The 454,462-nt window shown below is 73.3% G+C and carries 406 protein-coding genes, 5 tRNA genes, 3 rRNA genes, 1 pseudogene and 1 riboswitch (2 of these 416 cut by a window edge); of the genes and pseudogenes, 253 read left to right on the top strand and 162 right to left on the bottom strand.

What is annotated here, in order from left to right; all coding sequences use genetic code 11:
- The 7 genes from gcvP to ACU4ZT_RS11595 form a co-directional block, all read left to right on the top strand.
- On the top strand, positions 1-2,479 hold the 3' portion of the coding sequence (gene gcvP, locus ACU4ZT_RS11625) for an aminomethyl-transferring glycine dehydrogenase (RefSeq protein WP_445337221.1). It extends 497 nt beyond the left edge of the window; 2,479 of the gene's 2,976 nt are visible here — the last part of the coding sequence; the start codon falls outside the window, past its left edge; it ends in the stop codon at positions 2,477-2,479.
- A 218-nt stretch (positions 2,480-2,697) separates the two neighbouring features.
- Positions 2,698-3,444 carry an HAD family hydrolase gene (locus ACU4ZT_RS11620; RefSeq protein WP_414764101.1) on the top strand — a complete coding sequence of 249 codons (747 nt, stop codon included), beginning with the start codon at positions 2,698-2,700 and terminating at the stop codon, positions 3,442-3,444.
- Entirely contained in the window at positions 3,441-4,409 is a 969-nt protein-coding gene (phnD, locus tag ACU4ZT_RS11615) for a phosphate/phosphite/phosphonate ABC transporter substrate-binding protein (RefSeq protein ID WP_445337220.1), read from the top strand. Before ACU4ZT_RS11620 ends, phnD begins: the two co-directional genes overlap by 4 nt.
- Before the next feature lie 3 nt (positions 4,410-4,412).
- Complete coding sequence (gene phnC / locus ACU4ZT_RS11610) at positions 4,413-5,234, top strand: phosphonate ABC transporter ATP-binding protein (protein WP_063072622.1); 822 nt, start codon at positions 4,413-4,415, stop codon at positions 5,232-5,234.
- Entirely contained in the window at positions 5,231-6,025 is a 795-nt protein-coding gene (gene phnE / locus ACU4ZT_RS11605) for a phosphonate ABC transporter, permease protein PhnE (RefSeq protein WP_415318172.1), read from the top strand. Before phnC ends, phnE (ACU4ZT_RS11605) begins: the two co-directional genes overlap by 4 nt.
- On the top strand, positions 6,022-6,828 hold the full coding sequence (gene phnE, locus ACU4ZT_RS11600) for a phosphonate ABC transporter, permease protein PhnE (RefSeq protein ID WP_445337219.1): 807 nt from the start codon (positions 6,022-6,024) through the stop codon (positions 6,826-6,828). The genes phnE (ACU4ZT_RS11605) and phnE (ACU4ZT_RS11600) overlap by 4 nt, the downstream gene beginning before the upstream one ends.
- On the top strand, positions 6,815-7,684 hold the full coding sequence (locus ACU4ZT_RS11595; RefSeq protein WP_063072625.1) for a MurR/RpiR family transcriptional regulator: 870 nt from the start codon (positions 6,815-6,817) through the stop codon (positions 7,682-7,684). The genes phnE (ACU4ZT_RS11600) and ACU4ZT_RS11595 overlap by 14 nt, the downstream gene beginning before the upstream one ends.
- A gap of 48 nt (positions 7,685-7,732) precedes the next feature.
- Here the strand turns inward: ACU4ZT_RS11595 and ACU4ZT_RS11590 are convergent, their stop codons facing one another.
- The 3 genes from ACU4ZT_RS11590 to ACU4ZT_RS11580 all read right to left on the bottom strand — a co-directional run bounded on the left by ACU4ZT_RS11590 (position 7,733) and on the right by ACU4ZT_RS11580 (position 10,616).
- Entirely contained in the window at positions 7,733-9,331 is a 1,599-nt protein-coding gene (locus ACU4ZT_RS11590) for a solute symporter family protein (protein WP_063072647.1), read from the bottom strand.
- A 20-nt stretch (positions 9,332-9,351) separates the two neighbouring features.
- Positions 9,352-9,759 carry a DUF485 domain-containing protein gene (locus tag ACU4ZT_RS11585; RefSeq protein ID WP_270979466.1) on the bottom strand — a complete coding sequence of 136 codons (408 nt, stop codon included), beginning with the start codon at positions 9,757-9,759 and terminating at the stop codon, positions 9,352-9,354.
- A 107-nt stretch (positions 9,760-9,866) separates the two neighbouring features.
- Complete coding sequence (locus ACU4ZT_RS11580) at positions 9,867-10,616, bottom strand: CPBP family intramembrane glutamic endopeptidase (protein WP_414749074.1); 750 nt, start codon at positions 10,614-10,616, stop codon at positions 9,867-9,869.
- A 364-nt stretch (positions 10,617-10,980) separates the two neighbouring features.
- On the opposite strand from ACU4ZT_RS11580, the gene ACU4ZT_RS11575 reads away from it, so the two are divergent.
- The 3 genes from ACU4ZT_RS11575 to ACU4ZT_RS11565 all read left to right on the top strand — a co-directional run bounded on the left by ACU4ZT_RS11575 (position 10,981) and on the right by ACU4ZT_RS11565 (position 15,712).
- Complete coding sequence (locus tag ACU4ZT_RS11575; protein ID WP_063072628.1) at positions 10,981-12,822, top strand: ABC transporter family substrate-binding protein; 1,842 nt, start codon at positions 10,981-10,983, stop codon at positions 12,820-12,822.
- Positions 12,823-13,000: 178 nt separating this feature from the next.
- On the top strand, positions 13,001-14,527 hold the full coding sequence (locus ACU4ZT_RS11570) for an ABC transporter permease (RefSeq protein ID WP_063072629.1): 1,527 nt from the start codon (positions 13,001-13,003) through the stop codon (positions 14,525-14,527).
- A 3-nt stretch (positions 14,528-14,530) separates the two neighbouring features.
- Positions 14,531-15,712 carry an ABC transporter permease gene (locus ACU4ZT_RS11565; protein ID WP_445337218.1) on the top strand — a complete coding sequence of 394 codons (1,182 nt, stop codon included), beginning with the start codon at positions 14,531-14,533 and terminating at the stop codon, positions 15,710-15,712.
- 77 nt (positions 15,713-15,789) lie between these two features.
- Here ACU4ZT_RS11565 and ACU4ZT_RS11560 read toward each other — a convergent pair whose 3' ends face one another.
- Positions 15,790-16,395: a PH domain-containing protein gene (locus ACU4ZT_RS11560; RefSeq protein ID WP_445337217.1), complete on the bottom strand. Its 606-nt coding sequence runs from the start codon at positions 16,393-16,395 to the stop codon at positions 15,790-15,792.
- 71 nt (positions 16,396-16,466) lie between these two features.
- Here ACU4ZT_RS11560 and ACU4ZT_RS11555 point away from each other — a divergent pair, with 71 nt between their 5' ends.
- The 3 genes from ACU4ZT_RS11555 (at position 16,467) to typA (ending at position 22,127) form a co-directional block, all read left to right on the top strand.
- Entirely contained in the window at positions 16,467-18,155 is a 1,689-nt protein-coding gene (locus tag ACU4ZT_RS11555; RefSeq protein WP_063072632.1) for an ABC transporter ATP-binding protein, read from the top strand.
- A 99-nt stretch (positions 18,156-18,254) separates the two neighbouring features.
- Positions 18,255-20,105: an ABC transporter substrate-binding protein gene (locus ACU4ZT_RS11550; protein WP_445337216.1), complete on the top strand. Its 1,851-nt coding sequence runs from the start codon at positions 18,255-18,257 to the stop codon at positions 20,103-20,105.
- Between the two features lie 114 nt (positions 20,106-20,219).
- Positions 20,220-22,127 carry a translational GTPase TypA gene (gene typA / locus ACU4ZT_RS11545; protein WP_063072634.1) on the top strand — a complete coding sequence of 636 codons (1,908 nt, stop codon included), beginning with the start codon at positions 20,220-20,222 and terminating at the stop codon, positions 22,125-22,127.
- 147 nt (positions 22,128-22,274) lie between these two features.
- Here typA and efeB read toward each other — a convergent pair whose 3' ends face one another.
- The 3 genes from efeB to efeU form a co-directional block, all read right to left on the bottom strand.
- The gene (gene efeB, locus ACU4ZT_RS11540; RefSeq protein WP_414749019.1) at positions 22,275-23,618 is read right to left on the bottom strand and encodes an iron uptake transporter deferrochelatase/peroxidase subunit; all 1,344 of its coding nucleotides are present in this window, start codon (positions 23,616-23,618) and stop codon (positions 22,275-22,277) included.
- Positions 23,615-24,823, bottom strand: a complete 1,209-nt coding sequence (gene efeO, locus ACU4ZT_RS11535; protein WP_063072636.1) for an iron uptake system protein EfeO — start codon at positions 24,821-24,823, stop codon at positions 23,615-23,617. The genes efeB and efeO overlap by 4 nt, the downstream gene beginning before the upstream one ends.
- Positions 24,824-24,903: 80 nt before the next feature.
- On the bottom strand, positions 24,904-25,842 hold the full coding sequence (gene efeU / locus ACU4ZT_RS11530; RefSeq protein ID WP_445337215.1) for an iron uptake transporter permease EfeU: 939 nt from the start codon (positions 25,840-25,842) through the stop codon (positions 24,904-24,906).
- Between the two features lie 205 nt (positions 25,843-26,047).
- Here efeU and ACU4ZT_RS11525 point away from each other — a divergent pair, with 205 nt between their 5' ends.
- The 10 genes from ACU4ZT_RS11525 to ACU4ZT_RS11480 all read left to right on the top strand — a co-directional run bounded on the left by ACU4ZT_RS11525 (position 26,048) and on the right by ACU4ZT_RS11480 (position 46,896).
- Complete coding sequence (locus ACU4ZT_RS11525; protein ID WP_063072638.1) at positions 26,048-27,370, top strand: PIG-L family deacetylase; 1,323 nt, start codon at positions 26,048-26,050, stop codon at positions 27,368-27,370.
- 41 nt (positions 27,371-27,411) lie between these two features.
- Positions 27,412-27,732, top strand: coding sequence for a ferredoxin (fdxA, locus tag ACU4ZT_RS11520; RefSeq protein WP_043674720.1), 321 nt, complete (start codon positions 27,412-27,414; stop codon positions 27,730-27,732).
- A gap of 5 nt (positions 27,733-27,737) precedes the next feature.
- Entirely contained in the window at positions 27,738-28,850 is a 1,113-nt protein-coding gene (gene dapC, locus ACU4ZT_RS11515; RefSeq protein WP_445337214.1) for a succinyldiaminopimelate transaminase, read from the top strand.
- Between the two features lie 161 nt (positions 28,851-29,011).
- The gene (locus ACU4ZT_RS11510) at positions 29,012-30,352 is read left to right on the top strand and encodes a citrate synthase (RefSeq protein ID WP_081235137.1); all 1,341 of its coding nucleotides are present in this window, start codon (positions 29,012-29,014) and stop codon (positions 30,350-30,352) included.
- Between the two features lie 189 nt (positions 30,353-30,541).
- Entirely contained in the window at positions 30,542-32,182 is a 1,641-nt protein-coding gene (locus tag ACU4ZT_RS11505; RefSeq protein ID WP_270979453.1) for a serine/threonine-protein kinase, read from the top strand.
- Complete coding sequence (locus tag ACU4ZT_RS11500) at positions 32,179-38,040, top strand: Ig-like domain-containing protein (RefSeq protein ID WP_445337213.1); 5,862 nt, start codon at positions 32,179-32,181, stop codon at positions 38,038-38,040. Before ACU4ZT_RS11505 ends, ACU4ZT_RS11500 begins: the two co-directional genes overlap by 4 nt.
- 191 nt (positions 38,041-38,231) lie before the next feature.
- Positions 38,232-39,278: an AAA family ATPase gene (locus ACU4ZT_RS11495; protein WP_445337212.1), complete on the top strand. Its 1,047-nt coding sequence runs from the start codon at positions 38,232-38,234 to the stop codon at positions 39,276-39,278.
- The gene (locus ACU4ZT_RS11490; RefSeq protein ID WP_445337211.1) at positions 39,275-40,858 is read left to right on the top strand and encodes a DUF58 domain-containing protein; all 1,584 of its coding nucleotides are present in this window, start codon (positions 39,275-39,277) and stop codon (positions 40,856-40,858) included. Before ACU4ZT_RS11495 ends, ACU4ZT_RS11490 begins: the two co-directional genes overlap by 4 nt.
- Entirely contained in the window at positions 40,855-43,452 is a 2,598-nt protein-coding gene (locus ACU4ZT_RS11485) for a transglutaminaseTgpA domain-containing protein (RefSeq protein WP_445337210.1), read from the top strand. The genes ACU4ZT_RS11490 and ACU4ZT_RS11485 overlap by 4 nt, the downstream gene beginning before the upstream one ends.
- Positions 43,453-43,557: 105 nt before the next feature.
- Entirely contained in the window at positions 43,558-46,896 is a 3,339-nt protein-coding gene (locus ACU4ZT_RS11480) for an FtsK/SpoIIIE domain-containing protein (RefSeq protein ID WP_445337209.1), read from the top strand.
- Here the strand turns inward: ACU4ZT_RS11480 and ACU4ZT_RS11475 are convergent.
- Both ACU4ZT_RS11475 and gabT read right to left on the bottom strand, forming a co-directional pair.
- The gene (locus ACU4ZT_RS11475) at positions 46,886-47,896 is read right to left on the bottom strand and encodes an asparaginase (protein WP_414749012.1); all 1,011 of its coding nucleotides are present in this window, start codon (positions 47,894-47,896) and stop codon (positions 46,886-46,888) included. The two genes, ACU4ZT_RS11480 and ACU4ZT_RS11475, sit on opposite strands and share 11 nt — an antisense overlap.
- Positions 47,896-49,311 (bottom strand): 4-aminobutyrate--2-oxoglutarate transaminase, encoded by a 1,416-nt coding sequence (gabT, locus tag ACU4ZT_RS11470; protein ID WP_270980986.1) that lies wholly within the window; start codon positions 49,309-49,311, stop codon positions 47,896-47,898. Before gabT ends, ACU4ZT_RS11475 begins: the two co-directional genes overlap by 1 nt.
- 71 nt (positions 49,312-49,382) lie before the next feature.
- Between gabT and ACU4ZT_RS11465 the strand changes: the two genes are divergently transcribed.
- The 3 genes from ACU4ZT_RS11465 (at position 49,383) to ACU4ZT_RS11455 (ending at position 52,094) form a co-directional block, all read left to right on the top strand.
- Entirely contained in the window at positions 49,383-49,859 is a 477-nt protein-coding gene (locus ACU4ZT_RS11465; protein ID WP_063070688.1) for an OsmC family protein, read from the top strand.
- Positions 49,860-49,989: 130 nt separating this feature from the next.
- Positions 49,990-51,000, top strand: a complete 1,011-nt coding sequence (locus ACU4ZT_RS11460) for an FKBP-type peptidyl-prolyl cis-trans isomerase (RefSeq protein ID WP_254654458.1) — start codon at positions 49,990-49,992, stop codon at positions 50,998-51,000.
- An 11-nt stretch (positions 51,001-51,011) separates the two neighbouring features.
- The gene (locus tag ACU4ZT_RS11455; RefSeq protein ID WP_445337208.1) at positions 51,012-52,094 is read left to right on the top strand and encodes a 1-deoxy-D-xylulose-5-phosphate reductoisomerase; all 1,083 of its coding nucleotides are present in this window, start codon (positions 51,012-51,014) and stop codon (positions 52,092-52,094) included.
- Positions 52,095-52,304: 210 nt separating this feature from the next.
- On the opposite strand, the gene ACU4ZT_RS11450 is transcribed toward ACU4ZT_RS11455, so the two are convergent.
- Together ACU4ZT_RS11450 and ACU4ZT_RS11445 are read right to left on the bottom strand one after the other, a co-directional pair.
- A complete protein-coding gene (locus ACU4ZT_RS11450) occupies positions 52,305-53,000 on the bottom strand; it encodes a hypothetical protein (protein ID WP_445337207.1) in 696 nt (231 codons plus the stop codon).
- Positions 52,997-54,256: a serine/threonine-protein kinase gene (locus tag ACU4ZT_RS11445; RefSeq protein WP_445337206.1), complete on the bottom strand. Its 1,260-nt coding sequence runs from the start codon at positions 54,254-54,256 to the stop codon at positions 52,997-52,999. Before ACU4ZT_RS11445 ends, ACU4ZT_RS11450 begins: the two co-directional genes overlap by 4 nt.
- A 151-nt stretch (positions 54,257-54,407) precedes the next feature.
- Here ACU4ZT_RS11445 and ACU4ZT_RS11440 point away from each other — a divergent pair, with 151 nt between their 5' ends.
- The 10 genes from ACU4ZT_RS11440 to rbfA all read left to right on the top strand — a co-directional run bounded on the left by ACU4ZT_RS11440 (position 54,408) and on the right by rbfA (position 68,825).
- Complete coding sequence (locus ACU4ZT_RS11440; RefSeq protein WP_445337205.1) at positions 54,408-55,862, top strand: M50 family metallopeptidase; 1,455 nt, start codon at positions 54,408-54,410, stop codon at positions 55,860-55,862.
- An 80-nt stretch (positions 55,863-55,942) separates the two neighbouring features.
- The gene (gene ispG, locus ACU4ZT_RS11435; RefSeq protein WP_172405931.1) at positions 55,943-57,088 is read left to right on the top strand and encodes a flavodoxin-dependent (E)-4-hydroxy-3-methylbut-2-enyl-diphosphate synthase; all 1,146 of its coding nucleotides are present in this window, start codon (positions 55,943-55,945) and stop codon (positions 57,086-57,088) included.
- A gap of 104 nt (positions 57,089-57,192) precedes the next feature.
- A complete protein-coding gene (locus tag ACU4ZT_RS11430; RefSeq protein WP_445337204.1) occupies positions 57,193-58,224 on the top strand; it encodes a 3-oxoacyl-ACP synthase III in 1,032 nt (343 codons plus the stop codon).
- 7 nt (positions 58,225-58,231) lie between these two features.
- Complete coding sequence (locus ACU4ZT_RS11425; RefSeq protein WP_445337203.1) at positions 58,232-60,904, top strand: alpha/beta fold hydrolase; 2,673 nt, start codon at positions 58,232-58,234, stop codon at positions 60,902-60,904.
- On the top strand, positions 60,901-61,914 hold the full coding sequence (locus tag ACU4ZT_RS11420) for an NAD-dependent epimerase/dehydratase family protein (protein WP_445337202.1): 1,014 nt from the start codon (positions 60,901-60,903) through the stop codon (positions 61,912-61,914). Before ACU4ZT_RS11425 ends, ACU4ZT_RS11420 begins: the two co-directional genes overlap by 4 nt.
- A 61-nt stretch (positions 61,915-61,975) precedes the next feature.
- Positions 61,976-63,748: a proline--tRNA ligase gene (locus tag ACU4ZT_RS11415; protein ID WP_445337201.1), complete on the top strand. Its 1,773-nt coding sequence runs from the start codon at positions 61,976-61,978 to the stop codon at positions 63,746-63,748.
- Between the two features lie 85 nt (positions 63,749-63,833).
- The gene (gene nusA / locus ACU4ZT_RS11410; protein WP_063070680.1) at positions 63,834-64,841 is read left to right on the top strand and encodes a transcription termination factor NusA; all 1,008 of its coding nucleotides are present in this window, start codon (positions 63,834-63,836) and stop codon (positions 64,839-64,841) included.
- 50 nt (positions 64,842-64,891) lie between these two features.
- On the top strand, positions 64,892-65,185 hold the full coding sequence (locus tag ACU4ZT_RS11405) for a YlxR family protein (RefSeq protein ID WP_081234819.1): 294 nt from the start codon (positions 64,892-64,894) through the stop codon (positions 65,183-65,185).
- Positions 65,186-65,281: 96 nt separating this feature from the next.
- Positions 65,282-68,113, top strand: coding sequence for a translation initiation factor IF-2 (gene infB / locus ACU4ZT_RS11400; RefSeq protein WP_063070679.1), 2,832 nt, complete (start codon positions 65,282-65,284; stop codon positions 68,111-68,113).
- Positions 68,114-68,288: 175 nt separating this feature from the next.
- Positions 68,289-68,825, top strand: a complete 537-nt coding sequence (gene rbfA / locus ACU4ZT_RS11395) for a 30S ribosome-binding factor RbfA (RefSeq protein WP_063070678.1) — start codon at positions 68,289-68,291, stop codon at positions 68,823-68,825.
- A 120-nt stretch (positions 68,826-68,945) separates the two neighbouring features.
- Here rbfA and ACU4ZT_RS11390 read toward each other — a convergent pair whose 3' ends face one another.
- Entirely contained in the window at positions 68,946-69,824 is an 879-nt protein-coding gene (locus ACU4ZT_RS11390; RefSeq protein WP_063070677.1) for an HhH-GPD family protein, read from the bottom strand.
- Positions 69,825-69,861: 37 nt separating this feature from the next.
- Here ACU4ZT_RS11390 and ACU4ZT_RS11385 point away from each other — a divergent pair, with 37 nt between their 5' ends.
- Complete coding sequence (locus ACU4ZT_RS11385; protein WP_063070676.1) at positions 69,862-70,416, top strand: nucleoside/nucleotide kinase family protein; 555 nt, start codon at positions 69,862-69,864, stop codon at positions 70,414-70,416.
- A 39-nt stretch (positions 70,417-70,455) separates the two neighbouring features.
- On the opposite strand, the gene ACU4ZT_RS11380 is transcribed toward ACU4ZT_RS11385, so the two are convergent.
- The gene (locus tag ACU4ZT_RS11380) at positions 70,456-71,451 is read right to left on the bottom strand and encodes a ketopantoate reductase family protein (RefSeq protein ID WP_414749006.1); all 996 of its coding nucleotides are present in this window, start codon (positions 71,449-71,451) and stop codon (positions 70,456-70,458) included.
- Positions 71,452-71,535: 84 nt separating this feature from the next.
- Between ACU4ZT_RS11380 and truB the strand changes: the two genes are divergently transcribed.
- The 4 genes from truB to ACU4ZT_RS11360 are packed head-to-tail and all read left to right on the top strand — an operon-like array spanning position 71,536 to position 74,294.
- Positions 71,536-72,495 (top strand): tRNA pseudouridine(55) synthase TruB, encoded by a 960-nt coding sequence (truB, locus tag ACU4ZT_RS11375; RefSeq protein WP_414764079.1) that lies wholly within the window; start codon positions 71,536-71,538, stop codon positions 72,493-72,495.
- On the top strand, positions 72,492-72,860 hold the full coding sequence (locus tag ACU4ZT_RS11370) for a hypothetical protein (protein WP_063070673.1): 369 nt from the start codon (positions 72,492-72,494) through the stop codon (positions 72,858-72,860). The genes truB and ACU4ZT_RS11370 overlap by 4 nt, the downstream gene beginning before the upstream one ends.
- Before the next feature lie 38 nt (positions 72,861-72,898).
- The gene (locus tag ACU4ZT_RS11365; RefSeq protein WP_063070672.1) at positions 72,899-73,360 is read left to right on the top strand and encodes a hypothetical protein; all 462 of its coding nucleotides are present in this window, start codon (positions 72,899-72,901) and stop codon (positions 73,358-73,360) included.
- Position 73,361: 1 nt separating this feature from the next.
- Entirely contained in the window at positions 73,362-74,294 is a 933-nt protein-coding gene (locus ACU4ZT_RS11360; RefSeq protein WP_063070671.1) for a bifunctional riboflavin kinase/FAD synthetase, read from the top strand.
- Here the strand turns inward: ACU4ZT_RS11360 and ACU4ZT_RS11355 are convergent.
- Positions 74,291-74,971 carry a maleylpyruvate isomerase family mycothiol-dependent enzyme gene (locus tag ACU4ZT_RS11355; RefSeq protein WP_063070670.1) on the bottom strand — a complete coding sequence of 227 codons (681 nt, stop codon included), beginning with the start codon at positions 74,969-74,971 and terminating at the stop codon, positions 74,291-74,293. The two genes, ACU4ZT_RS11360 and ACU4ZT_RS11355, sit on opposite strands and share 4 nt — an antisense overlap.
- A 37-nt stretch (positions 74,972-75,008) precedes the next feature.
- Between ACU4ZT_RS11355 and ACU4ZT_RS11350 the strand changes: the two genes are divergently transcribed.
- Complete coding sequence (locus tag ACU4ZT_RS11350; protein WP_254654455.1) at positions 75,009-76,274, top strand: MFS transporter; 1,266 nt, start codon at positions 75,009-75,011, stop codon at positions 76,272-76,274.
- A gap of 12 nt (positions 76,275-76,286) precedes the next feature.
- Here the strand turns inward: ACU4ZT_RS11350 and ACU4ZT_RS11345 are convergent, their stop codons facing one another.
- Positions 76,287-77,225, bottom strand: a complete 939-nt coding sequence (locus ACU4ZT_RS11345) for an ROK family protein (RefSeq protein ID WP_270981004.1) — start codon at positions 77,223-77,225, stop codon at positions 76,287-76,289.
- Positions 77,226-77,399: 174 nt separating this feature from the next.
- Here ACU4ZT_RS11345 and ACU4ZT_RS11340 point away from each other — a divergent pair, with 174 nt between their 5' ends.
- The 5 genes from ACU4ZT_RS11340 to ACU4ZT_RS11320 all read left to right on the top strand — a co-directional run bounded on the left by ACU4ZT_RS11340 (position 77,400) and on the right by ACU4ZT_RS11320 (position 81,423).
- The gene (locus ACU4ZT_RS11340; RefSeq protein WP_063070667.1) at positions 77,400-78,161 is read left to right on the top strand and encodes an SRPBCC domain-containing protein; all 762 of its coding nucleotides are present in this window, start codon (positions 77,400-77,402) and stop codon (positions 78,159-78,161) included.
- Positions 78,162-78,234: 73 nt separating this feature from the next.
- A complete protein-coding gene (locus ACU4ZT_RS11335; protein WP_445337200.1) occupies positions 78,235-79,761 on the top strand; it encodes an SDR family oxidoreductase in 1,527 nt (508 codons plus the stop codon).
- On the top strand, positions 79,758-80,201 hold the full coding sequence (locus ACU4ZT_RS11330) for a hypothetical protein (RefSeq protein WP_063070665.1): 444 nt from the start codon (positions 79,758-79,760) through the stop codon (positions 80,199-80,201). Before ACU4ZT_RS11335 ends, ACU4ZT_RS11330 begins: the two co-directional genes overlap by 4 nt.
- A 67-nt stretch (positions 80,202-80,268) precedes the next feature.
- A complete protein-coding gene (locus tag ACU4ZT_RS11325) occupies positions 80,269-80,859 on the top strand; it encodes a GDSL-type esterase/lipase family protein (RefSeq protein ID WP_270981008.1) in 591 nt (196 codons plus the stop codon).
- Between the two features lie 12 nt (positions 80,860-80,871).
- A complete protein-coding gene (locus ACU4ZT_RS11320) occupies positions 80,872-81,423 on the top strand; it encodes a GNAT family N-acetyltransferase (protein ID WP_445337199.1) in 552 nt (183 codons plus the stop codon).
- A 37-nt stretch (positions 81,424-81,460) separates the two neighbouring features.
- Here ACU4ZT_RS11320 and ACU4ZT_RS11315 read toward each other — a convergent pair whose 3' ends face one another.
- Complete coding sequence (locus ACU4ZT_RS11315; protein ID WP_270981011.1) at positions 81,461-82,309, bottom strand: TetR/AcrR family transcriptional regulator; 849 nt, start codon at positions 82,307-82,309, stop codon at positions 81,461-81,463.
- A 154-nt stretch (positions 82,310-82,463) separates the two neighbouring features.
- On the opposite strand from ACU4ZT_RS11315, the gene ACU4ZT_RS11310 reads away from it, so the two are divergent.
- A complete protein-coding gene (locus tag ACU4ZT_RS11310) occupies positions 82,464-84,605 on the top strand; it encodes a S9 family peptidase (RefSeq protein WP_445337198.1) in 2,142 nt (713 codons plus the stop codon).
- 92 nt (positions 84,606-84,697) lie between these two features.
- Here the strand turns inward: ACU4ZT_RS11310 and ACU4ZT_RS11305 are convergent, their stop codons facing one another.
- Positions 84,698-85,456, bottom strand: coding sequence for a DUF1684 domain-containing protein (locus ACU4ZT_RS11305; RefSeq protein WP_445337197.1), 759 nt, complete (start codon positions 85,454-85,456; stop codon positions 84,698-84,700).
- Between the two features lie 116 nt (positions 85,457-85,572).
- Between ACU4ZT_RS11305 and ACU4ZT_RS11300 the strand changes: the two genes are divergently transcribed.
- Complete coding sequence (locus ACU4ZT_RS11300) at positions 85,573-87,327, top strand: pyruvate dehydrogenase (RefSeq protein ID WP_445337196.1); 1,755 nt, start codon at positions 85,573-85,575, stop codon at positions 87,325-87,327.
- Positions 87,328-87,448: 121 nt separating this feature from the next.
- On the opposite strand, the gene ACU4ZT_RS11295 is transcribed toward ACU4ZT_RS11300, so the two are convergent.
- From ACU4ZT_RS11295 to ACU4ZT_RS11250, 10 genes are all read right to left on the bottom strand, one after another.
- A complete protein-coding gene (locus tag ACU4ZT_RS11295; RefSeq protein ID WP_445337195.1) occupies positions 87,449-87,679 on the bottom strand; it encodes a hypothetical protein in 231 nt (76 codons plus the stop codon).
- A gap of 13 nt (positions 87,680-87,692) precedes the next feature.
- On the bottom strand, positions 87,693-88,346 hold the full coding sequence (locus ACU4ZT_RS11290; RefSeq protein ID WP_445337194.1) for a hypothetical protein: 654 nt from the start codon (positions 88,344-88,346) through the stop codon (positions 87,693-87,695).
- Positions 88,347-88,651: 305 nt separating this feature from the next.
- Positions 88,652-89,560 carry an amidohydrolase family protein gene (locus tag ACU4ZT_RS11285; protein ID WP_445337193.1) on the bottom strand — a complete coding sequence of 303 codons (909 nt, stop codon included), beginning with the start codon at positions 89,558-89,560 and terminating at the stop codon, positions 88,652-88,654.
- Positions 89,553-90,119: a gluconokinase gene (locus ACU4ZT_RS11280; RefSeq protein ID WP_445337192.1), complete on the bottom strand. Its 567-nt coding sequence runs from the start codon at positions 90,117-90,119 to the stop codon at positions 89,553-89,555. Before ACU4ZT_RS11280 ends, ACU4ZT_RS11285 begins: the two co-directional genes overlap by 8 nt.
- Positions 90,116-91,069, bottom strand: coding sequence for an NAD(P)-dependent oxidoreductase (locus ACU4ZT_RS11275; protein ID WP_445337191.1), 954 nt, complete (start codon positions 91,067-91,069; stop codon positions 90,116-90,118). The genes ACU4ZT_RS11280 and ACU4ZT_RS11275 overlap by 4 nt, the downstream gene beginning before the upstream one ends.
- Positions 91,066-91,989 (bottom strand): NAD-dependent epimerase/dehydratase family protein, encoded by a 924-nt coding sequence (locus ACU4ZT_RS11270; RefSeq protein WP_063070656.1) that lies wholly within the window; start codon positions 91,987-91,989, stop codon positions 91,066-91,068. The genes ACU4ZT_RS11275 and ACU4ZT_RS11270 overlap by 4 nt, the downstream gene beginning before the upstream one ends.
- On the bottom strand, positions 91,986-93,041 hold the full coding sequence (locus tag ACU4ZT_RS11265) for an ABC transporter permease (RefSeq protein ID WP_063070655.1): 1,056 nt from the start codon (positions 93,039-93,041) through the stop codon (positions 91,986-91,988). Before ACU4ZT_RS11265 ends, ACU4ZT_RS11270 begins: the two co-directional genes overlap by 4 nt.
- Complete coding sequence (locus ACU4ZT_RS11260) at positions 93,038-94,594, bottom strand: sugar ABC transporter ATP-binding protein (RefSeq protein ID WP_063070654.1); 1,557 nt, start codon at positions 94,592-94,594, stop codon at positions 93,038-93,040. Before ACU4ZT_RS11260 ends, ACU4ZT_RS11265 begins: the two co-directional genes overlap by 4 nt.
- Positions 94,591-95,655 (bottom strand): sugar ABC transporter substrate-binding protein, encoded by a 1,065-nt coding sequence (locus ACU4ZT_RS11255; RefSeq protein WP_445337190.1) that lies wholly within the window; start codon positions 95,653-95,655, stop codon positions 94,591-94,593. The genes ACU4ZT_RS11260 and ACU4ZT_RS11255 overlap by 4 nt, the downstream gene beginning before the upstream one ends.
- 92 nt (positions 95,656-95,747) lie before the next feature.
- A complete protein-coding gene (locus tag ACU4ZT_RS11250) occupies positions 95,748-97,085 on the bottom strand; it encodes an NAD(P)H-dependent oxidoreductase (RefSeq protein ID WP_063070652.1) in 1,338 nt (445 codons plus the stop codon).
- A gap of 194 nt (positions 97,086-97,279) precedes the next feature.
- Between ACU4ZT_RS11250 and ACU4ZT_RS11245 the strand changes: the two genes are divergently transcribed.
- Together ACU4ZT_RS11245 and ACU4ZT_RS11240 are read left to right on the top strand one after the other, a co-directional pair.
- The gene (locus ACU4ZT_RS11245) at positions 97,280-98,305 is read left to right on the top strand and encodes a LacI family DNA-binding transcriptional regulator (RefSeq protein ID WP_063070651.1); all 1,026 of its coding nucleotides are present in this window, start codon (positions 97,280-97,282) and stop codon (positions 98,303-98,305) included.
- Positions 98,306-98,355: 50 nt separating this feature from the next.
- Positions 98,356-98,673 (top strand): putative quinol monooxygenase, encoded by a 318-nt coding sequence (locus ACU4ZT_RS11240; RefSeq protein ID WP_063070650.1) that lies wholly within the window; start codon positions 98,356-98,358, stop codon positions 98,671-98,673.
- Positions 98,674-98,756: 83 nt separating this feature from the next.
- Here the strand turns inward: ACU4ZT_RS11240 and ACU4ZT_RS11235 are convergent, their stop codons facing one another.
- The 3 genes from ACU4ZT_RS11235 to ACU4ZT_RS11225 all read right to left on the bottom strand — a co-directional run bounded on the left by ACU4ZT_RS11235 (position 98,757) and on the right by ACU4ZT_RS11225 (position 101,801).
- Complete coding sequence (locus ACU4ZT_RS11235; RefSeq protein WP_445337189.1) at positions 98,757-99,836, bottom strand: DUF418 domain-containing protein; 1,080 nt, start codon at positions 99,834-99,836, stop codon at positions 98,757-98,759.
- Positions 99,837-99,993: 157 nt separating this feature from the next.
- Complete coding sequence (locus ACU4ZT_RS11230) at positions 99,994-100,638, bottom strand: response regulator transcription factor (RefSeq protein ID WP_445337188.1); 645 nt, start codon at positions 100,636-100,638, stop codon at positions 99,994-99,996.
- Positions 100,635-101,801 (bottom strand): sensor histidine kinase, encoded by a 1,167-nt coding sequence (locus tag ACU4ZT_RS11225; RefSeq protein WP_445337187.1) that lies wholly within the window; start codon positions 101,799-101,801, stop codon positions 100,635-100,637. Before ACU4ZT_RS11225 ends, ACU4ZT_RS11230 begins: the two co-directional genes overlap by 4 nt.
- A 73-nt stretch (positions 101,802-101,874) precedes the next feature.
- Here ACU4ZT_RS11225 and ACU4ZT_RS11220 point away from each other — a divergent pair, with 73 nt between their 5' ends.
- Positions 101,875-102,894, top strand: a complete 1,020-nt coding sequence (locus ACU4ZT_RS11220) for a S41 family peptidase (RefSeq protein ID WP_445337186.1) — start codon at positions 101,875-101,877, stop codon at positions 102,892-102,894.
- A 27-nt stretch (positions 102,895-102,921) separates the two neighbouring features.
- On the opposite strand, the gene ACU4ZT_RS11215 is transcribed toward ACU4ZT_RS11220, so the two are convergent.
- The 5 genes from ACU4ZT_RS11215 to ACU4ZT_RS11195 form a co-directional block, all read right to left on the bottom strand.
- Positions 102,922-103,962 (bottom strand): zinc-dependent alcohol dehydrogenase family protein, encoded by a 1,041-nt coding sequence (locus ACU4ZT_RS11215; RefSeq protein WP_445337185.1) that lies wholly within the window; start codon positions 103,960-103,962, stop codon positions 102,922-102,924.
- A 127-nt stretch (positions 103,963-104,089) separates the two neighbouring features.
- The gene (locus tag ACU4ZT_RS11210) at positions 104,090-104,599 is read right to left on the bottom strand and encodes a tetratricopeptide repeat protein (protein ID WP_445337184.1); all 510 of its coding nucleotides are present in this window, start codon (positions 104,597-104,599) and stop codon (positions 104,090-104,092) included.
- 114 nt (positions 104,600-104,713) lie between these two features.
- Positions 104,714-105,652, bottom strand: coding sequence for a hypothetical protein (locus ACU4ZT_RS11205; RefSeq protein WP_063070644.1), 939 nt, complete (start codon positions 105,650-105,652; stop codon positions 104,714-104,716).
- Entirely contained in the window at positions 105,649-106,296 is a 648-nt protein-coding gene (locus tag ACU4ZT_RS11200; protein WP_270981027.1) for a response regulator, read from the bottom strand. The genes ACU4ZT_RS11205 and ACU4ZT_RS11200 overlap by 4 nt, the downstream gene beginning before the upstream one ends.
- Positions 106,289-107,539, bottom strand: a complete 1,251-nt coding sequence (locus ACU4ZT_RS11195) for a sensor histidine kinase (protein WP_063070642.1) — start codon at positions 107,537-107,539, stop codon at positions 106,289-106,291. The genes ACU4ZT_RS11200 and ACU4ZT_RS11195 overlap by 8 nt, the downstream gene beginning before the upstream one ends.
- Before the next feature lie 294 nt (positions 107,540-107,833).
- Here ACU4ZT_RS11195 and ACU4ZT_RS11190 point away from each other — a divergent pair, with 294 nt between their 5' ends.
- Positions 107,834-108,931 (top strand): phosphate ABC transporter substrate-binding protein PstS, encoded by a 1,098-nt coding sequence (locus ACU4ZT_RS11190; RefSeq protein ID WP_445337183.1) that lies wholly within the window; start codon positions 107,834-107,836, stop codon positions 108,929-108,931.
- A 138-nt stretch (positions 108,932-109,069) separates the two neighbouring features.
- The gene (locus ACU4ZT_RS11185) at positions 109,070-109,444 is read left to right on the top strand and encodes a DUF6804 family protein (protein ID WP_063070640.1); all 375 of its coding nucleotides are present in this window, start codon (positions 109,070-109,072) and stop codon (positions 109,442-109,444) included.
- Here ACU4ZT_RS11185 and ACU4ZT_RS11180 read toward each other — a convergent pair.
- Positions 109,407-110,198 (bottom strand): alpha/beta hydrolase, encoded by a 792-nt coding sequence (locus tag ACU4ZT_RS11180; protein ID WP_063070639.1) that lies wholly within the window; start codon positions 110,196-110,198, stop codon positions 109,407-109,409. The genes ACU4ZT_RS11185 and ACU4ZT_RS11180 overlap by 38 nt on opposite strands.
- Entirely contained in the window at positions 110,198-111,343 is a 1,146-nt protein-coding gene (locus tag ACU4ZT_RS11175) for a glutathione S-transferase family protein (protein ID WP_063070638.1), read from the bottom strand. Before ACU4ZT_RS11175 ends, ACU4ZT_RS11180 begins: the two co-directional genes overlap by 1 nt.
- A 334-nt stretch (positions 111,344-111,677) precedes the next feature.
- Between ACU4ZT_RS11175 and ACU4ZT_RS11170 the strand changes: the two genes are divergently transcribed.
- The gene (locus tag ACU4ZT_RS11170; RefSeq protein ID WP_445337182.1) at positions 111,678-113,813 is read left to right on the top strand and encodes a DEAD/DEAH box helicase; all 2,136 of its coding nucleotides are present in this window, start codon (positions 111,678-111,680) and stop codon (positions 113,811-113,813) included.
- A gap of 65 nt (positions 113,814-113,878) precedes the next feature.
- Here the strand turns inward: ACU4ZT_RS11170 and ACU4ZT_RS11165 are convergent, their stop codons facing one another.
- Together ACU4ZT_RS11165 and ACU4ZT_RS11160 are read right to left on the bottom strand one after the other, a co-directional pair.
- Positions 113,879-114,055, bottom strand: coding sequence for a hypothetical protein (locus tag ACU4ZT_RS11165; protein WP_270981031.1), 177 nt, complete (start codon positions 114,053-114,055; stop codon positions 113,879-113,881).
- 49 nt (positions 114,056-114,104) lie between these two features.
- Positions 114,105-115,472, bottom strand: a complete 1,368-nt coding sequence (locus tag ACU4ZT_RS11160; protein WP_063070636.1) for an MFS transporter — start codon at positions 115,470-115,472, stop codon at positions 114,105-114,107.
- Positions 115,473-115,848: 376 nt separating this feature from the next.
- Between ACU4ZT_RS11160 and ACU4ZT_RS11155 the strand changes: the two genes are divergently transcribed.
- Together ACU4ZT_RS11155 and ACU4ZT_RS11150 are read left to right on the top strand one after the other, a co-directional pair.
- Complete coding sequence (locus ACU4ZT_RS11155; RefSeq protein WP_414748991.1) at positions 115,849-116,361, top strand: hypothetical protein; 513 nt, start codon at positions 115,849-115,851, stop codon at positions 116,359-116,361.
- 101 nt (positions 116,362-116,462) lie between these two features.
- On the top strand, positions 116,463-117,500 hold the full coding sequence (locus ACU4ZT_RS11150; protein ID WP_414764070.1) for a hypothetical protein: 1,038 nt from the start codon (positions 116,463-116,465) through the stop codon (positions 117,498-117,500).
- A gap of 74 nt (positions 117,501-117,574) precedes the next feature.
- On the opposite strand, the gene ACU4ZT_RS11145 is transcribed toward ACU4ZT_RS11150, so the two are convergent.
- From ACU4ZT_RS11145 to ACU4ZT_RS11080, 14 genes and pseudogenes are all read right to left on the bottom strand, one after another.
- Positions 117,575-118,462 (bottom strand): cupin domain-containing protein, encoded by an 888-nt coding sequence (locus ACU4ZT_RS11145; RefSeq protein ID WP_414748989.1) that lies wholly within the window; start codon positions 118,460-118,462, stop codon positions 117,575-117,577.
- A gap of 152 nt (positions 118,463-118,614) precedes the next feature.
- Complete coding sequence (gene thiD / locus ACU4ZT_RS11140) at positions 118,615-120,966, bottom strand: bifunctional hydroxymethylpyrimidine kinase/phosphomethylpyrimidine kinase (RefSeq protein ID WP_445337181.1); 2,352 nt, start codon at positions 120,964-120,966, stop codon at positions 118,615-118,617.
- Complete coding sequence (gene thiM, locus ACU4ZT_RS11135; RefSeq protein WP_445337180.1) at positions 120,963-121,790, bottom strand: hydroxyethylthiazole kinase; 828 nt, start codon at positions 121,788-121,790, stop codon at positions 120,963-120,965. Before thiM ends, thiD begins: the two co-directional genes overlap by 4 nt.
- Positions 121,781-121,872, bottom strand: a riboswitch (TPP riboswitch). (Overlaps the previous gene by 10 nt.)
- 120 nt (positions 121,873-121,992) lie before the next feature.
- Positions 121,993-122,730, bottom strand: a pseudogene (locus ACU4ZT_RS11130) (Abi family protein); the annotation flags it as partial.
- A 39-nt stretch (positions 122,731-122,769) separates the two neighbouring features.
- Positions 122,770-122,895 (bottom strand): hypothetical protein, encoded by a 126-nt coding sequence (locus tag ACU4ZT_RS11125; RefSeq protein ID WP_270981037.1) that lies wholly within the window; start codon positions 122,893-122,895, stop codon positions 122,770-122,772.
- A 266-nt stretch (positions 122,896-123,161) separates the two neighbouring features.
- Positions 123,162-125,327 carry a S9 family peptidase gene (locus ACU4ZT_RS11120; protein WP_445337179.1) on the bottom strand — a complete coding sequence of 722 codons (2,166 nt, stop codon included), beginning with the start codon at positions 125,325-125,327 and terminating at the stop codon, positions 123,162-123,164.
- Between the two features lie 50 nt (positions 125,328-125,377).
- Positions 125,378-126,847, bottom strand: coding sequence for a maltokinase N-terminal cap-like domain-containing protein (locus ACU4ZT_RS11115; protein ID WP_445337178.1), 1,470 nt, complete (start codon positions 126,845-126,847; stop codon positions 125,378-125,380).
- A 1-nt stretch (position 126,848) separates the two neighbouring features.
- Entirely contained in the window at positions 126,849-127,118 is a 270-nt protein-coding gene (locus ACU4ZT_RS11110) for a mycoredoxin (RefSeq protein ID WP_063070631.1), read from the bottom strand.
- Positions 127,119-127,231: 113 nt separating this feature from the next.
- Positions 127,232-128,518 carry a D-arabinono-1,4-lactone oxidase gene (locus ACU4ZT_RS11105; protein WP_063070630.1) on the bottom strand — a complete coding sequence of 429 codons (1,287 nt, stop codon included), beginning with the start codon at positions 128,516-128,518 and terminating at the stop codon, positions 127,232-127,234.
- 111 nt (positions 128,519-128,629) lie between these two features.
- Positions 128,630-131,698: a glycoside hydrolase family 2 TIM barrel-domain containing protein gene (locus ACU4ZT_RS11100; protein WP_445337177.1), complete on the bottom strand. Its 3,069-nt coding sequence runs from the start codon at positions 131,696-131,698 to the stop codon at positions 128,630-128,632.
- Between the two features lie 134 nt (positions 131,699-131,832).
- Complete coding sequence (locus ACU4ZT_RS11095) at positions 131,833-132,801, bottom strand: carbohydrate ABC transporter permease (RefSeq protein ID WP_063070628.1); 969 nt, start codon at positions 132,799-132,801, stop codon at positions 131,833-131,835.
- Positions 132,798-133,811, bottom strand: coding sequence for a carbohydrate ABC transporter permease (locus ACU4ZT_RS11090; protein WP_063070627.1), 1,014 nt, complete (start codon positions 133,809-133,811; stop codon positions 132,798-132,800). The genes ACU4ZT_RS11095 and ACU4ZT_RS11090 overlap by 4 nt, the downstream gene beginning before the upstream one ends.
- The gene (locus tag ACU4ZT_RS11085) at positions 133,808-135,160 is read right to left on the bottom strand and encodes an ABC transporter substrate-binding protein (protein WP_445337176.1); all 1,353 of its coding nucleotides are present in this window, start codon (positions 135,158-135,160) and stop codon (positions 133,808-133,810) included. Before ACU4ZT_RS11085 ends, ACU4ZT_RS11090 begins: the two co-directional genes overlap by 4 nt.
- 207 nt (positions 135,161-135,367) lie before the next feature.
- On the bottom strand, positions 135,368-135,628 hold the full coding sequence (locus tag ACU4ZT_RS11080; RefSeq protein ID WP_445337175.1) for a zinc-ribbon domain-containing protein: 261 nt from the start codon (positions 135,626-135,628) through the stop codon (positions 135,368-135,370).
- Between the two features lie 184 nt (positions 135,629-135,812).
- Here ACU4ZT_RS11080 and ACU4ZT_RS11075 point away from each other — a divergent pair, with 184 nt between their 5' ends.
- The 5 genes from ACU4ZT_RS11075 (at position 135,813) to ACU4ZT_RS11055 (ending at position 140,920) form a co-directional block, all read left to right on the top strand.
- Positions 135,813-136,307 carry an NfeD family protein gene (locus ACU4ZT_RS11075; protein ID WP_063070624.1) on the top strand — a complete coding sequence of 165 codons (495 nt, stop codon included), beginning with the start codon at positions 135,813-135,815 and terminating at the stop codon, positions 136,305-136,307.
- Between the two features lie 31 nt (positions 136,308-136,338).
- Complete coding sequence (locus ACU4ZT_RS11070) at positions 136,339-137,790, top strand: SPFH domain-containing protein (RefSeq protein ID WP_063070623.1); 1,452 nt, start codon at positions 136,339-136,341, stop codon at positions 137,788-137,790.
- A 49-nt stretch (positions 137,791-137,839) separates the two neighbouring features.
- Positions 137,840-139,039 carry an MFS transporter gene (locus ACU4ZT_RS11065; protein WP_414764064.1) on the top strand — a complete coding sequence of 400 codons (1,200 nt, stop codon included), beginning with the start codon at positions 137,840-137,842 and terminating at the stop codon, positions 139,037-139,039.
- A 61-nt stretch (positions 139,040-139,100) separates the two neighbouring features.
- A complete protein-coding gene (locus ACU4ZT_RS11060) occupies positions 139,101-139,685 on the top strand; it encodes an ArsR/SmtB family transcription factor (RefSeq protein ID WP_063070621.1) in 585 nt (194 codons plus the stop codon).
- Complete coding sequence (locus ACU4ZT_RS11055) at positions 139,682-140,920, top strand: MFS transporter (protein ID WP_445337174.1); 1,239 nt, start codon at positions 139,682-139,684, stop codon at positions 140,918-140,920. The genes ACU4ZT_RS11060 and ACU4ZT_RS11055 overlap by 4 nt, the downstream gene beginning before the upstream one ends.
- 10 nt (positions 140,921-140,930) lie before the next feature.
- Here the strand turns inward: ACU4ZT_RS11055 and ACU4ZT_RS11050 are convergent, their stop codons facing one another.
- Positions 140,931-141,812 (bottom strand): Rieske (2Fe-2S) protein, encoded by an 882-nt coding sequence (locus ACU4ZT_RS11050; protein WP_445337173.1) that lies wholly within the window; start codon positions 141,810-141,812, stop codon positions 140,931-140,933.
- A gap of 369 nt (positions 141,813-142,181) precedes the next feature.
- Here ACU4ZT_RS11050 and ACU4ZT_RS11045 point away from each other — a divergent pair, with 369 nt between their 5' ends.
- The 4 genes from ACU4ZT_RS11045 (at position 142,182) to ACU4ZT_RS11030 (ending at position 144,719) form a co-directional block, all read left to right on the top strand.
- Positions 142,182-142,574 (top strand): hypothetical protein, encoded by a 393-nt coding sequence (locus tag ACU4ZT_RS11045; protein ID WP_136954252.1) that lies wholly within the window; start codon positions 142,182-142,184, stop codon positions 142,572-142,574.
- A 250-nt stretch (positions 142,575-142,824) separates the two neighbouring features.
- A complete protein-coding gene (locus tag ACU4ZT_RS11040) occupies positions 142,825-143,256 on the top strand; it encodes a hypothetical protein (RefSeq protein WP_063070618.1) in 432 nt (143 codons plus the stop codon).
- A gap of 300 nt (positions 143,257-143,556) precedes the next feature.
- A complete protein-coding gene (locus tag ACU4ZT_RS11035; protein WP_445337172.1) occupies positions 143,557-143,988 on the top strand; it encodes a hypothetical protein in 432 nt (143 codons plus the stop codon).
- Between the two features lie 317 nt (positions 143,989-144,305).
- On the top strand, positions 144,306-144,719 hold the full coding sequence (locus tag ACU4ZT_RS11030; protein ID WP_270981048.1) for a hypothetical protein: 414 nt from the start codon (positions 144,306-144,308) through the stop codon (positions 144,717-144,719).
- Positions 144,720-144,827: 108 nt separating this feature from the next.
- Here ACU4ZT_RS11030 and ACU4ZT_RS11025 read toward each other — a convergent pair whose 3' ends face one another.
- Both ACU4ZT_RS11025 and ACU4ZT_RS11020 read right to left on the bottom strand, forming a co-directional pair.
- Positions 144,828-145,559, bottom strand: a complete 732-nt coding sequence (locus tag ACU4ZT_RS11025; protein WP_270981049.1) for a hypothetical protein — start codon at positions 145,557-145,559, stop codon at positions 144,828-144,830.
- A 9-nt stretch (positions 145,560-145,568) separates the two neighbouring features.
- Positions 145,569-146,045: a MarR family winged helix-turn-helix transcriptional regulator gene (locus ACU4ZT_RS11020; RefSeq protein ID WP_063070614.1), complete on the bottom strand. Its 477-nt coding sequence runs from the start codon at positions 146,043-146,045 to the stop codon at positions 145,569-145,571.
- 138 nt (positions 146,046-146,183) lie between these two features.
- Between ACU4ZT_RS11020 and ACU4ZT_RS11015 the strand changes: the two genes are divergently transcribed.
- Entirely contained in the window at positions 146,184-146,756 is a 573-nt protein-coding gene (locus ACU4ZT_RS11015) for a DUF1453 domain-containing protein (RefSeq protein WP_414748976.1), read from the top strand.
- 52 nt (positions 146,757-146,808) lie between these two features.
- Here the strand turns inward: ACU4ZT_RS11015 and ACU4ZT_RS11010 are convergent, their stop codons facing one another.
- The 5 genes from ACU4ZT_RS11010 to ACU4ZT_RS10990 all read right to left on the bottom strand — a co-directional run bounded on the left by ACU4ZT_RS11010 (position 146,809) and on the right by ACU4ZT_RS10990 (position 148,905).
- Entirely contained in the window at positions 146,809-147,705 is an 897-nt protein-coding gene (locus tag ACU4ZT_RS11010) for a glucose 1-dehydrogenase (protein ID WP_445337171.1), read from the bottom strand.
- 49 nt (positions 147,706-147,754) lie between these two features.
- Positions 147,755-148,048, bottom strand: a complete 294-nt coding sequence (locus ACU4ZT_RS11005) for a hypothetical protein (protein ID WP_254654448.1) — start codon at positions 148,046-148,048, stop codon at positions 147,755-147,757.
- Between the two features lie 2 nt (positions 148,049-148,050).
- Positions 148,051-148,335 carry a hypothetical protein gene (locus ACU4ZT_RS11000; RefSeq protein WP_414748975.1) on the bottom strand — a complete coding sequence of 95 codons (285 nt, stop codon included), beginning with the start codon at positions 148,333-148,335 and terminating at the stop codon, positions 148,051-148,053.
- 101 nt (positions 148,336-148,436) lie between these two features.
- A complete protein-coding gene (locus ACU4ZT_RS10995; RefSeq protein WP_270981061.1) occupies positions 148,437-148,592 on the bottom strand; it encodes a hypothetical protein in 156 nt (51 codons plus the stop codon).
- A 1-nt stretch (position 148,593) separates the two neighbouring features.
- Positions 148,594-148,905 carry a hypothetical protein gene (locus ACU4ZT_RS10990; RefSeq protein ID WP_414764056.1) on the bottom strand — a complete coding sequence of 104 codons (312 nt, stop codon included), beginning with the start codon at positions 148,903-148,905 and terminating at the stop codon, positions 148,594-148,596.
- Between ACU4ZT_RS10990 and ACU4ZT_RS10985 the strand changes: the two genes are divergently transcribed.
- From ACU4ZT_RS10985 to ACU4ZT_RS10970, 4 genes are all read left to right on the top strand, one after another.
- A complete protein-coding gene (locus ACU4ZT_RS10985; RefSeq protein ID WP_445337170.1) occupies positions 148,874-150,232 on the top strand; it encodes a phosphoribosylaminoimidazolecarboxamide formyltransferase in 1,359 nt (452 codons plus the stop codon). The genes ACU4ZT_RS10990 and ACU4ZT_RS10985 overlap by 32 nt on opposite strands.
- Before the next feature lie 242 nt (positions 150,233-150,474).
- Positions 150,475-152,109: a pyridoxal phosphate-dependent decarboxylase family protein gene (locus ACU4ZT_RS10980; protein WP_445337169.1), complete on the top strand. Its 1,635-nt coding sequence runs from the start codon at positions 150,475-150,477 to the stop codon at positions 152,107-152,109.
- Positions 152,106-153,491, top strand: coding sequence for a lysine N(6)-hydroxylase/L-ornithine N(5)-oxygenase family protein (locus tag ACU4ZT_RS10975; RefSeq protein WP_445337168.1), 1,386 nt, complete (start codon positions 152,106-152,108; stop codon positions 153,489-153,491). The genes ACU4ZT_RS10980 and ACU4ZT_RS10975 overlap by 4 nt, the downstream gene beginning before the upstream one ends.
- Positions 153,488-156,031 (top strand): GNAT family N-acetyltransferase, encoded by a 2,544-nt coding sequence (locus ACU4ZT_RS10970; protein ID WP_445337167.1) that lies wholly within the window; start codon positions 153,488-153,490, stop codon positions 156,029-156,031. The genes ACU4ZT_RS10975 and ACU4ZT_RS10970 overlap by 4 nt, the downstream gene beginning before the upstream one ends.
- Before the next feature lie 105 nt (positions 156,032-156,136).
- On the opposite strand, the gene ACU4ZT_RS10965 is transcribed toward ACU4ZT_RS10970, so the two are convergent.
- Both ACU4ZT_RS10965 and ACU4ZT_RS10960 read right to left on the bottom strand, forming a co-directional pair.
- Positions 156,137-156,595: an Hsp20/alpha crystallin family protein gene (locus tag ACU4ZT_RS10965; RefSeq protein ID WP_012038780.1), complete on the bottom strand. Its 459-nt coding sequence runs from the start codon at positions 156,593-156,595 to the stop codon at positions 156,137-156,139.
- 135 nt (positions 156,596-156,730) lie between these two features.
- Complete coding sequence (locus tag ACU4ZT_RS10960) at positions 156,731-157,081, bottom strand: hypothetical protein (protein ID WP_063070603.1); 351 nt, start codon at positions 157,079-157,081, stop codon at positions 156,731-156,733.
- Between the two features lie 159 nt (positions 157,082-157,240).
- Here ACU4ZT_RS10960 and ACU4ZT_RS10955 point away from each other — a divergent pair, with 159 nt between their 5' ends.
- The 4 genes from ACU4ZT_RS10955 (at position 157,241) to ACU4ZT_RS10940 (ending at position 160,795) form a co-directional block, all read left to right on the top strand.
- A complete protein-coding gene (locus tag ACU4ZT_RS10955) occupies positions 157,241-157,933 on the top strand; it encodes an SDR family oxidoreductase (protein WP_063070701.1) in 693 nt (230 codons plus the stop codon).
- 86 nt (positions 157,934-158,019) lie between these two features.
- Positions 158,020-158,637 (top strand): MarR family winged helix-turn-helix transcriptional regulator, encoded by a 618-nt coding sequence (locus tag ACU4ZT_RS10950; RefSeq protein ID WP_445337166.1) that lies wholly within the window; start codon positions 158,020-158,022, stop codon positions 158,635-158,637.
- The gene (locus ACU4ZT_RS10945; RefSeq protein ID WP_445337165.1) at positions 158,634-159,578 is read left to right on the top strand and encodes an NmrA family NAD(P)-binding protein; all 945 of its coding nucleotides are present in this window, start codon (positions 158,634-158,636) and stop codon (positions 159,576-159,578) included. The genes ACU4ZT_RS10950 and ACU4ZT_RS10945 overlap by 4 nt, the downstream gene beginning before the upstream one ends.
- A 200-nt stretch (positions 159,579-159,778) precedes the next feature.
- Positions 159,779-160,795: an NADP-dependent oxidoreductase gene (locus tag ACU4ZT_RS10940; protein ID WP_445337164.1), complete on the top strand. Its 1,017-nt coding sequence runs from the start codon at positions 159,779-159,781 to the stop codon at positions 160,793-160,795.
- Here the strand turns inward: ACU4ZT_RS10940 and ACU4ZT_RS10935 are convergent.
- Positions 160,743-162,005, bottom strand: coding sequence for a YihY/virulence factor BrkB family protein (locus ACU4ZT_RS10935; protein ID WP_445337163.1), 1,263 nt, complete (start codon positions 162,003-162,005; stop codon positions 160,743-160,745). The two genes, ACU4ZT_RS10940 and ACU4ZT_RS10935, sit on opposite strands and share 53 nt — an antisense overlap.
- A gap of 90 nt (positions 162,006-162,095) precedes the next feature.
- On the opposite strand from ACU4ZT_RS10935, the gene ACU4ZT_RS10930 reads away from it, so the two are divergent.
- From ACU4ZT_RS10930 to ACU4ZT_RS10905, 6 genes are all read left to right on the top strand, one after another.
- The gene (locus tag ACU4ZT_RS10930; protein ID WP_414764048.1) at positions 162,096-163,679 is read left to right on the top strand and encodes a CYTH and CHAD domain-containing protein; all 1,584 of its coding nucleotides are present in this window, start codon (positions 162,096-162,098) and stop codon (positions 163,677-163,679) included.
- Between the two features lie 22 nt (positions 163,680-163,701).
- Entirely contained in the window at positions 163,702-165,432 is a 1,731-nt protein-coding gene (locus ACU4ZT_RS10925) for a carboxylesterase/lipase family protein (RefSeq protein WP_254654446.1), read from the top strand.
- A gap of 115 nt (positions 165,433-165,547) precedes the next feature.
- Entirely contained in the window at positions 165,548-166,729 is a 1,182-nt protein-coding gene (locus ACU4ZT_RS10920; protein WP_063070598.1) for an inorganic phosphate transporter, read from the top strand.
- Complete coding sequence (locus tag ACU4ZT_RS10915) at positions 166,726-166,977, top strand: hypothetical protein (protein ID WP_012298545.1); 252 nt, start codon at positions 166,726-166,728, stop codon at positions 166,975-166,977. Before ACU4ZT_RS10920 ends, ACU4ZT_RS10915 begins: the two co-directional genes overlap by 4 nt.
- Positions 166,978-167,100: 123 nt before the next feature.
- The gene (locus tag ACU4ZT_RS10910) at positions 167,101-168,576 is read left to right on the top strand and encodes an NCS2 family permease (protein ID WP_063070597.1); all 1,476 of its coding nucleotides are present in this window, start codon (positions 167,101-167,103) and stop codon (positions 168,574-168,576) included.
- A 96-nt stretch (positions 168,577-168,672) separates the two neighbouring features.
- A complete protein-coding gene (locus ACU4ZT_RS10905; protein WP_445337162.1) occupies positions 168,673-169,950 on the top strand; it encodes an Nramp family divalent metal transporter in 1,278 nt (425 codons plus the stop codon).
- Positions 169,951-169,962: 12 nt separating this feature from the next.
- Here ACU4ZT_RS10905 and ACU4ZT_RS10900 read toward each other — a convergent pair whose 3' ends face one another.
- The gene (locus ACU4ZT_RS10900; RefSeq protein ID WP_063070595.1) at positions 169,963-170,496 is read right to left on the bottom strand and encodes a GtrA family protein; all 534 of its coding nucleotides are present in this window, start codon (positions 170,494-170,496) and stop codon (positions 169,963-169,965) included.
- Positions 170,497-170,694: 198 nt separating this feature from the next.
- On the opposite strand from ACU4ZT_RS10900, the gene ACU4ZT_RS10895 reads away from it, so the two are divergent.
- Positions 170,695-171,441, top strand: a complete 747-nt coding sequence (locus ACU4ZT_RS10895) for a polyprenol monophosphomannose synthase (protein WP_063070594.1) — start codon at positions 170,695-170,697, stop codon at positions 171,439-171,441.
- A gap of 43 nt (positions 171,442-171,484) precedes the next feature.
- On the opposite strand, the gene ACU4ZT_RS10890 is transcribed toward ACU4ZT_RS10895, so the two are convergent.
- Complete coding sequence (locus ACU4ZT_RS10890; RefSeq protein WP_445337161.1) at positions 171,485-172,336, bottom strand: DUF429 domain-containing protein; 852 nt, start codon at positions 172,334-172,336, stop codon at positions 171,485-171,487.
- A 104-nt stretch (positions 172,337-172,440) separates the two neighbouring features.
- Between ACU4ZT_RS10890 and ACU4ZT_RS10885 the strand changes: the two genes are divergently transcribed.
- Positions 172,441-173,958: an aspartate ammonia-lyase gene (locus ACU4ZT_RS10885; protein WP_063070592.1), complete on the top strand. Its 1,518-nt coding sequence runs from the start codon at positions 172,441-172,443 to the stop codon at positions 173,956-173,958.
- Positions 173,959-174,078: 120 nt separating this feature from the next.
- Positions 174,079-174,357 (top strand): zinc-ribbon domain-containing protein, encoded by a 279-nt coding sequence (locus ACU4ZT_RS10880; RefSeq protein WP_445337160.1) that lies wholly within the window; start codon positions 174,079-174,081, stop codon positions 174,355-174,357.
- Positions 174,358-174,444: 87 nt separating this feature from the next.
- Here the strand turns inward: ACU4ZT_RS10880 and ACU4ZT_RS10875 are convergent, their stop codons facing one another.
- The 4 genes from ACU4ZT_RS10875 to ACU4ZT_RS10860 form a co-directional block, all read right to left on the bottom strand.
- Entirely contained in the window at positions 174,445-175,500 is a 1,056-nt protein-coding gene (locus ACU4ZT_RS10875; RefSeq protein ID WP_445337159.1) for a hypothetical protein, read from the bottom strand.
- 42 nt (positions 175,501-175,542) lie between these two features.
- Positions 175,543-175,680, bottom strand: coding sequence for a hypothetical protein (locus tag ACU4ZT_RS10870; RefSeq protein ID WP_165771393.1), 138 nt, complete (start codon positions 175,678-175,680; stop codon positions 175,543-175,545).
- A 43-nt stretch (positions 175,681-175,723) separates the two neighbouring features.
- Positions 175,724-176,602 (bottom strand): fumarylacetoacetate hydrolase family protein, encoded by an 879-nt coding sequence (locus ACU4ZT_RS10865; protein ID WP_063070589.1) that lies wholly within the window; start codon positions 176,600-176,602, stop codon positions 175,724-175,726.
- Positions 176,603-176,699: 97 nt separating this feature from the next.
- A complete protein-coding gene (locus tag ACU4ZT_RS10860) occupies positions 176,700-179,207 on the bottom strand; it encodes an ATP-dependent DNA ligase (protein WP_445337158.1) in 2,508 nt (835 codons plus the stop codon).
- A gap of 36 nt (positions 179,208-179,243) precedes the next feature.
- Here ACU4ZT_RS10860 and ku point away from each other — a divergent pair, with 36 nt between their 5' ends.
- Complete coding sequence (ku, locus tag ACU4ZT_RS10855) at positions 179,244-180,314, top strand: non-homologous end joining protein Ku (RefSeq protein ID WP_063070587.1); 1,071 nt, start codon at positions 179,244-179,246, stop codon at positions 180,312-180,314.
- Between the two features lie 132 nt (positions 180,315-180,446).
- Positions 180,447-180,647 (top strand): hypothetical protein, encoded by a 201-nt coding sequence (locus tag ACU4ZT_RS10850; RefSeq protein ID WP_063070586.1) that lies wholly within the window; start codon positions 180,447-180,449, stop codon positions 180,645-180,647.
- 12 nt (positions 180,648-180,659) lie between these two features.
- Here ACU4ZT_RS10850 and ACU4ZT_RS10845 read toward each other — a convergent pair whose 3' ends face one another.
- Positions 180,660-181,637, bottom strand: coding sequence for a DNA-3-methyladenine glycosylase family protein (locus ACU4ZT_RS10845; RefSeq protein ID WP_414764045.1), 978 nt, complete (start codon positions 181,635-181,637; stop codon positions 180,660-180,662).
- Positions 181,638-181,695: 58 nt separating this feature from the next.
- On the opposite strand from ACU4ZT_RS10845, the gene ACU4ZT_RS10840 reads away from it, so the two are divergent.
- From ACU4ZT_RS10840 to ACU4ZT_RS10795, 10 genes are all read left to right on the top strand, one after another.
- Positions 181,696-183,129 (top strand): FAD-binding oxidoreductase, encoded by a 1,434-nt coding sequence (locus tag ACU4ZT_RS10840; protein ID WP_445337157.1) that lies wholly within the window; start codon positions 181,696-181,698, stop codon positions 183,127-183,129.
- Positions 183,130-183,242: 113 nt separating this feature from the next.
- Positions 183,243-184,448 (top strand): PrsW family intramembrane metalloprotease, encoded by a 1,206-nt coding sequence (locus ACU4ZT_RS10835; RefSeq protein ID WP_445337156.1) that lies wholly within the window; start codon positions 183,243-183,245, stop codon positions 184,446-184,448.
- A gap of 338 nt (positions 184,449-184,786) precedes the next feature.
- Positions 184,787-185,443 (top strand): hypothetical protein, encoded by a 657-nt coding sequence (locus ACU4ZT_RS10830; RefSeq protein ID WP_445337155.1) that lies wholly within the window; start codon positions 184,787-184,789, stop codon positions 185,441-185,443.
- Positions 185,444-186,042: 599 nt separating this feature from the next.
- On the top strand, positions 186,043-186,366 hold the full coding sequence (locus ACU4ZT_RS10825) for a DUF6507 family protein (RefSeq protein ID WP_445337154.1): 324 nt from the start codon (positions 186,043-186,045) through the stop codon (positions 186,364-186,366).
- Positions 186,363-187,475, top strand: coding sequence for a hypothetical protein (locus tag ACU4ZT_RS10820; protein WP_414748960.1), 1,113 nt, complete (start codon positions 186,363-186,365; stop codon positions 187,473-187,475). The genes ACU4ZT_RS10825 and ACU4ZT_RS10820 overlap by 4 nt, the downstream gene beginning before the upstream one ends.
- Before the next feature lie 88 nt (positions 187,476-187,563).
- The gene (locus ACU4ZT_RS10815) at positions 187,564-187,971 is read left to right on the top strand and encodes a hypothetical protein (RefSeq protein ID WP_063070577.1); all 408 of its coding nucleotides are present in this window, start codon (positions 187,564-187,566) and stop codon (positions 187,969-187,971) included.
- The gene (locus ACU4ZT_RS10810) at positions 187,968-188,774 is read left to right on the top strand and encodes a hypothetical protein (protein ID WP_445337153.1); all 807 of its coding nucleotides are present in this window, start codon (positions 187,968-187,970) and stop codon (positions 188,772-188,774) included. Before ACU4ZT_RS10815 ends, ACU4ZT_RS10810 begins: the two co-directional genes overlap by 4 nt.
- 166 nt (positions 188,775-188,940) lie before the next feature.
- Complete coding sequence (locus ACU4ZT_RS10805; RefSeq protein ID WP_270981096.1) at positions 188,941-189,213, top strand: DUF3072 domain-containing protein; 273 nt, start codon at positions 188,941-188,943, stop codon at positions 189,211-189,213.
- A gap of 104 nt (positions 189,214-189,317) precedes the next feature.
- The gene (locus ACU4ZT_RS10800) at positions 189,318-189,917 is read left to right on the top strand and encodes a recombinase family protein (protein WP_445337152.1); all 600 of its coding nucleotides are present in this window, start codon (positions 189,318-189,320) and stop codon (positions 189,915-189,917) included.
- 73 nt (positions 189,918-189,990) lie between these two features.
- Positions 189,991-191,388: a D-alanyl-D-alanine carboxypeptidase/D-alanyl-D-alanine-endopeptidase gene (locus ACU4ZT_RS10795; RefSeq protein ID WP_445337151.1), complete on the top strand. Its 1,398-nt coding sequence runs from the start codon at positions 189,991-189,993 to the stop codon at positions 191,386-191,388.
- 4 nt (positions 191,389-191,392) lie between these two features.
- On the opposite strand, the gene ACU4ZT_RS10790 is transcribed toward ACU4ZT_RS10795, so the two are convergent.
- The 5 genes from ACU4ZT_RS10790 to ACU4ZT_RS10770 all read right to left on the bottom strand — a co-directional run bounded on the left by ACU4ZT_RS10790 (position 191,393) and on the right by ACU4ZT_RS10770 (position 195,056).
- Positions 191,393-192,055, bottom strand: a complete 663-nt coding sequence (locus tag ACU4ZT_RS10790; protein ID WP_445337150.1) for a response regulator — start codon at positions 192,053-192,055, stop codon at positions 191,393-191,395.
- A complete protein-coding gene (locus ACU4ZT_RS10785) occupies positions 192,052-193,296 on the bottom strand; it encodes a sensor histidine kinase (protein ID WP_445337149.1) in 1,245 nt (414 codons plus the stop codon). Before ACU4ZT_RS10785 ends, ACU4ZT_RS10790 begins: the two co-directional genes overlap by 4 nt.
- Positions 193,297-193,377: 81 nt before the next feature.
- Positions 193,378-193,587 (bottom strand): hypervirulence associated TUDOR domain-containing protein, encoded by a 210-nt coding sequence (locus tag ACU4ZT_RS10780; protein WP_063070570.1) that lies wholly within the window; start codon positions 193,585-193,587, stop codon positions 193,378-193,380.
- Positions 193,587-194,384 carry an SDR family NAD(P)-dependent oxidoreductase gene (locus ACU4ZT_RS10775; protein WP_270981101.1) on the bottom strand — a complete coding sequence of 266 codons (798 nt, stop codon included), beginning with the start codon at positions 194,382-194,384 and terminating at the stop codon, positions 193,587-193,589. Before ACU4ZT_RS10775 ends, ACU4ZT_RS10780 begins: the two co-directional genes overlap by 1 nt.
- Before the next feature lie 111 nt (positions 194,385-194,495).
- A complete protein-coding gene (locus tag ACU4ZT_RS10770; protein WP_063070568.1) occupies positions 194,496-195,056 on the bottom strand; it encodes a Dps family protein in 561 nt (186 codons plus the stop codon).
- Between the two features lie 244 nt (positions 195,057-195,300).
- Here ACU4ZT_RS10770 and ACU4ZT_RS10765 point away from each other — a divergent pair, with 244 nt between their 5' ends.
- The 5 genes from ACU4ZT_RS10765 to ACU4ZT_RS10745 are packed head-to-tail and all read left to right on the top strand — an operon-like array spanning position 195,301 to position 198,889.
- On the top strand, positions 195,301-196,203 hold the full coding sequence (locus ACU4ZT_RS10765) for an SMP-30/gluconolactonase/LRE family protein (RefSeq protein WP_445337148.1): 903 nt from the start codon (positions 195,301-195,303) through the stop codon (positions 196,201-196,203).
- 53 nt (positions 196,204-196,256) lie between these two features.
- Positions 196,257-196,823: a type 1 glutamine amidotransferase domain-containing protein gene (locus ACU4ZT_RS10760; protein WP_414748955.1), complete on the top strand. Its 567-nt coding sequence runs from the start codon at positions 196,257-196,259 to the stop codon at positions 196,821-196,823.
- A 60-nt stretch (positions 196,824-196,883) separates the two neighbouring features.
- Positions 196,884-197,408: a hypothetical protein gene (locus ACU4ZT_RS10755; protein ID WP_063070565.1), complete on the top strand. Its 525-nt coding sequence runs from the start codon at positions 196,884-196,886 to the stop codon at positions 197,406-197,408.
- Positions 197,409-197,417: 9 nt separating this feature from the next.
- Positions 197,418-198,035, top strand: coding sequence for a signal peptidase II (locus ACU4ZT_RS10750; protein WP_063070564.1), 618 nt, complete (start codon positions 197,418-197,420; stop codon positions 198,033-198,035).
- 20 nt (positions 198,036-198,055) lie between these two features.
- Positions 198,056-198,889, top strand: coding sequence for an aldo/keto reductase (locus ACU4ZT_RS10745; RefSeq protein WP_270981107.1), 834 nt, complete (start codon positions 198,056-198,058; stop codon positions 198,887-198,889).
- Between the two features lie 72 nt (positions 198,890-198,961).
- Here the strand turns inward: ACU4ZT_RS10745 and ACU4ZT_RS10740 are convergent, their stop codons facing one another.
- Entirely contained in the window at positions 198,962-199,693 is a 732-nt protein-coding gene (locus tag ACU4ZT_RS10740) for a M50 family metallopeptidase (RefSeq protein ID WP_445337147.1), read from the bottom strand.
- Between the two features lie 102 nt (positions 199,694-199,795).
- Between ACU4ZT_RS10740 and ACU4ZT_RS10735 the strand changes: the two genes are divergently transcribed.
- Complete coding sequence (locus ACU4ZT_RS10735; RefSeq protein WP_414748952.1) at positions 199,796-200,323, top strand: adenine phosphoribosyltransferase; 528 nt, start codon at positions 199,796-199,798, stop codon at positions 200,321-200,323.
- A 109-nt stretch (positions 200,324-200,432) separates the two neighbouring features.
- Here the strand turns inward: ACU4ZT_RS10735 and ACU4ZT_RS10730 are convergent, their stop codons facing one another.
- Positions 200,433-201,692: a cobalamin-independent methionine synthase II family protein gene (locus ACU4ZT_RS10730; protein ID WP_445337146.1), complete on the bottom strand. Its 1,260-nt coding sequence runs from the start codon at positions 201,690-201,692 to the stop codon at positions 200,433-200,435.
- 241 nt (positions 201,693-201,933) lie between these two features.
- Here ACU4ZT_RS10730 and ACU4ZT_RS10725 point away from each other — a divergent pair, with 241 nt between their 5' ends.
- From ACU4ZT_RS10725 to ACU4ZT_RS10715, 3 genes are all read left to right on the top strand, one after another.
- Complete coding sequence (locus tag ACU4ZT_RS10725; protein ID WP_063070560.1) at positions 201,934-202,422, top strand: VanZ family protein; 489 nt, start codon at positions 201,934-201,936, stop codon at positions 202,420-202,422.
- 107 nt (positions 202,423-202,529) lie between these two features.
- Complete coding sequence (locus tag ACU4ZT_RS10720) at positions 202,530-204,806, top strand: HelD family protein (RefSeq protein WP_445337145.1); 2,277 nt, start codon at positions 202,530-202,532, stop codon at positions 204,804-204,806.
- Between the two features lie 104 nt (positions 204,807-204,910).
- Positions 204,911-206,518, top strand: a complete 1,608-nt coding sequence (locus ACU4ZT_RS10715; protein ID WP_445337144.1) for a DASS family sodium-coupled anion symporter — start codon at positions 204,911-204,913, stop codon at positions 206,516-206,518.
- A 3-nt stretch (positions 206,519-206,521) separates the two neighbouring features.
- Here ACU4ZT_RS10715 and ACU4ZT_RS10710 read toward each other — a convergent pair whose 3' ends face one another.
- The 3 genes from ACU4ZT_RS10710 to ACU4ZT_RS10700 all read right to left on the bottom strand — a co-directional run bounded on the left by ACU4ZT_RS10710 (position 206,522) and on the right by ACU4ZT_RS10700 (position 210,326).
- Complete coding sequence (locus ACU4ZT_RS10710) at positions 206,522-207,889, bottom strand: exodeoxyribonuclease VII large subunit (RefSeq protein ID WP_270981113.1); 1,368 nt, start codon at positions 207,887-207,889, stop codon at positions 206,522-206,524.
- 296 nt (positions 207,890-208,185) lie between these two features.
- A complete protein-coding gene (locus tag ACU4ZT_RS10705) occupies positions 208,186-208,947 on the bottom strand; it encodes an HNH endonuclease family protein (protein WP_063070556.1) in 762 nt (253 codons plus the stop codon).
- A gap of 26 nt (positions 208,948-208,973) precedes the next feature.
- Positions 208,974-210,326 carry an MFS transporter gene (locus ACU4ZT_RS10700; protein ID WP_270981115.1) on the bottom strand — a complete coding sequence of 451 codons (1,353 nt, stop codon included), beginning with the start codon at positions 210,324-210,326 and terminating at the stop codon, positions 208,974-208,976.
- Between the two features lie 202 nt (positions 210,327-210,528).
- Here ACU4ZT_RS10700 and rpsO point away from each other — a divergent pair, with 202 nt between their 5' ends.
- Together rpsO and ACU4ZT_RS10690 are read left to right on the top strand one after the other, a co-directional pair.
- Positions 210,529-210,798 carry a 30S ribosomal protein S15 gene (gene rpsO / locus ACU4ZT_RS10695; RefSeq protein ID WP_012038735.1) on the top strand — a complete coding sequence of 90 codons (270 nt, stop codon included), beginning with the start codon at positions 210,529-210,531 and terminating at the stop codon, positions 210,796-210,798.
- A 475-nt stretch (positions 210,799-211,273) separates the two neighbouring features.
- Positions 211,274-213,547 carry a polyribonucleotide nucleotidyltransferase gene (locus tag ACU4ZT_RS10690; protein ID WP_270981120.1) on the top strand — a complete coding sequence of 758 codons (2,274 nt, stop codon included), beginning with the start codon at positions 211,274-211,276 and terminating at the stop codon, positions 213,545-213,547.
- Positions 213,548-213,649: 102 nt separating this feature from the next.
- Here ACU4ZT_RS10690 and ACU4ZT_RS10685 read toward each other — a convergent pair whose 3' ends face one another.
- Both ACU4ZT_RS10685 and ACU4ZT_RS10680 read right to left on the bottom strand, forming a co-directional pair.
- Positions 213,650-214,027: a hypothetical protein gene (locus ACU4ZT_RS10685; RefSeq protein WP_063070554.1), complete on the bottom strand. Its 378-nt coding sequence runs from the start codon at positions 214,025-214,027 to the stop codon at positions 213,650-213,652.
- A gap of 15 nt (positions 214,028-214,042) precedes the next feature.
- Positions 214,043-214,573 carry a YbhB/YbcL family Raf kinase inhibitor-like protein gene (locus tag ACU4ZT_RS10680; protein ID WP_063070553.1) on the bottom strand — a complete coding sequence of 177 codons (531 nt, stop codon included), beginning with the start codon at positions 214,571-214,573 and terminating at the stop codon, positions 214,043-214,045.
- 487 nt (positions 214,574-215,060) lie between these two features.
- Here ACU4ZT_RS10680 and ACU4ZT_RS10675 point away from each other — a divergent pair, with 487 nt between their 5' ends.
- From ACU4ZT_RS10675 to ACU4ZT_RS10645, 7 genes are all read left to right on the top strand, one after another.
- Complete coding sequence (locus ACU4ZT_RS10675) at positions 215,061-216,197, top strand: aldo/keto reductase (RefSeq protein ID WP_414748944.1); 1,137 nt, start codon at positions 215,061-215,063, stop codon at positions 216,195-216,197.
- A gap of 292 nt (positions 216,198-216,489) precedes the next feature.
- Positions 216,490-216,909, top strand: coding sequence for a hypothetical protein (locus ACU4ZT_RS10670; protein WP_445337141.1), 420 nt, complete (start codon positions 216,490-216,492; stop codon positions 216,907-216,909).
- 407 nt (positions 216,910-217,316) lie between these two features.
- A complete protein-coding gene (locus tag ACU4ZT_RS10665; protein WP_445337140.1) occupies positions 217,317-217,796 on the top strand; it encodes a PKD domain-containing protein in 480 nt (159 codons plus the stop codon).
- A 67-nt stretch (positions 217,797-217,863) separates the two neighbouring features.
- Positions 217,864-219,219: a M16 family metallopeptidase gene (locus ACU4ZT_RS10660; RefSeq protein ID WP_270981127.1), complete on the top strand. Its 1,356-nt coding sequence runs from the start codon at positions 217,864-217,866 to the stop codon at positions 219,217-219,219.
- Between the two features lie 8 nt (positions 219,220-219,227).
- On the top strand, positions 219,228-219,830 hold the full coding sequence (locus ACU4ZT_RS10655) for a histidine phosphatase family protein (protein ID WP_063070550.1): 603 nt from the start codon (positions 219,228-219,230) through the stop codon (positions 219,828-219,830).
- 89 nt (positions 219,831-219,919) lie between these two features.
- Positions 219,920-220,753 carry a 4-hydroxy-tetrahydrodipicolinate reductase gene (gene dapB, locus ACU4ZT_RS10650; RefSeq protein WP_063070549.1) on the top strand — a complete coding sequence of 278 codons (834 nt, stop codon included), beginning with the start codon at positions 219,920-219,922 and terminating at the stop codon, positions 220,751-220,753.
- Positions 220,753-221,205: a hypothetical protein gene (locus tag ACU4ZT_RS10645; protein ID WP_270981130.1), complete on the top strand. Its 453-nt coding sequence runs from the start codon at positions 220,753-220,755 to the stop codon at positions 221,203-221,205. Before dapB ends, ACU4ZT_RS10645 begins: the two co-directional genes overlap by 1 nt.
- A 28-nt stretch (positions 221,206-221,233) precedes the next feature.
- Here the strand turns inward: ACU4ZT_RS10645 and ACU4ZT_RS10640 are convergent, their stop codons facing one another.
- A complete protein-coding gene (locus ACU4ZT_RS10640) occupies positions 221,234-222,154 on the bottom strand; it encodes a TIGR01777 family oxidoreductase (protein WP_414748942.1) in 921 nt (306 codons plus the stop codon).
- 177 nt (positions 222,155-222,331) lie between these two features.
- Between ACU4ZT_RS10640 and thyX the strand changes: the two genes are divergently transcribed.
- From thyX to dapF, 13 genes are all read left to right on the top strand, one after another.
- Complete coding sequence (gene thyX / locus ACU4ZT_RS10635) at positions 222,332-223,081, top strand: FAD-dependent thymidylate synthase (protein ID WP_270981162.1); 750 nt, start codon at positions 222,332-222,334, stop codon at positions 223,079-223,081.
- Between the two features lie 33 nt (positions 223,082-223,114).
- Positions 223,115-224,098 (top strand): 4-hydroxy-tetrahydrodipicolinate synthase, encoded by a 984-nt coding sequence (gene dapA / locus ACU4ZT_RS10630; protein WP_063070546.1) that lies wholly within the window; start codon positions 223,115-223,117, stop codon positions 224,096-224,098.
- A 58-nt stretch (positions 224,099-224,156) separates the two neighbouring features.
- Complete coding sequence (locus ACU4ZT_RS10625) at positions 224,157-225,833, top strand: ribonuclease J (RefSeq protein WP_414748941.1); 1,677 nt, start codon at positions 224,157-224,159, stop codon at positions 225,831-225,833.
- A 231-nt stretch (positions 225,834-226,064) separates the two neighbouring features.
- A complete protein-coding gene (locus tag ACU4ZT_RS10620) occupies positions 226,065-228,911 on the top strand; it encodes an FtsK/SpoIIIE family DNA translocase (protein ID WP_063070544.1) in 2,847 nt (948 codons plus the stop codon).
- A gap of 3 nt (positions 228,912-228,914) precedes the next feature.
- Positions 228,915-229,538: a CDP-diacylglycerol--glycerol-3-phosphate 3-phosphatidyltransferase gene (pgsA, locus tag ACU4ZT_RS10615; RefSeq protein ID WP_063070543.1), complete on the top strand. Its 624-nt coding sequence runs from the start codon at positions 228,915-228,917 to the stop codon at positions 229,536-229,538.
- Positions 229,535-230,074 carry a CinA family protein gene (locus tag ACU4ZT_RS10610; RefSeq protein WP_081234803.1) on the top strand — a complete coding sequence of 180 codons (540 nt, stop codon included), beginning with the start codon at positions 229,535-229,537 and terminating at the stop codon, positions 230,072-230,074. Before pgsA ends, ACU4ZT_RS10610 begins: the two co-directional genes overlap by 4 nt.
- A 139-nt stretch (positions 230,075-230,213) precedes the next feature.
- Positions 230,214-230,522 (top strand): helix-turn-helix domain-containing protein, encoded by a 309-nt coding sequence (locus ACU4ZT_RS10605; protein ID WP_012298599.1) that lies wholly within the window; start codon positions 230,214-230,216, stop codon positions 230,520-230,522.
- Positions 230,523-230,646: 124 nt separating this feature from the next.
- Positions 230,647-230,871 carry a DUF3046 domain-containing protein gene (locus ACU4ZT_RS10600; RefSeq protein WP_063070542.1) on the top strand — a complete coding sequence of 75 codons (225 nt, stop codon included), beginning with the start codon at positions 230,647-230,649 and terminating at the stop codon, positions 230,869-230,871.
- Positions 230,872-231,138: 267 nt separating this feature from the next.
- A complete protein-coding gene (gene recA, locus ACU4ZT_RS10595) occupies positions 231,139-232,224 on the top strand; it encodes a recombinase RecA (protein WP_445337139.1) in 1,086 nt (361 codons plus the stop codon).
- Between the two features lie 121 nt (positions 232,225-232,345).
- The gene (locus ACU4ZT_RS10590) at positions 232,346-233,395 is read left to right on the top strand and encodes a regulatory protein RecX (protein ID WP_445337138.1); all 1,050 of its coding nucleotides are present in this window, start codon (positions 232,346-232,348) and stop codon (positions 233,393-233,395) included.
- A 49-nt stretch (positions 233,396-233,444) separates the two neighbouring features.
- Positions 233,445-235,025 carry a tRNA (N6-isopentenyl adenosine(37)-C2)-methylthiotransferase MiaB gene (gene miaB, locus ACU4ZT_RS10585; protein ID WP_445337137.1) on the top strand — a complete coding sequence of 527 codons (1,581 nt, stop codon included), beginning with the start codon at positions 233,445-233,447 and terminating at the stop codon, positions 235,023-235,025.
- Positions 235,022-235,945, top strand: a complete 924-nt coding sequence (gene miaA, locus ACU4ZT_RS10580; protein WP_445337136.1) for a tRNA (adenosine(37)-N6)-dimethylallyltransferase MiaA — start codon at positions 235,022-235,024, stop codon at positions 235,943-235,945. Before miaB ends, miaA begins: the two co-directional genes overlap by 4 nt.
- Before the next feature lie 9 nt (positions 235,946-235,954).
- Complete coding sequence (dapF, locus tag ACU4ZT_RS10575) at positions 235,955-236,833, top strand: diaminopimelate epimerase (protein ID WP_063070538.1); 879 nt, start codon at positions 235,955-235,957, stop codon at positions 236,831-236,833.
- A gap of 51 nt (positions 236,834-236,884) precedes the next feature.
- On the opposite strand, the gene ACU4ZT_RS10570 is transcribed toward dapF, so the two are convergent.
- Positions 236,885-237,499 carry a class I SAM-dependent methyltransferase gene (locus ACU4ZT_RS10570; RefSeq protein WP_063070537.1) on the bottom strand — a complete coding sequence of 205 codons (615 nt, stop codon included), beginning with the start codon at positions 237,497-237,499 and terminating at the stop codon, positions 236,885-236,887.
- Between the two features lie 41 nt (positions 237,500-237,540).
- On the opposite strand from ACU4ZT_RS10570, the gene hflX reads away from it, so the two are divergent.
- Positions 237,541-239,103, top strand: coding sequence for a GTPase HflX (gene hflX / locus ACU4ZT_RS10565; RefSeq protein ID WP_063070536.1), 1,563 nt, complete (start codon positions 237,541-237,543; stop codon positions 239,101-239,103).
- Between the two features lie 73 nt (positions 239,104-239,176).
- On the opposite strand, the gene lexA is transcribed toward hflX, so the two are convergent.
- Entirely contained in the window at positions 239,177-239,857 is a 681-nt protein-coding gene (lexA, locus tag ACU4ZT_RS10560; protein ID WP_012038705.1) for a transcriptional repressor LexA, read from the bottom strand.
- 361 nt (positions 239,858-240,218) lie between these two features.
- Between lexA and ACU4ZT_RS10555 the strand changes: the two genes are divergently transcribed.
- The 5 genes from ACU4ZT_RS10555 (at position 240,219) to ACU4ZT_RS10535 (ending at position 243,557) form a co-directional block, all read left to right on the top strand.
- Positions 240,219-240,623, top strand: a complete 405-nt coding sequence (locus ACU4ZT_RS10555) for a hypothetical protein (protein WP_445337135.1) — start codon at positions 240,219-240,221, stop codon at positions 240,621-240,623.
- Positions 240,624-240,732: 109 nt separating this feature from the next.
- Entirely contained in the window at positions 240,733-241,341 is a 609-nt protein-coding gene (hisB, locus tag ACU4ZT_RS10550) for an imidazoleglycerol-phosphate dehydratase HisB (RefSeq protein ID WP_063070691.1), read from the top strand.
- Positions 241,338-241,979 (top strand): imidazole glycerol phosphate synthase subunit HisH, encoded by a 642-nt coding sequence (gene hisH, locus ACU4ZT_RS10545; RefSeq protein ID WP_063070535.1) that lies wholly within the window; start codon positions 241,338-241,340, stop codon positions 241,977-241,979. Before hisB ends, hisH begins: the two co-directional genes overlap by 4 nt.
- A 64-nt stretch (positions 241,980-242,043) precedes the next feature.
- On the top strand, positions 242,044-242,790 hold the full coding sequence (gene priA / locus ACU4ZT_RS10540; RefSeq protein WP_063070534.1) for a bifunctional 1-(5-phosphoribosyl)-5-((5-phosphoribosylamino)methylideneamino)imidazole-4-carboxamide isomerase/phosphoribosylanthranilate isomerase PriA: 747 nt from the start codon (positions 242,044-242,046) through the stop codon (positions 242,788-242,790).
- Positions 242,790-243,557: an SseB family protein gene (locus tag ACU4ZT_RS10535; protein ID WP_414748936.1), complete on the top strand. Its 768-nt coding sequence runs from the start codon at positions 242,790-242,792 to the stop codon at positions 243,555-243,557. The genes priA and ACU4ZT_RS10535 overlap by 1 nt, the downstream gene beginning before the upstream one ends.
- A gap of 111 nt (positions 243,558-243,668) precedes the next feature.
- Here the strand turns inward: ACU4ZT_RS10535 and ACU4ZT_RS10530 are convergent, their stop codons facing one another.
- Complete coding sequence (locus tag ACU4ZT_RS10530) at positions 243,669-244,139, bottom strand: DUF1844 domain-containing protein (protein WP_063070532.1); 471 nt, start codon at positions 244,137-244,139, stop codon at positions 243,669-243,671.
- A gap of 395 nt (positions 244,140-244,534) precedes the next feature.
- Between ACU4ZT_RS10530 and infC the strand changes: the two genes are divergently transcribed.
- The 19 genes from infC to ACU4ZT_RS10435 all read left to right on the top strand — a co-directional run bounded on the left by infC (position 244,535) and on the right by ACU4ZT_RS10435 (position 263,018).
- Positions 244,535-245,128, top strand: coding sequence for a translation initiation factor IF-3 (infC, locus tag ACU4ZT_RS10525; RefSeq protein WP_081234801.1), 594 nt, complete (start codon positions 244,535-244,537; stop codon positions 245,126-245,128).
- Positions 245,121-245,315, top strand: coding sequence for a 50S ribosomal protein L35 (rpmI, locus tag ACU4ZT_RS10520; protein ID WP_012298616.1), 195 nt, complete (start codon positions 245,121-245,123; stop codon positions 245,313-245,315). Before infC ends, rpmI begins: the two co-directional genes overlap by 8 nt.
- Before the next feature lie 47 nt (positions 245,316-245,362).
- Positions 245,363-245,755, top strand: a complete 393-nt coding sequence (gene rplT, locus ACU4ZT_RS10515; RefSeq protein WP_063070530.1) for a 50S ribosomal protein L20 — start codon at positions 245,363-245,365, stop codon at positions 245,753-245,755.
- Between the two features lie 62 nt (positions 245,756-245,817).
- A complete protein-coding gene (locus tag ACU4ZT_RS10510; RefSeq protein WP_063070529.1) occupies positions 245,818-246,618 on the top strand; it encodes a TrmH family RNA methyltransferase in 801 nt (266 codons plus the stop codon).
- A 164-nt stretch (positions 246,619-246,782) separates the two neighbouring features.
- The gene (locus ACU4ZT_RS10505) at positions 246,783-247,571 is read left to right on the top strand and encodes an amino acid ABC transporter ATP-binding protein (RefSeq protein ID WP_063070528.1); all 789 of its coding nucleotides are present in this window, start codon (positions 246,783-246,785) and stop codon (positions 247,569-247,571) included.
- 157 nt (positions 247,572-247,728) lie between these two features.
- Positions 247,729-248,652 carry a glutamate ABC transporter substrate-binding protein gene (locus ACU4ZT_RS10500; RefSeq protein ID WP_270981150.1) on the top strand — a complete coding sequence of 308 codons (924 nt, stop codon included), beginning with the start codon at positions 247,729-247,731 and terminating at the stop codon, positions 248,650-248,652.
- Positions 248,653-248,769: 117 nt separating this feature from the next.
- Entirely contained in the window at positions 248,770-249,417 is a 648-nt protein-coding gene (locus ACU4ZT_RS10495; protein WP_270981152.1) for an amino acid ABC transporter permease, read from the top strand.
- Complete coding sequence (locus ACU4ZT_RS10490) at positions 249,414-250,238, top strand: amino acid ABC transporter permease (protein WP_063070525.1); 825 nt, start codon at positions 249,414-249,416, stop codon at positions 250,236-250,238. Before ACU4ZT_RS10495 ends, ACU4ZT_RS10490 begins: the two co-directional genes overlap by 4 nt.
- Before the next feature lie 118 nt (positions 250,239-250,356).
- Positions 250,357-251,394, top strand: coding sequence for a phenylalanine--tRNA ligase subunit alpha (gene pheS, locus ACU4ZT_RS10485; RefSeq protein ID WP_043584844.1), 1,038 nt, complete (start codon positions 250,357-250,359; stop codon positions 251,392-251,394).
- A gap of 2 nt (positions 251,395-251,396) precedes the next feature.
- Positions 251,397-253,940 carry a phenylalanine--tRNA ligase subunit beta gene (pheT, locus tag ACU4ZT_RS10480; protein ID WP_445337134.1) on the top strand — a complete coding sequence of 848 codons (2,544 nt, stop codon included), beginning with the start codon at positions 251,397-251,399 and terminating at the stop codon, positions 253,938-253,940.
- Between the two features lie 121 nt (positions 253,941-254,061).
- Positions 254,062-255,111, top strand: coding sequence for an N-acetyl-gamma-glutamyl-phosphate reductase (gene argC / locus ACU4ZT_RS10475; RefSeq protein ID WP_445337133.1), 1,050 nt, complete (start codon positions 254,062-254,064; stop codon positions 255,109-255,111).
- Entirely contained in the window at positions 255,108-256,262 is a 1,155-nt protein-coding gene (gene argJ, locus ACU4ZT_RS10470) for a bifunctional glutamate N-acetyltransferase/amino-acid acetyltransferase ArgJ (RefSeq protein WP_445337132.1), read from the top strand. Before argC ends, argJ begins: the two co-directional genes overlap by 4 nt.
- Before the next feature lie 23 nt (positions 256,263-256,285).
- Positions 256,286-257,197 (top strand): acetylglutamate kinase, encoded by a 912-nt coding sequence (gene argB, locus ACU4ZT_RS10465; RefSeq protein WP_175345450.1) that lies wholly within the window; start codon positions 256,286-256,288, stop codon positions 257,195-257,197.
- The gene (locus tag ACU4ZT_RS10460) at positions 257,194-258,411 is read left to right on the top strand and encodes an acetylornithine transaminase (protein ID WP_270981155.1); all 1,218 of its coding nucleotides are present in this window, start codon (positions 257,194-257,196) and stop codon (positions 258,409-258,411) included. The genes argB and ACU4ZT_RS10460 overlap by 4 nt, the downstream gene beginning before the upstream one ends.
- A 142-nt stretch (positions 258,412-258,553) precedes the next feature.
- Positions 258,554-259,477 carry an ornithine carbamoyltransferase gene (gene argF, locus ACU4ZT_RS10455; protein WP_063070519.1) on the top strand — a complete coding sequence of 308 codons (924 nt, stop codon included), beginning with the start codon at positions 258,554-258,556 and terminating at the stop codon, positions 259,475-259,477.
- 45 nt (positions 259,478-259,522) lie between these two features.
- Positions 259,523-260,776, top strand: coding sequence for an argininosuccinate synthase (locus tag ACU4ZT_RS10450; RefSeq protein ID WP_445337131.1), 1,254 nt, complete (start codon positions 259,523-259,525; stop codon positions 260,774-260,776).
- A gap of 4 nt (positions 260,777-260,780) precedes the next feature.
- Positions 260,781-262,262 carry an argininosuccinate lyase gene (gene argH, locus ACU4ZT_RS10445; protein WP_445337130.1) on the top strand — a complete coding sequence of 494 codons (1,482 nt, stop codon included), beginning with the start codon at positions 260,781-260,783 and terminating at the stop codon, positions 262,260-262,262.
- Positions 262,259-262,396 (top strand): hypothetical protein, encoded by a 138-nt coding sequence (locus tag ACU4ZT_RS10440; protein WP_445337129.1) that lies wholly within the window; start codon positions 262,259-262,261, stop codon positions 262,394-262,396. The genes argH and ACU4ZT_RS10440 overlap by 4 nt, the downstream gene beginning before the upstream one ends.
- A 7-nt stretch (positions 262,397-262,403) precedes the next feature.
- Entirely contained in the window at positions 262,404-263,018 is a 615-nt protein-coding gene (locus ACU4ZT_RS10435; protein WP_445337128.1) for a DNA-3-methyladenine glycosylase, read from the top strand.
- Positions 263,019-263,033: 15 nt separating this feature from the next.
- Here the strand turns inward: ACU4ZT_RS10435 and ACU4ZT_RS10430 are convergent, their stop codons facing one another.
- Positions 263,034-263,633 carry a hypothetical protein gene (locus tag ACU4ZT_RS10430; protein ID WP_445337127.1) on the bottom strand — a complete coding sequence of 200 codons (600 nt, stop codon included), beginning with the start codon at positions 263,631-263,633 and terminating at the stop codon, positions 263,034-263,036.
- A complete protein-coding gene (locus tag ACU4ZT_RS10425) occupies positions 263,630-264,340 on the bottom strand; it encodes a DNA-binding protein (protein WP_445337126.1) in 711 nt (236 codons plus the stop codon). Before ACU4ZT_RS10425 ends, ACU4ZT_RS10430 begins: the two co-directional genes overlap by 4 nt.
- Before the next feature lie 224 nt (positions 264,341-264,564).
- Between ACU4ZT_RS10425 and tyrS the strand changes: the two genes are divergently transcribed.
- The 20 genes from tyrS (at position 264,565) to der (ending at position 288,591) form a co-directional block, all read left to right on the top strand.
- The gene (gene tyrS, locus ACU4ZT_RS10420) at positions 264,565-265,869 is read left to right on the top strand and encodes a tyrosine--tRNA ligase (protein ID WP_270981160.1); all 1,305 of its coding nucleotides are present in this window, start codon (positions 264,565-264,567) and stop codon (positions 265,867-265,869) included.
- Positions 265,870-266,424: 555 nt separating this feature from the next.
- Positions 266,425-267,945, top strand: a 16S ribosomal RNA gene (locus ACU4ZT_RS10415).
- A gap of 426 nt (positions 267,946-268,371) precedes the next feature.
- Positions 268,372-271,491: ribosomal RNA gene (locus tag ACU4ZT_RS10410) — 23S ribosomal RNA — on the top strand.
- A gap of 116 nt (positions 271,492-271,607) precedes the next feature.
- Positions 271,608-271,724, top strand: a 5S ribosomal RNA gene (gene rrf, locus ACU4ZT_RS10405).
- The 16S, 23S and 5S rRNA genes sit together here, the layout of an rRNA operon.
- Before the next feature lie 958 nt (positions 271,725-272,682).
- Positions 272,683-273,642, top strand: a complete 960-nt coding sequence (locus ACU4ZT_RS10400) for a tetratricopeptide repeat protein (protein WP_445337125.1) — start codon at positions 272,683-272,685, stop codon at positions 273,640-273,642.
- Positions 273,632-274,672 (top strand): HAD-IIA family hydrolase, encoded by a 1,041-nt coding sequence (locus ACU4ZT_RS10395; RefSeq protein ID WP_445337124.1) that lies wholly within the window; start codon positions 273,632-273,634, stop codon positions 274,670-274,672. Before ACU4ZT_RS10400 ends, ACU4ZT_RS10395 begins: the two co-directional genes overlap by 11 nt.
- A 9-nt stretch (positions 274,673-274,681) precedes the next feature.
- Positions 274,682-274,936 carry a hypothetical protein gene (locus ACU4ZT_RS10390; RefSeq protein WP_445337123.1) on the top strand — a complete coding sequence of 85 codons (255 nt, stop codon included), beginning with the start codon at positions 274,682-274,684 and terminating at the stop codon, positions 274,934-274,936.
- Between the two features lie 34 nt (positions 274,937-274,970).
- Positions 274,971-275,768: a TlyA family RNA methyltransferase gene (locus tag ACU4ZT_RS10385; protein WP_063072227.1), complete on the top strand. Its 798-nt coding sequence runs from the start codon at positions 274,971-274,973 to the stop codon at positions 275,766-275,768.
- Positions 275,769-275,773: 5 nt separating this feature from the next.
- A complete protein-coding gene (locus ACU4ZT_RS10380) occupies positions 275,774-276,691 on the top strand; it encodes an NAD kinase (RefSeq protein WP_445337122.1) in 918 nt (305 codons plus the stop codon).
- A complete protein-coding gene (gene recN / locus ACU4ZT_RS10375) occupies positions 276,684-278,399 on the top strand; it encodes a DNA repair protein RecN (RefSeq protein WP_445337121.1) in 1,716 nt (571 codons plus the stop codon). The genes ACU4ZT_RS10380 and recN overlap by 8 nt, the downstream gene beginning before the upstream one ends.
- A 126-nt stretch (positions 278,400-278,525) precedes the next feature.
- Positions 278,526-280,265 carry a CTP synthase gene (locus tag ACU4ZT_RS10370; RefSeq protein WP_270981889.1) on the top strand — a complete coding sequence of 580 codons (1,740 nt, stop codon included), beginning with the start codon at positions 278,526-278,528 and terminating at the stop codon, positions 280,263-280,265.
- Positions 280,262-280,933, top strand: coding sequence for an NUDIX domain-containing protein (locus tag ACU4ZT_RS10365; protein ID WP_414747824.1), 672 nt, complete (start codon positions 280,262-280,264; stop codon positions 280,931-280,933). The genes ACU4ZT_RS10370 and ACU4ZT_RS10365 overlap by 4 nt, the downstream gene beginning before the upstream one ends.
- Positions 280,930-281,916, top strand: coding sequence for a site-specific tyrosine recombinase XerD (xerD, locus tag ACU4ZT_RS10360; protein WP_445337120.1), 987 nt, complete (start codon positions 280,930-280,932; stop codon positions 281,914-281,916). Before ACU4ZT_RS10365 ends, xerD begins: the two co-directional genes overlap by 4 nt.
- A gap of 104 nt (positions 281,917-282,020) precedes the next feature.
- Entirely contained in the window at positions 282,021-282,869 is an 849-nt protein-coding gene (locus ACU4ZT_RS10355; protein ID WP_414146357.1) for a ParA family protein, read from the top strand.
- Complete coding sequence (locus ACU4ZT_RS10350; RefSeq protein ID WP_445338656.1) at positions 282,853-283,707, top strand: segregation and condensation protein A; 855 nt, start codon at positions 282,853-282,855, stop codon at positions 283,705-283,707. Before ACU4ZT_RS10355 ends, ACU4ZT_RS10350 begins: the two co-directional genes overlap by 17 nt.
- Positions 283,697-284,326 carry an SMC-Scp complex subunit ScpB gene (scpB, locus tag ACU4ZT_RS10345; protein WP_175345517.1) on the top strand — a complete coding sequence of 210 codons (630 nt, stop codon included), beginning with the start codon at positions 283,697-283,699 and terminating at the stop codon, positions 284,324-284,326. The genes ACU4ZT_RS10350 and scpB overlap by 11 nt, the downstream gene beginning before the upstream one ends.
- Positions 284,310-285,170: a pseudouridine synthase gene (locus ACU4ZT_RS10340; RefSeq protein ID WP_063072212.1), complete on the top strand. Its 861-nt coding sequence runs from the start codon at positions 284,310-284,312 to the stop codon at positions 285,168-285,170. The genes scpB and ACU4ZT_RS10340 overlap by 17 nt, the downstream gene beginning before the upstream one ends.
- Positions 285,167-286,285: a prephenate dehydrogenase gene (locus ACU4ZT_RS10335; protein ID WP_445337119.1), complete on the top strand. Its 1,119-nt coding sequence runs from the start codon at positions 285,167-285,169 to the stop codon at positions 286,283-286,285. The genes ACU4ZT_RS10340 and ACU4ZT_RS10335 overlap by 4 nt, the downstream gene beginning before the upstream one ends.
- Positions 286,282-287,040 carry a (d)CMP kinase gene (gene cmk / locus ACU4ZT_RS10330; protein ID WP_254654552.1) on the top strand — a complete coding sequence of 253 codons (759 nt, stop codon included), beginning with the start codon at positions 286,282-286,284 and terminating at the stop codon, positions 287,038-287,040. Before ACU4ZT_RS10335 ends, cmk begins: the two co-directional genes overlap by 4 nt.
- Before the next feature lie 42 nt (positions 287,041-287,082).
- Complete coding sequence (der, locus tag ACU4ZT_RS10325) at positions 287,083-288,591, top strand: ribosome biogenesis GTPase Der (protein WP_063072210.1); 1,509 nt, start codon at positions 287,083-287,085, stop codon at positions 288,589-288,591.
- A gap of 91 nt (positions 288,592-288,682) precedes the next feature.
- Here the strand turns inward: der and ACU4ZT_RS10320 are convergent, their stop codons facing one another.
- Complete coding sequence (locus tag ACU4ZT_RS10320) at positions 288,683-290,038, bottom strand: acyl-CoA dehydrogenase family protein (RefSeq protein ID WP_445337118.1); 1,356 nt, start codon at positions 290,036-290,038, stop codon at positions 288,683-288,685.
- A 674-nt stretch (positions 290,039-290,712) separates the two neighbouring features.
- On the opposite strand from ACU4ZT_RS10320, the gene ACU4ZT_RS10315 reads away from it, so the two are divergent.
- From ACU4ZT_RS10315 to ACU4ZT_RS10305, 3 genes are all read left to right on the top strand, one after another.
- On the top strand, positions 290,713-291,288 hold the full coding sequence (locus tag ACU4ZT_RS10315) for a LamG domain-containing protein (RefSeq protein WP_414747831.1): 576 nt from the start codon (positions 290,713-290,715) through the stop codon (positions 291,286-291,288).
- A 158-nt stretch (positions 291,289-291,446) separates the two neighbouring features.
- Entirely contained in the window at positions 291,447-291,986 is a 540-nt protein-coding gene (locus ACU4ZT_RS10310) for a hypothetical protein (protein WP_270981897.1), read from the top strand.
- 84 nt (positions 291,987-292,070) lie between these two features.
- Positions 292,071-292,144: transfer RNA gene (locus tag ACU4ZT_RS10305), tRNA-Pro, on the top strand.
- A gap of 46 nt (positions 292,145-292,190) precedes the next feature.
- On the opposite strand, the gene ACU4ZT_RS10300 is transcribed toward ACU4ZT_RS10305, so the two are convergent.
- Complete coding sequence (locus ACU4ZT_RS10300) at positions 292,191-293,414, bottom strand: hypothetical protein (RefSeq protein WP_445337117.1); 1,224 nt, start codon at positions 293,412-293,414, stop codon at positions 292,191-292,193.
- Positions 293,415-294,812: 1,398 nt separating this feature from the next.
- On the opposite strand from ACU4ZT_RS10300, the gene ACU4ZT_RS10295 reads away from it, so the two are divergent.
- The 3 genes from ACU4ZT_RS10295 to ACU4ZT_RS10285 all read left to right on the top strand — a co-directional run bounded on the left by ACU4ZT_RS10295 (position 294,813) and on the right by ACU4ZT_RS10285 (position 299,708).
- Positions 294,813-296,081 (top strand): PASTA domain-containing protein, encoded by a 1,269-nt coding sequence (locus ACU4ZT_RS10295; protein WP_445337116.1) that lies wholly within the window; start codon positions 294,813-294,815, stop codon positions 296,079-296,081.
- Between the two features lie 88 nt (positions 296,082-296,169).
- The gene (locus tag ACU4ZT_RS10290; protein ID WP_445337115.1) at positions 296,170-298,518 is read left to right on the top strand and encodes an McrB family protein; all 2,349 of its coding nucleotides are present in this window, start codon (positions 296,170-296,172) and stop codon (positions 298,516-298,518) included.
- A 101-nt stretch (positions 298,519-298,619) separates the two neighbouring features.
- Positions 298,620-299,708: an McrC family protein gene (locus ACU4ZT_RS10285; RefSeq protein WP_445337114.1), complete on the top strand. Its 1,089-nt coding sequence runs from the start codon at positions 298,620-298,622 to the stop codon at positions 299,706-299,708.
- Here the strand turns inward: ACU4ZT_RS10285 and ACU4ZT_RS10280 are convergent.
- The 5 genes from ACU4ZT_RS10280 to ACU4ZT_RS10260 all read right to left on the bottom strand — a co-directional run bounded on the left by ACU4ZT_RS10280 (position 299,686) and on the right by ACU4ZT_RS10260 (position 305,303).
- Positions 299,686-300,177: a GNAT family N-acetyltransferase gene (locus ACU4ZT_RS10280; protein ID WP_445337113.1), complete on the bottom strand. Its 492-nt coding sequence runs from the start codon at positions 300,175-300,177 to the stop codon at positions 299,686-299,688. The genes ACU4ZT_RS10285 and ACU4ZT_RS10280 overlap by 23 nt on opposite strands.
- 163 nt (positions 300,178-300,340) lie before the next feature.
- The gene (locus tag ACU4ZT_RS10275) at positions 300,341-301,906 is read right to left on the bottom strand and encodes an MFS transporter (RefSeq protein WP_414763468.1); all 1,566 of its coding nucleotides are present in this window, start codon (positions 301,904-301,906) and stop codon (positions 300,341-300,343) included.
- 269 nt (positions 301,907-302,175) lie between these two features.
- Positions 302,176-303,138, bottom strand: a complete 963-nt coding sequence (locus ACU4ZT_RS10270; protein ID WP_414763467.1) for a trypsin-like serine peptidase — start codon at positions 303,136-303,138, stop codon at positions 302,176-302,178.
- A gap of 90 nt (positions 303,139-303,228) precedes the next feature.
- Positions 303,229-304,200, bottom strand: a complete 972-nt coding sequence (locus ACU4ZT_RS10265) for a trypsin-like serine peptidase (protein ID WP_414747834.1) — start codon at positions 304,198-304,200, stop codon at positions 303,229-303,231.
- A 173-nt stretch (positions 304,201-304,373) separates the two neighbouring features.
- The gene (locus tag ACU4ZT_RS10260) at positions 304,374-305,303 is read right to left on the bottom strand and encodes a trypsin-like serine peptidase (protein WP_063072201.1); all 930 of its coding nucleotides are present in this window, start codon (positions 305,301-305,303) and stop codon (positions 304,374-304,376) included.
- 260 nt (positions 305,304-305,563) lie between these two features.
- Here ACU4ZT_RS10260 and ACU4ZT_RS10255 point away from each other — a divergent pair, with 260 nt between their 5' ends.
- Positions 305,564-306,934, top strand: coding sequence for an LLM class flavin-dependent oxidoreductase (locus ACU4ZT_RS10255; RefSeq protein ID WP_063072200.1), 1,371 nt, complete (start codon positions 305,564-305,566; stop codon positions 306,932-306,934).
- The gene (locus ACU4ZT_RS10250) at positions 306,931-308,172 is read left to right on the top strand and encodes an acyl-CoA dehydrogenase family protein (protein WP_445337112.1); all 1,242 of its coding nucleotides are present in this window, start codon (positions 306,931-306,933) and stop codon (positions 308,170-308,172) included. The genes ACU4ZT_RS10255 and ACU4ZT_RS10250 overlap by 4 nt, the downstream gene beginning before the upstream one ends.
- 68 nt (positions 308,173-308,240) lie before the next feature.
- On the opposite strand, the gene ACU4ZT_RS10245 is transcribed toward ACU4ZT_RS10250, so the two are convergent.
- Positions 308,241-309,005 (bottom strand): SDR family NAD(P)-dependent oxidoreductase, encoded by a 765-nt coding sequence (locus ACU4ZT_RS10245; RefSeq protein ID WP_445337111.1) that lies wholly within the window; start codon positions 309,003-309,005, stop codon positions 308,241-308,243.
- Positions 309,006-309,160: 155 nt separating this feature from the next.
- Positions 309,161-310,162, bottom strand: a complete 1,002-nt coding sequence (locus ACU4ZT_RS10240) for a trypsin-like serine peptidase (protein ID WP_445337110.1) — start codon at positions 310,160-310,162, stop codon at positions 309,161-309,163.
- A gap of 205 nt (positions 310,163-310,367) precedes the next feature.
- Between ACU4ZT_RS10240 and ACU4ZT_RS10235 the strand changes: the two genes are divergently transcribed.
- Positions 310,368-310,859, top strand: a complete 492-nt coding sequence (locus ACU4ZT_RS10235; RefSeq protein ID WP_414747838.1) for a DoxX family protein — start codon at positions 310,368-310,370, stop codon at positions 310,857-310,859.
- Positions 310,860-310,913: 54 nt separating this feature from the next.
- Here the strand turns inward: ACU4ZT_RS10235 and ACU4ZT_RS10230 are convergent, their stop codons facing one another.
- The 6 genes from ACU4ZT_RS10230 to ACU4ZT_RS10205 form a co-directional block, all read right to left on the bottom strand.
- Positions 310,914-311,153 carry a PLDc N-terminal domain-containing protein gene (locus tag ACU4ZT_RS10230; protein WP_414747839.1) on the bottom strand — a complete coding sequence of 80 codons (240 nt, stop codon included), beginning with the start codon at positions 311,151-311,153 and terminating at the stop codon, positions 310,914-310,916.
- A gap of 35 nt (positions 311,154-311,188) precedes the next feature.
- On the bottom strand, positions 311,189-312,424 hold the full coding sequence (locus ACU4ZT_RS10225; RefSeq protein WP_445337109.1) for an amidohydrolase: 1,236 nt from the start codon (positions 312,422-312,424) through the stop codon (positions 311,189-311,191).
- A 140-nt stretch (positions 312,425-312,564) separates the two neighbouring features.
- Positions 312,565-313,188, bottom strand: a complete 624-nt coding sequence (locus tag ACU4ZT_RS10220) for a histidine phosphatase family protein (RefSeq protein ID WP_414763462.1) — start codon at positions 313,186-313,188, stop codon at positions 312,565-312,567.
- Positions 313,185-314,609: a threonine/serine exporter family protein gene (locus ACU4ZT_RS10215; RefSeq protein WP_254654549.1), complete on the bottom strand. Its 1,425-nt coding sequence runs from the start codon at positions 314,607-314,609 to the stop codon at positions 313,185-313,187. Before ACU4ZT_RS10215 ends, ACU4ZT_RS10220 begins: the two co-directional genes overlap by 4 nt.
- A 248-nt stretch (positions 314,610-314,857) precedes the next feature.
- On the bottom strand, positions 314,858-315,766 hold the full coding sequence (locus tag ACU4ZT_RS10210; RefSeq protein WP_270981666.1) for a dienelactone hydrolase family protein: 909 nt from the start codon (positions 315,764-315,766) through the stop codon (positions 314,858-314,860).
- A 248-nt stretch (positions 315,767-316,014) separates the two neighbouring features.
- Positions 316,015-316,635, bottom strand: a complete 621-nt coding sequence (locus tag ACU4ZT_RS10205) for a (deoxy)nucleoside triphosphate pyrophosphohydrolase (RefSeq protein WP_445337108.1) — start codon at positions 316,633-316,635, stop codon at positions 316,015-316,017.
- A gap of 117 nt (positions 316,636-316,752) precedes the next feature.
- Here ACU4ZT_RS10205 and ACU4ZT_RS10200 point away from each other — a divergent pair, with 117 nt between their 5' ends.
- Complete coding sequence (locus ACU4ZT_RS10200) at positions 316,753-317,100, top strand: LysR family transcriptional regulator (protein ID WP_063072188.1); 348 nt, start codon at positions 316,753-316,755, stop codon at positions 317,098-317,100.
- A gap of 42 nt (positions 317,101-317,142) precedes the next feature.
- On the opposite strand, the gene ACU4ZT_RS10195 is transcribed toward ACU4ZT_RS10200, so the two are convergent.
- Positions 317,143-317,979, bottom strand: a complete 837-nt coding sequence (locus ACU4ZT_RS10195; protein WP_063072187.1) for an alpha/beta fold hydrolase — start codon at positions 317,977-317,979, stop codon at positions 317,143-317,145.
- A gap of 124 nt (positions 317,980-318,103) precedes the next feature.
- Here ACU4ZT_RS10195 and ACU4ZT_RS10190 point away from each other — a divergent pair, with 124 nt between their 5' ends.
- The 4 genes from ACU4ZT_RS10190 (at position 318,104) to ACU4ZT_RS10175 (ending at position 323,237) form a co-directional block, all read left to right on the top strand.
- Positions 318,104-319,819 carry an AMP-binding protein gene (locus tag ACU4ZT_RS10190; protein WP_445337107.1) on the top strand — a complete coding sequence of 572 codons (1,716 nt, stop codon included), beginning with the start codon at positions 318,104-318,106 and terminating at the stop codon, positions 319,817-319,819.
- A gap of 115 nt (positions 319,820-319,934) precedes the next feature.
- Positions 319,935-320,603 (top strand): FMN-binding negative transcriptional regulator, encoded by a 669-nt coding sequence (locus tag ACU4ZT_RS10185; RefSeq protein WP_063072185.1) that lies wholly within the window; start codon positions 319,935-319,937, stop codon positions 320,601-320,603.
- Complete coding sequence (locus ACU4ZT_RS10180) at positions 320,600-322,168, top strand: amidohydrolase (RefSeq protein WP_063072184.1); 1,569 nt, start codon at positions 320,600-320,602, stop codon at positions 322,166-322,168. Before ACU4ZT_RS10185 ends, ACU4ZT_RS10180 begins: the two co-directional genes overlap by 4 nt.
- 40 nt (positions 322,169-322,208) lie before the next feature.
- The gene (locus ACU4ZT_RS10175; RefSeq protein WP_445337106.1) at positions 322,209-323,237 is read left to right on the top strand and encodes an NADPH:quinone reductase; all 1,029 of its coding nucleotides are present in this window, start codon (positions 322,209-322,211) and stop codon (positions 323,235-323,237) included.
- An 81-nt stretch (positions 323,238-323,318) separates the two neighbouring features.
- On the opposite strand, the gene ACU4ZT_RS10170 is transcribed toward ACU4ZT_RS10175, so the two are convergent.
- The 5 genes from ACU4ZT_RS10170 to ACU4ZT_RS10150 form a co-directional block, all read right to left on the bottom strand.
- Positions 323,319-323,606 (bottom strand): hypothetical protein, encoded by a 288-nt coding sequence (locus ACU4ZT_RS10170; protein ID WP_063072182.1) that lies wholly within the window; start codon positions 323,604-323,606, stop codon positions 323,319-323,321.
- Positions 323,607-323,764: 158 nt separating this feature from the next.
- Positions 323,765-324,448: an NAD(P)H-hydrate epimerase gene (locus ACU4ZT_RS10165; protein ID WP_445337105.1), complete on the bottom strand. Its 684-nt coding sequence runs from the start codon at positions 324,446-324,448 to the stop codon at positions 323,765-323,767.
- Entirely contained in the window at positions 324,448-325,206 is a 759-nt protein-coding gene (locus tag ACU4ZT_RS10160; protein ID WP_063072179.1) for an SGNH/GDSL hydrolase family protein, read from the bottom strand. The genes ACU4ZT_RS10165 and ACU4ZT_RS10160 overlap by 1 nt, the downstream gene beginning before the upstream one ends.
- A 114-nt stretch (positions 325,207-325,320) precedes the next feature.
- The gene (locus ACU4ZT_RS10155) at positions 325,321-326,349 is read right to left on the bottom strand and encodes an LLM class flavin-dependent oxidoreductase (protein ID WP_445338654.1); all 1,029 of its coding nucleotides are present in this window, start codon (positions 326,347-326,349) and stop codon (positions 325,321-325,323) included.
- A gap of 96 nt (positions 326,350-326,445) precedes the next feature.
- Positions 326,446-327,885 (bottom strand): MFS transporter, encoded by a 1,440-nt coding sequence (locus ACU4ZT_RS10150; protein WP_445337104.1) that lies wholly within the window; start codon positions 327,883-327,885, stop codon positions 326,446-326,448.
- 102 nt (positions 327,886-327,987) lie between these two features.
- Here ACU4ZT_RS10150 and ACU4ZT_RS10145 point away from each other — a divergent pair, with 102 nt between their 5' ends.
- A complete protein-coding gene (locus tag ACU4ZT_RS10145; RefSeq protein ID WP_445337103.1) occupies positions 327,988-329,799 on the top strand; it encodes a gamma-glutamyltransferase family protein in 1,812 nt (603 codons plus the stop codon).
- A complete protein-coding gene (locus ACU4ZT_RS10140; protein WP_414763454.1) occupies positions 329,796-330,329 on the top strand; it encodes an iron-sulfur cluster assembly scaffold protein in 534 nt (177 codons plus the stop codon). The genes ACU4ZT_RS10145 and ACU4ZT_RS10140 overlap by 4 nt, the downstream gene beginning before the upstream one ends.
- A gap of 22 nt (positions 330,330-330,351) precedes the next feature.
- On the opposite strand, the gene ACU4ZT_RS10135 is transcribed toward ACU4ZT_RS10140, so the two are convergent.
- Together ACU4ZT_RS10135 and ACU4ZT_RS10130 are read right to left on the bottom strand one after the other, a co-directional pair.
- A complete protein-coding gene (locus ACU4ZT_RS10135; protein WP_445337102.1) occupies positions 330,352-331,623 on the bottom strand; it encodes an LCP family protein in 1,272 nt (423 codons plus the stop codon).
- Between the two features lie 143 nt (positions 331,624-331,766).
- Positions 331,767-332,396, bottom strand: a complete 630-nt coding sequence (locus ACU4ZT_RS10130) for a nucleotidyltransferase family protein (RefSeq protein WP_414747847.1) — start codon at positions 332,394-332,396, stop codon at positions 331,767-331,769.
- A 90-nt stretch (positions 332,397-332,486) separates the two neighbouring features.
- Between ACU4ZT_RS10130 and ACU4ZT_RS10125 the strand changes: the two genes are divergently transcribed.
- Both ACU4ZT_RS10125 and ACU4ZT_RS10120 read left to right on the top strand, forming a co-directional pair.
- Positions 332,487-332,855: a hypothetical protein gene (locus ACU4ZT_RS10125; protein WP_445337101.1), complete on the top strand. Its 369-nt coding sequence runs from the start codon at positions 332,487-332,489 to the stop codon at positions 332,853-332,855.
- On the top strand, positions 332,852-333,640 hold the full coding sequence (locus ACU4ZT_RS10120; protein ID WP_270981677.1) for a phosphatase PAP2 family protein: 789 nt from the start codon (positions 332,852-332,854) through the stop codon (positions 333,638-333,640). Before ACU4ZT_RS10125 ends, ACU4ZT_RS10120 begins: the two co-directional genes overlap by 4 nt.
- Before the next feature lie 36 nt (positions 333,641-333,676).
- On the opposite strand, the gene ACU4ZT_RS10115 is transcribed toward ACU4ZT_RS10120, so the two are convergent.
- The 6 genes from ACU4ZT_RS10115 to ACU4ZT_RS10090 all read right to left on the bottom strand — a co-directional run bounded on the left by ACU4ZT_RS10115 (position 333,677) and on the right by ACU4ZT_RS10090 (position 338,039).
- Positions 333,677-335,131, bottom strand: a complete 1,455-nt coding sequence (locus ACU4ZT_RS10115) for an amidohydrolase family protein (RefSeq protein ID WP_445337100.1) — start codon at positions 335,129-335,131, stop codon at positions 333,677-333,679.
- A gap of 199 nt (positions 335,132-335,330) precedes the next feature.
- On the bottom strand, positions 335,331-335,537 hold the full coding sequence (locus tag ACU4ZT_RS10110) for a hypothetical protein (protein ID WP_445337099.1): 207 nt from the start codon (positions 335,535-335,537) through the stop codon (positions 335,331-335,333).
- 120 nt (positions 335,538-335,657) lie between these two features.
- Positions 335,658-335,966 (bottom strand): hypothetical protein, encoded by a 309-nt coding sequence (locus tag ACU4ZT_RS10105; protein WP_445337098.1) that lies wholly within the window; start codon positions 335,964-335,966, stop codon positions 335,658-335,660.
- A complete protein-coding gene (locus ACU4ZT_RS10100) occupies positions 335,963-336,598 on the bottom strand; it encodes a hypothetical protein (protein ID WP_063072169.1) in 636 nt (211 codons plus the stop codon). Before ACU4ZT_RS10100 ends, ACU4ZT_RS10105 begins: the two co-directional genes overlap by 4 nt.
- 178 nt (positions 336,599-336,776) lie before the next feature.
- Positions 336,777-337,382, bottom strand: a complete 606-nt coding sequence (locus ACU4ZT_RS10095; protein WP_131798131.1) for a hypothetical protein — start codon at positions 337,380-337,382, stop codon at positions 336,777-336,779.
- Between the two features lie 36 nt (positions 337,383-337,418).
- Positions 337,419-338,039 (bottom strand): hypothetical protein, encoded by a 621-nt coding sequence (locus ACU4ZT_RS10090; protein ID WP_063072167.1) that lies wholly within the window; start codon positions 338,037-338,039, stop codon positions 337,419-337,421.
- Between the two features lie 196 nt (positions 338,040-338,235).
- On the opposite strand from ACU4ZT_RS10090, the gene ACU4ZT_RS10085 reads away from it, so the two are divergent.
- Both ACU4ZT_RS10085 and ACU4ZT_RS10080 read left to right on the top strand, forming a co-directional pair.
- Positions 338,236-339,342 (top strand): XdhC family protein, encoded by a 1,107-nt coding sequence (locus ACU4ZT_RS10085; protein ID WP_445337097.1) that lies wholly within the window; start codon positions 338,236-338,238, stop codon positions 339,340-339,342.
- Positions 339,339-340,643, top strand: a complete 1,305-nt coding sequence (locus ACU4ZT_RS10080) for an APC family permease (RefSeq protein WP_445337096.1) — start codon at positions 339,339-339,341, stop codon at positions 340,641-340,643. The genes ACU4ZT_RS10085 and ACU4ZT_RS10080 overlap by 4 nt, the downstream gene beginning before the upstream one ends.
- A 34-nt stretch (positions 340,644-340,677) precedes the next feature.
- Here the strand turns inward: ACU4ZT_RS10080 and ACU4ZT_RS10075 are convergent, their stop codons facing one another.
- The gene (locus ACU4ZT_RS10075; protein WP_445337095.1) at positions 340,678-343,569 is read right to left on the bottom strand and encodes a molybdopterin-dependent oxidoreductase; all 2,892 of its coding nucleotides are present in this window, start codon (positions 343,567-343,569) and stop codon (positions 340,678-340,680) included.
- Entirely contained in the window at positions 343,560-344,477 is a 918-nt protein-coding gene (locus ACU4ZT_RS10070) for an FAD binding domain-containing protein (protein ID WP_063072163.1), read from the bottom strand. The genes ACU4ZT_RS10075 and ACU4ZT_RS10070 overlap by 10 nt, the downstream gene beginning before the upstream one ends.
- A 170-nt stretch (positions 344,478-344,647) precedes the next feature.
- On the opposite strand from ACU4ZT_RS10070, the gene ACU4ZT_RS10065 reads away from it, so the two are divergent.
- The 3 genes from ACU4ZT_RS10065 (at position 344,648) to ACU4ZT_RS10055 (ending at position 347,879) form a co-directional block, all read left to right on the top strand.
- Positions 344,648-345,115, top strand: a complete 468-nt coding sequence (locus ACU4ZT_RS10065) for a hypothetical protein (RefSeq protein ID WP_445337094.1) — start codon at positions 344,648-344,650, stop codon at positions 345,113-345,115.
- A 122-nt stretch (positions 345,116-345,237) separates the two neighbouring features.
- A complete protein-coding gene (locus ACU4ZT_RS10060; RefSeq protein WP_063072161.1) occupies positions 345,238-346,902 on the top strand; it encodes a stealth family protein in 1,665 nt (554 codons plus the stop codon).
- Positions 346,899-347,879 (top strand): J domain-containing protein, encoded by a 981-nt coding sequence (locus ACU4ZT_RS10055; RefSeq protein WP_270981689.1) that lies wholly within the window; start codon positions 346,899-346,901, stop codon positions 347,877-347,879. Before ACU4ZT_RS10060 ends, ACU4ZT_RS10055 begins: the two co-directional genes overlap by 4 nt.
- A 42-nt stretch (positions 347,880-347,921) precedes the next feature.
- On the opposite strand, the gene ACU4ZT_RS10050 is transcribed toward ACU4ZT_RS10055, so the two are convergent.
- From ACU4ZT_RS10050 to ACU4ZT_RS10040, 3 genes are all read right to left on the bottom strand, one after another.
- The gene (locus tag ACU4ZT_RS10050; RefSeq protein WP_063072159.1) at positions 347,922-348,179 is read right to left on the bottom strand and encodes a hypothetical protein; all 258 of its coding nucleotides are present in this window, start codon (positions 348,177-348,179) and stop codon (positions 347,922-347,924) included.
- 88 nt (positions 348,180-348,267) lie between these two features.
- Positions 348,268-349,296, bottom strand: coding sequence for a hypothetical protein (locus ACU4ZT_RS10045; RefSeq protein ID WP_063072158.1), 1,029 nt, complete (start codon positions 349,294-349,296; stop codon positions 348,268-348,270).
- Between the two features lie 219 nt (positions 349,297-349,515).
- On the bottom strand, positions 349,516-349,950 hold the full coding sequence (locus ACU4ZT_RS10040; protein ID WP_063072157.1) for a hypothetical protein: 435 nt from the start codon (positions 349,948-349,950) through the stop codon (positions 349,516-349,518).
- Positions 349,951-350,042: 92 nt separating this feature from the next.
- Here ACU4ZT_RS10040 and ACU4ZT_RS10035 point away from each other — a divergent pair, with 92 nt between their 5' ends.
- Positions 350,043-351,008, top strand: coding sequence for a 3-methyladenine DNA glycosylase (locus tag ACU4ZT_RS10035; RefSeq protein ID WP_445337093.1), 966 nt, complete (start codon positions 350,043-350,045; stop codon positions 351,006-351,008).
- Positions 351,009-351,075: 67 nt separating this feature from the next.
- Here the strand turns inward: ACU4ZT_RS10035 and ACU4ZT_RS10030 are convergent, their stop codons facing one another.
- A complete protein-coding gene (locus ACU4ZT_RS10030; protein ID WP_063072156.1) occupies positions 351,076-351,495 on the bottom strand; it encodes an RNA-binding S4 domain-containing protein in 420 nt (139 codons plus the stop codon).
- A gap of 43 nt (positions 351,496-351,538) precedes the next feature.
- On the opposite strand from ACU4ZT_RS10030, the gene ACU4ZT_RS10025 reads away from it, so the two are divergent.
- Entirely contained in the window at positions 351,539-353,044 is a 1,506-nt protein-coding gene (locus ACU4ZT_RS10025; RefSeq protein ID WP_445337092.1) for a flavin monoamine oxidase family protein, read from the top strand.
- On the opposite strand, the gene ACU4ZT_RS10020 is transcribed toward ACU4ZT_RS10025, so the two are convergent.
- Together ACU4ZT_RS10020 and ACU4ZT_RS10015 are read right to left on the bottom strand one after the other, a co-directional pair.
- The gene (locus ACU4ZT_RS10020; protein ID WP_270981698.1) at positions 353,041-353,790 is read right to left on the bottom strand and encodes a hypothetical protein; all 750 of its coding nucleotides are present in this window, start codon (positions 353,788-353,790) and stop codon (positions 353,041-353,043) included. The genes ACU4ZT_RS10025 and ACU4ZT_RS10020 overlap by 4 nt on opposite strands.
- Positions 353,787-354,569, bottom strand: coding sequence for a Pr6Pr family membrane protein (locus ACU4ZT_RS10015; protein ID WP_081235071.1), 783 nt, complete (start codon positions 354,567-354,569; stop codon positions 353,787-353,789). Before ACU4ZT_RS10015 ends, ACU4ZT_RS10020 begins: the two co-directional genes overlap by 4 nt.
- 117 nt (positions 354,570-354,686) lie before the next feature.
- Between ACU4ZT_RS10015 and ACU4ZT_RS10010 the strand changes: the two genes are divergently transcribed.
- A complete protein-coding gene (locus ACU4ZT_RS10010; protein ID WP_445337091.1) occupies positions 354,687-355,694 on the top strand; it encodes an NADP-dependent oxidoreductase in 1,008 nt (335 codons plus the stop codon).
- A gap of 26 nt (positions 355,695-355,720) precedes the next feature.
- Here the strand turns inward: ACU4ZT_RS10010 and ACU4ZT_RS10005 are convergent, their stop codons facing one another.
- Positions 355,721-356,200 carry a hypothetical protein gene (locus ACU4ZT_RS10005; protein WP_270981702.1) on the bottom strand — a complete coding sequence of 160 codons (480 nt, stop codon included), beginning with the start codon at positions 356,198-356,200 and terminating at the stop codon, positions 355,721-355,723.
- 40 nt (positions 356,201-356,240) lie between these two features.
- Between ACU4ZT_RS10005 and ACU4ZT_RS10000 the strand changes: the two genes are divergently transcribed.
- Positions 356,241-357,197 (top strand): NUDIX domain-containing protein, encoded by a 957-nt coding sequence (locus tag ACU4ZT_RS10000; protein ID WP_270981703.1) that lies wholly within the window; start codon positions 356,241-356,243, stop codon positions 357,195-357,197.
- Positions 357,198-357,201: 4 nt separating this feature from the next.
- On the opposite strand, the gene ACU4ZT_RS09995 is transcribed toward ACU4ZT_RS10000, so the two are convergent.
- The 5 genes from ACU4ZT_RS09995 to ACU4ZT_RS09975 are packed head-to-tail and all read right to left on the bottom strand — an operon-like array spanning position 357,202 to position 362,935.
- Positions 357,202-358,773 (bottom strand): inositol monophosphatase family protein, encoded by a 1,572-nt coding sequence (locus ACU4ZT_RS09995; RefSeq protein ID WP_414763442.1) that lies wholly within the window; start codon positions 358,771-358,773, stop codon positions 357,202-357,204.
- Complete coding sequence (locus ACU4ZT_RS09990) at positions 358,770-359,945, bottom strand: ABC transporter ATP-binding protein (protein ID WP_270981705.1); 1,176 nt, start codon at positions 359,943-359,945, stop codon at positions 358,770-358,772. The genes ACU4ZT_RS09995 and ACU4ZT_RS09990 overlap by 4 nt, the downstream gene beginning before the upstream one ends.
- 7 nt (positions 359,946-359,952) lie before the next feature.
- Positions 359,953-360,768: an ABC transporter permease gene (locus ACU4ZT_RS09985; RefSeq protein WP_063072147.1), complete on the bottom strand. Its 816-nt coding sequence runs from the start codon at positions 360,766-360,768 to the stop codon at positions 359,953-359,955.
- Positions 360,768-361,730: an ABC transporter permease gene (locus ACU4ZT_RS09980; RefSeq protein WP_063072146.1), complete on the bottom strand. Its 963-nt coding sequence runs from the start codon at positions 361,728-361,730 to the stop codon at positions 360,768-360,770. Before ACU4ZT_RS09980 ends, ACU4ZT_RS09985 begins: the two co-directional genes overlap by 1 nt.
- Complete coding sequence (locus ACU4ZT_RS09975; protein ID WP_270981707.1) at positions 361,727-362,935, bottom strand: extracellular solute-binding protein; 1,209 nt, start codon at positions 362,933-362,935, stop codon at positions 361,727-361,729. Before ACU4ZT_RS09975 ends, ACU4ZT_RS09980 begins: the two co-directional genes overlap by 4 nt.
- A gap of 112 nt (positions 362,936-363,047) precedes the next feature.
- Between ACU4ZT_RS09975 and ACU4ZT_RS09970 the strand changes: the two genes are divergently transcribed.
- Positions 363,048-364,121 (top strand): LacI family DNA-binding transcriptional regulator, encoded by a 1,074-nt coding sequence (locus ACU4ZT_RS09970; protein WP_063072145.1) that lies wholly within the window; start codon positions 363,048-363,050, stop codon positions 364,119-364,121.
- Between the two features lie 60 nt (positions 364,122-364,181).
- Here the strand turns inward: ACU4ZT_RS09970 and ACU4ZT_RS09965 are convergent, their stop codons facing one another.
- The 5 genes from ACU4ZT_RS09965 to ACU4ZT_RS09945 all read right to left on the bottom strand — a co-directional run bounded on the left by ACU4ZT_RS09965 (position 364,182) and on the right by ACU4ZT_RS09945 (position 368,916).
- Positions 364,182-365,042, bottom strand: a complete 861-nt coding sequence (locus ACU4ZT_RS09965; RefSeq protein WP_445337090.1) for a DUF3097 domain-containing protein — start codon at positions 365,040-365,042, stop codon at positions 364,182-364,184.
- Positions 365,039-365,308, bottom strand: a complete 270-nt coding sequence (locus tag ACU4ZT_RS09960) for a protealysin inhibitor emfourin (RefSeq protein WP_414146355.1) — start codon at positions 365,306-365,308, stop codon at positions 365,039-365,041. The genes ACU4ZT_RS09965 and ACU4ZT_RS09960 overlap by 4 nt, the downstream gene beginning before the upstream one ends.
- Before the next feature lie 12 nt (positions 365,309-365,320).
- Positions 365,321-366,367 carry a M4 family metallopeptidase gene (locus ACU4ZT_RS09955; protein ID WP_414747863.1) on the bottom strand — a complete coding sequence of 349 codons (1,047 nt, stop codon included), beginning with the start codon at positions 366,365-366,367 and terminating at the stop codon, positions 365,321-365,323.
- Positions 366,368-366,460: 93 nt separating this feature from the next.
- Positions 366,461-367,168: a response regulator gene (locus ACU4ZT_RS09950; protein WP_414763441.1), complete on the bottom strand. Its 708-nt coding sequence runs from the start codon at positions 367,166-367,168 to the stop codon at positions 366,461-366,463.
- The gene (locus ACU4ZT_RS09945) at positions 367,165-368,916 is read right to left on the bottom strand and encodes a sensor histidine kinase (protein WP_445337089.1); all 1,752 of its coding nucleotides are present in this window, start codon (positions 368,914-368,916) and stop codon (positions 367,165-367,167) included. Before ACU4ZT_RS09945 ends, ACU4ZT_RS09950 begins: the two co-directional genes overlap by 4 nt.
- A gap of 144 nt (positions 368,917-369,060) precedes the next feature.
- Between ACU4ZT_RS09945 and ACU4ZT_RS09940 the strand changes: the two genes are divergently transcribed.
- The 4 genes from ACU4ZT_RS09940 (at position 369,061) to ACU4ZT_RS09925 (ending at position 372,589) form a co-directional block, all read left to right on the top strand.
- On the top strand, positions 369,061-370,446 hold the full coding sequence (locus tag ACU4ZT_RS09940) for a cation:dicarboxylate symporter family transporter (RefSeq protein ID WP_063072139.1): 1,386 nt from the start codon (positions 369,061-369,063) through the stop codon (positions 370,444-370,446).
- 88 nt (positions 370,447-370,534) lie between these two features.
- Positions 370,535-371,017 carry an FHA domain-containing protein gene (locus ACU4ZT_RS09935; protein WP_063072138.1) on the top strand — a complete coding sequence of 161 codons (483 nt, stop codon included), beginning with the start codon at positions 370,535-370,537 and terminating at the stop codon, positions 371,015-371,017.
- Positions 371,017-371,718 carry a transcriptional regulator FtsR gene (gene ftsR, locus ACU4ZT_RS09930; protein ID WP_414747865.1) on the top strand — a complete coding sequence of 234 codons (702 nt, stop codon included), beginning with the start codon at positions 371,017-371,019 and terminating at the stop codon, positions 371,716-371,718. The genes ACU4ZT_RS09935 and ftsR overlap by 1 nt, the downstream gene beginning before the upstream one ends.
- 328 nt (positions 371,719-372,046) lie before the next feature.
- Positions 372,047-372,589, top strand: coding sequence for a MerR family transcriptional regulator (locus ACU4ZT_RS09925; protein ID WP_063072136.1), 543 nt, complete (start codon positions 372,047-372,049; stop codon positions 372,587-372,589).
- A 219-nt stretch (positions 372,590-372,808) separates the two neighbouring features.
- Here ACU4ZT_RS09925 and ACU4ZT_RS09920 read toward each other — a convergent pair whose 3' ends face one another.
- Positions 372,809-373,621 carry a ParA family protein gene (locus tag ACU4ZT_RS09920; protein ID WP_045528295.1) on the bottom strand — a complete coding sequence of 271 codons (813 nt, stop codon included), beginning with the start codon at positions 373,619-373,621 and terminating at the stop codon, positions 372,809-372,811.
- 77 nt (positions 373,622-373,698) lie between these two features.
- Here ACU4ZT_RS09920 and ACU4ZT_RS09915 point away from each other — a divergent pair, with 77 nt between their 5' ends.
- From ACU4ZT_RS09915 to ACU4ZT_RS09905, 3 genes are read left to right on the top strand one after another with little or no spacing between them, the layout of a single operon-like run.
- Positions 373,699-377,106, top strand: coding sequence for a pyruvate carboxylase (locus ACU4ZT_RS09915; RefSeq protein WP_270981713.1), 3,408 nt, complete (start codon positions 373,699-373,701; stop codon positions 377,104-377,106).
- 8 nt (positions 377,107-377,114) lie between these two features.
- Positions 377,115-378,581 carry a mycothione reductase gene (locus ACU4ZT_RS09910; protein ID WP_445337088.1) on the top strand — a complete coding sequence of 489 codons (1,467 nt, stop codon included), beginning with the start codon at positions 377,115-377,117 and terminating at the stop codon, positions 378,579-378,581.
- Between the two features lie 32 nt (positions 378,582-378,613).
- Entirely contained in the window at positions 378,614-379,105 is a 492-nt protein-coding gene (locus ACU4ZT_RS09905) for a peptide deformylase (RefSeq protein ID WP_063072133.1), read from the top strand.
- A gap of 49 nt (positions 379,106-379,154) precedes the next feature.
- Here the strand turns inward: ACU4ZT_RS09905 and ACU4ZT_RS09900 are convergent, their stop codons facing one another.
- The gene (locus ACU4ZT_RS09900) at positions 379,155-380,978 is read right to left on the bottom strand and encodes an AMP-dependent synthetase/ligase (RefSeq protein WP_063072132.1); all 1,824 of its coding nucleotides are present in this window, start codon (positions 380,976-380,978) and stop codon (positions 379,155-379,157) included.
- 132 nt (positions 380,979-381,110) lie between these two features.
- Here ACU4ZT_RS09900 and ACU4ZT_RS09895 point away from each other — a divergent pair, with 132 nt between their 5' ends.
- The 3 genes from ACU4ZT_RS09895 to ACU4ZT_RS09885 all read left to right on the top strand — a co-directional run bounded on the left by ACU4ZT_RS09895 (position 381,111) and on the right by ACU4ZT_RS09885 (position 384,286).
- On the top strand, positions 381,111-382,076 hold the full coding sequence (locus ACU4ZT_RS09895) for an ROK family glucokinase (RefSeq protein WP_414747868.1): 966 nt from the start codon (positions 381,111-381,113) through the stop codon (positions 382,074-382,076).
- 91 nt (positions 382,077-382,167) lie between these two features.
- Positions 382,168-382,857: a lysophospholipid acyltransferase family protein gene (locus ACU4ZT_RS09890; RefSeq protein ID WP_053774695.1), complete on the top strand. Its 690-nt coding sequence runs from the start codon at positions 382,168-382,170 to the stop codon at positions 382,855-382,857.
- A 58-nt stretch (positions 382,858-382,915) separates the two neighbouring features.
- A complete protein-coding gene (locus ACU4ZT_RS09885) occupies positions 382,916-384,286 on the top strand; it encodes a class II 3-deoxy-7-phosphoheptulonate synthase (RefSeq protein WP_063072130.1) in 1,371 nt (456 codons plus the stop codon).
- A 94-nt stretch (positions 384,287-384,380) separates the two neighbouring features.
- On the opposite strand, the gene pknB is transcribed toward ACU4ZT_RS09885, so the two are convergent.
- Together pknB and ACU4ZT_RS09875 are read right to left on the bottom strand one after the other, a co-directional pair.
- Positions 384,381-386,330 (bottom strand): Stk1 family PASTA domain-containing Ser/Thr kinase, encoded by a 1,950-nt coding sequence (pknB, locus tag ACU4ZT_RS09880; protein WP_063072129.1) that lies wholly within the window; start codon positions 386,328-386,330, stop codon positions 384,381-384,383.
- 82 nt (positions 386,331-386,412) lie between these two features.
- Positions 386,413-387,681: a LysM peptidoglycan-binding domain-containing protein gene (locus tag ACU4ZT_RS09875; RefSeq protein WP_445337087.1), complete on the bottom strand. Its 1,269-nt coding sequence runs from the start codon at positions 387,679-387,681 to the stop codon at positions 386,413-386,415.
- A gap of 223 nt (positions 387,682-387,904) precedes the next feature.
- Between ACU4ZT_RS09875 and ACU4ZT_RS09870 the strand changes: the two genes are divergently transcribed.
- The gene (locus tag ACU4ZT_RS09870; protein WP_063072127.1) at positions 387,905-388,246 is read left to right on the top strand and encodes an Rv2175c family DNA-binding protein; all 342 of its coding nucleotides are present in this window, start codon (positions 387,905-387,907) and stop codon (positions 388,244-388,246) included.
- Between the two features lie 32 nt (positions 388,247-388,278).
- Here ACU4ZT_RS09870 and ACU4ZT_RS09865 read toward each other — a convergent pair whose 3' ends face one another.
- The gene (locus ACU4ZT_RS09865) at positions 388,279-389,400 is read right to left on the bottom strand and encodes a polyprenyl synthetase family protein (RefSeq protein WP_063072126.1); all 1,122 of its coding nucleotides are present in this window, start codon (positions 389,398-389,400) and stop codon (positions 388,279-388,281) included.
- 77 nt (positions 389,401-389,477) lie between these two features.
- Between ACU4ZT_RS09865 and ACU4ZT_RS09860 the strand changes: the two genes are divergently transcribed.
- The 20 genes from ACU4ZT_RS09860 (at position 389,478) to dnaE (ending at position 413,400) form a co-directional block, all read left to right on the top strand.
- Entirely contained in the window at positions 389,478-389,870 is a 393-nt protein-coding gene (locus tag ACU4ZT_RS09860; RefSeq protein WP_081235069.1) for a DUF3040 domain-containing protein, read from the top strand.
- Between the two features lie 341 nt (positions 389,871-390,211).
- Positions 390,212-390,643, top strand: a complete 432-nt coding sequence (mraZ, locus tag ACU4ZT_RS09855) for a division/cell wall cluster transcriptional repressor MraZ (protein ID WP_063072125.1) — start codon at positions 390,212-390,214, stop codon at positions 390,641-390,643.
- Between the two features lie 103 nt (positions 390,644-390,746).
- Entirely contained in the window at positions 390,747-391,703 is a 957-nt protein-coding gene (gene rsmH / locus ACU4ZT_RS09850) for a 16S rRNA (cytosine(1402)-N(4))-methyltransferase RsmH (RefSeq protein WP_270981726.1), read from the top strand.
- Positions 391,700-392,374, top strand: coding sequence for a cell division protein FtsL (locus tag ACU4ZT_RS09845; RefSeq protein WP_063072123.1), 675 nt, complete (start codon positions 391,700-391,702; stop codon positions 392,372-392,374). Before rsmH ends, ACU4ZT_RS09845 begins: the two co-directional genes overlap by 4 nt.
- Before the next feature lie 91 nt (positions 392,375-392,465).
- A complete protein-coding gene (locus ACU4ZT_RS09840; RefSeq protein ID WP_063072122.1) occupies positions 392,466-394,247 on the top strand; it encodes a peptidoglycan D,D-transpeptidase FtsI family protein in 1,782 nt (593 codons plus the stop codon).
- Between the two features lie 12 nt (positions 394,248-394,259).
- Positions 394,260-395,804 (top strand): Mur ligase family protein, encoded by a 1,545-nt coding sequence (locus tag ACU4ZT_RS09835; protein WP_270981729.1) that lies wholly within the window; start codon positions 394,260-394,262, stop codon positions 395,802-395,804.
- Between the two features lies 1 nt (position 395,805).
- Entirely contained in the window at positions 395,806-397,215 is a 1,410-nt protein-coding gene (locus tag ACU4ZT_RS09830; RefSeq protein ID WP_063072120.1) for a UDP-N-acetylmuramoyl-tripeptide--D-alanyl-D-alanine ligase, read from the top strand.
- On the top strand, positions 397,209-398,318 hold the full coding sequence (gene mraY / locus ACU4ZT_RS09825; RefSeq protein ID WP_063072119.1) for a phospho-N-acetylmuramoyl-pentapeptide-transferase: 1,110 nt from the start codon (positions 397,209-397,211) through the stop codon (positions 398,316-398,318). The genes ACU4ZT_RS09830 and mraY overlap by 7 nt, the downstream gene beginning before the upstream one ends.
- Before the next feature lie 2 nt (positions 398,319-398,320).
- Positions 398,321-399,865 carry a UDP-N-acetylmuramoyl-L-alanine--D-glutamate ligase gene (gene murD, locus ACU4ZT_RS09820; RefSeq protein ID WP_270981732.1) on the top strand — a complete coding sequence of 515 codons (1,545 nt, stop codon included), beginning with the start codon at positions 398,321-398,323 and terminating at the stop codon, positions 399,863-399,865.
- Complete coding sequence (gene ftsW, locus ACU4ZT_RS09815) at positions 399,822-401,111, top strand: putative lipid II flippase FtsW (protein ID WP_063072117.1); 1,290 nt, start codon at positions 399,822-399,824, stop codon at positions 401,109-401,111. Before murD ends, ftsW begins: the two co-directional genes overlap by 44 nt.
- Positions 401,108-402,211 (top strand): undecaprenyldiphospho-muramoylpentapeptide beta-N-acetylglucosaminyltransferase, encoded by a 1,104-nt coding sequence (murG, locus tag ACU4ZT_RS09810; RefSeq protein ID WP_445337086.1) that lies wholly within the window; start codon positions 401,108-401,110, stop codon positions 402,209-402,211. Before ftsW ends, murG begins: the two co-directional genes overlap by 4 nt.
- Positions 402,212-402,258: 47 nt before the next feature.
- Positions 402,259-403,680, top strand: coding sequence for a UDP-N-acetylmuramate--L-alanine ligase (gene murC / locus ACU4ZT_RS09805; RefSeq protein ID WP_445337085.1), 1,422 nt, complete (start codon positions 402,259-402,261; stop codon positions 403,678-403,680).
- Positions 403,677-405,056: a cell division protein FtsQ/DivIB gene (locus ACU4ZT_RS09800; protein ID WP_414763432.1), complete on the top strand. Its 1,380-nt coding sequence runs from the start codon at positions 403,677-403,679 to the stop codon at positions 405,054-405,056. The genes murC and ACU4ZT_RS09800 overlap by 4 nt, the downstream gene beginning before the upstream one ends.
- A gap of 135 nt (positions 405,057-405,191) precedes the next feature.
- Positions 405,192-406,331: a cell division protein FtsZ gene (gene ftsZ / locus ACU4ZT_RS09795; protein ID WP_414747876.1), complete on the top strand. Its 1,140-nt coding sequence runs from the start codon at positions 405,192-405,194 to the stop codon at positions 406,329-406,331.
- Entirely contained in the window at positions 406,328-407,059 is a 732-nt protein-coding gene (locus tag ACU4ZT_RS09790) for a YggS family pyridoxal phosphate-dependent enzyme (protein ID WP_081234899.1), read from the top strand. Before ftsZ ends, ACU4ZT_RS09790 begins: the two co-directional genes overlap by 4 nt.
- A gap of 48 nt (positions 407,060-407,107) precedes the next feature.
- A complete protein-coding gene (locus tag ACU4ZT_RS09785) occupies positions 407,108-407,605 on the top strand; it encodes a cell division protein SepF (RefSeq protein ID WP_445338652.1) in 498 nt (165 codons plus the stop codon).
- A 67-nt stretch (positions 407,606-407,672) separates the two neighbouring features.
- Entirely contained in the window at positions 407,673-407,972 is a 300-nt protein-coding gene (locus ACU4ZT_RS09780; RefSeq protein ID WP_063071130.1) for a YggT family protein, read from the top strand.
- A gap of 138 nt (positions 407,973-408,110) precedes the next feature.
- A complete protein-coding gene (locus tag ACU4ZT_RS09775; RefSeq protein ID WP_063071131.1) occupies positions 408,111-408,770 on the top strand; it encodes a DivIVA domain-containing protein in 660 nt (219 codons plus the stop codon).
- Between the two features lie 123 nt (positions 408,771-408,893).
- Complete coding sequence (locus ACU4ZT_RS09770; RefSeq protein WP_445337084.1) at positions 408,894-409,811, top strand: RluA family pseudouridine synthase; 918 nt, start codon at positions 408,894-408,896, stop codon at positions 409,809-409,811.
- 127 nt (positions 409,812-409,938) lie between these two features.
- Entirely contained in the window at positions 409,939-413,400 is a 3,462-nt protein-coding gene (dnaE, locus tag ACU4ZT_RS09765; protein ID WP_063071184.1) for a DNA polymerase III subunit alpha, read from the top strand.
- Positions 413,401-413,455: 55 nt separating this feature from the next.
- Here dnaE and ACU4ZT_RS09760 read toward each other — a convergent pair whose 3' ends face one another.
- Positions 413,456-413,971 (bottom strand): flavin reductase family protein, encoded by a 516-nt coding sequence (locus ACU4ZT_RS09760; protein ID WP_414747878.1) that lies wholly within the window; start codon positions 413,969-413,971, stop codon positions 413,456-413,458.
- A gap of 61 nt (positions 413,972-414,032) precedes the next feature.
- On the opposite strand from ACU4ZT_RS09760, the gene hisD reads away from it, so the two are divergent.
- From hisD to ACU4ZT_RS09745, 3 genes are all read left to right on the top strand, one after another.
- Positions 414,033-415,337 carry a histidinol dehydrogenase gene (hisD, locus tag ACU4ZT_RS09755; RefSeq protein WP_414748242.1) on the top strand — a complete coding sequence of 435 codons (1,305 nt, stop codon included), beginning with the start codon at positions 414,033-414,035 and terminating at the stop codon, positions 415,335-415,337.
- 17 nt (positions 415,338-415,354) lie between these two features.
- On the top strand, positions 415,355-415,828 hold the full coding sequence (gene nrdR / locus ACU4ZT_RS09750) for a transcriptional regulator NrdR (protein ID WP_445337083.1): 474 nt from the start codon (positions 415,355-415,357) through the stop codon (positions 415,826-415,828).
- A gap of 63 nt (positions 415,829-415,891) precedes the next feature.
- Positions 415,892-416,926, top strand: a complete 1,035-nt coding sequence (locus ACU4ZT_RS09745; protein WP_445337082.1) for a quinone-dependent dihydroorotate dehydrogenase — start codon at positions 415,892-415,894, stop codon at positions 416,924-416,926.
- Positions 416,927-416,978: 52 nt separating this feature from the next.
- On the opposite strand, the gene ACU4ZT_RS09740 is transcribed toward ACU4ZT_RS09745, so the two are convergent.
- Complete coding sequence (locus ACU4ZT_RS09740; RefSeq protein WP_445337081.1) at positions 416,979-417,575, bottom strand: DUF3043 domain-containing protein; 597 nt, start codon at positions 417,573-417,575, stop codon at positions 416,979-416,981.
- Positions 417,576-417,615: 40 nt separating this feature from the next.
- Here ACU4ZT_RS09740 and ACU4ZT_RS09735 point away from each other — a divergent pair, with 40 nt between their 5' ends.
- The 6 genes from ACU4ZT_RS09735 to ACU4ZT_RS09710 all read left to right on the top strand — a co-directional run bounded on the left by ACU4ZT_RS09735 (position 417,616) and on the right by ACU4ZT_RS09710 (position 423,186).
- Positions 417,616-419,037 (top strand): dipeptidase, encoded by a 1,422-nt coding sequence (locus ACU4ZT_RS09735; RefSeq protein WP_063071138.1) that lies wholly within the window; start codon positions 417,616-417,618, stop codon positions 419,035-419,037.
- Between the two features lie 134 nt (positions 419,038-419,171).
- A complete protein-coding gene (gene erpA / locus ACU4ZT_RS09730; protein ID WP_414763428.1) occupies positions 419,172-419,534 on the top strand; it encodes an iron-sulfur cluster insertion protein ErpA in 363 nt (120 codons plus the stop codon).
- Positions 419,535-419,656: 122 nt separating this feature from the next.
- Positions 419,657-420,568 carry an aa3-type cytochrome oxidase subunit II gene (ctaC, locus tag ACU4ZT_RS09725; protein WP_063071139.1) on the top strand — a complete coding sequence of 304 codons (912 nt, stop codon included), beginning with the start codon at positions 419,657-419,659 and terminating at the stop codon, positions 420,566-420,568.
- Positions 420,569-420,580: 12 nt separating this feature from the next.
- Positions 420,581-422,326 carry an aa3-type cytochrome oxidase subunit I gene (gene ctaD, locus ACU4ZT_RS09720; protein WP_175345470.1) on the top strand — a complete coding sequence of 582 codons (1,746 nt, stop codon included), beginning with the start codon at positions 420,581-420,583 and terminating at the stop codon, positions 422,324-422,326.
- Between the two features lies 1 nt (position 422,327).
- Positions 422,328-422,744, top strand: a complete 417-nt coding sequence (locus ACU4ZT_RS09715; protein WP_063071140.1) for a cytochrome c oxidase subunit 4 — start codon at positions 422,328-422,330, stop codon at positions 422,742-422,744.
- 4 nt (positions 422,745-422,748) lie between these two features.
- Positions 422,749-423,186: a GNAT family N-acetyltransferase gene (locus ACU4ZT_RS09710; protein WP_063071141.1), complete on the top strand. Its 438-nt coding sequence runs from the start codon at positions 422,749-422,751 to the stop codon at positions 423,184-423,186.
- A 530-nt stretch (positions 423,187-423,716) separates the two neighbouring features.
- Here ACU4ZT_RS09710 and ACU4ZT_RS09705 read toward each other — a convergent pair.
- The 5 genes from ACU4ZT_RS09705 to ctaE form a co-directional block, all read right to left on the bottom strand.
- The gene (locus ACU4ZT_RS09705; RefSeq protein WP_445337080.1) at positions 423,717-424,589 is read right to left on the bottom strand and encodes a putative RNA methyltransferase; all 873 of its coding nucleotides are present in this window, start codon (positions 424,587-424,589) and stop codon (positions 423,717-423,719) included.
- Between the two features lie 141 nt (positions 424,590-424,730).
- Positions 424,731-426,362: a cytochrome bc1 complex cytochrome b subunit gene (gene qcrB / locus ACU4ZT_RS09700; RefSeq protein WP_063071187.1), complete on the bottom strand. Its 1,632-nt coding sequence runs from the start codon at positions 426,360-426,362 to the stop codon at positions 424,731-424,733.
- On the bottom strand, positions 426,346-427,455 hold the full coding sequence (qcrA, locus tag ACU4ZT_RS09695) for a cytochrome bc1 complex Rieske iron-sulfur subunit (protein ID WP_063071143.1): 1,110 nt from the start codon (positions 427,453-427,455) through the stop codon (positions 426,346-426,348). The genes qcrB and qcrA overlap by 17 nt, the downstream gene beginning before the upstream one ends.
- A 45-nt stretch (positions 427,456-427,500) precedes the next feature.
- Positions 427,501-428,301: a cytochrome bc1 complex diheme cytochrome c subunit gene (gene qcrC, locus ACU4ZT_RS09690; protein WP_063071144.1), complete on the bottom strand. Its 801-nt coding sequence runs from the start codon at positions 428,299-428,301 to the stop codon at positions 427,501-427,503.
- A 26-nt stretch (positions 428,302-428,327) separates the two neighbouring features.
- Positions 428,328-428,966: an aa3-type cytochrome oxidase subunit III gene (gene ctaE, locus ACU4ZT_RS09685; RefSeq protein WP_081001874.1), complete on the bottom strand. Its 639-nt coding sequence runs from the start codon at positions 428,964-428,966 to the stop codon at positions 428,328-428,330.
- Between the two features lie 80 nt (positions 428,967-429,046).
- On the opposite strand from ctaE, the gene trpD reads away from it, so the two are divergent.
- Together trpD and ACU4ZT_RS09675 are read left to right on the top strand one after the other, a co-directional pair.
- The gene (gene trpD / locus ACU4ZT_RS09680; protein WP_270981743.1) at positions 429,047-430,102 is read left to right on the top strand and encodes an anthranilate phosphoribosyltransferase; all 1,056 of its coding nucleotides are present in this window, start codon (positions 429,047-429,049) and stop codon (positions 430,100-430,102) included.
- Positions 430,103-430,148: 46 nt separating this feature from the next.
- Positions 430,149-430,895 carry an SOS response-associated peptidase gene (locus ACU4ZT_RS09675; protein WP_270981744.1) on the top strand — a complete coding sequence of 249 codons (747 nt, stop codon included), beginning with the start codon at positions 430,149-430,151 and terminating at the stop codon, positions 430,893-430,895.
- 96 nt (positions 430,896-430,991) lie between these two features.
- Here ACU4ZT_RS09675 and glpK read toward each other — a convergent pair whose 3' ends face one another.
- Together glpK and ACU4ZT_RS09665 are read right to left on the bottom strand one after the other, a co-directional pair.
- Positions 430,992-432,509 carry a glycerol kinase GlpK gene (gene glpK, locus ACU4ZT_RS09670; RefSeq protein ID WP_063071147.1) on the bottom strand — a complete coding sequence of 506 codons (1,518 nt, stop codon included), beginning with the start codon at positions 432,507-432,509 and terminating at the stop codon, positions 430,992-430,994.
- Positions 432,510-432,536: 27 nt separating this feature from the next.
- Positions 432,537-433,343, bottom strand: coding sequence for an MIP/aquaporin family protein (locus ACU4ZT_RS09665; RefSeq protein ID WP_414146347.1), 807 nt, complete (start codon positions 433,341-433,343; stop codon positions 432,537-432,539).
- A 230-nt stretch (positions 433,344-433,573) separates the two neighbouring features.
- On the opposite strand from ACU4ZT_RS09665, the gene dhaK reads away from it, so the two are divergent.
- From dhaK to dhaM, 3 genes are read left to right on the top strand one after another with little or no spacing between them, the layout of a single operon-like run.
- Positions 433,574-434,575, top strand: a complete 1,002-nt coding sequence (gene dhaK, locus ACU4ZT_RS09660) for a dihydroxyacetone kinase subunit DhaK (protein ID WP_270981745.1) — start codon at positions 433,574-433,576, stop codon at positions 434,573-434,575.
- 3 nt (positions 434,576-434,578) lie between these two features.
- On the top strand, positions 434,579-435,229 hold the full coding sequence (gene dhaL, locus ACU4ZT_RS09655) for a dihydroxyacetone kinase subunit DhaL (protein ID WP_445337079.1): 651 nt from the start codon (positions 434,579-434,581) through the stop codon (positions 435,227-435,229).
- Complete coding sequence (dhaM, locus tag ACU4ZT_RS09650) at positions 435,226-435,960, top strand: dihydroxyacetone kinase phosphoryl donor subunit DhaM (RefSeq protein ID WP_445337078.1); 735 nt, start codon at positions 435,226-435,228, stop codon at positions 435,958-435,960. Before dhaL ends, dhaM begins: the two co-directional genes overlap by 4 nt.
- 15 nt (positions 435,961-435,975) lie before the next feature.
- Here dhaM and ACU4ZT_RS09645 read toward each other — a convergent pair whose 3' ends face one another.
- Positions 435,976-436,392 carry a YchJ family protein gene (locus tag ACU4ZT_RS09645; protein ID WP_270981748.1) on the bottom strand — a complete coding sequence of 139 codons (417 nt, stop codon included), beginning with the start codon at positions 436,390-436,392 and terminating at the stop codon, positions 435,976-435,978.
- A gap of 92 nt (positions 436,393-436,484) precedes the next feature.
- Between ACU4ZT_RS09645 and ACU4ZT_RS09640 the strand changes: the two genes are divergently transcribed.
- Entirely contained in the window at positions 436,485-437,000 is a 516-nt protein-coding gene (locus ACU4ZT_RS09640) for a mycothiol transferase (protein WP_445337077.1), read from the top strand.
- 19 nt (positions 437,001-437,019) lie between these two features.
- Here the strand turns inward: ACU4ZT_RS09640 and ACU4ZT_RS09635 are convergent, their stop codons facing one another.
- Positions 437,020-437,511, bottom strand: coding sequence for a glutathione peroxidase (locus tag ACU4ZT_RS09635; protein ID WP_414747881.1), 492 nt, complete (start codon positions 437,509-437,511; stop codon positions 437,020-437,022).
- Between the two features lie 128 nt (positions 437,512-437,639).
- Positions 437,640-439,400 carry a glycerol-3-phosphate dehydrogenase/oxidase gene (locus tag ACU4ZT_RS09630; RefSeq protein WP_445337076.1) on the bottom strand — a complete coding sequence of 587 codons (1,761 nt, stop codon included), beginning with the start codon at positions 439,398-439,400 and terminating at the stop codon, positions 437,640-437,642.
- Between the two features lie 110 nt (positions 439,401-439,510).
- On the opposite strand from ACU4ZT_RS09630, the gene ACU4ZT_RS09625 reads away from it, so the two are divergent.
- On the top strand, positions 439,511-440,470 hold the full coding sequence (locus ACU4ZT_RS09625) for a sugar-binding transcriptional regulator (RefSeq protein ID WP_063071156.1): 960 nt from the start codon (positions 439,511-439,513) through the stop codon (positions 440,468-440,470).
- Between the two features lie 21 nt (positions 440,471-440,491).
- Here the strand turns inward: ACU4ZT_RS09625 and ACU4ZT_RS09620 are convergent.
- A tRNA-Val gene (locus tag ACU4ZT_RS09620) sits at positions 440,492-440,564 on the bottom strand.
- A gap of 281 nt (positions 440,565-440,845) precedes the next feature.
- Here ACU4ZT_RS09620 and ACU4ZT_RS09615 point away from each other — a divergent pair.
- The 6 genes from ACU4ZT_RS09615 (at position 440,846) to pdxS (ending at position 444,836) form a co-directional block, all read left to right on the top strand.
- Positions 440,846-440,917 (top strand) — tRNA-Gly (locus tag ACU4ZT_RS09615).
- Positions 440,918-440,967: 50 nt separating this feature from the next.
- Positions 440,968-441,038, top strand: a tRNA-Cys gene (locus ACU4ZT_RS09610).
- A gap of 13 nt (positions 441,039-441,051) precedes the next feature.
- Positions 441,052-441,126: transfer RNA gene (locus tag ACU4ZT_RS09605), tRNA-Val, on the top strand.
- A 155-nt stretch (positions 441,127-441,281) separates the two neighbouring features.
- Positions 441,282-443,333: a threonine--tRNA ligase gene (thrS, locus tag ACU4ZT_RS09600; RefSeq protein WP_063071157.1), complete on the top strand. Its 2,052-nt coding sequence runs from the start codon at positions 441,282-441,284 to the stop codon at positions 443,331-443,333.
- Between the two features lie 44 nt (positions 443,334-443,377).
- On the top strand, positions 443,378-443,920 hold the full coding sequence (locus tag ACU4ZT_RS09595; RefSeq protein ID WP_107490168.1) for an HIT family protein: 543 nt from the start codon (positions 443,378-443,380) through the stop codon (positions 443,918-443,920).
- Positions 443,921-443,933: 13 nt separating this feature from the next.
- Entirely contained in the window at positions 443,934-444,836 is a 903-nt protein-coding gene (gene pdxS / locus ACU4ZT_RS09590) for a pyridoxal 5'-phosphate synthase lyase subunit PdxS (RefSeq protein ID WP_116055610.1), read from the top strand.
- On the opposite strand, the gene ACU4ZT_RS09585 is transcribed toward pdxS, so the two are convergent.
- The 7 genes from ACU4ZT_RS09585 to ACU4ZT_RS09555 form a co-directional block, all read right to left on the bottom strand.
- Positions 444,784-447,801, bottom strand: coding sequence for a glycoside hydrolase family 3 C-terminal domain-containing protein (locus ACU4ZT_RS09585; protein ID WP_445337075.1), 3,018 nt, complete (start codon positions 447,799-447,801; stop codon positions 444,784-444,786). The two genes, pdxS and ACU4ZT_RS09585, sit on opposite strands and share 53 nt — an antisense overlap.
- Before the next feature lie 219 nt (positions 447,802-448,020).
- Positions 448,021-448,524, bottom strand: coding sequence for an NUDIX hydrolase (locus tag ACU4ZT_RS09580; protein WP_270981752.1), 504 nt, complete (start codon positions 448,522-448,524; stop codon positions 448,021-448,023).
- A gap of 174 nt (positions 448,525-448,698) precedes the next feature.
- A complete protein-coding gene (locus ACU4ZT_RS09575) occupies positions 448,699-449,940 on the bottom strand; it encodes a glycosyltransferase (protein ID WP_063071161.1) in 1,242 nt (413 codons plus the stop codon).
- Positions 449,937-451,211: an MFS transporter gene (locus ACU4ZT_RS09570; protein ID WP_445337074.1), complete on the bottom strand. Its 1,275-nt coding sequence runs from the start codon at positions 451,209-451,211 to the stop codon at positions 449,937-449,939. Before ACU4ZT_RS09570 ends, ACU4ZT_RS09575 begins: the two co-directional genes overlap by 4 nt.
- Before the next feature lie 74 nt (positions 451,212-451,285).
- A complete protein-coding gene (locus ACU4ZT_RS09565; RefSeq protein WP_445337073.1) occupies positions 451,286-452,320 on the bottom strand; it encodes a diiron oxygenase in 1,035 nt (344 codons plus the stop codon).
- A gap of 60 nt (positions 452,321-452,380) precedes the next feature.
- Positions 452,381-453,787, bottom strand: a complete 1,407-nt coding sequence (locus ACU4ZT_RS09560) for an aldehyde dehydrogenase family protein (protein WP_063071164.1) — start codon at positions 453,785-453,787, stop codon at positions 452,381-452,383.
- A 13-nt stretch (positions 453,788-453,800) separates the two neighbouring features.
- On the bottom strand, positions 453,801-454,462 hold the 3' portion of the coding sequence (locus ACU4ZT_RS09555; RefSeq protein ID WP_445337072.1) for an isocitrate lyase/phosphoenolpyruvate mutase family protein. The gene runs 256 nt beyond the window's last position; only the last 662 of its 918 coding nucleotides appear in the window; the start codon falls outside the window, past its right edge; it ends in the stop codon at positions 453,801-453,803.

Raw genomic sequence — 454,462 nt, 5'->3', positions numbered from 1 at the left:
CGCGAACGCGTCCATGCTCGACGAGTCCACCGCGGTCGTGGAGGGCATGCTGCTCGCGCGTCGCGCCTCCAAGGCCAAGACGCCCGTGTTCCTCATCGACGCCGACGCCCTGCCGCAGACGCGCGCCCTCCTCGACAGCCGTGCCGCCGCGCTCGGCATCGAACTGGTCGCGCACGACCTCGCCACGGTGGATCCCGCGGAGCTGCCCGACGCGTTCGGCGCCTTCATCCAGTACCCCGGAGCCTCCGGCCGCGTCTTCGACCCCAGCGCCGTCATCGCGCGCGTGCACGCGGCGGGCGGCCTCGCGGTCGTCGCGGCCGACCTGCTCGCCCTCACGGTCATCACGTCGCCCGGCGAGCTCGGCGCGGACATCGCGGTCGGCACCTCGCAGCGCTTCGGCGTGCCCATGGGCTTCGGCGGTCCGCACGCGGGCTACCTCGCCGTGCGCTCCGGGCTCGAGCGCCAGATGCCCGGCCGCCTCGTGGGCGTCAGCCAGGACGCGGCCGGCCACCCCGCCTACCGCCTCTCGCTGCAGACCCGCGAGCAGCACATCCGCCGCGAGAAGGCCACCAGCAACATCTGCACCGCGCAGGTGCTCCTCGCCGTGATGGCCTCGATGTACGCGGTGTACCACGGGCCGAAGGGCCTCCGCGTGATCGCGCGCCAGGCCAACCGGGGCGCCCGCCGCCTCGTCCGCTCGCTCGCCACGGTGGGCGTCGAGCCGCTGCAGGCCGCGTTCTTCGACACCGTGCGCGTCTCCGTGCCCGGCCGCGCCGACGCGATCCTCGCGGCCGCCGCCGCGGGAGGGGTCAACCTGCTCCGCGTCGACGCCGACACGATCGGCTTCAGCGTCGACGAGGCCACGCGCGTCGAGGACCTCGCCGTCGTCGCGCGCGCGTTCGGCGCCGAGCTCGCGGATGACGAGGGCGCGACCGGCGACCTGTCGTCGATCCCGCACGGCTCGATCCGCACGAGCGAGTACCTCACGCACGCCGTCTTCTCCACGCACCGCTCCGAGACCGGCATGATGCGCTACCTCAAGCGCCTCTCCGACAAGGACTACGCGCTCGACCGCGGCATGATCCCGCTCGGCTCCTGCACCATGAAGCTCAACGCGGCCACCGAGATGGAGGCGGTGACCTGGCCCGAGTTCCAGGCCATCCACCCCTTCGCGCCCGCGGACGACGTCGAGGGCTACCTCGAGCTCGTGCTCCAGCTGGAGACCTGGCTCGCCGACGTCACCGGCTACGACACCGTGAGCCTCCAGCCGAACGCCGGCAGCCAGGGCGAGCTCGCGGGCCTCCTCGCGATCCGCGGCTACCACCTCGCCAACGGCGACACCCAGCGCACGGTCTGCCTCATCCCGCAGAGCGCGCACGGCACGAACGCGGCCAGCGCCGTGCTCGCCGGCATGCGCGTCGTGGTCGTCGCGTGCGACGAGCTCGGCAACGTCGACGTGGCCGACCTCCGCGCCAAGATCGCCGCGCACCGCGACGAGCTCGCCGGGCTGATGATCACGTACCCCTCCACCCACGGCGTCTACGAGCACGAGGTCGGCGCGATCTGCGAGGCCGTGCACGAGGCCGGCGGCCAGGTCTACGTCGACGGCGCGAACCTCAACGCGCTCCTCGGCTTCGCCCGCTTCGGCGACTTCGGCGGCGACGTCTCGCACCTCAACCTGCACAAGACGTTCTGCATCCCGCACGGCGGCGGCGGCCCGGGCGTCGGCCCGGTCGCGGCGAAGGCGCACCTCGCGCCCTTCCTGCCCGGCCACCCGCAGGCGCAGCGCAACGTGCACGCGCTCGTGCAGGACGGCGTGGTCTCCACGATCGAGCACGGCGGCGCCCCGGTGTCGGCGGCGCCCTACGGATCCCCGAGCATCCTCCCCATCAGCTGGGCCTACGTCCGCATGATGGGCGCCGAGGGCCTGAAGCAGGCCACCGGCGCGGCGGTGCTGTCGGCGAACTACATCGCCGCGCGGCTCCGCGACCACTACCCCGTGCTCTACGCGGGGGAGGACGGCCTCGTCGCGCACGAGTGCATCCTCGACCTGCGTCCGCTGACCGCGGCGACCGGCGTGACGGTGGACGACGTGGCCAAGCGCCTCGTCGACTACGGCTTCCACGCTCCCACGATGAGCTTCCCGGTCCCGGGCACGCTCATGGTCGAGCCCACGGAGAGCGAGGACCTCGCCGAGGTCGAGCGCTTCGTCGCGGCGATGATCGGCATCAAGCAGGAGGCCGACTCGGTCGCCGCGGGCGAGTGGCCCGCCGACGACAACCCGCTCCGGAACGCGCCGCACACGGCCGAGTCGGTCATCGCGGGGGAGTGGACGCACGCGTACACGCGCGAGCGCGCCGTCTACCCGGTGTCGACCCTCGTGCGCGACAAGTACTGGCCGCCGGTGCGCCGCATCGACCAGGCCTACGGCGACCGCAACCTGTTCTGCGCCTGCCCGCCGCCGGAGGCGTTCGCCTGATCCGCGTCTGATCCGCGGCGCCCCGCGCGCCGCATCGCACCACCGCCGAGGGCGGCGGGACCCCCGGGTCCCGCCGCCCTCGCGTCGTCCCGCCCGCTCCCGTTCACCCTCCGTTCACCGCCCAGGGTCGAAGCGTCGACAGGGGCTACCTATGGTGGACGCTGCGTCCACACGATCCGAGCGGATCCCCGACCCGGGCGCGGAGACGAGCGCCACCCGTGAGCACCCCCGGCCGGACCCTCGTGTTCGACTTCGACGGCACCGTCTCCCTCGGCGACGGGCCGGTGCTCCGCTATGCGCACCACGTCGCGGAGACGCTCTCCGGCGACGACGCGCGCACGCGCTTCGCCGCCGCCGTGACCGCAGGCCTCCGCGAGGTCGGCCGGCCCCACGGCGCGATCGACGGCTACGCGCTCGTGCAAGGGCTCGCGGTGCAGCACGACGTGCCCGAGCGGCTCCTCTCCGCCGCGTTCCTGGCGAGCCGCGCGGAGCTCGGCGGCCCGCACGCCCCCGTCGTCCCTCCCGCCGGCCTCGGCGGCTTCCTCCGCGGGCTGGAGGGCCGGGCGACCCGCGTCCTCGTCACGAACTCGCCGGCCGTCCGGATCCCCGAGGCGCTCGCCGCGCTGGGCGTCGCCGGCGCGTTCGACGAGGTCGTCACGGGCGCCGGCAAGCCCGCGGGGATGGGCGCCGTCCTCGACCGCCTCGATCCCGGTCCCGCCGCGGGCCCCGCCGCCGCCCGGCTCCTCAGCGTCGGCGACCTCTGGGTCAACGACCTGGAGCCCGCGCACGCCCGCGGCTTCAGCACCGCGCTCGTCGGACCCGCCGCGTCCGCCGACGACCGGCCCACCTACCGCGCCGCCACCGTCGCCGGGCTGTACGCGGACATCCGCGCCTGGCTCGACCGCGACCACTCGACCCCCGCCTCCCCCCTCGCCGCTGAATCCGGAAAGCAGATGCACGCATGAACAAGCCCGCCCTCCCGCTCCTCGTCATCGGGGCCGTGACCGCCCTCGCCCTCACCGGCTGCTCGTCGGCCGGCGACGCCGCCGGTGCGTCCGGCGCCGCGGACCCGACGTCCCTCACGCTCGCGCTCGTCCCCTCGCAGGACCAGGACGGCCTCGTCCAGACTGCCGCGCCGCTCACCGACATGCTCACGAAGGCCCTCGGCATCCCGGTCACCGGCGTGGTGGCGAAGGACTACCAGGCCGCCGTCGAGGCGATGGGCGCTGACCAGGCCCAGATCGGCTTCCTGCCCTCGCTGCAGCTGTGGCAGGCGAGCGACATGTACCAGGCCAAGGTCGTGCTGCAGACGGAGCGGAACGGGAACATCACGTACCCCGCCCAGTTCATGACGAACGACCCGGACAAGTACTGCGACGACGCGCCCGTCGAGCGCGACGGCATGCTGTTCTGCAACGGCGCCGACGCGATGTCGGGTCCGCAGGGGCTCGACTCCATCGCGAAGGTGAAGGGCGCCAAGGTCGCCGTGCTCGGGCCCGGATCGCCCGCCGGCTACATCTACCCGATGCTCGCGCTCAAGGACGCCGGCCTCGACATCGACTCCGACATCCAGCGGATCCCCGTCACGGCCAACGACGCCTCCGTGCTCGCGGTCTACGACGGCGACGCCGAGGTCGGGTTCAGCTTCTGGGACGCGCGCACCATCGTCAAGAAGGACAAGCCGGACGTCGGGAAGAAGGTCGTCGTGTTCGCGATGACCGACGAGATCCCCAACGACGGCGTCGCGGTCTCCGGCTCGCTCTCGCCGGAGCTGCAGGACCGGATCACGAAGGCCCTCCTCGACTACTCGGCCACGCCCGAGGGCTCCGCGGCCCTCACCGCCGTGTACTCCATCACGAAGCTCGCGCCCGCCGACCCGTCGTCGCTCGACGTCGTGGCCCGCGCCGCCCAGTCGCTCGGTCTGCGGTAGCGGATGACCGCCACCGGCTCCCTGTCGGAGGCCGCCGCGCTCGCGCCGGCCTCCGCGCCGTGGGCCGTCCGCCTCGCCGGCGTGACGGTCCGCTACCCCAACGGCGTCGTCGCGCTGAAGGACGTCTCGCTCGACATCGCCGGCGGCGAGATGGTCTCCGTGGTCGGCCTGTCCGGATCCGGCAAATCGAGCCTCATCCGCACGATCAACGGCCTCGTCCCCGTCTCCTCCGGCGAGGTGGAGGTGGGCGGCACGCGCGTCGACGGGCTCGCCGGCCGCCGGCTCCGCGCCCTCCGCGGCGACATCGGCATGGTCTTCCAGGGCTTCAACCTCGCGAAGCGCGCGAGCGTGCTCGACAACGTGCTCGTCGGCCGGCTCGCCCACACGCCCGGCTGGCGGACGTTCCTCGGGCTGCCGCGCACGGCCGATCGCGAGATCGCGTTCCAGGCGCTCGAGAGCGTCGGGATCCTCGGCAAGGTGTGGGACCGCGCGTCCACGCTGTCCGGCGGCCAGCAGCAGCGCGTCGCGATCGCCCGCGCGCTCGCGCAGCGGCCCCGCCTCGTCCTCGCCGACGAGCCGGTCGCGAGCCTCGACCCGCCGACCGCGCACGGCGTCATGAGCGACCTCCGCCGCATCAACCGCGAGCTCGGGATCACGGTGCTCACCAACCTGCACCTCCTCGACCTCGCGCGCGGCTACGGCGACCGGATGATCGGCCTCCGCGCCGGCGAGGTCGTCTACGACGGCCCGGCCGCGACCGCGGGCGACGACGTCTTCGAGGCCATCTACGGCCGCTCGATCCGCCCCGAGGACACCCTCGGATGAGCATCCGGGAGCTGCCGCCGCGTCCCGCGGGCCGATGGCGGCCGTGGGCCGCGCTCACCGTCGTGCTCGTCATCACGGCCGTCGCGATGAGCCCGCAGGTGGGCGTGGCGTTCGGGTTCGACGCCATCGCGCGCAACTGGCGGAACGGCGCCGACAAGCTCGCGCGCCTGTTCGAGCCCGACTGGGCGTTCTTCCCCCGCACCGTCGCCCCGATGCTCGAGACCCTCGCCATGGCCGTCATCGCGACCGTCGCGGGGGCCGCGGTCGCGCTGCCGCTCAGCCTGTGGGCCGCGCGCCTCACCAACCCGCACCCGGTGAGCCGCGGCGCCATCCGCGCGGTGCTCAACGTGGTGCGCGCGGTGCCGGAGCTGCTCTACGCCGCGCTGCTCGTGGCGATGGTGGGCGTCGGGGCGCTGCCCGGGATCATCGCGCTCGTCCTCTTCAACGTGGGCATCATCGTGAAGCTCGTGTCGGAGGCCATCGAGTCGAACGACCCCGGCCCGCTCGAGGCGGGGCGCGCGGCGGGCGGCACGCGGATGCAGGTCGACCGGGCGGTCGCGCTGCCCGACGTCCTGCCCGGCTTCGTCGGCCAGACGCTCTACGTGCTCGAGCTCAACGTGCGCGCGTCCACCGTCCTCGGCCTCGTGGGCGCCGGCGGCATCGGCCTCCTCATCGACGCCGTGCGCACCTTCTACCGCTACGACCAGCTCGCGCTGATCGTGCTCGAGATCCTCGTGATCGTCATCGTGATCGACCTCGTCTCGAACGAGATCAGGAAGAGGATCGCATGAGCCTCGCCGTGCCCGTCCGCCCCCGCCGCCCGGCCCGGGTCGTCGCCGCGGCGGCCGTCACCGGCGTCGTGGTCGTCGCCTGCTGGTCGGCCGACATCGCCTGGGACCGCCTCGCCGACCTCCCCGCGGAGCTCGTCCGCTACCTCTGGCTGATGTTCTCCAGCCCCGACTGGTCGAAGCTCCCGGAGGCGCTCCGCCAGACGTGGATCTCGGTGCTCATGGCCTGGGTCGGCACGGTCATCGGCGTCCTGGTCTCGGTGCCGCTGGCCTTCCTCGCCGCCCGCGGCTTCGCGCCCGCGGCCGTCCGCTGGCCGCTGCGCATCCTGTTCTCCGCGATCCGCGCCGTGCCCGAGATCATCACCGCCATCGTGATCCTCTCGGTCACCGGCCTCACGCCCCTCACGGGCGCGCTCGCTCTCGGCGTCTCGAGCGTCGGCACGCTCGGCAAGTGGGGGTACGAGTCCGTCGAGGGCGTCGACCGCGGCCCGCTCGAGGCCGTGCGCGCGGCCGGCGGCGGCTCCTGGGCGCTGATCCGCTGGGGCGTCTGGCCGCAGGCGAGCGCCGACTTCCTCTCCTTCTGGCTGTACCGGTTCGAGATCAACGTGCGCGCGTCGGCGGTCCTCGGCCTCATCGGCGTCGGCGGGATCGGCGACATGCTCACCTCCTACACTCAGTACCGGGAGTGGCCCACGGTGGGCGTCCTCCTCATCGTCGTCGTCGCGGTCACCATGTCGATCGACGCCGTCTCCGGCCGGATCCGCCGCCGGATCACCGAGGGGGCGAGGGTCCGTGCAGTGGAGTGACGACGTGGGGCCCACCACGCGCATCGCGACCGTGGTCAACGCCCTGCAGCCGAGCGAGCGCCGGGTGGTCGAGCTGATCCTCGACGACACCGAGGGCGTGGTGGAGATCACCGCGCAGGAGCTCGCCGATCGCGCGGGCGTCGCCCGCTCCACCGTCGTCCGCTCCTGCCAGAGCCTCGGCTACCGCGGGTACCCGCAGCTGCGCGTCGCCCTCACCCGCGAGCTCGCGCGGAGCGCGGCCCGCGCGACGACCTCGGGGCAGGACGCGCACGGCCCCAGCGCGCTCGGCCGGATCCGCTCCGACCTCGACGCGCTCGCCGCCGCCCTGCCGCGGGTCGGGAGCGTGCTCACCGAGGCGGAGGTGGAGGACGCGGTCGCGCGTGTCGTCGCCGCGCGCCGCCTGGTGATCGTCGCCAGCGGCCTGTCCTCGCCGCTCGCGCTCGACCTCTCCATGCGCCTCACCGCGGTCGGCCGCCCCGCCGAGTTCGTCGCGGATCCGGTCGGCCAGCAGATCGCGGTCAGCCGCCTGTCGCCCGAGGACGTGGTGGTCGTCATCAGCGGCAGCGGCGCCAACGAGCTGAGCCTCCGCGGCGCGCGGTCGGCCCGCGCGGCGGGCGCCGCCGTCGTGGCCGTCACCTCGTTCGCGACGTCGCCCCTCGGCGCCCTCGCCGACGTCGCCCTGGTGGTGGCGCCCGCGAAGGCCGGGTTCCGGCACGAGGTCGAGCACACCTCGCGCATCCCGCACGTGATCGTCCTCGAGTCCCTCGTCGAGATCGTGGCCGACCGGCTGGGCACCACCGCGGCGGACACGCGCGCGGCCGTCCTCACCATCCTCAGCGAGAACCTCAGCGACTGACGGCGACGCGGGCCCGGACGCCCTCGACCGGCGCCCGGGCATCCGCGCCTAGTGCTCGGTCGCCTTCTCGGCGCCGTGGCCGGTGAGCGACCGCACGTCCATCTCGGCCGCGACGAGCGGGTCCTCCTTGCGCGTGGAGGTCACCGTCCCGATCCAGCCGAGCAGGAACCCGACCGGGATCGACACGATCCCGGGGTTGCTCAGCGGGAACCACGAGAAGTCGGCGCCCGGGATCATCGACGTCTCCGCGCCCGACACCACGGGCGAGAACGCGATGAGCACGAGCGCCGTCCCGAGCCCGCCGTACATGCTGAGCACCGCGCCCCGGGTGGAGAACCGCCGCCAGTAGAGGGAGTAGAGGATGGTCGGCAGGTTCGCGCTCGCCGCCACCGCGAAGGCCAGCGCCACGAGGAACGCCACGTTCTGCCCGTTCGCGCCGATGCCCGCGACGATCGACACCAGGCCGATCACGACCACCGTGATCCGCGCGACCCGCACCTCGCCGTTCGCCGACACCTGGCCCTTCTTGATGACGCTGCCGTACACGTCGTGCGCGAAGGACGCCGCCGCCGTGATGGTGAGACCAGCGACCACCGCCAGGATCGTCGCGAACGCGACCGCCGCGATGATCCCGAGCAGGATCGGGCCGCCCAGCTCCAGCGCCAGCAGCGGCGCCGCGGAGTTCACGCCGCCGGGGGCCGCGAGGATCCGCTCGCTCCCGAGCAGCGCGCCCGCGCCGTACCCGAGCACCAGGGTGAAGAGGTAGAAGATCCCGATGAGCCAGATCGCCCAGACGACGCTGCGACGCGCCTCCTTCGCGGTCGGCACCGTGTAGAAGCGCATGAGCACGTGGGGGAGACCGGCGGTGCCGAGCACCAACGCGAGCGCGAGCGACAGGAAGTCGAGCTTGGTGATGCCCGTGGCCCCGTACTGGTTGCCGGGCTCGAGCACGGGCTTGTCGGCCGCGGCGGCCGCCGCGCCCAGCAGATCCGAGACGTTGAACCCGTGGATCGCGAGCACCCACACGGTCATCACGGCGGCGCCCGCGATGAGCAGGCAGGCCTTGATGATCTGCACCCAGGTCGTGCCCTTCATCCCGCCGACGAGCACGTACACGATCATGAGCGCGCCCACGACGGCGATCACGAGCGACTGCCCGAGCCGGTCGTCGATCCCGAGCAGCAGCGAGACGAGGCCGCCCGCGCCCGCCATCTGCGCGAGCAGGTAGAAGAAGCAGACCGCGAGCGTCGTGGTCGCCGCCGCGAGCCGCACGGGCCGCTGCTTCAGCCGGAAGCTCAGCACGTCGGCCATCGTGAACTTGCCCGTGTTGCGCATCAGCTCGGCCACGAGCAGCAGCGCCACGAGCCACGCGACGAGGAACCCGATCGAGTAGAGGAACCCGTCGTACCCGTTGATGGCGATGGCGCCCACGATGCCGAGGAACGACGCCGCCGAGAGGTAGTCGCCCGCGATGGCGGTGCCGTTCTGCGGCCCGGTGAAGGAGCGGCCGGCCGCGTAGTAGTCGGCCGCGGTCGAGTTGTTGCGGCTCGCGCGGAACACGATCACGAGGGTGATGACCACGAACGCCCCGAAGATCGAGATGTTGAGGACGGGGTCGCCCGTGTCGGTCGTGGGCGTCGTCGCCATCACGACTCCGGTCGCGGCGGTCACCGCGGGCCGTCCTTCCGGCGCTCCGGCGGGGTGGACCCGCGCGGCGCCTCGACCGCGATGCGCTCGCGCTCCTCCAGGTCCGCCCGGATCTCCGCGGAGATCGGATCGAAGCGCGAGTTCGCGCGGCTCACGTACCAGGTGGTGATGGCGAAGGTCGTCACGAACTGCGCGAGCCCCAGCAGGATCCCGAGGTTCACGTTGCCGATGACGGGCGTGGACATGAGCTCGTGCGCGTAGTCCGACAGCAGGACGAACGCGAAGTACCAGACGAGGAACGCGACGGCGAGCGGGAAGACGAAGCTGCGGTGCGCCCGCTTCAGCTCCCGGAACCGGGCCGAGTCCTCGACCTCCAGGTAGTCGACGGCCGGCCGGGGGTCCCCGGTCGGATGAGCGGCGTCGCCCATGGGATCTCCTCGAGATGAGGCCGCACCTCGTCGTGCGGCGTTCCCAGGTTAGGCACAGGTGCGCCGGATGCGCCAGGGCCGCGCCCCCGGTCGCATCCGGAAACCCGTCAGCCGAAGAGTCCCGGCAGCAGCTGCAGCGCGACCGGGTAGCCCACGAAGCTGACGACGTCGAGGATCAGGTGGGCGACCACGAGCGGCGCCGTGCGCCCGAAGCGCACGTAGCACCAGCCGAAGACGACGCCCATCACGACGTTCCCGAGGAAGGGCCCGTAGCCCTGGTACAGGTGGTAGCTCCCGCGCAGCACGGCGGCCACGAGGATCACGCTCCACGTCCCCATCCGGCCGTGCCCCCAGCCGAGCTCGCGGAGCCGCGTGAACAGGTAGCCGACCACGATCACCTCCTCCTGCAGCGCCGCACGCAGGGCGACGAGCACGAGCACCGGCACGGTCCACCAGTACGAGTCGAGCGCGGTCGGGACCACGTCCACCGTGATCCCGAGCGCGCGGCCGGCGAAGTAGAGGCCGAGCCCCGGCACGCCGATGAGCGCGGCGAGGCCGAACCCGGCGGCCGCGTCGCGCCCCGGGCGGGAGGCGTCGAGGCCGATGCGGCGGAACGCGCTGCGCCCCGGCTGCCAGAGCAGGAAGAGCACGAGGGCGACCGGCACGAGCGCGGTCGCGATGTCGAGCAGCTGGTAGAGCAGGTCGAACACCTGCCGGTCGTTGAGGCTCCGGTTGATCGTGGCGCTCTGCGAGCCGAGCGCCTCCGGCCGCGTGGAGAGGTCGACGATCCGGAGCACGGAGTACACGGCGCTCGCCCCGAGCGAGAGCCCGAGCACGAGGGCGATCTCGATCCGCATCCGCCGGCGGACCGCGGGCCGCGGCGCCGCGGGTCGGGCGGGTCGGGTCGCGGCGGGGGAGGGGGCGTCGGGCACGGGCCGATCCTAGGCGCGGCCACCCGCACCCCGGCTGTCGGCGGGCTCGTGGCCGACGGTGCCCCGGACGACGCGATCCGTCGTCGAGGCCGGAGATCACGCGCGATCCCGACCGTCCGGACGCACGGATCCGGACCCCGACGCGCGGATCCGCGCGTCCGAGTTACCGGTATGTAACGTTTGTGCCCAGTTTTTGCAAAGACTCCCAGCCGTACCTAGGGTCATTCTTATCTGCGCGGTCGACCGCACGCACGGTGGGTCCGCGCCATTCCCATGCACAGGAGGAACCTTGAAAATCAGACGCCTCGCAGCGGCTGGTGCCGTCATCGTCTCCGGTGCCCTCGTACTCAGCGGCTGCTCTGCGCCCGCTCAGCAGTCCGAGGTCATCGCCGGCACTGAGATCACCGTGGCCTGGAACGACCCGTTCCTCGAGTACAACAACCTGTCGGCGACCGGCAACGCCACCGCCAACACGAACATCGTGTACCTGACGAACCGGGCCTTCAACTACTACGACGACGGCCCCTCGCTGCAGAAGGACACCGACTTCGGCACGTACGAGAAGGTGTCCGACGACCCCCTGGTCGTGAAGTTCACGATCAACGAGGGCGTCAAGTGGAGCGACGGCACCCCGGTCGACGCCGCGGACATGCTGCTCAACTGGGCCGCCAACACGACGAACGTCAACACGGTCGGCGACGACGCGGTGCAGAAGGACGACGACGGCGTGGCCAAGGTCGCCGACGACCAGGTCTTCTTCAACTCCGGCGCCATCGCGGACGCGCGCCTCGGCCTGGTCACCAAGACCCCCGAGATCGGCGACGACGGCCGCAGCCTCACCTACACGTACGACCAGCCGTACGTCGACTGGGAGGTCGCGACCGGCAACGGCGTCGGCGTCTCCGCCCACGGCACCACGCAGCTCGCCTTCCCCGACGAGAACCTCTCGCCGGAGGACGCGAAGAAGAAGCTCATCACGGCGATCCAGGACAAGGACGCCAGCGTCCTCGCCCCGGTCTCCAAGGTCTGGAACGACGGCTACCGCTACTCGGACATGCCGACGGAGGCCCAGAAGACCCTGAGCGACGGCGCGTACACGATCACCGACCTCAAGGCCGACCAGTACATCACCCTGACGGCCAACAAGGAGTACACCGGCGACAAGAAGCCGAAGTACGAGAAGATCACGGTCCGCTTCATCAAGGACCCGCAGGCGCAGATCCAGGCCCTCTCCAACGGCGAGGTCCAGATCGCGTCCGGTCAGCCCACGGCCGACCTCCTCCAGCAGGTCCAGGGGCTCAGCGGCATCGAGTACAAGGGCCAGGCCGAGGGCACGTACGAGCACGTCGACCTCCAGGTCACCAACGGCGGCCCGTTCGACCCCTCGAAGTTCGGCGGCGACGCCGAGAAGGCCAAGCTCGTCCGCCAGGCGTTCTTCAAGACGCTGCCGCGCGAGGAGATCCTCGACAAGCTGATCAAGCCCCTGCAGACCGACGCCGAGCTCCGCAACTCGAACGTCTTCGTCCCCGGCACGCCGAACTACGAGGCCTCGGTCGAGAAGAACGGCTACAAGGACCAGGCGGTCGACATCGAGGGCGCCAAGGCGGACCTCGCCAAGGCCGGCGTCACGGGCACGATCGACGCCCGCGTCATCTACGGACAGGGCAACACGCGTCGCCAGCAGGAGTTCGAGCTCATGCGCCAGTCGGCAGCGCTGGCCGGCTTCAACCTCATCGACGTGAACAGCGCCACGTGGGGTGCCGACCTCTCCAGCAAGACCACCTCGTACGACATCGCCCTCTTCGGATGGCAGTCGACGAGCCTCGCGGTCGGCGAGTCCGGCCCGAACTACCAGACCGGCGGCATCAACAACTACTTCGGCTGGTCGAACCCCGAGATCGACTCGCTGTTCAAGCAGCTGGACACGGAGACCGACAAGGACAAGCAGCGCGATCTGCTCATCCAGGCCGAGACCCTGATCCAGCAGCAGGGTTGGACGACGCCGATCTTCCAGTTCCCGGGCCTCACCGCCTGGAGCTCGTCGGTCACGGGCGTCAAGCCGGCGTTCCTCTCGCCGACCTACTTCTGGAACTACTGGGAGTGGGCTCCGGCGCAGGCCGCAGCCAAGTAGCACGGAAGCAGTGAGCGCCGTCCCCTGAACGGGAGGGTGCGAGGGTGCCGAGGCCGCCTGGCCTCGGCACCCTCTCCATGTCCGTTGCCGATTCGTGATCTCCGGATCCGGCCGCGTATGCTCTCGTCGGGTCGGGTCACGAGCCCTGGCCGATCACAGAAAGGGACGTCGTCGCCCTGTGCTTACCTTCGTCTTGAGGCGCCTCGTCGCGTCGTTCTTCGTCCTCCTGGGCGCCAGCTTCATCATCTACAACCTGGCGGCCAACTCGGGTGATCCCCTCCAGGATCTGCGGGAGAACCCGTCGCCCAACCGCGACGCCCTCATCGCCGCCCGCGTCGACCTCCTCGACCTGGACGTGCCGGCGCCGCTGCGCTACTTCCTCTGGCTGGGGGGCGTGTTCAAGGTCTTCATCGGCCAGGTCGACCTCGGCCGGGCAATCGACGGCCGCGAGGTCAACGACCTCATCGCCAACGCCGCCGGCCAGACCATCCAGCTCGTGACGATCGCCACGATCATCGCGGTGCTCATCGGCGTCTCCATCGGCATGACGACCGCGCTCCGCCAGTACAGCGGCTACGACTACACGGTCACCTTCGCGTCGTTCCTCTTCTTCTCCCTGCCGATCTTCTTCGTCGCCGTGCTGCTCAAGCAGTACGTCGCCATCGGCTTCAACGACTTCCTCGTGAACCCGTCGATACCGCCGGTCCTCATCGTGGTGCTGTCGCTCGTGTCGGGCTTCGTCTGGATGAGCATCATCGGCGGCGACCCGAAGCCGCGCCTCATCGTGTTCGGCTCCGCGACGGTCATCACCGCGGCCGTGCTCGTCTACCTGCTCGTCACCGACTGGTTCGCGCGACCGGGTCTCGGCATCGTGCTCATCGGCGCCCTCGGGGCCCTGATCGCCGTGCTCATCACGTCGCTGTCCACGGGGCTCCGCAACCGGCGCGCGTTCTACTCGGCGCTCGCCATGGCCGTCCTCGGCGCCGTGCTCTGGTACCCGCTGCAGTACGTGCTGACGGTCTCCGCCCCCTGGTGGATCACGATCGTGCTCATCGTCGCGTTCGTGGTGGTCGGCGTGGTGGTCGGCTACGTCGTCGGTCAGAACGACAAGCCCATCGTCGCCCGCGGCGCCGGCATCACCGGCGGCCTCGTCGCGCTGCTGATCATCGTCGACCGGGTCATGCAGGTGTGGCCCGACTACGTGACCAACACGCGCGGCCGCCCCATCGCCACCGTCGGCGCCGTCACCCCGGGCCTCAACGGCTCGGTCTGGCAGGGCATGCTCGACAGCTACACGCACCTCCTGCTGCCGACCATCGCCATCCTCCTCATCTCCGTGGCGAGCTACTCGCGCTACTCGCGGGCGAGCCTCCTCGAGGTGATGAACCAGGACTACGTGCGCACCGCGCGGGCCAAGGGCCTCACCGAGCGCACCGTGATCATGCGCCACGCGTTCCGCAACGCGATGATCCCCGTCGCCACCGTCATCGCCTTCGACGTGGGCGGGCTCATCGGCGGCGCCGTGATCACGGAGACGATCTTCGCCTGGAAGGGCATGGGCTCCGTGTTCCAGGACGCGCTCCGCACCACCGACCTCAATCCGCTGATGGGATTCATCCTGATCACCAGCATCCTGACCGTCATCTTCAACATGCTGGCCGACATCCTGTACTCGGTCCTCGATCCTCGAATCCGGGTGAGCTGACACATGTCCAACGCACTGATGGGGAACCCCAACGACCCCCACAACGACCCGCACCTCCCCGAGGGCGGCGCCAACTCCGAGCTCACGATCGAGCAGCGGGAGGTCGAGGGCCTCAGCCAGGGCACCGTCGTCCGCCGCCGGTTCCTGCGCCACAAGGGCGCGATGACCGCGCTCGTGGTGCTCCTGCTGATGGCGATCCTCGTGTACTCGTCGGTCGGCATCCAGTTCTTCGGCTTCCGCATCCCCGGCTGGTGGATGTGGAACTACGAGGACGTCGCGCCCATCGTCAACGGCGGCAACCCCACGTGGACCCTGCCGTTCCAGTTCGGCGTGCACCCCTTCGGCCAGGACGAGATCGGGCGCGACATCTTCGCCCGCGTCATGCGCGGCACGCAGCAGTCCATCGTCGTGATGGTGCTGTACGGCATCATCGCCGCCTTCATCGGCATCGTGATCGGCGCCGTGTCCGGCTTCTTCCGCGGGCGCATCGACTCGCTCCTGATGCGCTTCACCGACCTCATCATCGTGATCCCGGTGATCGTCATCGCGGCCGTCCTCGGCCGCACCTTCGGCGGTCTCGGCGCGGTGGTGCTCGGCATCGTCCTCGGTCTCATCGGCTGGCCGTCGCTCGCCCGCCTCGTGCGCGGGGAGTTCCTGAGCCTGCGCGAGCGCGAGTTCGTGGACGCGGCCCGGGTCGCCGGTGCGTCCAACAGCCGCATCGTGTTCCGGCACATCCTGCCGAACGCCATCGGCGTGGTCATCGTCTCCACGACCCTGCTGATGAGCGCGGCGATCCTGCTCGAGGCGGCGCTGTCGTTCCTCGGCTTCGGCATCGTGAAGCCCGACGTCTCGCTCGGGCAGATCATCAACGAGTACCAGGGCGCCTTCGCCACCCGGCCGTGGCTGTTCTGGTTCCCGGGCCTGTTCATCATCATCATCGCGCTGTCGATCAACTTCATCGGCGACGGCCTGCGCGACGCGTTCGACCCGCGCCAGCGCCGCATGCCGGGCGGACAGGGGCCCTACAAGCAGATGTTCGCCATGCTCACCGGCCGCAGCCGCCGCGAGCAGGGCCCGACGACCGGCTCCGGTGCCGAGGGCGTCCGCGTCCCGCCGCCCGTCGGCTCGGCCCGACCGGACGCGGCGGCCGACGGCAGCCCGTCGGACAGCGCGGACGGTCGATGACCGTCGCGACGACGGACGGGCCGGCCCTCACCCGGTCGGCCCTCCTCGGCGCGTCGGTCGTGCTGGGCGCCCCGGTGTCAGACCAGGGCGGTCACGATCGTCGCGACGACCAGCGCGGCCAGCACGGCGATCTCCGCCCAGTGCGTGCGGACGCGCCGACCCTCCTCCTCGACCGGGCCGCCCAGGTGGCCCGCCTCGGCGAGGTCGGCGAGGCGCGTGCGGATCACCGTGGCGGCGTCACCCGAGTCGGTGCGGGGCAGGTCGCCGCGGCGCGCGTCCTGCATCATGGCGCTGAGGTAGGGCTGGATCTTCTCCTCCTCCGTGGTGATGTAGGCGTTCGAGTGGCGTCCGGGCGCCGGAGCCGCCCAGGCCGTGACGCGCTCGTGCGCGGTCGTGACGTTCAGGGCCCACTTGGTGTCGACCTCGCGGATCGCGGGCCACGACATCTCGTGCGTGCGGAAGACGTTGCGGATCTCGACGCCCTCGGTCGCGATGCGCACGCGCGGCGCCCAGAAGACGAGCCACGCGGCGTAGGCCAGCAGCAGCGGGCCCCACACGGCCGTGAGGAGCAGGTCGGCACGACCTCCCACCACGGTGCTCGCGAGCACGAAGACCACGATCGCCGAGACGATCACGGTCAAGAGGCGTCCGAACGACGGGCGGATGACGACGGGCTGATCCATGGCCACATCGTCCCACGGCCCGCCTCGACGCCCCTCGACACCCCCACTTCCAGCAGCCAGGAGTACGCAGCATGAGCGCTCACGCGAACGGGACCGACACGACCGTCCCCATCCTCGAGGTCTCCGGCCTCGGAGTCGACTTCTGGGTCGGCGACGAGTGGATCCCCGCGGCCATCGACCTCGACTACAGGGTCAACCCGGGCGAGGTCCTCGCCATCGTCGGCGAGTCCGGCTCCGGCAAGAGCGTCAGCTCCATGTCGCTGCTCGGCCTCCTGCCCAAGAACGGCCGGGTCCGGGGGAGCGCCAAGCTCAAGGGCGTCGAGATGGTCGGCGCCGACCAGGCCACCCTGCGCAAGGCCCGCGGCAACGACATCGCCGTGATCTTCCAGGAGCCGATGACGGCGCTCAACCCCGTGTACACGGTGGGCTTCCAGATCGTGGAGGCCCTGCGCGTCCACAACTCGATCATCCCGTCGGCCGCCAAGGTCCGCGCGCTCGAGCTGCTGAAGCTCGTCGAGATGCCGGATCCCGAGAAGGCCTTCGACTCGTACCCGCACCAGCTCTCGGGCGGGCAGCGCCAGCGCGCCATGATCGCCCAGTCGCTGTCGTGCGACCCGGACATGCTCATCGCCGACGAGCCCACCACGGCGCTCGACGTGACCATCCAGGCCGAGATCCTCGACCTGCTCCGAAAGCTCCACCAGCGCCTCAACAGCGCCATCGTCATCATCACGCACGACATGGGCGTGGTCGCCGACCTCGCGACCAACGTCATCGTGATGAAGAGCGGCCGCATCGTCGAGCGCGGCTCGGTGCGCGAGATCTTCCAGTCGCCGAAGGACCCGTACACGAAGCAGCTGCTCGCGTCGGTGCCGCACCTCGGCACGGGCGAGGCTTCGCAGGTCGAGATCGCCGAGCGCACCACCGAGCCCGCCATCTCCCTCAGGGAGGTGGACATCGACTACCCGAAGCTCGGCCGCGTGCCGGCGTTCCGGGCGGTCACGGGCGCGTCGTTCGACATCCACCCCGGAGAGGTCGTCGGCGTCGTGGGCGAGTCGGGATCCGGCAAGACCACCATCGCGCGCGCCGCGGTGGGCCTCCTGCCCGTCGCGGGCGGCGAGCTCACGGTCGCCGGTCGGCGCATGACCGGCATCTCGGCGAAGGACCTCCGGGCCGTCCGCCGCGAGATCGGCATCGTGTTCCAGGACCCGGGCTCGTCGCTCAACCCGCGCTGGCCCATCGGCCAGAGCATCGGCGAGCCGCTCGAGCTCTCGGGGCAGTTCTCGAAGAAGCAGCAGAGCGACCGGGTCGAGGAGCTCCTCGAGCAGGTGGAGCTGCCACGCAGCTTCCGCAATCGCTACCCGAACGAGCTGTCCGGCGGCCAGCGCCAGCGCGTCGGCATCGCCCGCGCGCTCGCGCTCCGGCCCAAGGTGCTCGTGGCCGACGAGCCGACCTCGGCGCTCGACGTGTCGGTGCAGGCCCGCGTGCTCCAGCTGCTGCAGGAGATCCAGAAGGAGCTCCAGTTCGCGTGCCTGTTCGTCAGCCACGACCTCGCGGTGGTCGACCTCCTGGCCGACCGCATCGTGGTGATGAACCACGGAAAGATCGTGGAGCAGGGCCCGACCGAGTCGATCCTCCGGAACCCGCAGCACCCGTACACGCAGAAGCTCATCGCCGCGGTGCCGCTGCCCGACCCCGACCAGCAGCAGGAGCGCCGCCAGCTCCGCGAGGCGCTGCGCGACGAACCGCCCGCGGCCTGACCCGCGGCCCGCACGACCCGGCCCGCCGTCCGTCGCACCCCCTCCCGGGGGCGCGCGGCCGGCGGGCCTCGTCGTGCCGCTCGCGTAGGATCGTCGGCGATGGACAGCGACACGCGAGGCCCCGGGGCCGCACCGGCCCGGCGCCCGCGTGGGCTGCGGCGGGTCGTCCGCGGCGCCTCCGCGATGGTCGCCCTGGCCCTCGTCGCCGGCCTCGCCGCCTGCTCGCCGACCACCGGCCTGGTGGCCGACTCCGCCATCCGCGCGGCGCTGCCCAGCACGTTCACCTCCTACAACGCGCAGTCCCGCACGGGCGCGACCGACGGCAACCGCGAGATCGTGCACGCCACGAACTCGCGCTTCGCGGAGGTCGCCGCAGACGGCACGGTCGCGTCCGACCCGGGCTACGGATCCGCGCGCATCGTCTCGCGCGACCCGTTCACGGTCGAGTACACGGTCGCCGAGGGCGTCCGCTGGTCCGACGGCGAGCCCGTGGACGCCGCCGACCTCCTGCTCTCCTGGGCCGCGGGATCCCGCGCGCTCGACACGCCGGGCTTCGACGCCGCCGGCTACGTCGACGAGTCGACCGGGGGCTACACGGGCGCCCTGCCCGCCGACGCGGTCTACTTCGACGCGGCCGAGGACGAGACGCTGTCCCAGGTCACCCGCACGCCCGTGATCGGCGACGGCGGGCGCTCCATCACGATGGTGTTCGACCAGTACAGGCCCGACTGGCGCCTCGCGTTCGAGATCGGCCTCCCGGCGCACGCCGTCGCGCAGCTCGCCCTCGACATGTCGAGCCCGGGCCGCGCCAAGCAGACCCTGGTGGACGCCGTGCAGGACCGCGCGCCCGAGCTCCTGTCGCCCATCTCCGACGCCTGGAACCGGGGGTTCGGCGTCGCCGCCGTCGCCGCGCACCCGGAGCGCGCGGTCGGATCCGGGCCCTACGCCATCGAGTCCATCGACCCGGGCACCTCCATCACCCTGCACGCCAACCGCTTCTACACGGGGACCCACCGGCCGTCGGTGGAGCGCATCGTCGTGTCGACCATCGAGGACCCGCAGGCCGCCGTCGCGGCGCTCGCGGCCGGCGACGTCGACGTGATCGCGCCCGACGCGGACGCCGACGTGCTCGGCGCCCTCGACGACGTCGACGGCGCCCGCACCGTCATGGGATCGTCGGCCTCCTGGGAGCGCCTCGACCTGCAGACGCTCGGCGCCCGCGACAGCGCCATGGCCGACGCCACGGTGCGCACCGCCTTCCTCTCCACCGTGCCGCGCGAGGCCATCGCCCGCGAGCTCGGCGGGCCGGGGGGAGGCGGATCCACGCGCGACTCCTTCGTGCTGGCGCCCGGCGCCGCCGGCTACGACGACCAGGTGCGGGCCAACGGATCCAGCCGCTTCGACGACGTCGACCTCGACGAGGCGCGGCAGCTGCTCGCGTCGGTCGGGCAGCCGGCGCCGGAGGTGTGCATGCTGTACGACCCCGCGGACGCGCGCCGCGCCGCCGAGTACGAGGCGATCCGCGACTCGGCCGCGCAGGCGGGCTTCGTCGTGACCGACTGCTCCACGCCGCAGTGGCAGGACGTGCTCGGCCAGCCCGGTGCCTACGACGCGGCGCTCGTGGGCCCCGAGGACGCCTACCCGTCCGTGGCCGGGATCCGCGCGCTGCACGACGACCGCGCCGACGCGCGCGACGGCCAGGCCACCGCCGACCCCGACGTGGCCGCGCTCTTCACCTCGCTCAGCCGCACGGAGGACGCCGACGCCCGCGGCGAGCTCCTGCTCCGCCTCGACCGCCGCATGTACGGCGACCGCGCCGGCCTCCCGCTCTTCCAGCACCCGGCGCTCGCCGCCACCTCCGCCCGCGTCGACGGGGTCCAGGTCTCGGCGCACCAGGCCGGCGTCCTCGACGACGCCTGGCGCTGGACGCTCCGCTCCGACGCTCCCTGAGCCCGGCTTGCATCGGCACGGTAGGCTGGGGGTCGCTGGGAATAGCAGACGGCGGCTCTTCGCCCTCCTCCCTTGATGACAAGGCCGGCACCCTCTCCACTGAAGGACAGCACTATGGCGCTAGTCGCGCGCAACGACCTCCGCAATGTGGCCATCGTGGCCCACGTGGACCACGGCAAGACCACCCTGGTGGACGCCATGCTCAAGCAGACGAACTCGTTCGACGCCCACTTCGAGGGCGAGGACCGGATGATGGACTCGAACGACCTCGAGCGCGAGAAGGGCATCACGATCCTCGCGAAGAACACCGCGGTGCTCTACAACGGGAAGCACGCCGACGGCACGCCGATCGTCATCAACGTGATCGACACCCCGGGCCACGCCGACTTCGGCGGCGAGGTCGAGCGCGGCCTGTCCATGGTCGACGGCGTCGTGCTCCTGGTGGACGCGTCCGAGGGCCCGCTGCCCCAGACGCGCTTCGTGCTCCGCAAGGCGCTCGAGGCGAAGCTGCCCGTCATCCTCCTGGTCAACAAGACCGACCGCCCCGATGCGCGCATCGACGAGGTCGTCGCTGAGAGCCAGGACCTCCTCCTCGGCCTCGCCTCCGACATGTCGGACGAGCACCCGGACCTCGACCTCGACGCGATCCTCGACGTGCCTGTCGTCTACGCCTCCGGCCGCAACGGCGCCGCGAGCGACACCAAGCCCGCGAACGGCGAGCTGCCCGACAACGACGACCTCGAGCCCCTCTTCAAGGCGATCCTCGACCACGTCCCGGCGCCCACCTACGACGACGAGCACCCCCTGCAGGCGCACGTCACCAACCTCGACGCGTCGCCGTTCCTCGGCCGCCTCGCCCTCCTCCGCGTCTTCAACGGCACGATCAAGAAGGGCCAGCAGGTCGCCTGGGTCAAGCACGACGGCACCGTCAAGAACGTGAAGATCACCGAGCTCCTCATCACGAAGGCGCTCGACCGCTTCCCGACCGAGTCCGCGGGCCCCGGCGACATCGTCGCCGTCGCCGGCATCGAGGACATCACCATCGGCGAGACGCTCGCCGACCCGGACGACGTCCGCCCGCTCCCCACCATCACGGTCGACGACCCGGCCATCTCGATGACCATCGGCACCAACACGAGCCCGCTCATCGGCAAGGTCAAGGGCCACAAGCTCACCGCGCGCATGGTCAAGGACCGCCTCGACCGCGAGCTCATCGGAAACGTCTCCATCAAGCTGGTCGACATCGGCCGCCCGGACGCGTGGGAGATCCAGGGCCGCGGCGAGCTCGCGCTGGCGATCCTCGTGGAGCAGATGCGCCGCGAGGGGTTCGAGCTCACCGTCGGCAAGCCGCAGGTGGTCGTGAAGCAGGTCGACGGCAAGGTCCACGAGCCGTACGAGCACCTCACCATCGACTCGCCCGAGGAGTACCTCGGCGCGATCACGCAGCTCCTCGCCGCCCGCAAGGGCCGCATGGAGGGCATGGCCAACCACGGCACCGGCTGGGTCCGCATGGAGTTCGTCGTCCCGTCGCGCGGCCTCATCGGCTTCCGCACGGAGTTCCTCACCATCACGCGCGGCGCGGGCATCGCCAACGCCGTGTCGCACGGCTACGAGCAGTGGGCGGGCGAGATCACGACCCGCGTCAACGGCTCGATCGTCGCCGACCGCGCGGGCGTCGCCACGCCGTTCGCCATGGTGGCCCTGCAGGAGCGCATGTCGTTCTTCGTGGAGCCGACCCAGGAGGTCTACGAGGGCATGGTCGTCGGCGAGAACTCGCGCGCGGACGACATGGACGTGAACATCACCAAGGAGAAGCAGCTGACCAACATGCGTCAGTCCACCTCCGACTCCTTCGAGCGCATGACGCCCTCGCGGAAGCTGACGCTCGAGGAGTGCCTCGAGTTCGCCCGCGAGGACGAGTGCGTGGAGGTCACGCCCGAGTTCGTCCGGATCCGGAAGGTCGAGCTGGACGCCAACGCGCGGCAGCGCAAGACCTCGCGGCTGAAGAAGCAGAACGCGTAAGACAGCAGGACCGCGACGAGCCCGTCCGCCCGTTCCCTCCGCAGGAGGGGGGGCGGCCGGGCTCGTCCTCGTTCCGGGGCTCGCGCTCACGGGGTGCAGCGCCGCCGGCGACGCCGTGCGCGACGCGGTGCGCGAGGGCGGGGCCGGCTACCCGAAGAGCGTCTCGCCCACGTAGCCGTCGCGGGTCGCGCCCGGCGGCACCGCCCAGATCCCGCTGCCGACATGGCGGAGGTACTCGTTCATGGCGTCGCGCGCGAGGCTGCGCTGGATGGGGATGAACTGCTCCCGCGGATCCCGCTGGAACGCCAGGAAGAACAGCCCCGCGTTCAGCCGGCCGAGGTCGTCGTTGCCGTCGACGAAGTTGTAGCCGCGGCGGAGGAGCACCGCGCCGCCGTTCGTGTCCGGATGCGCGAGGCGCACGTGCGACGCCCGGTCGATGAGCGGAGCGCCGGCGCGACCGGTCGCGGCGAAGTCGGGCGCCGTGTGCTCCTCGCCGCCGCTGAGCGGCGCCCCCGAGTCCTTCGTGCGGCCCACGACGCGCTCCTGCTCGCGGAGCGTCGAGCGGTCCCACGTCTCGATGGTCATGCGGATGCGGCGCGCGACGAGGTAGGAACCGCCCCGCATCCAGGCCTCGCCGGGCGCGGAGCCGGAGTCGGCCCAGACGTGGTCGTCGACCACGCGGGTGTCCTCGGACTTCACGTTCGCCGTGCCGTCCTTGAAGCCGAAGAGGTTGCGCGGCGTGACCTGGGCGCGGCTCGTGGACGACGTGCGGCCGAAGCCGAGCTGCGACCAGCGGATGGACGCCCGGCCGAAGGCGATGCGCGACAGGTTGCGGATCGCGTGCACGGCGACCTGCGGGTCATCGCTGCACGCCTGGATGCAGAGGTCGCCGCCCGTCGCCTGGGGCACGAGCGCCTCGCCGGGGAAGCGCGGCAGGTCGACGAGCGCGGCGGGACGGCGGTCGGCGATGCCGAACCGGTCGATGCCGTCGGCCGTGGTGAACAGCGACGGACCGAGGCCGAAGGTGATGGTGAGGCCGGCCGGCGGGAGGTCGAGGGCCTCGCCCGTGTCGTCCGGCGGGGAGTCGTAGGGGCCGTCGACCGCGCCGAGCGGGCCCGCGGATCCGCCCGCCGTCATCCGGGCCGCGGCGGCGCTCCAGTCCCGCAGGAGGGAGACGAGGCCGTCGCGGTCGATGTCCGCCACGTCGAACGCGGCGAAGTGCAGGCGGTCCTGCGCGGGCGTGGTGATGCCGGCCTGGTGCGCTCCGTGGAACGCGTAGGTGGCGCCGCCCGCGGCCTGGCGCGCGCCGGCGAAGGCGCGGTCGGCCATGACGCCGGCGGCGGATCCCACGAGCCCGCCGCCGAGCGCGCCGGCCCCCAGCAGCCCGAGGACGCCGCGGCGGGAGACGCCGCGCGGGGCGTCCGCGGCGTCCGCGGGAGACGATGCGTCGTCCGTGTCGGGCGCGACCGCCGCCTCGTGTCCGTCGGTCATCCGACGAGCGTCCCGGTGAGCTTCGACAGCGGCTCGGCCAGCGCGTTCACGCCGTCCGCGAGGCCCTTGACCTGGTCCGTCGTCAGCGCGTCGTAGGCGGTGAATCCCTTCTCGAGCGACCCGTAGGCGGCGAGGTCGGTCTCGAGCTTCGCGAACTGCGCGTCGAGGGTGGCGACGAGCTGCGGGTCCTTGGCGGCGACGATGTCGCGGACGCCCTCGTAGGCGACGCGGGCGCCCTCGAGGTTCGCCTGGAAGTCCCAGAGGTCGGTGTGCGACCAGATCTCCTCCTCGCCCGTGATCTTGCCGGTCGCGACCTCGTCCATCAGCCCGACGGCGCCGTTCGAGACCGTGGAGATGTCGACCGAGAAGCCGTCGGCGTGCACGGCGTCGGAGAGGCGCTGCGTGTCGGCGGTCAGCTGCTGGGCGAAGTGCGCGCGGTCCCCGGCGCTGAGCGGCACGTACACGTCTCCGCCGTTCGCGTCGGGCGCGGGCCGCCAGAGGTCCTTCTCGATGCGGTGCCAGCCGGTCCACTCGGTGCCGGGATCGACGTCGGCCTCGCGGAAGTCGATCGCCGGGTCGAGGTCGCCGAAGGACTCCGCGACCGGCTCCACGCGCTCGTAGTACGACCGGGCCGTGGGGTAGAGCGAGCGCGCCCTCTCGTCGTCGCCCGCGAGGTAGGCGTCGGCGAACTCCTGCGTGGCGGGGAGGAGCCGGCTCACCTGGTCCTTGACGTAGGCGAGGTAGTTCGCGGCGGCGTCCTGGCCCTGCTGCGCGGCGTCGCCGGCGAGGGCGACCTGGTCGCCGGTGACCGTGAAGGGCGCGCGGCCCACGCCGTCGCCCACCATGCCGGGCTTGCAGACGGTGTAGTAGCTGCCGGGCTGGGCCGTGAGCACGAGGTCGCGCTCGATGCCGGGGCTCACGTTCTCGACCTCGCCGACGATGCGGAGGCCGTCCTCGGCGAGGAGGTAGAACTCCGTCACCTGGTCGGTGGAGTTCGTGACGTGGAACGAGACCGTGCCGCTCGGCGCGGTCGCGGCGGAGACCGTGCAGGCGTCGGCCGAGCTGTCGACGGTCAGCTGCGTGATGCCGGAGGCCGCGGCGGCGCCGTCCCCCGCGGATCCGGAGGGGGCGTTCGCGACGCAGCCCGAGAGGGCGAGGGCGGCGCCGGCGAGCAGGGCGGCGGCGGGGAGGGTGGAGCGCTTCATGGGTCCTCGGGGGGAGCGGGCCGGCGTGCCGGCGGGATGGGACGGGATGGTGGGGTGTGGGGAGGCGCGGGTGCGTGGGGTCAGCGGGTGGTGGTCGCGTCCGCGGCCCCGGGGGAGGCGGCGACGGGGGAGGCGGCCCCGGGGGAGGCGGCGCGGGCGTCGGACGCGCCGGCGGCGGACGCGGTGCCGGATGCGCCCGCCTCGGCCCGCGGACGGCGACCCCGCCGCGCAAGCGTCAGGTAGGCGGCGAGCGTGGGCACGACGTACAGCACCCAGGTGATCGCCTCGAGCCACGTGGTGGCGGGGGAGAAGTTGACGGTGCCCTTGAGGAGCGTGCCGTACCAGGATCCGGGCGGCACGGCGCCGGAGACGTCGAACGCGAGCGCGTCCAGCCCCGGCAGGATGCCCGCCTCCTGGAGGTCGTGCACGCCGTACGCGAGCACGCCGCCGGCCACCACGATGAGGAGCGCGCCCGTCCAGGTGAAGAAGCGGGCGAGGTCGATCCGCAGCACCCCGCGGTACACGAGCCAGCCGAGCGCGACGGCGGTGACGATGCCGAGGCCGGCGCCGAGGAGCGGGAGGGTCGTGGCGCCGGTGGCCTGCACGGCCGACCAGAGGAACAGCGCCGTCTCGATGCCCTCGCGGCCGACCGCGAGGAACGCGACGGCGACGAGGCCCCAGGCGGCGCCCTGGATGGCGCGGTCGACGGCGCCCTGGAGCTCGGAGCGCATGTCCTTCGCGGTGCGCAGCATCCAGAACACCATCCAGGTGACGAGGCCCGTGGCGACGATGGAGAGGGAGCCGCCGATGGCCTCCTGCGCCGCGAACGTGAGCCCGTAGGCGCCGTACGTGAGGATCGCGCCGACCGAGAGCGCGAGGAGCACCGCCAGTCCGACGCCGAGCCACAGCCGGCCGAGCACGTCGCGTCGGCCGATCCTCACCACGTAGGCGATGAGGATGGTGACGACCAGCGCGGCCTCGAGGCCCTCGCGCAGGCCGATCAGGTAGTTCGCGAACACGCGTGCGCCTCTCCGGGCGGCGGGCGCGTCGGGCGCGCCCTATTGCTGATGTGGGGAAATGTAGGTGAGGCTTGCCTTACCTCGTGCACAGTAGCGCGGGGGCCGGGACGCGTCCAGTCCGTCGTCCCCCGCGGACGGCGGAGTGCGCGGGAGTGCGGCCCCCGCACCCAGCGATCGGCTCCGCGCGCGCGGATAGGATCGCCCGATGATCCCCGGCTCGACCTCCCGTCCCGCGCGCGAGCACGTCCTCTTCGTGCACGCCCACCCCGACGACGAGAGCATCGTCACGGGCGGCACCATCGCGAAGCTCGTGCGCGACGGCGTCCCCGTCACCGTGCTCACCTGCACGCGCGGCGAGCGGGGCGACGTCATCCCGGAGGAGCTCCGCCACCTCGAGGGCGACCTCAAGGCGCTCGCGGACCACCGGGAGACGGAGCTGGCCGACGCCATGGCCGCGCTCGGGGTCGTCGACCACCGCTTCCTCGGCGACGTCGGCGCGCGCTGGCGGGGGCTCGTGCCCCGCCGCTACGTCGACTCCGGCATGGAGTGGGGCGACGACGGGGTGCCCGTGGCCCTCCAGCCGCTCGACCCCGACTCGCTGTCGGCCGGCGACGAGGCCGACGAGGCGCGCGACGTGCTGGCGGTCATCGCCGACGTCGACGCGACCACCGTCATCACCTACGACGACCACGGCGGCTACGGCCACCCCGACCACAAGCGCGTGCACGTCATCGCCACCTGGGCCGCCGAGGAGGCGGGGGTGCCGGCGTACCTCATCACCACGACCGAGTCGTCGGCGCGGGAGGCGCACGAGCGCGTGGCCGCGCGCGGCCGGTTCCCCGCGCCCGACGCGCGCCCGGCCGGCATGCTCGTGCTGCCCGACGACGCCGTGGACCTCGCGGTCGACGTCACCGAGGTGCTCGACGCGAAGACCCGGGCCATCGCCGCGCACCGCACGCAGGTCGTCGTGGACGGCGACCAGTTCGCGCTGTCGCACGGCGTCGGCGAGCCCATCGGGGCCGTCGAGCTGTTCCGGTCGCACCGGCCGGCCGGCGCCGACGGCGCGGCGGGCGACGCCGACCTCGCGCCGCGCGGCCTGCAGCGCATCGGCACCGCCGCCGCGTCCCTCGTGCTCGGCCTCCTCGTGGGCGCCATCGGCACGGTCGCCCACCGCGCGCCGCTCGCGGTCGGCGGGGTCGGCGTCCCCGTCGGGCTCGTGCTCGCGCTCGTGACGCTCGCCTGCCTCCTCGTCGCGTTCCGGCTGCTGCTGGTCGACCGGCTGCACGCCCTGTGCCTCGGCCTCGGCGCGGTCGTGGCCGTGGCGGTGCTCGGGATGAGCGGGCCCGGCGGATCCGTCCTCTTCCCGCGCGACTGGGTGAGCCAGGTGTGGGCGGTCGCGCCCGCGATCCTCGTGGCCGTGGTCGTCGTGTGGCCGCGGTTCGCGCCGCGCGGCCATGCCCGGCCGGACGGCGCCCCGGGGTCGTCCGCGGACGGCGCCCCGGCGGGTGCCGCTCACGGCGCCGCGTAGACTCTCTCGGGCCGCACCGCTCCCGGAAGGACCCGCCCGAAGTGACCTACGTCATCGCCCTGCCCTGTGTCGACGTCAAGGACCGCGCCTGCATCGACGAGTGCCCGGTGGACTGCATCTACGAGGGCGAGCGGTCGCTGTACATCCACCCCGACGAGTGCGTGGACTGCGGCGCCTGCGAGCCCGTGTGCCCCGTCGAGGCCATCTACTACGAGGACGACCTGCCCGAGCGCTGGAGCGACTACTACACCGCGAACGTCGAGTTCTTCGCGGAGATGGGCTCGCCCGGCGGCGCCACCAAGGTCGGCGTGACGCACTCCGACCACCCCGTCATCGCCGCGCTCCCGCCCCAGAACGGCTGACGCGCGTGGCCCTCGGCGAGCTGCCCGACTACCCCTGGGACCTCATGGCCCCGTACGCCGAGCGGGCGGGGCGGCATGCGGACGGCATCGTCGACCTGAGCATCGGATCGCCCGTCGACCCGACGCCGACGCTCATCCGCGACGCGCTCGCCTGGGCGACCGACGCGCACGCGTACCCGACCACGGTCGGCACCCCGGAGCTCCGGCGGGCGATGGTCGACTGGCACGCCCGGCGCCGGAATGCCGACCTCGACGTCGAGCAGGTGCTGCCGACCATCGGCTCCAAGGAGATGGTGGCCTGGCTGCCGTTCATGCTGGGCCTCGGCGAGGGCGACGCGGTCGTGCACCCGCGCGTCTCGTACCCGACGTACGCGATCGGGGCGGCGCTCGCGGGCGCGGAGAGCGTGCCGGCCGACGACCCGGCCGCGTGGCCCGCGTCCACGCGCCTCGTCTGGCTGAACACGCCCGGCAACCCCGACGGCCGCGTACTCGGCGTCGAGGAGCTCCGGGCCGCCGTCGCGCGCGCCCGGGAGCTCGGCGCCGTGATCGCGAGCGACGAGTGCTACGCCGAGCTCGGCTGGGAGGGGGAGTGGGCCGACGGGCCGACGCCCTCGATCCTCGACGCGCGCGTCGTGGGCGACGACCACACGGGAGTCCTCGCGCTCTACTCGCTGAGCAAGCAGTCCAACCTCGCGGGGTACCGCGCCGCGCTCGTGGCGGGCGACCGGGACGTGATCGCGCGGCTGATCCGGGTCCGCAAGCACGCGGGGCTGCTCCCGCCCGCGCCGCTCCAGCACGCCATGGCGGTGGCGCTCGGCGACGACGACCACGTGCGCGCCCAGCGCGAGCTGTACCGAATGCGCCGCGACGTGCTCCGGCCCGCGCTCGAGGCCGCCGGCTGGCGCATCGACCGCAGCGAGGCCGGCCTCTACCTCTGGGCGACGCGCGGGCGCGACGCCTGGGAGGGCATCGCGGAGCTGGCCGACCTGGGCATCCTCGCGGGCCCCGGCCCCTTCTACGGCGACGCGTCGCCCCAGCACGTGCGCCTCTCGCTCACGGCGACGGACGAGCGCATGGCCGCCGCGGCCGCCCGGCTCCGCGCCGCCTCCTCCACGTAGCACGACCTCCGACGGATCCGCCCGGATGCTGGCGGAGGCGACAGCGTCCCGGTCGGCCCTTTAGGCTGTAGTCGGCTCGGATCCCCGTGCCGCGACGGCGCCACGAGCGCCCGGCGGCGCGCATCCCCCCGGGTCATCCACCACACACTCGAGGAGGCGCCGTGACCGATGGCGGGCAGCAGGCGGACGACCGGCCGAAGGCGGACGAGCCCCAGGCGCAGGAGAAGCCCACGGCGACGCTGACGTACCCGGGCGGACGGGTGGAGTTCCCCATCCTCCCCGCGGTCGACGGCGCGTCCAGCATCGACATCTCCGCGCTCACGAAGAAGACGGGCCTCACCACGCTCGACAACGGCTTCGTCAACACGGCCTCCACGCGCTCGGCGATCACCTACATCGACGGCGAGCAGGGCATCCTCCGCTACCGCGGCTACCCCATCGAGCAGCTCGCGCGCCAGTCGAGCTACCTCGAGGTGGCCTGGCTCCTCATCCACGGCGAGCTGCCCACGGCGGACCAGCTCGGCGGGTTCGAGGAGGACATCCGCCGCCACACGCTCCTGCACGAGGACTTCAAGGGCCTCTTCCGCGCCCTCCCCACGAACGCGCACCCCATGTCGGTGCTGTCGAGCGCGGTGTCGGCCCTCTCCACTTACTACGAGGACTCGCTGAGCGTCCACGATCCCGAGCAGGTCGAGATCTCCACGCTGCGCCTGCTGGCGAAGCTGCCGGTCATCGCGGCGTACGCGCACAAGAAGAGCCTCGGCCAGGCGTTCCTCTACCCGGACAACTCGCTGTCGTTCGTGGACAACTTCCTCCGCCTCAACTTCGGCAACAACGCCGAGCCCTACGAGGTGGACCCGGTGGTCAGCCGCGCGCTCGAGCGCCTGCTCATCCTGCACGAGGACCACGAGCAGAACGCGTCGACGTCGACCGTGCGGCTCGTCGGATCCACCGAGGCGAACATGTTCTCCTCCGTCTCCGCGGGCATCGGCGCGCTCTTCGGTCCGCTGCACGGCGGCGCGAACGAGGCCGTGCTGGCGATGCTCGGCCGCATCCGCGACTCCGGCGAGGGCGTCGACCGCTACGTGGAGCGCGTGAAGAACAAGGAGGACGGCGTCCGCCTCATGGGCTTCGGGCACCGCGTCTACAAGAACTTCGACCCGCGCGCCCGCCTGGTGAAGGAGAGCGCCGACGAGGTGCTCGCGGCCCTCGGCATCCAAGACCCGCTGCTCGACATCGCCAAGGAGCTCGAGGCCGTCGCGCTCGCGGACGACTACTTCATCGAGCGGAAGCTCTACCCGAACGTCGACTTCTACACGGGCGTCATCTACAAGGCCATGGGCTTCCCCACGCGCATGTTCACGGCGCTGTTCACCATCGGGCGCCTGCCCGGCTGGATCGCGCACTGGCGCGAGATGAACGAGGACCAGGCCACCAAGATCGGCCGTCCGCAGCAGCTCTACGTGGGTCAGCCGGCGCGCGACCTGCCCCCGCGCGACTGACCGCGACCGACCGCGCGACCCACCCCGCGGCCCGCCTCGAGCGCTCGGCGGACGCTCCCGAACAGGGGGCGTCCGCGGGCGCCGGATCCCTGTGCCCGCGCGGATCCGGAGCCTAGACTCGACGGGAGCCGATCACCCGCCACCGCCCGCACCAGTCCCTGCCGTCGGTCCGAACCCGATGAGGGGGCCATGGCCAGACGCCTGCCGTCGTCCCCGCCGGTGCTGCCGGGGTTCACCTACGTGACGGTCCTCGGATCCGGCGGCTTCGCCGACGTGTTCCTCTACGAGCAGGACATGCCCAGGCGGCAGGTGGCGGTCAAGGTCATGCTCGCCGAGATCGTGACCGACCGGCTGCGCGCCATGTTCCGCGCCGAGGCCGACCTCATGGCGCAGCTGAGCGCGCACCCGTCCGTGCTCACGGTGCACCAGGCGAGCGTCGCGGCCGACGGGCGGCCCTATCTCGTGATGGAGCTGTGCTCGTCGAGCCTCAGCGACCGGTACCGGCGCGAGCCGCTGGGCGTCGCCGAGGTGCTGCGCGTGGGGATCCGCATCGCGAGCGCCGTGGAGACCGCCCACCGCGCGGGCGTGCTGCACCGCGACATCAAGCCGGCGAACATCCTCACGACCGCGTTCGGGCACCCCGTCCTCAGCGACTTCGGCATCGCGTCCACGCTCGAGGACGCGGCGGCGACCGACGCGGTGGGCTTGTCGATCCCGTGGTCGGCGCCCGAGGTGCTCGCCGGCGAGAGCCCGGGCACCGTGCGGAGCGAGGTGTGGTCGCTCGCGGCCACCGTGCACTCGCTGCTCGCCGGACGGAGCCCCTTCGAGGTGCCGGGCGGGCGGAACGCTCCCGCGGACCTCGTCGCCCGCATCCAGAAGGCCAGGCCCCTGCCGACCGGCCGCGCGGACGTGCCCGAGCGGCTCGAGCTGGTGCTGCGCCGGTCGATGTCGCGGCAGCCGGAGGCGCGGCCGGGTTCGGCGCTCGCGTTCGTGCGCGAGCTGCAGGCGGTGGAGGCGGAGCTCCAGCTCGCGCAGACGCCGCTCGAGGTGGCGAGCGAGGAGTGGGCGTCCGCCGTGGCGGCCGGGGTCGAGGAGGACGACGACCCGACGCGCGTGCGCGGGATCGTGCAGGTGGATCCGGGCGCGGCCGGCCCGCGTGCCGTCGTCCGCCGGGTGCGGCGGAAGGCGACGGTGACAGCCGGCGCTCCCCGGGCGCGCGCGGTGGCGGGTGCCGCGGCGGCGGGTGGCGGGGCGGCGGCGGGCGCGCGACCGTCGGCTGCGGATCCCGCCCGGCGCGCGTCCGCGCGCGGCACGGGCACCCCGTCTGCGTCGGAGCCGGGGCGCGCGGATCCCGCGTCCACCTCCCTGGGCCGCTCCGGATCCGGGCCCGTGGGCGCCTCCGGCTCCGGCCGACCGCCCGCGCCGGGACCGCGCCCGTTCCTGGTGCGGAACCGCATCGCGCTGGTGGCGGCGGCGTCCGGCGCGGTCGTCGCGAGCGTGCTGGTCGGCGTGCTCCTCGGCGGATCCGGCGGCGGCACCGGGGCGCGCGACATCCCGGTCGTCGGCGCCATCGAGGCCTCCGCGACGGACGACGGCATCCTCTTCTCCTGGGACGACCCCGGCCTCGGCGCCGACGACGCGTACCAGGTGGTGCGCGACGGCGGCCTGCCGAGCACCCAGCGCGACACGTCGTTCCGGGTCACCTCGGGTGGCCCGGGGACCGCGGGCGCGGCGGGCTCGGGCGACCGGGCCTGCGTCACCGTGACCGTCACGCGCGACGGCGTCGCCGGCCGGGCGTCGACCGAGAAGTGCGCCGAGCTCCCGCGATGATCCGCGACTGGATCCGCCGCCACCGCCAGGCCGCGACCACCGTGACGGGAGGCGCCGTCGTGCTCGCGCTCCTCACGGGCTTCGCGCTCGTCTCGGACGGCTACGACGCCCAGCGCATCGACCTCGACGACGGATCCGTGTGGGTCGTCAACGCCGCGCAGCAGGCCATCGGCCGCGCCAACACCCAGGTGCTCGAGCTCGACAGCGTGGTCGACTCCCGCAGCGAGGACATCGACGTGCTGCAGTCCGGATCCACCGTGCTCCTCGCCGACCGCGGCGCCTCGCGCCTCGACGTGGTCGACGACGCCACGAGCGCGGTCGTCGACACGGCGCCGCTGCCCGCGGGCGCGGAGGTGATGCTCGCCGGGTCGCGCGTCGCGATCCTCGTGCCCGCCACCGGCCAGCTCTGGCTCGTGCCCGTCGCGGGCCTCGCCGCCTTCGACGCGGTGAGCGCACCGACCCTGTCGCTCGGCGCCGACGCGGTCGCGTCCATGGCCGACGACGGCACGCTCCTCGTCTACTCGGCCGCCTCCGGCACGCTCTCGCGCATCCGCGCCGCCACGGACGACACCGTCGAGGGGACGGTGGACGTGGGGCCCGTCGGCGCGCCGGCGGAGGGGGCGGCCGTCGACCCCGGCGCGGATCCCGCCGCCGCCGTGCCCGGCGAGACCGTGGAGGCCGGGGTGGCGGGCCGCCCGGCCGCCCGCCGCCTCGCGCTCACGGGCGTCGACGGACACTGGGCGCTGTACGACGCCGACGCCCGCGCCCTGCGGGTGGACGGGCGTGCGGTCGACCTCGGCGGATCCGTCGCGGCCGACGCGCAGGTCGCCCTCCAGCGCGCCTCCTCCGCGGGCGACGCCGTGCTCGTGGCCCACACCGGCGGCCTGCTGCAGGTGCCCGTCGCGGGCGGCGCCCCGGTCGTCGTCGCCGACCGCGCGTCCGGCGCGCCCGCCCGGCCCGTGCGCGTGGACGGCTGCGAGTTCGCCGGCTGGACCGGCGGATCCTCCTGGCAGCGCTGCCTCGACGCCGCCCCGTCCGCGCTGATCGCACCGACCGCACCGACCGCGCCGACCGCGCCGGTCGACTCCGCCGCGGTCGGCGGCGCGGAGGCCGGCGACGCCCGGCGCACCCCGGCCGGCGCCCTCACCGAGATCGCCGGGGTGTCCGCGCAGTCCGCGCTCCGGTTCCTCGTCGACGGCCCGCGCGTCGTGCTCAACGACGTGCGCGGCGGCGCGGCCTGGGCCGTGCAGCGCGGGGCGGGGGTCATCGACAACTGGTCGGACCTCATCGACCGCGAGCGGTCCGACACGGTCGTCGAGCAGAGCACCGCCGACATCCCGCCCGAGACCGACCGCGTGCAGCAGCCGCCCGTCGCCGTCGCCGACGACCTCGGCGCCCGGCCCGGCCGCACGAGCCCGCTGCCCGTGCTCCTCAACGATCACGACCCGAACGGCGACGTGCTCGTGATCGACTCCGTCACCCCCGTGGACGCGCAGGTCGGCGCGGTCGACATCGTCGACGAGGGCCAGGGCCTCCAGCTCGCGCTCGCGCCCACGGCGGCGGGCACCGTGCGCCTCTCCTACGTCGTGAGCGACGGTCGCGGCGGCACGGCGACCGCCGACGTGCGCGTCGCCGTGCGCGACGCGGACGAGAACGCCCCGCCCGTGCAGTCGCGGCCCGCCACGGGCACGGTCGCCGAGGGCGCCCGCCTGCAGGCCGACGTGCTGGGCGGCTGGTACGACCCCGACGGGGATCCGACCTACCTCACGCGGGCGAGCGTCGCGGCGCCCGACGCCGTGAGCTGGAAGCCCGACGGCCGGGTCGTCTACACGGACGCGGGGGCCGGCGGCGACACGCGCACGGTGGCGCTCCAGGTGTCCGACGGGCGCGAGGAGGGATCCGGCGCGCTCGTCGTGACCGTCCGCCGCGCCGGCGACGTGCCGCTCGTGGCCGAGGGCTTCGTGGTGCAGGCGTCGGTCGGGCGCGAGATCACGGTCGATGCGCTCCTGCACGCGCGCGGCGGGAGCGGGGCGATCCGGCTGGCGTCGGCGCCCGCGCGACCCGGCGTGCAGGTCACGCCCGACCTCGAGGCCGGCACCGTCCGCCTGCAGGGCACCCGGACCGGCACGCACCTGCTCGAGTACACGGTGACCGACGGGCGGACCACGGCCACGGGCGTCGTGCGCGTCGAGGTGCGCGGCGCCCCCGAGTCCGACGGCCGGCCCGTGACCGTGCCGCACACCGTGTTCGTGCGGGCGCTCGAGGCGCAGGACGTGGACGTGCTCGCCGCTGACTTCGATCCCACGGGCGGCGTGCTCGTGGTCACCGACGCGGTGTCGCCCGGCGACGCCGCCGGCGTGCGCGCGGAGGTCGTGGGGCAGCGGCTCGTGCGGATCACGCTCACCCGGCCGCTCGACGGACCCGTGGACGTGGGCTACCGCGTGAGCAACGGCGTCGCGGACGCGACGGGCGTCATCACCGTGATCGAGGTGCCCGAGCCCGCCGTGCGGCAGCCGCCCGTCGCCGTCGACGACCGCGTGGCCGTGCGCGTGGGCGACGCCGTCGACATCCCCGTGCTCGCCAACGACGAGCAGCCCGACGGCGACGCGCTGCGCCTCGACCCGGTGCTCGTGGATCCGCTGCCCGAGGGCGCCGGCCTCCTCTTCGCGAGCGGCGACCGCCTGCGCTACCTCGCGCCCGACCGCACGGGCGACCACACGGCCGTCTACCGCACCGTCGCGCCCGACGGCCAGTGGGCGACCGCGACCCTCACGGTGTCGGTGCGCGAGGCCGACGCCGCGACCAACACGGCGCCCGTGCCGCGGCCGCTCACGGCGCGCGTGCTCGCGGGGGAGACCGTGCGGATCCCCGTGCCGCTCACGGGCATCGACCCCGACGGCGACTCCGTGCGGCTCCTCGGCCAGGACGCCGGGCCCGAGAAGGGCCAGGTCGCGGAGGTCGGGCCCGACTGGATCGACTACCGGGCCGGCGACTACTCCACCGGCACCGACGCGTTCGCGTACGCCGTGGTCGACGGGCTCGGGGCGCGCGCGACCGGCACGATCCGCGTGGGCATCAGCCCGCGGGTCGAGGGCGCCAGGAACCCGGTCGCGACGGCCGACGTCGTCACCGTGCGGCCCGGCCGGGTGCTCCGCGTGCAGGTGCTCGCGAACGACACGGACCCGGACGGCGGCGCGCTCTCGCTGGTCTCGGTGCAGCCGCAGTCCGCGGGACCCGTCGCGGGGCTCGACGGCGACACCGTGCGCGTCGTCGCGCCCGAGGAGGCCGGGCGCTACGGCTTCGTCTACGGCGTGCGGAACGCGCGCGGCGGCACGGACGAGGCGTTCCTCACGGTCGTCGTGGATCCGGCCGCGCCGCCCACGCGCCCGATCGCGCGCGACACCGTGCTCCAGCTCTCCGACGTGCTCGACCGCACGAGCGTCGACGTCGACGTGATGCGCAACGTGTTCTCCGCGGAGGGCGACGCGTCGGCGCTCGTGCTCTCCGTCGGCGCGGGCTACGACGACGTGGCGCGCGTGACGCCCGACGGCCGCATCCGCGTGGAGGTCGGCGACGCGCGCCGCATCGTGCCGTTCACGGTGGCGCAGCCGGACGACCAGGGCGTCACCGCGACCGCCTTCGTCTGGGTGCCCGGCTTCGAGGACACGCTGCCGCAGCTGCGCGTGGGACAGCCGCGGCCGTCCGTCGCGAGCGGCGAGCGGCTCGTCGTCGATCTCGACGACCACGTGGTGGCCGCGGGCGGCCGGGCCGTGCGCATCGCCGACCCCAACTCCCTCTCCGCCACGCACGCCGACGGACCCGTGGAGCTCGTCGACGACGACACCGTCGCGTACCGCAGCGAGCCCGGCTACTTCGGCCCCGCCGCGCTCTCCTTCACGGTCACCGACTCCGCGGGCGACGGCGGTGGGCGCACGGCCGCGCTCGTGCTCCCCGTCACGGTCACGCCCACCGAGAACCAGCCGCCCGTGTTCACGGGCGCGGTCATCGACCTGGAGCCCGGCCAGCCCAAGGACATCGACCTCGGCCGCCTCACCGCCTACCCGTACCAGGACGACCGCGGGCAGCTCGCGTACGCGATCGAGGGCGCTGTGGGCGAGGGCTTCCGCGCCTCCGTCGAGGGCGGCACGCTGCGGATCTCGGCCGACGCGGGCGTGGAGAAGGGCGTCGCGACGTCCTTCGCCGTGAGCGTGCGCGACGCCACGCAGGCCGGACGCGCCGGACGGGTGGACCTCCGGGTCGTGCCGTCGACGCGGCCGCTCGCCCAGCCGGCGACCGACGAGGGCACCGTGACGCGCGGATCCGCCACCACGATCGACGTGCTCGCCAACGACCAGGCGGGGAACCCCTTCCCGGGCGCGCCGCTCACGGTCGCGTCCATCCGCGGGGCCGACGGCGCGAGCCTCCCGGCGGGCGTGACGGTGACGCCGTCGGCCGACCGCGCGACGCTCGCCGTCGCCGCGTCCGCCGACGCCGTGCCGGGCGACGTGCGCGTGCAGTACGAGGTGCGCGACGCCACGGGCGACGCGGGCCGGGCGGCGTTCGGCACCGTCGTGATCCACGTGCAGGACCGCCCGGGACCGGTCACGGCCCTCCGCGCCACGGGCTTCGCCGACCGCGCGCTCACGGTCGCGTTCGAGCCGGGCGTCGTCAACGGGTCGCCGATCACGGGCTACCAGGTCCGCGTGCTCCGCGGCGGTGTCGTCACCGCCACGACCACCTGCCCGTCCACCACGTGCACCGTGCCGACGCCCGGCAACGGCCCGTCGTCCGCGGTGCAGGTCGAGGTGCGGGCCGTCAACGGCGTGGGCGCCTCGGAGCCCGTCTCGATCTCGGGCCTGTGGTCGGACGTGCTGCCGGCCGTGCCCGCCGGCCTCGTCACCGAGCCGCTCGCGGACGGGCTGCGCGTGTCGTGGCAGCCGTCGGCGGTGCCCTCGTCGTCGAGCCCGGTCTCGCAGTACATCGTGACGGTCGGCGGCGTCACCCGCCAGGTGGCCGCGGACGCCACCAGCGTCGAGGTGCGGGATCCGTCGCTCGTCGCCGAGGTGCCCGTCGCCGTGGGCGTCGCCGCCCGCAACAGTGCGCAGGTGCAGGACGGATCCGCGTGGCTCACCGCCTCCATCACGGGCACGCCGCGCGGCGCCCCGACCGCGACCGGCACGCCCACCGCCGTCGCCGACCCGGCGGACGAGACGCGCGTCACGGTCTCCTGGCCGGCGTTCCAGGGGCCGGGCGTCGACGGGATCCGCTACCTCGTGGCCGCGCACGCGCCCGGATCCGCGCCCGGCTGCTCGGTCGCCACGGAGGGCGTGACGCCGTGGTCGGCCGAGCACGGTCCCGCGGTCGACGTGGGCGGCGCCACGAGTCACGTGTTCGCGGGCCTCGCCGCCGACCAGCCCGTCGCGTTCACGGTGCTCGCCGCCAACAGCCAGGGCTGCACGGTCGTCGAGGCCGGCCAGCTCACCCCGCGCACGGCGCCCTCCGCGCCCGCCGTCACGGTCTCGCTGCCGCGCGGCGACCGGGGGACCGACGGACGTCCGCGCTCGAGCGGCTGGTCGGTCGCGGTCGACGCCGGCACGGCGGTCGACGCGCGCGCCGGCGACGTGCGGTTTGAGGCGGACGCAGCCGGCGGCACGATCGTCTCCTGGACCTCCACCCCGCCCGCGGTCGGCGGCGGCTACGCCCGGAGCGAGTGGCGCTGCGGCGGCGAGGGCGCGTGGACGGACGGCTCCTCCGGAGCGGCCGGATCCTGCGCCCTGCCGGCGGGCGCCGAGCGGATCCTGGAGGTGCGCGTCGCCGCGGACTCGGGCACCCTGTACACGTACGCCCACCGCGGATGACGGCCGACCCCGCGGCCGCCGGACCCGGACCCGGACCCGGACACGCCCACGCTCCCGCACCCGCACCCGCACCCGCTCCCGCACCCGCACCCGCACCCGCACCCGCACCCGCACCCGCACCCGCACCCGCGTCCGCACCCGGACCCGGACCCGCACCCGCACCCGCGTCCGCACCCGAGAGGCACGCCCCCATGACGATGACCGCCGACGAGGCCCGCGCCTTCCAGGACGAGTTCGCCGCGCTCGTGCGCAACGTGGAGCAGGTGCTGCTCGGGAAGTCGCACGTGGTGCGGCTCGCGTTCACCGCGATGGTGACGGGAGGGCACCTCCTGCTCGAGGACGTGCCCGGCACCGGCAAGACCTCGCTCGCGCGCGCCATGGCGCAGACGGTCGACGGCACGCACAGCCGCGTGCAGTTCACGCCCGACCTGCTCCCTGGCGACATCACGGGCGTCAGCGTCTACGACCAGCGCACGGGCGGGTTCGAGTTCCACCGCGGGCCCCTGTTCGCGAGCATCGTGCTGGCCGACGAGATCAACCGCGCGAGCCCGAAGACCCAGTCCGCGCTCCTCGAGGTGATGGAGGAGGGCCGTGTCACGGTCGACGGCGCGCCCCACGACGTGGGCGACCCGTTCCTGGTGATCGCGACGCAGAACCCGATCGAGCAGGCGGGCACCTACGCGCTGCCCGAGGCGCAGCTCGACCGGTTCCTGCTGCGCACCTCCATCGGGTACCCCGACCACGAGTCGATGCTCAGGATCCTGCAGGGCGCGTCCGTCAGCGCGCACGACGTGACGCTCGCGCCCGTCGCCACGGCCGCCTCGGTGCGGGCGCTGCAGGAGCGCGCGGGCACCGTGCACGTGGATCCCGCGATCGCCGACTACGTGGTGCGCCTCGTCGACGCCACGCGGCAGGCGCCCGAGGTGCGGCTCGGCGCGAGCGTGCGCGGGGCACTCGCCCTCCTACGCGCCTCCCGCACCTGGGCCGCGGCGGACGGCCGGCACTACGTGGTGCCCGACGACGTGAAGGCGCTCGCCGAACCCGTGCTCGCGCACCGCCTGCTGCTGGATCCCGAGGCCGAGTTCGACGGGGTCACCGCCACGAGCGTGCTGTCGCAGATCCTCATCGAGACCGTGCCGCCGCGCGACCGGCACGCGGGGGCGCCGTCCGCGGGCGACGCCGGCGCCGCGGGTGCCGGCGTCGGCACGGGCGCCGCGGGCGCGCGCCCCGCCGGATGAGCGCGGTCGCCGACGCCGGGCGCCCTGCGGCCGGGGCCCCTGCGGCCGGCGCCCCTGCGGCGGGCGCCCTTGCGGCGGGCGCCTCTGCCGCCGGGACCCCTGCCGCCCCGGCTCCCGGTGCGGGCGACGATCCGCAGGCCGCCGCCGCGCCGCCGCGGGACGCGATCCGGCGGCTCGTCGGCGTCGTCACGCCGCTCGGCCGCGTCGTCGCGCTCGCGGCCGTCGTCGCGGGCGTCGCCGGGTACGCCCTCGGCTGGCGCGAGCTCGTCGCGGTCGCGTGGACGGCGGTCGCGCTCGGGGTGCTCGCGGGGCTGCACCTCGTCGGATCCGCGGGCGTCGAGGTCGCGCTCCGCCTCCCGCGCGACCGCGTCGTCGCGGGGGAGCGCGCGCCCGCGACGGTCGCCGTGCGGAACCCGCTGCGCCGGCGGGCGGTGGGGCTCACGGTCGAGGTGCCCGTGGGATCCGGGCTGGCCGAGATCCACGTGCCCTCCCTCGGTCACGGCCAGGTGCACGAGGACGTGTTCGTCGTGCCCACGACGCGCCGCGGCGTGATCGCCCTCGGTCCCGCGCGCATCGTCCGCGGCGACCCGCTCGGGCTCGTCCGCCGCGAGTCCACCGAGGCCCGCGCGACCCGCCTCCTCGTGCACCCGCGCACGCTGGCCCTGCCGAGCACCAGCACGGGCTTCGTGCGCGACCTCGAGGGCCGGGCGACGCGCGACCTCGCCGACAGCGACGTGTCGTTCCAGTCGCTGCGCGAGTACGTGCCGGGCGACGAGATGCGGCACATCCACTGGCGGTCGACCGCGAAGACCGGCGTGCACATGGTGCGGCGGTTCGAGGAGACCCGGCGGAGCCACATCATGGTCGCGCTGTCGCTGCACGCGGGGGACTACGGGGCCGGGGATCCGGACGGGGAGGCCGCCGCGGCGGCTGCGGGGGGCGCGGCTGCGGGCACCGGCTCGGATCCCGTCGCCGCCGGGGCCGCGGGCGGGACCACCGCGGCGGCGGGGCGCGCGGACGGCGCGCTCGCCGGATCCACCGCCGACGCGGAGTTCGAGCTGGCCGTGAGCGTCGTCGGATCGCTCGGCGCACGCGCCATCGTCGATGCCCGCTCGGTGTCGGTGGTCGCGAGCGCGGACCGCGGGGCCGGGCGCGGGCGGGCGGATCACGCTCCCGCCGTCTCGACGCCGGCCGGGGCCCTCCGCGGCGTCGCACGCCCGGGAGCGGCCCGATCCCGCCCGCCGCGCCTCCTCCGCCTCGCGACCGTCACGCCGACGCGCCTCCTCGACGACCTCGCGGAGATCCGCGCGACCGACCGCGCCGCGTCCCTCGTCGAGGTCGCGCGCGCCGCGGCCGACGAGGTCGCGGGCGTCTCCGTCGTCTTCCTCGTCTGCGGCACCGGTGCGTCCTCCGCGTCGATCCGGCACGCCGCCGTGGGGTTCCCGCCCGGCGTGCAGGTGGTCGCCGTCGTGTGCGATCCCGAGGCCGAGCCCCGCCTCCGGCGCCTCGGCGACCTCACGGTGCTCACCGTCGGCTACCTCGACGACCTGCGCGGCGCCCTGCAGCGGAGCGGGTCGTGAGCGGGGCCGAGCTCGGCGACGCGGGCGGGCGGGCCGGGCCCGCCGCCTCCGCCGTCCAGGCAGGACGCGCACCCGGAGCGCGCGCCGGCGCCGCCGGGCCCGCCGCCGGATCCCGCCGCCCCCGCGTCCCCGCCGGCTCCCGCGACCCCGGCCGCACCCTCGTCCCCGTGCTCGCGCTCGCCCTCCTCGCCGGCCTCGGCGCGGCGGCCTTCTGGCCCGTGCACCAGGACGCGTCGTTCCCGCGCATGGCCGCGATCACGATCGCCGTCGGCGCGGCCGTCGCGGTCGCGGGCGCGCGCCGGCGCTGGGGGAGCGCGGTGGTCGCGGGGATCGTCGTGGCGCTGTTCCTCCTCCTCGGCGTCCCGCTCGCGGTGCCCACGCGCGCCGTCGACGGCTGGCGTCCCACGCTCGGCGGGCTCGCGGACCTCGTGGAGGGCGCGTCCCTCGGGATCGTGCGGCTCCTGACGATCGCGCTGCCGGTCGGCGACTACCAGGCGCTCCTCGTGCCCGCCTTCGCGCTCCTGCTGCTCGCCGCCGTCATCGGCCCCACCGTCGCGCTGCGCTCCCGCCGGCCCGAGCTCGCGGTGATCCCGTCGCTCGTCGTCCTCGTCGTGGGCGCCGCCCTCGGCCCCGACCGCAGCCAGGGCCCGGACGCGCCCGACGCCTCGGGCCTCCTCGTCCCCGTCGCGCTGGCCTGGCTCGCGACGGCCCTGCTCTGGATCGCCCGCTGCCGCTGGCGCCGTCGGCACCGCGCGGTGCAGCGCCTGGGACGCGGATCCGGCGTGCCCCTCGAGTCGGCCGCAGACCGCCGCCGCTCGGGCGCACGCGCCGGCGCATCCGCCGTCGCCGTGCTCGGCGTCGCGCTCGTCGCGGGCGTCGCCGCCGCGCACGCCCTGCCGCCCGAGGTCGCGCGCACGGGCCTCCGCTCCGCCGTCGAGCAGCCCTTCGACCCGCGCGACCAGATCAGCCCGCTCTCGTCCTTCCGCACCTACTGGAAGGAGCCCGCGGTCGACGCGACCCTGCTCACGGTGTCCGGCCTGCCCGCGGGCGGGCGGATCCGGCTGGCCGCGCTCGACACGTACGACGGCGTCGTCTACGGGGTCGGCGGCGCGCGCGGCGGGGAGGCGTCCCGCACCGGCCGGGCGTCCGGGACCTTCGCGCGCGTGCCGTACCGGCTCGACCAGCGGGGCGCGACGGGCGACGACATCGCGCTCGACGTCGTCATCGGCTCCTACCGCGGCGTCTGGCTGCCGGGTGCGGGCCGCCTGGAGCGCATCGGCTTCGACGGCCCCGGCTCCGGCCGCCTCGCCGACTCCTTCTACTACGACGACGCGATCGCGACGGGCGCCGTCGTCGGCGGGCTCGCGGAGGGCGACGCGTATCGCATCGAGGCGGTCGTCCCCGCGACCCCGCCGCTCGAGGCGCTCGCCGACGAGCGGCCGGGCGACGCCGTGGCGCCTAGGCCGACGGGCGTCCCGGATGCCGTGGCCGCGCGCGTCGACGTCTCCACGGCCGCACGCGACGGCGGCACCGCGGGCGGCGCGGACGCCGGGCTCGGCACGTCCGCGTCGCAGGGCGCGCAGCTCGTCGCCGCGATCTCCGCCCTCCGCGCCGACGGCTACGTGAGCCACGGCCTGGGCGACGCGCCCTTCAGCCGCTCGGGCCACTCCGCGGAGCGCATCGCCGACCTCCTCACCGCGCGGCCGATGCTCGGGGACGCGGAGCAGTACGCGGTCGCGGCGGCGCTCCTCGCCGACGACCTCGGCTTCCCGGTGCGCGTCGTCATGGGCTTCGCGCCCGGCGAGGCGGCCGTGCGGGACGCGGCGGGCGGGCCCGTCGCGGTGACCGGATCAGACGTCACGGCCTGGATCGAGGTCGACACGGCATCCTCCGGCTGGGTCGCGGTGGACCCGAACCCGCCCGTCCGCGACGTGCCCGACGCCCTGCCCGACGAGCCCACCGAGGTCGCCCGCCCGCAGACCGTCCTGCCCCCGCCCGTCGAGGAGCAGGCCGAGCCCGACGACCGCACCCCGCCCGACGCGAGCCGCGACGACCGGCCCGAGGCGGATCCGACGCTCCGGGCCCTGCTCGCCGTCGTACGGGTCGCGGGCTGGTCGCTCCTCGCGCTGGGGCTCGCCGCCTCGCCGTTCCTCGCGGTCGTGGGCGCCAAGGCCGGGCGTCGACGGCGTCGGCGGCGCGCGCCGGCCGCGCGCGACCGGGTGGCGGGCGCCTGGGACGAGTTCCGCGACGGCGCGGTCGACCGTGGACTGGTGCCGCGCGTGCCGGCGACGCGCCGCGAGATCGCGGGCCTGGCCGGCGTCGGCGGCGCCCGCGGGCTCGCGGAGGTCGCGGACGAGTCCGTCTTCGCGCCCGGCGAGGTGCTGGATCCGCTCGCCGATGCCGCGTGGCGCCGTGCGGACGAGCTGGCCGCGCGCATGGACGCGGGGCGCACGCGGCGGCAGCGGCTGCGGGCGCTCGCGTCGACGGCGTCGCTGCGGATCGGGCGGGCCGGGCGGGGCGGGACTCGTGGGCTGCAGGGGCTGCGCGGGCGTCGCGGGCCGCGCGGTGCGGGAGGGGCGCGCCCGGAGAGCTGACCGGCACCCGTCCGGCGCGCCCTCCCCAGCCGCGCGGCGGCGCTTCCCTCCACGGCGTCGGCCGCCGCGTCCGTCGGCGTCGCTCCGCCGTGGTGCCCTGGCCGCGTGGACATCGCCCCGCCGCCCTCGCCGCCGCCCGCCCCGCCGCCCCCGTTCCCCGTGCTCGGCGTGGCGGCCCCCCTCGTCGTCAGCGTCGCGGTGTGGGCCATCACCCGGTCGCCCTACGCCCTGCTGTTCGCCGCGCTCGGCCCGGTGGTCGCCGTCGCGGGCGTGGCCGACCAGCGCGTCGCCGCGCGCCGCGCTCGGCGACGGGCCGCCCGGGATCGCGAGGTCGCCCTCCTGCGGCTGCGCGAGGAGGTCGAGACGCGCCTCTCCGCCGCGCGCCGGGCGCTCCTCTCCCGGGCGCCGTCCGCCCGCGACATCCTCGACGGGCGGGCGAACCCCGCCCTGCTGTGGCGGGCGGCCCCGGGCGCCGACGGCCCCACGCCGCCGCTCGTCGTGGGATGCGGCGCCGTGCCGAGCGGCCTCGTCTGGCGCGGAGAGGCGGACGCCGTGCTGCCCGCGCCCCTGTCTCCTCGTCGGCCCGGGCGCGCCGCCGATGGCCTCGCGGCCCGCCGCCGCCGCCGGGGCACCCGTCCGTGCACCCTGACGGGCGCGCGGACGGGTCCCGCGGATCCGCCGCTCTGGGCGGAGCACGTCCGCTGGATCCCCGACGCCCCCGTGCTCGCGTCGTCCGCGGGCGGGCTCGGCCTCCGCGGTCCCGCCGCCCTCGTCGCCCCCGTGCTGCGCGGCGCCGTCGTGCAGCTCGTGCACGCCCTCTCCCCGGACGACCTGCGCATCGACGCGCGGCCGCCGGGCGCGGAGTGGGCGTGGCTCGACCGCCTTCCCCACACCGCCGACGGTCCCCGCGCCGCCGACGGCCCCCGAGTCGGCGACGCGCCCGTGCGCCGGGATCCCGACGAGGACGTCGTCGCCGTGCACCTGCTCGTCCGCGGTCGTCCCGTCGTGCTCGCGTCCGCGTCGCGCGTGGAGTCGCTGCCGGCGGCGTGCCGCACGGTGCTCGACCTGCACGGACCCGGCTCGGCGCACCTCCTCGCGGTGGATCCCGTCGGGGGCGCCCCATCCGAGACGCCGCCGCCCGCCGGCCCGCCCGTGCCCGCCGGCCCGCCCGTGCCCGCCGTCCGAGCGCCGCGGGAGGCGCCCGGGGCGCTCGGGGAGGGCGAGCCGCACGCCGCATCCGCCGCCCGCGCCGGCGTCGTCCGGCCCGAGCTCGTCTCCCTCTCGGAGGCCGCGCGCTTCGCCGACGAGCTCGCGGCCCTCGCGCGCCGCCGCGGCCTCGCTGCGGCACGGACGCCCCTGCCCGCGCGCGTCCCGCTCGCCGAGGTCGCGACGAGCGCCGGTGCCGCGGGCGGGCATCCGCGATCGACCCTCCGTCCGGGAGGGCTCCCGGCGGCCATCGGCGCGGGGCATGACGGTCCCGTCGTCGTCGACCTCGTGGCGGACGGGCCGCACGCCGTCGTCGCGGGCACGACGGGCAGCGGCAAGAGCGAGCTCCTCGTCACCTGGATGGCGGCCCTCGCGGCCGCGCATCCGCCCGAGGACGTCACGGTCCTCCTCGTCGACTTCAAGGGCGGCGCCGCCTTCGATCCGCTCCTCGTCCTCCCGCACGCGGTCGGGCTCGTCACCGACCTCGACGGCCGCGGCGCGCGCCGCGCCCTCGAGAGCCTCCGGGCGGAGATCCGCCACCGCGAGCGCACCCTGCGCGAGGCGGGTGCCCGCGACCTCGACGACCCGCGCGCCGCCGGCATCCTCCCCCGGCTCGTCATCGTCGTGGACGAGCTGGCCGCGCTCCTCGCCGACCAGGACGGCCTGCACGAGGTGGTCGCCGACATCGCGTCCCGCGGGCGGTCGCTCGGCATGCACCTCGTCCTGTGCACGCAGCGGCCGGCCGGCGTGGTCCGCGACGCCGTCCTCGCCAACTGCGACCTCCGGCTGTCGCTGCGCGTCAACAACGAGGCCGACAGCCGGGCGCTCCTCGGCACCCCCGACGCCGCGCACCTGCCCGCCGCCCCGGCAGGCCGCTGCCTGCTGGGCGCGCACGGCGGATCCGCGCGCCCCTTCCAGGTCGCCGTCACCACGGCCGACGACCTCGCGCGCATCGCATCCGAGCGCGTGCCCCGGCGGCCGGTCCGTCGTCCGTGGCTGGACCCGCTCCCCGCCGTCGTCCCGCTCGCCGGGCTCGCGGGTCTCCCGCCCCTCCGCGCGTCCCCGTCCGCAGGCCCGTCCCCGGACGGCGACGGTCACGACGTGGCCCTGCCGTTCGCGCTCGTGGACCTGCCCGCCGAGCAGCGCCGCGCGGCCGCGCTCTGGCGTCCCGCGACGGACGGGCACCTCCTCGTGCTCGGCGGTCCGGGATCCGGGCGCAGCTCGTGCCTGGGGGCGCTCGCCGCCTCCGCGGCCGCCGCGGGCGTGCGGGTCAGCCGGGTGCCCGCCGATCCGGAGGGCTGCTGGGACGCCCTCACGGCCGTTGTGGCCCGCATCCGGAGGCCGGGCCCGCGGCCCGCACCGCTGGTCGTGCTCGCCGACGACCTCGACGTGGCCGTCTCCCGCCTCGACCCCGACCATCAGGCGGCCCTCCTCGAGCTGCTCGCCGCGCTGGTCCGCGAGGGGCCCCACGCGGGCGTCGCGCTCGCGGCATCGGCGAGGCGGCCGGGCGGCGCGCTGCAGGCCGTCGGCGCCGCGGCGGGTCCGCCCGTGCTCCTGGCGCTGCCGACGCGCCAGGAGCACGTGCTCGCCGGCGGGGAGCCGTCGCTGTTCGACCCGGCCGCCGGGCCGGGCGCGGGGGAGTGGCGCGGGGCGCGGATCCAGGTGGCGCTGCCGCCCGCGGACCGGGCGGCGGGAGCCGGCCCGGATGCTCACGCGCTCCCCGCACCCGCACCCACACTCGCACCCGCACTCGCGGACCCGGCCCCGCCCCTGGTGCTCGAGGACGGTCCGGTGCACGCGCTCGTCGCGTCGGCTCCCGCCGAGGCGGCGGCGCGTCTCCGCGCGGAGGGCCACGAGGCCGTGGAGGTGCTCGACCTGCCGCTCGGCTGGTCGCCGGATCCGGGTCATGTGGCCCCCGGCGCGCGCGATCGCGACGGCATGCCGCATGTCGTCGTCGGCGATCCCGACGCCTGGCTCGTCCGCGGCGCCCTGCTCGCGGAGATCCGCCGGGCGGGCAGCGTCGTGCTCGAGGGGTGCGCGCCGCGGGACGTCCGCACGCTCCTGCGCATCCGCCAGGTGCCGCCGCCGCTCGCGCCCGTCCCGGGGCGGGTGTGGCGGGTCGCGCCGGACGGCGCCGTCGAGCGCCGATCCTGGCTGCGCGCGCCCGAGACCGTCGGGCCGCGGGAGCCCGAGCCCGCGCCCGCTGCCGCTGCCGCCGACCCGGCGCTCAGCCGATGAGCGTCGGCGAGACCCGGATCGCGCCGACGGGCACGCCGCCGCCGAGCACCACGAGGTCGAGGTCGGGGCGCACGCGCTCCACGTCGTCCCGGGTGATCGCACCCGCCTCGGCGAGCAGCTCCAGCGCCACGATGGTCGACGCCCGCAGGCTGCCGTCGAGCGTCTTCGAGGCGACGGTCGTGCCGTCGGGGGCGGTCATGATCATGATGCCCTCGGCCCCGCCCTTCGCGAACAGCCCCAGCTGCTCGATGACCACGGTGTTCGCGCGGCCCGGGCCATCGATGGCCCAGCCCTGCGCGCGGACGGCCGCCGTGAGGGCCGCCGCGTGGCGGTACAGCGCGAACGGGGAGCCCGCGGCGGAGGTCGCGATGCGGTGGATCCCGCGCGCGAGCGCCGTGAGCGACATCGCGTGCACGGGAGCGCCGCAGCCGTCGATCCCCGTCGTCGCGATGCGCTCGCCCGTGAATCGCTCGACCACGTCGCGGATCCGCACCTGCAGGGGGTGGTCCGGGTGCAGGTAGTCGTCGGTGGACCAGCCGTTGGTGGTGCACGCGAGCAGCATCGCGGCGTGCTTGCCGGAGCAGTTCATGTAGACGGGGGAGGCGGGGATCCCGGCGCGCACGAGCTCGTCGCGCGCGGCCCGGTCGAGCGGCCAGTCCGCGGGGCAGCGGAGGGCGGACTCGTCGAGCCCGGCCTTGGCGAGGATCCCGCGCACCACCTCCACGTGCCGTGCGGTCGCCGCGTGGCTCGCCGTGGCGAGCACGTGCTCCCCCTCGGTCAGCTCCGCGCCGCTCGCGAGCACCGCGAGGGCTTGGAACGGCTTCATGCTCGAGCGCGGGAAGACGGGCGTCGACACGTCCCCGACCTCGCGCAGCACGTCGCCCTCGCCCGACAGCACCACGGCCGCGCCCACATGGCGCGACTCCACGAAGCCGCTGCGGTCGAGCACCGCGAGCTCCACGGCGCCCTGCACGGGGATCGTCTCGACGGTCGTCCCCATCAGAGCGCCCGGAACGCGTCGGCCAGCACGGCGAGCGCGTCGTCGAGAAGCTCCTCGGAGATGGCGAGGCTCGGCAGGAAGCGCAGCACGTTCCCGTACGTGCCGGCGGTGAGGATGATCACGCCGTGCGCGTGGCAGTGCGCCGCGATGGCCGCGACGGCCTCGGCGTTCGGCTCCTTGGTGGTGGATCCGGTGCCCGGCTGCACGAGCTCGATCGCGATCATCGCGCCGATGCCGCGCACGTCGCCGATGATGTCGTGCTCCGCCTGCAGCGCCGTGAGCGCGCGGTGCAGGTGCTCGCCGATGCGCGTCGCCTCGGCGAGCAGACCGTGCGCCTCGATCGCCTCGAACACGGCCACGGCGGCCGCTGCCGCGACGGGGTTGCCGCCGAACGTGCCGCCGAGCCCGCCGGGGAGAGCGGAGTCCATGATCTCGGCGCGGCCGGTCACGCCCGCGAGCGGCAGGCCGCCCGCGATGCCCTTGGCCGTCAGCACGAGGTCCGGCACGAGGCCGAGGTGCTCGCTCGCGAAGAAGCGGCCGGTGCGCGCGAGCCCCGACTGGATCTCGTCGGCGATGAAGACCACGCCGTTCGCCGTGCACCACTCCTGCAGCGCGGGGAGGAAGCCGTCGGCCGGCACCATGAACCCGCCCTCGCCCTGGATGGGCTCGGCCACGACGCACGCGAGGTCGCTCGCGCCGATGCGCTTCTCGAGGTACGAGATCGTGCGGGCCGCCGCCTCGGCGCCGGAGAGCCCGTCGTGATACGGGTACGAGCTCGGCGCGTGGTAGACGTCGCCGGCGAAGGGCCCGAAGCCCGTGCCATAGGGCGCGGCCTTGTAGTTCATGGCCATCGTGAGGTTCGTGCGGCCGTGGTAGCCGTGGTCGAGCACCGCGACGGCGCGGCGGCCCGTGTGCTTGCGGGCGATCTTCACGCCGTTCTCCACGGCCTCCGCGCCCGAGTTCACGAGCACGGTGCGCTTCTCGTGCGTGCCGGGCGTGTGCTCCGCGAGCAGCTCCGCCACGCGCACGTACTCCTCGTACGGGGTCACGGTGAAGAGGGTGTGGATCACGTCGCCGAGCTGCGCGGTCGCGGCGTCCACGACCTCCTGGCGCGTGTGGCCGACGGTGGTCACGCCGATGCCGGCGCCCAGGTCGATGAAGCGGTTGCCGTCCACGTCCTCGACGATCGCGCCGTGCGCACGCGCGACGTACACGGGCAGCAGCGACGAGACGCCCGGCGGCACGACGCGCTTCCGGCGCTCGTGCAGCTCGCGGGAGAGCGGTCCCGGGATCTCCGTCACGATGCGTCGCTCCTGCGGCACCTGCGGACGGGCGGCAGCCGCGGTCGCGGCGGGGGAGTCGGAGGCGGAGCCGGCAGGAGTGCCGACGAGGGCGGAGTCCAGGGTGTCTGTCATGATCCGGCGAGCCTACCCGCGCGGGAGCCCGGATCCGAGAGGCCCCGCAGCCGGGCCGGTAGCGTGATCGCATGCACTTCGAGCACCGCTACGCCCTGTCCCTCGAGTGGACGGGCGACCGCGGATCCGGCACGTCCGACCCCCGCTCCTACGGCCGCGACCACGTGGTGCGCATCGACGGCAAGCCCGACCTCCTGGGATCCGCCGACCGTCCGTTCCGCGGCGACGCCGCCCGCTGGAACCCCGAGGACGCCCTCCTCTCCGCGCTCGCGCAGTGCCACCTGCTCAGCTACCTGCAGGCGGCCACCGCGGCCGGGGTCGTCGTCGTCGGGTACACGGACGAGCCCACGGGCACGATGCGCCAGACCGCGGACGGGGGCGGCCACTTCGTCGAGGTCACGCTGCGGCCCGTCGTCACCGTGCGGGACCCCGCCCAGGTCGAGCTGGCGACCTCCCTGCACCGGGGCGCATCGGAGCGCTGCTTCATCGCGGCGAGCGTCGCCTTCCCCGTGCATCACGAGCCGCGCACGGTGGTCGCACCCGTCTGACCCGTCTGACCCGTCGGATCCCGGTGCTCGCCTGTCGTCCCTGTCAGGCGCCGCCCGGCCGCATCGGGCAGACTGTCCGCGTCCCTCCCACAAACCTGGCGCGTCCGGCGCGCCGATGAAAGCGACTCCCGTGAAGCGACGCATCCCCCTCACCCTGGCCGCGGCCGCCGTCCTGGCCCTGTCCGCCTGCTCCGGCAGCGGCGCGCCCTCGGCCGATCCGTCCGCCAGCCCCACGGCGGGCGCGCGCACGGCCGGCGCCTCGTGCATCGACACGCAGTCGGGCGACGCGTCGAAGTCCGTGAAGGTGTCGGGCGACTTCGGGTCCGCCCCCGAGGTCACGGTCGACGGGCCGCTCAAGGTCGACACGACCGAGCGCACGGTCGTCACGCAGGGCGACGGCGCCGAGGTCGGCGCCGGCTCCACCGCGAACATCGCGCTCGCCGGCTACAACGGCACGACGGGAGCCGCGCTCCCGCAGCTCGCGTACAACGGCGACGCGCCGCTGCCCGCGAACCTCGACGACAGCGCCCTCGTCCCCGGCGTGGTCCGTGCGGTCGAGTGCACCAAGGTCGGATCCCGCATCGTCGCCGTGGTCCCGGCCGCCGACGGCTTCGCCGCCGAGCAGGCCTCGCAGCTGGGCCTCGGCGCCGACGACCCGATCGTCATCGTGGTCGACGTCCTGAGCCAGGTCCCGACGCGCGCCGACGGCGCCGACCAGCCCGCGCCCGAGGGCTTCCCCACGGTCGTGCTCGGCGACGACGGCGCCCCCACCATCACGATCCCCGACGCCGCGCCGCCGACGGAGACGAAGATCGCGAACCTGAAGGTGGGCACGGGCGAGACGGTCACCGACGGCGCGAACGTCACGGTGCAGTACACGGGCATCAACTGGACCACCAAGAAGGTCTTCGACTCCAGCTGGGACAAGGGCGGCAAGCCCGTCTCGTTCCAGACGAGCGGCGTCATCCCCGGCTTCACCAAGGCGCTGGTCGGCCAGAAGGTGGGCTCGCAGGTCATCGCGATCATCCCGCCGGCCGACGGCTACGGCGACAAGGGCCAGGGCGACGACATCGGCGGCACCGACACCATCGTGTTCGTCGTCGACATCCTCGGCACGCAGGCCGCCCCCGCGGGCCAGTAGGGGTCGTCGTCGTGCGCCGCGTCATCATCCTCGGATCCACGGGCTCGATCGGCGTGCAGGCCCTCGAGGTCGTCGCGCGCCACCCGGAGCTCTTCGAGGTGGTCGGGCTCGGCGCCGGCAGCAAGCGCGAGGCGCTCGCGGAGCAGGCGCGCGTCGCGGGCGTCGAGCACACGGCGCTCGGAGCGGACGAGGCCGAGCAGCTCATCCGGTCGGTCGACGCCGACGTGGTGCTGAACGGCATCACCGGATCCGTGGGGCTCGGCCCGACGCTCGCCGCGCTGGAGGAGGGCCGCACGCTCGCGCTCGCCAACAAGGAGTCGCTCATCGTCGGCGGCGAGCTGGTGCGGTCCATCGCCCGGCCGGGCCAGCTCGTCCCCGTCGACAGCGAGCACTCCGCCATCGCCCAGGCGCTGCGCGGCGGCACGGCCGAGGAGGTGCGGCGTCTCGTCGTCACCGCGTCGGGCGGCCCGTTCCGCGGCCGCACGCGCGCGGAGCTCGCGGATGTCACCCCGCGCGAGGCCCTCGCGCACCCCACCTGGGACATGGGCCTCGTCATCACCACCAACTCCTCGACCCTCGTCAACAAGGGCCTCGAGGTCATCGAGGCGCATCTCCTGTTCGACGTGCCCTACGACCGCATTGACGTGGTGGTGCACCCGCAGTCGCTCGTGCACTCCATGGTCGAGTTCATCGACGGCTCCACGCTCGCGCAGGCCTCCCCGCCCGACATGCGGCTCCCCATCGCGCTGGGCCTCAACTGGCCGCACCGCATGACCGACGTGGGCGTCCCCATCGACTGGACCCGCGCCGCCACCTGGACCTTCGAGCCCCTCGACGACGAGGCGTTCCCCGCCGTGCCCCTCGCGAAGGAGGTCGGCCGGGCCGGATCCACGTACCCCGCGGTCTACAACGCGGCCAACGAGCAGGCCGTCCACGCGTTCCACGCCGGTCGCGCGGGCTTCCTCGACATCGTCGACACCATCCGCCGCGTCGTCGACGCCCACGAGCCGGCGTCCGACGCGCTCACGCGCGAGTCGCTCGCCGAGGCCGAGCGCTGGGCGCGCGCCGAGGCCGACCGCGTGCTGGGGGTCTGACCGGGCGCTTCGCCGTCGAGCCGGCCGCCCCGCGTCCGCTGACCTCCCCGGACGGCACGTCGTCCGCCCTGCGCAGGTCCGATGCCCGCCGTCACTGGTGACGCCGCGGCGCCTGGGACGTGCCGCCGCGGGGCGGGGCTGCGTGGGTCGGCGGTCGGCCTCCGCGGCTGAGTCGTCGACCGCCGCGGCTCACCCGCCGACCGCTACGGCTCAGCCGTCGTTCGAGCCGCCGTTGCCGCCGCCGCCAGTGCCGCCGCTGCCGGTGTTCGAGCCGCCGTTCCCGGTGCCGTTCCCGGTGCCGGACCCGCCGTTGCCGGACCCGCCGCCGTTGCCGGATCCACCGTTCCCGCCGCCGTTGCCGCCGCCGTTCCCGCCGCCCGGCGAGGGGCTGGGCGACGGCGCGGGCGGGGTCGTGGCGGTCGGGCTGGGCGTGGGCGACGGGCTCGGAGCGAGCGGGGGCGTCGCGGACGGCGAGGGCGACGGGCTCGAAGACGGCGTCGGCGTCGGCGTCGACTTCGCCGCCTCCTGCGCGGCCACGAGCTGGGCGCGCACGGCGTCGATGCGGGCGACGACCTCGTCGTGCCGTGCCTGGTCGACGGTCCCGGCCGCGAGGTCCGCCTCGACGGCCGCGCGCAGCTCCTCGAGCTGGGCGAGCGCCTTCGCGTAGTCGCCGTCCGCGGACGACTGCGTGACCGCGAGGGTGCGCTGCTGGAGGTCGTCGAGCGCGCGGCCCTCGGGGGTCGACGATCCGGCGCAGCCCGCGAGGAGGAGGACGGCGGTCGTCACGGTGGCGAGTCCCACCGCGGCGCGACGCCGCCGGGTGCGGGCGGATGCCGGGGCGCGGGTGACCTCGGGACGGATGCCCTCGGGGCAGGTGCCCTCGGGTCGGGCGGATGTGCGGATCACGGGGCGTCCTCCACGCTCTTCTGCAGCTCCTCGAGGCTGGCGCCGAGGGGGCCGGGGACGGACGGGTACGAGGTGTCGCGGTCCTGGAACGACGTGATGGTGACCACGCCGACCACGGCGGCCGCCGCGATGAGCACCGAGACGACCGCGATGCTGATGGCCCGTGTGCCGCGGCGCTTCGCGGGGTCGCGGTCGGCTGCCCGGAGGCCGGTCCCGGTCGGGTCGACGCGGTCGGCGGGCGGGGGAGCGAACCGCTCGGTGCGCGCGTCCGCATCCGCGGACGCCCCGAACCGCTCCGTGCGCGCATCGGCGCCCGCCTGCGTCGCGCCGGCACCGAGGCCGGCCGCGGCGGCCGCGGCGCCGGGCATCACCCGCGTCGACGTCGCGGTCGGGTCGTCCACGGCGGACGCGGGCGCCCGTCCGGTCCGCAGCTCCGCCGCGACCTCGCGCGCGGTGGGCCGGGTGGCCGGATCGCGCCGGGTCATGCGGCCGATGAGGTCGACCCACGACGGCCCGAGCCGCGCGGGGATCTCCGGGTCGCGCACGACGCGCGCCATGGTCGACTCGGCGGCCGTCCCCGGGAAGGTGCGGCGGCCGGTGAGGCACTCGAGGAGCACCAGGCCGAGCGCGTAGACGTCCGTCGCGGCACCCACCTCCTGGCCGAGCGCCTGCTCGGGGCTCAGGTAGCTGACGGTGCCGACGATGGACCCGGTGGAGGTGAGGCGCGTGCCGTCCACGAGGCGCGCGATGCCGAAGTCGGTGAGCTTGGCGGCGGCCGGCTCGTCGGGGGCCTCGGGTCGGGCGAGCAGCACGTTGGCGGGCTTCACGTCCCGGTGCACGACCCCGCGGCGGTGGATGTAGCCCAGGGCGTCGGCGAGGATCCCGCCGATGCGCGCGACCTCGGGGCCGGGCAGCGGCCCCTCCTTCATGCGGTCGGCGAGCGTGGTGCCGTCGACGATCTCCATCACGATGAACGCGAGCGCGCGGTCGCCGACCACGTCGTCGCCCACGTCGAAGAGCGTCACGAGGCCGGGGTGGCTGAGGCCCGCGAGCATCCGCACCTCGCCCTCCTGCCGCTCGACCTCGTTCGGGTCGGCGGAGTCGGTGGCGAAGACCTTGACGGCGACCTCGCGGCCGAGCGTCTCGTCGACGGCGCGGTGCACGGTGGCCATGCCGCCGCGGCCGAGCAGGCCGCTGATGCGGTAGCGACCGCCGAGCAGGGCTCCGGCGAGGCCGTCGGTCCGTTCTCCGGGCATGGGGCCACCTCTCGTCGCGCGGGCCCCCAGACTAGCCGGGGGCTCCCGTGAGAGAGCCTGCCGCGCCGACCCGGGCTGTGGGGGAGCGCCCCGCGCGGCGTCCGTCGGACGCGACCCCGTGGATCCGCATCGCCGCGGGCGTCCGCCCAGGATGCGGGAGGTAGCCTCTCCCACCATGGACGGCGTCTTCCTATACATCCTCGGGGTGCTCATCATCGTGGTCGGCGTCGCCGTGTCCATCGGCCTCCACGAGGTCGGGCACCTGCTGCCCGCCAAGCTCTTCGGCGTCCGCGTCACGCAGTACATGATCGGCTTCGGCCCCACGATCTTCAGCCGCCGCAAGGGCGAGACCGAGTACGGCGTCAAGGCCATCCCGCTCGGCGGCTACATCTCCATGATCGGCATGTTCCCGCCGCAGAGCTCGCGCGCCGGCACGAGCAGCACGGGGATCGCGCAGCTCGTCGGCTCCGACTCCCGCCGGGACGGCCAGGCGGAGCCCGGTGCCGACGGCGGATCCCCGCCCGCCGACGACCGCGCGGGCCGCGGCTTCTTCGACCTCCTCGTGCAGGACGCGCGCCAGGCCAGCGCCGAGAGCGTGGGCGACGAGGAGGACCGGGCCTTCTACAAGCTGCCCGTGCCGAAGCGCATGGTCATCATGCTGGGCGGCCCGGCGATGAACTTCCTCCTCGCGCTGGTGCTCTTCGCCGTGGTGCTGTGCGGCTTCGGCGTCACCCAGCCCACCACCACGGTCGGCCAGGTCAACGCGTGCATCGTCCCCGCCGGATCCGCCGCCTCGGCCGATCCCGCCACCTGCCCCGCCGGCGCCCCCGCCGCTCCCGGTGCGGCCGCCGGCCTCCAGCCGGGCGACACCATCGTCAGCATCGACGGCACGCCCGTCACCGCGTGGGACCAGGTCACGACCACCGTCCGCGCCTCCGCCGGCCGCGAGCTCGACGTCGTCGTCGACCGGGGCGGTGCGCAGCAGACCCTCGCCATCACGCCCGTCCTCTCCGAGCAGGCCGTCCCCGGATCCCGCGGCGCGCCCGAGGTCGACGAGCAGGGGAAGCCGGTCACGCAGCAGGTGGGCCTCATCGGCTTCACGCCCACGCAGGCAGTGCAGCGGCAGCCGCTGTCGGCCGCCTTCACCACCACGGGCGAGAACATGGCGGCCGTCGGCAACCTCATCCTCAACCTCCCGCAGCGCCTCGTCGACGTGGGCCGCGCGGCGTTCGGCGGCGGGGAGCGCGACCCCAACGGGCCGATGAGCGTCGTCGGCGTCGGACGCGTGGCCGGTGAGATCGCGAGCCTCGACGAGACGCCCGTCGCCTCGCGCGCCTCCGCCATGATCGGCCTGGTCGCCTCGCTCAACGTGGCGCTCGGCATGATCAACCTCCTGCCGCTCCTGCCGCTCGACGGGGGTCACGTGCTCGGCGCCGTCGTCGAGGGCGTGCGCCGGTTCCTCGCCAAGGCGTTCGGCCGGCGCGACCCGGGACCGGTCGACGTCGCGAAGCTCATGCCGCTGACCTTCGTGGTCGTGATCCTGTTCGGCGCCATGAGCGCGCTGCTGATCTTCGCCGACCTGGTGAACCCCGTACGCCTGACCTGAGCCGCGCGTCGGACGGCGTCCCCGGCCGCGCGCGCCCCCGCCGCACTCCACGTGCAGGAATCGGACGTAGGCTCTTCCCCGTGCCAGCAGTCAATCTCGGAATGCCGAAGGTCCCTGAGGTCCTCGCGCCCCGTCGCAAGACCCGTCAGATCAGCGTCGGCAAGGTGAAGGTGGGCGGGAACGCCCAGGTCAGCGTCCAGTCGATGACGACCACGCAGACGACCAACATCAACGCCACGCTCCAGCAGATCGCCGAGCTCACGGCCACCGGGTGCGACATCGTGCGCGTCGCCGTGCCACACCAGGACGACGCGGACGTGCTGCACATCCTCGCGAAGAAGAGCCAGATCCCGATCATCGCGGACATCCACTTCCAGCCGCGCTACGTCTTCACGGCCATCGACGCCGGCGTCGGCGCCGTGCGCGTGAACCCCGGCAACATCCGCAAGTTCGACGACCAGGTCGGCGCCATCGCGAAGGCCGCCAAGGCCGCGGGCACGTCCATCCGCATCGGCGTCAACGCCGGATCCCTGCACCCGAGCCTGCTGCAGAAGTACGGCAAGGCCACGCCCGAGGCGCTCGTCGAGTCCGCCGTCTGGGAGGCGAGCCTCTTCGAGGAGCACGACTTCCACGACTTCAAGATCTCGGTCAAGCACAACGACCCGGTCATCATGGTCAAGGCCTACCGGCTCCTCGCCGAGCGCGGCGACTGGCCGCTCCACCTCGGCGTCACCGAGGCCGGCCCCGCCTTCCAGGGCACGATCAAGAGCGCGACCGCGTTCGGCATCCTGCTGTCCGAGGGCATCGGCGACACCATCCGCGTCTCCCTCTCCGCGCCCCCGGCCGAGGAGGTGAAGGTGGGCCTGCAGATCCTGCAGTCGCTCAACCTCCGCGAGCGCAAGCTCGAGATCGTCTCCTGCCCGAGCTGCGGCCGCGCGCAGGTCGACGTGTACTCGCTCGCCGAGCAGGTCACCGAGGGCCTCAAGCACGTCAACGTGCCGCTGCGCGTCGCGGTCATGGGCTGCGTCGTCAACGGTCCCGGCGAGGCCCGCGAGGCCGAGCTCGGCGTCGCGTCCGGCAACGGACGCGGGCAGATCTTCGTCAAGGGCGAGGTCATCAAGACCGTCCCCGAGGCGGAGATCGTGCAGACCCTCATCGAGGAGGCGAACCGCCTCGCCGCGGAGATGCCCGCCGGATCCATCGGCAGCCCCGAGATCCTCGTCTAGTCCCACCCGCCCCTTCCGCCCGCGAGGCGGCGGCGCGTCCGCGCGCGCCGCCTGCGCGTAGGCTCTGCTAGTCGTCCGCCCGGCGGACCGCCCACGAACTGAGGATGCTGTTGAACGGTAACGCCACTTTCCGGCATCGGAACACCTCCCTGCTGGGGCTCGCCAGCGTCCTCGCCCCGCACACGGTCACCTCGGTCGAGATCGACGAGCGCCTGAAGCCCGTGCTCTCCCGGCTCCGCCTCCCCACCGGCCTGCTGCAGCGCGTCGCCGGAGTGCTCGAGCGCCGCAACTGGGACGCGTCCATGTCGTTCGACGCGGCCGCCACCCAGGCCGGGCGCAAGGCGCTCGCGCAGGCGGGCGTCGAGCCGTCGCAGATCGGGCTCCTCATCAACACGTCCGTCACGCGCGCGCACCTCGAGCCGAGCGTCGCGGTCGGCATCCACCACGGGCTCGGCCTGCCGTCGTCGGCGCTCAACTTCGACATCGCCAACGCGTGCCTCGGGTTCGTCAACGCCATGACGCTCGCCGGGCACCTCATCGACTCCGGCCAGATCGACTACGCGATGATCGTCGACGGCGAGGACGCCGGCGAGATCCGCCACAACACGGTCGCCCGCCTGCTCCGTCCCGAGACGACGCGCGCCGACTTCCTCAGCGAGTTCCCGAGCCTCACGCTGGGCGCGGGCGCGGCGGCGGCAGTCCTCGGGCGGACGAGCGACCACCCCGAGGGGCACCGGATCCTCGGCGGCGTCACGCGCGCCGCCACCCAGCACCACGAGCTCTGCATCGGCGACGTCGACGGCATGTTCACCGACACGAAGGAGCTCCTCCGCGGCGGCATGGAGCTCGTCGTCGACGCGTGGAAGGAGGCGGCCGGGGACGACTGGCAGTGGTCGGACATGGACCGATACATCCTCCACCAGGTCTCCGACGTGCACACGAACGCGATCGTCAAGGCCGCGAAGCTCGACAGGTCGCGCGTGCCGCTCACGTACCCGCGGTACGGCAACGTCGGTCCCGCGAGCATCCCGATCACGCTCGCCGACCAGGCCGACAGCCTCAGCCGCGGCGACCGCGTGCTCTGCATGGGTGTGGGCTCCGGCCTCAACACGGCCATGACCGAGATCCTCTGGTAGCGGCGCCGTGACGCGCGAGGCCCGCGGCGACGCGGCGACCGTCCCTGTGCCCGGCGACGACGGGCAGCCGCTGCCGGGCCTCGACCCCTCCTGGTCGCGCGTCGTGGAGGCGGGCGGCCACGGCTGGCACCTGCTCGACACGGGGGCGCGGCTCGCGGCGACGGGCGCGCCGGTCGCCGGCACCGTCCTCTGCGTGCACGGCAACCCGACCTGGTCGTACCTCTGGCGGCGCATCGCGGCGGAGTCGCTCGCGCGCGCGGAGCGGGATCCGTCGGCACCGGCGTGGCGCGTCGTCGCCGTCGACCAGCTCGACATGGGCTTCTCCGAGCGCACGGGCGTCGCGCGCACGCTGCCGACGCGGCTCGACGACCTGCAGGCGCTGACCGACGAGCTGGGGCTCTCCGGATCCGGCGCGACCGGCCCCGTGGTCACGCTCGGTCACGACTGGGGCGGCGTCGTCAGCCTCGGCTGGGCGCTCCGCAACCGCGACGTGCTCGCCGGGGTCATGGCGCTCAACACGGCCGTGCACCAGGAAGAGGGCGTCCCGATCCCGTGGCCGCTGCGGCTGGCGCTCGCCACGGGGATCCACGACGCGGCTACGCGCGGCACACCGGGCTTCCTCGCCACCACGCTCGCGCTCGCGCACCCGCCGCTCGACCCGGCCGTGCGCCGGGCGTTCGCCGCACCGTACCGGGGCGCGGACCGCCGCGCCGGGATCCGCGGCTTCGTCGCCGACATCCCCGTCGGGCCCGCGCACCCGAGCCACGCGACGCTCACCGCCATCGCGGAGGGGCTGCGCGACCTCGACCTCCCGGCCCTGTTCGTGTGGGGCCCGCGCGACCCCATCTTCAGCGACGTCTACCTCTCCGACCTCCTCGAGCGCCTGCCGCACGCCGACGTGCACCGCGTGGAGGGCGCCGGCCACCTGATCGCGGAGGACCACGACTACGCCTCCGCCGCGCTCGACTGGCTGGCCGACCGGGTCGCCCCGGGGACGGCTCCCGCCGCGCCCGCGCCCGCGCCCCGCACGCCCGCGCCCGTCCGCCCGCTCGGCGCGCTGCTCGAGGAGCTGCGCGACAGCGACGACCCCGTGCTCGTGGAGATGGCGCCACGCGGCGGCACCGGTCCGCGCACCGTCTCCTGGCGGCTGCTCTCCCACCGGGTGCGCGAGATCGCGGCCGGTCTGCACGCGCGCGGCCTCCGCGCCGGCGACCGCGTCTCGCTCCTCGTGCCGCCCGGCGCCGACCTCACCGCCCTCCTCTACGCGTGCCTCCGCATCGGCGCCATCGTGGTGGTCGCCGACGCGGGCCTCGGCGTGAAGGGCCTCGGCCGCGCGGTCGCGGGATCCCGCCCGGACATGGTCGTCGGCATCCCCGCGGGCCTCGCCCTCGCGCGCGCCCTCGGCTGGCCGGGGGAGCGGATCTCGGTCACCACGCTCGCGCCGCCCGTCGCCCGCGCGCTCGGCGTCGCCGCGAGCCTGCCGGAGATCGCCCGCGACGGCCGGGCGCAGGTGCTCCCGCCCGAGCCCGCGGCCGACCACGACGCCGCGATCCTCTTCACCTCCGGATCCACGGGCCCGGCCAAGGGCGTCGTCTACACGCACCGCCAGCTCGCGTCCCTGCGGGACACGCTCGGCGGACGCTTCGACGTGGGCGTCGGCACCGGCCTGGTCGCGGGCTTCGCGCCGTTCGCGCTGCTCGGCCCCGCGCTCGGCGCCACGAGCGTCACGCCCGACATGGACGTGACCCGGCCGCGCGACCTCACCGCGTCCGCGTTGGCCGCCGCGGCCCGCGCCGCGGAAGCCACGGTCGTCTTCGCCTCGCCCGCCGCGCTCGCCAACGTCGTCGCCACGGCGGACGCGCTCACCGCCGACGACCGCGCCGCCCTCGGCCGGGTCCGGTCCCTGCTCTCGGCGGGCGCCCCGCTCTCGGAGGCGCTGCTCACGCGCGCCGCCGCGCTCGTCCCGGCCGCGGAGGTGCACACGCCGTACGGCATGACGGAGGGCCTGCTGCTCACCGACATCACGCTCGAGGGGATCCGCGACGCCGCCCGCCGCGGCGACGCCGGCGTCTGCGTGGGCACGCCCGTGGACCCGGTCGACATCCGCATCAGCCCGCTCGACGCCACGGGCGCCGCCACCGGCGCGCTCACGTCCGAGCCCGGCGTCACGGGCGAGATCGTGGCGCAGGCCCCGCATGTCCACGAGCGCTACGACCGGCTGCACGTCACCGACCGGGCCGCGCGGCGCGACTCGGCCGACGGGATCCGCCGCCACCGCACCGGCGACGTGGGCCACCTCGACGCCATGGGCGCGCTCTGGATCGAGGGGCGCCTCCCGCACGTCATCACGACCGCCGACGGCGTGCTCACGCCCGTCGGCCCCGAGCAGCGCGCCGAGTCCGCCGCCGGCGTCGGTCGCGCGGCCGCCGTGGGCGTCGGGCCCGCGGGCGTGCAGCAGCTCGTGCTCGTGGTGGAGACCGTGCCGGCCGCACGGCGCGTGGGCCTCGCGGACCCGGACCTCGCTGCCGCCGTGCGCGCCGCGGTCGGCGTCCCCGTGGCCGCGGTGATCGTCGTCCCGGTCCTGCCGACGGACGTCCGCCACAACTCCAAGGTCGACCGCGCGCGCCTCGGGCGCTGGGCCGCCGGGACCCTCTCGGGCGGCCGGGTGAGCGCGCCGTGACCGTCCTCGTCACGGGCGCGAGCGGCATGCTCGGCCGTGCCGTCGCCGAGCGGCTCGCCGCCGAGGGCCACGCGGTCCGCACGTTCCAGCGCCAGCCGTCGGGCCTCGCGGCGAGCGGCACGGAGCCGGTGCCGGGATCCGTCGTCGACCTCCGCGGCAGCGTCACGGATCCGGCGGCCGTCGCGCGCGCGGTCGCGGGCGTCGACGCCGTCGTCCACCTCGCGGCCAAGGTCTCGCTCGCCGGGGATCCGACCCACTTCCGCGCCGTCAACGTCGAGGGCACCCGCGGCCTCCTCCGGGCGGCCCGCGCCGCCGGGGTCGCGCGGTTCGTGCACGTCTCCTCGCCGTCGGTCGCGCACACGGGCCTCTCCATCACGGGCGACGGCGCCGGGCCCGCGGATCCCGTGCGCGCCCGCGGGGACTACGCCCGCACCAAGGCCGAGGGCGAGCTCATCGCCCTGGCCGAGGACGACCAGGCGATGCGCGTCCTCGCCGTCCGCCCGCATCTCGTCTGGGGCCCGGGCGACACCCAGCTCGTCGCGCGCATCGTCGACCGGGCCGCCCGTGGCCGCCTCCCGCTCCTCGGCCACGGGGCCGCCCTCGTCGACTCCGTGTACCGCGACAACGCCGCCGACGCGATCGTCGCCGCGCTCGCCGCCGCCGACACCGCGCACGGCCGCGCGTACGTGGTCACGAACGGCGAGCCGCGTCCGGTCGCCGAGCTCATCGCCGGGATGTGCCGGGCGGCGGGGGTGCCGGCACCCCGGATCCGCGTGCCCGCCGCCCTCGCGCGCGCCGCCGGGGGAGCGGTCGAGCGCGTCTGGGCCGTGCGTCCCGGATCCGACGAGCCGCCCATGACCCGCTTCCTCGCCGAGCAACTCTCCACCGCGCACTGGTTCGACCAGCGCGAGACCCGCCGGGCGCTCGCCTGGACCCCGGCCGTCTCCCTCGACGAGGGCTTCGAGCGCCTCCGCCTCTCCTACGCCGCGGCCGGATCCACCGGACGCTGACCGGCGCCGGCGTCCGCCCGCGGCGCCCGACCGACGCGCCCGGATCGCTAGGCTGTGTCGGGTGTCCACACGCCTCTCGAAGCTCTTCGTCCGTACCCTCCGGGAAGACCCCGTCGACGCCGAGGTGGCCAGCCACCGCCTCCTCGTGCGCGCCGGCTACATCCGCCGCCAGGCCCCCGGCATCTTCGCCTGGCTGCCGCTCGGCCTCCGGGTCAAGAACAAGGTCGAGGCCATCGTCCGCGAGGAGATGGAGCGCATCGGCGCCCAGGAGGTGCACTTCCCCGCGCTGCTCCCCGCCGAGCCGTACCAGGCCACCGGGCGCTACGACGAGTACGGCCCCGGGATGTTCCGCCTCGAGGACCGCAAGCGCGCGCCCATGGTGCTCGCGCCCACGCACGAGGAGTTCTTCGCGCTGCTGGTGAAGGACCTCTACTCGAGCTACAAGGACCTGCCCCTGTCGATCTACCAGATCCAGGACAAGTACCGCGACGAGGCCCGCCCCCGCGCCGGCATCCTCCGCGGCCGCGAGTTCACGATGAAGGACGCGTACTCGTTCGACCACACCGATGCCGGGCTCGCCGTGAGCTACCAGGCGCAGCGCGACGCCTACGAGCGGATCTTCCAGCGCCTCGGCCTCGAGTACGTCATCGTCGCCGCCGACGCGGGCGCCATGGGCGGGTCCAAGAGCGAGGAGTTCCTGCACCCCACGCCCATCGGCGAGGACACCTTCGTGCGGTCGCCCGGCGGCTACGCGGCCAACGTCGAGGCCTTCACGACGCTGGTGCCCGAGTCGATCCCCATCGAGGGCCAGCCCGCCGCGCGCGTCTTCGACTCGCCCGACACCCCCACCATCGCCACCCTCGTCGACCTCGCGAACGCGCGGGAGCCCCGCGAGGACGGCCGCGCCTGGACCGCCGCCGACACGCTGAAGAACATCGTCCTCGCGCTCACGCACCTCGACGGCACGCGCGAGCTCGTCGTCGTCGGGATCCCCGGCGACCGCGACGTCGACCTCAAGCGCGCCGAGGTGGCCTTCTTCCCCGCCGAGGTCGAGCCCGCCACCGAGGGCGACCTCGCCAAGCAGCCCGGTCTCGTGAAGGGCTACATCGGCCCGTGGTCGCCCGAGGGCCCCGTCCTCGGATCCACGTCGGCCACGAAGGTGCGCTACCTCGTCGACCCCCGGGTCGTCGACGGCACCGCGTGGATCACGGGCGCCAACGTCGCCGGGAAGCACGTGCTCTCGCTCGTCGCCGGCCGCGACTTCACGCCCGACGGCGCCGTGGAGGCGGCCGACGTGCGCGACGGCGATCCCGCGCCCGACGGATCCGGCCCCATCAGCACCGCGCGCGGCACGGAGATCGGCCACGTCTTCGAGCTCGGCCGCATGTACGCGGAGGCGCTCGGCCTCAAGGTGCTCGACGAGAACGGCAAGCTCGTCACGGTCACCATGGGCTCGTACGGCATCGGCATCACGCGGAACCTGGCGCTCGTCGCCGAGGCCACGCAGGACGGCCGGGGCCTCCTCTGGCCCGCGTCCATCAGCCCGTTCGACGTGCACGTGGTCATGACCGGCAAGGACGAGGGGGTCAGGACGGCCAGCGAGGAGCTCGTCGACGCGCTCGACGCCGCCGGCCTCGACGTGCTCTTCGACGACCGCCCCAAGGTCTCGCCCGGCGTGAAGTTCGGCGACGCCGAGCTCATCGGCGTGCCCACCATCGTCATCGTCGGCCGCGGCGCCGCCGACGGCATGGCCGAGCTCTGGGACCGCTGCACGAACGAGCGCACCCCGGTCGCGCTCGCGGACGTCGTGGGCGCGCTCACCGCCGACCGCTGATCCGCTCCCGCTCCGCCCTCGGGGCTGCCCGACCCCTCCCGGTCGGGTAGCCTCGAATCCTTCCAACCGAATAGAGGAGTGGCCCATGGACATCGACCTGAGCGTCTTGCGCATGATGGAGCGCGAGCGCGAGATCCCGTTCGAGGAGCTCGTCTCGATCATCGAGCAGGCCATCCTCACCGCCTACCTCAAGCACACCGACCAGGCGGACGCCAAGCCCGTCGCCGACGGCGTGCCCCCGGCCCGCGTGCACCTGGACCGCAAGTCCGGCCACGTCTCCGTGCACGTCCCCGAGCTCGACGAGGACGGCCTCGTCATCGGCGAGTCGGAGGACAGCCCGAGCGACTTCGGCCGCATCGCCGCCTTCGCCGCGAAGCAGGTCATCAACCAGCGCCTCCGCGACATCGGCGACGACCGCATCCTCGGCGAGTTCAAGGGCCGCGAGGGCGACATCGTCGCCGGCATCGTGCAGCAGGGCCCGAACCCGCGCATGATCCACGTCGACCTCGGCACCATCGAGGCGATCCTGCCGCCCGAGGAGCAGGTGCCCGGAGAGAAGTACACGCACGGCTCGCGCCTGCGCGTCTACGTCACGAGCGTCTCGCGCGGCGCGAAGGGCCCGCAGATCACGGTCTCGCGCACGCACCCGTCGCTCGTCCGCAAGCTGTTCGCGCTCGAGGTGCCGGAGATCGCGCAGGGCCTGGTCGAGATCGTCTCGCTCGCCCGCGAGGCGGGCCACCGCACGAAGATCGCGGTGCGCGCGACCGAGCCCGGCATCAACGCCAAGGGCGCGTGCATCGGCGAGCTGGGGCAGCGCGTCCGCGCCGTCACAGCCGAGCTCAACGACGAGAAGATCGACATCGTCGACTACTCCGAGTCGCTGCCCGTGTTCGTCGGCAACGCGCTCTCGCCCGCCAAGGTCACGAGCTCGTTCGTGATCGACCAGGCGACCAAGGCCGTCCGCGCGCTCGTGCCGGACTACCAGCTGTCGCTCGCCATCGGCAAGGAGGGCCAGAACGCCCGCCTCGCCGCCAAGCTCACGGGCGCGAAGATCGACATCCAGCCCGACTCGATCCTCGAGGGCGACGACTGAGCGCCGCCCGGCGGGACGCGGCCTCCCCGCCGCCGGACGCAGGGGGTAGTATGGATCCGGTAAGAACGTGCGTCGGCTGTCGTCGGCGTGCCCCGAGGTCCGCTCTCCAGCGGATCGTCGCCGATCCCCCCACCCGCTCCCTCGTCCTCGACGAGCGCGCGGTGATGGCCGGCAGGGGCGCGTGGATCCATCCGACCATCGAGTGCATCGACCGAGCCATCGCGAGGCGCGCCTTCGGGCGGGCCCTGCGCAGCGAGGCGGCGCTCGACCCCGCAGCTCTTGGGGGACTACGAGAGCGGCTCGCGGCCCAGCCGAGCGCGCGAGCATCCGAGAGAACAGGCTGAACGGCACATGGACAACTAATGAGCGGCTCGAAATGAGATCCGTCCAGCACTAGCGGTCCCCTCCTGCCTGGGAGAGGACCCCCAGACAGGAGAACAGTGGCAAAACCACGCGTACACGAGATCGCCGCCGAGATCGGCGTCGACAGCAAGACCGCACTCGCCAAGCTCAAGGAGATGGGGGAGTTCGTCAAGGGACCGTCGTCGAGCATCGAGCCCCCCGTGGCCCGCAAGCTCAAGGCGGCGCTCGAGGCCGCCGGGGTCACCGGCCAGGCCGCGGCGCCCGCAGCGGCTCCCTCGTCCGCCCCGCGCCCCGGGAGCCGCTCGTCGGCCCCGAAGCCCGGCGGTCGTCCCACCCCCGGCCCGCAGCCCACGGCTCCCGCCGCTGACGCCCCCGAGGCGTCCGACGTGCCGGCTCCGGTCGCGCCGCTGACCGTCGCGGAGCGCCAGGCCCAGGCCGAGGCGACCCGCAAGGCCGCCGCCGAGGAGAAGGCGCAGGCCGAGAAGTCGGCCGCGTCCACCACCTCCGAGGCCCCGGCCGCGTCGACCCCGAGCGCCCCGCGCCCGGACGCCGGCAGCACCCCGGCGCCCTCCAACGGCATCCCGCGACCCGGGATCCCGCGTCCGGCGGCCCCGCGCCCCGGCAACAACCCCTTCGCGAGCAACCAGGGCATGGGCACCAAGCCCCGCCCGGGCAACAACCCGTTCGCGAGCAACCAGGGCATGGGCCAGCGTCCCGCCGCGGGAGCCGCTGGCCCCCGCCCGGCCGCTCCCCGTCCCGGATCCCCCCGCCCCGGCGCCCCGCGTCCCGGCGGCGTCGGCCAGGGCGCGCGTCCTGCCGGCTTCGGCCAGCGCCCCGCGGGCGCCGGTCGTCCCGGCGGCGCACCCGGTGGAGCGGGACGCCCCGGCGCCCCCGCCGCCGGCGGCTTCCAGCGTCCGGCCGGCGGCTTCGCCGGTCGTCCCGGTGGCGGCGGCCGCGGCCGCGGCCCCGGCGGCGGCACCGCAGGTGCCTTCGGGCGCGGCGGCGGCAAGAGCAAGTCGCGCAAGTCGAAGCGGACGAAGAGGGCCGAGTTCGAGCTGCGCGAGGCCCCGTCGCTGGGTGGCGTCAGCGTCCCCCGCGGCGACGGCAACACGGTCGTCCGCCTGCGTCGCGGCGCGTCCATCTCCGACTTCGCCGACAAGATCGACGCGAGCCCCGGCAACCTGGTGACCGTGCTGTTCCACCTCGGTGAGATGGCGACGGCGACCGAGTCGCTCGACGAGGCCACCTTCGAGGTGCTCGGCACGGAGCTCGGCTACAAGATCCAGGTCGTCTCCCCGGAGGACGAGGACCGCGAGCTGCTCGAGGGCTTCGACATCGACCTCGACCAGGAGCTCGAGGACGAGGACGACGACGTGCTGGAGATCCGGCCGCCCGTCGTCACCGTCATGGGCCACGTCGACCACGGCAAGACGCGCCTGCTCGACGCCATCCGCAACGCCAACGTCATCGAGGGCGAAGCGGGCGGCATCACGCAGCACATCGGCGCGTACCAGGTCTGGGCGCCGCACGAGGGCTACGAGCGCGCCATCACCTTCATCGACACCCCGGGCCACGAGGCGTTCACCGCCATGCGCGCCCGTGGTGCTCAGGTCACCGACATCGCGATCCTCGTGGTCGCGGCCGACGACGGCATCATGCCGCAGACGGTGGAGGCCCTGAACCACGCCCAGGCGGCGAACGTGCCGATCGTGGTCGCGGTCAACAAGGTCGACAAGGAGGGGGCCAACCCCGCCAAGGTGCGCCAGCAGCTCACCGAGTACGGCCTGGTCGCCGAGGAGTACGGCGGAGACGTCATGTTCGTCGACGTCTCGGCGCTCACCGGCAAGGGCGTGGATGACCTCCTCGAGGCCGTCCTGCTCACCGCCGACGCCGGTCTCGACCTGCGCAGCAACCCGAACAAGGACGCGCGCGGCGTGGCCATCGAGGCCCGCCTCGACAAGGGCCGCGGTGCGGTCGCGACCGTCCTCATCCAGTCGGGCACGCTCCGCGTGGGCGACGCCATCGTGGCGGGAACGGCCTATGGCCGCGTCCGGGCGATGATGGACGAGAACGGCGACGCGGTCCACGAGGCCTACCCCTCCAGGCCCGTCCAGGTCCAGGGCCTCTCGTCGGTCCCCGGCGCGGGCGACACCTTCCTCGTCACCGAGGAGGACCGCACCGCCCGTCAGATCGCCGAGAAGCGCGAGGCCGTCGAGCGCAACGCCCAGCTGGCGAAGGCCCGCAAGCGCATCAGCCTCGAGGACTTCACGCGTGCGCTGGAGGAGGGCAAGGTCGAGTCGCTCAACCTCATCATCAAGGGCGACGTGTCCGGTGCCGTCGAGGCGCTGGAGGAGTCGCTCATGAAGATCGAGGTGGACGACTCCGTGCAGCTGCGGATCATCCACCGCGGCGTCGGAGCGGTCACCGAGAGCGACGTCAACCTGGCGACGATCGACAACGCGATCATCATCGGGTTCAACGTCCGCCCCGACCCGAAGGCCCGCGCCCGCGCGGCGCGCGAGGGTGTCGACATCCGCTTCTACAGCGTCATCTACTCGGCGCTCGAGGAGATCGAGTCGAGCCTCACGGGCATGCTCAAGCCCGAGTACGAGGAGGTCCAGTCCGGCGTCGCCGAGATCCGCGAGGTGTTCCGCTCCTCGAAGTTCGGCAACATCGCGGGTGTCATCGTCCGCTCGGGCACCATCACCAGGAACGCCAAGGCGCGGGTCATCCGCGACGGCGTGGTGGTGGGCGACAGCCTGGCGATCGAGTCGCTGCGTCGGTTCAAGGACGACGTGTCCGAGGTCCGCACGGACTACGAGGCCGGCATCGGCCTCGGCAAGTTCAACGACATCCAGATCGGCGACGAGATCGAGACGATCGAGATGAAGGAGAAGCCGCGGGTCTGACCCCGGCCGATCCGGGCCCCGCTCCCCACCAGGGGAGCGGGGCCCTCCCCGTCCCGCCACCCGCGGGGCGCCAGCACCATCCGGGCGCTCACGTCCGGCCGTACCCGCCACCCGCGGGGCGTCAGCACGATGCCGGGTCTCGCCCGGCCGCATCCGTCACGGAAGGACGTCGACCATGGTCGATCACGCGAGGGCCCGGAAGATGGCCGACCGCATCAAGGAGATCGTCGCGCGCAAGCTCGACCGGGGCATCAAGGACCCGCGCCTCGGCTTCGTGACCGTCACCGACGTCCGCGTCACGGGCGACCTGCAGCACGCCAGCATCTTCTACACGGTCTACGGCACCGACGAGGAGCGCGCCGACACGGCCGCGGCCCTGAAGTCCGCGACGGGCATGCTCCGCAGCGAGGTCGGCAAGAACATCACCGCGCGCCTCACGCCGTCGCTCGAGTTCATCCTCGACGGCGTGCCGGAGAACGCGGCCGCGATCGACGCCCTCCTCGAGGAGGCGCGTCGCCGCGACGCCGACGTGCAGGCGCAGGCGAAGGCCGGCGTCTACGCGGGCGACGAGGACCCGTACGTCAAGCCGCGCGTCCTGGAGGACGACGAGGACGAGGACGACGACGAGGACGACGAGGACGACGAGGACGACGAGGTTGCCGACGGCGACCTCGGCGACCCGACGGCGCCCGGGTTCACGCCGGCGCACTGATCCGGCACGGCGCCCTGATCCGGCGTCGAGCGCTGATCCGGCTTCGATGAGGGGGCGCGCGTCGAGGGACGCGCGCCCCCTCCGTGCGTGCGTAGGTGGATCGACGCGTCGCCGCGCGCGTCAGCTCGGCAGGGCGTACGTGCCGTCGGGCTGGACCACGGCGAGCCCGTCGGCCACGAGCCCGGCGAGCGCGCGGTCCCGTTGCACGGGCTCCGGCCATGCGGTCGCGAGGTCGGCGGCGCTCACGGGGGAGTGGCTCGACCGCAGCTCGGCGAGCAGCAGCCCGCGCACCTGGCGGTCGGATCCCTCGTACTTCTTCTGCACCACGCGCACCGGGCCGTCGTAGGCCGGGTAGCCGGCCGCGCGCCACGCGCAGATGCCCCGGATCGGGCACTCCTCGCAGCGGGGCGACCGCGCCGTGCAGACGACCGCGCCCAGCTCCATCGCGCCCGCGTTGAAGACCCGTGCCTCGGCGACGTCGGCCGGCAGCTGCGCCTCCATGGCGGCGAGGTCGGCCGCGGTGCGCGCGGGACCCGGATCGCCCTGGCCGGCGACCGCGCGCGCGATCACCCTCCGCACGTTGACGTCGACCACCGGGTGCCGGTGCCCGAACGCGAAGGCGGCGACGGCGCGCGCCGTGTACGGACCGACGCCGGGCAGGTCGAGCAGGGCGTCCACGTCCTCGGGCACTTCGCCGCCGTGCCGCTCCGTGATCGCGACCGCGCACGCGTGCAGGTTGAGCGCCCGGCGCGGGTAGCCGAGCCGGCCCCACGCGCGGACGGCCTCGCTCGCTGGCGTCGCGGCGAGCGCGGCGGGCGTCGGCCAGCGCACGAGCCACTCCTCGAGCCGCGGGATCACCCGGACCACGGGCGTCTGCTGCAGCATGAACTCGCTGACGAGGATGCCCCAGGATCCGAACCCCTCGCGTCGCCACGGCAGGTCGCGCGCGTTCTCCCGGAACCAGGCGTTGACGTCGCGGGCGAGGGCGGTCTCGGGCATGCGGCCAGCGTACGAGAGCGCGGCCTACGCTCGGGTCATGCCCCTGTACCGCGCCTCCCGCGCCGAGGTCCTGTCCTCGCTCGCCGACGAGTTCCTGCACAACTACGGCCGCGGGCGCGCGTTCCTGGCGGTGGACGGCGGCCCGCTCGCGGATCCCGCGGGCTTCGCGCGCGACCTCGCGGACGTGCTGCGCGCGGGCGGTCACGCCGCGTACGTCGCGGATGCCGCGGAGCACGGCGCCGCGGGCGCGGACGCGCTGCGCGACGGCCTCGTGCGCCCCTTCCGCCGGCCCGGCCTGCCGTTCGCCCTGCGTCCGGGCGGCGATCCCGTGACCGACGCCCCCGACGACGCCGTGCTGCTGGTTTCCGGCGATGCCCTCCAGGCCCCCGAGCTGCGCGGCCTCTGGAACGCGGTCGTCTACCTGCTGCTGCCCGGCGAGCCGCTCGCGACCGCCGGCGGGGACGCCGGATCCGCCGCGCAGGAGGCGCACGCGCGCTACATCCGCGCGGTGAACCCCCGGCGCGCGGCCACCATGATCGTCGACGTCACCGACCCCGAGCTCCCGCGGCGCGTCTTCGCCGACAGCTGCTGACGCCGTCGGCCGAGCTCGTGGAGCGCGGGGCCGGCCGGATCAGCGCGGGACGAGCCGCACGAGCTCGGCGGGGGAGATGTGCCGTCCGCTCGTCTCCACGCCGTGCACGAGCTGCACGAGCGCGGCGTTCACGCGTGCGTCCTGCCCGGCGCCCGGCGCGAGCGCGGCGACGGCGCCGTTGAGGTGGTCGATCTCCGTGGGGCGGTCGCGGCGGATGCTCTGCAGGGTCGACCCCGGGTTCGGCACGCTCCCCATGGCGCGCGCGAGCGACACGGGCAGCCGGCCGGCGAGTCCGACGGGCATCGACGCGAACGCCTTCAGCCGCCGGTGCGTGAGCCCGGCGAGCGAGCCGAAGACGACGCCGCGGGCGAGGCCCGTGCGGACGGTCTCCTGCATGGCGCGCGTGACGATCCGCCGCATGACCGGGTCGGCGATCACCGCCTGCGCGCTGAGGCCCGTGACCGCCGGGACCGCGTTGATGCCGTTCACGACGAGCTTCGTCCACTGCGCGCCGCGGAAGTCGGGGGCGACGGTGACGGGCATCACCGGGTCGAGGACGCGGCGCACGAGCTCGACCCCGGCGCCGTCCGGGCCGTCCGCCGAGCCGATGTGGATGCCGGCGGGTCCCGTGACGGTGACGAGCCCGGGCTCCGTCAACGAGGTGGCGAGGAGCGCGAGCCCGCCCACGACCTGGGAGCGCGGCAGGCACTCGGCGCCCATCCGCAGGCCCGACAGGCCGTTCTGCACGACGAGCACGGGGATGCCCCTCAGCCAGCCGGCGTTCTCCCGCATCGCATCGCGGGCGTCGGCGATCTTCGTGGCGACGATGGCGAGCTCGGGCGGCCGTCCCAGGCGCTCGGCGGCGGCGACGCGCGCGACGTGCGCGCCCCATCCGCCGGCCAGCCGCAGCCCGCGGTCCTGGATGGCGCGCAGGTGCGGCCCGCGCGCGGTGACGTCCACCTGGTGGCCCGCCCGCTCCAGCAGCGCGGCGACGGTCCCACCGACCGCTCCGGCCCCCACGACCCCGATCAGCACAGGCCCTCCCTCGACACCCGATCCTAAGCCGGGCCGCCTCCGCGGATCCGGGGACGCGTCCCCGCACGGCATGATGGTCAGGCCATGGAATCCCCGACCCCCCGCGCCGCTCCCTCCACCGCGAGCGGCCTGCTCCTCGTCGACAAGCGCGGGGAGTGGACCAGCCACGACCTCGTCGCCCGCACCCGCCGCCTCGCCGGCACGCGCAAGGTCGGGCACGCCGGCACGCTCGACCCCATGGCGACGGGCCTCATGATCCTCGGCGTCAACAGCTCCACGCGCCTGCTCACGTACCTCGTCGGCCTCGACAAGGAGTACCTGGCCACGATCCGCCTGGGCCGCGCCACCACCACCGACGACCGGGAGGGCGAGGTCGTGTCGCGCGCCGAGCCCGGCCGCATCCGCGACCTCGCCGTCGCCGACGTGGAGCGCGCGATCTCGGGCCTCCGCGGCGTCATCTCGCAGGTCCCGAGCGCGGTGAGCGCCATCAAGGTCGACGGCAAGCGCGCCTACGCCCGGGTCCGCGCGGGCGAGGACGTCGAGCTCGCCGCGCGCGAGGTCACCGTCTCCGCCTTCGACGTGCTCCGCTTCTCCGCGGTCGACGCGGAGGAGGGCGAGGAGGACGGCGCGCAGCTCGACCTCGACGTGCGCATCACCTGCTCGTCCGGCACGTACGTGCGGGCGCTCGCGCGCGACCTCGGCCGGGAGCTCGGCGTCGGCGGGCACCTCACCGCGCTCCGCCGCACGCGCGTCGGGCCCTTCCACGTGGACGACGCCGTGGCCATCGACGACATGGTCGTCGCCGACCGCCTCATCCCGCCGGCCGAGGCGGCCGCCCGCCTCTTCGACGTGCTGCACCTCACCGCGCAGGAGGCCGTCGACCTCGGCCACGGGAAGAAGCTGACGACTCCGGATGAGGCGCCCACCGAGGATCCGCTCGCCGCGGTCGCGCCCGACGGCCGGCTCGTGGGGCTGGTCGGCTTCCGCGGCCGCACCGGCACGTCCCTCGTCAACTTCCCGGCCGACGACCCGGGCGCCTCGTGATCGGCTGGCTCACGGTCGCGCAGATCGCGGTGGCCGTCGTGGCCGGCGTGCTCTGCCTCGTGGTGGGGGCGATCGGACGGAAGCCGAGCGACCTCACCGTGCTGCCGACCGCCCTCGTCGAGGTGCTGCTCGTCGTGCAGCTCGTCGTCGCGATCGCGGCCCCCGCCGTGGGGAACCCGCCGTCGGGCAACCTCGTCGAGTACTACGCGTACCTGCTGAGCGGCCTCGTGATCCCGCCGCTCGCGATCTTCTGGGCCCTGGTCGAGCGCACGCGCTGGAGCACGATCATCCTCGGCGCCTCGTGCCTGGCCATCGCGATCATGGTCTACCGGATGGACGTCATCTGGAACGTGCAGTCCGCGTGATCGCGGCGTTCCCCCGGTAGGGGATAATCGCTGGTGCCATGACTGACTCCCGGAACTCGCGCATGACCGGCCTCGGACGGGTCCTGGTCTTCTTCTACGGGCTGCTCGCCCTCGCCGCGACCGGGCGGTCCGTCACGCAGATCCTCACCAAGTTCGACGAGGCCCCCGTCGCGTACGCGCTCTCGGCGCTCGCCGCGGTCGTCTACATCGTCGCCACGGTCGCCCTGGTCGCGCCCGCCAAGAGCCCGGACTCCGCGCGCCGCTGGTACCGCATCGCGTTCGCCACCATCGCGTTCGAGCTCGTCGGCGTGCTGGTGGTCGGCACGCTGAGCCTCGTCGACGCCCAGCTCTTCCCGCACGACAGCGTGTGGTCGGTCTACGGCAACGGCTACGGCTTCATCCCCCTGGTGCTGCCCGTGCTCGGGCTGTGGTGGCTGCGCCGCGGCGGACGCTCGCGGGTGAGCGCGGTGGACGAGCGCCCTGTGCGCGGGGACCGCTGACGTGATCGTCGTCCACGACCCGGCCGGGGTGCCGGGAGGATTCGGGCCGAGCGCCGTCACCATCGGCAAGTTCGACGGCGTGCACGCCGGGCACCGCGCGGTCATCCAGGGCCTCCTGGGCATCGCCGCCGACGAGGGCCTGGCCTCGGCCGTCGTCACGTTCGACCGGCACCCGGCCGCCCTGCTCGCGCCCGCCGCGCGCCCGCAGAGCCTCGTGAGCAACCGGCAGAAGATCGAGCTGCTCGCTGAGCTCGGCGTCGACGCGACCCTCATGCTCCCGTTCGACGAGCGCCTGCAGCGGCTGAGCCCCGAGGAGTTCGTCCGCACGGTGCTGGTCGACGCCCTCGGCGCCCGGGTCGTGCTCGTGGGCGAGGACTTCCGCTTCGGCGCGCAGGGTGCGGGCGACGCCGCCACCCTCACGCGCCTCGGCGAGCGCCACGGCTTCCGCACGGTGGTGGTCGGCGACGTCATGCCGGACGGCAGCCGCAAGGTCTCCTCCACGTGGATCCGCGACCTCATGGACCGCGGCGACGTGACGGCCGCGGCGGAGCTCCTCGGCCGCTGCCCCGCCGTCCGCGGCGTCGTCGTGCACGGCGAGAAGCGCGGCCGCGAGCTCGGCTTCCCCACCGCCAACCTCTCGCCCGAGGCCGAGGGCCTCATCCCGGCCGACGGCGTCTACGCCGGCTGGCTGCGCGACGGCGACCGCACCTACCCGTCGGCCATCTCCGTCGGCACGAACCCCACATTCGCAGGCGTCCGGCCCCGCGTCGTCGAGGCGTTCGTGCTGGACGAGACGCTCGACCTGTACGACCACGAGGTCGAGGTCGTGTTCGTCAGCCGGATCCGCGGCATGGTCGCGTACGAGGGCCGCGAGCCGCTGATCGCGCAGATGACGGACGACGTCGTGCGCACCCGTGCGGTGCTCGGGATCTAGGCGGCGTCTCCCGCGGCGTCGCCCTCGGGGCGGGGCGTGCGGCCGAAGAGGTACATGATCAGCGTCGACGCGGTGGCCTCGATGGCGGGGCCGTGGCCCACGCTCCAGCCGGCGTCGGAGGCGCGGAGCGTCCGGGCGCGCAGCACGCCGCGGATCCCGGCGGGCGCGATCGCCGCGCGGGCCACCGCGACGGCGCCCGTCGAGCGGTGGTCGAGCTCCAGGTCCACCTTGAGCGCGTGCGCGATGTCGAACGCGTGCACGACCACCTCGAGGAGCTCCGGCAGGCGCTTGCGGCCCTTGCCGGCGCGCTTCTCGGCGGCGATGGCGCGGATCCGGGCGACGAGGTCCTCGGGGGCGCGGCGGGCCTCGTCGGCGCTGAGGTCGTCCATCACGTGCATGGGGTTGAGGTGGGGGCGGCGGCGCATGGATCCCACGGCCGTGCGCACCATGGCGCCGTTGCTCGCGCCCACCCGCCAGACGACGTGCCCGGCGACGTCGCGCACGGTCCAGCCCTCGCACATGCTCGCGGCCTCCCAGCCGTCCGCGTCGAGGGAGGCGAGGAGGTCGGCCGTGCGGTCGAGGACGTCGGCGATCTCGGCGCTCCAGACGCCCGTCACGCGCGCCTCGGGCTCGGAGGGGCGCTGGCTGAGGGGCAGGTGACGGGAGATCTCGCTCATGGCCGAGAGCCTATTCCGGCCGCCGTAGAATCTGGTGGTGACGACTCCTCCCGCCGCTCCCCGCGCGGGTGCGCTCCTCGCCCTCGTCGGCATCGTGCTGGTGGCCCTGAACCTCCGCACCGCCGTCGCCGTCTTCTCGCCGATCGTCGACGAGATCGGCCGCGACGTGCCGCTCGACACCGTGTCGATCGGCGTGCTCGGCGCCCTGCCGCCCGTCTGCTTCGCGCTCTTCGGCCTCCTGGCGCCCGCGATCTCGCGCCGCCTGGGCCTCGAGCTCACGGTCGTCGTGGGCCTCGCCGCCATGATCGCCGGGCACCTCGTGCGCGCCGGCTCGTCGCACGTGGTCGTCTTCGGCATCGGCACGATCCTCGCGCTCGCGGGCATGGGCCTCGGCAACGTGCTGCTGCCGCCGCTCGTGAAGAAGTACTTCCCCGGCCGGATCGGGCCGCTCACCTCCGTCACCACCGTGATGATGTCGATCAGCACGGGCGTGCCGTCGCTCGTCGCCGCGCCGCTGGCGGACGGCGCCGGCTGGCGCGTCGCGATCGGCGCGTGGGCCGGGGTCGCGGTCGTGGCGCTCGCGCCGTGGATCGCCCTGCTCGTCGAGCACCACCGGCACACCCGCCGCGAGCGCGCGGCCGCGGCCGGGCTCGACCGGGTGGAGGAGGCGCCGGCCGCCGTCACGGGCCGCGTGTTCCGCTCGCCGGTCGCGTGGGCGCTCGTCGGGATCCAGGCGGCGTCGTCGTTCAACGCGTACGCGATGTTCGCCTGGCTGCCCGCGCTGCTGCAGGACACGGCGGGCCAGTCGCCCGTCGCGTCCGGCGCGCTGCTCGCGGTCTTCGGGTTCATGGGGCTGCCGGCCGCGATCATCATGCCGATCCTCGCCGCGCGGATGCGGAACGTCGGCATCCTGATCCAGGTCGGCGTGCTGTTCTTCGTCGTCGGCTACGTGGGCCTCCTGGTGGCGCCCGCCGCGGCGCCGCTCCTGTGGGTGGCCGCCGCGGGATCCGGTCCGCTGCTGTTCCCGCTCGTCTTCGTGCTCATCAACCTGCGCACCCGCACGCACGGGGGAGTGGTCGCGCTCAGCGGGTTCGTGCAGGGCATCGGCTACTCGATCGGCGCCCTCGGGCCGCTGCTGTTCGGCGTGCTGCACGAGCTGTCCGGCGGGTGGACCGTCCCGCTGCTGATGCTGTTCGCCATGGTCGCCGTGGCCTCCGCCTCGGGCTTCTACCTCGCGAGGCCGCGCATGCTCGAGGACACCTGGGACCGCGCCGCGCGCGACGAGGCCGCGCGCGTCCGCTGACCGGGATCCCGGTCAGAAGCTCGGCACCATCTCCTTGCGGTGCACGAGCGCGCCCGCGCCGATGAGCGGGCCGTCCTCCGAGAGCCCGGTCGGCACGACGCGCGTCTTCATGACGAAGCCGAACTGCGTGCGGAGCGCGAGGGGCTCGCGGATCATGTCGAAGAGGTCGGGCGTGACCCGGCTGAAGCCGCCGCCGATCGCGACCACGTCGAGGTCGACGAGGGAGCTGGCCGACGCGATGGCCCGGCCGATCGCGAGGCCCGCGCGGCGCACGGCCGCGACGGCCGTCTCGTCGCCGTCGCGGTACGACGCGGCGAGGTCCTCGCCGGTGGATCCCGTCCACCCGCGGGCGCGCGCCCACGCGACGCTCCGAGGCCCGGACGCGACGGCCTCGACGCACCCCTGCCCGCCGCAGCTGCACGGGTCGTCGAAGCCCGCGACCTCGACGTGCCCGATGTGGCCGGCGTTGCCCGTGGCCCCCGCGGCCGTGCGGCCCGAGAGCACGAGGCCGCCGCCCACGCCCGTGGACACGATCATGCCCATCACGTCGTCGTAGCCGCGCCCCGCGCCGACCCAGTGCTCGGCGAGCGTGATCGCGAGGCCGTCGACCTGCAGGGTGACGGGCACGTCGGGCGTCAGCTCGGCGATGCGGTCGCGGAGCGGGTAGTCGCGCCAGACGGGGACGTTGAGCGGGGAGACGAGGCCCTCGCGCACGTCGACGGGGCCGGCGGCGGCGAGGCCGGTGCCCACGAGCTCCGCGTCGGCGGGCAGCGCTTCGAGCGCCTGCCGGGCCACGCCGAGGACGGAGTCGAGCAGCTCGTCGGCGGAGCGCTCGGGTCCCGTGGGGCGCCGGAAGCGGCTCCCCTCGAGCACGCGGCCGGCGTCGTCCACGAGCGCGGAGTCGACCTTGGTGCCGCCGAAGTCGACGGCGAGCGCGAGCGTGCGAGGCATCTTCGTCCTGTCCCGGTCCCGGATCCGCCCGTCCACCGGCGTCCAGGATAGGGGCGGGCGGAGGCCTCGACCGGAGACGCGCGGCCCGTCCTGCGCCCTCCGCCGGACCCGGCTGCCCTCACACCTGTGTGGAATTCATGGGCCGTCCGGCGGCTCCGCGCCTAGGCTCGGCACGTGGATCCCGATCACGCCCCCGGACAGGCCCCCAGAGAGCCCTCCGACCCGCGCGCCGAGAACGCCGCGCCTGCGCGCCGCGGCTCGGCCCCCGCGCTCGACTTCGCCGACGCGGCCGAGGCCCGCCTCGCCTCCCGCGAGCTCGACGAGGGGATGCCCGCCTCCACCGGCCTCGAGGACGAGGTCACCGAGACCCGCGCCCGCTTCCCGTCCTTCCCCGGCTCCCTGCTCGACGAGGCGAAGGCGTCCACCGTCTTCCTGCCGTACCAGTTCGTCTTCCGCCGTCTCATCGACCTGCCCGCGCCCATCGTGTGGGACGCGGTGTCCGACGGCGACATGCTCTCGGGCTGGCTCGCGGAGGCCACCGTCGAGCAGCGCGAGGGCGGCGACTTCTGGTTCGAGTGGATGACCGTGCCGGACCGCAGCCTCTCCTCCGCCGCCGGCGGCTTCGTCAGCCGGTTCGACGAGGAGCGCCAGATCGAGTACACGTTCCTGCACGAGGGCGATGTCACGGCGCGCTTCCACCTGCGCCTGGAGGACGTCCCCGGCGGCCCGCGCGATCGGCAGACCGAGCTCCTCGTGACGGTCTCGGGCCTGCTGCCCTCGGGCATCGCGAACGTCCTCAAGGCGAGCTGGCGCCTGCACCTCGACCTGCTGGAGGACCTGGTCCACGGCGTCCCGGTCGACTGGGCCACGTGCGAGGCGGAGCACGGCGCCACCTGGCGCCGGTACCTCGCCGAGCTCGAGTCCGCCGAAGGCTGATCCCCGGCCGTCGCCCACGCGGCACCCCGGCTCCTGGGAGCCGCTTGCCAGGCTGATTGCCTAGCGTGAGGGAATGACATCGCCGAGCGTCGCCTCCCGTCTCGCCCTCGTGACCGGAGCGACCGGCTACATCGGCGGTCGGCTCGTGCCGCGCCTCATCGAGGCCGGCTTCCGGGTGCGCGTGCTCGTCCGCGACCCGCGCCGGCTCACGGACGTCCCCTGGCGCGACGACGTGGAGGTCGTGCAGGGCGACCTGTCCGACGCATCCACGCTCGCGCCGGCGGTCGACGGCGTCGACGTCCTCTACTACCTCGTGCACGGCATGGGCGCGAAGGGCGACTTCGCCGCGTCCGAGCGCGAGTCCGCCCGGAACGTCGCCGAGGCCGCGAAGGCGGCGGGCGTGGGACGCATCGTCTACCTCGGCGGGCTGCACCCGGACACCGACGAGCTCTCGAAGCACCTCGCGAGCCGCAAGGCCGTGGGCGACGTCCTGCTCGCCAGCGGCGTGCCGACCATCGCGCTCCAGGCGGGCGTGGTCATCGGATCCGGCTCCACGTCGTTCGAGATGATCCGCCACCTCACCGAGGTGCTGCCCTTCATGCCGGCGCCCGCCTGGGTGCGGAACTTCATCCAGCCCATCGCGATCCGCGACGTCCTCTACTACCTGGTGGCCAGCGCCGACCTGCCCGCCGACCTCAACCGCACCTTCGACATCGGCGGCCCGGACGTCCTGCGCTACGGCCAGATGATGAACGGCTACGCGGTCGAGGCGGGCCTGCCGCAGCGGCCCATCGCCTCCATCCCCATCTTCGCGCCGCGCCTCGCCGCCCACTGGGTGAACGTGGTCACGCCCATCCCGCGCACGCTGGCCGTGCCCATCATCGAGTCGCTGCAATACGACTGCGTGATGGGGGAGCACGACATGTCCACCTACATCCCGGACCCCGAGGGGGGGCTCACGGGCTACCGCCGCTCGGTGCGCCTCGCGCTCGGCCGGATGCGCGACGGCGTCGTCGAGACGAGCTGGAAGGACTCGGCCGTCGTCGGCGCGCCGAGCGACCTGCTGCCGAGCGACCCGGACTGGTCCGGCCACACCGTCTACCTCGACCTCAAGGAGCGCTCGACCGACGCGGCGCCCGAGGACCTGTGGGCCGTCATCGAGTCGATCGGCGGGGACAACGGCTGGTACTCGCTGCCCGTGGCGTGGGCGGCGCGCGGCTACATGGACAAGCTGGTCGGCGGCGTCGGCCTCCGCCGCGGCCGGCGCAGCGCCACCTCCCTGCAGACGGGGGACGCGCTCGACTTCTGGCGCGTCGAGCACATCGAGCGCGGTTCGAGCCTCCGGCTCCGCGCCGAGATGAAGCTGCCGGGCGAGGCCTGGCTGGAGCTCAGCGCCACGCCGCGCGAGGGCGGCGGCAGCGACTACCGGCAGCGGGCGATCTTCTTCCCGTCCGGCCTCGCGGGCCGGCTCTACTGGTTCTCGATCCTGCCGTTCCACGGCGTGATCTTCACGTCGATGGCCAACCGCATCACGGCGAAGGCGCTCGCGGCCACGACCGCCCGCGAGCCGGAGTCGGCGCCCGCGGGGGCCGCCCGGTGAGCCGGCGGACCGGGGCGCCGCGCATCGGCCTCATCCTCCTGACCCTCGCGGGCATCGCGCTCGCGTCCGCGGGCCTCGCCACCGCCGTCACCATGAGCGTCTCGGCGCCGGTGCAGGCCCAGGCCGACCTCGCGGCGCTCGGCGCGTCCGACGCGGGGGCGGGCGCCGCGCGCGCACCCGAGCCGCGCACCACGCCCTCCGAGGCCTGGACGCCGCTGCCCGCGGAGGCCGCGGACGGCCGCAGCATCACCGACCTCACGCAGCACGCCGCCACGCGCGTGACCGTCGACGTGCTCGGCATGCGGATCACACCGGGCGAGGCCGGCGCGCTGCTCGCGACGATCCTCAGCGTGCCGCTCGTCATCACCGTGATCGCGCTCGTGGCCGGCCCCCGGCGGCGCCGTCGCTGGAGCGGGGCGCTCCGCCGGAACCGCGGCTAGGGCGTCCCGCCGTCCGGTGACATCGCCGGGATCGGGGGCCATGATGGGCACGACGAGAGGCGACACCATGGCACCCCGCACGCGGACCACCGTCCTCCTGGGCGACAGCCTCACCGGGGACGGCGGCTGGAGCGCCCTCCTCCCGTCCCGCGACGCGGGAGACGACGACGCGACGACCGACCTCGGCCGGGCCGGCCAGACCACCGACGACGTGCTCGCGCTCCTGCCGGAGGTCGTGGCCGCGGATCCCGCGACCGTCGTGCTCTCGGTCGGCACGCACGACCTGGGTCGGCTCCGTCGCGGCCCCGAGCTCACGGTGCGCGCGCTCGAGACGATCCTCGCCCACCTCCGACGCGACCTCCCGGCCGCGCGCCTCGTGGTGCTCTCCGTGCCGCCGCGGGGGCGGGAGATGGCCGAGCGGATCCGCGTGGTCAACATCCACCTGCGGCAGTTCGCGCCCGTCGTGCGCGCGGAGCACGTGGACCTGTGGCCGGTGCTCGGCTTCGGCGACGGCGAGCTCAACCCGGCGTTCACGGACGACCGGCTGCACCTCGGGCCCGACGGCGCGGCCGCGGTGCGGGAGGTGCTGGCCCGTGTGCTGGACGGCGGCGGCGGCGACGGTCGCGACGACGGCGACGCCGTGAGCCCGGGCGTCTAGCGGGGACGGACGATGGTCGACCTCGCGGGCGACATGGTGATCGAGACGCCGCGGCTGCGCCTCCGCCGCCCGCGGGCCGCCGACGTCGACGCGGTGCACGCCTACCGGTCGCGACCCGACGTCGCGCGCCACCTCGGCGCCGGGACCTGGACGCGGGAGAAGACGGCGGCGGAGCTCGCGCTGTACGCCGCCTCCGCCTTCTCCCGGCCCGGCGACGAGCTGGTGCTGCTGGTCGAGCTCCTCGGCACCGGCGTCGTCGTCGGGGAGGTGGGCCTCGTCCGACGGGAGCAGGGCGCCGAGGTCGGCTACGTCTTCCACCCGGACCACGGCCGACAGGGGCTCGCCACCGAGGCCGTCTCGGCCGTGGTGACGGCGGCCCTCGCCGACGGATCCCCCCGGATCATCGCCCGCACGGACGCGGCGAACCGCTCGTCGCGGGCACTGTGCGAGCGCCTCGGCTTCACCCTGATCGCCACCGCCGTGAGCGAGGACGGCCGTGGGGTGGCGGAATGCACCTACGAGCGGGCGGCCTCCCACCACGGCGGCGCGGACGGGACGCCCTGACGGGACGCCCCGATGGGGCGCCCGGTCGGGGAGCCGGTCAGGCGTCGCCCGCGGCCCGCAGGTCGGCGACGCCCGCGAGGATCACGGCGAGCTTCCGCCGCCACCAGTCCCGCGGCGTCGTGGCGGTGCCGGTCTCGACCTCTCCCGAGAAGCGCGCCGTGACGCGGACCATCGTGCCGAGCGCGTCGCGCTGGGCCTCCTCCTCGCGCGCGTGCCCGGCATCGGGCGCCCCCGAGGAGTGGGCGGGTCCGCCGCGACGGGACGCGTGCGGGGAGTGACCGGCGTCCTCCTCGGCCACGCGGTCCGCGGCGATCCGGCCCGAAGCCCGCGTGAGGAGCCCGCGGCCGACGCTCGCCGACGCCGTCGCGTCCGCGATGGGGGCGGTGGACGGCGGACGCGCCGGCGGGGCCGCGTCGAGCGCGAGCGCCCGCTCCCACGCGACGTACGACTCGACGGCGATGTCCATCACGGTGTCGAGGACCAGCACCGCCTCCGCCTCGGCGAAGCCCATCCGGACGAGGTCGCGGATCGCGCTCGTGAAGCGCAGCACGACCTGGTCGGGTGCCGCGTGCAGGTGGTGGATGGCGCTCGCGAGGCCGGGGTGCCGGTCGTACATGTCCCAGATGCCCTCGACGGCCTGCTCCAGGTACGCGCGCCAGGACGCGTCGCCCGGCGCGCGCAGCTCCGCGGCGGGGGCGTCGGGCACGTCCGGCCAGTCCATCCGGGCGATGGCCGTGTCGCAGGCGAGGAGCACGATGTCGTCGCGGCTGGCGACGTGGCGGTACAGCGTCGAGTGGTCGACGCCCAGCCGCTGGGCGAGCGTGGTGAGGGTGAGCGTGCTCAGGCCGACCTCGAGGGCCGCCTCCGCGATGAGCCTCCGCGACACGCGCGCGGGCCTCCCGATCCGACCGGCTCGCCGCTCCATGGGTCAGATCCTACCGGTCCGCCGCCGATGCTTTGGGCGCAAATCGACGGTCGACGACGCCCCTCCGCGCGGCGCGTGCCCGGTCCCGCGCCGAGGCCGCGGCTAGCGTAGGAGGATGCCCGACTCCCGCATCCCCTTCTCCGAGCTCGACGACTTCATCGCCATCCCGCGCCTCGGCGGCCTCGTGCTCTCCCCCGACGGACGCCGCGCGGTGCTCACCGTCACGACGCTCGACCCCGCGCGCACGGGCTACCGCCACGCGCTCTGGGTGGTCCCCGCGACGGGCGGTGGCGCACCGCGGCGCCTCACCCGCTCCGCGAAGAGCGAGGGCGGCGCGGCCTTCACCGCCGACGGCGACCTGCTCTTCGTCTCCTCCCGCCCCGACGCGGACGACGCCGACGGGGGAGAGGCCGCGCAGCTGTGGATCCTGCCCGCGGCCGGCGGCGAGGCCCGCGCGATCACCCGGCTCGCGGGCGGCGTCGACGACATCGCGGCCGTCGCGCGCGACGCCTCCACCGTGGTCGTGCAGGCGCCGCTGCTGCCCGGATCCGGCTCCCTCGAGGCCGACGCCGTGGCCCGGAGGAAGCGCGCCGACCTCCAGGTGACCGCGATCCTGCACGACAGCTACCCCGTGCGGTACTGGGACCACGACCTCGGACCCGCCGAGACGCACCTCCTCGCGATCGACCTCGCCGGCGCGCTCGCCGAGGAGCCGGCCCGGCCCACGACCGCCGACGCGGCCGCCGCGCTCGCCGCCGAGGCCGAGGCGGAGGACGGCGGCTCCGCGGCGTCCGCGCCCGGCGCCACCGCGCAGCCGTATCCGGCGTCGCTCCCGAGGCCGCGCGACCTCACGCCCCGGCCCGGGCGCACGCTCGAGCACGCGGCCGCCGCGATCAGCCCCGACGGCCGCACGCTCGTGGTCGCCGTCGGTGTGAAGGAGCGCCGCGGGTACCGGCAGGCGCTCGTGTCCATCGACGTCGCGACCGGCGAGCGCAGCACGCTCCTCGACGTGCCCGGCGTCGACCTCGAGATGCCCGCCATCAGCCCCGACGGCGCCCTCCTCGCGTACGTGCGCACCGACCGGGCGACGCCGGCCGCGCCCACGCAGCAGGAGCTCTGGGTCTCGGCCCTCGACGGATCCGACGCCCGCCGCGTCGCCGCCGACTGGGACCGCTGGCCGTCGTCGCTGCAGTTCGACGTCGACTCCGAGGCCCTCGTGGTCACGGCCGACCAGGACGGCCGCGGTCCCGTGTTCCGCATCGGCCTCGACGGCCGGGTCGCCCAGCTCACGACCGACGACCACACCTACACCGACGTGCGGGTCGACCGCGAGACCGGCGACGTGCTCGCGCTCCGCTCCTCGTGGATGGCGCCGTCCCACCCGGTGCGCGTGTCGGCGGCCGACGGATCCGTGACCGAGCTCGCGACGCCCGCGCCGATCCCCGCGACCACCGGCACCATGACCGAGGTCGAGACGACGGCCTCCGACGGCGCCCGCGTGCGCGGCTGGCTGATGCTGCCGGAGGGCGCGTCGGCCGAGGCGCCCGCGCCGCTGCTGCTGTGGATCCACGGCGGCCCGCTCAACAGCTGGAACGCCTGGAGCTGGCGCTGGACGCCGCAGGTGATGGTGGCCCGCGGCTACGCGGTGCTGCTGCCGGATCCCGCGCTCAGCACTGGCTACGGCCTCGACTTCATCGCGCGCGGCTGGGACGCCTGGGGCGCGGCGCCGTACACCGACCTCATGTCGATCACCGACGCCGTCGAGGCGCGCGACGACGTCGACGCGACCCGCACGGCCGCGCTGGGCGGCTCGTTCGGCGGCTACATGGCCAACTGGGTCGCGGGCCACACCGACCGCTTCCGCGCGGTCGTCAGCCACGCGAGCCTGTGGTCGCTCGACCAGTTCGGACCCACCACCGACTCGTCGCAGTACTGGCAGAGCATCTTCTCGGCCGAGGGGCTCGACCGGAACTCGCCGCACCACTCCGTGCGCGACATCTCGACGCCCATGCTCGTGATCCACGGCGACCGCGACTACCGCGTGCCCATCGGCGAGAGCCTCCGCCTGTGGTCGGAGCTCGCCGAGCACCACGCGGCCGACGACGGCACGACGCCGCACCGGTTCCTCGTCTTCCCGGACGAGAACCACTGGGTGCTGAAGCCGCAGCAGTCGGTGGTCTGGTACCGCACGGTGCTCGCGTTCCTCGACCAGCACGTGCACGGGAGGGAGTTCGTGCGGCCCGAGGTGCTCGGCTAGGACGCGCGCTCCGCCGCGGAGCGCCCGCCCCGCACGTGCAGTGCGGCGCGGGTGCAGTGCGGCGCGGGTGCAGTGCGGCGCGGGTCGGCGGCTCAGGCCTCGTCGCGGTAGACCACGCCCCGCTCGCCCGCGCGGACGGCCGCGGCGAGGCGATTGCCGGCGGGCGGGAGGGGGCAGTTCATCCAGTCGGAGAAGCCGCAGGGCGGGACGACGGCGCGCGTGAAGTCGAGGGTCACGGGGCCGTCGCCGTCGGGGCGGGGGAGGAAGAGGAAGCGGCTGGGCGCGTAGCTCTCGCGGCCGGTGGTGGCGTCGGCGAAGACGAGCTGGAGGCGGTCGCCGTCGGCGAAGGCGCTGAGGCGCACCTCCTCGCCCTCGATGGTCACGACGATGTCGCCGGGCACCGGCAGCTCGCGCGTGCGGCCCGCGTCGGCGATGTGCTCGAACGGGATCACCCGGTCGTCGTCGACGCGCTCGAAGCGGCCCTCGAGGATCCACTCGGGCGCGTACGGGTAGACCTCGATGTCCACGAAGGCGCGGTTCTTCGGGGACGCCGCGTCCCAGAGCCGGTAGCCGTATTCGGGCTCGCCGGTGTCGAGCGAGATGCGCTCGATGCGGGTGAGCTGCACGGTGTCGGGCTGGCCCTCGAGCACCTCGAGGTCGCTGACCTCCTGGCCGGGCTCGAGCCATGTCGTCTGGATCAGCGCGAGGCTGCCGAACGGGCTCGTCACGGCGGCGAGGCGGGCGCGATGCCAGGCCTCGTATTCAGCCAGCGCAGCCTCGGCCAGCGCAGCGTCGGCGGGATCGGCGTCGGATGCGGCGGGGCGGGCGGGGGTCTCTCGCGAGTCGGTCACCCCGGGGCAACGCGCGTCGCATCCGGCGGCATTCCCGCCGCGCCCGGCGAGCCCGCCACGGAGGCGGCGCGGAGCCGTCGGGTATTGACTGGATGCACCGACGGAAGGACGCTCCCATGGCACGCACGGTCGCCGACCAGCTCATCGCCCAGCTCATCGAGGCGGGGGTGAGCCGCATCTACGGGGTCGTGGGCGACAGCCTCAATCCGATCGTCGACGCGGTGCGGCGCACGGGCGGGAGCCGCAAGGGCGGCATCGACTGGATCCACGTGCGGCACGAGGAGGCCGGCGCGTTCGCCGCGTCCGCCGAGGCGCAGCTGACGGGCAAGCTCGCCGTGTGCGCCGGATCCTGCGGCCCCGGCCACCTGCACCTCATCAACGGCCTCTACGACGCGCACCGCTCGGGCGCGCCCGTGCTCGCCATCGCGAGCCACATCACCACGAACCAGATCGGCTCCGGCTACTTCCAGGAGACGCACCCCGACCGCCTCTTCGTCGAGTGCTCGCACTACACGGAGATGATCTCCACCGCCGTGCAGGCGCCGCGCGTCGTCGACCAGGCGATGCGGCACTCCCTCGCGCTCGGCGGCGTCAGCGTCATCACGCTGCCGGGCGACGTCGCCGAGTTCGAGGCGGAGGGCGAGGCGCCCGCGTTCTCGCTGCCCAGGCGTCCCGCGATCGTGCCGGCCGAGGAGGACGTGCGCGCGCTCGCCGCGGCCATCGACGAGGCGAAGAGCGTCGCGATCTTCGCGGGCCGCGGCGCCGGATCCGCGCGCGCCGAGCTCATGGAGCTGGCCGAGAAGATCGCGGCTCCCGTCGGCCACTCGTTGCGCGGCAAGGACGTGATCCAGCAGGACAACCCGTTCGACGTCGGCATGACGGGCCTCATCGGCTACGGCGCCGCGGCGGCCGGGATCTCGGGCGCCGACCTGCTGATCCTCATCGGCACCGACTTCCCCTACGACCAGTTCCTGCCCGGCAAGGAGGTGCGGACGGCGCAGATCGACATCGCGCCCGAGCGCCTCGGCCGTCGCACCGACGTGGACATCGCGATCCACGGCGACGCGCTGTCCACGATCCGCGCGGTGCTGCCGCTCGTGGAGCGGAAGACCGACCGGCGCTTCCTGGAGAAGCTGCTGGAGGAGCAGGAGAAGAAGGTCGACCAGGTGGTCGGCGCGTACACGTCGAAGGCCGAGAAGCTGACGCCGATCCATCCGGAGTACGCGGCCAGCATCCTCGACGAGGTCGCGGGCGACGACACCGTCTTCACGGCCGACACCGGCATGTGCAACGTGTGGAGCGCGCGCTACCTCACGCCGAACGGGCGGCGGCGGATGATCGGCTCGCTCGTGCACGGGTCCATGGCGAACGCGCTCCCGATGGCGATCGGCGCGCAGGTCGCGTACCCGGAGCGGCAGGTCGTGTCGGTCTCGGGCGACGGCGGCCTCGCGATGCTGATGGGCGAGCTGGTCACGGTCGCGGCGTACCAGCTGCCCGTGAAGGTCGTCGTGTTCAACAACTCGACGCTCGGGCTGGTGAAGGTGGAGATGCTCGTGGACGGGATCCCGGACTTCGGGGTGGACGTGCCCATGGTCGACTACGCCGCGGTGGCGGCTGCGCTCGGGATCCACTCGCAGCGCGTCGAGGACCCGGCCGACATCCGCGGCGCGCTCGAGGCGGCGTTCGCGCACGACGGGCCCGCGCTCGTCGACCTCGTGACCGACCCGATGGCGCTCTCGATCCCGCCGGAGATCTCGGCCGCGCAGGTGAAGGGCTTCGCGCTCTCGATGTCGAAGATCGTGATGAACGGCGGCGTCGGCGAGGCCGTGAAGCTCGCCCGCTCGAACCTGCGGAACATCCCGCGGCCGTAGCCGACGCCTCTCGGGCGTCGCGAGCGAGGTGTCCCGCGTGTCCGGAGCGGAAGGAGCCACCGGCGATCGTCTGGCAGCGGGGACCGAGCCGGGCGGACTCGACCTCCGTACCTCCCGCTGGCTAGTGCGTGTCGCCATGCCCTCCGGCGGTCGTCGACCGCGTGGGCCGGACCCCGAGCCACAGGACGATTCCCAGGAGAGGGACCGTCAGGAGGAGGAGCCAGAGCAGCTTGACCACCGTCGCCAGATCGCGCGAGCGGACAGTCGCCACCATGGCGATGACCGCGGGCACGAGGGCCACGATGACGAGCAGCAGCACCCCGAGGTGCGCGTAGTTCGTGTTCTCGAGCATGGAGTCGTCTCCCCTACTGCCAGATGCTGCCGTAGGAATTGACGTGCATGGTGTAGATCTTGTCCCCGCTGAGGGGCCCGAACGCCTCGGAGAAGCCCCACTGCATGCGGAGGTCACGCTGCGTCAGCGTGCCGATGTCGGAGCATTCCTCCCTGGCGACTGTCCATCCCACGGCGTAGTCGACGGTGCAGTTGTGGCTGCCCACCCGCCCGAGGAAGGGGCCGGTCACCCACACGTTGCTGCCGTTGTAGTAGAAGTCGCCCGCCTGCGTCTCGCTGTCGGTGATGTTGTTGAAATTCTGGCTGTAGTTATTGTGTCGCACCACGCCATCGGTCACGGCGGCCGAGAGCTCGTCGAAGCTTTCGGTGCTCATGCTCGACCGCGCCTGCCTGAGGTCGGCCTTCGTCACCTGTCGTGCCGTCGACTGCCTGAGCGTGACGGTGCCGGTGCAGACGGCGAGCGAGGCGTGACCGTCACCGGCGGCGATGGCCGCCGTGACGGAGGCGACGCACGCGGGGTCCGTCGTGGTGTAGCGCGAGACGACGGTCTGACGAGCATCCGGCGACGTGCCACCCGTGGCCGCCATGGCGGGAGCGCCCATGCTCAGCCCGAGCAGCAAGGCCAAGCTCGCAGTGCACGCGGCGGTGATTTTGATTCGCTTCTTCAATGATTTGTCTCTCGCTAGGTGGCTCCAATCGCGAGAAGCCGGTGGCTAGAGCTTGCCAGGAGAAAAGAATCTGCAGTGATGTCCTTCAATGTCTTGTGCCGCACCCCACTCCGCAGTACTGTTTTGTTTCACAAATAGTTATTCTCATAGTGGGGAATCCCGGTGCGGGTTGTGAAGTCCTTATTTGCACAATAGGTGAATAATTGTGCGGCGGTGGGGAAGCGGCGGCTCGGGAAGTTCGAAGCTCGCCCGCTCGAACCTGCGGAACATCCCGCGGCCGTGAGCGACCTGGCGCCGCGACCGGCTCACGCGGTCGCGGCGCCCACGCCGATCCGGTAGAAGCGATCCGCCGTGCCCGCGAACACCGCGCGGCGCTCGGCGGGCGAGAGCTCGGACGTGAGCGCGTCGAAGGCCCCGTACAGGTCGGAGTACGTGCCGTAGAGGCCGTCCACCGGGAAGTTGCTGCCGAACATCGTGCGCTCGGCGCCGAACGCCTCGAGGGTGTCGAGCACGAACGGGCGGATCGACTCGCGCGTCCACGCGTGGTCGTTCGTGCCGAGCGCGCTGATCTTCACGGTGACGCCGGGCTGGGCGGCGACGGCCCGCATCCCCGCGCGCCAGGCGGCGACGGCGTCGCGGTCGCGCCCGATCGGCATGCCGGCGTGGTCGAGCACGATCGCGGTGCCCGGGAACCGTGCCGCCAGCGCCGCGGCATCGTGCAGCTGCGAGGGGAAGACCTGCAGGTCGAACGACAGGCCGAGGCCCTCCAGCCTGCCGAACGCCGCGAGCCACGCGGGATCCTGCATGATGTCGCCCCGGTCCCGGTGCGTGTACACGGGGTCCGGGTGCCAGTTGAGGATGTCGCGGATCCCGCGCGTGACGGGGAACGCGGCGTGCTCCTCCAACAGGCGCGCGGCGTCGGGCCGCAGCAGGTCGACGTGAGCCACGTGCACGGTCGGCACGCGGCGCTCCCGGGACAGCCCGTCGATCCACGCCGTCTCGGCGAGCGCGTCCGCGGCGCCGTTCTCGACGTGGACGGAGGCGAGGAGGGTGACGTCGCGCGCGTCCTCGAGGTAGTCGTCGACGTCGTAGTCGCGGCGGAGCGGCAGGTCGTCGCCGTGGTAGCGCGTGGTCGGCGGGCCCTCGAGCCAGGGGTACGACCGGCGGAGGTCGGTGAGATGGTGGTGCGCGTCGACGATCTCGAGCTCAGGCACGGGGCGGGTCCTCTCGGTGGGGCAGGGCGGCGAGCCCCTCGAGCGCGGCGCGCACGACGGACCCGGGCGGGGGAGCGATGTCGACGAGCACGCCGCGCTCGTCGGGGTCGAGCCCCTCCAGCGCGGCGAGCTGCGAGAGGAGGAGGCCGGGCGGCATGAAGTGGCCCGTCCGGGCGGTGATCCGCCGCTCGAGCAGCGCGGGATCGCCGACCAGGTGCACGAAGTCGAGCCGGGCGCCGGATCCGTCGCGCAACGCGTCGCGGTACCGGCGACGCAGCGCCGAGCAGGCGACGACCGTGATGCCCGGCGCGGCGCCCGGCGGCGTGCCGTCTGCCGCCGTGCCCTGGGCGAGCACCTCGGCGACCCGCGCCAGCCACGGCGCCCGGTCGGCGTCGTCGAGCGGCACACCCGCCGCCATCTTCGCGACGTTGGCGGGCGGGTGCAGCTCGTCGGCGTCGACGAAGCGCCCGTCGAGCGCGTCCGCGAGGCGCGCGCCCACGGTGGACTTGCCGCATCCGGAGACGCCCATCACGACGATGCCGCGGGCGCGGCCCGTCATCGTGCGGTCTCCGCGGCGTCGTCGGCCGGGTGCCGGTCGTCCCCGTCCCGCGGCGCGTGGCGCCCGGGCGCGGGCCGCCCGAGCGCGGCGATCGTCCGGTACACGCCCGTGTGGTCGAGGTCGCCGTCCCCGTCGTCGACCATGCGCGCGAACAGGTCGGCGACCGTCGCGGTGGTCGGCAGGGCGACCCCCGCGCGGTCGGCGGCCTCCGCGATGAAGCGCAGGTCCTTGAGCTGGTTGCGCGCGCTGCCGCTGGAGGCGAAGTCCTCGTCGATCCACTTGGCCGCGCGCTGCTCGAGCACGGCCGTGCGCGCCAGCCCGCCCTGCAGCAGCTCGACGACGACGGCCGGGTCGAGGCCGGCGCTGCGGGCGAGCAGCATCGCCTCGGAGACGACCGTCACGACGCCGGCGACCACGACCTGGTTGCAGGCCTTCGCCAGGGCGCCGGATCCGCTCGGCCCGAGGTGCCGCACCGTGCGGCCGAGGTGCGCGAGCAGCGGGGCGATGCGCGCCACGTCCTCCGCCTCGCCGCCGACCATGATGCTGAGGGTCCCGTCGTGCGCACCCGCGGTGCCGCCGCTGAGCGGCGCGTCGACGACGCGGATGCCGTGCTCCGCCCGGACGCGGGCGGCGAACGCGGCCACGCCGACGGGGGACACGGTGCCGTGGACGACGAGCAGCGGATCCGCGATGCCGGCCTCGCGCCACCCCGCGAGCAGCCCGTCGTCGCCGTCGAGGAGCGCTTCCACCTGGGGGAGGTCGGGCAGGACCGTGAGCGTGATCTCCGCGGCCGCCTCCCGCGGGGTCGCCGCGACGGTCGCGCCACGGGCCCCGAGCTCGGCGGCCCGGGACGCGGTGCGGTTCCAGACCACGAGCTCGCCGCGGGCCGCGAGGAGGCGCTCGGCCATCGGCGCGCCCATGGGCCCGAGCCCGAGGAGCGACACGCTCACGCGCCGGCCTCCAGGTCGAGGAGCTCGTGGGGCGCGACATCGTCGAGGTGCACGCGGGAGGCGAAGCCGAGCAGCTCGCGGGAGCGGGTCAGGTCGAGCGCGACGTCGCGTCCCGCGATCGGCCGGGTCGGGACGCCGGGGGCGTGCAGGCGGAGCGCCGTCGCGGTCGGGGTGCGGAGGTACGTGCGGGGCGCGGCCACGAGGATCCCCGGCGCGGGCGGCGTCTCGTGCAGGAGCGCGGCGAGGACGGCGCGCGCCGCATCCGACGCGTCGAGGTAGCTCCAGCCCTCCGCCGCCTGGCGACGCGGATCGGCGCCCACGGCCGCCCGGACGTGCGCGCCGAACACGCGCCCGCCGTCGGCCGTGATGTCGCGGACCAGCGGGAAGCGCAGGCACGTGACCGCGAGGCCCCAGGTGGCGTGCGCCATGCGCGCCGCGTCCTCGCTCGCCGCTTTGGAGAGCGAGTACTCGTCGGAGAGGTCGGGCGCGGAGTCCTCGTCGTACGGGAGCACGGGCGGCTGGGCGCGACGGGCGCCGAGCGGGTAGCCGTTCGCGTTGATGCTCGACGCGAGGACGACCTTCGCCACGCCCGCCGCGGCGGACCGCTCGAGCACCGCGAACGTCCCCACGACGTTGACCCGGTACGTCTCCACCGGATCCGCCATGCCGAGTCCCGCGTAGCCGCCGAGGTGCACGACCGCGTCCTGCCCGGCGACCGCGTCGGCGACGACCGCGCGTTCGGTGACATCGCCGACGACCGTGCGCGCGGCCGTCCCCTCCCGGGCGCCCGTCCGGTCGAGGACCGTGACCACGGCGCCCGCGTCCTGCAGCGCCCGGACGGTCGGGACCCCGATGAGCCCCGCGCCGCCGGTCACGAGGACCCGCGCGCCCGACAGGCCGGGCAGGGCGCCGCGCGTCATCGGTCGACCGCCGCCATCGAGGACGTGGCCGGTGCGCCGACCTCCTCCTCGCGCTGCCGTCGCCGCTTCGCCCGCGAGAGCATCGGCCAGCCCTTGCCGCCCTGGTCGAGCGTCACCGCGATGAGCACCACGAGGCCGGTCACGATCTGCTCGTAGAAGCTGGGGACGTTGAGGAGCACGAGGCCGTTGGTGAGCGCCCCGAGGATCAGCGCGCCCACGAGCGTGCCGGCGATGCGGCCCTCGCCGCCCATGAGGTTCGCCCCGCCGATGACCGCGGCCGCGATGGCCGTGAGCTGGTACGGGCTGCCGGCGTCGGGCTGCGCGGCGTCGATGCGCGCCACGATCACGAGCCCCGCGAGCCCGGAGAGCCCGCCGGCGATGCAGTACACGGCGATCTTCACGCGGTGCACGCGGACGCCCGAGAGCCACGCGGTCTCCTCGCTGCCGCCCACCGCGATCACGTTCTGCCCGAAGACGGTCTTGCGCAGCAGCAGCCACGCGGCGACGCCGACGACCGCGACGACGATCACGACGATCGGCACGCCGCCCACGTAGCTGTTGAGCAGCAGGACGAACGCCGGCGGGATGTCGTACACGGGCTTGCCGTTCGTGGCGACGTACGCGGCGCCCTGGAACACGCTCATGGTGCCGAGCGTCGCGATGAACGGCGGCAGGCTGAGCTTCGTCACGAGCAGGCCGTTGACGGCGCCGGCGACGACGCCGAGCGCGATGCCCGCGACCAGCGCGGCCACGGGCGGCAGCCCGCTGCCCACCATGAGCGTCGAGCTGACGATGCCGACGAAGCTCGCCATCGCGCCGACCGCGAGGTCGATGCCGCCCGTGATGATCACGAAGGTGATGCCGATGCCGATGATGGCGTTCACGCTCGCCGAGACCGCCACGTCGCGGAGGTTGCCCACGGTGAGGAAGGCCGGGTTCAGCACGCCGAGGACGACGAAGAGCACGACGGCGGCGAGGTAGATGCCCACCGCCTGCAGGTTCAGCGCCCGCTTCGGGCGGGTGGGGATGCTCCGGGTCTCCGGCGAGGTCATGATGTTCCTTCCGCGACGCCCATGGCGTTCGCCACGATGCTCTGCTCGTTGATGTCGTCGCCCACGTGCTCGGAGACGAACCGGCCCGCCCTCATGGTGAGGACGCGGTCGCTGATGGAGATGATCTCGGGCAGGTCGCTCGAGACCACGATGACGGCGTGCCCGTCGGCGGCCAGCTGGTCGATGAGCTCGTAGATCTCGACCTTCCCGCCCACGTCCACGCCTTTGGTCGGCTCGTCGAAGAGGAAGACGCCGGCGCCCAGCCAGATCCACTTCGCGATGACGATCTTCTGCTGGTTGCCGCCCGAGAACTGGCGGGCGGCGAGGCGCACGTCGGCGGGGCGCAGCGACATGCGCCGGCCCATCTCCTCCGCGGTCGCGATCTGCTTCCGGGTGCTCACGAACGGACCGAAGCCGTTCAGCTGCCGGTCCGAGGTGAGCGCCACGTTGGCGTACGCCGGCGTCTGGAGCACGAGGCCCTGGTGCTTGCGGTCCTCCGGGATGAAGGCGATGCCCGCGTCGCGGCTGTCGCGCGGGGAGCGGATCCGCACCTCGCGTCCGCCCACGCGCACGGTGCCCGCGGAGCCCGCGTCCGCCCGGATCAGCGCCCGCAGGAACTCCGTGCGCCCGGATCCGACGAGCCCGGCGACGCCGACCACCTCGCCCCGGCGCACGGCCACGGACAGCGGCCCGACCCCCGAGGGATGCGTGACGCCGGTCGCCTCGAACTGCACGGGCGCGTCGGGCGCCACGGGGTGCTGCCGCGAGAACGACAGCAGCTCACGGCCGACCATGCGCCGCACGATGTCCTCCGAGGAGGTCTCCGCGATGGGCGCGTCGTAGGCCGGCCGGCCGTCGCGGAGGACGACGACGTTGTCGGAGACGCTCATCACCTCGGGCATCTTGTGCGAGACGTAGATGACGCCGACGCCGCGCCCGTGGGCGATCTCGCGGACGCGGGTCAGCACGCCGGCGACGTTGTGCTCGAGCATGCTCGTCGTCGGCTCGTCGAGCGCGACGATCCGCGCGTCGAACGCGAACGCGCGGGCGATGGTGAGCGCGTGCCGCTGGGCGGGGCTGAGGCGCGACACCGGCGTGCGCGCCTCCATCGGGAAGCCCATGAGCTCCACGTCCTGCAGCGCCCGGTCGACGTCCGCCTGCGCGGTCGCGCGCTGGCGGCGGGTGCGGCCGAGGAGCAGGTTCTGCATCACCGTGAGCTGCGGCACGATCGCCGGCTCCTGGTGCGCGATGCGGACGCCCTCCGCGAGGGCGCGGCGGGAGGTGTACTCCATCCGCCGGACCCCGTCGATGGTGATGGAGCCGCGGTCCGGGCGGAGCGCGCCGCCGAGGATGTTGAGCAGGGTGCTCTTCCCGGCGCCGTTCTCCCCGGCGAGGGTCGTGATCTCGCCACGGGCGAGCGTGAAGCTCACGTCCTCCAGCGCGCGCACGCCGGGGAACGACTTGGCGATGCCGCGGACCTCCAGCAGGGGCCGGTCCGATCCCGCGGGCGGCCGGCCCTCGAGGACGGGGGACGGCCGGACGACGCCGGTCACGGCATCCCGGTCGCGTACCGGGCCACGTTCTGGCCGTCGACGATGAACGCGGGCACGTCGACCCACGCCGGCACCTGCTTCCCGGCGAGCAGCCACAGCGCCACGTCGACGCCCGTGGCGCCCTCGGTGGTCGGCAGCTCGCTCACGGTCGCCGTGTACGAGCCCGCCTGGATCTGCTTCTTCGCCTGCGGGATGCCGTCGGTGCCCACGAGGAGCACCTTGCCCGTCAGCCCCTTCGCGTCGATGGCGGCCTGCACGCCGAGCGCCATGCCGTCGTTCTGCGAGTAGAAGGCCGCGATGTCGGGGTTCGCGGTGAGCATCGTGGTCGCGATCTCCTGCGCCTTCGTCTGGTCCCACGAGGCCGTCTGCGACGCCACGAGGTCGAGGCCGGGGTGGTTCGTGAGCGCCGCGGTGAAGCCGTCGCCGCGGTTGATGGCATTCGACGAGCCCGGGTCGCCCTCGATCATCGCCACCTTGCCGCCGTCCGGCAGCTTGCCCGCGATGTAGTCGGCCGCCGTGCCGCCGATGGTGGTCGCGTCGGGCCCCACGTAGACGACGCCGGGCAGGCTGCTCTTGGCGTCGTTCAGGACGATGGCCGGGATGCCCGCCGCGAGCGCCGACTGGAACACCGAGTCGAGGCCGGTCGCGGAGATGGGGGAGGCGAGGATCGCGGAGCAGCCCTGGTTGAGCGCGCTCTTGGCCTTGTCGAGCTGCTCCGTGATGGACGACTCGTCGGTCACATCGAACGTCTGGAACTGCACGCCGAGGCGCTTCGCCTCGGCCTCGAAGCCGTCCCGCTCGTAGCCCCAGAACTCGTTCGAGAGGGTGCGGGTGACATAGCAGAGCTTGACGCCGTCCTTCGCGGCGGGCTCGCCGAGGGACGCCTTCACCTCGTCGACCGTGGACTTCGCGTCCGCGCTCACGAGGGAGGCGACGCCGCCGGATGCGGAGGACCCGCCGGCCGGCGCGTCGCCGTCGGGCGTCGCCGTGCATCCGGCGAGGAGGGCGACGGACGCGAGGCCGGCGAGGGCGAGCCGGGTCGTCCGGGAGGGGAGGAGCATGGTGGACCTTTCGTCATCGAAAAGCGGTGCGGGTGGGTCGTGCGGGGAGGGCTCCCGGGCGGCGCGCCCGGGAGCCGTGCGGCGATGCGGGGTCAGGACCGGAGCAGCGCCTCGGTCTCGCGGCGGAGCTCGATGGCCTCGGAGAGCGAGTCGTCGATGATCACGTCGGCCCAGCCCACGGTCTCGCCCTGGGCGATGTCGCGGGTCAGCTCCACGTGGTGGGCGAGCGCGACGGGGAGGGCGCCCGTCGCGACGGAGTGGCGGGCGGAGACGAGCTTGCCGTAGACCGTGAAGCCGCCCTCGCCGTCGAGGAGCTCGCCCGCCGTCAGGTCCTTCTTCGCGGTCGCGACGACGTCGCCGTAGAAGCCGTCGGGGTGGCCGGTGGAGATCCCGCGGAGGGCGGCGTTGGCGATCGACACGTTGAGCTCCAGGCCGACGTAGTGGTACGGCCGGTAGAGCGCCGCGTACCGCCCGGTGGGGTCCGGGTGCCAGGGGTACTCGTCGAAGCAGGTGGCGACGTAGTCGTTCGTGGCCTTGACCACGACGTAGACGCCCTCCTGCGTGTTGTGCGGGATGGGCGAGCCGTCGCGCTCGACGCTCGACATCACGTCGACCGTGCCCTCGTGGGCGAGGGCGCCGCCGAGGTCGCGCGGCCGGCCGATGGTGGCGATCTGCTCGACGTCGCCGGGAGTGAAGGTGAGCCCGGAGTCCGAGGGCACGAGGCCGGCCGCGTTCGCGACCGCGGCCATCTCGATGGCGGCCTTCGTGCCGTCGCGGAACGACGTGTGCATGTACGGGTTCAGCTGGCCCGAGTCGGTGAGCTCCTTGCTGAACTCCCAGTTCTCCCAGACGTTGTCGGGATTCATCTGGTGGTAGTGCTCGAGGTACTTGGCGCCCTTGCCGGCGCACACGACGTCGAAGCCGCTCGTGCGGGCCCAGTCGACGAGCTCCATGATGAGCGCCGGCTGGTCGCCGTACGCCATCGAGTACACGACGCCCGCGGCCTCGGCCCGCTTCTGCAGCGCGGGGCCGGCGAGGGCGTCCGCCTCGACCGTGACCATGATGATGTGCTTGCCGGTCGCGATCGCCCGCAGCGCGTGGTGCACGCCGACGATGGGGTTGCCCGTCGCCTCCACGATCACGTCGATGTCGCTCTCGAACAGCGCCGCGGCGTCCGCGACGATCGTGGTGGTGCGGTTCGCGAGCGCCTCGGGGATGTCGGCGGCGACCAGCTCGTCCGGCCAGTCGACGAGGGCGAAGGCGCCCCGTGCGCGCTCGGTGTTGATGTCGGCGATGGCGACGACGTGCACGCCGGGGATGTTGCGGGCCTGCGAGAGGTACATGGTGCCGTACCGGCCGGCGCCGATCAGCCCGATGCGGATGGGGCGGCCCTCGCGTTCGCGATCGCCGAGCAGCTTGTGCAGGTTCACTGAGACCTCCGGGTCCGGGCAGGCGGGGGACCTCGGCCGCCGGGGCGGAGGACGTCGTCGTCGCATGCGATGTGGGTGTGTCGACCGGTCACGGTGGAACCGGTACCAGTTTTGTACCACCGGGCGTAGGCTGTGTCAACGAGGACTCGATCCGCCTGCCCGGGCACGAGCGAGGCCCGACCGGAGGAGGTCGCGTGAGGAAGCCCGCCACGATCCGCGACGTCGCGCGCACGGCAGGCGTGTCCGTCTCCGTCGTCTCCCGAGTGCTCAACGACGGATCCGGTCCCGTCGCGGTCGACACCCGTCGGCGCGTCGTGGAGGCCATCGCCGAGCTCGACTTCCGGCCCCGCGCCGCGGCCCGCGAGCTCAGCCACGGGCAGGCCCTCGCGATCGGCCTGGTCCTCCCGGACCTCACGAACCCGTTCTTCGCGCGGCTCGCCGACCGCATCGTGTGGGAGGCCCGGGCGCGCGGCGCGCAGGTGCTCCTCATGACCACGCAGGAGGACGCGCACGTCGAGGGGGAGTCGCTGACGAGCCTCCTCGACCGCTCCGTGGGCGGCGTCATCGCGACCCCAGCGGGCGACAACCTCGAGAAGTGGGAGCGCCTCCGCCGGGCGGGCGTCGACATGGTGTTCGTCGACCGGACGCTCGACGGGCTCGACGACATCGACGTGGTCAGCATCCAGAACGACGCGTCCGCCGCGCGTGCCACGGACCACCTGGTCGCCCTCGGTCACACGCGCATCGCGATCATCTCGGGGCCGGCGGACACGTCCACGGGGCGGGCGCGCGTCGCCGGCTACCGCGCGTCGCTCCGGGCGGCGGGCATCGATGCCGACCCGGCGCTCGTGCGGGACGTGCCGTTCCGCGGCGACCTCGGGGCCGACGCGGTCACCGCGCTCCTCGCCCTGCCGGAGCCGCCGACCGCGCTCGTGGTGGCCAACACGGCGCAGGTCGGGGTGGCCGTGCGGCGGATCCAGCAGCTCGGCATCCGCGTGCCGGAGGACCTCTCGCTCGTGGTCTTCGACGACAACCCGTGGAGCGAGCTCGTCTCGCCGCCGCTCAGCGTCGTGCGGCAGCCCATCGACATGCTCGCCCGCCACAGCGTCGAGCTGGTGCTCGCGCGCATGCAGGGCCGGATCCCGTCGGAGCCGCAGCGCATCGAGGTGCAGGCCGACTTCGTGCCCCGGTCGAGCAGCGCGGCGCCGCCGGCGCGCTGACGCCCCGTCCATCCATCCACCACCCGCACCACCCGAACCGAGGAGATCCCATGTCCCAGCCCGTCGTCGTCACCGCCGTCTTCACGCCCGTCGAGGGGAGGCGGGACGAGGCCGTCGCGGCGCTGTCCCGCGGCATCGCCGAGGTGCACGGCGAGCCCGGCTGCGAGCTGTACGCGATCCACGACGCGCCCGACGGCACCATCGTCATGCTCGAGAAGTGGTCCTCCGGCGAGGAGCTCGCGGCCCACGGCGCGGGCGAGGTCGTCGCGCGGATGAACGCGTCGCTCGCGGGCCTGCTGCAGGCGCCGCCCGTCGTGACGGAGCTGGTGCCGATCCCGGCCGGGGACGAGCTCCAGGGCGCGCTCTGACCGGCGCGTGAGCGCGGGAGCCGGGCGTCATGGCGCCCGGGTCCCGCTCATGTCGCCGGAGCCCGGGATCCGCGGGCAGCCGGTCAGCGCGCGAGTCGGAACGGCGCGCGTGCGCCCCACGTGCCCCACCGCCAGAGCCACTCGAGCGGCCCCTGCGCGAACGCGCGCAGCCAGAGGGCGCTCGCGACGGCCTGCACCGCGAGGATCACGACGACCGCGAGCAGCATCGGCGTCCACGAGGTCGCGTGCGGCAGGTCGAGCAGGGCGCCCGCGGCGAGCATGAGCGGCGCGCCGGTCACGTAGTTCGTGAGGGCCATCCGGCCGAGCGGCGCGAACGCGACCTCGAGGGCGCGGGCCGCGCGCGTCGTCATGAGCAGCGACAGGAGCGCCACGTACGCGGCGGCGAGGGCGAGGCCGGACGCGGCGGACTCCGTGCTGAAGCCGGAGTCGGCGATGGTCGTGACCTGCCACGCGAGGAGCGGCGCGGCGGCGGCGAGGGCGACGACGAGCACGACGGCGGATCCGCGGCGCGAGCGGCCGATCGCCGCGACGACGCCGTAGCGGGTGAGGGCCGATCCGAGGAGGAGCATGCCCGGGACCAGCGTCAGCCCGCCGCCGGCCACGACCACGCTGACCACGACGAGCGCGACGGCGGCCACGGCCGTGAGCGACCGCGGCAGCCACGTGCTCGGCAGCAGGACGACGAGGCCGGCGAGCGCGTACGGCAGGAGCGCCGACCCGTGCTGCAGGAGCTCGAACGGGATCGCGATCGCGAGCAGGATCAGCAGGCGGCGGAGCAGCACGAGCCGCGGCCGGGCCGAGCGGCGCTCGGCGGACTCGACGATGAGCGCGAAGCCGATCCCGAACAGCAGCGCGAACACGGGGAAGAAGCGCTGCTGCACGAGGAGCTGGAGCCAGCCGCTCGTGGATCCGAGCGCGGCCATCTCGTAGAAGCCGGCGGCCGTGCCGAAGCGCGTCTGCGGGCCGATGTTCACGAGCATGATGCCGCAGAGGGCGACGCCGCGGATCACGTCGAGCGCGGCGACGCGGCGGGTGATGCCGGAGCGCGGGGCGGCGCCGCCGTCTTCGGAGCCGGAGCCGGGGCGGGGGTGGGGGCCGCGGCTGTTTCCGGTCGTGGCGGGATGCGTCGGGGCGGTGGTCATGCGGGCCTCTCGTCGGCGGGGCCCGCGTCTCGGGCCGACCGCCGTGATCCATGCTCGGGCCGGGCGCGCGGTGCGGCATCGGCCGTTCGGCCGGTCTCCGCGGATCGTTCCCGGTGCCCGCGCGCCCGGCGCCGACCGGCGCGTCCGGCTCCGCGCCTCAGGGCCGCAGCAGCCCCGAGCTCCACGCCCACGCCGCGATCTCCACGCGGTTGCGGGCGTCGAGCTTCGCCTGCAGGGATCCGAGGTGCGACTTCACGGTGCCCAGCGAGATCACGAGCTCCGCGCCCACCTCCGCGTTGGTCCGGCCGCGGCCGACGAGCGCGGCCACCTCGAGCTCGCGGGCGGTGAGGTCCGGGTGCAGCGTGGTGGCGGAGCGCGGCGCGAGATGCTGCAGCAGGCGCACCGTCACCGACGGGCTGATCAGCTGGTCGCCCGAGTGCGCCGCCCGCACCGCCTCGACGAGGAGGCCCGCGCCCGCGTCCTTGAGGAGGAAGCCGGACGCTCCCGCGCGGAGGGCGCCGTAGACGTACTCGTCGAGGTCGAAGGTGGTCGCGACGACCACCTTCACGGGCACGCGCGCGCGGGATCCGGCGAGCAGCCGCGTGAGCTCGAGCCCGTCCATGCGCGGCATGCGGATGTCGACGACCGCCACATCCGGCCGCAGGCGCTGCGCGGCCTCGAGCGCGGCGAGGCCGTCGCCGCACGACGCGACCACCGCGATGTCGGGCTCGCCCGCGAGGATCCCCTCGAGGCCGCGCAGCACCGAGGGGTGGTCGTCGGCGAGCAGCACGCGGATCGTCATGCGCCGGCGTCCCGGGGGAGCACGGCGCGCACGGTCCAGGTGCCCGCGACCGGTCCGGCGTCGAGGCGTCCGCCGAGGATCGCGGCGCGTTCGCGCATGCCGACGAGGCCGAGGCCCGGGGATCCGGGCGCGGGGTCGGCGCCCTCCCGGGCGGCGGCGTCGAGCGGGCTGACGATCGTGACGACCACGGCGTCCGCGGCGGCGTCGTCCGCGAGCGTGACGCGGATCCGGTCGGCGCCGGGCGCGTGCCGGGTAGCGTTCGTGACCGACTCCTGCACGATGCGCGTCGCCGTCGCCCGCACCTCGGCGGGCAGGGGCGCGGCGGTGGTGTCCCGGAGCTCCGCGCGGCGGCCGGGGGCCGCGGCCTCCCACGTGTCGAGGAGCGCGCGGATCGCGTCGTCGGGCCCGTCGATGCCGTCGGCCAGCTCGGGATCGCGCTCCACGCCCGTGTCGCGCAGCGTCCGCACCCAGCGCCGCATGCTCGCGAGCGCCTCGCCGCCGGACTCCTCCATGCGCGCGAGCTCCGCGTCGAGCTCGGTGCCGGGAGCGTCGACGCGGCGGCGGGCGGCCTGGGCCAGGAGGATCATGCCGGTCACGCGGTTCGTGAAGTCGTCGTGCAGGTCGCGGGCCAGGCCGTCGCGCTCGCGCTGGGTGGCGACCGCGAGGGCGAGGCGGCGCTCGGCGTCGGCGTTCCGCAGCGTCGCGCCCACGGCGAGCGCGCACGCGACGACGGCGACCAGCAGGATCCCGAACGTGAGGGCCTCGGCCGACATCAGCCGGACGGGGAGCGCGAGCGTCGCGAGCACCACGACCGCGATCCCGGCGGCGTCGCGCGGGGTCGCGGCCGCGCGCGTCGTCGCGATCACCGCGACGAGCAGCACGAGGCCCTCGCTGAGGGCGAAGGGCGCGCGGATCCCGGTGCCGGCGAGGAGCGCGGCCGCGACCGTCGCGGCCCCCGAGACGACGCCGACGGTCCACGCCGGGACGCGTCCCCGGGCGGCGAGGGCGGCGAGCGCCACCACGACCAGGAGGTACGCGCACTGCACCAGGGATCCGGACACCACCGCGTCGAGGACGAGCAGGCCGCCGAGCGCGACGCCGTAGCCCACGCGCACGAGTCGCGGGAGGGCGCCCGAGGCGGGGCGTGCGGGAGATCGGGTCACCCCGCCAGCATCGCAGCCCGTCGGCGGGGGAGACGACGCGTCGGCCCGCGCGCGCTTCGGGCAGGGTGATCCGGTGCCCACGACGCGCTCCCGCCGCTCCCGCCTGCTCCGCCGCCTCGCCGTCGCGCTCGCCGCGGCGGTCGTCCTCCTCGTCGGCGGGACCCTCGCCGCCGCGCCGCTCCTCGAGAAGCACGGCATCTACGTCATCCCGCCGTCGCCGCAGCGCTACGCCGACATCGCGGTCGACCGGATGGAGGACGGCCTCGCGGCGGATCCGGCCACGGTCGCCGAGGTGCGGGCCCGCGTCGCCGCGAAGGTCGCCGACGCCCGCAGCTACGGCGCCACCTACCCGGCGCTGAGGAAGGCGGTCACGCAGCTCGGCGGGGACCACAGCGCGTTCCTCACGCCGGACGAGGCGGCGGTCGAGTTCCGGGGAGCGCCGGCGACGACCGGCGGCCCCGAGCCGCGGCCCACCGTGACGACGGCCGACGGGATCACGACCATCGTCGTCCCGACCCTCGTCGGCGGCGACGACGCGGCGCACCAGCGCTACATCGACGCGGGCGCCCAGGCGCTCGTGGCCGCCGCGCCCGCGACGACCCGCGGCTGGGTCGTGGACCTCCGCGGGAACCGCGGCGGGGACATGTGGCCCATGCTCGCCGCCCTGTCGCCGCTCCTCGACGAGGGACGGGTCATGTCCTTCGAGCAGGGCGACCGGTCCCTCCCAGTCACCGTGGAGGGCGGCGCCGTCGCCGACGACGGGCAGGTCGTCGAGACGAGCGCCGCGGGTCGGGTGCCCGGGAGCCTGCCGATCGCCGTGCTCACCGACGGCATGACCGTGAGCTCCGGCGAGGCCGCCGCCCTCGCGTTCGTCGGCCAGGCGGGCGTGCGCTCGTTCGGGCAGCCGACCTACGGGTTCAGCACGTCGAACGAGCCGCGGACCCTGTTCGACGGCGCGATCGTGAACCTCACCGTCGCCGTCGACGCGGATCGCACGGGGAAGCGCTACGGCGTGCCCATCGTGCCGGACGTCGCGGTCGCCGACGCCGGGATCACCGCCGCGGTCGACGCCTGGTTCGACGCGCCGCGGTAGCCGGGACCGGGCAGGGCCGGACCGCGCTCAGCCCACCTCGACCAGCGTGATCCCGGCCGAGCGGTCGCCCGACGCGAGCGCCTCGAGCGCGGCCGGCGCCTCGTCGAGAGGGATCCGGTGCTCGATGAGCAGCTCGGGCTTCAGCGCGCCCGACGCCACGAGCGCCATCAGCTCCGGGTAGTCGTGCGCGGGCATGCCGTGGCTGCCGTGCAGGCTCAGCTCCTGGCTGATGATGGTCGGCACGGGCATCGCCGGCTCGCTCGCGAACAGCCCGATCTGCACCTGGCGGCCGAGCGGCGCGAGCGCGAGCAGGCTCAGTCGCATCGTGGACTCGCGCCCGAGCGCCTCCACCGACACCTGCACGCCGTCGGGGGAGACGGCGCGGATCGCGTCGAGCACGTCGAGCTCCGCGAGGCCCGACGAGTCGATCGTGTACTCGGCCCCCAGCTCGGAGGCGCGCGCGAGGGCCGCCGGGTCGATGTCGACGGCGATGACCTCCGCGCCGACCGCGACCCCGATCATCACGGCGCTGAGGCCGACGCCCCCGCAGCCGACGACGAGCAGGCGCTCGCCGCGCTGCAGCCGTGCCCGGTGCACGAGCCCGCGGAAGGCCGTGGCGAAGCGGCAGCCGAGGAGCGCGGCGGCACCGGCGTCGAGGCCCTCGGGCACGGGGATCAGGTTGACGTCGGCGTCGTGCAGCGCCACCAGCTCGGCGAACGAGCCCCAGTGCGTGAAGCCCGGCTGCGTCTGGTGCCGGCACACCTGGCCGTTGCCGGCGCGGCACTCCTCGCAGCGGCCGCAGGCGCAGACGAAGGGGACCGTGACGCGATCGCCGACGTGGAAGCGGGTGACCTCGGGGCCGACCGCGTGGATCCGCCCCACCAGCTCGTGCCCCGGCACCTGCGGGAGGGCGATGCCGTCGTCGTGCCCGAGCCAGCCGTGCGCGTCGCTGCGGCAGACGCCCGTGGCCTCGACGCGGACGACGACGCCGGCGGGGGAGGGGGCGGGGTCGGGCAGCTCGCGGACGACCGGGGTCGTGCCGAACTCCTCGTAGACGACGGCGCGCATGGGGGCTCCTCGGGGCAGGCGGGGCCCGACGGGGTCGGGCGGACGGGCCCGTCCACGGTATCCGACGGCGCGGGCGGTGCCCGTCGCGGGACGGGCGGTCCCTGCTCCGCTGGCCCGGCCGCGTCGGCTACGCGGGCTCCGCCGCGTCGAGGGACGCGAGGTGCTCCGCGTTGCCGCGGATGGCGGGCAGGTAGCGCTGCAGCTCCGGGTCGGGCACGCGGTCGGCGACGACCAGGAGGATCCGCGCGAGCGCCGCATCCGCCCGCCCCGCCGCGTGCAGCGTCAGCGCCTCGAACACGGCGAGCGACGGCGAGTCCGGGAACTCGCCCCGCGCCCGCGCGAACAGCGCGAGCGACTCGTCGACGCGACCCAGGTTCCGCAGCGTGCTGCCGTGCTGGAGGTAGCAGCGGCGGCGGATGTCGCCCGTGAGACCCTGCGCCTCCGCGCGCTCGTAGAGCTCGAGCGCCCGGGCCTCCTCGCCCGCGGTGTCGTAGGCGCCGCCGACCTCGTAGAGCACGCGGGCGTCGTCCGGGTGCCGCTCCAGGAGGGGGAGGAGGGCGGCGATGGTCGGGCCCATGTCGTCGCGGTCGCGCGCGGCGACGATGCGGTCGAGCTGGGCGTCGAGGGTCTCGGGCATGGAGCGCCTCTCGTCGGGGTGGAGGGGGAGGGCGCCAGCCTGCCACGGGCCGTGCGGCGCCCGAGCGGATCCCGTCCGCCGGGCGCCGTCCGGGTCAGCTGCGCGGCATCCCGTTCAGCCGCGGTCGTCCGCCTCCGCGCCGTCGCCGAGCAGCACCTCGCGCACAGCGGCGGTCGTCGCGACCACCTGGCGGGCACGCGCGGAGGAGAGCATGGCGGCGTCGGCCGCGGTCACGAGCGACTCCTCGCGCCACTGCGCGTCGTACAGGGCGGCGCGGTAGCCCGACGACGCCTGGCAGGAGGCGTCGGCGCGGGCGAGCGCGGTGTCCGCCGCGGGCGCGTCGTCGCCGGGCTCGAGCAGCGTCATCGGATCCGCGGGCAGCGGGCGGCCCCGGTCGCGGAGCTCGTCGGCGGAGGACTCGGCCAGGCAACCGCGCCACGCGTCGGCCGCCGCGACGACCGCGGGGTCGCCCAGGGCGCGCTCCCGGGCGTCGGCGCGCAGCTCGAGCGCGCGCATCTGGATGTCCTGGTTCGCGCCCGGGTGCGCCCAGACTCCCGCGCGGACACCGGGGAGGCAGGCATCGAGCGCGCGGCCGCGCGCGTCGTCGTCGTTGCGCGCCATCCGCCACTCCCGCAGCTCGGCGCGCGCGGGATCCACCACCGGACCGTGGCCGTACCGGGCGGCGCGGGCCTCGTCGAGCGGCGGCGCGACGAGGCGACCGTCCGCGTGCGACTCCGGCGCGAGGAGCACCGCCGGGTCGAGCGCGGGCGCCTCGTCCGCGATGCCCTGGGCGGTGAGGCACGGGCGCAGGCGGATGTCCTCGGCCACGTCGCCGGCGTCCATCGAGACGCCCACGGCCGCGTCGAGCGGCATGGTCCACGCCGCGGCGTCCTGCGCGGGCGGATCCGGGACGGGCTCGGTGCGGGGCGCCGGCGCGTTCACGACGGCGACGCCGACGAGACCCGCGGCGACCAGGGTGGCGACGACGCCGCGCGGGGTGCGGATCCGGCGGATCAGGCGCCCGGCGGACGCGCGGATGGGGGATGCGTTCACGAGCGCACCAGTCCTCTCTCATGGGCGAAGACGACGACCTGCAGGCGGCTGCGGAGGCCGAGCTTCGCGAGCACCCCCTGCACGTGCGTCTTCACGGTCGACTCCGAGACGAAGGCCGCCTCGGCGATCTGGCTGTTGGTGAGCCCGCGCGCGACCAGCAGGAAGGTCTCGCGCTCGCGCGGGGTCAGGCGGTCGAGCGCGCCCACGTCGGCGCGGGGCGGCGGGGCGCCGAAGTCGCGGAGCAGCTCCTCGGGGTCGCCCGTGACGTCGCCCGCCGCGGCCGCCCGCACGGTGGCGAGCAGCACCTCGGGGCGGGCGTCCTTGGTGAGGAACGCGGAGGCGCCGGCGCGGGCGGCCGCGTGCACGGCGCGGTCGTCGCGCAGGGTCGTGAGCACGACCACGCGAGGGGCCCGGTCGGCGCCGTCGCGGAGCGACGCGGTCGCGGCGAGGCCGTCGAGCACGGGCATGCGGAGGTCCATCAGCACGACGTCGGGCTGCTCGCGGCGCACGAGGTCGATCCCGGCGCGCCCGTCGTCCGCGATGCCGACGCACTCGAGGTCGTCCGCGGCGTCGATCTGCATCCGGAGCCCCTCGGCGAACAGCCGCTGGTCGTCGACCACGGCGACGCGCACGCGGTCAGCCACGGGGCACCGCGGCGGGCTGGGCGGTGGTCGCGTCGGCGTCGGCGGCATCCGGCACCACGGCGTCGTCCGCGGGCAGGAAGGCCGTGACGACGAACCCGTCGGCGCCGTCGGGCTCGGCCGTCAGCCAGCCGCCGCCGATCCGGGCCCGCTCGCGCATCCCGGCGATCCCCGCGCCGGGGCCCGGGAGCGAGCCCCGACCGACGAGGGGCGCGGTGCCCGAGGAGCGGATCAGGAGCGCGAGGCCGGGCCCCCGCCAGTCGAGGACGACGGACGCGCGGCTCCGGGATCCGCCGTGCTTGAGCGCGTTCGTCAGGCTCTCCTGCACGATGCGGTAGACCGCGAGCTGCTGCGCGGGCCGGAGGGCGGGGCGCTCGCCGAGCTCGTCGACCGCCACCTCCATGCCGACCTCGCGCATGCGCTCGACCAGCAGTGGCACGTCCTGGAGCGACAGCAGCTCGTCGCCGGCCTCGGTGATCCGCTCGACGAGGCCGCGCACGTCGGACAGCGCGTCGCGGGCGACGCCGGAGATCGCGGTCAGGGCTCCGCGGACCACCTGCGGCTGGCGGTCGGACATCGCGGTCGCGCCCTCGGACTGCGCCACGACGATGGTGAGCGCGTGGGCGACGGAGTCGTGCACGTCGCGGGAGATGCGGGCGCGCTCGAGGCCGAGGCGCAGCTCCAGGTCGGTCTGCGCGAGGCGGTCCTCGGCGTCCGCGAGCACGCGGTCGAGGCGACCGAGGCGGACGGCCGCGCCGAGGCCCGCGCCGAGCGCCGCGCAGACGCCGACGGCGCCGACCGCGCCGAGCACGAGCAGGGCGGTCGCGTCCGGCGCGGAGGAGACGCCGACCCACGCGGTCGGGCCGGATGCGGTGCCCCTGCCGAGGCCGAGCGCCGCGACCGCCGCGCCGACCACGGCTGCCGCCGCGGACGCGACGCGCATCCGCCGGGTGCCGGTGGCGCCGACGACGAACGCGACCACGCCGATCGCCGCGAGCATCGGCCAGGTGGTGGAGTCGACGGGCGGCGCGTACCCGGCGAGCTGCAGCACGGGCATCGCGACGACGATCGCGAGGGACGCGGCGGGCAGCCACACGGCGAGGGCGACGGCCGCGCCGTACGCGACGGCGAGGGTCGCGACGCCGGCGAGGCCGGAGCGCCCGGACTCGGCGACGATCCAGACGGCGGCGTACGCGACGCCGGCGAGCGGCGCGGCGACGGCGGCGAGGAGACGGGGTGGGGTCATGGGCTCAGGCTAGGAGCGCGTCGCGGCCGGAGGGCGCCCGGGCGGCGGACTTCATCCTCGCGACGGAGGCCGGCCCGCGATCCCGTGCCGAGGGCCACCGGCGACGCCCCCAGTTCGAGGGGCGAGCCCCGGGATCACGGGCCGGATCCGATTTCCCGCACCTGGGGGAAAGCTCGCGTCCACCTCGCGTCCACCTCCCGTACCCCGCCCCGGGGCTCCGCGTGCATAGCGTCGCCCACGGCCCTGCACCGGCCGAGCGACCACCACCCGATCCACCTGGAAGGCTCCACCCCCGTGAACAGCACCCGCCTCACCGGCGCCGCGGCCCTCGCCGCCGTCGTCGCCCTGTCCCTCTCCTCCTGCGCGTCCAACGAGGCCCCCGCCGAGGGCGGCGCCGCATCCGCGTCGACCCTCGAGGGCACGCTCAACGGCATCGGCGCCTCGTCGCAGGGCTCCGCCCAGGAGGCCTGGACCACGGCCTTCCAGACGGCCAACACCGGCACCACCATCAACTACTCGCCCGACGGATCCGGCGCCGGACGCGAGGCCTTCATGGCCGGCGGCCAGAACGCCGACTTCGCCGGCTCCGACCGCGCGCTCAAGACCGACGAGCTCACCGGCACCTTCGGCCAGTGCGCCGACGGCACGAAGCCCATCGACATCCCGGCCTACATCTCGCCCATCGCGATGATCTTCCAGATCGACGGCGTCGACGAGCTGAACCTCGACCCGGCCACGGCCGCGGGCATCTTCAAGGGCACCATCACGAAGTGGGACGACCCGGCCATCACCGCGCTGAACCCCGACGCCACGATGCCCAACGCCGCGATCACCGCGGTGCACCGCTCGGACGACTCGGGCACCACCGAGAACTTCGCGAAGTACCTCAACACCACGGCCGAGTCCGTCTGGGACGCCGAGCCCAAGGGCGTCTGGCCCTACGAGGGCGGCGAGGCGGCCCAGGGCACGTCGGGCGTCGTCGACGCCGTCAAGGGCGGCACCAACGTCATCGGCTACGCGGACGCGTCGCGCGCCGGCGAGCTCGGCACCGCGAAGATCAAGGTCGGCGACGACTTCGTCGGCTTCTCCCCGGAGGCGGCCGCGGCCGTCGTCGAGGCCTCGCCCGAGGCCGAGGGCCGCGAGGAGAACGACGTCGTCTTCGACCTCGACTACACGACCACCGAGGCGGGCGTGTACCCGATCGTGCTCGTGAGCTACCTCATCGCGTGCCAGGAGTACAAGGACCCCGCCGTCGGCGAGCTGGTCAAGGCGTACCTCGGCTACGTGACCAGCACCGACGGCCAGCAGGTCGCCGCCGAGAAGGCCGGCGCCGCGCCGCTCTCCGAGACGGTCGCCGCGCAGGTGAAGACCGCGGTCGAGTCCATCAAGTAGCACGACCCGCACGACGGACGCCCCGCCTCGACCCGATCCGGGTCCGAGGCGGGGCGTCCTGCTGCGTCGCGGCGGTCCCCGGCGGTCTCCGGCGGGCGCGCGCTGCTCGCGCCCGGCGCCCGCTGGCAGACTGGGCGGGTGACCCGCACCCCCGCCGCCCCCGCGTTCACCCGTCCGTCGCTCGCGCCGGGCCTCCTCGGCGCCATCGTGCTGCTGGCCGGGTTCGCGGTGATCGACGGCGACCTCTTCACGGTCGTCCGGTTCGCGGTCGCGATCCTCGCGCTCATCATGATCGTGTTCTCGGTGCGCGCCCGCAGCTGGTGGAGCGCGGCGCTGCTCGCGGCCGTCGCGGTGATGTGGAACCCGGTCGCGGTGATCCCGGTGGAGGCCGTCACCTGGCAGTCGCTGCAGTACGTGGCCGCGATCGTGTTCGTCGCCGCCGGGATCCTCGTGAAGGTGCCGGTGGAGGACGCGCCTACGCCGGGCCGACCCCGAACGCGCGCTCCTCGGTGAGGCCGCGGCGCAGGTAGGCGACGATCTCGTCGAGCGAGCGGCGGGCGAGCGCGGGATCCGCCGCCGGGTAGGCGAGCCAGCCCTGCTCCGCGCGCGGGATGCGCACGAGCCGCGCCTTCGCGCCCGCCGCCTTGAGCGCGGCGACGCCCTCGACCACGTGGTCGAGCCGCGGATCCGCGGCGCCCACGTGCACGAGCGCGTCCGGCAGCCGGTCGAGCCCGTGGCCCTGCCGGTCGGACGCCTGCCCGGTGGGCACGTCGCCCGACGGGCTGATGAGCACCAGCCGCAGCACGGCCGGCCCGTCGGCGTCGCGCGCGAGGGCCGTGATCCGCAGCGCGCGGTCGGCGCCCGGGCCGTCGCCGAGGATGCCGAGGCGCTCGGGCGTGCCGTTCCAGCCGGCGGCGTGCGAGGCGATCCAGGACAAGCCGGCGAGCGCCTGCGCGTCGTCGTCCGGGGCCATCGTGACGACGACCGCGCGGAGATCCTTCGCGAGCGTCGAGGGCAGCCAGTCGCCGTCGTGCCGGGCGAGGACGACGAGCACGGGGGATCCGGTCGCCGAGCGGTCGTGCCCGGGCGGCGTCCACACGGCCACGTCGAGGGGGAGGCCCTGCGTGCCGGCCCGGTGCCGGACGACGCGCGTTCCCGCCGCGGGTGTGCCGCGGAGGGAGCGCGCGACGGCGGGGACGTGGCGGATGGCGAGGCCGAGGATCCGGCGACGCGGGGTGAGCGAGGTCGCGGGCGTGCGTGCCGCCATCAGGAGCGGTCCGCCGTGGCGTCGGCCGATCCGGGCACGGGCTGGCCGGAGACGGAGGCACGCGCCTCCGACGGGCGGGTCACGCGTCCGCCGCGCGGCACGGCGCCGTGGCCCTCGGGCACGCGCTCGTCCTCGCGGACCGGGCCGGGAGGGGTGCCGTCGCCGAACGGCCGGCCGCCCAGCTCCTCGCGCCCGTGCGGTTCGAGCCAGCCCCAGGTCTCGGGGCCGACCGGCACGACGCGCGTCGGGTTGATGTCGGTGTGCGTCAGGTAGTAGTGCTGCTTGATCTGCACGAAGTCGATGGTGTCGCCGAACCCGGGCGTCTGGAACAGGTCCCGCGCGTACGCCCACAGCACCGGCATCTCGTCGAGCTTCTGCCGGTTGCACTTGAAGTGCCCGTGGTAGACGGCGTCGAAGCGGGCGAGCGTGGTGAACAGGCGCACGTCGGCCTCGGTGATCGTGTCGCCCACGAGGTAGCGCTGCGTCCGGAGCCGGTCGCTCAGCCAGTCGAGGCGGGAGAAGAGGCGGTCGTACGCCTTCTCGTACGCCTCCTGGGAGCCCGCGAAGCCGCAGCGGTACACGCCGTTGTTCACGTCGCGGAAGACGAGGTCGGCGACCTCGTCGATCTCCGCCCGGAGGTGCTCGGGATAGAGGTCGGGCGCGCCCTCCCGGTGGTGCTCGGTCCACTCGGTGGAGAGGTCGAGCGTGATCTGGGGGTAGTCGTTCGTGACGACATGGCCGGAGGGGACGTCGACGAGGGCGGGGACCGTGATCCCGCGCGGGTAGTCGGGGAAGCGCGCGAGGAACGACTCCTGGAGGCGCTCGGTGCCGAGGACCGGGTCGCGGCCGTCGGGGTCGAGGTCGAAGGTCCAGCTGCGGGCGTCATGCGTGGGGCCGGGGAGGCCGAGCGAGATGGCGTCCTCGAGGCCGAGCAGGCGGCGGACGATCACCGAGCGGTTCGCCCACGGGCACGCGCGCGCCGCGACGAGGCGGTAGCGGCCGGCCTCGACGGGCCAGCCCTGGGATCCGTCGCGGAGGATGCGGTCCTCGATGTAGTTCGTGTCGCGGGTGAACTCACCCTCCTCGACGTAGCGGCCGGGGGCGCCCGCCTCGTTGGTGCCGGTGGGTGTCGCCTGATCCGTCATGCATCCACCCTAGGCCGGGCCATCCGCGGCGACCGGGCCGGATGCGGCGCGAGCGCGGGCGGCCGACGGCTCCCCGGACCCCGCCGAGCCGCCCCGCGCACACCGGCGCGCGGCGGCCGCGGCGTGCCCTAAACTCTCCGTGTGCCCGTCCTCCCCGAGGCGGCCGGGCGCAGGCGGCGGACCCTCATCCCATCCCCGACCCGGAACCCCGGTTGCTCGAGGCAGGTCCCCTCGCCACCGTCCGACCGCACGCGTCACCGTGCGCGACGGGCGTGAGTCCTTCCGATCCGGGAGCGCAGGCAGCGCCTGGCCCCGGCAGTGAACGAGGAGTTGCATGGCTCGCACCGGCCAGCGGCGGTCTTCCGCCCGCACGCGCACGATCGACAACGAGGGGCTGATCCCCGTCCTGGCGCGCGCCGTGCGCGAGATCGAGCAGGCCGCCCAGCGCGGCAAGCTCAAGCCCGTCAATCGCACGAAGTTCCAGGTCATCGCGGTGCTGATGCGCGAGGAGCGCACGCACGCGAAGGACCCTGCCACCCCGCTCAGCGACCCCGAGCGCGCCGAGACGCTGAAGCGCCTCGACGGCATCGCGAGCATCCTCGCCCGCACGGCGGCGCGCGACACCTCGGTGCTGCCGCTGCTGGATCCGGACGCCAAGCTCTCCGAGGCCGCCCGCGCCCTCCGCAAGCACATGCTCTTCGACGGCGGCGTGGAGATGGTCGTCGAGGAGGAGCCGGAGCCCGAGCCCGAGGATCCGGCGCTCGCCAAGCTCGTCGAACGCCAGGTGGTCCCGCCGTCGGTCAAGGCCCGCGTCCTCGCGAACCCGTTCCTCGAGCCCGACCTCGACCGGCCGGCGCCCGCCGCGCCGCCCGCGCGCCTCCTCGCCAACTGGGAGCTCCTCGGCCCGCTGTTCAAGTCGTTCGAGTACGGCGCCGGCGGCGGCATCGCGAGCATGGACCTGCCGGAGAGCCCCCGCATCGACCGCCTGTCGCCGCACGGCCTCGAGCTGATGCGCCACCAGGCCCGCTTCCTCGAGAGCGTGCGCCTCGGCCACCGCGAGTTCCTGCTCGCCGACGAGCCGGGCCTCGGCAAGACCGCGCAGGCGCTGCTCGCCGCCTCCGTCGCCGACGCGTACCCGCTGCTCGTCGTCGTCCCGAACGTCGTGAAGATGAACTGGAAGCGCGAGGTGGAGCGCTGGACGCCGCACCGCCGGGCCACCGTCATCCACGGCGACGGCGCCGCGCTCGACGCGTTCGCCGACGTGGTCATCGTCAACTACGAGGTGCTCGACCGGCACATCGGCTGGCTGCGCACCCTCGGGTTCCGCGGCATGGTCGTCGACGAGGCGCACTTCATCAAGAACCTGCAGTCGCAGCGCTCGAAGTTCGTGCTCGCGCTCGCGGAGAGCATCCGCCAGCGCCAGTCGGCGCCGCTGCTCATGGCGCTCACGGGCACGCCGCTCATCAACGACATCGACGACTTCCGCGCCATCTGGCAGCTCCTCGGCTGGATCGACGGCGACAAGCCCTCCTCCCGTCTCATGGCGGAGCTCGAGGAAGCGGGGCTCACGCCCGCGGATCCCGGCTTCTTCGCCGAGGCCCGCCGCGCGGTCATCGACCTCGGCATCGTGCGCCGCCGCAAGATCGACGTCGCCACCGACCTGCCCTCCAAGCGCATCGCGGATCTGCCGGTCGAGCTCGACGACGACCTGGGCCGCTCGATCCGCCAGGCGGAGCGCGAGCTCGCGGCGCGCCTCGTGAAGCGCTTCACGGCGCTCGTGGGCGCCCGCGGCACGACCGTCCCCGACGTCATGGAGGGGCCCGCGTCCGAGCGCGCGAGCCTCGTGCGGCTCGTGGCGCAGTCGGAGCTCGACGAGGCCAAGGCGCAGAAGACCGGCGAGAACGTCTTCACCATGGTCCGCCGCATCGGCCAGGCCAAGGCCGTGCTCGCGGCCGACTACGCCGCGCAGCTCGCGCGTTCGGTCGGCAAGGTCGTGTTCTTCGCGAAGCACGTCGACGTGATGGACCAGGCCGAGGCCACGTTCGCCAAGCGGGACATCCGCTCCGTGTCGATCCGCGGCGACCAGTCCCCGGCGGCGCGCCAGAACGCGATCGACTCCTTCCAGAACGACCCCGAGGTGCAGGTCGTCGTCTGCTCGCTCACCGCGGCGGGCGTGGGCCTCAACCTGCAGGCCGCGTCGAACGTGGTGCTGGCCGAGCTCAGCTGGACGAGCGCGGAGCAGACGCAGGCCATCGACCGCGTGCACCGCATCGGCCAGGAGGAGCCCGTGACCGCGTGGCGGATCATCGCGGCGCAGACCATCGACGCGAAGATCGCGGAGCTCATCGACAGCAAGGCGGGCCTCGCGGCGCGCGCGCTCGACGGCGAGGACTTCGACGAGGCCGGATCCACGTCCGTGCAGCTCGACGCGCTCTCGCACCTGCTCGAGGAGGCGCTGGCCGCGGGCTGATCCGCTCCACACGACGACGCCCCCGCGACCAGCAGGTCGTGGGGGCGTCGTCATGCGGGAAGGCGCTAGCCGCGCTCGGCCTTCCGGCGTTCGCGCTCGGCCTTCCGCGCCGCGCGGCGCGCGCGGGCGACGGCGTCCTGGGCGTCCTGCGTCGGGTTGGAGCGCTTGGTGCCGATGACGGCGAAGACGATGAGGATCACCACGACCACCATCACGGCGGGCATCACGACAGACAGGATCACGGCGGCTCCTCGGATCGGGACTCCGAGCGTACCGACCGGATCCGCCCGCTCAGTCCTCCAGCGTCGCGCCGCGGAGGTCCGGCAGGGTGAGCGCGGCAGCCGCGGCCAGCGCGAACACCGCGGCGAAGACGCCGAACGGCAGCGCGACGCCGCCGAGCGCGAGCAGCGGCGGCACGCACAGCGGCGCGACGATCGAGGCCAGGCGTCCGAAGCCCGCCGCGCTGCCGGCGCCCGTCGCGCGCACGCGGGTCGGGTAGAGCTCCGGCGTCACGGCGTAGAGGGCGCCCCACGCACCGAGGTTCGAGAACGACATGAGGGCGCCGAACACGAGGATCGTCGTGACGTCGTCGGCGGTGCCGAAGAGGCCGGCCGACACCGCGGATCCCGCGAGGAACACCGCGAGCGTCACCCGTCGCCCCCACCGCTCGACCAGCCAGGCGGAGACCGCGTACCCCGGCAGCTGCGCGAGCGTGATGAGCAGCGTGTACCCGAACGACCGCACGAGCGAGAAGCCCTGGGCGACGAGCAGCGTCGGCAGCCAGATGAAGGCGCCGTAGTAGGCGAAGTTGACGCAGAACCACACGATCCAGAGGGAGAGCGTGCGGCGTCGGAGGCGGGCGCCGAAGAGGCGCTCGCGAGGCGCGCCGTCGGAGGCGGCAGCGGCTTCGGGGCCGTCGGCCGGATCCGACGCGGGGCTCGCCGGGCGGTCGGCGTCGGGCGCGGGCGCCCTCCCGGCCGCCGCCTCCAGCGCCCGCACCACGCGCTCCGCCTCCGCGTGCCGCCCTCGCCCCTCGAGGAACCGCACCGACTCCGGCAGGCGCAGCCGCACGACGATCGCCCACACCGCGGGCACGGCGCCGAGCGCGAGCGCCCACCGCCAGCCGTCGTCGCTCGTGGGGATCACGAGGTAGCCGATGAGCGCGGCGGCGGTCCAGCCGACCGCCCACGACGACTCGAGGATCACGATGACGCGGCCGCGGATCCGCGCGGGCGAGAACTCGCTCACGAGCGTGGACGCGACCGGCAGCTCCGCGCCGAGCCCGAGGCCCACCACGAAGCGGAGCGCGATGAGCGCGCCCACCGACATCGCGAGCGCCGAGACACCGGTGGCCACCCCGTAGACCAGCAGTGTGAGAGCGAAGACCTGGCGGCGGCCGATCCTGTCGGCGACCAGGCCGCCGACGCTCGCGCCGATCGCCATGCCAAGGAACCCGGCGGACGCGACGAGGCCGAGCTGCCCCGCATCCGCCTTCCAGACGACCGCGAGCTGCGCGATGACGAACGAGATGAGGCCGACGTCCATCGCGTCGAGCGCCCAGCCGACGCCGCTGCCGCCGAGGATGCGCGAGTGCGCGCGGGTCCAGGGGAGTCCGTCGAGGCGCTGGGCGCGGGTGGGCTGCGAGGTGGTCGTGGTCATGTTCTCGGCTCTCGGGAGGGACGGGTCCGGAGCAGCGACGGCGGCCGGGCGGCGCGCATGGTCTCCTCGGGAGGACGGACCGAGCGTAGCCGGGCGGGCGGATCCGCCGCCGGATCCGCGCGCCGGCGGGGTCGCCGCGGCCCCGGGACGAGTCTTGACACGCCCGGGATGACACGGCCGGACGAGCGCCCAGCCCCTCGCGCCCGGCATCGTCGCGGGGCGGCATGACCGCGTTGCTGCCGATCGGGGGCGGCACGGGCGGCGGCGGACAGGCCGATGACGTCCCGTGGTCGGGAGTGCACGAAACGAGGCGTACGGTTCGGCGTGTCGGGGCGATCCCCGGCACCCGTGCACCTTGAGCCCACAAGGCGGCACCATGCGCAAGTCCATCCTCACCACCGTCGTCGTCGTCGGAGCGGTCGCCCTCACCGGCCTGACCGCGCTCCCCGCGTCGGCCGCGACCACCACCGCCACGATGGAGGTCACCGCGGGCGCCCTCAGCATCACGGCCCCCGCCGCGGTCGCCCTCTCCAAGGTCGCTCCGGGCGCGACCTCCACCGGCACGATCTCGGGCGTCCAGGTCTCCGACCTCACGGCCGACACCATCGGCTGGACCTCGTCGGTCAGCATGTCGTCGTTCGCGTCGGCCACCACGAAGACGTCGATCCCCGTCGCGGGCATCACCTACACGCCCACGACCGCAACGACCACGGGCACCGTCGCGGTCGCCGCGGCCACCGCGGCCGCCGGCTCCGGCGCCGTCCAGACCGGCACGGCGGCGAACGGCAACAACACCGCCACGTGGGGTGCGACCGTCGCGGTCGCCGTCCCGGCGAACGCCCTCGCGGCGACCGACTACACGGCGACGCTCACGCAGTCCGTCCTGTAGCACCGCGCACGAGGGGTGGGGACGGCCGCATCCGCGGCCGTCCCCACCCGCATGTCGGCCAGCCGGCCGGCCTGCCCGCAACCCAGCATCGGGAGCAAATCGTGCGCCGCCATATCCGCATCCTCCTCATCGCGTCCGCGCTCGCGCTCGGACCCGCCCTCCCGGCGTCCGCCGCCGCGCCGACCACCCCGGCGCCGGCCGACGGCATCGGCATCCGCCTCCTCGACATCCCCGTCGCCACGCAGGACGACCCGCGGGCGCGTTCCTACATCGTCGACCGCGTCCAGCCCGGCGCGACCATCACCCGCCGCGTGCAGGTGCAGAACGGCACCTCCGCGCCGCAGTCCGTGAAGGTGTACGCGGGCGGCGCCCGGATCGACGGCGGCACCTTCGTGGGCCTCGACGGGGCGACGCCGGACGAGCTGACCACGTGGACCGCCGTCGCGCAGCCCACCGTCGAGCTCGCCGCCGGCGCGAGCGCCGACGTGCCGGTGACGATCACCGTCCCCGCCGACGCCGCGGAGGGCGAGCGCTACGCCGCCGTCTGGGCCGAGGTCGCCGTGCCCGCCCAGCCCGGCGCCAGCATCGCGGCCGCGAGCCGCGTGGGCATCCGGGTCTACCTCTCGGTCGGCCCCGGCAACGGCCCGCCCGCCGACTTCACCATCGGCGCCGTGACCGCGGGCCGCAGCGCGGACGGCGCCCCGCGCCTCGTCGCCGCCGTCACCAACACGGGCGGCCGTGCGGTCGACGTGTCCGGCACCCTGACGCTCACCGGCGGCCCCGGCGGGCTCTCGGCCGGGCCGTCGCCCGTCGACGCCGTGGCGACCATCGCGCCCGGGGCCACGGGCGAGGTCGCGGTCACGCTCGCCCCGGGGATCCCGGCCGGACCCTGGACCGCGCAGCTCGCGCTCGCGAGCGGCCTGGTCGCGCACGCGACGACGGCCGACGTGACGTTCCCCGACGCCGGCACCACGACCGTCGTGCAGGAGGAGACGGGACCGGATCCCGTGCTCCTCCTGGGCGTGGCCGCGGCCGTGCTCGCGCTCCTCGCGGCGATCGTCGTGCTGCTCGTCGGCCGCCGTCGTCGGGCTGCGCGCGCCGCCGACGCCGCTGCGGATCCCGCGACCGCCGCCGAGTAGACGGACGGGTGGCGCGTCCCGAGGACGCGCCACCCGCCTGCCTCCCGCCTCCGCCTCCGCGGGGCAGCACCCGATCAGCGGTGCGCGCGCTCCCGCAGGCGGTCGAACACCTCGGCGTGCGTGACGCGCAGCTGCTCCCACGAGGCCGTCATGTCGACGCGCTCGGGATCCGCGACCACCTCGGCGAAGCCGTGCTGCGCCCGCGGCACCGCGTCGCCCGGCAGCACGAGCGACTGGATGAAGGCGCCCGTGTCGTCCGAGAACGTGAGCGTGTGGCTCGCGACGTTGCGCTCCCAGTCGTCCGACGGCCAGGACAGGAACGCCACGTGGCGGGGCTCCACGCCCGTCTCCGCCGCCGAGACGTAGCTGCCGTAGTGCTCCTCGCCGGGCGAGAGGATCTTGTACGAGCCGTTGTCGAGGTACACGAGCAGCGCCTCGTCGAACGGCTTCGGGCCGAACATCGCCGTGTAGTGCAGCGCGTGCACGAGCACCGGGGTGCCGAGCGGCACGTGGTGCCCGGCCGCGGGCGTGGCGGTCGGCGTCGCGACGGACGCGGGCACGGCCGGCTGCAGGAACTCCTCGTCGGTCACGTGCTCGCCCCAGCCGACGGCGGCGACGGGGTCGTCGCCGTCCTCCAGCACCGCGATGTGCTCCATGGGCGCGTGGGCCGTGGCGCCGTGCCAGTGCTCCTCGCCGGCCTCGATGTACACGGATCCGCCCGGCGCGACCTCGACGACGCCGCCGTCGCGCGTGCCCACCCGGGCGATGCCGGACGTGATGTGCAGGGTCTGCCCGAGGACGTGCGTGTGCCAGACGCTGCGGGCGCCGGGCGCGAAGGTGACGGCCGCGACGACCGCGCGCTGGTCGGCGGTCTGCGGGGTGGAGAGCCAGCGGAGGTGGACCTCGCCCGTGAACTGGTGGGCGGGCATCGTGATGGCGGGGGTCTCGGCCTGGACGCGCATGCGGTGTCCTCTCTGTCGGGCACGCGGGTGCCCGGGTCGTGGAACGGGGAGCCCCGGCGCGGTGTCGCGTCGGGGCACGGGCATCCTCCCGCGGGGGCGGCTGGGAACGCGGCCGGGCGTCCCCAGGCTCCGGGCGCCCGTGCGGTGGACGATCAGCCGAGGGCCTCCGGGGCGCGGAAGAAGTCGCGCTCGTAGGCGGAAGACAGGAGGGACGCCGTGAGCATCGCCGGGCGCCGGGCGGGACCCGCGAGCACGGCCGCCTCGTCCACCAGCTCGCCCGCGCGGCGGGTCGCCTCCGCGAAGGCCGGATCCGCGTACGTCGCGAGCCAGGCGCCGTACGGATGCGCGTCGCCGGACGCCGTCGCCGCCGCGCCCGCCGCGCGGAGCCGCGTGCCGACGTCGGCGTAGATCGTGTAGCAGGGCAGCAGCGCCGCGACCAGCACCGCGTAGTCGCTCGACGCGGCGTGCGCGAGCAGGTGGTCGACGTAGGCGCGCGTCACCGGCCCGGCGACCATCGGCGCCGGGTGCCGCGACAGCCACTCCGCGTGCAGCGCCGACTCCGCGGCGATCGCGTCGGCAGCCGCCCGCGCCCACACGACCTGCGCGTCGGGCGTGGGTGCGAGCTGGCTCGCCCGCGCGAGCACGCGCGAGTAGGCACGGAGGTAGATCGCGTCCTGCGCGAGGTAGTGGGAGAACCACGCCTCGGGCAGGGTGCCGTCGCCGAGGCGGCGGACGAAGGCGAGCTCGTCGATCTCGCGGCGGAGGTCGGCGGATCCCGCCCACATCTCCGCGGCGATCGATCCCGCGTGCGTGCCGGCCGCGTCCCACAGCGCGCGCAGGTGGTCGAGCGGGCCGGCGCCGGATCCGACGTCGAGGTCGTCCGCGTGCGCGAGCGATCCCGTGAGCCAGCCCTTCGCCTCCGTGAGCGCGACCAGCCAGTCGCCGCGCCGCGGGTGCAGGGTCGCGAGCGCGCTCGAGAGGGAGCAGCCCGTGCCGTGCGTGCTGGTGGTGGCGATGCGCGGCCCGGCGACGACGTCCACCGCCGGATCCGCGGACGTCGCGCCCGGCGTCACGAGCGCGTCCGGGCAGTCGTCGGCGCGGAGGTGCCCGCCCTTCACGACCACGCGGACCCCGTGGCGACCCGCGAGGTCGCGGCCCTGCGCGAGCGCCTCGTCCCAGCCCTCGGCCTCGGGCGCGCCGAGGAGCGCCGCGAGCTCGGGCAGGTTCGGGGTGACGACGTCGGCGAGCGGCAGCAGGCGGCGGAGGGCCTCGGTCGCGTCGGCGTCGAGGAGGGCGTCGCCGGACTGCGCGACCATCACCGGATCCAGCACCACCACCGGCGGACGCACCGCCCGCAGCCAGTCGGCCACCTCGTCGACCACCGCGGCCGAGCCGAGCATGCCGATCTTCACGGCGTCGATCACGACGTCGTCGGACACCGCGTCGAGCTGCGCGCGGAGGAACGCGACGGGAGGCACGTGGATCTCCCGCACGCCCCTGGCGTTCTGCGCCACGAGCGCCGTGACCACGGCCATGCCGTAGCCGCCGTTCGCCGCGATGGACTTGAGGTCGGCCTGGATGCCCGCGCCGCCCGTCGGATCCGTGCCGGCGATGCTGAGGACGCGGGGGACGCGGGGGACGCGGGGGACGCGGGTCGGGTCGCCCGCCGCGGGGTCGCCGGCCGGCTCGGCGCTCGCCGCATCGGCGGGATCCGCGGCCGGGGCGCCGGGCTCTGTCGCGTCGGATTCCGCCGCGTCGGACTCCGCCGCGCGCGCGTCTCCAGCGGATCCCGCGCTCGCGCCCGCGCGTACCCGCACCCGCTCCCACGCCTCCGCCAGCTCGCGCGCCGCCGCCTCCGGATCCTCGGCCGCGCAGATCGCCGACACGACGGACGTGCCCGCGCCGCCCGCCGCCGCGATCGCGGCCACGTCGCCCACGTCGACGCCGCCGATCGCGACGCACGGCACGGGGGAGAGGCCCGCGATGATCCCGAACCCGTCGTGCCCGAGCGGCGCCGGATGGTCGGGCTTGGTGCTCGTGGGGCGGATCACGCCGACGCCGAGGTAGTCGACCGTGCCCGCGGGGAGCGCGCGGACCGCCTCCACGTGCGCTGGCGTGTTCGCGGTGAGGCCCACGACGAGGCGGTGGTCGGGGCTCGCGGCGTCGAGCATCGCGCGCACGAGGTCGGCGGGGACGTCGGACTGGCCGACGTGCACGCCGTCCACCCGCGCGCCGCGGGCGAGGGCCGCGAGGACGACGTCGACGCGGTCGTCCACGAGCAGCACCGGTCGGGGCGCGGACGGATGCGCGGCCGCGTGCGCGTCGATCGCGTCCGCCGCGGCCAACACGGTCGCCAGCAGCTCGGCCGCGCTCGCGTGCTTGTCGCGGATCTGCACGGCCGTCGCCCCGCCGGCCACAGCCGCGGACACCACCGCGGGCACGCCGCGCGCGCCGCACAGGGCGGGGTCGGTGACGAGGTAGACGGAGAGGTCGAGCGCGCTCACGAGAGGCGCTCGCGCTGGGCGACCAGCTCGGGCGTGACGGCATCGAGCGCGTCGAGCAGCGCGACGGCGAACGACCCGGGCCCGCGCGCCCCCGCGGCGGCGATCTCCGCGGCAATCGTGTAGACGCTCGTCGCGGCGACGGCGGCCCGCAGCGGATCCGGATCCGTCGACGCGAACGCCGCCATCACGGCGCCGAGCGCGCAGCCGCCGCCGGTCACCTTCGTGAGGAGCGCGTCGCCCGTGTGCACGCGCACGAGGCGGGTCCCGTCCGTGAGGTGGTCGACCGGCCCGGACACCGCGACGACCGTGCCGTAGGTGCGCGCGAGGAGCGTCGCGGCGTCGAGCGCCGCCTCCACCTCGTCGGTGGCGTCCACCCCGCGGCCGCCCGCGCCGCCGGTCGCGAGCGCGATGATCTCGGACGCGTTGCCGCGCACGATCGTCGGCGACAGCGCCACGAGCTCGTGCGCGAGCCGCGTGCGCACCGGCAGGGCGCCGACGGCGACCGGATCCAGCGCCCACGGCGTGCCCGCCTCGCGCGCCGCGTGGGCGGCCTCGACCGCCGCCTCCCGCTGCTCCGCGTGCGGCGTGCCGAGGTTCACGAGCAGACCCGACGCGATGCGCGCGAACGGCCCCGCCTCGGTCGGCACGTCCGTCATCGCGGGCGCGGCGCCCAGCGCGAGGAGGACGTTCGCGGTGAAGCCGGTAACCACGGCGTTCGTGATGCACTGCACGAGCGGCACGCGCTCCCGCAGCAGGTGGAGGAGATCCGCCGAAGCGGACCCCGTCCCGGTGATCTCCTGGGTGGATGGGCGCGCAGCGCTCATGGTGACATCCCTCCGCCGGTGCGAACCGGATCAGGTGCGACGGGTCTCATCTCAGCCCTCGTGGGCACCCCGTGTCAGGGATCCACCCTAGGGGAGACGCGTCGCGCCCGCCGGGTCGAGCAGCGAGGCCGAGACGTCCCGAGGCGACGATGAGGTCGATGCGTCATGCGAGCCCACGGTCGGGGGACGACGAATCAGACGGTCATCTCGGACCGTCTGCGTGATCTGTCGGCCCTTCGGGCGCAGCCAGACCCCGCCAGAATCGGCCCTCCCGCTCGTGGGTCTCGACCAGCATCGGTAGGAGAGGAACGGCGACGTCGGCGCGGGTGATCATGTCATCCAGCGACGCGATCACGTCGAGCACCGATCGAGGGCCGAACTGGCCCGCGATCCGTTTGGCCTTGGTCCGCACGTTGTTCGGCGTCGGTCCGGCATCGACGATGGAGTGATTCCACAGCCTGTTGTGATGCGCGCAGCGATTGCGGAGGTAGACGAAGGCCCTCACGCGATAGGCGAATCCGGCCTTCGCCACACCGATGCTGGTCGCGACGGAGTCGGCGAGGGTTCCTTGTGCTCCCCGCTCGATCGCCTTGGACAGGGTCCCGAACGACCATGCCTCGACAGCGGACCACACCGGCAGCCGGCTGTAGTCGGAGTCCTCTCCTGCGTGCCCGCGGTAGCGGAGGATGTGCCGGTCCTTGCTGCGGTCGATGTCCCGGAGACAGGACTCGACGGTGGCCTCTCGACCTCCGACATCCGTGTAGAAGTCCTGCTCGAGATACGCCTGATAGGGGCCGTGCTCGCGACCGATGACATGTGCGACATGCGACCGCAGCAGGAGCTCGACCTGAGCGAGCGGCCGGACGAGAGAATCGCGCAGTGCGTCGTCGGCGACGTAGACCCCTCGGACGTCGTCGAACGCCGTCCCGCTCACGAAGTCGTCGTCGCCGAGATGGGGAGCCGTCTGGAAGTACCGCGCTTACCCCGAGAAGCGGTAGTAGTTGTGCGCCGCCAGGAACCGGGCGCAGTCCGATTCGTCGGGCACGATCAGGCCACGGCCTACCATCAGAGCGGTCTGATCGTGCCAGGACAGGTAGGGCTTCATCGCACCCCTCGGAAAGAAAAAGGCCCCTCCCATTTGAGCATCGTGGAGAGGCTTGGGAGGGGGTCGATTGCCTCAATGGTAGCCGATTCCTGGGCCGGAACGAGCCCGTCGGATCAGACCGGGGACTCCACAGAGGTGCCTCATCGCGTCCCTTTCCGAGCGCGGGAAGTAGCGGTGACCCCAGCGACGTGAAGCGCTGCGACGCTGCCGCGCTGCGCGCCCCGACAGCGGGCAGCGCGGCCGCGGAGATCTCGCGGAGTCCAGCCCTACGCCAGCCCCGCCACGTCGAGCACCCACGCGTAGTCGGACGCGCGCTCGCGCCACGCGTCGTAGCGGCCCGACTTGCCGCCGTGGCCGGCCTGCATCTCGGTGCGCAGCAGCACGGGCGCGCCGACCTCGCGGAGGCGGGCCGTCCACTTGGCGGGCTCGACGTAGAGCACGCGCGTGTCGTTGAGGCTCGTGACCGCGAGGATGCGCGGGTACTCCACGCCCTCGCGCACGTTCTCGTACGGCGTGTACGACTTCATGTACGCGTACACCTCGGGGTCGTGCAGCGGGTCGCCCCACTCGTCCCACTCGATCACGGTGAGCGGCAGCGACGGGTCGAGGATGCTCGTGAGGGCGTCCACGAACGGCACGCCCGCGAGGATCCCGGCGAACCGGTCGGGCGCGATGTTCGCGACCGCGCCCATCAGCAGCCCGCCGGCGCTGCGGCCCTCGGCCACCAGCTTCTCCGGGCTCGTCCAGCCGCGCGCGATGAGGTGGTCGGCCGCCGCCACGAAGTCGGTGAAGGTGTTCTTCTTGGTGAGCGTCTTGCCCTCGTCGTACCAGCGGCGGCCCATCTCGCCGCCGCCGCGCACGTGCGCGATGACGAACGCCATGCCCCGGTCGAGCAGCGACAGCCGTGCGATGGAGAACGACGGGTCGATGCTCGCCTCGTAGGAGCCGTAGCCGTAGAGCAGGAGCGGCGCGGGCGTGCCCGGGTGCACGAGGCCGCGCTTGTAGACGACCGACAGCGGGATCTCCGTGCCGTCCTCCGCGGTCGCCCACTCGCGGGTCTGCACGTAGTCGTCGGGGTCGTACCCGCCGCGCACGGGCTGCTGCTTGAGGAGGCGCAGCTCCCGGGTCGCGAGCACGTAGTCGTAGGTCGTGGCCGGGGTCGCGAGGCTCGTGTAGCCGAGGCGGATCGTGGGCTGCGCGAACTCGGGGTTGCCCGCTGTGCCGACCGTGTAGATCGGCTCGTCGAACGCGATCTCGTGCAGCTGCTCGCCGTCGAGGACGCGGTCGAAGGGGATCACGCCGACGCGCGTGAGCCCCTCGCGGCGGTAGGAGACGACGACGTGGTCGGCGAACGCGCTGGCGTCCTCGAGGCGCACCTCGTCGTCGTGGGGGATGACGACCTGGCGGTCGGTGGTGGAGGTCGGGTCGTCGGCCGGCACGTCGATCAGCTCGAAGTTGGTGGCGCCGTCGTTGTGCAGGATGAGGAGCCGGTCGGATCCGTCGATGACCGCGTGGTCGACGTCGTACTCAACGCCGTGGCGGCGCGGCCAGACCGGCCGGAACGTGCCCGTGGGATCGCCGGCGTCGAGCAGCAGCACCTCGGTGGTGATCTTCGACCCGACCTCGATCACGAGGTACTGGCGGCTCCGGGTCATGCCGAAGCCCACGAAGAAGCTCTCGTCGGGCTCGGTGAAGACCTTCACGTCCTGCGAGGCGGGCGTGCCGACGCGGTGGCGCCACACGGTGTCGGGGCGCCAGGCGTCGTCGACCGTGACGTAGAAGAGGTGGTCGCCGTGCGCCGAGAAGGTGGCGCCGTGGCTGGTGCCGGGGATCTCGTCGGCGAGGTCCTCGCCCGTGGACAGGTCGCGGATCTTGAGCGTGAAGCGCTCATCGCCCTCGGTGTCGGTCGAGTAGGCGAGCAGGGATCCGTCGGGGCTCAGCTCGAACGCGCCGAGCGAGAAGAACTCGTGGCCGTCGGCCTCGACGTTGGAGTCGAGGAGGATCTGCTCGCCGGGCGTCGCGGCGCCATCGGCCGCGGGCTCGATGGCGGGCGGGGTCCAGTCGTCGGGACCGGCGACGGGACGGCGGCAGCGGATCGCGTACTGCGACCCCTCGACCGTCCGCGCGTAGTACCACCAGTCGCCCTCGCGGACGGGGACGGAGAGATCGGTCTCCTGCGTGCGGTCCTTGATCTCCGTGAAGAGCGCCTCGCGCAGCGGCTCCAGGTGCGCGGTCGCCGCGTCCGTGTACGCGTTCTCGGCTTCGAGGTGCGCGATCACGTCGGCGTCGTCCTTGTCGCGCAGCCACTCGTACCGATCGACGAACGTGTCGCCGTGGAAGGTGCGCTCGAGGGGGCGCTGGTCCGCGACGGGAGGGCTGGAGGGGGAGTCGGATGCGGGGGAGGAGACGGCCGGGACGGCGGGGTCGGTCATCCCGCCAGCCTACCGACGGGGGACGACCGGAGCCCGGCCGTCCCCGCGGATCAGGAGCTGATCGGCCCGGCCTCGCGCGGCCCGGTCGCGCCCGGCGTGGTCGCCGCCCCGAGCGTGCTCGAGCGGGTGGCGAGGCGCGCGACGGCCTGCAGCGGGATCGACAGCCAGCCCGGCCGGTTGCGGACCTCGTAGATCGCCTCGTAGACGGCCTTGTCGATCTCGAACGCGTCGAGCAGGGCCCGGTTCGCGCGGAGGTCGGTGCCCGAGCGGGCGATGTAGCCGTCGACGAACGCGCGGCGGGCGGCGGACGCCCATGCGGCGGCCGACTTGCCGGGGTGCGCGAGCGCGTAGGAGCCGGCAACGTAGTCGAACGAGCGGAGCATGCCGGCGACGTCGCGGAGCGTGACGTCGGGCAGCGAGCGCTCGTGCATCGGCCGGAGCGGCTCGCCCTCGAAGTCGAGGAGGACCCAGCCGCGGTTCGGCACCGAGAGCACCTGGCCGAGGTGGTAGTCGCCGTGGATGCGCTGCAGCTTCGGCCACACGCCCTTCTCGGCGGCGTCGTACACGCTCGCGATGGCGTCGTGGAAGGCGACGATCTCGGGGACCTCGCGCTCGGCCGTCGCGTGACGGCGGCGGAAGCTGACCATGATCCCCTCGATGACGTCGGGCGTGGCCTCGACGGTGGGGAGCGCGGCGGCGAGCGTGGCGTGCACGTCGGCGGTCGCCTCGCCGAGAGCACGGGCCTCGGCCTGGAAGTCGGCGTCGGCCTCGGCGGCGCGGAGCGCGACGCGCCAGGCGTCGGTGACGCCGGGCAGGAACTCCTGCGCGAAGGCGACGTGCCCGATGGCGCGCCCCTCCTCGCGGCCGGAGTCGCTCCACTCGGCGAGCACGCTGCCCATGGTCTGCGGCACGAGCCGGGATCCGGCGCCCGCGATGGCCGACTGGAGCACGACGTCCGGGTTCTCGCCGTGGTGCAGCGCCCGGAACACCTTGACGATCATCGGGTTGATGGCCTGGCCGTCGGCCGAGACCATGTCGTAGATGATCGACGTGTTCGACTGCTCGCCCGAGAGCACGTGCGATCCGACGACGGTCGCGATCTCCACGCCCGGCTGGCGCTGGCCGCGCGCGGTCGCGCCGAGCGAGGTCTCGTCGACGTCGGCCTCGCGGTCGTCGAGGATCGTGCGGATGAGCGCCCACGCGTACGCGGGGTCGTGCGGGCCGTCGTAGACGTGCAGCTCGACGCCGTCGTCCTCGACGGTGGTGCCGATGTGGAAGGGCTTCAGCTCCTCCAGCGGCGCCTGCCGGTAGGTGAGCGGCACCTGGTACAGCACGGGCTTCGCGCTGCCGTGGTCGATGATCAGGTGCGTCTCGATGCGGGCGAACCAGCCCTCGTCGCTGAAGCTCCAGCCGCCGATGCGCTCGAGGCGCGGCTCGGTGCCCTTGGAGGCGAACCAGCGCTGCTCGCGCATCCACGCGGCCAGGAAGTCGGGGATCTCGCTGAGGTCGTGGTGCTGCATGTCAGGCCACCTTCGCGGTCACGTCGGCGAGCGACGGGTTGGTGGCGGACGAGCCGTCCGGGAAGAGGACCGTGGGGACGGTCTGGTTGCCGCCGTTGATGGCGGCCACGAGCTCCGCGGTGCCGGGCACCTGCTCGATGTCCACCTCGTCGTAGCCGATGCCCGCGCGGTCGAGCTGCGACTTCAGCCGGCGGCAGTAGCCGCACCAGGTGGTGGAGAACATCGTGATCCGCCCGGGGGCAGGTACGTAGGAGGAGGTCTCGGGCGACATGCTGCTCACCCTACGCGCCGTTCTCCGCGCCGACCCGGGATCCGCGGCGCGCGGACGCGGGCGTCGGCGCGTCGCGGATCCCGGGTGCGGTCCCGGTCAGCGGCGGATGCGGATCAGCCGAGGAGCGAGCGCTCGAACCAGGCGTTGCGGAACTTGCCCGTCGGATCCAGGCGCTCGGCGAGGGCCAGGAAGTCGCCCGATCGCGGGTACAGCGGGGCGATGTCGGCCGCGGTCGCGGTGAAGACCTTGCCCCAGTGCGGGCGGGCGCCGAAGGGCCGGATGGCCGCCTCGAGCTCCACGAGCAGCGCCTCGACGGCCTCCTGGTCGCGCTTCCACGTGAAGTGCAGGCCGATGGTCGCCTGCCCGTTCTGGGGGCTCAGCCAGAGGCTGTCCTCGGCGACGGCGCGCAGCTCGCAGACGAGGAGGATCGGCCGGATCCGGTCGCCCATGTCGCGCAGCGCCCGCACGGCCTCGACCGCCCGGTCGAGCGGCACGTGGAACTCCGACTGGATCTCCTCGCCGTCGCTCGGCGTGAAGCCCATCTTGAAGTGCGAGAGGCGGTCGGACCAGAGGCCGACGACCCCGAGCTGCGACGTGCTGTTCACCGGATCGATGCCGAGGATCGGGTGGCGCTCCTCCGTCGCGGCGGGCGCCCCGAAGTAGTCGGCCATGACGACCTCGTCCTCGGGCTGGCCGTCGACGCCGAGCTGCACGCGGCTCTTCAGCCACACCTGGTCGGTGGCCTCGCCGAAGCGCGTGAAGACGCTGACGCTGTACGCGCCGCCGAACACGTCCTCGAGGTTCTCGTCGAACGCGTCCCAGCTGAGCCCCTCGAAGACGCGCTGGCGCACGAGGTAGGCGGGCTCCACGTCGAGCGTCACGCGCGTGACCACGCCGAGCGCGCCGAGGCCCACCACGACGCCGTCGAAGTCGTCGTCCCCGCGGCGGTACGTGACCGTCTCGCCGTCGGCCGTGATCATCTCGAGCGCCGTGACGGCCGTGCCGAGGTTGCCGTTGCCGATGCCGGATCCGTGGGTCGCCGTCGCGATGGCGCCGCCGACCGAGATGTGCGGCAGCGACGCGAGGTTGTGGATCGCCAGGCCCTCCTCGCCGAGGAGCTCCGCGAGCTTCCCGTACGCGAGGCCCGCGGAGAACGTGACGGTGCTGGCGTCGCGGTCGATCACGAGGTCGGCCGGCAGCTCGGCGAGCGAGACCAGCACCTCGGAGTCGGCGATGTCGTTGAACGAGTGGCGGGAGCCGAGGACGCGGATGCGCGTCGCCTCGCGGACGATCGTCCGCAGCTCCTCGACGCTCGTCGGCGTGCGGACCTCCCGGGCCCGGTACGCGTAGTTGCCGGCCCAGTTGGTGCCCGCGGTGCCCTGCTCGGTGGTGTCGGTCATGCGTCCTCCTCGCGCCCGCCATCGGACGCCGTCGTCTCCAGCTTGCTCGCCCTCGGGGGAGGAGGGCGTGCGCCGGGCCGCCCGGACGGGCGACCCGGTCCCGCTCCCGCGTCAGCGGCTGCGGAGGGTGAGCTCCAGCGTGCGGGCCGAGGGCCACAGCTGGTGCTCGGGCAGCACGTCGAGTCCGCACGCGCGCGAGCCGAGCCCGTGCTGCGCGGCGTCGATGTACAGGTGCACCGCCTCGCTGGCGGGCAGCTCGTGCGGGTGCGCCGCCCGGTCGAGCTCCTGCGGCGTGTGCCGCGAGGCCGTGAAGCCGGGGCGGCGGCCCGCGGTGTCGGGCCGGGCCTCGATCACGATGCCGCGCTCGCCGTCGAACGTGCCGAGCTCGAGCTCGCGCAGGTCGCTGCGGTGGCCGGTCTCCTGCGGCCGCGAGTACACGGCGCCCAGGTCGTCGACGAGCGACGAGAACCGGCCGACGAGCGCCGCGCGGCGCGAGTCGGGGTACGACTCGAACGGGCCGGTGCCGAACCACTCCGCGTTCGTGACGCTCGCGGGCAGGTCGATGCGGATCCCGACGCGCGGCCAGGTGATGGCCCAGCCGGCGCTCGGCATGATGTCGACGCGCACGTCCAGCGCGCCGTCGGCGCCCTCGGTCCAGCAGTACGTCGTGTCGACCGAGTCGAAGGACTGCGCAGCGCTCGTGCGCACGACGACCGTGAGCGAGCCGGATCCGACCTTCACCGAGCGGACCCGGTGGGTCAACCGGTCGAGGCCGGCCTGGCGCCAACGCGCCTCGCTCGACGGACCGGGGACGCCCTTCCCGAAGGTGAGGCGCGGATCCGCCAGCTCGTAGGAGCCGCTGCTGTCGCTGCGGTCGTTGTCGGTGGGCGCGCGCCACAGCTCGAGGCGCGGGCCGTCGACCTCGAGGCCGCCGAGCCGCACGAGGCGGCCGGTGGCGAGGTCGAACTCGCCGTCGCCGAGGGTGAGGCGCGTGGCACCGGACGCGGGGTACGTCTCCTCGTCGGCGTCGAGCCAGCGGGCGGGCACGGCGGGGCGCGGCGCGGGCGTGAGGTCGAACTGCTCGACGGCGATGACGTGGCCGGCCTCGGCCCACGGCTCGTCGTCGCGGAGGATCGCCTGCACGGTGAGCCACACCTCGGGCGCAGAGCCCTCGGTGCCGCCGGCCGCGGGGTCGCCGGCGTCGAGCGCGTCGGCCGGCAGCGGGATCCGGACGGTGTCGCCGGCCGCGACGGGCTCGGCGTCCAGGACGCCCGTGGCGATGTCGTCGCCGTCGACCGCCAGCACCCAGACGAGGCTCGTGTGCGCCGTGGAGATCGAGTGGTACCGGCTCTCCACGTCGAGGGACGCGGATCCGCCCTCCCGCTCGAGCCGGAACGCGATCGGCTGCACGACGGCCTTGTACTCGGCGAGGCCGGGCGTCGGGGTGTCGTCGGGCAGGACCATGCCGTCCATCACGAAGTTGCCGTCGTGCACGACCTCGCCGAAGTCGCCGCCGTACGCGTAGAACGCCTCGCCGTCCGCGGTCTCGGTGAGGATGCCGTGGTCGCGCCACTCCCACACGAACCCGCCGTGGAGGCGCGGGTACCGCAGCACGAGGTCCTCGTACTCGCCGATCTGGCCGGGGCCGTTGCCCATGGCGTGCACGTACTCGCAGAGGATGAAGGGCTTGGTGCGCTGGCGCATGCCCTCGCCGGGCGTGCAGCCGAGCAGGTCGCCCGGGATCGCGTCGCTGCCGATGGACTCGGTCTCCTGCAGGTTCGAGTACATGCGCGAGTAGACGTCGGTGTACTCGCCCGTGTAGTCGCCCTCGTAGTGCACGGGGCGGCCGGGGTCGCGGCGGTGCACCCACGCCGACATGGCGGCGAGGTTCCGGCCGGTGCCCGCCTCGTTGCCGAGGGACCACATGACGATGGAGGGGTGGTTCTTGTCGCGCTCGATCGTGCGCTCGATGCGGTCGAGGTAGTGGTCGGCGAAGCGCGGGTCGTCGCTGGGGTTGCCGACCCAGCCACCGAACTCGAAGCCGTGCGTCTCGAGGTCGCACTCGTCGATGACCCAGAAGCCGAGCTCGTCGGCGAGGTCGAGCACGCGCGGATGCGGCGGGTAGTGGCTGGTGCGGATCGCGTTGACGTTGTGCTGCTTCATCAGCAGCATGTCGGCGCGCGCGTGCTCCTCGTCGAAGACGCGGCCGCGCTCGGGGTGGGCCTCGTGACGGTTGACGCCGTGGAAGACCACGCGGCGGCCGTTGACGAGGAACCGGTCGCCCTCGATGCGCACGGTGCGGAAGCCGAGGCGGATGGAGAGCGCCTCCACGTTGGTGCGGAGGAAGCCCTGGTACTGCGTGGGGCTCTCGGCGCTCCACGGCTCGACGCGGTCGACGTGCACGGGGGCGACGTCGTCGGGCGTGTCCCAGGTGACGTGGATCCCGAGGTCCTCCACCTCGAACGTGACGGGGAACGCGGCGGGCTCGGCGTCGACCTCGACGTGCACGGTGCCCGCGCCCGTCTCGTGGTCGTACTCGGCGCGGGTCCACGCGTCGTCGATGCCGCCCTGGGGGCGGCCGAGGAGGGTGACGTCGCGGAAGATGCCGGGCAGCCACCACTGGTCCTGGTCCTCGAGGTAGCTGGCGATGGACCACTGGTGCACGCGCACGGCGAGCACGTTGACGCCCGGGCGGAGGAACGGGGTGACGTCGAACTCGTGCGAGAGGCGCGAGCCCATCGCGGTGCCCACCTCGTCGCCGTTCAGCCACACCTTGAAGGCCGACTCGACGCCCTCGAAGCGGAGCACGACGCGCTCGAGCGACTCCCAGTCGGTGGGCACGTCGACCTCGACGCGGTAGTCGCCCGTGGGGTTCTCGTCCGGCACGTAGGGCGGCTCGACCGGGAACGGGTACTGCACGTTCGTGTAGGCGGGGAGGCCGAAGCGGCCGTCCTGGCCGAGCACCCAGTGGCTCGGCACGGGGATCTCGTCCCAGCCGGAGTCGTCGAACGCCGGGTCGGCCATCTCGTCGGAGAGGCCGCGCGGCGTGGGGGAGAGGCGGAACCGCCAGTCGCCGTTCAGCACGATCCGCGGGGCGTCGGAGTGCAGGCAGGAACGGGGACGTCGGGCGGGGCCCGTCGTGGGGGCGAAGTCCTCGAAGTAGGGGAGGGCGTGCGTCATGGGCTTCCTTGCGCGTGGGCGGGGGCGGCGACGTGCCGCTCATCCATCATCGTGGGTCCGGGGGCGCCGCGCCGAATGCGCGGGCGGCCGGGGAGGTCGCCCTGCCCGGCCGCCCGGATCCGTGCGCGGGTGGGTCAGCCCTTCACCGCGCCGTCCGTCAGACCGCCCCGCCAGAACTTCTGCAGCACGATCATCGCGATGATGAGCGGGATGATCGAGACGAGGACACCGCCCGTCGTCAGCTGGTAGAACTCGGGCAGCCGATCGACCTGGCTGCGCCAGTTGTTGAGGCCGAGCGTGATCGGGTACAGCTTGTCGTCGGCCAGCATGATCAGCGGCAGGAAGTAGTTGTTCCAGATGCCGACGAGCTGGAAGAGGAACACCGTCACGAGCGCGGGCGTCATCGAGCGGAGCGCGAGCGTGTGGAAGATCCGCAGCTCGCTGGCGCCGTCGATCCGGCCCGACTCGATCACCGCGTCCTCCACCGACGCCTGCGCGTAGATCCGGCAGAGGAACAGGCCGAACGGCGAGACGAGCGACGGGATGAGCACCGACCAGTACGTGTTCGCGATCCCCATGCTGCTGAAGAGCAGGAACAGCGGCAGCGCGGTGGCGGTGCCCGGCACGAGCACGCCGCCGAGGATGGTGCCGAACACGATGTTCGATCCCCTGAACCTGTACTTCGCGAGCGCGTACCCGCCGGCGGCGGCGAAGTACGTCGCGATGAGCGCACCCACCCCGGCGTAGAGCACCGAGTTCATGAACCAGCGCACGAAGATGCCGTCGTCGTACGTGAACACCATCGTGAGGTTCTGCCAGAGGTTCATGTTCGCGAACAGGAACCCGTTGGTGCTGAACAGGTCGGCCGTCGTCTTCGTGGCCGCGACCACGATGTAGTAGACGGGGACGAGGAAGTACAGCGCGACGAGCGTGAGGATCGCCGTGACGAGGATCCGCGTGGCCGGCTTCGTGCCCGCCCCGTTCGTCTTCCCGACCTTGGAGGGCCGGCTCACCTTCGCCTCGGCGGCCTGCGCGAGGCGCTTCTGCTCCGCCTTGTCCCCGGCGCCCTCGCCGGTGGTCGGTCGGATCTCCGTGGCGGTCATGCGCGCGCCTCCTTCTTCTTCGCGGCGGCGGCTTCCCGCTCCTCCTTGGGCTTCCGGTTCGTGATGCCGAGGAACACGAACGACAGCACGAACGCGGCCAGCGCGATGATGACCGCCTGCGCCGCGGCCACGCCGTAGTCGTTGTACGCGAACGCCGTCGTGTAGGCCGACAGGTTCGGCGTGTACTGCGAGTCGATCGCGGGCGCCGAGGTGCTGAGCACCTGCGGCTCCGCGAACAGCTGCAGCGTGCCGATGATCGAGAAGACGCTCGCGAGCACGAGCGCCGGCCGGATGAGCGGCAGCTGGATCGAGAAGGCCGTGCGCCAGGCGCCCGCCCCGTCGATGCGCGCGGCCTCGTACACGTCCCCGGGGATCGACTTCAGCTGGGCGATGATGATGAGCATGTTGTAGCCCGTGTAGGTCCAGGTCACGATGTTCGCGATGGACCACAGCACGGTGCCGGCGCCGAGGAAGTCGAGCTGGACCCCGAACATCTCGCCGATGTCGATGATGGGCGACAGGCCCGGGATGTAGAGGAAGCCCCACAGGATCGTCGCGATCACGCCCGGCACGCCGTACGGCATGAAGTAGGCCGCCCGGAAGAACTGGGGCCACTTCGCCGACGCCGACTCGAGCAGGAGCGCGAGGATCGTGCAGAGGATGATCATCACCGGCACCTGCACGATGCCGAACAGCAGCACCCGGCCGATGGACGCCGTGAAGGCGTCGTTGTGGAGCGCGAGCACGTAGTTCTCCAGCCCCGCGAACGCGGTGGTCACGCCCTGCTCGCCGAAGAGGCCCTCGCGGCGCACGGTCGTGAACGACTGGAACACGGCGTAGATGATCGGGAGCACGAAGGTCAGCAGGAAGACCGCGAGGAACGGCGCGAGCAGCACCCACGGTGCGATGGTCTGCGACTTCTTCAGCTGGCCACGGCTGACGCCCGAGCGCGGGGCGCGGGTGGGACGGACGGCGGTGCGCGAGCCCGCGGGCCGCGTGTCGACGCTCATGCGGACGCCGCCTCGACCGTGAGGCCCTTGTTGCGGAAGGCCTCGATCACGGCCTCCTGCGCGAGCGGGAGCGACTCGACGAGGGTCTGGCCGCTCGTGAGCTTGCGGCGGAACTCGTCCTGCAGCGTGTTCAGCGTGAACTGCGTGAGCGGGCACCAGGTCCAGTCGAGGTTCTGCTCCTTCGCGGCGGGCACGAAGACCTCCTCGTTGTAGCTCTGGCCGCCGAAGAACGCGCTCGGCTCCTGCCGGGCCGCACCGATGTAGTCGGTCGCCGGGGACCAGCCGATGCCGGAGTTCTCGATCATCGCGTCGATGCCCTCGGGTGAGGTCGTCATCCAGGTCATGAACTTGAGCGCCTCCACCGGGTGCTTGCTGTTCGCGAGCACGGCCGCGGTGGATCCGCCGAGGTAGCTCGACCCGTACGCCCCGTCGAAGGACCACGTCTGCATGGGCGCCACGCGCCACTTGCCCTCCGCGCCGGAGACCGACTGGATGAGGGCGTCGCCCCAGCTGGCGCTCGTGGCGCCGAAGATCTTCGCGTCGGCCGCGGCCGCGTACCAGGGCGGCGAGTACGCCGTGTACGTCGTGTTGACGACGTCGTCGTCGATCGCCTTGTCGAAGAACGCGGCGACCTCCTTCGTGCGGTCGTCGAGCATATCGACGACCCAGCGCTCGCCGTCGATCCGGAACCAGTTCGCGCCGGCCTGCGTCGCGTAGGAGGTGAAGACGCTGGCGTCCGAGACGGGGAAGCAGTCGAGGTAGTTGCCGGCGCCGGTCTTGCGGACCTCGGCGCTGATGGCGGCCCAGTCGTCCCACGTGGCGGGCGGCTGGCCGCCCACCTGGTCGAGGAGCTCGGGCTGGTAGTAGAAGGCCATGGGGCCGGAGTCCTGCGGGATCCCGAAGACGCCGTCCTGGAAGCTGACCTGCTTCCACAGCGCCTCGTCGTAGCGGTCCTCGTACTCCTCGACGCCGTAGCGGGTGAGGTCGACGAGCCCGTTCGCGAGGAGGAACTCGGGGAGCTGCCGGAGCTCGACCTGGCCGATGTCGGGGCCACCGCCTGCCGTGATGGCCGAGTACATCTTGTTGTAGCCGCCGGCGTTGCCGCCGGGGATCCACACGGCCTCGACCTGGATGTCCGGGTTCTGCGCGTTCCACACGTCGGCGACCTTCTGCAGGTCCTTCAGCCACGCCCAGTACGTGAGCGTGACCTTCTCGCCCGGTGCGGCTGCCGGGATCGGCGGGTCGGAGTTGACCAGCCTCCCGCCCGGTGCCGAGCAGGACGCGAGGGCCAGCGTGCCCGCGGCGGCGGCCCCCACCCCCAGAGCCTGTCTCCTGCTGATCGAATGCATCGTCGCATCCCCTCCGTCGTCGTCGATGGAATCGGCGCGTGGCGCCACTCGCCACTCTAGGCGGCGGGCGAAACTTATTCCTAACCCGTGGTCGGGATTCCTGGGAGCGCGGCGGGCGGTGTCCGGGAGCACCCCGTCCGGGGGCGCGGGCGCTCGGGCGCTCGGGCGCTCGGGTGCTCGCGGCGGACGGCGGGTCGACGGCGCGCGTCAGCGCCGCGCGCCGCGGTTCCGCACGGCCCACTCGAGCGCGTGCATGGCCTGGTCCTTCGTGAGCCGCGTCTCGAGCGCGCACGTCGGGCAGACCACGCGGTAGGTGGAGCGGAGGCGGATCAGCGGCACGAGGAACGCCGTGAGCCGGACGGTGCGGTGCAGCACGCGCTGGGGGTTCGCCACGCCGCAGCGGAGGCACGCGAACGTGACGATCACGATGAGGGCGTCGCGGGCGCGGGTGCCGAACAGGAGGATCACCTCCCGAGGCTACGCGCGGCGACGCGGAGCATAGGGCGTCGAGCGGCCCCCGGACGAGGACGCGACGCGGAGCGGATCACCCGGTACGTTCGAGGGACACGCACACGGCAGATCGGCCCCGCATGACCACGCACCACGTCGGCGCGCACGTCTCGCCCGCGGCGGCCTGCCCCGGAGCGGCGGCGTGATCGTCTTCGTGGTCGTCGGCGCCGTCGGCCTCCTGCTCCTCCTCTCCAGCATCGTGCTCGGCGACCTGCTCGACGCGATCGGCGGCGGCGACGGCCTCGTCTCGGGCGTCGCGCTGGGTGCGGCCCTCGCCATCTACGGGGTCGGCGGCGTGCTCGCCGACCAGGCGGGCATCGGCTCCGGCGGCGCGATCGCGATCGCCGTGGCCCTCGCGCTCGTCGCCCTCGTCGTGGTGCAGCTCACCGTCCGCTTCGTCGCGAAGCAGGAGAGCGGCGGCACGTACTCGCCCGTCGGGATGGTCGGCGTCGTCACCTCGCCCACGTCCTCCGCGGGCGGTGAGGTGCGTCTCGAGCACATCCGCGAGCTGGAGCGCCGGCTCGCCACGAGCGACGAGCGCCTCCCCGTCGGCACCCGCATCCGCGTCGTCTCCGAGGACGGGTTCCGGGTGCACGTCGAGCCGGACGCGCCCGCGGACGCGGACCCCCTCACCTAGCAGCACCCGTCCCAACGAGAGGAACCATCCCGTGGACCTGATATCCGGCGGCACGACAGCCATCGCCGTCATCGTCGTCATCGTCATCCTGGTGGCGCTGGTGGCGTTCATCGCCTCCCGCGTGCGCCGCGTGCCGCCGAACCAGGCGCTCGTCATCGTCGGCCGCAACGCCGAGCGCAGCGAGGGCGGGGCCGGGTTCTCCAGCCCGCAGAAGGTCATCATCGGCGGCCGGACCTTCATCTGGCCGATCTTCCAGGAGGGCTTCACGCTCTCCCTCGAGCAGTACCAGACGAGCGTCACGGCCGAGGCGCGCGACGCCAACTTCATCAACACCGCCGTCGTCGCCACCGTCAACTTCAAGGTGACGGGCACGGAGGACGGCGTGCGCCGCGCCGTGCAGCGCTACCTCCTCCAGCAGGACGCACTGCCGGAGATCGTGCGGCAGTCGCTCGAGGGCGCGATCCGCGGCCTCATCGGCGACCGGCCCGTGGACGAGCTCGTGAAGAGCTTCTCCGTCGTGGCACAGGAGGCCGTGAACCAGACGAAGAACGACCTCGCGGAGCTCGGCCTCCAGATCGAGACGCTCAACGTCCGCGAGATCACGACGCCGGGCAGCACCTACCTCGACGACCGGGCCCGCTCGAACGCCGCGCGCGCCCGCCAGATCGCCGAGGTCGCGGAGGCCGAGAACAAGCGGATCTCCGCGCTCGCCGCGATCGAGAACGACCAGCAGACCGCCGAGCGCCAGCTCGAGCTCGACCTGCGCCGCGCGGCCATCAAGGCCGACACCGACCGCGCCAACGCCACCGCGTTCGCGGCCGGCGAGCTCGCGAAGGCCGAGCAGGACCGCCTGGTCGCCGACCAGGAGCGCACGGCCGTGGCCGCCCAAGCCGAGGTCTCGAAGGAGCGCCTGCGCATCGACGTGGAGCTCCCCGCCGAGGCGCGCAAGTACGCGACCGTCCAGGACGCGCAGGCGGCCCGCGACGCCGAGAAGGCGAAGGTCGACGTGGAGGTCTACCAGCGCACGCAGAACGCCGAGGCGGCGAAGACCGCGGCCGTGAATGAGGCCGCGTCCATCACCGCGCTCGGGAAGGCGAACGCCGACGCGATCCAGGCCCGCGGCCAGGCGGAGGCCGAGGCGGCCGCCGCGCTCGCCGAGGCGCAGAACAAGCTGTCGCGCGAGGCGCTGCAGGCGCGCATCATCGCGTCGATGCCCGAGATCGCCCGCGAGATGGCGGCGCCGCTGGCGAACGTCGACAACATGACGATCATCTCGGCGGACGGCGCGAACGCGCTCAACCGCTCGGTGGCCGAGAACATGGCGACGCTGCCGAAGCTGCTCAAGGACACCACGGGCATCGACGTCGCCACGGCGCTGAGCTCGTTCCTCGGCTCGACCGCCGCGGGCGCGACGGCCGGATCCGGCGCGACCACCGCGGACGTCGGCCCCGGGACGGCCGCGTCCGAGGGCACCGGGATCTGATCCCGATGACCGGGCTCCTCGGGGCGCACGCCGCCCCGGGGAGCCCGGCGTGAGACGCACGAGCCCGTTCGGGGCGTTGTGGGGTGCGAACGCGCTCTCCAACCTCGCGGACGGGCTCGTCTTCGTCGCCATGCCGCTCGTCGCGGCAGAGCTCACGGACGACCCGCGGCTCGTGGCAGGGCTCGCGACGACGTACGCGCTCGTGCGGCTCGTGGTCGCGTTGCCGGTCGGCGTGCACGTCGACCGGATCGACCGGCGCACGCTGCTCGTGGTCGCGAACGCGCTCCGCGGCGTGGCGGTGCTCGCGCTCGCGGTGTCGCTGCAGACGGGCGCCGGCTCCCTGGTCGTGCTCTACGCGGTGATGGCCGTGGTCGGCGCGCTCGAGAGCGCCGCCGACGGCGCCGCGGTCGCCGTGCTGCCGTCGCTCGTGCCGCGGGACGGCCTCGACCGGGCCAACGCGCGCATCGCGGGGACCCAGCTCGTGGCGGACGAGTTCGTGGGGCCGCCGCTCGGCGGGATCCTCTTCGCGCTCGCCGCCGCCGTGCCCGTGTACGCGACGGGCGGGCTGTGGCTCGCGGCCGGCGCGATGGCGCTCGCCCTGCCGCGGCGCTCGCCCGCCGCGGCTCCCCTCGACGGGCCGCGCGCCTCCGTCGTGCGCGAGGCTGCGGAGGGCGTGCGCTGGCTCGCGCGGCACCGTGTGGTCGGATCGCTCGCCCTCATCGGCGGCCTGGCCAGCGTCGGCTACATGCTCCCGTTCTCGGTGCTCGTGCTCTTCGCGCGCGACCGGCTCGGGCTCGACGCGGCCGGCTACGGCGTGCTCCTCGCGGCGTCGGCGCTCGGCGGCCTGGCCGGATCCGCGATCGCCGCGCCCCTGCGCTCCCGCCTCGGCGCCCGATGGACCATCACGGCCGCCCTCGCGCTCGGCTGCGCGAGCCTCGCCGGGCTCGCGGTCGCGCGGGATCCGGTCGTCGCGGGCGTCCTGCTCGCGCTCTACATCCTGCACGCGGTGGTCTGGAGCGTCTGCGCGACCTCGCTCCGGCAGCGCCTGGTGCCGGATCCGCTGCTCGGCCGGGTGGGCGCCGCCGGCCGCGTGCTCAGCCTGCTCGGCCTGGCGGTCGGATCCGCGCTGGGCGGCGCGCTCGCGACGGCGGGCATCGCGGTGCCGACGATCGCGGGGTCCGTGGCGTTCGCGGGCTGCGCGGTGGTCGCGGTCGTGAGCTTGCGCGGGACGGCGGATGCGACGGCCTGATCGCCGACGACGGCTGTGGAGGACGCGCCCGCGGCGTCGCTCGCGTCGCGACCATCGAAGGATGTCCTTCGATGCCCGGTCCGAACAGCGACGCGTCACGGGCGCCGCCGAGCTCCGAGCCCTCGCGAACCCGCTGCGGCTCGCCATCCTCGAGGAGATGACGCTCGACGGTCCCCTCACCGCGTCGCAGCTCGCCCCTCGCGTGGGAGCGTCGCCCAGCCTCTGCTCCTTCCACCTGCGGCATCTCGCGGAGCACGGCTTCGTCCGCGAGAGCGCGCGTCCCGGCGGGCGCGCACGTCCGTGGGAGGTGACGAGCGACGGCCTCCACCTCGAGTCGGAGGGGAGCGCGGAGGAGCGGCGGGCGGGCGAGGTCCTCCACCGCGTCCTCGTCGACCGGTGGCTCGCGCGGTACGGGGAGTGGCGCGAGACGGCGACGGCGTACCCGGAGCAGTGGCGGGACGCCGCCGTGCACGACCAGTACGGGTACTGGCTGACTCCGGCCGAGCTCGCGGAGCTGCGGCAGCGCATCGAGGACATGATCCGGCCGCTCCACGGCGAGCGCCGCACGGATCCCGCGTCCCGGCCCGCGGGGGCGCTGCCCGTCGAGCTGCTCGTGCTGGGCTACCCGATGCGCCCTGCCCCGTGACGGGGATCGCCGCCCGGCCCCTCGCGCGACTGTTCGGCGATCGCCGCTCACGCATCTACCTGGGCGGGCAGATCGCCTCGATCTTCGGCGACACCGCCCTGTTCCTCTCCGCGGCGGTGTGGGTGCGGGAGCTGACCGGATCCGACGGCGCCGCCGCCGCGACGTTCCTCTTCCTCACCGCGCCCGCGCTGGCCGCGCCGTTCGTCGGGGTGCTCGTCGACCGGGTGCGCCGGAGGCCTCTCCTCATCGTCGTGAACGCGATGACGGGCGCCGTGGTCCTGCTCCTGCTGCTGGTGCGCGATGCCGGCGACGTGCGGCTCGTCTACGCCGTCATGACGCTCTACGGCGCCGCGTCCACGATCATCTCCTCGGCGCAGTCCGCCCTCCTGCCGGCGATCGTCCCGGAGGAGCTGCTCGGCGACGCCAACGGCCTGCTCCAGACGGTCCAGCAGGGTGCCCGCGTGCTCAGCCCGGTCGTGGGCGTCGGCCTGTTCACGGCGTTCGGGGGCGGCGTGGTCGCCGTCGTCGACGCCGTCTCGTTCGCCGTGGCCGTCGTCACGCTGATGGTCATACGGGTCGACGAGCCGACCCCGTCCCCGCGCGACCGGACGGTGTCGGTGCGGGCGGACATCGGCGCGGGCTTCGCGCACGTCCGGACGGATCCGGCGCTACGCGTGGTCGTGGTCGTCTGCGCCGGGGTGTGGGGCGCGCTCGGCCTCTCGGAGAGCGTGGTGTTCGCCGTCGTGAGCCAGGGCCTCGGCCTCGAGCCGTCGTTCCTCGGCGCGACGGCCAGCCTGCAGGGCGCGGGCGCCCTCGTCGGCGGCGTCCTGTCCGCGCGCCTGATCCGGTGGCGCGGGGAGCTGCGAGTGGCCGGCGGCGCATCCGCCGCGCTCGCCGCGGGTTTCCTGCTCTGGATGCTGCCGGACGCGCCGGCGGTCCTGCTCGGCTCCCTCGTCCTGGGTGCCGCCCTGCCCCCGCTCGTCGTCGGCTGCACGACCCTCATCCAGCGGCGGTCACCCGATCGGCTGCGCGGCCGCGTCTACTCGGCGTTCGACATGGCGCTCACGGTGCCGCAGACGGCGGCGATCGCGGTCGGGGCCTCGCTCGTCGCGCACATGCCCTACCGAGCGCTGCTCATCGTGATGTGCGTCGTCCTCGCGGGTGCCGCGGCGGTGCTCCTGCGAGCCGGCCCGCGGGTCGACGCGGGTCCTCTCGGCCCGGATCCAGCCGGTTGACGTGTCGGGATCACCCCGCGTTCGGCAGCCGCACCTCCACGAGCCCGCCCGTGACGCGCGTCTCGAAGCGGGGCTGCGGCGCGGTGGCGGGTCCGTGGATCACGTCGCCGGTCGCGAGGCTGAAGACGCTGTCGTGCCACGGGCAGGTGACGCACGCCTCGCCGGTCGTGGGGTCGGTGCCGAGCTCGCCCTCGTCGAGCGGGGCGGAGAGGTGACTGCACACGTTGCTGAGGGCGTCGACGGTCATGCCGTGGCGCCGCACGAGCACGGGCAGGCCCGCGACGTCGCGCTTCGTGAGGCGGCCGTCGGGCAGGTCGTCGAGCTGGCCGAGCTCCTGCCAGCCCACCGGGAAGCGGTGCGGCACGTCCTCCGCGTGGTTGGCGCCCGCCGCCTGCCGGTAGGCGAGGTGGCCGCCGAGGAAGCCGCCGGCCGACACGAGCCCGAGGCCCGCGAGACCGAGCAGCTTGCCGCTCGTCTGCTTGCCGCGCGCCCGCTGGATCCAGGAGAGCCCGTAGAGGCCCGTCGCGAGCGCGTTGGCCGCGGAGTGCACGATGCCGACGCGCATCTGCTGCTCGTGCAGCTGCGACCAGTCGGCGTAGCCGGAGACGATGGACGGCGCGGCGCTGAGGATCCCGACGCCCACGAGCGCCTGGCTGGCCTTCTCGTTGCCGGGCAGGAGGTCGAGGACCGCGGACGACACCCACGCGCCGGTGGGGATCAGCACGGCGACCGGGTGCAGCGGGTGCCCGAACGGCACGCCGTGCAGCAGGTCGGCGAGGGCGCGGGGCTTCAGCAGCGCGGTGACGACGCCCTTCACCCGGTCGACGATCGGATCCAGCGCCTCGGCGTCCTCGATCCTCGTGATGGCCGCGACGAGCTTCAGCTCCCTCATGGGGTCTCCTGCCGGTTCCGGCGCCGCCGTCGGCGCTCTCCTCCCAGGGAACGCCCGCGGGCGAGCAGTGACAAGGCCGGGCGGGTCGATCCTCAGCGGCCACGACGAGCGCGGCCCCCGCCGCTCCGACCTCGTCCTCGTCCTCGTCCTCCTCAGCGGAGGCCGGGCCAGCGGATCCGCTGACGCGGCGGGTGCGACCGGCGCACCCCAGTCGTCCGTCTGGAGTTCACGTCCGCTCCTGTGGATGCCCGGCACGGCTCGCGGCGCGTCAATAGGGTTCGACTGCTCCCCGGCGACGGTCGCCGCGGACCACCAGGAGTCCTCATGTCCTCTTCCCTCGGCGCCGCCGCGCGTCTCACCCCACGGCGCATGCTGGCGACGGCCGCCCTCGCGGCGGTCATCGCTCTCGGCGTCTCGGTCGCCACGCCGGCCGGTCCGGCGACCGCGACGCCCGTCGTGGCCTCCTCGTCCGCATCTTCGTCCCCGGTAGCCGATCCGATCGCGGCGAGCGAATGGCTGCACATCTCCTCTCGCACCTACTTCGTTAGTTCGACCGACCTCTCCATGCTGGCAAGCCAACAGATCTCCCTCGCGGGACTCGCGGTGAAGACCTGCACGGCACATGGATCGGGGAGGACGTGCGTGCCGCTCGTGGAGGCCGGCCTGCGCCTCCTCGGTCGGGTGACCGTGTTCACCTGCGGGGGCTTGAGCGGCTACACCGTGGTCGTCCCCTCGTTCGGGAAATCGCACTGCGGCCGCTGATCCACGCGCGCCGAGCCCCTGCGCGGAACCGCTCCGGACCCTCCTGGGCGGAGCGGTGCCCTCTGCCTCGGTAGCCGGATGCCGAACGGGCCGGAGCCGGGGCCGCTCCCGCGGCGGGTGCGCGTGGCACGCACCCGCCGTCTGCGGCGCGCCCTCGCCCGCACGTGCACAGGCAGCCCGCCGGGAGGCGGCGCGTCGCTACGGTTCGACTGCTCCGCGGCGATGGTCGTCGTGGACCATCAGGGGCCCCATGTCCTCTCGCCTCACGACCACCCCGCCGTCCACCACCCGACGCCTGCTCGCGACGGCCGCCCTGGCGGCGGTCCTCGGTCTCGGCGTGTCGATGTCCGCCCCGGCCGGCTCCGCATCCGCAGCCCCCGCCGCGTCGACCTCGTCCTCCGCGGCGCAGGCGGACCCGATCGCGGCGAGCCAGGCGGATCCCATCGAGCGCACGTTCTACGTCAGCCCGCGAGCGGTCGACAACATCAAGTCGGGGACACTCCAGCCCCGCGCGCTCGCGGGCCTGATCTGCACCCGGTTCCACTCGGGCCTGGGCTGCGTCGAGTCGCTCACCCTGGTGCTCCGGGGCGGGCCGGGGACGACCGACCCGCGCACGTGCCAGCGCGGTCAGGGCTTCACCATCTCGTACTTCTCGACGCACCGGTCGCACTGCGGCCGGTGACGGAGGCACATCCGGCCGGTGCCGGACCACGACGACCGCCGGGCCCGCGTCGCGGGGGCGATCGTCGGCGGCATCCGGCGCTCACGCTGCCGGCGCGATGACGGAGGGAACGGGCCGGAGGATCTCCTCCGGCCCGTTCCGCGCGTCGACGCGGGCTGGGTCCGCGTCACGCGTCCGTCCCCGCTCCGGTGCGCCACCGGCACGGCGGCACCCGTCCACAGGCGGTCCGGCGCGGCGCAGCGCATCGCTACGGTTCGATCGCTCCCCGGCGACGGTCGCCGCGGACCACAAGGAGTCCACATGCCCTCTCACCTCGGAACCACCCCGCGACGCACCTCTCGCCGCCTCCTGGCGACGGCCGCCCTCGCGGCGGTCGTCGGTCTCGGTGTCTCCGTCTCCACTCCGGCCGGCTCGGCATCCGCCGCCCCCGCCGCGCCGACCTCGTCCTCCACCGCGGACGCCGGCTCGATCACGGCGAGCCAGGCGGGACTGGTCAACCGCCCCTTCTTCGTCACGCCGTACGACCTCGCGCGATTCGCGTACGGCCAGACCGACCCCGACAAGCTCGCGGTCCAGATCTGCACGGCGAATCACACGGGGAGGGCCTGCGTGACGATCGCCTCCTACGTCCTCCGGCGTGGACAGGGCATGGTGGATTGGCGCACCTGCAACATCACCGGCGGCTACACCATCGTGTTCCCCGACGCCTTCCAGTCGCGCTGCGGCCGCTGACGGTCGAGCGGCACGCACCCGGCCGGGACCCCTCCGGCCCCTCCTGAGCGCACCCGCGCTCTCCGCACGGCCCGACGGGCCGGAGGTCTCCACCTCCGGCCCGTCTCGTCGTCCCCGGGTCCTGCCTCCGTCCCGCTCGGCATGCACGTCCGGACTCGTTCGGATGCGCAGCGGGTCGTCCGGAGGCCGGCGGACCGGGGCCGGAGGTCAGAGGCCGAGTGCACAGGCGCGGGCCGCGCGCACGGCCCGGCCCCGAGGACCCGCTAGCGTCTCGATCCGCCGCGATCCCCCCTTTCTCGCGCGCAGAAGGAACACCCATGTCATCTCAGATCAGCAGCGCCGCCCGCCGCCTTGCCGCCGCCCTGGCGCTCGCCGCCGTCGTGACCCTCGGGGTCTCCGTCGCCTCGCCGACGGATGCGGCGTCGGCCGCGAGCACGACCACGTGGACGCACTCCTCGGAGAGCCGCCCGGCCGACGCCGGGGCCGTGGCCGCGAGCGACCGCCGTCAGCCGACGGGGCGGCTGTACATCGCGCCCAAGTACTTCGACGAGTCGTACAGCGTCATCGTCGCCGCACATGACGTGTGCGACTCCTATCGCCTCGGCGAACAGTGCTACAGGAGCCTGCAGAAGCTGTTCATGAGCGACATGGCCGGGGAAGACGACTGCCAGGAACATGGCGCGGACGCGGTGATTCCCTACATCCAGTACTCGCACTGCCGCAAGTCCTGACGGATCCGATGCATCGGGCGGGCCGGGGGATCTCCTCCGGCCCGTTCTGCACGTGGGGCGCCTGACGCCTGCCGCTCCATCACCTGCCCCCAGGTTCCTCGCGGGCTCTCAGGCGTCCGGATCCTGCGCCGCATGCCGGGACGCGACGGGTCGGCCGCGTCGCGCGGCCCGGTAGCCCGGCGCCCGCAGCCGCCGCGTCCACGGATAGGTGGTGTCCCCGGGCGGCGCCGCGAGCACCGGATCCGCGCGCGTCGCCGTGTCGAGCGGCCCGCTCGCGTCGTGGCCCAGCTCGATGCGCGCCGCCACGTGCCACCGCCCGCGCGGCGTCGCGTGCACGAGCCGCATCCCGGCGGGCCGGGTCGCGAGCGCCCGCCCGAGGTCGGCGGCGCCGGCCGGCAGCGGCGGATCCGCGTCCACCAGCACGCCGACGAGCACCGGTCCCGCGGATCCGCGGTACGGCATCAGCGTGGTGAGTCGCGCGCCGGAGAGCGCGCGCCGCGGTGCGAGGAGGAATCGGCCGAGCGGCGAGAGGCCCGTGGTCGCGAGCAGCAGGTCGACCGTGGTGCCGCCGCCGTCCGGGATCCGCAGTGCCAGCCCGAGCACGTCGGGGAGCGCTGGCGGGAGGCCGCCGCCGCGGGAGAAGCGGGCGTCGACGGCGAGCGGCGCGTCGAGCCTGTCGAGCCACGCGAGCCCGGATGCGGCACGGCCCGCGACGGGCGTCAGCGTCCCGGAGAGCGCGACGCCGTGCGGATGCAGCGGCCGCGGCCGACGCACGAGGCGGACGGCGGAGACGAGCCCCGCGAGGACGTTCCCGCCGACGCGGGCCGTGGTGCCGGACATCCCCCGACCCTATTCCGGTGCGCGCTCGGCGTCCCGGATGCGTCCGGGTGCGATCAGCGCATGGGCCCTCGTGAGGAGGCGCTCCAGCTCCGCCGCGTCGGCCGCGTCGAGATGGGGGAGCGCGCGTGTCAGGGCGTCGCCGATCGGTCGGCGCCCCTCCTCGTGCAGGGCGCGCCGAGCGGTCTCCGGCGCGAGCCGCACGAGGGTGCGTCTCCCGTCGGCCGGATCCGCCTCGAGCCGCAGCACGCCCTTGTCGGCCAGCTGCCGGGCCAGCGTCGAGACCCAGCTCTGCGCGAGCCCGGTCGTCTCGCAGAGCTGGCGGATGGTGCTGCCGGGCTGCCGGGCGACGGCCTCGATGAGCGTCAGCTCGCCGCCGGTCACCGGGAGGTCGCGCCCGCCCTGGCTGGCCTCGAGGGCGATCTCGCGCAGGATCCGGGCGAGCCGGCTCAGCGCGACGACGTCGATCGCGGGCTCCCGAGCGGCCATGCCCACCTCCTTCGCTGACGACGCGGGCTCTTGCGCCTGCCCTGGATGGACAATAGCATCTGCCACAGATGCATCGCATGCAGATGTATTTGTTCCGGCACCGACGGGCCGGATGCCGGAGGTGGAGGAGGGTCGCGGATGGACGTGTCGGACGCGCTCGTCTCCATCGCGCTGATCCTGCTCGTGGTGCGGCAGCTCCGGGGTCGACGCCTGACGCTCCTCAGCCTCCTGTGGCCGGTCCTGCTCGTGGCCTGGGCGGGGGTCGAGTACCTCGGCGCCGTCGCGCCGTTCGCATCCGACCGTGCGCTCGTCGCGGGCCTCGGCGCGCTGGGTGCGGCGCTGGGCATCGCGTGCGGGCTCCTCACCCGGGTGGAGGCGCGCGCCGGGGTCGTCGTCGCCCGGGCGTCCTGGCTCGCGGCGGCCGCGTGGATCGCGGGGATGGGCGGGCGCCTCGCCTTCGGCCTGATCGCCCTCCACGGGGGCGGGCGGATCATCGCCGAGGCGAGCGTCCGTCTCGACCTGCACGCGGCAGGCACGTGGTCGACCGCGCTCATCACGATGGCCCTGGCGGAGGTGGTGGCGCGGACCGCGGTGCTCGCCGCACGGCATCGGACGATCACCCGACGCATCGCGGGCGAGCGCGGCGATGGTCGCCGCGCGTCCGCCGCCGCGCTGGCCACCCCCGTGGACGACGGAGGGCCGGAGGGGTGATCCCCTCCGGCCCTCGCGCGATCGCGTCCGGCCTGCGCCCGACGTCAGGTCGCTACGGCGTCGGCATGCCGCCGTTGACGTTGAGCGTCTCGCCGATCACGTAGCTCGACTCGTTCGACGCGAGGAACACGTAGGCGGGGGCGAGCTCGGCCGGCTGGCCGGCGCGGCCGAGCGGGGTCTGCTCGCCGAACTCGGGCAGCGCGTCGGCGGGCTGGCCGCCCGCGGTCTGCAGCGGCGTCCAGATGGGGCCGGGCGCGACGACGTTCACGCGGATGCCCTTGGGCGCGAGCTGCTGCGCGAGGCCCTTGGAGAACGCGTTGATCGACGCCTTGGTCGTGGCGTAGTGCACCAGGTTCGGCGACGGCGCGTAGGCCTGGATCGACGACGTGTTGATGATCGTCGAGCCCGGCTTCAGGTGGGGGAGCGCGGCCCTCGTGATCCAGAACATCGCGTAGACGTTGGTCTTGAAGGTCAGGTCGAACTCCTCGTCCGAGATGTCCTCGAGCGCGTCGACGTTCTGCTGCTTGCCCGCGTTGTTGACGACGATGTCGAGGCCGCCGAGGCCCTCGACCGCCTTCGCGACGAGCTCGCGGCTGAACTCCGCGGTGGAGATGTCGCCGGGGATGGCGACGGCCGTGCGTCCCGCCTCCTCGATGAGGGCGACGACCTTCTTCGCGTCCTCCTCCTCCTCGGGCAGGTAGGAGAGCGCGACGTCCGCGCCCTCGCGGGCGTAGGCGATGGCGACGGCCGCGCCGATGCCGGAGTCGGCGCCGGTGACGAGGGCCTTGCGTCCCTCGAGCCGGCTGGATCCGCGGTACGTCTTCTCGCCGCGGTCCGCGGTCTCGTCCAGGTCGGCGTCGAGGCCGGGCCCGTCCTGCTGCTGCGCGGTCGGGTCGATGTCGGCGTACATCTTGGTCGGGTCCTGGAACGTGTACTGGTCGGTGCTCATGTGCTCTCCTTCGGCTGGTGCGTCGTGCGGGTGCGTGGGGTGCCGGGCGTCAGCTCGGCGGGGTGTCGTCGAGGTCGATGTCCTGGCCGGCGAGGTCGTTGTCGGCGAGGACCGCCTCGGCCTCGCCGTCGACGCCGAGGGCGTCGGCCTCGGGCTCGGCGTTGGCCGCCGCGACCGCGTCGTCCTCGTCGATCTGCTCCACGGGCTCGTCGGTGTCGGGCAGCACGGTCTCGCCGGCGACCGCGTCGTTCACGACGGTCTCCTGGTCCATGCCGACCGCGTCGAGGGCCGTGTCGTCGCCGGTGGCGTCGTCACCGGGGGCGGTGGAGGTGGCGTCCGTCACGGTCACTCACCCGCCTCGGGCTTGGGGTGGCCGGGGATCGAGTCGCCGCTGAGGTTGAGCTCGTCGGGATCCACGTCGATCTCACCGACGTCGTCGGGTCCGCCCGATCCGGGGAGCACCTGCACGTCGTCCGCGGCGGCGGGCACGTCGTCGGAGACGCCCTCGCTGTCGACGATCTGCTGCTCCTGCTTCACCTGCGTGTCGTCCTCGCTGGGCGAGATGAAGTCCTTGTCCTGATTGGTGTCTGAGGTGTCCGCGGGCTGGAGGCGCGGATCGTCGGTGTCCATGCGGCCGACGCTACGCTCGGCCTCCCGCGGCGTGTGGTGGCGTTCAGGCAACGCCCATGCACGGGATCCGGGCGGGGCGTCGCCGGGGATCCCGAGCCGGATCACATGTCGTCGGGACCCTCGCCGAACGGGTCGGGGGCGTCCTCGCGGGCGTCCTCCTCGGCGGCCTCGGCCAGCTCCTCCATCGAGTCGGCGTCGATGGCTGCGGGCTCGGCGAGCGGGTGGCGCGCGGCGCCGTCGGCCGTCGGATCCGTCACGTCAGCGGCCTTCGGGGTCGACGTGGCCGGCGGCGTCGTCGGCGGGCGCGCTCATGTGCGAGTCGGCGGCCGTGACGGAGCGGTTGTCCGGCACCTCCGGGTACTCGGCGCTCGCGGGATCCGCGTCCTCCACCTCGAGGGTGTCCTCCTCCGCGTGCCCGTAGTCGGTGCCCTCCGGCTCGCGGACCGCGTCTCCCACGCCGGCGGGGCCGCCGTCGGCCGCGACCACGTCGTCCACGGTCACCAGCCCGTCGGGATCGCCGGGGCCGCGCCCGGTGCGGATGCCGTCTGCGTGCTCGTCGCGATCGCTCATGCCCCCACCCTACGAGCGGGGGCGGGCGGCGACCCGGTCCCGGACTGTGCACGGAGCAGCGGGCGCCGGGCGGATCCTCGATGTACTGGCGTCCCGCGGCACGATCCCGACCGCTCCCGACGCGCGGATGCGACGCGTCACGACGACCGCAGGAGGCGATGGCGACATGGACATGCGATACGGGATCAACCCGCACCGGGACCCTGCGCGGCTCGCACCCGTCCTCCCGGACGCCATGCCCTTCTCCGTCGTCAACGGCGAGCTCTCCTACGTGAACGTCCTGGACGCCCTGAACGCGTGGCAGCTCGTGCGCGAGGCCGGCGTCGCACTCGGCGCGGTGGTGGCCGCGTCGTTCAAGCACGTGTCCCCGGCGGGCGTCGCCCGGTCGGGCGGGCTGGATGCCGTGCTCCGCGCCGACGCCGGGCTCGACGCCGCGGAGGAGGTCGACGACGTGACGAGCGCGTACCTGCGGGCCCGGGATGCCGACCCCAAGTCGTCCTACGGCGACTTCATCGCCGTCAGCCACGCGGTCACCCTCGATCTGGCGACCCGCGTGTCGTCCGTGGTGTCCGACGGGATCATCGCCCCGGCCTTCGAGCCCGGCGCCGTCGACATCCTGCGACGGAAGAAGGGCGGCGCCTTCGTCGTGCTCGAGGCCGACGAGCGCGTCGTGCCTCCTGCCGAGGAGTCACGGGACGTGCACGGGGTGCGTCTCACGCAGCCGCGGGACGACATGGTGATCGACCGGCGGCTGCTCGCGCCCGCGGACGGGGGGCCGCTGCCGGATGGCGCCGTGGACGACCTGCTCCTCGGAATGGTCGCGCTCCGCTACACACAGTCGAACTCCGTCGCGTACGTCCGCGACGGCGTCACCCTGGGGATCGGCGCGGGGCAGCAGTCGCGGGTCGACTGCACGCGTCTCGCCGGCGCGAAGGCCGATGCCTGGTGGCTGCGGCGCCTCCCGGAGGTGCGGGACATGGCGTTCCGCTCCGGGGTCGGGCGACAGGAGCGGATCAACGGGCGGATCCGCTGCCTCGAGGGCGACATGACGCCAGACGAGGCATCCCGACTGTCCCGCGTGCTCCTCGGCGGAGTCCCGGTGATCGACGCCGCCCGACGACGCGCATGGCTGGCGGGGCTCGATGCCGTGGCCTTCGTCTCCGACGGGTTCCTGCCCTTCCGCGACAACGTCGACCACGCCCGGCGGCACGGTGTGTGCTGGATCGCGGAGCCCGGCGGATCCGTGCGCGCCGACGAGGTCGCGGCCGCGTGCGCGGAGCACGGGATCGTCCATGTCCGGACCGGCCTGCGGCTGTTCCACCACTGAGGCGGCTCGCCGCGAGGAGGGACGCACGGCACGGACCCATCGGTCACCAGGTGCCTCTGCCACGCCGTGCGGCCCGGGCGCCCCCGATCCGGGGTCGCGCGACCGCCCCGCGGAGGGTCCCCGCGGGTCGTCGTCGGCCGGGTTGCGTTCTCGCCCGAGCACGTCGATAGTAGGTGAGCCTTACCTAACTCGCACGCCAGCTCGTGACCCGGACACGGCTCCACCTCGACCGCGAAGGACCCATGTCTCCCACTCCGCACGCCCCCGTCCCCCTGTCCTCTACCCTCCTCGCCGACCGCCGCGCCGACCCGCTCGCGGCCGATGCGGACCCCGCCGCCGCGCTGTTCTCCGACCGCTCGCTCCCCGGCTGGGACGCCGCGCTCCGCGCCGCCGCCGACCACGTGCGCTCCGCCGCCCGGCGCGCCGACGGCCCGTTCACCGGGATCACGCCCGACCGCCTCCGCCGCTCCTTCGCGGGCCTCGACCTCGACCGCCCGCTCGGCGGCCTCGACGCCGCCCTCGACGAGCTCGACGACCTCTACCTCCGCGACGCCGTCTGGTTCCACGACCCGTCGTACGTCGCGCACCTCAACTGCCCGATCCTCATCCCGGCCCTCGCGGGGGAGCTCATCCTCTCGAGCGTCAACACGTCGATGGACACGTGGGACCAGAGCGCGGGCGCGACCCTCATCGAGCGGTCGCTCATCGACTGGACGGCGGGCCGCATCGGCCTCGGCGACGACGCGGACGGCGTCTTCACGAGCGGCGGCAGCCAGTCGAACCTCCAGGCGCTGCTGCTCGCGCGCGACGAGGCGGCGGCCGTGCACGGGCTGTCGATGGCCGACCGGCAGCGGATGCGGATCCTCGTGAGCGAGGTCGGCCACTTCAGCGTGGAGAAGAGCGCCCGCATCCTCGGGCTCGCGCCCGACGCGGTCGTCCGCGTGCCCGCCGACGACGCCATGCGGATGCGCGTCGACGCCCTCGAGCGCGAGCTCGCGCGCTGCTACGCGGCCGGCCTCCTGCCGATCGCCGTGGTCGCCACCGCGGGCACGACCGACTTCGGCAGCGTCGACCCGCTCCCCGTGATCGGGGACGTCTGCCGCCGCGAGGGCATCTGGCTGCACGTCGACGCGGCCTACGGCGGCGGCCTCCTCACGTCGCTCCGGCACCGGCGGCTCCTCGACGGGATCGAGCGCGCCGACTCCGTGACGGTCGACTACCACAAGACCTTCTTCCAGCCCGTGAGCTCCAGCGCGCTGATCGTGCGCGACGGCCGCACGCTCCGGCACGCGACCCTGCACGCGGACTACCTGAACCCCGCCGACCGGGCCCACGAGGAGATCCCGAACCAGGTCGACAAGTCGCTGCAGACCACGCGGCGCTTCGACGCGCTGAAGCTGTGGCTCACGCTGCGGACCGTGGGCGCCGACGGGGTCGGACGGATGCTCGACGACGTCATCGCGCTCGCCGACCGCACCTGGCTCGCGATGCGGCGGGATCCGGCGCTCGAGGTGGTGGTGCGCCCGGAGATCAGCGCGCTCGTGTTCCGGTACGTGCCGGCGGGGGAGCGGGACGGATCCGCGGGGCCCGACGCGGGCGCCCGCTCGGACGCCGTGAACCGCGGCATCCGGCAGGCGATCCAGGACTCGGGCCGGGCGATGGTCGCGGCGACGCGCGTCGGCGGGCGCGCGCACCTGAAGCTCACGCTGCTGAACCCCGCGACCACGGACGCGCACATCCGCGAGATCCTCGGGATGGTCGTGGCGGCGGGGGACGCGCTCGACGCGGGGTTGGGCGACGTCACCGTGGCTGCGGAGGCCGGCCACGCCGCCGACGCCGCCCGTGCCGTCGACGCAGTGGCGGAGGTCGCCCGATGAGCGCCGCGACATCGGTCGGCGCGCCCGACCGCATCCGCGACGTCGTCGCCGTGGGCCTCGGCCCGGCGAACCTCGGGCTCGCGTGCCTCGCGGATCCGCTCGACCTCGACCTCGTCGTGCTGGAGCGGAAGCCGCGCTTCGACTGGCACCCCGGCATGATGCTGCCGAGCGCGCACCTGCAGACGCCGTTCCTGGCCGACCTCGTGACGCTCGCGGATCCGACCTCGCGCTTCTCGTTCCTCGCCTACCTCAAGGACACCGGGCGGCTCTACTCCTTCTACATCCGCGAGGACTTCTTCGTGCTCCGCAGCGAGTACGTCGCGTACTGCCGGTGGGCGGCGGAGCGCGCGCGGGGGATCGAGCTCGATCGCGACGTGCGGGCGATCCGCTACGACGAGGCCGCGGGCGCGTACGTCGTCGAGTCGGTCGACTCCGCGGGCGGCGCGCACGTGCACCGCGGACGGAACCTCGTGGTCGGTGTGGGCACCCCGCCGTGGCTGCCCGAGGCCGTGCGCGACCTCCCGGGCGTCGTGCACAGCTCCGGCTACCTCGGCGCCAAGGACGCGCTGCAGGAGCGGGATGCGATCACGGTCGTCGGCAGCGGGCAGAGCGCCGCCGAGATCTACCGCGACCTCCTCGAGGACGTGGACTCCCGCGGGTACCGGATCGACTGGATCACGCGCTCGCCCCGGTTCTTCCCGCTCGAGTACACGCGGCTCACGCTCGAGATGACGAGCCCGGAGTACAGCGACCACTTCTTCGGCCTGCCCGCGGAGGCCCGCGACGTGCTCCTGCGCGAGCAGCGGAACCTCTACAAGGGGATCGACTCCGAGCTCATCGACGACGTCTTCCACACGCTCTACCGGAAGCGGCTCGCCTTCGACGCGCTGCGGGCGGAGGGGCGGCTGGCGCACGGCGGCGACGCAGGATCCGGCGTGCCGACGCGGCTGCTCACCAACGCGGAGGTCGTCTCGTCCCGGGCGACGCCGGACGGCGGCGCGGTCCTCGGGCTCCGGCATGCGGAGACGGGCGCCGAGCGCGAGTGGCCGACGGGCGCGGTGATCATGGCGAGCGGGTACGACGCACAGGCCCCGCGGATCCTCGACGGGCTCGGCGACCGCGTGCACCGTGACGCGCGCGGCCGGCTCGACGTGGCACGCGAGCACACGGTCGACGACGCCGGCACGCTCTTCGTGCAGAACGCGGAGGTGCACACGCACGGCTTCGTGGCGCCCGACCTCGGGATGACGGCGCACCGCAACTCGCGGATCCTGCGCGCCATCACGGGCCGCGAGACGTACGCGGTGGAGGAGCGGATCGCGTTCCAGGAGTTCGGGCTGCCGGACGACGCGCCCACGGCCGGATCGGGGGTGCTCGCGTGAGCGCGCCCGCGCCCGCGCCCGCCTCGACCGCCGCACCCGACGCGGACGCCGCGGCCGGAGCGGACCTCGGGGCCGAGCCCCGCAACGGGCTCGACATGCGCCCGCTCGATCCCGACGGCGACGCCGCCCTCGTGCACGCCTGGGTCACCGCACCGCGCGCCCGCTTCTGGCAGATGGAGCACGCGACCCTCGACGACGTGCGGGCCGAGTACCGGTCCATCGCGGCGGATCCGCGGCGCGAGGCCTGGATCGGCCTCCACGACGGCGTCCCCGCGTTCCTCGTGGAGGCGTACGACCCGGCCGACGACCCCATCGGCGCGCACCTGGATCCGCTCCCCGGCGACCGCGGGATGCACCTGCTCGTCGCCCCGCCGGCCGGCGACCCGCTGCCCGGGTTCACGACCGCGGTCATGCGGCACGTCGTCGCGCACCTGCTCCGGGACCCGGCCGTGGAGCGCCTCGTCGTCGAGCCCGACGTCCGGAACACCCGGATCCAGCGCCTCAACGAGCTCGTCGGCTTCCGGCCGCTCCGGGTCGTCGACCTCGGCGCCAAGCACGCGCTCCTCAGCGTCGCCACGCGCGACGACGCCCTCCCGCACGCCACCCCCACGGACGGACACGCCATGACCCTCACCCACGACCGCTCCCTCGACACCCACCCCGAGTCCCGGCCGGCTGCCGCGTCGAGGACCTCCGAGCCGGATCCGCGCGTCCACCCCGCCGCGCACCTCCGTCCCGACGCCTGGGCCGCCGCCACGCGCCACCTCGTGCGCAAGGCGCTCGCCGAGTTCGCCCACGAGCTGCTCGTCGAGCCCGAGCGCGTGGATCCGGAGCGGGCACCCGGCGCACCCCGCACGCCGCACGACCCGCGCGCCTGGGCCGACTACCGCGTCGCGAGCGCCGACGGCCGCAGCGCGTACGCGTACCGGGCCAGGATCCTCGAGCTCGACCACTGGGACGTCGACGAGGCGAGCATCCGCCGCACGGTCGACGGCGAGCCCGCGGCCCTCGACGCCATCGACCTGGTGCTCGACCTCCGCGACCGCCTCGGCATCACCGACGAGGTGCTGCCGGTCTACCTCGACGAGATCCAGAGCACGCTCTCGGCCGCCGCGTTCTCGAGACTCCGCGACGTGCCCGACGCCCGCGGCCTCCTCACCGCGTCCTACGCCGAGGTCGAGTCGACGATGGACGAGGGCCACCCCTGCTTCGTCGCGACCAACGGCCGCATCGGCTTCGACCTCGACGACCACGACCGGTACGCGCCCGAGGCGGGGGAGGACGTGCGGATCCTCTGGCTCGCCGTGCACGAGCGCCTCGCGCACTTCGCCTCGGTCGACGGCCTCGACCGGGAGGCGTTCCTCGACGCGGAGCTCGGCCCGGTCGTCCGCGGGCGGTTCCGCGCGCGGATGGCGGACCACGGCATCGACCCGGCGGAGCGCGTCCTCGTGCCCGTGCACCCCTGGCAGTGGGAGAACGTCGTCACGGTCACCTTCGCCGGCCTGATCGCGACGCGCGACATCGTGCTCCTCGGCACGGGCGACGACGAGTACGGCGCCCAGCAGTCGATCCGCACGTGGGCGAACCGCACGACCCCGGAACGCTGCTACGTGAAGACGTCGCTGTCGATCCTCAACATGGGGTTCACGCGCGGGCTGTCGCCGGCCTACATGGCGGTCACCCCGGCGATCAACGACTGGGTGCACGCGCTCGTGACGGGCGACGACGAGTTCGCGCGCCTCGGCTTCGGGATCCTCCGCGAGGTCGCGTCCGTCGGCGTGCGCGACGCCCGGGTCGACTCGGCGCTGCCGCCCGGGCACTCCCACGGCAAGATGCTGTCGGCGCTCTGGCGCGAGTCGCCCGTCCCGGGTCTCGCCGAGGGCGAGCGGCTGATGAGCATGACGAGCCTGCTGCACGTGGACGCGGAAGGGTCGAGCGTGCTGGACGCGCTCATCGACGCGTCCGGGATCGGCGCCGCGGCGTGGATCCGCCGCTGGCTCGACGCCTACCTCGTGCCGCTCGCGCACGCGCTGATCGCGCACGACCTCGCGTTCATGCCGCACGGCGAGAACGTGATCCTCGTGCTCCGCGACCACGTCGTCGTCCGCGTGCTGATGAAGGACATCGCCGAGGAGGTCGCCCTCTTCGACATGGAGCGCGAGCTCCCGGAGGACGTGCGGCGGATCCGCATGGAGATCCCCGAGGACGAGCGCACCCTCACGGTCTTCACCGACGTGATGGACGGGTTCCTGCGGTTCGCGGCCGCGCTCGTCGAGGACCGCGACGACCTCGGCCCCGACGGCCTGTGGCGCGTCGCGGCGGAGGCGCTCGCCGACCACGAGCGTGCGCACCCGGAGCTCGCGGAGCGCTTCTCCCGGTTCGACCTGTTCACGCCGTCGTTCGACCGCTCGTGCCTCAACCGGCTGCAGCTGCGCGACAACCGGCGGATGGTGGACCTCCAGGCGCCGGTGATGCAGATCCACGGCTCGCTGCGCAATCCGCTCGCGATCCACGCGGGGCTGCGGCCGCGGATCGGCTGACGCGTCGGGCCGGCCGGGCACGCGCCCGGACGCGAGAGGAGCCGCCGCCCGCGGGTGCGGACGACGGCTCCTCGTCGTGTGCGGCGCCTCACGCGCCCGGGCGGATCAGCTCGCGGCGTGCGCGCCCTGCTCCACCGTCAGCGTGCGGCCCTCCTGGCCCTGCGGCTCGTCGGACGTGACCGCGATCTTGCGCGGCTTCGCCCGCTCGCTCACCGGGATGGTGACGCTGAGCACGCCGTTGGCGTAGTGCGCCGAGATGCGCTCGGTGTCGATGCCCTGGCCGAGCGTGAGCTGGCGGAGGAACGTGCCGGCCACGCGCTCGCGCGTCAGCCAGCGGACGTTCTGGTCGCCGGCGAGAGTTCGCTCAGCGCGGATGGTCAGCAGCTGGCCGTCCACGTCGATGTCGACCGAGCCCGGGTCGATGCCCGGGAGGTCGGCGGCCAGCACGTAGGTGTCGCCCTCGCGGTGCAGGTCGATGGGCATCGGCCGGTTCGCCTGGCGGGTCTCGGCCAGCGCGCCCATCGCGCGGTCCAACTCGCGGAACGGATCGAAGGTCATGTTCATGCTCGACTCCTCTGATGATCTGCGGTGATGATCTCCGGGGTTGAGCCCCCTCGGCTCAACTGCGTTCAGATTAGCACTCGGGGTGGGGGAGTGCCAAGGCGTTCGCCGAGGGCGAATACCGCTCTCATCACCGGTTCAGGCGCGTCGGCGCAGGTCGCGCTCCATGCGGCCGATGAGCGTCCAGACCGCACGCGAGAGGTCCGGGTGCTCGAGCGCGATGGCGCGCAGCAGCCCGTACTCGAAGCGCGCGACCACGCCCGGCTCGGCCGACGGGTGCCGCACGCGGGCGAGCTCCTCGGCCATCCCGTCGGCCTCGAGCGCGTCCTGGCGGAGGGTCGCGACCACGTGCTCGTCCACGGTCGGCAGCTGCGGGATGACCTCCCAGGGGTCGTCGCCGTTCCGGCAGCGGTGCTCGATCACGGCGTCCAGCTCGTCGCGGGCCTCCTGGCGCAGCACCTCGAGGCTGGCGGGGAAGCGGGCGTGCACGGGCGGATCCTCTCGGGCGGCGGGCCGCCGGGCGGCGGGCCTCTTCACGCTACGTCATGGTGCGGAGCGCTCCCGACCCGTCGCGTTCCGCGGCCAGCCGCGGCCGTCGCGGGCCCGGCGCCCGTCGGTAGCCTGGAGGACCGCGACCCAGGAGGATCCATGACCGACCACGCCCGCCCCGTCGCCCTCGTCACGGGAGCCACCCGCGGCATCGGCCGCGCCGTCGCGGAGGACCTCGCCCGCACCCACCGCGTGATCGTGCACGGCCGCGACCGCGCCGCCGTCGACGCGCTCGCCGCCTCCCTGCCCGACGCGGTCGGCTGGCCGGCCGACCTCGCCGCGGGCGGCCTCGCCGGCCTCGTGCCGGCCCTCGACCGCCTCGACGTGCTCGTGCACTCCGCCGGCGTGATCGGCGGCGACGCCGTGGCCGAGACGCCCGTCGACGAGTGGCGCCGCGTCTTCGAGGTCAACGTCTTCGCCGTCGCGGAGGTGACGCGCGTGCTGCTGCCCGCGCTCCGGGCGGCCCGCGGGCAGGTCGTGCTCGTCAACTCCGGATCCGGCTTCACGGCCAACCCCACGGGCGGCGTGTACGCGGGATCCAAGTTCGCCCTCCGCGCGCTCGGCGACGCCCTGCGCGAGGAGGAGCGACCGCACGGCGTGCGCGTCTCGAGCGTGCACCCCGGACGCGTCGCCACCGACATGCAACGTGAGCTCCGCGCCAAGGAGGGCGGGGAGTACGACGAGACGCGGTACCTCGAGCCCGCGTCGGTCGCGCGCGCCGTGCGCCTCGTGGTCGACCAGACGCGCGACGGCACGCTCGAGTCGGTGTCGCTGCGGCCGTTCGGCGGCTGAGCCGGGGGCGGTGCTGCGCGCCGGCCATCCATCGCGCGCGAAGATCGTATTTGCAAAAGACGATCTTCTGGGGGTACGTTCTCCCCATGACCTCCTCCTCCTCCGCGACCCGCGACCGCGCCGACCACGACCCCGACGTGGACGCGTCCGGCATCGACTGGGGCTCCGGCGGCATCGAGACGCAGTTCGGCTGGTCCATCCAGGCCGTCTACCAGGGCTTCGTGCGCACGGCGCAGACCGCCGTCGCGGACGTGCCGGGCGGCCCGCGCGGGTACCAGGTGCTCGTCGCGATCACCACGGAGGAGCCGTCGTCGCAGCTCGCGCTCGCGCAGCGCCTCGGCATCGACAAGACTCAGATGACGTACGTGATCGACGCGCTCGCCGCGGGCGGGCACGTCGAGCGGCAGCCGCACCCGCGCGACCGGCGGGTCCGCCAGGTCGTCGCGACGGACGCCGGACGCGCCCTGCTGGCGACGGCCCGCATCGCGCTCGGCGAGGTCGAGGACGGCCTGATGCGCGACCTCGCCCCGGCCGAGCGCACGGCCTTCCGGCGTCTCCTCGCCCGCGTAGCCGTCGGCATCGGCGAGGCCGCGGGCCCCGCCGCCGAGCAGTCGGACGTGGCGCGCCTCGAGCAGCCCGTCGCGGCCCCCCATCGTTCGCGCCGACCGGCGCGCCGCACCCCCCGAGACGGAGAACACTCGTGACCACCTCTTCCCCCGCATCCGCATCCGGCCCCGTCGTCGTGGCTGGCGCCACCGGCGACATCGGCCGCCGCATCGTCCGCGAGCTCCTCGCGGCGGGCGCGCGCGTCCGCGTGCTCACCCGCCCCGGCAGCAACGCCGCCCGGGACGCGTGGGGCGATGACCCGCGCGTCGAGGTCGTCGAGGCGGCGTACACGGACCGGGCCGCGCTGATCCGCGGGGTCGACGGCGCGCGCGTCGTCGTCTCCGCCGTGAGCGGCGCCCGTGCCGTGATCGTCGGGGCGCAGCGCGCGCTGCTGGCCGCGACCGTCGCCGCCGGGGTCCCGCGCTTCATCCCGTCGGACTACTCCGCCGACTACCGCCGCGTCACCCCCGGCAGCAACCGCAACTTCGAGCTGCGGCGCGAGTTCTCGGCCGACCTCGACGCGGCGCCCGTGCGCGCGACCTCGGTGTTCATCGGCGCCTTCGCCGACATGCTCACCGGCCAGGCGCCCATCGTGCTGTTCGACCGGCGCCGCGTCCTCTACTGGTCGTCCGCCGACCAGGTGCTCGACTTCACGACCAAGGACGACACGGCGCGCGTGGTCGCGCTCGTCGCCCTCGACGACGACGCGCCCCGCGCGGTCGAGGTCGCGGGCGACCGGGTCACGGCGCGCGACCTCGCGCGCATCATGACCGAGGTCACCGGCACGCCGTTCGCGCTGCAGTGGGCGGGATCCACGGGCGTCCTCGCCACCGCGAGCAAGGCGATGCGCCGCCTCGGCCGCGACGAGCAGGAGGCGTTCCCCGCCTGGCAGGGGATGCAGTACCTCGTGAGCATGTACAGCGGCGAGGCGGAGCTGCGCCACGTCGACCGCGAGCGGTTCGGCGCCCACACGTGGACGGGCGTGCGGGACGTGCTCGCCGCGCACGTCGAGGAGCGCGCGGCGACGACGGCCGCGTAGCGCGACCCGGGCGGGGACTCGGGCGGGACGGGACGAAGGGCGGCCGGGCGGACGGACGCGGCGACGCGCCCGGCCGTCACGTCACGAGGCCACGGCTCGCTGGGTGCCGCACCCAGACGGCGGTGGTTGGGTGGGGCCGCGCCACGAGCGCCGCGGGCCGGCCGTCCGACCGCCCGCACCCCGAGAACGCAAGGAGACCCATGACTGCACGCAGCATCCAGTGGCAGCTGGCGAAGCGCCCCACCGGCGAGCCCACCCCCGACGACGTCCGCCGCGTCGAGGTCGACCTCCCCGACCTGCAGGACGGCGAGGTCCGCGTCGAGAACGAGTTCATCTCCGTCGACCCCTACATGCGCGGCCGCATGAACGACGTGCCGTCCTACGTGCCGCCGTTCCAGCTCGACGAGACCATGACCGGATCCGCGGTCGGCCGCGTCGTCGCGTCCCGCTCCGACGACCTCGCCGTCGGCGCGCTCGTCAGCCACATGCTCGGCTGGCGCGACGTCGCCCAGGGCCAGGCCGGCGGCTTCCGCCCCGTCCCCGAGGTCCCGGGCGTGGCATCCTCCGCGCACCTCGGCGTGCTGGGCCTCACGGGCCTCACCGCCTACGTCGGCCTCACGCGCATCGCGTCCGTCAAGGAAGGCGACATCGTCTTCGTCTCCGGCGCGGCCGGCGCCGTCGGCTCGATGGTCGGCCAGATCGCCCGCCTGCTGGGCGCCTCGCGCGTCGTCGGCAGCGCCGGGACGCCGGAGAAGGTCGAGCGCCTCACGTCGCAGCTCGGCTTCGACGCCGCGTTCGACTACCACGGAGGCGACCTCGAGGGGAAGCTCGCCGAGGCGGCGCCCGACGGCATCGACCTCTACTTCGACAACGTCGGCGGCGACCACCTCTCCGCCGCGCTGGGCGCGCTCAAGGACGGCGGCCGCGTCGCCAACTGCGGGTCGATCTCGACCTACAACTCCACGGGCGAGGAGATCGCGATCCGCAACACGGGCCGCATCGTCACGCGCGGCCTCACGCTCCGCGGCTTCACCCTCGGCAACCACCAGGACCTCGCGCCCGAGTTCGCGTCGAAGATGGGCCCGTGGCTCGCCGAGGGCCGCATCACGGCCGACGAGACCGTGATCGACGGCATCGACCGCGCGTTCGAGGCCTTCACCGGCCTCATGCGCGGCGAGAACGTCGGGAAGATGGTCGTGCGGACCAGCGCCTCCTGACCCGCACCTCCCTCGTGTCGTCCTCGGGGAGCGTCGGCGGCGTGTCCGCCCGGCGCTCCCCGTCGTCGTCCGCGGGCGCATCCGCCGGGTTGCGCGCCTCCCGCAGCCGCCGCCCCTCGTCCTCGAGGAGCGCGCGGCGGCGGGCGAGGCGCTCGGTCCGGGTCGTGTCCCGCACCGCCAGGCGCAGCGCGTGCTCCGCGGGGATCCCCGCCTGCAGCTGCCGGGCGCGGATGATCTCCACGTCGAGCTCGCCGCCCAGCACGAGCGACAGGTTCCCGATGTAGAGCCACAGCAGCAGCACGATCACCGCGCCGAGCACGCCGTAGGTCGACTCGTAGGTGGCCACGTGCGTCACGTACGCGACGAACCCGGCGGTGCCCAGGCCCCACGCGACGATGGCCACGAGGCTGCCCCAGGTGAGCAGGTCCACCCGCCGGCGGCGCAGGTTCGGCGTGGCCGCGTACAGCACCCCGATGATCCCCGTGAGCAGCACCACGAGCAGCGGCCACTTCACCACGGCCCACACCACGAGCGTCGTGTCGCCGAGGCCGAGGTGCTGCCCGAGCGCCCGGGCGCCCTCGTCGGTGAGCAGCAGCATGCCGACCATCACGACGCTCACGACCAGCAGCACGATCGTCACCGCGAGCATCAGCGCCCGGTACTTGACGAGCGGACGCCCCTCCTCCGTCTCCTGCACGCGGTTCATCGCGCGGCCGAACGCCGTCACGTAGGCGGCCGAGGTCCAGAGCGCGCCGAGGAAGCCGACCGTGAATGCGATGCCGGAGCTGGGGCCGTCGGCGAGCTGCTCGACGGGGTCGCGGATCACGTCGACCGCGGAGCCGCCCAGCACGGCGGTGAGCACGCCGAGCACGCCCTCGACCCCGGCGCGCGTGTCGCCCACGAGCCCGATGAGGCTGAGCACGGCGACCGCGGCGGGGACGAGCGAGAGCGTGGAGTAGAAGGTGAGGCTCGCGGCCATGTCGATGCCGCGGTGCTTCATGACGCCGTAGACCGCCCGACGGCAGGCGTACCAGCCGAGCTCGCGGCCGATCCGCTGGCGGCGGTGCAGGGCGCGCTCGTCGGCGTCGCCGTCGGGGCGCACGGCTGCCGCGGCGTCGGGCCCCGTGCGCCCGGCGACCCCGAGCGCGGCGACGCGTCCGCGCGCGAGGTCGGCGGCGCGCGTGGCGGCGGCGGTCGGGCGGACGGGCATGCCTGCCAGTCTGACCCACGGCCCGGACTCCGCCGCTCCCGGGACGCCCGGCGGCTGGTCGCGTCCACGCGGGTGCGCTACACAGGGGGGATGGTGCACACGGAGTCCGTCGAGATCGAGCGCAAGTACGACGTGCCGGACGGCGTCCCCGTCCCGGACTTCACGGGGATCGAGGGGGTCGCCGAGGCCCGGGCCGCGGATCCGGTCACCCTCGTGGCGGTCTACCTCGACACCGCCGACCACGCGCTCGCCGACCGCCGCATGATCCTCCGCCGCCGCGAGGGCGGGCACGACGCCGGCTGGCACGTGAAGCTGCCGGCCGACGGGGGAGAGGGCCGCACCGAGCTCGGCTGGCCGCTCGCGGAGGGCGACGACGACGACGGCGCGATCCCCGGCCCCGTGCTCGACCAGGTGGCCGTCCACGTGCGCGGCCGGGAGCTCACGCCGCTCGCGCGCCTCGAGACCGTGCGCACCACCGTCACGCTGCACGACGACGACGGCCGCGCGGTCGCGGAGTTCGCGGACGACCGGGTCACCGGATCCGACGTCCGCGGCGGCACGGTGCGCGCCTGGCACGAGTGGGAGGTGGAGCTGCTGCCGGACGCTCCCGCCAAGCGGAAGCAGCGCACGGCGCTCCTCGATCGGATCGAGCGGCACGTCCTCGACGCGGGGGCCCGCCCCTCGGGCAGCGCCTCGAAGCTCGCCCGGGCGCTGGGGGCCGACGCGCTCGGCCGGTCGGCGCCCGCGGGTCCCGCGCTGCCGGATCCCGCGACGCTCACGAGGGAGAGCCCCGCGTCCGACGTCGCCCGCGCCGTGCTCGCCCGCGGCGTCCGCGACCTCGTCGCCGCCGACCCGCACGTGCGCGCCGACGAGCCCGACTCCGTGCACCGGATGCGCGTCGCCGTCCGCCGCCTCCGCAGCGCCCTGCGCACCCACCAGGACGTGATCGACCCCGCCGCCACCGCGCCCCTGCGCGCCGAGCTCACGGCGCTCGGCGTCGTGCTCGGCGATGCCCGCGACATGGAGGTGCTGCGCGACCGCGTCGTCTGGTCCGTGGTCGAGCACGACGCCGACACGGTGCCGGACCACGTGGGCGACGCCCTGCACGACGTCCTCGACGAGCGGTACCGCCGGGCCCGCGAGCGCGTGATCCGGGCGCTCTCGTCCGCGCGCTACGTCGCGCTGCTCGACGACCTCGACCGGCTCGTGGCGGATCCGCCGCTCACGCACGACGCGAGCGCGCCCGCCGGTCCCGCCCTGCACGCCGCCCTCCGCCGGGACGCCGAGCGGGTCGGCCGCCGCGCCGCCGTCGCGCAGGAGGCGCCCGGCGAGGCCGCGCGCGTGGAGGCGCTGCACGAGGTCCGCAAGGCCGCGAAGCGCCTGCGCTACGCGGCGGAGGAGGTCAGCGGCCGCACCGCGCCGATCCTCGGCCGGAAGACCATGCGCCTCGCCGCGGCCGCCGAGGAGGTCCACGACGAGCTCGGCGAGCACCGCGACGGCCTCGCCATGCAGCGCGTGCTCCGCGACGAGGCCCGCCGCCTCGCCGCCCGCGGCGAGGGCTCCTTCGCGCTCGGCGTGCTGCACGAGGCGGAGCGCCTCCGCACGGAGTCGGCGCTCTGGCGGGCGCAGCGGGCGATCGAGCGGCTGCTCGCGACGCCCGTCCCGGGAGCCTGAGGCGGGCACGTAAGCTCGTCGGGTGACCCCCGACGCCGATCCGCCGATGCCGGCGTACGACCCGTCGGAGCTGGACGTCGCGGTCACCGGCGGCACCGTGCGCGGCGTGCGCCAGCGCGGCGTCGAGGCCTGGCGCGGCATCCCGTACGCGGCGCCGCCCCGCGGCGACCTCCGCTTCCGGGCGCCGCAGCCCGTCGTCGGCTGGGAGGGCGCGCGCTTCGCGCAGCACTTCGGCCGGGTGGCGCCGCAGGTCAGCGCGGGCGCCTTCATGGGCGCGCCGCAGGGCACGCCGATGGGCGAGGACTGCCTCACGATCAACGTCATCGCGCCGTCCGGCCTGAGCCCCGACGCCGCGCGCGTCAACCGGGAGTCGCAGCTGCGGCCCGTCATGGTCTTCATCCACGGCGGCGCCTACGTCGTCGGATCCTCGCGCGAGGTCCCCGTGCAGGGCGAGGGCCTCGTGCGCCAGGGCGGCATCGTCTACGTCAGCTTCAACTACCGGCTCGGCGCCCTCGGCTACCTCGACTTCAGCCGCTACTCGACGCCCGAGCGGCCCATCGAGTCGAACCTCGGCCTCCGCGACCAGGTGCGCGCGCTCGAGTGGGTGCGCGACAACATCCGCGCGTTCGGCGGCGATCCCGCGAACGTCACGGTCTTCGGCGAGAGCGCGGGCGGCAACGCCGTCACGACGCTCATGGCGACGCCGTCGGCGCACGGCCTCTTCGCCCGCGCCATCGCGCAGAGCTCGCCCACGAACGCCGTCTACCCCGCCGAGCAGACCGCGCGGTGGGCGGAGCAGTTCGTGGGGATCCTCGCCGATCGCGCCGGTCGCGCGCCCGACGACGCGGAGGCCGTCCGTCTCCTCACCACCGCGAGCTCGTCCACGCTGGCGACCGCCGCGAACGAGCTCATGGTCCGCACGCCCGACCAGGAGCCCGGCACGATCACGTTCAGCCCGGTCATCGACGGCGACGTGCTGCCCGAGCGCCCGCTCGACGCGTTCAAGCACGGTCGGGCCGCGCGCGTGCCGCTCATCATCGGCACCAACGAGCGCGAGGGATCGCTGTTCACCGGACGGCTCGACATACTCGCGACCACGCCGTCGCGCATCGAGGCCGTGTTCGCGAAGACCGACGAGGAGCACCGCGACGAGCTCGCCGCGCTGTACCCCGGCCTCCCGAAGCGCCGGGCCGCGCTCGACTTCGGCGGCGACTACGCGTTCTGGTTCCCGTCGATCAAGGTCGCCGAGCGCCACGCCCGCCACGCGCCCGTGCACTTCTACCGCTTCGACGTCGCGCCGCGACTCGTGCGCCTGATGGGCCTCGACGCGACCCACGGCCTGGAGCTGTTCGCCCTCTTCGACCGGATGGACTCCCTGCTCGGCCGCGGCATGACCCTCCTGGGCGGCCGGCGCGCGTTCGTCGCGGCGGGCGAGCGCATGCGCCTCGCCTGGCTCCGCTTCGCGCAGGACGGCACGGTCGACGAGTCGTGGCCCGCGTACGTCGGCGACGACGAGGACGTCGCGCGCGACCTCGCCGAGGCCGACGACGTCACCGCGGGCACCGGGGCGGCGGGGGAGCGCGGCCCGTCGCGCCGGGGCGTCGGCGTGCGCGCCCGCATCCGCCCGGGCGGCATCCGCGACAGCGGCCCGCGCCGCCGGGCGACCTACGTGTTCGACGTCGTCGACCGCGTGGAGCACGACCCGCACGCCGACCGCCGGGTCGCGTGGCGCGACTTCGTGCCGCACATCTGACCGGCGCCCGGCCCCGGACGTTCACCCGACCGTCATCGCGCGGTCGCCCGTCCCGGCCGCCCGTGTGCAAGCCGTTAGGATCGAGGACTGTGACATCCGCTCGAGGGATCCGGTAGTGGATCTCACCCTCATCGTCGTCCTGGTCATCGTCCTGGCGCTGTTCTTCGACTTCACCAACGGCTTCCACGACACGGCCAACGCGATGGCCACCCCCATCGCCACCGGCGCGCTGAAGCCCCGCGTGGCGGTCGCGATCGCCGCGGTGCTCAACCTCGTGGGCGCGTTCCTCAGCACCGAGGTGGCGAAGACCGTCTCCGGCGGCATCATCCGCGAGGGCGACGGCGGCGTGCAGATCACGCCCACGATGATCTTCGCGGGCCTCATGGGCGCCATCGTCTGGAACCTCGTCACCTGGCTCCGCGGCCTCCCGTCGAGCTCCAGCCACGCGCTGTTCGGCGGCCTCATCGGCGCGGCCGTCGTGGGGGCGGGCCTCGGCTCGGTCGACTTCGGCGTCGTGATGTCGAAGGTCATCCTCCCGGCGCTCCTCGCCCCGGCCATCGCGGGCCTCATCGCGTACACGACCACGAAGCTCGCCTACTCGATCACGCGCCGCTCGAGCGGCCCGAACGAGCGCGGCGGCTTCCGCTACGGCCAGATCTTCACGTCGTCGCTCGTCGCCCTCGCGCACGGCACCAACGACGCGCAGAAGACCATGGGCATCATCACGCTCACGCTCATCGCGGGCGGCTTCCAGGCGGCGGGCTCCGGCCCCGAGTTCTGGGTCATCGCGGTGTGCGCGGTCGCCATCGCGCTCGGCACCTACATGGGCGGCTGGCGCATCATCCGCACGATGGGATCCGGCCTCACCGAGGTCAAGCCCGCGCAGGGCTTCAGCGCCGAGGCGTCGACCGCGGCCACCATCCTCGCGTCGAGCCACCTCGGCTTCGCGCTCTCGACCACGCAGGTCGCCTCCGGCTCCGTCATCGGCTCGGGCCTCGGCCGCCGCGGCGCGTCCGTGCGCTGGAACACGGTCGGGAAGATCGCGCTCGGCTGGCTGCTCACGCTGCCGTCGGCCGCAATCGTGGGCGCCGTCGCCGCGTTCGTCGCGAGCACCGGCACGGTCGGCTTCGTCATCGACGCGGTCGTCGGCGTCGCGGTCATCGTCTGGATCTTCTGGCGCTCGCGCCGGAACGCGGTGCACGCCCGCAACGCCATCGTCGAGGTCGACGCGGCCGGGTTCGCCGTGCGCGGTCGCAAGGCCACCAAGGCCGCCCGGAAGGCCAGGGAGGCCGCATGATCGACTGGAGCGCGTTCCTCGTCGTCGCCGTGGCGGCCCTCGTGGGCGCCGTCGCGGTGGTGTGCCTCTTCTCCCTCGGCGTGCGGCTGCTCGCCGTCGGCACCGAGTACGACGACGAGGGCGACAAGGTGTCGGTCACCGGCATCCGCCCGCAGGCCGCGACCGTGGGCGGCTACGTCTGCTTCGCGCTGAGCGGCCTGGCCGTGCTCTACGGCGTGTACCTCATCATCCCGGCCCTGCACTCCTGACCGGCGGCGCGCATCCGGGCTGGTCCCGTCCGCGGGCCCGCCCCTAGGCTCGATCCCGTCCGACAAGGTCGTCGGCTCCTCTCCTCTCCCCGTCGCCCGACCCGACCCCTCGCGGAAGAAGCCATGACCGAAGCGCGCACGTCGTCCCCCGCCCCCGACACCTCCGGAGCGCGCGGTGCGCTCGACCGGTTCTTCGAGATCACGAAGCGGGGCTCGACCTACGCCCGCGAGGTGCGCGGCGGCGTCCTCACCTTCGTGACGATGGCGTACATCGTGGTGCTCAACCCGCTGATCCTCGGCGGCTTCAGCGCGGATGCGGCCACGCTCGACGTCGAGGGGAACTGGCTCCGCGCCACGCAGGTGGGCGCCGCGACGGCCCTTACCGCGGGCGTCATGACCATCCTCTTCGGACTCGTCGCGCGCCTCCCGTTCGCGTTCGCCGCGGGACTCGGCATCAACTCGTTCCTCGCGGTCAGCGTGGTCGGCCAGGTCACCTGGTCGGAGGCGATGGGCCTCGTCGTCATCAACGGCCTCGTGATCGTGCTGCTCGCCACCACGGGCCTCCGCACGATGATCTTCCGGGCCGTCCCGCGCGAGCTCAAGACCGCCATCACCGTGGGCATCGGGCTGTTCATCGCGTTCATCGGCTTCGTCGACTCCGGCTTCGTGCGCGGCACGGGCGTGCCGGCCTCGCCGCTCGCGCTCGGGATCGACGGCTCCATCGCGTCGCTGCCCACGGTCGTGTTCATCGTCGGCCTCGTGATCATGGGCGTGCTCATGGCCCGCCGGGTGCCGGGCGCGCTCCTCATCGGGATCGTCGCGACCACGCTGATCGCGATCGTGGTGGAGCAGGTCTTCCACATCGGGCCGTCGAACACCTCGGGCGCCACGGGGTGGAACCTCAACGCGCCCGTGCTGCCGGGCGCCCCGGTGTCGCTGCCGGACCTCGGCCTCGTCGGCGCGTTCGACTTCGGCGCCTTCGGCCGCATCGGGATCATCTCGAGCCTCATGCTCGTCTTCACGCTGGTCTTCACGAACTTCTTCGACGCCATGGGCACCATGACGGGCCTCGCCAAGGCGGCCGACCTCTCCGACGAGCGCGGCGACTTCCCCCGCCTCAAGGGCGCGCTGGTCGTCGAGGGCTTCGGCGCGGTCGCCGGCGGCGCCACGTCGAGCTCGTCGAACACGGTCTTCATCGAGTCGGCCTCGGGCATCGGCGAGGGCGCCCGCACGGGTCTCGCGTCGATGGTCACGGGCGTGCTGTTCCTCCTCGCGATGTTCTTCACGCCGCTCACGCAGGTGGTGCCGCTCGAGGTCGCGGCCGCGGCGCTGGTGATCGTGGGCACGCTCATGGCGTCGCAGATACGCGACATCTCCTGGACCGACTTCTCCGTGGCGCTGCCCGTGTTCCTCACGGTGCTGGTCATGCCGCTCACGTACTCGATCGCCAACGGGATCGGCGTCGGCTTCCTCTCCTGGGTGCTCGTGCGGTCGTTCTCCGGTCGCGCGCGCGAGGTGTCCCCGCTCCTCTGGGTCGTCTCCGCCGGGTTCCTGGTCTTCTTCGCGCGCGGGCCGATCGAGCAGCTGCTCGGCGTCTGATCCGCGGGCGTCGCGACAGCCTCGGCCGTCGCGACGCGCCCAGCCGTGCGTAAGGTGGGACGGGACCCCCTTTCGACGACGCACGGGAGCCCGCTCATGACCGACCTCGACACGCGCGGCGACGTCCGCGAACCCCAGGAGTCGGCGAAGCGCTGGCGCATCATCGGCCCGGGCCTCGTGGTGGCCGCCACGGGCATCGGCGCGGGCGACCTCGTCGCGACCCTCGTGGCCGGCTCCCGCTTCGGCTACGCGCTGCTGTGGGCCGCCGTCCTCGGCGTCATCATCAAGATCTTCCTCGTGGAGGGCGCGGGCCGGTACTCGCTCGCGACGGGCCGCACCATCTTCGAGGGCTGGCGCAGCGTCGGCCGCTGGACCACGTGGTACTTCGGGCCGTACATCCTCATCTGGGGCCTCGTATACGGCGCCGCCGCGATGAGCTCCTCGGCCCTCCCGCTCGCGGCGTTGTTCCCGGGCGTCGACCTCAAGGTCTTCGCGATCGGCTGCGGCCTCGTCGGCGCCGTCGTCGTCTGGTTCGGGCGGTACTCGGCGTTCGAGAAGATCATCGCCGTCTTCGTCGGCCTGATGTTCGTCACCGTCGTGGGCGCCGCCGTCGTGACCGTGCCGAACGTGCCGGCGCTCCTCACCGGCCTCGTCCCCACGATCCCCGAGGGCGGCCTCGTCGTCGCGCTCAGCATCGCGGGCGGCGTCGGCGGCACCATCACCCTCGCCGCCTACGGCTACTGGCTGCGCGAGAAGGGCTGGGTCGCGCCCGGCTGGATGAAGGTCATGCGCATCGACAACTCCGTCGCCTACGTGATGAGCGGCGTCTTCGTGCTCTCCATGCTCGTGGTGGGCGCGGAGCTGCTCCACTCGGCCGACATCGCGCTGGCCGACGGCGAGGGCGGGCTCGTGCAGCTCGCCGACGTGCTGGGGGAGCGGTACGGCGCCTTCATGACGTGGTTCTTCCTGCTCGGGTTCTTCGCCACGTCGTTCTCGTCGATCCTCGGCGTGTGGAACGGCGTCTCGCTCATGTTCGCGGACTTCCTCGGGAACGTCCGCGGCCTCGACGTCGACGACCCGCGCCGTCGCCTCGGCGGCAGCTACTACCGGGGGTTCATCGTGTGGCTCACGATCCCGCCCATCGGCCTGCTGTTCCTCGACCAGCCGATCGGGCTGATCATCGCGTACGGCGTGCTGGGCGCGCTGTTCATGCCGTTCCTCGCGATCACCCTGCTCGTGCTCCTCAACACCGACCGGACGCCGCGCGCGTGGCGGAACCGTCCGCTCAGCAACACGGTGATGGGCGTCTCCGCGCTCCTGTTCGTGGTGCTCGGCGTGCAGCAGCTCGTGACCGAGGTCGGGAAGCTGCTCTAGCCGGGAGGCGGCTCAGTCGGCGGAGGCGCCGGCGCGGACCGCAGGGGTGCCGCCGACGGCGGGTGCGCCCGCGGGGCCGGCGGCGTCGTGGCCGTCCGTCGCCGACGTCTTGAAGACGACGAGCCGGTACAGCGTGAAGTTCCACACCAGGCCGATGAGCACGGCCGTGGCCTTGGCCACGTTGACCTCGAGGAACTCCATCTCCGCGATCGTCCCGAACGTGAGGAGCGACCGGCCGAAGGTCGTGTCGAAGCCCTGCTCGAACAGCCAGATGACGCCGCTCTGCAGCAGCAGCGAGCTGAACCCCGTGATGGCGAGGAACCGCAGGAAGCGCCCCAGCGTGACGGGCTCGCCGTGGCGGAACACGAAGAAGTGGTTGAGGAAGTAGGAGATGGTGATGCCGACCGTGACCGACACGAGGTTCGCCGCGAGGACGGGCATGCCGGCGAAGAGGATGAGGCAGTTGAGCAGCACGAAGTCGAGCCCCGTGTTGAGGAGCCCGGCGATGAGGAAGCGGACGCGGCGGTCGGCGAGGAGCTTGGTCACGCGCGTCCTCCCGGCATCCGGCGTCGTCGCCGTTCGGTTCGGCGGACGCTCACGGCGTCAGGGCGCCGAGCCGTGATGAGTGTAACAAGCGCATAACGGGCGCGCGCAGGGGCTCGCGGGCGGATGCGCGGTGGCTGGCTAGACTCGTCGGGGCCCGAGAACGGGTCGACCCCTCGACTCGGAGACGGAACCACCAGCTTGAGCAGTCTCACGATCGTCATCCCCACCTACGAGGAGGCGCGCAACGTCGGGGAGCTGCTGCCCCGGCTCGCGGCCATGGCGGCGGAGAACCGCGACTTCGCGATCACCGCCATGATCGTCGACGACTCCTCGCCGGACGGCACCGCCGCCCTCGTCCGCGACCTCGCGGCGAGCGTCGAGACCGACACGTTCTCGGTGCGCGTCGAGACCCGCGCGGAGAAGGCCGGCCTCGGCGCCGCGTACATCTGGGCGTTCGAGCTCCTGCTCGGATCCGACGAGCCGCCCACCCACATCCTCCAGATGGACGCCGACCTCTCGCACGACCCGGCCTACATCACCGAGATGCTGCGCCGCGTCCGCGGCGGCGCCGACCTCGTGGTCGCCTCGCGCTACATCCGCGGCGGCGCGACGCCCGACTGGGACCTCAAGCGCCGCTTCCTCAGCGTGGGCGGCAACCTCTACACGCGACTGTTCCTCGGCTCCCGCATCACCGACTACACGGGCGGCTTCAACCTCTACGAGACCGGGCTGCTGCGGCGGATCCGGCCGTCCACCATCACGACCACGGGCTACGGCTTCCAGATCGAGATGAAGCAGCGCGCGCTCCGCGAGGCGACGCAGCCGACCGAGGTGGCCATCGTGTTCATGGACCGCACCGAGGGCGAGTCGAAGATCCCGAGCGACACGCTCGTGAAGAACCTCCTCCTCGTGCTCCAGCTGCGCTTCGGGCGGCGCCGGGGCTGATCCGCACCGGCCGTCCGGAGGCCCGACGGGCTCACCGTCCGGCTCAGACCGCGGGCGCGTGCAGCGGATCGTGCGGCGCCCGCTGGTGCGGCCGTGCCGGCGCGATGATGGTGCCGCGCCGCCCGAGCTCGTCGACCACCGGGTCGGTCGCGCCGAGCACCTGCGAGCGGGTCGTGCCGTACCGTGCCCAGTACGCGGCGGTCCACGCGCAGATCAGCCCGTCGAGCAGGTCCTCGAGGTGCTTGTGCTGCCGCTCGACGAGCGCCGGGCCGTCAGCGACGAGCGCCGCGGAGCCGGGGTGCGTCGTCACGTCGAGGGGCGGATCCGCCTGCGCCAGCCCCGCGACGCGGTCGAGCACGACGCGGAACTCGGCGGCGCGGGCGGGCCGGCGCTCGGCGGTGGCGAGCAGCGGCGCGAGGCGCTTGTACCGCGGCTTCATCCCGTCGAAGCCGAGCTCGGGGGCGCCGACGAGCGTCGTGTACGGGTAGCACTCGAGCATCGTGCGGGCGTCGACGTCGCGATCGGCGGGGGAGCCGTCGTCGTACTCCCAGCCCGCGTCCTCCAGCCGCCGCCGGAGCGCGACCGCGCCCTGGGCGGGCAGGCCCCTGTTCGACGGGTACGCCGAGATGCCGAACCGGCCGTAGCGCGACGCGACCTCCTTCTCGGCGAGGCGGCTGCCCGTGGCGTTGGCGACGACGAGCGGGCCGTCGACCGCGGCGACCGCGCCGGGTCCGTCCCATCGGGCGACCCAGGCGACCACCTCGTCGATGCCGCGCGCGGTGGCGAGGTCGAGCACCCGGCCGGAGGCGTCGATGCAGGCGAGCCCCGTCTCGCGCGCCGGGCGGGTCGCGGTGCCCTCCGCCCAGGCGAGGTCGATCCCGAGGAAGCGGCGCATCCGCCGAGCCTATCCGCGTGCCCGGGCACCCTCGGGCGGGCCGCGCGCCGCTAGTAGGGTCGGGGGATCCTCCTGCCACGAGCGACGAGACGATGGAGCCTCCCATGACACCAGTGAGCCCGAACGACGACCGCATCCCGCACCCGGACGGCCACCCCGTCCGCATCGAGACCGACAGCCTGGGGAGCCTCGAGGTCCCCGCGGACGCCTACTGGGGCATCCACACGGCCCGGGCCCTCGAGAACTTCCCCATCAGCCTCAGGCCGTTGAGCGTCTACCCGGAGTTCGTCATCGCGCTCGCGCAGGTGAAGCAGGCGGCGGCCCGCGCCAACGTGCAGATCGGCGTGCTCGACGCGCGGAAGGCCAAGCAGATCGACGAGGTCTGCTCCGAGATCATCGCGGGGCACCTGCACGACCAGTTCGTGGTCGGCGTGATCCAGGGCGGCGCCGGCACGAGCACCAACATGAACACCAACGAGGTCATCGCGAACCGCGCCCTCGAGAAGGCGGGCCACGCGCTCGGCGACTACCAGCACATGCACCCGCTCGACGACGTGAACCGCAGCCAGTCGACGAACGACACGTACCCGACCGCGCTCAAGGTCGCGCTCATCCACTCGCTGCTGCAGACGCTCGACGAGCTCGACCTGCTGCGCCGGTCGTTCCTCGCGAAGGGCGCCCAGTTCTCGCAGGTGCTGAAGGTGGGGCGCACGCAGCTGCAGGACGCCGTGCCCATGACGCTCGGCCAGGAGTTCCACGGCTTCGCCACCACGCTCGGCGAGGACCACGCGCGGCTCGGCGAGCTGGTGCCGCTGCTCTCGGAGATCAACCTCGGGGCGACGGCGATCGGCACGGGCATCACCGCGGACCCGAACTACGCGGCCGCCGTGCGCGGGCACCTCAGCGCCATCACGGGCTACACGCTCGTCACCGCGAGCGACCTCATCGAGGCGACGAGCGACGCGGGCGTCTTCATGACCCTGTCCTCCACGCTCAAGCGCGGCGCCATCAAGCTGTCCAAGATCTGCAACGACCTGCGGCTGCTGTCGTCGGGGCCGCAGGCGGGGCTGGGCGAGATCAACCTGCCGCCGCGGCAGGCGGGATCCAGCATCATGCCCGGCAAGGTCAACCCGGTGATCCCCGAGGTCGTCAACCAGGTCGCGTTCTCCATCGCGGGTGCCGACGTGACGGTGACCATGGCGGCCGAGGGCGGGCAGCTGCAGCTCAACGCGTTCGAGCCGGTCATCGCGCACTCGCTGCTCCAGTCGCTGAGCTGGCTGCGGAACGCGGCGAAGACGCTGCGGGTGAACTGCATCGACGGGATCACGGCCAACACCGAGCGGCTCGCCGCGCAGGTGGAGTCGTCGGTGGGCGTCGTCACGGCGCTCACGCCGTACATCGGCTACGCGGCCTCCTCCAGCCTCGCCAAGACGGCGCTCATGACGAGCGCCTCGATCCCGGACCTCGTGGTGGAGGCGGGGCTGATGACGCGGAGCCAGGTGGAGAAGATCCTCGCGCCCGACCGGCTCTCCGGGCTCGAGCCCGTGACGGCGGCGATGTCCGTGATCACGCCGGAGATGCTCGCGGCCCACGCGGCCGAGGAGGGCGGAGCCCTGAACTGAGCCGAGCTCGGCGTCGGCTCGCATACCACAGCCGGCGACCGGCCCGCACCGCCGCGGGGCGCCCCTACTCTGGACCGGCGATCCGCTCTCCGCGGCGCCGGGACAGGACGGGAATCGATCATGATCATCTTCGGGACGCGGGGCATGGTGCGCATCCTCGGCCAGCTCTTCTTCGTGTGCCTGCTGTGCAGGCACGAGGCGGCGCAGCGGCTGGTGCGGCGCGCGCGGTGGTTCACCCTCTTCTTCATCCCGGTGTTCCCGTTCCTCATCCGCCGCGTCGTGAGCTGCGCGTACTGCGGTGGGGAGTCGCCGGTCGACAGGGAGGCGGCGGACCTGTTCCTCGCCGAGGTCGAGGCGGGCGCGGCACCCGCGGTGGGCATCACCCCGCCGGCGTCCTGACCCGTCGCGCACGCCGCGACTGACCCGTCGCCAACGCCTCGACGTACCCGTCCGCCGCGCTCGCGGGGTCGGTCGGCGGGGCGGGCGCTACGCGTCCGGTTCGGACGTGGTGCGGGCCGCGGTGGTGCCGGTCGCGTCGTCCGCGGGGGCGGGGTGCGCGGGCTCCTCGCGGTGCACGGATCCGGCGATGTCGGCCGGGGTGGGGACGTGCGGGGCGTCCGACGGCTTCGGGGACGCCTTCGGCTTCGGCGCGGTCTTCTTCGCCGACGCGGACGCCTTCGGCTTCGCGGGCGCGGGCACGGGGGCAGGAGCGCCCCCGGTGGGCTGCTCCTCGTCGGCGTCGGCGGGCTCGCCCAGGTCGTCCGGGCCGAGCGTGTCGAGGTCCTCGTCGGCCTCGTCCTCGGCGCCGTCGGCCGACGCGTCCTGCTCGCCCGCGAGGGCGGCGCCGGTGGCGGGGATCACGACGGGACCCGTCTCGTCCTCGTCGTCGAACGACGCGAGCGCCTCGTCGCGCGCCTCGGCGGCCGTGAAGACGGCACGGCGGCCGGCCTCCTCGCCACGCTCGCGCAGGTCGTCCGCCGTCGCCTGGACGCGTGTCCGCGCCTCCTCGGCGCCCCCGACGACGCGGTCGCGCACGTCCTCGGCGGTCTCCGCGACGCGGTGGCCGACCTCCGTGGCCTGCTGGCCGACGCGGTCGACGACGTGCTTGGTCTGGCCGGCGGCGCGGGTGCCGAGGTCCTTGGCCGTGTCGCCGACGCGGCCCGCGATGTCCTGGGTAGTGCTGCCGACGCGGCCCGCGATGTCCTGGGTGGTGCTGCCGACGCGGCCCGCGATGTCCTGCGTGGTGGCGCCGATCCGCTCGCCCACGGTGTGCGCGGTGCGGCCGACGGCGACCGCGGCGCCCTGCACGGCGTGACCGACGAAGTCCGCGACCTCGCGCGCGGTCTCCACCGTGCGCTCGACGACGACCGGCCCCTTCTCGTCGAGCACGGTCTGGGCCTGGCGGACGCCGCGCTGCACGGGCTCGCTCGACCACACGGACCGCGAGGTGCGGGCGATGCGCTCGTAGCGCGTGCGCCCGGCGCGTGCGCCCAGGACGTAGCCGGTGCCGATGCCGGCGAGGAAGAGGAGACGGTTGATCATGCGTCGAGCCTAGACGCGGCGGGCGTGCGTCGGCCGGGAGGGCTACGCGTCCGCGTCGTCCCGGCGGCCCGTGGCGTCGTGCAGTTCGTCCGTCTCGGGATCCGCCGCGTCGGGCGCGGAGATGTCGGCGTCCTCCGGGATGGAGTGGTCGTGGATGGGGTCCTGCGCGCGGTCGGTCATGCGATCGAGCGTACGCGCGGATCCGCCGGCCGCCCGGGTCGCGTCAGAGGATGCGCGTGTGCGTCGTGAGCGTGCCCACGCCCTCGACGGAGACGGTGACCGTGCTGCCGTCCTTCAGGAAGATCTGCGGGTCGCGCGAGTAGCCGGCGCCGCTCGTGGTGCCCGTGGAGATGAGCGTGCCCGGCTGGAGTGTGGACGAGGTGGAGAGGTAGGAGACGAGACGCGCGACCGTGCGGACCATGCCGCGGGTGTTGCCGTCCTGCACCGTCTCGCCGTCGAGGACCGTCGTGATGCGGAGGTCCTGCGGATCCGGCACCTCGTCGCGCGTGACGACGACGGGACCCGTGGGGGAGAAGCCGTCGAAGCTCTTGCAGCGGCTCCACTGCTGCTCCGAGAACTGGAGGTTGCGGGCCGTGATGTCGTTGACGACCGTGTAGCCGAAGACGTGGTCGAGCGCGTCGGCCTCGGACACGTCGCGGGCGGCGCGGCCGATGACGACGCCGAGCTCGACCTCGTAGTCGACCTCCTCGCTGAGCGAGCGCGGCCAGCTGGTGGTGCCCTCGTGGCCCGCGAGCGAGTTCGGCCAGAGCGCGAAGACGGTGGGGGCGGAGGCGCTCGTGATGTTGAGCTCCTCGGCGTGCGCGGAGTAGTTGAGGCCCACGGCGTAGACGGCCGGCGGGCGGAGCACGGCGGACGCGTGCGTGAGGCCGTCGACCGGCGTGGTGCTGGTGCGGCTCGCCACGGCGCGCTCGACGGTGGCGCGCACGCGGGCCATCTCGTCGTCGCCGCGCTCGATGAGGTCCTGGAGGTCGCGGGGGGAGTCGTCGAGCACCTCATCGAGGAAGAGCGCCTGGCCCTCCGAGACGATCGCGGCCAGTCGGGGGGTCACGCCGTCGTCGGCGAGCAGGTGGGCGAACTTCATGACCCCGAGCGTATCGGGCGCGCGCGGACGGGCGCGGTTGCGGTCATAACGTGCATGGACGGTCCACCCCGCGTGCACGCGCCCGCCCGTGCGCGGATCAGTCCTCGCGGACGACCTCGTCGGGCGACTTGTCGTGCCGCCAGCCGCGCCACGACGCCTGGCGGAGGCGGCCGGTGGAGGTCCACTCGGCGAACTCGACCTCGCCGACGAGGCGCGGCGTGATCCAGTGCGCGTCGCGGGCATCGGCGGCCGGCACGTCGGCGAACGGGCTCGTCTTCCGGGCGAGCGGGCGGAAGCGGCGGAGGGCGTCGGCGAGGTCCCGCTCGGTGAACCCCGTGCCCACGCGGCCCGCGTACGCCAGGCCGTCGGGGCCGGGGACGCCGACGAGCAGCGAGCCGATGCCGGACGCGCGGCTGCCGGATCCGGGCCGCCAGCCGCCGACCACGACCTCCTGCGCCCGGTGGTGCTTGACCTTCACCCAGGCGCTGGAGCGACGGCCCGACTCGTAGGGCGCGTCGACGCGCTTGGCGACGACGCCCTCGAGGCCGAGCTCGCGGCTGGTGGCGAGCGCTCCGTCGAGGTCGCCGTCGAACGCGGGCGGGACCTGGATCCGGCCGCGGCCCGGCGACCGCATGGCGTCGAGGAGGGCGGCGCGGCGCTCGCGGTACGGCTCCTCCACGAGCACGCGGTCGCCGATCGCGAGCGCGTCGAACAGCATGAGGTGCACGGGCGCGGCCTTCCGGGCGCGGGCGACCTCCTTCTCTCCCGTGAGGCCGAGGCGCGTCTGCAGGAGGCCGAAGTCGGGGCGGCCGCCCTCGCTCAGCACGACGATCTCGCCGTCGAGCACCGCGTCGTCGACGTCGAGCGCGTCGGGCAGCTCGGCGAGCTCGGGGAAGGCGGCCGTGAGGTCGACGCCGTTGCGGCTCGTGATCGTGGCGCGGCCGTCCGCGACGACGGCGATCGCGCGGTAGCCGTCCCACTTCATCTCGACGGCCCACTCCTCGTCGGGGTCGAGACCGGCGCCGGTCGCCGCGGTCGCGAGCATGGGCGCGGGGGCGGACGCGGTGCCCCCCTTCCGTCGCGCGCCGACGCGCGTGCGGCCCGCCGCCTTCTCGAGCCCCGCGGCCCGTGCCTGCTTCCCGGGCGCCTTCGCGGGCGCGCCGGCGGGCTCCATCAGGTGGATCAGCCAGTTCGCGTCGGCCTTGCCGTGCCTGCCCGTGTGGATGAGCGCGTACCGCCGCGGCCCGTCGATGCCGGTGCCCGCGCCCCGGCCGTGCAGCGTCGCGATGACCTCCTCGCCGTCGCGCCACTTCTCCAGCTCGTAGGTGCCCGCGTCCCAGATGGTCACCTCGCCGCCGCCGTACTCGCCCGCGGGGATGGTGCCCTCGAAGGACCCGTACTCGACGGGGTGGTCCTCGGTCTGCACCGCCAGGTGGTTCGTGCCGTGCTCCGTGGGCACGCCCTTGGGGAGGGCCCAGCTCACCAGCACGCCGTCGTGCTCCAGCCGGAAGTCCCAGTGCAGCGCGCGGGCGTGGTGCTCCTGGATCACGAAGGAGCGGCCCTCGGACGGGGCGGGCGCGTCGGCGGGGACAGGCTCGCTCGTCTTGGTGGCATCGCGCTTGGCGCGGTACGTCGCGAGCCGGTCGTCGGCGGCGTCGGGCTCCTTCCGCGCGAAGGACGCGAGCCGCTCGGGCGTCGGCTCCAGGCTCTCGCGGTGGCCCTCCTCGACGGGGGCGAGCGGATCCCGGCGCCTCCGCATCCGCGCGATCACCTCGTCCATCTCCAGGTGCCGCAGGCCCGGCGACGCGAGCTCCCGCCAGGTGCGCGGCACCGCGACGGTCGGCCGGGGGCGCCCCCGCAGCGAGTACGGCGCGATCGTCGTCTTGGCGGGGTTGTTCTGGCTCCAGTCGACGAGCACCTTGCCGGTCCGCAGCGCCTTCTTCATGTCGCTGACGACGAGATCCGGGTGGTCGGCCTCGAGCGCGCGGGCGAGCTCGTGCGCGACCTCGGAGATGTGAGAGGCGTCGTGGCTGCCGTCGAGCGCGGCGTAGAGGTGGATGCCCTTGGATCCGCTCGTCACCGGGTGGGGCTCGAGGCCCATGTCGCGGAGGATCGCGCGGGCCGCCTTCGCGACCTCCACGCACTCGGGGAGGCCGGCGCCGGGACCCGGGTCGAGGTCGAGCACGAGCCGGTCGGGCCGACGCTCGTCGCCCGTCCGGCCGAACCGCCACTGGGGCACGTGCAGCTCGAGCGCGGCGATCTGGCCGAGCCAGGTGAGGGTCGCCACGTCGTTCGCCAGCGGGTAGTCGTTCTGGTGGTCGCGGTGCTGGATCGCCCGGCGAAGCACCCACTCGGGCGTGTGCGCGTCGAGGTCCTTCTGGAAGAACATCTTCCCCGGGTGCTCGTCGGTGCCGACGCCGTCGACCCAGCGCTTGCGGGTCACGGGCCGGTCGCGGAGGTGCGGCAGCATGTGCGGCGCGATGGCGGCGTAGTACGCGATCACGTCGCCCTTGGTCGTGCCCGTCGCGGGGTACAGCACCTTGTCGAGGTTCGTCAGCGTGATCCGCCGCCCCTCGACCTCCACCTGCTGCTTCGCGCCCGCCATCGCTCCAGCATGGCCCCGCGGGTGTTCACTCGACCCATGAGAGCCATCTGGAAGGGCGCCGTCACCTTCGGCCTCGTCAACGTGCCCGTGAAGGTCTACAGCGCGACGCAGGACCACGACGTCCCGCTGCACCAGGTGCACGACGCCGACGGCGGGCGGATCCGCTACCAGCGCCGCTGCGAGGTGTGCGGCAAGGTCGTCGACTACGCCCACATCGACAAGGCCTTCGACGACGGCGACCGCACGGTCGTGATCACGGAGGAGGACCTCTCCGCGCTGCCCGAGGAGAAGAGCAGGGAGATCGACGTCGTCGAGTTCGTGCCGAGCGACCAGGTGGACCCGGTGATGCTCGACCGCAGCTACTTCCTGGAGCCCGACTCGTCGAGTCCGAAGTCGTACGCGCTCCTGCGCCGGACGCTGCAGGAGACGGACCGCACGGCGATCGTGCACGTGACCCTCCGCCAGCGCACCCGGCTCGCGGCGCTGCGGGTGCGCGGCGACGTGCTCATGCTGCAGACGCTGCTCTGGGACGACGAGGTGCGCGAGGCCGACTTCCCGTCGCTCGACGCCGCGCCCAAGGTCTCGCCGCGGGAGCTCAAGATGTCGGCGCAGCTCGTGGAGGGGTTCGCGGAGGACTTCGACCCGTCGAGGTTCAGCGACGAGTACCAGGAGCAGCTGCGCGTGCTCATCGACGCGAAGCTCGCGCAGGGCGACTCCCTCGACACCGACGCGACCTTCGGGGAGGGTGACTCCGACGAGGAGGACGCGGGCGGCGAGGTGCTCGACCTCATGGACGCGCTCAAGCGGAGCATCGAGCGGAGCCGGGGTGGGGGATCCGGCGGGGGGAAGGCGCCGGCGCGCAAGGCGGGGGCGAAGGCGTCGGGGAAGGGGACCGCCGCGAAGGCGTCGGGGAAGGGGACCGCCGCGAAGGAACCGGCGGCGAAGGGATCCAGCGGGAAGCAGGCCGCCGCGAAGAAGTCCGCGGCCGAGGAGCCCGCCGCCAAGGAGCCCGCCGCGAAGAAGTCCCAGGCGGCGAAGTCCGTTCCGAAGAAGTCCCAGGCGGCGAAGTCCGCCCCGAGGAAGTCCGCCGAGAGGAAGAGCGCCTAGGCACAGCACGCGGTGGGGGACCCTGCGAACGGGGAGCGAACGGGGAGCGACCGGGGAGCGGCCGGGCACTGCCGGGCATACGGTGGAGGCGACCGCTGCCCCGCACGCGGCGACGACGCCACGAGGAGCCGCATGTCCGACGCGAAGAGCGCATCCCGAACGATCCTCATCGTGCTCCTGGGGGCGCTGGTCGCGTCGCTCGGAGCGCTCGCCGCAGGTCTGGCGGCTGGCGGCGCATCCGTCGTCGCGATCGGGAGCGTCATCGCGATGGCCCTCGTGCTCCTCGTCGTCATCGGCGGGCTGGGGGCGTCGGGCCGCCGTCGCGCACGCTGACGGATCGGGCGATCAGCCCGCCGCCGGCATCCCGTCGGTCATGACGCGCCAGAGGTGCAGGGTCGCGTAGGAGCGCCACGGCGACCACGCGGCCGCGCGCGCGTCGAGGGCGCGTGCCTCGTCGGGCAGGCCGAGGGCGGCCGCGCCGCGGCGGACGATGAGGTCGCCCGACAGGAGCACGTCGGGGGAGCCGAGCGCGCGCATCGCGACGTAGTCGGCGGTCCAGGGGCCCACGCCATGGAACGCGACGAGGGCGGCCCGGAGCTCGGCGCGCGGCATGCCGTGCGCGATCACCAGCTCTCCCGTCTCGAGGGCCTCGGCGAGTCGGATCAGCGTCGCCGTGCGCCGCGCGGGTCCGCGCAGGAGCTCCGCGCCGTCGCGCGCGATGCGGGCGGCCGACGGCATGAGGCGCGTGACGGATCCGTGCGCCACCGACGCGGGCAGGTCCTCGCCGAGGTCCGCCGTCATGCGGCCGTGGGTGGCGCGGGCGCTGGCGACCGAGATCTGCTGGCCGACGATGGTGCGGAACAGGGTGGAGCGCGGATCCAGCGTGCCGGGGATCCGGAGGCCGGGCGTCGCGCGGACGGCCGCGGCGAGCGCCGGGTCGCGGGCGAGGTCGGCGTCGATGCGCGCGGCGTCCACGTCGAGGCCGAGGAGGCGGCGCGTGCCGGCGAGGAGCTCCGCGGCGTCGGCCGGATGCTCGACGCGGGTGGTCACCTCCAGGCGGGTGGTCGCGTCGGTCGCGTCGTCGCGCGGCTCGGCGTCGAGCAGCCGCACCGTCACCGTCCCCGAGCCGTGCGCGAGCCGGGCCGACTGCGTGAACGACGTGTCGTCGCCCTCCTCGGCGCCCGCGACGGCGTGCCAGGAGAGGAAGCGGATCACGCCGCCACCGTCGAAGGGCGCGGGCACGGCGATCGTCGTGCGGGCGACGTGCGCCGGCGCGACCGGTCCGCGGCTGGCGGCGGGCGCGGCGGCGCCGGGGGAGTCCATGCGCCCAGCCTGCCCGACGCCGCCGACCGCGGCCGGCGCGCGACCTAGGGTGGATCGCATGATCGACGACGCCGTGATCCGCACCGCCCCTGCGTCCGAGTCGGCGCCCGCAGACGCCGTCCGCGCCGAGCTCGTCGCCGCCCTCGGCGACGTCGTCGTCACCGACGCCGCGTCCCTCGAGGAGGCGCGCTCCGACCGGTCGGGCTACCGCAGCCCCGCGGATCCGATCGCCGTCGTCCGCGCGACCGAGGTGGACCACGTCGTCGCGACCCTCCGCATCGCGAGCGCCACCGGCACGCCCGTCGTCACGCGTGGCGCGGGCACGGGCCTCGCGGGCGGCGCGACGGCGACCGCGGGCGAGATCGTGCTGTCGGTGCGGGGCATGGACCGGATCCTCGAGGTGAGCGAGGCCGACGAGCTCGCGGTCGTGGAGCCCGGCGTCCTCAACGACGACCTCAACGCCCGGCTCGCGCCGCTCGGCCTCTGGTACTCGCCGGATCCCGCGAGCAAGGCCATCTCCACCATCGGCGGCAACATCGCCACCAACGCCGGCGGCCTCCTCTGCGCCAAGTACGGCGTGACCCGCGAGGCCGTCCTCGCGCTCACGGTCGTCCTCGCCGACGGCCGCGTGGTCGACACCGGCCATCGCACGGTGAAGGGCGTCACGGGCTACGACCTCACGGCGCTGATGATCGGCTCCGAGGGCACGCTCGGCGTCATCGTGCGCGCGACCGTCCGCCTCCGCCCGCTGCCGACCGCGACGCCGTCGACCGTCGCCGCGTTCTTCCCCGACTCCGCCTCCGCGGCGGCCGCGTCGTCCGCCGTCACGGCCGCGCGCATCCGCCCGGCCGCCATGGAGCTGCTCGACGCGGGCGCCCTCGAGGCCATCGACGCGTTCCTCGGCACCGACCACTCCTCCCGCGGATCCGCGCACCTCCTCGTGCGCTGCGACGGCCCGGACGCCGCCGCGGAGGCCGCGCGCGTGGTCGACATGGTCGTCGCGGGCGGCGGCACGGCCGACGTGACCGACGACGCCGACGAGGGCGAGCGGCTCCTCGCGATCCGCCGCGCCTTCCATCCGGCGCTCGCCGCCCGCGGCCGCGTGCTCATCGAGGACGTGGCCGTGCCGCGGTCGCGCCTCGCGGACATGCTCACGCGGATCCGCGAGATCGAGCGCGCGACCGGCCTCCGGATCCCCACCGTCGCGCACGCGGGCGACGGCAACCTGCACCCGAACTTCTGCATCCCCGAGGACCCGACCACGCCCGACGGCGACACGAGCGGCATCCCCGACGACGTCTGGCGCGCGGCCGACCTCCTCTTCCGCGCGGCCGTCGACCTCGGCGGCACCCTCACGGGCGAGCACGGCGTGGGCCTGCTCAAGCGGCGCTGGCTCGCCGACGAGCTGGGCGACGACGTCATGGGGCTCGCCGCCGGGATCCGCCGCGTGTTCGACCCGCAGGGGATCCTCAACCCCGGCAAGGCCGCCTGACCGGGGGATCCGCGACCCCGCGACGCCCGCATGTCCGCGCGCGTCGCCGGCTCGGACGGCCGTCGGGCCCGTCGATAGGCTGGCGACGCCGATCCGCCGAAGAGAGGGCCGTCGTGACCGACCCGTCCGTCCCCGTGACCGTCCACCGCCCGTCGCCCTCCTCGCCGCCGCGCGCCATGGAGCTCCCCACGCCGCACGCGCCGCGCCGCATCACCGCGTCGGCCGTGCTCGGCGTCGTGGGCGTCGCCGTGCTGCTGCTCGTCGGCCTCGTCGTCGCCGCGTACCTCGTGCTGAGCCTCGGGGTGCAGGCCGTCGCGATCTGCGCCCTCCTCGCGCTCGTCCCGCTGGCCGGCGTGCTGCTCGCGATCCGCTGGGTCGACCGCTGGGAGCCCGAGCCGCGCCTCGCGCTCCTGTTCGCGCTGCTCTGGGGCGCGGCCGCGTCGGTGGCCATCGCGCTGCTGTTCGACCTCGTCGTGCAGTACGCGCGCCTCGCCGTGGGCGTGCCGACGGGGTACACGGACTTCCTGCAGCTGGCCGTCCAGGCGCCCGTCGTGGAGGAGTCCGCGAAGGCGCTCGGCCTGCTCCTCGTGTTCTGGGTCGCTCGCCGCCACTTCGACGGGCCGGTCGACGGCGTCGTCTACGGCGCGACCAGCGCGGCCGGCTTCGCCTTCACGGAGAACATCGTCTACTTCGGCGGTCCGCTCGTGCAGGGCACCACGGGCGAGCTCGTCGGCACCTTCGTGCTGCGGGGCCTGTTCTCGCCCTTCGCGCACGTGACCTTCACCATGATCACCGGCATCGCCATCGGCTACGGCGCGCGCCGCGGTCCGGGCGCCGCGCTCGGCTCCGGCGCGATCGGGCTGGTCGGAGCGATCGTGCTGCACGCGCTCTGGAACACGGGCGTCACCATCACGGGCGATTTCCTCTCCTTCTACGTGCTGCTCCAGGTGCCGATCTTCGCGTTCCTCGTGACGGTCGTGATCCTCCTGCGCCGCTACGAGATCCACCTCACGCGCCGCCGCCTCCGCGAGTACGCGGCCGTCGGCTGGTTCACGCCCGCCGAGGTCGAGATGCTGAGCACGTGGCAGGGCCGGCGGCGCGCGCGGCTGTGGGCGCGCACCCGCGGCGGCGACGCGGGCCGGGCCATGGGGCTGTTCACGCGCGACGCCACGCGGCTCGCCTTCGCCCGGCAGCGGATGCTGTCCGAGCGGCCCGCCGCGTCCGGCCGCTCCGAGGCGGGGCACCTCGACGACGAGCGCCGGCTGCTGCGGGCGGTCACCGACCACCGGGAGGCGCTGCTGCGCGGCGGGCGGCGCTGACCCGCCCTCCCGCCGCGCCGACCGCCGCGGGCGATCTGAGCGGTGTGGGGGGGGGGCTTGCCGGAGCCGTTGTCCGATTTCGTGGTGTTCCCTGCTCTGGGGTTCGCGGGTCTGAGCCTGCTGGGCATGGTGTGGTTGCCGCGTCCGTTCCTGCCGCGGTGGTACATCGCCCAGATGGGATTGGAGTGCGGCTCGACGCGGAAGAAGGCCGCCATCTCCGGGTCCAGGATGGGGCATCCTCCGTCGCGGGGGCCGCTCGGGGAGGTTCTCGGCGGTGACGCGGAGAAGGGTGTGCACGGTCGCACACACGAACCCCGAAGGGATGGAAGGCTTCGCGGGTGAAGTCACTCGTCTTGCTCGTCGCGCATCCCTTGTCCTCCAGCGCCGCGGCTGGCGCGGTGGTCGCTGATGGGCACCGTGACCCCTCCGACTTCGTGATTTTCTTCATCGTGGGCGGGATCTTCGCCGCAATCGGGGCTCTGGCCTTCTCCGGCGTCTGGCGGGGGTGGGCAGGGAGGTTCCGGATCTACCGGGTATTGCCTGTGGCGTTCGGCTGGATGGGCGTGGGGTTTTTGGTGACCGGCGTGGGAGGAGTTCTGCCGCAGCCGGTCTCTGATCCCGTGTTGTACGCGGGTCTCGCGTTCGCGGGCCTCAGCTTTGTGGGGATGGCCTGGTTGCCGCGTCCGTTCCTGCCGCGGTGGTACAAGGTCCAGATGGGGCTGGACCCCGGAGCGTCGCGGAAGAGGATCGTCGCCTCCGTGGCGGAGAAAGGCACGCCGCCGTTGAGTGGCCCGCTCGGTGAGGATCTCGGCGGCGGCGAGGAGAAGGGATTCGCGGCGGCGTCGCGGCTGGGCGGGGTCGTCGGAGGGGCGGTACGCGAGGCCCCGGCCAGTCACGTGGGTCCGTCGGACGGCGCCGCGGACGCGGCCTCCCGCCCGACGCCACCGAACGGTGAGGCTCGCGAATGCAAGTCCGGCGAGGACGCGCATTCGTGACTCGGATGTGACGGCGCTCGGTCGGCGGATGGTGTTCGCGCTCGGACATCGGAATTCGACGCGGATGCACGCTTTGCGCGTCGTCGCTCCTGTCCTGGTCGCCGCGCTCTCCGCTCCTCACCTCTCGTCGGCGACAGCCTCTCCCGGCCCGGGGGTCTCCTGTTCCGCAGGTAGCGCGCTGCTGGGCGCGCTCTTCATGAGTCTCAGCCCGGAAGCTCCGGTCGCGCGGTCCAGTTGGCGAGGATCTCGGGGCTAGACCGCACGCGGGTTCATCGCTGCGTCCGGGCATCCGGCCGCTGAACACATGAGCATCGGGCTCTGACGCACCTGCGGGGAATAGGCGCGCGGATTTCTAACACCTGTGAGGATCTGCCCGTGTCCTCTACGCTCGATCCATCGCATGTCACCGTCCGCATCGGAACGTTCACGAACCCTGCTCCCGTCGCCAGGCGCGTCGCCTGCGCTGCAGTCCAGCGCGCGCGCCGCGCGGCGCCGAGCGGCCGGCCCCTGGTGAACGTCCATCAGCTGCCCCAACGCTCCCACCAGCCGCGCGTGCGCTCCTTCGGCCCCGGTGGCGTGCGCCAGCAGGGGGTGACGGCATGACGCCGCCAGTGAGCGGCAACGGCTGGCGCATCGACCCCGCAGCCGCGGGGTCAGCCATCGCCGACGCCAAGATGGGCATCTCGGGTCTGGATGATGTGGCGACGGCTGCTCAGACGGCGATCGACGCGGCCTCAGCGATCGCGGGGCCGAAGACCGCGGCCGCGCTCGCGAGGCTCGCCCGCAACCCCTTCCTCTCGCAGATCCAGAAGGTCAGGAGTGGCGTCGAGCAGGCGGCCGACCAGACGAAGCTCGCCCTCGATGCGTATGTCCAGGGAGACGAGGAGATGGCGTCCCACTCCGCAGAGGGGATAGGGCGGTGACCCGCCCCGACATCGCAATTGTGCCGAGCTCGGCCGCAATCGAGTCAGCAGCCGCGGGCTTCGACAAGCTCGGTCCGGCGGTGGACGACGTCATGAACACGGTGAAGGGGGCCTGGTCTCGGTTGTCCGTAGCCGACGTGTTCGAGACGCCCGACTCCGATCACGCTTTCAGCGCCCTGTCCGGCCCCACGACTCTCTCGTCGACGATAGGTCAGGACGCAGCCGCTGTGAAGAAGGCGCTGAATGACTACGCCTCGGCTCTCGCCGACCTGGAGAGGCGAAGGAGTGCTCTCGTCGAGGAACATGCCTTGTTGGATCTCATGCTGCTGGCTGGCCCCGTCCCCGCTGCGTCCGCAGGGACACCGGCTAGCGACAGCTATCGCTCGAAGCCGCTCCAGCAGCAATTCGACCTCGATGCGCGCGTGACGCAATTCAACGAAGCGGTGGAGCAGGCGGACGTGGACTGCGCCATCGCGCTGGTCAAACTGGGCCGGGATACCGAGACGCAGGTGACCAACGCCGCTCAGCAGGTCGGCATGGTAATGGACGATCCCCGTGTGGTCTTCGGGCAGGGGATCGTGACGAAGGGTCTCTACGTGTCGACGGAGATCAAGCCCACCTTCCAAGCCATCCTGGAGGCGAAGGCCTCCGGTCAGGCGCTGTTCAAGGTCTCGCCGCCCGACCTGAAGCAATTGGGTCGCGACGTGGTGAAGGCGTTGAACCCCTTCGGCGGGGGGCCTGACCATGCCGTTGAGAGCACGGCTGGCGATTGGGGTCGAAGGCTGGGGGTAGCGGGGACCGTCGTATCCGGCGTGACCACCTTCGCGGACGAGATGAGCAAAGACGAGGCACGGCATCCCGATTGGAATGAGGGGACGCGTGTGGCCCGTGCGGGCCTACACGCTGTTGTGAAGACCGCCGGCGCTGCCGTGGGCGCAGAAATCGGCTCTGGCGTCGGGCAGGCTGTGGGCATCGCTGTCGGGGAGGCGATATTCCCGCTCGGAGGGGGCTTGATCGGCGGGTTCGTCGGCGGCGTCCTCGGCGGGGCCATCGGCGGCGAGATCGGAGGGGACATCGCCGGATCTGCGATGGATAAGGCGGACTCGTGACCACTGATGCCGAGATGACGAATAGACGGGAAGAGCGCACATGACGACGAACTGGATACCCGTCGAAGCACCACTGATCACGATGGGGATGCCCACCACGTGGGAGATCCTCGAGACGGGCGACGACCGCGTGGTCGTCATCGCCGAACCGCAGAGGAAGGACGCCACCTTCCGAGCGAACGCCGTGGTCCTCGTGCGGGAGTCGACCGAGACGATCGTCGAGCTCGGCGCCCGCTGCATCGCCCAGGCGCACGCGTACTCCGGCTGGTCGCACGTCTACTCCGACATGGAGTGGAACCGCGACGACGCCATGGGCCGCGTCGTGCACTACCTCTACGAGGCGTCCGGCGTGTGCGTGGCGGTCGCCCAGTACGTGTTCTCGACCGGGTCGCGCTCGATCGAGGTCACGGGGAGCTGCGACGTGGTCGATCTCCTGGCGTACGACGAGATGTTCAACATGATCGCCAGCTCGACCGAGATGAGGGTGCACGCATGACCGGGACACCGCTCGACCTCGCGGCCATGGAACGCATCGGTCACGGCGTGCAGCTCGAGCTGCTCACCGGCGTCGGCGCATCCCAGCCCTTCCCCCCGAGCGAGCTGACCATGAGCGCTGCCGCCTGGGAGCAGCTCGCGACCCTCCGCACCCGCGGGGTGTTCGCGCGTGTCGACAGCGGCTCCGCGCAGATGGTCGAGCTCCGCGAGCTCGGCCTGGTCTCCGCCTCCGGCGGCATGAAGCCCGAGGGGGAGTCGCTGCTCGCGGTGCGGTCCCAGGCGAAGACGCTCTTCGGCGCCACGGCAGACACCGGGGGTCGCCACACGACCTTCAACAGCTGGTACGCGGGAGCCGACGCGCTCGTCGCGGCGCAGCGGATCGACGACGCCGGGTCGACGGTCGTGTCCCTCCACCGCACCACGCGGTCCGTCTCGCTCGGGCTCCTCACCTCGTGGCTGCGCCTGGGACCCGCCTGGTCGCTCGCCCACGGGGACGAGGTCGACGAGCACGACGCCGACCTCCTCCAGCGCCGCGTCGATGCCGCGCCCGGGCAGGAGCCCGCGGTGCCGGCAGACGCGAGCTGGGTCACGAGACGCGCCTGGGCGGCGGGGGAGTGGACGCGCTACGCGGTCGTCTCGCCGGCGCTCGCGAAGAAGGCGGAGCAGATCCGCACGGGGGACGTCGGCTGGTTGCGCCCGGAGCCGACCTCGGTCGGGCGCGTCCGTCTGGTCCCCATCAACTCGGTGCGCCTCATGTACAACATCGTCGAGCTCTTCCAGGACACGGTGCGCCTCACCCGGTGAGGCGCGCGAGATCGGCCCGCCTCGCCGGTGGATCGAGCTGGTCGGCCTCGGCGCGCCCCGCCCGTCGCGGGCGCTAGCCGCTCGGTGTCGATCGTCTGCCGCCCGGCCGGTCGAGCGTCGGGGGTCGCGAGTAGCGTCAGAATCACGACCACGAGGAGACACGACCATGAGCGATGCCAACCAGGACACCACCGGCGACAAGGAGATGCTCGGCTCCTCCACGCCCACGCCGCCCCAGAGCGCCGAGAAGGACCCGAGCACGTGGGTCACGGGCGACGAGCCGATGACGGGTGCGCAGCGCAGCTACCTCGATTCGCTCGCCACGCAGGCCGGCGAGGAGATCCCCGCCGACCTCAACAAGGCGGAGGCGAGCGAGCAGATCGAGCGCCTGCAGGAGAAGAAGGACACGGCCTCGCCGCAGCCCGACGACGCGAGCTGATCCACGCGTGAGCGGACGGGCGGGCGCCTCAGAGGCGTCCGCCCGTCGCGCGCTCGGCTGAGGGGGAGGCAGGAGCAGGGGGAGAGCATCGTGAGGGACGGCGCATGACCACGCTGGTGGGATACGCGCGCGTCGCGCGCGCCGACGAGTCGTACCAGGACCAGGTCGACGCCCTCGACGCCGCGGGCTGCGAGCGCATCTTCGTCGACGTCGCCGCGGGCCCGAAGGCCGCGCGTCCGAGCCTGCAGGACGCCCTCGACTACCTCCGCGAGAACGACGAGCTGCTCGTCGTGAGCCTCGATCGGCTGGGGCCGGGATCAACCGACGTCGTGCGGATCCTCAACGGGCTCGAGGCGCGCGGCATAGCCTTCCGCGCCATCCGCGACGGGCTGGAGGCCGGCACCGCCGCCGGGCGCGGCCTCTTCGCGGTCACGCTCGCGTTGGCCACCGTGGATGCGACCGCAGCTGAGGAGAAGCACCGCCGCCGACCGGCCGAGCCCGCCGCGGCACCCGCGCCGACGGCACCCGCCCCGCCATCGCTGCCCAAGGGCATCACGCGGCGGAAGCTCATGATCGCCGTCGAGGAGCGCTCCAAGGGCCGCGACACCGCCGAGATCGCGCGCGTGCTCGACGTGAGCGAGCGCGTCGTCACGCGTGCGCTCGCCTGGGCGGAGTCGGGGCGGCAGGGCGGGCTGCTGCGCTGATGCCGCGTGTCCGCCCACGCGAATCGTCCGCGCGGCGGAGGCGGGCAGCCTCCGCATTTCCTACCCTGGGGACATGACCGGATCCCAGCCCGCGCCCGTGCGACGGTCGCCGCGCCCCAGCTCGCGCGTCGCCCGGCGACGGCGGGCGCTCCTCGCGGCCGTGGTCGCGACCGCCGTCGTGGGCGCCGGCGTCGCCACGGGGATCATCCCGTCGCCGGTCGGCGGCGCCTCCGCGGATCCCGCCGGCTGCACGGTCGAGGCGCTGACCGGCGGCTGGTCCACCGGCACGCTGCACCCCTCCGCGGCGGAGGTCGACCGCGGCGCGGGTGCGACCCTGGCGGACGTGCGCGGCGACGTGCCCGCCCCCACCGCCAGCACCATGAAGGTCCTCACGGCGGCGGCGGCCGTCGAGGCGCTCGGCCCGGACCGGCGCATCGCCACGCGCGTCGTGCAGGGCGCGCGCGCCGACACGGTCGTCCTCGTGGGCGGCGGCGACCCCACGCTCAGCCGTCTGCCGTCGGGCACCGACGGCGTCTACCCGGGCGCCCCGCACCTCGACGACCTGGCGCGGCAGGTGCTCGACGCCCGGCGCGCCGACCCCGACACCGCCGGCGTGCTCGTCCGCCGCCTCCAGGTCGACAGCAGCCTCTTCACCGGTCCCGCCTGGCTGCCGGAGTGGCCGCTGGAGGCCCGGCGCGGCGGATCCATGTCGAACATCACCGCGCTCATGGTCGACGGTGACCGCGACGACCCGGCCGAGCCCTACTCGCGCCGGGGTGACGCGGCCGTCGCGCGCGCGGCGGACGCGTTCGCGGAGCTGCTCGGCGACGGCGACGGCGACGGCGTCGCGACCGACGGCCCGCTCGTGACCGCGCCCGCCGGAGCCGCCGTGCTCGGCACCGTCGAGTCCGCGCCCGTGCGCGACCTCGTGGGCCACATGCTCACCCACTCCGACGACACGCTCGCCGAGACCCTGGCGCGGCTCGTCGCGATCGAGACGGGCGCCGGGAGCGCCGCGACGGACATCCGGAGCGGCACGCCCACCGCCCTCGCCGCGCTCGACCTGCCGATGGACGGCGTCGTGCTCATCGACGGCTCCGGCCTGTCCGACGGGAACCGGGTTCCCGCGCTCCTCCTCACGCGGCTCATGGTGCGGATCGCGCAGCACGTCGACGACCTCGCGATCGTCGACGCCGGTCTCGCCGTCGCCGGGCGCACCGGCACCCTCGCGGAGGGCGGCCGGTTCACGGGCGAGGCCGACGCGGCGGCAGGGCGCATCCGCGGCAAGACCGGCACGCTCGAGCGGATGCACGGTCTCACCGGCATCGCGGACGCCGAGGACGGCACCGAGGTCGCCTTCACGATCTGGGCGGAGGACGTGGACCCGTCGGTCCCGGCGGAGACCGCGCGCGCCGAGATCGACGCCCTCGCGACCGAGGTCCACCGCTGCGGCGGCGCGCTCGGCGGCTGATCCGCTACGCCCCCGAGCGCTCCACGAGCCGGTGGTCGTGCGCGTACACGACGAGCTGCACGCGATCCCGGAGCGCCAGCTTCGCGAGGATGCTGCTCACGTGCGTCTTCACGGTCGACTCGCTCACGAACTCGAGCGCGGCGACCTCCGCGTTCGAGAGGCCGCGCGCCACGTGCCCGAAGACGTCCTTCTCGCGCGCGCTCAGCGACCGGAACGCGGGCGGCGCCGGGGGAGCGGGCGCCGCGGCGGCGTCCGACGTGAACAGCTGCGTGAGCTCGTCGGGCGCGAGCACGGCGCTGCCCGCGTGCACGGCGCGGATGGCCGCGGCGAGGAAGGCGGGCGTCGCGTCCTTGAGGAGGAAGCCGCTCGCGCCGCCGCGGATCGCGGTGGCGGACGCGCGGTCGAGCGCGAACGTGGTCAGCACGATGACCCGCGGCGGCTCGGCGCGCGAGCCGCCGAAGAGCGCGCGCACGGTCTCGAGGCCGTCCATCACGGGCATCCGCATGTCGAGCAGCACGACGTCGGGTCGTAGCTCGTCGATCACCGCGAGGCCCTCCCGTCCGTCGCCGGCCTCGCCGACGACCTCGAGGTCGGGCTGGGCGTCGAGGGCGACGCGCACGCCGCCGCGGAACAGCTCCTGGTCGTCGACGAGCACGATGCGGATCACGGGCGGCCTCCCGGCACGGGCATGGAATGGGCGGATGGCAGGGGGATGCGCGCGCGGGCGGTGAACAGGTAGTCGACGGCCTCGGCCTCGAGGTCGCCGCCGACGGCCGCGAGCCGGGCGCGCATGCCCTCGACGCCGGTGCCGAGCCGCAGCGACTCGAGGCCGAGCGGGCCGGCGCGGTCGGGTACGGCACCCGGCGGGACGACGGGGTTCTCGACCTCGAGCACCACGTCGGCCGCGCGCCACGTCTCGCGGAGGCGGATGCGGCCGCCGGCGGCGCCGTGCCGCATCGCGTTGGTGGTCATCTCCTGCGCGACGCGGCGCAGGACGACCTGGCGCGCCGGATCCACGGCCCGGCGCTGCCCGCGCACCTCGTGTACGAGGTCGACGCCGGCGGCCCGCACCTGCGCGACGACCGCGTCGAGGTCCTCGGGCCCGTCGTCGCCGTCGGCCGTGCTCGTGCCGCTCAGCACCTCGCGCACCTCCGCGAGCGACCGGCGCGCGGTGTCGGCGATGGTGGCGGAGACGCCGCGGATCCGCTCCTCGTCGTCGAGGAACTGCACCGAGTCGGCCTGCGCGATGATCACCGCGAGCGAGTGCCCGACGATGTCGTGCACGTCGCGCGCCATGCTCGCCCGCAGCGTCTCGGTCTGTGCGAGGTCGACGGCCTTCACGGCGGTGTCCTCGGCCTGCACGCGGAGGCGCGACTCCGAACTGCGGGCGCGGACCACGCGGATCACGAGACCCGTCAGCCACGCGAGCAGCAGCATCAGGACCGGGGCCGCGACGAAGATCATGGCGCCGAGGCCGCCCGGGCTGATGAGGAGCGAGTAGCGGGCGCCCGTGTGCAGCAGGTACACCGTGGCCATGGCACCCCCGACGACGGCGGAGGCGGCGCCCAGCACGGCCGTCGCACGCGACCCGCGCCGAGCGGTCGAGTACAGCACGAGGAGGAGGGCGAGGTCCGCGAAGCCGGGGCGCTCACCCACGTGCCACTGCGCCAGCGCCATGACCCAGGCCAGCGCGAGCGCCGCGCCGGGGTACACGGAGCGCACGACGACCGCCAGGAGCATGAGGACGGCGACGTGGAGACCCGCCTCCTGGACGTCCACCGGCGGGTTCACGGCGATGCCCGCGAGCACGAGGCCGACGACCACGTCCACGAACAGCTCCACGCCGTCGCGGTGCCGGGGTGCGCGCGGCGTGCGTGCGCGCGTCGCGTCGGCGGTCCCGGTGTCCATCGGCCACAGCCTAGGCGCGGGGATCCGGCCGGGTCGCCCCTCGCGGGTACCGGTCGCCGGTACCCGCGGGGGAGGCCGCGCCTACTTCCTCTTCGTCAGCGCGGATCCCTTGTGGGCCGCGGTCGTGCCGGACTTGTCGCTCTCCACGATGTACGCGGGCTCGTCGCCCGATGCCGTGAAGTGCTGGCCGTCGTGCTGGAAGTCCTTCGTCTTCTCCTCGACGACCTTCCCGTGCGTCTCGCCCTGGGGCGTGTTCCAGGTGACGCGGTCGCCCTTCGACAGGCCGGCCATCAGATCGTCGCCACCGATCCGGAGTCGACGCGGTAGTTGGATCCGTTCACGAACGACGCGAGGTCGGAGCAGAGGAACGCGACGACGTTCGCGACCTCGGCGGGCTCGCCGCGGCGCTTCAGCTCCATGTAGGGGCGCTCCTCGTCGAGGAACGACTCGATCGCGTCCTCCGTCGAGGTGCCCAGCTGGTCGGCGCGCTTCTCCATCATCGCGTCGGTCATGGGCGTGTGGATGAAGGCGGGCGACACCGCGTTCACGAGCAGGCCCTCCTTCGCGTAGCTGCGCGACAGGCCCTTCGACAGCGCGAGGATCCCGGCCTTGGCGGCGCAGTAGGGGAGCTCGTCGTCGTACGGCTGCACGGCGTCCTCGGAGGCGAGGAACACGATCCGGCCCCAGCCGCCCTTCCGGAGCGACGGGAGGAACCGCTTCACGAGGCGTACGGGTCCGAGGAGATCCACCTCGATGGTGTTCGTCCAGCCCTCGTCATCGATCTCGTGGAAGAGCCCCTGCGCGCCGGTGATGCCCGCGGACTGCACGAGGATGTCGATGTCGCCGACGGCCTCCTGCACCTTCTCGTGCAGCGCGTCGAGCGAGGCGACGCTCGTCACGTCGGCCGCGAACGCGTGCACGCGGTCGCCGCCGTCGAGCTTCGCAGCGGCCTCGTCGAGCGCGCCCTGGTCCTGGTCGCTGAGGACGACGGTGGCGCCCTCCGCGAGGAGGATGCGGGCGGTCTCCCACCCGATCCCCGAGTCGGCGCCCGTGACGAGCGCGGTCTTCCCTGTGATGCCGAGATCCATCTCGGTCTCCTCACTGCCCCTCGGGAGGGGCGTCATCGTGATGCGTGCGGACATGACGAGGGCCGCACCTGGTGGCGCGGCCCTCGGATCGTGATGTGCGTGCTGCTCGCGCTACTCGGCGGCGGATCCGACGCGGCGGTTCTCGGCGGAGACCATCCACGCGTACTGCTCGAGCGCGGTGATGAAGCCGTGGAGCAGGTCCGCGGTGGTCGGGTCCTCCTCGTCGACGTCGTCGTGGACCTCGCGCATGGTGTGCACGGCGGCCTCGAGGCGCTGGGTCACGAGGTCGACGGTCTCGGCGGTGTCCACCTCGCCCTGCGGGTACTCGGGGAGCGTCGTGGTCTCGGCGACGGTGTCGCTGCGGCCGTCGGGCGTGGCGTGCAGGGCGCGCATCCGCTCGGCCAGGTCGTCGCTGAACTCGCGCGCCGACTCGATGATCTCGTCGAGCTGGAGGTGCAGGTCGCGGAAGTTCTTGCCCACGACGTTCCAGTGCGCCTGCTTGCCCTGGATGTGCAGCTCGATCAGGTCGACGAGCACCTTCTGCATGTTCTCGTGCAGCTGCTCGCTGGCCTTGAAGCCGCGCTCGGCGTTCTGGCGCTTGGTGGGCTTGGAGCCCTCGGGCTGGGTGGCCTTCGCGGATGCGCTGGTGGGGCGTTCGACGGTCGTGGTCATGTGCGACTCCTCGGTTCTCGTTCTCGTGGGGTCGGGGGTCTCCCGATCCGTGCGGCGCGGCGTCCGGTGGGACGGGCCCGCGTGGGCCGGGCGCGCGTTCGCGCGACGTCCGGCCTGCCTTCGACGGTACGCCCGCCGGATCCGTGTCGCACGAACGGTGAGTGCGCTCACAGTGCGCGTCCAGCCAGGGCGGCCGGCGCTTCGCTCGACGGACGAGCGGCCCCCCGGGTGCTTGGCTGGATCCATGAGCGCCCTCACCTCCGACCTCCGCGTCCTCCGCGACGCCCGCGCGATCCTCGTCGAGAGCCTCTGGTGGGATCCCGCCGGCGACGTGATGTGGAACGACATCACGGCCGGCACGCTGCACCGGAGCCCGTGGACGGGCGCGGTCGACGGATCCGACGACACGGTCCTCGAGCTGCCGCCGCCGCTGGCGTCCTTCCAGCCGGCCGACGACGGCGGCTACGTCGCGGGGCTCGGCGACCGCATCGTGCTCGTCGACCGGGAGGGCCGCATCACGCGCGAGCTCGCGCACGTGCGGCACGCGCACGACGGCATCCGGATGAACGAGGGCAAGGTCGATCCCCGCGGCCGCTTCGTCATCGGATCCATGGACGTCACCGAGGGCGAGCCCGACGCGGCGATCTACTCGATCGACGGCTCCGGCACCCTGCGCACGCTCCTCGGCGGCTTCGCCATCACCAACGGCTTCGAGTGGACGGACGGTGGCCGCACGATGATCCTCACCGACACGTCCGAGAAGACGGTCTACCGCGCGCCCTACTCCGCCGACGGCGAGCTGGGGGAGCCGGAGCGCTGGATCCACGGCGAGATGAGCGACGGCCTCACCCTTGACGTCGACGGCTACGCGTGGAACGGGATCTACGGCGCGGGCAAGGTCGTCCGCTGGGCGCCCGACGGCACGAAGGACCTGGAGATCCAGATCCCGGCGCCGAACGTCACGTCCGTGGCCTTCGCCGGCCCCGACCTCCGCACCCTCGTGATCGGCACCGCACGGGAGAACCTCACGGAGGAGCAGCTCGAGGAGCACCCGCTCTCGGGCGGCGTCTTCGCGATCGACACGGCCGTCTCCGGACGACCCGTGAACTTCTTCCGCACCGCGGTCGCCGGCGGCGCGCGAGCGTAGCGTCGAACGCGCCGTCCGACCGGGCGGCACCACTCTCACGAGGAGGAACGCACATGACCGGAGAGAGCATCCAGGGCCGCAAGGTGGCCTTCCTGCTGACGGACGGCTTCGAGCAGGTCGAGTTGACGGAGCCGTGGAAGGCCGTGCAGGAGGCCGGCGGCACGCCCGTGCTGGTGTCCCCGAAGTCGGACACCGTGCAGGGCCTGAACCACATCGACAAGGCGGACACGTTCGACGTGGACGTCCAGGTGAAGGACGCCGACGCGTCCGAGTACGACGGCCTCGTGCTGCCCGGCGGCGTCGTGAACGCGGACGACCTCCGCGTCGACGCCGACTCGGTCGCGTTCGCCAAGGCCTTCTTCACGGCGGGCAAGCCCGTCGCGTCCATCTGCCACGCGCCGTGGATCCTCATCGAGGCCGGCGTGGTCGACGGCCGCCGCATGACCTCGTACCCGACCCTCGCCACCGACCTGCGCAACGCGGGCGCCGAGTGGGTCGACGAGGAGGTCGTGGTCGACAGCGGCTTCGTCACGAGCCGCAACCCCGACGACCTGCCCGCCTTCAACGCGAAGCTGATCGAGGAGATCGCCGAGGGCGAGCACGACGAGCAGCACGCCTGACCCGTCGGCCGGACCGGTCTGCCCGACCCGGGCGAACCGCCGCGCACCTAGGGTGAGGGCGTGACCACGCCCTCGCCCGACGCGCGCTTCCGCCAGACCACACCCGCCCCGCGCGCGATCCGCGTCGTCGGGCTCGCGGTCGCGGCGCTGGGTCTCGTGGTCGTCGTCGCCACCGGCGGAGGCGTCCTCGGGATCGTCGCGGGTCTCGTGCTGCTGGCGGCGGGCGCGGTGGTCGGGTCGTTCCGCATCCGCATCACGCTGGATCCCGACGAGGTCGAGGTCGCGCTGGTGCCGGTGAAGCGCATCCGGATCCCGTACGCGGCCATCGCGGACTGCACGGTCGTCGACCACCTCCGGCCGCGGTCCGTCCGCGGCATCGGCGTCCGCGCCCTCCCGGGCGGGGGAGCCGCGGTCCTGCTGGACGCCGGCCCCGCCGTGTCGATCGAGTCGGCCGACGGCACGCGCCACCTCGTCCGCAGCACGTTCCCGCGGGAGGCGGCCACGCGGATCCGCGACCGCGCCGCCGCCGCGCCCGTCGCCGACGCGGACGGCAGCCCGGAGGATCCGGCCGCGACCACCGCCTAGGCTCGTCGCGTGACCACCGCACCCCCCGCCGCACGCCGTCCGCGCATCTCCCGCCCCGTCGTCGTGGCGCTCGCGGCGGTCGTCGTGGTCGTGGGCTTCGTGCTCGACCAGATCAGCAAGCGCTGGGCCGTGGACTCCCTCGGCGGCGGCCGGCAGATCGAGCTCGTCCCGACGGTGCGGTTCGCCCTCGTCTACAACCCCGGCGTCTCCTTCGGCATGGGCGCCGAGGTGGGGCCGCTGCTCACCGTCGGCATCATCGGGCTCGCGCTCGGCCTCGCCGTCTGGGTCGGCTGGCAGATCCGCCACCGCGCCTCGACGCTCCAGGTGCTGCTGCTCTCCGCGGTGCTCGCCGGCGCGCTCGGCAACCTGTTCGACCGGATCACGCGCGCCGAGGACGGGCCGCTGTCGGGGCACGTCGTCGACTTCATCGCCGTCGAGTGGTTCGCCGTCTTCAACGTGGCCGACATCCTCACCGTCTGCGGCATGATCGCGTGGGCCCTCGGCACCGTCTTCGGGCGCGATCCCGAGGCCGATGCCCGTGAGGCCGGGGAACAGGACGAGGCGGACGACGCGTCCGCCGACGACGCCGCGGCCGGTGCCGGATCCGCCCCCGTCGACCGCGCCTGACCCGGGCGTAGCGTGAGGGGATGACCACGATCCCCACACTGGAACTGTCCGACGGGAACCGCATCCCCGCCATCGGCCTCGGCACGTACGGGCTCAACGACGACGCGGGTGCCGACCTCGTCTCCGGCGCGATCGGCGCCGGCTACCGCCTGCTCGACACGGCCCTCAACTACGGCAACGAGGCCGCGGTAGGCGAGGGGATGCGCCGCTCGGGCGTCCCGCGGGAGGAGCTCTTCCTCACCACCAAGCTGCCCGGCCGCCACCACGGCTACGAGGAGACGCTCGCGTCCTTCGAACAGTCGCGCGCGACGCTCGGCGTCGACTACGTGGACCTGTACCTCATCCACTGGCCGAACCCCAGCGTGGACAGGTACGTCGACAGCTGGCGCGCGTTCGTCGAGCTGAAGGAGCGCGGCCTCGTCCGCTCCATCGGCGTCTCGAACTTCACGCCCGCGCACCTGCAGCGCCTCGAGGACGAGACGGGCGTGCTGCCGGTCGTCAACCAGGTCGAGCTGCACCCGACCTTCACCCAGGCCGACCTCCGCGCCGAGCACGCGCGCCGCGGCATCGTGACCGAGAGCTGGTCGCCGTTCGGCACGCGAGAGCAGCTCATGCGGGACCCGCACGTGGTCGCCGCCGCCGAGGCGCACGGCGTGACCCCCGCGCAGGCGGTGCTCCGCTGGCACATCCAGTCCGGCGCCCTGCCCATCCCGCGGTCCACGGACCCCGAGCGCCAGCGCACCAACCTCGACGTCTTCGGCTTCGAGCTGAGCGAGGAGGAGGTGCGTCTCATCGGGTCCGGCCCGCAGTCGCGCCTCTGGGACGGCGACCCGGACACGCACGAGGAGATGTAGGTCCCGTCCTCCCGCGGCCGCCGCGTCCCCGGGGCGCGGCGGCCGCGTCGCGTGCGGGGCGGGCGGATCGCGTCAGGCGCCGAGGAGCGCCGGGATCCCGAGCAGCAGCACCCCGCCGACGAGGCAGGCGGCCGCGACGACGAGGAGCACGCCGACCCACAGGATCCCGGGCAGGTGCGTCAGCCGCCCGAGCTGGTCGGCGTCGGACGCGTCGCCACCCCGCCGGGAGCGGGCGCGCTGCAGCTCGAGGGTCGCCCGGAGCGCGCCGAGCAGCAGGAACGACGCGAGCGCGTGCGCCGCGACGCCCTGCACGACGACCGGCGCGACCCCGGCGATCACCCCGACCACCACGCCCGCCACCAGGCACGACCACAGGCCGAACCAGTTGCGCACCTGGATCACGACGAGCGCCAGCAGCACGAGCCACAGCCAGAGCACGGCGGCGGAGCGCCCCTGGCCGGCGAGCCAGGCGGCGCCGAGGCCCGCGAGCGCGGGCGCCGGGTACCCCGCGAGCAGCGTCACGACCATGCCCGGCCCGCGCGGTCGGCCGACGCTCACGGTGAGGCCCGAGGTGTCGGAGTGCAGACGGATCCCGGCGAGCCGCCTCCCGCTCAGCGTCGCCGCGAGCCCGTGGCCGCCCTCGTGCACGATCGTCACGGCGTGCCGCGTGATCCGCCAGGCCGGCGGCACGAGGACGAGCGCCGCGGCGAGCGCGACGGCGACGAGCGCCGGTCCCGCCTCGAGCGGCGCCTCGATGGCGGTCGCGCGCGCGACGAGGTCGCGCAGGATCTCGACGGGGTCCATGGGCTCCTCGGGTCGATGCGGGTGCGGGCGGGCGGGGCGCGCCCAGCCCACCACATCCACCTGGCGGACGGCCGCCGCCCCGCCACCGACTACCGTTGTCGGGTGCCTGACACCCCCGTCTCCGACCTCGTCGCGTCCCTGCTGCTCACCGTCCCGGACTTCCCCCAGCCGGGGATCCTCTTCCGCGACCTCACTCCCGTGCTCGCCGACGGCACCGCCCTCCGCGCCGTGGTCGACGACCTCGTGGCCGTCGGCGGCCCCGTCGATGCGGTCGCGGGCGTCGAGGCGCGCGGCTTCCTGCTCGCCGCGGCCGCCGCCTACGCCTCCGGCGTCGGCACCCTGGCGGTGCGCAAGGCCGGCAAGCTCCCCGGCGAGGTGCTGCGCGAGTCCTACGACCTGGAGTACGGCGAGGCGGCCATCGAGCTGCACCCGGGCCAGCTCATGCCGGGATCCCGCGTGCTGCTCCTCGACGACGTCCTCGCGACGGGCGGCACGCTCCAGGCCGCCGCCCGCCTGCTGGAGCGCGCCGGCTACGAGGTCGCCGGCATCGGCGTGGTTCTCGAGCTCGACGGCCTCGGCGGCAGGGAGCGGTTGGTCGGCCACGACGTGCACGCCATCCTCACGCTCTGACGCGACGCCACGAGTCGCGCCCCACGAGTCGCGCGCCACGTGACACGCGACACGCGACGACGGAGGGTCGGGCGCACCACGCGTCCGGCCTCCCGTCGTCCCGCGGCGCTCAGCGCCAGAGCCGCCGGGTCGCGATCTCCGCCCCCTGCGCCAGGCTCTCCAGCTTCGCCCACGCGATCTGCGGGTGGATCCGCCCGCCGAGCCCGCAGTCGGTCGACGCGATCACGCGCTCCCGCCCCACGAGCCGCGCGTAGCGCTCGATCCGGTCGGCCACGAGCTCCGGGTGCTCGACCACGTTGGTCGCGTGCCCCACCACGCCCGGCACGATGACCTTGCCGTCCGGCAGCTCCACGTCCTCCCACACGCGCCACTCGTGCTCGTGCCGCGCGTTCGCGCCCTCGAACGAGTACGCGCCCGCGTCGATGTCGAGCATCGTCCGCACGATGTGCCGGAACTCGATGTCCGTCGTGTGCGGCCCGTGCCACGAGCCCCAACACAGGTGGAAGCGGATCCGCTCCTGCGGAAGCCCCCGCAGCGCGTGGTTGAGCGCCTCCACGCGGATGCGCGTGAACGCCAGGTAGTCCTCCACGCTCGGCTCCGGGTTGATCTGGTCCCAGTTCTCCGCGATGGACGGGTCGTCGATCTGCAGCACGAGCCCCGCGTCGATGATCGCGACGTACTCCTCGCGCATCGCGTCCGCGCACGCCCAGATGAACTCCTCCTCGGTCGCGTAGTGCTGGTTCCCGATGCGCGACGCGCTGCCGGGGGAGAGGGACGTGATGAACCCCTGCTCGTACCCGTTCTCGTCGAGCGCGTGGCGCAGGTGCGCGATGTCCGCCTGGATCGCCGCGTGGCCCGTGTAGGCGACCGGGCCGGTGGCGCTCGGGAAGTCGAGGGGCGCGTCGCCCACCGTGATGCCGCTCGACGGGTCCCCGTAGGCGTCCGCGAAGATCGTCCAGTCGCGGCGGTCGGGGAACGTCGTCAACCGCACGTCGCCGGGTGAGCTGCGCACGGGCTCGGAGGAGAACGGGCCGCCGGGCACGAGCTCCAGGCCGCTGAGCCGCTGGAACGAGTACGACCACCAGGCGCCGTAGTCGATCGCGCTCGACATGGCCTTGCCGTACTCGCCGTCGCCGGGGAGGGCGATCCCGACCTCGCGCTGGCGGGAGACGAGGCCGTCGACCGCGTCGGCGAGGACCTCGTCGAGGCCGTCGGCGGGCGGGGCGTCCGGCCCGGCGCCGTCCGCGTCCGATGGCGGCACGGCGGCCTTCCGCGCCGCGGCGCGGGCGGCGTTCGCGGCGATGAGCGCGTCCGTGCGCGGCAGGCTGCCGGCGTGCGACGTCAGGATCCGATCGGTGCTGTCGAGCATGGGGACCTCCGCGGGTCTCTCGTGCCGTCGGACGGCCTGCACGACCGTCCGCGGCGAGCGGGTGAGGATCGCAGGCGTGTCCCGGTCGCGGATGCGGACGGGACGCGAGGCTTCGCGGGTGCGCTGCACGCACAGGGTGCCACGGCCTCATCCCCGAGGAGGGGGAAATCGCCACACGACGTCATGGAACCGGCACCTGCGGCGGATCCGGCACCCAGGGGAATGCCCGGATGATGGACGGATGCTCCTCCGCCACCCCCTCCTCGGCACCGCCACGGGCCTGTACCTCGGGCTCGTCGCGTGGATCACGCTGTCGCCGGAGCCCTACGACCGCCGCATCGACGGCTTCCTCTTCCGGGGGCTGCGGGCCCTGCACCGGCACGACGGCACCTCGTGGATCACCTACTCCGTCGTGGAGGGCGCCGCGAACGTCGTGATGTTCGTGCCGGTGGGCATGTTCCTCGTGCTGCTGCTCGGCCGTCCGCGCTGGTGGCTCGCGATCGCGCTCGGGGTGGGCCTCTCGGCGCTCATCGAGACCGCGCAGGCGTTCCTCCCGACGCGGGTCTCCGACGTCCGCGACGTCGTGCACAACGGGCTCGGCGCCCTCATCGGCGTGGTGGTGGCCCTGATCCTCACGGCTCGCTCCGAGAACGCCCGCCGTCGCGCCCTCCGCCGGCGCGCGCGGCCGAGCCCGACGGGCCCGCAGAGCCTGGTCGGCACGCGCCGCTGACCCCTCGGCCGGCCGTCGTCCGCCGCTCCCGTCGGGGGCACCCGCGGTCGGGGACGACCCCCTCGTCTCGGTAGGATTGACGCCGGATTCCCGAGGGGTGTGTGCAGGTGACCGGTACGGAGCTGGATCGCGAGCGGGCGTACGTCGGCCGCCTCTACGGACGACTCGACGCGGTGCGCGCGGAGACCCGGGATCAGCTGGTCATGGTGCGCGACAGCCCCACCGGCGGCACGCACCAGAACCGCTCCGAGCGCGACGCGTTCGCGCGCATCTACGAGGACCGCCTGCAGGCGCTCCGCGAGGTCGACGAGCGCCTCGTGTTCGGCCGGCTCGAGTTCGAGGCGGGTCACCTGCCGGAGGACGAGCCGCGCGACGGCGCGCCGGCGCCCACGACGGGGGCCGGCGATCCGGTCTACCGGTACATCGGCCGCATCGGCCTCCGCGACGACGACCTGCAGCCGCTCCTCCTCGACTGGCGCGTGCCCCAAGCCAGCGCCTTCTACCAGGCCACCGCCGCCACCCCGCTCGGCGCCCGGGCCCGCCGCCACCTCACGACGCACGGCCGCGAGGTGGTGCACGTCGAGGACGAGGTGTTCGACCCGACGTTGCTCGACGAGGGCCGCACCAGCCTCCAGGGCGAGGGCGCGCTGCTGGCCGCGCTCGCCGCGGGACGCACCGGCCGGATGAACGACATCGTCGCCACCATCCAGGCCGAGCAGGACCGCATCATCCGCTCCGACCTCCGCGGCGTGCTCGTCGTGCAGGGCGGGCCGGGCACCGGCAAGACCGCGGTCGCCCTGCACCGCGCCGCGTACCTCCTCTACTCGCACCGCGATCGCCTCGCGTCCTCGGGCGTGCTCGTCGTGGGGCCCAGCCGCTCCTTCCTCCAGTACATCGAGGCCGTGCTGCCGTCCCTCGGCGAGACGGGCGTCGTGCTCGCGAGCGTCGGGCAGCTCTACCCGGGCATCGACGCCGCCGCCGAGGACGCGCCCGAGGTCGCGGCCGTCAAGGGCGGGTCCGAGATGGCCGGCCTCCTGCAGCGCGCCGTCCGCTCGCGCCAGGTCGTGCCCACCGAGGCCGTCACGCTGGACGTGAACGGCGAGCGCATCGTCCTCGAGCCGTCGCTCGTCGCGAGCGCGCTCCGCCGCGCGCAGGACAGCCGGAAGCCGCACAACGAGGCCCGTGTGGTCTTCAACAAGGCCGCCCTCGGGTCCCTCGCGCAGGTCCTCGCGTCGCAGATGCGCCGCAATGGCAGCGCCCTCGACGACAGCGACCTCGCGATGCTCCGCGAGGACCTCCGCACCTCGTACGACGTGAAGGTCGCGCTCAACACCGCGTGGATGCCGCTCACCCCCGAGAAGCTCGTCCAGGACCTCTACGCCCGGCCGAACTGGCTCGCCTCGCTCACCCCGCGCTGGAGCCCCGAGAAGCGCGCGCTCCTCCGCCGCGACCGCGACGCGCCCTTCACCGTGGCCGACGTGCCGCTGCTCGACGAGGCCGCCGAGCTCCTCGGCGAGTTCAGCGCGCAGGCCGACGCGAGCGCGCGCGAGCGCGAGCAGCAGCGCCTCCGCGACATCGAGAACGCCGAGCAGGCCATCGAGAACATGGGGGTCGGCGGCATGGTCACGGCCGAGCGCCTCGCGGAGGGCTTCGCCGAGCAGGCCGCGCGCCGCACCACCGCCGAGCGCGCCGCATCCGACCGCACCTGGACCTACGGCCACATCGTGGTCGACGAGGCGCAGGAGCTCTCGCCCATGCAGTGGCGCGTGCTCCTCCGCCGCTGCCCCCTGCGCTCGTTCACGATCGTGGGCGACGTCGCGCAGGCCAGCTCCGCCGTCGGCGTCACCAGCTGGCAGGACGCGCTCGGCCCGGTGCTCGGCCGCGAGTGGCGCCTCGAGGAGCTCACCGTCAACTACCGCACGCCCGCGCGGATCGCCGAGGCCGCCGAGCGCATGGCGCTCGCGCACGGCCTCCCGGTCACCCGCTCGCGCGCCGTGCGCGAGGGCGAGCACCCCATCGACACGGTGGAGGTCCAGGCCGACGAGGTCGTGGCCGCGGTCGTCGACGTGGTCGACGAGGAGCGCGAGGGCGGCGACACCGGCACGCTCGCGGTCATCGCGCGCGACGACCGCGTCGTGGAGCTGCACCGGGCGCTCGCCGAGCGGTTCGGATCCGCGGTCGGCATCGGCGTGGGCGGCCTCGGCCGGCCCATCGCGGTGCTCGGCTCGCAGGAGGCGAAGGGCCTCGAGTTCGACGTGGTCGTCATCGCCGAGCCGGACGAGATCCTCGCGCACACGTCGCGCGGCGCGGCCGGCCTGTACGTCGCGATGACGCGGCCCACGCAGCGCCTGCACGTCGTCACCTCCACGGGCTTCGCCGCCTGATCCGCGGTGCCGCGCGGCCGCCGTCCGACCGGCCCGCGGCGCCCGCGTGAACACTATGAAGACAAGTGGCACGCGGCCCCGCACGCGCGGAGGATGGGCCGGTCATGACCCCTCCTCCCGCAGCCCCCGGCCCCTCGTCCGCCCCCGGAACCGGCACGGATCCGGCGCCAGGGGGTCCGGCGCGCGACGACGCGGATCCCGCGCCCGGCGGCGTGGCCTCGGTCGCCGACGAGTCCGCGGCGCCCGCGGCACCCGACGCACCGGCCGCCGAGGCGACCGCGGCCGCCGCCCGCGCCGCGCGTCGCACGCGCGCGATCCAGGTGGTCGTCATCGTCGCCGTCGCGATCGGCATCGCGCTCGTCCCGCCGCCCGCGGGCGTCGACCCGCGCGGCATGCACATGGCCGGGATCTTCGTCGGCACGGTCCTCGCGCTCATCCTCCAGCCGCTGCCCACCGCGCCCGTCGCGCTGGTCGGCCTCGCGGTCGCCATGCTCACGGGCACCATGACCACCGACGGCGAGGCGCTCGTCGGCTTCGCGAACCCCACCATCTGGCTCATCGTCGCGTCGTTCTTCATCGCCGACGGCTTCCTCGTCACGGGCCTCGGGCGCCGCATCGCGCTGGCCTTCGTATCGCGGCTCGGCGGATCCAGCCTCGGGCTCGCGTACGGCATGGCGCTCACCGACCTCGTGCTCGCGCCCGCGACCCCGTCGAACACCGCGCGGGCGGGCGGGGTCGTGTACCCGATCGTCGCGTCGCTCAGCCGCGTGCAGGGATCCACCCCCGACTCCGACGCGTCGCGCCGGCGCCTCGGCTCCTACCTCGCCCTCACGAGCGTGCAGGTCAACACGGTCACGTCGGCCATGTTCCTCACGGCCATGGCGGGCAACCCGGTCGCGCAGAAGGCCGCCGCCGACCTCGGCATCGAGGTCACCTGGGGCGGCTGGGCGCTCGCGGCGCTCGTGCCCGGTCTCCTCAGCCTCATCGTCGTGCCGTGGGCCATGTCGCGCGTGTACCCGCCGACCCTCACCCGCACGCCCGAGGCGCCGGCGCACGCGCGCGAGGAGCTGCGCGGGCTCGGGCCGCTGTCGGGCCACGAGCGCATCATGGCCGCGACCTTCGTGCTGCTGCTCGTGCTGTGGTGCGGCGGATCCCTCCTCGGCATCCCCGCGACCGCCGCGGCCTTCGGCGGCATCGCCGTGCTGCTCGTCACGGGCGTGCTCAAGTGGTCGCACCTCGCGGCCAACGCGTCCGCGTGGTCGACGCTCATCTTCTTCGCGGTGCTCGTCGGCATGGCCGACCAGCTCGACGCGCTCGGCGTCATCGACCTCGTGGGCGGCGCCGTCTCCGGATCCGTCGGCGGCCTGCCCTGGCCGTGGGCGTTCGCGGTGCTCGCGCTCGTCTACTTCTTCTCGCACTACCTGTTCGCGTCGAACACGGCGCACATCGTCGCGATGTACGCGGTGTTCCTCGGCGCCGCGGTCGCGACCGGCACGCCGCCGCTGTTCGCGGCCCTCGTGCTCGGCTTCATCGGCAACCTGTTCGGCGGCATCTCGCACTACGCGTCGGGGCCGTCGGGCGTGGTCTTCGGATCCGGCTACGTCACGACCAGGGAGTGGTTCCGCGTCGGCTTCGTGATGGCCGTGGTGCTCATCGTCATCTGGGGCGTCGTCGGCACGGCGTGGATGGGCGTGCTCGGGCTGCTCTCCTGACCGTCATCCTCCGTCCGCGGTTCCGTGGAGGCGGCGGTACCGCCGGGGAGCGGAGGCGTGGCGCATCGCGGACAACCAGGCGTCCTCGCCCACCTGGGGCGTGCCCACGCGGACGCGTCGAGGAGGACGCAGCGCACGTGAGCGTCCGCGGAAGAGGAACACCGACCCTGCCGACCCGGCGATCAGGAGGCCGAGGCCGCTGCCGACGACCGCGTACCAGGGCGCGCCGGCCATCCACGCGCGGAGGCTGACCGTCGCGAGGATCGTCGCCATCGCGGCGGTGGAGCCGAGGACCACGGCCCGGACCCGGATGCGGTGGAGGGCGAAGGTCCGCTCGGCCTCGACCAGCGCCCGTCGAGCGGAGGCCGCCTCCGCCCGGGCGGCCACCACGTGCGCGTCCGGATGCGCGGACGACGACTCCGGGTCGGACGGACCCTCCGCGGCGCACGCGGACGCCACCGTCGTCGAGGAGCCCCTGCCTCGCGCGCCGTGTCGCGGTCGGCGCACGTGGTCGGGATCGGGGTTGCCCACGTGCTGATGCGCGTTGAGGGCCTTCCGCACGTCGGTCGGCGTCCGGAAGGCGCCGTCGGCCACCCACGCGACCGCTGCCTCCGTCGCGGTGGGGCCGATGGCCGTGACGACGGGGACGGCCGCCTCGGCGACGGCATTGACGACCCGCACGTCGTTGAGGGCGACCCCGTCCCGCCATCTGCCGCCGCCTCGGTACACGACGATCAGGTCGGTGTCCTCCGGGGACACCGACCTGATCACGTCCGCGATCGCCTGGCTGTCGTGGAACGGGATGCCACGCCATCGGGGCTCCAGCCTGTCGAGCCGGAGGCCCGCCGTGATGTCCGCCTGCGCGACATCGCCGAGCGGACCGATGAACGTCACTCGAAGGGAACCCGGCGCCCCCGCGCGGACCGGCAGCCGGGGCGGCGGGGTGGTGCGGCGTCGCAGCCGGTCCCGCGCTGCGGCGCACGTCCGCGGATCACGGGCGATGCCGGCCCGCTGCTCGGCGGCAGGCAGCCGGCCCCTGCGCTCCTTCTTGGTCACCCGCATCGGTCGCAGCACCAGCAGGCAGTCCTGCTCGAGGAGGTCGAACGCGCCTCGGAGCTCGACGACATCGCCGACGAGCAGCCCCCGGACGGTCTCCGGCCGGCAGATCACGGGGATGGAACGGGTCCTGGCGTCGAGGACCCCGGAGGTGTCCACGAGGTCGAAGCGCGTACGGCTCGTGCTGATGTCCGCGATCTCGCCGGTGATCTGCACGGTCCCCCTGTCGGCGAGGAGGAAGGAGGTCCGGAGCTGCGAGAAGACGACGGGCCCGACCCTGTCGCGTTCCGGCGTCCGGGGCGGGAAGACGGCCATGACGGGGATCCTGACACCGGCTGACGGTCGCTCGTCGCCTCGGCGCACAGCACCCAGGCATGGAGATGGGCCGACCCGATGACGGGCCGGCCCTGCGGTCGTGGTCCCGGCGCCGAGACCCCTCTCCATGCGCCGTCCGTGCGACCGCTCTCCCCATGACATCCGGACCCGTGGTGCATCGCGTCTCTGGGGTCCGGCGCATTGCGGTCTCTTCGGAGCGAGCGAACGATCGGTTCGCCCACGATGCAGATCCGGCGTCACCGCCCGGTGTCACCACCCGGCCGCACCACCCGGCGTCATCGCACGGGCGGCGGCCACGGCACGTCGTCGGACGACAGCAGCGGCAGGTCCCCGCAGCCGTCGAGCACGCGCGCCATCGCGTCGTGCTCCGCGCGCGTCACGCTGAGCTCCGTGCGCACCTTGATCGACACCTGCCGCACCACGAGGGCGCACGCGTCGTCCGGATGCTCGGGCAGCCACTCGTCGACGGTCGCGTCCGACTTCGCCGAGTTCTCCGCGGCGGACGCGGCGACGAGCTCCAGCGGGTCGTTCGCGAACGCCGCCCGGTAGGCGGGGTCCCAGCGCCACGCGCCGGAGGACCACGCGTCGGACAGCGACACGACGTGGTCGATCTGCACCGCCTCGGGGTCCCGCGACCGGTCGAAGGGGATGCGCTCGCCCGAGTACGGGTCGGTCAGCACGCCGGACTGCACGACGCACCCGCGTGTCCCGCCGCGGATCATGGTCTCGGCGAGGTCGCGTCGCAGCACGTCGTTGCGGGTGTCGCAGCCGTTGCGGTCCACGTCCGTGCGCCAGGCGAACGACTCGCGGTCGTAGCCGGCGACCCGCTCCTCCGTCCGCACCTCGAGCCCCTCGAGGGCGAGCCGCGCGGATCCGGGCGCGGCCGGCTCCGCGCCGGGCCCGGTCCCGGATCCACGCCCGGCGTCCTCGGCTCTCCCGGCGTCCTCCGCGTTCCCGGCGCCCGTCCCCGGATCCCCGTGCCACTGCACGAGACCCGCGACGATCACGATCACGAGCGCCGCCAGGGTCACGAGCACCGGCGTCCGCCGCCTCCTCCGCCGCGTCACGGGGTGGGGTTCCGGGAGTCGTAGAGCTCGAAGGACGGCAGCGCGCGGATGAGGATCCACACCACCACCGCGATCAGCAGCCCGCCCACCAGCGACGGCACCCACAGCGCCGCGAACGCGGTGACGATGCCGACGTACGCGTCGCCGAGCCGAGGCCCGCCCGTGACGACGACGATGAAGATGCCCTGCAACCGCCCGCGCATGTTGTCGGGCACCGCGGTCTGCAGCATGGTGTTGCGGAAGATCGAGGAGATGTTGTCGGCCGCGCCCGTGCAGGCGAGCAGCACGGAGGCGGCGACGATGCCGGGCACGCTCGCGTCCTCGATCCGCGACCCCATGCCGTGCAGCACCCCCGGCCGCGACGCGAACAGCAGCACCAGCCCGAACCCGGCCGTCGAGAGCCCGTACGCGACGATCGCCAGGCGGATCGCCCGCCCGTGCCGCGTGACGCGCCCGACGGATCCGCTCAGCACGCTGCTCACGAGGCTGCCGACGGCGCCGGCCGCCGTGAGGATCCCGACGGTCACCGGCCCGCCGCCGAGCACCACGGCCCCCACCGCGGGGAAGAGCACGCGCGGCTGGCCGAGGGTCATCGCGATGATGTCGACGATGAACGACATCCGGATGTTCGGCGCGGTCTTGAGGAACCCGAGCCCGTACCTGATGGACGCCAGCCCCGGCCGCTGCACCTCGCCCTCCGGCGCGATCCGCGGCAGCGCGAGCACGCCCGTGAACGCCGCCAGGAAGAGCACGGCGTCGACCGTGTAGGTCCACTGGAACCCGACCGACGCGACGAGCACGCCCGCGAGCGCCGGGCCCACCGTCACCATCACGCCGAGGCTGATCCCGCCCAGCGCGCTGGCCGCGGGCAGGAGGTGCGGCGGGAGGATGCGGGGGAGGATCGCCTGCCGGCTCGTGCCGATCACCGTCGCCGCGACCGCGTTGAGGATGCTCAGCGCGTACAGCGACCACACCGTCTCCGCGTGCGTCCACGCGAGCGCCGCCAGCGCGATGGTCGAGCCCCACGCGGCGCACGACGCGATGAGCGCGACCTTCCGTCGGTCGAACGCGTCGGCGAGCATGCCGCCGTAGAGGCCCGCGAGGATCATCGGCACGAGCGACAGCACGCCCACGAGCGCGACGGCGCCCGTGGATCCCGTGAGCTCGTACACGTGCAGCCCGATCGCGACGATGGTCATCTGGCTGCCGATGCCGGCGATCGCGTTGCCCGCCCAGAGCCGTGCGAAGGCGGGGCTCTCCCTCAGCGGCGTCAGGTCGACGAAGTGGCTGCCGCGGACCTGCCGTTCGTCGGGGATCGGGATGGGGGAGGTCTCGGGCGGGATGCTCACGTGTCGCTGCGTCGTCTCTGTAGGGTGGATTTCCACGCTAGCCGAGATCGCCGACGCCGCCCCGTCGTGGGCCGTCCGGCCGCGGATCGGCTCCCCGCCCTCTGGTATGCTCGTGCGGTTGCCGTCTGAACGGCCGCGGATCAAGAGAGCTCGCACATCCTGTGACGGGCGCCGCGCAACGAACACGAGAGGGGATCATCACATGGCTCTGGAAGCAGACGTCAAGAAGGCGATCATCGACGAGTACGCGACCCACCCCGGTGACACCGGATCCCCCGAGGTGCAGATCGCGCTCCTCACCAAGCGGATCACGGGCCTCACCGAGCACCTCAAGGAGCACAAGCACGACCACCACACGCGTCGTGGCCTGCTCCTCCTGGTCGGCCAGCGTCGTCGTCTCCTCGGCTACCTGTCCAACGTCGACATCGAGCGCTACCGCGCCCTGATCGCGCGCCTGGGCATCCGCCGCTGACACGCACCACGCGTCGCTGATCGCACACGTGCGAACCGGCCGAGCCGTCACCCTCCGGGGTGGCGGCTCGTTCCCGTTAAGAGGTGCGTCATCCGCCCGACACCCGGGCGCCCCCGTCCTCCCGGGCCGGCGAGGGGCCGGGTGCTACCATGGCCGGAGTGATCCAGCGGACGCCCAGCGTCACGATGCGATCACGACAGATGGAGCTGGCCGGCAGGAGCTGGTCGTTGGTGGTGGTATTCCGAGTCGCTCGGAGCATTCCCACTGATGGCCAGACATGCGCCCGCCGCCGTCGGCCACCGGCCGACGAGCGGAACCAGCCGCGCACGTGCACCCGGGACCCGCATCAGGCGGACCCCGACGTGTCGCCTCGCCCGCTCCTCCTCTGTCGTAGGAGGTCCGCATCCACACGGGATGCAGGACGAGCGCCCGACGGGCGTCGCCGAGAGGCGCAACACGAAGGAGAGAGACCTCAATGGAAGGTCCAGAGATCAAGTTCGCCGAGGCAGTCCTCGACAACGGCAAGTACGGAACGCGCACGGTCCGGTTCGAGGCCGGCCGCCTCGCGCAGCAGGCGCAGGGCGCGGTCGCCGCGTACCTCGACGAGGACACCATGCTGCTGTCCGCCACCTCGGTGGGCAAGCACCCGAAGGACAACTTCGACTTCTTCCCCCTGACCATCGACGTCGAGGAGCGCAGCTACGCCGCGGGCAAGATCCCCGGCTCGTTCTTCCGCCGCGAGGGCCGCCCCTCCACCGAGGCGATCCTCGTCTGCCGCCTCATCGACCGGCCGCTGCGCCCGTCGTTCATCACGGGCCTCCGCAACGAGGTCCAGGTCGTCATCACCGTCCTCAGCATCGCGCCGGACGAGTTCTACGACAGCCTCGCCATCAACGCGGCGAGCGCCTCGAGCATGCTCTCGGGCATCCCGTTCTCCGGCCCCATCGCGGGTGTGCGCCTCGCGCTCATCGGCGACCAGTGGGTCGCCTTCCCGAAGCACTCGCAGCTCAAGGAGGCCGTCTTCGACATCACCGTCGCCGGCCGCGTCGTCACCGACTCCGAGGGCAACGAGGACGTCGCGATCATGATGGTCGAGGCCGAGGCCACCGAGGGCTCCTGGGACCTCATCCAGGCAGGCGCCACGAAGCCCGACGAGGCCGTCGTCGCGCAGGGCCTCGAGGCCGCGAAGCCGTTCATCCAGCAGCTCGTCGCCGCGCAGGCCTCGCTCGCGCAGCAGGCCGCGAAGCCCACGGTCGACTACCCCGTCTTCCTGCCGTACGCGCAGGAGACCTACGACGCGGTCAGCGAGCTCGCGCTCTCCGACCTCGGCGGCGTGTACCAGATCGCCGACAAGATCGAGCGCCAGGACGCCGACGACGCCCTCAAGACCCGCACCAAGGAGGCCGTGGCCGCCAAGGTCGAGGCCGGCGAGCTGCCCCAGTCGGCGCTCACCGAGTTCTCCGCGGCGTACAAGTCCGTCACGAAGACGGTCGTCCGCGGCCGGATCCTCCGCGACGGCATCCGCATGGACGGCCGCGGCCTCGCCGACATCCGTCCGCTCGACGCCGAGGTGCAGGTCATCCCGCGCGTCCACGGCTCGGCCATCTTCCAGCGCGGCGAGACCCAGATCCTGGGCGTCACCACGCTGAACATGCTGAAGATGGAGCAGCAGATCGACTCGCTGTCGCCCATCACGAAGAAGCGCTACCTGCACCACTACAACTTCCCGCCCTACGGCACCGGCGACACCGGTCGCGTGGGCTCGCCGAAGCGCCGCGAGATCGGGCACGGCTTCCTCGCCGAGCGCGCGCTCGTCCCCGTCCTGCCGAGCCGCGAGGAGTTCCCCTACGCGATCCGCCAGGTGTCCGAGGCCCTCGGGTCCAATGGCTCCACGTCGATGGGCTCCGTCTGCGCCTCGACCCTGTCGCTGCTGAACGCGGGTGTGCCGCTGCGCGCGCCCGTCGCGGGCATCGCCATGGGCCTCGTCTCCGACACCGTCGACGGCCAGGTGCGCTACGCGGCCCTGACCGACATCCTCGGTGCGGAGGACGCGCTCGGCGACATGGACTTCAAGGTCGCCGGCACGTCGGAGTTCGTCACGGCCATCCAGCTCGACACGAAGCTCGACGGCATCCCCACGTCGGTCCTCGACGGCGCGCTCAAGCAGGCGAAGGAGGCCCGCACGGCCATCCTCGGCGTGCTGAACCAGGCCATCGACGCCCCCGACGAGATGGCCCCGACCGCGCCCCGCGTGATCTCGGTCAACATCCCCGTCGACAAGATCGGCGAGCTGATCGGCCCGAAGGGCAAGACGATCAACGCCATCCAGGACGAGACCGGCGCCGACATCTCCATCGAGGAGGACGGCACCGTCTACATCGGCGCCGTCGACGGCCCGTCGGCGGAGGCCGCGCGTGCGCAGGTCAACGCCATCGCGAACCCGACGAACCCCGAGGTCGGCGAGTCCTTCCTCGGCACCGTCGTCAAGATCGCGACGTTCGGCGCGTTCGTCTCGCTGCTCCCCGGCAAGGACGGCCTGCTGCACATCAGCGAGGTCCGCAAGCTCGCCGGCGGCAAGCGCGTCGAGAACGTCGAGGACGTGCTCGGCGTCGGCCAGAAGATCCTGGTGGAGATCACCAAGATCGACGACCGCGGCAAGCTCTCGCTCGCTCCCGTGCTGGAGGAGGCCGCCGATCAGGAGGGCCGCGACGCCGCCAGCCACGGCACCGACGAGCCGGCAGAGGGCTAGTCCCCGACGCACGCTGAACGAAGCGGATGCCCGTCCCACCTCGGTGGGGCGGGCATCCGTCGTCTCCGGTCGCCGCCGATCGGGCGGTGGCGGCCGAGATGCTCACTTGCCGTCGTTCGGGTCGCCCGGGTAGGGCACGGAGGGCGCCGGGCCGACCGAGAAGGATGGCTCCGGTTCCGGGCTCGTGCTCCCGGGCGGGCTGGGGGCCAGCGCCGGATCCGGGGTCGGGGCGCCCGGGGGATCCGCGGTCGGCACGGTCGTGCCCCCGCCCGGATCCGTGCCCTCGCCCGGTGACGTGCTCGGCGCGACCGTGGCGGGGACGGGCGAGCCCGGTCCTCCACCGCTCCACGCGATCGCGACGGCGGCGACGATCGCGGCGACCACGACGAGCACCGCCGCGAGCGCGATCAGCACGCGCGTGCGGGGCCGGACGGGACGGGCGTCGTCGCCCGAACCCGCGCCCTCGGCGTCCCCGGTCACGTCCGCCTCGTCCGCTCAGTCCGCGACGGTGATGGCGGTGCCCACGAGCTGGGCCCGGCCGACGACGTGCGGGAGCATCAGGAAGCCGAGGACCGCGGGGGTCGCGCCCTCGGGCACGTCCAGCGACTCCACGTCCAGGGCCGTCACGGTGAAGAAGTAGCGGTGCGTGCCGTGGCCCTCGGGAGGAGTCGCCCCCGCGAACCGCTTCTCGCGCGACTCGTTGTGGATGGTGATCGCCCCCTCGGGCAGGAGGCCCGCGTCCGGGTCGCCCGCGCCCTCGGGGAGCGACGTCGTCGACGCGGGGATGTCCTTGACGGCCCAGTGCCAGTAGCCGCTGCCGGTGGGGGCGTCGGGGTCGTAGCACGTGACGACGTAGCTCCGCGTCTCGGACGCCGCGCCCGTCCAGGCGAGGGCGGGGGAGCGGTCCGCGCCGCCCTGCGAGGCGCCGCGCGCGGCGAGCGGCAGAGGCGCCCCGTCGGCGAAGCCGGGGCTGGTGAGGTGGAAGGGGGCGGCATCCGGCAGGCGGTGCAGCGGGTCGTTGGTCATGGGGGTCCTCTCGGTGGTCCTGACCCGACCAGCCTCGCACGGTGGCATCGTCGTCGGTCGGGATCCGCCCCAGGACCGGCATCGCCCTCGGGACGCGAGCGCGGTCCCGCAGCGGGGCACGGGGGACGGGCGATGCGAGGGTCGGAAGTCCGGGAGAGATGACGAGCAGCCTGGCAGGCCCCCGAAGAGGGGCTGGGTCGCGTCGCCGGGGGCTCGCTAGCGTTGTCGATGCGGGATCGGCCGAGGAGCCACCCGCCTCCGGGGGACGCATCGGGGGATGCAGGCCGCCGAGGGGTGCCGGGATCGGGGGATCCACGGCACCCCTTCCGGTCGGCCGCACCTCGGGGCCGTGCGCCCCGACCGCGTGCGACGTCCCGCCGGTCCGCACGAGGCGGTCATGGTCGGAGCGTGTCCACGGGGCGAAGGCACGTCACCCCGATCCGTTGGTACGCAAACCTTTCGCCTGCTGGGCGGTACGATCGGGAGCGTGACGTCGTCCCCTCCCACCTCCCCGACGGTCGCGCCCGGTTCGATCCCGCGACGCCGGGGTAGCGCCGCGACGGGCGGACGAGGCAGCGCGTCGACGGAGCAGGCGACGACGTCGTCGACCCTCGCCGACACGACCGTCCAGGCCGCGGGCGCCCTCGTCCTCGAGGCCGTCGCCGAGCCGGGCCTCCTGGCCGGCGGCAGCATCCCGCATCCCGCGCGGCGTCGCGCGATCGGCGACACCGACCTCCGCGTCTTCCCCCTCGCCCTCGGCGGCAACGTCTTCGGCTGGACCGCGGGCGCCGAGGACACGGCAGCCATCCTCGACCGCTACCAGGAGGCCGGCGGCAACTTCCTCGACACCGCCGACTCCTACGCCAGCGGCCGCAGCGAGCACATGATCGGTTCGTGGATGCGCGAGCGGCGCAACCGCGACTCGATGGTCGTCGCCACCAAGATCGGCAAGAGCGAGGACTTCCCGGGCCTCGGCTCCTCCCGCATCGAGCGCGCCGTGGACGCGAGCCTGTCCCGGCTCGGCACCGACACGATCGACCTCCTCTACTTCCACTGGGACGACCTCGACGTGCCGCTCGAGGAGAGCCTCTCCGCCGCCGGGCGCCTCATCGCGTCCGGCAAGGTGCGCTACCTCGCGGCGTCGAACTACGCGGCGGAGCGGCTGCTGCACGCGCGCATCCTGGGCGGGCTGTACGACGCGCCCCGATTCGTCGCGCTGCAGACCCACTACAACCTCGTCAACCGGGCGCCCTACGAGTCGGACTACCTCGATGTCGTGCGCGGCCAGCAGCTCTCCGTGATGCCCTACTTCGCGCTCGCGAACGGCTTCCTCACCGGCAAGTACCGCACGCGGGACTCCGTGCGCGAGGGCGCGCGGGGGCAGCGGGCGGCGAAGTACCTCAACCGGCGCGGGCTGCGCGTTCTCGCGGCGCTCGACGAGATCGCGGAGCAGCATTCCACGAGCGTCGCGACGGTCGCGCTGGCATGGCTGCTGGCGAAGCCCGGCGTCGTCGCGCCGGTGGCGAGCGCGAGCCGGCCGGAGCAGGTGCACGACCTGGTCCACGCGGCGCATGTGCAGCTGTCGCGGCACGACGTCACACGTCTCGACCGCGCCTCGGAGTAGTCCGCTCACAGGCGCGGGCCTCGTCCACCGTCCCCGGGATGTGGATCGAGCCGCGTCCCGTCATGCCCGCCCGGCTACCTTTCCCCCACCGCGACGCCGACGCCCTCCGCGTCCATGTCCGCGCGCGGCATCCGACGCCCCGGGGGAGACGACCTTGCACGAACGACCGAGCGATGCGCCGCGCCGACGCCGAGCTGCCGCTTCCGCCCTCCTAGTGGCATTGTCCGCAGCAGGCCTCGGCGGGTGCGCTCCGATGGTGGCCCCGGCGCCGACGCCCGCGCCGGCGCCGTCGATGACGCAGGAGCAGCAGGACGATGCGGCGTTCCAGGACCTCTTCACTCGCTATAGCCATCTTGATCCCAATACGACTTCGGATGAGGAACTTACTCAACTATTGACAGGTGATGTGCTCAGTAGCGAGAGAAAGTACATAAGCCAAGCGCGCAACTCGGGGGAGACCACGGATGGCCTTTCGACCATCTCGGCTTTTGAGGTAACGGATCGTGGCGTTGACGCGCAGAAAATGGAGTACTTGACGGCCCAGCTCTGTCTTGATGTGAGCGGAACTCGCATTCTTGACAAAGATGGCAAGGACATCACACCTAGCCGAGACTCTAGGCTGTCGCTTCAAGCCAAATCAATCAGGGCAGAAGACCGAACATGGCGGATAAGTAATATTGTCCGAAATGAGGACGTCCACGCATGCGAGTGATGTCCGCGCCATTGGTAATTCTTATACCCTTGGCTCTTCTGGGAAGTCAGATATTGGTCGCGCAGTCTGCGACTGCTGTTGGGGATGATTGTCAGATTGAGTCAGGAGAACGGGGTGCGTGCACCTCGGGAGCTATTGCGGGTGGATCTGTTGACCTGAAGGCGCGAAGAGTTGATGTGCCCATTGTCGAAACTTCACGTTCAAGCCCCGACGCAGCGCCGTCTAATCCGACCCGTGGCCCCGAGCTAGCACCCCCGGTACCCCGCGGGCGCCTCGCCGCCGACACGGACACGCCCTGCACGCCGGGCGCCGGGTCGTGCGCAGACGGGCACCATGTATTCCTGCCGCCCGCCCAGGCGCCCGCGAAGCCGGCCGACCCGGCTCCCGCAGCGCCCGCGGCACCGGGCGTGACGCTCGACGACGTCGCCGGCTTCGTGCCGCGCGACGCGTCCATCCGGTCGCAGCCCAACGGCTGGGCGCTCGTCGGATCGCCCGTGAACCTGCTCACCGACGCCGGAGCGCAGGTCGTGAGCGGGACGCTCCTCGGGCGGCCGGCGCAGGTGCGGTTCGTGCCCTTGTCCTTCACCTGGGATCACGGCGACGGGACGACCACCACCGTGCAGGGTCCCGGGGCCTCATGGCGGGATCTCCGCCAGCAGGAGTTCACGACCACACCCACCAGCCACGTATACGGGCGGATGGGGGACCGGCGGGTCTCGCTCACCATCGCGTACTCGCCGTCCTACCGCTTCGACGGCGGGGCGTGGCAGCAGATCCCGGGCACCCTGCCGGTCACCGTCGGGCCGGTCACGATCCACGTGCTGCAGGGGTCCACTGTCCTGGTCGGCGGCGCGTGCGGGGCGCGGGACGCCGGGCCCGGATGCTGATCCACGCGCGGCGGCGGCCCCCGCGGCCACCGATCCGGCGTCAGACCCGTGGCGTAGGGTGACGATGATGTCGCGCCCCGTAGAACTCCCCCTCGACCAGCCCGAGCTCACCATCCGCGCGGCGGGCGGGTCACTGGTCCGACGCAGCGTCCTCCCGTCCGGCGTCCGCATCCTCAGCGAGGACGTCCCCGGCAGCAGCAGCGCCACCATCGGCATGTGGGTGGCCGTGGGCTCGCGCGACGAACAGCCGGGAGACCTCGGGTCCACCCACTTCCTCGAGCACCTCCTCTTCAAGGGCACGGCGTCGCGGTCGGCGCTCGACATCGCCGTGGCGTTCGACGCGGTCGGCGGCGAGCACAACGCGGTCACGGCCAAGGAGTACACCTGCTACTACGCCAAGGTCCGGGATCGCGACCTCGGCATGGCCGTCGACGTGCTGGCCGACATGGTCACCTCGAGCCTCATCGACGCCGAGGAGTTCGAGACCGAGCGCGGGGTCATCCTCGAGGAGCTCGCCATGGCGGACGACGACCCGGGCGACGTCACGAGCGAGCGCTTCTTCGAGGCCGTCCTCGGGGATCACCCGCTCGGCCGTCCCATCGGCGGAAGCCCCGAGGACATCGAGGCGGCCGAGCGCGACGCGGTCGTGGCGCACTACCGACGCAACTACCGCCCGCAGGACCTCGTCGTCACCGCCGCCGGCGCCGTCGACCACGACGCCCTCGTCGCGCGGGTCACGGCCGGCCTCGAGCGCGCGGGCTGGGACCTCTCCGTCCAGGCCGCCCCCGTCGCCCGTCGCACGGGAGCCGCGCCGACCATCACCCGCGGCAGCGAGCTGGTCGTGGTCGACCGTCCCATCGAGCAGACCAACATCCTGCTCGGCGTCCCGGGCCTCGCGGCGTCCGACGGCCGCCGGCCGGCCCTCGCCATGCTGAACAGCGTGCTCGGCGGCGGCATGTCGTCGCGCCTCTTCCAGGAGGTGCGCGAGAAGCGCGGCCTCGCGTACTCCGTCTACTCGTTCGGCGCCTCGTACTCCGACGCCGGGGTCTTCGGGCTCTACGCCGGATGCACGGCCGCCAAGACCGCGCAGGTCTCGCGCCTCATGCTCGACGAGTTCCGCCGCCTCGCCGACGAGCACGTGACCGACGAGGAGCTGACCCGCGCGTTCGGTCAGCTCTCCGGCCAGTCCGCGCTCGCGCTCGAGGACTCGGACACGCGCATGTCGCGACTCGGCCGATCCGAGATCACCACCGGCGAGTTCGTCGACCTCGACGAGACGCTGGTGCGGCTGTCCCGCGTCACCGCGGAGGACGTGCGCGCCCTCGCCGCCGATCTCGCGTCCCGTCCGCTGTCCATCGCCGCCGTGGGCACCGTCGGTGCCGACGCGTTCGCCCCGCTGCTCGCGACCCCCTCGCTCCTCTAGGAGGAACCGTGTCCCACTACATCTACCTCGTCCGCCACGGCGAGCAGCAGGACGCCGAGCACGGCCTCCCCGACGGTCCGCTCTCCGGACGCGGCAAGCGCCAGGCGCACTGCATCGCGGATCGCCTGAGCGGCGTGCCGTTCACGTCGGTCCGGCACTCGCCGCTGGCCCGCGCGGAGGAGACGGCCGCCATCATGGCGGAGCGGATGCCCGCCATGGAGCCCGAGCCGTCGTCGCTCCTGTTCGACTGCATCCCCTCCGGCCCGGTGCCCGACATGCCGCACGCCTTCGAGTCGTTCTTCGGCGGGATCACCGAGGAGGAGATCGACGCGGGCAGCGCCCAGATGGCCGACGCGGTGAGCGAGTTCCTCGCGCCCGCGCGCGGCGACCGGCACGACCTGCTCATCACGCACAACTTCGTCATCGCGTGGTTCGTGCGGCACGTGTTCGACGCGCCAGAGTGGCGCTGGATGGGCATCAACCAGGCCAACTGCGGCCTCACCATCATCCGCGTGCGCTCGGCGAAGCCGCCCGTGCTCGTCGTGCACAACGACCTCGGCCACCTGCCGGTCGAGCTGCGCACGGGCCTGCCGGAGCAGCAGCCCTACTAGCGGCACGGCGCTGCTTCCTCGCGGATCGCCATCCCGAGGGAGGGCGCCGGCCCGGGCGCCCGCGGCGGCGGCCCCGGTACGCTGGCCGGATGACAACCACGGTCGCCGTCGTCGGCGCAACGGGACGCATGGGCCAGCTGATCACGCAGATCGTCGAGGCGAGCGAGGAGTTCGAGCTCGTCGCCAGCCTCCGCTCGACGGACGAGCTGTCGGACATGCTCGGCGCCGACATCGCGGTCGACGTCACGCTCCCCGCGGTCAGCCAGGGCGTCGTCGAGTACGCGATCGCGCACGGCATGAACGTGCTCGTGGGCACGAGCGGCTGGACGGCCGAGCGCATCCAGGGCCTCGAGCGCCGCATCACCGGCAACCTCGCCGTGGGCGTCATCATCATCCCCAACTTCTCCATCGGCAGCGTGCTCGCGACCTCGTTCGCGCAGATGGCCGCCCGGTTCTACGACTCGATCGAGATCGTCGAGGGACATCGTTCCAGCAAGATCGACTCGCCGTCCGGCACGGCGGTGCGCACCGCGGAGCTCATGTCCCAGGCCCGCGGCGATCGGGGCCCGGTGCAGGCGCCGCACACGGATCAGCGCGCGCGCGGCCAGCAGGTCGCCAGCATCCCGGTGCACAGCCTCCGGATGCAGGGCATCGTCGCCAAGCAGGACGTGCTGTTCGGCGGCAACGGCGAGGTCCTCACAATCAGCCACGACACGCTCGCCCCGAGCGCCTACGAGGCCGGCATCCTGCTCGCGCTCCGTGCCACCCGCAGCGCGCGCGGCGTGAGCGTCGGGCTCGACCGCCTCATCGACCTGGACGGCTCGCGCGAGCGCGCGGCCCGCGCCGCCGACGCCGCGTCCACGACCGGACCGGTGGACGACGGCGGCCCGAGCGGCCAGGCCGCCACCGTCACGAGCTCCTGATGGGCACGCGCATCGGCGTCGGCCTCATGGCCGTGCTCATGGTGCTGTACCTCGCGGTCGCCGGTCAGTTCGCCGTCCTGCTCGTGCTGTCGGGCCAGCCCGTCGGCATCCTGCTCGGGATCGGCCTCGTGCTGCTGTCGCTCGTCGGTGCGTGGGCGCTGGTGCGCGAGCTGGCGTTCGGGGTGCGCAGCGGCAGGCTCGCGCGGATCCTCGAGGAGGAGGGCGGCCTGCCGGTCGACGACCTGCCGACGCGCGCGAGCGGTCGGCCCCTGCGCGACGCGGCCGACGCGTCGTTCCCCGTCTACCAGGCCGAGGTCGAGGACGCGCCCTCGAGCTGGCGGGCCTGGTTCCGTCTCGGGCTCGCCTACGACGCGAGCGGCGACCGCCGTCGCGCCCGCGGCGCGATCCGGCGCGCGATCTCGCTGCACGGCACGCGCGAACCCGCCGCCTGAGCCGTGGGCGCCGGGCGGGCCGTCCCGGCTAGCCCTTCGCGAGCAGCCGGTCGATCGCGAGCTCGACGGTCGGGTCCCGGAAGACGAAGCCGTCGGCGAGCAGCTTCTCCGGGCGGGCCGGCTGGCTGCTGAGCAGCAGCTCCTGGCCCGCGTCCCGCAGCGCCAGCCGGATGAGGGCCTCGGGCGCGGGGACGAGGTAGGGGCGGTGCATCCGCTTCGCGAGGTGGCGCATGAGCCGGTCGGCCATCACGGGCTCGGGCCCGGTGAGGTTCACCGGTCCGGAGACCGACGACGTCAGCAGGTGCACGATGGCGGCGGCCTCGTCGCGCAGGGAGATCCACGGCCACACCTGCCCGCCGGTGCCCAGCTTGCCGGCGAGCCCGAGGTTCGTGAGCAGCCGGAGCGGCGCGAGCGCGCCGGCCTGGGCCAGCACGAGGCCGGTGCGCAGGGTCGCGACGCGCACGCCGGCGGGCGCCTCGTGCGCCTCCGCCTCCCACGCCTCCACGACCTCCGCGAGGAAGCCGGCGCCGCGCGGCGAGTCCTCGGTGAGCCGCTGCTGCGGGCGGTCGCCGTAGAAGCCGACGGCGGATCCGTTCAGCAGCACCGCGGGCGGCGTCGCGGCGGCGGACATGGCGCCGACGATGGTGCGCGTCGCCTGCACACGGGACGAGCGGATCTCCTCCTGGTACGGCTTCGTCCACGGCAGACGGCTGATCGACGCGCCCGAGAGGTTGACGACGGCGTCCACCCCGTCGAGCGCGGCGGGATCGAGCCGCCCCTCGGCGGGCTGCCACTCGCGCTCGTCGGGGGAGGAGGGCGCGTGGCGGACGAGCTTCCGGACCCGGTGGCCCGCGTCGTGGAGCTGCGCCTGCAGCTCGGTGCCGATGGTGCCGCCGGCGCCCGAGATGAGGACGGTGAGCGGGGCGGGGGATGCGGTGCTGTCGGCCATGGTGGCGCCCTTCGTCGGTGCCCCACAGCCTAGGACGCGCCACCGCCCGCGGGCCGGGCGCAGGGCGTGCGCGGCTCGTCGACGGAGGTGCGCGCGCGGCCCTCCCAGCCGGCGTCCCGCGTGACGGCGGTCGCGTACAGTGACGTCGTGCCCCACGACATCGCCTTCAGATCCGACATGACCGTGGAGCTCGTCCGCTCCAGCGCCCACGACTCCGACGTGATCTTCGCGGCCCGCGTCTCCACCGCCGGCGAGAAGACCCTCGAGCGCGCGCTCGACGAGCCCGACGGCCAGGACCGCGCCCTCGAGGGCGACGTCGACACCGAGGCCGAGGAGAAGCGCGTCAAGCGCGACCGCGGCCTCATCAACTACCTCATGCGCGACCGCCACGGCTCCCCGTTCGAGCACAACTCGATGACCTTCTACGTGCAGGCGCCGATCTTCGTGTTCCGCGAGTTCATGCGCCACCGCATGGCCTCGTACAACGAGGAGTCGGGCCGCTACAAGGAGCTCGACGCGGTGTTCTACGTGCCCGGCCCCGAGCGCAACCTCGTGCAGGTCGGCAAGCCCGGCGCCTACGAGTTCCACGCGGGCACCCCCGAGCAGACCCAGCTGGTGCAGGCGGAGACGCGACGCACCTCGGAGGAGGCGTACGCCTCGTACCAGCGGATGCTCGAGCAGGGCGTGGCCCGCGAGGTCGCCCGCATCGTGCTCCCGCTCAACATCTACTCGTCGATGTACGTGACCCTCAACGCCCGCGCGCTGATGAACTTCCTGTCGCTGCGCACCAAGCACGAGGACTCGACGTTCCCGAGCTTCCCGCAGCGCGAGATCGAGATGTGCGCGGAGAAGATGGAGACCGAGTTCGAGCGCCTCATGCCCCTCACGCACGCGGCCTTCCAGAAGAACGGCCGGGTCGCGCCGTAGCGCACCGGAGCGGCCCGCCCGCCGACCGTTACCATGGGAGCCGTGTCGTCTGAGAATCCCTTCGGTCAGGTCCTGGTGGCGCTCGTCACCCCCTTCACGGCCGACGGCGAGGTGGACTGGCCGGGCGTCGAGAAGCACATCGACGACGTCATCACCGCGGGCGCGGACGGCATCGTCGTCACCGGCACCACCGGCGAGACGAGCACGCTGACCGACCCGGAGAAGATCAAGCTCGTCGAGGTCGGCCGCTCCGTGAGCGCGGGCCGGGCGAAGATCATCACGGGCGGCGGCTCGAACGAGACCGCGCACGCCATGCAGCTCGCGCGGCAGAGCGAGAAGGCCGGCGCCGACGGCAACATGATCGTCACGCCGTACTACAACAAGCCCACGCAGGCGGGCGTGCTCACGCACTTCCGGATGATCGCGGACGCCACGGACCTGCCGGTCATCCTCTACGACATCCCCGGCCGCACGGGCATCCCCATCCAGTACGAGACCATCCTCCGCGCCGCCAAGCACCCGAACATCCTCGCGGTGAAGGACGCCAAGGGCGACCTCGCGCAGGCGAGCCGCGTGCTCAACCAGACGAGCCTCATGTACTTCGCGGGCGACGACGCCAACGCGCTGCCGACGCTCGCGATCGGCGGCACGGGCCTCATCGGCGTCACCGCGAACATCACGGCCACGCCGTACCGCACCATGGTCGACGCGGTGAACGCGGGCGACCTGAGCGCCGCCACGCATGCGCACCAGCAGCTCGAGCCGCTCGTCCGCGCCGTCATGACGCACGTGCCCGGCACGGTCGCGGCGAAGTACATCCTCCACGGCCTCGGCCGCATCGGCAGCCCGCGCGTGCGCCTGCCCCTCGTGGGACCGGAGGAGTGGGAGGCCGCGCAGATCGAGGACGAGATCGACCTCGTCCGCGACGTCCCCGGCGTCGACTTCCGCAACTTCCGCCCCGACCGCAACGCCGCCGCCGGTGGTGCCCTGCCGCAGGTCGCCGGCACCACGCGCTGAGCCGCGCCCGAGCTTCCCGTCGCCGGCCGTCGCGCCGCACCGCCACCAGAGGAGACCCATGGCCCAGGCCGTCTACGATCCGCCCGAGCTGAAGCCCGGCATCCTCCGCATCACCCCGATCGGCGGCCTCGGCGAGATCGGCCGGAACATGACCACGTTCGAGATCGACGGCAAGATCCTCGTCGTCGACTGCGGCGTGCTCTTCCCCGAGGAGCACCAGCCGGGCGTCGACCTGATCCTCCCCGACTTCTCCTCCATCGCGGACCGCCTCGACGACGTGGTCGGCATCGTCCTCACCCACGGCCACGAGGACCACATCGGCGCGGTCCCGTACCTGCTGAGGCTCAAGCGGGACATCCCGCTGATCGGCTCCGGCCTCACGCTCGCGCTCATCGAGGCGAAGCTCAAGGAGCACCGGATCACGCCGTACACGTTCCAGGTGAAGGAGGGCGACCGCGAGCGCCTGGGCCCGTTCGAGCTCGAGTTCGTGGCCGTCAACCACTCCATCCCGGATGCGCTCGCCGTCGCCATCACGACCTCGGCCGGCCGGGTGCTGCACACGGGCGACTTCAAGATGGACCAGCTGCCGCTCGACGGCCGGATCACCGACCTGCGCGCCTTCGCGCGCCTGGGGGAGGCCGGCATCGACCTCTTCATGTCCGACTCGACGAACGCCGACGTGCCGGGCTTCACCCCCACGGAGCGCTCCATCGGGCCGGTGCTCGAGGCCGTCATCTCGAAGGCGCCGCGTCGGGTCATCGTCGCGAGCTTCTCGAGCCACGTGCACCGGGTGCAGCAGGTGCTCGACGCGGCGGCCGCGAACGGGCGCCGCGTCGCGTTCATCGGCCGCTCGATGATCCGGAACATGACCATCGCCGCCGAGCTCGGCTACCTCCGGGTGCCGGACGGCATCCTCATCGACGCGAAGAAGGCGGTGGCCCTGCGCGACGACGAGATCGTCTACATGAGCACCGGGTCGCAGGGCGAGCCGATGGCCGTGCTCAGCCGCATGGCGAACCTCGAGCACCAGATCGAGATCGGGCAGGACGACACGGTCATCCTCGCGTCGAGCCTCATCCCGGGCAACGAGAACGCGGTGTACCGCGTGATCAACGGGCTGACCAAGCTGGGCGCGAAGGTCGTGCACAAGGCCAACGCGAAGGTCCACGTCTCGGGCCACGCGGCCGCCGGGGAGCTGCTCTACTGCTACAACATCCTCCGGCCCCGGAACGTCCTGCCGGTGCACGGCGAGTACCGGCACCTGGTCGCGAACCAGCAGCTGGCCATCCAGACGGGCGTGCCGGAGCGCAACACGTTCCTCGCGGAGGACGGCACCGTCCTCGACATGAAGGAGGGGCACGTGCGCGTCACGGGCCAGCTGGACGTCGGGTACGTCTACGTCGACGGGTCCACGGTGGGCGAGATCACCGACGCCGACCTCAAGGACCGCCGCATCCTCTCCGAGGAGGGCTTCGTCACGATCTTCGTGGTGGTCGAGCCGCAGACCGGCAAGGCCATCGTCGGCCCGGAGATCGAGGCGCGCGGGTTCGCCGAGGACAGCCGCGTGTTCGACAGCGTCAAGCCGCTCGTCGTCCGGGCGCTCGCGGAGGCGGCGGCCAACGGCACGCGCGACACGCACGCGTACTCGCAGGTCGTCCGCCGCACGGTCGGCCGCTGGGTCAACTCGTCGCACCGCCGCCGCCCGATGATCATCCCGGTGGTCATCGAGGCGTAGGGCGGCGCACGGGGCGGGCGTCGCGGAGCCCCGCCTCCGCCGCTCTCGGCGGCCCCCGGGGACGGGGCGCCGCGCTCCTCATGGGCGCCGTGGCGGGCCCGCTCCCCGCCCGGGTCGCGGTGCGCGTGCCCGTCGTGGACGCGATCCGCTGCCGATGCCCGCCCGGGCGGCACGCGTCCCGCCCGGCCAGGCGTCCCCTCGGCGACGGCGGCGCGGGATAACGTGGGTCGCATGGCTACGAGCACCAGGTCGACCAGCCGCGCCGGGAAGACCTCCTCGGGCGCGCCGCGCGCCACGCCCCCGCGGAAGGGGCGCGCCACCGAGACGAAGCAGCAGACCGTGGCCTACCCCGTGCAGCCCGAGGGGCGCGGCCCCCTCGTCGCCGTGTGGATGGGCCTCGCCCACGCCACGGGCGCGCTCTTCCGGGCCCTCGGCCCCGAGAAGCTCGCGAAGGAGGAGCGCCGCGACGGCATCCCCTTCCTCCTCGTGGTGCTCGCGATCGCCGGCGTCGTCGTCGAGTGGTTCAACCCCCTCAACGACGTGGCCATGGCCTTCGACGCGTACACGTTCGGCGGCCTCTTCGGCCGGGTCGCGTTCGCGCTGCCCATCGTGATGGTGCTCCTCGCCCTCTGGCTCTTCCGGCACCCGGCGTCCGTCAGCGACAACGGACGCATCGGCATCGGCGTCTCGCTCTTCCTGGTCTCGATCGCCGCGCTGTGCCACATCCTCACCGGCGCCCCGGATCCCCGCGACGGCATGCTCGCGCTGGCCCGGGCCGGCGGCGTCCTCGGCTGGGTGCTCGCGGCCCCGCTGTCGCTGCTCATCACGCCGATCGGCGCGGGCATCGTGGCAGGGATCCTGCTCCTGCTCTCCCTCTTCATCATCACGCGCACGCCGCCGAACCGCGTGGGTGCGCGACTCCGCGAGCTCTACTCCTACCTCTTCGGCGCCCCGCCGGTGGACGAGGAGCAGCGCGCCGCCGACCGCGCCGCCCGCAAGGCGCAGGCGACGGAGCAGGTCGAGCTCGAGGGGCTCGACGACGAGGGGCCGGTCGACACCGACAGCCTCCCGTGGTGGCGCCGCAACCGCAGCCAGCGCGAGGACGCGCCCGCGTTCGACAGCCCGGTGCTCGCGCCGCACGCCGGATCCGACGACGTCGTCGAGAGAACCGCCGCGGAGGCCCCCACCACGGTCATCGACCGCACGGTGGATCCCGACGCCTCCCGCCCCGAGCCCGGTGCCTTCGCCGGCGACGAGGCCGCGACCCGCCGCATCGACCTCGACGCGCCCGTCGACGCGACGGCGACCGCGATCCTGCCGTCCATCCCGGTGCACCCCACCGGCATCCGCGACGACGACGAGCCCGCCGTCCTGCCCGGCTTCGAGGACGACGGCTCCGACGCGGGCGTCGTCTCGGGGGAGTCCGACGCGCCGCAGGCGCCGTACCGCCTCCCCGCGGCTAGCACCCTCTCGCCCGGCACGCCCGCGAAGTCCCGCTCGTCGGTCAACGACGAGGTGGTGCGCGCGCTCACCGAGGTGCTCACGAACTTCCAGGTCGACGCCACCGTCACCGGCTTCTCGCGCGGCCCGACGGTCACGCGCTACGAGCTCGAGCTCGCGCCCGGCGTCAAGGTCGAGCGCGTCACGGCGCTGGCCAAGAACATCAGCTACGCGGTCGCGTCCAACGAGGTCCGCATCCTCTCGCCCATCCCGGGCCGCAGCGCCATCGGCGTCGAGATCCCGAACACCGACCGCGAGATCGTCTCCCTCGGCGACGTGCTCCGCTCGTCCGCGGCCACGAACAGCGCGCACCCGATGACCATCGGCGTCGGCAAGGACGTCGAGGGCGGCTACGTCATCGCCAACCTCGCGAAGATGCCCCACCTCCTGGTCGCGGGTTCCACGGGTTCCGGCAAGTCGAGCTTCGTCAACTCGATGATCACCTCGCTCCTCATGCGGGCGAAGCCGAGCGACGTGCGCATGGTCCTCATCGACCCGAAGCGCGTGGAGCTCACCATCTACGCGGGCGTGCCGCACCTCATCACGCCCATCATCACCAACCCGAAGAAGGCGGCCGAGGCGCTGCAGTGGGTGGTGAAGGAGATGGACATGAGGTACGACGACCTCGCCAGCTTCGGCTTCCGCCACATCGACGACTTCAACAAGGCCGTCACGAGCGGCTCCATCGTGCTCCCCGAGGGCAGCGAGCGGACGCTGCGCCCGTACCCCTACCTCCTCGTGGTGGTCGACGAGCTCGCCGATCTCATGATGGTCGCGCCGCGCGACGTCGAGGACTCGATCGTCCGCATCACCCAGCTCGCGCGCGCCGCCGGCATCCACCTCGTGCTCGCGACGCAGCGCCCGTCGGTCGACGTGGTCACCGGCCTCATCAAGGCCAACGTGCCGTCGCGCCTCGCGTTCGCGGTGTCGAGCATGACCGACTCCCGCGTGATCCTCGACCAGCCCGGCGCCGACAAGCTCATCGGCCAGGGCGACGGCCTCTTCCTCCCCATGGGCGCCAACAAGGCGGTCCGCGTGCAGGGCGCGTGGGTGCAGGAGGCCGAGATCGCGAAGGTCGTCGAGCACGTCACGCGCCAGGCCCGGCCCGAGTACCGCCAGGACGTCGCGGTCGCCGCCGAGAAGAAGGAGATCGACGCGGACATCGGCGACGACCTCGAGGTGCTCCTCGCGGCCGCCGAGCTCGTCGTCAGCACGCAGTTCGGATCCACGTCGATGCTCCAGCGGAAGCTGCGCGTCGGGTTCGCCAAGGCCGGCCGCCTCATGGACCTCCTCGAGGCCCGCGAGATCGTCGGCCCGTCCGAGGGCTCCAAGGCGCGCGACGTCCTCGTCTCCGCGGAGCAGCTGCCGGGCGTCCTCGCGACGCTGCGGGGGGAGACGCCCGCGGCACCCGCGACCGCCGCCCCGGCAGCCGCGCCCGGCCCCGCGGCCGCCGCTCCCGCCGAGACGGACGACGGGAACCGCTACCCGTCGGATCCGCTGCACAAGGACCTCGACGCGTACGAGCAGGTGGAGGCCGAGGGCGACGACGACGCCTGGGGCCTCACGGGCAGGGACTGACCGGTGGCCGATCGCATCGCATCGGGTGCTGCCGGGGCACCGCGTGTCTGGCGCGCGGGCGACTCCCCGGCGAGCCCCTGGAACGTCGCCAACATCCTCACGATCGTGCGGATCCTGCTGGCCCCCGTCTTCGTCGTCCTCCTCGCGGCCGACGACGGATCCGACGGCCCGCTGCGGTACGCCGCCGCGGCGCTCTTCATCGTGGCCATCGCGACCGACGGCGTCGACGGGCACATCGCCCGCAGCCGGAACCTCGTGACCGACCTGGGCAAGCTCCTCGACCCCATCGCCGACAAGGTGCTCACGGGCGCCGCCCTCGTGATGCTGTCCGTGCTCGGCGAGCTCCCGTGGTGGGTCACCATCGTGATCCTCGTGCGCGAGCTCGGCATCACGGCCTACCGCTTCGCCGTGCTGCGGGACCGCGTCGTCGCGGCGTCCCGCGGCGGCAAGCTGAAGACCGTCGCGCAGGCCGTGGCCATCAGCGTCGCGCTCCTGCCGCTGTGGGACGTCGTGGGGGGCGGCATGCACGTCGTGAACACGGTGCTCATGTCCATCGCCCTCGTCCTCACGGTGCTCTCCGGGCTCGACTACATGCGGCAGGCGCTGCGGGCGGAGCGCGCCTCGTGAGCGGCGCGTTCGGCGTCGCGGACTCCGCGGATGCCACGGACGAGGACCTCGCCGCGCGCGTGATCGCAGCGCTGGTCGCGAGCGGGCGCCGTCTCGCCGTGGCCGAGTCGCTCACCGGAGGGCTCCTCACCGCCGCCCTCGTGGGCGTCCCCGGCGCCTCGCGGGCGCTGACCGGCGGCATCGTCTCCTACGACACCGCGCTCAAGCGCACGCTGCTCGGCGTCGAGGCGTCGATCCTCGCGGTGCACGGCGCCGTGCACCCCGACGTCGCCCGGCAGATGGCGCGCGGCGTGCGTGAGGCCTGCGAGGTCGACGGGCGCCCCGCCGACGTCGGGGTCGCCACCACCGGGGCGGCCGGTCCCGATCCGCAGGACGGCCAGGCTCCCGGCACGGCCTTCGTCGGGCTCTCCCTCGACGGCGACTCCCGCGCCATCGCCCTGCACCTCGACGGTGACCGCCAGCAGGTCCGTGCGAGCGTGGTCCACGAGGCGCTCCGGGCCCTCGCCGACGCGCTCGGATCCGGTGGGAACATCTGATGGCCGGCCCGCGTTGCCGTAAGCAGGTTCACAAGCAACGCCCAGTGCCCCTGCTTAGCCTGGGTCCTCGGCCAGATGCTCGCGCATCAGCCCCGGACCTCCGGTTCGATCAGGCACCAGGCGCAACGAGGAGGGTCCCGTGGTTCTAGTCCGTCAGGAGATCGGCGACGTCCTTCGGGACTTCCGCCTGCAGAAGGGGCGCACGCTCCGCCAGGTCGCCAGCAAGGCCAGCGTCGCGCTCGGCTACCTCAGCGAGGTCGAGCGGGGCCAGAAGGAGGCGTCGAGCGAGATCCTCGCCTCCGTCGCCGACGCGCTCGACACGCCCATCTCGGTCATCATGCGCGAGGTCGGCGACCGTCTCGCCGTCATCGAGGGCCTCAACCCCATCCCGGACACGATCCCCGACGACCTGGTCGCCGGCTTCGACAGCGACCTCGTCGCGCGCTGAGTCTCGCAGCTCTCCCCACCTCCCGCCCCGCCCGTCATCGTGACGGGCGGGGCGTCGTCGTCCGGTGGCCCGCTCGACGCGGTCGCCGCGCGGACGGTCGGAGAGCAGCGGGTAGCGTGAGGGCATGCGACTGAGCGAGTTCCAGCGGGCCGTGGCCGACGAGTTCGGCGCCGGCTACGGACCGGTGCTCGTCGCCGACCTCGTGCTCGGGGAGCTCGGCGGACGCACGTGCGCGCAGGCCCTGAAGGACGGCACCCCCGCACGCGAGGCGTGGCTCGCGCTCTGTCGCGCGCAGGACGTCCCGCGGTCGCGGTGGAACGGCGCCGGCGTGCCCGAACCTCGCTCCTGAGCGGTTCCGGCCCGGCGTGCCGGGGACGACGCCTCGCGACACGCGGCGCGTCGTTCGAATATCCCTTCGAACGCGCGTACTCTCCCCACAGGAGCGAATCGAAGCGCGGACTGCACAGGTCAGGCGCCTCCGGCAGCGATGTCGGCGGGGCCGCATAACGTGCACCTCGCGGAGATCACCCGTCGCCTTGTCGGCACCGGATCCCGCAGCCCGCGGCATCGGAGCGACAGCCTGCAGGCAACCCACCTTCGACACGAGGAGCACCCCATGGCATCATCCGCAGATCGCGAGAAGTCTCTCGAGACCGCGCTCGCCCAGATCGACCGTCAGTTCGGCAAGGGCTCGGTCATGCGCCTGGGCAGCGACGAGCGCGCGCCCGTCGCCGTCATCCCCACGGGCTCCGTCGCGCTGGACGTGGCGCTCGGCATCGGCGGGCTCCCGCGTGGCCGCATCGTCGAGATCTACGGTCCGGAGTCCTCGGGAAAGACCACGCTCACCCTGCACGCCATCGCCAACGCCCAGCGCGCCGGCGGCATCGCGGCCTTCATCGACGCGGAGCACGCGCTCGACCCGGAGTACGCCAAGAAGCTCGGCGTCGACATCGACGCCCTCCTCGTCTCCCAGCCCGACACGGGCGAGCAGGCCCTCGAGATCGCCGACATGCTCGTGCGCTCGGGGTCCATCGACCTCGTCGTCATCGACTCCGTGGCGGCGCTCGTTCCGCGCGCCGAGATCGAGGGCGAGATGGGCGACTCGCACGTCGGTCTCCAGGCCCGGCTCATGTCCCAGGCGCTCCGCAAGCTCACCGGTGGGCTCAACCAGACGCAGACCACCATGATCTTCATCAACCAGCTCCGCGAGAAGATCGGCGTGTTCTTCGGCAGCCCGGAGACCACCGCGGGCGGCAAGGCGCTGAAGTTCTACGCGTCGGTGCGACTCGACATCCGCCGCATCGAGACCCTGAAGGACGGCACGGACGCGGTCGGCAACCGCACCCGCGTCAAGGTCGTGAAGAACAAGATGGCGCCGCCCTTCAAGCAGGCGGAGTTCGACATCCTGTACGGCACGGGCATCTCCCGTGAGGGCAGCCTCATCGACTTCGGCGTCGAGCACGAGATCGTCCGCAAGTCGGGCGCCTGGTACACCTACGACGGCGACCAGCTCGGCCAGGGCAAGGAGAACTCGCGCAAGCACCTCCTCAACAACCCGGAGATCGCCGGCGAGATCGAGCAGAAGATCAAGGTCAAGCTCGGCCTCGTGAAGGACCCGAACGCCGTGGAGGCCGCGGCCGACGCGGCACCGGCGCCCGTCGCCGCCGTGGCGCCCAAGGCGTCCGCCCGCAAGAGCGCCTGACCCGGCGCACCCCGGCGGGGCGCATCGCACGGATGCGCCCCGCCCTCCTGCACGACATCGGCCCGCCACCCGCCGCGCCCGCGCGAGGCGAGGGCGCGCGCCACCCGAGGACGGACGCACCATGGTCAGATTCCCCTCCGAGAACGAGCAGGGCACCGGTTCCGGTGCCGACGAGGTCGCGCCCGTCGCGTCGCTCGCCGACCGTCGGTCCCGGCGCGCCGCGACACGGCCGCGGGTCGAGCCGGAGGTGCCCGCCGTCGAGGCGCCGGCTCCTCGCGTGGAGCCCACGCACCCCGCACGTGGCCGGACCGTGAGCGAGGTGGACGGCGTCGTCACGATCGGCGCGGCGGTCGACGCGTCCGAGGCGGGGCGGGCTCTCGCGGCCCAGGAGCGCATCGCGGAGGCGCGACGCGTCCTGGCGGAGGCCGAGGCGCAGGCGGCGCGCGGGGCAGACGGCCCCTCGCGGGAGCCGGCGCCGGGCGCGCAGTCCGAGACCGTCGAGACGCCCGAGGAGACCCCGGCGGCGTGGCGGGCCGAGGAGCAGCGGGCGGCCCGTGCGCGGGAGAAGGCCGAGCAGGATGAGGCCTACCGTCGGGACATGGTCCGGCTGGAGGAGGATCGCGTCGAGGACGAGCGTCGCGAAGCCGAGGCGGAGGACGAGCGGGTAGCGGAGCGCACGCCCGAGCGCCAGCGTCGGCGGGCGGACAACGTGCTCGCCAACCGCCTCCGCGGCCGCGGGCTGTCGCTCGCGGAGGCCCGCGAGGTGCTGGCAGGGGCGGAGATCGATCCCGACATCGTCGAGGAGACGCTCGCGCGCTACGTCTCGCTGCAGTACATCGACGAGGCCGCGCTGGCCGAGCAGATCCTCCACACCCACCTCGATCGCAAGGGCCTCGGCCGCCGATCCGTGGAGATGGAGATGCGTCGCCGCAAGCTCGACCCCCTCGTCATCGAGGAGGCCATGGCGGAGCAGCCGGACGACGAGCTGGCCCGCGCCACCGAGGTCGCCATGAAGCGGGTCGGTCAGCTGTCCTCCTACGACGACGAGACGGCGGAGCGTCGGCTCACGTCGTTCCTCATGCGCCGCGGGTACGGCGGAGGCGTCGTGCGCGACGCGGCGAAGGCGGCGCTGGCCACCCGACGCGGATCCTCGCGCGTTCGCTTCCGCTGAGGCGACGGCAGTGGGTGGGGTGGATGCCCGGCCGTAGGATTGGACGATCATGAGCACCGTCGCCGAGCACGTCCGCGCGTCCCGTCCCACCGACGGCGTCAGGCCCCGCACGTACGAGGTCCGCACCTACGGCTGCCAGATGAACGTGCACGACTCCGAGCGGCTCACGGGATCGCTCGAGGCGGCCGGTTACGTATCGGCAGAGGGCGCCGAGCCCGACATCGTGGTCATCAACACATGCGCCGTCCGCGAGAACGCGGACAACAAGCTCTACGGCAACCTCGGTCATCTCGCCAGCGTGAAGCGCCGGCACGAGGGCATGCAGATCGCCGTCGGCGGCTGCCTCGCGCAGAAGGACCGGGCGACGGTCCTCGAGAAGGCCCCCTGGGTCGACGTCGTGTTCGGCACCCACAACATGGGCGCGCTCCCCACGCTGCTCGAACGGGCGCGGCACAACGGGGAGGCGCAGCTCGAGATCCTCGAGAGCCTCGAGACGTTCCCCTCGACGCTCCCCACCAAGCGCGACGAGATCGCGAGCGGCTGGGTGTCGATCTCCGTGGGCTGCAACAACACCTGCACGTTCTGCATCGTGCCCGCGCTCCGCGGCAAGGAGAAGGACAGGCGTCCCGGCGACATCCTCGCCGAGATCCAGGCGCTCGTCGACGACGGGGCGGTCGAGGTCACGCTGCTCGGCCAGAACGTGAACTCCTACGGGGTCGAGTTCGGCGACCGACACGCCTTCGGCAAGCTGCTCCGCGCGGCCGGCGCCATCGACGGGCTCGAGCGCATCCGCTTCACCAGCCCGCATCCGGCCGCCTTCACCGACGACGTCATCGACGCCATGGCCGAGACGCCCGCCGTCATGCCGCAGCTGCACATGCCGCTCCAGTCCGGCTCCGACCGCGTCCTCAAGGCCATGCGCCGCTCGTACCGGTCGGAGCGCTTCCTCGGGATCCTCGACCGGGTGCGCACGCGCATCCCGGACGCCGCCATCACTACCGACATCATCGTCGGCTTCCCCGGCGAGACCGAGGAGGACTTCCAGGAGACGCTGCGGGTCGTCGGGGCGTCGCGCTTCTCCTCCGCATTCACCTTCCAGTACTCGATCCGGCCGGGCACCCCCGCGGCGACGATGGACGAGCAGGTGCCGGCCGACGTGGTGAAGGAGCGCTACGCGCGGCTCACCGCGCTGCAGGAGCGCATCAGCCACGAGGAGAACAAGCGCATGGTCGGCCGCACGGTCGAGGTGCTCGTGAGCGCGCACGAGGGGCGCAAGGACGGCGACACGCGGCGCGTCACCGGCCGTGCCCAGGACGGGCGTCTCGTCCACCTCGACGTGCCCGAGGGGAGCGGCGAGCCGCGTCCCGGCGACGCGGTGACCGTGGAGATCACCCGCGCCGCGCCCTTCCACCTCATCGCCGATGCCGTCGACCAGGCGCCGCTGCGCATCCGCCGCACGCGTGCGGGCGACGCATACGAGCGCGCGCAGGCCGACTCGTGCGGTGTGCCGGCCGCGCCGACGACCGGTCCCGGCGCCGGAGGGGCGCCCCGCGTCTCGCTCGGCCTGCCCTCGCTCCGCGTGGCGGCGCTGGGCGACGGCGGCTCCGTGCACCCGCGCCACCGGGCGTGACCCCGATCATCGCGGTCGTCGGCGCCACGGGCACCGGCAAGTCCGCGCTCTCGCTCGACATCGCGGAGCGGATCCGCTCCGAGGGGAGTGCGGCCGAGATCGTGAACGCGGACGCCATGCAGCTCTACCGCGGCATGGACATCGGCACCGCCAAGCTCCCGGAGGGGGAGCGCCGCAGCATCCCGCACCACCTCCTCGACGTCCTCGACGTGACGGCCGAGGCCACCGTCGCGGCGTACCAGGAGGACGCGCGCGCCGCGGTGCGCGCGATCCTCGGGCGGGGAGCCGTCCCCATCCTCGTCGGGGGCTCGGGGCTCTACGTCTCCTCCGTGCTGTTCGACTACGACTTCCCGGGCACCGATCCGGAGATCCGGCAGCGTCTCGAGCGCGAGCTCGTCGAGACCGGTCCGGGGATGCTGCACCGTCGGCTCCGCGAGGTCGATCCCGCGGCCGCGCAGCGCATCGGCGCCCACAACGGCCGACGGCTGGTCCGGGCCCTGGAGGTCGCCGAGATCTCCGGTGCCCAGCCGGCGCGCGAGACGGCCGAGCCGCAGGCCTGGCACCCCGCGCGCATCCTGGCCCTCACGCTCCCGCGCGAGGAGCTCGTCCCGCGGCTCGACGCGCGCGTCGAGGGCATGTGGGCCGCCGGCCTCGTCGACGAGGTGGCCGGGCTGCTGCCCGCGGGTCTCGCCGACGGCGTCACCGCGTCGCGGGCCATCGGCTACGCGCAGGCGGCGCGACAGCTCGCGGGCGAGATCACGGAGGCGGAGGCCGTCGAGGAGACGCGCGCGCTGACCCGCCGGTACGCCCGTCGACAGGTGTCCTGGTTCGGCCGCTACACCGAGGCGGTGCGGCTCGATGCGCGCGACGACCAGCTCCTGGCGCAGGCCCTCGACGCCCTCCCGGTGACGCGCCCGTAGGCTGGCGGCATGGCAGACCTGCAGTTCACCAAGGGACAGGGCACGGGCAACGACTTCGTGCTGTACGCCGATCCCGCGGGCGAGATCCAGCTGACCGACACGCAGGTGCAGGCGCTCTGCGACCGCCACTTCGGCATCGGCGGCGACGGCACGATCCGCGCGGTCCTGTCGAGCCGGATCCCCGAGGGCCAGGCGGCCCTCGCGGAGGACCCCGACGCCGAGTGGTTCATGGACTACCGCAACGCGGACGGCAGCCCTGCGGAGATGTGCGGCAACGGCATCCGCGTGTTCACGCTCTTCCTCATCGAGAACGGCCTCATCGAGCTGCCGCCGGGCCGCACCGTCCCCATCGGCACCCGCGCCGGCGTGCGCGAGGTGCAGCGCAGCGGATCCGGCTTCCAGGTCGACCTCGGACGCTGGGCCCTCGCCGGCGGCGAGCCCCTGGTGCGCGCCAAGGACCTGCAGGTGGCCCGCCCCGGCCTCGGCATCGACGTCGGGAACCCGCACGTCGTCGTCGCGCTCTCCAGCGAGGACGAGCTCGCGCAGGCCGACCTGGGCTTCGTCCCGCAGCTCGATCCGGAGCCCGCGGGCGGCGTGAACGTCGAGCTGGTCGTCCCCGCGGATCCGCTCGTCGTCGACGGCATCGGCCACATCACGATGCGCGTGCACGAGCGCGGCAGCGGCGAGACGCTGAGCTGCGGCACGGGCGCGGTGGCCGCCGCCCTCGCGACCCGGCACTGGGCGGGGGCGGCGGCCCCGCACCAGTGGCGGGTGCAGGTCCCCGGCGGCGTGCTCGGAGTGCGCATGTTCCCGGCGGAGGACGGCGAGCACGTCGGCCTGTCGGGTCCCGCGGAGCTGGTGTTCGACGGCGTCGTCGCGCTGGCCTGATCGTCGCAGCGGCCCGGCCGTCGTCGTCGGAGCGGAGAGCCGGCCCGTGCCCTAGTCGTCGGCGCGGTGGACGCGCAGCACGCGGAAGCCCTTGTCCGACGCGGCCCGCGTGGTCTCGAGCCCCGCGGGCAGAGCATCGACCAGCCAGCGCTGCAGGGAGTCGGATCCCAGGTTCCGCTGCACCACCAGCCACGCGTCGGCGCCGTCCGCGAGCCGAGGCAGCCAGTGCGTGAGGATCCCGTGCAGGGCCTCCTTGCCCACACGGATGGGCGGGTTCGACCACACCGTGGCGAACGCGAGGTCGGCGGGAACATCCTCGGGCAGCACCGCGTTGACGTTCTCGAGACCGAGGGACCGGGCGTTCGCCCGCGTCAGCTCGAGCGCCCGCTCGTTCACGTCGACCGCCCACACCGTGGCCGACGGCGACCGCATCGCCAGGTCGAGCGCCACCGGCCCCCAGCCGCAGCCCACGTCCAGCAGATGGCCCTCCGCCGGAGGCGTCGGGACGTTGCGCAGCAGCACCAGGGTGCCCTGGTCGACGTGCTCGGGGCTGAAGACGCCGCCCGCGGTCTCGAGGTCGACCGTCCGTCCGCCCAGCTCGACCGTGATGGTGCGGGTGCGCAGGGGGCCGGCCGGCGACGAGGAGAAGTAATGCGCGTCGGCCATGAACGGGACGATACCGGACGCCGACGCTACGATGGGAGCACATGATCACGCACGACGAGCACGACCAGCCCGCGGACCCGACGACGACGTCCACCGAGAGCACCGCCGGGGACGACGTCGTCGCGCGCGTCCTCGCCCGGGCGGAGAACCGGTCCGCCGGCTACGCCCTCTTCCGCGGATCCGGCGCGCAGGCGCTGTCCGCGGCCCCCGACACCGAGCAGGGCTTCGACGGCGACCAGTCCGAGCGCGCGGACCGCCAGGCGCTGCGTCGCGTCGCCGGCCTGTCGACCGAGCTCCAGGACGTCACCGAGGTCGAGTACCGGCAGCTGCGCCTCGAGAACGTCGTGCTGATCGGCGTGTACTCGCAGGGCTCCGTCGACGACGCCGAGAACAGCATGCGCGAGCTCGCGGCTCTCGCCGAGACAGCGGGCGCCGTGGTCCTCGACGGCCTGCTGCAGCGCCGGCCCACCCCGGACCCCAGCACCTACTTCGGCAGCGGCAAGGCCGAGGAGCTGCGTGCGCTCGTCGCCGCGGTCGGTGCCGACACCGTCATCGCCGACACCGAGCTCGCCCCGAGCCAGCGGCGCGCGCTCGAGGACGTGGTGAAGGTCAAGGTCATCGACCGCACCGCCGTGATCCTCGACATCTTCAGCCAGCACGCCAAGAGCCGCGAGGGCAAGGCGCAGGTCGAACTCGCGCAGCTGCAGTACCTCCTTCCCCGCCTCCGCGGCTGGGGTGACTCGATGTCGCGCCAGGCCGGCGGCCAGGTCGGCGGCGCGGGCGCGGGCATGGGATCCCGCGGTCCGGGTGAGACGAAGATCGAGCTCGACCGCCGACGCATCAACACGCGCATGGCGAAGCTGCGCAAGCAGATCGCCGGGATGAAGCCCGCGCGCGACACGAAGCGCGCCAACCGCGACCGCAACGCCGTGCCGTCGGTGGCCATCGTGGGATACACGAACGCCGGCAAGTCGTCGCTGCTGAACCGGGTGACGAAGGCGGGCGTGCTCGTGGAGAACGCGTTGTTCGCCACCCTCGACGCCACGGTCCGCAAGACCGAGACCGACCAGGGGCAGCTGTACACGCTGGCCGACACGGTGGGCTTCGTCCGCAACCTGCCGCATCAGCTGGTGGAGGCCTTCCGCTCGACGCTGGAGGAGCTCGCGGACTCCGACGTGCTCGTGCACGTCGTGGACGCGTCGCACCCGGATCCGGCCGCGCAGCTCGCCACCGTGCACGAGGTCATCGCCGAGGTCGACGCGTCGGGCATCCCGGAGATCGTGGTGTTCAACAAGAGCGACCTCGCGTCGGACGGGGACCGCGTCGTCCTCCGCGGGCTCGCCCCGCAGGGCGTGTTCGTCTCCGCCCGCACGGGCGAGGGCGTCGAGGAGCTGCGTCGCCGCATCGCCGAGCTGCTGCCGCAGCCGACCATCGAGGTCGACCTGCTGGTGCCGTTCGAGCACGGCGAGGTCGTCGCGATGCTGCACGACGGCGCGAAGGTGCTCGAGACGTCCTACGTCGAGGACGGGACGCGCGTGCGCGCGCTCGTCACGGCGGAGCAGCAGGCGCAGGTCGCCCGGTACGCCGTGGTGCCCACCGCCTGATCCGCGACTCCCCGCACGCACGAGAGCGGCCGATCCCCTCGGGGACCGGCCGCTCTCGTGCGTCGTGCGGGCGTCAGACGGAGCGCATGACCGCCACGACCTTGCCGACGACCTCGGCGAAGTCGCCGAGGATCGGCTCGAAGGCGCTGTTGCGGGGCAGCAGCCACGTGTGGCCGTCGCGCTGGCGGAACACCTTGACGGTGGCCTCGTCGTCGAGCATCGCCGCGACGATGTCCCCGTTCTCGGCCGTCTTCTGCTGGCGCACGACGACCCAGTCGCCGTCGCAGATGGCCGCGTCGATCATCGAGTCGCCGACGACGCGCAGCATGAAGAGGTCGCCCTTGCCCACGAGCTGACGGGGGAGGGGGAAGACCTCCTCGACCATCTGCTCGGCGGTGATGGGGATGCCGGCCGCGATGCGCCCGACCATGGGCACCATGGCCGCGTCGCCCACGGGCGTCGACGGCTCGCCGCTCTCGGCGGCGCCGCTGCCGGGGAGGTCGATGAGCACCTCGAGGGCGCGGGGCCGGTTCGGGTCGCGCCGGAGGTAGCCGGAGAGCTCCAGCTGGTTGAGCTGGTGGGTGACGCTGGAGAGCGAGGCGAGGCCCACGGCGTCGCCGATCTCGCGCATGCTCGGCGGGTAGCCCTGGCCGGCGATGGTGCGCTGGATGAACTCCAGGATCGAGATCTGCTTGTCGCTGAGGCTCTTGCGGCGCCTCGTCGCGCCGCCTCCCGCCGCTCGCTCGTCCGTCATGCCACGGCCCGCCTCTCGTCGCCGACGCCCTCCGCGGCGCGTCGACCCGGCGGGGCGACGCCCTCGCGAGGGCGATGTCGGTGGTGCCCGGTGGAATGGAGACCAGGCACTCGAAACTGTATCCACCCGGGGCACCTCGTACAAACACCTGTTCGAGCGTGTCGCGGCCGACGATGCACGATCGGGGCGATGGGGGCTTGCGGAGCACCGCCTTCGAATGTATGTTCGGAACACAGCTTCGCATCCGGCTCTCCCGGCCGAGAGCCGGGTGCGAGCTGCCGGACCCGCATCGCATGCCGTACCGCACTGCACCGCCGGGCGCGTCGCATCGACGCCCCACCGTCTCGCACGAGAGGTCACCATGAACACCGCAGCCCCCGCCGCCACTGTCAGCGCACCCGCACCCGTACCCGCCGCCGCATCCATCGCCGTCGCGGAGGCCGCCGTCGCGCCGCGCACGCGCCTGCGCATCACCCGTCGAGGCCGCGTCGTCCTCACGGCGCTCGTCGCCATGCCCCTGGCGCTGGGCGTCGGGCTCGTGGCCCTCAACGGCGGCGCCGCCGTCGCGTCGAAGGACGCCGCGGCCGCGCCCCTCGAGTACGTCACCGTCTCGAGCGGCCAGTCCCTCTGGGACCTCGCCGAGGAGATCGCGCCGTCCTCCGACCCGCGCGATGTCATCGCCTCGCTGGTCGACCTCAACCGGCTGCCCACGTCGGACGTCTCGGCGGGCCAGCAGCTCGCCGTGCCGGCGCAGTACGCCCGCTGATCCCTCCTGGCGCCCCCGCACGCGGGCGACGGCAGGCGGGGCCCGCTCGTCTCCCGGTGGCGGCCGGGAGCGAGCGGGGGAGTCGGAGCCGCTCGGTAGCATGGAGGGCATGAGCACCCTCGCGCGCACCGCGCACGTCACGCGGCAGACCAGCGAGTCCAGCATCGAGCTCGAGCTCGACCTCGACGGCACCGGCGCCTCCGAGATCAGCACCTCGGTCCCGTTCTACGACCACATGCTCACCGCCTTCGCGAAGCACTCGCTCACCGACCTGAAGGTCACCGCCACGGGCGACACGCACATCGACGTGCACCACACGGTGGAGGACGTGGGCATCGTCCTCGGCCAGGCCATCCGCCAGGCGCTCGGCGACAAGGCCGGCATCGCGCGCTTCGGCGACGCGCTCGTGCCGCTCGACGAGGCGCTCGTGCAGTCCGTCGTCGACATCTCCGGTCGCCCGTTCCTCGTGCACTCCGGCGAGCCCGCCGGGTTCGAGATGCACCTCATCGGCGGCCACTTCACCGGATCCATGGTCCGTCACGTCTTCGAGGCCATCACCTTCCACGCGGGCCTCACCGTGCACGTCACCGTGCTCGGGGGACGCGACCCGCACCACATCGCCGAAGCCGAGTTCAAGTCCTTCGCCCGCGCGTTCCGCCAGGCGAAGGAGCTCGACCCGCGGGTGTCCGGGATCCCGTCCACCAAGGGCGCGCTGTGACGCGGCCCTCCGTCGTCGTCCTCGACTACGGAAGCGGCAACGTCCACTCCGCCGTCAAGGCGCTCGAGCTGGCGGGAGCCGACGTCGAGCTCACGGGCGACCCGAGACGGGCCCACGAGGCCGACGGGCTCCTGGTCCCCGGGGTGGGCGCGTTCTCCGCGGTCATGACATCGCTCCGGGCGGCCGGCGGCGACCGCGTCGTGGACCGCCGCCTCGCCGGCGGGCGACCCGTGCTCGGGATCTGCGTCGGCATGCAGGTCATGTTCGACCGGGGCGTGGAGCGCGACGTCGACGTCGCCGGGCTGGGGGAGTGGCCGGGCACGGTGGACCGCCTCGAGTCGGACGTCCTGCCGCACATGGGCTGGAACACGGTCGACGCCCCGTCGGGATCGTCGCTGTTCGCCGGGCTCGAGGAGGAGCGCTTCTACTTCGTGCACTCCTACGCCGCGCGCACCTGGGGCATCGACGCGCTTCCTCCGCTGCCGGCGCCGCGCGTCACGTGGGCCACGCACGGCGAGCGCTTCGTCGCCGCCGTGGAGAACGGCCCGCTGTCCGCCACCCAGTTCCACCCCGAGAAGTCGGGCGAGGCCGGGATCCGGCTGCTCGCCAACTGGCTCGGCACCCTCCGCGCCGCCTGACGGCCCGAACGCCCCGCCGTCGCCGACGGCATCCGCCCGCCCGCACGACAGAACGAGAGCGACCATGAGCGAGTTCACCAGCACGCCCCGCCTGACCCTCCTGCCCGCCGTCGACGTGGCCGGCGGCCAGGCCGTGCGCCTCACGCAGGGCGCGGCCGGCACCGAGACCGGCTACGGCGACCCCGTCGACGCGGCCCGCGACTGGGCCGAGCAGGGCGCCGAGTGGCTGCACCTCGTCGACCTCGACGCCGCGTTCGGCCGCGGCGACAACCTCGCCGTCATCTCCCGGGTGATCCGCGCCATCGACGGCGTGCAGATCGAGCTGTCGGGCGGGATCCGCGACGACCGCTCGCTCGACGTGGCGCTCGAGAGCGGCGCGACGCGCATCAACCTCGGCACCGCGGCGCTCGAGAACCCCGAGTGGGCGGCCAGCGTCATCGCGCAGCACGGCGATGCCGTCGCGGTCGGGCTCGACGTTCGCGGCCGCACCCTCTCGGCCCGCGGCTGGACCCAGGACGGCGGCGACATCTGGGAGGTGCTCGAGCGCCTCGAGGAGGCCGGCTGCGCGCGCTACGTCGTCACCGACGTGACCAAGGACGGCACGCTCCAGGGGCCGAACCTGCAGCTGCTGCGCGACGTGCTCGAGCGCACCGAGCGCCCGGTCGTCGCGTCCGGCGGGGTCTCCAGCCTCGACGACATCGCCGCCCTGCGTGAGCTCGTGCCGCTCGGGCTCGAGGGCGCCATCGTCGGCAAGGCGCTCTACGCGGGCGCGTTCACGCTCGGCCAGGCGCTCGACGTCGCCGGGGAGTGATGACGGGCTCCACGCCGCACGCCGACTCCGCCGGGACGCCCTGGGCCGGCCGCTCCTTCGAGCCGACCGCGTTCCCGGGCGACGACGGATCCGCGCCTCCCGCCCTGGCGGATGCGCTCGCCCGGCACGGACGCGGCGAGGTGGGGGCGGCCGCGGTCGTGGACGCGCTCCGCGACGCCCGCCTGCTCATCCCGCTGGTGGCGCGCCTCGGCGAGGAGGGGGTGGGCGAGACCGGCCTGAAGGCCGACAAGAGCGCCGAGCTGTCGATCATCACGGTCGCCGGGCCCGACGGCCGCACGGTGATGCCGGTGTTCACGTCCGTCGCCGCGATGGGCCGATGGAATCCGGCCGCCCGGCCCGTGCCGACGGACGCCGTGCGGGTCGCGCTGGCCGCCGCGAGCGAGGAGACGGACCTCGTCGTCCTCGACCCGATGTCCGACACCGAGTTCGTGCTGCGTCGTCCCGCCGTCTGGGCGGTCGCGCGGTCGCTGCCGTGGACCCCGAGCCCGGAGGATCCGGAGGTCGTCGCGGAGCTCGAGGAGAGCGTCCGGGAGGAGCCCGCCGTCGTGGCGCTCGGCACGGCGTCGGGGGACCCGCGGGCCCGCCTCGAGGGCCCGGAGCTCCTCATCACGCTGGTGCTCGTCGACGGTCTCGACCGGTCGGCGCTGGACGACCTCCTCGCGCGGGTGCAGGACCGGTGGTCGCGGAGCGCCGTGCTCGCCGACCGCGTCGACAGCATGGGGCTCCGCGTCACCTCGGCCGCCTGACCGGGTGCGCGGGAGCGCCGACCGCGGCAGCGCCTCGGACGTCCTCGGCCTCGTGGGCGGCGCGTGCGCTGGACCCGCGTCCCGGGCGGGCCACGCCGCGCGGGTCGTGCGTCAGGAGACGGGGCCGGTGTACTTCTCGCCGGGGCCCTGGCCGATCGCGTCGGGGTAGGGCGACGCCTCGCGGAACGCGAGCTGCAGCGAGCGGAGGCCGTCGCGGAGGCTGCGCGCGTGCTGGTCGCCGAGCTCGGGGGAGGCGGCGGTGACGAGGCCGGCCAGCGAGATGATCAGCTTCCGCGCCTCGGCGAGGTCGGTCTGCGTCGCGGGGTCGTCGGCGAGCCCGCACTTGACGGCGGCGGCGCTCATGAGGTGGACGGCGGTGGTGGTGATGACCTCGACGGCGGAGACCTCGGCGATGTCGCGGGCGTACTGGTCGGCGACGAAGTCGGCCGTGTCCTCGTCGGCGACGCCCGCGGCGCCTTCGACTCCCTCGGCCGGGCCTGCGGCGTCGACCGCGGCGTCCGGCTCCTCGAAGCGGTGCACGTGCGCGTCCGGCGCGGAGTCGGGACGGGGGGTGTCGGTCATGTCTGTCCTTCGCTGGTGGTGCGGGCGGTGCGGCGGCGGGGAGCGGATGCGGCCCGGTGCGGTGACCCGCCGCGGCGTCGATCCCCGCCCTTCCGGGACGGACCCGGTGTCTGCTATGCTGATCGACGGCTCCGGGGCTGTCACAGTCCCGGTTCGAAAGAGGATTGATCTCCCACCCGCGCTTGACCGCCTCCATAGGTTACCGGGTCGATTTCGCTCCCCCGTCCGAACGGATCCCGCAGGGGAACCCGCAGACGGGAGCCCCGCATCTGCGGGGAAGGGCGTGTTGCCGAGTACGACGCATCCGTCGCACCCTGGTGAAGAACTCTCCTCGTCTCGAATCCGAGCGGCTCACACGCCGCCGGGCCACCCGAAGACACGAATAGGAGCAGTCCATCAGCGATCCCCGTACCAACGATCGAATCCGAGTTCCTGAGGTTCGCCTCGTTGGCCCAGCAGGCGAGCAGGTCGGCGTCGTATCCATCGACGTCGCGCTGCGTCTCGCGCAGGAAGCCGACCTCGACCTCGTCGAGGTCGCGCCCAACTCCAAGCCCCCCGTGGCGAAGATCATGGACTACGGCAAGTTCAAGTACGAGGCCGCGCAGAAGGCCAAGGAAGCACGCCGCAACCAGGCGAACACCATCCTCAAGGAGGTGCGCTTCCGCCTGAAGATCGACAAGCACGACTACGAGACCAAGCGCAAGCGCGCCGAGGGCTTCCTCCAGGACGGCGACAAGGTCAAGGCCATGATCCTGTTCCGCGGCCGCGAGCAGTCGCGTCCCGACCAGGGCGTGCGCCTGCTCAAGATGTTCGCGGAGGACGTCGCCGAGTTCGGCAGCGTCGAGTCCACCCCCACGATCGACGGCCGGAACATGGTCATGGTCATCGGACCGCACAAGAACAAGTCCGAGGCCAAGGCCGAGGCCAACGCGAAGCGCGACGCCAACAAGGCGAGCGCACGAGAAGCGAGAGAAGAGAACAATGCCTAAGCAGAAGACCCACTCGGGTGCCAAGAAGCGTTTCAAGGTCACCGGCAGCGGCAAGATCATGAAGCAGCAGGCCGGCATGCGCCACAACCTCGAGGTCAAGTCCTCCAAGCGCAAGGCGCGACTCAACCAGGACCAGCCCCTGGCCAAGGCCGACATGAAGGTCGCCAAGAAGCTCCTCGGTCGCTAGACCCCCTCGTCGCCCGCGACACCTGAACTCGAATAGGAACAACTGAAATGGCAAGAGTCAAGAGGGCCGTCAACGCCCACAAGAAGCGTCGGGTCATCCTCGAGCGCGCCGCCGGTTACCGCGGCCAGCGCTCGCGCCTGTACCGCAAGGCCAAGGAGCAGGTCACCCACTCCCTCGTCTACGCGTACCGCGACCGCCGCGCCAAGAAGGGCGAGTTCCGCCGCCTCTGGATCCAGCGCATCAACGCCGCCGCCCGTGCGAACGGCCTGACGTACAACCGCCTCATCCAGGGCCTCTCGCTCGCCGGCGTCCAGGTCGACCGTCGCATCCTCGCGGACCTCGCGGTCCACGAGCCCGCGACCTTCGCCTCGCTCGTGCAGACGGCCAAGGCCGCCCTGCCCGCGAACACCTCGGCCCCCAAGGTCGCGGCGAACGCGTAGCGCATCCCGCCCCACCGCTGATGGCGCGTCCCCGTTCGGGGGCGCGCCATTAGTCTTGGGCCATGCTCGACAACCCCCGCTCCCCGCGCGTCCGAGGCGTCGCCAAGCTCGCGAAGCGGGATGCCCGTGCCGACACCGGCCTCTTCCTGCTCGAGGGTCCGCAGGCCGTGTCCGAGGCTCTCGCCTTCCGGCCCGACCTCGTCCTGGAGCTCTTCGCGACGCCCACGGCGCTCGACCGCTACCCGGATCTCGCGCGCGCGGTCCGCGAGTCGGAGGTCGAGGTCGAGTTCGTCACGGAGGACGTCATCGCGTCGATGGCGGACACCGTCACGCCGCAGGGCGTCGTGGGCGTGTGCCGGCAGTTCCCCACCTCGCTCAAGCAGATCCTCGGCGACGAGCCGCGCCTCATCGCGATCCTCGAGGAGGTGCGCGATCCCGGCAACGCGGGCACCATCATCCGCGCCGCCGACGCCGCCGGAGCCGACGCCGTGATCCTCACGGGCCGGTCGGTCGACCTCTACAACCCCAAGGTCGTGCGCGCCACGACGGGATCGCTGTTCCACCTGCCGGTCGCGATCATGCCCGAGCTCGACGCCGTGCTCGAGCGCGTGAAGGCCGCAGGTCTCCAGGTCCTCGCCGCCGATGTGAAGGGGGACGACCTCCTCGCCGAGCGCTCGTCGGGCGGCCTCGCCGCGCCCACCGCGTGGCTGTTCGGCAACGAGGCCCGCGGCCTCCAGGACGAGCACCTCGCGCTCGCGGACCGCGCCGTCGTCGTGCCGATCTACGGCCAGGCCGAGTCGATGAACCTCGCGACCGCCGCATCCGTGTGCCTCTACGAGTCGGCGTTCGCGCAGCGCGCCTGAGCCGGCGGCCCGACGGTCGGTGCCGCGGACGCCTGACGGCCGCGAGGTCTCCGACGGGCGGGTCCACCGGGCCTGATCGGCGGAAACGCGAGCGGCGCGTCACGATGGGGTGACGATGCCCCGGGGAAACGCGGACGAAACACCGTCATGGATATGGTGTTCGCATGGAGCAGAGCCCGACGGTGGACCCCGCCTCGCCCGCCGCAGCAGCGGTCGGCGAGCCCCTGGTCGTCGTATCCCACGTCAACAAGCACTTCGGGGACCTGCACGTCCTCAAGGACATCTCGACCACGGTCAACCGCGGCGAGGTCGTCGTCGTCATCGGCCCCAGCGGTTCCGGCAAGTCGACGCTGTGCCGCGCGATCAACCGGCTCGAGACCATCGACGACGGCACCATCACCATCGACGGCCAGGACCTCCCGTCCGAGGGCGCCGAGCTCGCACGCCTCCGCGCCGACGTGGGCATGGTCTTCCAGTCGTTCAACCTGTTCGCGCACAAGACCGTCCTCGAGAACGTGACCCTCGGGCCCATCAAGGTCCGCAAGAAGAGCAAGGCCGAGGCGGAGAAGCGGGCGATGGAGCTCCTCGACCGCGTCGGCGTCGCCAACCAGGCGCAGAAGATGCCCGCCCAGCTCTCCGGCGGCCAGCAGCAGCGCGTCGCGATCGCGCGCGCGCTCGCGATGGACCCGAAGCTGATCCTCCTCGACGAGCCCACCTCGGCGCTCGACCCCGAGATGATCACCGAGGTCCTCGACGTCATGGTCGGCCTCGCGAAGGACGGCATGACGATGGTGGTCGTCACCCACGAGATGGGCTTCGCCCGCAAGGCCGCGGACCGCGTGATCTTCATGGCCGATGGCGCCATCGAGGAGGACACCACCCCGCAGGCGTTCTTCGACGACCCGCAGAGCCCGCGCGCGCAGGACTTCCTCTCGAAGATCCTCGCCCACTGACGCGCGGGCGGGCCGCCCGAGCCGCCCGCCCGCCGCATCCGGACGCCGCCGAGGCAGGCGCGTCCGGGTGCCCGCACGACCCGCACCACGGCACGACCCGCACCACGCGCGACACGTCGCATCCGTCATCCACCTCACCAGCAGAGAAACGGGAACCATGAAGAACAGGAAACTGACCATCGCCGCGGCCGCCGCGATCGTCGTCGTCGCCCTCACGGGCTGCGGCGCCGCCGGCAGCGCGTCGAACGGCGGCATCGACGCCGGCACGAACGCGCCCGAGAACGGCGACGGCCCCTACAAGCTCGAGCTCGCGGAGAACCCCACGTTCGACGAGGGCACCACGATGGCGCGCCTCGCGGCCGCCGGCGAGATGAAGGTCGGCACGAAGTACGACCAGCCGCTCTTCGGCCTCGCGGGACTCGACGGCAAGCCCGCCGGATTCGACGTCGCCATCGCGGCGCTCGTCGCCAGCAAGATGGGCATCCCGTTCGACGGCATCAAGTTCACGGAGACGGTGTCCGCGAACCGCGAGCCCTTCATCCAGAACGGCTCGGTCGATGCGGTCGTCGCGACCTACACGATCAACGACAAGCGCAAGGAGGTCGTGGGCTTCGCGGGACCGTACTACGTCGCCGGCCAGGCGCTCATGGTGCTCGCGGACGACACGACCATCACGACCCCCGAGGACGTCCGCGGCAAGCAGGTCTGCTCCGTCGCCGGATCCACGCCCGCCGCGAACATCGAGGCGAAGTTCGGCGCGGTCGTCGTGCCCACCGACGTCTACAGCAAGTGCCTCGACCCGCTGCGCAACGGCCAGGTGTCCGCGGTCACGACCGACAACGTGATCCTCTCCGGCTTCATCGACCAGAACGAGGGCGAGTTCAAGCTCGTCGGCGACGGCGAGACCTTCACGGAGGAGCCCTACGGCATCGGCGTGGCCAAGGACGACCAGGCCTTCCGGACCTTCATCGACGACACGCTGCAGGAGGCCTACGACGACGGCACCTGGGCGCGCCTGTTCGAGGCGACGGCCGGCACGGTCATCGACACGCCGGAGCCCCCGGCGATCGACCGCTACTAGTCCCACCGGGCCCCGCGCGCGCCGACGCGCGCGCGGGGCCCTCCCTCGTCCGGGCGCCCGAGCGCCCGGATCCACCCGCCGTCCGGCCCGCCGGACGCATCATCCAGGAGGTGTGCCGTGGACGTGATCCTCGACAATCTCGACGTGTTCCTCCGGGGGTTCGGCGGCACGCTGCGCCTGCTCCTCACCACGGTGCTCTTCGCGCTCCCGCTCGGGGTCGTGATCGCCGCCATGAGGATCTCGCCCGTCGCGAGCCTCCGCGCCACCTCCACGGTGTATGTCGAGCTGCTGCGGAACACCCCGCTCCTGCTCGTCTTCACCTTCTTCAGCGTCGTGATCACGTCGATCTCGGGCGCGCTGCCGTTCATGACGGCCGCGGTGCTCGCGCTCACGCTCTACACGGCGCCGTTCTTCGCCGAGGCGATCCGCTCGGGCATCAACAGCGTGCCGGTCGGGCAGGCCGAGGCGGCGCGCAGCATCGGGCTCACGTTCTCGCAGACGCTCGGGCACGTGATCCTGCCGCAGGCGCTGCGCACGGTCGTGCCGCCGCTGATCAACGTGGTCATCGCGCTCACCAAGAACACGTCGATCGCCGGCGCCTACTTCATCTACGAGCTGTTCAACGTGGGCCGCGACGTCGCGAACGCCAACGGGAACGCGGTCGTCTGGGTGTTCGTGGGCGTCGCGTTCTTCTACCTCATCATCACGGTCCCGCTCGGTCAGCTGGCGGACCACCTCGAGAAGCGAGTGGCGGTCTCCCGATGAGCCAGGTCCTCTACGACGTCCCCGGCCCCCGCGCCCGCCGTCGCTCCCGCATCCTCTCCGTCGTCACCGGGGTCGTGCTCGTGGCCGTCCTGGCCTTCGCCGCCGTCAAGCTGCAGCAGGCCGGGCAGTTCAGCCCCGACATCTGGCTCGTGCTCAACGACCCGCTCGTCTGGGGCCTGCTGCTCAAGGGCCTCTGGGTGGTGCTGCAGTCCGCCGCGGTCGCCGCGGTGCTCGCGATCCTGCTCGGCATGGTGCTCGCGCTCCTCCGGATGAGCGAGCACCGGATCGTGCGCTACGCCGTCACCGTGGTGCTCGAGTTCTTCCGCGGCATGCCCGTGCTGCTGATGATGCTGTTCATCTACCTCATCTTCCCGATCGGCCCGTACTGGTCGGTCGTGACGGCGCTCACGCTCTACAACGGCGCGATCATCGGCGAGGCGCTCCGGTCCGGCATCCTCGGCCTCCCGCGCGGCCAGCGCGAGGCGGGCCTCGCCATCGGCCTGCGTCCGCTGCAGAACCGCCTGCTCGTCGAGTTCCCGCAGGCGTTCCGCACGATGCTGCCGATCATCGTCGCCCAGCTGGTGGTGCTCATCAAGGACACCGCGCTCGGCACGATCGTGAGCCTCGTGGGCCTCACCAAGCAGGGGGAGCTGATCCTCGAGGCCACGAGCCGCGACAACTCGCTGCCGATCTTCGTGGTCATGGTGGGGATGTACCTCGTGCTCAACCTCACGGTCTCGACCATCGCGCGTCGCCTCGCCCGCAAGCGCGGTCCGCGTGTCGCGAAGACCGTCGCGGTCGGGACCTCGCAGGGGGCGTAGGCCCTCCGCGGGGCGCTCCCCGCCTCCCGTCACGGGCCCGTCGCACGCACGCGGCGGGCCCGTCGCGCGTCCTCGTGAGGGCGGGTCGCGCCCCGTCCGATCGGTAGACTCGGGCCTCATGTCCGAACCCCAGATCTCCGAGGAGAGCGTCGCCTCCGCCGTGGACGAGGCGATGGCCGCGCTCGCCGCCACCACCGACTCCGCGTCGCTCGCCCAGGCGCGCTCCGCCCACATCGGCGAGGCGTCCCCGCTCGCCCGGCTGAACGGGTCGCTCCGGTCGCTGCCGCCCGCCGAGCGCAAGGACGCCGGCAAGCTCGTCGGCCAGTCGCGCGCCCGCGTAACGCAGGCGTTCCAGGCCCGCGAGGCCGAGATCCAGGAGCAGGAGGCCGCCGAGCGCCTCGTCGCCGAGGCCGTCGACGTCACCGCGCTGCCGAGCCGCTGGCGCGCCGGCGCCCGCCACCCTCTCACCATGCTCGAGGAGCGCATCGCCGACATCTTCGTCGGGATGGGCTGGCAGGTGAACGAGGGCCCGGAGCTCGAGAGCGAGTGGTTCAACTTCGACGCGCTCAACTTCCCGCCCGACCACCCGGCGCGCGCGATGCAGGACTCCTTCTACGTGGATCCGACCGACGCGCACCTGGTGCTCCGCACGCACACGTCGCCCGTGCAGATCCGCACGCTGCTCGCCGACGAGCTGCCGGTCTACACGATCGCGCAGGGCCGCACCTTCCGCAGCGACGAGCTCGACGCGACGCACACGCCCGCGTTCCGCCAGATCGAGGGCATCGCCATCGACCGCGGCCTCACCATGGCGCACCTGCGCGGCACGCTCGAGCACTTCGCGCGCTCCATGTTCGGCGAGGACGCGCGCATCCGGCTCCGCCCCAACTACTTCCCCTTCACCGAGCCGAGCGCCGAGATGGACGTCTGGCACCCGGCCGCCGCGGGCGGTCCCCGCTGGATCGAGTGGGGCGGCTGCGGCATGGTGAACCCGAACGTGCTGCGCTCCGCGGGCATCGACCCCGACGAGTACCAGGGCTTCGCGTTCGGCATGGGCACCGAGCGCACCCTCATGTTCCGCAACGACCTCTCCGACATGCGCGACATCGTCGAGGGCGACATCCGATTCGGCGCGCAGTTCGGGATGGTGGTGTAGTCGTGAGGATCCCGATCAGCTGGCTCGGCGAGCACGTCGAGCTCCCCGCGCAGGTCGTCCCCGAGGACGTCCACGCGGCGCTCGTGAAGGTGGGCCTCGAGGAGGAGGACGTGCACGCGTTCTCGATCTCGGGCCCCGTCGTCGTCGGGCAGGTGCTCGAGGCGACCCCCGAGCCCCAGACCAACGGCAAGACCATCAACTGGTGCCAGGTGCGCGTCGCGCCCGAGGGCGCCACGGCGGCCGACGGCGGGGAGGACGTGCGCGGCATCGTCTGCGGCGCGCACAACTTCGTGGTCGGCGACAAGGTCGTGGTGAGCCTGCCGGGCGCGGTGCTCCCCGGCCCGTTCCCCATCAGCGCGCGGAAGACGTACGGGCACGTGTCCGACGGCATGATCGCGTCGTCCCGGGAGCTCGGCCTCGGGGAGGAGCACGACGGCATCCTCGTCCTGTCCTCGCTCGGCCTCGACCCCGAGGTCGGCACGGACGCGCTCGCGCTCCTGCATCTCGACGACACCGCGGTGGAGGTCAACGTCACGCCCGACCGCGGGTATGCGTTCTCGATCCGCGGCATCGCCCGCGAGTACGCGCACGCCACGGGTGCCGCGTTCACCGACCCCGCGGACGCGCTCGCGCTGCTCGCGGCCGACGCGCCCGTCCAGGGCGTCGAGGTGCGCGTCGACGACGCCGCCCCGATCCGCGGACGCATCGGGGCCGAGGTCTTCGTCACGCGCGTGGTCTCCGGCCTCGACGTCTCCCGTCCCACCCCGCCGTGGATGGTCTCGCGGCTCACGCTGGCCGGCGTCCGGTCGATCTCGCTCGCGGTCGACGTGACGAACTACGTCATGCTCGAGCTCGGCCAGCCGATCCACGCCTACGACCTCGACCGGCTGCAGGGCGGCCTCGTGGTGCGTCGCGCCGCGGAGGGCGAGACGCTCGTGACCCTCGACGGGCGCGAGCGCGCGCTGCACGTCGAGGACCTCGTCATCGCCGACGACTCCGGGCCCGTCGGGCTCGCGGGCGTCATGGGCGGGGCATCCACCGAGGTCGGCGCGGGCACCACGCGCGCGCTGATCGAGGCGGCCGGCTTCGAGTCGGTGTCGATCGCGCGCACGGCCCGCCGGCACAAGCTGCCGAGCGAGGCGTCCAAGCGCTTCGAGCGCGGGGTCGACCCGGCGATCGCGCCGGCTGCCGCGGCGCGCGTCGTGCAGCTCCTCGAGGAGCTCGCGGGCGGGCACGCGGAGGGCCTCGGATCGGTCCTCGACACGAGCACGGCACCGGACGCCGTCGAGCTGCCGCTCGGCTACCCGGCGTCGCTCGTCGGCGTCGACTACACCGCCGACGAGGTGCGCCATGCGCTCGCCGACGTGGGCTGCGCGCTCGAGGAGCGCGACGGCGTCCTCCTCGTCACGCCGCCGACCTGGCGTCCCGACCTCCGGCACCGCGCGGACCTCGTGGAGGAGGTCGCGCGCATCGTCGGCTACGACCGCATCCCGGCCGTGCTGCCCGTCGCGCCGCCCGGCCGCGGCCTCACGGCGGCGCAGCGCCTCCGCCGGCAGGCATCCCTCGTGCTCGCCGCGAGCGGGCTGACCGAGGTCATGGGCTCGCCCTTCGCCTCCGAGGCGCAGAACGCGCGCTTCGGCGCCGCGGACCGCGACGACGCCCCCGCGGTCCGGCTCGCCAACCCGCTCGACGTCGCCTTCCCGCTGCTCCGGCGCTCGCTGCTGCCCGGGCTCGTCGACATCGCGCGGCGCAACCTGTCGCGCGGATCCACCGACCTCGCGCTCTTCGAGACCGGCACCGTGTTCCTGCCGTCGGCGGGCGTCGCGTACGGCTCGCCCGAGATGCCGCCCGGCGCCGCCCGCCCCGACGCGGAGACGCTCCGCGCGCTCGACGCGGGAATCCCGCCGCAGCCGCGCCACGTGGGCGTGCTGATCCTCGGCGACGCCGTGCCGAAGCAGCCGGGCACGCCCGCGCAGCGCGCCGGCCTCGTGGACGCGCTCGACGCGGTCCGCCAGCTCGCGCACGCGGTGGGCGTCGAGATCCGCTTCGAGCAGGGCGCGCACATCGCCCTGCACCCGGGGCGCACGGCCGCCGTCGAGGTCGTGACGTCCGACGGGCCCGTCATCGTCGGCTTCGCGGGGGAGTTGCTGCCCGCGCTCGCCGCGGAGCTCGACCTGCCGGAGCGCGTCGCGCTCGCCGAGGTCGACCTCGACCGGATCGTCGCGCTCGCCGGCGGCACCGTCGAGGTGCGCCCGCTCACGTCGATGCCCGTCGCCACGCAGGACCTCAGCCTGGTGGTGCCGCTCGAGATCCCCGCGGGGGACATCCTGGGCACGGTGGTCGAGGGGGCGGGCGAGCTGCTCGAGACCGCCCGACTCGTGGACGACTACCGCGGCCCGGGCGTGGAGGCGGGCACCCGCTCGCTCACGTTCGCGCTCCGCTTCCGGGCTCCCGACCGCACGCTTACCGCGGCCGAGGCCAGCGAGGCGCGCGACGGAGCCGTGCGGCTCGCCGCCGAGCGCTTCGGCGCCGCGCTCCGCGAGTAGCGGGCCGGCAGCGGCGTCGATCCGCGCGGGCGGGCTCCTCCCCAGGGAGGGCCCGCCCGCGCGTGCGTCCGGCGCCCGTCTCCCGGCAGGGCGCCCCCGGTACCGGCGCTAGGTTTGATGCATGTCATTCTCAGTCGCCGTCGCGGGCGCCAGCGGCTACGCGGGCGGGGAGCTCCTCCGCCTGCTCGCCGACCACCCGCAGCTCGAGGTCACGACGCTCACCGCCTTCCAGAACGCGGGCGAGCGGCTGCGGCAGGTGCATCCGCACCTCACCTCGTACGCCGACCGCACGTTCGTCGAGACGACCGCCGAGCAGCTCGCTGGCCACGACGTGGTCTTCCTCGCGCTGCCGCACGGCAAGTCCGGCGCCATCACGGCCGCGCTCGACGACTCCACGCTCGTGGTCGACTGCGGCGCCGACCACCGGCTCGTCGACGAGGCGGCGTGGGACGCCTTCTACGGCGGCGACTTCGCGGGTGCCTGGCCGTACGGCCTCCCCGAGCTGCTGCACGCCGAGGAGGGCGGCACCCAGCGCACGCGCCTCTCCGGCGTGAAGCGCATCGCGGTGCCCGGCTGCAACGTCACCGCCATCACGCTCGGGCTCCAGCCCGGCATCCGCGCAGGCGTCATCGAGCCCGAGGACATCGTCGCGGTCCTCGCGGTCGGCCCCTCCGGCGCCGGGCGCTCGCTCCGCACCAACCTGCTGGCGAGCGAGATCCTCGGATCCGCGAGCGCCTACGCGGTCGGCGGCACCCACCGGCACACCCCGGAGATCCGCCAGAACCTCGAGGCCGCGGGCGGCCGGCACGTGAGCGTCTCGTTCACGCCCGTGCTCGTGCCGATGGCGCGGGGGATCCTCGCCACGGCCACCGCGCGCCTCGCGCCCGGCGCCTCCGCGCACGACGTGCGCGCCGCGTGGGAGAGGGCGTACGCCGACGAGCCGTTCGTGCACCTGCTGCCCGAGGGGTCGTTCCCGAACGTGTCCGACGTCACGGGGTCGAACACCGCGCTCGTGGGCCTCGCGGTCGACGAGGCCGCCGGTCGCGTCGTCACGGTCACGGCCATCGACAACCTGGTCAAGGGCACGGCGGGCGCGGCCATCCAGTCGGCCAACATCGCGCTCGGGCTGCCCGAGCATCTCGGCCTCCCGGTGAACGGGGTCGCCCCGTGAGCGTCACCGCCGCACGCGGCTTCGTCGCGGCAGGGGTCGCGGCCGGCCTCAAGTCCACGGGCGCGCTCGACGTCGCCCTTGTCCGCAACACCGGCCCGTCGCAGGCGGCCGCCGCGGTCTTCACCAGCAACCGCTGCCAGGCGAACCCCATCCTCTGGTCGCGCCAGGTCATCGGCGACGGCCGGGTGAGCGCCGTCGTGCTCAACTCCGGCGGCGCCAACTGCTACACCGGGTCCCGCGGGTTCCAGGTCACGCACGCGACCGCCGAGGCGGTCGGCCGCGCGCTCGACGTCTCCAGCGGCGACGTGCTGGTCTGCAGCACGGGCCTCATCGGCGAGCAGCTCCCGCTCGACAAGCTCGAGGACGGCGTGGCCCGCGTGGCCGTCGCGCTCGGCGCGGGCGGCGGGGACGACGCGGCGCGGGCCATCATGACCACCGACACGAAGCCGAAGCAGTCGGCGCGGTCCTCCGACGCCGGCTGGACCGTGGGCGGCATGGCCAAGGGCGCGGGCATGCTCGCACCGGGCCTCGCGACGATGCTCGTCGTCATCACCACGGACGCCGACCTCGACGCCGCCCGGCTCGACGCCGCGCTGCGCGAGGCCACGCGGGTCACGTTCGACCGGCTCGACTCGGACGGCTGCATGTCCACCAACGACCAGGTCACGCTCCTGGCATCCGGTGCGTCCGGCCTCGTGCCCGACGTCGCGGAGTTCCAGGCCGCCCTCACGGCCGTGTGCGCCGACCTCGCCGAGCAGCTCCAGGCCGATGCCGAGGGCGCGTCCCATGACATCGCCATCGAGGTCGTGCACGCGGCGTCCGACGACGATGCCGTCGAGGTCGGCCGTGCGGTCGCGCGCAGCAACCTGTTCAAGGCCGCCGTCTTCGGCAACGACCCCAACTGGGGCCGCGTGCTCGCCGCGGTCGGCACCACGGGCGCCGCATTCGACCCCTACGGCATCGACGTCGCCATCAACGGCGTCGAGGTGTGCCGCGCGGGCGAGCCGCACGCGAGCCGCGACCTGGTCGACCTGCACCCGCGCGCCGTGCACGTGCTCATCGACCTGCACGCGGGCGACGCGACGGCGACCATCCTCACCAACGACCTCACGCACGACTACGTGCACGAGAACAGCGCGTACGCCAGCTGATGGCGGGCGCAGACGGGACGGACGTGACCGCCATCACGCAGGACGCCGCGGAGCGCGACCAGGCGCAGGCCGAGTCGAAGGCGGCGACGCTCATCGAGTCGCTGTCGTGGCTGCAGCGCTTCCACGACCGCATCGTGGTCGTGAAGTTCGGGGGCAACGCCATGGTCGACGAGGAGCTCACGCGCACCTTCGCGGAGGACGTCGTCTACCTCCGGTACGCCGGGCTCCGGCCGGTCGTCGTGCACGGCGGCGGCCCGCAGATCAGCGCGATGCTCACGCGCCTCGGCATCGAGAGCGAGTTCCGCGGGGGCTACCGCGTCACCACGCCCGAGGTGCTCGAGGTCGTGCGCATGGTGCTCACCGGGCAGGTCAGCCGCGACGTCGTGCGCGGTATCAACGCCCACGGCCCGCTGGCGGCCGCCGTCTCCGGCGAGGACGCGGGCCTGTTCACGGGCCGCCGTCGCGGTGCGGTCGTGGACGGCGTCGAGGTCGACCTCGGCCTCGTGGGCGACGTCGTCTCCGTCGACCCCACGGCCGTGCTCGCGCAGCTCGACGCCGGTCGCATCCCCGTCGTCTCGTCCATCGCGCCCGACGAGTCCGACCCGGCCGTCTCGCTCAACGTCAACGCGGACGCCGCCGCCGCCGCGCTCGCCGTGGCCCTCGGGGCCGAGAAGCTCGTCATCCTCACCGACGTCGCCGGCCTCTACCGCGACTGGCCCGACCGCGGATCGCTCGTCTCCGACATCCGAGCGGACGAGCTCCGCGCCCTGCTGCCCTCCCTCGAGTCGGGCATGATCCCGAAGATGGCCGCGTGCCTCGAGGCGGTCGACGGGGGAGTGCCCAAGGCCGCCATCATCGACGGCCGCATCCCGCACTCGATGCTCCTCGAGATCTTCACCACGAACGGAATCGGAACGGAGGTCGTGCCCGCATGACCACGACCCAGCCCGAGCGGCGCACCACGCAGACCGAGAGCGAGTGGTCCGACCGCTTCCAGGCCGCGATGATGCGCTCGTCCCCGCCGCCGCTCGCCATGCTCGTGCGCGGCGAGGGCTGCCGCGTGTGGGACTCGACCGGTCGCGAGTACCTCGACTTCCTCGCCGGCATCGCCGTCAACTCGCTCGGGCACGCGCACCCGGCGCTCATCCGCGCGGTCACCGAGCAGGTCTCGACGCTGGCGCACGTCTCCAACTACTTCGCCACGCCGCCGCAGATCGCGCTCGCCGAACGCCTCCGCCGGATCACGGGCGCGGGCGACACCGGCCGCGTCTACTTCGGCAACTCGGGTGCCGAGGCGAACGAGGCGGCCTTCAAGCTGGCGCGCCGCAACGGATCCGAGCGGCGCACGCGTGTCATCACGCTCCAGGGCTCGTTCCACGGCCGCACGATGGGCGCGCTCGCGCTCACCGGACAGCCCGCGCTGCAGGCGCCGTTCCTGCCGCTGCCCGGCGGCGTCGAGCACATCGCACCGACCCTCGAGGCGCTCGAGGCCGCGATCGACGACACCGTCCAGGCGCTCATCCTCGAGCCGATCCAGGGGGAGGCCGGCGTGGTCGACCTGCCTGCGGGCTTCCTCCGCCGCGCCCGGGAGCTCACGCGCGAGCACGGCGCGCTGCTCATCCTCGACGAGATCCAGACGGGCGTCGGCCGCACCGGCCGCTGGTTCGCCTACGAGCACGAGGGCGTGCGGCCGGACGCGGTCACCATCGCCAAGGGCATCGCGGGCGGCGTCCCCATCGGGGCGCTCGTGGCCTTCGACGCGGCGGCCGACCTCCTCCAGAAGGGCCAGCACGGATCCACGTTCGGCGGCAACCCGCTGGCCACCGCGGCCGGGGACGCCGTCCTCGCCGAGATTGAGGACGCCGGGCTCGTGGAGAACGCCGCGCGTCGGGGCGAGGAGATCCGCGCGGCCATCACCGGCCTCGACTCCCCGCTCATCGCCGAGGTCCGCGGACGCGGCCTCCTCATCGGCGTGGGCCTCCACCACGACGACGGCGGGCGCATCGCGGCCGCCGCGCTCGGCGAGGGGCTCATCATCAACGCCCCCAACGCGCGCAGCCTGCGCATCGCACCCCCGCTCATCGTCGGCGACGCGGAGGTGCGCGACTTCCGCGAGCGGTTCGGCCGCGCGCTGGCGCACCTGCGCTGATCGCGGGGGAGCGGGGCGGCCCGTTCCCTCCCCTGGTCGTCGGTCCGTCGGCGCCCCCGCGCGGGGCCGCTCCCGGACCGGACGGCCCCCGCACGTCCCCTAGGCTTGATCGATCCCGAGTCCCCCGAGAGCGAGCGATGCGATGACCCGCCACTTCCTGCGCGACGACGACCTGAGCCCGGCCGAGCAGGCCGAGGTGCTCGATCTGGCGATGCGGCTGAAGCGCGAGCGCTGGTCCGAGCGCCCCCTCGCGGGGCCGCAGACGGTCGCCGTCATCTTCGACAAGTCCTCGACCCGCACCCGCGTCTCGTTCGCCGTCGGCATCGCGGACCTCGGCGGCGTGCCGCTCATCATCAGCACCGCCAACAGCCAGCTGGGCGGCAAGGAGACCGCGAGCGACACCGCGCGCGTGCTCGAGCGCCAGGTCGCCGCCATCGTCTGGCGCACCTACGGCCAGGCGGGCCTCGAGGAGATGGCCGCGGGCACGACGGTCCCCGTCGTCAACGCGCTGTCCGACGACTTCCACCCCTGCCAGCTGCTGGCCGACCTGCTCACCATCCGGGAGCACCGCGGCGACCCCGCCGGCCAGACCCTCACCTTCCTCGGCGACGGCGCCTGCAACATGGCGCAGTCGTACCTCCTCGCGGGCGCCACCGCGGGCATGCACGTGCGCATCGCGGCGCCAGCCGGCTACGTGCCGTCGGAGTCCGTCGTGGCCGACGCCGAGCGCATCGCCGCGTCCACCGGCGGCTCCGTCCGGGTCCTCACGGATCCGGTCGAGGCCGTCACGGGCGCCGACGTCGTGGTCACCGACACCTGGGTGTCGATGGGCCGCGAGGAGGAGAAGGCCGTGCGGCTCGCCGAGCTCGGCGCGTACCAGGTCACGACCGAGCTGATGGCGCACGCGGTCGACGACGCGATCTTCCTGCACTGCCTCCCCGCCGACCGCGAGTACGAGGTGGCCTCCGAGGTCATCGACGGCCCGCGCTCGGTGGTCTGGGACGAGGCGGAGAACCGCCTCCACGCCCAGAAGGCCCTGCTCGTCTGGCTCCTGCGCCAGGCGTAGCGCCCGCACACCTCAGACATCTCAGCAACGGAAACGGAGAACGGCATGGCCGAACGCGTGGTACTGGCATATTCCGGCGGACTCGACACCTCGGTCGGCATCGGCTGGCTCAAGGACGCGACCGGCAAGGAGGTCGTGGCCCTCGCGGTCGACGTCGGACAGGGCGGCGAGGACATGGAGGTCATCCGGCAGCGCGCCCTCGACTGCGGCGCGGTCGAGGCCGTGGTCGTGGATGCGAAGGACGAGTTCGCGGACGACTACATCGTCCCCGCGCTCAAGGCCAACGCGCTGTACCAGAAGCGCTACCCGCTGGTCTCGGGCCTCAGCCGCCCCCTGATCGCCAAGCACCTCGCCCGCGTCGCCCACGAGCTCGGCGCGAACAGCGTCGCGCACGGCTGCACCGGCAAGGGCAACGACCAGGTGCGCTTCGAGGCCGCCGTCGCCGCTCTCGCGCCCGACCTCACCTCCATCGCGCCCGTCCGCGACCTCGCCCTCACGCGCGACAAGGCCATCGTCTACGCGAACGAGCACGACCTGCCCATCGAGCAGAGCAAGAAGAGCCCGTACTCGATCGACAAGAACGTGTGGGGCCGCGCGGTCGAGACGGGCTTCCTCGAGGACCCGTGGAACGGCCCCATCGAGGACCTCTACGAGTACACGCAGGACCCCGACGTGCTGCGGGACGCGACCGAGGTCACCATCACGTTCGAGGCCGGCGTCCCCGTCGCCATCGACGGCGTGCGCTACTCGCCGCTGCGCATCGTGCAGGAGCTGAACGCGGCCGCTGGCGCCCACGGCATCGGCCGCATCGACGTGGTGGAGGACCGCCTCGTCGGCATCAAGAGCCGCGAGGTCTACGAGGCCCCCGCCGCCATGACGCTCATCGAGGCGCACGAGGAGCTCGAGTCCCTCACCATCGAGCGCGACCTCGGCCGCTACAAGCGGGGCGTCGAGAAGGACTGGGCGAACCTCGTCTACGACGGCCTGTGGTTCTCCGGCCTCAAGCGCTCGCTCGATGCGTTCATCGAGGACTCGCAGCGCCACGTCTCGGGCGACATCCGCATGACGCTCCGCGGAGGCCGCGCGGTCGTCACCGGCCGCCGCAGCGACACGAGCCTCTACGACTTCGACCTCGCGACGTACGACACCGGCGACACGTTCGACCAGTCGCTGTCCAAGGGGTTCATCGAGCTGTGGAGCCTGCCGAGCAAGATCTCGGCGCGCCGCGACCTCGCCGTGGAGCAGGCGGCGCTGGGCGCCGACGACGCGGCATCCTCGTCCGCGCCCGCCGCGGAGTAGCCGCATGACCGAGAGCACGGATCCGTCCTCCCGGGCCGGCGAGGCGGGCGCCCTCTGGGGCGGTCGCTTCGACGGCGGTCCGTCGCCCGAGCTCGTCGCGCTCAGCCGGTCGACGCACTTCGACTGGCAGCTGGCGCCGTACGACATCGCCGGATCCCGGGCGCACGCCCGTGCTCTCGCGTCGGCCGGCTACCTGTCGGACGCCGAGCGGCACGCCATGCTGCAGGCGCTCGACACCCTGGAGGACCGTGTGCGCTCGGGGACGCTCGTCGCATCCGACGCGGATGAGGACGTCCACGGCGCCCTCGAGCGCGGCCTGATGGACATCGCCGGTCCCGAGCTCGGCGGCAAGCTCCGCGCCGGCCGGAGCCGCAACGACCAGATCGCGACCCTCGTGCGCATGTACCTCCGCGACCACGCGGCGACCATCCACGCGATGCTCGTCCAGCTGGTGGATGCGCTGGCCGCGCAGGCGGAGGCGGCGGGCGGCGCGATCATGCCCGGCCGCACGCACCTGCAGCACGCGCAGCCCGTGCTCCTCGCGCACCACCTGCTCGCGCACTGCTGGCCGCTCGTGCGCGACCTCGAGCGTCTCGCCGACTGGGACGCGCGCGCCGACGTGTCGCCCTACGGATCCGGGGCCCTCGCCGGGAGCACCCTCGGTCTCGACGCCGGTGCGGTCGCCCGCGACCTCGGCTTCGCGCGCAGCTCCGAGAACTCGATCGACGGCACGGCCAGCCGTGACGTGGTGGCCGAGTTCGCGTTCGTGCTCGCCCAGGTCGGCATCGACCTCTCGCGGCTGAGCGAGGAGATCATCCTCTGGAACACGCGCGAGTTCGGCTTCGTCACCCTGAGCGACTCGTACTCGACCGGGTCGTCGATCATGCCGCAGAAGAAGAACCCCGACATCGCCGAGCTCGCGCGCGGCAAGTCCGGGCGGCTCATCGGCAACCTCGCGGGGCTCCTCGCCACGCTCAAGGGCCTCCCGCTCGCGTACAACCGCGACCTGCAGGAGGACAAGGAGCCGGTCTTCGACTCGGTGCAGACCCTCGAGGTGCTGCTGCCGGCGTTCACCGGCATGATCGCGACGCTGCGCTTCGATGTCGACCGCATGGCCGAGCTCGCGCCGCAGGGGTTCTCGCTCGCGACCGACGTCGCCGAGTGGCTCGTCAAGCACCGCGTGGCGTTCCGCGACGCCCACGAGATCACGGGCGAGCTCGTGAAGCTGGCCGAATCCCGCGGCGTCGGCCTGGAGGAGCTCTCCGACGACGACCTGCGGGGTGTCTCGCCGCACCTCGTGCCCGAGGTCCGCGAGGTGCTCGTCATCGAGGGATCCGTGGCGAGCCGCGACGGCGTGGGCGGCACCGCGCGCGTGCGCGTCGACGAGCAGCGCGCCGAGCTGGTGCGCCGCGTCGCCGAGCTGCGCTCCCGTGCGGATGCGGCGGCCGAGCGTCGGGCGACGGCCTCGGGGAGCGCGTCCGCATGACGCTCTCGAACGGCGGGCGCCCGGGGCGCTCGGAGCCGCGCCACCGCTGGCTGCTGCCGCTCGTGGTGGGCGTGGCGGTCGCGGTGCTCGTCTTCGTCGTGGTCGTCGCGAGCCTCAACGGCGAGCTGCTCTGATCCGCGCGTGAGCGACCTCGCGTTCCTCGCCGGCGATGCGGTCGAGGTGGCACCCGGACTGCTGGGCGCGGTGCTGTCGCGCGACTCGGAGGAGGGCCGCGTCTCCGTCCGCCTCACCGAGGTGGAGGCGTACCGCGGCGTCGGCGAGGATCCCGGATCGCACTCGTTCCGGGGGAAGCGGGCCCGGAACGCGACGATGTTCGGTCCGGCGGGCCGGCTCTACGCGTACTTCACGTACGGGATGCACACGTGCGCGAACGTCGTCTGCGGGCCCGAGGGCACCAGCACGGGCGTCCTGCTCCGCGCCGGCGAGATCATCGAGGGCGCGGAAATCGCGCGGACCCGCCGGGGTGCGGCCGTCCGCGACCGCGATCTCGCGCGTGGTCCCGCCCGTCTGGCGGTGGCGCTCGGCATCCCGCTCGCGGACGACGGGGCGCCCCTCGACGCGCCGCCCTACGCCCTGGTCCTCCCCGATGCCCCGCTCGCGCTCCCGGCCCAGGGCCCGCGCGTCGGGGTGTCGGGACCCGGCGGATCGGGCGAGCTCTTCCCCTGGCGGTTCTGGATCCCGGGCGATGCCACGGTCTCGCCGTACCGTGCGCACGTGGCGAGGGTGCGCCGGTGAGCCGTGCGGGCCGCCTCAGCGGACGATGAGCACGACGGCCGCGCAGCTCGCCGCCCACAGCCAGCTGACGAGCGTGCCGATGATGAAGCGCTCGCGCGCCTCCGCCGCCTCGCCCAGCTCGCTGAACCGGCCGACCCCCTTGATGGCGATGACGACCGCGAGCGCCTCGGGGTAGCCCGCGAGGATCACGACCACGACGGCGAGCCGCTCGAGCATGCCGATGGTCGCGCCTCCGCGCAGCACCTCGCGGGTGGGGCGGCGCAGCGCCGACGGGTCGTCCTCGTGACCCCGCGGAGCGACGAGGATCCCGCCGAACGCGCCCGGCGGCACGGATCCGCGCGTCGCGAGCGCGAGCACCACGGTCGACGCGCTTCCGCCGCCCAGCACCGCGAGCACGATCGCGGCGATCCCGAGGTAGCCCACGACGAGCGGCGATGCCGGACCGAGTAGCGCGAGCCCCAGCACGAGCGCGGCGGCGAGCGCTCCGGCCGAGGCCGCGACCGGGCCCGTGCGCGGTGCGCGCGCGGACAGGATCGCCAGCACGAGGCTCGCGGTGACGAGCAGGCAGAGGCCGATCCAGGCCGTCACCTCGGCGGGCGAGCCCACGGGGATCACGCGTGGCCTCCGGCGACGGGCGCGCCCGGATCCGCGGCTGTCGCGCCCGCGTCCAGGTGCGCGAGCAGCGCTTCGAGCCCCGGGACGGCGGCGCGTTCGGCGCGCCACCCGCTGGTGCGCAGCCGCGTGCTCACCGCCTGCGGGGTGATCCCGAGCGCCGCGGCGACGTCGCGCTGCGTGCCGCCGCGCGCCATGCGGTCGACGACGTCCCAGCCCTGGGGTGTGCGCCGGTCGCGGGTGAGCAGCAGGAGGGTGATGAGCGCCTCGACCTCGTCGGGCCCGGGGAGGTCGCCGGTCGGGGTGACGGTCGCGCTGCCGCCCGGCGCGGCGTCGACGGCTCCACGGGGGGAGCCGCCGGACGGCTCCACCGCGAGCGCGAACCGGGTCGGGCTGCGCTTCGCCGCGACCACGGCCGCCCGGGCGGCGATGAAGGCCGGGCCCGTGGCCTCGCGCGTGGCACGGGGGAGGGGCGTGCGCACCCCGCCGATGCCGAGCCCCACGCTCCAGCGCCCGGCCCGCGTGAGCGACAGCACGATGTCGAGCGCGGTGGCGGCGTCGGCGACGAGCGCCTGCACCTCGTCGCCGGACGTGCGGTCGACCGGGAGCACGAGCCTCCCGTCGTAGCGCTCGGCCAGGTCGTCGCGCATGGTGCCCGCGCGGTCGACGTCGCGGCGGCTCGACTTCTGGTCGGCGGTGATGGCGAACACGGGACCCCCTCCACGTCGGCGGAGATGCCGGCGCACGTCAAGGCTAAGCACTTGATCTCCCCCGATCAAGCCTCAGGGCCTGATGCTGTGGTCGGCCCATGACATGATCCTCCGGGCCGCCACCGACACCGCGCCACGTCCTCCACCGCCCGCCGCCGGACGGATCGCGTGGACGCGCGTCGCGGTCCCCGATCCGGACGCGACCCCGCTGATACCGTGGTCGAGTGCCTGACACCATCCCCTCCCACCTCTCCGCCCAGCGCAACGACCCGTCCTTCCCGGACGTGTGGGAGGAGATCGTCTGGCGGGGGTACGTGCAGGTCTCGACGGACCCGGAGGCGCTCCAGTCCCTCCTCACCGGGCCGTCCATCACGTACTACTGCGGATTCGATCCCACGGCGCCGAGCCTGCACCTCGGCAACCTCGTGCAGCTGCTGCTGATGCGCCGGCTGCAGCTGGCGGGCCACCGTCCGCTCGGTCTCGTGGGCGGGTCGACGGGCCTCATCGGCGACCCGAGGCCCACCGCGGAGCGCACGCTCAACTCGCCGGAGACGGTCGCCGACTGGGTGCGTCGCCTGCAGGCGCAGGTGTCCTGGTTCCTCAGCCCGGAGGGGGACAACGGCGTCCGCATCGTCAACAACCTGGACTGGACGGCGCCGCTCAGCGCCATCGACTTCCTCCGGGAGGTGGGCAAGCACTTCCGCGTGGGCACGATGCTCAAGAAGGACGCGGTGAGCGCGCGCCTGAACTCCGACGAGGGCATCAGCTACACCGAGTTCAGCTACCAGATCCTGCAGGGCTTCGACTACCGCGAGCTCTACCGCGCGCACGGGTGCGTGCTGCAGACCGGCGGCAGCGACCAGTGGGGCAACCTCACCAGCGGGACGGACCTCGTCCGCCGCAGTGAGCGGGCGACCGTGCACGCCATCGGCACCCCGCTCATCACGAACGCGGACGGCACGAAGTTCGGGAAGAGCGAGGGCAACGCCGTCTGGCTCGACCCCGAGCTCACGAGCCCGTACGCGTTCTACCAGTTCTGGCTCAACACGGAGGACGCTGACGTCATCCACCGGATCCGCGTGTTCACGTTCCTCGATCGTGCGCGCATCGAGGAGCTGGAGCGCGCCGTGGAGACCGAGCCGTTCCGGCGCGAGGCCCAGCGCGAGCTGGCGTGGGAGGTGACGACCCTGGTGCACGGTCAGGCCGCCACCGAGTCCGCCATCGCCGCGTCGCAGGCGTTGTTCGGCCAGGGGGAGCTCGGTGCGCTCGACGAGTCGACGCTGCGTGCGGCGCTGGGCGAGCTCCCCTCGGCCGACATCGCCGCCGGCACCACCGTCATCCAGGCCCTCGTCGACACCGGGCTCGTCTCGAGCGCGGGGGAGGCCCGGCGCGCGATCGCGCAGGGCGGGGTCTACGTGAACAACGTCGCCGTGGGCGACGCGGGAGCCGTCGTGGACGATCTCCTGCACGGCCGCTTCGCGGTGATCCGGCGGGGGAAGAAGACCCTGGCCGCGCTCACCGTGGGCTGAATGCCCGTGTGACCGGGCATTGTCGCCCACGGCCGCCGCGACACGCCCGGGATGCGGGTTGTTTTGCGGGGGTGGGGTGGTCCGCGTAATGTCTCCTCTTGTCGCCGGAACGGGCGGGAAGCGAAATGCTTCCGGAGCTGTTCTGGTGGGCTTGATCCTGGTGAAACAGAAGTTGCCGCGGCTTACGGGTTGCGTGTTTACCATCAACTGAGCTAGGGTCTGATTCTGCTTCCGACGTGAGTGCTGGGCCTTCTGGTCTGGATCACTCCCACGGGGAGCGGTGGAGTGTGAGCTCCGATGGCTGGCTGTGATGGTCGGTGTCGGGAGCGTCCGTTCCTTGAGAACTCAACAGCGTGCACAATGTCAAATGCCAAATACCCGTTGCGGGTGTCCTTCGGATGCTCGTTTCGGATTCCTTTGGAATACATTTAAACAAACAAGCAAGTCAGTAATGATTTGTTCTGTCGGTTTCAAACTTGCTGGTTCGTGTTCGATTCCCGTTCACGTCTGGCTTTAGATGTGCCGATCGCTTTCGGGTGGTCGTGCGTTTAAGCATTTATGGAGAGTTTGATCCTGGCTCAGGACGAACGCTGGCGGCGTGCTTAACACATGCAAGTCGAACGGTGATGTCAGAGCTTGCTCTGGCGGATCAGTGGCGAACGGGTGAGTAACACGTGAGTAACCTGCCCCCGACTCTGGGATAACTGCTAGAAATGGTAGCTAATACCGGATATGACGATTGGCCGCATGGTCTGGTCGTGGAAAGAATTTCGGTTGGGGATGGACTCGCGGCCTATCAGGTTGTTGGTGAGGTAATGGCTCACCAAGCCTACGACGGGTAGCCGGCCTGAGAGGGTGACCGGCCACACTGGGACTGAGACACGGCCCAGACTCCTACGGGAGGCAGCAGTGGGGAATATTGCACAATGGGCGAAAGCCTGATGCAGCAACGCCGCGTGAGGGATGACGGCCTTCGGGTTGTAAACCTCTTTTAGTAGGGAAGAAGCGAAAGTGACGGTACCTGCAGAAAAAGCACCGGCTAACTACGTGCCAGCAGCCGCGGTAATACGTAGGGTGCAAGCGTTGTCCGGAATTATTGGGCGTAAAGAGCTCGTAGGCGGTTTGTCGCGTCTGCTGTGAAATCCCGAGGCTCAACCTCGGGTCTGCAGTGGGTACGGGCAGACTAGAGTGCGGTAGGGGAGATTGGAATTCCTGGTGTAGCGGTGGAATGCGCAGATATCAGGAGGAACACCGATGGCGAAGGCAGATCTCTGGGCCGTAACTGACGCTGAGGAGCGAAAGCATGGGGAGCGAACAGGATTAGATACCCTGGTAGTCCATGCCGTAAACGTTGGGAACTAGATGTGGGGACCATTCCACGGTCTCCGTGTCGCAGCTAACGCATTAAGTTCCCCGCCTGGGGAGTACGGCCGCAAGGCTAAAACTCAAAGGAATTGACGGGGGCCCGCACAAGCGGCGGAGCATGCGGATTAATTCGATGCAACGCGAAGAACCTTACCAAGGCTTGACATATACCGGAAACATGCAGAGATGTGTGCCCCGCAAGGTCGGTATACAGGTGGTGCATGGTTGTCGTCAGCTCGTGTCGTGAGATGTTGGGTTAAGTCCCGCAACGAGCGCAACCCTCGTTCTATGTTGCCAGCACGTAATGGTGGGAACTCATAGGAGACTGCCGGGGTCAACTCGGAGGAAGGTGGGGATGACGTCAAATCATCATGCCCCTTATGTCTTGGGCTTCACGCATGCTACAATGGCCGGTACAAAGGGCTGCGATACCGCAAGGTGGAGCGAATCCCAAAAAGCCGGTCTCAGTTCGGATTGAGGTCTGCAACTCGACCTCATGAAGTCGGAGTCGCTAGTAATCGCAGATCAGCAACGCTGCGGTGAATACGTTCCCGGGCCTTGTACACACCGCCCGTCAAGTCATGAAAGTCGGTAACACCCGAAGCCAGTGGCCTAACCGCAAGGGAGGAGCTGTCGAAGGTGGGATCGGTGATTAGGACTAAGTCGTAACAAGGTAGCCGTACCGGAAGGTGCGGCTGGATCACCTCCTTTCTAAGGAGCATGTGCACCTCTCCTCTGTATACAGGGAGATCAATGGTGCCAAGTCACGCGTCAGGCGTATGTCCTGGTGGTGGCGCTCATGGGTGGAACATTGACATTGATGCCGGTTGATTCGTCGTGCTGCTAGTACGCCTCCTTGTGGGGTGGGAACGTGGTGTGGGGTGTCGAGGGCATGTTGCACGCTGTTGGGTCCTGAGGGACCGGGCCGCACCGTTTGGTGTGTCTGGTTTCTTGTCGGACCCTTTCCGTCGTCCCTGAGTGGATGGTGGTGGGGTACCGCCCGTATATTGAGAACTACACAGTGGACGCGAGCATCTTAGATTCACCGGTTTACCGGTGGATCACAAAGATCTATTTATAGATCATTGGTCAATTCTGTCTCCTCTAGGGGAGGCGAAACGATTCAATCTCATGTGATTTCAAGATTCTAAGAGCAAACGGTGGATGCCTTGGCATCTGGAGCCGAAGAAGGACGTATAAATCTGCGATAAGCCTCGGGGAGCTGATAATAGAGCTTTGATCCGAGGATCTCCGAATGGGGAAACCCCGCCAGGCCCTTTGGGTGACCTGGTGACTCCCGCCTGAATATATAGGGCGGGTAGAGGGAACGTGGGGAAGTGAAACATCTCAGTACCCACAGGAAGAGAAAGCAAAAGCGATTCCGTTAGTAGTGGCGAGCGAAACCGGAAGAGGCCAAACCGATCATGTGTGATATCCGGTAGGAGTTGCATGGTCGGGGTTGCGGGACTTTCCGTACAGTTCTACCGAGCTGTGAGGGCAATGAGCGCGATATAGACGAATGGTCTTGAAAGGCCAGTCATAGAGGGTGCGAACCCCGTAGTCGAAATGTCGTCGCCTGTCCGGAGAGTATCCCAAGTAGCACGGGGCCCGTGAAATCCCGTGTGAATCTGTCAGGACCACCTGATAAGCCTAAATACTCCCAGATGACCGATAGCGGACAAGTACCGTGAGGGAAAGGTGAAAAGTACCCCGGGAGGGGAGTGAAATAGTACCTGAAACCGTTTGCTTACAAACCGTTGGAGCACCCTTGTTGGTGTGACAGCGTGCCTTTTGAAGAATGAGCCTGCGAGTTAGTGATATGTGGCGAGGTTAACCCGTGAGGGGCAGCCGTAGCGAAAGCGAGTCTTAATAGGGCGTATGAGTCGCATGTTCTAGACCCGAAGCGAAGTGATCTATCCATGGCCAGGTTGAAGCGACGGTAAGACGTCGTGGAGGACCGAACCCACTTCAGTTGAAAATGGAGGGGATGAGCTGTGGATAGGGGTGAAAGGCCAATCAAACTTCGTGATAGCTGGTTCTCTCCGAAATGCATTTAGGTGCAGCGTTGCGTGTTTCTTGCCGGAGGTAGAGCTACTGGATGGACGATGGGCCCCAAAAGGTTACTGACTTCAGCCAAACTCCGAATGCCGGTAAGTGAGAGCGCAGCAGTGAGACGGTGGGGGATAAGCTTCATCGTCGAGAGGGAAACAACCCAGACCACCATCTAAGGTCCCTAAGCGCGTGCTAAGTGGGAAAGGATGTGGAGTTGCATAGACAACCAGGAGGTTGGCTTAGAAGCAGCCACCCTTGAAAGAGTGCGTAATAGCTCACTGGTCAAGTGATTCCGCGCCGACAATGTAACGGGGCTCAAGCACGCCACCGAAGTTGTGGCATTTATATTACAGGCAGGCCTTCGTGGTCCAGCCGTATGGATGGGTAGGAGAGCGTCGTGTGGCCAGCGAAGCGGCGGTGTGAACCAGCCGTGGAGGCCACACGAGTGAGAATGCAGGCATGAGTAGCGAAAGACGGGTGAGAAACCCGTCCTCCGAAAGACCAAGGGTTCCAGGGCCAGGCTAATCCGCCCTGGGTAAGTCGGGACCTAAGGCGAGGCCGACAGGCGTAGTCGATGGACAACGGGTTGATATTCCCGTACCGATGAAGAACCGCCCAAGACAATCCAGTAATGCTAAGTGTCTGAATCCTTGATTCGATCCCTTCGGGGTGACGGTCTTGGCCTAGCACACGACCCTACGCTGAGGCGTTTAGCGTATTAACAGGTGTGACGCAGGAAGGTAGCTGAGCCGGGCGATGGTTGTCCCGGTCTAAGGATGTAGGGCAGAAGATAGGCAAATCCGTCTTCTATGTAGCCTGAGACCCGATGGGTAGTCCTCACGGACGAAATCAGTGATCCTATGCTGCCGAGAAAAGCATCGACGCGAGGTTCCAATCGCCCGTACCCCAAACCGACTCAGGTGGTCAGGTAGAGAATACTAAGGAGATCGAGAGAATCGTGGTTAAGGAACTCGGCAAAATGCCCCCGTAACTTCGGGAGAAGGGGGGCCTGAGGCGTGTAGGGATTTACTCCTGAAGCGTTTGAAGGCCGCAGAGACCAGTGGGAAGCGACTGTTTACTAAAAACACAGGTCCGTGCTAAGTCGCAAGACGATGTATACGGACTGACGCCTGCCCGGTGCTGGAAGGTTAAGAGGAACGGTTAGCACGCAAGTGCGAAGCTGAGAATTTAAGCCCCAGTAAACGGCGGTGGTAACTATAACCATCCTAAGGTAGCGAAATTCCTTGTCGGGTAAGTTCCGACCTGCACGAATGGCGTAACGACTTCCCAGCTGTCTCAACCGCGAACTCGGCGAAATTGCACTACGAGTAAAGATGCTCGTTACGCGCAGCAGGACGGAAAGACCCCGTGACCTTTACTACAGCTTGGTATTGGTGTTCGGTGTGGCTTGTGTAGGATAGGTGGGAGACTGTGAAGCTCGGACGCTAGTTCGGGTGGAGTCATTGTTGAAATACCACTCTGGTCACTCTGGATATCTAACTTCGAACCGTAATCCGGTTCAGGGACAGTGCCTGGTGGGTAGTTTAACTGGGGCGGTTGCCTCCTAAAGAGTAACGGAGGCGCCCAAAGGTTCCCTCAACCTGGTTGGTAATCAGGTGTCGAGTGTAAGTGCACAAGGGAGCTTGACTGTGAGACTGACAAGTCGAGCAGGGACGAAAGTCGGGACTAGTGATCCGGCAGTGGCTTGTGGAAGCGCTGTCGCTCAACGGATAAAAGGTACCTCGGGGATAACAGGCTGATCTTGCCCAAGAGTCCATATCGACGGCATGGTTTGGCACCTCGATGTCGGCTCGTCGCATCCTGGGGCTGGAGTAGGTCCCAAGGGTTGGGCTGTTCGCCCATTAAAGCGGTACGCGAGCTGGGTTTAGAACGTCGTGAGACAGTTCGGTCCCTATCCGCTGCGCGCGTAGGAAATTTGAGAAGATCTATCCCTAGTACGAGAGGACCGGGATGGACGAACCTCTGGTGTGTCAGTTGTTCCGCCAGGAGCACCGCTGATTAGCTACGTTCGGAACGGATAACCGCTGAAAGCATCTAAGCGGGAAGCCGGCTTCGAGATGAGATTTCCATCCCTTTTAGGGTGAAGGCTCCCGGCTAGACTACCGGGTTGATAGGCAGGATGTGGAAGCGAGGACTAAAGACTCGTGGAGCTGACCTGTACTAATAAGCCGATATCTTGAAAACACTTTGCTTGCGTCCACTATGTGGTTCCCGATATACGGTCGGGTATCAATTGAACAACCAGCTTGACTGGTCGATTCATCACAGATTTCATGCCCTGAGGGGTGTGTATGAGGTGTTTCGGCGGCCATAGCGAGAGGGAAACGCCCGGTCACATTCCGAACCCGGAAGCTAAGACTCTCAGCGCCGATGGTACTGCAGGGGGGACCCTGTGGGAGAGTAGGACACCGCCGGACTTAACTTGAGTAAACGGGGAGGCCCGTCGCATTCGTGCGGCGGGCCTTCTCGCGTTAACGGGCACGGCGGACACCGTTGTCATGGACGATCACGCGGCGGGCATCGAGACGGGCGTGCGCGGCGCCGACGAGAATCGGCGGCAGGAGCCCCGTCTCGACCGAGGAGACGTGCGCTGTACCGATCCGATCCGATCCGATCCGATCCAATCCAATCCAATCCAATCCGATCCAATCCGGTCCGGTCCGAACCGCGCTGGACCTCCGCGCTGGGCCGTCCCGAGGGACCGGCTAACCTGGACCAGGACTCGAGCACGACCCACAACACCACAGACATCATCTGGCCCGCGCGGCCGACAGGAGCACAGTGAGCGACTCTTCCGATCGAGACAGCCGGCCCGAGGGCCAGGACCGCGGATCGTCGCACTCGGCGCGCGGCCGGGACGGTCAGAAGCCGCCGTATGATCGCGGATCCTCGGGTGCTCCTCGAGGTCCGCGGGATGCCGGGCGTGGGTCCGGTGCGCCTGGAGCGGGCGCGGGTCGTCCGGCGCGTGGCGGTGACCGGAAGCCCTGGTCGAAGGACGCGCCTGCGGGTGGTCGTCCGCGTGACGCAGAGCGCAAGCCCTGGTCGAAGGATGCGCCTGCGGGTGGTCGTCCGCGTGACGCAGAGCGCAAGCCGTGGTCGAAGGACGCGCCCGCGGGTGGTCGTCCGGTGCGTGACGGGGACCGGAAGCCGTGGTCGAAGGACGCGCCTGCGGGTGGTCGTCCGGCGCGTGACGGGGAGCGGAAGCCGTGGTCGAAGGACGCCCCCCGGGGCGGGGACCGTGGGGGTGCACGCCCTCCTCGCGACGGCGACAAGCTCTGGACGCGCGACGGTCGTCCGGCTTGCAACGATCGCGATGCCCCGCGGTACGAGGAGGCGCTCACCGAGGAGCAGCTCCGCGCCCGCGAGCTGCGGTCCGTGCGTCCCCGTCATGAGGACCCGGAGATCCCGGAGGACGTGAAGCCCGGCGACCTGGATCGGGTCGCCCGCAACGAGCTCAAGACCTTGAGCAAGGACAACGCCGAGGGTGTTGCGCAGCACCTGGTGATGGCCGCTCGCCTCATCGAGGAGGACCCCGAGCTGGCCCACCGTCATGCGATCTCCGCGGCTCGACGTGCGGGCCGCATCGCCGTGGTCCGCGAGTCGCTGGCCATCACCGCGTACGCCGTGGGGGACTACGCGCTGGCGCTCCGGGAGCTGCGGACGTACCGCCGCATCTCCGGGAAGGACGATCAGCTGGCCCTGATGGTCGACAGCGAGCGGGGGCAGGGGCGCCCCGACAAGGCCCTCGAGCTCGGCCGGTCGGTGCCGAAGGAGACGCTGCCGGCGGCGGAGCAGGTGGCGCTCGCGATCGCGATGTCCGGTGCTCGGCTCGACCTGGGCCAGACGGAGGCCGCGCTCGACGAGCTGTCGATCTCCCAGCTCAACCGCGACGTGGCGTATTCCTACAGCGCCGACCTGTTCCACGCGTACGCGGAGGTGCTGGAGGAGCTGGGCCGATCCGGCGAGGCGGACGAGTGGCGTCGCCGGGCGGACGCGGCCGAGGCGGCCTTCGCGGATCCGGACGAGGGATGGGACGACACGGTGGAGGTGGTCGAGGAGGACCTCGTCGTCGACGACGTGGATGACGACGACCTCGACGACGACGCCGGAGCCGACCCGGACGAGGCGGACGGACGCGTCGTGGGCGATGCGACGCACGCGGACGTCGACCCTGTGCCCGTCCCGCCCAGCGAGGACGGGGACGACGACGACATCGCTGTCGACGTGGACGCCGAGATCGCCGCGGATGCCGACGGCGGGGTCGGAGGGGCCGACGCGCGGGCCGACGCCGAGCCCGAGCCCGAGCCGGCGGAGGGCGACCGCGATGTTCGCTAGGGCCGCCCGAGGGAGCACCCCGCTCGACGGCGTCGACGTGATCCTCGCCGACCTCGACGGGGTCGTGTACGCAGGGCCCGACAGCATCCCGCACGCCATCGATGCGCTGAACCGCGCGGCGGAGACGGGGCTGCGGCTCGGCTACATCACCAACAACGCGTCTAGGACCGACGCCTCCGTCGCGGAGCACCTGAGCTCGCTCGGGCTGACCGTGGCGGCCGAGGACGTCGTCACGTCGCCGCAGGCCGCCCTCCGACTGCTCGCGGACCGCGTGCCGGCCGGATCCACGGTGCTCGTCGTCGGCGGCGAGGGCCTCGTCCACGAGCTCGAGAAGGCCGGGTACGTCGTCACCCGCTCGGTCGAGGACCGGCCGGCGGCCGTCGTCCAGGGCTTCGCGCCGGAGGTCGGCTGGACCCAGCTGGCCGAGGCGGCCTTCGCCCTCGCGGACCCCGACGTCGTCTGGGTCGCGACCAACACCGACTGGACCATCCCCGTCGCCCGCGGCATCGCGCCCGGCAACGGCACGCTCGTCTCCGCCGTCCACACGGCCGTGGGGCGCCTGCCGGTGGTGGCGGGCAAGCCGGAGACGCCCATCTTCGATGAGGCCCGCGAGCGCTTCGGCGCTACGCGTCCGGTGTTCCTCGGTGACCGGCTCGACACGGACATCCTCGGCGCCATGCGCGCGGGCATGGCCTCCGTGCACGTGCTGACAGGGATCGACCGGGCCAAGCAGCTGCTCGCGGCGGAGGAGGACCAGCGGCCCACCTTCATCCTCGAGCACCTCGGCCAGCTGCACGAGCCCTACCCGGAGACGCGGTTCTCCGGGCAGGGGAGCGTGGCGACGGTCGGGAGGGCGTCCGTCCGGATCGTCGGCGACCGGGTCGAGGTCGTCAAGGACGGCGGCTCCACCATCGACACGCTGCGTGCGGCATGCGCGGTCATCTGGAACTCCGGACGGCCCATCTACGGGCTCGACGTGCCTGAGTCGCTGTACGTCGCGGCGGGCGCCACGGGCGCCGGCCGGGCGTAGCGTGGCGGGGTGAGCGACGAGGCGGGCATCCGCGGATCGGGTGACGGGGTGGCCGACACGGCGGATGCCGTGGGCGCCGTCGACGGGCCGTCGGCCGCTGCCGAGGGCGGCGCCGGCGACGCGGACGTCGCCGAGGAGCTGGTCTCCCGGCTCGAGCTGATCGAGGGGCAGCCCCTGGGGGAGCGCGCCGCGTCCTTCGCCCTCCTCCACGACGAACTGCGCGCGCGGCTCGAGGGCGGCGACGGGGCGTCGTCGCGTGGCTGACGCGACGGACGACCCCTCCTCCTCCGGCGGGGACATGCGGCTCGATGCCGCCCTGCCCGCGCTCGGGCTCGCCCGGTCGCGGACGCACGCCGCCCGGCTCATCGCCGACGGACTCGTCACGGTCGACGGGCGCGGCGTGGTGAAGCCGTCGTTCCGCGTGGTCCCGGGATCCGCCGTCGCCGTCGAGGGGACCGACGCCTACGTCAGCCGCGGCGCCCACAAGCTCGTCGGCGCGCTCGACGCGTTCCCCGGCGTGCGGGTCGAGGGGCGCCGGGCGCTCGACGTGGGCGCGTCCACCGGCGGCTTCACGCAGGTGCTCCTGGAGCGCGGGGCCCGGCGGGTGGTCGCGCTCGACGTGGGCCACGGCCAGCTGGATCCGCTCATCCGCGAGGACCCGCGCGTCGACGTGGTGGAGGGCTTCAACGTGCGGGACCTCACGCCGGAGTCGCTCGCGGCCGCGACCGGAGGCGGGGTCGAGGCGCCGGAGCTGGTCGTCGGCGACCTGTCCTTCATCTCGCTCGGGCTCGTCCTGCCCGCGCTCGCCCGCACGGCCTCGCCCGACGCCGACCTCGTGCTGCTCGTCAAGCCGCAATTCGAGGTGGGGCGCACCGGGATCCGCGAGGGCATCGTGCACGCCCCGGGGCTGCGCGACGACGCGGTGATGCGCGTGCTCTGGGCCGCATGGGACCTGGGCCTCGGCACGGCCGGCCTCGTCTCCTCCCCCATCGTGGGAGGCGCCGGGAACCACGAGTACCTGGCCTGGTTCAGCGGTCGCGCGGGGAGCAATCCGACACAATGGAGATCGACGTCGAACGAGATCACAGGAGCGTGAGCGAAGTGGCTGGACCCGCGAGGCACATCCTGGTCGTGTCCCACACGGGACGGCGCGACTCCATCGACGCGGCGCTCAGCGTGTGCGCGCAGCTGGCCGAAGCCGACGTGCGCATCGTGCTCACGGCCGAGGAGAAGGCCGACATCCTGCCGTTCGCGCCCGAGATGGCGGGCGTCGCGGTGCTCGGCGAGCACGTGCAGACGGCCGACCTCGAGATCGTCATCGTGCTCGGCGGCGACGGCACCATCCTCCGCTCGGCCGAGCTCGTGCGCGGCACCTCCGTGCCGCTGCTCGGCGTCAACCTCGGGCACGTCGGCTTCCTCGCCGAGAGCGAGCGGGAGGACCTCACGGCCACCGTCCGCCGCGTGCTCGACCGCGACTACACGGTCGAGGAGCGGATGACGCTCGACGTCACGCTCCAGGTCGGCGCCGACATCGTCTACCGCACCTGGGCGCTCAACGAGGCGACCGTCGAGAAGGCCAGCCGCGAGCGGATGCTCGAGGTGGTGGTCGAGATCGACGGACGGCCGCTCGCGTCCTACGGCTGCGACGGGATGGTCGTCTCGACGCCCACCGGATCCACGGCGTACGCGTTCTCGGCCGGCGGCCCCATCGTGTGGCCGAGCCTCGAGGCCATGCTCGTCGTGCCGCTCAGCCCGCACACGCTCTTCGCGCGGTCGCTCGTCGTGGGGCCGGAGTCCACGGTCGCCGTCGAGGTTCTCAGCCGCACCTCCGGGTCCGGCGTTCTCTGGTGCGACGGCCGGCGCACGCGCGACATGCCGCCCGGCGCCCGCGTCGAGGCCCGGCGGTCCACCATCCCCGTGCGCCTCGCGCGCCTCAAGCAGTCGCCGTTCACCGACCGCCTCGTGAACAAGTTCGAGCTGCCGGTCACCGGCTGGAGGGGGCCCGTCGACCGTGATTGAGGAGATCACCATCCGCGACCTCGGGGTGATCGGCCAGGCCACGCTGCCGCTCGGGCCGGGCTTCACGGCCGTCACCGGCGAGACCGGCGCGGGCAAGACCATGGTCGTCACCGCCCTCGGGCTGCTGCTCGGCGCGCGCGCCGACTCCGGCGCCGTGCGGCAGGGGAGCGAGAAGGCGGTCGTGGAGGGGCGCTGGATCATCGCGGCCGACGGGCCCGTGCCGGATCGCGTCCGCGACGCCGGGGGAGACGTCGACCCGTTCGGGGACGGCACGCGGGGCGAGCTCATCGTCACGCGGCAGCTGTCGTCCGAGGGGCGCAGCCGCGCAGCGGTCGGGGGCCGGGGCGCGCCCGCGGCGCTGCTCACGGAGATCGGCGAGCAGCTCGTCGTCGTGCACGGGCAGTCCGATCAGATGCGGCTGCGGTCGTCCACGGCGCAGCGTCAGGCGCTCGACCGGTTCGCCGGATCCGCGCTCGCGCCCGTGCTCGGCGAGTACCAGGACGTGTTCCGCCGCTGGCAGGCCGCCCGCGCCGAGCTCGACCGGCTCGTCACCGAGCAGGACGCCCGCACGCGCGAGGCCGAGGAGCTGCGCGCCGCCATCGACGCGATCGAGGCGGTGGCGCCCCAGCCCGGCGAGGACGAGGAGCTGCGCGAGCGCATCGACCGCCTCACGAACCTGGAGGACCTGCGGGCCGCCGCGTCCGCCGCGCACGAGCTCATGTCGGCCGAGGACGCGTCCGGCGAGATGGCCGACGCGGCCTCCGTCCTCGACACCGCGCACCGCCGGCTCGACCGGGTCGCGGCGCACGACCCGGGCCTCGCGGAGATCATCGAGTCGCTCGAGAGCGCGCGGATCCTCGTCTCCGAGATCGCGGTGCAGCTCTCGGGCTACCTCGCGGGGCTCGACGCCGACGGCGCGCGCGAGCTCGAGTCGCTGCAGGACCGCCGCGCCGAGCTCGCGGCCCTCACGCGCGTGCATGGGCCCACCGTGGAGGACGCGCTCGCGTTCCTCGACACGGGCAGCGCGCGGCTCCTGGAGCTCGACGGCGACACCGACCGGATCGACCTGCTGCGCGTCGAGGTGGAGCGCGACGAGCAGCTCGTCGGCGAGCTGGGCGCCCGTGTGACCGCCGTCCGCGAGGAGTCCGGCGCGCGTCTGGCCGAGGCCGTCACCGCGGAGCTCGGGGCGCTCGCGATGGCCGACGCGTCGCTCGACGTGCGCGTGAGCCCGCGGGAGGAGCCTGCGCTGTCGGGAGCCGACCGTGTGGAGATCCTGCTGCGGCCCCATGCCGGCGCGGAGGCGCGGCCGCTCGGGCGCGGGGCGTCCGGCGGGGAGCTGTCGCGCGTCATGCTCGCCATCGAGGTCGTCGTCGCCGGCGACGATCCCGTGCCGACCTTCGTGTTCGACGAGGTCGACGCGGGCGTGGGTGGCGCGGCCGCCATCGAGATCGGTCGGCGGCTCGCGCGCCTGGCGGAGCGCGCGCAGGTCATCGTCGTCACGCACCTGGCGCAGGTCGCGGCGTTCTCCACGAACCACCTGCGCGTCGTCAAGGGCGGCGACGGCCAGGTCACCGCGTCCAGCGTCACGCAGCTCGAGGGCGACGCGCGGATCCAGGAGATGGCGCGCCTCCTCTCGGGCCTGCCCGACAGCGAGAGCGGGCTGGCGCATGCGCGCGAGCTCGTGGAGACCGCGGCCGCGCTCCGCTGATCCATCGCTCCTGCCGCTCCCGAAGGCGAGCATCACGCGGACCGGGGCCTGGCATCCGGCGACACGGACGAGGCCGGCGCGTCGCGGCTGTCGCGGCGCGCCGGAATCCACGTAGGATGGAAGCCCGTGGCGGACATCGAAACAACGGACACGGACTCGAGCACGACGGACAGCACGACCAGCACGGCAGGCGGCAGGATCACCCGGCACATCTTCGTGACCGGCGGCGTCGTCTCCTCGCTCGGCAAGGGCCTCACGGCGGCCAGCCTGGGCAACCTCCTCACGGCGCGCGGCGTGCGCGTCGTCATGCAGAAGCTGGATCCCTACCTCAACGTGGATCCGGGCACCATGAACCCCTTCCAGCACGGCGAGGTCTTCGTGACCGACGACGGCGCGGAGACCGACCTCGACATCGGGCACTACGAGCGGTTCCTCGACATCGAGCTGGACCAGGCGGCCAACGTGACCACCGGCCAGATCTACTCGGAGGTCATCGCGAAGGAGCGCCGCGGCGAGTACCTCGGCGACACCGTGCAGGTCATCCCGCACATCACCGACGAGATCAAGCGCCGCATGCGCCTGCAGTCCACGGACGAGCCGCAGCCCGACGTGATCATCACCGAGATCGGCGGCACGGTCGGCGACATCGAGAGCCAGCCGTTCATCGAGGCGGCGCGCCAGGTGCGCCACGAGCTCGGCCGGAACAACGTCTTCTTCGTGCACGTCTCGCTCGTGCCGTACATGGGCGCGTCGGGCGAGCAGAAGACCAAGCCCACGCAGCACTCGGTGGCGGCGCTGCGCTCCATCGGGATCCAGCCGGATGCGCTCGTGCTCCGCAGCGACCGGCCCGTCTCCGACTCGAACAAGAAGAAGATCGCGCTGATGTGCGACGTGGACGAGCAGGCCGTCGTGAACGCGGTGGACGTGCCGAGCATCTACGACATCCCCGAGATGCTGCACGGGCAGGGCCTCGACAGCTACATCATCGAGCACCTCGGGCTGCCGGCCGCGGACGCGGTCGACTGGTCCGGCTGGAGCGACCTGCTCGACGCCGTGCACGACCCGAAGCACGAGGTCACGATCGGCCTCGTCGGCAAGTACATCGACCTGCCCGACGCGTACCTCTCCGTGACCGAGGCGCTGCGCGCCGGCGGCTTCGCCCACTCGGCGCGCGTGAAGCTGCGCTGGGTCGCGTCCGACGAGTGCGAGACGCCCGAGGGCGCCGCCAGGAAGCTGGGCGACCTCGACGCGCTGTGTGTGCCGGGCGGCTTCGGCATCCGCGGCATCGAGGGCAAGCTCGGCGCGCTGAAGTTCGCGCGCGACAACATGATCCCGGTGCTCGGCCTCTGCCTCGGCCTCCAGTGCATGGTCATCGAGTACGCGCGGAACGAGGCGGGCCTCGCGGGCGCGTCCTCGAGCGAGTTCGACCCCGAGAGCGAGTTCCCGGTCGTCGCGACGATGGCCGAGCAGGTCGACATCATCGCGGGCGGCGACCTCGGCGGCACCATGCGCCTGGGCCTGTACGAGGCGACGCTCGTCGAGGGCTCCCTCGCGGCCGAGCTGTACGGCGCGCCCGTCTCGCACGAGCGCCACCGCCACCGCTACGAGGTCAACAACCAGTTCCGCGAGCGCATCCAGGACGCCGGCCTCGTGTTCTCGGGCACCTCGCCCGACGGCACGCTCGTCGAGTACGTGGAGCTGCCGCGCGAGGTGCACCCGTTCTACATCGGCACGCAGGCGCACCCGGAGCTCCGGTCGCGTCCGAACCGCGCGCACCCGCTGTTCGCGGGCCTCGTCCGCGCGGCCCTCGACCGCCAGGCGGCCAGCACGCTGTTCGCCGAGGACGACGCCGAGGCCGTCGCGTGACGGACGCCGTCACCGGATCCGCGGACGCCGAGCTGCACGACGACCCGGCCGCGTTCCCGATCACGTCGAGCGAGCGGGTGTTCGCGGGCATGGTCTGGGACGTCCGGCGCGAGACGTTCCGGTACGGCGACGCCGAGATCACGCGGGAGTTCGTCGACCACACGGGCGCCGTCGCGGTGCTCGCCATCGACGACGAGGACCGCGTGCTCCTCATCAAGCAGTACCGGCACCCCGTGCGCATGCGCGAGTGGGAGATCCCGGCCGGGCTCCTCGACGTCACCGACGAGCCGCCGCTGGAGGCCGTGCAGCGCGAGCTCGCGGAGGAGGCCGACCTCGAGGCGGCCGAGTGGAGCGTGCTCGCCGAGTTCCTCACGACGCCCGGCGGCAGCGACGAGGCGATCCGCATCTACCTCGCCCGCGGCCTCACGGCCACGGCGGAGGCGTTCGCGCGCACCGACGAGGAGGCCGACATCGAGAAGCGCTGGGTGGACCTCGACGAGGTCGTCACCGCGGTGCTCGAGCGGCGGATCCAGAACCCCTCGACCGTGATCGCGGTGCTGCAAGCGCACGTCGCCCGCTCACGCGGCTGGGCGACGCTCGGCCCCGCCGACGCGCCCTGGCCCCGGCACCCGAAGCTGCGCGACGGCGGGACCGCGCCCGCCTCGTGACGGACGCGGCCGACGCACCGGCAGGAGCGGCGCCCGACGCCGCCCCCGAGGTCCCGGTCGCGCTCCGGCGCGCGGTCGACCGCTGGCTCCGGCACGTGGAGGTGGAGCGCGGGCTCTCGCTCAACACGATCCAGGCCTACCGCCGCGACCTCGCCCGCTACACGGCGCATCTCGCCGCGGAGGGCGTGGGGGATCCGGCCGACGCGACGCCCGCGCACGTCACCGGCTTCGCGCAGCGCGTGCGCGACCCCGCGCGCGGCGGCCTCACGGCGTCGTCGCTCGCGCGCATGCTCTCCAGCGTCCGGTCGTTCCACCGCTTCCTCCTGGAGGAGGGGCTCGTCCCGGTCGACGTGTCCGCCGACGCGAAGCCGCCGAAGCTGCCGAGCCGTCTGCCGAAGGCGGTGTCGATCGAGACGATGGCGCGGATCCTCGAGGCGACCGACGGCGACGACCCGCTCCGCGTGCGCGACAAGGCGCTGCTCGAGCTGCTGTACGCGACGGGCGCGCGCGTGAGCGAGATCACCGCGCTCACGGTCGACGACGTGCTCGGCCCCGACGGCGCGGCCGACGAGCTGGTGCGCGTGCTCGGCAAGGGCGGCAAGCAGCGGATCGTGCCCGTCGGGTCGTTCGCGCGGCGGGCCGTCGACGCCTACCTCGTGCGCGTCCGCCCGATCCTCGCCGCGCGCGGCACCGCGACGCCCGCGCTCTTCTTGGGGCTGCGCGGCCACGCCCTCTCGCGGCAGAACGCCTGGCTCGTGATCAAGGCCGCCGCCGAGCGCGCCGGCGTCACGGAGGAGATCTCCCCGCACACGTTCCGCCATTCGTTCGCGACGCACCTCCTCGCGGGCGGCGCCGACGTGCGCGTGGTGCAGGAGCTGCTCGGCCACTCGTCGGTCGCGACCACGCAGATCTACACGCGCGTGACCGTCGACACCCTGCGCGACGTCTACACGACCGCGCACCCGCGTGCCCGCCGGGCGTGAGCGACCCTCCCCGGTAGACTCGCAGGATCCGGCGGACGGCGTCGGAGGAGCGGCAGGAAGAGACCCACGTGACGCGCAAGCCAGATGTGACCGAGCTCCCGGGAATGGACGTCCCCGTGCTCGGACCCACCGGCCGGGAGCTGCGCGACTTCGCCGAGCCCGCGCCGCTCGCGGGGCACGGACCCGCCAAGATCATCTCCCTCTGCAACCAGAAGGGCGGCGTCGGCAAGACCACCACCGCCATCAACCTGGGCGCCTCGCTCGCGAGCTACGGCCGCCGCGTGCTGGCCGTCGACTTCGACCCGCAGGGCGCGCTGTCCGCCGGGCTCGGCGTGCAGACCCACGACGCGGTCACCGTCTACGACCTCCTGCTCGGCACCGTGAAGGACCCGCGCGAGGCCATCCAGACCACGGGCTTCGAGGGCCTCGACGTCATCCCCGCGAACATCGACCTGTCAGCCGCGGAGGTGCACCTCGTGAACGAGGTCGCGCGCGAGCAGATCCTCGCGAGCGTGCTGCGCAAGGTGAGCGGCGACTACGACGTCATCCTCATCGACTGCCAGCCGTCGCTCGGCCTCCTCACCGTCAACGCGCTCACGGCGAGCCACGGCGTGCTGATCCCGCTCGAGTGCGAGTACTTCGCGCTGCGCGGCGTCGCGCTGCTCGTCGAGACCATCGAGAAGGTCAAGGACCGGCTGAACCCGGCGCTCGAGCTCGACGGCATCCTCGCCACCATGTACGACTCCCGCACCCTGCACTCCCGCGAGGTGCTGCAGCGCGTGGTCGAGGCGTTCGACGCGAGCGTGCTCGAGACCGTCATCGGCCGCACCGTCAAGTTCCCGGACGCGTCGGTGGCGGGCAAGCCCATCATCCAGTTCGCGCCCGAGCACCCGGCCGCGCTCGCGTACCGCAAGGTGGCGCGTGAGCTCATCGCGCGTGGCGCCGTCGCGTAGGGGCTCGTCCCTGGCGGACCCCGAGCTCGCCGACGCCGCGGCCCGGACGGATCCCGAGCGCGCGTTCCGCGTCAGCATCGGCAACTTCGAGGGGCCGTTCGACCTGCTGCTGTCGCTCATCGGCAGCCACGAGATGGACATCACCGAGGTGAGCCTCAGCCTCGTCACGAACGAGTTCATCGCGCACATCCGCGGCCTCGGCGGGCCGGACGACCTCGACGAGGCCAGCTCCTTCCTCGTGGTCGCGGCCACGCTGCTCGACCTCAAGCTCGTGGGCCTCTTGCCGCAGGGCGAGTTGGTCGATGCGGAGGACGTGGCGCTCCTTGAGGCGCGCGACCTGCTGTTCGCGCGGCTGCTGCAGTACCGCGCGTTCAAGGAGGCGGCGAGCTGGTTCCAGCAGCGGCTCGCGACCGAGTCCACGCGCGCGTTCCGCGACGTGCCGCTCGAGGAGCGCTTCCGCGCGCAGGTGCCGGAGCTCGTGTGGACGACCTCGCCCGCCGACCTCGCGGCCATCGCGCTGCTCGCGCTCGCGCCGCGCGAGGTGCCGACCGTGGGACTCGACCACCTGCACGCGCCGCTCGTCAGCATCCGCGAGCAGGCGGCCGTGGTCGTGGCCCGGCTGCGGAGCGGGGCGCCGGTCACCTTCCGCGAGCTGGTGGCGGACGCGGGGCTCACGGGCGTCGTGATCGCGCGCTTCCTCGCCGTGCTGGAGCTGTACCGCGTCGCCGCGATCGAGTTCGACCAGCCGGAGGCGCTCGGCGAGCTGACGCTCACGTGGACCGCGGAGAGCTGGAGCGACGACGCCCTCGCGAGCCTGGGGGCCGGCTATGACAGCTGAGCCGCGGGATCCCGCCGCGGACCTGCCCGTCGCCGCGGATGCCGGCGCCGCGGCCGCCGAGGCGCCCCTCGACCTCGACCGCGCGCTCGAGGCCCTGCTCATGGTGGCCGACGAGCCGCAGAGCGTGACGACGCTGGCGACCGCTACCTCGACCCCCGTGAAGGAGGTGCGCCGCGCGATCCAGCGGCTCGTCGACGACTTTGACGGCCGCACCGGGGGAGTGCGCCGCGGCTTCGAGCTGCGCGAGGTCGGCGGCGGCTGGCGCGTGTACGTGCGGGCCGAGTACGACACGGTGATCCGCGACCACGTGCTCACCCAGAACCCCACGCGCCTCTCGCAGGCGGCCCTCGAGACGCTCGCGGTGATCGCCTACAAGCAGCCGATCAGCCGCAGCCAGGTGGCGGCGATCCGCGCCGTGAACGTCGACTCGGTGGTGCGGACGCTGCTCGCGCGGGGCCTCGTGACCGAGGCCTTCACCGACGGGGAGACCGGCGCGATCCATTACGGTACGACAGACCACCTGCTCACGCAGCTCGGCATCAACTCGCTCGACGAGCTCCCCCCGATCTCCCCGTTGCTCCCCGACGGGGCGGAAGGCTTCCATGACCCCCTCCACTGAGAACGACCGCGCCTGGAACCCTGACGAGCCGGTGCAGGGCATCCGCCTGCAGAAGGTGATGGCCGCCGCCGGCGTCGCCAGCCGCCGCGTCTGCGAGGACATGATCGCCGCGGGCCGCGTCACCGTGAACGGCGAGGTGGTCACCGAGCCCGGCCGCCGCATCGACCCCGACGTCGACGAGGTCGCGGTCGACGACCAGGCCGTGCAGCTCGACACCTCCAAGCGCTACCTCATGCTCAACAAGCCCGTCGGCATCTACTCCTCGCTCCGCGACGAGCGCGGCCGCCCCGACCTGCGCGAGTTCACGGAGGAGTTCGAGGAGCGCCTGTTCAACGTCGGCCGCCTCGACGCGGAGACGAGCGGGCTCCTGATCCTCACCAACGACGGCGACCTCGCCCACGTGCTCGCGCACCCGTCGTTCGGCGTGCTGAAGACGTACATCGCGAAGGTCACGGGGCGCGTCACGCCGCAGACGATCCAGCGGCTCACGCAGGGCGTGGACCTCGAGGACGGGCCGATCCAGGCGGATCGCGCGCGCATCCTCTCGGGCGGCGGCGACCAGACGCTCGTGGAGATCACCCTGCACTCGGGCCGCAACCGCATCGTGCGCCGCATGCTGGACGAGGTCGGCCACCCGGTGGAGGAGCTCGTGCGCCGCCAGTTCGGGCCGCTGCACCTCGGATCCCTCGGCGTCGGCCGCGTGCGCGACCTCACCTCCGACGAGCTCGGCCAGCTCCTCACCATCTCGCGCGAGGCCCGCGCCCAGGCCGGACCCGCGACGCCGCAGGGCGCGGGCGCCGCCGCCGAGGCGCAGGGGGACGTCGACCGCGAGGACGGCGAGTGAGCGAGGCCGCGAGCGCCGTCCAGGCGGCCGACACGCGCGTGCAGGGCACCGTCCGCATCGTCGGCACGGGCCTCCTCGGCACGAGCATCGGCCTCGGGCTCTCCGCCCGCGGCGTCGACGTGGTGCTGGCGGACGCGTCGCCGACCACGCTGCGGCTCGCCGCGGACATGGGCGCCGGGCGGATCGCGGACGCGTCGTCCGCGCCCGACCGGCCCGCGCTCGTCGTGGTCTGCGTGCCGCCCGACGTGACCGCGCGCGTGGTCGCGGCGGAGCTGGCCGCGCATCCGGACGCGCTCGTCACCGACGTCGCGAGCGTGAAGGCCGCGCCGCTCGAGGAGCTGCGCGCACGGGGCGCCGACCTCTCCCGCTACCTCGGCTCCCACCCGCTCGCCGGGCGCGAGCGCGGCGGCCCCGTCTCCGCGACGGGCGACCTCTTCCTCGGCCGGCCCTGGGTCATCGCGGGCCACGACGGCATCACCTACGCCGCGGGCGCGCCCGTCGAGCAGCTGATCCTCGACCTCGGCGCCGTGCCCATCGAGATGACCGCGGAGGAGCACGACACCTCCGTCGCGCTCGTCTCGCACGTGCCGCAGGTGGTCGCGAGCCTCCTGGCGTCGCGGCTCGCCGACGGATCCGCCGCCGCGCTCGGGCTCTCCGGGCAGGGGCTCCGCGACACCACGCGCATCGCGTCGAGCGACGCGGCGCTGTGGGTGCAGATCCTCGGCGCCAACGCCTCCCGCATCGTGCCGATCCTCCGCGCCATGCGCGCCGACCTCGACGACGTCATCGGCGCCCTCGACGACGTCGACGCGCAGGGCGCGCGCCTCCGGGTGGCCGAGCGGATCCACGCCGGGAACGCGGGCGTCGCCCGCATCCCCGGCAAGCACGGCCAGGACCGGCGGTTCGCCGCCATCACCGTGATGATCGACGACCGGCCCGGCCAGCTCGCCGCGCTGATCACCGAGGTCGGCGCCGCCGACGTCAGCATCGAGGACCTGCGCCTCGAGCACTCCCAGGGCGCGCAGGTCGGTCTCGTCGAGATCGCCGTGCTGCCCGAGGCCCGCGACCGCCTGGTCGCGCGGCTCGAAGAACGGAACTGGAGGATCGCCGGATGACCGGAGACGCCGTGGACGCACCCGAGACGAACGCACCCGACCCGACCGCACCCGACCCGCTGGAGGACGCCCTGCTCGTCGACGCCACGCTCAACCGCACGGTCGTCGCCGTCGACGGCCCCGCCGGCAGCGGCAAGTCGAGCGTGAGCCGCGCCGCCGCGCGCGCCCTCGGCTTCGACTACCAGGACACGGGCGCCGCGTACCGCGCGCTCAGCTGGTTCGCGCTGGAGAGCGGCGTCGACACCCAGGATCCCGCGACGGTCACGAGCCTCATCGAGGGGTTCGACTACGACATCGGGATTGACCCGTCGGAGACGCGCGTGAGCGTCCGCGGCACCGACGTCACCGAGGCGATCCGCGAGCCGCGCGTCTCCGCCGTGGTCAGCCACGTGGCGCGCGTGCCCGAGGTGCGGCACTACATGGTGGAGCTGTTCCGCTCGCTCATGGCGTCGAGCGACAAGCCGGGCATCGTGGTCGAGGGGCGCGACATCACCACCGTCGTGGCGCCGGATGCCCAGGTGCGCATTCTCCTCACGGCCTCCCCGGAAGCTAGGATGAGGAGGCGTTCTGCGGAGACGACGAATCAGTCGGCCGCCGCGGTCGGCGAATCACTCGCCTCCCGGGATCGGGCCGACTCGCAGGTCGTCGATTTCATGAACGCCGCAGATGGTGTGACCACCATCGACTCCACGGACATCGACTTCGACCAGACCGTCCAGGCGGTGGTCGATCTCGTTCACGCACGAACAGATTGAGGCGCGGCCCGGTGACGGGCCGACACGCCAGAGGACACACGCATGGCTGATCACGACGACGACTTCCCCGAGCTCGACAGCGGGCTCCACGAGCGCCTGTCGAGCATCGACGAGGACCTGGCCGCGCAGCGCGCGCAGACGCTCCGCGCCGGGCTCGAGGACTACGAGCTCGACGACGAGGACCTGGAGGTCCTCGAGACCGTCACGGACGACCCCGACCAGGTCACGTACCTGCCGGCGCTGCCCGTGCTCGCGGTCGTCGGCCGCCCCAACGTGGGCAAGTCCGCGCTCATCAACCGGATCCTCGGCCGCCGCGAGGCCGTCGTCGAGGACACGCCCGGCGTCACGCGCGACCGCGTCTCCTACAAGGCCGAGCACGCGGGCCGCTGGTTCACGCTCGTCGACACCGGCGGCTGGGAGCCCGACGCGAAGGGCATCAACGCGTCCGTGGCCATGCAGGCCGAGATCGCGATGGACCTCGCCGACGCCGTGCTCTTCGTCGTCGACGCGAACGTGGGCGCCACGAGCACCGACGAGCACGTCGTCCGCCTGCTCCGCAAGACCAACAAGCCCGTGCTCCTCGCGGCCAACAAGGTCGACGACGTGCGCCAGGAGCCGAACGCCGCCGTGCTGTGGTCGCTCGGCCTCGGCGAGCCGCACCCCGTCTCGGCGCTGCACGGCCGCGGCGTCGCGGACCTCCTCGACCTCGTGCTGAAGACCCTGCCGCTCGTCTCCAAGGTCGCCAAGGAGGAGGTGGGCGGACCCCGTCGCGTCGCCATCCTCGGCCGCCCGAACGTCGGCAAGTCGAGCCTGCTGAACAAGGCCGCGGGTGAGGAGCGCGTGGTCGTCAACGAGCTCGCCGGCACCACGCGCGATCCCGTCGACGAGCAGGTCGAGATCGCCGGCAAGGTGTGGCGCTTCGTCGACACCGCCGGCATCCGCCGCCGCATGCACCTCGCCCAGGGCGCCGACTTCTACGCCTCGCTCCGCACGAGCGCCGCGCTGGAGAAGGCGGAGGTCGCGGTCGTCATGATCGACGTCTCCGAGGTCATCAGCGAGCAGGACATCCGCATCATCGAGCTGGTGCTCGAGTCGGGCCGCGCGCTCGTGCTGGCGTTCAACAAGTGGGACCTCCTCGAGGACGAGCGCCGCCGCTACCTGGAGCGCGAGATCGAGACCGACCTCGCGCACGTGTCGTGGGCGCCGCGCGTCAACATCTCGGCGCGCACCGGCCGGCACATGGAGAAGCTCGTGCCGGCGCTCGAGACGGCGCTGGAGTCGTGGGACACCCGCATCGCGACGGGCAAGTTCAACGCGTTCCTCGCGGAGCTCACCTCGGCGCACCCGCACCCCGTGCGCGGCGGCAAGCAGCCCCGCATCCTGTTCGGCACGCAGGCGTCCAGCCGGCCGCCGACATTCGTGCTCTTCACGACCGGGTACCTCGACCCGCAGTACCGCCGCTACATCCAGCGCCGCCTGCGCGAGATCTACGGCTTCGAGGGCAGCCCGATCATCGTCAACATGCGCGTGCGGGAGAAGCGGAAGCGCTAGCGCTCGCTCCCGCGGGCTCCGGCTCGCAGCACGACGGACGGCGTCGATCCCTTCTCGGGGTCGGCGCCGTCCGTCGTCGTCGGGGCGGGGATCACGTGTACCAGGTCGGCTCCGGGATCTCGCCGAGCAGCACGTGCCGGCCGACCTCGCGGCGCTTGTAGGGGATCGGGTCGTGCAGCGTGTGCGTGCGCAGGTTGCGCCAGAAGATGTCGAGCCCGGCCTTCGCGGAGGAGGCGCGGGCGCCCGTGAGCTCGAGGATCCTGGTGCCGACCTCCAGCCCGTCCTCCGCGATGCGCGCCTTGGCCGCCGCGACCCGCACGGCGATCTCGCCGCGCTTGCGCTCCGTGAGCTTCTCGCGCGGCGCGTGCAGCACGGCGCTGATCTCGGCGCCCACCGCATCGAGCAGCGCCTCCGACGCCCACACCTTCGACTGCAGCTGCCCGTAGCCCTCGAGCACGTACCACTCGTCGGTCGCGCGCTCCTTGTCGTCGCCGCCGTAGGGCCAGGCGCGCGTGGTGCTCCGCGTGTAGGCCGCGGCCGTCTCGAGCGCGCCCTCGGCGATGCCCTGGTAGAAGTTCGCGAACACCAGCTGGATGGCCGGCACGTTGAGCGTGCCGTAGACGAGCGGCTGGAAGACCCTGTCGACGAAGCCGGCCGCATCCGCCCACGGCACCCGCACGTCGCGGATCTCCACCGAGCCCGACTCCGTGAGCCGCTGCCCGAGGCTGTCCCAGTCGTGGCCGAAGACGATGCCCGGCTGGTCGGTCGGCACGATCGCGAAGACGTGGGTATCGGTGCCCTCGATCACGCCCTCGAGCACCGTGAGGTCGGAGACGACGCCGCCCGTGCTGAAGGACTTCCGCCCCGAGTAGACGAGCTCGTCGCCGTCCTCGCGGATGACGAGGTCGGAGTCGCGCGGGTTCACGGCGCCGCCGAAGAGGAGGTTCCCGGTGGTCGCGAGCTTCTCGACCGCCTCGATCTGCGCATCCGTGCCGACGAGCCGCACCGCCCACGCCCAGAGGTAGTGGTAGCCGAGGAGTTGGCCGATGGATCCGTCGCCGCGGGCGACCGCGCGGATCACCTTGTACGCGGTGTCCCACGTCTGCCCGCCGCCGCCGTGCTCGGTCGGGCCGAGCAGGGTGACGAGCCCGGCGTGCTTGAGGAGCGCGACCTCCTGGTGCGGGCTGGCGCCGGCGCGGTCGCGCTCGACCTGGTCGACCGCGAGGATGTCGGCGACTTCGCGCGCGCGGGCGATCCACGCGGCGGGCGTCGTGGGACGGGGTGCGCCCTTCCAGCGGTCGACGGGCGCGTCGCCGAGCGGGGCGGGGCGCGGGCGGTCCGCGGATGCGCGCGGGTGCGCGGCGGCGTCCGCTGTCGCGTTCGCGGAGCCGGGGGCGGGCGCGGGGGAGCCGGATGCGGGTCGGGGCTCGCGGTCGATCAGGGTCATGTCCTGTCCTCTCGTGAAGGGGCGCGACCGGTGCCGCGCCTCGCGGTGGGGCCACGGTAGGGCGGGCCCCGGCGTCTCGCGAGGGGTGTGACGCGGGGTTGCGCGGTGTGACGACGCGGGGCGTCACGGGGTGTCATGAGGTCGTCATGTGCCGTCCCTCCGGGCGGGTCGCCGCGGCCGTCACCGCCCCGCTCCCGGCGGAGACCCCGTGCGAAACCAGCACCGCCGCGGCGGATCCCCGCGTTCCCGACACGCGCATCCCGTGGGCGGTCGCCGCACACTGGGCGGATGGGCGTCGGGGGACCGCCCGCGGTGGCACGACCCGTGGATCCACCGCCGAGAGCGAGCCGGGGGCCCCGCCATGACCAGAGCGCGACGACCGTCGGCCGACCCCGAGGCCCGCCGACTGCGCTGGCCGCTCGTGGCCGCGGGGATCGCCCTGGCCGCCCTCTGCGGCGTCCTCCTCCTCGTGCCCGGCACGTCGGGCGCGTACGTGGCGAAGGTGGCGGGCGAGGTGAACTCCGCCTCCTCCGCGAGCTTCTTCTCCTGCGCGGCGGTGCAGGCGGGGGGAGCGGGACGGTGCCCTGTTCTCGTGGTCGCTGACCCAGCCGAGCGGATCCACCACGGCGCCCGACACCGACACCGGCGCGTACCCCGGCACCTACCGCAACGGCATGACGAGCGTCACGACGACTCCGCAGGCGTGCCCGCGCGACGCGGGCGGCTCGTACGCGCTGGCGGACAACGCGCTCTTCCCCTCGTACGTGACCTCGCCGCTGCAGCAGTCGAACCCCACGACGTTCAGCCTCGAGCTGTGGTTCCGCACCACCGTGCGCGGCGGCCGGCTGATCGGCTTCGGCGACTCCCCGGCGGGCATGTCGATGCTGTTCGACCGGCACCTCTACATCACCACGACCGGCCGGCTCGCGTTCGGGATCGTGGGCCCCGGCGGTCAGCAGGTGATCCAGAGCCCCGGCCCGGTCGCGGACGGCGCGTGGCACCACGCGGTCGTGACCGTGTCGCCGTCCACCGGCAGCGCGCTCCACCTCGACGGCGTGCAGGTCGCCGCGAACGCGCAGGCGCGCGCGACCCAGGCGACCACCGGCTACTGGCGCCTCGGCTGGGACAACCTCGCCACCTGGAGCGGTAGCGGCCAGTACCACTTCGTCGGGAGCATGCGCTTCGCGGCCGTGTACTCGGTGGTGCTCACGCCCGAGCAGGTGCGGGCGCATCGCGTGGCGGGGATGTGAGGGCGGGCTGCGGGCTGCGATGCGCGGTCGTCGGCCGGGCGGGACGCCCTGTCCATCGGGCGCCGAGCTGTGCGTTCGCGGCCGGCACGCGGCGACGCGTCGTACCCTGATCCGGGCGCATCCGACGCCCGCTCACGAGACCGTGGAGGATCGCACCGGTGGACCAGCTGCTCAGCCGTCTCGACCGCATCGCGGCCGGCCGCCAGGCGGGCCACGTCATCGCCGAGGACAAGCGCGACCACCCGTTCACGGCCAGGGCCTTCCGCTGGATCCGGTGGATCCTCGTCGCCGAGACCGCCGTCGGCGCGACCGCCGTGGCCATCGCCCTGACCCTCGCCTCCGACGGCGTCGCCATCGCGCCGGCCGTCTGGTTCCGCTCCTTCGTGGTGCTCGCGATGACCGTCACGCTCTACTACTTCGCCTGGCGCGCCTCGGCCGGCTACTGGTGGGCGTACTCGCGCCTGCGCCTCTTCAGCCAGATCTTCCCCATCGTGACCTTGGTGATCGCGGCAATCCCGGGCCTGTACCCGCTCTGGATGGTCATCGAGCAGATCGTCTTCTCGCTGCTGCTCATCGGGGTGGCGGACATCCTGCGGAGCGACCACATGCGGGACGCGTTTCCGAAGCCGGGGCGGGTGGCCCGGGGTGCGGCGGCGGGCTCGTCGTCGGCGCGGCCGTCGGGTGGCGCGACCGCCTGATCCGGTGCCGGTTCGCCTCCCCGGACGTGCCGGAGCAGTGCCGCCGATGCGGTAGGCTCTACGAGTTGCCCAGCGATGGGACAGCGGGCTGTGGCGCAGCTTGGTAGCGCACTTGACTGGGGGTCAAGGGGTCGCAGGTTCAAATCCTGTCAGCCCGACGGACATGCCTCGGAAGGACCTTACGGGTCCTTCCGGGGCTGTTTTTTATTTACGGTTCTCCTTTGCGAGGTTTCGCTCGCGAGGGAGCGCACGCGATGGAGTTAGGGCTTTTGTTCGCGAACTTCGCGTCATAGTCACTACCAGCGCTATTACAGACCACACCGTCACTGCCGCACCCGGCCAGCCTAGCGACATCCACGATTCTCCCCCTGTTCCGAGAATTAAAAAGGTGCGTAGTGCGCAGATAATGCCCAGCCAGAGTGCAAATCGAACGCCAGGAAGTTCGGCAACGACAAGGCAGACACAAATTAGCGAGCAAAAACCGGCGGCGATTAAGCTGGCGCCGCCAAGTCTAAAGATGCCGTAGTCCACAAGGTCCGCAGGAAGTGCGCTCGCACTCTGCACCAGTAAGCCGTACTGGACGACGGCGAGACCGCCGGGGATGGAAAGTCCCGCGGCGACAAGTGCACCAGCGAGTACCGCAGGGCGGCGTTTGAAATGCGGCTGAGGTGGGACATTTACACCACTTTTTACCTTGTTCACAAGGTGGGAGATCTGCACGCGAGCGCCGAGATTCCACCACAGTGCAGTAACTACGGTTCCGCTTACGGCAAGCGATGCCCCTGTAAAGACCGATGACCGTGCCGATTCCAGCAGTGGTTTTCCGAAGAGAGCCACTGGTAATAAAATTGCCAAGCCGAGAAATATGATCTGGGAACTGAGGCGTAAACGGTATGTCCGTTGGGCCAGATTTTGAAGAGCCGTCGCGGTCCGGCGTATTTCAAGAAATTCAAGGCTCTTGGCGGTGTTACCGGCGAGATGCTTGACTATCTCAAATCTCAATAATGCCGTTGGTGAGAATTGCGACCGCATCAGGTGATCAAGAAAAGGGTGGCGGAGCGCGGGGGTCACCCGGCACTTTGCCGACTTCGGTAGTTCGGGAACCGACATGCTGCCTACAATGTCGCTAGCGGACGTCAACTCTTCCCAGAAAATATGCTTAGGTAAGCTTCGTACCGCAGGTGGGTCTTGGGTTTTCTTTCTCACCACGAGGGCGGCCGTAAAAGATAATATGGAGAGTCCTGCATATAGAAGTGGCTCCCACTGGGTAGGCCAGGCAAAGGTGAACAGCTTCGTCGCGGTGGCCGGGCTTGTAAACACAGCAAGTGGCTGAGCAAAGCTTAGAATTAGCACTTGCGTGAATGCCTTGATATCGTCTGTGGCCATAAATCCACCCGGCTCGTACATATACGTAACGGCAGTGGTCATAAAGACCGTACTTACGAGCCCGAGCCAGCCGCTTGCTATCCAAGCTCTACTGCGGACGGAATTTATTAAATTGATTGGCCTGAGGCCCGACGCCAAACCGGTAAATTTGCGGACGTTGGGCCACCTACTCGGAGACTCTTGGGATAACAAGTGGTGAGCCAGGTACCCTCCCTGGGAATGACCGATAATCCAGACATGGTCGCAAACTCGAGACATGCTCTCGACGTTTTCTGCTAGACGAGCCGTGATGACTGCGAGTTGTGCGTGACTATGGCTAGTCACGCGTATATGTTCGATTACGTCCCAACGGCTTCTTAGGACGGCAAGCAACAGTAGGACGGTACCCGCGAGTATCCCGACCCGCCACTGAATCGACATAGCGTCGAACATGGTCCAAGTTAATAAAAGCGCCGCGAGGACGGATGTATATCGCCAGATGGTTGGAAGCGGAATCATTTTACGGACGTAGGAACCTATGGCTGACGTGCGTGATTCACTGGCTGGCCATCTGTGCTGCTGGTTTTTGGCAACAGGGGGGATCTCGTGGAATCGCGGAAAGACAATCGCGGCTAATAGGTAAGGTAGAATCGCGAAAACTAACCACATGCGCTTTGCTGCGTCGAAGATAGTGCCTTCGCGTGAGTCTCGAATAAGATCCGCCCAATAGCCTTCGGCCAGCAAGGTGGACCGATTTTCGTTAACTTGAACATGATAGGCCGTTAATGAATCAACAGTTGCGGGTTCAATGACTTGATTAACATGGGCGGGGATGCCTACTTCCCGGCATGTATTTAGGATGCGCTGCGTTAGTAGTTTACTAGTTGATCCGCGTTTCTGGTTTCCCAGGCCGTGGATCAGGAGGACGCCCACGTCGTAGGGACGCGGTTCTGATACTGACTGCGATGAGTGTGCTTTTCTGCGTTTCTTTCGACTCATTATATTCTGCTTTTCAAGCAAGGGGGATGAGGGCTTGCGGCAAGACTTTGCGTCTATGTCGCAGCAAGAGTACTAATGTGTGCTTGTGGCCACGTGCGTGCGGTATGCGCAGCACTCTGTCGGAGGGACGCGCAGAGCCGCGCACTATTTCCACACAGCGCTCCGCGGGCAGAAGGGTCTGGCGTGCTTGCGGCCGCCGTCCGTAGGTAGTCTCACCTACCACTCGGCAGCACAAGCCGCTGGTTAGCTGAGGTTGCGTCCGCGAAGCGGAGTCAAATGAGATTGCGTATGGGCCGGGGATCGACAGCGGAGCGACCGGGGACGCGGAGGAGCCACGCGCCTGCGGCCACCCCCACACGAGGGCTTACGCCCGAGAGAGCGCGCTCATAGCCTCAGGCGTCGTCACTCGACGACACCACCTGCCGCGTACCCCTTCGTCGCGGCACGCACCCGAGGAGCTCCATGCCCGACGTCCCCTCTGCCGCCCCCGCCGGCTGGTTCCCCGACGGATCCGGCCAGCTCCGCTACTGGGACGGTGCCGCGTGGACGCAGCACTTCGCGCCGATGGTGCAGCCAGTCGCGCCCCAGGCGCAGGCGCCGAACGACGCGGTGCTGGCCGCCGTCGCCGCCGCGCAGCAGGCCGAGCAGGCGAAGGTCGCTCGCGCCGCGGATGCCGCGCGGGTGCAGGCCGAGCGCGCCGCCGTCGCCGAGCAGCAGCGGGCCGCGAAGGTCGCACAGCGGGAGGCAGCGATGCAGGCCAAGGCCGCGGAGCGCGATGCTACCGTCCGAGCCAAGGCGGAGCGGACGGCGGCGACCATCGCGATCCCCGCACCGACGCCCGCGTGGCCCGCCCCCACGGCCGTCGCGGCGCCGGTCGCGCCTACGGCGTCGACCGCGGTCCTCGGCGACACCCGCCCGGGGATCCATCCGGCGGCGACCTGGATCGTCGCGTCCGTGGCCGCGCTCGTCATCCTCATCAGCGCAGCCGGTGGCGGATTCCGGGGCATGTTTGTGTCCCTCGGCTTGGTCGCGCTCGCGGCCGCCCTCTACACGGTCGTTTTCGGACGCCGCGGGTTCGTCCCCGCCCTCACCTCGCGTCCCCGCGGCACGGTGACCGCGGTCGGCGCCGTCCTGATGCTCATCGTCGGCGCTGCGCTGCCCGCAGGTGCTTCCGGTTCGGCTCCAGCGCCCGCGTTGGCGGCAGTCGCCACCGCGACCCCCAGCCCCACCCCGACGCCGTCCGCGAAGCCCACGCCGGTCGTCCACGTCGTCGAGGACGTCAGCGCGAAGACCGCGACGGATGCCCGCTCGCTGCTCCGCGAGGCCGGCTACGTCGTCCAGTACGTGCTCGAGTCGGGGGAGAAGACCAGCGTCACCGACGGCATGACCGTGAAGTCGCAGAGCCCGGCGTCCGGGTCGCGCGTCGACGCCGGATCCACCGTGACGCTCACGCTGCTGGCGCCCGCCCCGGAGCCCACCGTCGAGCCGACGGTCGCGCCGGCCCCCGCGCCCGCGGCTCCGGCTCCCGCTCCGAAGCCGGCCGCGCCGGCTCCTGCGCCGGCTCCGGCCGCTCCGGCTCCCGCGCCCGCTCCTGCTTCAGGCCGCGTCATCACGCCCGGTGCCTTCTGCAAGAAGACCGAGGTCGGCAGCGTCGAGAAGTCCGACACCGGCAAGAGCTACCGGTGCGGCCCGGACGCCGACGGGCAGCGCAACCGCTGGTACCCGGTCTGATCGCTTGCCGGGGACGATCTCGTGACGACCGTTCATCGGACGTAGTCGCGTTTCTGCGGGAGCATGGCTTGCCGATGAAGGAGGCGCAGTGGAATTCACGATCAATGGGGAACGGTACGACCTGACCCGTGCCGGCGTGGAGTCCGTCCTCGCCTCGCTCGAACCCGAGGAGGTGCGCACCTACTTCGTCGAAGTCGATGGGCGTCGCTTCCCGGTGAAGCAGGTCCTCGCGGAAGCGACGGGTCTGTCCGCCGCGGCCTTCGACTCCGGTCGCGCTCAACGCATCCTCCGATCCGTCGGCTTCGACGTGCTCGGCGTGAGCGGCGCTGTCACGGAGTCGACGCGGCTGGCGCGCCGCGTTGACGTGGCGGGAGCAGCTGGCGTCGTCCTCCGTGGCGCTCTGCGGCGGCAGCCCTCCGTCCTGGACGGACGCACCGTCACATGGACGCCCGAGACGGCGGCGGAGCTGAGGGACGCGATCGCATGGTCGGGTTCGGGTGCGACGTTCCGAGAGCGACTCATCGAACAGCTCACCGGGCGAAGCCGAGCAGTCGTGCTCCTGGCGGCCGAATTGTGCTTCATCCAGCGCCTGCCGCTGATGAACGTCCTCGCCTCCACGAAGCAGGCGCTGATGCAAGAGGTCATGGACCTGCTTCCCGATCAGCCACGGCTTCCCGCGATCGTGGCGGCGGCCCTCGCGACGCCGGGCTCATTCCACGGGGGACAGGGATTCAACACGCAGATCCCGCAGCACATCAAGTGGCTGTGCGACTTCATCCGACACTGGGGTCGACTCGATGACAATTCTCGGGCGGAGGCCATCGGCGACCCCTGGCGCTTCCGTGATCACGTGCTCGCTGCGGGTGACTCCGTCCCGGCCATGCGGAACTCGTTGCTCGCGCTCGCGTTCCCGGGAACCTTCGAGAGCATCGTCTCCGCAGCGGACAAGGACGCGATCCGCGACGCGTTCGTGCCCGTCCTCGCCGCGCCCTCGGGCGATGTCGACGAGGACCTCCTCGCCATACGAGAGCGGTTGGACCCTGACGACGAGCTCGACATCGGTTGGTACGACGAGCCGTGGCGGTCGGAATGGCGGGGATCAGCCATGAGGGCGGAAAGGCGCGCGTGGGTCGTCTCCAGCGCAGGGGCGGGACGGCCTCTGACGATGCCGCCGGTCGGCTTCGTGCCCCGGCGCCGTGGCGATCGCCGCGAGACCCGGGAGGATGCGCTCCGGGCCTGGAGCGGCACTTCGTCGATCCTCGACGTCCTCAGCCAGATCGAGACCGCGACCTCGTACCTCGTGACCATGCAGCCCGGCGATCAGGTGTTCGCCGAGGCGGACGCCGGGGTCGTGGTGGGCACGGTGGGAGAGCTCGACGTCGATCTGCAGCGTCCCGTCGAATGGGGCCGGACAGTCGACCGCTCCGATCTCCCGGGTGCGGTCCTGGACCTCCTCGCAGAAGGCCCAGCGGTGGCGGAGACCCACTACCTCATGGCGGAATCCGTCGCCCCGGAGCCGGTGCTACCCGGTCCCGTCCGCCTCCTTCGCAGCACGGCGGAGCTCGCCGACCGCCTCCACTTCGACGCAGGATGGCTCGACGGCGTCATCGACCTGCTCGAGGAGAAACGGCAGCTGATCTTCTTCGGGCCGCCCGGGACGGGGAAGACGTATCTCGCTCGCGCCCTCGCGTCCTTCCTCGCCCCCGCGGGTGCGATGCGGATCGTGCAATTCCACCCGTCGTACTCCTACGAGGACTTCTTCGAGGGGTTCCGGCCGACAGTCGACGACACGGGCGCGGCCTCGTTCCGCCTCGCACACGGTCCCGTGCGCCTGCTCGCCGAGGCCGCGACCGCCAACCCGTCGGTGCCGCACGTGCTGATCATCGACGAGATCAACCGGGCCAACATCGCGAAGGTGTTCGGCGAGCTGTACCTGCTACTCGAATACCGTGACGCGAAGGTGTCGCTGCAGTACTCACCGGAGGAGGACTTCCGCCTCCCGGAGAACCTCTTCGTCATCGGGACCATGAACACGGCCGACCGCTCGATCTCGCTCGTCGATGCCGCGATCCGGCGTCGCTTCTCCTTCGTCGAGCTGCACCCGGCAGAGGAGCCCGTGCGAGGGCTGATCGACCGGTGGTCGACGGCGAACGATCATGAGGTCAGCCGCGGGACGCTGTTGCGACTCCTGAACGACCGGATCGGGGACCTCGACCGCGACTTCCAGATCGGGCCGTCGTACCTCATGGGGCCCTCGTCCCGGACTGACGCGGGGCTCGCCAGGATCTGGGATCACGACATCCTCCCCTTGCTCGACGAGCACTACTACGGGCGCCTCTCCCGTGCCGAAGTGAGAGCCAAGTTCGGCCTCGCTGCGCTGGTCCCGGACGAATGGAGCACGCCCGTCGGCACGACCGACGAAGAGACCGGGGCATGACTCGACTTGAGCTCGCCGAGAACGGGGAGTGGGCCGAAACCTCATTCGAGCCGGAGGTTATCGAGGTCGCGTGCGCGACCGGTCTCGTCGAATCCCGGAGCGTGCGCGGCAATGCGGAGCTGAAGCCCCGGCTCAATCGCGTGGGCGCGGTGTCCGTCGGGGGCGACGAGCTGATCGTCGCCCCGAAGGCGCCGTTCTCCTCCGTGCTGTTCATGCTCGCCTACGCCCGCGATCCCGGCTTCCGCCCGGACGAGGTCTCGGGTGGGGGCGTCGCGCTCTTCCCCGCGATCGCGGAGACCTATGCGCGCGTGATGGAACGAGCGCTCGGTCGTGGCGTCCTGCAGGGATACCGCCGCATCGATGAGAGCGCCCTGACCGTCCGCGGGCGGATCCGCTTCTCGGACCAGATCTCCCGCCGAGGCGGGCAGGTGCTCCCCATCGAGCTCTCCGTCGACGAGTACACGACCGACATCGCCGAGAACCAGATCCTCCGCGCGGGCGCTCGGCTGTTGCTCGCCGTACCTCGTGTGACGGAGGACGCCCGGCGCCGTCTCGCGCATCTCGAGTCGCGACTCCCGGAGGTGTCCGTCCTGCGCTCCGGGGGAGTGATCCCGGCCTGGCAGCCATCGCGGCTCAACGACCGCTACCACTCTGCTCTGCGCTTCGCGGAGGCGATCCTTCGTCGGGTCAGTCCGTCGACCACCGGGGACGGGAGACCTGTCGCGTCGTTCGTCGTCGATATGGCGGAGGCGTTCGAGGGCTTCGTCACCGCGGCGCTCTCGGCCTCGTTCACGGAATCCTCCGGAGGAGTCAGCACCGCGCAGTACGTGACCCGTCTCGACGAGGAGCGGACGCAGACCATACGTCCCGACTTCGTGAACTCTCGCGGTGGAGTGCCGCACGTCGTGGTGGACGTGAAGTACAAGACGGGTGCCGTGCGAGTAGAGGATCTGTACCAGATGCTGGCGTACTGCACCGTCCTCGAACTGGACGAGGGAACGCTCGTCTACGTGGCCGACCTCGACGATGCCCGTTCGAGGATCTCGACCATGCGCGGGGCGGGCATCCGGATCAGGATCGCCAGGTTGGACGTGTCCCTTCCGCCCGAGCAGATGTTGACCCGGCTCCAGAGCCTCCGATCGGAGCTCGAGCGGACGGGCCCCGTCGCTACCGCACCATCCGCACCGTGACCATCTCCGCCCCCTGGTACATCCGCCGCTCCACCCCGCCGTCGCGCGTGAACCCGTTGCGCCGGTAGAAGGCCTCAGCGCGCGGGTTGTCGTCAGCGGCCCAGAGGTAGGCGGGGGAGTCGCCGACGGCCGCGTCGAACAGGGCCTGGCCGGCGCCCGAGCCGTGGGCGGAGGCGACCATGTTGATCGCGTAGAGCTGGAAGGGGCGGGGCGGATCCTCGTCGCGCGCCGGTCCCGAGAGGGCGAAGCCGACGATCCGGTCGCCGATGAGCGCGACGAAGGGCGGCGCTGCGGACGAAGAGGTCAGCGTGCCGCGCCAGTCCTCGGCGCGCGCCGCGACGTCGAGCCCGTCGAGGTACGACGCCGGCAGCAGGTGCGCGTACGTCTCCTGCCAGGTGCGGATGTGGACCTCGGCGATCCCGTCGGCGTCGGCGGGCACGGCGGGGCGGACGGTCGGGGCGGCGGTCATGCCGACACGATACGGGTGCCGTCCGCCGTGGACGGGCCGTCGATGCGAGACCGGGCCGTCGATGCGAGACCGGGCCGTCGATGCGGGACCGGGCCGGGAACGCGGACGGTCGCGGACGCATCGAGGGGTGGGGCGCATCCACCCCACCCTCGACCACCCGTCGCTACCGCGCCGTCGCGCGCTCCCGCTCCCGGAGCTCCACCGCGACGGATCCGGCCGCGTCGTCCTCGCCGCGGGAGCCGGACCCGGAGCCAGCCCCTGCCCCAGCCCCGGCCCCTGCCCCGGCCCCGGCCCCGGCCCCGGCCCCTGCCCCGGCCCCTGCCCCAGCCCCGGCCCCTGCCCCGGCCGCAGCAGCACCCCGCCGCCCCGCGACCGCCTCCCGCGCCGGATCCTTCGCCGCGAGCGCCGCCGCGATCGTCAGCACCGCGTACAGCCCGATGTACGCGCAGAGGATCCACGGGGATCCGCCGCCCCACTGCAGGAACAGCACCGCGAGCAGCGGGGTGAGGCCGACGGAGAAGATGCTGCCGACCTGGTAGCCGAGCGAGACGCCGCTGTAGCGGACGCCCGTCGGGAACTGCTCGGCGAACCACGCGGCCTGCGGGCCGTAGATCGAGTCGTGGAACACGTTCATGCCGAGCGCGAAGACGAGCGGCAGGAGCAGCAGCGGCCCGGAGTCGAGGAACGCGAAGAACGGCCAGATGAGTATCCCGATGCCGGCCGCGCTCGCGATGGTGAGGCGGCGGCGGCCGACCCGGTCGGAGATCCAGCCCCAGAGCGGCGTCGTCAGCACGCTGAGCGCCGAGACGAGGAGCACCGACGTGAGAGCGACGCCCGAGTCGCCGCGCTTCTGGGCGAGGTAGGAGAGCGTGTAGACGGTGAGGATCGAGTAGAGCGCGGGCTGCACGAGGCGGAGCCCGGCGGTGATGAGCACGGCACGCGGGTGCTTCCGCAGCACCACACCGAGCGGGAAGCGCTCCACCTGCCCGGCGGCCTTGATGTCGCGGAACTCGGCGGCGTCCTCCACGCGGAGGCGGATCACGAGGCCCACGGCCACGAGCACGGCGCTGAGGAGGAACGGCAGGCGCCAGCCCCACGCGAGGAACGTCTCCTCGCCGAGGCCGAAGCGCGTGGCCGCGAAGACGCCGGTGGCCAGCAGCATGCCGCCCGCGGATCCCATCTGCGTGAACGCGCCGAAGAGGCCGCGGCGGTGGGCGGGGGCGTGCTCGACGGACAGCAGCGCGGATCCGCCCCACTCGGCACCCGCCGCGATGCCCTGCACGAGACGCAGGAAGACGAGGCCGACGACGCTCGCGAGGCCGATGGTCGCGTAGGTGGGCAGGACGCCGATGAGCGTCGACGCGATGCCCATGAGCACCAGCGAGTAGACGAGCATGCGCTTGCGGCCGATGCGGTCGCCGAGGTGCCCGGCGACGATCCCGCCGATGGGCCGCGCGAGGAACCCCACGCCGTACGCGGCGAACGACGAGAGCAGGCCGACCGCGGGCGTCTGGTTCGGGAAGAACTGGCTGCCGAACACGAGCGCGGACGCCGTGGCGTAGAGGTAGAAGTCGTAGTACTCGACGGTGGTGCCGATGAACGACGCCGTGAGGACGCGGCGTCGGCGGCGGGACACGTCGGCCGGAGCCTCGGGCGCGGCGGGCGAGGCGGGTCCGCCGGGCGGCGTGGCGGGCGGTGCGGCGGATGCGGCGGGCGGGGCGGTGGTCATGGCGTCTCCAGCGGTGCGGCTGCGGTGCAGGGGGAGGCCGGGCGGGGATCCGCTCGGGTGCCGCCCACCGTGGCCCGTGATCCCCCGCATGGGGAAGGCCCGCGGTCACGCCGCGTAACGCCCGCCGGTCACGGGACGTCACACGCGGAGGGGACTGCGGAGCGAGCCGAGCGCGTCACGGCGGACACCGCACCGGCGGACGCCCCGCACGCACGAGGGCGGTCGGCGGGCATCGCGCCCACCGACCGCCCTCGGGGCGTGGTGTCCCGTCAGTTCGCGACGGCCGCCGCCAGGTCGTACGCGTCGTGCTCCGTGCCCTGCCAGACGGGGCCGAGCACGTGGCTGCTGTCGCCGTAGTGCTCCGCGACGTTGGCGAACTGCGGGCCGTCGGCGGTGTCGCCCGCGAAGACGGGGCTGCCGGAGGATCCGGCGTTCATGTCGCAGGGGAGCGCGAACTCCTCCACGGACACGCCCTCGGTCAGGCCGCCGCACCGCTGCAGCGTCTGGCCGTCGAAGCGGCCCGCGGCCGGGTAGCCGTAGACCGCCGCGCGCTCGGCGTTCGACTGGTCGAACAGCACGGGCGAGGCACCCACGACGCTCTGGATGTCGCGACCGGAGGCATCCCGCTTCACGGCGAGGAAGCCGCTGTCGTCGAACTGGTCGTTCTCGTTGCGCTCGTACCAGCCGGAGGGGACGTAGCCGGTGATGATCGGCCACGCGCCGGAGGCCGAGGGCCCGGAGTCGAAGCCGGGGTAGAAGATCATGTGGTCCGAGAAGACCTGGTGCTGGGTGATGCAGTGGCCCGCGGTCGCGATGGTCGACCGATTCGCCGACTCGACCACGTTGGCCGTGCACGCGTAGCCGACGCCGGCCTGCATGTAGTACATCCGGCCGATGTGGGAGACCGGGGCCGCCGGGACGGCGCGGGCGGAGTCCGCGGCGGCGTCCGGGCGCACGGCGTCGGAGCGGGCCGCGTCGTCCGACGTGGCGGTGAGTGCGTCCGCGTCGATCGCGGCGGCGCGGCGTTCGGACGTCCAGAACGCGACGGCGTCGTCTGCCTGCGCGCTCGTCACGTCGACGGCGACCCGGACGGCGTCGGCCCTCGGCGCGATCGCGGTCGCGTGCTCGGCGGCGGTGGCCGACGACGCGGCGCCCAGGAGGGCGGCGCCGAGGCAGACGGCGGCGACGGCGGTGAGGCGCCGTCGGGCGGGGGGAGCGGTGCGGTGGGACATGGGATCCTCTCGGGAGCACTGGGGTGGGGACCGGGCGCGGACGGCGTCCGCGCCCGGTCGATGCGTCGTGGAGCCGTGTCGGCTCCGGGATCACACGGCGATGGCCGCCGTGAGGTCGTAGGCGGACTCCGCGTCGTCCTGCCAGAGCGGACCGACGTTGTGCGTCCCGTCGGACGACAGCTCGGCCACGTTCCCGAACTGCGCGCCGTCGGGCCCGTCGCCCTGGAGGATCGGGCCGCCGGACACGCCGCCGGTCATGTTGCAGGCGAGGTCGATCTGCATGGCCGAGGTCGCGTGGCCCGGGCCGGCGCAGCGCTCCAGCTCGCTCCCGTCGAAGGGGGGCCCGGCGGGGTAGCCGTACATGCTGGCCTCCTGCGCGGCCGGCTCGAAGAAGCGGACGGGGGACGCACCGGCGACGCTCTGGAGGTCGTCTCCCGCGGCGTCGTGGCCGACGGCGAGGAACGCCGTGTCCTCGGCCTGGTCGCCGTCGTTCCGCTGGTACCACCCGGTCGTGACGTTTCCGCCGACGACGGGGAACTCGCCGACGGCGGGCTGGCCCTCCTCGTAGCCCGGGTAGAAGACCATGTCGGTCGAGAACACCTGGTGCGAGGTGAGGCAATGGCCGGCGGTGGCGATGGTCGACCGGTTCGCCGACTCCACCACGTTGGCGCTGCAGGAGAAGTAGTCGCCGTCCCGGTGGATGAAGAGGCGGCCCATGTGCGACACCGGCGCGATCCGCTGCGCGTTCGAGACGGCGGATGCGGCCGACGCGGCGAGCGCGTCGTGGGCGGGCGCGGATCCGCTGACGCCGTCGAGGTCGAGGTCGATGGCCGCGGCGCGACGCTCCGGGGTCCAGACCGCGACGGCGGACGCGGCCTCGGCGCTCGAGACCGAGAAGCCGACGGCCGACGCCGAGCCGGACGCGGAGATGGCGGCGACGGCGGGTGCCGTCGACTCGTGGGCGGACGCCGCGGAGGCGACGCCCAGGAGGGCGGCCGTGAGGCCGATGACGGCGACGGCGGCGAGGGGCCGGCGTGCGGAGGGGGTGATGCGAGAGGGCATGGAGCATCTTTCGGAGAGGGCCACGGCTCGTGGCGGAGACGACGCGGACGGTCGTCCGCGCCGTGATGCGGGTGGTGCCTGTCTCCTGGTGCGGCGATCCCGACGGCGGATGCCGGCGGTGGGGGACGACGTCGCCCGCGTGACGCGGAGCGCTCGTCGTCCCCCGTGCGGGATCAGGTCCCGATCGCCCCGGTGAGGTCGTGCGCCGACTGCGCCGCCGCCTGCCAGAGCGGACCGATGTTGTGGGTGACCGTGTAGTCGTACTCGGCCACGTTCGAGAACTGCGCGCCATCGCTGCCCGCGCCGGCGAAGATCGGGCCGCCGGAGACGCCACCCGTCATGTCGCACGCCAGGTCGATCTGCGCGGTGCCCGCTGCCGTGCCCGTGCCGATGCACCGGTCGAGGTGCTCGCCGTCGAAGCGCCCGACGGCGGGGTAGCCGTACGCCGAGACGAGCTGCGTGGCCGGCTGGTCGAAGAGCACGGGCGATGAGCCGACCACGCTGGCGACGGTGTCCCCGTCGCTGTCGGGCGCGACGGCCATGAAGGCCGTGTCCTCCGCCTGGTCGTCGTCGTTCTTCTGGTACCAGCCGGTGAGCACGTTGCCGCCGACGACGGGCCAGACGCCGTAAGGGGAGCCGCCCGACTCGTACTGCGGGTAGAACACCATCTTGGTCGAGAAGGTCTGGTCACGGGTGACGCAGTGCCCGGCCGTCGCGATGGTCGAGCCGTTCGCGGAGTCGACCACGTTCGCCGAGCAGAAGTGGCCGGAGCCCTCCTGCACGTAGTAGATGCGACCGATGTGCGACACGGTGGCGACCTGCTCGGCCTGGTCGTTGGTGCGCGCGGCGTCCGAACTCACGGCGTCCGATGCGGCGTCGCCGGAGCCGGAGTCCTCCGTCGCGGCGGCCAGGCGCTCGGGCGTCCAGTAGGCGACCGCGTCGGAGCCCTGCGCGGCGGGCACCGCGACGCGGACGACGGACGCGGACGCGTCCCGGTGGGCGGCGGACGCGGGTGCCGCGGCGCCGAGGAGGGCGGCGCCGAGGCAGACGGCAGCGATCGCGGCAGAGGTTCGACGGTGCGAACGCGGGTGATGGGGGTGCATGAGGGACCTTCCTGGCGGGGGAGTGACGGCGCGGACGAGCGTCGGCGCCGGAGGGGGCAGGTGCAGGTGCAGGTGCAGATGGAGAGGAGGGCACGGGCCGGGCGCCAGATCGTGGCCCCGCGTCCGTGTGCGCTGACGGTAGCGGCTGCTGGGGCGTTCCTGTGTGCGCGGTGCACAACTCCCATGTGACGGACCGCTACATCCGCCGGGCCCGCATTTCCCCACCCGTGCGACGCTGGGATCCCGACGAGAGGACCCCCATGCCCGACGCCCGGCCCCCGCTCCGCTTCGCCGCGTTCGTGATGAACACCGCGAGCCACATCCAGCACGGGCTGTGGCGCCACCCGTCGGCGCGGCAGCACGAGTTCGACGACGTGCGCCTGTGGGTCGACCTCGCGCAGACGCTCGAGCGAGGCCGCTTCGACGCCATGTTCTTCGCGGACGTGGTCGGGCTCTACGGTCCGGGCGACGGCGCCTACGACGTGAACGCGCGCGAGGGCCTGCAGTTCCCGAGCAACGACCCGTCGGTGCTGATCTCGGCGCTCGCCGTGAGCACCGAGCACCTCGGCTTCGCGTTCACGAGCTCCGTGCTCCAGGCGCACCCGTTCGACTTCGCGCGCAAGGTCTCGACGCTCGACCACATCACGCGCGGGCGCATCGCCTGGAACGTCGTGACGAGCGCGCTCGACGGCGCCGCCCGCAACTTCGGGCACGACGGCCTCGAGGACCACGACGCCCGCTACGCCTGGGCCGACGAGTACCTCGACGTCGTCTACAAGCTGTGGGAGGGTTCGTGGGACGACGACGCGCTCCAGCGCGACAAGGCGCGCGGGGTGTTCTCGGACGCGTCCCGGATCCACCGCATCGACCACGAAGGGCCGCGCTACAGGGTGGCCGGCCCGCACCTGTCGTCGCCGTCGCCGCAGCGCACGCCCGTGCTGTTCCAGGCCGGATCCTCGCCCGTGGGCCGCCGGTTCGCCGCCCGGAACGCGGAGGCGCAGTTCATCCTGTCGTCGACGCCCGAGAAGACCCGCGCCCTCATCGAGGACACCCGGGCGCTCGCCGTGGACGCCGGACGCCGGGCGGACGACCTCTCCTTCTGGCTCGGGCTCTCCTTCATCACGGGCAGCACGGAGGAGGAGGCGAAGCGCAACGAGGCCGAGATCGACGAGTACCTCTCGGCCGACGGGTTCCTCCTGCACTCCAACCTCGGCTTCGACCCGAAGACCGGCGAGCAGCTGGATCCGGCGACACCGCTCTCCGAGGTCGAGACGCAGGCCGGGCAGAGCCACCTGAACTGGCTGCGCGAGGCGTCGCCCGACCGTGAGCCGACCATCGCCGACCTCGCGCGGCTCTCCGCGAAGCTGCGCGGTCGCGTGGTGGGCACGCCCGAGCAGATCGCGGACGTGCTCGCGGGCTGGCAGGAGGCGGGCGTCGACGGCATCAACGTCATCAACTGGACCCTGCCCGGCAGCTACGAGGACTTCGTCGACCACGTGACGCCGGTGCTCCAGGAGCGCGGCCTCCAGCAGCGCGAGTACGCACCCGGCACGCTCCGGCACAAGCTCACGGGACGCGACCGGCTGCCGGAGTCGCACCCGGCGGCGGCCTACCGGGGCGCGTTCTCGTGACGGTCGCCTCAGCGTCGGGCTCCTCCACCGCCGAGCTGCGGGCCGAGTTCCTGCCGCTGTTCGACCGGATCCGCGAGGGCGCCGTCGCCCGCGAGCGTGCCCGGGAGCTCGCGTTCGACGCCGTCGCGCTGCTCCGCGAGGCGCGGTTCGGTGCGATCCGCCTGCCCGTCGTCGACGGCGGTCGCGGTGCGTCCCTGGCACAGCTCGTGGAGCTCGTCATCGAGCTGTCGGCAGCGGACGCGAACGTCGGCCATCTGCTCCGCGGCCACTTCGGCTACGTCGAGCTCGTGCTGCGCCGGCCGCCGGGTCCGGCACGCGAGGAGTGGATCCGCCGCATCGCGTCCGGCGCCATCGTCGGGAACGCCACCAGCGAGCAGACCGGGAACACGCTCGCCGACATCTCGACGACGCTCACGGAGCGCGACGGCCGCTGGCTCCTCGACGGCACCAAGTACTACTCCACCGGCACGCTCTACTCCGACTGGATCTACCTGGCCGCCGGTCGCGCAGCCGCCGACGGCGTCGAGCGCGTGACGCTCGCGATCCCGACCGATGCGCCGGGCGTCACCGCGGTCGACGACTGGGACGCCTTCGGCCAGACGCTCACCGCGAGCGGCACGACGACCTTCGAGGCCGTGGAGGTGGATCCGGCGACCGTCACCGCCTACCGCGAGGCGCCGCTGAGCCACATCCAGGCCTTCTACCAGCTGTACCTCGTGGCGGTGCTGGCGGGGATCGCGCAGGAGGTCGAGCGCGACGCGGTGGCCTTCGTGCGCAGCCGCACGCGCACCTACATCCACGCCACCGCGGCGCTCCCGAAGGACGACCCGCAGGTGCTCGAGGTCGTCGGCCGGATCTCCACGGCCGCCTTCGCCGTGCGCGCCACGACGCTCGCGGCCGCGTCCCTGCTCGACGAGGCCGTCGCGAGCGCCCCGCCCGGCGAGGCGCTCGACCGCCCGACGCTCGACGCCGCCGAGAACGCCGTCTACCAGGCGCAGGTGCACGCGGTCGACCAGGTGCCCGCCGCCGCGACCCTGCTGTTCGAGGTCGGGGGAGCGTCCGCCACCTCCCGCGAACGCGCGCTGGATCGGCACTGGCGGAACGCGCGCGTCGTCGCGAGCCACAACCCGGCCGTCTACAAGGCCCGCGCGATCGGCGAGTTCGCGGTCGCGGGCCGCGGGCCGGTCGGCGCGTGGGCGGCCTACGACAGAGTGGGCGCGACGCCCTTCCCGCGTTGACGGGGCCCCGCGCTGACGGGGCCCTGCGCTGACGGAGCCGGCCGGGTCCGCGGCGCCAGCACCCGCCGTCAGTGGACCGAGAAGCCGCCGTCGACCGCGATGGTCTGACCGGTGACGTACGCGGATCCCGGCCCCGCGAGGAAGACGGCGGGCGCCGCGAAGTCGGCGGGCGAGCCGTTGCGGCCGACCAGGGTGCGCGCTGCCAGCGCGGCGACCGTGGCCGGATCGGAGCTCAGCCGCTCGTTCAGGGCCGTGGGCACGAAGCCGGGGACGAGCACGTTGGCGGTGACCCCGTGGGCCGACCACGCCTCCGCCTGGGAGCGGGCGAGCGCCTCGACGGCGGCCTTCGACACCCCGTAGGCGCCGCTCGCGGCGAACGCGCGCTGCGCCTGCTGGCTGCTGACGTGGATGACGCGGCCGTGGCCGCGCTCCGCCATCGCGGGCAGGAGCCGCTGGCCGAGGACGAACGGCGCGTCGAGGTTGACGGCCATGGTGGCGTCCCAGACCTCCTCGTCGAGCTCGGCCGGGGGCGGGCGGAGGTTGATGCCGGCGCAGCACACCAGCACGTCCACATCGCCCGCCGCGAGCGCCCGGTCCGCGAGCAGGTGCGCGCCTGGCCGGGTCGAGAGATCGGCGACGATGCCGTCCGCCGCCCCGCCCCGTGCTCGGATCCCCGCCACCGCGAGGTCGATCGTGGCCTCGGTGCGCGCGGCGACGAGCACGTGCGCGCCGGCCGCGGCGAGCGCCTCGGCGATGGCCCGTCCGATCCCGGAGCTGCCGCCGGTCACCAGCGCCGTGCGTCCGTCGAGTCCGAAGAGCTGCTGCAGGTGCATCGGGTCAGGGTACGGTGCGCACGAGCGGCAGGAGGCGATCGCCTGCTGCTGCGCTCCCCGCGGCCTTCGTCGGCGCCGGCTTCCTCCTCACGACGCTGCCGTGAGCGGGGCCGGGTCGCGCGCCTCCCCGAGGGAGACGCGCGACCCGCACGGGATCAGGCGACGTGCGCCTGCGCGGCCCGGTACGCCGCCTCGATGACGCGGTCCCACACGGGCGCGACCACGAGCGGCTGATCCTCCAGGCCGCCGGACAGCACGCTGTACTGGCGGGCGCCCGGGCCGGATCCGTCGAACAGCGGCGCCCCGGACGCGCCCTCCTTCATGTCGCAGTCGAGCTCCTGGCCGGACTGGCCCTCGAGGTGCGTGGCGCGGGCGGTGCCGCTGCAGAGGAACGGCGCGTCGCCCGTGAAGCGGCCCGACGCCGGGTAGCCGATGATGGTCGTGTAGTGCGTGAGCTTCTGGTGGAACTCGACCGGGGACGCGCCGACGGCCTCCGTGAGGGTGCGCCCGTCGGGGCTGCCGACCGTGAGGAACGCCGTGTCGCGCGCCGGATCCAGCGTCTCGCGCCAGCCCGCCGCGAGCGTCACCGAGGTGACCGGCCACACGGTGTACGGCTGGCCCTTCATGTAGCCGGGCACGAAGACCATCCTCGACGGGTCCTTCCCGGGGAACGCGCAGTGGCCCGCGGTGGCCACGGTGAGGCCGTTCTCGGACTCGACGGCGTTGCCCGTGCAGCTCATCTCCTTGCCGTCGACGACGTACGCGACGATGCCGATGTGCGGGACGGGGTCGACCTGCTGGGCCACCGGGATCACCGGCCGGGCGCGGCGCTGCTCGCGGGCGGCGGAGGTCGTGAGCTCGTCCGCGGACGGGGTGCCGTCCGGCGAGGTCGGGGTGCCGGTCACGCGCGTGAGCTCGGGGGATCCCGCGCCCTCGAGCCGCTCGGGCGTCCAGAAGGCGACGGCCTCGGCCGCCTCGGCGGCGGAGCGGGTGACGGTCGCGGGGGCGGGCACAGCGTCGTCGGCGGTGGCGGACGATGCGGGGGAGACGGCCACGAGGGCGAGGAGGCCGGCAGCGCCCGCGACCACGGCGAGGGCCGGGCGGCGGAGGAGCGTGCGGGCGAGGATCCGTGCGGCGGTGCGGGACGCGTGCGTCATGGGCAGCCTTTCCGTGGGGGAGCGACCGCCGGACCGGCGGCCGAGGCATCGACGGTAGCCGTCGGCGGCACCTCCGCGAGCGGACGCCGAACAGCCGACGCGGCTGGAGGCGGACCGAGACGAGGCGACGGATGCGGCCGCGCGCGGCCGTCGCACGGCGCGGGCGACGGCGCGACCGGCCCGCGCGGCGCGTCAGACTGGGGGCATGACCTCGCGCCCCGCCTCCCGCCCGACCGACGCCGATCAGCGGGCGGCGGACCCGCGCATCGCCCCGGACGGAGGCCGCCGCTCGGTCCCGCGCACGCTCGCGCGGATCCTGCTCGGCCTCGTGCTGATCATGGCCGGCACCGGGCACCTCACGGTCGCGCGGGAGTCGTTCCAGGCGCAGGTGCCCACCTGGCTGCCGATGGATCCCGACTTCGTGGTGCTCGCGTCGGGCGTCGTGGAGATCCTGCTCGGCCTGTCGCTCGTGCTCCTCGGGCGCTGGCGCATCTGGGTCGGGCTCGTGGTGGCCGCGTTCTTCGTCGCGATCTTCCCCGGCAACATCTCGCAGCTCGTCACCCGCACGCCCGCGTTCGGCCTGGAGACCGACGCCGCCCGCGCCATCCGCCTGGTGTTCCAGCCGCTCCTCGTGCTCTGGGCGCTCTGGTCGACCGGCGCGTGGTCGGCCTGGCGGAAGAGGCGCGCCCGCCGCTGACCGGGGTCGAGCGGCGGGCGCGGTGCTGCTCCGAGCGGAGCGGACGGGCGACGGCTAGAGGCCGAGGCGCAGGCGCTGGACGGCGCGCTGCGCGGCGACCGTGCGGTGCCCGATGCCGTACCAGGCGATGGCGCCGACGATCGGCACGAGCACGAGCGCGGCGATCCAGAGGTCGCGGGAGAGCCCCGCGAGCGTCCGGTCGCGGACGACCTGCACGAGGGCCGTCACGATGAGCGCGACGTAGGCGAGGGCGAGCGGCACGACGACGAGCCCGGCGATCAGCGCATCCGACATGGTGGTTCCTCCTCCGTGTGCGTGTCCGGTCGACCCTACCCGCGGGCGGTCCCGACACGCGAGAGCAGGGCGGCCGTCGCGGCCTTGACGCCCGTCTCGATCGTGCCGGCCATGGTCGGCGCGAACTGCGGCGTGTGGTTCCCGGGCGGCGGGGTGGCGCCGCCGAACGCCTCGGGCTCCACGCCGCCGAACGCCCAGTAGACGGTGGGCACGCCGATGGCCTCCCCGAGGATCCCGAAGTCCTCGCTGCCCATGATGGGCGGCGACTCCTTCACCATGTCCTCGCCGAGCTGCGCCGTCAGCGCCGCCACGACGCCGCGCGTCGCCTCCGGGTCGTTGCGGTTGAGCGGGAACGAGACGATCTCCTCGATCTCCGGCTCGGGCGCCCCGCTCGCGGCCGCCTCGGCGAGGATGATCCGCCGCACCGACGCCAGCACGCGCTCGCGCACGGCCGGGTCGAAGGTCCGGATGCTGAGGCCGAGCACCGCGTGCTCGGGGATGATGTTCTCCTTCGTGCCCGCCTGGAACGTGCCCACGGTCACGACGGCCGCGGCCTGCGGGTCGAGCTCGCGGGCGACCACGGTCTGCAGGCGCAGCACGATGGCGCTCGCGGCGACGATCGGGTCGATGGAGTTCTGCGGCTGCGAGCCGTGCGCGCCGCGGCCCTTGACGGTGACTCTCCACGAGTCGGACATGCTCATGAACGCGCCCTCGCGGGTGGCGACCATGCCGACGGGGAGCGGGAAGACGTGCTGGCCGAGGACCACCTCGGGGCGCGGCGCCCTCTCCCAGAGGCCGTCGGCGAGCATCGCGCGGGCGCCCTCGCCGGTCTCCTCGCCGGGCTGGAACACGAACACGATCGTGCCGGCCCACACGTCGCGGTTCGCGGCGAGCGCCTGCGCGGTGGTGAGCGCGGCGGCGACGTGGAAGTCGTGGCCGCAGCCGTGCATCGTGGGCACCTCGGTGCCGGAGGGGTCGATGCCGGTGTCGCGGCTCGCGTGGGCGAGACCGGTCTCCTCGAGGATGGGGAGGCCGTCGGTGTCGGCGCGGAACGCGACCACGGGGCCGTCGCCGTTGCGGAGGATCCCGACCACGCCGGTGCCGCCGCAGCGGCTCGTCTCGGCGCCGATGGCCTCCAGGTAGGCCTCGATCGCGGCGGCGGTCGCGTGCTCCTGCATCGACAGCTCGGGGTGCGCGTGCAGCGAGCGGAACAGCTCGTGCGCGTCCCGCACGTCGTCGTCCAGCAGGGTGACACCGGGGTGCACGTCCATCGGGGATCCTCCTCGTAGGTGGGTGGCGTCCCTCGTGGGGACCTCTCCCTCCAGGCTATGCCCGGCCTCGGGGGCGGATCCCGGCGGGCCGAGCGGGGTGGCCGTCCGGCGCTGCACTGCCCGGGCTCGCGTGCCGGGCCTCAGTCGAGGAGATGCGCCGTGTCCCCGAGCGTCGCCACGGTGCGGTTGTGGAACACGTCGTCCTCCACCAGGTGCGTGATGCTGCCGGCCGGCAGGCGGAACGCGACCACGTCGAGCGCGGTCAGCGGCATGCCGATCCACCGGGCGATGACGAACGTGCCCGACCCGCCGTGCGTGACGACGACCACGTGCGGCGCCGGGTCGGCCATGACGGCGCCCATCCCGCGGTAGACGCGGGCCACCCACTCGGCCTTGGACTCGGCGCCCGCGAGCCCCTCGTCGTGGTGCATCCGCTCGCCGATCGCGGGCGGCGGGACGAAGCGCTCCCGGAACCAGGCGTCCGGCTGCCCCTCGCCCTCGCCGTAGGACTTCTCGCGCAGCTCGGGCACCGCCACCGGGCGTCCGCCGACGCGCGCGGCGACGGCGTCGGCGGTCTGCCGGGTGCGGCGCAGGTCGGACGTGAGGATCGAAGTCCCCGCGGGCACGCGCGCGGCGACGGCATCGGCGATGCGGTCGGCCTGGTCGCGCCCGCGCGGCGTGAGCTCCGAGTCGTGCCAGCCGCCGACGCGCCCCTCGACGTGGTGCGTCGCCTCCGGGTGCGTCACCAGGAGGATCTCCCTCACGCGGGCTCCTCGGGTCGCGGGAGTGGATCGAGGAGCGCCGGGTCGCGGATGATGCCGATGGGCGTCGTATCCAGCCGCACCGACTGCACGACCACGCGCTTCGAGCGGCGGCGGAGGTGGCGGCGGGCCTGCGGGGTCGCGAGGAGGCTGCCGAGCACGAGGCCCGCGCCGATCGCGAGCGTGGTGGCCATGGCGCCGACGAACGCGCCCGTCGCGCCGGAGGTGCCGGCCATAGAGTTGAGCAGCGCCGAGGCGACCGCGAGCGACGGCAGGAGGGAACCGCAGAAGGCGGGCACCGCGATGGCCGTGGCCGACACCCGGAGGCGCGCCGCGACCACCGTCCCGAGCGCGCCGAGCAGCGTCGCGACGAGGAACGTGCCGGCGAGCAGCGGCACGCCCGCCGTGCGGAGGACGTAGAGCGACGTCGTGCCCACGAGCGCGACGGCGATGGCCACGGGCATCACGCGCGCGTTGGCGCCCTGCGTGATCCCCGTCGCGCCGGCTGCGAAGAACGTGGTGATGAGCAGCATCCAGAAGGGCAGGGCGCGGAGGGTGATGTCGGTCGGGTCGACCTCGATGTCGACGCCCGCGGTGAGCGCCAGGCCGCCCGGGATGCCGACCGCGATGCCCGCGACGATGAGCACGATGATCATCGCCCGCGACAGCGCCATGGCCCGGAACCCGGAGATGGCGTCCTGCGCCCACGTGACGATCGTGACGTGGGGGAGGATCAGCACCACCACGGCCGCGACCATGGCGGCCGCGCTCCCGGCGGGCATGATGCCCGACCAGATGGCGAGCGTGCCGATCGCGGCGACGGCGGCCGACTGCACGGCCACCACGAAGAAGGGCGGGATGCCGCGGCGGGCGAGCTGCCGGCCCAGCACCATCGAGCCGATCATCAGGAGGAACGCGCCCACGGCGCCCGCGAGCGAGCCGCCGGCCTGCAGCGAGACGGAGACGCCGAAGAGGCCCATGGACGCGTCGGTGATCCACGACGGCCAGCGCGGCGGCGACTTCAGCACCTCGACGAGGCCGTCGACGGCGCTCGTCATGTCGCGGTCGTCGTGGAGGAGCTCGTCGACGATCTGGTACACGAGCGACAGCCGGTGCAGGTCGCTGCCCTCGGCCGTGACGACGCGCAGCTTCACGAGCGGCGGGCCCTCGTGCGGCGCGTACTGGATCGTGATGGCCGTGCCCGTGATGTCGAGCTCGAGCGGCGCGAGGTTCCACTTCGTGCTCACGGCGACGATGGCGATCTCGACGGCGCGCACGTCGGCGCCGGATGCGAGCATCACCTCGCCGAGGTCGAGGCAGAAGTCGACGATCTGGCGCGGGGAGTAGAGGTCGCCGAGGCGGCCGTGGGCGGGCTCGGTGCCCTCGTAGATGGTGCCGCGGAGGCGCGCGCGGACGTCGCGCATCTCCTGCGGGTTGACGCGGCGGCGGCGCTGGCGCGGCGGACGCGCGGCGCCGGGGTCCCGGCGGGGGCGCCGCGGATCCGCGGGCGGCGGGGTGGTGCTCAGCGCGATCAGCGCTCCGTTCGGTTGCCGGCCCGCGTGGAGCGGGGGCGGATGGTGGATCGGTCCCACCCTAGGCGTCACGAAGGGGACACGCCCGCGCGGCGCCCGACCCGGAAGGGGTCGGACGCCGCGCGGGAGGAACGGACGGGTCAGCCCTTGGGGCAGGAGCTGAGCGACGCGCTGATGGGCCCCTCGACCTTCGGGGCCGGGCAGATGAACTTCGTGTACTCGTGGTTGTCGTCGAGGAAGCGCTTGAGGAACGCCGTGACCGCGACGCGGATCGTGGCGACCGGCACGTGCTCGCCGGCGGCGTGGCCGAGGCCCTTCAGCTCGAGGTACTGCTTCGGCGTGCCGACGGGGATGGAGTCGTAGATGGGCTTGCCCATGTACTTCGGGTCGGCGACGTCGTCCTTCTGGCCGGTGATGACGAGGCTCGGCGTCGTCATCTTCGGGTACGACGGGGTCGTCGCGTTCGGGTCGTTCACGTCGGGGATGTCGAACGGCATGAGCCCGATCGCGGCCTTGACGGACGGACGAGCCTGCGCGGCCTGGAAGGTGCCGCCGCCGCCGAACGAGTAGCCGATGAAGCCGAGGTCCTTCGCGGAGACCAGGGACTTCACCGCGCTCTGGTCGGTGAGGTAGTCGGCCGCGGCGAGGATCTCGGTGGCGCGCTGGTCGGGGAGATCGCCCACGTCGAGCGTGTCGATCGCGAAGGCGACGAAGCCCTGCGAGGCGACGAGCTCCGCCATCTCCTTCTCGTCGGCGTTCGTGTCGGTGAAGCCGGGCGTGATGACGACGGCGCCGAGGACGGGCTTGCCGGTGTCCTGCGGCGTGTAGATGACGCCGCCGCCGAACGTCTTCACGGCCGTCTTCGGGACGACGGTGGTGCGGACCGCGAAGGGCGCGTGGTGGTGGTTCTGGGCGACGGTGCTGTGCGAGGTGGACGCGCGGTGGGCGGGCGCGGAGGCCTGCGCGGCGGTCGGGATCGCGAGCGTGGCGACGAGCGCGACGGTGGCGACGGCCGCGGAGCGGCGGAGCGGGGAGGACATGACGGACATGGGTGTCTCTCTGTTCGTGGTGAGGGGGAGCCCGGGCAGACGCCTCGGGCAGGGTGCTGCTGGACGTTAGGGGCTCGCGCCTGGGAATGCGTGCCGGTCATCCCCAGCTGCGATGCCTGGGGATGAATGCCCCGCTCGATGCCCCCGTGTGCCTCACGCGGGCGCATCAGGCGACCCGGGCGTCCGCTCCCGCTGCGCGCCACCATGCGAGCCGGGATCCGCACCCGAGCGGGACCTCCCGACCGCGCTCAGTCGAGCAGCGCGCGCACGTCGGCCAGCGTCAGCCCCGCCGCCGCGGCGATGCGGTGCTCGTCGAGCCCGTCGGCATGCGCGGCCCGCACGCCCTCCCGGAGGTCGGCGAAGCCGCGCGCGTACCCGGCCGCCAGCTCCGCGAGGCGCGCGGCGTGCGCGTCCCGGGACGGATCGCGGGCCGGTGGCGTCGCGCCGACGGCGATCACCCAGTCGGCGTCGGGGTGCCGCGCCCGGAGCACCAGCCGCCGCACCGTGGGGAGGTCCGGCGCCGACCAGTCGAGCCCGCCGAGGTCCGCGAGCGGCACCCACCGCAGCTCGTCGTGGTCGGTGCTCGACGTCGGCGGCTCGCCGACCGGATCCGCCAGGTAGCACGAGAGGTCGATCACCCGGTCGCCGACGGGCACCTCGGAGCGGTCGACGACCGCGCCGACCGTCACGTCGATCCCGAGCTCCTCGCGGATCTCGCGCGCGAGGGCCTCCTGTGGCGTCTCGCCCGGCTCGACCTTGCCGCCGGGGAACTCCCACGTGCCGGCGCCGGACGTGTGGGGCGCCCGGCGGCAGGCGAGGGCGCGCCCGTCGCGGATCAGCACGGCCGCCACGACCTCGAGTCCCGCCATGTCGCGCCTCCGTCCGGGCCGTCCGCCCGCGTCGACGCTACCGGCCGCGCCCGGGGCGGCGGCACCCGCCCTGTACCGTGGGGGTCCGGCATCCGCCGCGACGAGAGGCTCACGCACGTGAAGATCAGCCATCAGCGTCACTTCGTGGTCGCCGCCGAGGTGCTGCACCACCCGAAGGCGGCGGATCAGCTCGGCATCTCGCGCGCGAAGCTCGCCTCCTCCATCCGCGCGGTCGAGGAGCACTACGGCAAGGCCGTGTTCGACCCGCAGAGCACCGAGACGCGGCTCACGAAGACCGGCCGCCTCGCCTACGAGGAGGCGCTCGAGGAGCTCGCGAAGCCGTCCACCCCGCCCGAGGCGCCGAAGCCGCCCGCCGGCGGCAAGGCGAAGGCCTCCAAGGGGCAGGGCCGTGCGCCCGTGGTCAAGGGCCAGCCCAAGCCGTACAAGCGCACGCAGGGGCGCTGACCCGGGATCGGATGAGCGCCCCTGCGCGAGCGGTGGTGCGTCCTACTTCTTCAGGAACTCCAGCACGGCCTGGTTCCACTCCTCGGGGTGGCTGACCGTGACGCCGTGCGGCGCGTCCTCCACGACGTGCAGCTCGGAGCCCGCGATGGCACGGTGGGTGCGCTCGCCGGATCCCTCGAACGGCACGGTCGCGTCGCTGTCGCCGTGGATGACGAGCGTCGGCACCGTGACCTTCGTGAGGTCGTCGCGGAAGTCCGTGGTCGCGAAGGCGGCCATCGACGCGAGCGCCGCGTGCTTCTTCGACTGGTGCGCGAGGGCGATGGCCTCCTGGCGCTCGGCCTCCGTGACCTTCAGCACCCCGTTCGCCGAGAAGAACCCGGTCGTGAACTCGTCGTAGAAGGAGTCCTCGTCCTTCGTGAGGCCGGCGGTCATCTCGGCGGCGGCGTCCTTCGTGAGCGGGCCGTCCGGGTTGTCGTCGGTCTTCTCCAGGTACGGCGGCACGGCGGACGCGAAGACCACGCTGTGGAGGCGCTCCTCGCCGCGGGTGCCGATGTAGCGGGCGATCTCGCCGCCGCCCATCGAGAACCCGACGAGGGTCACGTCGCGGAGGTCGAGCGCGGTGAGCAGCGCGTCGAGGTCCGACGCGAAGGTGTCGTAGTCGTAGCCCGTGAGCGGCTTGTCGCTTCGGCCGAAGCCGCGGCGGTCGTAGGTGATGACGCGGTAGCCGGCGGCCTCGAACGCGGGCACCTGCTTCTTCCACGACTCGCCGGACAGCGGCCAGCCGTGGATGAGGACGACGGGGCGGCCGGATCCGCCGGTGTCGTCGACGTGCAGGTTCGTGTCCTTCAGGAGCCCGTGGTGGGCGGTGATCTCGGTCATGCGATCGTCCTTCCGTCTTCGGTGGGTTCGTGCAGCGCTGGGTCGCTCCGGAGCCGTCCGCCGGGCGGTGCGGTTCCCGGATCACCTGCGGCACGCACCGGGGCGCTGCCAGCAGGATGGACCCATGACCGAAGCCAACTCCTCCTACCGCGCCGCCCGTGACCTCCTGCAGGAGATGCGCACCGACCGGACAGGCGCGGCGGCGCGCTTCGCGTGGCCGGACGTGGGGGAGTCCTTCAACTGGGCCGTCGACTGGTTCGATTGCGTAGCGCGGGGGAACGACCGGGTGGCGCTGCGCGTCGTGGCGGGCGACGGCTCCGAGCGGAGCGTCACCTTCGACGAGATGGCGACGCGCTCCGACCGCGTCGCGACCTGGCTCGTGGGGCTCGGGGTGCGCAAGGGCGACCACGTCATGCTCATGCTCGGCAACCGGGTGGAGCTGTGGGAGACGATGCTCGCGATCATGAAGGCGGGCGCCGTGATCCTGCCCACCTCGACCGTGCTCGGCTCCGCGGACCTCGCCGACCGCGTCGAGCGCGCGGGCGTCCGCGCCGTGATCGCCGACGCCGCGCACACCGCCGTGCTCGACGAGGTGCCGGGCGCGTTCCTGCGCATCGCGATCGGCGCGAGCGACGACGCGCCCGCGACCGCCGGCTGGACCGACTACCGCGCGGCCGACCACGCGCCCGCCGAGCCGGTGCGCGTGGCCGTCGCGTCCACGGATCCGGCGCTCGTCTACTTCACCTCGGGCACCACGAGCAAGCCGAAGATGGTCGTGCACACGCACGTCTCGTACCCGGTCGGGCACCTGACGACCGCGTACTGGCTGGGCCTGCGGCCCGGCGACGTGCACCTCGCCATCAGCTCGCCCGGCTGGGGCAAGCACGCGTGGAGCTGCTTCTTCGCGCCGTGGATCGCCGAGGCCACCGTGTTCGTGCACGACTACGCGCGGTTCGACGCGCACGCGCTCGTGGAGCAGCTCGACCGCGCGGAGGTCACGACGTTCTGCGCGCCGCCGACCGTGTGGCGGATGCTCATCCAGGCGGGCATCCGTGAGCGGCCGGGGAGGCTGCGCGAGATCATGTCGGCCGGAGAGCCGCTCAACCCCGAGGTCATCGCGCGCATCGAGGAGTGGTGGGGGCTCGTGATCCGCGACGGCTACGGCCAGACGGAGACCACCGCCATCGTCGCGAACGCGCCCGGCGACCCCGTCGTGCCGGGCTCGATGGGCACGCCGCTGCCGGGCGTCGACCTCGTGCTCGTGGACCCGGTCACGGGCGAGCGCGCCGACGAGGGCGAGATCTGCCTCGACCTCGCCACCCGGCCCGTCAACCTCATGGCCGGGTACCTCGGCGACGAGGAGCGCACCGCCGAGGCGATGCGCGACGGCCTCTTCCACACGGGCGACGTCGCCCGACGTGATCCGGACGGCACCATCACCTTCATCGGCCGCACCGACGACATCTTCAAGTCCTCCGACTACAAGATCTCGCCGTTCGAGGTCGAGAGCGTGCTCATCGAGCACCCGGCCGTCGCCGAGGCCGCGGTCGTCGGCGCGCCGGATGCCGTGCGGCTCAACGTCGCCAAGGCCTACGTGCACCTCGCGGCCGGATGGGAGCCCGACGAGGAGACCGCGCTCGCCGTGCTGAGGCACGCGCGCGAGCGGTGCCCGGCGTTCATGCGCGTGCGCCGCGTGGAGTTCGGCGAGCTGCCGAAGACGGCCTCGGGGAAGATCCGGCGGGTGGAGCTCCGGCAGCGCGAGGTCGACGCCGCCGACGCGGGCGAGCGGCTCGTCGGCGAGTGGCGCGACGACCAGTTCCCGGGGCTCCGGGCGCGCTGATCGCCGGCGCCCGGACCCGTCGTCGCGGCGGGCGACGACGCGCCCCCGACGGCCGGTAGCATCCCGTCATGCCCCTCGCGTCCTCGCCCGCCCCCGAGCCGCGGCGGGCCGCCCGGTGAGGGAGAACCCGTCGTACGCGCTCGAGGACGAGGGCGAGATCCGCCGGCTCGTGACGGAGAACCCGTGGGCCACGATCGTCAGCGGCACGGGCGCCGGGCTCGTCGCCTCGCACTACCCGGTGCTGCTCGATCCGGCTCGCGACGACCTCGTGCTGCTCACCCACGTGGGCCGTCCCGACGAGCGGATCCACGAGCTCGGGCTCCGCAGCGGCCCCGACGGCGAGGTGCTCGTCATCGTGCAGGGCCCGCACGGCTACGTCTCGCCCGGCTGGTACGACGCCGACCCCGCCGTGCCCACCTGGAACCACATCAGCGCGCACCTCACCTGCCGCGTCGAGATCCTGTCGGCCGAGGAGAACCTGCGCGTGCTGGGGCAGCTCGTCGACCGCTTCGAGGACCGGATGCCCGAACCGCGCCGCATGGCGGGCACGGCCGCCGACGCCGCCTACTCCGCGCGCATCAGCGCGGGCACCGTGGGCCTCCGGCTCGTCGTCACGCGGTTCGTCGCCAAGGCCAAGCTCAGCCAGGACAAGCCGCCGCACGTGGTCGAGCGCGTGCTCCACGAGCTGGAGCACGGCGCGGAGTACCCGGACCGGGCGCTCGCCGCGGAGATGCGCCGGGCCCGGGCGCGCGACGCCGACGGATCCGCCGAGGGCGACGCGTGAGCGCGCTGCTGCTCGCGGGCGGACGCGTGGCCGGGTCAGCCGCGCCCGTCGACGTGCTCGTGCGCGACGGGATCGTCGCGTCGGTCGGGCCCGCCGGATCCGCCGACCCCGCCGGAGCCGAGGTCCGCGCGCTCGACGGCCGGTTCGTGATCCCCGGCCTCTGGGACAACCACGTGCACTTCACGCAGTGGACCAAGGTGTCCCGCCGCCTCGACCTCTCCCGGGTGTCGTCCGCCGCGGAGGCCGTCGCGCTCGTGCGGGACGCGCTCGCCGCGCGCGTCGCCGCGTCCGGCGGCGCCGTGACGGGCCCGGGCGGCGGCGTCCGCGAGGCGCTCGTCGGCTACGGGTTCCGCGACGGCCTCTGGCCCGACCTCCCCACCAAGCACCTGCTCGACGCCGTCGCGGGCGACACCCCCGTCCTCCTCGTGAGCGGCGACCTGCACTGCTGCTGGGCGAGCTCGGCGGCCCTCGCGCCGCACGGCTACGGCGACCACCCGACCGGCCTCCTGCGCGAGGACGACTGCTTCGCCTTCATGTACCGCGTGGAGGAGGGCGACGCCGCCTCGCTCGACGCGCAGGCCGTGGAGGTCGCCCGCGACGCCGCCCGCCGCGGGGTCGTCGGCGTGGTCGACCTCGAGATCGACTGGAACCCGGATCGCTGGCGCCGCCTCGCCGCCCTCGGGCACGGCGCCCTCCGCGTGGAGTGCGGCATCTGGCCGCAGGACCTCGACCGGGCGCGCGACGAGGGCCTCCGCACCGGCGACGTGATCCCGGGCACGCACGGCCTCGTGCGCGTCGGGCCCGCGAAGGTCGTCACCGACGGATCCCTCAACACCCGCACCGCGTACTGCTTCGACCCGTACCCCGACCTCGACGGCCAGGGCGGCGACGCGCACGGCGGCGCCTGCGGCACGCTCTCCGTGCCGCCCGAGGAGCTGCGCGGGCTGATGCTGCGCGCCGCCCGGCAGGGGCTCCGGCCCGCCATCCACGCCATCGGCGACCACGCCAACCGGCTCGCGCTCGACGCGTTCGCGCACCTCGACGAGGAGCTCCGGGGCACGCACCGCGACGCGGACGGCACGTCCGGATCCATCGAGCACGCCCAGCTGCTCACGCACGAGGACGTGGCGCGCTTCGCGGCGCTCGGCGTCGTCGCGAGCGTCCAGCCCGAGCACGCGATGGACGACCGCGACGTCGCCGACGTCTACTGGGCCGGCCGCACGGGCCGCGCGTTCGCGCTCGCCGACCTCCGCGCCGCGGGCACGCGCCTCGCGCTCGGCTCCGACGCGCCGGTCGCGCCGCTGGATCCGTGGGCCACGATGTCCGCCGCGGTCGGCCGGTCGCGCGACGGCCGGGCGCCGTGGCACCCCGAGCAGGCCATCGACCGGGCCGCCGCGCTCGACGCGTCGGTGCGCACGCGCGTGGCGCCGGGGGAGCGGGCCGACCTCGCGATCGTGGAGCGGGATCCGCTCGCCGACGCCACCACCGCCGACGACCTGCGGGCCATGCGCGTGTCCGCCACCCTGCTCGGCGGCCGGTTCACGCACGACACGCTCGGGAGCTGACCCGAGGAACACCGCGCGGGCGCCGGGCGTTGGGCAGGGCATGAGAGCAATCGCCTACACCCGCACCGGTGCCCCCGACGTCCTGCAGCTGGTCGACCGCGACGAGGCCGCGCCCGGCCCCGGCGAGGTGCGCGTCCGCATCGTCGTCTCGGGCGTGAACCCCACCGACTGGAAGTCCCGCGACGGCGGAGCGCCCGGCCAGGAGCTGCCGTTCCCCGAGGTCGTCCCGAACCAGGACGGCGCGGGCGTCATCGACGCCGTCGGGCCCGACGTCACGGACCTCGCCGTCGGCAACCGCGTCTGGATCATGCTGGCCGCCCACGGCCGCCCCACCGGCACCGCGCAGGAGAAGACGGTCCTCCCGGTCGACCGCGTCGCGCCGCTGCCCGACGGCCTCTCCTTCGACCTCGGCGCCAGCCTCGGCGTCCCCGCCGTCACGGCGCACCGCGCGCTCACCGTCTCCGAGGACGGCCCGTCGCGCCTCGCGCCCGGCGCCCTCGCCGGGAAGCACGTGCTCGTCGCCGGCGGCGCGGGCGCGGTGGGCCACGCGGCCATCCAGCTCGCACGCTGGGCCGGCGCCACCGTGATCACCACGGTCAGCTCGCCCGAGAAGGCCGCGCTCGCGACGGCCGCCGGCGCGCAGCACGTCGTGGACTACAAGCACGGCGACGCGGTGGCCGAGATCCGGTCCATCGCGCCCGACGGCGTCGACCTGATCGTCGAGGTCGCGCCCGCGCAGAACGCCGGGCTCAACCAGGCGGTCGCCAAGAACCGCGCCTCGGTCGCCGTGTACGCGAACAACGGCGGCGACACCGTGACGCTCCCCGTGGTCGACAGCTTCGTGAAGAACCTCCGCTACCAGTTCCTGCTGCTGTACACGGTGGGCCGCGACGCGCTCGACACGGCCCGCGCGGACATCCACCTCGCGGCTCTCGACGGCGCGCTGCCCGTCGGCGAGGAGGCCGGCCTGCCGATCACCCGCTTCGCGCTCGAGGACGCGGCGGCCGCGCACCGGGCGGTCGAGGACGGCGTGACGGGCAAGGTGCTCATCGACGTGACGCCCGCCTGATCCTCCCCCCACGACGGCGATGGCCGCACCGCCTCGGGCGGTGCGGCCATCGGCCTGTCGGGCGTCGTGCGTCGGCGCGGTCTACTCCAGGGCGCGGCGGGAGCCCGGCGCGCGTGCGATGAGGCCCTGCATGATCAGCGGCGCCAGCGCGCTCGCGTTGAGGCAGGTGGAGATGAGGAACGCGATCGCGAGGAGCGTCGCGGGGATTCCCCACGCGTCGGCCATGAGGTGCAGCCCGAGCACCGCGAGCGCGAGCACGAGCAGCAGCCACGAGGATCCGCGGGACCACTGCGGCAGGCGCGGCGCGGCGAGCGCGACGAGCGCCATGATCCCGGCGTTCACGACGGCGATGACGAGAGCGGCGCTCACGCGGCCGCCCTTCCGGGTGGTGCGATGGATGTCCTGGCGTGCTCGTGCATGGTGTCGTCCCCCTTCGACGGGCCGGTCGGCCTGCTCCCACTCTGACGCGACGGGAGCGTCCGGTGAAGTCGTCGGAAGGGGGGACACGCGACCGCCCGGGCGCGTCGTCAGGGCGCGGCGACGACCGTCGGCGCGAGACCTGCGAGGTCGAGACCCACGTCGACCACCACGACCCGGCCCGCGAGCGCCCGCGCCGGCCCCCGCAGCAGCCCGGCCTTGCCCGCGCCGAAGGTGACCGTGACGTCGGCGGGCAGCACCGTCGGATCCGGCACCGCGCCGTCGTCGCAGCCGACGCCGCTCGGGAGGTCGCACGCGATCACGCGCGGGCCGCCCTCGTCGGCGACCACGGGCAGGAGCGCGGCGACCACGCGCCGCGCCTCCCCGCGGAGCGCCGGATCCACGGTCGTGCCGATGCCGAGGATCCCGTCGACCACGAGCGCCGACGACGCGCCGAGCGCCGCCACGGCCGCGTCGTCGAGGTCCTCGGCCCGGTCGACGCGGATGCCCGCCGCGGCCGCCTGCGCGGCGCTGTCCTCGTGGATGCGGGAGGCCGTGCGGATCACGCGCACCTCCCGGCCCTCCCGCCCGAGCTCCGCGGCCGCGAGCAGCGCGTCGCCGCCGTTGTTCCCGGCGCCGACCAGCATGAGCACGGATCCCATGGGCGCGAGCTCCCGGCACGCGCGGGCCAGCCCCGCGGCGGCGACCCGCATCAGCTGCGCCCCGGCGGCGAGCAGCGGCGCCTCGGCGGCGCGGATGTCGGCCGCCGCGTACCCGTCCCCGCGCCGCCCCACTACGGCGCGATCTCGTCGACGATCAGCTCCGCCCACGCCCGGTACACGCGTCCGTACAGCGTGTCCTGCGGATTCGGCGCCGAGAACTCCGGGATGCGCCACGTGGGGAACGGGACGCTCGCGGTGCGCGCGTGCCGGGCGACGACGCGTCGCGTGCCGCGGTTGAGGGCATCCGCGTGCCGGCCGATGGCGCCGGCGATGAGCGGGGGTGTCGCCGGCGAGTCCTGCAGCGGCGGCACCTCCGCGATCAGCACGAGGGCGTCCGCGGGCATGCGCGCGTGCACGTCCGCGATGCACGCGTCGAGGAGCGACTCCCAGAGCGGCGTCGGCGTGAAGCGGATCGCGTCGCCGATGCCGAGCACGATGACGGCCACGTCGGTGCTCGCCCAGGCGGGGAAGGCGTCGAGTCCCGGGCGCCAGGAGCGCACGGTGAAGTCGGGGAACGGCTGCACGGCCCAGAACACGCCGCGGCCGGTGCGCACCGACAGCTTGTGGGCGACCTGGCCGGCGATGCCGAGGTCGTGCGAGACGGTCTGGTAGCCGACGGCCGTGCCCTCGCCGACGACGGCGAGGCCGTACGGATCCGGCCCCGGCTGCGAGCCCGTGGGGGAGTCGCGCGGGAAGGTGGCGCGGCGCATCTCGCGGTAGAGCAGCCGGTACTGCACGCGGCCGACGGTGGCCGAGCGGAGCGCGGCGAGCGGACCGGAGACCAGGGCGAGGAGTCCGCGGGACGCACGCGGATGCGCTGCGCTGCCCATCGCCGCCCGTCCTCCCTGGTGCCCGCCCGTGGCGAGCCCGAGACGCAGGATATCCCGAGCCCGGGTCCGCTCGCCGGGACGTCGCGGATCGGCTGTCCGCGAGGGCCTGCGGGATCAGGCCAGGAGGTCGCGCACCATGGGCGCCACGATCGTGCCGTAGCGCTCGATGCCGCCCATCATGCGCTCGTGCGAGAACGGGCCCGCGCTGTACTTGAGGTCGAAGCGCGTCGCGCCGACGGCCGTCAGGGTCGCGGCGATCTTGCGGGCGACCGTCTCGGGCGAGCCCACGTAGAGCGACCCGTGGTCGATCTCCTGCTCGTAGGAGGCGCGGGCGAGCGGCGGCCAGCCGCGGTCCTTGCCGATGCGCGCGTGCATCACCTGGTAGTCGGGGAAGAACGCCTCGCGCGCCTCGGAGTCGGTCTCGCCGACGTAGCCGGGCGAGTGGATCCCGACGGGCAGTCGCGGCTGCTCGAGCTGGTCGTTGGCGCGCGCGAACAGGTCGGCGTAGGGGGCGAAGCGGTGCGGCTCGCCGCCGATGATCGCGAGCATGAGCGGGAAGCCGTGGCGCGCGGCGCGGACGACCGACTCGGGGCTGCCGCCGACGCCCACCCAGGTAGTGAGGCCCTTCGCCGTCTTCGGGAAGACGTCGTGGTCGGTGAGGCCGGCGCGCGTCGATCCGCTCCAGGTGACGGGCGTCTCCTTGACGAGCTCGGCGAAGAGGCCGAGCTTCTCCTCGAAGAGGCGCTCGTAGTCGCTCAGCTCGTAGCCGAACAGCGGGAACGACTCCGTGAACGATCCGCGGCCGAGGATGACCTCCGCCCGTCCGTCCGACACCGCGTCGAGCGTGGCGAAGCGCTGGAAGACGCGCACGGGGTCGTCGGAGCTGAGCACGGTGACGGCGGAGCCGAGGCGGATGCGCGAGGTCTTCGCGGCGATGGCGGCGAGCGCGACCTCGGGGGCGGAGATGGCGTAGTCGTCGCGGTGGTGCTCGCCGAGGCCGATGAAGTCGATGCCGACCTGGTCGGCGAGGACGCCCTCGGCGACGACGTTGCGGATCACCTCGGCGTAGGGCAGCTCGCGGCCGTCCGGTCCGACCGTGACGTCGCCGAACGTGTCCAGTCCGAGCTCGATCTCCTGCGCCATGCTGCCCTGCTTCCCTATCCATGCGAACGTATGCATCTGGGTCAACTGTAGGGCCGGGATCGGCATTCCCGCGAATCGCGCGGGCGGCGGGCCGCGTCAGTCGACGAGGGGCTCGGCGCGCGCGATCTCGGTGTCCTCCACGCGCGACTCCGGCATGAGGAGCCCCGCGACCACGGTCGCGATCGCGCACACCCCGACCGCGAGGAACACGGCGCCGGATGCGGCGATAACGGCGTCCGGGTCCTTCTGGCCGCCCGCGGACTCCGCGAAGATCGCGTTGGCGATCGCGCCGAAGACGGCGACGCCGACCGCGCTGCCGATCGAGCGCGCGAACAGGTTCGCGCCCGTGACCACGCCGCGCTCGCCCCAGCCGACGCTCGACTGCGCGCCGATGAGGCTCGGCGTCGCGACGAGCCCGAGCCCCAGGCCCACCACGAAGCAGCCGACCGAGATGCCGACGAGCGTGGGCGTCGCGGCGAGCAGCGCGATGGATCCGGTGCCCACGATGGTGAGCGCCATGCCGATGAGCACGGTGCGGCGGAACCCGATGCGGAGGTACAGGCGGCCCGACAGCGACGCCGAGATCGGCCAGCCGATCGTGAGCGCCGCGAGCGCGAGGCCGGAGACGAGCGGCGTGACGCCGATCGACCCCTCGAGGTAGGTGGGCACGTAGGAGGTGAGTCCGATGAGGATCGCGCCGACGCCGAGCGACACGAGCGTGGTCGTGAGCAGCAGCCGCCGGGAGAACACCCAGAGCGGCAGCACGGGCTCGGCCGCGCGGCGCTCCACGAGGAGGAACGCGACGATCAGCACGCCGCCGACCGCGAACGATCCGATGCTCGGCACGGAGTCCCACGCCCACGCCTGGCCGCCCTCCAGCACCGCGAGGATCAGGAGGCTGAGGCCCACCGTGAGGAGCGCGGCGCCCGCGTAGTCGACGCGGTGCCTGGTGCGCTCGATGGACTCGTGGAAGCGGCGGACGATCATCCAGCCGGCGACGAGGCACAGCGGCACGTTGACGAAGAAGATCCAGCGCCAGGTCGTGAACTCGGAGAACACGCCGCCGAGGGTGGGGCCGACGACGCTCGAGACCGCCCAGACGCTCGCGAGGTAGCCCTGGGTCTTGGCGCGCTCGGCCACCGTGTAGATGTCGCCCGCGATCGTGATCGCCATGGGCGCGACCGCCCCGGCGCCGAGGCCCTGGAGCGCCCGGGCCGCGATGAGCGCGGGCATGCTCCAGGCGAACCCGCACAGCACGGAGCCCACGAGGAACAGGCCGATGCCTGTGAGGATGATCGGCTTCCGCCCCACGGTGTCGCTGAGCTTCGCGTAGAGCGGCACCGACACCGCCTGCGCGAGCAGGTAGATGGAGAACAGCCACGGGAACGAGGCGAAGCCGCCGAGGTCCGCCACGATGGACGGCACGGCGGTGGCGAGGATGGTCGAGTCGATGGCCACGAGGCCCGTCGTCATCATCAGGGCGATGAGGATGGGGCCGCGCTCGGATCGGAATCCGACGCCGCTGGTGTCAGTCATGCGCCTCCCGGGTCGAACGGTGAACGGGTGGGAGGTCGGTGGCATTCCCGCCACGCGGGACGGGTGTGGTCCACTGGGGGCACCCCACCGGAAGGACCCTGAGTGACGTTCCGCGCCCCCGACGCCTTCACCACCCGCCCCACGCTCCGCGGCACGTTCGGCATGAGCGCCTCCACGCACTGGCTCGCGTCCGGCACCGGCCAGGCCGTGCTGGAGCGCGGCGGCAACGCGTTCGACGCCGCGGTCGCCGCGGCCTTCGTGCTGCACGTCGTCGAGCCGCACCTCAATGGCCCCGGCGGCGACATGACCGCCGTCGTGCAGGTCGCGGGGGAGGCCGCGCCGAAGCTCCTCATGGGACAGGGATCCGCGCCCGCCGCCGCGACGCCCGAGCGCTTCCGGGAGGAGGGCCTCGACCGCGTGCCCGGCGCCGGCGCGCTCGCCGCGGCCGTGCCCGCGGCGGTCGACGCGTGGCTCCTGCTGCTGCGCGACCACGGCACGTGGGAGCTCGCGGACGCGTGGGCGTTCGCCATCGGGTACGCGCGGGACGGGCATCCGATGCTGGAGAGCGTGCGCCGCACCATCGCGGGCGTCGCCGACCTGTTCCGCGAGCACTGGTCCGCCTCCGCCGGGTTCTGGATGCCCGACGGCGAGGCGCCCGCGGCCGGCTCCCTCGTGCGGAACCCCGCGTGGGCCGCCGCCATGGAGCGGATCCTGTCGGAGTCGTCGTCCGCGGCGGGCCCGGGCGCGACGCGCGAGGACCGCATCGAGGCGGCCCGCACGGTCTGGGCCGAGGGCTTCGTCGCCCGGGAGATGGTCGCGAGCGTGCAGGATCCGCACCGGCACTCCACGGGCGCCGACCACGCCGGACTCCTCACGGCCGAGGACCTCGCCGGCTCGCGCGCCTCGTGGGAGGACGCGGTGTCCATCGACTTCCGCGGGGTGCGCATCTGGAAGACGGGCGCCTGGGGCCAGGGGCCGGCGCTGCTGCAGGCGCTCATGATCCTCGACGGGTTCACGGACGAGGAGATCGACCCGGCGACGGCCGCGGGGATCCACCGCATCATCGAGGCGCAGAAGCTCGCGCTGGCCGACCGCGAGGCGTACTACGGCGACGCCGTGCCGGGCGGCGCGCCCCTCGACGTGCTGCTCAGCGCGGAGTACGCGGCCGAGCGGCGCGCGCTCATCACGGACGAGGCGTCGCACGAGCTGCGGCCCGGCCGCATCGACGGCGTGGAGCCGTTCCTGCCGCCGCTCGTCGTCGAGGGCGACGCGCCCGCGTCCGCCGGCGGCACGGGCGAGCCGACCGTCTCCCGCACGGGCGAGACCCGCGGCGACACCTGCCACCTCGACATCGTCGACCGCTTCGGCAACATGATCTCGGCCACGCCCTCCGGCGGCTGGCTCCAGTCGTCGCCGTTCATCCCGTCGCTCGGCTTCTGCCTCGGCACGCGCCTGCAGATGACCTGGCTCGAGCCCGGCGGACCCTCGTCGCTCGTGCCCGGGCGCCGGCCGCGCACGACGCTGACGCCCACGCTGATCACGCGCGACGGCGAGCCCGTGGAGGCGCTCGGCTCGCCCGGCGGCGACCAGCAGGACCAGTGGCAGCTGCCCTACCTGCTGCGCACGATCGTCGGGGGCTTCAGCCCGCAGCAGGCCGTGGACGCGCCGACGTTCCACACGACGAGCGTCCCCGGGTCGTTCTGGCCGCGCACCTGGACGCCCGGCGGCCTCGTGGTCGAGGGGCGCGTAGGCGACGATGTGATCGCCGACCTGCGGGCCCGCGGGCACGTCGTCGAGGTCGCGGGGGACTGGACGCTCGGGCGGCTCTCGGCCGTGACGCGGGATCCGGCCACGGGCCTGCTGGGAGCTGCCGCCAACCCGCGCGGGGCGCAGGGGTACGCGGTCGGACGATGACGCTCGACCGGCAGATCGCCTCGGCCCTCATCGCCGACCACGCCCGGCGGCGCGTCGGCAGCGACGCCCAGCTGCGGGCCGCCTCTGCGCCGGGGCGGTTCGTCGCCGAGCCGGACGCCGCCACCCCGTCGACGGGCCTCGTGCTCGGTGCATCGGAGCAGCGCAACGCGACGTGCGGCGATGTCGTGGACCTCCGGGTGCTCGCGGTGGATCCGTCGTACCCGGTCGGTTCGGCGGGTACGCACGTGGATCCCGCCCAGCGCATCGCGGTCCGCTGGCACGGCCGCGGCTGCACGGTCTCGCAGGCATCCGCGTCGATGCTCGCCGAGCTCGTCGAGGGGCGGACGGCCGCGGAGGCGACGGCCCTCGTCGTGGAGCTGCGCGCGCTCATCCGCTCCCACGAGCTCCGGCCCGGCGTGGAGGAGCGGCTGGGCGACGCGTTCGCCCTCGCGGACTCCGGCCGCTACCCGCTCCGCGGCACGTGCGCGCTGCTCGCGTGGCACGCGCTGGAGGAGGCGCTCGCGCGCTGAGGCGGGTCCCGACGCGCGTCGGTCAGCCGTGCGCGCACGTCTCCTCGGCGGCGGTCTGGCCCGTCACGTCCTTCGGCAGCACGGTGCCCGGAGCGGCGGCGTCCGGGGAACCGGCGGCCGCGGATCCCGCAGACGACGAGGGCGAAGGCGCTGGCGTCGACTTCGGGGCCTGCACCCCGCCGCCGATGGAGCCGGGCGCGAGGCTGAAGTCGGAGTCCGACGTGACCGCGCTGATGAGCTGGGCGCCGGCCTGCGCGTCCGGGTCGACCCGGCCGTCGGTGCGGCGCACGCTCGGGTACTGCACGAACGTGAAGCGGTCGGTGGGGATGCCCTTGACGGTGAGGGCGATCGACGCGATCGCGGTGGCGCTGTCCATGGAGGTCGACAGCGTCATGTTCTCCACGACGGCGCGGGCGATCCCATAGACCTTCGCGGGGTTCGTCAGGGTGTCGCTGCTCGTCACCGTGCGGACGAGCGCCCCCAGGAACACCTGCTGGTTGCTGATGCGGTCCAGGTCGCTCCCGTCGCCGACGCCGTGTCGCGTCCGCAGGAACTCGGCAGCTTCGTGACCGTGGATGACGTTGATGCCGGCCGGGAGGTCGAGGCTCGTGTCCTTGTCGTGGATGGGCTTGGCCAGGCACACGGGGACTCCGCCCACGGCTTCGGACACCGCTTCGACGCCGCTGAACTGCACGACGCCGGCGTAGGGGATGTCGATCCCCGTGATGCTCTTGATGGTGCGCACGACGCAGCCGAGCCCGCCGCGGCTGAGCGCCGTGTTGAGCATGACGTGCGTCGATCCCGGCACGTCCGGCTTCCCGTCCTCGCCCTTGCAGGCGGGGATGTCGACGAGCATGTCGCGGGGGAAGGAGATGGCCGTCGCCCGCGTGTGATCGGCGCTGACGTGCACGAGGACGTTCGCGTCGTTGAGGCGCCCTGTGCCCACGACCTTCGGGTCGCCGTACCTATCGCCCTGTCCGTCTCGGCTGTCGCTGCCGACGAGGAGGATGTCCGCGCTCCCGTCGAGCCCGCCGAGCGCCGGCGGGATGGCGGCGCCGTCGGAGATGTCGACGGAGTTCGCCGAGACGGTTCGGCTCAGCTCCCACGCCGCGATCGCCGCGACGGACACGGCGCTGACCGCGAGCACGGCGACGGTCGCGGTGAGGACGAGGGCGACGTGCCGCGCGGCGCTCGGTGCGCGCAGCCGCCCGTGTCGCGCGATCCCCGGCCGCGACGATCGTTCCGCGCCGGAGGGGGGCTCCGCGGCGGTCGGGAACTCGTCGTCGAAGGGCATGGTCGCTCCTGTGCTGGATCGGTCCCGCGGCGGCTCGTGGGCGCCGCGGGATGCGCGGACCGCTCGGGGGTCGGGACGCGCGTGGCCACCGTACCGCCGCGCGGTGCGGCGGCGAGCGGATCGTCCCGGCGGTCGGGTGCCGCTCAGGGGCGCCGGTCGACGTCCGCGCCCGAGCTGAGGTCGGCCGCCTCGACGAGCCGCGCGTCGTGCGCGGAGAGGTACGCGCGGGCGCCCGCGTCGCCGCGCAGCACGTCAGCGAGCGGCATCCAGTGGGCGCGGCCGATCAGGGCGGGATGGCCGGGGCGGCCGCGGAAGACCGCCTGCCGGAGCGTCGTCGGATCCACGGGCGCCGCGTCGAGCACGCGGCGGACGGTGGCCGCCTCGAGGTCGGGGACGTCGACCGGGACGACGGCGAGCGCGACGGGCGTCGGATCGAGCGCCGTGGCGGCCCGGAGCGCCGCGCGCAGGGAGGCGGACATGCCGCCGGCCCAGTCGTCGGCGCGCACGATGATCGCGCTCGCGGCCTCGGGCCGCGTCCCGAGCAGCGCCTCGGCCGCGTCCGCCGACGCCCCGAGCACGACGAGCACGGGGTCGCAGCCGGCGTGGGCGAGCGCGCGGATCGCGGTCGCGAGCCAGGGCGTGCCGTCGGGATGCGTCGCGAGCGCCTTGGGGCCGCCGAAGCGGGTGCCGGCGCCGCCGGCGAGCACGACGCCCGCGATGCGCGTGCCCGGCCGCCGGTCGTCGGTCGCGCCCGCTGATCCCGCCTCCGCCATCCGCCCATGCTAGGAGCGCGCCCCGCGCCCCGCGCCGCCGCGGCCCCGCCGTCCCTCGCCCTCCCCGGGCGCGCGGCCTACGCTCGACGGATGGACGCCGACACCGCCTTCGCCCTCGCCCTCACCCTGACGCTCGGCGTGCCGGTGCTCGTGATCCTCGCGGCCGTCGTGCTCGTCGTCGCCCGGGCCCGCGGCGCCGGCTGGGGCTGGTATCTCGTGGGGACCACGATCGTCGCGCTGGTCCTCGCCCTGGGCCTCGCCGTGCTCGCGGCCTGGGCGACGCGCGACGGGGTCGGACAGCTCGACGAGGGCGCCGGCGCCTTCGGGATCGTGCTCATGGGCCTCATGGGCGCGGTCGCGACGTTCGTGATCGGCGTCATCGCGGGCACGGCCGGCCTCATCGCCGCCGCCGCGCGCCGCCGCGACCGCGTGCCGTCCTCCGCGCTCGTCCACGGGTGACCCGCCCCGCCGCCACCGGGGACCGCGTGCCCCCGCGTCGGCGCACCACCCGGCCGCCGGGGCGCGTCGCCCGCACCGCGACGGGCGTCGCGACCCGCGTCGGCCCGACCGGCACCTTCGCCGTCGTCCTCGTCCTCGGCCTGCTCGTCATCACCGCCGCCACGAGCCTCTTCGCGGGCCTCTACGTCGCGGTGATCGACGACGACAGCGTCGCCCTCCTCGACGAGCCCGTGCTGCACCTCGCCATGGGCGCGCGCTCGCCGTGGCTCGACACGGCCGTCACCGTCTTCACGGAGGCCGCGGGCGTCTACGCCGTGCCGATCATGGGCGTCGCGGTGATCGCGGTCCTCGCGGTCCGCCGCCGCCAGTGGGTGCCGGTCGTGCTCGGCCTCACCGCGGGCGCCGGATCCCTCGCCATGACCGAGGTCGGCAAGGAGCTCGTCGGCCGCGACCGCCCGCCGCGCGCCGACGCCGTGCCGCCCTACGAGACGTCGCCGTCGTTCCCCTCGGGCCACACGCTCAACGCCAGCGTGGTCGCAGGCATCGTCGCGTACCTCCTCGTGCTCCGGCAGGTGCGGCGGGCGACGCGCGTGCTCACCTACGTCGTGGCCATCGCGTTCGCCGCCTCCGTGAGCCTCAGCCGGGTCTACCTCGGGCACCACTGGCTCACCGACGTGATCGCCGGCTGGCTGCTCGCGCTCGCGTGGCTGGCCCTCCTCGTGGTGGCGCACCGCGCGCGACTGCGGCTGCGGGAGGCACGCGAGCGCGACGCCGGCCGCGGCTGACCGGCCGTGCGCCGGCCGTGCCCCGGCTGAGCGCCGTCAGCCCGCCGACACCCGCCGCCCCTGCACGAACACGCCCGCGATGGCCGGCTCGCGGAGCCCCATCAGCAGGGTGAACAGGATCTGGTCGGTGGCGCGGGCGTCGTCGTCCGCGCGGATCCCGTGCTCGAGCGTCCGCGCGAGCGGCTCCCAGCGGTCCGGCGTGACGCGGAGGAAGTCGGCGTCCTTGCCCACGTCGAGGTTGCCGTAGCGCTCCTCCATGTCGAGGGCGCGAGCGCCCGCGAGCGTTCCGGTGAAGAGGAGCTCGGCGGCGTCGATCTCCACGCCCGCGTCGCCGGGCTCCGAGAGGTGCACCTTGAACGCGTCGTTGAGCACGCGCGAGACGAGCCACTCGTCGCCGGCGCCCACGTCGGATCCGATCGCCACGTTGACGCCCGACGCGATCGTGCGCCGCCACGGCATGGTGCCGGAGCCGAGGAACTGCTGCGACGTCGGGCAGTGCGCGATGCTGCTGCCCGTCTCCGCGAGGCGCGCGAGCTCGGAGTCCTGGCAGTGCACCGCGTGGGCGAACACGCTGCGCCGGCCGAGGAGGCTGGATCCGCCCCGCTCCGACCCGGGCAGGAAGAGACCGTCGTAGGTGTCGAGGTAGGTCTCGGTGCCGTAGACCTGCCGGACGGCGGCGATCTCGCCCGTGCCGGGCCGGTCGTTCTCGTTGAGGTGCGAGTGGAAGTGCACGCCCTCGCCGCGCGCCACGTCGTACAGCTCGCCGAGGCCGCGGAGCGTCGTCGGCGTGACCGAGAGGCTGAAGCGCGGCACGATCGCGACCTGGAGCGTCGCCGTCGTCGCGTCGCCCGTGTCGACGGCGTGCCAGCGGTCGATCTCGGCACACGACAGCGCGATCGCGTCCTCCTCCGAGGTGAGGAGCGGGGTGGCGGGGCCGGAGCCGACCGTCTGGATCCCGCGACCGCTCACGAGCCGCAGGCCCGCGTCCCGGGAGGCCTCGAACAGGGCGTCCTGCGCGTGCGGGAACGCGGAGCCGAAGACCAACGCGCTCGTCGTGCCCGCCATGATCCGGCGCCGGGTGAAGTCGTGCGCGATCATGCGCGCGAAGCCCTCGTCCTCGAGGCGCGCCTCGGAGGGGAACACGCAGGAGTCGAGCCACTCGAGGAGCTGGCCGCCGCCGTGCGCGCTCGTCGTGTAGGTCTGCGGGAAGTGCACGTGCGCGTCGACGAAGCCGGGGAGCAGGAAGTCGGACGCGTCGCCGTGCACGGGGGCGTCGGCGAAGGCGCCGGGGAGATCGCGGAACGGGCCGACCCAGGCGATCCGGCCGGCGTCGTCGACCGCGAGCGCGCCGTCGGGGACGGACACGAGGTGACGGCGGGCGTCCTGCACGAGCGGGGATCCCGTGATGTGGAGGACGTGGCCGCGGTGGACGGCGCGGCGACCCGGGGAGGCGGGAGGCGCGGGGGTGCTGGTGGTCCGGTGGTCGCTCATGCGGATCCGTTCGCTCGGCTGGTGCGCGGCGGTGCAGGGAGGCGGGATCCCGCGGGCACGGTGCGTGCGCGTCGGGCGGGATCGGGCGCCCGGTCGATGCTCGGCCGAAGGACGGGCCGCGCGCCCCGACACGCCGGAGGGCTCGCCGGCGCTCAGGAAGCGGTGACCCTTGGCCGCCGCGTCGGGCGGGCGGACGTCGTCACGGCCCGTTCGGCGAGGACGGGTCCGCGTCGCCGTCGAGCAGCGGCTGGAGGAGGGCGTCGATGCGCGCGAGCCGGCGGCGTCGGATCGCGGCCATGCCCGCCACCGCGACGGCGATCACGGCCGGGAGCGTCCACGCGAGGGGCGATCCGCCGAGCGCGCCCACGGCGACGGTGCCGACGAGGAGGACCGCCGCGACCAGCACCGCCCACGGTCCACCGAGCTGGTCGTGGACCTCGCGTCGGCGGAGCAGCAGCCACCGCCAGGAGTCCGCGTTGGCGCCGGCGGGCAGGCGGCCGTCGTCGATCGCCTCGGAGACGTCGATCTACCTCATGCGGGAGGGTGCCGCGCGGCGTCGGCGAGCGATGACGAACGTGAGGACGAGGCCGGCGAACGCGCCGACGGTGAGGGTCGCGAGGAACCGCTCGACGCTCGCCTCGCGGCCGAACGCGACCCGCGAGCAGGTCATGACCACGGCGAAGGCCACGGCGACGCCCATCCCGGGGACGATCGCGGGGGCGTCGGCGACCCGGCGGCGGGCGCGCCGGAGCCGGTCGTGCGCGGAGGACGTCGGGCCGGTCACGGTCGTGCGCCGGTCGGGCGCGCGGTTCGCGCGGCAGCGTGACGAGCTCATCCAGCAGCCGGGGGAATCCGGTCGTCGGGTGCGGGCGGTGCCCAGCCGGCGCGCTCCTCGTCGTCTCGGCGCGACTGCTCCTGCAGCGGGATGAGCAGGGCGTCGACGCTGTCGCGGCGACGCGGGCGCGACACGAACAGCCAGGTGGCGTAGGGGACGAACACCGCGAGGAGCACGACGATCCCGAGGGGCAGGCTGCTGCCCGCGCGCTGCGGCAGGAAGGCGAGGCCGACCAGGAGGAGCAGGCCGACGGGCAGGAGGGCCCACGCCTCCTGGCGGATCTCACGACGACGGCGGTCGAGCGCGCCCTGCCACGCGACCCGATCCGCTCCCTGCGGCAGCTCGCCGTCCTCCGCGGCCTCCGACACCTCGACCGGCGTGGGCGCCCCGGGGTGGTACAGGCGGGTGACGAGACGCGCGCCCGCCACGGCCAGCCCGGCGACGATGGCCACGACGGCCCGGACGATCCCGCTGCCCGCCTCCTGGGGCGGCTGGTCGAGGTCGATGACCCACAGCCACGCGTACACCAGGAGCGCGAACGCGAACGCCCGCAGGAGGAACGGGGCGTGGTACCAGGCCCGTCGGAGTCGGCGGAAGAACGGCTCGGGCTGCGCGGGTGCGGTCGGGGTCATGGGAACCTCCTCGTCCTGCGCGGCGGATGCGCGCACGGCATCGAGGGAGACCCCCCGACATCCGCTCCCACCCTATCGACGAGGGCCCGCGCGGCGAGGATGCCGGTACGCTGCCGGCCCGTCGCAGTGCGTGAAAGCCGATCGTCCGAGGCCTCAGAGCCCGGCGGACGAACGGGGATCAGTCGATGGAGTCCGCGCGACGCGCCTCGCGCTCTGCGAGCTGCGCGAACAGCGCGTCGAGGCGCCGCGGCACGCGGCGGTGCTTGAGGAGGATCACGATGCCGAGCCAGACGGCCACGGCCAGCAGGATCCAGCCGAACGAGGCGTGCGGGAAGGCGAGGAGGCCGCCGATCGGGAAGATGGCGAGGGCGCCGATGAGCTTCGCGGGACTCGCGTTCGCGCGGCCGAACTCCGACGCGTACCACTCCACCGCGGGCCGCCAGGCCGCGGGATCCGCGTCGTCCGGCAGTCGGCCGGTGGACACGGCCTTCCACACGTCGACGGTGATCCTCCCGATCGGTCGATATTCCTGCTGCCAGTCGCGCACCAGTCCGAAGAGGACGCCGATGGCGACGCTGAACGCGGCCACGCACACGAGTCCGAGCGTCCCGGCAGGGACGATGGGCAGGGGTCTCCCTGAGGTGATGCGGATGCCCTCGACGAGGACGAAGCACGACGGGATGCCGACGGCGATCAGCGCTCCGCGGGGCGCGGTCTCGAACCAGAGGCCGAAGCTGCGGCGGACGAGACGACCGCGCACGGGCGGATGAGGGGCTTCGGGCACGGGGAGTCCTTCGGGGGTGGGGCGGCGGGCGTCGGATCAGTCGAGCGGGTCCGCGCGGCGCGCCTCGAGCTCCGCGAGCTGCGCGAGGACCGCGTCGATGCGCGGCGGCAGCTGGCGCCGTCGGACGAGGATCGCGATCCCGAGCACGACCGCGATGACGAGGGCGCACCAGCCTGCCGTCCCGTGGGGGGACGGGACGAACTGGATGAAGAAGCCGACGAGGACGAGGATCACGAGGCCGAGGAGGGCCTTCGGGAGGTTCTCCTGCCCGGTGCGGAAGGCGGCCGCGTACTGCTCCACGGGGGAGCGCCACACCGCGGGGTCCGCGTCGTCCGGCAGGCGGCTGTTGGAGACGGCGCGCCAGACGTCCACGGTGATGCGGCCACCGGGTCGCGCCCGCTGCTGCGCGTCCCGCGCCTTCGGGACAGTGGAGGCGGCCGCGATGCTGATGGCCGCGAGGACGATCAGGCCGAGCGGACCGTCCGGCACGAAGGGGAGGGGGCGCGCGAAGGCGAGGCGGCAGCCCCCGGCGATGAGGAAGAAGACGGGGATGAAGGCGGCCGTCAGCACGCCCGCCGGCGCGGTCTCCAACCAGAGGCCGAAGCTGGGTCGGGCGTGGCCCTGACGGGTGTCGGACGGGCGGGGGGCATCGGACACGGGGCTTCCTCCGGACGAGCGGGCGGGTGATCGCGTCACGGTAGCGCGCTGCGCGCGGCGGGGACGCGATCCCTCCACCGGCGCGTGGGAGGCTGGGTGCGGCCGCGGGCATCCGCTCCCGTCGTCCGTCCGCTCCTCAGATCCCGTCCGCTCCCCAGTCCCGTCCGCCCCTCAGCCCCGCCACCCGGGAGGTGCCGTGCTCGAGATCGCCGCCGAGGTGCTCGACGCCCTCGCCGACGGACGGCGTCTCGCCGTCGCGTGCGTCACCGACGTGCTCGGCAGCGCGCCGCGCACGGCCGGGACCGCGATGGCGGTCGACGACACCGGCCGGGTCATCGGATCCATCTCCGGCGGCTGCGTCGAGGGCGCGGTCGTGGAGGTGGCGGAGGCGGTGCTCGCGGACGGCGTGCCCCGGCTCACCGCGTTCGGGGTCAGCGACGACGACGCGTTCCAGGTCGGCCTCACGTGCGGCGGGCGGATCGGCGTGGTCGTCGTCGCGCTCGACCCCGCGGGCGACCCGCGGTCGCCGGTCCCGGCTCCGGTGCGGGCCGCGCTCGAGGACGCGCGCGCCGGTCGTGCGGCGTCGCTCGCGCTCTTGCTCGACGGCCCCGCCCTCGGCACGTGGATCACGGCCGCCCCCGACCCCGCCGTCGACGTGGCCGTCGGATCCGAGCCCGCCCGCCGGATCCGCGCCGGGCTCGCCGCCCGCCTCGCCGCCGGCCGCTCCGGCACCGCGGAGGTCGCCTGCGCCGACGGCCCGCGGCGCGTCCTCCACGTGGTGGCTGCGCCCCCGCCCCGGATGCTCGTGTTCGGCGCCGTCGACTTCTCGGCCGCCCTCGCGGACGCGGCCGCGCTGCTCGGCTACCGGGTCACGGTGTGCGACGCCCGCCCCGCCTTCGCGACCCGCGCCCGCTTCCCGTCGGCGCACGAGGTCGTGGCCGAGTGGCCGGACGAGTACCTGGCGCGCACCGAGGTCGACGCCCGCACCGTGATCTGCGTGCTCACCCACGACGACCGCTTCGACGTGCCGCTGCTGGTCGCGGCGCTCCGCCTGCCGGTCGCGTTCGTGGGGGCGATGGGATCCCGCGTCACCGACGTGCGCCGCCGTGCGCTGCTCGTGGAGGAGGGCCTCGGCGCGGAGGAGCTCGCGCGGCTGCGGTCGCCCATCGGCCTCGACATCGGCGCGTCGACGCCCGAGGAGACGGCCGTCTCGATCCTCGCGGAGGTGCTCGCGGCGCGCGCGGGCACCGCGGGGGCGCCGCTCACGACCACGACCGGGCCGATCCACGGGGAGACCGCATGACCGCCGCCGCCGGGTCCGCGCCACCCGCCCAGCCCGGCCTCGCCCGGCGCCTCGGGCTCGTCGACGCCACCGTGCTCGGCCTCGGCGCGATGATCGGCGCCGGGATCTTCGCCGTCATGCCCGCGGCGGCCCGCGCGGCTGGCGGCGGCCTCCTGCTCGGACTCGCCATCGCCGCCGTCGTCGCGTTCTGCAACGCCACCGCGTCGGCGCAGCTCGCCGCCCGCTACCCGTCGTCCGGGGGCTCGTACCTCTACGGCCGCGAGCGCCTGGGGGAGTGGCCGGGCTTCCTCGCGGGCTGGTCGTTCGTGATCGGCAAGACCGCGAGCTGCGCGGCCATGGCCCTGACCTTCGCCGCCTACGCCGTGCCCGCGGTGTGGCAGCGGCCCGTCGCGGCGCTCGCCGTGGCCGCGCTCGCGGTCGTCGGCTGCCTCGGCGTGACCCGCACGGCGCGGCTCGCCCGCGTGATCATCGCGGTGGTCCTCGCGGTGATCGCCCTCGTTCTGGTCGCGGGCCCCGTCACGGGCGGGGCGGGTGCCGCGGGACCCGGCGTCGGCGCGATCGCGGGCGTCGTCGACACGACCCCCTACGGCGTCCTCCAATCCGCCGGCCTCCTGTTCTTCGCCTTCGCGGGATACGCGCGCATAGCGACCATGGGGGAGGAGGTGCGGGATCCCGCCCGCACCATCCCGCGCGCGATCCTCCTCGCGCTCAGCGGCGCGCTCGTCGTCTACGCGCTCGTCGCCGTGACGCTCCTCGGGGTGCTCGGGCAGGCGCGGCTCGCCGGATCCACCGCGCCGCTCGCCGACGTGGTGCGCGCCGCGGGGTGGACGTGGGCGGTCCCCGTCGTCGGGATCGGCGCGGCCGCGGCGTGCCTCGGCGCCCTGCTCGCGCTCCTCGCCGGGATCGGGCGCACGTCGCTCGCGATGGCCCGCGAGGGCGACCTGCCGCGCGCGCTGGCCGTCGTGCACCCGCGGTACCGGGTGCCGCAGCGGGCGGAGATCGCGGTGGCCGTGGTCGTCGTCGCGCTCGTGCTCACGGTGGACCTCCGCGGCGTCGTCGGCTTCTCGTCCTTCGGCGTGCTGCTGTACTACGTGGTCGCCAACGCGGCCGCCTTCACGCAGGGGCGGGTCGATCGGCGCTACCCGCGGGCGATGCAGGTGCTCGGCGTCGCGGGCTGTCTGGTGCTGGTGGCGACGCTGCCCGTGTCGTCGATCGCGGCGGGGATCGGGGTGCTGGCGGTGGGCGTCGTCGGCCGGGCGGTCGTGCTCGCCCAGCGTCGACGCGCGCGGTCCGTGGCCTGACCCGCCGCGCCCGCCCGCCGCTGGCGCTTCAGGATCAGGACTCCCGCGTCCCGCGCTCCCCGAGCGTCGTCGGGCTGTCGAACGCGGGCTGCGGGCCGCCGCCGTGAAGGAGCCGCCACACGCGGTCGCGCGACATCGGCAGGTCGTACGGCCGGATCCCGATGGCGTCCCGCACCGCGTTCGCGAGCGCCGGCGCGACCGGGTTGTAGGGCGCCTCGCTCATCGACTTCGCGCCGAGCGGCCCGAGCTCGTCGTGCGTGTCGGCGAACAGCACCTCGGTCCGGGGCAGGTCGGCGAGCTGGGGGATGTGGTAGTTCCGCAGCACATCGGTGAGGATCCGCCCCTCGCCGTCGTGCACGACCTCCTCGAACATCGCGGTGCCGAGCGCCTGCGCCGTGCCGCCCTCGACCTGGCCGCGCAGCTGCGCCGGGTTGATGACGGTGCCCGCGTCCACGGCCTGCACGGACCGGAGGATGCGCACCTCGCCGGTCGCCGGATCCACCGCCACCCGGAACGCGTGCACGTTGAACGCGAGCGACCGCAGCGCGCCGTCCTCGTGCGCCTCGGCCGCGAGGCCGTCGGGGCCCACCAGGTCGGCGACGCGGACCGCGACGGCGCCCGCCACGAGCGCGTCGGGCGTGAGCGCGAAGGCGGTGCCGGGGATCCCCGTGCGCGCCGAGGCGGCCTCCCGCAGCAGGTCGGCGAGCGCGGTCGCGGCCCGGTGCACGGCCTTCCCGGCGACGACCGTGCCCGCGGACCCGAACGCGCCCGTGTCGTAGCGTGTGACGTCGGTGTCGGACTGCCGGATGCGGATCCGGTCGGGCGTCGTCCCCAGCGCGGTCGCGGCGAGCTGCGCGTGCACGGTCGTGGTGCCGTTGCCGAACTCGGCCGTGCCCACGGACACGGTCACCGCTCCGTCCGCCGCCAGCGCGACCGTGACGTCGGCGAAGTGCCCGCGCGGCGGCATGGTCGCGATCATCGCGGCGGCCATGCCCTCGCCCACGAGCCAGCGGTCGCCCGTCGGCACCGGATCCCCGCCGCCGTCGCGGAGCGCCGCCTCGGCGAGGTCGAGGCACTGGTCGAGCCCGTAGCTGCCGCCGAAGCCGAGGTCGGGGCCCTCGGCGTGCGTGATGATCAGCGGGTCGCCCGGCACGACCGCGTTCCGCCGCCGGATCTCGAAGCCCGAGATGCCGAGGCGCCGGGCGAGCTCGTCGAGCGCGGACTCGATCGCGAAGATCACCTGCCCGAGGCCGTAGCCGCGGAACGCGCCCGACGGGAGGTTGTTCGTGTAGACGCTCTGCGCGTCCACCCGCTTGGCCGGCGAGCGGTAGAGGGTGATCGACTCGTTGCAGCCGTGGAACATGACGCCCGGCCCGTGGTTGCCGTACGCGCCCGTGTCGCTGAGCACGTCGACCGCGAGCGCCGTGAGCACGCCGTCGGAGGTCGCGCCGACCGTGACGCCCACGCGCATGGGGTGCCGGGCGGGCGAGAGGGTGAACTCGTCGGAGCGCGTGAACTCGAGCTGCACCGGGCGGCCGGTCGCCAGCACGGCGAGCGCCACGACGTCCTCGGTGAGGATCTCCTGCTTGCCGCCGAACCCGCCGCCGACGCGCGCCGTGAACACGCGCACGCGCTCCGGCTCCAGCTCGAACAGCCGGCAGATCTCGCGCTGCACGAGGAACGGGACCTGCGAGCTGGTGCGGAGGACGAGGCGGCCCTCCTCCATCCACCCGACCGTCGCGTGCGTCTCGAGGTGCGTGTGCGCGACGCGCTGCGTCGACCAGGTGCCGGAGACGACCTCGTCGGCCCGGTCGAGCCCGGCCGCCACGTCGCCGTGCTCGCCGTGCATCTCCGCGACGACGTTCCGCCCCGGGTCCGCGATGCGGGAGACGGCCGGGTCCTTGTCGCCGTGCACCAGCGGGGCGCCGGGCCGCCGGGCGAGGTCGGGGTCGAGCACGTGCGGCAGCGGCTCGTAGTCCACCCGCACCAGGCGCACTGCGGCCTCGGCGATCCCGACCGAGTCCGCGATCACGGCGGCGACGCGCTGCCCGCGGAACCGCACGACGTCGTCGAACACGCGGCTGTCGTCGGGGTCGTCGAAGCGGTCCTCGTGCCGGGCGGACGAGTAGAGCGTCGCGGGCGAGTCCTCGTGGGTGAGCACGGCGTGCACGCCGGGCAGCGCGAGGGCCTCGGTGGCGTCGATGGAGCGGATGCGCGCGTGCGGGTGGGGGCTCCGCACGAGGCTCGCGTGCAGGAGGCCGGGGACGGCGACGTCGAGCGTGTACGGCTCGAGCCCGCTCACGACGCGCTCGCTCGCGGGGGCGCGCAGGGACGTGCCGACGCGGCCGGTCTGCGCGCGCTCGGCCTCGCGGGCGACGGCCTCGGCGGTGGATCCGGTCGGCCGCGCCGATCGGGTCGCCCGCACGGGGCCGAGTCCCGCGGGCCGCCCGCCGCAGCCGGCCCCGTGCTCGTGCTCGTGCGGGCCGTCGCCGTCGTGCGCATGCGCCCCGCGGATCGCCTCGTCGATCGCCCGGTACCCCGTGCAGCGGCACAGGCTGCTCTTCATCAGCCGCGGGAGGTCGTCGAGCGCGCCCGGCTCCAGGGTCGACGCGGTCACCACCATGCCGGGCGTGCAGAACCCGCACTGGAACCCGGCCGCCTCGACGAAGGCCCGCTGCACCGGATGCAGGTCGCCCGGCGTCCCGAGCCCCGCCGCCGTCGTGACCTCGCGGCCCGCGGCCCGGAACGCGGGGAGGATGCACGAGTGCACGGCGTCCCCGTCGACGAGCACCGTGCAGGCGCCGCAGTCGCCGGAGTCGCAGCCCTTCTTCACGCTGAACACCTCGTGCTCGCGCAGCCAGGTGCGGAGGCTCTGCCCGGGAGCGGGCTCGCCGGGGACCTCGCGGCCGTCCACGGTCATGCCCATGCGCGCGCTCCCGCCGTCGTCGTGGCCGCGGCGACGAGCGGGGTGCCGCGCTCGCCGGAGGGCGGGCCGTCGCCGGATCCCGCCGCGTCGCCCGCCAGCTCGGCGCGGATCTCCTCCGCGAGCAGCGCGCTCACGGCCCGGCGCCAGTCGGCCGCGCCGTGCGCGTCGGTGAACCAGGATCCGATCGCCCGCACGTCGTCCGCGAGCGCGTCGCCCGCGGGCAGGGATCCGTAGCGCAGCACCTCGGGCCGGAGCGTCGCGCCCGTCACCGCGAGCGTGAACGCGCCGTCCTCGTCGAGCCGGCCGATCACGACCGCCCCGGAGCGGCCGATGGGCGACAGCGCGATCTTCCGGAACGCCGTGCGCGCCCGGAGCGACGCGGCGGGCACGTGGATCGAGCGCAGCACGTCGCCCGGACGCAGCGCCGTCGTGCGGTCGCCCGTCACGAGCGCGCCCACGGGCATCCGCTCGTCGTGCGCGGGGGAGCCGTCCGCGGCGGCGCGCCAGACGAGCGCCTCGGCGTCGAGGGCGGCGGCGAGCGCGGTCATCGGCCCCGCGGGCAGGGCCGAGCAGATGTTGCCGCCCACGGTCGCGACGCGCCAGATCTCCGTGGACCCGAACAGCGCCGTGCACGCCTGGAAGAAGAGGGGGTGCGCGTGCCAGCCGTCGCGCGGCGCGATGCCGGCGACCTGCGCGATGGTGCAGGTCGCGGCGATCTCGAGCCCCGCGTCCGTCACGAGGAGCGGCTCCCAGCCGAGCGTCTGCAGGTCAACGAGGCCGGTGAGGTGCGGATGCGGCTCCGCGAAGATCCCGGACCCGCCGGCGAGCGCCGCGACGGCCGGGCCGAGCGCGGCGAGGTCGTCCCGCGTGCGGGCGGGGAGGACGGAGCGGACGGTCGGCTGGTCCATGGGTCTCCTCCCGGGCGTCCCGGTCGGCGGCCGCGTCCTCGTCGGAGGGCGGTCGTGCGTCGGGCGTGTGACAGCGATCCTCGCATCCGCCGGGCCGCGCCCCCGAACCGGCGCCCCGACTTGCCGCCGCCGGACCGGGCTGCCACGCTCGCACCGACCCCGGGGAGACCATGAGCGACCGCACCACCGCCCGCGCCAGCCGTCCGCGCCGCGAGCTCCGCGCCGCGGCCGTGCTGCTCCTCGTGCAGGGCGCGCTGATGGAGGGCCTGGTCGCAGTGGGCCTCGTCGTCCTGCTCGCGCTCGGCATCCCGCAGGCGACGATCACCGACCACGCCGACGTCTTCGCCCTCGCGTACCTCCGCGAGAACCTCTACCCGATGATGGCGATGAGCGGGATCTTCGCGGCCCTCCGGATCACCGCGGGCGTCGGCCTCTGGCGCGACCGGCTCTGGGGCCTCGCGCTCGCCGCGATCCTCTGCGTCGTCACGCTCGTGCTCATGGTGTTCCTGCTGCCCGCCGGGATCCTCGACGGCGTGCTCTCCGGCTCGGCGCTCGTCCTCCTCCTGCATGCGCGGCTCGGGCGGGACGCCGACGGGTCGCCGCGTCCGGCCCTGCCCGGAGCCGCGCCGCCGCGCTGACCGCACCGTCCGCGGGAGGCTCCTGACCGGGGGCGCGGTCCACCGCTCGGTAGGATGATCCGTCGCCACCGGTCGGGTCAGGCGCACGCATCGGCACACGAGAAGCACCAAGGGGATGATCCATGGCGGGCAGCGCACGGCAGTTCAACGTGGCGCTCGAGCCGACGGTCGATCCGGCCACCAGCGAGGAGGAGTACTCCCGCCAGGACGACGCGGTCGCCCCCGCGCCCGCCACGTGGCCGACCACGCACCACCGCCCCGACGTCGTCATCCGCAAGGGCCTCGCCACGCTGGTCAACCGCACGCTCACGCCGCACCAGGCGCTCGTGACCGACCTCCTCTTCATCCGGGACGCGCTGCTCGCGACCGGGATCGACTTCTGGCTCATCCGCGGCAACGACGAGCGCCCCGTCATCGCCATCGACGTGCAGAACCGCGACACCGTGGTGCGCGCGCTCGTGACCGCGTGCGCCGACGAGCCGCTCTACGCCAAGACCGTCGACGGCCGCCGCCGCCCGCCGCTCCTCGTCGCCGACGGCCGCCTCACCGACAACCCCGAGGCCGGGATCTTCCGCCTCTACCGCCCGCGCATCGAGCCGGACGGCCTCCTCGCGTACGGGGCGTCCACCGCGGTCGAGCTGCAGTTCTTCCGCTTCGAGGGCGAGACCATCGTGTGGCCGGTCGAGAACTCGCTCACGCGCGAGATCCTCCCCGCCGCCGAGGTCGTGCCCACCACGGTCGAGATGTACGGCCACGAGTGGAAGACGCTCCGGGGCATGTTCGACGCGCAGGCGTCCGACATCACCTTCGACATCGACATGGTCTTCTCCTGGGTCGACGGCAACGACCCCGAGTTCCAGAAGCGCCGCGCCGAGCGGATGAAGGACGTCGTGGTCGGCGAGGGCGACGACTCCGAGGCGCGCTTCCGCCAGATCGACGAGCTCAAGTACGCGCTGCGCTCCGTCTACCTGTTCGCACCGTGGGTGCGCCGGATCTTCATCGTCACCGACTCGCCGAAGCCGGCCTGGCTCGCCGAGCACCCCGGCGTCACGTTCGTGCGCAGCGAGGAGTTCTTCACGGATCCCGCCGCGCTGCCCACGCACAACTCGCAGGCCGTCGAGTCGCAGCTCCAGCACATCCCGGGGCTCAGCGAGCACTTCCTCTACTCGAACGACGACATGTTCTTCGGCCGTCCCGTGCAGCCCGGCATGTTCTTCTCGCCCGGCGGCATCACGAAGTTCATCGAGGCGTCCACGCGCATCGGCCTCGGCGACAACGACAGCGACCGCAGCGGCTTCGAGAACTCGGCGCGCGTCAACCGCCGGCTCCTCATGGAGCGCTTCGGCCGCCTCATCACCCGCCACCTCGAGCACGCGGCCACGCCGCTGCGCAAGAGCGTGCTGCTGGAGCTCGAGCAGGAGTTCGCGGAGGACTTCCACCGCACGCAGCTCAGCCGCTTCCGCTCCAGCACCGACATCTCGGTCACCAACTCGCTGTACCACTACTACGCGCAGATGACGGCCCGGGCGGTGCAGCAGGAGAACGCGAAGGTCGCCTACGTCGACACCACGTCGCGCGCCGGTCTGGATCTCCTCCCCGGCCTCCTCAAGCGCCGCTCGCAGGACTTCTTCTGCCTCAACGACGGCTCCTTCCCGGAGGTCCCGGCCGACGAGCGCCAGGCGCGGGTGCAGGACTTCCTCGAGCGCTACTACGGCATTCCGGCGCCGTGGGAGGCGGAGGTCGCCGACCAGGCCGCAGCCGACGCGTCCGCCTCTCCCGCCGAGTGAGCCGCGCGGGGAGCCCCGCCGACCGCACGCCGTACGAGGTGCTCGGGGTGGATCCCGCGGCCGACACCGCGACCGTCCGCGCCGCGTACCGCCGGCTGGTGCGCGCCACGCATCCGGACACGGGCGGCGAGGCGCACCTCTTCCACGCGGTGCAGCGCGCGTGGGAGCTGGTGGGGGAGCCCGCCGACCGTGCCGCGTACGACCGCGGACAGGGCCGTCCGGCGACCGCGGACGACGACCCGCTCGGCCCGGACGACGCCGGGTACGCGCCCGCACCCGGATCCGGCACGCGTCTCGGCGCCGCGGTCCACGGCGTCGCCGGCGCGCTCGCCCGCGCCCACTACCTCGACCGCGTGGCGGCGTGGCAGGGCGTCGCGCCGGGCGCCGACCTCGGCGTGGATCCCTGGTCGCCCGAGCTCGTGCGCCGCGCCCCGCGCGACGTCCGCTGGCTGCTCGCGAAGGCCCTGGCCGAGGAGGCGACGGCACGCGCCGCGGCGTCGCTCGGCATGGGCGCCACGATCTTCCACGACGTGCGGCCGCTCGACGGCGCGGGAAAGGTCGACCACGTCGTGCTCGCCCCCGCGGGCCTCTTCGCGCTCAGCTCCGAGGACTGGGGCACGGACGTCCAGCTCGTGCGCGGCGAGCTGCAGCCCGTCGCACCGGATCCCGACGGTGCCCTCGCGCCGGGCGACGCGCCCGTCACGTGGCTGGTCGGCGCGGCCCGGTCGCTCGCGGCCTCGGCGGGGGTCCGCTTCGCGGCGGCCGTGGTCGTGGTGCCGGACGACGCGCTCGCCCACCCCGTCGAGCGCGTGGAGCGCGGCCGCAACCGCGGGGCGCTCGTCGTCCGCCGGTCCGTCCTGCCGCTCGTGCTCCGCGACGGGGTCTCGGAGGAGGGCCGGCTCAGCGTCGCCGATCCGTACGCCGTGCGAGCGCTCCTCCGCGAGCGGCTGACGCTGCTCGGGCCCGCCGCGGGCTGACACCGGGCCGAGGCCGCCGCGCGCGCTCGGGGGGCGGGTGGATCAGGCGGGCAGGTCCGTGGGCGCGTCGCCCGCGCCGGACGCGGTGTCGGCCGCGTCCTCGTCGGAGCCGAGCGAGTCGCCGCCGCTGGAGAGGCCGCCGTCGCCGGGAGCCTCGTCGTCGTCGACGTGCTGGATGGACTCGCCGTCGGGGACCGTGCCGCCGACGGCGGAGTCGGAGTCGGCCTCACCCGGCATGGACTGCGTGACGCCCGGGGCGCCCTGGACGGTGGACAGGGGATCGATGTCGGAGTCGCTCATGCATCGACCGTACGCCGGAGCCCCGCGCGCGTCCGGGCGGGCGGGGCCCGGTGAGCGGGGCCCGGCCCGCGGGGCCAGGTGAGGGCCCTCAGACGGCGGGAGCGAGCGGCGCGGCGACCCCGTCGACGCAGCGGGTGAAGGCGCCGGCGAGCGCGTCGAGCTCCCGGGCGTCCGGGCGCGGATCCGGGAAGAGCGCACGCGCGTCCCCGGCCTCCCGTCCGGCGAACACCAGGGCGCGCTCGTGCAGGCGCCTGTCGCCGGCGGCGACGCACGCGTCGCCCATGGCGCCCAGGTGCTGCTCGACCCGCCCGTCGAGACCCGCCGCACGGGCGTGGGCCACCCGCCACAGGATCGGCGTGCGCGGGTTGTGCAGCGTCGTGCTCGCGACGACGCGGTCGACGGCGGCGTCGAACTCCTCGACGGGGAGGACGGGAAGTCCGAGCCGGGACCGGGTGCGGATCAGCTGGCAGACCTGGAGGGCCGTGGCGGGCGCCGACGCGCTCGGTGCGGCGGGGGGCGCGTCGTCGAGCCCGGCGACGTAGTCGAGCGCCACGTCGAGCAGCGGGCCACCGCTGTCGCCGCTCTCCTCGGCCGCGCGCCGCGCGAACGCGAGCGCCTCCCGCTCGTCGCCGACGGCGACGAGCGTCTTCAGCAGCGAGATCCGGCTGCGCAGCCGCAGCATGAACATGGCCCCGCCGAGCACCGCCGGGCTCGCGTCCCGGCCGCGCACGAGGTCCACGCCCCGGATCTCCGGGCGATCCGGCTGCCGGCCGCTCGACAGCTCGTGGACCTCCCGGAGGAGCGCGATCGCGGCGCGCGGCTCACCGGAGTACCGCAGGAGGTCGGCGTGGTTGATGACGCATTCGATGCCGAAGCGGATCGCGTCCGGGTCCGTGCGCATCAGCCGGTCGGCCGCCTGGATGCCGCGGTCGAGCAGCGCGGACGCCTGCGCCGCCCGGCCCGACCGGGCGAGCACGAGCGTGAGCGTGTTCAGGGCGAGGAAGAGACGGTCGGGCGTGCGGTCGTCGACGCCGTCGACGTAGCGCCGGGCGTTGTCGACCAGCTCCGAGGTGCGCCACAGCTGGGGCGGCGTGTCGATGAGCGTCTCGTTGATCATGCGGTGGTCGGCCTCTTCCCGTGGGGCGCCGGCTGTCCGGCGCTCATGATGCGCCGTGGGCGCCCCGCGCCTCGGGGCCGCGGGCGAGGCCGCGGCGAGGATCGAGACGGGAGGCCCACGTTAGGCCTCCGGAGCACGGGGCGCCCGGCCCCTCCACACCCGCGGCCCACGCAGGAGCGCGCCGCCCGCGATGCGGACGGCGCGCTCGGAGACGGCGGTTCAGTCGATGCGCTTCAGGCCCTCGAGGCGGCCGAGCAGGTCGCGGTCCTGCGCGTCGAGGTCGCCCTCGGCCGCGACGATGCGGATGGCGGCCTCGAAGTCGAGGTCCTGGTCGTCGGCGACGCCCGCGACGTCGGCCACGACCCAGAGGAAGCTGACGAGCTCGGGGAGGATCTCGGACAGCACGGCGTCCGGGAAGATCGCCGCGGCCTGGCGGAACATGCGGTCGGTGGCCGGGCCGCCGAACGCGTGGTCGATGTCGGCGACGATGCCGTCGTCCTCGTCGAGGTCGGTCGAGATCCAGTTGGCGACGTGCTCGCCGTCGAGGAGGATCGCGGAGATGAACAGGGGCTCGCCGCCCGATTCGCTCTCGACGATCTCGGTGATCGTGTAGCCGGCGACGCCGGGAGGCGTGAGAGGGGAGTCGTCATCCATGCGCCAATGCTATCCACCCGCGGCTCCCCGGCGGGCGGGATCCCCGACCCGTCGTCGCCGGATCGCGCGCCCGCCGCGGGTAGCCTCGACGGGTGATCCCCGCCGCCGACCTCCTGCCCGCGCCCGCGGCGGATCCGGCGACCGGCGCGGGGGAGCGCGCCGCCCCCGCGATCCTCGACCCGGCGGACTGGCGCGACCGGGCCGACCGCCACGGGGAGCGCGCCGACGCCTTCTCCGCGGGCTTCCGCGAGCGCCGCCTCGCGGGCCGCACGCACGAGGTGGACGACTTCCTCTTCACCTACTACCCGCACAAGCCGTCGCTGCTGCGCCGCTGGCATCCGGGCGCGGGCGTCGTGCTCGCGGGCGCGGCGGGCGAGGAGCGCGCGGCCTGGCGCTGGTACGCCGCGGCCGACGACGCGACGGACGGCGGCGTCCGCGTGGACGCGTCCTCGTACCTCGAGGCGCGCGGGTCCACCGCCTCCTTCGTCGAGCGGATCCTCTCCCGCACCGCCGCCCGCCCCGGCCGCTTCTCCTGCTTCGGCCTGCACGAGTGGGCCATGGTCTACAGGGTGGGGCCGGGTGAGCAGCGGCACGAGCGGCTGCCGCTGCGCCTCGGATCCGCCGCGACCGACGAGGTCGTCGAGACGCACCGGCTGGCCTGCACCCACATCGACGCGTTCCGCTTCTTCACGCCCGAGGCCGTGCCGCGGAACGCCCTGGCGCCGACCCGAGAGACGCAGCCCGACCTCGAGCAGCCCGGCTGCCTGCACGCCGGGATGGATGTCTACAAGTGGGCGACGAAGCTCGGCCCGCTCGTCGCCGGGGAGGTGCTGCTCGACGCGTTCGAGCTGGCCCGGGACATCCGCTCCCTCGACATGCGCGCGAGCCCGTACGACGTCTCGGGGCTGGGGCTCGAGGCCGTGCGGATCGAGGAGCCCGCGGGCAAGGCGCGCTACGCGGCGGAGCAGCGCGGGTTCGCCGAGCGGTCGAACGCGCTGCGGCAGCGGATCCTCGGCGAGCTCGCGCACGCACGCCGCGTCGCCGCCGCCGGGCTCTGACGCGCGACCGGTCCGTCCGTCGCGGGAGCGGCCGGCTGCGCCGGACGGGCGTGCGGGCGTCACGGGATCAGCGTCCGCGCATGCCCTCGGGATCGCGCAGCCGCTCGATGTCGCGCCGGTCGCGCTTCGTCGGCCGCCCGGCGCCGCGGTCGCGCACGACGGTCGCCGGCGCGGCGTCCCGGGGCGGCGGCGGGGGAGTGAGGTCGGTCATCGCCTCGGCCGCGACGGCGGGACCGACGCGCTTCACGAGCGTGCGGCGCACGACGAGGATCCGCTCGGCGCCCGCGACGCGCACCCGCACCCCGTCGCCCGGCCGGACCGCCTGCGAGGCCTTCGCGCGCTCGTCGCCGACGCGCACGTGGCCCGCCCGGCACGCGGCCGTCGCCTGCGACCTCGTCTTGTAGACGCGCACGGCCCACAGCCAGCTGTCGACCCGGACGGCCGCCTGGCCGCCGGGGAGCGGGGCCGGCGCGTCGTCGATGGGCATGCCCCGACCCTAGGCGACGGCTCCCCGGTACGCTGACCGGAGCATGTCGATCTCCCGCCGCACCCTCCTCGCCGCCTCCGCGTCGGGGCTCTCGCTCCTCGGGCTCGCGGCGTGCACGCGGACGACCCCCGCCCCCGCGACGCCCCCGGCCACGCCGCCCGGCACGTCGACCCCCGGCCCCACGCCGACGATCACCGCGGCGGGCGTGCCCGAGCCCGTCGCCTTCGCGCGCTCCGACTGGTCGGGCGATCCCTTCGCGCGCGGGGCCGGCAGCTACCTGCGTCCGGGCGCGACCTCGGCCGACCGCGATGCGCTCGCCCGTCCCGTGGCCGACCGCCTCTTCTTCGCGGGCGAGGCCACGAGCGCGGACCGTCCCGGCACGGTCGCCGGCGCGCACGCGTCCGGGCTGCGTGCCGCCGCCGAGGTCCAGCGGGCGGGCGCCGGATCCGAGCGGATCGCCGTCGTCGGCGCCGGCATCGCGGGCGCGGCCGCCGCCCGCGCCCTCCGCGACGCGGGACACGACGTCGTCCTCGTCGAGGCGCGCGCGGACCTCGGCGGCCGGATCCGGGCGGTCACCGGACCCGACTGGCCCCAGCCCGCGGAGCTCGGCGCGCTCTGGATCGCCGCCGACCCCGACGGCGCCCTCCGCGACGCCGTCGAGGCGGCGGGCCTCTCCCGCTACGGGCTCGCGCTCGTGGCCGAGGACCGCGGCCCCGACGGGAAGGTGCTCGAGCCCTCGACCGCCGGATCCGACGCCCTCGCCGCCGCGCGCACCTGGGCGCGCACCCGGTCGGCCGATGCGAGCGTGTCCGCCGCCCTCCTCGCCACCGGCGGCGACGCGCTCGCGATCGAGGGCGGAGCGGCCTCGCCGGCCTCGCGCCTCGCGGGCCTCCTCGCCACCGACGTCGCCATCGCGCACGGCGCGGCGCCCGGCGACCTGTCCGCGGCCCACGGCCTCGACGAGCCCGCGCCGGTCGCCAACGTCGCCGTCACCGGCGGGTTCGCGGGCCTGGTGCAGCACCTCCTGCGCGACCAGCGGATCGACGTGCTCCGCGAGTCCACCGTCTCGCGCATCTCCTACGGGAACGGGCGCGTGGGCATCCGCCTGGGATCGGGCGAGTCGCTCTCCGTCGACCGCGTGGTCGTCACGGTCCCGCTCGGCGTGCTGCAGGAGGGCGCCATCGCCTTCGACCCGGCGCTCCCCGCGGCGCACGACACGGCCATCCGGGCGCTCGGGGCCGGCCGCGCCGACCGCGTGTGGCTGCGATTCCGCGAGCCGTTCTGGTCGACGACCGCCACCGTCTGGACCTCGCACGACGCGGGCGGCAGCCACACCCGCTGGTACAACCTGCTGCCGATCACGGGCGAGCCCGTCCTCATGGCCGAGGTCGGGGCCCAGGCCGCCGAGCGGGTCGCGCGGATGGACGACGCGACCCTGCGCGAGGCGGCGCTGCGGACGCTCGCGCCCTTCGCCGATCCGGCGCTCGTCGCGGACGGCACGGCCACGCCGACGCCCGCGCCCGACGGCAGCGCGACCCCGGCGTCCTAGGCGGGACCGGACGCGTCGGCGGCCCGCGCCGACGCGTCGCGACGCTCCTCGGCGTCGGCGAGCTCGCGTCGGCCGGCCGCGACGGCGGAGGGCAGGAGCATGTCCAGGGGCGTGCCCAGCAGGAGCTGCGCCGTCGACTCGTCGGTGTCGAGCAGGGCGCGGATCCGGGCCACGGCGTCCGCGGCGGACGCCGCCCGGGCGAGCTCCCCGGCGAGCGCCACGAGCGCGTCGCCCGCGGCGGTCCGCGCCCGCAGCCACGCGATGGTCGCCTCGCGGGAGCGACGCACGGCGTCGGCGTCGTGCCGCGGCACCCGCGCGACGGCGGCGCACCGGCGCGCGATCATCTCCGCCGTGATCGTCACGCGGAGAGGCTCGGCGGCGCGGACGTGCGGGCTGATCAGGACCGCGTGCACGTCGTGCGGGCCGGGCTCCAGCTCCGCCCAGTCGCCGTCGGGGATCGAGACGGGGACGCGCGTGCGATCGCCGGGGTCGAGCGCCACCGCACGCCGCGGGCCTCCCGCGAACGCGAACGCGATCCCCGGCGGTGGCGCGCCCGGGGCCGTGATGGCGCCGAAGGCGAGCAGCGACTCGCCCGTCGGGATCCAGCGCGCGTCCCCTTCGTTCACCACGTCGACGACGACCGCCTCCGGATCGCCGTCGCGCGTCATGACGGTCGGCCAGCGCAGCTCGAGGCCGTGGCCGCTCGGACCGGCATCGCCGGGCGGTCGCGCGTCGGGGAGGGTCACCGTCCGATGCTCGCACGGCGGCGCCGGGCCGGGTCGGACGCGTCGTCGGGCGACCCGTCGTGCTCCGCCGGGGCGTCGGCGCGACCGGGGTCGGCCGGGGCGTCCGCCGTCCCGTCGGCCCCGCGGTCGCGCGATGCCGTCCGTCCGTGCGCCGAGGGCACGTCCGCCGGCCGGATCCGGCTGAGCGCGACGACCACGGCCGTGATCGCCGCGAGCACCCCCGCCACGAGCGCGAACCAGGCCGCGATGCCGAGCGGCACGCCGACCTGCGCCGGGTCCATGAAGAAGTACGGGTACCAGCCGACGCGCGGCCCGCGCACCTCCGTGAACGCGCACCACGCCACCGGGTACGCCATCGCCCAGCCCACGGCCGGCCAGGGGACGCGCGGGCGACCGGGTGCGAGGGTCCAGTCGAGGAGCGCGTAGGCCGGCAGCACGAAGTGCAGGAGCCGGCTCGACCACGGCACCTCGACGTGGTAGGACTGCGCGCTCGACTCCAGCACGATGAGCCCGAACACGACGCCGGAGACCACCATGTAGCTGACGACGATCGCGCGGACGGCCGCCATCAGGCGCGGCTCGACCCCGCCGCGGAGGGCGTGCACGCCGGAGGCGGCGAGCACGACGACCCCGGCCATGCCGCTCTGCGTCGTGAAGTAGCTGAACCAGTTGGCCGTCGCGAAGCTCGTGAAACCCTGCACGTAGTCGAGGTCCCCGGCGAGCGCGATCGCGCCCACCACCGCGGCGATGAGGCGCACGGCACCGAGGATCCTCTGCACGGCACTCCGATCGCGGCCGACTCGAGGCTGCCCGGCCGCATCCAGTCTACGAACGCGAGTCTCACGATCGCCTCCGCGCCCTCGCGCGCCGCGGCCGGGGACGGCAGGATGACGCGCATGAGCCCTTCATCGAGATCCACCACCCAGCAGGTGCAGTTCGGGTCCTTCGGCGGCGTCGACGTCCTCGAGGTCGTCGACGTCCCGCGTCCGTCGCCCGGACCCGGCGAGGTCCTCGTGGAGGTGTTCGCGGCGGGCATCAACCACATCGAGGCGTACATCCGCCAGGGCCGGTTCCCCGACGAGGTGCCGACCGCGTTCCCCAACGGGCAGGGCAGCGACTTCGCCGGCTGCATCGCGGCCGTCGGCGAGGGCGTGACCCGGTTCAAGAAGGGGCAGGACGTCCTCGGCCACACGGTCATGGCCGCGCACGCGACGCACGTGGTCGTGCCCGCGGGCAACCTCGTGCTGAAGCCCGCGCAGCTCCCGTGGGAGATCGCGGGCGGCCTCTTCCTCGCCGGGCTCGTGGCCCACGACGTGCTGCACGCCGTCACGGTGGGCGAGGGCGACACCCTCGTCGTCACCGCGGCGGCCGGCGGCGTCGGCAGCATCCAGGCGCAGCTCGCGATGCGGCGCGGCGCCCGGGTCATCGGCACCTGCGGCGAGCGCAACTTCGACTACCTGCGCCAGATCGGCGTCACGCCCGTCGTCTACGGCGACGGCCTGGCCGACCGGATCCGGAAGGCCGCCCCGAACGGCGTGCAGGGCTTCATCGACAACTTCGGCGGCGGCGAGCACGTGGCCGAGGAGCTGGGCGTCGCGGGCAAGCGCTTCAGCTCGAGCGACGACCGCCGGGAGCTCGAGCTCGAGGCCGTGCTGCCGCCCGTCGAGGAGGACGACGTGCACCGCTCGCGCACGCTCGCCACGGTCGCGGAGCTCGCCGCCAAGCGCGAGGTCGACGTGCTCGTGTCCGGCTTCTACCCGCTCGCGGAGGTGCAGGACGCGTTCGACGACCTGGAGCGTCGGCACGCGCGCGGCAAGATCGTGCTCGGCATGCGGCCCGTGCACTACCCGGGCGACCGCCGCAGCACGGCGAAGGCGCGCGACGTGGCGGAGGGGCGCGCCTGACCCGGAGCCCCGCTCGGCGGGCGTCGTCAGCGGGCGACGACCTCGGCGGGCTCCGGCTCCGCGGGGCGCTCGATGTGGGCCTCGCGCCAGAGCAGCAGGTCGCGGACGGCGGGGGACTCGTCGCACTCGAGCAGCGCGACCGCTGCCGACGGTGTCGCGTCGTTGACGGCGAGCCAGGAGCGCACGCGCTCCGAGGTGTCGCCCACGAGCACCGTCAGCACCTCGGCGGGCGCGACCGGGTTGCGCGCGAGGCAGGCGCGGACGCCCTCGTCGGCGTCGTGCGCGAGCGCGTGCTGCACGTCGAGCGGCGCGTGGCGGCTGCTGGCGACGCTCTCGCGCACCTTGGGGTCGCGGTGCTCGGCGAGCAGGCGCAGGCGGCGGATCTTGCTGGGGGTGACCTCGGGCGCGGGATGCAGCGCGGCGGCCTCCTCCGCGGTGAGGACGGCGGGCGCGGTCCGGTGCAGGGCCTCGAGCTGCGCGGCGGTGGTGAACCTGATGCACGACATGCCCCGACGCTATCGAAGGAGCGCGTGAGATGGTGGGGCCATGACCGCCGAGCGCCCGCCCGAGCCCCCGCGCGGGGTGCCCCGAGACAGCGGCGACGCCTGGGTCGAGAGCCCCGAGGGCCAGCGCTACTGGGGCGCGTTCGGGGCGGCGGGCCTGCTCGTGCACGATCCCGACCGCGGCGTGCTCCTGCAGCACCGGGTCGCCTGGAGCCACCACGGCGGCACGTGGGGGTTGCCCGGAGGCGCCCGCCACGCGGGCGAATCCGCCGTCGACGGAGCCGCGCGCGAGTCGGCGGAGGAGGCGGGCGTGCCGCCGGCGGGGATCCGCCCGCTGCTCGCGACCGTGCTCGACCTCGGCTTCTGGAGCTACACGACCGTCACCGCGCGCGTCCTCCGGCCCTTCGCGCCCCGCGTCGCGGACGCGGAGAGCATCGAGCTGCGCTGGGTGCCCGTCGACGAGGTCGACGCGCTGCCGCTGCACCCGGGCTTCGGCGGATCCTGGCCGATGCTGCGCGGGGAGCTCGCGCGGGACGTGACGCTCGTGGTCGACACCGCGAACCTCCTCGGCTCCCGGCCCGACGGGTGGTGGCGCGACCGCGCGGGATCCACGTCCCGTCTCCTCGCCGGGCTCGACCTGCTCGCGCGCGACGGCCTGCCCGCGGACGACCTCGGCCTGCCCGGCGCCGTGCGCTGGCCGGACGTCGTCGCGGTCGTGGAGGGCCAGGGGCGCGGCGCGTCGCTTCCCGCGGCACCCGTCGCGGATCCGGGCGGGCCCACCCTGCGCGCGCCCGGCGTGGCCGTGGTCGCCGCCCCGGCCGACGGCGACGCGGAGATCGTGCGCGTCGTCGGGGCGGCCCGCGACGCCGGACGCGAGGTCGTCGTCGTCACGGCGGACCGCGGGCTCGTCGCGCGCGTCGAGGGGCTCGGCGCGCGCGTGACGGGGCCCGGTCGGATCCGCGCGCTGCTCGACGCGCGCGCGGACCGCGACGCGGACTAGCGGCTCAGCCCGCCAGGGCCGCGAGCGGCGGCGCCGGCACGGCAGCCGTCAGGGCGTCCGTGATCCCGGCCCGCCAGAGGGCGTGCAGCGCCTCCGCGGTCGGCCGGTCGCGCGCCGCCAGCACGCCGCCGGACGCGGGGAACAGCGTGTCGTCGCCGTCCGCGTCGAGCACCACGCCGCCCGCCTCGCGCACGATGAGCGTCGCCGCGAGGTGGTCGACCGGCCCGAAGGACCCGATCACCGCGCCCGCGCCGTGCCCGAGCGCGATGCCCGCGACCGTGAGCGTGCCGGATCCCATGACCCGCATCGTGCAGAACCGGTCGGCGAGCGCCGCGAGCAGCGGCAGCATCCCCGGCCACGGCGCGTGCCCGGCGAGCTCCGTGCTCACCATGCGGCCCCGCAGCGGATCGGCGTCGGGCGCGACCCCGTGCGGCGTCGCCGCGAGGTCGATGCGTTCCCCGTCGCACCAGGCGCCCTCGCCCGCGGCGGCTTCCACGACCGTGCCGCGCCACGGATCCGCGACGATCCCCACGACGGGCGTCCCGTCCACGACGAGCGCGAGCGAGAAGCTCGTCCAGGGCACGCCGTTGGCGAGGTTCGCGGTGCCGTCGACGGGGTCGAGGTACCAGCACGGGCGGCCGGGCACGGCCTCGCCGCCGTACTCCTCGCCGACCAGCACGTGGTGCGGGAACTGCGCGCCGATCACGTCGCGCACGTCGCGCTCGACGGCGCGGTCGATCTCGGTCACGTGATCGGCGGGGTTGGCCTTGGTGTCCACGTCGCCCACCTCGTGCGAGCGGACGCGCTGCACGGCCCACCCGGCGAGGTCGCGCGCGACGGCGCGGGCCCGGATCCGCTCGGCGGCGGGCGACCCGGCCTCCGCGGCACCGGCCTCGCTGCGCGCGAGCACCTCGAGGAGGAGCGGCAGCCGGTTCGTGGTGATGGCGTCCACCCCGATGGAGGCGAGCCACGCCATCTGCTCGGGCGCGTCGACCGTCCACGCCGCGACGCGGGCGCCCTGGGCGTGCACCGCCTCGACGAGCGCGCGGCCCACGAGGAGGTGCGGCATGTTGACGACGGCGGGCCGGAGCTCCGCGAGCTCGCCCGCGGTCGGCGGCACGGCGTCGGCCCACGGCAGCCAGATCACGGCGTCGGCGTCGAGGGAGCGGATCACCCGCATGCCCGCGAGGTGCCCGCACCAGGCGACGCGCGGCGTGCGCGGCACCCGGGCGACGACCGCGTGGGCGGCGGCGGCGGGATCCGGCGACGCCATATCGATGACGAGCTCCACGTCGGTGCCCGCGAGCAGCTCGAGCGCCTCGGCGAGGAGCGGGATCCGCAGGTCGCCGCCGCCGAGATCGCGGACGACGGCCGCGTCCACGTCCGCGACGCGCGCGTCGAGGCCCCACAGGCGCTCGAGCGTCGCGTCGTGCACGAGCACGACCTCGCCGTCGCGCGTGACCTGCACGTCGACCTCGACGGTCGTCGCGCCGGACTCGGCGGCCGAGCGGATCGCGGCGAGCGTGTTCTCGCGGTGCCGGGAGGAGTCGCCGCGGTGGGCGGTCGCGGTCGTCATCGGATCTCGTCCGATGCCGTCGTCGCGGTCGACGCCGGGGTGCCGGCGGTCGATCCCACGAGCGTGCCGCCGCGGTAGTGCCGGACGTCCCGGAGCGTCACCGTGCCGCCGTCGCCCACGGAGGGCGCGACGCCGGTCGTGAGGGCACGCACCTCCACGCCGCCCGCGTCGAGCACGAGCTCCTGGAAGTGGCCGTGCGGGAGGACCCGGCGCACCACGACGGAGGTCGCGTCCGCCTCCGAGCGCGGACCGCGCGGCGCGAAGGCGACGTCCTCGGGACGCACCGCCCACACGTCGGGGTCGGCGGAGGTGGGCGCGAAGGCGACGGGTGCCTCGGCGCCGACCGTCTCCGGCGTCGTGCCCGACAGGCGCGGCGCGGGCAGCAGGTTCATGCTGCCGATGAACGACGCCACCACGAGCGTCCGCGGGTGCGCGTACAGCTCGGTCGGGGCCGACACCTGCTCGATGCGGCCCTGGTGCATCACGGCGACGCGGTCGGAGATGGCGAGCGCCTCGTCCTGGTCGTGCGTGACCATGACGGTCGTGATCCCCAGGCGCTGCTGGATGTCGCGGATCTCCTCGCGCACCTTCACGCGCAGCTTCGCGTCGAGGTTCGACAGCGGCTCGTCGAGGAGCAGCAGGTCGGGCTCCTGCACGATGGCGCGGGCCAGGGCCGCGCGCTGCTGCTCACCGCCCGAGATGTGCGCGGGACGCGAGTGCGCGTGGTGCGCGAGGTTCACGGTCTCGAGGGCGGCCATCACCCGACGGGCGATCTCGTCCTTCGGCAGCTTCCGGAGCGTCAGCGGGAAGGCGACGTTCTTGAAGACCGTGAGGTGCGGCCACAGCGCGTAGTTCTGGAACACCATCGCGCTCGGCCGCTTGTCGGGGCCGGACGCGGTCACGTCGCGGCCGCCGATCACGACGGAGCCGCGGTCGGGCTCGAGGAACCCGGCGATCATCCGGAGCGTCGTGGTCTTGCCGCAGCCGGACGGGCCGAGGAGCGCGACGAGCTCGCCGCGCGCGACGTCGAGGTGGAGGTCGTCGACGATGGTGCGGCCGCCGAGGTCCTTGGAGAGGCCGGCGACGACGAGGCCCGACGCCGGACGCGTGCCCGTGCCGTCGTCGTGGGGGAGCGGCGCTGTCGCCGTGGTGGGGGATGCGGATGCGGACATGACCGGCCTAACGGATCTGGAAGCCCTCGGCCAGACGCCCGCCCATGATGTGGCGGCGGGCGAGCAGGAGGAGGGCGACGGAGGGCAGGGAGAGGAGGATCGAGAACACCGCGGCGACCTGCACCGGGTGGTTGAGGACCAGCGAGTACATCTCGGTCGGCATCGTCATGTAGACCGGTGCCCCCACGAGGTACGTGCCCTGGGCCTCGTCGAACGCGGCGAGGAACGACATGAGCACGGCGACGAGGATCCCGGGCAGCGCGAGCGGCAGCGTCACGTGCAGGAAGGTCCGCACGCGTCCGGCGCCCGCGTCGCGCGCGGCCTCCTCGAGGGAGCGCGGCACGGCGCTGAACGCGGCGGCCGGGATCCAGGTCATGAAGACCACGGTGCCGATGAGCTGCACGATGACGATGCCCGTCACCGTGTTCATCAGGTGCAGCCCGTAGAAGAGCGACGCCATCGAGACGAAGAGGCCCATCTTGGGGAACGCGTTGGTCGCGAAGAGGCCCACCAGCAGGATCCGCCGCCCGGGGAACTGGAACCGCGAGAACGCGTAGGCGGCCGGCAGGCACACGAGCGCCGAGACCAGCACCGTGATGGGCGCGAAGTACAGCGAGTTGCGGACGGCCGCGCCGAGCTCGGCGTCCGAGAACACGACCTGCCACCAGTCGAGGGTGAGGCCGGCGGGGAGGAGGCTCGGGTAGTCCCACGAGGTCGCGAACGCGTGCGCCGCGAGCCACAGCAGCGGCCCGAGGACGAAGACGGCGACGACCGCGAAGAGCGCGGCCTGGACCCCGCCGCGGGCGGAGAGGAGCGCGCGCATCAGACCCGGCCCTCCGCCTTCGCGGAGCGGAAGTTCGCCCGCACGTAGAGGAACGCGATCCCCGACGCCAGGACGAACACCACGATGGCCATGACGATGGACTGCTGCGGGTGGTTGAAGCCCGTGAAGTACTTCGAGATGTCGACGCCGAGCATGCTGGGCGCGTTCGGTCCCGTGAAGTACGGCACCGTGAAGGAGCCGAGCACGCCGATCGCCGTGAAGGTCGTCGCGATGACGAGCGGGATGGCGGCGAGCGGCACGAGCACGCGGGTGACGATCGCCCAGGTGGACGCGCCGGCGTCGCGCGCCGCCTCGATCATGGCGTCGGGGATGCCCTGCACGCCCGAGGTGGCCATGAGCGTGGCGAAGGGGAGGCTCGTCCAGACGGATCCGATGACCACCGCGACCGTCGTGTAGCCCCACGTCGGCCCCTCGAGGCCGATGAGCGCGAAGACCGTGCGCACGAACCCGTCGCCCGAGTAGAAGGTGAGGATCGCCCACGACGCGATGACGACGGGGATGAACAGCGGGATGACCGCGAGCCCCGCGAAGAGCGTCGCGAGCCGGCCGCCGCGGAGGCGGAGGTTGAGCGAGATCGCCAGGGCCAGCGCGATCACGATGGCAGTGGAGACCACCGTGACGACGACGGTCACGCCGAGGTCGCGCAGGAAGCGCGGGTCCTGGAACACGTCCGCGTACGCGTCGAGCGTGCCCCACCAGTCGGTCGCGGTCCGCGTGCCGAGGCCGATGGACGCGATGGTGCTGTTGAGCCCGCCGGTGTGGCCGAGGCTGAACCCGATGGCGAGCACCACCGGGATCCCGACGAACACCGCGAGCAGCAGCGCGGGCGGGAGGGCGAGCGCGAGGCCGATGCCGGCGCGGCGCGCGCCCGGGGACACCCGGGTCGCGCGCCGTGCGGGGGCGACCGGCGCGGCGGGGGCCGACTGCCGGATCGCCGTCACTGGCCGGGCACCTTCTGGTCCCAGAGGTTCGCCATGTCCGACGCCATCTTGCTGTTGTAGCCGGGGCGCAGCTCGGTCGGGTCGGCGGACGCGAACTGGGCCTTGAGGTCCTCCGGCACCTGGTCGAGCGCGATCACGGGGTAGCCCGCGATGGTGCTCGCGACGACGGCCTGGCCCTCCGCGGAGAGCACGTAGTCGGCCAGCTTCTGGGCGACGTCCGCGTGCGCGGCCGTCTTCGGGATGCCGAGGAAGGACGCGTGGCCGGTGAAGGCCGGGTTCGAGATCTGCGCGTACTTCACCGTGGAGGGCAGCGTGCCTGACTTCTGCGCGGTGATGACCTGGTCGCTCCAGACGGGGGCCATCTCGATGGCGCCCGTGCCGAGCAGGTCGAGCACCTGGTTGTTGCCGTTCGGGTACACCCCGCCCTGGTACATGGCGGGGTCGAGGCTCTTCAGCTGGTCGAAGCCGGCGTCCCACGCGCCCTCGAGCGACTGGTCGTAGCCGGTCGTCATCTTCTCCCGCGTGGCGTCGTCGAGGTGGGAGTCGAGCACGGTCGTGACGAACGCGCTGCCCGAGCCGCCCGTCGCGGGCGAGTTGTAAGCGAACTCGCCCGGATTCGCGGTGATCCACGACAGCAGCTCGTCGAGGGTCTTCGGCGGCGTCGACACCTTGGTGGAGTCGTAGGCGAGGAGCACCGAGGACGCGCGGTAGGGGATCCCGAAGCCGCCGCCGGCCTGCACGGTCGCGTCGGGCACGGTGGCGAGGTTCGGGATGGTGCCGGCGGAGACGGGCGCGAGGAGCCCGCCGGTGCCGGCGGCCGCCGTGAAGCCCGCGTCGATGAGGTCGTAGCCGGGGTCGGATCCGCCCTGCACCGAGCTCGTGAGCGTCGCCATGGTCTGGGCGTCGTGCTCGCCGTGGAGGTCGAGGGTCGTGGTGACGGAGGCGCCGGGGTTCGCCTTCTCGAACGCGGGGATGATCCCGTCGTCCCAGAGGGCCTTGACGTTGGTGTCGCCGGAGATGAAGACGCGGGCGCTGCCCGAGGCGTCGGTCACGGCGTGGTTCTGGGCCTGGGCCTCGCTGCTCGTGGTGGGCGCGCAGCCGGCGAGCGCGACGGCGGCGGACGCGGCGGCGGCGAGGGCGAGGAGGTGACGGCGGGGGATCACGGGTCGGGTGTCCTTCTGCTCGGGGGACGATGCGGATCGCATCGTTTCGATGGTGCGGCCCGCTGGTGGCCCGGACGTGAACGGAACGTTGCGATCCGGCTCCCCGAGGGCGAACGTGCGCGCCGGGGAGCGGGCCGTCAATAAGGTGAGCGGCATGAGGAGGAACTCACCCCGCAGCTCCGTGACGCTCGCCGACGTCGCCGCCCTTGCGGGGGTCTCGACCTCCACGGCGTCCCTCGCGTACCGCAGCACCGGGTCCATCACGCCGGCCACGCGCGCCCGGATCCTGCGCGCCGCCGCGGAGCTCGGTTACGCGGGCCCGGATCCGATGGCCCGCTCGCTCAAGAGCGGGCGCTCGGGCATCGTCGGCGTCGTGGTGGCGGGCAGCATCCGGCGCGCGTTCCAGAACCCCGTCGCCCTCGCGACCATGGCTGGCCTCTCGGAGGCGCTCGACGAGCTCGACGTGGGGCAGCTGCTCCTGCCCGGCCGCCGCGAGCCGCACGCCGGGGCCGCGCCGCTGCTCGAGGGCATGCCCGTCGACGCCGTCGTCTTCCTCACCCGCGGCGAGGAGGTCGACGCGCTCCTGCCGGGCCTCCGTGCGCGCCGCATCCCCATCGTCGGCGTCGAGGGGCCGCACGGCGACGGCGTCGCCGTGGTCGACATCGACGACGCCCGCGGCATGGGCGAGCTCGCGCGGCACGTACGCGCGCTCGGCCACCGCCGCGTCGGCGTGCTGATGCGCACGACGCGCATCGAGGAGGACGGCCCGCCCGGACCGGTCGTGCCCGTCGGCCAGGGCCTCGAGGAGATCGTCAACCGCACCATCCGCGAGCGCCTCCGCGCGGCGCGCAGCGTCTTCCCCGACGCGGTCCGCGTGGAGGCCGGCGGACGTGACCTCGACGCGGGCGAGGCCGCGGCGGGCGTGCTGCTCGACCTGCCGTCGCCCCCCACGGCGATCCTCGCGCAGAACGACATGCTCGCCGCGAGTGCCCTGCAGGCGGCCGCCGCGCGCGGTCTCCGCGTGCCGGAGGACCTCACGGTCACGGGCTTCGACGGCGCCGACCTGCCCTGGCTCGGCCGCCGCCTCACCACCGTGGAGCAGCCGCTGCACGACCGCGGCCTGCACGCGGGGCGCATGGTGGGCGAGCTGCTCGCGGGGCGCGCGGCCGCGGACGTGGTGCTCCCGGTCCGCCTGCGCACGGGCGAGACCGCGGCCGCGCCCGCCTGAGCCGCGGGGCACGGGGCACGCCGCGGGGCGCGGGGCACGCCGCGGGACGGGCGGAGGGGGCTACCGCCCCGCGGGATCCGTCACGAAGTCGATGAGCTGCTCGACCCGGCCGAGGAGCGCGGGCTCGAGGTCCTGGTACGAGCGCACCTGGCCGAGGATCCGCTGCCACGCCCGCGCGATGTCGGCCTGCTCCGCGTGCGGCCAGCCGAGCGCGGCGCAGATCCCGTGCTTCCACTCGACGCTCCGCGGGATGACGGGCCACTCGCGGAGGCCCAGCCGCCCGGGCTTCACCGACTGCCACACGTCGACGTAGGGGTGGCCGACCACGAGCGCGTGCGCGCGGTGCGGCCCGCGGGCGACGGCCTCGGCGATGCGGCTCTCCTTGGATCCCGGCACCAGGTGGTCGACGAGCACGCCCACGCGGCGGCCCTTGCCCGGGCGGAAGCGGTCGAGCTCCTCGTCGAGGTGGTCGACGCCTTCGAGGTACTCGACGACGACGCCCTCGATGCGGAGGTCCTCGCCCCACACCTTCTCCACGAGCTCGGCGTCGTGCCGGCCCTCCACGAAGATCCGGCTCGGGAGCGCGACGCGGGCCTTGGCGTCGGCGACCGCGAGGGATCCGGACGCCGTGCGCGCGGGGCCGGCGGGCGCGGCGCGGGGCACGCGCAGGGCGACGGGCTCGCCCTCGAGGAGGAAGGACCCGCCGAGCGGGAACGTGCGCTGCTTCCGCTTGTAGTCCTCGAGCACGACCATGCCGGACTCGACGCGCACGATCGCGCCGCAGAACCCGGTGGACAGCTCCTCGACCACGAGGTCGCGCGTCGCGTCCTGCGGCCGAGGCGCCTTCTTCGCGGGCCCGCGCCATCCGGCGGCGAGCACGTCCTGTCCGTAGCGGTCGTCGGGGGAGGGAGGCGGCGTCATCCTCCGAGGTTCTCACGGGACGCGTCGCGCACCCGGTCGACGAGCCGACGCCACGGGCCGTCCACCGCGGCCTCGCCGAGGCGCGCCTCGCGGTCGCCGGCGCGCACGAGGTAGACGAAGCGATCGGCGCCCGGGGTGGGCGCGGCGGGCTCGTCCCACGGGCACGCGTCGACGAGCGCGCTCCAGCCGGCCAGCTCGTCGGCGCCGTCGTCCACGCGCACCGACCAGGTGCGGGTCATGCCCGCCATCCCGCCCGTGCGCGACACGGCGATCTCCACCTAGACCTCGATCCCGACGCCCTCCCACGCCGCCTGGACCGCGGCGACCTCGGACGCGCCCTCACCGTACCGCGCGGACGCCGCGTCGACCGTGGCCCGGGCGAAGGCGGCGAAGTCGGCGTCGGGGCGCACGGAGCCGGTCTCGATGACGTCGTACCAGACGCGGCCGGCGCCCTCCCAGGCCGTGCCCCCGATGCCGCTGGCCGCGAGGAAGAAGGCGCGGTTCGGGATCCCGGAGTTGATGTGGACGCCGCCGTTGTCCTCCGCGGTCTCCACGTAGTCGTCGAGATGGCCGGGCTGCGGGTCCTTCCCGAGCACGTCGTCGTCGTACGCGGTGCCGGGAGCGCGCATCGAGCGGAGCGCGACGCCCGTCGACCGGTCGAGGAACAGCTCCGCCCCGACGAGCCAGGTGGCCTCGTCCGCGGTCTGCCCGAGCGCGTGCTGCTCCACGAGCACGCCGAACACGTCGGAGATCGACTCGTTGAGCGCGCCCGACTGGCCCTGGTAGACGAGGCCCAGCGTGAGCTCGGTGACCCCGTGGGTCAGCTCGTGGCCGATGACCGTGAGCGAGCGCGTGAACGGCGCGAAGACCTCGCCGTCGCCGTCGCCGAAGACCATGCGGGTGCCGTCCCAGAACGCGTTGTCGTACTCCTCGCCGTAGTGCACCGTCGCGAGCAGCGGCAGGCCGCGGTCATCCAGCGACTCCCGGCCGTAGATCTCGGAGAAGAGGGAGTAGGTGGCGCCGAGCCCGGCGTACGCCTCGTCCACCTCCCTGTCGCCCGTGTCGGGCGCGTCCTCGACCCGCACGGTGCGGCCGGGCAGCACCTCGCGGTTCCCCGCGTCGGAGATCGTGCGGTGGATCCCGGAGGGGTCGCGGTCGGCGAGCGCCGACGCGTCGGGTGCGGCGCCCGGTCCCCGCCGCTCGTGGATGAGCGGCCCCTGGTCGCGGAGGGCGCGGCGCGCGGCCTGGCGCGCGGCGGACATGCGGTCCGGGTCGGCCTCGGCGAGGCGGGTCAGCAGGTACGGCGGGAGGATCGTGCGTCTCATTCCCCGAGACTCGCACGGGGCGCCGACATCGTCACGGGTGCGGGCGGATCCCGCCCCGGGGTCGCGCCCCGGGGCCTCGTGCCGTACCGTGCCTCAGCCGGTCCAGCGGTAGCCGAGCTCCGGTCGGCCCGGCGTCCCGTACCGCGGCACGCGCTCCACCTGGCCGACGTCCGCGAGGTACTCCAGGTAGCGCCGGGCGGTCACCCGGGAGACGTCGAGCACGGACGACACCTCCGCCGCTGAGACCCCGTCCGCGGGGCGCTCGGCGGCCGAGCCGGAACCCCGGGCGATGCCGCGCACGAGGTCGAGCGTCTCCGCCGACATCCCCTTCGGCAGCCGGGCGTCCGTCGCGGGGGAGCGCAGCGCGGCGAGCGCCCGGTCGACCTGGAGCTGCGTCGTGCTGCGGCTCCCGGCGTCGAGGCCCTCGCGGTACCCGACGTAGGCCGCCATCTTCTCGGCGAACGCCGCGAACGTGAAGGGCTTGATGAGGTACTGCACGATGCCGGCGGTGACGGAGCTGCGCACCACGGCCTGGTCGCGCACCGCCGTCACCGCGACCACGTCGGTCGCCCAGCCCGCGGCGCGCAGCCGGCGGCACACCTCGAGCCCGTGCATGTCGGGGAGCGTCATGTCGAGGAGCACGAGGTCGATGCCGTCGGGCCCGGCCTCGGCGATGAGGCGCAGCGCCTCGCCGCCCGTGTGGGCCACGCCGACGACCTCGAACCCGTCGAGCCGGCCGGCGTACGCCGCGTGCGCCTCCGCGGTGAGCGCGTCGTCATCGACGACCAGCACGCGGATCACGTGCGCACCCCCGTCGCGTCGTCGTCGCCCGAGCGGGCCGCGGACGACCCGCCGTCGCCCCGCCCCGCCCGCGGATCCGCCGGCAGCACGACCCGGAACCGGGCGCCGCCCAGCCGCGCGTCGGCGTCGCCGACCTCGACCGTGCCGCCGAGCCGCTCGGCCGTGCGCGCGACGAGCGCGAGGCCGACCCCGCGCGGCGCCCCGGCGTCCGGCTTCGTGGTCACCCCGAACTCGAGCACGCGCGGACGCACCGCGGGATCGACGCCGGGCCCGTCGTCCGCGACCTCGACGAGGAGCGCGCCGTCGTCCGTCCGCGCCAGCGAGAGCTCCACGCGACCCCGGTCGTCGCCGCGCGCGGTGGCGCGCGACGGATCGGCGGCCGCGTCGATGGCGTTGTCGACCAGGTTCCCCACGATGGTCACGAGGTCGGCGGGAGCGACGCCCGGGGCGCCCGTGCCGTCCGCGACGCGCACGGCGAGCTCGACGCCGCGCTCCGCCGCCTGCGCCGTCTTCCCGCGCACGAGCGCCTGGACGACCGGATCCGCGCCCTCGGCGAGGCCCCCCGCCGCGGCCCGCCGTTCGGTCTCGAGCTCCGACGCCGCGAGGGCGAGCGCCTCCCGCGGACGCTCCAGCTCGATGAGCGACACGATCGTGTGCAGCCGGTTCGCGAACTCGTGCGTCTGCGCCCGCATGGCGTCCGAGAGCGTCCGCAGCGTCGCGACCTCGCCCGACAGACGCTGGACCTCCGTCCGGTCCCGGAGCGTCGTCACCGTCCCGAGCCGGGCGGCGCTGCCGGTGCGGCCCGTCGGCAGCGCGGGGCGCTGCGTCACGACGACGACCCGGCCGGAGGGCAGGTGCACGACCTCGTCGGCCGTCGTCCCGCCGGCGAGCAGCCGCTCGAGGGGCGCGGGCAGCCCGAGCGCGGCGACCTCGACGGGCCCGGCGGTCGGATCCACGTCGAGGTCGAGGAGCTCGGCCGCCTGGTCGTTGTGCAGCACGAGCCGCCGGTCGCGGTCCACGAGCACGATGCCCTCGCCCACGGAGTGAAGCACCGACTCGTAGTAGGCGAGCATCCGCGCCATCTCCTCGGGGCCGAGACCCCACGTCGTCCGCTCGAGCGACCTGCTGAGGAGGACCGCGCCCGCGGCGAGCAGCAGCGCGAGCGCGCCGACCGTCCCGAGGAGCCCCGGCAGCCGCGCGCCCAGCACCTCGGAGACGCGCTCGACGGTCACGCCCGCGGACACGAGCCCGACGATCCCGCCCGCCGCGTCCCGCACGGGGACGACGGCGCGCACGCTGGGGCCCAGCGTTCCGGTGAAGGTCTCGGTCAGCGGACGTCCGGCGAGCGCGGGCCCGGTCGTGCCGAGGTAGCGCCGGCCGATCTGGTCGGGATCGGGGTGCGTGACGCGGACGGTGTCGCGGTCCATGATCGTCACGAAGTCCACGCCCGTGTCGCGCGTCACGTCGAGCGAGTAGTCGAGGAGCGCCGCCGTCGGATCCGCGGACGCCAGCCCCTCCGCCACCCGCGGCGAGTCGGCCACCGTCGTCGCGACGGCGAGGCTGCGGTCGGCCGCCGCCTGCTCCGCACGCTGGCGGGAGTCCGACCAGAGGGCCGCGGTGGCCGCCACCGCCACCACGAGGAGCACGGCGAGCTGGACCACGAGGAGCCGCGCGGCGATGCCGCGGGGGAGCGCGGGGCGCCGGCGTCTCGTCCGGCCCGGGCGTGCGGGGAGCGCGCGCTCCGCCATGCCGCCTCCTCGCCTCCGCGGCGGTCACCCCGGCAGGAACATTATGAACACAACGCCGGGGTTCGGCCGCGCCTGCGCGATCCTGACGGGTACCCGGCGCAGCGCACCCCGTGCCCTGCCCCGCTCACGAGACAAGGACGTCCCATGACCAACCCGATCGCCGCGCTCCGCCGCCTGGACCGCCAGCACTACCTCTACATCGCCGTCATCGTGGCGGTGATCCTCGGCGTCACGGTCGGGCTCGTCGCCCCCGAGGCGGGCGTGGCCCTCAAGCCCGTCGGCGACGCGTTCGTCGCGCTCATCAAGATGATGATCGCGCCCATCATCTTCTGCACCATCGTGCTCGGCGTCGGCTCGGTCGCGAAGGCCGCCACGGTCGGCCGCGTCGGCGGGCTCGCGCTCCTGTACTTCATCGTCATGTCGACGTTCGCGCTCGCGATCGGCATGGTGGTCGGCAACCTCATCCACCCGGGCGAGGGCCTCGACCTCCGGGGCCTGCGGGCGCCGGAGGGCTCGACCGAGGCGACGGGCGAGAAGGACTTCCTCCTCTCGATCATCCCCACGTCGCTGCTGTCGTCGCTCACCTCGGGCAGCATCCTGCAGACCCTGTTCGTGGCGCTCCTCGTCGGCTTCGCGCTGCAGCAGCTCGGCACGCGCGGCGAGCCGGTGCTGGAGGGCATCCGCAACATCCAGATCCTGGTGTTCCGGATCCTCAGCATGGTCATGTGGGTCGCCCCGATCGGCGCGTTCGGCGCCATCGCGGCGGTCGTCGGGGCCACCGGGTTCCAGGCGGTCATCAGCCTCGCGACGCTCATGATCGGCTTCTACATCACGTGCGCGCTCTTCATCGTCGTGGTGCTGGGCACGCTGCTCTGGTTCGTCGCCCGGGTCAGCATCTTCAAGCTGATGCGGTACCTCGGCCGCGAGTACCTCCTCATCGTCTCGACCTCGTCGTCCGAGGTCGCGCTGCCCCGCCTCATCGCGAAGATGGAGCACGTCGGCGTCTCGAAGCCCGTCGTCGGGATCACCGTCCCCACGGGCTACTCGTTCAACCTCGACGGCACGGCCATCTACCTCACGATGGCGTCGCTCTTCATCGCGAGCGCGCTGGGCAGCCCGCTGGCGCTCGGCGAGCAGGTCTCGCTGCTGGTGTTCATGATCATCGCGTCGAAGGGCGCCGCGGGCGTCACGGGCGCCGGCCTCGCGACGCTGGCCGGCGGCCTCCAGTCGCACCGCCCCGATCTGGTGGACGGCGTCGGCCTCATCGTGGGCATCGACCGCTTCATGTCGGAGGCGCGCGCCCTCACGAACTTCACCGGCAACGCGGTCGCGACCATCCTCATCGGCACCTGGACCCGCGGCATCGACGCCGACCGCGTGGCCCTCGTCCTCGGCGGCGGCGACCCGTTCGACGAGAAGAGCATGGGCACCGAGCACGGGGCCGCCCAGAAGGCGCCGGCGCAGGCCCTCGAGGCCGACGTCACGCGCTCCGGCGACCTCGGCGACGACGCCCGCGGCACCACCCGGTGACACCCGGTCGGGGTGGCGCCGGGGCCATCCCGGCGTGGTCCCGAGCGTGTCCGATCCGTTACGCTGTGAGGTCACAGGAGGTACGACCATGGATGCACGCGAAGAGGGTCACGGCGCCACGCGCGTGCCCGAGCAGTACACGAGCACGGACACCACGGCCACCTTCCGGGACGAGCTGGGGGCCGCGCTCGCGGGCCTCGACGGCGGAGTCTCCGCGGACGAGAAGGACGCCGTCACGGCGCTCCCGTCCGGATCCGCGCTCCTCGTGGTCCGCCGCGGACCGAACCAGGGCGCGCGCTTCCTCCTCGACGCCGACGTCACCGTCGCGGGGCGCCACCCGGACGCCGACATCTTCCTCGACGACGTCACCGTCTCGCGTCGTCACGCGGAGTTCGTGCGCGAGGGCACCACGTTCCAGGTCAAGGACCTCGGCTCGCTGAACGGCACGTACTTCGACGGCGTCCGCATCGACACGGCCCTGCTGCAGGACGGCGCCGAGGTCCAGGTCGGCAAGTTCCGCCTCACGTTCTACGCCTCGCGCGCCGACCTCGTCGGCCGGACGATCGAGTAGTGCCGGCGTCCGCCGCCCGGTCGACGCCCGCCCGCACCCCCGGACTCCTCAGCATCGGGCAGGTGCTCGCACGGCTCACGCCGGAGTTCCCCGACCTCACCAACAGCAAGCTCCGCTTCCTCGAGGAGCAGGGCCTCGTGCAGCCCTCCCGCACGGAGTCCGGCTACCGCAAGTTCAGCCCGGCCGACGTCGAGCGCCTCCGCACGGTGCTCGGCATGCAGCGCGACCACTACCTCCCGCTGAAGGTCATCCGCTCCTACCTGCGCGACCTCGACGCCGGCCTGTCGCCCGCGCTCCCCGGCGCGGCCACCGCGCCCGCCACCTCCATGCTCGACCAGGAGCGGCGCTTCAACCGCGCCGAGCTCGTGCGCGAGTCCGGCGCGACGGCCCCGCTCCTCGGCGACGCGATCACCGCGGGCGTGCTCGTGCCGGCCGAGGTCTACGGCGAGGAGGCGGTGCAGGTCATGCGCGCGCTCGTCGAGCTGCAGCGCACGGGCATCGAGCCCCGCCACCTCCGCGGCTTCCGCCAGGCGGCGGAGCGCGAGCTGAGCCTCATCGAGTCGGCGCTCGTGCCGGTCTCCCGGCGCCGGGACGCGTCGAGCCGGGCGCACGCCGCCGAGCTCGCGCGCGAGATCGCGACGCAGCTCGAGGTGGTGCGCGGCAGCCTCATCCGCTCGGCTCTGGGCCGCCTCTCCTCCTGAGCGCCCCCGGAGATCGCTGCGGGCATCCCGCGGCGTCCCGCATCGGCGCTCCTCCTCCTCCGACGGGGCGCGCGCGGACCGCCCCGGCCCGTAGACTGACGTGTCCGCTCGGGACGCCCGTCCGTCGGGAGGATCCGAGCGGCGCCGGCCGACAGGCGCCCCCGATGGGGGCGCGGGGCGGGCCGGGACGACACGCCGGGCGCTCAGGCCGGATGTCGTTGCTCGGGCCCGTGGGCCCCGCTACCGTGAGAGCACGACCCCGACGAACCGACCCGCATCAGCGCACGCTCCCCTCCGGGACCCGCGCTGGGGGGTGGAAGGCAGAACGATGAGCGACTCCACCCCGGACTCCGGGCGCTACGACCTCGGTCTGCTCTTCACCGACGGCCTCCCCGAGATGGACGCGAGCGCCGGCTACCGCGGTGCAGTCGCCGCCCGCGCCGCCGGGATCACCTACCGCCAGCTCGACTACTGGGCCCGCACCGGCCTCGTCGAGCCCACCGTCCGCGGGGCCTCCGGCTCCGGCACGCAGCGCCTGTACGGCTTCCGCGACATCCTCGTCCTCAAGCTCGTCAAGCGCCTCCTCGACACGGGCATCTCGCTGCAGCAGATCCGCACCGCGGTGAACCAGCTCCGCGAGTCCGGCGTCGTCGACCTCGCCCAGACGACGCTCATGAGCGACGGCGCCAGCGTCTACCTCTGCACCAGCAACGACGAGGTCATCGACCTCGTGAGCCGCGGCCAGGGCGTCTTCGGCATCGCGGTGGGCAAGGTGCTCCGCGAGGTCGAGCACTCCCTCGTCGAGATCGACACGCAGACCGTCGACCCCACCGACGAGCTCGCCGCCCGTCGCGCCGTCCGGGCCTCCTAGACCCGAGCGTCCGCTCCGCGCCGGCTCCCGCGCCGGCTTCCGCTCCGGGAGGCCGCTCCTCCCGCGCGCCATCCGCCGCGGGGCGTCACGCCGTGCTCGCGTCCGGCCGCTCGACGCTCCGGTTGGACGGGGGGGGGGGCGGCGTGGCCGAGGCCGCCCGGCCGCCCGGACGACGAACGCCGCCCCTCGACGAGGAGCGGCGATCCGGGAGCGAGCGGGTCAGCGTGCGGCGTTCTCCGCGTAGTCGCCGATCTTCGCCGTGCGCATGATGCGCTCGAGCAGCTGGTCGAAGTTGCGCGCCATCTCCTGCGCGCTCTCGCCGGGCCACACGTGCAGCGGCTTGGCCGCACCCTGCGCCTGCTGGAGCGATGTGCGCTCGGGCAGCTGGGGGCTGAGCACGAGGGGACCGAACATGTCGCGGAGCTCCTTGATGCGGAACTGGTGCTCGAGCGACTGGACGCGTGCGCGGTTGACGATGATGCCGAGCGGCTGCAGGCGCGGCGAGAGGCCGCGGCGGATCTCCTCGATGGCGCGCAACGCGCGGTCGGCGGCCGCGACGGAGAACAGGCCGGGCTCGGTGACGACGGTGACGCGGTCGCTCGCGGCCCACGCGGTGCGCGTGAGGGCGTTGAGCGAGGGAGCGCAGTCGATGAGCACGAGGTCGTAGTCGGCCTCGACGTTGGCGAGGGCCTCCTCGAGCTTCCAGATGTCGCGGATGCTCGGGTGCGGCCCGTCGAAGTTGATGGCGGACGGGCTGCCGATCATGACGTCGATGGTGCCCGTGCGGCCCTTGGTCCAGCCGCTCGGCGCGATGGCCGCGCGGACGATCTTCTCCTTGGGGGAGGCGAGCACGTCGGCGACGTTGAGGTGGCCGGCGACCTGGATGTCCATGCCCGTCGAGACGTCGGCTTGCGGGTCGAGGTCGACCACGAGGGTCCTCAAGCCGCGGGAGAAGGCGGCGGACGCCAGTCCCAGGGTCACTGTGGTCTTTCCCACGCCCCCCTTGAGGGAGCTGACGCTCAGTACATGCACGAGGGAGAGGCTACCGTCGATACTCTGGGAGAACCTAAACGCGTCGCCCCCGAAGCCCTGCCGACGAGAGGCCCGCCATGTTCACGAAGATCCTCGTCGCCAACCGGGGGGAGATCGCGATCCGGGCGTTCCGCGCCGCGGTCGAGCTCGGCGCCCGCACCGTGGCCGTGTACCCGCACGAGGACCGTGGCTCCCTGCACCGGCTCAAGGCGGACGAGGCGTACCTCATCGGCGAGGAGGGGCACCCGGTCCGGGCGTACCTCGACGTCGACGAGATCATCCGGGTGGCCGTCGAGTCGGGCGCCGACGCCATCTACCCGGGCTACGGCTTCCTGTCCGAGAACCCCGGGCTGGCACGGGCGGCCGCCGCGGCCGGCATCGTCTTCATCGGACCCGGCTCGGACGTGCTGGAGATGGCAGGCAACAAGGTCACGGCCAAGGAGCACGCGACCGCGGCGGGCGTCCCCGTCCTCGCGTCGACGCCGCCGTCGACCGACGTCGACCTGCTGCTCGAGCAGGCGGAGGCGATCGGCTTCCCGATCTTCGCGAAGGCCGTGGCGGGCGGCGGCGGACGCGGCATGCGCCGGGTCGAGCGCCCGGAGGACCTCGAGGAGGCGCTGCGCGCCGCCATGCGCGAGGCGGACAGCGCCTTCGGGGACCCCACCATGTTCCTCGAGCAGGCGGTGCTGCGGCCCCGGCACATCGAGGTGCAGATCCTGGCCGACGCGACGGGGGAGACCGTCCACCTCTTCGAGCGCGACTGCTCGGTGCAGCGCCGCCACCAGAAGGTCGTGGAGATCGCGCCCGCGCCCGACCTCGACCCGGGGATCCGCGACGCGATGCACGCGCACGCCGTCGCGTTCGCGCGGAGCATCGGCTACGTCAACGCGGGGACCGTCGAGTTCCTGCTCGACACGGACGGCCCGCGGAAGGGCCAGCACGTCTTCATCGAGATGAACCCGCGCATCCAGGTCGAGCACACGGTCACCGAGGAGGTCACCGACGTCGACCTCGTGCAGTCGCAGATGCGCATCGCCGCGGGGGAGACGCTCGCCGACCTCCGTCTGCACCAGGGGGACATCGTGCTGCGCGGCGCGGCGCTGCAGTGCCGCATCACCACGGAGGACCCGGCGCAGGGCTTCCGGCCCGACACGGGGAAGATCACGTCCTACCGCTCGCCGGGCGGCGGCGGCATCCGCATCGACGGCGGCACGGTCGCCACCGGGGCGCAGATCAGCCCGCACTTCGACTCCCTCCTCGCCAAGCTCACGTGCCGCGGCCGCGACTTCCCGTCGGCGGTGACGCGCGCGAAGCGGGCCCTCGCCGAGTTCCGGATCCGCGGGGTCTCCACCAACATCCCCTTCCTCCAGGCCGTGCTCGACGACCCGCAGTTCCAGGCGGGCGATCTCAGCACGTCCTTCATCGACGAGCGGCCGGGGCTCGTGCGGAGCAACGTCTCCCAGGACCGCGGGACGAAGATCCTCAACTGGCTGGCCGACGTGACGGTGAACCAGCCGAACGGCCCGCGGCCCGGCACGCCGCGTCCCGCCGACAAGCTGCCCGCGCTCGACCTGCGGCGGCCCGCGCCCGCCGGATCCCGCCAGCGCCTGCTCGAGCTCGGTCCCACGGGCTTCGCCTCGGCGCTCCGTGCGCAGACGGCCCTCGCGGTCACCGAGACGACGTTCCGCGACGCGCACCAGTCGCTGCTCGCGACGCGCGTCCGCACGCGCGACCTCGTGGCCGTCGCGCCGTACGTGGCGCGCATGACGCCCGAGCTGCTGTCGGTCGAGGCCTGGGGCGGCGCCACCTACGACGTGGCCCTCCGATTCCTCGGCGAGGACCCGTGGGAGCGCCTGGCGTCGCTCCGCGAGGCCCTGCCCAACGTCGCGATCCAGATGCTGCTGCGCGGCGCCAACACGGTCGGCTACACCCCGTACCCGGCCGAGGTCACCGACGCGTTCGTCGAGGAGGCCGCGGCCACGGGAGTGGACGTGTTCCGGATCTTCGACGCGCTCAACGACGTCGAGCGGATGCGCCCCGCCATCGACGCCGTGCTCGCCACCGGCACCACGGTCGCGGAGGTCGCGCTCTGCTACACGGGGAACCTGCTCGACCCGGCGGAGGACCTCTACACGCTCGACCACTACCTGCGGCTCGCGGAGCGCAGCGTCGCCGCCGGGGCGCACGTCCTCGCGATCAAGGACATGGCGGGCCTCCTCCGGCCGGCCGCCGCCGAGCGGCTCGTCACGGCGCTGCGCCGGGAGTTCGAGCTGCCCGTGCACGTGCACACCCACGACACGGCGGGCGGACAGCTCGCCACGCTGCTCGCCGCCAGCCGCGCCGGGGCCGACGCGGTCGACGTCGCGAGCGCGCCCATGTCGGGCACCACGAGCCAGCCGTCCGCGTCCGCCCTCGTCGCCGCGCTCGCGCACACGGAGCGCGACACCGGCCTCTCCCTCGATGCGGTGAGCGACCTCGAGCCCTACTGGGAGGCGGTCCGGCGCATGTACCGGCCCTTCGAGTCCGGGCTGCCCGGCCCGACCGGGCGCGTGTACCGGCACGAGATCCCCGGCGGCCAGCTCTCCAACCTGCGGCAGCAGGCCATCGCGCTCGGGCTCGCCGACGACTTCGAGCTCATCGAGGACATGTACGCCGCGGCCGACCGGATCCTCGGCCGCATCCCGAAGGTCACGCCGTCGTCGAAGGTGGTCGGCGACCTCGCGCTCCAGCTGGCGGCGGCGAAGGCCGACCCGGCCGACTTCGAGCGGAACCCCGGCGACTACGACATCCCGGACTCCGTCATCGGCTTCATGGCGGGCGAGCTGGGCGACCTGCCGGGCGGTTGGCCGGAGCCCTTCCGCACGCGCGTGCTGCGGGGCCGCGACGTGCGCATCGGGATCACGCCGCTCTCCGACGACGACCGGCGCGCGCTCGAGATGCCCGGCGCGGACCGCCGGCGGGCGCTGAACCGCCTGCTCTTCCCGCAGCCGACGGAGCAGTTCGAGACCATCCGGGGGCTGTTCGGCGACCTGTCCGTGGTCGACACGGAGGACTACCTCTACGGGTTGCGCCAGGGCCGGGAGCACGTCGTGCGGATCAGCCGGGGCGTCGACGTGCTCATCGGCCTCGAGGCCGTGGGAGACGCCGACGCGTCGGGCATGCGCACGCTCCTCGCCGTGATGAACGGACAGCTGCGGCCCGTCTTCGTGCGGGACCGCGGCATCGCCGTCACGACCGCCGTCGCCGAGAAGGGGGACGCGTCGCGTCCCGGCCACGTGTCCGCGCCGTTCTCCGGCGTCGTGACGCTCAAGGTCGAGCCGGGCGACCGGGTGGTGGCCGGTCAGCCGGTGGCGTCCATCGAGGCCATGAAGATGGAGGCGGCCATCACGTCGCCCGTCGCGGGACGCGTCGCGCGCCTCGCGGTGCCGACCACGCAGCAGGTCGACGCGGGCGACCTGCTCGTCGTCGTCGAGATCGAGGAGTGAGGCACGGGATGACCGACACGGGCCGGATGCAGGACGAGCGCTACGACCTCGTGATCGTGGGGGCCGGATCCGGCAACTCCATCGTCGACGAGCGCTTCGCCGACCAGCGCGTGCTCCTCGTCGACGACGGGGAGCACTTCGGGGGCACCTGCCTCAACGCGGGCTGCATCCCCACGAAGATGCTCGTGCACGTGGCCGACGTCGCCGCCGCGGCCCGCGACGGCGCGGCGCTCGGCATCCGCGCGTCGGTCGACGCCGTCGACTGGCCGGCCATCGCCGCGCGCGTGTTCGGCCGCGTCGACGCCATCAGCGAGGGCGGACGCGAGTGGCGCGAGAGCGGCATGGAGAACGTGACGCTGCTGCGCGAGAGCGTGGGCTTCGAGGCGCCGGGCGTGCTCGTGTCGGCGAGCGGGCAGCGGATCCTGGCGGACCGCGTCGTGCTCGCCGCGGGGTCCCGACCCCGCCCGCTGGCGGCCGTGTACGCGCCGGACCCGGCGATCCACGACTCCGACTCCATCATGCGCATCGCCGAGCTGCCCGCGTCGCTCCTCATCGTGGGCGGCGGCTACGTCGCCGCCGAGTTCGCGCACGTCTTCAGCCACCTGGGCGTGCGCGTGACCCAGGTCGCCCGGTCCTCGCACCTGCTCGGCAACCTCGACGAGGACGTGTCCACGCGCTTCACGACGCTCGCGCGCACGCAGTGGGACGTCATCACCGACTGCGAGGTGGAGGAGATCGAGCGCGACGGCGACGTGCTCCGCTCGCGCCTGGCGTCCGGGCACCTGGTCGAGACGGAGGCCGTGCTCGTCGCGCTCGGCCGCATCCCCAACACCGACACGCTGGCGGTCGCGAACGCCGGCTACGACCTGCACGCGGACGGCCGCATCGTGGTCGACGACCGGCAGCGCGTGCTCGCCGGCGGCGAGCCCGTGCCCGGCGTGTTCGCGCTCGGCGACATCAGCGCCGAGCACCAGCTCAAGCACGTGGCCAACCACCAGGCGCGCGTGGTGCAGCACAACCTGCTGCACCCGGACGACCTCACCGGCGGCGCTCCCGGGCCCGTCCCGCAGGCGGTCTTCTCGCGCCCGCAGATCGGCTCGTTCGGCCTGACGGAGGCGGAGGCGCGCGCGGCGGGGCCCGTCGTCACGATCGAGCAGCCCTACTCGTCCACGGCCTGGGGCTGGGCCCTCGAGGACACGACGTCGTTCTGCAAGCTCGTGGTGGATCCGCGCGACGGCGGCACGCTCCTCGGCGCGCACATCATCGGCTCGGACTCCGCGGCGCTGATCCAGCCGCTGCTGACGGCCGCGAGCCTCGGCCACCGCGTCACGGGCCTCGCCCGCGCGCAGTACTGGCCGCACCCGGCCGTCACCGAGGTCGTCGAGAACGCGCTGCTGGCCGCCGAGTCGGCCGTGTCCGACTGGGCACGCGAGAATGGAGCGGGCCTCGCGCCCGCGGGCGCCGATCGACCCTGACCGCCGGCCCGCAGGACCCACGGAAGCAGAGAATGACTGAACGACAGATCCGCCTCTTCGGCGATCCGGTGCTGAAGACCGTCTCCTCGGAGATCCACGAGATCGACGAGGGCGTGCGCGCCCTGGTCGAGGACCTCCTCGACAGCGTGCGGCCGGACGGCCGCGCCGGCGTGGCCGCCGCCCAGATCGGCGTGAACCTCCGGGCCTTCAGCTACAACGTGGGGCCGTCCTTCGGCTACATCCTCAACCCGGTCATCGAGGAGCTGCGCGGCGAGGCCGTGCTCGTGGACGAGGGCTGCCTCTCCGTGCCGGGCCTCTGGTTCCCCACGATGCGCCACCCCGAGGCCGTGATCAGCGGCATCGACCTCGACGGGGAGCCGGTGCGCCTCGAGGGCACGGGCGTGCTCGCCCAGGCCTTCCAGCACGAGGTCGACCACCTCGACGGCCTGGTGTACCTCGACCGGCTCGACAAGCAGCGCCGCCGCGAGGCCATGAAGCAGGTCCGCGAGTCCGGCTGGTTCTGACCCGCGCCGATCCGTCGACCCGCGCGCTCGCGCGGGCCGACGACGCCGGTCAGTGCACCAGCGAGTGCCCCTCGGTCGTCGGCGCTGCCTCGTAGATCCGCGTGATCACGTCGGCGAACGCGTCGAGCACCACCTGGCGCTTGATGCTGAGCTTCGGCGTCAGGTGCCCGGCCGCCTCCGTCAGCTCCACCGGCAGCACGACGAACTTCCGGATCGACTCCGCGCGCGACACCGTCGCGTTCGCCGCGTCGACCGCCCGCTGCACCTCGGCGAGCACGGCCGGGTTCTGCGACGCCTGCTCGAGCGTCAGCGCCGGGTCCTGGCCGTTGTTCGCCAGCCACACCTTGAGCATCTCGGGGTCCAGCGTGATGAGCGCCGAGATGAACGGCCGCCGGTCGCCCGCCACCACGACCTGCCCGACGAGCGGGTTCGCGCGGATCGGGTCCTCGAGCGCGGCGGGCGCCACGTTCTTGCCGCCGGCGGTCACGATGATCTCCTTCTTGCGGCCCGTGATCGTCAGGTAGCCGTCGGCGTCGTAGCTGCCGAGGTCGCCCGTGCGGAACCAGCCGTCGTCGAAGACCTCCGCCGTCGCCTCCTCGTCCTGCCAGTAGCCGTCGAAGACGTTGACGCCCTTGACCTCGATCTCGCCCTCGTCGGTGATCCGCGTCGCGACGCCGGGCAGCGCCGGGCCGACCGTGCCGATGCGGAAGCCCTTCACGAGGTTCACGCTGACGGGCGCCGTGGTCTCCGTGAGGCCGTAGCCCTCGAGGATCGTGAGGCCGAGCGACCGGTAGAAGTGCCCGAGGCGGAGGCCGAGGGGTGCGGATCCGCTCACCGCGAAGCGCACGCGCCCGCCCATCGCCTGTCGGATCTTGGAGTACACGAGCGCGTCGAAGAGCCTGTACTGGGCCTTCAGCGCGAAGGGCACGCGCCCGGCGTCGACCGCCACGGAGTGCGCGTACGCGACCTCGGCGGCCTTCCGGAACACCTTGCCGCGGCCGGCTCCCTCCGCCTTCTGCTCGGAGGAGTTGTAGACCTTCTCGAACACGCGCGGCACGGCGAGGAGGAACGTCGGCTTGAAGGACGCGAGCGCGGGCAGCAGCTGCGTCGTGTCGGCCTGGTGCCCGGTCTTCACGCCCGCCTGCACGTTGAGGATCGAGATGAACCGGGCGAAGACGTGCGCGGTCGTGATGAACAGGAGCGTCGACGCGCCGACCCGCACGACCTCCTCCATGGCGACCTCGGCGTTGCGGGCGAGCTCCACGAAGTTGGCGTGCGTGAGGATGCAGCCCTTCGGCCGGCCCGTCGTCCCGGACGTGTAGATGAGGGTCGCCATGTCGGAGCCGACCGCGAGGTTCCGTCGCCGCTCGATCTCCGCGTCCGGCACGTCGACGCCCCGCTCGGCGAGCTTGTCGAGGTCGCCGAGGTCGATTTGCCACACGCGGCGCACGTCGGGGAGGTCCGGGTGCACCTCGTCGAAGCGGGAGAAGTGCTCCGCCGACTCGAGGATCACGGCGACGCTGCCGGAGTCCTGCAGGTTCCAGTGCACCTGGCCGGGGGAGGACGTCTCGTACACGGGGACGAGGACGGCGCCCGCGAAGAAGACCGCGAAGTCGACGAGGGTCCACTCGTAGCGCGTGCGGCACATCATGCCGATGCGCTCACCCGGCTCGATGCCCGAGGCGACGAGCCCCTTCGCGAGGGCGACCACCTGGGCGTGGAACTCGCGCGCCGTGACGTCGCGCCAGCCGTCCCCGTCCGGCAGCGCGAACAGCGGAGCGTCGGGGCTCGTCCTCACGCGGTGCACCAGGACGTCGGTGACGTTGTCGTCGGGCCGCGCCTCGACGGCGGCGGGCATGATGTGCTGTTCCACGGCAACTCCCTCGGTACCGGAAATGGATGTTCCCACAGTATCTGCGCGGGGTCTCCGGGCGCGCGTCCCCGGACGGGGGCGTCCGGGGCGTCGGTAGGATCGTCAGGCGAGAACAACGGAAGGGCCCGCCACGTGCATGCAATCGGGATCGACATCGGCGGGACGAAGATCGCGGGAGCGGTGGTCGACGAGCTCGGCGCCATCGCGGCCGAGGCCCGCACGCCCACCGAGGCGAGCAGCCCCGATGCCATCGTCGAGGCGGTCGTGGCCATGGTCGAGGGCCTCCGCGCCGAGCACCCGGATGCGGTCGCCGTGGGCGTCGCCGCCGCGGGCTTCATCGACGCCGCGCAGTCCACCGTCTACTACGCCCCGAACATCAACTGGCGCAACGAGCCCGTGCGCGAGCGGCTGCGGCGCCGCATCGACCTCCCCATCGTCATCGAGAACGACGCCAACGCCGCCGGTTGGGCGGAGTTCCGCTACGGCGCCGGACGCCTCGTGAGCGACATGGTGACCCTCACCATCGGCACGGGCGTCGGCGGCGCGATCGTGGCCGACGACCGCCTCTTCCGCGGCGGCTTCGGCGCCGGCGCCGAGCTCGGCCACATGCGCGTCGTGCCCGACGGCCTGCCGTGCGGCTGCGGCGCGCGCGGCTGCATCGAGCAGTACGGATCCGGCCGCGCCCTCCTCCGCACCGCCAACGAGCTCGCCGACCTCGGCGGCACCCACGGCGACGGCCTCGCCGCGCGCCGCCGCGAGGTCGGCACGCTCACCGGGCACGACGTCAGCGACCTGATCCAGGCGGGCGATCCGGGTGCCCTCGCGGCCCTGCGGCGCCTCGGCTCCTGGCTCGGGGAGGCCGCGGCGAGCATCGGCGCGATCCTCGACCCGCAGATGTTCGTCATCGGCGGCGGCGTGGCGCAGGCCGGCGACCTGCTGCTCGACCCCATCCGCCAGGCCTACCTGTCGCACCTGCCGGCGCGCGGCTACCACCCGGAGCCCGAGTTCCGCATCGCCGAGCTCGTGAACGACGCGGGCGTCGTGGGCGCGGCCGACCTCGCGCGCCTGCACGCTGCCGCGCTGCGCCACGGGGCCTGACCCGCGCCGTCCTCGCCTCGGAGGCCCGGCGGCCGACGCGGCCCCCGCTGGCTATGCTGGATCCCGACCCCGCCCGGAAGGTGGCCACCCGATGTTCTACTGGTTCATGAAGAACCTGGTCGCCGGACCCCTCCTGCGGAGCACGTTCCGCCCCTGGGTCACCGGTCTCGAGAACATCCCCGCCAAGGGCGGCGTCATCCTCGCGAGCAACCACCTCTCCTTCATCGACTCGGTGTTCCTGCCGCTGCTGGTGGACCGCAACCTCGTCTTCCTCGCCAAGAGCGACTACTTCACGGGCACCGGCCTCAAGGGCTGGGCCACGAAGATGTTCTTCACGGCCACCGGCATGCTCCCCATCGACCGCTCCGGCGGGAAGGCGTCCGAGGCGTCGCTCAACACGGGCCTCCGCGTGCTCGCCGAGGGCCGGATGCTCGGCATCTACCCCGAGGGCACCCGCAGCCCCGACGGCAAGATGTACCGCGGGCGCACGGGCGTCGCCCGCATGATCCTCGAGGGCGAGGTCCCGGTCGTCCCGATCGCCATGATCGACACGGAGAAGGTCATGCCCATCGGCACGCGCATCCCCAAGGTCCGCCGGATTGGTGTGGTCATCGGCGAGCCGCTAGATTTCAGTAGGTTCGCCGGCCTCGAGGGAGACCGCTTCATCCTCCGCTCCATCACCGACGAGATCATGTACGAGCTCTCGAGGCTGAGCGGCCAGGAGTACGTCGACGTCTATGCGACCTCGGTCAAGGAGAAGCGCGCGAGCGCGGCCCGCTGACCGTCTCCCGCACCGCCTCCACCGCGCACACGCGCACGACACGAACCGGGATCCCACCGTGGCCTCAGAGCACCTCGTCCCCGCCCACCCCGACGTCCTCGCGGGCCTCGACCACTGGCGCACGCTCGAGGTCAAGCAGCAGCCGGCCTGGCCCGACGCCGCGGCCGTGCACGCCGCCAGCGCCGAGATCGCCCTGCTCCCGCCGCTCGTCTTCGCGGGCGAGGTCGACCAGCTGCGCAGCCGCCTCGCCGCGGCAGCCGACGGCCGCGCGTTCCTCCTCCAGGGCGGCGACTGCGCCGAGACCTTCGCGGGCGCCACGGCCGACCAGATCCGCAACCGCGTGAAGACCGTCCTCCAGATGGCGGTCGTCCTCACGTACGGCGCGGCGATGCCCGTCGTGAAGATGGGCCGCATGGCCGGCCAGTTCGCGAAGCCGCGCTCGAGCGACTCCGAGACGCGCGGCGACCTCACGCTGCCGGCGTACCGCGGCGACATCGTGAACGGCTACGATTTCACGCCCGAGTCGCGCGCGGCGGATCCCGCGCGCCTCGTGAAGGGGTACCACACGGCCGCCAGCACGCTGAACCTCATCCGCGCCTTCACGCAGGGCGGCTTCGCCGACCTCCGCGAGGTGCACAGCTGGAACAGGGGCTTCGCCGCGAACCCCGCGAACCAGCGCTACGAGCACCTCGCCCGCGACATCGACCGCGCCATCAAGTTCATGGAGGCCGCCGGCGCCGACTTCGACGACCTCAAGCGCGTCGAGTTCTACACCGGCCACGAGGGCCTCCTCATGGACTACGAGCGGCCCATGACCCGCATCGACTCGCGCACCGGCACGCCGTACAACACGTCGGCGCACTTCATCTGGATCGGGGAGCGCACCCGCGACCTCGACGGCGCGCACGTCGACTTCCTGTCCCGCGTCCGCAACCCCCTGGGCGTCAAGCTCGGCCCGTCGACGACGCCCGAGACCGTGCACGAGCTCATCGAGAAGCTCGACCCGGACCGCGAGCCCGGTCGCCTCACCTTCATCACGCGCATGGGCGCGGGGCGCATCCGCGACGCGCTGCCGCCCCTGCTCGAGGCCGTCAAGGCGTCCGACGCCAACCCGCTGTGGGTCACGGATCCCATGCACGGCAACGGGCTCACCACGCCCACCGGCTACAAGACGCGGCGCTTCGACGACGTGGTGGACGAGGTGCAGGGCTTCTTCCAGGCCCACCGCGCGGCGGGCACGCACCCGGGCGGCATCCACATCGAGCTCACGGGCGACGACGTCACCGAGTGCCTCGGCGGATCCGAGCACATCGACGAGGCGACGCTCGCCACGCGCTATGAGTCGCTGTGCGACCCGCGCCTCAACCACATGCAGAGCCTCGAGCTCGCGTTCCTGGTCGCCGAGGAGCTGGCCGCCGCGCGCGGCTGACCGCTCCCGCACGACGATGCCCCGCCGCCCACGATGGCGACGGGGCATCCTCGTCTCCGGCGCGTGTGCGAGCGTCGGCAGCTGCGGCCCCCGGCTAGCCGGATGCGGTGATGCCGAGGTTGATCGTCGAGCCGCGGCGGGCGAGCGCCTGCGCCTCCGGGCTCGCCGACGCGACCCGGGTGATGCCGTTGGGCAGCGCGTCCCAGAAGGCCGAGTAGGCGTACTTGAAGCCCGCCTTGTCGAGCGCGGCCTTCGCCTCGTCCCGCGTGAGCCCGACGACCGCGGGGACGGCGACGAGGTCGGGGCCCTTGGAGATCTCGAGGCCCACCTTGCTGCCGGGAGCGCCGCCGGCGCCGGAGCGCACCGGGTTCTGGTCGAGCGCGTAGACGGAGATGACCTCGCCCTTGTCGACGTCGTCGCTGAAGCTCTGCTTGCCCGGCTCGCCGACGAGCCCGGCCTGGGCCAGCGTCGCCTTCGCCTGGTCGACCGAGCGTCCGTTGATCTGGGGGATCTTCCCGGCGGCGACCACCAGGGTCACCGCCTGCCGCTCGGGGTACTGCGCGCCGATGGGCGCTCCGGAGGCGTCGAGCACCTGGATGACCGTGCCCTCGGCGGCGTCGCCGTACTGCCGGACCACCGCCTCCTGGACGACGAAGGGGACCCCCTCCAGGCGGGTGCGCGCGTCGGCCTCCGCCGCGCCGACGACCTCGGGAACGGGGAGGAGCCGCGGCCCCGTGGAGGCGTAGACGGTGACGGTGGATCCCTGGTCGACGGGGGTGCCCGAGGCCGGGACGCTGCGGATGACGTGCCCCACCTCCACGTCGACGCTCGGCTCCTCCGCGCGCGCCACGACGAAGCCCTGGCCCTGCAGGGTGCCCGCCGCGTCGTCGACGGCCATGGCCGTCACTCGGGGGACGGGCACCTGCGCGCCGGGGCCCTGACCGTAGTACCAGCCCGTCCCGCCCGCGAGGGCGGCGAGCATGACGACGAGGAGGGCCAGGACCCACCCGCGCGAGCGGCGCCGCGAGCCGGCGGCCGCGAGAGCGACCACGGAGTCGGGCTGCGTGCGCTCGCCCTCCTCGCGCATCAGCACGGGCGGGCCGCCCACGACCTGCGTCTCGCCGGTCGTGACGGGCGGCAGCGCCGGGGCGCTGGGGAAGACGACGGTGCGCTGGAGCGGAGCGGGATCGCCGGACCGTGCGTCGAGGCGGTTCTGGACGGCGTAGAGCTCGTCCAGGAGCGCGCGCGCATCGCGGGGACGCTGCTCCGGATCCCGTGCCGTGGCCCACAGCACGAGCTCGTCGAGCTCCACGGGCACCGACGGGTTCGTCGTGCTCGGCGTCGGCACCTGGTCGTTGGCGTGCTGGTAGGCGATCTGCATGGGCTGCTCGCCCTTGAACGGCTGCTCGCCCGCGAGCATCTCGTACATCATGATGCCGACGGCGTAGATGTCGCTGCGGGTGTCCGCGATGCCACGGGTGACGAGCTCGGGGGAGAGGTACGCGATCGTGCCGAGCAGGGCCTGCCCCGTCGCGGTGTTGGCGCTGACGGCGCGCGCCAGGCCGAAGTCGCCGATCTTGATGCGCCCGTCGTCCGCGAGCAGCACGTTCTCGGGCTTCAGGTCCCGGTGGACGATGCCGGCCTTGTGCGCCGCGGCGAGCCCGGAGAGCACGGCCTCGAGGATGTCGAGGGTCTGCTCGGGCGTCAGCCGCTCGTACTCCTGCAGGAGCTCGCGCAGCGTCATGCCGGGCAGGTACTCCATGACGAGGTACGCCATGTCCGAGTCCTGGCCCTGGTCGAAGACGTTGACGACGTTCGGGTGCGCGAGCCGCGCGGCCGAGCGCGCCTCCTGGATGAACCGGTCGCGGAACGCGCTGTCGTCCGCGAGGTGACCGTGCATGACCTTCACGGCGACGCGCCGCTCGAGGCGGAGGTCGGTGGCCACGTAGACCGTGGCCATGCCGCCGCGCGCGATGCGGGATCTGACCTGGTACCGGCCGTCGAGGAGACGGCCGATCATGGGGTCGGTCGGGCTGGAGGTCACTGGATGATTCTAGGGATGGCCGATGCCCGGGCCTCCCCGGCACACCGGAGCGACGCGGCGCGGATCCGCACGGCGGCCTGCGTCAGCCGATCTCGTCCATCCAGGCCCAGGCCGACGCCTCCCACTTCGCGTACGCGTCGGGGTAGGCCGAGTACTGCACCGCCTGCGCGGCCTGCGTGACGGTCATCGACTTCCATCCGGGGGTGTCGAGGAGGCCGCGCGTGGTGCCGGGGTTCGGGTTGACGGGGCCGCCGAAGAACGCGCGCGCCGCGTAGTGCGGGTCGTGGAGCTGCGCGGGCTGGCCCCAGCCCTGGCTCGGGCGCTGCTGGAACAGGCCGATGGAGTCGCGGTCGCCCCAGTCGAGGTTGCGGAGCGTGGACTCCTGCGCGGCGGTGGCCAGCGCGATGACCAGGCCGTAGTCGTTGACTCCCGCCTTCCGCCCCTCCGAGACGATGATGCGGGCGTTGGTGCGCATCTCGTCCGTCATGATCGTCGTCCCGTGCAGCGAGGCGACCTGGACGGCCGACGCGGAGGCGTTCGGGATGGTCAGCTTGCTGCCCGCGTAGATGATGCTCGACCAGTTGAGGCCGTTGGCGTTGAGCAGGTCCTGCACGGTGACGCCCGCGTCCTCAGCGATGCTGTGCAGGGTGTCGCCGGTGGCGATCGTGTAGGTGCCGCTCAGCCCGGACTTGGCGGCGGGCGAGGCGCTGGGGGCGGTCGCCGCGGCCTGCGCGGAGCCGCCGGGGATCGTCAGCTGGTTCCCCGGGAAGATCCTGCTCGTGGACTGCAGCCCGTTGGCCGACAGGACGGCCGACGTCGAGACGCCGTGCTTGCCGGCGATGCCGGTCACGGTGTCGCCCGCGACCACGGTGTAGCGGGAGCCGGCTGCCGTGGGCGCGGAGGCCGGGCTCGACGTCGTCGAGGAGGTGCCGGATCCGCCGAGGGTGAGCGTCTGCCCGGGGAAGATGGTCGTCTTCCAGCCGAGTCCGTTCTGCGCGAGGACGGATGCCGTGGAGATGCCGAAGCGCCCCGCGATGCTCGAGACCGTATCGCCCTGCTCGACCACGTAGGAGGAGGGGGTGGCGGCCATGGGCGCGGCGGCCGGGGCGGCGGCGGGCGCCGCGACGGTCGGCAGCTTGGTCTGCGAGGGGCCGGACTTGGCCTTGGGCACCCGCTTGACGGGAGCCGCCTCGGCGGGCGACGCCATGCCGAGGCTCACCGCGAGCGACCCCACCAGCACGATGGGCATGGTGGCCAGCAGCGCCTTGGAGCGGCGGGTGGCCGTCCGGCCGGTGGAGGTGTCCGAGGACCGGCGGGGGTCGCGAGGAGGGGTGGGGTCGGTCATGGGCATGTTGGTCTACTCCGGCCGTCGTGCACGATTCCCTGATGCAGGTGTTCCACGTTAACACGCAACGCGCACGGAGTGCACATAAGTGATGGATGTGACTGGAGTGATCAGCGACACGCGCATTCGGCGGATAGGCAGTTCCCGGGCCGGTCGATGGTGGACGCCGGGAGCCCGGAGCGCCCGCCGCGGTGGCCGCTCCCGCTCCGGGCGTGCCAGCATGTGACACGTGAACGAGCCCTATGCCGACCGTGAGTGGTTGACCGTCCCCGATCTCGTCGACCTCCTGGGTCTCACCGTCAGCCGCGTGCGCCGGCTCATCGAGGACCGGAGGCTGCTGGCCGTCCGCCTCGACGGTGTGCTGAAGGTCCCCGCGGTCTTCCTTCGCGACGGCGAGCCGCTGTCCGAGCTGCGCGGCACGATCATCGTCCTCGGGGACAACGGCTTCGACGACGACGAGGCGATGGACTGGCTCCTCACCGAGGAGCCGAGCCTGGGCGCCGCGCCGATCGACGCCCTGCTGGCCGGGCGCAAGGCCGAGGTCCGGCGCGTCGCGCAGGCGAGCGCCTGATTCGCTGACCCGCGGACGCCGTGCGTCCGCCGTCAGGTGACGCGGCGGGTGACGCTGTCCACGAGCAGCTCCAGCTGGTTGCGCGCCCGCGGCGAGATGGGGGCGTCGCGCAGGGCGGCGAGGGACTCCCGCACGTTGCGGGAGATCATCCCCTCGACCTCGTCGAGCGCGCCGCTCTCCCGGAGGATGGACTGCAGCACGCGGATCTGCTCGTCGTCGAGCTCCGGGTCGCCGAGCAGCGCGTCCACGGTGCGCCGCACTCCGTCGGGCAGCCGTCGCCGGGCGAGCGCCACGAGCACGGTGCGCTTGCCCTCCCGGAGGTCGTCGCCGCTCGGCTTGCCCGTCACCGCGCTGTCGCCGTAGACCCCGAGCACGTCGTCGCGCAGCTGGAAGGCGATGCCGAGGGGCAGGCCGACGGCCCGGAGCGCGGCGACCTGCTCGGGTGATGCGCCGGCCAGGCTCGCCCCGACGACCAGCGGCGCCTCGATGCTGTACTTCGCCGACTTGTAGACGACCACGTTGTGCGCCCGGGCCAGCGTCTCGTCCTCGTCGACAGTGGGCCACGCCACCTCCTCCAGGACGTCGAGGTACTGGCCCAGAGTGACCTGCGTGCGCATGGTCGCCAGCTCGGCGCGGGTGGCGCGGGCCGCGGATCCGTCCGCCAGCGCCAGCAGCGAGTCGATGAGGAGCTCGTCGCTCCACCCGAGGAGGAGGTCGCCGAGGAGGATCGCGCCGGCCTCGCCGAAGGCGGCGGAGGATCCGCCCCACCCGCGGGAGGCGTGCAGCGCCTCGAGGCGGCGGTGCGCGGCGGGCCGCCCCCGCCGGGTGTCGGACCGGTCGATGATGTCGTCGTGGACGAGCGCCGCGGCGTGGAACACCTCGAGGCCGGCGGCGACGCCGACGACCGCCCGGTAGCCCGGTCGCTCCGCGCCCGGAGGGCGTCCGGCGGGGGAGGGCTCGAGGTCGATGACCGATCGCCAGCCCCAGTAGCAGAACTGCGCCCGGAACCTCTTGCCCCCTCTCAGCAGATCCGCGGAGAACTCGTGGACGGGCGTCAGATCCGGGCTGATCTCCCGGAGCCCCGCCGCCTGCGCTGCCAGGAAGTCGTCGAGGCGGGTCTGGACGTGGCTGACGAGGCGGTCGCTTTCGGGCACCCTCCTAGCCTAGCCAGGGGTGGGGAGCTAGAATCCACAGGTGAACATCGACGCGTCGTCCCGAGCCTGAGGGGAACATGATGCCGCTTTCCGAGCAAGAGCAGCGCCTGCTGGAGGAGATGGAGCGAAGCCTCTATCACAACGACGCAGACTTCGTGGCGACCGTCAGCGGCCGTCGCAGCAGACCGAACTACACCCTGGTCGTCGTGGGAGTGCTCGTCATCGTGCTGGGCATCGCCGCCCTGGCCGCGGGCGTCATCACCAAGCTGGCCATCATCGGCGTCCTCGGCTTCGCCGTCATGATGGTCGGGGCGCTCCTCATCTTCAGCCCGCGGGGCGGCTCCTCGGAGTCCATGCCCTCCGCCGGCTCGCCGGGCGCCGCGCGTCGGCCGTCCGCCAAGCGCAGCTCGTCCTCCTTCATGGACCGCGTCAACGAGCGCTGGGAGAAGCGCCAGGGCGGTCAGGACTGACGCCTCCCTGAGCGGGGGTCCTCCACCTCCCTCCACCCGACCCGAAGGGGCCGGCCCCGCACCCGGGGCCGGCCCCTTCTCTCGTCCCCGACGCCCTCCACCGGGCTCCCCGACGCCCCCGATCGCGCCTCGCCGCGCGGCCGGGGGCGTCGTCGTGCTCCCGCGGCGCGCCGTGCGGGCACCCGTCCTCCACATCCCTCCCCGTCGTGGATCCCGCTGGTTCAGCGGGAACCACGGTCGCGAACCGGACATTCACGCGCGCCGCCTAGCGGTGGGTGGAGGGCTGTGGAGTAAAGTGGAGCAAGTCCTGAACCACGGCCGGAGAGACAGGGGGTGTCGGTGTGTTCCTCGGCACCCACTCGCCTCGTCTCGACGACAAGGGGCGGCTCATCCTCCCCGCGAAGTTCCGCGACGAGCTCGAGGGCGGCGTCGTGATGACGCGCGGCCAGGACCGGTGCATCTACGTGTTCACGACGCGCGAGTTCGAGGAGCTGCACGACCGCATGCGCCAGGCCCCGCTCGCGAGCAAGCAGGCGCGCGACTACATGCGCGTCTTCCTGTCCGGGGCGAACGCCGAGACGCCGGACAAGCAGCACCGCATCACGATCCCGCAGGCCCTCCGCACCTACGCGGGCCTCGACCGCGAGCTCGCGGTCATCGGCGCGGGAAGCCGCGTCGAGATCTGGGACGCGGCCACGTGGGACGAGTACCTCACCGCCAACGAGAGCGCGTTCGCCGACACCGCGGAGGAGGTGATCCCCGGCCTGTTCTGACCCCGGCCCCTGACTCCCAGCCGTCCGACGCCCTGCCGCACTTCCCCGGTGGCAGGTCGGGACGGATGGGGATCAGGAGCCGCGGACAGGGCATCGGGATGCCATGGCACTCGACGACATCCACACCCCCGTGCTGCTGGAGCGCTGCCTCGAGCTGCTCGCACCGGCGCTCCAGGAGGAGGGCGCCGTGCTGGTCGACGCCACGCTCGGCATGGCCGGGCACTCGGAGGCGTTCCTCGACGCGCTCCCCGGCCTGCGTCTCGTGGGCCTCGACCGCGACCCGGATGCCCTCGCCATCGCGGGGGAGCGGCTCGCGCGGTTCGGCGACCGGGTCCACCTCGTGCACACCGTCTACGACGGGATCGGGAGCGCGCTCGACCGTCTCGGCATCGGCGAGGTGCAGGGCGTCTTCTTCGACCTCGGGGTCTCATCGCTGCAGCTCGACCGCGTGGAGCGCGGCTTCTCGTACTCCCAGGACGCGCCGCTCGACATGCGCATGGACGGCACGGCGGGCCTGACGGCCGCGCAGGTGGTCGCCGAGTACGACGAGCTCGAGCTGCGCCGCATCTTCTACGACTACGGCGAGGAGAAGCTCGCCCCGCGCTACGCCAGCCGCATCGTCCAAGCGCGCGAGGTGGAGCCCATCACGACCTCGGCGCGGTTGGTGGAGATCATCCAGCAGGCGACGCCCGCGGCGGTGCAGCGGGCCGGCCACCCGGCCAAGCGCGTCTTCCAGGCGCTGCGCATCGAGGTCAACCAGGAGCTCAGCGTCCTGGCGCGCGCCATGCCCGCCGCCGTCGACCGGCTGGCCGTCGGCGGCCGCGTGGTCGTCGAGTCCTACCAGTCGCTCGAGGACCGCATCGTGAAGCGCGAGCTGCGCGCGCGGTCGACGAGCACCGCGCCGGTCGGCCTGCCGGTGGAGCTGCCCGAGCACCGTCCCGAGCTCAAGCTCCTGGTCCGCGGAGCCGAGCTCGCGGACCAGGACGAGATCGCCCGCAACCCCCGCGCCGCATCCGTCCGGTTGCGCGCCGCCGAACGAGCCAGGAGGCGACACGCATGACCGATGCAGCACGCGCGACCGCGCGTCCCCGGATCCGGCCGTCCGCCGAGCCCGCGCCCCGTCACATCGAGGTGGTCGCCACGCGCGACCAGCGCCGCGCCCGTCCGCGCACCGTCTACGCCCTGATCGTGGTGGGCGGCCTGTTCGTCCTCCTGCTCGCCCAGCTCATGCTGTCCATCGGGCTGTCCGACGGCGCCTACGCCATCTCGTCGCTGCAGCAGCAGCAGAGGGAGCTCGACCGCACGCACCAGGCGCTCACGGAGGACGTCGACCGGCTGTCCTCGCCGCAGAACCTCGCGCGCAACGCCCAGGCGCTCGGCATGGTCGCCAGCGCCTCGCCCTCGTTCCTCTCGCTGGACGGCACCGTCCAGGGCACGCCGCAGGCGAAGGACGGCGCCACGACGGCGCTCACCGCGGACACGCTCATCGGCAACTCGCTGCTCGCGGGGGTGCCGCTGACCATCGAGGCCGACCCCGCGAAGAGGGCCGCGGCGCTGAAGGCGGCGACGTCGCCCGACGCGGGAGCCGCGGTCGACCCCGGCTCCGCCATCCCCGGCTCGGCCGAGGCCACCGGTGGTGTGACCGCCGGGACCCCGAGCGCGCCTCCCGCCGACGGCGCGACCTCGGGGCTAGCGTCGGCCACGGCGATCCCGACCCCGAAGACCCGCTGATCGCACGTCCCGCCGAGGGCGCGCGACCCCCGCACGACACCGCTCCGACGGAGCACAGCACCGCACCGCAGGCACCGAGAGGAATCCCCGAGTGAGCACGATCTCGAACCGACGGCGCATCGCCTTCTCCCTCATCGCGATCCTCGCGGTCATCGGGGTGTTCGTGGTCAAGCTCATCGACATCCAGGTGGTCCAGGCCACGGAGCTGAACGAGGCCGCGCTCGGCAAGCGCGCCATCGAGCAGCCCCTCCCCGGCGTGCGCGGCAGCATCTTCGACGCCGAGGGCAACGTGCTCGCGAGCAGCGTGCTGCGCTACGACGTGACGATGGACCCGTCGAAGGCCGGCGACTTCACCCGCACCGTGACCGGAGCCGACGGGAAGCCCGCCAAGGAGGCCGTGACGCTCGCCGAGGCGGAGGCCCAGCTCGCCGCCATCACGGGGCAGAAGCCCGAGGAGATCCACGGGATCATCACGGGCGCGCTGGCCAAGGACCCCAAGTCCCTCTTCGCCTACGTGACCAAGGGCCTCGACGTGGACGCCTACCTCAAGGTGCGGGGCCTCAAGATCCCGTGGATCTACTTCCAGCCCGTGTCCAGCCGCACGTACCCGAACGGGCAGATCGCGGGCAGCGTCCTCGGCTACATCGCGGGCGACGGCAGCGTGAAGGCCGGCCTCGAGCAGGAGTACGACAGCTGCCTCGCCGCCGAGGACGGGTCGCAGACGTACGAGCGCGGCGCCGACGGCGTGGCCATCGCGGGGAGCACCGTCACGCAGAAGCCGGCCAAGGACGGCAGCGACGTGATGACGAACATCGACACCGACCTCGAGTACTTCGCGCAGACCGCTGTGGCGGAGCAGGCCGTCAAGGTCGGCGCCGACTACGGGCACGCCACCATCGTCGAGATCAAGACCGGCAAGGTCCTCGCGGTCGCCGAGTACCCGTCCGTCGACCCCAACAACGTCGCGGCGACGAAGCCGGACGACCGGGGGAGCCGGGCGTTCAGCCTGGCGTTCGAGCCCGGGTCCACGCTCAAGGCCGTGACGGCGGCGGGTCTCCTCGACTCGGGCAAGGCCGACGCCGGCACCCGCGTGGTGGCGCCCTACACGTTCACGCGGCCGAACGTGAACCTCAGCGACAGCTACGTGCACCCCGACCTGCGCTTCACGCTCGCGGGCGTCCTCATGGACTCCTCCAACACGGGCATCTCGACGCTCGGCGAGCGCCTCTCGCCCGCGGAGCGCTACGACTACCTCAAGGCGTTCGGCGTGGGGGAGAAGACGGCCATCGGCTTCCCGGGCGAGAGCAGCGGCCTCGTGCGCCCGTGGCAGCAGTGGGACCCGCAGACGAACTACGCGACCATGTTCGGCCAGGGCCTCACGACGACGGCGCTCCAGGTCGCGAGCATCTACCAGACCATCGGCAACCACGGCGTGAAGCTGCCGCTGTCGCTCGTGTCCGGCTGCAAGCAGCCCGACGGCACGGTGACGCACCAGCCGTCGGCCGAGGGCTCGCAGGTGATCTCGCCCCAGGCCGCCGACTCCACGGTCAACATGCTCGAGACGGTCGTCACCAGCGGGCACCTCTCGAAGGACCTGACGATCCCGGGCTACCGGGTGGCCGCGAAGTCCGGCACGGCGCAGGTCGCCGAGGCGGACGGGAAGTACGGCAAGAACTACCTGGTCTCGATCGCCGGCATGGCTCCGGCCGAGGACCCCCAGTACGTCGTGTCGATCAGCCTCGCCAATCCGGATACCATAAAGTCCTCGGCGGCCGCGGCCCCGGTCTTCCAGAAGATCATGTCCCAGGTCCTGAAGACCTACCGGGTGCCCCCCTCCACCGTGCCGTCCCCGAACCTCCCGACGACCTACTGAGAGATGAGGGCGATGACCTCCCCTGCCACCCCCGCCCTCCGCCCCGAGCATCCCGTCGCGCGGTCGCTGTCCGGCCTCGTGCGCGACTTCGCGCTCGACGTCGTCGGCGACGTGGACGACGTGGAGGTCACCGGCGTGACGCTGTCGACCGACGACGTCCAGCCGGGGGACCTCTACGTCGGCCTCCGCGGCGCGCGCGCCCACGGGGCCCGCTTCGCGGCGGCGGCGGCGGCGAGCGGCGCGGTCGCGGTGCTGACCGACCCCGACGGGCTGGCCGACGCGCAGGGGTCCGGCCTCCCCGTGATCCTCACCCCCGACCCGCGGGCGGCCCTCGGCGACATCGCGGCGTGGGTCCACCGCTCCGCGGAGGACCCGGCGACGCTCTACGGCGTCACGGGCACGAACGGCAAGACGAGCGTGGTCTACCTGCTCGACGGGCTGCTCCGCCAGCTCGGCGTCGTCACCGGGCTCACCTCCACGGCCGAGCGCAGGATCGGGGAGGAGAGCATCACGAGCCGGCTCACCACGCCCGAAGCGAGCGAGCTGCACGCGCTCCTCGCGCGGATGCGCGAGGCCGAGGTCCGCGCCGTCACGATCGAGGTCTCCGCCCAGGCGCTGTCGCGGCACCGGGTGGACGGGCTCGTGTTCGACGTGGCCGCCTTCATCAACCTCAGCCACGACCACCTCGACGACTACGCCGACTTCGAGGAGTACTTCGACGCGAAGGCCGCCTTCTTCGACCCCGACCGCGCCCGCCGCGGCGTGGTGTCGCTCGACACGGAGTGGGGGCAGCGCATCGTCGACGGCTCCCGCATCCCCATCACCACGATCTCCTCGAAGCCCGGCGTCGAGGCCGACTGGACCGTGACGGTCCTCGAGCAGACGCCAGACTCGACCGGCTTCCGCCTCGAGGGGCCCGACAACCGCGTCCTCGTCTCGCGCGTCCCCGTGCCCGGGTGGTTCATGGCCGCGAACGCGGGCCTGGCCATCGTCATGCTCGTCGAGTCGGGCTACGACCTCGACGCGGTCGCGCAGGTGCTCGACCGCGACGGCGGCATCCGGGCCTACATCCCCGGTCGCGCCGAGCGCGTGTCGGGCGAGACCGGTCCCCTCTTCTTCGTGGACTACGGACACACGCCCGACGCGTTCGAGCAGACGCTGCAGGCGCTGCGCCCGTTCACGCCCGGCAAGCTCGTGATGGTCTTCGGCGCCGACGGCGACCGCGACACCACGAAGCGGGCCGAGATGGGCGCGATCGCGGCCCGCCTCGCCGACGTCGTGGTCATCACCGACTACCACCCGCGCTACGAGGACCCGGCGTCGATCCGGGCCTCGCTCATCGCGGGGGCGCGTGCCGCGGTGCCCGACCGCGAGATCCACGAGGTGCCCGACCCCGCCACCGCGATCCGCACCGCGGTGTCGCTGGTGGGCGAGGGGGACACCATCCTCGTCGCCGGACCCGGGCACGAGGACTACCACGAGGTGGCCGGGCGCAAGATCCCGTTCTCCGCCCGTGACGACGCGCGCGCGGCCCTCCGCGACGCAGGCTGGAGCTGACATGATCGCCCTCACCCTCGCCGAGATCGCCGACGCGGTCGGCGGCCGCCTCCTGCTGCGCGGCGACGCGACCCCGCAGACCGTCGTGGACGGAGCGGTGGACACCGACAGCCGGCTCATCGAGCCCGGCGGGATCTTCGTCGCCAAGCCGGGCGAGGAGACCGACGGCCACCTCTTCGCGCCGCACGCCGTCGAGGCCGGCGCGGCCCTGCTGCTCGTCGAGCGGGAGCTCGACCTGCCCGTGCCCCAGGTGCTCGTGCCCGATGTCGTGGACGCGCTCGGCGTGCTCGCGCGCGAGGTCGTCGCCCGCGTGCGCGCGCTCGGCGGCCTGCGCATGGTCGCGGTCACCGGCTCGAACGGCAAGACCACCACCAAGAACCTGCTGCACGCGATCCTCGCCACGCAGGGGGAGACCGTGTCCCCCGTCGCGTCCTTCAACAACGAGGTCGGCGCGCCGCTCACGATGCTCAAGGTCACCCGCACCACGCGCTTCCTCGTCGCGGAGATGGGCGCGAGCGGGCCCGGCGAGATCACGCGCCTCGTGCGCATGGCGAAGCCCGACGTCGGCATCGTGCTCACCGTGGGGCTCGCGCACGCGGGCGGCTTCGGCGGCATCGAGCAGACCCTGCGCACCAAGACCGAGATGGTCCAGGACCTCCTGCCCGAGGACACGGCCGTGCTCAACGCCGACGACCCGCGCGTGTCCTCCATGAGCGACAAGACCGACGCGCCCGTGCTGTGGTTCGGGCGGGACGCGCGCGCCGCGGTGCGCGCGACCGACATCGTCGCGTCCGCCGCGGGCACGACCTTCACCCTGCACCTGCCCGACGGATCCGCGCGGCCCGTGTCCTTCCGCGTGCTCGGCGAGCACCACGTCACGAACGCGATGGCCGCGGCGGCGGGCGCCTGGGCGCTCGGCGTCGACGGCGACGCCATCGTCTCCGCGCTGCAGACCGTGCAGCGCGCCGAGCGCTGGCGCATGGAGGTGCTCGGCGGCAACGGCGTCACCGTGATCAACGACGCCTACAACGCGAGCCCCGACTCCATGGCGGCGGCGCTCCGCACGCTCGCGCAGATCAAGGGCCCGGACCAGCGCACGGTCGCCGTCCTCGGCGAGATGAGCGAGCTCGGCGAGTTCTCCGAGGAGGAGCACGACCGCGTGGGCCTCCTCGCGGTGCGCCTCAACATCGGGCAGCTCGTCGTGGTCGGCCGCGCCGCGCGCCGCCTGCACCTCGAGGCCATCGCGCAGGGCTCGTGGGACGGCGAGTCGATCTTCGCCGAGGACGTCGACGAGGCCCGCGAGATCCTCGACCGGATCCTCCGCGAGGGCGACCTCGTGCTCGTCAAGTCGTCGAACTCGGCCGGGCTGCGCTTCCTCGGCGACGAGCTGGGGGAGAAGCACTCGTGGTAGCCCTCCTCTTCGCGGGCGCCTTCTCGCTCGCCTTCACGCTCTTCCTCACGCCGCTGTTCATCAAGCTGTTCCACCGGCTGCAGTGGGGCCAGTTCATCCGCGACGACGGCCCGCAGACGCACCACACGAAGCGCGGCACGGCCACCATGGGCGGCATCGTCATCATCCTGGCGAGCGTGCTCGGGTACTTCGCGGGGCACCTGCTCACGTGGGACGGCATCCGCTTCGACCCCGTGACGCCGTCGGGTCTGCTGGTCGTGTTCATGATGGTGGGCCTCGGCTTCGTCGGCTTCCTCGACGACTACCTGAAGACGCGCAAGCAGCAGTCGCTCGGGCTGGGCGGCTGGCAGAAGGTCGCCGGCCAGGTGCTCGTCGCCGCGGTGTTCGCCGTGCTCGCCATCACGCTGCGCGACCCGGTCTCCGGCCTCACGCCGGCATCGACCGCCATCAGCCTGTTCCGCGACCTGCCGCTCGACTTCATGGCGCTCGGCGCGGTCATCGGCACGGCGCTGTTCATCGTGTGGATCTGCCTCATCGTCGCGAGCACCTCGAACGGCGTGAACGTGGCCGACGGCCTCGACGGCCTGGCCGCGGGCGCGTCGATCTTCTCGATCGGCTCCTACGTCATCATCGGCTTCTGGCAGTTCAACCAGTCGTGCGACAGCGTCTCCAGCTACCAGAACGAGTACCGCTGCTACGAGGTGGCGAGCCCGCTCGACCTCGCGATCATCGCGGCCTCCATCGTCGGCGCCCTCATCGGCTTCCTCTGGTGGAACACGTCGCCCGCGCAGATCTTCATGGGCGACACCGGATCCCTCGGCCTCGGCGGCGCGCTCGCGGCCCTGGCCATCCTCAGCCGCACGGAGCTGCTGCTCGTCTTCATCGGCGGCCTGTTCGTGATCGTCGCGGGCTCGGTGATCCTGCAGCGCATCTACTTCAAGCTCACGCACGGCAAGCGCATCTTCCTCATGAGCCCGCTCCACCACCACTTCGAGCTGAAGGGGTGGGCGGAGGTCACGGTCGTCGTGCGCTTCTGGATCATCGCCGGCCTGCTGGTCGCGGCCGGCGTCGGCACCTTCTACCTGGAATGGATCACGCAGTAGAGATGACGGACGCTCCCCTCGACGACGATCCGGCGCTCACGCGCCCCGACTCCCTGCACAGCTGGCACGACGACTGGAGCGGCCTCCGCGTCGCCGTCCTCGGTCTCGGCCGCACGGGCTTCTCGGTCGCGGACACCCTCGTGGAGCTCGGCGCGGACGTGCTCGTGGTCGCCTCCGACGCGTCGCCCGAGCGCCTGGCGCTGCTCGAGGTCATCGGCGGGCGCCTCGTGCGGCCGACCGAGGAGGAGCCCGTCCCCGCGGAGCTCGCGGAGTTCGCGCCCGAGCTCGTCGTCGTCTCGCCCGGCTACGCGCCCACCCATCCGCTGCCCGCATGGGCGCTCGAGGCGGGCATCCCGCTGTGGGGCGACATCGAGCTGGCCTGGCGCGTGCGCGACAAGACCGGGACGCCCGCCGAGTGGATCACCATCACCGGCACCAACGGCAAGACCACGACCACGCAGCTCACCGCCGCGCTCCTGCAGGAGGGCGGCGTGCGCGCGGTCCCGTGCGGCAACATCGGCCTGCCCGTGCTCGACGTCGTGCGCCACCCGGACGGCTTCGACGTGCTCGTGGTGGAGCTGTCCAGCCACCAGCTGCACTACATGCGCGAGGTGCGCCCGTACGCGAGCGCGTTCCTCAACCTGGCCGACGACCACCTCGAGTGGCACGGATCCCGGCAGGCGTACGCCGCCGCGAAGGGCCGGGTCTACGCGGACACGCGGGTCGCCTGCGTCTACAACCGCGCCGACCGCGCCACCGAGGATGCGCTCCGCGACGCCGACGTGCAGGACGGCGCGCGCGCCATCGGCTTCGGCCTCGACGCGCCCGGCCCGAGCGACCTCGGCATCGTCGACGGGATCCTCTGCGACCGCGCGTTCCTCGAGGAGCGCTTCACGAGCGCGCTCGAGCTGACCACGCTCGACGAGCTGCGCGCGGTGGGCCTGGCCGCGCCGCACATCGTGCAGAACATCCTCGCGGCGGCCGCGCTCGCGCGCTCCTACGGCGTCTCGCCCGCGGTCGTGCGCCAGGCCCTGCAGCGCTTCGAGCTCGACAGCCACCGGATCGAGCGCGTCGGGGAGCGGGACGGCGTCGCGTTCGTCGACGACTCCAAGGCGACGAACCCGCACGCGGCGTCCGCGTCGCTCGCCGCCTTCCCGTCGGTGGTCTGGGTCGTCGGCGGCCTGCTCAAGGGCGTCGAGCTCGACGAGCTGATCCGCGCCCACGCCGCCCGGCTGCGCGCCGCCGTGGTGATCGGCGCCGAACGCGCCGAGGTGCTCGCGGCATTCGCGCGACACGCGCCCGACGTGACGGTCCTCGAGGTGGCCGAGAGCGACACTGGGGACGTCATGCGGGCCGCGGTGCGGCTCGCGGCGGGCGTGGCAGAGCAGGGCGACACCGTCCTGCTGGCCCCGGCGGCGGCATCCATGGACCAATTCACCGACTACGCCGACCGCGGGCGCCGATTCCGCGCCGCGGTCGACCACCACCTGGGAGGTGCGGCGGATGACACTGCCCCCGAGAACGACGCGGACCCCTCGCGCGGCTGACGCGTCGGGCCCCCGCGGCCCGCGCACCCCGTCCGCACCCGCCGACGACGCGCAGGAGGGCACGCAGCGCCGCGGGCTCGCCGCGCGGATCAGCCTCGGCCGCGCCTTCCACGCGGAGAGCGGCGCCTACTTCCTCCTGCTCGGCACGACGCTCTTCCTCGTGGTCTTCGGCCTCGTGATGGTGCTGTCGTCGTCGAGCATCGACTCCTTCGTCGCCGGCGGCGGCTTCTTCGGCATCTTCCTCAAGCAGGGCATGTTCGCGCTCATCGGGGTGCCGCTCATGCTGCTCGTCTCGCTCGTGCCGCCCATGTTCTGGAAGCGCTGGGCGTGGGTCCTGCTGCTGGCCGCGTCCGCCGTGCAGCTGCTCGTGTTCGGCCCCATGGGCGTGAAGGTCGGCGAGAACGTCGGCTGGATCCGCATCGCCGGCACCACGTTCCAGCCCGCCGAGCTCATCAAGGTGGGGCTCGTCATCTGGCTGGGCTTCATCCTGTCGAGGAAGCGCCACCTGCTGCGCACGTGGCCGCACATCCTCATCCCCGTGCTCCCGGTCGCGGGCGGGGCCGTGGGCCTCGTCGCGCTCGGCGGCGACCTCGGGACGGTCATCATCATGGCGAGCATCGTGCTGGGAGCCCTGTTCTTCGCGGGGATCCCGATGGGCAAGCTCACGCTCATGCTCACGATCGGCTCCGTGCTCGCGGTGCTCATGACCGTCATCAGCGACAGCCGCATGCGCCGCGTCACCGAGTTCCTCACCGGCCAGTGCGACTACGCGGGCGGCTGCTGGCAGTCCACGCACGGCCTGTACGCGCTGGCCGCGGGCGGCGTCTTCGGCGTGGGGCTCGGCAACTCGAAGGCCAAGTGGATGTGGCTGCCCGAGGCCGACAACGACTACATCTTCGCCATCATCGGCGAGGAGCTCGGCCTCATCGGCGCGATCGTCGTCATCCTCCTGTTCGTGGTGCTCGCCATCGGGTTCATCCGCGTGATCCGCGCGAACACCGACACGTTCGCGCGCGTCGCCACTGGCGCCGTCATGACCTGGATCATCGTGCAGGCCTTCGTGAACATCGGCGTGGTGCTGAACCTGCTCCCGGTGCTCGGCGTGCCCCTGCCGTTCGTGTCGTCGGGTGGATCGTCGCTCGTGACGACGCTCGTCGCGATGGGCATCGTGCTCGGCTTCGCCCGGAGGCCCACGACGGAGGAGTCGCCGGACGTCATCCCGGCCGTGATCGGCATGCGCTCGTGACGGTCTACCTGCTGGCCGGCGGCGGCACCGCGGGGCACGTCAACCCGCTGCTCGCGGTCGCCGACGAGCTGCGGGCGCGCGAGCCGGAGTCGACGATCCTCGTGCTCGGCACGCGCGAGGGCCTCGAGGCGCGCCTCGTCCCGGCCCGCGGCTACGAGCTGCTCACCATCGCCCGGCTGCCCTTCCCGCGCCGGGCGGACCGGGCCGCCGTCGCCTTCGCGCCCGCGTTCGCGCGCGCCGTCGGGCAGATCCGCCGCATGATCGCCGAGCGCGGCGTCGACGTGGTCGTGGGCTTCGGCGGCTACGCGGCCGCGCCCGCGTACCTCGCCGCGCGTCGCTCCCGCGTCCCCGTCGTCGTGCACGAGGCGAACGCGTCGCCCGGCCTCGCCAACCGCCTGGGCGCCCGCGTGGCCACCGCCGTCGGCATCACGTTCCCGGGCACCGCGCTCGGACCGCGCGCGCAGGTCGTCGGCATGCCGCTCCGGCGCGAGATCGCCACCCTCGACCGGGCCGCCGTCCGCGACGCCGCGCGCGCCGAGCTCGGCCTCGACGCCGACCGGCCGACGCTCCTCGTCACCGGCGGATCCACGGGCGCCCGCAGCCTCAACCGGACGGTGGTGCAGGTGGCCGAGCGCATCACGGCGACCGGTGCGCAGATCCTGCACATCGTCGGCGGCGCGCAGGAGTTCACCGACCCGGGGGTCGAGCGCTACCACGTGGTCGGCTACTCCGACCGGATGGAGCTCGCCATCGCCGCGGCCGACCTCGTCGTCTCGCGCGCGGGCGCCGGCGCGCTCTCGGAGCTCACGGCCGTGGGCCTCCCCGCGGTCTACGTGCCGTACCCGGTCGGCAACGGCGAGCAGGCGGTCAACGTCCGCGGCGTCGTCGCGGCGGGCGGCGGCATCGTCGTGGACGACGCCGACTTCACGCCCGACTGGGTGCTCGCGCACGTGCTCCCGCTCCTGTCCGATCCGGCGGCGCTCGCGCGCATGTCCGAGGCCGCCGCGTCCGTGGGCGGCCGCGACGGCGCCGCCCGCATGGCCGACCTCGTGCGCGACTCCGCCGACGGCCGCCCGTCCCGGGTCGCCTCCCCGCGCTGACCGCGCCGCCGCCCGCCCCGCTTCCCACCCTCCCGAGGAGACCGCACGTGATCGCACCCGACCTGACCATGGACATCCCGACCGAGCTCGGCCGCGTCCACTTCGTGGGCATCGGCGGGTCCGGCATGAGCGGCATCGCGCGCCTGTTCCTCGCCGCGGGCCACCGCGTCACCGGATCCGACTCGCGCGACTCCGACGCCGTGCAGGCGCTCCGCGAGCTCGGCGCCGAGATCCACGTCGGCCACGACGCCGCGCACGTGGGCGACGCCGAGGCGCTCGTCGTCACGGGCGCGCTCTGGCAGGACAACCCCGAGTACGTGCTCGCGAAGGAGCGCGGCCTGCCGATCCTGCACCGCTCGCAGGCGCTCGCCTGGCTCATCAGCGGCCAGCGCCTCGTCGCGGTCGCGGGCGCGCACGGCAAGACCACGTCCACCGGCATGATCGTCACGGCGCTGCTCGAGGCCGGCCGCGACCCCTCGTTCGTGAACGGCGGCGTGATCGGCGGGCTCGGCGTCTCCAGCGCCCCCGGATCCGAGGAGCTCTTCGTCGTCGAGGCCGACGAGTCCGACGGCTCCTTCCTCCTCTACGACACGGCCGTCGCGCTCATCACCAACGTCGACGCCGACCACCTCGACCACTACGGCTCGCACGAGGCGTTCGACGACGCCTTCGTCCGGTTCGCGAGCGCGGCGTCGGAGCTCGTCGTGATCTCCAGCGACGACCCGGGCGCGCGGCGCGTCACCGCCCGCATCGAGGGCCGCATCGTCACGTTCGGCGAGGACCCGGACGCCGACGTCCGGATCTCCGACATCGTCACCGACGGCCCCGTCGCCTTCACGATCACCCACGAGGGCGTGTCCCGCCGCGCCGCGCTCCGCGTCCCCGGCCGCCACAACGCGATCAACGCGGCCGGCGCGTACGCCGTGCTCGTCGGCCTCGGCGTGGATCCCGACGACGCGATCGCGGGCCTCGCCGGCTTCTCCGGCACCGGCCGTCGCTTCGAGCTGCACGCGGAGGTCCGTGGCGTGAGCGTCTACGACGACTACGCGCACCACCCGACCGAGGTGCGCGCCGCGCTCTCCGCCGCGCGGACCGTCGTCGGGGCGGGCCGCATCATCGCCGTGCACCAGCCGCACCTCTACAGCCGCACGCAGCTGATGGCGGGCGACTTCGCGCGCGTCTACGAGGAGCTCGCCGACCACACCATCGTGCTCGACGTCTTCGGCGCACGCGAGGACCCGATCCCCGGCGTCACCGGTGCGCTCGTGACGGAGCGGTTCGCGGACGCCGCCCGCGTCGACTACCTGCCCGACTGGCAGGAGGCCGCCGACCGCGTCGCGGAGATCGCGCGGGACGGCGACCTCGTCGTGACGCTCAGCTGCGGCGACGTGTACCGGATCATCCCGCAGGTGGTCGACGCGCTGGCGCGCCCGACCGAGCCCGCCGCGTCCCCCCGGCCGCTCGAGTGAAGCGGCCCGAGGGCTTCGACCGGCCCCGGGTCCCGCGTCCGCCCGCGCCCGACGCGCCTGCGGCCGGCGCCGGGGCACCGGCGTCGCGCCGACGCGGCTCCCGCCCGGCCTCCCCGCCCGCATCCGCCTCTCCCGACCCCGCGTCCGACCCGGCCCGTCCGTCCGCGCCGGCCCCGCAGCGCCCGACGGCCCAGCGCCCGACCGCGCCGCGCCCGGTCCCGCCGCGCCCTGTCACGGCGCCCGCCGCGCCGCGGACCGACGCCCGCCCCGGCACAGGCACGCCCGCGCGCTCGGCCGCCACGCCTCCCTCGGCCGGGCGCCCCTCCGCCCCGTGGCGCGACGACGACGAACCCGACACCGAGCCGATCGTCCTCCCGCACCTGGCGGAGGCGCCCGTCAGCGCGCCTCCCACGCCGAGCACCGGTCGGGAGCCGGCCGCCTCCCGTGCGGGCGGCATCGCCGGACGCCTCGGCCGACGGGCGCGCGGTGCCGCCGAGGCCGCCGGATCCCGGGCCGCGAAGCCGCTCCGCCGCCGCACCCGCGGGGAGGGCGACGCCGAGCCGACGCCCCGCGCCCACCGGCCCGCGCGTCCGGCCAGCGCGACCACGGGAGACGCCGAGGCGCGTCGCCAGCTCCGCCGCGCCCGCCGCGAGCGCCAGCGCTACGAGCGCCAGGAGGTCCGCCGCTTCACGCAGCGCACGCGGCGTCGCCGCGCCGGTCTCCTCGGCGCGCTCGGCGCGTTCCTCGTCCTCGCGATCGTCGTCGGCATCGCCGTCTACTCGCCGCTCCTCGCCCTGCGGACCGTCGAGGTCGAGGGCGCCGACCGCGTCGCGCCGGACAGCATCCAGGCCGCCCTCGCCGACCAGGTCGGCACGCCCCTGCCTCTCGTCGACCTCGGACGGGTGGGCGACGAGCTGCGCGCCTTCCCGCTCATCCGCAGCTACAGCACGGAGAGCCGGCCGCCGTCGACCCTCGTGATCCGCATCGTCGAGCGCACGCCCGTCGCCGTGATCCAGTCGGGCGCGGGATTCGACCTCGTCGACCCCGCGGGTGTCACCATCGAGCGCGCCACCGCGCGTCCGGACGGCTACCCCCTCATCGACCTGCCGAGCGCCGGCCTGTCCAGCCCGCGCTTCCGAGCCGCGACGGCGGTGCTCGTCGCGCTGCCCGCCGACTTCCTGCCGCAGGTCGACAGCATCCAGGCCAACACGACCGACGACGTGATGCTCGTGCTCCGCAGCGGCAAGAAGGTGCTGTGGGGGAGCGGGGAGCGCTCGACGGAGAAGGCGCAGGTGCTGCAGGCCCTCGTGAAGGCCCGCGGCGACGTCGGCTCCTACGACGTCTCGGCGCCCGACGCGCCCGTCGCGGGTCCCTGAGCGACCGGGTGTGGCGACACGCGGCGCGCCGGTCGCCGCACCCGCCCCACGCCCCCTAACGTCGGGATCAGGAAATGCATACTGAGTAAACTCTAAGCCTCCACCGGAGGTCGAAGGTTCTAGCGGAGGCCCGTCGTGTCGAACAACCAGAACTACCTCGCCGTCATCAAGGTCGTCGGCATCGGCGGTGGCGGCGTCAACGCCGTGAACCGCATGATCGAGCTCGGTCTGCGGGGCGTGGAGTTCATCGCGATCAACACCGACGCGCAGGCCCTGCTCATGAGCGACGCGGACGTGAAGCTCGACGTCGGACGCGAGATCACGCGCGGCCTCGGCGCCGGCGCCGACCCCGAGGTCGGCCGACGCGCCGCCGAGGACCATGCGGAGGAGATCGAGGAGGCCCTCGCGGGCGCCGACATGGTCTTCGTCACCGCGGGCGAGGGCGGCGGCACCGGCACCGGCGGCGCGCCCGTCGTGGCCCGCATCGCGAAGTCGATCGGCGCGCTCACCATCGGCGTCGTCACGAAGCCGTTCGGCTTCGAGGGCAAGCGCCGCTCCGCGCAGGCGGAGCTCGGCGTCGCGACGCTGAAGAACGAGGTCGACACGCTCATCGTCGTCCCGAACGACCGCCTCCTGGAGATCAGCGACCGCGGCATCAGCATGCTCGAGGCCTTCGCCACCGCCGACCAGGTGCTCCTCGCCGGCGTCCAGGGCATCACCGACCTCATCACCACCCCCGGTCTCATCAACCTCGACTTCGCCGACGTGAAGTCGGTCATGCAGGGCGCCGGATCCGCGCTCATGGGCATCGGCTCGTCGCGCGGCGCCGACCGGTCGATCAAGGCGGCCGAGCTCGCGGTGGCGTCGCCCCTGCTCGAGGCCAGCATCGAGGGCGCGCACGGCGTGCTGCTCTCCATCCAGGGCGGGTCGAACCTCGGCATCTTCGAGATCAACGACGCGGCCAAGCTCGTGCAGGAGGCCGTGCACCCGGAGGCGAACATCATCTTCGGCGCGGTCATCGACGACACCCTCGGCGACGAGGTGCGCGTCACCGTCATCGCCGCGGGCTTCGACGGCGGCGAGCCGTCGGCCAAGGTCGAGAACCGCCGCAGCGGATTCGTCGCCGCCGGCGGGGGAGCGGTCACCGTCCCCGAGGCCGTCGAGTCCGCGCCGTCGCGCCCGCAGGCCGAGGCGCCCGTCGCGGCCGTCCCGGCGAGCGACCCGACGTTCGAGGACGACGGCGACGACCTGGACATCCCCGACTTCCTGAAGTGAGCGACGCTCCGCTGACCGGCGGCGCGCACGCGTCGGACGCCCACCCCGGCGAGGCCCACCCCGGCCTCGCCGAGCGGTGGGCGTCCGTGCGCGCGCAGGTCGCCGACGCCGTCCGCGAGGCGGACCGCGATCCGGCCGAGGTGACCACGATCGTCGTCACCAAGTTCCAGCCCGTGTCGCTCCTCAGCGCCCTCGTCGACCTCGGCGTGCGCGATCTCGGCGAGAGCCGGCACCAGGAGGCGCAGGGCAAGGCCGCCGAGCTCGCGGGGCGCGACGTCGCCTGGCACTTCGTCGGGCAGCTCCAGGGCAAGAAGGCGCGCCAGGTGCGGCGGTACGCCTCCGTGATCCACTCCGTCGACCGTCCCTCCCTCGTGGACGCGCTGGCATCCGAGGAGGAGGGGACCCGCGTCTTCCTCCAGGTCAACCTCACGGACGACCCGGCCCGGGGAGGCGTCCCGCCCGCCGAGGCGGAGGCCCTCGCGGAGCACGCCGCGGCCGCGGCCGGCATCCGGGTGCTCGGGGTCATGGCGGTCGCGCCCGACGACGGCGAGCCCCGCCGCGCGTTCGCCCGGCTCCGCGGCATCTCGGACGACGTGCGGCGCATCCTGCCCGACGCCCGCGCCATCTCCGCGGGCATGTCCGGCGACCTGCGCGAGGCGCTGCTCGAGGGCGCGACACACCTACGGATCGGGTCGGCAATCACGGGAAAGCGACCCGACCGCCCTTAATGTCGGAGGTGCGGTCCGGTTCGTCAGGCCGAAACGGAAAGAGGAATGATGGCCAACCCACTTCGCAAGACCATGGTGTACCTGGGACTCGCCGACGAGGAGCTCGACTACCAGCAGCAGCCCACGCAGCAGCAGTCGCCCGTGCAGGCCGTCCCCGCGCCGGCGCCCGCCCCGCAGCAGCGCGAGCAGCAGCAGGCGAAGCGCGCACCCGTGACCCCCCTGCACAAGCCCTCGACCATCACAAGGAATGCGGCGCCGGCTGAAATGAACGAGATCCTCACCGTCCACCCCAAGGCCTACAAGGACGCGCAGGTCATCGCCGAGAACTTCCGCGAGGGCGTGCCGGTCATCATCAACCTGTCGCAGATGACGGACGACGACGCGCGCCGCCTCATCGACTTCGCGAGCGGCCTCTCCATCGGCCTGTACGGCAAGATCGAGCGCGTCACGAGCAAGGTGTTCCTGCTCTCGCCGTCGCACGTCGCCGTCTCCGGCGAGCAGTCCGCCACCGAGGCCGAGGTCGAGGCCTCCTTCTTCGGACGCTGATCCGCTCCAGCACCGCTCTGGCGGGCGTCGACGGGACCTCCCATCGACGCCCGCCATACTTGTCTCCGTGATCATCGTCTCCCTCGTCGCCACCGTCGTGTGGTTCGCCCTCCTGGCGTTCATCATCTGCATGTGGGGGCGCTTCGTCCTCGACCTCGTGCAGTCGCTCTCGCGGGAGTGGCGTCCGCGCGGCGCGATGCTCATCGTCGCCGAGGCGTCCTACACGGTGACCGACCCGCCCATCGGCTTCGTGCGCCGGCTCATCCCGCCCCTGCGCCTCGGTCCGGTGGCGCTCGACTTCGGCTGGATGATCACGATGCTGGTCGCCATCATCCTGTTCAACGTCGCGCGCGGCTTCATCGGGTAGGCGCCGCCCCTCCGTCCGCGGATCGCGGCCCGAGTCCCCGGACCCGGGCGATCCGCTGGTAGCGTTGAGGCGCACGTTGTCCCGAATCCCCGTCCGCGCCCGCGGACCCCGCTCTACGCACAAAAGAGGTGGCAGGCCATGGCTCTCACTCCTGAAGACGTCGTCAACAAGCGTTTCCAGCCGACCAAGTTCCGCGAGGGATACGACCAGGACGAGGTGGACGACTTCCTCGACGAGGTGGTCGTCGAGCTGCGACGCCTCCACCAGGAGAACGAGGAGCTGCGCCAGCGCCTCTCCTCCGGCGAGTCCGCCCCCGCCGCCACCACGGCCATCGAGACCCCCGCTCCCGCCGCGGTCGAGCAGGCGCCCGTCGTCGTCGAGCCGGAGCCCACCCCCGAGCCCGAGCCGGCTCCCGTCGTCGTGTCGGCGCCCGTCGCCGCCCCCGCGGACGAGGACGACGAGACGTCGAGCACGAGCAGCCTGCTCAAGCTGGCCCGCAAGCTGCACGAGGAGCACGTCCGCGAGGGCGTCGAGAAGCGCGACGCGCTCGTCGCCGAGGCGCACGCCACCGCCGCCCGCATCGCCGCCGAGGCCGAGGCCGAGCAGCGCTCCAAGACCGCCGTGCTGGAGAAGGAGCGCCAGGTCCTCGAGGGCCGCATCGACGAGCTCCGCACCTTCGAGCGCGAGTACCGCACGAAGCTCAAGGGCTACATCGAGGGCCAGCTCCGCGAGCTGGACGCCGCCGGATCGACCGAGGCGCCCGCCACCGCCTCGTTCCCCGGCTACTCGGGCAACTAGCACCCGCACCACCCGCGCGCCCGACGGCGGCGCGGGACCCGGCTCGCACGAGCCACGAGGGTCCCGCGTCGCCGTCGTCGTTCGCGCGGCCCGTCGTCCCCGCACCGGAAGAGGCACCACCCGATGGAGCACCGCACCATTCCCGTCCCCGACGGCCTCGACGGGCAGCGCGTCGACGCGGGCCTCGCCCGCCTCCTCGGCTTCTCCCGCAGCTTCGCCGCCGAGGTCGCGGAGGCGGGCGGCGTCACCCAGGACGGCCGCGAGGCCGGCAAGTCCGATCGCCTCGTGGGCGGGTCCATGCTCGCCGTCAGCTGGCAGCCGAAGCGGGAGCCGTCGGTCGTCCCGCTCGCGGTGCCCGACCTCGGCATCGTGCACGACGACGACGACCTCGTCGTGGTCGACAAGCCCGTCGGCGTCGCGGCCCACCCGAGCGTCGGCTGGACCGGGCCCACCGTCCTCGGCGCCCTGGCCGCGGCCGGGTTCCGCCTCAGCACCTCCGGCGCCGAGGAGCGGCAGGGCATCGTGCACCGGCTCGACGCGGGCACGAGCGGGCTGATGGTCGTTGCCAAGACCGAGCGCGCGTACACCGAGCTCAAGCGCCAGTTCCACGACCGCGAGGTTGAGAAGATCTACCACGCGGTCGTCCAGGGGCACCCGGATCCGCTGGCGGGCACCATCGACGCCCCCATCGGCCGCCACCCGCGCAGCGACTGGAAGTTCGCGGTCACGGCCGACGGCAAGTCGTCGGTCACCCACTACGAGACGCTCGAGGCGTTCCGCCGGGCGGCCCTACTCGAGGTGCACCTCGAGACCGGCCGCACCCACCAGATCCGCGTGCACATGGCCGCGCAGCGCCACCCCTGCGTCGGCGACGCGATGTACGGCGCCGACCCCGTGCTCTCGGCGCAGCTCGGCCTCGGGCGGCAGTGGTTGCACGCGATGCGGCTGGAGATCACGCACCCCGCCACGGGCGACCGCGCGTCCTTCTCGAGCACGTACCCGGCCGACCTGCGGCACGCCCTCGAGGTCCTCCGCGACTGACGCCCGACACGCCCGAGGCGCCTCCGGGGGCCTGCCTATGATGGCCCCACCGCCCATCCATGAGTAGAAGAGACCCGTGCCCCGCAACGACTCGTTCGTCCACCTCCACGTCCACAGCGAGTACTCGATGCTCGACGGGGCGGCCCGCGTGGGACCGCTCGTCCAGGCCGCCGTGGAGCAGAAGATGCCCGCCGTCGCCATCACGGACCACGGCAACGTGTTCGGCGCCTTCGACTTCTGGAAGCAGGCGAAGAACGCGGGCGTGAAGCCCATCATCGGCACGGAGGCGTACATCACGCCGGGCACGCACCGCGGAGATCGCACACGCGTGCGCTGGGGCGACGGCGGCCGCGACGACGTCTCCGGATCCGGCGCCTACACGCACCTCACGATGCTCGCCGAGACCACGGAGGGCATGCACAACCTCTTCCGGCTGTCGTCGCGCGCTTCCCTCGAGGGCTACTACTTCAAGCCCCGCATGGACCGCGAGCTCCTCAGCACGTACGCGAAGGGCCTCATCGCCACCACCGGCTGCCCGTCGGGCGAGGTCCAGACGCGCCTGCGGCTCGGCCAGTACGACGAGGCCGTGAAGGCCGCGAGCGACTACCGCGACATCTTCGGGGCGGGCAACTACTTCTGCGAGATCATGGACCACGGGCTCGGCATCGAGCGCCGCATCATGAGCGACCTCCTCCGCCTCGCGAAGGACCTCGACCTCCCGCTCGTCGCCACGAACGACCTGCACTACACGCACGAGCACGACGCGACGAGCCACGCCGCTCTCCTGTGCGTGCAGTCCGGCACCACCCTCGACGACCCGAACCGCTTCAAGTTCGACGCCGACGAGTTCTACCTGAAGACCGCACAGCAGATGCGGCACCTCTTCCGCGACCACGAGGAGGCGTGCGACAACACGCTGCTCATCGCGGAGCGCTGCGACGTGCAGTTCAACGAGTCCGCCAACTACATGCCGCGCTACCCGGTGCCCGAGGGCGAGAGCGAGCAGACCTGGTTCGTGAAGGAGGTCGAGCGCGGCCTCGTCCGGCGCTACCCGCGCGGCTTCTCGGACGACGTGCGCAAGCGCGCCGACTACGAGGTCGGCGTCATCGCGCAGATGGGCTTCCCGGGCTACTTCCTCGTCGTCGCGGACTTCATCAACTGGTCGAAGGAGAACGGGATCCGCGTGGGCCCCGGCCGTGGATCCGGCGCAGGCTCCATGGTCGCGTACGCCATGGGCATCACCGACCTCGACCCGCTGGAGCACGGCCTCCTCTTCGAGCGGTTCCTGAACCCGGACCGCGTCTCCATGCCCGACTTCGACGTCGACTTTGACGACCGTCGCCGCGGCGAGGTCATCCGGTACGTGACCGACAAGTACGGCGACGAGCGCGTCGCGCAGATCGTCACGTACGGCACCATCAAGGCCAAGCAGGCGCTCAAGGACTCCAGTCGCGTGCTCGGCTACCCGTTCTCCATGGGCGACAAGCTCACGAAGGCCATGCCGCCCGCGATCATGGGCAAGGACATCCCGCTGTCGGGCATCCTCGACACCGACCACCCGCGCTACCGCGAGGCCGGCGACTTCCGCGAGGTGCTCGCGATGGACCCGGAGGCGCAGAAGGTCTTCGAGACGGCGCAGGGCATCGAGAACCTCAAGCGCCAGTGGGGCGTGCACGCGGCCGGCGTCATCATGTCGAGCGAGCCGCTCATCGACATCATCCCGATCATGAAGCGGGAGCAGGACGGCCAGATCGTCACGCAGTTCGACTACCCCGCGTGCGAGTCCCTCGGCCTCATCAAGATGGACTTCCTGGGGCTGCGCAACCTCACGATCATCGACGACGCGCTGAACAACATCGAGTCGAACCGCGGCGAGAAGCTCGTGCTCGAGGACCTGGGCCTCGACGATCAGGGCGCGTACGACCTCCTGGCCCGGGGCGACACGCTCGGCGTCTTCCAGCTCGACGGCGGCCCCATGCGCTCGCTGCTGCGCATGATGAAGCCGGACAACTTCGAGGACATCTCGGCCGTCATCGCGCTGTACCGACCGGGCCCCATGGGCGCGAACTCCCACACGAACTACGCGCTGCGGAAGAACGGTCTGCAGGAGATCACCCCCATCCACCCGGAGCTCGAGGAGCCGCTCCGCGAGGTGCTCGGCACCACGCACGGCCTCATCGTGTACCAGGAGCAGGTGATGTCGGTCGCGCAGAAGCTCGCCGGCTTCACGCTCGCGCAGGCCGACCTCCTCCGCCGCGCCATGGGCAAGAAGAAGAAGTCGGAGCTCGACAAGCAGTTCGCCGGGTTCTCGCAGGGCATGGTCGACAACGGGTACTCGATGGCCGCGGTGAAGGCGCTGTGGGACATCCTGCTGCCGTTCTCCGACTACGCGTTCAACAAGGCGCACTCGGCGGCCTACGGCGTCGTCTCCTACTGGACCGCGTACCTCAAGGCGCACTACCCGGCCGAGTACATGGCGGCGCTCCTCACGAGCGTCGGCGACTCCAAGGACAAGATGGCGCTGTACCTCAACGAGTGCCGCCGCATGGGGATCAAGGTGCTGCCGCCGGACGTCAACGAGTCCATCGGCTTCTTCGCGGCCGCCGGCGCCGACATCCGCTTCGGCCTGGGCGCCGTGCGCAACGTCGGCGCCAACGTGGTGGAGGCGCTCCGCGGCGCCCGCACCGAGCAGGGCGCGTTCGAGTCGTTCGACGACTTCCTCAAGAAGGTGCCGCTCCCCGTGGCGAACAAGCGCACCGTGGAGTCGCTCATCAAGGCCGGCGCGTTCGACTCGCTGGGTGACACGCGCCGGGCGCTGCTCGAGGTGCACGAGGGCATGATCGACGCGTCCGTGAGCGACAAGCGCGCCGCGATGAACGGCCAGGTCGGCTTCGACTTCGACAGCCTCTGGGACGAGCCGCAGCACGCGCGCAAGGTGCCGGAGCGGCCGGAGTGGGCGAAGCGCGACAAGCTCGCGTTCGAGCGCGAGATGCTCGGGCTCTACGTGTCCGACCACCCGCTCGCGGGGCTCGAGATCCCGCTGGCGAAGCTCGCCTCCACGGGCATCGCCGAGCTGCTCGCGACCGACGCGTCGATGGACGGCGAGACGGTCACGCTGGCGGGCCTGCTCACGAGCGTGCAGCACCGCACGGCGCGCAACTCCGGCAACCAGTACGGCATGGTGCAGCTGGAGGACTTCGGCGGCGAGATCACCTGCATGTTCATGGGCAAGGCGTACCAGGAGTTCGCTCCAGCGCTGCAGAGCGACACCGTCGTGGTGATCCGCGGCCGTGTGTCCACGCGCGACGACGGCATGAACATCCACGCGTTCTCGATGTTCCAGCCCGACCTCGGGCAGAGCCTCGGCTCCGGTCCGCTGCTCATCAGCCTGGCGGAGAACCGGGCGACGACCGAGACGGTCATGGGCCTCAACGACGTGCTGATCCGGCACTCGGGCGACACCGAGGTGCGTCTGCAGCTCGTGAAGGGCGACAACGGGCGCGTCTTCGAGATCCCGTACCCGGTCACGGTGAGCGCCGACCTCTACGGCGAGCTCAAGTCGCTGCTCGGGCCGAACTGCCTGGGCTGATCCGCGGCCCGGGCGCCTCGGGACCTCGGACGGCGTCCTCTCGGGCGGCGGCCTCTCAGGCGTCGGCGCCGGGGCGCAGGTAGCGCCGCGCGTGGTAGACGAGCGGCTCGTCCTCGACGCCCGCGCCGCCGTCCTCGATGCGCACGACCACGACGATCGCGTCGTGGACGTGCACGCGCTCCACGATGCGGGCGACGAGCAGGGCGGTGCCGCCGTCGAGCACCGGCAGGCCGTGCGGGCCGGAGGACCAGTGGTCGCCCGCGAAGCGCTCGGCAGCGGGGCCGCTGAGGCGCTCCGCGAGGGGCCGGTCGCGCGCGCCGAGCACGTGGATCGCGACGTGCTCGGCGGTCCCGATCGCGGCGGCGCTCGATGCCGTGCGCGCGAGGCTGAAGCTCGCGAGCGGCGGATCGGCCGACACGGAGGCGAGCGATGTCGCCGTGAAGCCGACGGGGGAACCCTGGGCATCGCGCGTCGTGACGACCGCGACGCCCGCGGCATGGCGCCGGAACGCGGCGCGGAAGGCGGCCTGGCCCGGGGCCTCGGAGAGCGTGGTGGCGGGGTGCGCGTCCATGCCTGGAGACGCTAGCCGCCCGAACCGCCCGGCGCCCGCTCGGTAGACTTCCGGAGTCATGATGCGCATCCAGGACCTCCGCGGCACCACGCCCAGCACCGCCGACCTGCTCGACCTCCTCCCGCGTCCGGTCACCGACGTCGCCGTCGCGCTCGACGTGGCGCGCGAGCTCGTCGAGGACGTCCGCACCCGGGGGAGCGCCGCCCTCCTCGACCAGGCGGAGCGGCTCGACCGGGTCCGCCCCGACGCGCTGCGCGTGCCCGCCGAGGCGATCGCCGCGGCCGTCGACGGCCTCGATCCCGACGTCCGGGCCGCCCTCGAGGAGGCCATCCGCCGCGTGCGCCTCGGGTCCGCCGCGCAGGTCCCGCCGGAGACCACGACCACGGTCGTGCCCGGCGGGACGATCGTGCAGCGCTGGCAGCCGGTCCGCCGGGTCGGCCTCTATGCCCCGGGCGGCAAGGCCGCCTATCCGTCGAGCGTCGTGATGAACGTCGTCGCCGCGCAGGTCGCCGGCGTCGCGAGCATCGCGCTGGCCTCGCCCGCGCAGGCAGCGCACGGCGGATCCGTGCACCCCGCGATCCTCGGCGCCGCCGGGCTCCTCGGCGTCGACGAGGTCTACGCGATGGGCGGCGCCGGGGCCATCGGCGCCTTCGCGCACGGCGTCGCCGACATCGGCCTCGAGCCCGTCGACGTCGTCACCGGGCCCGGCAACATCTACGTCGCAGCCGCCAAGCGCGTCGTGCGCGGCGTCACCGGCATCGACTCGGAGGCCGGCACCACCGAGATCCTCGTCATCGCCGACGCGCACGCGGACGCCCGGCTCGTGGCCGCCGACCTGGTGAGCCAGGCGGAGCACGACGAGATGGCCGCGTCCGTCCTCGTCACCGATTCGCCCGAGCTCGCCCGGGCGGTGGACGCGGAGGTCGAGGCGCTGGCCGCCACGACCGCGCACTCCGCCCGCGTCGTCCAGGCGCTCACCGGTCCGCAGTCGGCGATCCTCGTGGTCGACGACCTCGCGACCGCGGCGCGCTACAGCGACGCGTACGGCCCCGAGCACCTCTCCGTCCAGACCGCTGACCCGGATGCGCTGCTCCCGCACCTCCACAGCGCCGGGGCGATCTTCCTTGGCCCGCACTCGCCCGTGAGCCTCGGCGACTACCTCGCCGGCTCCAACCACGTGCTCCCCACCGGCGGCCAGGCGCGGTTCGGCTCGGGCCTCGGCGCCTACACGTTCCTGCGCCCGCAGCAGGTCGTGCGCTACGACGCGGATGCGCTGCGCGAGGCCGAGCCGATGATCGTCGCGCTGAGCCGCGCCGAGGACCTCCCGGCCCACGGCGACGCGGTGACAGCCCGCCTCCGGGGCTGACGTATCCTGGGCACACGATGTTCTGCCCCTTCTGCCGCCACCCCGACTCCCGCGTCGTCGACTCCCGCACGAGCGACGACGGGCTGTCGATCCGCCGGCGTCGGCAGTGCCCCGAGTGCGGCCGCCGCTTCAGCACCACGGAGACCGCGAGCCTCAGCGTGATCAAGCGCAACGGCGTGGTCGAGCCGTTCAGCCGGGAGAAGATCGTCACCGGCGTGCGGAAGGCCTGCCAGGGCCGGCCCGTCACCGATACCGACCTCGCGGTCCTCGCGCAGCGCGTGGAGGAGGCGATCCGGGCCACCGGCGCCTCGCAGATCGAGGCGAACGACATCGGCCTCAGCATCCTGCCGCCGCTCCGCGAGCTCGACGAGGTCGCGTACCTGCGCTTCGCCAGCGTCTACCAGGGCTTCGACTCGCTCGACGACTTCGAGTCGGCCATCGCGCAGCTCCGCGTCGCCCACGCCGCGTCGGCCGACTCCGACGCCCTCTGATCGCGCTCCGCGCGCCGGAGCGCTCGGCCGGGGTGCGCGTCCGCACCCGCTAGCCTGGTGCCGATGTATCCCCTCCTCTTCCGCACGGTCCTGTCGCGCATGGACCCGGAGGACGCGCACCACCTCGCGTCCACGGCCATCGCCCTCCTCCCGCCGTCCGGCTTCGGCTGGATCGCCCGGCGGCTGACCGCACCGGATCCGTCACTCGCGGTGGACGCCCTCGGGCTCCGCTTCCCCTCGCCGTTCGGGGTCGCCGCGGGCTTCGACAAGGACGCGCTGGCCGTGCTCGGCCTGGGCCAGCTCGGCTTCGGCCACGTCGAGGTCGGCACGGTCACCGCCCTGGCGCAGCCGGGCAACCCGCGGCCGCGCCTGTTCCGCCTCATCGAGGACCGCGCCGTGATCAACCGGATGGGGTTCAACAACGGGGGAGCGGCCGCCCTCGCCGACCGCCTCCGCCGCCTCCGCGCGCGGCGCGACCGGCCCGTCATCGGCGTCAACATCGGCAAGACGCGCGCCGTCGCGGTCGAGGACGCCGTGGCGGACTACGTGCGTTCGACGCGGCTGGTCGCCCCCGTCGCCGACTACCTCGCCGTCAACGTCAGCTCGCCGAACACCCCCGGCCTCCGCGGGCTCCAGGAGGTCGAGCTCCTCCGGCCGCTGCTCACGAGCATCCGCGACGCCGCCGACGGCGTGCCGGTCCTCGTGAAGATCGCCCCGGACCTGCAGGACGCCGAGGTGGAGCGCATCGCCGGGCTCGCCACGGAGCTGGGGCTGGCCGGCGTCATCGCCACGAACACCACGCTCTCCCGTGCGGGCCTCCGCACGAATGCCGACGTCGTCGCGGCGGCCGGGGCCGGCGGCCTGTCCGGCGCGCCGCTGGCCTCGCGCGCGCTCGAGGTGCTGGGGATCCTGCGCCGGGTGCTGCCGGACGATGCGTGCATCATCTCGGTCGGCGGGGTCGACACGGCCGAGGACGTGCAGGCGCGCATCGACGCGGGAGCCACCCTCGTGCAGGGCTACACGGCGTTCCTCTACCGCGGGCCGCTCTGGGCCCGATCGGTCAACGCCGGGCTCGCGCGGATCCGCCGCGGCCGCTGACGGCCGCCTCCCGCGGAGCTGCCGCTGGCGGCCGCCTCCCGCGGACGGCGGATCAGCCGAACGTGATCTTCTCGCGACGCTTGACCTGCGGCTTCGGCAGGCGCATCGGGCGCATCTGGATGGTGCGCATGCCGGTGTACCAGCGGATGCCGCGCTCGACGCGGTCCGCGCCGACCCTCGCGGTGATCGCGGCTCGCACGCGGCGGCCGGTGAGGTACGCGTCGACGATGGCCGCCAGCACGAACGCGTAGATCGACAGCAGGGGGATCGTGGCCATGTTGGTCGGCAGCACGAAGGTCAGCACGACGACGACGCCCATCACGGGCAGCAGCAGCTCGCCGACGCTCCAGCGGGCGTCGACGACGTCGCGGGCGTAGCGCTTCTGCGGTCCCTTGTCGCGGACGGGCAGGTACCGCTCGTCTCCCGCCGCCATGCCGGCGTTGGCCCGGGCACGCGCCTCGCGCGCCTTCTCCTTGCTCTGCTGAGCGGCGAGCTTGCGGTCCTGGGGGACGAGCGGACGCAGGTTCGCGGCCTCGCGCTCCCGGCGGGTGGGGGTGGGGCCCTTCTTCCCGTCGGCCGTCCGGCCCTCGGCGCCCGCCGGAGCGGTCGTCTCGGAGGGGGTCTCTGCGGGTGTCTGCTGCTTCGCCACGTCTCTCGTCCTTGCCTGGAGTGAATCTAAGATTACCTGCATGACGCCTCCCGACACCTCCGCAGACGCCGTGACCGCCCCGGACCAGGAGGCCGTCGACCGGCTCGCCGCGGCTGTCGCGGGCGGGTTCCCCGCCACGGTGGCCGACCTCTCCGCTCTCGTGCGCATCCCCTCGGTGTCCTGGCCGGCCTTCGACCCCACCCACGTGGCCGCCAGCGCGGACGCCGTCGCGGGACTGCTCGCCGGGCTCGGCGTCTTCGACGACGTCTCCGTCCACCGTGCCGCGACCCCGTCCGGCGACGACGGGCAGCCGGCCGTCCTCGCGACCCGGGCGCCGCGGAACGGGAAGCCCACGGTCCTCCTCTACGCGCACCACGACGTGCAGCCGCCCGGGGCGGACGAGCACTGGGATACTCCGCCGTTCGAGCCGACCCTGCGCGGCGACCGCCTGCACGGGCGCGGCGCCTCGGACGACAAGGCGGGCATCATGACGCACGTCGCGGCGATCCGCGCCCTCGTCGAGGCGGAGGGCGACGACCTCGACCTCGGCCTCGCGGTCTTCATCGAGGGGGAGGAGGAGGCCGGGTCCCGCTCCTTCTCCGACTTCCTCGCGAAGCACCACGACGCGCTGGCCGCCGACGTCATCGTCGTCGCGGACAGCGACAACTGGGACGTCGACACCCCCTCCATCACCATCGCGCTCCGCGGCAACGTCACGTTCCGCCTCACCGTCCGCACGCTCGACCACGCGTCGCACTCCGGCATGTTCGGCGGTGCCGTCCCCGACGCGATGATGGCCGCGGTCCGCCTCCTCGACTCGCTCTGGGACGCCGACGGCTCCGTCGCCGTCGCCGGCCTCTCCTCCGCGGACATGGACACCCCCGAGTACGACGACGCCCGCCTCGCCGAGGAGGCCGCGCTGCTCGAGGGCGTGTCCCCGGTGGGCACGGGCCCGATCCTGACCCGCCTCTGGGCGCAGCCCGCCATCACGGTGACGGGCATCGACGCCCCGTCGGTCGCGAACGCGAGCAACACGCTGCTGCCGGAGGTGTCGGTCCGGATCAGCGCGCGCATCGCGCCCGGCCAGACCGCGGCCGACGCGCACCGCGCCCTCGAGGCGCACATGCAGGCCCACCGTCCCTTCGGCGCGCACGTCGAGATCAGCGACGTCGACCAGGGCGATCCCTTCCTCGTCGACACGACCGGATGGGCCATGGCCGAGGCGACCGCCGCGATGACCGCCGGCTGGGGCCGCGCACCCGTGCAGGCCGGCATCGGCGGCTCGATCCCGTTCATCGCCGACCTCGTCGAGGCGTTCCCGTCCGCGCAGATCCTCGTCACCGGCGTCGAGGACCCCGACACCCGCGCGCACAGCCCGAACGAGTCGCAGCACCTGGGCGTCCTGCGGCGCGCGATCCTCAGCGAGGCGGTGCTCCTCAGCCGCATCGCCCGGCGCGGCTGAGCCGCCGGCCGACCGCGGGGATCCGTCGAGGATCCCCGCCGGACGGCGGGAACACCCGGGTGACTCCCGCGGTTGCACGACGTAGACTCCACCGGAGTCGCCCGACCGCAGATCCCATCACCCGAGGAGTGCTCATGACCGACACCACGCTGACCGAGGCCGCCCAGGCTGCCCACCGCGTCGGACTCACGGACACCGCCGCGAGCAAGGTCAAGAGCCTGCTCCGGCAAGAGGGCCGCGAGGACCTGCGCCTCCGCGTCGCCGTCCAGCCCGGCGGCTGCTCCGGCCTCATCTACCAGCTCTACTTCGACGAGCGCGAGCTCGACGGCGACGCCACGGTCGACTTCGACGGCGTTGAGGTCATCGTCGACAAGATGAGCGTCCCCTACCTCGACGGCGCGACGATCGACTTCGAGGACACCATCCAGAAGCAGGGCTTCACCATCGACAACCCCAACGCCGGCGGCTCGTGCGCCTGCGGCGACTCGTTCCACTGACACATGCAGCGGTAAGCGATCCGGCCCGGTAAACCGGGCTTCGAGCAGGGAGTCGTCCTTCGGGCGGCTCCCTGTCGCGTAGGGTGGAACCCGTCACATCCGGTTCTTCGAAGGGTCTGCACGTGCGCTTCACTCGCCGTCAACGTTGGCTGACGATCCCCGTCGCCATAGGCATCTCGGTACTCCTCGCGGGGTGCACGCAGCAGCAGCTCCAGGGCTTCCTCCCCACCGAGCCGGGCACCACGAACCACGTCGACTCGGTCATCGGCCTCTGGGTCACGGCCTGGATCGTCCTCCTCGCGGTGGGCGTGCTCACCTGGGGCCTCACCATCTGGGCAGCGGTCGTCTACCGCCGCCGCAAGGGCCAGACCGGCCTACCGGTGCAGATGCGCTACAACATGCCGATCGAGATCTTCTACACGATCGTGCCCCTCATCCTCGTGCTCGGCTTCTTCGCCTTCACCGCCAAGGACCAGGCCGCCATCGAGGCGCGCTTCGACAAGCCCGAGGTCAAGGTCCAGGTCTTCGGCAAGCAGTGGGCGTGGGACTTCAACTACCTCGGCGGCCAGACCGAGGCCGGCCAGACCCTCGAGGGCGGCGCCTACGAGCAGGGCGTCCAGGCCGTCGAGGCCGAGAACGGCCCGCAGGGCGCCGTCGACAAGGCCAAGCTCCCCACGCTCTACCTGCCGGTCAACACCAAGGTCGAGCTGGAGCTCAACACGCGCGACACGCTGCACTCCTTCTGGGTGGTGGACTTCCTCTACAAGAAGGACCTCATCTCCGGCAAGACGAACTACATGTCGTTCATCCCGCAGAGGATCGGCACCTACAACGGCGACTGCGCCGAGCTCTGCGGCGAGTACCACTCCCTCATGCTGTTCCAGGTGAAGGTCGTGTCCATCGAGGACTACAACGCCTACATCGAGAAGCAGAAGGCGGCCGGGTTCGCAGGAGACCTCGGCAAGGACTACGACCGCCTGCAGAACCTCCCCGGCACCGAGGTGCCGGCCACCACCGAGTCGTCCGAAGAGTAGGGCAGCAGAAACGTGACATCGACCCTCAACCGTCCCACCGCGATCCCCGCGGGTCAGGCGAAGGTCCTCGACGGCAACGGCAAGGCCGAACGCCGGGGCAACGTCGTGGTCAACTGGATCACCTCCACCGACCACAAGACGATCGGGTACCTGTACCTGATCACCTCGTTCCTCTACTTCTGCCTCGGCGGGGTCATGGCGCTCGTCATCCGCGCCCAGCTGTTCGAGCCGGGTCTGCACGTGGTGGAGACGAAGGAGCAGTACAACCAGCTCTTCACCATGCACGGCACGATCATGCTGCTCATGTTCGCGACGCCGCTCTTCGCCGGCTTCGCCAACGTGCTCATGCCGCTGCAGATCGGCGCCCCGGACGTCGCGTTCCCGCGCCTCAACGCGTTCGCGTACTGGCTGTTCAACTTCGGCTCGCTCATCGCGGTCGCCGGCTTCCTCACCCCGGCCGGTGCCGCCTCGTTCGGATGGTTCGCGTACGCGCCGCTGTCGAGCACGACCTTCTCACCGGGGTTGGGAGGCAATCTGTGGGTGATGGGGCTCGCGCTCAGCGGCTTCGGCACCATCCTCGGGGCGGTCAACTTCGTGACGACCATCATCACCATGCGCGCCCCCGGCATGACCATGTTCCGGATGCCCATCTTCACGTGGAACATCCTGGTGACGTCGATCCTCGTGCTGATGGCGTTCCCGGTGCTCGCCGCCGCGCTGTTCGGCCTCGGCGCCGACCGGATCTTCGACGCGCACATCTACGACCCCGCCAACGGCGGCGCCATCCTGTGGCAGCACCTGTTCTGGTTCTTCGGCCACCCCGAGGTGTACATCATCGCGCTGCCGTTCTTCGGCATCGTGTCCGAGGTATTCCCGGTCTTCAGCCGCAAGCCGATCTTCGGGTACAAGACGCTCGTGTACGCCACCATCTCCATCGCGGCCCTCTCGGTCACGGTGTGGGCGCACCACATGTACGTCACCGGATCCGTACTGCTGCCGTTCTTCTCGCTCATGACCATGCTCATCGCGGTGCCCACCGGCGTGAAGATCTTCAACTGGATCGGCACGATGTGGCGCGGCTCGGTCACGTTCGAGACGCCCATGCTGTGGGCCATCGGCTTCCTCATCACGTTCACGTTCGGCGGTCTCACCGGCGTGATCCTGGCGTCGCCGCCGCTCGACTTCCACGTCTCGGACACGTACTTCGTCGTCGCGCACTTCCACTACGTGGTCTTCGGCACCGTCGTGTTCGCCATGTTCTCCGGCTTCTACTTCTGGTGGCCCAAGTGGACGGGCACGATGCTCAACGAGCGTCTCGGCAAGGTCCACTTCTGGCTGCTGTTCATCGGCTTCCACACCACGTTCCTCATCCAGCACTGGTTGGGCGTCATGGGAATGCCGCGTCGGTACGCGACCTACCAGCCCGAGGACGACTTCACCTGGATGAACCAGCTGTCGACCATCGGCGCAGGCATCCTCGCGCTGTCGATGATCCCGTTCTTCCTGAACGTGTGGATCACGGCCCGCACCGCGCCGCGCGTGACGGTCAACGACCCGTGGGGCTACGGCCGCTCGCTCGAGTGGGCCACGTCCTGCCCGCCGCCGCGGCACAACTTCACGTCCATCCCGCGCATCCGCTCCGAGGCCCCGGCCTTCGACCTGAACCACCCGGAAGCCGGCATCCCCGTCGGCATCGGGCCGGCCAAGGACGCTCCGGATGCCGCGACCTACGACATCTCCAGCGACAAGGTGAAGTGACGTGCGCGCCAATAGGAACCTCTTCTACATCCTCGCGGTCTTCTTCGTCCTCGCGGCGGCCGCGTACACGATCTGGCACCTCATCGACCAGAACACGGTCGAGTGGGTCGGGACGCTGGCCATCGCGCTCTCGGGCGTCCTGGCCGCGTTCATCGGCTTCTTCGTGGCTCGGCTCTACGCCGCGCAGAACGGGGAGCTCCCGGAGGACCGCAGCGACGCCAACGTCGATGACGGCGATCCGGAGCTCGGCTTCTTCAGCCCGTGGAGCTGGTGGCCGGTGATCCTCGCGGCCGGTGCGGCGTCCGTGTTCCTCGGCCTCGCCGTCGGCATCTGGATCGCGATCATCGGCGGTGGGCTCGCGATCATCGCGCTCGTGGGCTGGACCTACGAGTACTACCGCGGCTACTTCGCCCGCTGATCCGATGGTCGACATCCGGCACGCCCTGGCCTCCGACGGAGACGCCGTCTTCGCCCTGTGCCAGCAGCTCGACATGATCAACGCCCCGGCGACCAGGGACGACTTCGACGTCACGTTCTTCCACATCCTCCGGGCGAACAAGGACGTCGGTCGCGACGTGCTCCTGGTCGCCGAGGATGCCGGCCGCGTCGTCGGATACGCGTACCTCGTCGTCAGCCGTCTGCTCTACGCCGGTGGCCTCAGCGCGCACCTCGAGGAGCTCGTCGTCGACGGGGAGGCGCGGAGCTCCGGCACGGGTTCGGCCCTGGTCCGAGCGGTCGAGCGCCTCTGCGGCGATCGTGGCGTCGGGCAGATCACGATGAGCACGCGACGCGCCGGCGAGTTCTACAAGCGGCTCGGCTACGAGCGGACGGCGGAGTTCTACAAGAAGCTGCTTCGCTGAGCTGGTGAGGCGCTGACGCTGAAGATGCCCGGGCCGCGACTGCGGTCCCGAGCGTCTCGCGTTCCGGCCCGTCTGCGGTCGTTCCGAGCCGGAGGACATGTCGGGGGATCGAGCAGCGGACGCACGGATCCCGTGAGTCGCGTCGACGCGCACGTATCGGAGGCAGCAGGGAGCGTCGGGCGTCCGCCCTGAGTGCGGATGAGATCCGCGTGCGATGGGCGGAGAGCTCAGCTGCTCCAGGCGTTCCGCCGTCCGGCGGACGGCGACCTCCTCCGGCCGGCGTGGGGCATCCAGGGGCCGATCGTGCGTGGCGCGCGGCCCGAGGTCCCGTACGGAGGCGGACGTCGTCCCCGAGCATCGCAGTCCAGCCCGCCGGGCCCGCATCCGCCAGTGGCCACGCCGCGAGGTGATGACCGTCGAGCCCGTGAAAGCTGACCTGGCGGGGATCCTCCACCTCGGGGAGTCGGGGGATAGCCGACGGGAGCCGCGGCGCGTGGCGACCGGACGTGAGCTCCCGGCACGGGCCGCCGTCAGGCCGGGCCCTGGATGTCGCACCGTCGCATCAGATGGATCGTCACGTCGAGGGTGACGGGGGACGAGGCGGCCTCTAGAAGGGGCGGGGATCCGTCGCGCGGATCGCGGTGGTGCGCTGACGGCCCCATCCCGAGGAGGCGATCGACGTCGTCGGCGCCCAGCACGAGGTCGTGGCGGATGAGGGTCTCGGACAGGGGTTCGAAGAGCGGCGCGGCCGAGGCCAGTATCCGCTCGCGCTTGTCGGCCTGGATCCCGACCGCGCGGCCGGCCTCGCGCAGCTGACGGAGGTGCTCGGGTCCCGGCGCGACGATCAGGAGGAGGCCGTCGCGCACCAGGACCCGGTGGAAGTCGCGCATGTTCCGAGGGGCGAACACGTCGAGCAGGAGATCCGCGACACCGTCCCGGACGGGCAGACCCGCCCAGGTGTCGGCGACGAGCCCGTCGACGTCGTGCCGACCGCGCACTGCCGCACGCACGGCGTCGACCGACAGGTCCGCGGCGAGACCGTGCGCGGACGGCACGCGGTCGAGGAGGGTGCGCAGGTAGTGGCCCGTCCCGCACCCGGCGTCGAGGATCCGTCGGGGACCGCTCTCGCACCGCGCCGTGTCGCGGCCGAGGTCGAGCGCGTCCGCGATCCCGTCGGAGATGGGGGAGTAGTGCCCGCCCTCGAGGAAGCGGTCGCGCGCGGACAGCATGTCGGCGGTGTCACCGGTGACGCGCGTTCCGGCCGGCAGGAGGGAGGCGTAGCCGCGCTTGTTCGCATCGAAGGCGTGCCCGTTCGCGCAGCGGAGGGCCAGGGGAGGCACGGCCGTCAGGTCCTCGCGGCACATCGGGCAGCGGAGCCAGGCAGCGAGACGATCGAGATCCACGGGCGCTCCTCGAGGCGGACGGCTGTGACGCGTGACAGGGGTCGTGCGTCGGGCGATGGGGCCGTGGACGCACGAGAGCCGATCCGGCGTGATGCCGGACCGGCTCTCGGTCGTGCCCGGGATCAATCCGAGCGGGTGCTGCTAGTGGTGGTCGCCGTGGCTGCGCTCGACGTCCTTGGTGGTGACCGGGGAGATGCGGTCCTCGAAGAACCACTTCGACAGCGCCGCGCGGGCCCGCTGGTTGACCGTGATGCGTCCACGGCTGTCCGGGCGGATCATGAGCGGCTTGTAGTCGTCGAAGCTCACCAGGCGCCAGCGCTCGTACTCGTCGAGCTGTTCGTGCACCTCGATGAATTCCCCGCCGGGGAGCTTCACGATGCGGCCCGACTCGACCCCGTGGAGGGCGATCTCGCGGTCCTTCTTCATGAGCGCCAGGCAGATGCGCTTCGTGACCTGGTAGGCGATGACCGGTCCGAGGATCAGGAGCGCCTGCAGGGTGTGGATGACACCCTCCATCGACACCTTGAAGTGCGTGGCGATGAGGTCGGAGCTCGCGGCAGACCAGAGGACCGCGTAGAACGTGACGCCGGCGGCGCCGATCGCGGTGCGCGTCGGGGCGTTGCGCGGACGGTCGAGGATGTGGTGCTCGCGCTTGTCGCCCGTGATCCACGCCTCGATGAAGGGGTAGAGCGCGACGAGCACGATGAACAGGCCCAGGACCGTGATGGGCAGGATGATGTTGAACGAGAACGTGTGGTCGAACAGCACGAACTCGAGTCCCGGCGGGACGAGGCGCAGGGCGCCGTCCGCGAAGCCGATGTACCAGTCGGGCTGCGTTCCCGCGGACACCGGTGACGGGTCGTAGGGCCCGTAGTTCCAGATCGGGTTGATGGTGAAGAACGACGCCATGACCACGATCACGCCGAAGACGACGAAGAAGAAGCCGCCGGCCTTGGCCGCGAAGGTCGGGAGGACCGGCACACCGACCACGTTCTCGTTCGTGCGGCCGGGACCGGCGAACTGGGTGTGCTTGTGCACGACCACGAACAGGAGGTGGAGCGCGAGGAACGCGACGAGGATCGCGGGCAGCAGCAGGATGTGCAGCGTGTACAGCCTCGGGATGATGTGCGTGCCCGGGAACTCGCCGCCGAAGAGGAGGAACGAGATCCACGTGCCGATCACCGGGATGCCCTTGACCATGCCGTCGATGATCCGCAGGCCGTTGCCGGAGAGCAGGTCGTCGGGGAGCGAGTAGCCCGTGAAGCCCTCGGCCATCGCCAGGATGAACAGGACGAAGCCGATGAACCAGTTGAGCTCGCGCGGCTTGCGGAACGCACCGGTGAAGTAGATGCGCAGCATGTGCAGGCCGATGGAGGCGACGAAGAGCAGCGCCGCCCAGTGGTGGATCTGCCGCATGAGCAGGCCGCCGCGGATGTCGAACGAGATGTCGAGCGACGACGACATGGCGACGGACATCTCGACGCCCTTGAGGGGCGCGTAGGAGCCGGCGTAGTGCGTCTCCGCCATGGAGGGGTTGAAGAAGAACGTCAGCCACGTGCCCGTGAGCAGGATGACGACGAAGCTGTACAGCGCCACCTCGCCGAGCATGAAGGACCAGTGGTCCGGGAAGATCTTGCGCCCGAACTCCTTGACGGCGACGCTGACGCTGGTGCGCTCGTCGAGGTAGGTGGCGGCGGCGGCGGTGAGGCCGCCCCCGCTCGTGGCGGCGGGCGCGGCGGCACCCGTCGTGGTCGGATCAGCTGTTGTAGTCACCACGACGCTCCCAGAAACTCGCCCCTACGGGCTCGGTGAAATCACTCTGTGCAATGAGGTAGCCCTCGTCGTTGACGGCGATGGGCAGTTGCGGCAGGGGCCGCTTGGCAGGTCCGAAGATGACCTCGCAGTGGTTGGTCACGTCGAACTGGGACTGGTGGCAGGGGCAGAGCAGATGGTGGGTCTGCTGCTCGTAGAGCGCCACCGGGCATCCCACGTGCGTGCAGACCTTGGAGTAGGCGACGATGCCGTCGTACGACCAGCCCTTGCGCTCCGGCAGCTCGACCAGGTCTTCGGGACGCAGGCGCATGAGCAGCACCGCGGCCTTGGCCTTCTCCTCGAGCTTGCCCTCCTCCAGGTCCATGAGGGACGCGGGGATGACGTGGAACGCGGAGCCGATGGTGACGTCGGACGCCTTGATTGGCGTGCCGGACGGATCGCGCGTGAGGACCTCGCCGGCCTTCCACATCGTGTGGCTGAGGGCGGAGGCGGGCTCCTCGGCGCTGCCCGGGTAGAGGTCGCGGAACAGCACGACCGCGGGGAGCGGGAAGGCCACGAGGGCGCCGATGAGGCTGTTGCGGATGAGCGAGCGGCGACCGAAGCCGGACTCCTCATTCGCCTGGGCGAAGATCTCGACGGCGCGCGCCTGCGTGGCGGGGGAGCCGCCCTGCGGGTGCCGCTCGTCGATCAGCTCGTGGTCGCTCATGAGCGCCTTCGACCAGTGGATCGCGCCGATGCCCAGGCTGAGCAGCGCCAGGGCGATGCCGATGCCGAGGAACAGGTTGTTGAGCCGCACGCTGCCCGGGTCGTCCGCGTAGATCGGGAAGCCGAAGTAGGCGCCGATGGCGAAGACGCTGCCGACGATGGACAGGTAGAACCAGGTGTAGACGACGCGCTCGGCCGTCTGCGCCTTCTTCGGGTCCTTGTCGGTGACGCGGAGGCGGTGCTCCGGGAAGCCGGGGTTCTGGAACGCGTCGCGCGTGGCGACGGCGGTGCCGCCCGGGAGGACGACGTCACGGCCCGCGGACTCGAGCTCGCCGGCGTCGTAGCCCGCGGGGACGACGCCCGACTCGTCCTTATCGTCGTGTGCCATGTGCGTGCCTCTCGTGTGTTCTGGTGCGGTTCATCGATGCGGGCGTCAGTTGGACTTGGCGGTGAGCCACACGGTCAGGGCGACGATGCCGCCGAGGCCGAAGATCCACATGAAGAGCCCCTCGGAGACCGGGCCGAGCCCGCCGAGGTCGGCGCCGCCGACGTTGCTGTTCTGCTCGATGTACTGGAGCGACGTGATGATGTCGCGCTTGTCCTCGGGGGAGATGTTCGTGTCGTTGAAGACCGGCATGTTCTGCGGGCCGGTGACCATGGCCTCGTAGATGTGCACCGGGTCCACGCCCTTGAGGCTCGGGGCGAACTTCGCCTCGGTGAGGGCGCCTCCGGCCCCCGCCACGTTGTGGCACATGGCGCAGTTGATGCGGAAGAGCTCGGCGCCGTTCGCGGGGTCGCCCTGCCCGTCGAGGTACTGGCTCGCCGGGATCGCAGGTCCGGGGGCGAGCGACGCGACGTAGGCGGCGAGCTCCTTGACCTGGTCGTCCGTGAACTGCGTCGGCTTCTCCTCCGCCTGGACCGTGGTGGCCTGGAGGGGCATGCGACCCGTGCCGACCTGGAAGTCGACCGACGCGGCGCCGACGCCGATGAGGCTCGGGGCGACGCCCGTGCCCGTGGCGTCCATGCCGTGGCAGGTGGCGCAGTTCGAGCCGAAGAGCTTCTGGCCCTCGTCGATGGTCTGCGCGCTCTTGAGGTCGACCTGGGCCGAGGCGGTGCCCGTCTGGATCAGTGCGTAGGCCCCGCCCGTGAAGAGCAGGCCGATGGCGAGGAGGGCGACGGTGGTCAGGGGGCTGCGGCGGCCGGTGCGGCGGGCGCGTGCTGTCGTGGTGCTCATGCTGTGGTTGTTGCTCCCGCTCGGTGCTATTTGAGGACGTAGATGACCAGGAAGAGCCCGATCCAGACCACGTCGACGAAGTGCCAGTAGTAGGACACGACGATGGCGCTCGTCGCCTCCCTGTGCCCCATCGACCGGACAGCGAAGATGCGCCCGATGACGAGGAGGAAGGCGATGAGACCGCCCGTGACGTGGAGGCCGTGGAAGCCCGTGGTCATGTAGAACGCCGAGCCGTAGGCATTGCTGCTGAGCGTGATTCCCTCGGTGACGAGGGTGGCGTACTCGAAGATCTGGCCGACGACGAAGATGGCGCCGAGGGCGTAGGTGAGGAAGAACCACTCGACCGTGCCCCACTGGCTGGGCTTCCATCCGGTGGCCCGCGCCTGCAGGCGCTCCGCCGCGAAGACGCCGAACTGGCAGGTGAACGAGCTCGACACGAGGATGAGGGTGTTCACCAGCGAGAAGGGCACGTTGAGGCGGCCTGCCTCGAACTCCCAGAGGGCGCCGGACGTGGAGCGGAGGGTGAAGTAGATCGCGAAGAGGCCCGCGAAGAACATCACCTCGCTGCCGAGCCACACGATGGTGCCGACGGCGACCGTGTTCGGCCGGTTCACCACCGGCGCGGTGGATGCAGGGGAGATTGAGGTGGTCGTCACAGGTTCCATTATGACCCAGGCCGACGACACCCGACGCCCACCCGGGCCGCCCGTGAGATCCGATCCAGCCTCTCGTTAGGCTGATCCGCATGCCCTCCGCCCCCACATGGCCCGCGCTCATCACCGCCCTGATCGAGGGGGGCCACCTGTCCGTCGCGGAGTCGACGTGGGCGATGCGCCAGGTGATGCGGGGCGAGGCCACGCCCGCCCAGCTGGGGGGGCTGCTGGTGGCGCTCCGCGCGGCCGGCGAGACGGTCGACGAGATCGTCGGGTTCCGGGACGCGGTGCTCGAGGAGGCCCTGCCGCTCGACGCGGATCCGCGTGCCCTCGACATCGTGGGCACGGGAGGGGACCCTTACGGCGCGGTCCTCAACATCTCCTCGGTCGCCGCCGTGATCGCCGCCTCCGCGGGCGTCCCCGTCATCAAGCACGGCAACCGCGGGGCGAGCTCGGCCTCGGGCGCCTCCGACGTGCTGACGGCCCTCGGCGTCGACCTCACGATCACGCCCGAGCGCGTGGGGGAGGTGCTCCGCGAGACGGGCATCACCTACGCCCACGCGGCGCTCTTCCACCCCGGGTTCCGCCACGCCGCCGCGACGCGACGCGAGCTCGGCATCTCCACGCTCTTCAACGTGCTGGGGCCGCTCTGCAACCCGGCGCGGCCGGAGGCGTCCGCCGTCGGCGTGGCGGACCTGACCCGCGTGCCGCTCCTCGTCGGCGTGTTCCGCACCCGGGGGGCGACGGCGCTCGTGTTCCGGGGTGACGACGGGATCGACAAGCTGACCACCACGGGCCACAGCCACATCTGGGAGGTCAGCCGCGGAGCCGTGGTCGAGCACGATCTCGACCCGCTCGAGCTCGGCATCCCGCGCGCGCCCATCGAGGCGCTCCTCGGTGAGGGGATAGAGGAGAACGCCGCCGTCATCCGACGGGTGCTCGCGGGGGAGCCGGGTCCGCAGCGCGACGTCGTGCTGCTCAACGCGGCGGCGGGGCTCGAGGCCTTCGACCTCATGGGCGATCCCACGCGCGTGCAGCAGCCCATGGCGCAGCGGCTCCGCGAGAAGCTCGTCGTCGCCGCCGACGCCGTGGACTCGGGCCTGGCGGCCGCCAAGCTCGGGGAGTGGGCGGCCGCGACCCGCGCCTGATCCGCCCGCGACCGGCGATGTCGCGGGCACGGCGGATGATGGTCGCATGTGCGGGAGATTCGTGGTGGCGCGGGCGACGGGCGACCTCGTCGGGGACTGGGCGGTCGACGACGTGGAAGGCGACGACCCGCCGGCGTCGTGGAACGTGGCGCCGACCACGGAGGTGCGTCTGATTGCCGATCGCCGGCCGCGCGCGGACGCCGACGGCGGCACCCGCCGCGTGCTCGCCAGCGCGAGGTGGGGGATCGTGCCCCCGTGGGCCCGGTCGCCGCAGGGCCCGCCGCTCATCAACGCCCGGGTCGAGACCGTGACGGAGAAGCCCGCCTTCCGGAAGGCCGTGCTCGCACGGCGCGCGATCGTGCCGGCCGACGGGTACTACGAGTGGCAGGCGACCGCCGAGGGGAAGCTGCCGGTGTACCTGCATGCCGAGGACGAGGGTCCCCTCGCCTTCGCCGCCGTGTACGAGCACTGGCGCGACCCCGCGGTGGCCGACGGGCAGCCCGGCGCGTGGCTGCGGAGCCTCGCGATCCTCACGTCCGCCGCGAGCGACGCGCTCGGGCGCATCCACGACCGCACGCCGGTGATCGTCCCGCGCGACCGGCTGGACGACTGGCTCGACGTCGGGACGGCGGCGGTCGACGACGTGCGGCACCTGCTCGCGTCGCTGCCCGAGCCGCGCCTCGTGCCGCGCCGGGTCTCCACCCGGGTCAACAGCGTCCGGAACGACGGGCGGGACCTGATCGCGCCGGTGGACGACGTCCCCGCGGGCGGCGGGCAGCCGACGCTCCTCTGAGCGCGCGGGCGGCCGATGCCCGTCGCCGGTGCCCGGGGGACGCCGCACGCCCCGTCACCGAGGGGCGACGGGGCGTGCGGATCGTGCGGGTGCGGCCTACTGCACGTCGTCGTCGACCCAGTCGAAGGTCTTCGTGACGGCCTTCTTCCAGAGGCGCAGCTGACGCTCGCGCTCGGCGTCGTCCATGTCGGGCGTCCAGCGGCTGTCCTCCTGCCAGTTGCTGCGCAGGTCGTCGAGGTCCTTCCAGAACCCGACCGCGAGGCCGGCCGCGTACGCGGCGCCGAGCGCGGTGGTCTCCGCGACGACGGGGCGGACGACGGGCACGCCGAGGATGTCGGCCTGGAACTGCATGAGCAGGTTGTTGGCGATCATGCCGCCGTCGACCTTGAGCTCGGTGAGGTCGACGCCCGAGTCGGCGTTGACCGCATCCAGCACCTCGCGCGTCTGGAACGCGGTGGCCTCCAGCGCGGCCCGGGCGATGTGGCCCTTGTTCACGTAGCGCGTGAGGCCGACGAGCGCGCCCCGCGCGTCCGAGCGCCAGTACGGCGCGAACAGGCCCGAGAACGCGGGCACGAAGTACACCCCGCCGTTGTCCTCGACCGTGGCGGCGAGGGTCTCGATCTCCGCGGCGCTCGACACGAGGCCGAGGTTGTCGCGCATCCACTGCACGAGCGAGCCCGTGACCGCGATGGATCCCTCCAGCGCGTAGTGCGGCTCCGCGTCGCCCAGCTTGTAGCCGAGCGTCGTGAGGAGGCCGTTCTGCGAGTGGATGATGTCGGTGCCGGTGTTGAAGATCAGGAAGTTGCCGGTGCCGTACGTGTTCTTCGACTCGCCCTGGTCGAACGCGGCCTGGCCGAACGTGGCCGCCTGCTGGTCGCCGAGGATGCCCGCGATGGGCACCTCGCGGAGGAGGCTCGAGGACTCGACCTGGCCGTAGACCTCGGAGGAGCTCTTGATCTCGGGGAGCATCGAGCGCGGCACGTCGAAGGCCTCCAGGATCCCGTCGTCCCACTGCAGGGTCTCGAGGTCCATGAAGAGCGTGCGGGAGGCGTTGGTCACGTCGGTGACGTGGACGCCGCCGTCGGTGCCGCCCGTGAGGTTCCAGAGGACCCAGGTGTCGGTCGTGCCGAACATCAGCTCGCCGGCATCGGCCTTCGCGCGCGCGCCCTCGACGTTCTCCAGGATCCAGACGATCTTGGTGCCGGAGAAGTAGGTGGCGAGCGGCAGCCCGACGGTGGGCTTGAAGCGCTCGACGCCGCCGTCGGCCGCGAGCCGGTCGACGATCTTCTGCGTGCGGGTGTCCTGCCAGACGATGGCGTTGTATACGGGCTTGCCCGTGGTGCGGTCCCACACGACGGCGGTCTCGCGCTGGTTGGTGATGCCCACGGCCTCGACGTCGTGGCGGGTGATGTCGGCCTTGGACAGCGCCTGGCCGATGACCTCGCGCGTGTTGCGCCAGATCTCCATCGGGTCGTGCTCGACCCAGCCGGCGCGGGGGAAGATCTGCTCGTGCTCGAGCTGGCCGGTGGACACGATGGACCCGGCGTGGTCGAACACGATGGCGCGCGTGCTGGTGGTGCCCTGGTCGATGGCGACGATGTACTTCTCGCTCATGTGGTCTCTCCTGTGGGGTTCGGGGTTCTAGATGATGGGGAGCAGCGCGTAGGACGCGAGGCCGGCGAGCAGGCCGCCGATGGCCGGGCCCACGACGGGGACCCAGGCGTAGGACCAGTCGCTCGGGCCCTTGCCCTTGATGGGGAGGATCGCGTGCGCGATGCGGGGGCCGAGGTCGCGGGCCGGGTTGATGGCGTAGCCGGTCGGTCCGCCGAGGGACGCGCCGATGCCGACCACGAGGAGGGCGACGGGGATGGCGCCGAGCGCCGAGAGGCCGGCGGGGGTGGCCGCGGACGCGTCGGGGTGGTTCGCGAGACTGAAGCCGAGGATCACGATGACCAGCACGAACGTGCCGATGATCTCCGTGACGAGGTTCCAGCCGTAGTTGCGGATGGACGGGCCGGTCGAGAAGACGCCGAGCTTGGTGGCCGCGTCGGGCTCCTCGTCGAAGTGCTGCTTGTAGGCGAGCCAGCAGAAGACGGCGCCGATGATGGCGCCCACCATCTGGGCGAGGATGTAGACGGGGACGCTCGCGACGTCCTCGATCTTGCCGGCGGCGAGGAGGCCCAGCGTCACGGCCGGGTTGAGGTGCGCGCCGGACGCGTACGAGACGGTCACACCGGCGAAGACCGCGAGGCCCCAGCCGAAGTTGACCATGAGGGTGCCTCCGGCGAGGCCCTTCGACTTGATGAGCGCGACGTTCGCCACGACTCCGCATCCCAGGAGGACGAGGAGGGCGGTGCCCACCGTCTCCGACAGGAATATCGTTCTGAGTTGATCCACTGAGTGGTGCTCCGATCGTTCGTCGAGGCGCGGGTACGACCTCTGCCGCATCATCGCGGTCCCTCCAATCTAATGCCGGGGCAGCCGGTGGCCCGTCCCCGCCTGGCCGCTCCGCGACGCGCTTCCGGCCGCTCCGCCGGCACCGGTGCCGACCTGTGCCGCGCTCGCCGCCGGGCGTATGTTGAGCACGCACCCGAGTCGCCGCCGACCGAGTCCCGTTCCTCGATCCGGCTCGGACGCCCGGGGGCCCGCGCGCCGCCCGCGACCCGCGAGGAGCCGCAGTGAAGAAGCTGATCAACGACCCGAGGACCGTCGCCGAGGAGGCGGTCGCGGGGTTCGCCGCCGCGCACGCCGATCTCGTGCGCCTGAACGCGGACCCGCTGCACGTCCGACGCGCGGAGCCGACCCGCCCCGGACGGGTCGCCCTCGTGAGCGGCGGCGGCAGCGGGCACGAGCCCCTGCACCTGGGCTTCGTCGGGCACGGGATGCTGGACGCCGCGGTGCCCGGCCCGGTGTTCACGAGCCCCACGCCGGATCCCGTCGTCGCGGCCACGCTCGCGGTCGACGCCGGCGCGGGCGTCCTGCACATCGTCAAGAACTACACGGGCGACGTCCTCAACTTCGAGACGGCGGCCGAGCTCGCCGAGGCGGAGGGCGTGCGCGTGCGGACCGTCGTCGTGGACGACGACGTCGCGGTGACCGACTCGCTGTACACGGCCGGCCGCCGCGGGGTCGCCGGCACCGTGCTCGTGGAGCGCATCGCGGGGGCCGCGGCGGAGCGCGGGGACGACCTCGACGCCGTGGCCGCCATCGCCGAGCGGGTGATCGGGCAGGTGCGCAGCATGGGCGTCGCCATCCGCGCGTGCACCGTCCCGCACGCCGGCGAGCCGAGCTTCGCGCTCGAGGACGACGAGATGGAGGTCGGCATCGGGATCCACGGCGAGCCCGGCCGCGTGAAGCTGCCGCTCGAGCCCGTGGACGCGATCGTCGACCGGCTGCTCGACCCGGTGCTGGAGGACCTGGCCGCGCCGGCGGGGAGCCGCGTGCTCCTGCTGGTGAACGGGATGGGCGCGACGCCGCTCTCGGAGCTCTACATCGCCTACGCCCGCGCGGCCGCCGTGCTGCGCGAGGCCGGGCTGACCGTCGCGCGGAGCCTCGTGGGAGACTACGTCACGGCCCTCGACATGGAGGGCCTGTCCCTCACGGTGCTGCTGCTCGACGACGAGCTCACCGAGCTGTGGGACTCGCCCGTGCAGACCGCCGCCCTGCGGTGGGGGAGGTAGCAGATGGCACTCGGGACCGACTGGGTCGTGGCCTGGACCACGGAGGCGGCGCGCGTGATCGCCGAGCGGCGGGGCGACCTCATCGCCCTCGACCGCGAGATCGGCGACGGCGACCACGGCGAGAACCTCGACCGCGGATTCAGCGCCGTGGTCGCGAAGCTCCCCGCGCTCGCCGCGGACGCGACGCCGGCCGACGCGCTGAAGGCCGTCGCGACCACGCTGATCTCCACCGTGGGCGGCGCATCCGGCCCGCTCCTCGGCACGGCGTACCTCAAGGCGTCCGCCGCCGTCGCCGGCCGCGTCGACCTCGACGGGGCCGCGCTGGCCGACCTGCTCGAGGCCGCGGTCGGCGGGATCGTGCTCCGCGGCAAGGCCGAGCGGGGGGACAAGACCATGGTCGACGCCTGGGGTCCCGCCGCCGAGGCCGCGCGCGCCGCCGACGCGGGGACCGCTCCGGCCGACGTGCTCGCCGCCGCGGCCGACGCGGCCGAGCGCGGCGCGGAGGCGACCGAGCCGCTCGTCGCGCGCAAGGGCCGGGCCTCCTACCTGGGCGAGCGCGCGGTCGGGCATCGCGATCCCGGGGCCCAGTCGTCCGCGCTGATCCTCCGGGCGGCGGCCTCGACCGCCCGCGACGCCGAGGGGGCCGCGTCGTGAGCGTCGGCCTGGTCCTCGTCTCGCACAGCGCCCTGATCGCGCACGGCCTCGTCGGCCTCGCCCGCCAGATGGCGCCGACCGTCGCGCTCGTCCCCGCGGGGGGATCCGGCGACGGCACGCTCGACGACGCCGGCATCGGCACGAGCTTCGACGTGGTCGCCCAGGCGCTCGCCTGGGCGGAGGGCGGCGACGGGGTCGTCGTGCTGGCCGACCTCGGATCCGCGTACCTCACCGCCGAGACCGCGGTCGACCTCCTGGACGACGACGCCCGCGCCCGCGTCGTGGTGGTCCGCGCGCCGCTCGTGGAGGGCGCGGTGGCCGCTGCGGTGGCCGCCGAGACCGGCGGGACCCTCGAGGAGGTGGCTGCGGCGGCCGCCTCGGCCGCGAGCGCGGACGCCGCGGAGGACGCCGACGCCGGGCTCGCCCCGGATCCGCGCGCCGACGGCACGGAGCCAGCCCCCGCGGGAGGCGCCGGCACGGTGCGCGGCGAGGCCGTGCTCGTGAACCGCGACGGGCTGCACGCGCGCCCGGCGGCGGACTTCGTCACGCGCGCCGCGGGCTACTCGTCGGCGATCACGGTCAACGGGCAGAACGCCGCGTCGCTCCTGGGCGTCATGGCGCTCGGGCTCACGCGCGGCGCGCACGTCGTCATCGAGGCCACCGGCGACGACGCGGAGGAGGCCGTCACGGCGCTGGTCGAGCTCATCGACTCGGGGTTCGGCGAGGCCTGACCCGCGGCGTCGCGGTCACTCCGCGTCGACGTAGACCCAGGATCCGCGGTGCCGGGCGAAGCGGCTTGCCTCGCGCTGCGCGCCGCGCTCCCCGTCGTGCCGGTACGCCGCCTCGAACTCGACGAGGCCCGTGGCGTCCGCGGGCCCGCCGAGGGCGGTGCGCACGATCGTGAGGCGGAACCACCGGACAGCGGGATCCAGGTCGAGCTCGTCGGGCCGCGTCGACGGGTGCCAGCTCCGCGCGAGGTGCGCGGCGTCCCCGCGCGCGTAGGCCGAGAAGCGCGAGCGCATCAGCCGCTCGGCGGTGGGCGCCGCGACGTCGCCGCGGTGGATCGGGCCGCAGCAGGCGCCGTACGGGTCGCCGCTCGTGCAGGGGCACCACGCGTCGTCGTCGGGCGTCGACCAGGGGGCGTCGGGGGAGAGTCGCGTCACCCCGCGAGCCTGCCATGTCGTCGTCGACGGTCGTGAGCGGAGCAGGATGGGAGGGCGCCCGCCCGGGTGCGCACCCGATCCGAGGAGACGCCATGACCCCCGCCATCGACCTGCTCGTCGACGCCTACGGACGCATCGGCGGGATCGTGCATGAGGCCGTGGACGGGCTCGACGCCGACGACCTGGCCTTCCGCCCGGACGCCGAGGCGAACACCGTGGGCTGGCTCGTCTGGCACCTCGCCCGCGTGCAGGACGCGCAGGTGGCCGATGTCGCGGGCACCCCGCAGACGTGGACGGCCGGGGGATGGGACGCGCGCTTCGCCCTGCCGTTCGACGCGTCCGCCACCGGGTACGGGCAGTCTGCCGAGGACGTGGGCGCGCTCGCGGGCACCGGCCCGGAGCTGCTCCTCGGCTACCTCGACGCCGTGCAGGCGGCGACCCTCGCGTACCTCGCCGGGCTCGACGAGTCGGAGCTCGCGCGCGTCGTGGACGAGGACTGGACGCCACCCGTCACGCTCGCCGCCCGCCTCGTGAGCGTGCTCTCCGACGACCTGCAGCACGCGGGTCAGGCGTCGTACCTGGCGGGGCTGATCGCGCGCCGCGGTTGAGCAGGGCGCGACGGCCGGATCAGCCGGGCAGCTCCGCCTCGATCAGCGACACGATCTCCGGCGCGTCCGGCTCCACGGTGGGCCGGAAGCGGTGCACGGAGCCCGACGGCGTCACGACGAACTTCTCGAAGTTCCATTTCACCCGCCCGGCCTTGCCCTCGGCGTCCGGCGCCTTCGTCAGCTCCGCGTAGACGGGGTGGGCCGAGCGCCCGTTGACCTTGACCTTCTCCATCATCGGGAAGGTGACGCCCCACGTGGTGGAGCAGTACTCGTCGATGGCCTCCGCGGACCCGAGCTCCTGCAGGAACTGGTTGCTGGGGAAGCCGATGACCGTGAACCCGCGATCGCCGTAGGTGCGCTGGAGCTGCTCGAGCTTCTCGTACTGGGGCGCGAGCCCGCAGCGCGAGGCGACGTTGACCACGAGGACGACCTTGTCGGCGTACGCGCCGAAGGTGGTCTCCTCGCCCTGGAGCGTGGTGAGCGGGATCGGGTCGAGCCGGGCGTGGGTCATGTCCCGAACCTAGACCCGTCGCCTGGCAGGGGCCGTGGCGCGATCGCGCGGCAGGACTCCACGACGAGGAGGCCGGCCGCCTCTCGGCGACCGGCCTCCCGGGTGCGGGCGGGCCCGCGGCGGTCGTGCTAGTTCGCGAACTCCGTGACGGTCGCGTCCGCGGCCACCTTGGTCGCGCCCACGTCGACCCCGTGGTACGTGCTCAGCACGTCGACGGTGTCCTGGACCTCGGCGTCGCGCTCGTCGTCGCTCCAACCGAGCGCCTCCTGCAGCACGTCCGCGATCTCCGCGAGCATCTCGTGGGTGACGCCGCCGACGAAGGCGAGGTTCGTGCGGCGGAGGACGACGTCGGCGAGGTGCACCGCGTCCTCGTGCGTGGCGAAGTACGCGATCTCGGCGCGCGTGAGCTGCGGGTCGGTCGCGAGGGGCGTCGACGGCTGCCCGGACAGGACGTCGATGACGCTCGTGGCGCGCGTCCCGTAGCGGTTGAGCAGGCGGTCGACCTGCTCGGTGCCGATGCCCTCGGCACGGGCCGCCTGCGTGGCGATCCAGCGGGCGCGGGCGGTGCTGGAGGACGGGAAGTCCTTGCCGCCGCCGATGGGCATGCCCGTCGTGTCCACGGAGCGCTCGACGCCGAGGCGCGTCGTGGCCTCGGTCGACAGGTGCGCCGACAGGGCGCGGAACGTCGTCCACTTGCCGCCCACGAGGCTCAGCACCTTCGCGTCGGGGAGGCCGGCGATCTCGGTCTCGACGATGCGGTAGTCGCGCGACACGAAGCCGGGCGCGGTGTCCTCGTGGCGCGGCAGCGGGCGGATGCCCGAGTAGCGGTACACGATGTGCTCGCGGTTCAGCTCGATCTGCGGGAAGACGTGCTTGACGAGGTCGAAGAAGTAGTCGACCTCCTCCTCGGTGCAGACGGCCGGCTCGCGCGGGTCGGCGTCGATGTCCGTGGTGCCGATGAGCACGCGGCCCTTGAGCGGGTAGATGAGCACGATGCGGCCGTCGTTGTTCTCGAAGAAGATCTCCCGGCCCTTGGTCGCCTCGAGCAGCTCGGCGTTGTCGACGACGATGTGCGAGCCCTTGGTCCCGCCCATGAACTTCGTGTCGCCGCCCATGGCGTCGTTCGTGAGGTCGGTCCAGGGGCCGGACGCGTTGACGACCACCGGCGCGGTGACGACGAACTCGGTGCCCGAGATCACGTCGCGCAGCTTCACGCCGCCGTCCTGGACGCCCACGGCCTCGAGGTAGTTGGCGCTGCGGGCGTGCTCGCCCGCGGCCAGGCCGTCCTTCAGCACGTCGAGCGCGAGGCGCTCGGGCTCGTGCACGGAGGCGTCGTAGTAGGTGCCCGTGAACTTCACGTCCTTGTTGAGCGCGGGCATGTCCTCGCGGGCGGCCTTGCCGACGCGGAAGCGGTGACGGGGGACGGAGCCGCCGTCGCGCGAGAAGGAGTCGTACAGCGTCATGCCGACGCTGATGAGCAGGGCGCCGCGCTCCTTGGTGGAGCGCTGCTTGTGCGTGAGCATGCGCAGCGGCGCGTTGAGGATGCCGGAGAAGGTGGAGAAGATCGGCATGGTCGTCTGCAGCGGCTTCACGTAGTGGGGCGCGATGCGGATGAGGCCGTTGCGCTCCTCGACGGACTCGCGGACGAGGCGGAACTCGCCGTTCTCGAGGTAGCGGATGCCGCCGTGGATCATGTGCGAGCTGGCGGCCGAGGCGCCCGAGCCGTAGTCGGCGCGCTCGACGAGGACGACGTCGACGCCCTGCAGCGCCAGGTCGCGGAACGTCGCGATGCCGTTGATGCCGCCGCCGATGACGAGCACCTGCGCGCTCGGGCGGTCGTGGATGCGGGCGACGTTGTCCCGCAGGTCGGTCTTCTTCGACGTGGTCACGAGGAGGCTTCTCTCTGTTCGATGCGTGCGTGGTGCGCGTGCTGTCCGTCCATCATCCGCCCGCGAACGGATCCCGCGAAGCCCGTGCACGGATGTGCAAGCATCGTCGGATGGTCGACGGCATCGCGCACGAGCGCACCCAGGACGCCCTGCGCGCGGCGCACCTCTACTACATGCAGGACCTGACGATGGAGGCCATCGCCCGGGAGCTCGGCACCAGCCGCTCCTCGGTGTCGCGGCTGCTCTCGTACGCCCGGGAGTCGGGCCTCGTCGACATCCAGATCCGCTCGCCGCTCGACCTCGCGTCCGTGCTCGGGGAGCAGCTGCACGACCGGTACGGCGTGGTCGCGCACGTCGTCCCCGTGCCCGACCAGACGAGCGACGTCGACCGCGTCGACCGGGTGGCGCTCTCGGCTGCACGGATGCTCACCCAGTACGTCGACTCGAACATGGTCGTCGGCGTCGCGTGGGGCTCCACGGTGAGCGCCGTCAGCCGGTACCTCGTGCCGAAGCCCACCCACAACACGCTCGTCGTGCAGCTCAACGGGGCGGGCAACGTGCGCACCACCGGGATCATGTACGCCAGCGAGATCCTCCGGCGGTTCGGGCAGGCGTACGGCGCGACCGTGCAGCAGTTCCCGGTGCCGGCGTTCTTCGACGACCCCGCCACGAAGCTCGCCCTCTGGCGCGAGAGGAGCACGAAGCGCGTGCTCGAGCTGCAGGAGCGGATGGACATGGTCCTGTTCGGCGTCGGATCCCCGGTCGCCCTCGTGCCGAGCCACGTCTACTCGGGCGGGTACCTCGAGCGGTCCGACCAGCGCGCGCTCGATGCGGACGGCGTCGTGGGAGACGTCTCCACCGTCTTCTTCCGCGAAGACGGGTCGTCGGCCGACATCGCGATCAACGCGCGGGCGAGCGGGCCGGACCTGGCGACGATCCGCAAGGCGCCCCGACGCGTGTGCGTGGTGGCGGGGGCGTCCAAGGCGCGGAGCGTGCGCGGGGCCCTCGCCGCGGGGCTCGTGACCGACATCGTGCTCGACGAGGGGACGGCGCGGGCCCTGCTGCAGTAGCGGGGGAGAGGGAGATGACGGTGGGCGATACCGGACTCGAACCGATGACCTCTTCCGTGTGAAGGAAGCGCGCTACCAACTGCGCCAATCGCCCGTGCTCGCACCGCGGACGGTGCGGATCCATGATGCCATACCGCGGGCGCCGTCGCGGTCACGCCGGTCCCGGCGGGGCCGGCGACGACGGTCCGCTGCGCGACACGCCCGGGCTGGTCCCGAGCGCTCGCCCACCGGATCCGCGTGAACACGGGGCAGCGGGCGCGTGAACGGGGTGCCCGGAGCGGTCGGGCGCGCGTCGTTTTGCACCCGCGCCAGGAGATCGGCTAGAGTCATCGAGCACGCAGGGACGCCGGGAAGCCGGCGGACATCGTGTGAAATGCGGATGTGGCGCAGTGGTAGCGCATCACCTTGCCAAGGTGAGGGTCGCGAGTTCGAATCTCGTCATCCGCTCGACAGGGGCCCCGAGAGGGGTCCCCTTTCACAAGGTGGGAACCACCGGTGGTGGGGTGGCCGAGAGGCGAGGCAGCGGCCTGCAAAGCCGTCCACGCGGGTTCAAATCCCGTCCCCACCTCGAGCAAGTGCATGAGCGATTGGCGCAGCGGTAGCGCGCTTCCCTGACACGGAAGAGGTCGCTGGTTCGATCCCAGTATCGCTCACCACCCAGAAGGCCCCGGGAGACCGGGGCCTTCTTTCTTTCCCCCCGGCGCCTCCTCCGGCCGGCCGGCGCGCGCACGCCCGCCGCTCCCGGCGAGGGGCGGCTCCCGCGCGCCGGTAGTCTGGATCGGTTCCCTCCCCGTCCCGCAAGGAGCCCGCAGTGGTAGACGCCGCCCAGCCCGAGAACCACGACGAGGCCGCGCCCGCGGAGACGACCGCGCCGGTCGAGGCGACGGAGGCGGGCACCGGGTTCACGCTCTTCGGCGACCGCGCGGTCGTCGCCATGCGCATCGGCGGGGAGCTGAAGGACCTCGCGGCAGAGGTCGCCCCCGGCGACGTCGTCGAGCCCGTGCGCATCGACTCGCCCGACGGCCTCGCGATCCTCCGTCACTCGGCCGCGCACGTCATGGCCCAGGCCGTGCAGCAGATCAACCCCGAGGCGAAGCTCGGCATCGGGCCGCCCGTCACGGACGGCTTCTACTTCGACTTCGACGTGGCCGAGCCCTTCACGCCCGAGGACCTGAAGGCGATCTCCAAGAACATGGAGCGCATCATCCGCCAGGGCCAGCGCTTCACGCGCCGCGTCGTCTCCGAGCAGGAGGCCCGCGAGCTCATGGCCGACGAGCCCTACAAGCTCGAGCTCATCGGCCTCAAGGGCGGATCCGGCGAGGAGCTCGGCGAGGACGGCGAGTCCGTCGAGGTCGGCGGCGCGGAGCTCACGGTCTACGAGAACGTCGACGGGAAGACCGGCGAGGTCTTCTGGCGCGACCTCTGCCGCGGCCCGCACCTGCCGAGCACGCGCATGGTCGGGAACGGCTGGGCGCTCTCGCGCGTCGCGGCCGCCTACTGGCGCGGATCCGAGAAGAACCCGCAGCTGCAGCGCATCTACGGCACGGCGTGGCCCACCAAGGACGAGCTGCGCGCGTACCAGGGCCGCATCGAGGAGGCCCTGAAGCGCGACCACCGCCGCCTCGGCGCCGAGCTCGACCTCTTCTCCTTCCCCGACGAGATCGGCTCCGGCCTCGCGGTCTTCCACCCCAAGGGCGGCATCATCCGCCGGGAGATGGAGGACTACTCGCGCCGCCGGCACGAGACGGCCGGCTACGAGTTCGTCTACTCGCCGCACATCACGAAGTCGAACCTGTTCGAGACGAGCGGGCACCTCGACTTCTACAAGGACGGCATGTTCCCCGCCATGCACCTCGACGAGGCGCGGAACGACGAGGGCGAGATCACGCGCCAGGGCGCTGACTACTACCTGAAGCCCATGAACTGCCCGATGCACGTGCTCATCTACCGGTCGCGTCAGCGCTCGTACCGCGAGCTGCCGCTGCGCCTGTTCGAGTTCGGCACGGTCTACCGCAACGAGAAGTCCGGCGTGATCCACGGCCTCACCCGCGTGCGCGGCATGACGCAGGACGACGCCCACATCTTCACGACGCGCGAGCGCATGGCCGACGAGCTGAAGGGCACGCTCGAGTTCGTCCTCTCGCTGCTGCGCGACTACGGCCTCGACGACTTCTACCTCGAGCTGTCCACGAAGGACCCGGAGAAGTTCGTCGGATCCGACGAGGTGTGGGAGGAGGCGACCGAGACGCTCCGGCAGGTCGCGGTCGACACGGGCCTCGAGCTCGTGCCGGATCCCGCGGGCGCCGCGTTCTACGGTCCGAAGATCTCCGTGCAGGCGCGCGACGCCATCGGGCGCACCTGGCAGATGTCCACCATCCAGCTCGACTTCAACCTGCCCGAGCGCTTCGGCCTCGAGTACACGGCGAACGACGGCACGCGCAAGCAGCCCGTCATGATCCACCGCGCGCTGTTCGGGTCCATCGAGCGCTTCTTCGGCGTGCTCACCGAGCACTATGCGGGCGCGTTCCCGGTGTGGCTGTCGCCCGTGCAGGTGGTCGGGATCCCCGTGGCCGAGGACTACGAGGAGTACCTCGGCGGCGTGCTCGACCGGCTCCGGGCGGCGGGCGTGCGCACGCAGCTCGACACCTCGGACGACCGGATGCCGAAGAAGATCCGCACCCACACCAAGCTCCGCGTCCCGTACCAGCTCATCGCCGGCGAGGACGACCGGGCGGCCGGATCCGTGAGCTTCCGCTTCCGCGATGGCACCCAGGTCAACGGCGTGCCGGTCGACGAGGCCGTCGAGCGGATCACGGGCGCCATCGCGCGCCGCGAGCAGGTGGTGACCGCGTGGCCCGTCTGACCCTGTCGGACCACGAGTCCGGGGGAGAGGACGAGCGCCCCGACGTGCGCGTCGACGACCCGGGCCACCTCGCGGGCGTGCCCGACGAGTTCCAGCGCCTGTGGACCCCGCACCGGATGGTCTACATCCAGAAGGGCCAGCAGCCGGACCGCGACGAGTGCCCGTTCTGCATCGCGCCGTCGATGTCCGACGAGGACGCGCTCATCGTGGCCCGCGGCGAGCACGCCTTCGTGCTGCTGAACCTGTTCCCGTACAACAGCGGGCACCTGCTCGTCTGCCCGTACCGGCACATCGCGACGTACGACCTCGCGGGCCCCGAGGAGGTGGCCGAGATCGGCGCGCTCACGCAGACCGCGATGCGCGTCGTGCGCGAGGTGTCGCGGAACGACGGCTACAACATCGGCATGAACCAGGGGCAGGTCGCGGGCGCCGGCATCGCCGAGCACCTGCACCAGCACATCGTGCCGCGATGGGGGCAGGACGCGAACTTCCTGCCGATCATCGCCAAGACCAAGGCGCTGCCGCAGCTGCTGGGCGACGTCCGGGCATCCATCGCAGCAGCCTGGCCCGCCCCGGCGGGCGAATAGGATAGGGATCACAATGACTGACACCAACACCCCCGGACAGGTCGGCTCGAGCCGCGTCAAGCGCGGACTCGCGGAGATGCTCAAGGGCGGCGTCATCATGGACGTCGTCAACGCCGAGCAGGCGCGCATCGCGGAGGACGCGGGCGCGGTCGCCGTCATGGCGCTCGAGCGCGTCCCGGCGGACATCCGCTCGCAGGGCGGCGTCGCCCGCATGAGCGACCCCGACCTCATCGACCAGATCAAGGCGGAGGTCTCCATCCCGGTCATGGCGAAGGCGCGCATCGGCCACTTCGTCGAGGCGCAGGTGCTGCAGTCCCTCGAGGTCGACTACATCGACGAGTCCGAGGTGCTGAGCCCGGCCGACTACGTGAACCACATCGACAAGTGGGGCTTCACCGTGCCCTTCGTGTGCGGCGCCACGACGCTCGGCGAGGCGCTCCGCCGCATCACCGAGGGCGCGGCCATGATCCGCTCCAAGGGCGAGGCGGGCACGGGCGACGTGTCCGAGGCCACCAAGCACATCCGCACCATCAAGTCGGAGATCCGCGCCCTGAGCGCCCTCACGCACGACGAGATCTACGTCGCCGCGAAGGAGCTGCAGGCGCCGTACGACCTCGTGCTCGAGGTCGCGCGGACCGGCCAGCTCCCCGTCGTGCTCTTCACCGCGGGCGGTGTGGCCACCCCGGCGGACGCCGCGATGATGATGCAGCTCGGCGCCGACGGCGTGTTCGTCGGATCCGGCATCTTCAAGTCCGGCAACCCGGTCGCCCGCGCGAAGGCCGTCGTCACCGCGACGGCGCTGTACCAGGACCCCGACGCCATCGCCCAGGCGTCGCGCGGGCTGGGCGAGGCGATGGTCGGCATCAACGTCGCCGATGTCCCCGCCCCGCACCGCCTCGCCGAGCGCGGCTGGTAGCAGGCGGACCGAGCGCCTCCGGTTCCGCGAGGGACGGGACCGCCGGGACGGCGACGGCCGGCGCGGTCGACGACGAGGGGACGAGCGCGGCTCGTCCCCCGGCGTCCGCCGCCGCGACGTCCGCCGCCGCGACGTCCACCGTCGAGGAGACGCGGATGTCGTCGGACGCCGCGCCGACGGACACCGTCCGGGGTCCCGTCCCCAGCACCCATCGCTGGGACGACTCGGACCAGGACGACAGCTCGCGCGCGGTGACGTGCATGCGAACCCGCTTCGACTGACCGGCGGCGAGGTCGACGCGGTCGAACTGGACGAGCTTCGTGGGCGCCTGCGCGATCCCGTCCGGCAGCTCCGAGGACGGACCGACGTAGACCTGCGGGATCTCCGAGCCCGCGACCCCTCCCGCGTCGGTGATCCGGAGGTCGACGTCGATGCCGCCGTCCCCGGTCGCCCGTGCCGAGTAGTCGTCGTAGACGTAGTGCGTGTACGACAGGCCGTGGCCGAAGGCGAACATCGGCGCGAAGCCCTGCGTGTTCTCCGCGGAGGCGTACCAGCGGTATCCCACGTCCAGCCCCTCGGTCCACTTGATCGTCCTCGTCGGCTCGCCCTGCGGCTGGGTGCCGCCCGCCCGCTCGGGATGACCGGCGAACAGGGTCTCCGAGCTGTTCCTCGGGAACGAGATCGTCAGCTTGCCGGACGGGTCGGAGACGCCGTAGAGGGTGTCCGCCGTCGCGGCGCCCCCCTCCTGGCCCGGGTACCACATCTCCAGCACGGCGTCGACGCCCTCCTCCCACGGCATCTGCACGGCGGCATCCGAGTTCACGACCACCACCACGCGGTGGCCCGCCCCGTGCGCGGCGGCGGTGACGCGCCGGATGAGCGCGTCCTGGTCGGCGCTGAGACGCGCGACGTCGCTGGTCGGGGAGACGCCGTCGCCGGTGACCTGGTTCGCGTCGTCGACGAAGACGGCGGAGACGTCGTGCGTGCGTGCTGCCGTCTCGGCCTGCCGCAGCGAGTCCTCGATCGGGGACCAGGCGAAGCGGAACGTCGGCGTCGTCGCGGCGATCGCGGACGGCGCGTACCCCAGCGTCACCCGATGCCGGCCCGCGGTGAGGTCGAGGACGGTCGCGGCGTTCTCGTAGCCCAGGTACTGGCCGTTGCCGGCGGTCGTCCTGATCCCCGCCTCGGTCGAGTACGTGGGGTACGCGTTGGGCAGCACCTTGGCGTCCGGGTCGGTCAGCGCGACGGATCTGCCGTCCACCGCGAGGGTGGCGGTGCTGTTGCTCGCCGGGCGGGTGTCCTGGTTGTACCTGCTGTCGTCGCCGCTGTCGGTGCCGTAGGGACGCTGGGTGAGCAGACGGTACTGGCCGTCCGCCGGCACGTCGAGGTAGCCGGTCCAGGAGTACGTGCTGCCCGGGCGGAGATCCGTCTGGTCGCCGTCGATGGCCGCGTCGGTCGACGTGGTCGAGACGGTTCCCGTCGTGGTCGTGCGGGTGAGGCCGCGCGTGGTGCCGCCCTCGTCGGCGCTGAGCGCGTCCGCCGGGACGGTGGTGCCGAGCAGGTCGATGCCGGGGGCGCTGGTGACGCGGTCGCCGGCGATGGAACGCATGGCCTTCAGCGGGGTGATGTTCGTCCGGTCCCCGAACCCGAGGGCGCGTTCTCCGCCCGGGCCGGCCGGGAGGAGGGTGGCGGACTGCCCCATCACCGCGACGGACCGCTGCGGGTCGAGCGGCAGGGCGCCCCCGTCGTCCTTCAGCAGGACGGCGGACTCCTCCGCGAGCTGGAGCGACTCCTCGATCCCCGCCTGCTCGTCGATCCGGATGGCGTGGTCCGTGTCGTCGACGTCGCCGTGCTGCGGCACCGGCGACCGCACGGCCTCCGGGATGCGGCTGTCGTCGAGGAGCCCGAAGCGCTCGTACTGGTACAGGATCCGGCTCACCGACTCGCGCGCCGCGTGCGCGTACCTCTCGTCGTACGAGTCGGACTGCGGGTCGATGAGCGGCAGAAGCGCGTCCGACGAGAAGTTCGTGGTCGTGAACTCCTGGTCGGTCCCCGCGAGGAGGTCGGACGTGGCCGTGCCCCCGCCGTAGTCCGTCGTGATCCAGCCGGGGAACCCCCACTCGTCCTTCACGATGCGCTGGAGCAGACCCGAGTTCGCGCAGGCGTAGCGGGGCTCGTCCTCCTCGCCGACGATCCGGGACGTCGCGTACGAGCACATCATCGAGCTCACCCCGGCGGACGCGGCAGCCTCGATCGGCGCGAGGTACAGCTCGTGCGCCGCCTGCCCCTCGACCAGCGAGGCGATGTTCTGGTCCTGCCCGTCGTAGGAGCTGACGTGCTTGACCTGCGCGAGCAGCCCGGTGCTCTGGATCCCCTGGATCTCGCGGGAGCCCAGCTCGGAGGCCACGTACGGGTCCTCGCTGAGCGCCGTCATGTCGCGCTTCCACGAGGGCATGCGCACGATGTCGACCTGGGGACCGTAGATGAGGTCCATGTCCATCTCAGCGCCGTCCTCGCCGACCCGCTGTCCGAACCGCGAGAACGCGTCCCGGTCGAACGACGACGCGAGGCCAAGCCGGTTCGGATACGACGTCGCGGCGGCGGACGCCTCGATGCCGAGCGCATCCGCGTGACGGGTCTCGGGGATGCCGAGCCGGGCCACGCCGCGCACGTAGCCGGCCTGGTCGTGGGTGTCCGGGTCGAGGGTGCCGTCGATGTTGGTCTTGTCCGCCCAGCTGCCCTCCATGAGGTCAAGCTCCTCCGTGGGCGTCATCCGGCTCACCAGCCAGTCGACCGTCCGCGTGTGCGGGGCGTTCGCCGCGATCGCCGGCGAGCGGAGCCCGGCGGGGTCGGAGCTCGCGGCGGTCCCGGCGGACGCCTGGGGAGCGAGGCCCAGGGTGGTGGCCGAGACGGCCGCCATCAGGCCGAGGCAGGCCGTCCGGCCGGGTGTCGTGCGTCGTCGCATCGAGGGCTCCTTCCTCCGGTGGTCCTGTGCCGTGCTGGTGGACCGTCGGTGGCGCCTGACGGACCGTGGGCAGGCGGTGCCTGCGTCGGCGACGGCCGCCGGATCGCCGACGATCCGGAGGATCCCCGGCAGGATGCCCGGCAGGATGCCCGCCCCTCGTCATCGCCACGTACGTCTCCGGGCTGTCGGCCGGGCATGGTCGTCCGGTCCTCGCGGCGGCTACGCATCGGAGCCCCCGGCGCCGGGGCCGGGGCCGGCGTCCAGCGCATCCCCGTGCGCCAGGCACCAGGTGAGGGCGAGGCAGGTGAGGGCGTTGTGCACCCGGCCCTCTCCGAGGAGTGCGGCGACGTCGGCGAGTCGCACCCGGCGGACCCGCAGCATCTCCTCGTCGACCGTCATGGTCCAGCGGTCGTCGTCCTCCCGCGGTGCGACGCGGGCGAGGTGGAGGGACGTGATCTCCCCGGTGAAGCCGGGCGAGATCACGAAGTCGCAGAGATGCGCGATGTCGAGGGCCTCGAGGCCGGTCTCCTCCCGCAGCTCGCGGACGGCGGCGTCGCGCGGGCTCTCGCCGGGATCCACGAAGCCCGCGGGCAGCTCGAGGTCGGTCCTCCAGCCGTGCTTGACGAACAGCGCCGGCCGCACCTGCTCCACGAGGTGGACCGATGCGTCCTCGGGGCAGTACGGGATGACGGCGGCGAGGTCGGGAAGGTCGATGCAGTCCACCGACATCCTGCGCTCGGCCACCGGGGACGTCACGGTCAGGCTGTACCGCGTCGTCGGTCTCGATGACGGCTCGCGGGCCACGTCACCGATCCGCATCTCGTCGAGGTGGGGCCCGTCACCGTTCATCGGCGCCACCTCGGGTCCAGGCGGCACCGGGCCACGCCGATCACGTGGCTACTCCGACAGCACGGCACACAACCACTCCTCCACCTCGCCCAGGTCCATCTGCAGCTGCTCCGCAGGGCTGATCGGCCGCCCGCCGAGGACGACGCCCTGCTCTCCGGCGCGGAGCACCGCCGCGACGGCCTCCTGGGACGTCAGGTGCCTCCGGACCAGATCGGCCGCCTCCCGGTCGTGCGGCAGCCCGTACTTCTCCACCACGTGGACGAAGCCGCGCAGCTTCTGCCACCAGACGCTGGCGTTGCCGAGCGGGACCCAGGTCGTCTCCGTCTCCGAATCGAGCGAGACGATGGGCACGACGGCGAGCGGCGTCCCCTCGTGCTGCAGGTAGCCGAGCATGTCGTAGTCCACGCAGAAGTCGAAGACGTCGAGCTCCTCCAGCATCGCCGCGAGGCACGCGCGGTCGAACATCTTGAAGGGGCAGGTCACGTCGCGGAGGATCAGGTCGAAGGCGAGGAGCTGCCGCACCCGCTTCAGGACGTAGTTGGCCGTCGACTCGCTGTCCCGGGAGTCCTGCCAGTGCGAGACGCGCGTGGATCGGCGATCCCCGATGGCGGCTCGGACCCCGCCGGTGAGGAACGGCTCCAGCAGCAGCCCGATCTGACCCAGGTTGTTGCTGTTGTCGCAGTCCGTGAACATGACGTAGTCGTGGCCCCGCGCGGAGGCGCGTCGCAGCCCGAGCAGGAGGGCGCCGCCCTTCACCGAGAGGTCGGCCGCGGCCAGCTTCGACAGCGGCGGCTCCGCGGCGGGCAGCGCGTCGCGCAACCGGAGCAGCTCGACCGACTCGAGCCCGTCCTCCTCGACGATCGCGCGCGCGACCTCCAGGCTCCCCTCGGGGCACTCGTCGTCCACTATGTAGAGCCGCCAGCTGACGGGGGCGTCGCGGAACAGCCACTCCAGCTCGGCGACCTTCGCGCGCAGGGCGTCCTCGCCGGCGGGGTTCCGCTCGGTCCGGGGCTGGAGGCGTCGCGCCTCCTTCCACACGGCGAAGACGATCCCCACGCTCACCGGCTCGGCCAGGCTCCTCACCACGCGCCTCGACGCCGCCAGGTGCGTCACCAGCTCGGCGAGGATCCCGTCCCCGTGCGTCCACGCGAGGACGGTTCCCTCGTCGGTCACGTCCTCGTCGACGAGCCGGTCGGCGACCGCGAAGGCCTCCCTGCGGTACTCCCCGTCGCTCAGGAAGCGGACCAGGTACTCGTCGCTCGGCTCGAGCTTGCTCGTCGTGCTGCTCATCGGTGTTCCTTCCGGTCGTCGGTGCATGCGGTGGCGGGTGGTGTCGCGGGGCGAGGCCCCCGATCCGGCGCCCTGAGCGGGTCAGCTGCCCGGGAGCGTGTCCGGGCGCGGGCTCCGGCGACCACGATCACGAGCGCCCCGATGGCCATGAGCGCGGTGATCGCGGCCGAGGCGCCGTAGACCGCGCGGTAGGGGGCCGGGAAGCCGGCGAGGAGCGCGATGAGCGCCCCGGCGAGGATGGCGCCGACCCGTCGGGTGTTCGTGAAGAGGCCGGATGCGAGACCGGGGCTCGCGAAGGCGTCCTGGAACACGGTGAGCCCCACGCCCGCGACCACCGCGAAGAACCAGGCGTTCAGCGGCTGCAGGGCGAGGAGCTGCCAGGGGTGGGAGGCGAGCGCGGCGGTGCCGTAGTAGACGGCGCCGGAGGCGAAGCCGGTGAGGAGCAGCGACGCCGTGCTCGCGCGTCCGTGGAGCCGGCCGATGACGAGGAGCGCGGGGATCTCCAGGAGCGCGGCCGCGCCGAGGACGACGCCGGCCCAGACGAGCGGGCTGTCGAGGTCGCGCGTGATGAACAGGGACGCGATCGTGACCGTCGCGATGTTGGTGGCCTGCAGCAGGACGAACGCGGTCATCGTCGTCCAGCGCGACCAGCCGCGCAGCTGCGCGAGCAGCTTCGGGCGGGCGGCTCCGGCGCCCGCCGGGGCCGTGGATCCGCGCCGGCGCAGCAGGAGCAGGGCGGTGACGACGTTGACGACGCCGACCGCAGCGAGGAGCAGCAGCGCCGCCGGCGATCCCGTCACTCCCGTCCAGAGGGTGGCGAGCGGAGGACCGACGACCCAGGCGAACGAGACGATCGCCCGGGTGCGGATGACCTGGGCGGGCGCCGCCCCCTCGTGTCGGAGCTGCGCGAACAGCAGGGTCGACCCGACCCCGGGCGGCCCGCCCAGCACGACGAGCGCGGCCACGGCCCACGGCAGCGACGTCGTCACCGCCAGGACCACCACCAGCGCGACCCCGGCGACCGCGCACACGAGCAGCGGCCGGAGGTAGTCGCCCGTCCGGTCGGCGAGGACGGGGATCGCCAGCGACGCGATGAAGCCGCCCACGTTGTACGCGCCGAGCGCCCAGCCGACCTGCGAGGGCGTCGCGTCGTACAGCGTGACGAGCAGCACGGCCAGCAGGGGATTGAGGACCGCGAACTGCAGCGCCCAGAACCAGGCCGCGACCGGCCACACCAGCCGTCCGCGCTCCTGCGGGGGAGCCGCCGTCATGTCGGCCCCGCCTGACGGGTCCGACGGACGCCGGCGGTGGTCCGCTCGCTGCGCTCCATGTCCACGATCATCTCCTAGTCCACGAGCCCGAGCGATGCCGCCTGCTCGTGCGCCGCCGAGCTGGAGAAGACGTCCAGCGCCCCGAGGTACGCGAGCAGCTTGGCCGCCGTGGCCCGGTTGTACGCGTGACGGATGTCGTCCGAGAACACGTCCGCCAGCACCTGCTCGATCTGGTCCGGGGGCAGCCCGTACGCGGCGAGCTCGGCGGCGACGGAGGGCCGGTCGGGGTCGAGGAAGACGTCGATGAGCCGGGGGAACAGCTGCGCGACGAACTCGCGCTGCCCGGGATCGAGGCTCCCCCAGAGGTGCTCGAGGTACGCGGCGAAGTACGCGTGGTGGCGGCCCTCGTCCAGCGCGTGGTCGTGGACCGCGTCCGTGACGGCGGGATCGACGCGCACGCCGCGTCCCACGTCCGTGAGCGTGGAGGAGATCAGCGTCTCGGAGACGATCGTGAAGGCCAGCTCGATGAGGCCGGCCAGCCGGGGCTCGTGAAGAGCCTGCAGGCCGCGCAGCCGCACGAGGAAGAAGGGCTCCTCGTCCGCCTTCGGCGGGGCGATGCCCGTCAGCTGCTCGGCCTGGCGGATGAGGTCCACCGAGAAGTAGGCGTGGTACGCCTCGTCGCAGTAGATCTTGAGCGCGTCGAACCGCATCTGCTCGGGGATGGGGACGCGGACGTCCCCGTTGGCGATGCCGAGCGCCACGTGGTTGACCACCAGGTGCTCGAGCTTCGCGGTGAAGTGCAGGTAGCGGTAGAGCTGGCGCGTCTGCATCCCCACGAGCACCTCGGGGCCGAGGGCGCGGACGAGGGGATGCGCGGCGACCGGCACCAGCTCCTCCGGGAACAGGGCGAGGCCCGCGTCCGGCCGCAGCACGCGCCGGGGCGCCGATCGGACGCTCGCGCGCGCGTCCCAGCTGCTGAAGGCGGAGCGGTAGTCCGGCGGAGGCGCGTCCGGCGGGACGCCGGCCGCGTCCGTCGTGCCCTGCGTCCGGGCGACGGGGCAGAAGGCCGCGGCCGCGCAGCCGACGAACAGGCCTACGGTGCCGCACATGACGCACTCCTCTCCGCGGACACGAGGGGTCGGTCGCGAGCCGACGCGACGGCGGGGGTGTCACGACACATCGATGGTCACCGTCCTCGTCTCGAGGAAGAAGCCGAGGCCCTCCTCGGAGCACTCCGCGGGACCGAACTGCGAGGACTTCGCCCCCGTGTGCGCCATGTGCGGGAACGCTCCCGTACCCGCACGGTTGACATGCAGCATGCCGGCCTCCGTCTCGGCGACGAAGCGCCCGACGCTCCGGATGTCGGAGGTGAAGATGGCCGCGGACATCCCGTACTCCACGGAGTTGCCGATGGCGATCGCCTCCTCCAGCGACGATGCCGCGAGGACGACGAGGACGGGTCCGAACACCTCCGTCCGGGCGAGCGGCGCCGTGGGATCCAGCCCGACGATGACGGTGGGCAGCACGAAGTTCCCCACGGTCCCCATGCGCTCGCCGCCGCACAGCACGGTGCCGCCATCCAGGCGGCTCGCCTGCACGGCGTCGAGGCACCGCCGCATGGCGTCCTCGCTGATCAGCGGGCCGAGGTCCGAGCTCGGGTCGTCCGGGGGACCGGGCCGGAGCCGCATGGCGTGCTCGACGATCCTCGCGACCAGCGCATCGTGCACCGGCGCGTGCGCGATGACGCGGCTCGTCGCGGAGCAGCGCTGGCCGGACTGGCCGAACGCGCCGCGCACGACGGCCGTCGCGGCGCGATCGAGGTCGGCGTCCTCCATGACGATGACGGCGTTCTTGCCGCCCATCTCGAGCTGGGTCCTGGCCATCGTCCGCGAGGCGGCCCGGTGGATCGAGCGCCCGACGTCGACGCTCCCCGTGAAGCTGACGGCGCGCATCTCGGCGCGGGAGACCAGCAGGTCCCCGGTGACGCCGTCGCCCTGGACCACCGAGACGACGCCGTCGGGAACCCCGGCGAGCGCGGCGAGGTCGACGAGGAGCTCGGCCGTCCGCGGGGCGAGCGGGGACGGCTTCAGCACGACCGTGCACCCGGCCACGAGCGCCGGGGCGAGCTTCCAGGCCGGGATCGCCAGGGGGAAGTTCCACGGCGTGATGAGGGCGACCGGCCCGACCGGCCGTCGATGCGTCGAGCTCGCCGTGAGCGGGGTGTCGGAGGGGAGCGTCTCACCGCCGGTGCGCCTGCCGAAGCCGGCGGCGAAGCGCACGAGGGCCACCGTGCGCTCGACCTCGCCCACGGCGTCCCGGACCGGCTTGCCGGTCTCCGCCCGGATGCTGGCGGCGAGCTCGTCGCGGTGCGCCTCGATCAGCTCGGCGAGCCGGTGCACGACGTCGCCTCTCCGAACCGCTCCCGCGTCCGCCCAGCCGCGGGAGGCCGACGCCGCGCGCTCCGCCGCCACGCGCACCTGCTCCGCCCGACCCGCCGGGAAGGTGCCGAGCACCCTCCCGGTCGATGGATCCGTCTTGACGAGCGCCGGGCCCGCCGTCGCCGTCGCGGCGTCCATGACCGACACCGGCTCAGCCCACCCGCGGGGCGGGCGACTCGGCGGCCATGGCGACGTCGCGGCCGATGGCCTCGTAGCGGGCCTCCCGGCTCACGTGATCGGCCATGTCCTGGAGGTCGAACACCTCCTGCAGGGGCGCGATCGAGTCGTCCACCGCGGCGGCTGAGCCGCACTCGAGGATCGTGCGGAGCGTCGTCCGCGTGGAGGAGATCGCGCTGCGCAGGCCCTGGTTCGCGTAGATGGCCAGCGACGCCCCCATGCGCTGCAGGTCCGTGAGGGTGGTCTCCTTGTAGGTCGTGGGGACGACGACCACGGGCAGCTCGCCGTCGTAGGCCGCGAGGAACCCCTCGATCTCGGTCGCGTCGGCGCGCTTCGAGTGGATCAGCAGCGCGTCCGCGCCGGCGGCCTCGTACGCACGGGCCCGGACCAGCGCCTCGTGCAGGCCGAATCCCGCGATGAAGGCCTCGATGCGCGCGATCACGACGAACGCGTCCGAGGACCGGTTCTCCCGGGCGGCGGCGAGCTTCCCGCAGAAGTCCTCGATCGGCACCAGCGACTGGTTCCCCGCCACGAAGCTGTTCAGCTTCGGGAAGGTCTTGTCCTCGACGCACACGCCCTGGATGCCCGCGGCCTCGTAGGCCCGCACCATGGCGGCGACGTTGGCGGTGCCGCCGA

This window comes from Clavibacter davisi, assembly GCF_052751415.1.
Note: the sequence above shows the minus strand (reverse complement) of the source record. Positions and strands in the feature narration are given on the sequence as shown.

What these genes read in the sequence shown, in the direction of transcription:
- phnD (WP_445337220.1), top strand. Translation starts at nt 3,441, where the DNA reads ATGAACAAGCCCGCCCTCCCGCTCCTCGTCATCGGGGCCGTGACCGCC.
- phnC (WP_063072622.1), top strand. Translation starts at nt 4,413, where the DNA reads ATGACCGCCACCGGCTCCCTGTCGGAGGCCGCCGCGCTCGCGCCGGCC.
- phnE (WP_415318172.1), top strand. Translation starts at nt 5,231, where the DNA reads ATGAGCATCCGGGAGCTGCCGCCGCGTCCCGCGGGCCGATGGCGGCCG.
- phnE (WP_445337219.1), top strand. Translation starts at nt 6,022, where the DNA reads ATGAGCCTCGCCGTGCCCGTCCGCCCCCGCCGCCCGGCCCGGGTCGTC.
- ACU4ZT_RS11590 (WP_063072647.1), bottom strand. Translation starts at nt 9,331, where the DNA reads ATGGCGACGACGCCCACGACCGACACGGGCGACCCCGTCCTCAACATC.
- ACU4ZT_RS11585 (WP_270979466.1), bottom strand. Translation starts at nt 9,759, where the DNA reads ATGGGCGACGCCGCTCATCCGACCGGGGACCCCCGGCCGGCCGTCGAC.
- ACU4ZT_RS11580 (WP_414749074.1), bottom strand. Translation starts at nt 10,616, where the DNA reads ATGCGGATCGAGATCGCCCTCGTGCTCGGGCTCTCGCTCGGGGCGAGC.
- ACU4ZT_RS11565 (WP_445337218.1), top strand. Translation starts at nt 14,531, where the DNA reads ATGTCCAACGCACTGATGGGGAACCCCAACGACCCCCACAACGACCCG.
- ACU4ZT_RS11560 (WP_445337217.1), bottom strand. Translation starts at nt 16,395, where the DNA reads ATGGATCAGCCCGTCGTCATCCGCCCGTCGTTCGGACGCCTCTTGACC.
- ACU4ZT_RS11555 (WP_063072632.1), top strand. Translation starts at nt 16,467, where the DNA reads ATGAGCGCTCACGCGAACGGGACCGACACGACCGTCCCCATCCTCGAG.
- ACU4ZT_RS11550 (WP_445337216.1), top strand. Translation starts at nt 18,255, where the DNA reads ATGGACAGCGACACGCGAGGCCCCGGGGCCGCACCGGCCCGGCGCCCG.
- typA (WP_063072634.1), top strand. Translation starts at nt 20,220, where the DNA reads ATGGCGCTAGTCGCGCGCAACGACCTCCGCAATGTGGCCATCGTGGCC.
- efeB (WP_414749019.1), bottom strand. Translation starts at nt 23,618, where the DNA reads ATGACCGACGGACACGAGGCGGCGGTCGCGCCCGACACGGACGACGCA.
- efeO (WP_063072636.1), bottom strand. Translation starts at nt 24,823, where the DNA reads ATGAAGCGCTCCACCCTCCCCGCCGCCGCCCTGCTCGCCGGCGCCGCC.
- ACU4ZT_RS11525 (WP_063072638.1), top strand. Translation starts at nt 26,048, where the DNA reads ATGATCCCCGGCTCGACCTCCCGTCCCGCGCGCGAGCACGTCCTCTTC.
- ACU4ZT_RS11505 (WP_270979453.1), top strand. Translation starts at nt 30,542, where the DNA reads ATGGCCAGACGCCTGCCGTCGTCCCCGCCGGTGCTGCCGGGGTTCACC.
- ACU4ZT_RS11500 (WP_445337213.1), top strand. Translation starts at nt 32,179, where the DNA reads ATGATCCGCGACTGGATCCGCCGCCACCGCCAGGCCGCGACCACCGTG.
- ACU4ZT_RS11495 (WP_445337212.1), top strand. Translation starts at nt 38,232, where the DNA reads ATGACGATGACCGCCGACGAGGCCCGCGCCTTCCAGGACGAGTTCGCC.
- ACU4ZT_RS11490 (WP_445337211.1), top strand. Translation starts at nt 39,275, where the DNA reads ATGAGCGCGGTCGCCGACGCCGGGCGCCCTGCGGCCGGGGCCCCTGCG.
- ACU4ZT_RS11475 (WP_414749012.1), bottom strand. Translation starts at nt 47,896, where the DNA reads ATGGGGACGACCGTCGAGACGATCCCCGTGCAGGGCGCCGTGGAGCTC.
- gabT (WP_270980986.1), bottom strand. Translation starts at nt 49,311, where the DNA reads ATGACAGACACCCTGGACTCCGCCCTCGTCGGCACTCCTGCCGGCTCC.
- ACU4ZT_RS11465 (WP_063070688.1), top strand. Translation starts at nt 49,383, where the DNA reads ATGCACTTCGAGCACCGCTACGCCCTGTCCCTCGAGTGGACGGGCGAC.
- ACU4ZT_RS11445 (WP_445337206.1), bottom strand. Translation starts at nt 54,256, where the DNA reads ATGCCCGGAGAACGGACCGACGGCCTCGCCGGAGCCCTGCTCGGCGGT.
- ACU4ZT_RS11440 (WP_445337205.1), top strand. Translation starts at nt 54,408, where the DNA reads ATGCGGGAGGTAGCCTCTCCCACCATGGACGGCGTCTTCCTATACATC.
- ACU4ZT_RS11430 (WP_445337204.1), top strand. Translation starts at nt 57,193, where the DNA reads ATGCTGTTGAACGGTAACGCCACTTTCCGGCATCGGAACACCTCCCTG.
- nusA (WP_063070680.1), top strand. Translation starts at nt 63,834, where the DNA reads ATGGACATCGACCTGAGCGTCTTGCGCATGATGGAGCGCGAGCGCGAG.
- ACU4ZT_RS11405 (WP_081234819.1), top strand. Translation starts at nt 64,892, where the DNA reads ATGGATCCGGTAAGAACGTGCGTCGGCTGTCGTCGGCGTGCCCCGAGG.
- rbfA (WP_063070678.1), top strand. Translation starts at nt 68,289, where the DNA reads ATGGTCGATCACGCGAGGGCCCGGAAGATGGCCGACCGCATCAAGGAG.
- ACU4ZT_RS11390 (WP_063070677.1), bottom strand. Translation starts at nt 69,824, where the DNA reads ATGCCCGAGACCGCCCTCGCCCGCGACGTCAACGCCTGGTTCCGGGAG.
- ACU4ZT_RS11385 (WP_063070676.1), top strand. Translation starts at nt 69,862, where the DNA reads ATGCCCCTGTACCGCGCCTCCCGCGCCGAGGTCCTGTCCTCGCTCGCC.
- truB (WP_414764079.1), top strand. Translation starts at nt 71,536, where the DNA reads ATGGAATCCCCGACCCCCCGCGCCGCTCCCTCCACCGCGAGCGGCCTG.
- ACU4ZT_RS11365 (WP_063070672.1), top strand. Translation starts at nt 72,899, where the DNA reads ATGACTGACTCCCGGAACTCGCGCATGACCGGCCTCGGACGGGTCCTG.
- ACU4ZT_RS11355 (WP_063070670.1), bottom strand. Translation starts at nt 74,971, where the DNA reads ATGAGCGAGATCTCCCGTCACCTGCCCCTCAGCCAGCGCCCCTCCGAG.
- ACU4ZT_RS11345 (WP_270981004.1), bottom strand. Translation starts at nt 77,225, where the DNA reads ATGCCTCGCACGCTCGCGCTCGCCGTCGACTTCGGCGGCACCAAGGTC.
- ACU4ZT_RS11335 (WP_445337200.1), top strand. Translation starts at nt 78,235, where the DNA reads ATGACATCGCCGAGCGTCGCCTCCCGTCTCGCCCTCGTGACCGGAGCG.
- ACU4ZT_RS11325 (WP_270981008.1), top strand. Translation starts at nt 80,269, where the DNA reads ATGGCACCCCGCACGCGGACCACCGTCCTCCTGGGCGACAGCCTCACC.
- ACU4ZT_RS11320 (WP_445337199.1), top strand. Translation starts at nt 80,872, where the DNA reads ATGGTCGACCTCGCGGGCGACATGGTGATCGAGACGCCGCGGCTGCGC.
- ACU4ZT_RS11310 (WP_445337198.1), top strand. Translation starts at nt 82,464, where the DNA reads ATGCCCGACTCCCGCATCCCCTTCTCCGAGCTCGACGACTTCATCGCC.
- ACU4ZT_RS11300 (WP_445337196.1), top strand. Translation starts at nt 85,573, where the DNA reads ATGGCACGCACGGTCGCCGACCAGCTCATCGCCCAGCTCATCGAGGCG.
- ACU4ZT_RS11295 (WP_445337195.1), bottom strand. Translation starts at nt 87,679, where the DNA reads ATGCTCGAGAACACGAACTACGCGCACCTCGGGGTGCTGCTGCTCGTC.
- ACU4ZT_RS11280 (WP_445337192.1), bottom strand. Translation starts at nt 90,119, where the DNA reads ATGACGGGCCGCGCCCGCGGCATCGTCGTGATGGGCGTCTCCGGATGC.
- ACU4ZT_RS11270 (WP_063070656.1), bottom strand. Translation starts at nt 91,989, where the DNA reads ATGACGCGCGGCGCCCTGCCCGGCCTGTCGGGCGCGCGGGTCCTCGTG.
- ACU4ZT_RS11265 (WP_063070655.1), bottom strand. Translation starts at nt 93,041, where the DNA reads ATGACCTCGCCGGAGACCCGGAGCATCCCCACCCGCCCGAAGCGGGCG.
- ACU4ZT_RS11255 (WP_445337190.1), bottom strand. Translation starts at nt 95,655, where the DNA reads ATGCTCCTCCCCTCCCGGACGACCCGGCTCGCCCTCGCCGGCCTCGCG.
- ACU4ZT_RS11240 (WP_063070650.1), top strand. Translation starts at nt 98,356, where the DNA reads ATGTCCCAGCCCGTCGTCGTCACCGCCGTCTTCACGCCCGTCGAGGGG.
- ACU4ZT_RS11235 (WP_445337189.1), bottom strand. Translation starts at nt 99,836, where the DNA reads ATGACCACCGCCCCGACGCATCCCGCCACGACCGGAAACAGCCGCGGC.
- ACU4ZT_RS11230 (WP_445337188.1), bottom strand. Translation starts at nt 100,638, where the DNA reads ATGACGATCCGCGTGCTGCTCGCCGACGACCACCCCTCGGTGCTGCGC.
- ACU4ZT_RS11215 (WP_445337185.1), bottom strand. Translation starts at nt 103,962, where the DNA reads ATGCGCGCCGTCGTCTACGAGGAGTTCGGCACGACCCCGGTCGTCCGC.
- ACU4ZT_RS11210 (WP_445337184.1), bottom strand. Translation starts at nt 104,599, where the DNA reads ATGCCCGAGACCCTCGACGCCCAGCTCGACCGCATCGTCGCCGCGCGC.
- ACU4ZT_RS11195 (WP_063070642.1), bottom strand. Translation starts at nt 107,539, where the DNA reads ATGACCCCACCCCGTCTCCTCGCCGCCGTCGCCGCGCCGCTCGCCGGC.
- ACU4ZT_RS11180 (WP_063070639.1), bottom strand. Translation starts at nt 110,198, where the DNA reads ATGGCGGCACGCACGCCCGCGACCTCGCTCACCCCGCGTCGCCGGATC.
- ACU4ZT_RS11175 (WP_063070638.1), bottom strand. Translation starts at nt 111,343, where the DNA reads ATGACGGATCAGGCGACACCCACCGGCACCAACGAGGCGGGCGCCCCC.
- ACU4ZT_RS11170 (WP_445337182.1), top strand. Translation starts at nt 111,678, where the DNA reads ATGGCTCGCACCGGCCAGCGGCGGTCTTCCGCCCGCACGCGCACGATC.
- ACU4ZT_RS11160 (WP_063070636.1), bottom strand. Translation starts at nt 115,472, where the DNA reads ATGACCACGACCACCTCGCAGCCCACCCGCGCCCAGCGCCTCGACGGA.
- ACU4ZT_RS11155 (WP_414748991.1), top strand. Translation starts at nt 115,849, where the DNA reads ATGCGCAAGTCCATCCTCACCACCGTCGTCGTCGTCGGAGCGGTCGCC.
- ACU4ZT_RS11145 (WP_414748989.1), bottom strand. Translation starts at nt 118,462, where the DNA reads ATGCGCGTCCAGGCCGAGACCCCCGCCATCACGATGCCCGCCCACCAG.
- thiM (WP_445337180.1), bottom strand. Translation starts at nt 121,790, where the DNA reads ATGAGCGCTGCGCGCCCATCCACCCAGGAGATCACCGGGACGGGGTCC.
- ACU4ZT_RS11125 (WP_270981037.1), bottom strand. Translation starts at nt 122,895, where the DNA reads ATGAAGCCCTACCTGTCCTGGCACGATCAGACCGCTCTGATGGTAGGC.
- ACU4ZT_RS11120 (WP_445337179.1), bottom strand. Translation starts at nt 125,327, where the DNA reads ATGACCGACCCCGCCGTCCCGGCCGTCTCCTCCCCCGCATCCGACTCC.
- ACU4ZT_RS11115 (WP_445337178.1), bottom strand. Translation starts at nt 126,847, where the DNA reads ATGCAGCACCACGACCTCAGCGAGATCCCCGACTTCCTGGCCGCGTGG.
- ACU4ZT_RS11110 (WP_063070631.1), bottom strand. Translation starts at nt 127,118, where the DNA reads ATGTCGCCCGAGACCTCCTCCTACGTACCTGCCCCCGGGCGGATCACG.
- ACU4ZT_RS11105 (WP_063070630.1), bottom strand. Translation starts at nt 128,518, where the DNA reads ATGACCGACACCACCGAGCAGGGCACCGCGGGCACCAACTGGGCCGGC.
- ACU4ZT_RS11100 (WP_445337177.1), bottom strand. Translation starts at nt 131,698, where the DNA reads ATGACGCACGCCCTCCCCTACTTCGAGGACTTCGCCCCCACGACGGGC.
- ACU4ZT_RS11095 (WP_063070628.1), bottom strand. Translation starts at nt 132,801, where the DNA reads ATGACCGCCACGGAGATCCGACCGACCACCGGCGAGGGCGCCGGGGAC.
- ACU4ZT_RS11090 (WP_063070627.1), bottom strand. Translation starts at nt 133,811, where the DNA reads ATGAGCGTCGACACGCGGCCCGCGGGCTCGCGCACCGCCGTCCGTCCC.
- ACU4ZT_RS11085 (WP_445337176.1), bottom strand. Translation starts at nt 135,160, where the DNA reads ATGCATTCGATCAGCAGGAGACAGGCTCTGGGGGTGGGGGCCGCCGCC.
- ACU4ZT_RS11060 (WP_063070621.1), top strand. Translation starts at nt 139,101, where the DNA reads ATGTCCTTCGATGCCCGGTCCGAACAGCGACGCGTCACGGGCGCCGCC.
- ACU4ZT_RS11050 (WP_445337173.1), bottom strand. Translation starts at nt 141,812, where the DNA reads ATGAGGGAGCTGAAGCTCGTCGCGGCCATCACGAGGATCGAGGACGCC.
- ACU4ZT_RS11045 (WP_136954252.1), top strand. Translation starts at nt 142,182, where the DNA reads ATGCTGGCGACGGCCGCCCTCGCGGCGGTCATCGCTCTCGGCGTCTCG.
- ACU4ZT_RS11040 (WP_063070618.1), top strand. Translation starts at nt 142,825, where the DNA reads ATGTCCTCTCGCCTCACGACCACCCCGCCGTCCACCACCCGACGCCTG.
- ACU4ZT_RS11035 (WP_445337172.1), top strand. Translation starts at nt 143,557, where the DNA reads ATGCCCTCTCACCTCGGAACCACCCCGCGACGCACCTCTCGCCGCCTC.
- ACU4ZT_RS11030 (WP_270981048.1), top strand. Translation starts at nt 144,306, where the DNA reads ATGTCATCTCAGATCAGCAGCGCCGCCCGCCGCCTTGCCGCCGCCCTG.
- ACU4ZT_RS11025 (WP_270981049.1), bottom strand. Translation starts at nt 145,559, where the DNA reads ATGTCCGGCACCACGGCCCGCGTCGGCGGGAACGTCCTCGCGGGGCTC.
- ACU4ZT_RS11020 (WP_063070614.1), bottom strand. Translation starts at nt 146,045, where the DNA reads ATGGCCGCTCGGGAGCCCGCGATCGACGTCGTCGCGCTGAGCCGGCTC.
- ACU4ZT_RS11015 (WP_414748976.1), top strand. Translation starts at nt 146,184, where the DNA reads ATGGACGTGTCGGACGCGCTCGTCTCCATCGCGCTGATCCTGCTCGTG.
- ACU4ZT_RS11010 (WP_445337171.1), bottom strand. Translation starts at nt 147,705, where the DNA reads ATGAGCACCGACCAGTACACGTTCCAGGACCCGACCAAGATGTACGCC.
- ACU4ZT_RS11000 (WP_414748975.1), bottom strand. Translation starts at nt 148,335, where the DNA reads ATGGACACCGACGATCCGCGCCTCCAGCCCGCGGACACCTCAGACACC.
- ACU4ZT_RS10985 (WP_445337170.1), top strand. Translation starts at nt 148,874, where the DNA reads ATGCCGTCTGCGTGCTCGTCGCGATCGCTCATGCCCCCACCCTACGAG.
- ACU4ZT_RS10990 (WP_414764056.1), bottom strand. Translation starts at nt 148,905, where the DNA reads ATGAGCGATCGCGACGAGCACGCAGACGGCATCCGCACCGGGCGCGGC.
- ACU4ZT_RS10980 (WP_445337169.1), top strand. Translation starts at nt 150,475, where the DNA reads ATGTCTCCCACTCCGCACGCCCCCGTCCCCCTGTCCTCTACCCTCCTC.
- ACU4ZT_RS10975 (WP_445337168.1), top strand. Translation starts at nt 152,106, where the DNA reads ATGAGCGCCGCGACATCGGTCGGCGCGCCCGACCGCATCCGCGACGTC.
- ACU4ZT_RS10965 (WP_012038780.1), bottom strand. Translation starts at nt 156,595, where the DNA reads ATGAACATGACCTTCGATCCGTTCCGCGAGTTGGACCGCGCGATGGGC.
- ACU4ZT_RS10955 (WP_063070701.1), top strand. Translation starts at nt 157,241, where the DNA reads ATGACCGACCACGCCCGCCCCGTCGCCCTCGTCACGGGAGCCACCCGC.
- ACU4ZT_RS10950 (WP_445337166.1), top strand. Translation starts at nt 158,020, where the DNA reads ATGACCTCCTCCTCCTCCGCGACCCGCGACCGCGCCGACCACGACCCC.
- ACU4ZT_RS10940 (WP_445337164.1), top strand. Translation starts at nt 159,779, where the DNA reads ATGACTGCACGCAGCATCCAGTGGCAGCTGGCGAAGCGCCCCACCGGC.
- ACU4ZT_RS10935 (WP_445337163.1), bottom strand. Translation starts at nt 162,005, where the DNA reads ATGCCCGTCCGCCCGACCGCCGCCGCCACGCGCGCCGCCGACCTCGCG.
- ACU4ZT_RS10930 (WP_414764048.1), top strand. Translation starts at nt 162,096, where the DNA reads ATGGTGCACACGGAGTCCGTCGAGATCGAGCGCAAGTACGACGTGCCG.
- ACU4ZT_RS10915 (WP_012298545.1), top strand. Translation starts at nt 166,726, where the DNA reads ATGATCGACTGGAGCGCGTTCCTCGTCGTCGCCGTGGCGGCCCTCGTG.
- ACU4ZT_RS10910 (WP_063070597.1), top strand. Translation starts at nt 167,101, where the DNA reads ATGACCGAAGCGCGCACGTCGTCCCCCGCCCCCGACACCTCCGGAGCG.
- ACU4ZT_RS10905 (WP_445337162.1), top strand. Translation starts at nt 168,673, where the DNA reads ATGACCGACCTCGACACGCGCGGCGACGTCCGCGAACCCCAGGAGTCG.
- ACU4ZT_RS10890 (WP_445337161.1), bottom strand. Translation starts at nt 172,336, where the DNA reads ATGCGCCGCTTCCTCGGGATCGACCTCGCCTGGGCGGAGGGCACCGCG.
- ACU4ZT_RS10885 (WP_063070592.1), top strand. Translation starts at nt 172,441, where the DNA reads ATGACACCAGTGAGCCCGAACGACGACCGCATCCCGCACCCGGACGGC.
- ACU4ZT_RS10880 (WP_445337160.1), top strand. Translation starts at nt 174,079, where the DNA reads ATGATCATCTTCGGGACGCGGGGCATGGTGCGCATCCTCGGCCAGCTC.
- ACU4ZT_RS10875 (WP_445337159.1), bottom strand. Translation starts at nt 175,500, where the DNA reads ATGATCAACCGTCTCCTCTTCCTCGCCGGCATCGGCACCGGCTACGTC.
- ACU4ZT_RS10870 (WP_165771393.1), bottom strand. Translation starts at nt 175,680, where the DNA reads ATGACCGACCGCGCGCAGGACCCCATCCACGACCACTCCATCCCGGAG.
- ACU4ZT_RS10865 (WP_063070589.1), bottom strand. Translation starts at nt 176,602, where the DNA reads ATGAAGTTCGCCCACCTGCTCGCCGACGACGGCGTGACCCCCCGACTG.
- ACU4ZT_RS10860 (WP_445337158.1), bottom strand. Translation starts at nt 179,207, where the DNA reads ATGGCGGGCGCGAAGCAGCAGGTGGAGGTCGAGGGGCGGCGGATCACG.
- ku (WP_063070587.1), top strand. Translation starts at nt 179,244, where the DNA reads ATGAGAGCCATCTGGAAGGGCGCCGTCACCTTCGGCCTCGTCAACGTG.
- ACU4ZT_RS10850 (WP_063070586.1), top strand. Translation starts at nt 180,447, where the DNA reads ATGTCCGACGCGAAGAGCGCATCCCGAACGATCCTCATCGTGCTCCTG.
- ACU4ZT_RS10845 (WP_414764045.1), bottom strand. Translation starts at nt 181,637, where the DNA reads ATGGACTCCCCCGGCGCCGCCGCGCCCGCCGCCAGCCGCGGACCGGTC.
- ACU4ZT_RS10840 (WP_445337157.1), top strand. Translation starts at nt 181,696, where the DNA reads ATGATCGACGACGCCGTGATCCGCACCGCCCCTGCGTCCGAGTCGGCG.
- ACU4ZT_RS10825 (WP_445337154.1), top strand. Translation starts at nt 186,043, where the DNA reads ATGACGCCGCCAGTGAGCGGCAACGGCTGGCGCATCGACCCCGCAGCC.
- ACU4ZT_RS10815 (WP_063070577.1), top strand. Translation starts at nt 187,564, where the DNA reads ATGCCCACCACGTGGGAGATCCTCGAGACGGGCGACGACCGCGTGGTC.
- ACU4ZT_RS10810 (WP_445337153.1), top strand. Translation starts at nt 187,968, where the DNA reads ATGACCGGGACACCGCTCGACCTCGCGGCCATGGAACGCATCGGTCAC.
- ACU4ZT_RS10805 (WP_270981096.1), top strand. Translation starts at nt 188,941, where the DNA reads ATGAGCGATGCCAACCAGGACACCACCGGCGACAAGGAGATGCTCGGC.
- ACU4ZT_RS10800 (WP_445337152.1), top strand. Translation starts at nt 189,318, where the DNA reads ATGACCACGCTGGTGGGATACGCGCGCGTCGCGCGCGCCGACGAGTCG.
- ACU4ZT_RS10795 (WP_445337151.1), top strand. Translation starts at nt 189,991, where the DNA reads ATGACCGGATCCCAGCCCGCGCCCGTGCGACGGTCGCCGCGCCCCAGC.
- ACU4ZT_RS10785 (WP_445337149.1), bottom strand. Translation starts at nt 193,296, where the DNA reads ATGGACACCGGGACCGCCGACGCGACGCGCGCACGCACGCCGCGCGCA.
- ACU4ZT_RS10780 (WP_063070570.1), bottom strand. Translation starts at nt 193,587, where the DNA reads ATGGCCGGCCTGTCGAAGGGCGACCGCGTCACCTGGAACACGCCCCAG.
- ACU4ZT_RS10775 (WP_270981101.1), bottom strand. Translation starts at nt 194,384, where the DNA reads ATGGATCTCGGCATCACAGGGAAGACCGCGCTCGTCACGGGCGCCGAC.
- ACU4ZT_RS10770 (WP_063070568.1), bottom strand. Translation starts at nt 195,056, where the DNA reads ATGACCACGACCGTCGAACGCCCCACCAGCGCATCCGCGAAGGCCACC.
- ACU4ZT_RS10765 (WP_445337148.1), top strand. Translation starts at nt 195,301, where the DNA reads ATGAGCGCCCTCACCTCCGACCTCCGCGTCCTCCGCGACGCCCGCGCG.
- ACU4ZT_RS10760 (WP_414748955.1), top strand. Translation starts at nt 196,257, where the DNA reads ATGACCGGAGAGAGCATCCAGGGCCGCAAGGTGGCCTTCCTGCTGACG.
- ACU4ZT_RS10745 (WP_270981107.1), top strand. Translation starts at nt 198,056, where the DNA reads ATGACCACGATCCCCACACTGGAACTGTCCGACGGGAACCGCATCCCC.
- ACU4ZT_RS10740 (WP_445337147.1), bottom strand. Translation starts at nt 199,693, where the DNA reads ATGGACCCCGTCGAGATCCTGCGCGACCTCGTCGCGCGCGCGACCGCC.
- ACU4ZT_RS10730 (WP_445337146.1), bottom strand. Translation starts at nt 201,692, where the DNA reads ATGCTCGACAGCACCGATCGGATCCTGACGTCGCACGCCGGCAGCCTG.
- ACU4ZT_RS10725 (WP_063070560.1), top strand. Translation starts at nt 201,934, where the DNA reads ATGCTCCTCCGCCACCCCCTCCTCGGCACCGCCACGGGCCTGTACCTC.
- ACU4ZT_RS10715 (WP_445337144.1), top strand. Translation starts at nt 204,911, where the DNA reads ATGACCCCTCCTCCCGCAGCCCCCGGCCCCTCGTCCGCCCCCGGAACC.
- ACU4ZT_RS10710 (WP_270981113.1), bottom strand. Translation starts at nt 207,889, where the DNA reads ATGGCCGTCTTCCCGCCCCGGACGCCGGAACGCGACAGGGTCGGGCCC.
- rpsO (WP_012038735.1), top strand. Translation starts at nt 210,529, where the DNA reads ATGGCTCTGGAAGCAGACGTCAAGAAGGCGATCATCGACGAGTACGCG.
- ACU4ZT_RS10690 (WP_270981120.1), top strand. Translation starts at nt 211,274, where the DNA reads ATGGAAGGTCCAGAGATCAAGTTCGCCGAGGCAGTCCTCGACAACGGC.
- ACU4ZT_RS10680 (WP_063070553.1), bottom strand. Translation starts at nt 214,573, where the DNA reads ATGACCAACGACCCGCTGCACCGCCTGCCGGATGCCGCCCCCTTCCAC.
- ACU4ZT_RS10670 (WP_445337141.1), top strand. Translation starts at nt 216,490, where the DNA reads ATGACGCAGGAGCAGCAGGACGATGCGGCGTTCCAGGACCTCTTCACT.
- ACU4ZT_RS10660 (WP_270981127.1), top strand. Translation starts at nt 217,864, where the DNA reads ATGTCGCGCCCCGTAGAACTCCCCCTCGACCAGCCCGAGCTCACCATC.
- dapB (WP_063070549.1), top strand. Translation starts at nt 219,920, where the DNA reads ATGACAACCACGGTCGCCGTCGTCGGCGCAACGGGACGCATGGGCCAG.
- ACU4ZT_RS10645 (WP_270981130.1), top strand. Translation starts at nt 220,753, where the DNA reads ATGGGCACGCGCATCGGCGTCGGCCTCATGGCCGTGCTCATGGTGCTG.
- ACU4ZT_RS10640 (WP_414748942.1), bottom strand. Translation starts at nt 222,154, where the DNA reads ATGGCCGACAGCACCGCATCCCCCGCCCCGCTCACCGTCCTCATCTCG.
- thyX (WP_270981162.1), top strand. Translation starts at nt 222,332, where the DNA reads ATGACCGTGGAGCTCGTCCGCTCCAGCGCCCACGACTCCGACGTGATC.
- dapA (WP_063070546.1), top strand. Translation starts at nt 223,115, where the DNA reads ATGGGAGCCGTGTCGTCTGAGAATCCCTTCGGTCAGGTCCTGGTGGCG.
- ACU4ZT_RS10625 (WP_414748941.1), top strand. Translation starts at nt 224,157, where the DNA reads ATGGCCCAGGCCGTCTACGATCCGCCCGAGCTGAAGCCCGGCATCCTC.
- ACU4ZT_RS10620 (WP_063070544.1), top strand. Translation starts at nt 226,065, where the DNA reads ATGGCTACGAGCACCAGGTCGACCAGCCGCGCCGGGAAGACCTCCTCG.
- ACU4ZT_RS10600 (WP_063070542.1), top strand. Translation starts at nt 230,647, where the DNA reads ATGCGACTGAGCGAGTTCCAGCGGGCCGTGGCCGACGAGTTCGGCGCC.
- recA (WP_445337139.1), top strand. Translation starts at nt 231,139, where the DNA reads ATGGCATCATCCGCAGATCGCGAGAAGTCTCTCGAGACCGCGCTCGCC.
- ACU4ZT_RS10590 (WP_445337138.1), top strand. Translation starts at nt 232,346, where the DNA reads ATGGTCAGATTCCCCTCCGAGAACGAGCAGGGCACCGGTTCCGGTGCC.
- miaB (WP_445337137.1), top strand. Translation starts at nt 233,445, where the DNA reads ATGAGCACCGTCGCCGAGCACGTCCGCGCGTCCCGTCCCACCGACGGC.
- dapF (WP_063070538.1), top strand. Translation starts at nt 235,955, where the DNA reads ATGGCAGACCTGCAGTTCACCAAGGGACAGGGCACGGGCAACGACTTC.
- ACU4ZT_RS10570 (WP_063070537.1), bottom strand. Translation starts at nt 237,499, where the DNA reads ATGGCCGACGCGCATTACTTCTCCTCGTCGCCGGCCGGCCCCCTGCGC.
- hflX (WP_063070536.1), top strand. Translation starts at nt 237,541, where the DNA reads ATGATCACGCACGACGAGCACGACCAGCCCGCGGACCCGACGACGACG.
- lexA (WP_012038705.1), bottom strand. Translation starts at nt 239,857, where the DNA reads ATGACGGACGAGCGAGCGGCGGGAGGCGGCGCGACGAGGCGCCGCAAG.
- ACU4ZT_RS10555 (WP_445337135.1), top strand. Translation starts at nt 240,219, where the DNA reads ATGAACACCGCAGCCCCCGCCGCCACTGTCAGCGCACCCGCACCCGTA.
- hisB (WP_063070691.1), top strand. Translation starts at nt 240,733, where the DNA reads ATGAGCACCCTCGCGCGCACCGCGCACGTCACGCGGCAGACCAGCGAG.
- priA (WP_063070534.1), top strand. Translation starts at nt 242,044, where the DNA reads ATGAGCGAGTTCACCAGCACGCCCCGCCTGACCCTCCTGCCCGCCGTC.
- ACU4ZT_RS10535 (WP_414748936.1), top strand. Translation starts at nt 242,790, where the DNA reads ATGACGGGCTCCACGCCGCACGCCGACTCCGCCGGGACGCCCTGGGCC.
- ACU4ZT_RS10530 (WP_063070532.1), bottom strand. Translation starts at nt 244,139, where the DNA reads ATGACCGACACCCCCCGTCCCGACTCCGCGCCGGACGCGCACGTGCAC.
- rpmI (WP_012298616.1), top strand. Translation starts at nt 245,121, where the DNA reads ATGCCTAAGCAGAAGACCCACTCGGGTGCCAAGAAGCGTTTCAAGGTC.
- rplT (WP_063070530.1), top strand. Translation starts at nt 245,363, where the DNA reads ATGGCAAGAGTCAAGAGGGCCGTCAACGCCCACAAGAAGCGTCGGGTC.
- ACU4ZT_RS10510 (WP_063070529.1), top strand. Translation starts at nt 245,818, where the DNA reads ATGCTCGACAACCCCCGCTCCCCGCGCGTCCGAGGCGTCGCCAAGCTC.
- ACU4ZT_RS10505 (WP_063070528.1), top strand. Translation starts at nt 246,783, where the DNA reads ATGGAGCAGAGCCCGACGGTGGACCCCGCCTCGCCCGCCGCAGCAGCG.
- ACU4ZT_RS10500 (WP_270981150.1), top strand. Translation starts at nt 247,729, where the DNA reads ATGAAGAACAGGAAACTGACCATCGCCGCGGCCGCCGCGATCGTCGTC.
- ACU4ZT_RS10490 (WP_063070525.1), top strand. Translation starts at nt 249,414, where the DNA reads ATGAGCCAGGTCCTCTACGACGTCCCCGGCCCCCGCGCCCGCCGTCGC.
- pheS (WP_043584844.1), top strand. Translation starts at nt 250,357, where the DNA reads ATGTCCGAACCCCAGATCTCCGAGGAGAGCGTCGCCTCCGCCGTGGAC.
- argC (WP_445337133.1), top strand. Translation starts at nt 254,062, where the DNA reads ATGTCATTCTCAGTCGCCGTCGCGGGCGCCAGCGGCTACGCGGGCGGG.
- ACU4ZT_RS10460 (WP_270981155.1), top strand. Translation starts at nt 257,194, where the DNA reads ATGACCACGACCCAGCCCGAGCGGCGCACCACGCAGACCGAGAGCGAG.
- argF (WP_063070519.1), top strand. Translation starts at nt 258,554, where the DNA reads ATGACCCGCCACTTCCTGCGCGACGACGACCTGAGCCCGGCCGAGCAG.
- ACU4ZT_RS10450 (WP_445337131.1), top strand. Translation starts at nt 259,523, where the DNA reads ATGGCCGAACGCGTGGTACTGGCATATTCCGGCGGACTCGACACCTCG.
- argH (WP_445337130.1), top strand. Translation starts at nt 260,781, where the DNA reads ATGACCGAGAGCACGGATCCGTCCTCCCGGGCCGGCGAGGCGGGCGCC.
- ACU4ZT_RS10440 (WP_445337129.1), top strand. Translation starts at nt 262,259, where the DNA reads ATGACGCTCTCGAACGGCGGGCGCCCGGGGCGCTCGGAGCCGCGCCAC.
- ACU4ZT_RS10395 (WP_445337124.1), top strand. Translation starts at nt 273,632, where the DNA reads ATGTTCGCTAGGGCCGCCCGAGGGAGCACCCCGCTCGACGGCGTCGAC.
- ACU4ZT_RS10385 (WP_063072227.1), top strand. Translation starts at nt 274,971, where the DNA reads ATGCGGCTCGATGCCGCCCTGCCCGCGCTCGGGCTCGCCCGGTCGCGG.
- ACU4ZT_RS10355 (WP_414146357.1), top strand. Translation starts at nt 282,021, where the DNA reads ATGGACGTCCCCGTGCTCGGACCCACCGGCCGGGAGCTGCGCGACTTC.
- scpB (WP_175345517.1), top strand. Translation starts at nt 283,697, where the DNA reads ATGACAGCTGAGCCGCGGGATCCCGCCGCGGACCTGCCCGTCGCCGCG.
- ACU4ZT_RS10340 (WP_063072212.1), top strand. Translation starts at nt 284,310, where the DNA reads ATGACCCCCTCCACTGAGAACGACCGCGCCTGGAACCCTGACGAGCCG.
- cmk (WP_254654552.1), top strand. Translation starts at nt 286,282, where the DNA reads ATGACCGGAGACGCCGTGGACGCACCCGAGACGAACGCACCCGACCCG.
- der (WP_063072210.1), top strand. Translation starts at nt 287,083, where the DNA reads ATGGCTGATCACGACGACGACTTCCCCGAGCTCGACAGCGGGCTCCAC.
- ACU4ZT_RS10320 (WP_445337118.1), bottom strand. Translation starts at nt 290,038, where the DNA reads ATGACCCTGATCGACCGCGAGCCCCGACCCGCATCCGGCTCCCCCGCG.
- ACU4ZT_RS10315 (WP_414747831.1), top strand. Translation starts at nt 290,713, where the DNA reads ATGACGAGCGTCACGACGACTCCGCAGGCGTGCCCGCGCGACGCGGGC.
- ACU4ZT_RS10300 (WP_445337117.1), bottom strand. Translation starts at nt 293,414, where the DNA reads ATGACCACTGCCGTTACGTATATGTACGAGCCGGGTGGATTTATGGCC.
- ACU4ZT_RS10295 (WP_445337116.1), top strand. Translation starts at nt 294,813, where the DNA reads ATGCCCGACGTCCCCTCTGCCGCCCCCGCCGGCTGGTTCCCCGACGGA.
- ACU4ZT_RS10280 (WP_445337113.1), bottom strand. Translation starts at nt 300,177, where the DNA reads ATGACCGCCGCCCCGACCGTCCGCCCCGCCGTGCCCGCCGACGCCGAC.
- ACU4ZT_RS10275 (WP_414763468.1), bottom strand. Translation starts at nt 301,906, where the DNA reads ATGACCACCGCCCCGCCCGCCGCATCCGCCGCACCGCCCGCCACGCCG.
- ACU4ZT_RS10270 (WP_414763467.1), bottom strand. Translation starts at nt 303,138, where the DNA reads ATGTCCCACCGCACCGCTCCCCCCGCCCGACGGCGCCTCACCGCCGTC.
- ACU4ZT_RS10265 (WP_414747834.1), bottom strand. Translation starts at nt 304,200, where the DNA reads ATGCCCTCTCGCATCACCCCCTCCGCACGCCGGCCCCTCGCCGCCGTC.
- ACU4ZT_RS10260 (WP_063072201.1), bottom strand. Translation starts at nt 305,303, where the DNA reads ATGCACCCCCATCACCCGCGTTCGCACCGTCGAACCTCTGCCGCGATC.
- ACU4ZT_RS10255 (WP_063072200.1), top strand. Translation starts at nt 305,564, where the DNA reads ATGCCCGACGCCCGGCCCCCGCTCCGCTTCGCCGCGTTCGTGATGAAC.
- ACU4ZT_RS10245 (WP_445337111.1), bottom strand. Translation starts at nt 309,005, where the DNA reads ATGCACCTGCAGCAGCTCTTCGGACTCGACGGACGCACGGCGCTGGTG.
- ACU4ZT_RS10240 (WP_445337110.1), bottom strand. Translation starts at nt 310,162, where the DNA reads ATGACGCACGCGTCCCGCACCGCCGCACGGATCCTCGCCCGCACGCTC.
- ACU4ZT_RS10235 (WP_414747838.1), top strand. Translation starts at nt 310,368, where the DNA reads ATGACCTCGCGCCCCGCCTCCCGCCCGACCGACGCCGATCAGCGGGCG.
- ACU4ZT_RS10230 (WP_414747839.1), bottom strand. Translation starts at nt 311,153, where the DNA reads ATGTCGGATGCGCTGATCGCCGGGCTCGTCGTCGTGCCGCTCGCCCTC.
- ACU4ZT_RS10225 (WP_445337109.1), bottom strand. Translation starts at nt 312,424, where the DNA reads ATGGACGTGCACCCCGGTGTCACCCTGCTGGACGACGACGTGCGGGAC.
- ACU4ZT_RS10215 (WP_254654549.1), bottom strand. Translation starts at nt 314,609, where the DNA reads ATGCGCGACGTCCGCGCGCGCCTCCGCGGCACCATCTACGAGGGCACC.
- ACU4ZT_RS10210 (WP_270981666.1), bottom strand. Translation starts at nt 315,766, where the DNA reads ATGTCCGTCATGTCCTCCCCGCTCCGCCGCTCCGCGGCCGTCGCCACC.
- ACU4ZT_RS10205 (WP_445337108.1), bottom strand. Translation starts at nt 316,635, where the DNA reads ATGGCGGGACTCGAGGTCGTGGCGGCCGTGCTGATCCGCGACGGGCGC.
- ACU4ZT_RS10195 (WP_063072187.1), bottom strand. Translation starts at nt 317,979, where the DNA reads ATGACCGAGATCACCGCCCACCACGGGCTCCTGAAGGACACGAACCTG.
- ACU4ZT_RS10190 (WP_445337107.1), top strand. Translation starts at nt 318,104, where the DNA reads ATGACCGAAGCCAACTCCTCCTACCGCGCCGCCCGTGACCTCCTGCAG.
- ACU4ZT_RS10175 (WP_445337106.1), top strand. Translation starts at nt 322,209, where the DNA reads ATGAGAGCAATCGCCTACACCCGCACCGGTGCCCCCGACGTCCTGCAG.
- ACU4ZT_RS10160 (WP_063072179.1), bottom strand. Translation starts at nt 325,206, where the DNA reads ATGGGCAGCGCAGCGCATCCGCGTGCGTCCCGCGGACTCCTCGCCCTG.
- ACU4ZT_RS10155 (WP_445338654.1), bottom strand. Translation starts at nt 326,349, where the DNA reads ATGGCGCAGGAGATCGAGCTCGGACTGGACACGTTCGGCGACGTCACG.
- ACU4ZT_RS10150 (WP_445337104.1), bottom strand. Translation starts at nt 327,885, where the DNA reads ATGACTGACACCAGCGGCGTCGGATTCCGATCCGAGCGCGGCCCCATC.
- ACU4ZT_RS10140 (WP_414763454.1), top strand. Translation starts at nt 329,796, where the DNA reads ATGACGCTCGACCGGCAGATCGCCTCGGCCCTCATCGCCGACCACGCC.
- ACU4ZT_RS10135 (WP_445337102.1), bottom strand. Translation starts at nt 331,623, where the DNA reads ATGCCCTTCGACGACGAGTTCCCGACCGCCGCGGAGCCCCCCTCCGGC.
- ACU4ZT_RS10130 (WP_414747847.1), bottom strand. Translation starts at nt 332,396, where the DNA reads ATGGCGGAGGCGGGATCAGCGGGCGCGACCGACGACCGGCGGCCGGGC.
- ACU4ZT_RS10125 (WP_445337101.1), top strand. Translation starts at nt 332,487, where the DNA reads ATGGACGCCGACACCGCCTTCGCCCTCGCCCTCACCCTGACGCTCGGC.
- ACU4ZT_RS10115 (WP_445337100.1), bottom strand. Translation starts at nt 335,131, where the DNA reads ATGAGCGACCACCGGACCACCAGCACCCCCGCGCCTCCCGCCTCCCCG.
- ACU4ZT_RS10105 (WP_445337098.1), bottom strand. Translation starts at nt 335,966, where the DNA reads ATGAGCTCGTCACGCTGCCGCGCGAACCGCGCGCCCGACCGGCGCACG.
- ACU4ZT_RS10100 (WP_063072169.1), bottom strand. Translation starts at nt 336,598, where the DNA reads ATGACCCCGACCGCACCCGCGCAGCCCGAGCCGTTCTTCCGCCGACTC.
- ACU4ZT_RS10080 (WP_445337096.1), top strand. Translation starts at nt 339,339, where the DNA reads ATGACCGCCGCCGCCGGGTCCGCGCCACCCGCCCAGCCCGGCCTCGCC.
- ACU4ZT_RS10075 (WP_445337095.1), bottom strand. Translation starts at nt 343,569, where the DNA reads ATGGGCATGACCGTGGACGGCCGCGAGGTCCCCGGCGAGCCCGCTCCC.
- ACU4ZT_RS10070 (WP_063072163.1), bottom strand. Translation starts at nt 344,477, where the DNA reads ATGGACCAGCCGACCGTCCGCTCCGTCCTCCCCGCCCGCACGCGGGAC.
- ACU4ZT_RS10065 (WP_445337094.1), top strand. Translation starts at nt 344,648, where the DNA reads ATGAGCGACCGCACCACCGCCCGCGCCAGCCGTCCGCGCCGCGAGCTC.
- ACU4ZT_RS10060 (WP_063072161.1), top strand. Translation starts at nt 345,238, where the DNA reads ATGGCGGGCAGCGCACGGCAGTTCAACGTGGCGCTCGAGCCGACGGTC.
- ACU4ZT_RS10050 (WP_063072159.1), bottom strand. Translation starts at nt 348,179, where the DNA reads ATGAGCGACTCCGACATCGATCCCCTGTCCACCGTCCAGGGCGCCCCG.
- ACU4ZT_RS10045 (WP_063072158.1), bottom strand. Translation starts at nt 349,296, where the DNA reads ATGATCAACGAGACGCTCATCGACACGCCGCCCCAGCTGTGGCGCACC.
- ACU4ZT_RS10040 (WP_063072157.1), bottom strand. Translation starts at nt 349,950, where the DNA reads ATGGATGACGACTCCCCTCTCACGCCTCCCGGCGTCGCCGGCTACACG.
- ACU4ZT_RS10030 (WP_063072156.1), bottom strand. Translation starts at nt 351,495, where the DNA reads ATGCCCATCGACGACGCGCCGGCCCCGCTCCCCGGCGGCCAGGCGGCC.
- ACU4ZT_RS10025 (WP_445337092.1), top strand. Translation starts at nt 351,539, where the DNA reads ATGTCGATCTCCCGCCGCACCCTCCTCGCCGCCTCCGCGTCGGGGCTC.
- ACU4ZT_RS10010 (WP_445337091.1), top strand. Translation starts at nt 354,687, where the DNA reads ATGAGCCCTTCATCGAGATCCACCACCCAGCAGGTGCAGTTCGGGTCC.
- ACU4ZT_RS10005 (WP_270981702.1), bottom strand. Translation starts at nt 356,200, where the DNA reads ATGTCGTGCATCAGGTTCACCACCGCCGCGCAGCTCGAGGCCCTGCAC.
- ACU4ZT_RS10000 (WP_270981703.1), top strand. Translation starts at nt 356,241, where the DNA reads ATGACCGCCGAGCGCCCGCCCGAGCCCCCGCGCGGGGTGCCCCGAGAC.
- ACU4ZT_RS09995 (WP_414763442.1), bottom strand. Translation starts at nt 358,773, where the DNA reads ATGACGACCGCGACCGCCCACCGCGGCGACTCCTCCCGGCACCGCGAG.
- ACU4ZT_RS09990 (WP_270981705.1), bottom strand. Translation starts at nt 359,945, where the DNA reads ATGTCCGCATCCGCATCCCCCACCACGGCGACAGCGCCGCTCCCCCAC.
- ACU4ZT_RS09985 (WP_063072147.1), bottom strand. Translation starts at nt 360,768, where the DNA reads ATGCGCGCGCTCCTCTCCGCCCGCGGCGGGGTCCAGGCCGCGCTCTTC.
- ACU4ZT_RS09975 (WP_270981707.1), bottom strand. Translation starts at nt 362,935, where the DNA reads ATGCGATCCGCATCGTCCCCCGAGCAGAAGGACACCCGACCCGTGATC.
- ACU4ZT_RS09970 (WP_063072145.1), top strand. Translation starts at nt 363,048, where the DNA reads ATGAGGAGGAACTCACCCCGCAGCTCCGTGACGCTCGCCGACGTCGCC.
- ACU4ZT_RS09965 (WP_445337090.1), bottom strand. Translation starts at nt 365,042, where the DNA reads ATGACGCCGCCTCCCTCCCCCGACGACCGCTACGGACAGGACGTGCTC.
- ACU4ZT_RS09955 (WP_414747863.1), bottom strand. Translation starts at nt 366,367, where the DNA reads ATGAGACGCACGATCCTCCCGCCGTACCTGCTGACCCGCCTCGCCGAG.
- ACU4ZT_RS09945 (WP_445337089.1), bottom strand. Translation starts at nt 368,916, where the DNA reads ATGGCGGAGCGCGCGCTCCCCGCACGCCCGGGCCGGACGAGACGCCGG.
- ACU4ZT_RS09940 (WP_063072139.1), top strand. Translation starts at nt 369,061, where the DNA reads ATGACCAACCCGATCGCCGCGCTCCGCCGCCTGGACCGCCAGCACTAC.
- ACU4ZT_RS09935 (WP_063072138.1), top strand. Translation starts at nt 370,535, where the DNA reads ATGGATGCACGCGAAGAGGGTCACGGCGCCACGCGCGTGCCCGAGCAG.
- ACU4ZT_RS09925 (WP_063072136.1), top strand. Translation starts at nt 372,047, where the DNA reads ATGAGCGACTCCACCCCGGACTCCGGGCGCTACGACCTCGGTCTGCTC.
- ACU4ZT_RS09915 (WP_270981713.1), top strand. Translation starts at nt 373,699, where the DNA reads ATGTTCACGAAGATCCTCGTCGCCAACCGGGGGGAGATCGCGATCCGG.
- ACU4ZT_RS09910 (WP_445337088.1), top strand. Translation starts at nt 377,115, where the DNA reads ATGACCGACACGGGCCGGATGCAGGACGAGCGCTACGACCTCGTGATC.
- ACU4ZT_RS09905 (WP_063072133.1), top strand. Translation starts at nt 378,614, where the DNA reads ATGACTGAACGACAGATCCGCCTCTTCGGCGATCCGGTGCTGAAGACC.
- ACU4ZT_RS09890 (WP_053774695.1), top strand. Translation starts at nt 382,168, where the DNA reads ATGTTCTACTGGTTCATGAAGAACCTGGTCGCCGGACCCCTCCTGCGG.
- ACU4ZT_RS09875 (WP_445337087.1), bottom strand. Translation starts at nt 387,681, where the DNA reads ATGCCCATGACCGACCCCACCCCTCCTCGCGACCCCCGCCGGTCCTCG.
- ACU4ZT_RS09860 (WP_081235069.1), top strand. Translation starts at nt 389,478, where the DNA reads ATGATGCCGCTTTCCGAGCAAGAGCAGCGCCTGCTGGAGGAGATGGAG.
- rsmH (WP_270981726.1), top strand. Translation starts at nt 390,747, where the DNA reads ATGGCACTCGACGACATCCACACCCCCGTGCTGCTGGAGCGCTGCCTC.
- ACU4ZT_RS09845 (WP_063072123.1), top strand. Translation starts at nt 391,700, where the DNA reads ATGACCGATGCAGCACGCGCGACCGCGCGTCCCCGGATCCGGCCGTCC.
- ACU4ZT_RS09835 (WP_270981729.1), top strand. Translation starts at nt 394,260, where the DNA reads ATGACCTCCCCTGCCACCCCCGCCCTCCGCCCCGAGCATCCCGTCGCG.
- ACU4ZT_RS09830 (WP_063072120.1), top strand. Translation starts at nt 395,806, where the DNA reads ATGATCGCCCTCACCCTCGCCGAGATCGCCGACGCGGTCGGCGGCCGC.
- murD (WP_270981732.1), top strand. Translation starts at nt 398,321, where the DNA reads ATGACGGACGCTCCCCTCGACGACGATCCGGCGCTCACGCGCCCCGAC.
- ftsW (WP_063072117.1), top strand. Translation starts at nt 399,822, where the DNA reads ATGACACTGCCCCCGAGAACGACGCGGACCCCTCGCGCGGCTGACGCG.
- ACU4ZT_RS09785 (WP_445338652.1), top strand. Translation starts at nt 407,108, where the DNA reads ATGGCCAACCCACTTCGCAAGACCATGGTGTACCTGGGACTCGCCGAC.
- ACU4ZT_RS09775 (WP_063071131.1), top strand. Translation starts at nt 408,111, where the DNA reads ATGGCTCTCACTCCTGAAGACGTCGTCAACAAGCGTTTCCAGCCGACC.
- ACU4ZT_RS09770 (WP_445337084.1), top strand. Translation starts at nt 408,894, where the DNA reads ATGGAGCACCGCACCATTCCCGTCCCCGACGGCCTCGACGGGCAGCGC.
- dnaE (WP_063071184.1), top strand. Translation starts at nt 409,939, where the DNA reads ATGCTCGACGGGGCGGCCCGCGTGGGACCGCTCGTCCAGGCCGCCGTG.
- ACU4ZT_RS09760 (WP_414747878.1), bottom strand. Translation starts at nt 413,971, where the DNA reads ATGGACGCGCACCCCGCCACCACGCTCTCCGAGGCCCCGGGCCAGGCC.
- hisD (WP_414748242.1), top strand. Translation starts at nt 414,033, where the DNA reads ATGCGCATCCAGGACCTCCGCGGCACCACGCCCAGCACCGCCGACCTG.
- nrdR (WP_445337083.1), top strand. Translation starts at nt 415,355, where the DNA reads ATGTTCTGCCCCTTCTGCCGCCACCCCGACTCCCGCGTCGTCGACTCC.
- ACU4ZT_RS09745 (WP_445337082.1), top strand. Translation starts at nt 415,892, where the DNA reads ATGTATCCCCTCCTCTTCCGCACGGTCCTGTCGCGCATGGACCCGGAG.
- ACU4ZT_RS09735 (WP_063071138.1), top strand. Translation starts at nt 417,616, where the DNA reads ATGACGCCTCCCGACACCTCCGCAGACGCCGTGACCGCCCCGGACCAG.
- erpA (WP_414763428.1), top strand. Translation starts at nt 419,172, where the DNA reads ATGACCGACACCACGCTGACCGAGGCCGCCCAGGCTGCCCACCGCGTC.
- ACU4ZT_RS09710 (WP_063071141.1), top strand. Translation starts at nt 422,749, where the DNA reads ATGGTCGACATCCGGCACGCCCTGGCCTCCGACGGAGACGCCGTCTTC.
- qcrA (WP_063071143.1), bottom strand. Translation starts at nt 427,455, where the DNA reads ATGGCACACGACGATAAGGACGAGTCGGGCGTCGTCCCCGCGGGCTAC.
- qcrC (WP_063071144.1), bottom strand. Translation starts at nt 428,301, where the DNA reads ATGAGCACCACGACAGCACGCGCCCGCCGCACCGGCCGCCGCAGCCCC.
- ctaE (WP_081001874.1), bottom strand. Translation starts at nt 428,966, where the DNA reads ATGGAACCTGTGACGACCACCTCAATCTCCCCTGCATCCACCGCGCCG.
- trpD (WP_270981743.1), top strand. Translation starts at nt 429,047, where the DNA reads ATGCCCTCCGCCCCCACATGGCCCGCGCTCATCACCGCCCTGATCGAG.
- ACU4ZT_RS09675 (WP_270981744.1), top strand. Translation starts at nt 430,149, where the DNA reads ATGTGCGGGAGATTCGTGGTGGCGCGGGCGACGGGCGACCTCGTCGGG.
- glpK (WP_063071147.1), bottom strand. Translation starts at nt 432,509, where the DNA reads ATGAGCGAGAAGTACATCGTCGCCATCGACCAGGGCACCACCAGCACG.
- ACU4ZT_RS09665 (WP_414146347.1), bottom strand. Translation starts at nt 433,343, where the DNA reads ATGCGGCAGAGGTCGTACCCGCGCCTCGACGAACGATCGGAGCACCAC.
- dhaL (WP_445337079.1), top strand. Translation starts at nt 434,579, where the DNA reads ATGGCACTCGGGACCGACTGGGTCGTGGCCTGGACCACGGAGGCGGCG.
- ACU4ZT_RS09640 (WP_445337077.1), top strand. Translation starts at nt 436,485, where the DNA reads ATGACCCCCGCCATCGACCTGCTCGTCGACGCCTACGGACGCATCGGC.
- ACU4ZT_RS09635 (WP_414747881.1), bottom strand. Translation starts at nt 437,511, where the DNA reads ATGACCCACGCCCGGCTCGACCCGATCCCGCTCACCACGCTCCAGGGC.
- ACU4ZT_RS09625 (WP_063071156.1), top strand. Translation starts at nt 439,511, where the DNA reads ATGGTCGACGGCATCGCGCACGAGCGCACCCAGGACGCCCTGCGCGCG.
- pdxS (WP_116055610.1), top strand. Translation starts at nt 443,934, where the DNA reads ATGACTGACACCAACACCCCCGGACAGGTCGGCTCGAGCCGCGTCAAG.
- ACU4ZT_RS09585 (WP_445337075.1), bottom strand. Translation starts at nt 447,801, where the DNA reads ATGCGACGACGCACGACACCCGGCCGGACGGCCTGCCTCGGCCTGATG.
- ACU4ZT_RS09575 (WP_063071161.1), bottom strand. Translation starts at nt 449,940, where the DNA reads ATGAGCAGCACGACGAGCAAGCTCGAGCCGAGCGACGAGTACCTGGTC.
- ACU4ZT_RS09570 (WP_445337074.1), bottom strand. Translation starts at nt 451,211, where the DNA reads ATGACGGCGGCTCCCCCGCAGGAGCGCGGACGGCTGGTGTGGCCGGTC.
- ACU4ZT_RS09565 (WP_445337073.1), bottom strand. Translation starts at nt 452,320, where the DNA reads ATGTGCGGCACCGTAGGCCTGTTCGTCGGCTGCGCGGCCGCGGCCTTC.
- ACU4ZT_RS09560 (WP_063071164.1), bottom strand. Translation starts at nt 453,787, where the DNA reads ATGGACGCCGCGACGGCGACGGCGGGCCCGGCGCTCGTCAAGACGGAT.